The sequence below is a fragment of the Synechococcus sp. ROS8604 genome (assembly GCF_014279655.1).
Lineage (GTDB): Bacteria > Cyanobacteriota > Cyanobacteriia > PCC-6307 > Cyanobiaceae > Synechococcus_C.
Window position 1 is genome coordinate 1330399 of record NZ_CP047946.1, and the last position, 443475, is coordinate 1773873.

Sequence of the window (443475 nt, forward strand, 5' to 3'; positions counted from 1 at the left end):
TTTAGCGGATGGTCATCTCAGCCACTTTGAACTTGATTTACTCCAAACCTGGGCCTCAGCGCTTGGCCTCAATAGTGAACTGATTAACAGCTTGGTTCCATCCTCTTCACGGGAGCCCCAGCCTTGGAAACCCTTGGATCCCCTGAAGCAATGGCTCGATGATTTGGATCCTCGTGACGAGAGGATTTCGTCCTTCATCGTTCAGCTGATTCCTTCTCAGTGCCCTTTTGAGCGAGACATTATTTTGTTTGGCCGCAAGCTGGTTCATGTTCCAGCGATGTGCAAAATCAATCCCTTGTACGAGCAGCTGATAGTGCTGCGTTTTCGTTGTCTTGGCCACCTTTCCATGGATGAACAACTGCGGATCAGCTGTCGCGAATCGGCTCAGGTATGACCACGCAAACTTGCCGTAGCCCAGTGGTGGTCTGGGGTGGTGGCACGGGCGGTGTTGCCGCCGCACTTCAGGCTGCTCGATCCGGTGCCGAGACACTTCTGCTCACCCCAGGGCGTTGGCTCGGAGGGATGGTCAGTACAGCGGGAGTGTGTTGTCCTGATGGCAATGAACTCGCCCCTTGGCAGACCGGCTTGTGGGGTGCCTTCCTCAGGGCTCTCTATCAAACCGAGCCAGAAGGCCTCGATCAGAACTGGGTGAGTTGTTTTGGTTATCGGCCAACGACAGCTGAACGGATTCTTCAAAATTGGGTGCAGGAACTCCCGAATCTTCAGTGGTGGGCTAATTGTCAGCTGCTGGATGTGGAACGTTCAGGACCAGCGGTGCAAGCAGTACTGATCGAACGCGCTGGAGGTGTTCATCGCATTGGTTGCGATGTGGTGATCGATGGCAGTGATCGCGGAGAGTTACTGCCCTTGGTGCAGGCACCCTTTCGTTTGGGTTGGGAGGCTCAGGAGCTGTGGGGAGAACCGAGCGCGCCTCAAGCGCATCGTCTTAAAACGGAAGCCTTTTTTCGAGAGCAGCCAGTGCAGTCACCCACATGGGTGGTGATGGGTCAGTTGCACAGCGATCACCATTTCGCTGATCCTGCTTCAGGGCGGGGGCTCGATGCTCCCCCGGTGTTGTCGGAGCCGTTTGAACAGGCCTGCGCAGCCTTTGGTGTGAATCGCACCATCAGTTACGGGCGCTTGCCTGGGGGATTGGTGATGCTGAACTGGCCCTTGCATGGCAACGACTGGCATCGAGGATTAGATCGAGCCTTCGACCCCAATCCCAAGGTCCAGCAGGAGCTGATGGCTGAAATGCAAGCCCACAGCCTGCATTTTGCCGATGAACTTCAGCGGTGTAGTGCCGGTGGGTTAACGCGGGGCAAGGCGTTCCCCCACGAGTCTGGAAGTCCTGCTCCCTGGTTGGCGGCCATGCCCTATTGGCGTGAGGGGCGCCGGATGATTGGTCTCAAGACGGTGATCGAACGGGAGATCTTGCCTCAGACGACCGGGCAATCGATCGCTGCGCTTCCATTCAATGACGCTGGTGCGTTGGACTCGATTGCTGTTGGCAATTACGCCAACGACCATCACTATCCCGGTCCTGATTGGCCGCTTGCCCCCAAAAGCTGTCGCTGGGGTGGCCGTTGGTCCGGGACTCCCTTTTGCATTCCCTATCAAGCACTAGTCAGTGCTGACCTGGAGAACTTGTTGAGCGCTGACAAGGCCTTCAGTACCAGCCATATGGCCAACGGGGCTACAAGGCTTCAACCGCTTATTTTCAATGTGGGGCAGGCTGCTGGAGCAGCTGCGGCCTTGTCGATTCGGCTCCAGCGTCCACTCGCTGCTCTGCCCGTTCGCCTCCTTCAAGAGCTCCTGATCGAGGAGCCCACAGCTCCCTCTGGAATCGTTCCGCTTTGGGACACTCCTTGGCATCATCCAGATTGGCAACACAGACAGCGCGCATGTCTAGATCACCCAGAGCTCCTCGGCGGCGATGGGTCTTGGCTCGGTTCTGATGCGCAGTCTGGGATGGCACCTCCTCCCCAGCCTCAACAGGATGTTTGGTCAGGAACGCTGCTGCCTGATGGCCAAGGTGGATACGAATTGGAACTTGTGAGCGGCCTGCGTTGGCCCTTGATCACCCTCGAGCCTGACTTGAGCAGTTGGCTGGCGCATCAGGAACGCCCGAAGGCCGTTGAGTTGCTCGCGGTGGCCAACCCCTGGGGGCCCTGGTTACGGGGCATCAGCCTGCAGGGCTCCAGGGGAATTTAGTGAGCAGAAGCCACCAGCCTGAGTTGATCACGAGCTGAGTCAACATGCTGCACATTGACGAGCAGGCCCTCACCTGGTTCTGAATCTCTTGGGCATTCAGCCGCCACATCCATGGCTAGATCGTCAATGCGCACCAGTCCAAGCTGATCCTGAGGACGCAACCAGCGCAAGAACTGAGCAGCCCACTGCTCTTTGTGATGGAGTTCAAACCACACCTGTTGCCAGTGGCGTTGGTCTTCCCTCGAAATTCCAATGCCTTCACGCACCGCTGCATCAAAGTCGGTGATGAGCAGTTGCATGGCATCGCGATCCAGGGCTTCCTCGCCATTGAGTTGGGCTTGGAATTGCCGCTGCACAACAAGATCGCCATAGCGGCGAATGGGGGATGTGGCTTGGGCATAGGAGGCAAGTCCCAAGCTGAAGTGGGCTGCGGGTTGGGTCCCCATGATTCCGCGACTGAGACAGCGCTTGATGGCGGCGAATCGAACGGCTCCATCTGGCAGTGCCTCCAATTCGGAGCTGGGGGGGAGGTCAGCAGTCAGTTGGCTGCGGAATGGCAAAGCCAGGTCCTGCACTTCCGCAATTCGGGCTACCACTGCACCAGCCAAAATCATCGCTTCAGCAACCATCTGCCTGGATCTCCCAGGTTCACTGACCTCGAGAGACGGCTGACCATCTCGACAACGAATCCTGCCTTCTGGCAGATCCATGAGAAGGGCCCCATTGCGAACTCGGCAGTCCCGCCTGCGGCTGAGAAGCGCATCCAATTCTGCTAAGTCGGTGTCTTCTGGTGGCGCTAATTCGATCAACTCATCGGCGTCTTCGTAGCTGAGTCGATAGGTGGGTTGCACCCAGCTGCGTTGGATTCCGTGATCTCCGAGCTCACCGTCGCTGGTGAGTTCAGCCCAAATGCTCCAGGCAGCCGTTCGCGTCCGTGCTCGCAAACTGAAAGGCCCCGTCGACAAGCAATCTGGAAACATCGGCAGATTGCCTTTCGCTAAATAGAGGCTGCTACCGCGCCGCCTGGCTTCGAGGTCGAGAGCTGAGTCTTGATCGATCAGTCGCCCCGGGTCTGCGATGTGAATCCAGAGTCGTTGCGTGCCATCCTCGCGACGCTCCAGCGCGATCCCGTCATCAATATCTCGCGTGTCTTCATCGTCGATCGTGACGCAGCGCTGATCGCAAAGATCGATGCGCTCGGAGTCACCGGGGCGTTCGCTTGTATTGAGCTCCACCAAGCGCTCAGCTTCCTCGAGCAGAGCCGGGCTGAATCCTGATGACCAGGTTGTGCCAGCCATCGATGCCAGTTGATGGGGGTCCCAAAGGCCGAGGTCCACCAAGAGAAGGCGAAGATCTGCCCGGTCTTGATCAAGACGCAGACCCACCAGACTTTGCTGAACGACCCGGTCAAGTTGGGCGAATTCGAGGGACCCTGAAACCACCTCCTTGAGTTGTTCCAACCTGTCGCTAAGCGCTGGTGGAAGGCTTTGCAAATCAAGTTGTTGTCGAGCGCTGAGTAGCTTTTTCCAACGCTGCTCTATCTGTTGTTCAAGAGCTTTGAGCCGTTGTTGTCGTCGTAGCGGTTTGAGTTCGCCAGCTGAGCGAGCCTTGATCTGATCCTGTTTGTAACGGAACCAAAGCTGGGGCCCCATCAAGGCCAACCAACACAGTGCTAATTGGCTCGGGTTGGTACCTCCACAGACGAGATCACTAAAAAAGTCGATCTCGACTGTCTCGTCTGATTCCAGGAGCAAGAGCCAAGCTGCGCCCCAACTGCGACGATCGAGACAAGAGGGGTGGACGTTCTCGGCTTTGAGATGCCAAGGAGATGCCCCCAGCCCATCCGGGAGATCGGCTCCGGAAGGCAGGGGGCAGAGAAGATTGAGTTGTCGCTGGGGTAAGACAACGGATTTGCGATCAAATCCAAGCTTCAAGCGCGCTTTGCTGCCTTGAAGAGATTCGACGACAGCCAGTTGATTCCCCTTCGACTCTTGAACGCCGACAAGATCTCCTGGTTGGAGAGCGGACGAAGCCAGTGGATCAGCCTTCTGGGTTAACGAAGGGAAGCAACGCCACAATGCGAGCACGCTTTACAGCATTGGTCAGGTCGCGCTGCTGCTTGGCAGTCAACCCAGTCAAACGACGAGGAAGGATTTTTCCGCGTTCGGTGATGAATTTCTTGAGCAGATCCACATCTTTGTAATCAATGGGATCTCCAGGTTTGATCGGAGAAAGACGCTTCTTAAAGAAGGAACTAGACATAACTCAGGAAAGCTGTTGAACGATGGACACCTGCAAAATCACTTGATTTCCTTGTGGAGAGTCATTTTGTTGAGCTGGGGACAGAATTTCATGATCTCCAGCCGCTCAGTGGTGTTCCGTCTGTTCTTCTCCGTCGTGTATCTAGACACGCCGGGAGAACGCTTTTCGGAGGCGGAGGCGGACCGGCATTCAGTGCACTCGAGAGTGATCACGATCCGGACGCCCTTGTTTTTAGCCATAAAGGACGTTGCGCCGCAGAAGCGAAGCGTAGTAACAAACAACGACTCTACATCTTCAGCTGACAGCACAAACAGTTTTGATGATTGCGCGGAGCTTCGTAGGATCGATATCCGATTGAATCGTTGACGTGCGGGTCTCCCTTTCCTGGTTGCAGGATCTCGTCCAGGTAAATGAAGCCGCTGATCAACTCGGCGAACGCCTATCCATGGCTGGATTTGAGGTGGAGGAGATCGATGATTTGAGTCGATTCGCCCAAGGTGTTGTGGTGGGCCATGTGTTGGAGCGCGATAAACATCCCAATGCCGACAAACTCAGTGTTTGTGTTGTGGACATAGGGGCGGAGGAGACGGTTCAGATCGTTTGTGGTGCCAGCAATGTGCGGGCAGGCATTCATGTTCCTGTCGCCACCATTGGTGCTGTTCTTCCTGCGGTCAATCTCACGATTAAGGCTGGTGAGCTGCGTGGAGTGGCGAGCCAGGGAATGATTTGTTCGCTCGCAGAGCTCGGGCAACCCACGGATGTTGACGGCATTGCGGTCTTAGATGATCTGCTGGACAGTCTTCCGGCACCTGGTACGGCAGTGGCGTCTTGCCTTGGGTTGGATGACACTGTTTTGGAATTGGCGATCACCGCAAATCGGCCAGATGGTCTGTCGATGACCGGTATTGCAAGGGAAGTCGCGGCACTGACAGGTGCCGCTCTGCAGTTGCCCAAGCCGGTGGCGCCACAGGCGACAGCTGATTTGAACCCCTCAGCCGACCATGCTGCCGCCATGAAAGAGGGGGGTGTGTACGCCTTGACCGAAGTGAGTGGTCTCGATGGTGGGAAAGATGCTCCTGCCTGGCTCCAACAGAGACTTCTTCGGGCTGGTGTAAAACCCGTGAACGCGATTGTGGACATCACCAATTTGGTGATGTTGGAACAAGGTCAACCTCTCCATGCCTTTGACCTTGATGCCTTGGAACGGTTGTGTGGCCCCGATCTCAAGCCTGATGATTTTGGACTTAGGCAAGGACGGGCGAAGGAACCCTTTACGGGATTAGATGGCCGCACCATCACGGTTGACGAGCGTGTTCAGTTGGTCACCTGTCGTGATCGACCGGTTGCGATTGCGGGGGTGATCGGCAGTGCTGAGAGCGGAGTGACGGCCACGACCACCAAAATCTGGTTGGAATCAGCCCTGTTCACTCCCGCCTCGATTCGCAGCAGCAGTCGTGCAACAGGGTTGCGCACGGATGCCAGTTCTCGTTACGAAAAGGGGTTACCGCGTCAGATCACCTTGCCTGCAGCGGGTCGTGCACTCGAACTAATGGAACAGCTCCTAGACGGAGTGGCAGGCCGCAGTTGGCAGTGCTGTGCCGAGGAAGGCCCGGAACCCGTGGTGACCCTTCGCCGTCATGCTCTTCATCAACTGCTAGGTCCCTTGGCTTCTGACGACGATCAAGGAACCGATGTGAGTGATGAACAGGTGGAGGCGTGTCTGTCTGCGCTTGGTTGTGAGCTCAAGGCTTCAGAGGGCGGTTGGTCGGTGGTGGTGCCTCCTTCCCGTCGGATGGACCTGCTTCGGGAGGTGGACCTGATTGAGGAGGTGGCTCGTCTTGTGGGTTTCGACTGTTTTGGTGCTCACTTGCCTGATCCTTTGGTTCCCGGTGGTCTCACAGATATGCAGCAGGCGGAGCGCCGTTTGCGCCGTCGGCTTTGTAGTGCGGGCCTCCAAGAGATCACCTGCTTATCGCTCACCGGAGCAGATGCGGATGATCCCAATCGGATTCCGATTAGCAACCCATTGTTGGCCGAAACCAGCCATCTCAGAACCGCGCTCTGGCAGGAGCATCTCCAGGTCTGTCAACGCAACCTGCAGGCTTCCCAGCCCGGTTGTTGGCTGTTTGAAATCGGCCATGTGTTCCAGCCGAAGGGCCAGGAGATTGTGCAGACAGCCCGTCTTGGTGGGGTGATTTGCGGAGAACGGCGTCTTTCACGCTGGGCGACAAGCGGTAAGGCTCTCGTCCCCGATTACTACATGGCTCGTGGAGCACTCGCCTCCGTTTTGCACTCCTTGGGCTTGGAAACCAACGACCGCCCCTTATCGGACGATCCGCGTCTCCATCCCGGTCGGGCTGCAGCGGTGATGGTGGAAGGCCGAGCCCTTGGTTGCTTTGGCCAGCTTCACCCCATGTTGTGTGCTCAGTACGAGCTCCCTGATGCCACCTATTTGTTTGATCTGGATTTGCACCGTCTCCTGGAAGCGGCAACGCGTCGCAATCGCTGGGTGCCTTCCTTTAAGGCCTTCTCAACGCTCCCAGCGATGGAACGAGATCTCGCCATGCTTGTGCCAAAGACATTACCCGCTGCTGACTTGATGCAGGCCATTCGGAAAGCGGGGAAGCCCCTTCTCGAAAGTGTCGAGTTGATTGATCGGTTTGAAGGTGGTCAACTCCCAGATAATCAGTGCAGCCAAGCATTCCGGCTTCGGTATCGCGGCAAGGACAGCACGCTCACCGATGAGCAGCTTCAGCCCGTGCAAGAGAAGGTTCGACAGGCTTTGGTCAAACAATTCAAGGTTGAACTTCGCAGTTGATGCGCTTCAGGAGGACCAGGCATTCCAGATGGGTTGTCTGGGGGAAAAAGTCCACGGGTTGAATGCGATCAATGGCATAGGGACCGTCGTCTGAGACCAGGCGCTTGAGGTCCCTCGCCAGGGTTGCTGAGTCACAACTCAGGTAGGCCAGGCTCTTGGGTGGACAGTTCAAAATGGCTTCGAGCACATCTGCTGCTAATCCTTTTCGCGGTGGGTCCACCACAAGAGCATCGTGATCTGGCAGGGAATCACTCAGCAGAGAGGCCACGTCACCGGCTTCAAAGCGAGCATCCATAAGTCCATTTAAGGCCGCGTTTTGGCGCGCCTGTTGGACTGAAGCCGGATTGATCTCAAGCCCCACCACGCCTATGCCAGCTGCAGCGATGGGCAAGCTGATCGTCCCGATGCCGCAATAGGCATCAATGATGCGCTTGCATCCTTCACGCTGAAGAAGCCACTCCCGCAAAACAATCACGATCTGCTCGGCACGAGCGGTGTTTATTTGGAAAAAGGTGGTGGTTCCAAGCAGGAGTTGAAGATCGCAGAAGCATTCGCTGATGCAATCGCGACCAGCGAGCGTGTGGGTGATCGCTCCGAGCACGGTATTGCTCCGGCGCGGTTGCAGGTTCAGGGTCACACCTGCTACAGCAGGCCAACGGTTCATCCACTCCAAGGCCAGTTCTTTGATTCCTTTGAGTTCGGGTGTGGCACTGACCAAGGTGATCAGGATTTCGCCTGTTCGCATACCCACGCGCAAACCGAGGTGGCGAAGACCGGGTTCTCCACGCAAGTCAGCATCGGCTGGCCAACCACTGGCTTCTAGGTCTTGTTTCAGGGGTTTGATTAAGGCATCGATGCGTGGGTCTAAGACAGGACAACGATTGAGGTTCACGATCTGATGGCTTCCACGGCGGTAGTACCCCAACCGCAGCTGATCCTCTTGTCGAAGCAGGGGAATCAGAGCTCGATTGCGATAGCCCAAGTGCTCAAGATCGCTGTTGATCGGTTTCGGGGACTGGATGTCAATCCCACCGATCCGTTTCAGGGTTTGCTCAAGACGGTTGCGCTTCCATTCCCCCTGAATACTTTCTTCGAGGTGTTGGAGAGAACACCCTCCACAGTCTTTGGCAAGGATGCACGGAGCTTTTCTCGAGCCTGGGGCCGCCACCAACGTTTTGAGATGGCGCGCAAACCATTGCGACTTCTTGCGTTGCAGCAATTGCACCTGGGCCTTTTCCCCTGGAAGCAACTGGGGAACGACCACCACCCAGCCTTGCCAGCGAGCCAATCCCAGGCCCTGGTGATTGAGATCGGTGCCCAGAACGGAGATGATTTGACCAGCTAGTGGTGGGTCGCTCAAGGACTGGGCCATTGCAAAGGCGTAACACCAATCGCTGCAAATTCATGCGAAGCGATCGATAGCTCTAGACTCATTCAAGCTTGCCAGCTGACATGAGCGTTGTTCGGGATCTGATTCTCCAAGCAGATGACGATCTGCGTTACCCCAGCAGCGGTGAACTGCGATCCATGGTTGATTTCCTCAGCCAGGGTTCGATTCGTTTATCGGTTGTTCGAAGTCTCACTGAGAACGAGAAGAAAATTGTCGACGAATCAGCGAAACAGCTGTTCAGTCGAAAACCGGAATACGTTGCTCCTGGAGGCAACGCCTTCGGTCAGAAGCAGCGTGCCCAGTGCTTGCGGGACTACAGCTGGTACCTTCGCCTCGTAACCTACGGCGTTTTGGCAGGCAGTACGGAGCTTATCCAACAGATTGGTCTTGTGGGTGCCCGCGAGATGTACAACAGTCTTGGTGTTCCAATGCCTGGAATGGTGGAAGCCATGCGCTGCATGAGAGGGGCTTCCCTTGCACTTCTTTCAGAAGACCAGCAAGCACTTGCGGCTCCTTACTTTGATTACCTTATCCAAGGGATGCAGACCTCGACCTAAACCGTCTTGCCTTGATCCAATGGCCGCCGGAAGAGGCGGCTTTTTTATTGCCAACAACCACCAATCTTGCTTGCATACGTCTTAAGCGAGACGCAAGATGTGTCTTATTTCTGGTCTCATCTGCTATTTCTGCACCCCATGATGGGGCGCTGTTCATGGGGGCTGTTCATGGAAGCCTTGCTAGGCGTGAAGGCGATCCCTTGGTTGGCAAGAGTTGATGTTGTGGGTGCAAGGTGTTGCTGGATGGAGCCTCCCATAGCCAAGCGCACGGAAAGTTTCTTTTGGTCGCATAAAGAGTCTTGATTTGGACTTAAAATGGGACCAAGCATATGTCTTGTATGAGATTAATGAGACATAGGTTTGGCTGGGGCCAGGGCTTGGTCTCTGCTGTTGATTGTTCGCCCTTTTGCTTGGCTCAGTGAGCTGGCGCGGTAGGTCAATCGTCTTGCGTCACTGTGTCTATAGCAGGTACGCAAACTTTAAAACCCTTGCCCTGGCTTGTCTTGGCTTTGGCCAGGGTTGCCTTGGACACGGGATTGGAAGGCTTGGACAGCGTGTACATGCTGATCCGATCGCGATTCGAAGAACGATGGAGCTTTAGGTCTGGATGACGATGTGGTTTTTATTGGTTCAGGGGACAAGGGATTGATTGGGTGGCTCCCGCATTTAAAACGATGGAAAAGTGATGCGATAACAACAATTCAATCGCGCATCTTGCCTGAGACTCAATATGGGTCTTGATTTGGGACTAGGGCGCGACATATAAGTCTGGAGTTTCTCAGCTAGGTCTTGCAATGAGTCCTATGAATTGACTTGACTAAGACGGCTGCGACTCTTTGTCTTTGTAGAGCTCCCGCAGCATCTGATAAGCCTCATTCAGTCGTCTCATTCCATCCGTAGAGCCACCTGCATCTGGATGGGCTTCAATCGCCTTTTTCTTGTAGGCATCTCGGATGGAGCGCAGTGTGAGGGATGCTCCAGCTTGCGTGGGCAGATCGAGCAAGCGCAAGGCTCCATGCAGGGTCATGGTGGATTCCAAGGTTTCAAAAGAAGTCACACGCCGACTCCGTTTGAAGCGGTTCACAAACCGACGAATCAAGGTTGGGATCCGATCTGCCACGCTTCCGGCGGCAAACGGATCTTCGAGAACGGCAGCAGCGACAATCACATGTTCAAATTTTGGAGACTGAACGGACCATTCAGCGCAGACATCCTGCATCGATTGGTTTATTTGGCTCCAGGTGAAGGTGCGTCCCTCGCTTCCATCCAATTGGGGCCAAATATCTCGAGCCATCCAGAGCATCACCGCCTCCAGCACCGTTGCTCCGGGTTTCGATCCATAGAGATTGGTCCAATGTTCAATGGCCTTATCGCTGCAAGCGGTGAGGTGATCAAAGCTGACCACGGGGACAAAGGGACTGTCACGTCGTTCTTCTGGCGCTTTTGGATGTTGCAGGCTGGTTCGGATGGCCTGCGTGCGGCTGCGCACAAATCCGGGTAAGTCGATGCCTCGACTTTTCGTGCTGTTGTCCTTGGGTTGACTCGTGTCGGCGGATAGCACCGCAGCGATGTCTTGCGTCTCAGGCTCTTGACGACGGCGAACCAAGACGATGGCCCGGTCTTCGTCGTACGAGGGTTCCGTTGCTCGCGAGCTTTGCTCGGATGTCACTGCATCCGTGGAGGTCGAGACCGATGACAGCTCTGAATCTTCGATGCCGCCGGTGTCGAGAAAACCATCAACAGGTGTTTCAAGATCGGGCTCGTCCGTCCAGATCTCTTCCAGCAATCGCGTTAAGCAATCGCCTCTGGACCTGATGCACCACTCCTTTTTCAGCTCGTCGAGGCGATCAACGAGATGATCAGGTAGTTCAAGTGTGATCCGACGCCCCATTCAGCTTGCCGCGATGATCTGAGTAAAAGAGATGAGCGAAGCCTATCGACCTTGTAGTCGGCGCAACCAATCTTGTTGCGCCTTAATGGCATCGCGATACCGTTGCTCCAGCGAGTCATTGACGCGCTGAGGCATGATCATCGCTGGCGGATATTGCTTGGTACCACTGGATGGTGCGGCAACAGCCGGAGGTGCAATCCTTGGGGCTGGTTTCGGATAGGTCCGTGGTGTGGCTCGTGGCTGCGGTGTTGCTTGCGGCCTTGGTTTGTTCTCGTTCGCTTGAAGAGGTTTCGGCTTTGCATTGATCGCTGGTGGCGGCGTTGGTGGAACCACCTTGCGTTTTTTGGCCGCTTCCTCAGCTTTTCTTGCCGCTTCCAGCATCTCTTCCCGGCGCCGAATCAAGGCGAGCTGGGTCACGGGCACCACGCTGAGCAAGTGACCCGGTGTGGCATCCGCTGGATAAACAACACTCACCGTGACGGGATTCACAGCGTTGGCTTGAGTGTTGATTTGGCCGAGGGGCAGGCTCTGCCCTGATTTCATCCCAACATGAACTTCTCGATAGCCTTCGGCACTTTTAATTCCGATTGATCCCCGAAATGCTGTGAAAGGTTTTCGACCGGATGCCACTGGATGGCTTAAGACCAACTCATGAGCACCACCACCAGTGAGATTCATCTCAACATCAAATCGTACGCCATAGGTGCCAACATTGTTCAAGGCGGAGTCAATCATTCGTGTTGATAATTGATTCACCTGTATATCTCTCGTTCCAAAATGATGTTTGCGGGTGCTTGTTAGTGGAATATGCAATGCACCCTGTGAGAGATCATGATTAATCGAAGCCTTGTACTCATCGCCAATGGCAACGCCAGCAACTCTGGAAAAGACTTTGCCGGTACGGATTTCATTGAGACGATTTAAATAAATTCGCCCTGGAGCAAGTCTCTTGCTGTCTAGAACGGCAATCAGCTCCTGCTCTTGGTTGGTCTCCTCCGCTGCAACGACAGCCAGTTGGAAAGGTCCGTCGCTGCGGCCTCTCAACAGCCCGTTCATAATTCCTCTCGCAGGAAGAACTGAGCTCACAATCACTTTGCGACTTCGCGCTGGGATTGTTATTTCTCGAGGTAATTTGCGATCGAGTTCCCCTCTCAGCATTTGTACAGCTGTTGCGTCCCCTGGACCTGTGTTCCAAGGGCGTCGGCCAAGGGGCTTCACTCCCATCAAGCGATTGGGGTGATAAGGGGCCTCAAAGCTATTTTTAACGGAGCCTCTTTTGAACTTAAGAGTGACAGGATTGTTGCCTGGGTTGATGGCTATCGCTGCCACGGTTAGCAAGCCTCTGGCCCGGCGTCCTCCTAATTTGCTGCTGTCTTGGGGGTAATACTTATGATGCATATGGATGCCGAATTCACCATTAAATGTGAATTCGGCATTCCTCAAGGGCTGGTTGTTTTCGGCGGCGGTTGCAGTACCAGGCGTTGTGTTGACGAGGATTCCAGGCCCTTTGACAATTTCGGGTTGGTTGGAATGCAGGACGGGAACGTTATTAAAGGTGCCATTGAGAGAACGCGCCCTTTGCCCAGCCATTAAGGGCACATAGGCGTAGGCCTGCTCCATGACAGCGAAATCGTGTGTCGCAATTGCGACACTGATTAGGACCAGTTTTGATAATCGGTGCGACACGCGAGACTGGTTTTTGAGCAGTGAGGCTTGAGATTTCCGCAAGTTCCAAACCTAATCGTCTGGTTCAGGAGCGCCAAGTGTGTGATGGCAGTCCCGATTTCTGGAACAATTCGCCAGGATTATGGGAAAGCTTGTGTTTACTCATGCTGCCTCCCTTTTTCTGTCAGCCATCGTGTGAGTCCAGCCATTGGCGGAGTCATCACCAGCAACGAAAGTTGGAGATGCTCCGTTTCTGGCGTGATGGACTCGAGCGTCAACTGGCTGCCGTCACCGCAGCGATGACCACCCTTGAAGGTCAAATCCAGCGGGATCACAGCGAAGAGTCTTGATCGGCAAGCTCCTGTCGCAACTGGGCTAAGGCCCGTTTCAGCCTCCGTTGCATGGTCATGGCGCTGACACCCTGCTTTTTCCCGGCACCACGGAGGCTGGCACCTTCGATCACCACCTCAATCAGCGCCCTTTTCTCTGTAGGCGGCAACCCGTTGATGGCATCCCAGACACGTCGGGCCCTTTCCTGCATCAGCAGAGGCTGCCATTCAGGTTGGTTTGCTGCCACCCTGGTTTCGTCTAAGGGTTCCCAAGACTGACGGCGTCGATAAATCTGAACGTTGAGTTCGATCTCTGCGGTCATCCCCTGACTTTTGGCCGATTCTGAGGAATTGGTTTTGATGCTGCTCTGCGCTTGTTCTTGAAGGCGTCTGGGGAGTCTGATCAGCCCCACACTGTCTCTGAGGTAGTGAAGGATCGCTCCTTTGATGTGAGGCCTTGCATAGACCTCAAACGGCTTGTCTTGGCCTTGCTCATACCCTTCGGCGGCACGCAATAAGCCAAGCCTTCCCACTTGCTTGAGATCATCACGGTCCAGGCCCGACCGTTTGGCGTAGTGGCCAGCAATGGGATCGACCAGGTTCAGATGTCGCTCAATGCGTTCGTTTCGGATCGTTTGTCGTTTGTTCATGGCTGTTGTTGAAGGAGAGGGTCGGCAGCGGCCGGTGGTCCTTCTTCAGGCAGACATTTAGGAGGGGGACCCCACAACCGTGTTTCCACGGATTTCGAGCACCACCTCGCGCAATAAGGCCTCTGGACCCTGCATCCTTAGCCAATGCAGATCTGCGCCTGTTGTGGCCAAGAGATACCCGGCAAATCCAAGGGCATTCACGCTGAAACCTGCGGCTCCTTCTCGCCGACGCCTCACCATCGCCATCCATTGCGGGGTTAGTAACAGGTTGTAAAAGGACTTTGGGCGTTGATCTTGAGATGGATGACCAAGGCCTAATTGTTCAGAGAGTGATAAGTAGCTGGCGTAGAGGCCTTGAGCTTGTGCGGAGATGTCATTACTTTGGCTGATTCGCGAGACAACGGAGCAACCGTTCCATAACGGATCGCTAGCTGTTTCGGATTTTTCTTTTGATTCCAGGCGTTTTTGAAACCAGAGGTCTCTGGGACAACTTCTCTCGTCTTTGCTGCGGGGCAGAAGTTGAAGATGCCGATGGGGCTGACTTGCCCCTGCAATTGGTCCACTATTGAAAAACCACAGTCCGGAGGTGTCTTGGTCCACGTGAACCAACGCAGTCCAATCCGATAGATCTAGCCAACCATCCTGGGCGGCCCAGTCGGCCGTGATCAGCAGCATGTGTCCGCGTTGCACCGGATATTTGTTCAGGATCACGGCATGACCTGGATCCAAACGCGCCACCTCCAGGTCCCTATCCCAGGGTTTAAAAGGATTGGGTTTCGGCCCCTCTCTCTTTAAGTGTTTGGGTAAGCGGCTCTCGAGAGTTCTCAATTCAAAATTGGATTCTGCACTCTCTTCAAGACGTTCTAATGAAGTACTGAGAGGAACCAGCGCACCCGACTTAAGAGCCTTTTCGCTTTTCTCGAGCGCTCGATTCCAATAGGTCTCAGTTCTCATTTGTTTTCAACCTCGCTAAGGATGCGCCCACGTAATAACGACCGAGGATTTCATTGAACTTGAGCCCTTTCATGGCCAGATCTTGAGCGCCATGTTGACTCATACTTGCTCCTAAATGGCTGTGTGCTTCAGCAGCGATTTCACTGGTCGATGCATACAACGATTCCACAAGTCCTCCCTGGAAACTGAGAACGAGGCCCTGGGTGGCTTTGGCGGCGGCGGCAGTGGACGCGCTTTGACTTTTTAGGCCTCCATAGGCTTGCCAACGCGTGGTGTCGCCAAGATTGAAATCGGAATCGGCAGGACGAACAAGATGCACGAGGGCGTAGGACCGAGCCGCCACAGCTTGTGCTTTTAACGCTTCAGGATTCCAATGACTCGGCATCTCTGCCCCAACCACAGAAGCAACGTAACGCTCCAAAGACAGCTGATTAATCACAAGCCAACCGCGACCTCTGTTGAGGAAATAGACGGTCTCTGGATAGGAGCTTTCATTGACAACAATGGCCCCATTTTGGCCTGATTGACAGGTCACCAAATTCGAACGACGCTCGCTGAGAAGGCGTTCAAGGGCTCTTTTTTGCACGATCTCACCGGTGCTGAATCTGCACTCGGCCTGCCCTGATAGGTCCACGCGACGGGGTGGTGATTGACTTAACAAAGCAACGCGCACAATCGGATTGCCTGGGGCTCCGAGGGGCTTAGCACCAGGCGTTGGCTGCACGACCGATTGGGGTCTCGGAGTCTTGTTCTCCGGCTCATCACTTGATAGCTGACTAGAGGAATGACGCGCTGGCTGATCGGTTCCGGAGCTTTCCAGCAGCGTTTCGAGGGTGTGTTTTTGGCTTCGCTGTTGTTCCAGCTGACCAATGGCCTGGACACTCCAGGTGATCGCGCCGATCAGCCCCGCGGTGGCGGTCATCCCCAGCAACAGTGGTGTGAGCTGTCTCACTGTCCCTCGGACAACACTTTTGATCATGCCTGAAATCAACAGAGTTGCTTGGATTGGCCGTGCATTGATCGTGGGCCGTGGTGGTCTTGGTAAGGCATTGGCGCAGGAACTGCAACGTCGTCAGCCCGCTTTGGAGGTCCTGCTGTGCGGTCGCAGCGTGGTTTCAGAGCTCGACGATGGCGGAGAGTGGCTGGTGGACCTGGAGTCCCCTCAGAGCCTTGAGGCGTTGTCTCAGAGGCTCCTAGACGATCCACAGCCGCTGCGTTTGGTGTTGAACGCCACAGGGCGACTGCATGGAGGTTCGCTGACCCCTGAGAAGCGCCTGCAGCAGGTGAGTGCCGGTCAATTGATGGAATCCTTTGCGATCAATGCCGCGGGGCCCCTGCTCTTGGCGAAAGCGATTGAGCCTGCCCTGAAGCGTGACCAGCCGTTTCACTTTGCGAGCCTCAGCGCCAGGGTCGGGAGCATCGGTGACAACAGAAGTGGTGGTTGGTATGCCTACCGCGGAGCCAAAGCCGCCCAGAACATGTTTTTGCGCTCGTTGAGTGTGGAGTGGGCGCGGCGCTTTCCACTCGCCACGGTGACGATGCTGCATCCAGGCACCACCGATACAGCCCTGTCCAAGCCATTCCAAAATTTTGTCCCGCCGGATCGTCTGTTCAGCCCCCAGAAAGCGGGCGCCATGTTGCTCGATGTTTTGCTCCAGCAGACAGCAGAAGACAGCGGCCGCTTTCTGGCTTGGGATGGTCAGGACATTCCTTGGTGAGCGTGTGTTTTGAGGACGTCCAACGGGATTACCTTGAGCGCTGTGTGTTCCGTCGCTTCGAGGCGTACGGGTGGCGCCATCCCGTCGTCGTAGGCCTGTTTCCAGCGTGGGGCGCAGACACACCAGTGATCGCCTGGTTTGAGGCCAGGGAAGCCGAAGTCGGGCATGGGAGTGCTCAGGTCATTGCCCTGGGCCTTGCTGTAATTCAGAAATCGTTCTGACATCACACAGCAGACGCTGTGTTGCCCCATGTCGCTTGGATCGGTGCGGCAGTGTCCATCTCGAAACCAACCCGTCATCGGCTCACAACTACAGCCTTCAAGCGCACCGCCTAAAACGTTCAGATCACCCTGCCCAACTGGCTTTTGCTCTTGTTGTTGTGACGGCATTTGCTTGCATTGGCTGCCAGGAGTCTGCCGAACGACTGGCACATTCCGAGACGAGATGGTTGACGGATCACGGGGGTTAGGCGTTAAAGGTCGTTCAGTTATGCCTCCTCGATGGATTGGGAGTTCACTGAAGACGCGGCGTTTATCGCCCTCTGCGATGCGTTCCGCGAAAGTGGCGAATCATCGGCTATAGAGATCCTTGCCAATGGTGAGGGAGCCTTCCACTTTCAGGATCTTGCGCAGAACGCTGCGGGAGAGGGATTCGATTTGAGCGAATCCAGTGCCCTGGATGATTTTCAGCAGGAAGTCATCGACACGATGGAAAAGCTCTGCCAGGAGTGATCCTGCAGAGCTCATGACGATTGGGCTGTCAGCTGAAGTAAAAGCTGATTTCCTTGTCCTTCAACCCTTCCCAGCCAGCTTCGATTAATCGGGAGTTTAGGACGTCTTGGCTGAAATGCTTGGCCCCGGTGCGCACGATGCGGTTGCGCATTGATTTACGCACTCCACTGCGCTTGCGTTGAGCCTCTTGATCCATCACCTCGCGATAAAGGGTGAGCATCGCTTCCGGAAGAGGGCTTCCATCGATGTCCAATCCAGCCTTAATCGCATTGTCGATGGCGTCTGGGCCGCTGAAGTCCATGGGAGTGCATGCGTGACCTCAGAAGTCTGAGGCAACGCACTGCTGCATGGGGCTTAGGCGCTGAAGTAGCGAGCGTTGCTATGCAAAGCAACCAGGGCTGTTGTGCTCTGTTCAGGATGCAGTTGGTCGCTTTCATCCATGGTCAGACCGATGCGATCGGCCTGCAGCCATTCCAGTTGTTGGCGCGAATCCGCCACGTTGGGACACGCTGGATACCCAAAGGAATAGCGGCTACCCCTGTAGCGCTGGGCAAGAATGTCCCTGAGAGGCATCCCCTTGGGATCAGAGAAGCCGCATTCACGGCGAATGCGGGCATGGGTCCACTCCGCCAGCGCCTCTGCCATCTGAACGGCTAAGCCGTGAAAAAAGAGATAGTCGCTGTAGGCATCCTTGCGAAACAGCTCCTGGCTGAAGCGACTGGCTTCTTCGCCCATGGTGACGGCTTGCATCGGCAGCACATCGCAGGGTTGGCCCTCTTTGAGATCTCGGAAGAAATCGGCGATGCAATAGCGATTGCCACTGCGTTGACGGGGGATATCAAATCGTCCCAGCACTGCACCACCCTCCGGCTTGAACACCACTACGGAGTTGCCTTCCCGTCCGCAGGGGAAATAGCCATAGGCGACTGCTGGATGCAGCAAGTGGTCTTCTTTGGCGCGCGCCAGCCATTTCTGAAGGATTGGCTCCGCCTTATCAGCGAGGTCTTGTTCGTACTCGTCCCGGCTTTGGTTTTTGGCTTTTCGCATCTGCCATTGACCCGCGAAGAGGGCTTGTCGGTCGAGGAAGGCAATCACCTCGTCGAGTGGAATCTCTGCCTCACCTTGCAAGACCGACGCACCCAGGAAGGGGGTGATAACGGCTGTTTCTTCAGGAACGGCATCCGAGCGCTCGAAGCTGACGGGAAGCTTGAGATCCGCCGTCTCAGCTTGTTTTGACGGGCTCTCAGGCGATGCGTCGCTGGGATCAGGGGATTCCGCGTCACCTCCAATTGAAAGACCTTCAGGGGTGCCATCGAGAAAGCCAGCGCGATCATCCCAGCGATCTTTTGACTTCGCCGCCACAAGCGCATCCATGAATCGCAGGTCAGTAAAGGCATCCCGTCCATAAATGACCTTGCCGTCATACACATCGCTGCAGTCTTTGTTCACAAATCTGGGCGTTAATGCTGCCCCTCCAAGAACAACAGGAACGTTGATTCCAGCTTCATTGAAAGCTTGCAAATTGTCTTTCATGAAGGCTGTTGACTTCACAAGCAGACCACTCATGGCGATGCAATCAGCCTGATGTTCTTGCTGAGCCGTAATGATTGCATTGACGTCTTGCTTGATACCAAGGTTGATCACCTCATAGCCATTATTTGTTAAAATAATGTCCACCAAGTTTTTGCCAATATCGTGAACATCTCCTTTGACTGTTGCGATTAAGAACTTGGCTTTAGCGGATCGTTCCCCTTCTTCTTTCTCCATGAATGGTTCCAAAAAGGCCACGGCAGACTTCATGGTTTCCGCGGATTGAAGAACGAATGGGAGCTGCATTTGCCCAGAGCCAAACAGCTCTCCCACAACCTTCATTCCATCCAGTAGGAAAGTGTTAACGATATCCAGTGGCGGATAGTTTTCTAAACCCTCTTTAAGTGCATCTTCTAAACCAATTCTCTCGCCGTCAATAATGTGCTGTTTGAGCCGTTCTTCCACGGCTAGGTCGCTTAAGGATGGTCCTGATTCGCGAGCGGCCTTGGCGCTAACACCTTCGAATAAGGTTGTAAGCACTGTGAGCGGGTCATACGTGCAAACATCGCCTTCGAATCCACGACGATCATTGATTAAGTCGCGACAAACTTTCTGATGCTCTTCGCTGATTTTGATGAGCGGAAGAATTTTTGCTGGGGACACAATGGCTGCATCCATTCCAGCTTCGCAGCAATCATGCAAAAAGACTGAATTCAGCGTGATTCTGGCAGCAGGAGACAAGCCAAAGCTCACATTGGACACACCAAGAACCACGTGAACCTGGGGGAGATCCTCGCGAATTCTGCGAATGGCTTCAATGGTTTCCGCACCGTTGCGTCGATCTTCTTCAATGCCAGTGGAAATTGGCAGCGCCAGCGCGTCGTAAAAAATTTCTCGCGCTGGAATTCCATACTCGACAGCGTCTCGATAGGCTCTTTTTGCAATGGCAACTTTCTGGTCTGCAGTGCGGGCCATGCCGTCTTCATCGATCGTGCCAATCACAACCCCGGCGCCATAACGCTTGGCGATTTCTAAGACTTTGAAGAAGCGTTCATCTCCATCTTCGTAGTTGGTTGAATTGAGGATGCATTTGCCGCCGGCAACCTTCAGGCCTGCCTCCATTTTCTGCCACTCCGTTGAGTCGAGCATTAAGGGAAGGTTCACATTGGTGACCACTCGATTCACGAGCTCCCGCATATCTCTTTCGCCATCACGGCCGACATAGTCGACATTCACATCTAAGATGTGAGCATTCTCTTTCACCTGTCCTCGCGCAACAGCGACGAGCCCATCCCAGTCTTCTTCATTCAGCAACTCACGCACTTTCTTGGAGCCACTGGCATTGAGTCGCTCGCCAATGATTAAGAAGGAATTGTCTTGTAGATAGGGTGTTGCTCCATAAATGGATGATGCGGCGGCTTCATAGCTGAGAGCTTTTCTCTCATGGTGATATGAGCGCACCTTTCTGGGCGCGGCGCTCAGTTCTGATGAAATTTCAGAGAGCGCCGCAATATGGGCAGGCGTTGTCCCGCAACATCCACCAATGACTTGAACGCCAAGATCCTCCACGAAGTGCATGAGTTGCATCTTCAGTTCCACCGGTGTTAGGCGGTAGTGCGCCACACCTCCAACATTTTCTGGCAAGCCTGCGTTGGGGATGCAGCTCACCACGAAGGGAGCATTATCTGTTAAGTAGCGCATGTGCTCTTTCATTTGTTCAGGGCCTGTTGCGCAGTTCAGGCCGAGCACATCAATGGGGAAGGGTTCAATAATGGCAACAACAGCTGCAATGTCGGAACCCACCAGCATGGTGCCTGTGGTTTCCATCGTGACGGACACCATCAAGGGGCGGCGTTCACCGCTGGTTTCAAAGGCCTGTTCAATGCCTTGGAGCGCTGCTTTGATCTGCAGAACGTCCTGACAGGTTTCGATGATCAGTAGATCCACATCCCCGGCAATCAGTCCTTCCGCTTGCTCCTGATAGGAATCGCGAAGCAGATCAAAACTGATGTGTCCGAGCGTGGGTAATTTCGTGGTGGGCCCCATCGATCCCGCCACGAATCGTGGTTTTTCATCGGTGCTGTATTCCATGGCCACTTCTTTGGCCAGCTCTGCAGCCCGCTTGTTGAGCTCGAAGGTTTTGTCCTCTAGGCCGTACTCGGCCAGCACCACAGAAGCGGCGCCAAACGTATCGGTCTCGATGACATCACAACCGGCGTCAAGAAACTGTCGATGCACGCTTTGAACGGCATCGGGCCTTGTAACCACAAGGTTTTCGTTGCAACCTTCCAGGGCTTCTCCGCCGAAATCATCGGCGGATAGGTCCATTTGCTGCAGGGAGGTGCCCGTGGCTCCGTCAAACACCAACACGGGCCTGGACGGGTCATGCAGACGTTTTAAAAAGCGAGAGGCGTTGAGGGTGGGGGTCTCAGTAACGGCCTGCATCGCTTAATCGCTTCTCTCACCCCATTCTATGAACTGCTCTTGATCCCAAGAGCCATCCTTAGCCTTCGAGCTCGATCCTGGTCACCCAGTGGCTGAACTCCGGATCCTTTCCTTCCGTAATCGCAACCAGACGTTTTCTTAAGGCATCCATCACCGGTCGGTTGGTCGGCAAGACGGTGGATTCGAGTTGACGAATCGGCGTGATTTTCGCGGCCGTTCCCGTGAGGAACACTTCATCAGCGATGCAAAGTTCAGTTTTATCCACGGGGCGTTCGATCACCTGCAATCCCATGTGCTTGGCCAGCTCAATCACGCTGGAGCGGGTGATTCCCTCAAGAATGTCTTGATCAACGCCAGGGGTGATCAGGACGCCATCGCGCACTAAAAACAGATTCATCCCACTGGCTTCGCTCACCTTTCCCCGCGTGTTCATGAGCAGGGCTTCATCAAAGCCGCTGGTGACGGCTTCCGTTTTGGCAAGCGAACTCGTGATGTAAGCACCACTGATTTTTCCGCGTAGGGGAAGGGAGCGATCCTCCTGCCGGGTCCAACTACTGATTCGGCAACTCACGCCATCGGGAGAGAGGTAATCGCCAAGCTCTAAGCCGTAAATCAGAAAATCAGTCTCGATGTTGTGCAGCCGTGGTGCGATGCCTAAATCACTGGTGTAAACAAACGGTCTGAGGTAGATCGGCGTCGTGGGTTTGTTCGCCATGAGTACGGCGATCAGAGCCTCCATCACCGTTTCTTCCGTCAGATCAGCGAGCAAGAGCTTGGCGCTTTGTGAGAGGCGGCGCGCATGGCGATCGGGTCGAAACAACAGCATGCCGCCAGGTTTTTCCGGATCCGGTATGGCGCGCATGCCTCCGAACGCACCGGTGCCGTAGTGCAGGGCATGGGTTGCGATCGACACTTTGGCCTGGTCAAACGGGATGCAGCGGCCTTCAAACCAGGCGTAGGGAAGGAACTGATGCATCGCACATTGATCGATGCTCAAATTTTCTCACTCACCTCGCGCGGTTGGTGGGATGTGATCAGACCAGAATGGAGACATGCATCGACTGAGCAGTCTTCCGGGCGCCGAAAGCAACGAGGTTTTCACCGTTGTTGAGCAACCGCCCGCCCCGATTCTTTTCCTGACGAGCGCAGCGACCGATATCAGCACCCTTTCAGCCTGCCTTCGGCAGCCAGAGCTGCAGCATTGGAAGGAGCAGTTGCGAGCTTTACCCCTCGATTGTCTTCGGCATCCCGCTCAAATTGATCACTATCTGGCCACGACGGCGAGCTTGGCTCGGGTGCTGGTGGTGCGCCTGCTGGGTGGGCGAGGTCACTGGAGTTATGGGCTTGAACAGTGCCGGCGTTGGCAGGCGTCTGCGCAACATCGAACCTTGCTTGTTTTGGCGGGGACCGCCGATCAAGACGACGAACTCCATCCGATTGGATCGGTGTCTTCGACGCTGTCTCAACAATTAGCTCTGTTGTTGCGCGAAGGGGGGATGCCCAACATGACCAAGGTTTTGAAGGCGATTCATCCCTTCATCACCAGCAGCAACGAACCAGATCCCCTTCACGACGCCAAGGATCTTGAGCCGGAACGGATGGCGGACCCAGCCCCGTTTGACTGGCGTGAGGAACCAGGGGCAAGGGTTGGTGTTTTGCTGTATCGGGCCCATGCCCGCGCGGCTGACACGGATTGGTGTCATCAACTGTTGAAGGCGCTGAGAAGCCGTGGCCTCGCACCGCGTGCGCTCTGGGTGAGCAGCTTGAGAGATCCCGTGGTTCAGCAGGGGGTGCAGCGAGCGTTTCAAGCGCAGGATGTTCAGCTCGTGGTCAGCACCACAGCGTTTGCATCGGTCCAGTTCCAGGAGGCAGGGCTGGGCACTCCCCTTTGGGATGGTCTTGATCTGCCGGTCTTGCAGCTGCTGTCCTCGGGACGAGCCAAGCAAGCCTGGGACGCCACCACCCAGGGGCTCGATCCCATCGATCTCTCCCTTCAAGTCGTGCTTCCTGAGTTGGATGGACGCATCACCACAAGAATCGGAGCCTTCCGTGAAGTCCTGGATGCGGAATCCAGTTTGTCGACGGCGGTCAAAGGTTTGGTTCCCGACGCTGCTGGGCTGAATTGGCTGGCCGACCATGCCCGTTGTTGGGTGGATCTTCGTCAGACGGAGGCAGCAGAGAAGCGGGTGGCACTGGTGCTCGCGAATTACCCCGTTCGCAATGGCCGTTTGGCCAATGGGGTTGGTCTGGATACACCCGCCAGCACCATGAACCTCTTGAACTGGCTCGCTGAAGCCGGAGTTGCGCTTGGGAGTGAGTCGCTGCCTGATGAATCGCAAGCGCTGATGGCCCAATTGTTGTCGGGACGTAGCAACGATCCGGAGAGTTTTCACCTTCCGCCTCTTGGCTATCTCCCCCTCAACCACTATTTGCGCTGGTGGCGACGGCTCACACCCCAAGCCCGATCCCTGATTGAGGGTCGCTGGGGTTCGCCGGAACAGGCCGTGGATCTTGAGGAGAAGGGGTTTGCGGTGCATGGCGTGCTGTTTGGGCATGTGGCCGTGTTGATTCAGCCCAGCCGTGGCTATGAACCCGATCAAATCAGCGATCTCCACTCCCCTGATCTCCCTCCACCGCATCGATATTTGGCCCAATATCTGTGGCTTCAGGAGGTGCATGGCACCCAGCTGATGGTCCATGTGGGCAAACATGGCAGCGCGGAATGGCTACCGGGTAAGTCGGTTGGACTGAGTGAAGCCTGTGGGCCAGGCCTGGCGCTCGCTCCGATTCCGCATGTTTATCCGTTCATCGTGAATGATCCAGGCGAGGGATCCCAAGCCAAGCGTCGGGGCCATGCCGTGATTCTTGATCACCTCACCCCACCCTTGGGTCGGGCTGGGCTGCACGGATCTTTGCTGTCTCTCGAAGCCTTATTGGATGAGTACGTGGAGGCGCGTCAGGTTGCTGCTGAGCGTTGTGATGTGCTCGAGCAGCAAATCAAGCAGCTGCTACAAAGCCTGGATTGGCCTTCCTTCTCCAACCCAGCGAACGATCTACCCAGCGCAGCTGATCCAGACAACGACTCCTGGGCCCGCTGTCTTGATCAGGTGGAGACCTATCTCTGTGAGTTGAAGGAGGCGCAAATCAGAACGGGCCTGCATCGTTTTGGCAGCCAGCCTGAACCCTCGATTCAACGGGAGCTCCTGCTGGCGATTGCGCGATCGCCGTCTGGTGGCTGCCAAGGCATCACCCAGGCGATGGCCAAGGTGGTTGGACTGGAATGCGACCCCTGGTCGGATGAAGACGGTGCGCCTCTAAGCGACCACGACTGCAGAACCCTTGAGACGTTGGGCTGTGATCAGCCCAGACGGGTCTCGGCCGCTGTGAGTTGGCTCGATGCTCAAGCGCTCCGCTTGTTGGAGCAGATCACAGATGCGCCCTCAGAGCCATTGAGCCCTTTGCTGCAGCAGTGGCTTTACGACAACAAGGAGCCTGCATTGCTGCGCTTGCGCGACGAGCTGTTACCGCGTTTGTTGGCCTGTGCTTCCAGTGAAAAGAAGGCCTTCCTTGCTGCTTTAGACGGGCGAAGGATCGCGAGCGGCCCCTCCGGCGCCCCAACACGAGGACGTCCAGATGTGTTGCCAACGGGGCGTAATTTCTATTCCGTTGATCTGCGTGGTCTTCCTACCGAAGCGGCTTGGGATTTAGGGCGGCGAAGCGCTGAGCAATTGCTGGACCTCTACCGACTTGAGGAAGGAGAGGATCTACGGCACCTCGCGTTGTCTGTCTGGGGTACAGCCACGATGCGAAACGGCGGTGAAGACATCGCCCAAATGTTTGCCCTGCTTGGCGTTCGTCCTCTCTGGGATGGGCCAACACGGCGCATGGTGGACCTGGAAGTGATTCCTTTGAGCCTGTTGGCTCGACCCAGGGTGGATGTCACCTTGCGGATGTCTGGACTGTTTCGCGATGCCTTCCCTCAGCTTGTGGGCTGGGTGGATCGTGCTGTGCACCTGGTCTCAGCACTCGAGGAAGCAGACGCTGAAAATCCGCTTGCTGCGATCACCCGTCAGGAGGGTCCTCAAGCCAGGATTTTTGGATCGGCACCGGGTGCCTATGGCGCTGGATTGCAGGCCTTGATCGATTCAGGTCAATGGGAGAACCAGGACGACCTTGGCGAGGCTTTTTTAGCCTGGAGTTCCTGGAGTTATGACGGCGACGTTCAAGCCCAGGCCAATCGCTCTGGCTTGGAAGCTGCTCTTCAGCATGTGCAGGTGGTTCTGCATAACCAGGACAACAGGGAGCACGATTTACTCGACTCTGATGACTACTACCAGTTCCATGGGGGCATGACGGCAGCGGTGCGGCGCTCGGGAGGCACCTCTGTGCAGCCCTGGTTTGCGGACCATTCTCGCCAAGAGCGGCTTCGCATTCATTCGCTCAGCCGTGAAATCGACAAGGTGGTGAGAAGTCGGTTGTTAAACCCTCGCTGGATCCAGGGAATGCAACAGCATGGCTACAAGGGGGCGTTCGAAATGGGAGCCAGCCTTGATTACTTGTTTGCCTACGACGCCTCAACCGAAGCGGTTCCTGACTGGTGCTACGGGGCCATCTGTGATCAGTGGCTGCTGGAAAAGGACACACAAGACTTTTTGAGCCGATCCAATCCCTGGGTCCTCAGAGACATGGCCGAACGATTGATGGAAGCCGCCAACCGAGGGTTGTGGGCTCAACCGTCCCCCGATCAGCTCGAGCAGATCAGGGGATTGGTCCTCCAAGCGGAGGAGGCTGTTGAGAAAGGAGGCCTTAGTTGTTGAGGTCGCGGACCATGGCCTTGAAAGGATCGATGGATCCCGGCTTAGCCGAGGGGCTGCGGTTGGCCGATGGGTTGCTTGGCTGAATCTCGGGTTCGGATTTCAGTTCTTCCTTGCGGCCCACAGGAGCCGCATCAGGGGCCATTGGTGTGTTGACACCAGCTGTGCGCAAGGCATTCCCCTTGAGCTTTTGATCCAGCTGCTCCTGGGTCATCGTCTCGGCGAAGGTCTTTTTCACCGGCTTGGGAATTCCGTCCGAGAGCAAGGACGGAATTGAAGGTTCCTCGTTTGGTTTTTCTTCGCCCAGGCCTTGGGAGCGGGTTCCAACGGTGACGTCCATCGCATCAACTTTGGTCACCAACTCCTTGTTGCCAGGGTTGTCGGCGGTTCCGGGGAAGGTGCGACGAATCGTCTTGGCCTCGCGCATGTAGTCCACGTTTCCGTAGGACGAAGACGTGTCGGAGTCGAGATAGAAGGCTTCGGCTTTTGGCTTGGCACGATCCTTGGGAACGTCCTGTTGACCGTCATCCTTGGCGCTTGGATTCAGCAGCCGATCAAAGAGGCCCATTCCCGTGTTCCAGATCGTTGAGTGAATTTAGCGGCCTTTTAGGTCCAACCCGTGGGTATCGGTGCCGCAGGTACGCAAAAGGCCAAGGTTCTTTAACTGTTGGTCGATCGATTCACAGATCAACGGTGTGCAGGCCCAGTGCTGTTGCATGTCGTAGTCGTACCAGGCTTCACCCCCGTCGAAACCCAGTTCAGCCGCTGCATCAATCAACACCGAGAAGCTCAATCTGTAGCGCCCTGGATGGGCCAGGATTGCCAGCCCTCCAGCGTTGTGAATCGCCTTGCGAACCTCACCAGCCCTCAGAGGGGCGCCCACAGCGGCATCGCCGCTGGAATAGGGCACAAGTGCGGGATGTCCTGGCGTGAAGCCAAGGGCAAGGACATGGACCAAACAACCTTGCAGGATGCAACTGATTTCCATCCCACTCCAAAGCGTCGGCGTGTTTTCGCCGCGATTGCGAGCGCGATCAAGCCAGTCGTGCATCGGTTCATAGCCAGCGATCGAATGGTGATCCGTGACTGCGATGTGACTCAGCTTCCGCGCCGTGGCTTGTTCAATCAGAGCCACGGGTTCCAGGCTTCCGTCGCTGCAAACGGTGTGGCAATGAAAATTCAGTGAGCCAGGACAGCTCTCTGGTCCAATCGTTTCGAGGACAGCCCGCAACGGGTGCTGATCAGGCGTCACCAACGGACTCCTGCGCAAGCGCTGCTTCACGAAGACGACGCCAGCGGGCATAAAACTGAATCGTTGCGGCCATGAACACCACCAGACCAACGGTTAACCAGGTTGCTGCCCCTGTGGGGAACTGGGTTTTAAACACCACCAGCATCACCACCAAGACCAACAGCAGCGTGGGCAGTTCGTTGAGAGCTCGGAGTTGCCGACCGCTCCATTGGCAGACCCCAGCCTGAAGTTGGCCCATCAGTCGATAACAGAACACGTGATAGGCCAATAACAGCCCCACAAAACCGAGCTTTGCGTGCATCCAGCCTTGGTGCAGCCAGGACGGCTGCGCGATCAAGAGCCCTGCTGCCATGGTCACGGTGAGGATCAAACCAGGTGTGGTGATGATGTTGGCGAGGCGCCGTTCCATCACGGCGTACTGCGCCTTGAAGGCTTCGCGTACAGGCGACTCCTCCTCCTCTGCTTCAACGTGATAAATGAACAGCCTGACGAGATAGAACAGCCCGGCGAACCAGACCACCACTCCAACAATGTGAAGGGTCTTGAACCACAGGTAAGCCTCAGGTGGAAGCGTCAGTGTCATGACCCCATCAATCTCACCTGAACAATAGAAAGCCGCTAGCTGAGCGAGTCAAGAAATTGTTGTGCCTTGGTGTAATGCGTTTCCATGACCTCTGGCGCCATGCGATCAAGATTTCGAGCCATCATCGCTAGGCGGGGTTGAGATCGAAAAAATTCTCCATGGCGGTGAATGAAACTCCAAAACAAGCCGTCCCAAATGCCGCACCAATCTCCAGGTTTGTAGTCAGACATTTTGCGCACATAATTGGATCCAGATAAATAAGGCTTACTTGTAAAGATTCCTCCATCAGCAAATTGACTCATCCCATAGACATTGGGGACCATCACCCAATCGTAGGCATCCACGAACAGTTCCATGAACCAGGTGTAGATACGGGTGGGGTGAAAGCCGCATAGGAGCATCATATTTCCGAGCAACATTAAGCGCTCAATATGATGGCAATAGCCAGTGTCTATCGCGCGCTTAATGGCATCATCAATCGGAGGTATTCCTGTTGTTCCTTGATAAAAAGCATCGGGAATAGGGCGATCTTCAAAATTCCAAAAATTGCTATTGCGCATCGTGACTCCATGGCGCAAGTACATGGCAGCCATGAATTCACGCCAACCAATGATCTGTCTCAGAAAACCTTCAAGAGAATTCAGGGGGATCTCAACGCTGTCTGCGGCTTCCAGGGTTCTGTTCAAAACCTGTTGGGGCGTGAGCAGTCCGAGGTTGAGCATCGGCGTCAGCACGCTATGCCACATCACGCGGTGATGGGAGCTGATGGCATCCTCATAGGTGCCAAAACCAGCCAGTCTTTGTTCCAGAAAGGTATCTAACCATTGGTATGCTGATAAGTGATCAACGGGCAAATCAATCGATTGTTCCTCAGGAACCGTGATTCCCTTAGGAAGTTTTTTACGGTTGTCTGCGTCATAACTCCAACGTCCACCCACAGGAGCTCCCTGAGCATCGATCAAGACACCTAAGCGCTTGCGCTGCATTTGATAGAAGTTGGCCATCATTGGCTTGCGTCGACCATTGAAATGGTCATCCATCACTTCGGTTGGCGTAAGCAACATCGGAGTGGACAGAACCTCTAAGACACAACCTCTTCGTTGCAGCGTGTTTCTGACTCTTTTGGTTAAAAGATCATCGATTGGATCAGCGAGGTAAAACGTTTGGTAGCCAGAGTCGATCAGTTCGCTCAGAAGATCTGACGTCTGTTGCTGGGCATTGGGCGTCAGCGTGATGAGGCGATGGCCTTGGGATTCCAGACGCTTCTGGTAGGCCAGCATCGATTGCTGATGCAATTGGCGCTTGCGGGGATGGATCGTGAGGGGCCAATGAGGATCACCTCCAAGAATTAAGCCGTCAGCAATCAGGGCAATGCTTCTGTTGGCACGAATCCCCGGATGGTGTTCGAACAGCTGGTGGGGAAAGACAAGGGTGATTTCCATAGCGTCTTAACCGGCCTCGCCCGCGAGGCGACAGGCACGCCGTCCAAGAGCTGTGGCTGGGATGCGATCCACCAGTCCGCCTCGTGGGCTGAGCTGTTGGTTGCGGCAGTCCATCACCACGCGCTCGCGATGCCCTTGTTGATCTTCCAGTCGCATGCGCAATTGCCAATGATTTTTGGCGCTGCGGGTGATCTCATCGGCGCACACCACTCCTGTGCACAGGCCGGGTGCGGCGAAGGCCCGAGCGGGAGTTAGCAGCGTGAGGGCGACCCCGATCACAACGATGAAGATCAGGTTTGTGGCTTGAAAGCAGCGCTTCATGCCGTGTCCTCGCCTGCCATCACCACGTTGTCCTCTTCAGCTTCCTGAGGATGAAAATAGGCGCGAATCTGTTTGGCCAGCGAGAGCCCCACCCCGGGGGCTTGATGGAGCTGATCCACGCTGGCGATCTGAATGGCGTCAATCGATTGAAAGTGGGCGAGAAGATCTCGCACGCGTTTGGGGCCCAGGCCAGGGATGTCAGACAGGCGTGAGCGTTTCATTCGCTGCCCCCTCTGCTGCCGATGGAAGGTCACGGCAAAGCGATGCGCCTCGTCGCGTAAGCGTCGCAGCAAGGCCACTCCAAGTTGGTCGGGCTCGCTTTCAAGGGGCTGCTTGGCTTCCGGGAGGAAAATCTCTTCCCGTTGTTTGGCCAGGGAACACACCACAAGATCCTCATGCAAATCCAACTCGCGCAAGGCTTCCATCACGGCGGATAGCTGACCCTTGCCCCCGTCAATCATCACGACATCGGGCCAGTCATGGAGACCATCCATGTTCAGGCTGCTGCTGGATTGGCGCCTGATTTCAGCCAGGTCAGCCCCTTCAGCTTTCACGCGGGCCCATTTGCGAAAGCGCCTGCGCATGATTTCTGCCATGGCCATGAAGTCATCGCTGTGACCGGCCTGAATGCTGCTGCTTTGGATTTTGTAGCGGCGGTAATGCTGCTTGGCAGGAAGCCCGTCGATGAAGACCACCTGTGAGGCAACAGCATCACTGCCCTGAATATGACTGATGTCATAGCCCTCGATTCGTCGTGGAGGTGTGGTTAATTCAAGAAGTTGAGCCAGATCTTCCGTTGCTAAGGCCTGCTGTTCCTGGCTTTGGCGAGCCCGGCCTAATTCAAATTCAGCGTTTCGCATCACCAAATCAATTAGATCTGCCTTTTGGCGTCTTTGAGGATGCAACACCTGAACTTTGCGCTCTCTTTGTTCGCTTAACCAGTCGGCAATCAAGGACTGTTGCGGAAGCTGATGCTGCACTAAAACTTCCGGAGGTATTTCAACGGCGTCGACCTGGCTGTAGTGCTCTTCGATGACCCTCTGAAGGATTAATCCCGACCCTAGGTCTGTTGCATCTGCTGCAAAACCAAGACGGCCAACTAGTTTTCCGGCACGCATTTGAAACAATTGAATCGCTGCAAAATGATCATCTTGGGCAACGGCAAGCACATCTCTGCTCACGGATGCATCCGGTAAGCTCATTTTTTGATCAGCAGTTAACTGATCAATTCCTTGAAGTTGATCGCGTATTCTGGCAGCAGATTCAAAATCAAGCCTCTCGGCATAGCGCTCCATCTGCTGATTAAGGAGTTGCCGAAGTTCGTCGCTCCGACCTTGGAAGACCATCGCAACTTTGCGTAAAATTTGGTGATAATCTTCAGAACTTACCTTCTCTTGGCAAACTCCTGGGCAACGACCAATCGAATAATTAAGGCAGGTGCGATTTGGATAAAGAGGACGTGGTCGTTGGCGTAGGGGAAACACTCGTTTGACGAGAAAGAGGGTTCTTCTGAGCAAGCCCACATCCACATAGGGTCCATAAAATCGATCGAGTGGGCTGCGAAATCTCCGACGTCGGGTAATAAAAATGCGAGGGTATGGTTCGCTCCACGTAATGCACAGATAGGGATATTTTTTGTCGTCCTTCAGCAGTACATTGAAATGCGGTTGCTGGTTTTTGATCAGATTGGATTCCAGTGCGAGCGCTTCCGCCTCGCTGTCCGTGACGATGAACTCGATTTCGCAGATCTGCCGCACCATCAAGCGGATGCGCGGGCTCAGGTCATGGCTGCTGCGAAAGTAACTACGAACCCTGCTACGCAAGGTTTTTGATTTTCCGACATACAGCAAGCGGTCGTCGGCATCGCGCATGAGATAGCAGCCCGGCTCAGGGGGGATCTCTTTCAGGCGCTGTTCCAGGCGCTCCGGTTGCTCAAGCAATGGACGCTGCATTTGTCGAATCTAGAGACCCTGAGCTGCATAGGATCCGATCAGTCCTGCATGGCTGATGCGCGCTCTCTACCCGGGCAGTTTTGATCCTCTCACCCTTGGTCATCTCGATTTAATCGAGCGTGGCTGTTCTCTGTTCGGGGAGGTGGTGGTTGCTGTTCTCCAGAACCCAGGTAAATCCCCTGCTTTCAGCCTTGATCAACGGCTGGAGCAAATCACCCAGGCCACCTCCCATCTGCAAGGGGTCACGGTGACCAGCTTTAACGGCCTGACGGTGACCTGCGCGCGCGAACACGGTGCCCAGTTGATTTTGCGCGGCTTACGCGCGATGAGTGATTTCGAATATGAGCTTCAGATCGCTCATACGAACCGATCTTTGGATTCTGAATTTGAGACCATTTTCCTCAGTACTGCAGCCCACTACAGCTTTTTGAGTAGTTCGGTTGTGAAGGAAGTGGCCCGTTTTGGAGGTCGTGTTGAACACATGGTTCCAGCGGTGGTGGCGGAGGACCTCAAGAGGTTCTTTAATTCGGCTTTATAAGTCATTTTCGATGAGCGAGATCCAGTTCTCCGTGCTCGATCAGCTCGACCAGCTCGAGGAAATAGTTCTTGAAGGAAGCCGCATTCCTTTTAGTGGTGGAAGGCTGGTGAATGAGCAAGATGCCGTCGAGCTGATGGATGGCGTCAGGGCGTCGCTGCCCGGGCAGATTGCCCAGGCTGATCAGTTGCTGCAAAAGAAGGACGAATTTATTGCCTCGGCACGCAATGAGGCCGACGAATTCATTACCTCGGCACGCAATGAGGCCGACGAAATTGTTCAAAAAGCCCAGCTTGAGCGCGAACAGCTCGTCAGTGCAGCTGCGGTTAGGCAGGAAGCGGAACGCCAGGTGAATGAGATGCGGGATCAGGTTCGCCAGCAGTGCGAACAGTTACTCCAGACCTCTCGCCAGCAGGCCGCTCAAATGGAGCACGAGATGCAATCCAAGCAGGTCCAGTTGGAGCAGCAATTTGCCACCCGTCGGCAACAGTTGGAGCAGGAGGCTCTGCAACGCCGTCAACAACTCGATCAGGAAGCGCTCGAACTCAAGCGCCAATTGGCCGAGCACCACGAACGCAGCCGCCAGCAGTCCGCTCAGGAGCTAGAGCAGATTCGCAATGAAGGGGTCAAGCTCCAGAAGGAGGCCCAAACGGAAGCTGAGCGGATTCACAACGATGCTCTTCAGTTCCGCCAGCAGACCCAACAACAGTGTGAATCGTTGATTCAGCGCACACGGCATGACGCTGCATCTGTCCAGGACGGAGCCAACCGCTACGCGGAGCAAACGCTGGGAGAACTCGAGCAACGACTCAAGGAGATGGCCCAGGTGGTTTTGGCTGGTCGCCAAGAGCTCGTGAAAATTCAGATGATCCGTCCCGAAAGCTCTGCTCCTGAGACCGAAAGTTCCGACTCGCCAACCCGTCAAGGGAAAGCGGTCTCGATGAACAAAGCGCGTCGTGCCGCCTCCAGGCTCAGATCGATGAAGGGCACGGGCTGAGGCTGTAGACGGTTCTTAAAATCCGGCCGATCGTTGCGTTCGGTCGGCTGGCACCATTCGAAATCATGCTCACGTATCGCGGACCGTCCGCGGTTTGGAGAATGCCAGAAATAGAGCGCACACCGCTGATGGTGCCAGTTTTTCCCCAAAACTTGCCTTGAATGGGCGTGCCGATGAAGTAATTGCGCAGCGTCCCTCGCTGTCCAGCAATTGCCATGGAAGCTTGGTAGTAGGAAGCGTAGGGATGTTGATTCATCCGCATCAATAACGCAGCGATGGTCTGACTGGATACGCGGTTGTTGCGCGACAGTCCACTGCCATCGGCAACCCTGAGTCCCTGCACAGGGATTCCTTGTTGTTGCATCCAGCGGTGAGCGGCCGCTGAGGCCGCTCTCACGTCCCATTGGTCGGCTGCTTGTCGGAGCAGCACTTCAGCTGTGAAGTTATGACTTTCCGTGTTGGCAAGGCTGAGCAGAGCGTGCATCGGAGCAGAGGTTTCCTCATGCAGCACGATCTGATCGTCGCTTTGTTGTGGTTGATCGGTGTTGCGGATCGGTCGCGCTTGTTGGACCTGAACGTTTCCGCCGCGACGCTTGACCTCTTTCTTGAACAGGGTTTCTAGGCGTCGATAGGGATCGCTTACGGCCCCTCCCAGGGCGTTGCTGGTTAGGGCCAACCGCGTAATCGGCGCTCCATAGGCATAGGCGCGATCTGCAGGGTGCCAATCGTTCGGCCACCAGTTCTGACGGGGTTCTTCTCGCACCATCAAGTTCACGGGCCCGGTGGTGGTTCCCCGCGCTCCTCCCTGGCCCATGGCTGCCATGGCAAACCGCTGTAGACCTGCAATTCCAAGATCAGGATCCCCTTGACCTTTGAGTTCAAGGGTGCCGTCGGCACGTTGGACGAGTTGCGTACGCAGGCGGAAATCAGGACCCAACTGGTCGAGAGCGAAGGCTGTACTGATCAGCTTTTGATTGGAGGCTGGAATGCGCGCCATCGCGCCATTCACGTCACCCAGCAGATCTCCATTGCTGTTGACCACTGACACGCTCCATGCCCTGGCAACGGGGGCTAGCAAGCGATTCAAGGCATGCTGCATAGGAACACAGGAGCGCCCCCGTTGTTGAAGATCGGGAAGAGGCTGGTCAGAGGGTGGTGCTGGAAGAGTCAGCAGCGCAGGCTCGGCCCGAGCAGGCATCGACGCTGTTGTGGTCGCCGCCAGCGTGAGGAAAAGGAGAGCTGCTTTCATTGCACCTTGACACCGCTAACGGTCCCATTCAGGCGGTAAAGCGCACCTTCCAGTTCTACGGGTGTGCCGACTTTCAACTTGGTACCAGCAAGAACAACGCCAGATTTCGAGACGGTTGCATCGCCTTCCAACACAAAGCGAGCATTCAGCTTGTTAATGCTTGCCCGGTTGGGATCGGGGGCTGTCACGACGGACCCATCGGGTTGAACCGCCACCAGGACGCGGTTGATGTCCTCAACGCGAATGAGCTTGACGCTTCCGGCGGGTTGATTGCGAATGATGATGCTCGTCCGTCCAGCCGCAAGAGCTTCCTGCACCAACGCTTCGGGGTCAGCTGCGCTCACATGACGCACGTCGACCATCACTTGCACGGGTTTGACCGACCCGTTGGCTTTGGCAAACGTGTTGGAGAGCTTTGGACTCCAAAGCACACCGCCAACCGCCAAGAGTGCGATCAGTCCAGCGGTGACATCCAGAGCAGGCACCCCGCGCGATCGGTCTTTTAAAGCCATTCCAATTCCGATCACCTGGCCACAGTAAAAGCGATGTCTGGGAACATCAACTACGCAGATCTTCGATGAAGCGGTCGACCGCTCCTAATTGACGTCCAAGACTGTCATCCTCGCCGTTTAGCGCCATGGCAATCGCCTCGGCGTCTGGTTTTGAGGGCATGGTGGCGAGGAACCGATAGCCATCAGGATCCGCTTGAAACAGATGCCACATCTCCTGTTCGGTTTGCAGGAGTGCCCCTTCCGCGAGCGGCTCTAGGTGGAAGGCAGACCGCCAAATGGAGAGAAACCCTTTGCGTCTACCCCTGGCAACACTGCCAATGCCCACACCGGCGTCCTCAAGTTTTCCGTTGAGAAGAACGACCGCTCCCTCCCAGTCGTTGCAGATCTGTTCAACCAAGCTGTAATCACTTGGCTGCGGTCCAATGGCCAAGAGCAATCGGCCCTTGAGCTCGGGGTCGCTGGAGAGCATCAGATCCTTGAGGGCAAGGCAGTGCGACGCGAGCTCTGGGCTTTCCCGTTGCGCTAGGGCTGCTGATCCCGCATCTGGCCAGCCCAAGACCACGTCATGTCCTTCAGCCTGCAAGGCCTGCGCTAGCCGTAACGCTGGATTGAGGAGCCTGAGTCCTTCGAAGCGCCAGGTCACGGTCCAGCGACGTTGCTGACGATCGCAAAGAGCTTGCTTGAGGGAGGCGAGGGTCATCGCCTCGGCCTCGACAAGATCGGCAGGAAGGGTGACGGACAAACTCAACTCGATGGATGGTGTGGGCGGAGAGTACCTAGACGTCAGACGCGTTGGTGGTTCATACGCGCGATGGCGTTTTGAATGCGATCGTTGATTTCAGGCAATGTTGCCGGATCAATCCAATGACCAAGACTGAGCCGAAGCCCCGACCGTCGCCATCGGGGATCCACGCCCATCGCTGCCAAGACGGGACTGTCACTATCTCGGCCGGAGGAACAGGCACTCCCACTACTCGCTGCGATTCCTTCGCGATCTAGGGCTCGTACCAAGGCACGACCCGACATGGGCTGGCCGTGGCGATCGGAGACCAGCACGGAGAGATGGTGCGGCAGCCGATCCGTGGGATGACCACTGACACGGATGGCAGCGTTCTGGCGAAGCAAAGCAAGCAAGGCATCGCGCAATGAAGCGATCCCGGATCCCGAGGTTTTGACTTGATTGGCCTGACAAGGAGCGATCTCACGGAATGCTGCTGCCATGCCCTGAGCGAGGACGGGGCATTCGGTCCCAGCGCGTAGCCCATTCTCTTGTTGACCGCCAGCCAACAGGGGCTGGATCCGTTCTGCGATCTCCGGTCTTAAGAGCAACAAACCGATCCCCCTGGGACCTCCGCATTTGTGTGCTGAGGCCGTTAACAGATCAACTGGAAGCTCGTTCCAGTTCGGGCAACCCTGGCTCAGAACTTGGGTGGCATCGGTATGGAAGGGAATGTGTTTCGAACGACAGGCTTCACCCACGGCCTGGATCGGTTGAAGCGTTCCCACTTCACTCTGACCCCAGATCAAGGACACGATTTTGGTTGGAGGTTCGAGCAATCGCTGGAGATGTTGCATCTCGATCTGTCCATCGGCATCGACCGGCCATCGCTCCACCGTCCATCCGCTCTCGGCCAATTGCTGCGCTGCAGCTGCAACGGCCGGGTGTTCCACAGCAGAGATCACCAATCGTCCTGGTGATTCGGTTTTGGCCAGTCCAAGCAGGGCGAGATGGGCAGACTCGGTGGCCCCTGAGCTGAACAGGATCTCTGACCGGTCCGCCCCCAGGCTCTCTCCAATGGAAAGGCGCGCCCGTTCCAGCGACTCAGCCGCATCACAGCCGATGCGATGCAGGCTCGAGGGATTGCCCCAGCTTTCCTGTTGCACCTTGCCCATGCAAGCCATCACGCTCTCTCTCAGGGGAGCTGTGGCACACCCATCCAGGTAAAAGTAGGGGCCTTCAGGGCCTGTCATCGCGATTCAATCGGGACAGGGTTCGCTCTTCGAGGGAATCTCCAGCGAGGTTGATCATCGCGTCGAGCGAAGTGGACGACAAAAATTGTTGAACGCGCGCCTGCGCCTCCTCCCGGAGGCAGTGGTCCGGTTGCTGGCAGGAGTCTTTGCAATCATTTGCGCAGTCCAAGCTGTTCGACACGGGCGCTGATGCTGGGGAGGCATCCCTGGACGATGGTGTTGGTTGTCCAACGGCTTTCCCTGGGATTGGCTGTTGTTGAGATGACCGTTGTTGGGAACCCTGTCCTTGGCCTGGCTGTGGGAGCAATTCAGGATTCAGAACACCATCAAACACGGCGACGGCGGGGCCAGTCATAAACACGGAGCCTTGGGGATCAGGCCAGCTGATCTCAAGTGGCCCCCCTGGAAGTTTCACCGTGGCCTTTGAATTCGACAGGCCGAGCAGCGTGGCGGCAACGAGCGTGGCGCAGGCTCCGGTGCCACAAGCCAGGGTGGGACCTGCTCCGCGCTCCCACACACGGATCTCAAGGGTGTGCTGATCGATCACTTCCAGGAAGTGAACATTCGTTTTGGCTGGAAAAAAAGGATGGACCTCCAGCGCCGATCCCCATGCGTCGAAGGGGATGGTTTGCAGATCTTGCACGGGCACGACCACGTGGGGATTGCCCATTCCCACAGCGGCGAGTTGAAGGCTGCTGCCCTGGAGATCGATCTCTCCTTGCGGAAGTCCAGACGGTCCTGTTGTGAGGGTTGTTGGAATGGCGCCGGGATCTAGAAATGGCTGCCCCATATCGACCCGGATCTGTCCGTCCTCACAGAGTTCGGGGACGATGACGCCTGCCATCGTTTCGGTTCTCCACGTCCGTCCTGGCTGATCCCCATCGCTATCAGCAAGAAAACGGGCTAGACAGCGAATGCCGTTGCCGCACATCTCGGCCTCGCTTCCATCTGCATTGAAAATGCGCATCCGCAGTTCTTCGCCATGCTGTGGGGGCAGGGCCAAAATCAAGCCATCGCCTCCGATTCCAAATCGGCGATCACACAGCTGGCGCACCCAATGGGGATCTGGCTCCGTGATGTTGAGAGGAAGTTGCCCAGCACGGCCTTCCAACAGCACGAAGTCATTGCCTAAACCTTGATACTTGCTGAACTGCAGCATGAAATGTCCGATCCCTCTCTGATCCTATGGAGCCAAGTTCCTTCGATCCGAGCTTGCCCAGCATTCGCTTGCTGCAGACATGGATTCGTGAAGAAAAAATTCTCAGCCTTGAACTCAGCGACGGACGTCGGCTGATTGGAGTGCTGATCTGGCAAGACCAACATTGTTTGGCCCTGCAGCCGTCGGATTCTGATGATCCCGTTTTGATCAGTCGTGCCGCGATGCTCCTGGTCCGTCCGCTGCCCCGGGGCCTTTAAGGAACAGCATTTGTGTCACGATCTGTCCAAATGTTCCCCTGCCGTGACGGCTTCCTCGTCCCCATCCGCCAACGCAGCCTCTACGGCTACTGATCGGTATCAACCCCTTGCGCTCGAAGAGCGATGGCAAGCCCTTTGGAAGGAGAAGCGTCTCTATGAAACGCAGGACCCGAAGCCTGGCCAGAGAGCTTTTTATGCGTTGTCGATGTTTCCCTATCCCTCGGGAACGCTTCACATGGGACATGTCCGTAATTACGTGATTACGGATGTGATTGCCCGGGTGCAACGCATGCGAGGGGATGCGGTGCTTCATCCGATGGGGTGGGATGCTTTTGGCTTACCAGCTGAAAATGCAGCGATCGAACGCCAGATCGAACCCGGCGTTTGGACGGACAGCAACATCGCCCAGATGCGAGGCCAGTTAGGACGCCTGGGCTTGTCGATTGACTGGAAACGTGAGCTGGCAACCTGCCACAACGATTACTACCGCTGGACGCAGTGGCTGTTCCTGGAACTGCATGCGGGCGGACTTGCCTATCAAAGGGATGCCACTGTCAACTGGGATCCGGTGGATCAAACGGTGCTCGCGAATGAGCAAGTGGATGCGGATGGTCGCTCCTGGCGCTCAGGTGCGCTAGTGGAAAAGCGTGACTTGCGCCAATGGTTTTTACGCATCACTGATTACGCCGACGCCCTGCTTGATGATCTCGATCAACTGCAGGGTTGGCCTGAGCGCGTCCGCACCATGCAGGCCAATTGGATTGGCCGTTCGATTGGGGCCGAGATCGATTTTCAAGTGGAGGGCCATTCAGGGACTTCCATCACCGTTTTCACAACGCGACCAGACACGTTGTTTGGAGTGAGCTATCTCGTTTTGGCTCCTGAGCATGCTCTCGTTGATCAACTCACCACAAGCGATGAACGCATCTCGGTGACGGCATTTCGGGTTCTCATGGCCGAATTAAGTCAGGAGGAGCGGACCTCTGATGATCAACCAAAACGCGGTGTTCCCACCGGTGCGGTTGCCATTAATCCAGCCAATGGTGAATCAATTCCTATTTGGATTGCCGATTACGTGCTGGCTGATTACGGAACGGGCGCTGTGATGGGTGTCCCGGCCCATGACGTTCGCGATTTTTCATTCGCTCGCCAACATGAATTGCCCGTTCAACGGGTGATTGAAGTCTCAGGAACCAATGAGCATGTCAATGACGGTGAAGCTTGGACAGGTCCAGGCACCCTGATTCATAGCGCTGGGTTTAGTGGTTTAACGAATGATGAGGCTAAAACTGCGATCACCAATCATGGATCTGAGAACGGTTGGGCGCGAGCGAAACGTCAATACAGGCTTCGCGATTGGTTGATTTCCCGCCAAAGGTATTGGGGATGCCCCATTCCAATTATTCATTGTGATGATTGTGGTGCTGTTCCGGTCCCTCGTGATCAGCTTCCTGTGGAATTACCAACTGGAATTGATCTCAATGGCGCGGGAGGATCTCCCCTCGCTCGCGTAGACGATTGGGTCAATGTGAGCTGTCCTAAATGTGGAAAACCAGCTCGGCGTGAAACCGACACTATGGACACATTCATGTGTTCGTCCTGGTATTACTTGCGCTTTGCAGATCCGCATAATCAAGACCTCCCATTTGATGCAAGCGCGGTTAATCGCTGGTTGCCCGTTCAACAGTATGTGGGGGGAATTGAGCATGCCATTCTTCATTTGTTGTATGCGCGCTTTTTTACGAAGGCACTCAATGATCGCGATTTATTAAAAACAAAGGAACCCTTCGAACGCCTGCTAACCCAAGGCATGGTGCAGGGCACCACCTACCGCAATCCAAGAACAGGGCGCTATGTCTCCCCGGCGGCTGTGAAGGATGAATCCAATCCCCTTGATCCGGATGACGGTGGACCGTTAGAGGTTTTGTTTGAAAAAATGTCCAAATCGAAACACAACGGGGTGGACCCTGCTGCTGTGATCGATCGCTATGGCGCCGATACGGCTCGGATGTTCATTCTCTTCAAAGCGCCCCCTGAAAAGGATTTGGAATGGGATGACGCTGATGTTGAGGGTCAATTTCGCTTCTTACAGCGTCTTTGGCGCCTTGTGGATGCGGAGGTCAACCACGACGCAGCCTCCTCGGCAACAGGTGAATCAGACAGTGACATGCGTCGGGCTGTGCACCAGGCCATCAAGGCTGTTGGCGAGGATCTCAGCGGGGACTTTCAGTTCAATACAGCGATTTCGGAGCTGATGAAGTTGAGCAATGCCCTCTCTTCTGGCTTGGTTCAAGCCTCTACTGGAGTGCGGCAAGAAGCAATGTCAGCGCTCGTTCGTTTGTTGGCGCCATTTGCACCTCATCTGGCCGAGGAGTTTTGGCAACGACTCGGCGGTGAAGACAGCGTTCACCTTCAGCCTTGGCCCGAGCATGACCCGGAGGCCTTGATCATGGATTCCATTGAAGTGGTGATCCAGGTCAAAGGAAAGGTACGGGGCTCGATGTCCGTAGCTGTTGATTGCAGCAAGGATGAACTCGAGCGCCTGGCTCTTGCCAGCGATGTGGCCCAACGCTGGCTGGAAGGCAAGCCGCCAAGGCGCGTCATTGTGGTGCCAGGAAAGCTGGTTAATTTGGTGCCAAGCGCTTAACCGATCAGCGATCAGCCTTTGCTGAAGCGCAGGGAAGCAGGACTGTCCCAGCTTCCCTGTGCCACATATCCACGATCGTTTCCTGTGAGATGACGCAGGATCCAGAAAATGGCTTCTTCGCTGCCGGATCCAATCGCCTTTTGGATATCGACGGCAGATCTCGACACTCCATCAGAGAGAACTTCTTCCACTTGCTTTTGCAAATTGAGAATGGCGGCTGCGGCTTTTTTGCCCGCTTCGACTCCTGGCTGGTGATAAGCATTCACATTTACCAATTCTCCGTAAAAACCAACGGCCCGCTCAAACAAGGCGATCAACGCTCCGAGTCGGCGCGCGTCAAAGCGCCGCATGCTGATGCTCAAGCTTTGCCGCCCTCCTTCCGTGAGTGCTGAACGCGTTCCTTGCAAGAACCCATCGAGGAAATCTCCAGGACGCTCCCCCTCGATCGAAGGGATGTCATCCACATCACGCAGGACTTCGATGAAGGTCACGAAAAAATTATCGATGCCATCCCGTAGTTGCTGCACGTAAGCGTGCTGGTCGGTGGATCCCTTATTTCCATACACGGCAATGCCCTGATGCACTTCCTTGCCATCGCGATCAAGACGTTTGCCAAGCGATTCCATGACCAGCTGTTGCAGGTAACGGCTGAAAACCTCTAAGCGATCTCGGTAGGGGAGCACGACCATGTCCCGTTTGCCTTTGCCTTCGCCCGCGGCATACCAGGCCGCTGCCATCAAAGCTGCTGGATTGCGGCGGACGTCTGGACAGCGAGTGGCTTCATCCATCTGGGCGGCACCCGCCAAGAAACCACGGATGTCGCACCCGATCAAAGCGCCTGGAAGTAACCCGACAGCACTCGTGATGCTTGTGCGACCACCAATCCAGTCGAACATGTCAAAACGCTGGAGCCAGTTCTCTTTTTCCGCCTGCTGATCGAGCTTGCTGCCCGCCATGGTGACCACAACCGCTTGCCCTGGCCAAATGCCACCATGAGCTTCCAGACGGTGTCTGGCCTGCTCCATACCTAGGTGGGGTTCGGGTGTTCCCCCCGACTTGCTGACGGTGATCACCAGCGTTGTACGGAGACGTTCACCGAGCGCTGCAAGAACTCGGCTCATGCCATTGGGATCCACGTTGTCAAAAAAGTGGAACGGCAGGCCTACGCCATGGTCTTGAAGAGCACGAACCATAAGCAAAGGACCGAGGGCACTGCCGCCAATCCCGATCCAAAGAACATCCGTAAAAGGCTGGCCGTTGGGGGCCTGAATGGATCCCGCAATGATCGCCTTGCCGAATTGATCGATGGCATCGATTTCAGCGGAGATGCTCTCGCCAACCTGCTGTTCCGGCGCTAGCTGCGGCTGACGTAACCAATAGTGGCCCACCTGACGTTGTTCATCGACGTTGGCAATCGCACCTCCCTCCAACTCCTCCATCGCCTTGAAGGCTTGTTCCAGACGGGGGGTGAGCGTCTCGAGAGCAGAACTGTTGAGATGCATTCGACTGACATCGAGCCAGAGGCCGAGATCGTCGTGATACCAAAGCAAATCGCAAAAGCGTTGCCACTGGGTCTGGCTATCGATGGCGCTGAAATCCGGGAAGCTCATCTCTGGCGGAGAACCTTCATCCCTGAACCTATCCGTGATTGTCCGAGATGCCCACGAATTGGAATATCGCGGTTATTCTCTCGTCAGAATTGTTGACGGTGTTTGGTGAGTCTTTTGGGACGACAGGTTGCTGCCATAGCGGGAGTTCTGGGCTTCATCTGTTTGTCCATTGCTCACCTTCGCAGCACGGCGAGCCTGCCATTGGTTGATGCTGAGATCCAGGCGCCGTTCATGCAGGAAGATCCCAGTGTCTTCAGCCCAGAAGAGTTGTTGCTGTTGCAGGGTCGTTTTGGTGTGCATGGCCCCCAGACCCGACTTGCTCAGTTGTTCACGCGGGGCATGGACCAATTCCAGCCTCTGCGCACTCAAACGGTGAACCGGCTTCAAGCACTGAAGCCAGTCATTAAGAGGGAATCCCGCCACCATCGCGTGAATCCGATGCTGGTCACGGCGATCTTGTTTGATGAAATTCAGCATTCCAAGCCAGGAGAGGATTTGCCTTTCGTTGTGCATTCCGGTTTTGTGTCAACGCACGGCCCTGCTCAACTAGGAATCAGTGAGTTGATCCATCAAGGTCGGCTTCCCTTGCAACCATCCAAAGCCGAAATTGCTGAAGCTAGAAATTTATTAATGAATTCCGAAGCCAATGTGGAATTGCTTGCAGCAAAAATAGCTCGTCTGAAAAAAAAACTAGGCCTTTCTCCTGATCAAGTTTTAATCGCGAGTCGTTCGTATGTTGATGCCAAGGCGATTGCCACTTTGGCCTACCTCCATAACGGCAAACTTGATTATCCCAGGCGTGTGTTGCGCTACATGCAAGATCCTGAGTTGCACGGCCTGATCTTTTCGGAGCAGCGGCCGGCGACTCAGCCTTTGATTTAGGCATTGTTTTTAGAGTTATCTTTTATCGCATATTGCGTTTGGTTTATCGCGTATTGCGTTTGGCGATGAAGCTCCACCTTTCTGGATTTCTGCTGCGGTGCTAGGGGCAAAGAGCTTTTAATGCGGCTAGGCGAGTTTGCAGTTCCTGCCAATCAAAACTCCTTGGATCACCGCGTTCACCACCAAGATCAACATGGCGATGGGTCGTAATGGCTGCTGGAGTAAAGCCAAAACGATCGATCCAGTCTTTCAGGACAAGGGCTAGGGAGTCATATTGAGCTGAGGAGTATCCGCTATGGCTAGACCGGCTATTTCTGCCATCTTGAGGCGTTTCTAGGCTTAGGTGAAGCGCAAAGTTATTCACTGAGCCTCTGATTTTTGCATTGGTGACGGCCCATTCGCCCAGAAATGCTGAATATCCCGCTCCATAGGCGCGTTTGAGTGGATCAACGAGATCAACAATTTTTCCATCAAGACCAATCACTGTGTGATAACTCACTTGATCTGCATCTCTGGGATGGGGGGTAATAAAGGTATTCACAGCCGATTGCAGCGAGTACACCGTTTCATGGAGGACAACGACGCGGGGATCTGGATTGAGAGCGACTCCCCAGGGATTCACCCTGAAGCGTTCTCCGAAATTCGTGGGATCTGTTGCTACGGACACCCGCCGTTGTTTGAGTGTGTGCTGTTGTGCTTGCAGACGGTTTGTGACCTTGGAGTCAAAACCTGAACATTGTTTCGCTAAGGGTGAAGACCAGGAGATCGCCCTGGGGGGTTGAGGTTGTCTTGTTTGCTCAGATTTTGTACCCTCTCGTTTCGCCTCGCTGCCGACTTCGTCAAGAAGATCGAGAAGGGACGGACTGCTGGCTTTCAAGGCACCACTTTGATCATTGCTCAACCAAGCCAGAGCACCCATCCCAAGAACCAGGGTGCCGCTACAAAGAATCAGAGTCGCACCACGATGCTGGAGGTGAGACTGCAGACGCTTCCAGATTCCAGTCACACGATTGAAAACCATCGATCACGCAATTCTTTTTGTGATGACGAAGCACCAGAGTCCCAGCTGATCTCCCAGCGCTCCACGATTGGATCCTTTTTCTTCAGAATTGTGGAGCCAAGACGTCCGCGACGTGCGTACAGAACGGGGATCTGTTCTGGACCTTGAAGCAATGCTTGCCAATGCTCAAGCCCCCTTAAACGCCAATCATGCGCTCCGATCAGTTCGTCGCCTGGCACCAGCCCTGCTTGTTCGGCAGGACCATCAGGATTCACTTTGTTGATCAACAGTCGACCTTTTTGTTTGGAAAGTTGCATGCCGACGTCGGCATGTTTCGAGTGAATCGCAACGGCCTGAAGTCCCAGGGCGTTCAGGCAGTCGTGAATTGGAACGGCCATCGTCTTTTCAAGCCAGGTTGGTAAAACTTTGGCTAGTGATTTGTTATGTGCTTCTACAGCCTCCAGTAGGTCGGTTGGCTCATAGCCCTTGCCATGACGTCCGAAGCGCTGCCACAGATCTCGAAGAACGAAGGCGAGAGCCGATCCCGACTGCCTTAGCTGAACATCAAGGCAAAATGAGAGAACAGTTCCGAGGCGATAATAACTAATTTGGGAGAGAGAATTTGCAGGTGTTTGCTTATAAAGCCTCAGCCATGCTTCTCTTGAACTATCAGCCAAAGATTGAATCTTGCATCCCGGATTCAGGAGCACATGAGAAATATCTTTTCCTAAATCATCGAGGAACGTCTGTCGATCAGATTTAGCTGCTAAAAGTGATAGGGTGAGATCAAAATAACTGGTAATCCCTTCACCAAACCAAAGCCCATCGCTGATTTCAGCTTTGTCGTATCGATAGGGAACATAGGCGCCTGGGCGAAGTCTGCGAACATTCCATTGGTGAAAGTATTCATGGCCAATCAATTGCAGGAGCTGCCGGTAGCCATCCTTTTTGGTTAACGCTTCCCATGAAAATTGAAGCACTGAGGAATGATCATGCTCTAGTCCTCCGTAGCCTTGATCGAGTAGCTGAATGACGAATTGGTAGCGATCCCCAGCCGGTGGTGGGGTTCCCATCAACGTGCAAGCGGCTTCACAGACGGCCTCAATATCCGCTTCAAAAGTCGAAGGCCAACCCATCGGTGGCTCTCCAATCGTGAGCAATTCATGCGGATGCCCACAGACTGCGAATGGGCGTGAATGAAAGGGGCCGGCGTGCACGGGTGCATCGACGAGCTGGTCGAAATCGTTTGCGTCGTAGCCATCGTCAACCTTTGCCAGGGGGACATGGCCGAACCAACCGCTGGGCAACGACAGCTGGAGATGATGAGGATTCCAGCGTTCTCCATCAATCAGCATCACCACTGCAGGAAGGCACAGGGATGCAAAATCTGGATCGAGGTGATTGGTGCGAACCGTGAGCTGACGCGCTTCCAGCGTGTAGGTCAAGCAAACGGGGTGAAGGGTCTGGAGCTCTGCCGTCCAGCGAGAAGGGGCCACTCGCTTGGTGCAAACCGCACGGCCTGATTGTTGAAACTGAAGACTGTGGAGATGCTGTGCGTGGTCGCGAACGGTGTAAGACCCTGGAGTCCATATCGGCATCAGCCAGGTTTGATGTCGTCCCCGAGGTGTCCACTCGAGTTTCACCCTGAGTTGCTGACGGGCAGGCTCGCAGAGATCGATTGAAATCCTGACACCACCCATCAGCCCATGGCTCTCTCTGCTCCGATTGGGTCTGTCGTTTCGATGGAAGGAACGAAGCCGACTCCCTCTGCGGAGCGCAGGGCCGATCTAAGGGCGTAGGCCCGCAAGATGGTGTTGAGATGGGTTTTATGTCCTACGGAATCTTTGGTTTGACCAAGATCCAACATCAAAGCCAACGATCCATCGGCTTCCCACCTCCAGCCCATTTGCAGGCCGCTGCTGTCTGTGGCGACCAATTCAGCCGGATAGATGTCTTGTCCAAACGCTTTGATCAAGCCGGGACGCTGAACGAGGTAGTGCTCCGCTAACAGAGTTTCCTCAAGAAGCTCGAGGTCTTTGATGACGGTTGGCAGGATGGTCAGATGGGACATGAGCACATGATGCCCGCGCCTTTGAACCTTAGCCACTGTGTGGCTGATTCACTCGATTCAGGTCTTGCGTTGAACTCCCCTTCGATTCAGGAATGGCCAACGTTTCAGCCAGCTCTCCGACTCGGAGTGATGGCATCAGGTAACGGCAGCAATTTTGAGGCGATTCAAGCGTCGATCGCAGCCAACGCTCTGCATGCCGACATTCGCCTTTTAGTGGTCAACAATCAAGGCTGTGGCGCTGAACAGAGAGCCCAACGGCTCAACATTCCATGCCAGTTATTGGATCACCGACAGTTTGAGACAAGAGAGCGGCTTGATCACGCCCTTGTGAAGGCATTTCTTGAGGCAGACGTGGACTTGATTGTGATGGCTGGATGGATGAGGATTGTGACGCCAGTGCTGATTGAAGCCTTCCCCAACAGATTGCTCAATATCCACCCATCCCTTCTCCCCAGCTTTAAAGGCCTCGATGCGGTTGGGCAGGCGCTTGAAGCGTCGGTGCGGATTAGTGGTTGCACGGCCCATCTGGTTCAGGCTGATGTCGATACGGGCCCCGTGATCGCTCAGGCGGCTGTTCCAGTTCTTCCAGATGACAGTCCGGAGTCCTTGGCCATGCGAATTCAAGCCCAGGAGCATCGCATTTTGCCCTGGGCGATCGCTCTTGCAGGAGTGAAGTGGCGCCAGAGGTCAGGGATAAAAGGGAGTGAGTGGTAATCCTGTCGCTTCAGGCAGTCCTGCCATGAGGTTGAGACATTGAATCGCTTGCGCAGCTTGTCCTTTCATCAAGTTGTCAACAGCGCTCATCAGGACAAGTCGTCCCGTTCGGTTGTCTACCTGCACGGATAAAAAGGCACGGTTGGTGTGTTTTGCCCACTTTGTTGCTGGGTACGTTCCCACCGGTAACACTGTGACGCAGGCGTGATGGCGATAAAAACTGTCCAGAACTGTGGTGCAGTCTTCGGCCGTCAGTCCGGGATCGCGTAACCGGGCATAGACGGTTGAGAGCAGTCCTCGCACCATCGGCACGAGATGAGGTGTGAACTGCAGCTGGATCGCACATCCGGCAATCTCACTAGCCATCTGCTCAATTTCTGAGGTGTGGCGATGGCCGACGACGCCGTAAGGACAGATCGATTCAGAGCCTTCTGCCAGGAGCAGATGTTCCTTTGCCGCGCGTCCTCCACCCGATGTGCCCGTTTTCGCATCAATGATCACCCCGTCCTGTTCGATCAATCCTTGTTTGAGGAAGGGCAGGAGTGGAAGCAGGCTCGTGGTGGGAAAGCAGCCCGGTGCTGCGACCAATCGAGCTGAAGCAATGGCAGGGGCATTCCACTCAGGCAACCCATACACCGCCTCAGAACAGAGTTCGCTATCCGTCCGCTTACAAGAGCGAGCTTCCTGGGCGTAGACCTCCGACCACTGGTCGAGCGAGCGGTAGCGGTAATCGGCGGAGAGATCCACGACCCGAACGCCTCGTTCCAGAAGCTCAGGAACCAGGCCACTTGCCAGTCCATTGGGAAGGCTGAGCAAGGCCACATCAGCACGTTCGGCAATTCTTGCGGGCTCAGGCGTCTCCACCAGGGGATCATCCGGCAAGGGCAAAAACGGGCAAAGCTCGCTCCAACGCTTGCCAGCACTGCGTTCTCCGCCGAGAAAGCCGACGACAAAATCAGGATGGCCCTGCAACAGCCTCAGGCTTTGCAAGCCCCCATAACCGGATGCTCCGATGACCGCAACTCGATTGATCGCCATGAACGGAGCAGATTGATCGGCTGATCGTACTGGCGTCGATCATGATGAGAGCTTGTTGGATACCTAGAACGCTGAGCCATTCAGCCGAAGCTGCCGAGGGCATGGATCCGATCTTTGACTCCATCCCTGACGCCCTCAACGCCATCCGTAATGGCGAGTGCGTTGTTGTGGTCGATGACGAACGCCGCGAAAACGAAGGAGATTTGATTTGTGCGTCGCAGTTTGCGACGCCAGAGCAGATCAATTTCATGGCCAAAGAGGCCCGGGGCTTGATCTGTCTCGCGATCGAAGGAGATCGTCTCGATGCCCTCGACCTCCCCTTGATGGTCGATCGGAACACCGATGAAAATCAGACGGCGTTCACGGTGAGTATCGATGCCGGGCCAGAGCATGGCGTCTCGACCGGAATTTCTGCGGAGGACCGCTCTCGCACGATTCAAGTTGTGCTTCGGGCTGATGCGAAACCATCCGATCTCAGGCGTCCAGGTCATGTGTTTCCGCTGAGGGCCCGTTCTGGAGGGGTGCTTAAGCGGGCAGGACATACGGAAGCTGCTGTTGATCTTGCCCAGCTCGCTGGACTGATTCCATCGGGGGTGATTTGTGAAATTCAGAATTCCGATGGGTCGATGGCCCGTCTGCCAGAACTTCAGGACTACGCGAAACAATTTGGATTGCGGCTGATCAGCATTGCTGACCTCATCAGCTACAGGCTGCAGAACGAACGTTTCGTGCGTCGACATGCTCAGGCTGTGATGCCCAGTCAGTTCGGACAGTTCCAGGCGATCGGATTTCGCAATGAACTGGACAACAGTGAGCATGTTGCTCTGGTGAAAGGAGTCCCTGGGCAATTGCAAGAACCTGTTTTGGTTCGTATGCACTCGGAGTGCCTCACGGGTGATGCCTTTGGTTCTCTGCGTTGTGACTGCAGACCACAACTTGAGGCCGCGTTATCGCAAATCGAGCAGGAGGGTGAAGGCGTTGTTGTGTATTTAAGGCAAGAAGGCCGTGGGATTGGCCTGATCAATAAGTTGAAGGCCTATAGCCTCCAAGACGGAGGTCTCGACACCGTCGAAGCGAACGAGAAGCTTGGATTTGGAGCAGATCTGCGCAATTACGGAGTGGGTGCTCAAATTCTGGGTGATCTGGGGATTCATCGCCTGAGGCTCCTGACCAACAATCCACGAAAAATTGCAGGACTTGGTGGCTATGGGCTGGAAGTGGTCAGTCGAATTCCTCTAATCATTAATCCGGGCGATTATAATGCGAATTATTTAGCCACAAAGCGCGACAAATTGGGGCACCTGTTTAATGAAAAAAACGCAACAAATGTTGTAACTCTAGCCTGGGATTGTGGTGAAGATCTGATCGCTGAGTTGCCGGATCTTCTGTATAGAGCTGAGATGTTGGCTTCAAAATTAAGCTTTAGCCTCCTTCCAGAACAAACACCAAGGCTGCTTGCGCTCTGGGAACGACCTCAATTTGTTTGGGCTGTTTCAGGCGAAACAGCGGCGATTGAGCAGTTTCTGAATACCTTGGCGTCTTGGCCGGAAACAAAGAGACTCGGACTCTTAAAAACGGCCAAAGCCGAACAGCGCCTCCATCCGTCTTTGCAACTCAATCGCGAAGAAATGGACTTGGCTTCGTTGCGGAACAACAAAAAAAATGGCTGGTCAGACGTCTCTGACCAGCCGATTTTGATTCATTGGTCCTAACGGATCAGTCGGTCACCGTCACACTTTCAATGCGACTGCCGTTTTTCAAGGCAAGAACCACATCCATGTCTCCGGTTTGTCCAAACACGGTGTGAACGCCGTCGAGGTGGGGCTGTGCCTCATGGACGATGAAGAACTGACTTCCGCCCGTGTTCTTACCGGCGTGGGCCATGGAAAGAATGCCTGGAGCATGCTTCCGGCTGTTGATTTCGCAATTGATGGTGTAACCAGGACCACCCGTTCCAGGCATCCCTTTGGCGCCCTCACGGCTATTGGGGCATCCACCCTGGGCCATAAAACCATCAATGACGCGGTGGAAGGCAAGACCGTCGTAGAAACCTTCGCGCGCGAGCTTCACAAAATTGGCGACGGTGTTCGGCGCATCTTGATCGAACATTTCCAGCTTGATCTGGCCGGCATCCGTTTTCATCAGGACTGTCGTCAAGGCACCAAAGGCAAAAACGAATCCTAAGCAAGCGAGCAAGATGAGTGACAATGTGCGCCTTCCCTAAAGCATGTCCACACTCCATTCCTCTCTCCAAGACGCTCGAGTGGGTGTCATCGGTGGCAGTGGTTTGTATGCGATTGATGGGCTCGAATCGGTTGAAGAGGTCACGTTGGACACCCCATTCGGTGTTCCTTCTGATTGTTTGCGCGTCGGTCAACTGAATGGCGTTGAGGTGGTTTTTCTTGCCCGCCATGGGCGCTCGCATCACCTGCTTCCAAGCGAAGTTCCCTATCGAGCCAATATCTGGGCGATGCGCTCCTTAGGGGTGCGTTGGTTGATCTCGGTATCTGCCGTGGGATCTCTTCAGGAGCATCTGCGCCCTCGCGACATGGTTGTTCCCAATCAGTTCATCGACAGAACGAGGCAGAGGCCGCAATCGTTCTTTGGCGATGGCTGTGTGGCCCATGTCAGCCTGGCGCAACCGTTTTGTGAGCGCCTCAGTGATCTGCTTGCAGCAGCAGCAACGAACGAGATGCCGTCCGGACACAAGCTGCATCGCGGTGGAACCTACCTGTGCATGGAGGGTCCGGCTTTCTCGACCAAAGCGGAAAGTGAGCTCTATCGCAATTGGGGTTGTGATGTGATCGGCATGACGAACCACACCGAAGCCCGTTTGGCACGCGAAGCTGAAATTGCCTATGCCTCTCTCAGCATGGTGACCGATTTCGATTGCTGGCATACCGAGCACGACGCTGTGACCGTTGAAATGATCATTGACAACCTCAAGGCCAATGCCACTGCAACAGGGCCGATCCTCTTCGCTCTCATGGAGAAATTAGGGCGTGAACGTCCTTCTTCTCCTGCCCATCACGCCCTCAAAGATGCCTTGATGACACCTCCTGAAGCGGTTCCGGTGGAGACCAGGCAACGGCTTGATTTATTCACAAGTGCCTATTGGGGGCCTGTCAGCACGCAAGCTCAATGAGTTGTTGAATTCAGTGTGATTCCAATGGAACCAAGGGCTATGCGCAGGTTTCCGTTGTGATTAGCGAGCAGGGTTTGAGCATCTTCAAGACCCATGGACCCAGCCGCCATAACGAGAGCCCGCTTGACCGATCCTTTGGCTTCCTCCAACAGCGGAAGCCCTTGCTCGCGCGACAAGCCCACGAGATCAGTCAAAATTCTCAGAGAGCGGTCGACCAGCTTGCTGTTGCTCGCTGCGACATCGACCATGCGGTTTCCATACACCTTTCCCAACTTCACCATCACCCCGGTGGAAAGGATGTTGAGTGCCATTTTTGTGGCGGTTCCCGCCTTCAAACGCGTTGATCCAGTCAGCAGCTCTGGTCCGGTGATTAAGCGGATATCCAGGTGGCAAGGCATGGGTGCTTGTTCTGCAGGAACGCAGGCCATGGCAATGGCCAGGGCATCTAACTCCAAGGCGTATTGGAGTGCACCACGGACATAGGGCGTGGTGCCACCAGCGGCAATGCCGACCAGGCAGTCATCCGATCCGAATTGATGGCTTTTGAGGTCGTCAACCCCCGCTGTCTCAAGATCCTCAAGGCCCTCTGAACTACGAAGAAGGGCCGGAGCACCCCCCGCCAAGACCCCCTGTACCAGCTCGGGTGGACTGCAAAAGGTGGGAGGACATTCAGCGGCATCCAACACGCCAAGGCGGCCCGATGTTCCTGCTCCGAGGTAAAACAGCCGTCCGCCTTTGCTTAAGCGCATGGCCACAGCATCGACGGCAGCACTGAGAGCTTCAGACGCCCCTTCAACCGCCAATTGAGGTTTGCGATCTTCGTCGATGAACAGCTTGACTAGCTCATTGGTGGACAACACGTCCAAATCAGTGCTGCGGGGGTTCGACTGCTCTGTTGTGAGATAACCCCGATTTTCAGAAGGCTTCACAACAAACCCTCCAGACGCCGCCGGACATCATCCAGTCCATCATTCGCGCTGGATGACGGAACGCTATCGCTGGATGAATTGACAGATGGATCGACAGATGAATCGACAGATGGATCTTCAGATTGCCAATTACTGACGTCTCGATTGGAGCTCGGAGGAGCCAGCATCAAGCGCTCATCGTCCGATGTGGGGACGAAGCCAGTTTCAACCAGTCGCGCCTCATACCCAGCCTCTGTGCAGAAGAGTTCCACCTCGTGTTGATCGAGGGCTTCGACCGTGGGAGTTGGGAAGTCCTGGGCCTCTAGCAGGCCTGCATAGCGTTCGGCATCGTCGCAGTTTTCAAACATCAAAACCACGGTCTGACCAGACAACTCAAGGGAATGAATGCCCTCACTGTCCTGACCGGCGTCGTAAAGAAGGACGTGAACGAGCATGAGCTGTTTGAGGTCACCTTCAGTCTCTCATCGAAAGTCCTGGATCAGATCCGCCCTTGATCCAAGCTCAGTTCCTGAAGCCTCTGGTAGAGGGCTTGTTCGTCATCATTCAGATGGGCAGGAATCACGATGACCACCTCCACCAGCTGATCTCCTTGGCGGTCATTCCAGACGAGGCCACGTTCGCGAAGTCGCAGCAGGCGACCGCTCGATGAACCTGGAGGGACTTGAAGGGTTACGGATCCGGACAGCGTTGGAACATCCACCGCGCATCCAAGGGCTGCATCGGGTGGAAACAGTTCCAAGCGGTACAGCACGCGCAATCCATCAATGCGTAGGCCCTCCTCGGTGACCACTTGCAACTGCAAAAAATGATCCCGTCCACCCGGTGCCACGCCTTCTAGGCGGAGACGCCAGCCATCCCCCGCAAAAGGAGGTGTATCCACCTCGATCACCGTTCCGTCGGAGAGCTCCAGGTTCACAGCCGTGCCGTGAAGGGCCTGGTCAGGGGTCAGCACAACCGTTGTTTCGAGATTGTCCTGCGAGCGAACAGGTGGGGGAGGTTGGGGAGATGGGGTTGGTCTGTGCTCCGCTTGCTGTTGATCAGCGTTGTGTGTGGATTCGGCACGATCGGGCTCTGGAGGATCACCGATGCCCAAAACAACGGCGAGATACTCCTCGAAATCAGGAAATCCTGAAGCAAATGGGTCTTGGCTGGGACTTCGACCGTTGCGTTGACGCTCCCAGGCGACGCGCCTGTCGTGATCACTGAGGACGGCATAGGCCTCATTGACGAGTTTGAAGCGCTCTTCCGCCTGGCGATCGTTCCCGTTGAGATCCGGGTGCCAACGCCTTGCTTCGCGCCTGAAGGCTCTCTTCAGCGAGTCTCCGTCACTGCCTGGATCAAGACCAAGGAGGGCCCAATAATCGGGCTCAGCGATAGAAGTCATCATCCCAGGGGTCGATTCCGCGACGTCCACTTCTCATGCGTTCATCGGAACGGGTGTTGCCCGTGGACCAAGGGTCATCATCCCAATCATCGTCTGCGAAGAGTTCGTCTTTGAGCGTTCCGAGAGTGCTGCGAATGCCCTGCAAGGGCCCCGCCTCGCTGCTTCGTTCTGCAGAGAGACGGCGGTTTAACCCGAAGAGAGCTTCTTGCAGGCCACTCACGCCCATTTCCAACTGTTGAGGATCATCCTGCTCGAGCAGATCCTGAACATCACGCATCGCCATTTCTACGCTCCTCTGTTGCCGTTCGGCGCCATAGGGACCAAGCTCAAGGGCTGCATCACGCAAACGTCGCTCTGCTTGCGCCACCAACGTCAGGGCTGAATTGCGGCGCTCAATCGCAGCACGCTTGCGGCGATCTTCATCGGAGCGAGCTTCCGCCTCGGCGAGGAGTGCTTGCAATTCGTCTTCATTGAGATTCGAGCCACCATGAATCGTGACGGATTGCTTTCGACCCGTGGTGCGATCTGTTGCACTCACTTGAAGAATTCCGTTGGCATCGATGTCAAACGCAACTTGGATTTGAGGGACACCACGGGGGGCAGGTGGAATCCCTGATAAGCGGAAACGGCCTAAGGACTTGTTGTCTTGCGCCATTTGACGCTCACCTTGCCAAACATGAATTTCCACAGACGATTGATTGGCACCAGAGGTGCTGAACACGTCGGATTGACGCACTGGAATTGGCGTATTTCGAGGAATCAGGACCTTCATGAGTCCCCCCACGGTTTCCAGGCCAAGGGACAGAGGTGTGACGTCGTTGAGAAGCAGATCTCTCAGCTCACCGGTGATGATTCCGGCTTGAACGGCGGCACCCACAGCAACCACCTCATCAGGGTTGACGGATTGACAGGGGTCATGGGGGATCAGCGTTCTCACGAGCTGCATCACCATGGGCATCCGTGTGCTGCCACCCACAAGCACCACGTCATCAATGTCTTCTGCGAGCCAGCCTGAGTCGCGAAGCGCTGCCTGAACGGGGGTTAGCAGTCGATCAAGCAGATCAGGACAGAGTCCTTCAAACGTTTTGCGATCGAGAGTGGTCTCGATATGAAGGGGGCCTTCCTGACCGGTGGCAATAAAGGGCAGGGAGATCGGCGTGGTCGAAATGCCTGAGAGTTCTTGCTTGGCTTTTTCGGCCGCTTCAGTGAGACGTTGAAGCGCTTGCCGATCCCTGCGCAGATCAATTTGATGTTGTTGGAGGAAGGCATCAGCAAGCCAATCAACGATGAGTTGATCAAAGTCATTGCCACCCAATTGGGTGTCGCCGTTGGTGGCCTTTACATCGAAAACACCATTGGCGATCCGAAGGAGCGACACATCAAAGGTCCCTCCACCCAGGTCGAAGACAAGAACACGACGAACAGCACTGCGATCAAAGCCGTAGGCCAGGGCTGCAGCCGTGGGCTCATTGAGAATCCGTTCCACCGATAGGCCGGCGAGGCGTCCCGCATCCCGCGTCGCCTGACGCTGGGCATCATTGAAATAGGCCGGAACGGTGAGAACGGCGGCGTCAACCGTTTCGCCTAGGTAAGTGCTGGCATCGTCAACAAGCTTGCGCAAGATGCTCGAGACAAGCTCTTCCGGTGCATATTCCCGTTCGGTCTGAGGACAGGCCACACGAACGTTGCCCTGGTTGTTGGCACTCACGGTGTAAGGAACGGTGAGTGTGTTGTCGTCGAGTTCATCCCAGGCGCGTCCAACAAAACGCTTGAGATTGGAAAAAGTGTTGCGAGGATTGAGAACGAGTTGACGCCTAGCGGGCTGCCCTACCAGCAGCTCATCCTCTTTGGTGTATCCAACAACCGATGGAGTGGTCCTCGTGCCTTCCGCGTTGGCAATCACCACGGGTCGACCCGCCTCAAGCACGGCGACGACGGAATTCGTGGTTCCCAGGTCGATTCCGACGATCCGGCCCATAACCGCGCGTTTGGTGTCTCCAAGTTAACGGTCCAAACTCCAATCACCAAGCTCTTGTGAGGGGGAATTCTGTGGTGTTCTTTCGCTTACCTGCAAAACAGCCGGCGCGCGGGTACGGTTCCGCAATCTGTCTGCCAGCAGAGTGAAGCAATTCAAGGCTCAATATCTGCTTCGAAGCAGACCACCGGCTGAAAAGTTGGTGGATGGCAGTTTCAAGAAGCTCGTCGTCGTCATGGCCTCCATGGTTGCGCTGATCCTCATCTCCATCCTTGTGGTGGTGTTCTGGGGATCGTTGGAGTCGATGGGGCGCTACGGACTGTCGTTTTTGGTCACGTCCAACTGGAATCCTGTTGATGACGAATACGGTGCTTTCACGGCAATTTATGGAACGCTCGTTACTTCTCTTTTGGCACTAGTGATTGCTATCCCTTTAGGTGTAGGCACGGCAATATTCATTACTGAAAATATTATTCCGCTTAAAATCAGAAATATTATTGGCTTGATGGTTGAGCTCCTGGCGGCCATCCCTTCAGTGGTGTTGGGGTTATGGGCGATCTTTATTTTAGAGCCATTTATTCACCCATTTCTCATGTTTCTACATGAGGATTTTGGCTGGATTCCCTTCTTTAGTACGGAGCCATTAGGACCAGGGATTGCTCCGGCAATTTTGATTCTTGTTGTGATGATTTTACCGATTATTACTGCTATTGCCCGCGATTCATTAAATCAAGTGCCGATGAGATTGCGCCAAGCTGCCTATGGCGTTGGTGCGACGCGATGGGGAGCCATTTTGAACGTGATACTCCCTGCGGCTGTATCAGGAATCGTTGGTGGAGTGATGCTCGCTCTCGGCAGAGCCATGGGAGAAACCATGGCCGTCACAATGATCATTGGAAACTCCAATGTTTTTAGTTGGTCATTGTTGGCTCCCGGAAATACCATTTCAGCCATGCTTGCGAACCAGTTTGGGGAGGCAGATGTAGGACAGCTCTCTTCCCTTATGTACGCAGCTTTCGTCTTGATGGTTATGACTTTAATTGTCAACATCATGGCTCAATGGCTTGTGAAACGTCTGAGTCTTAAGTATTAAAATATGAGATATTCCTCCATCGAAAGGTCTGCAGAAGGCATTCCCGATCTGAGCTACAAAAGCTGGAGAAAGCGCAATATCAGCAGCAGACTGTTGTCGTTCTTGGCGGGAGTTTTTGCATGTTTGGCTGTCTTACCCCTGATCGCCGTTCTTATTTATATTCTGATCAAGGGAGTGGCAAGTTTAAACATTGATCTTTTTACCCAACTTCCTCCGCCTCCAGGGGGATCAGGTGGCGGTGTTGGCAATGCAATTCTTGGCAGTATTGTTGTGACAGCTATTGCCACAATGCTCGCCATTCCCATTGGCGTTGGAGGTGGTATTTACTTGGCTGAATACTCCACTGGCAAGGGATTTTCTCAATTTATTCGATTTGGCACCAATGTTCTTGCTGGCGTGCCATCAATAATTGCCGGTGTTTTCATTTATGGAGTGATTGTTTCTACGCGAATCCTTTTTGGCCATACTTTCAGCGCAATTGCAGGAGGAGCAGCCCTTTCTGTCCTGATGCTTCCCACAGTGGTCAAAACAACGGATGAAGGCTTGAAACTTGTCTCTAACGACCTTAGGCGTGCTGCTTTTGGCGTCGGGGCATCTCACTTCGTGACCGTGAGCCAAATCACTCTCCCCAAGGCTTTTACCCCCATTGCAACAGGAGTGGTGTTGTCGATTGCTAGAGCGGCTGGTGAAACAGCACCGTTGATTTTTACAGCGCTTTTTTCACCTTTTTGGCCGAATGGGATCTTCGAGCCAATTGCAACTCTATCTGTCTTAATTTATAATTTTTCAGCTCAGCCTTACGATGTTCAAAATCAACTCGCTTGGGCTGCTTCCTTTATCCTTGTGGTGTTCATACTTGCACTGAACCTGCTGGCTCGTTGGCTCGGGAGGATAGCCAATCAATGAAACGCCCGCTCAACGGCGTTTTAGCAACTCACTTGCAGACTCAACGTTCTTTCCATTCATGACCGCTTCATCTTCTCCAGAGTTACCCCATCCGAATTCTGACGTTTGCATATCAATTCAGAATGCAACCATTAGCTATGGTGATTTTGAAGCCTTAAAGAATGTATTTTGTGATATCCCGAGAGGACAGGTAACGGCCTTTATTGGACCTTCAGGTTGTGGTAAGTCTACATTATTACGTGCCCTTAATCGTATGAATGATTTGATTGAGGGATGTTCTCTTCATGGAAGAATACTTTTTGATGGAGCTGATCTGTACGCTCCCGATGTTGACCCTGTGGAAGTACGGCGGCGAATCGGAATGGTTTTTCAGCAACCTAATCCTTTTCCGAAAAGCATTTATGAAAACATAGCCTTTGGTGCACGTATTAACGGATATAACGGTGATATGGATGAATTAGTAGAAAAATCACTACGCCAAGCAGCCATATGGGATGAATGCAAGGACAAGCTCAAAGAGAGTGGAAATTCACTTTCAGGTGGTCAACAGCAGCGTCTTTGCATTGCACGCACCATCGCGATAGAGCCTGAGGTTATTTTGATGGATGAACCCTGTTCTGCACTTGATCCCATCTCAACCTTGAAGATTGAGGAAACCATCCATGAGCTCAAGAAGAGTTTCACGATTGTGATTGTGACTCATAACATGCAGCAAGCTGTTCGTGTGAGTGATATGACAGCTTTCTTTAATGCTGAGGCTCTTGAAGGGGGCACAGGGAAAGTAGGCTATCTCGTTGAATTCAATGACACAGACAAAATTTTTAATGCTCCAGCGCAGCAGGCCACCCAAGATTATGTTTCTGGACGCTTTGGTTGATGATGGTTTGGTGGCCCCTCGGAGAATCTCCAGATTTAACTTTTGAAAGACAGCGAAGGGCCCTTGATTAACGACTATTTACCAGTACACTCTTTTGCTGGTTGTAGGCACTTCCCAGAATCTTGTAGTCTTTGACATCGATGAATTCGATCCTTTGAATAGGGAGATGTTGCTTCTTTTTAGCAAAATTGGCTGAGTAAGGGCTCTTGTTCCTAATGCGCTATCACTTGATGCCTCTCGGTTATGCATTTCTAAGGAGGATTTAAAGACAATCGTTCTCATACCAGCTTCTGACTTGAAGGCCCTTTTGTGAGGAACAATCGAATCTCCAAAGACTTCTATATATTCTGCGGAATCGACAAAGCTGTCCACGAGTGACTCATAGCCGAAGTCATGCAGATGTTTTGTTTTTGTAGCAACTTCTTCTCTGCAGATGGGTGATCTCCCTAGGAGGTGCTTAAAAAGCAGTTCAATAGATCGCCATGGTGAGACTTGATAAAAATAAACTTGTTTGTAGACTTCTGTTTTGGCTAAGGCCTTCACCATCGTCCTTACAGTGATGCGACCATCCAATAGCTGCGCATCCAGTTCTGGCATCCTTTGTGATTGTGTAAGTCCTAAATTCCCGAATATTTGCTTATAAGTAGCTGCAATAGCTATTTCATGTGCTTCAGGATTAGATGGATGGAATTCCTGAAATGTCACTCCAAATGGACAATTTTCGTGGGATCTAGGACCGATGCTGACCTTCATGTTTAGGCAATGTTTTTTTCTATACTCTGCGTTCGTTAATGCTGTCCCATTCTTGGTGCCAGAATTGCTTGCAAAGGAAATTTGAGTTTTCCTATTTGATGCTTCGTTTACAAGTAGCCCAGAGGAGTGATTTGGCATGAGTGATTTAGGCGAGAAAAGAGTACTTACCCAGTGCACGTTGAACTAGAATTTAAAACTAGAACTTGACTTTTGCAAGTCTGTAGATGTGCGTGGGTGAGCGATCTTACGGTGTTTAATTGTTGTGCTTGATTTGCTTAGGAAAAATAAATACCTTGTGAGTTGATGCCTGTATTTCTATGTTTTTTGCATTTGTGTGTCTTGCGTAAAGTTGTGAGTACTTTTTATACATTTTTCAATAAATATTTTCTCGTTCTTGAAATGTTGGATTGCCGACTGTATGTTGCTGTTATTTTGCCTGAAAGTAATTCCTAGTCCTTGGATGTGTTGACGACAATGAATGCTTCGATTTTGTTGTTTTAGTTTTCTCGGTCTTAAGCCGGTTTTGGTGGCACGTCCTTCATGGTCATTCCTTGATGGAACGTCCTTCATGACCATTTCTTGGTGGAACGTCCCCCTTTGCAGAAGGGAGTTCCCATAAAAAAACCCTTGCGAAGCAAGGGAGTGAGGAGCTTGAACGGAGAGGGAGGGATTCGAACCCTCGATAGAGTTGCCCCTATACAGCATTTCCAGTGCTGCGCCTTCGACCACTCGGCCACCTCTCCAGTGGCTGAGATGAGAATGTAGCAGGGCGTTTCCTGAGGGCCTGATATGAGACCAAATCACACAGTCACAATTCACTGGCCCCAGGCTGGACGGACGATTACCCATCAGGTTCCTGAGGGGGAGTACATCCTCCAAAGCTTCGAGCAGCAGGGTGATCCGCTTCCTTTCTCGTGTCGGAATGGCTGCTGTACGTCCTGCGCGGTGAAGGTGCAAAAGGGATGTCTGGATCAAACAGAGGCCATGGGACTCTCAAAAGAGCTCAGGCAACAGGGATATGGCTTGCTTTGCGTGGCAAGAGCCATGGGTCCCCTTGAAGCGATCACGCAAGATGAGGATGAGGTCTATGAGCTTCAGTTTGGACGTCATTTCGGACGTGGTCAGGTTCGCCCTGGCCTTCCTTTGGAGGATGAGTGATGACTCCCATGCTTGATTGCCGACAGGTTGCCCTCGATGCAGAACTCGATGATTCCACGCAGCAAACGCTTGCTGAGGTAGCCCGCGCTGCATCCAACCTGGGAGCAGCGGTGCTGATGCAGCATTACGGACGCCTCAGCAGCATCGAAAGCAAGGGTCGTGTGGGTGATTTGGTCACCAACGCCGATGTGGCTGCTGAAAAAGTGGTTCTCGACTACTTAAGAGAACACACTCCAACCATTTCGATCCTTGCGGAAGAATCGGGATCCAGTGGCACGCCGGGATCGTTGTGTTGGTGCGTGGATCCTCTCGATGGAACGACAAACTTTGCCCACGGTTATCCATTCTTCGCCACGTCTGTGGGCTTGATCTGGAAGGGGAAGCCCCTGCTGGGTTCCGTGGCCGTTCCATTCCTCAACGAAACCTATTGGTGTTCTCCCAATCAAGGGAGCTTTGTCAACGATGCTCCGATTCAGGTCAGTGACTGCAGCTCTTTGCAAGACAGTCTTCTTGTCACGGGATTCGCTTACGACAGGCATGAGCGAATTGACAACAATTACGCCGAGTTTTGTTGGCTAACCCATCGTTGTCGCGGTGTTCGTCGGGGTGGTGCCGCTGCTGTTGACCTGGCTTTTGTGGCAACTGGACGCCTGGACGGCTATTGGGAGCGGGGTTTGGCTCCCTGGGATCTTGCGGCAGGTGCCGCATTGGTGGCCTGTGCTGGTGGTTGTGTTGGTGATTACAAAGATTCCGCCTTTGATGTGCAGGAAGGCAGGATTCTTGCGACATCACCAGGGCTGCATCTCCCCCTCAAGCAAGAACTCTCACGGGTGACCGCCTTGGAACCCAAGCTTTATGGAGCTTGAGGATCGGCAGTCATAGGATCACTGTTCGTGATTTGTTGACTAGCTGGATGGCCCTGCAACCCGCCACGGGCGCTCGAGATCTGAATCCGAAGCAGGTCCAACAGAATCAGCATTTGAGAGAACAGTTGACGATGGTCTATCGCCATTGGGGATACGACGAGGTGTCGCCCCCGCAGGTGGAACGGCTCGACACACTGATGGCCGGGGGTGCGATTGCCAGTCATGACGTCGTTCGACTTGTGGCCGATGACCCCCTGGGTCTTCGACCAGAGATGACAGCTTCCATTGCTAGAGCTGCCTGCACAAGACTCAAAGATCGACCGAGACCTCTACGGCTCTGTGCTTGCGGAACGATTTTCGAGAGTCGAACGGCTGAAGAGGGAGGACTGTGCATCGAGGAAAAACTGCACAGTGGTGTAGAGCTCTTTGGCGTTAAGGATCTGGCAGCAGAACTCGAACTTCTCACCTTGCTTCTAGAAGCGATGAATGCTCTCTCGCTGCTTGGCGAGCATCAACCCCAACTCTTGATTGGTCACACGTCCTTGATGGAATTGGTGTTGGCTCCTTTTGAACCTCCGATACGGGAAGAGATTCGCACTTGCTTAATTCAATACGACCGACTCGGACTCGAAGCCATGGGGCTGGAGGCGTCGGATCTCAAACGGTTGCTGAACTTACTGGACTGTCGAGGTACACCCCAGACCATTCTTGATCTTTTGGGAGAAAGTTTCGGGTCACAGCCAGTGCTCAATGACTTGAAACGATTGTTTCTGCATCTCAGTCCTCTCGCCGAACAACAATCGTTGACCCTTCAATTGGACCCAACCTTTCATCCGCATCATGAGCTGTATGACGGTTTGGTGTTTCAGTTGGTTTGCCAGGGGGTGTCTGCTCCCGTTGTGATTGCCCGCGGCGGGCGCTATGACGGCCTCGTGCAACGTTGTGGCGAAGGCGAGCTGAATGCTGGAGGAGTGGGCTTCAGTTTTTGCCTTGACGATATTCGTGATCTTCCTGGCTCTAGCCCCGAACATGTCAAGAGGCAATCCAGCATTTTAGTTTGCTGGAGCGATGATTCAACACTTGAAAAAGCTCTGTTGAAACAGACCAGCTGGCATGCCCAAGGACAAGTCGCCCAATGTGATCTCAGGCCTTGTCGAAATCGTGAAGAAGCCGATCAGCGTCTGCAACCCTCGGGGTGCAACACCATCGACTGGTTGTCTGATTAGATTGCCCAGGCAAGACAACCAACAGCTATGGCACACACGATCGTCACCGATATCTGCGAGGGCGTTGCTGACTGTGTTGATGCTTGTCCTGTTGCCTGCATCAATCCAGGAGCTGGGAAAAATAAAAAAGGGACAGATTTTTATTGGATTGATTTTGATACGTGTATTGATTGCGGCATTTGCCTGCAGGTTTGCCCTGTAGCCAATGCCATCCTTCCTGAGGAGCGAGCGGATCTACAAACACCTGGTTGATTTCATCTTCTCATTGGATCAACGCTGAGGAGTACATGCTCCATTCCTGATTGTCTTGTTGAGCGTGGGAGTGTTTTTGTAAAAAGCCTTTTGGAAGAGTGTTGCTGGTTTTTTTTATGCCATTGAGGATCATCCTGGATTATGAGGTTCGGAGAACCACCCTCTACTAGCTGTTGTGCCTTGACAGGGTGCATCTCTAAACTTCAGTTTTACAAGTTGTTGGTATGGCGGTGATGGACGAACAGGGTCAAATTCAGATCCACACCGAGAATATTTTCCCGATCATCAAAAAGGCGGTTTACTCCGGCCATGAGGTGTTTTTGCGCGAGCTTGTCAGCAACGGCGTTGATGCGATCAGCAAACGGCGAATGGCAGCAATGGCAGGGGATTGCAGCGAGGGGGATGATGGCGCGATAAAAATTCATATAGACCGTGAGGCCAAAACTTTGACCATTTCCGACAACGGAATTGGTATGACGGCAGATGAGGTGAAGCGCTATATCAACCAAGTTGCTTTTTCAAGCGCTGAAGATTTTCTAGAGAAATACAAGCAGGAAGATGATGCGATCATTGGTCATTTTGGCTTGGGTTTTTACTCGAGCTTTATGGTGGCAGAGCGGGTTGAACTGCTTACGAAGTCTGCAAAGCCTGACCAAGAAGCCGTGCGTTGGTCTTGCGACGGTTCTCCTAATTTTAATTTGACCGCAGCTGAACGATCCGACGCTGGAACAGATGTCATCCTCCATCTCATGGAGGAGGAAATGGAATATATAGAGCCAGCCAGAATAAAAACGCTGATTAATACGTACTGCGACTTTATGTCAGTACCAGTACAGCTTGAAGGAGAAACGATTAATAAAATGGTGGCACCTTGGCGTAAAAGTGCTCGGGAGCTTTCTGATCAAGATTATATTGACCTTTATAATTACCTTTATCCATTCCAGGGTGACCCCTTGCTGTGGGTTCATCTAAATACCGATTATCCATACAATCTGCAGGGCATTCTATTTTTCCCCAAGCAAACCGGTAGAGCTGACTGGGAGAAGGGAGAAATTAAGCTTTACTGCAATCAAGTGTTTGTTAGCGATTCCATCAAAGAGGTGGTTCCTCGTTACCTTCTTCCGCTAAGGGGTGCTATTGACTCTCCCGACATTCCTTTAAATGTGAGCAGAAGTGCTCTGCAGACCGATCGTCGCGTTCGTTCCATTGGTAATTTTGTTGCCAAGAAGGTTTCTGATCGACTGCGCAGCCTTAAAAAAGACGATCCGCAGGCCTATGCAGAAGCTTGGGAGTCATTAGCACCGTTTGTAAAAATTGGAGCGATGGAAGATGATAAGTTTGCTGATCAGGTAGAAGAACTGGTGATGTTCGCGACCAGTACCTCCGCTTCTTCAAGCGAACATTGCGACCCCATTAAAGGGAATGAACGCAACTTCACCACGCTTGAGGGTTATCGCGGAAGGCTGCCTGCCGATGAGAAAATCATTTTATATTGTACTGACGAAGTCTCACAATCAGCAGCATTGAACTTATGGACTTCGCAGGATCGTGAGGTTTTGTTCGCAGATACAATCATTGATAGTCAGTTTATTCCATGGCTTGAATCTCGGCATGAAGAATTAAAATTCCAGCGCGTTGACGCTGAGTTGGATTCATCCCTTAAAGAGGATACGCCAGAGTTGAGTGATGGAGATGGAGAAACGAAAAGTGAAAGCTTGAGGAAGTTGATCAAAGATGCCCTTGATAACGATAAAGTGACGATCCAGGTTCAAGCTCTTAAATCTGGGTCTGAAGGGCCTGCCGCTTTGATTTTGCTTCCTGAGCAGATGCGCCGCATGAACGACATTGGTGCGCTCATGGATCAGCGGTTACCGGGATTGCCCGACTATCACGTTCTGCTCGTCAATCAAAAACATCCCCTTGTTGAAGGCTTACTTAAACTTCAATCAGGCGGTTTCATTGTTGGCGATGCCGGCCAATCGCCTAGCGAAATGCTTGCCCGTGATCTGGCCCAACACTTGTACGAAACAGCCAAGCTGTCTGTAGGAGGACTGGATCCGAAAGAGCTTGCAAATTTCCAAACCAAAAATTTGCAGCTGATGTCCCGTCTGATGGAGAGAGGTTTCTAAGCAGACACTTTGCTAAAGTATCGATTCGGCCATTGGCCATCGCTTTCTCAAGGACGCCGTTATGTCACGGGTGTGTCAGCTCACAGGTACTCGCGCCAACAACGGCATGGCTGTGAGCCACTCGCATATACGCACCAAAAAGCTGCAACAGGCAAACCTGCAGCAGCGTCGTCTCTGGTGGGCAGAGGGCAAGCGTTGGATCAACCTGCGTATCACCACCAGAGCTCTTAAGACCATCCAGAAAAAAGGTTTGGGCGCCTACGCCCGCTCCCTGGGAATCAACCTCGCAAAACTCTGAATCTCTCTAGAATTCGGTCACTGACAACGGTTTCATGAATAGACGATCCCTCCTCCAGACTGCAGTTCTGGGGGCAGGGGTTTTTTTATTGGCTCCCGGCCGAGTCAGTGCATTGGGCGGTCAAGCTCCTGAGATCGGAATCAAAGCTCCCGATTTTGATCTTCCTGGTTTCAGCAGTGTTCATCCAGAGCAAACACGTTGGAGTTTGACCAACCTCCAAGGACGTTGGTTGGTGGTTTACTTCTATCCGAGGGATTTCACTTCTGGTTGCACCATCGAAGCTCATGGCTTTCAGGATGCGTTGCCTGCCTTTCAAAAGAAAGGGGCAGAGGTGGTTGCGATCAGTGCTGACTCCGTCAGCGATCACGAGTCGTTTTGTAGCTCTGAGGAGTTGAAATTTCCGTTGCTCTCCGATCCAGATGGCCTCGTGAGCAAAGCCTATGGGTCGTGGATGGCCCCATACTCGATGAGGCATACGTTTCTCATTGATCCTGAGTCTGTTCTTCGAGCTGTATGGACAGGAGTCCGTCCCGTCGGTCATGCCAAGGAGGTGCTAACGCGTCTCAATGAGTTACAGACTGGTTGAGTTATCTGTGCGTGTTAGAGATGGAGGGTTGACCATGGCTCTATAGAGCCAAAAACGAGAGGTGAAGCATGGCGGTCACAAAGGGACAAAGTCCTTTCATTCTTCTGTACCATCGCACGCCATTTGATGAAGGAAGAGATGAAAATGGCAAGAGAATTTGGTGCGATCAGAAAAGTCCCAATGGGATTATTCCTACATTAAGGAATTTATTCCGCACAAGAGAAAATGGCACTTGGATCGCCTGGAGGAAGGTTGACAATGTTGAAGATTCGAATGATGAAAGAATTTCGATGTCGGATCCCAGCCCCTTTACGTTGTGCAGAATTCCCCTAGAAGAGAATCAGATATCAAGCTTTTATCACGTCACATCGAAAGAATCCTTTTGGCCAATTCTGCATACATTCCCAACCCATTTTAATGTCAACAATGCAGATTGGGGTATTTTCGAAGAAGTCAATCTGAGATTTGCTAAAGCTGCCTGTCGGCAGGCAGCTGAATCAGCCACTGTATGGGTTCATGACTACAATTTATGGCTTGTTCCTGGCTACATCAGAGAATTAAGGCCTGATTTAAAGATTGCTTTCTTCCATCATACGCCGTTCCCCGGTAATGATGTTTTTGCCATTTTGCCATGGCGTGAGCAAATCCTTGAAAGCCTACTAAGTTGTGATGTGGTGGGATTCCATATTCCCCGTTATACCGAAAACTTTGCCCGTGCGGCCAACTGCTTACTCGGTGCCAAGAAGGGAGCGAAGCAACCTGTCAATCCTCGATTCGTTTCAACTGGCTCCGCTTTAACAGAACCCTCGGAGACCCCTTGCTTACATTACAAGGGCCGTAAGATTCAGCTCTTGTCTTCTCCTGTTGGAACATCTCCGGATGTTATTCAGGAGCTTGCAGGTCGTGATGATGTTCAAGAATTGGCTGATAAAATTGATGACGACACCAAAAAAGGTAGAAAGCTCATTCTTTCTGCTAGCCGAGTTGACTACACCAAAGGCAATGAAGAGCTGTTGCTTGCGTTCGAACGTTTACTGGAACGGCGACCTGATTGGCATGGGAAGGTTGTGCTCATGCTCGCTTGTGTTGCCGCTGCAAGCGGCATGAAAATCTACGAAGATACCCAACGTACGATCGAAGAAACGGCAGGTCGCATCAATGGTCGATTTAGTTTGATTGATTGGGTTCCTATCCGGTTCTCCACAAGGCGCATACCCTATGAGGAAATGGTTGCATGGTTTACGCGTTCAGATATCTGTTGGATTACCCCCCTGCGTGATGGTTTAAATCTCGTCGCAAAGGAATATGCGGCAGCACGTAAGGATCGGGGCGGTGTCTTAGTTCTGTCAGAATTTACGGGTGCTTCTGTCGTTCTTGATGGAGCAATCTTGACCAATCCCTATTCCCATCGACAGATGGACGAGACGATTGAACGCGCTCTAGAAATGCCCAAAGATGAACAGATTAAACGTATGAGCAGAATGAGCAGTGCTGTCGAGAGTTTTACAGTGAGTGACTGGGTTAGTGAGCAAATGAATGCTCTTGAAGGTCAGAAAGGTATTTGAAGATGAATTTGAATATGTTCCTGCGCAGGGTTCTCGTTTCTCTCTCTGTTGTATTGGTTTGTACTGCCTTTATTGGGCTCGTCCAAGCAAGATCGATTGAATCAGTTTCTTTTTTGATGGCTGCTCCCTTCGCCGATGCGACTCAGGATTTGGTCAAGCAATTCAATAAGGAGCATCGCGGGGAAATTCATCTAAACGTTATTAGGGGCCCGTTAGAAACAGAAGCTATTTCAGATTTAGCTATTAGTAGTCTGCTTTTAGGCAAAGCACCTTTTGATGGCTTGCTTATGGATGTGACCTGGCTACCTAAGTATGCAGCAGCTGGCTGGATGGAACCTCTTGAGGGGTTTTTCAATCAAAATGATTTGGATTCATTAGCGATCGGTGCTCGCGAGGGAAACTCCTATGACGGTCATCTTTATCGCTGGCCTATGACCTCAGATATGGGATTGCTTTATTACAGAACGGATCTGATGGACAAACCACCAGAAACACCTGATGAATTGGTCTTAATCAGTCAAACTCTTCAGAAAAATAATAAAATTGATTGGGGTTATGTCTGGCAAGGCCGACAATATGAGGGGCTTAGTTGTGTATATTTGGAAATGATTGATGGCTTTGGTGGTGATTGGTTGGATCCTACTGACAATCAAATTGGCTTAGATATGAAACCAGGTGTACAAGCTGCAGCTTGGTTGCAAGGGCTTATTGATCGTGGCGTCAGCCCAGAGGCCGTTACCAATTATGCGGAACCTGAGGCTCTACAGAGTTTCAAAGTTGGTGATGCAGCTTTTATGCGGAATTGGCCCTACGCCTGGGCTGAGCTGCAAAAATCCGACAGCGCTGTGAAGGGCAATGTTGGCATCACAACGATGGTGGCCATGCCTGGCCATGCGACTTCAACCCTTGGGAGCTGGGGACTGACAGTTTTGAAGGGTTCTAAACATGTGAATGCTTCGATTGAAGCGATCCGTTTTCTAACGACTGATGCTGCTCAAAAGCAGCTGTATATCCAGTATGGATATACACCAACACAACAAGCTGTTTTTGATGATCCACAATTGCTAACCGAATCTCCAATACTCGAAGATTTTCAGAAGGCCTTGAAAGTTGTTAAGCCAAGACCGGAAACTCCTCTGTATGCTCAAATTAGTGATGTTTTGCAACGCCAACTCAGCAGTATTCTCACGCATGAACAGACACCCAAGGCAGGGATGGATGTGGCAACAGAGAACACCCGGCAAATCCTAATCTCAGCAGGTGATCAGCCATGATCTCTTTTTTGTTAATTCCAGCACTTCTGCTGCTTGTTGTTGTCTTTGTTGGTCCCTTACTGCGTTATGCATGGCTTAGTTTTCATGCCGACTCTGTTATTACCGGGCTAATCGCGATCCCCAATGGTGGAGCGAATTGGCTGCGATTGCTACAAGATCAACGCTTTTGGCAGGATCTTGGGCAAACACTGCGTTTTTCCGGAGTGTCTGTAGGTCTTGAGCTCGTTCTTGCCCTCATGATTGCCCTCCTACTGGATCAGCGCTGGCGAGGACGAGATGTTGTGAGAACCCTTGCCCTGATTCCTTGGGCACTCCCAACCACTGTGATGGCACTTGGATGGCGCTGGATTTTTAATACTCCTTATGGACCGGTTGATCACTTAACTAGAATCATCGGATTGGGATCACTGAATATTCTCGGTGACCCAAGACTCACATGGATGGCAACCGTATGGGCTGATGTTTGGAAAACAACGCCCTTTGCTGCATTGATTTTGTTGGCTGGATTGCAGACGATTCCAGTGGACCTTTATGAAGCCGTGCGTCTCGAGGGCGGCAATGCGTCTATTTGCTTACGACGTATCACTCTTCCCTTGCTTCGTCCGTACATCCTTCTTGCCTTACTTTTTAGACTTGCACAAGCCTTTGGTGTGTTTGATCTGATCCAAGTTCTTACAGGAGGTGGACCTGCTAGTAGTACTGAAAGTGTTGCCTTATATGCTTATTTGAATGCCCTTAGGTTTTTAGACTTTGGCTATAGTGCAACGATTATAATGGCTAGTTTTATACTTATCAGTCTTCTTTGTATTCTCGCTTGGATTGTTTTGCAAATTCTTATTCCTACGCATTCAAAGTCACAGGAGGTCGTTGAGTCATGAACCGTCGTTTTCTTGTTGGACTGCTCTTGTTTTGGTCGTTAGGCCCCTTGCTCTGGCAGGTTTACACTTCCCTCTGTAGTGATCAAGCTCTTACGCAACCATTTGCTTCCATCGACCACCGCTGGACTCTTGTTCATTATCAGAATATTTTAACATCTAATCCACCGTTTTGGCGTTATCTCGTTAACAGTTTGATTGTGGGCGTATCTAGTACATTTCTTTGTTTACTGCTCGCTCTCCCTGCTGCCTATGCATTAAATCGGGTTCCAAGAAAGGTATCCATGTTGAGTCGATTGGCACTTGTTGGGGCTGCTCTGTTTCCTTACGTGCTGTTGTTCTTGGCCTTGCTTGAATTAGCGCGTGTTTTGAATCTGGGTAACCAGCTCCTAGCTTTAAGCCTCCCCTACGTTGCACTTTCTCAACCTCTTGCCATTCTTCTATTGAATAGTGCGTTCAGTGATCTGCCACCGGAATTAGAGGATGCGGCAAAGCTCGAAGGCCTTTCATTATTTCAAAGATTCCGTTGGATCTTGATCCCTTTGATTTCCCCTGCAACCGCGAGTACAGCCATTCTGGTGTTTCTTTTCTCTTGGAATGAGTATCCTATTGCTTTAACTTGGATTAGTGATTCTAATAAATTAACTTTGCCCGTTGCCATGGCTAGAATTGCAGGATCTTCCATTTATTCTGTTCCTTATGGTGCTTATGCAGCAGCAACTGTGCTCGGCTCCATCCCCTTGGTCCTACTTGTTCTGATCTTTCAAAAACCGATTGTTTCTGGTCTAACTAGCGGAGCTGTAAAAGGATGACTCTTCAAATTCAAAATTTAGGACGTCGTGTTGGTCAACAATGGATTGTACGTCATCTCAATCTTCATGTTGATAATGGTGAATGTGTTGCCTTAGTTGGTCCATCTGGATGTGGTAAAAGCACAACCCTGCGCCTCATTGCTGGCCTTGATCCTGTTTCTGAAGGCGAGATCATTCTTGATCAAGCTAACGTTACATATGCTTCAGCTGCTCAGAGAGCTGTGGGAATGGTTTTTCAAAGTTATGCCTTGCTTCCACATTTGACTGTGATGGCAAACTTGGAACTAGGTCTTCGCGTACGAGGGGTCCGTCCTGCTGAACGGCTGCAACGGATTCAAGACATGCTTGATCTTGTTCAACTGCAACAGCATGCAGATGTGTTGCCCGCTCAGTTGTCTGGAGGTCAAAGGCAACGGGTGGCGCTAGCGAGAGCTTTGTTACGCGATCCAGATGTGTATCTGCTCGATGAGCCTATGAGCAATTTGGATGCTCAACTTCGCGAAGAGTTACGTCCAGAACTTCGTCGTCTAGTGCTTAACCGACAAAAACCAGTGATCCATGTCACGCATGATCAGCATGAAGCGATGGCCATTGCTGATCGTATTGCTGTTCTCCACTCTGGGCGCATTCAACAGGTTGCTACTCCTGCAGATCTTTATCATCGTCCTGAAACTTTGTTCATTGCCAAATTTATTGGTCGTCCTCAAATCAATTGTCTTTCGCCCAAAAATGGTGTTGTCTGTGCTGTGAGACCGGAGGCTCTTTTCTTTTCCAAGGAGGGGCTTCCTTGCAAATTAATTTCCCGTGAATGGCTCGGAAGTTCTCAGCTTGTCTACCTTGAATCTCCTCAAGGTCAGTTGAGATTATCCTGCTCAACGTCTGTTGAAATTCCTGAGACACCCTTCGTTTCTTGGAACTCTTCAGATGAGCATCATTTTGATGAAGAGAGCGGGTCTCGTCTTTCTTAGCATTGATATCACTTCGTTAATATTGGCTTATCTTAATTACTCTTTGTGTTCTTTTTCTACTCGACTTAACGTTGACCTGAGTATCTTTTCGTGTTCGTAGGATTGTGTCCTGATGCTCTGTAGACGGCGCTTGGACGGAGGAGTTTCCATGCATGTTTGCCATTGTTCCAGCAGAATCTCTAGGCTTGGCAGGTGTGATAAATCAAACCAAGGCACATCAGCCGTACGTGCTGCTGCTTCTACTTTTGGGTCATAGCTGAGTCCTGCCGTTGGGCATTGATTGACAATTGCTAAAATTAGAGCATGCAATCGCATGGCAATGACGAGACTTGCCTCGCTAAATATTTGTTCTGCATGCTTGATGTTTTCTGCGACAACAGTTTCTGATTTTGCCGCCAAGCTATTGGGTATCAAGCCATTCTCTGTCAGGGTTTGCAGCAAGTTGACATCTTGATTGGCGTGAAAGGCCAACCATGTGACCGATCGATCGCTGCTTTTGCTCAAATAATCGACGCCTTGCAGCAGGACTGACCATCCAGCGTCTGTTAACAATTGGCTTGGTCGCCAACACAGCACAATATTCCCCCCCCCTTTGTGTTCATTCATGTGATGGGTCCAGACCGGATCGGGAGCCACTGACATCGTCGTTTTGATTCCCAGTCGCTTGGCCAGTTGTATGGATGCTGTGTCTCTCCAGGTAATCGAGGTAGCACCATTGAGAACAACGCCCACGAGAAAGCGGCTCCATGGATGCTTGAGCGGTCCGAGACCTTGCCCCCATAGCAAGACGGGCTTGCGTTTTGCTCGTGCCACCACAATCAAAACGATGTAATAAAGAAGGCTTCGAAAACTTGTGCTGTCTTGGAGCAGGCTTCCACCTCCCAGCACCACCACCTGGACGTGTTTAATGCTCTTCAAGACGTCTTTTAATGACCTCCTGTTCACGACAGTTGCATTCGGAACAAGCGTTTGAACCGCCGATGCATCGTGGGCTGTAATCAAGGGTTGCCAGCTCTCGGGCAACTGCTTGTTCAACACCTCAAGCAGGGCGTCATCTCCAAGGTTGTGTTCTCCGTAATAGCCACAGAGGAGAATGCGCCTAGGCGAAAAAGACGGAGCCAGCCCAGACATTCACAACACCATGCTTACCCTCATTATCAGCGCTTAGGGCGTCTACGTTGGTGAATCGCTCGGTTGTACTGCATGCATGCCCTTTCGCTTGGCACATGGTGGATTCATGTGGCTTCTGTCTTTGAGTGGCTGTTGGCGATGGTGTTGATCGCTCAGCGTGGATCTCGCGGCTCTCAGATGAGCATGATCTGGCTCTCTGCAGCCATGATTCCGGCTCTGATCAGCGCCATGGCTGCATGCACTTGGCACCTCTATGACAATGCTGAGAGTCTTCGTTGGCTCGTTACTTTGCAGGCCAGTACAACCCTCCTTGGAAACGTCACCCTTGCGATTGCTGCCTGGAATCTGCAACGCAACGCACCGGTGGATATGAAGGTGAAGGGATGACGTCGAACTTTGATCCAGGCCCCCTGTTTGCCCTGTCCCTGCTTCCTTATTTGGTGTTTCTTTTTCACCTTGGGCGCAGCCAGCAACTCCCTAAATTGACCGTTCTTGGTTTTCAGCTCACCCTGTTGTTCGTTGCTGTCACGATTGCGGCGGCGGTGTTTGCTCTTGTTCGTTACGACTCTGAATTGGTCGCTGTGGATTGGCTTCATGGTGGTGCGGAAGCCTTCCTCACGTTGAGTAATGCCTGCATTGTTGCCGGTTTGCTTCGCACAAAATCCAAAGAGCCAGTGAATAACTCTTACGAGGAGGAGATCTTGGGGCGTTGAAATCGGAAGATGAGGTGTCGCTTGTTGCGCTGCATGTTCACTCCTCTTCTGGCTATAGCTCCCGCCACTCTTTCCTGGTCACCCAAGGTTGCCCTTGTGATGGTGGTCTGCAATGTCATCGCCATCGGGATTGGCAAAGCCACAATTAAGCATCAAAACGTGGGTCTCAAACTGCCCGGCGCCAATTTCTTTGGGGGTATGAGTCACGGAAGCATGCTTGCTACCACAAGCCTTGGCCACATCATTGGCATTGGTGCGATCCAGGGACTTGCAGCCCGAGGTGTTCTTTAAATTTCCTTGATAATCCGCTGAGCAAAGGCAGTAGCGCTGCCTTCGCTCACCACACTTCAGCCAGCTGACGTCATCTCAGCTGGCTTTTTTTCTTCGAGCTTGAGCGAGCCCGTTGTTTGCATCTGGAAATGCTGCTTAATCCGGACGGCCATTTGATCCGGGGTTAAACCCAAGGCTTCAAAACTCTGCTGGGGAGTTGCATGATCCACCAATTGGTCAGGAATGCCAATGCGGAGCATGGGGATCGCTAACCCCTTCTCCTGGAGAGATTCGAGAACAGCTGAGCCAAAACCGCCTGGTAATGCAGCCTCTTCCATCGTGACGATCTTGCCAATCTTCATGGCCATGGGATGAATGAGTGCTTCATCCAGCGGGCGTAGATAACGCGCGTTGATTACCGCAACCTCAACACCTACAGCGGACAAGCATTTCGCGGTGGCTACTGCCTTCGGAACCATGGCTCCATAGGCCACCACCAACACATCATGGCCTTCACGTACCACCTCACCACAGCCAATCGGAAGAGCCTCCCAGCCTTCTTCCATGAGGGGTACCCCTTCACCAGGGCCACGAGGAATTCTCAGAGCAGTGGGCCCGTCATGATTGAGACACGTCACCAGCATCCTCTGAAGCTCAGCTTCATCCTTGGGTGCCATCACGGTGAAATTTGGAATCGCCCGCATGTAGCTGATGTCGTACTGCCCTTGGTGGGTCGGACCATCGGCCCCAACAATTCCTGCCCTATCTAAAACAAAGGTCACCGGCAGTTTTTGAATCCCCACATCGTGAATGAGCTGGTCGAAGGCTCTCTGTAAAAACGTGCTGTAGATCGCCACAACAGGCCTGAGTCCGTCGCAAGCCATGCCAGCCGAGAGTGTCACGGCATGCTGCTCAGCGATGCCGACGTCGATGTATTGCTCGGGTAGCGCTTTTTGAAGGATGTCTAAGCCTGTTCCCGTTGCCATGGCAGCTGTGATCCCAACCACCTTTGGGTTCTGTTCGCAGAGTTTGACAAGTGTTTGTCCAAACACCTTGCTGTAACTCGGTGGTTTGGGGGTTTTGCTCGGCCTTGCTTTGCCTGTACTGAGGTTGAAGGCTGACTGGGCGTGATACCCAACTTGATCGGCTTCTGCGTAGGGGTAGCCCTTGCCTTTTTTTGTAACAACATGAACCATCACCGGACCACCGACGCGATGTGCGGCCTGGAACGTTCGCGTCATTTCGCCAATGTCGTGACCATCGATCGGACCCATGTAGGTGAAACCAAGTTCCTCAAACACAGCGCCAACTTTGGGAACCGCCAGCCGGCGCATGCTCTCTTTGAGACGATTAAGTTCCGGTGGAATTTCTCCGCCCATGAAGGGGAGATGCCGCACGCTCTCTTCGACGCTTCCAGACAAGAATTGAAGAGGCGGGCTTAAGCGCATCCGGTTGAGATACGTCGATAGCGCACCAACAGGTGGAGAGATCGACATGTCGTTGTCATTCAGAACAACGAGCAGTGGAGTGGATGGCAGATGACCGGCATGGTTAATCGCCTCCAGGGCCATGCCACCGGTGAGGGCCCCATCGCCAATCACAGCAACGCATTTGTAATCAAGACCTTGCCGGTCACGAGCCATGGCCATTCCGAGGGCTGCCGAGATGGATGTGCTCGCGTGCCCAGCACCGAAATGATCAAAACGACTTTCCGTTCTCTTCAGATAACCGGCCACTCCTCCCTGTTGACGCAGGGAGTCGAAGTTTCCATATCGACCTGTAATCAATTTGTGCGGATAGGCCTGATGCCCCACATCCCACACCACCTTGTCTTCGTCAAGGTCAAGCGTTTGGTATAGCGCCAGGGTTAGTTCAACAACGCCTAATCCAGGCCCAAGATGCCCGCCGCTGTTGGACACCACCTCTAAATGGCGTTCACGAATCTGTTTGGCCACATCCTCAAGCTGCGCCTCAGACAGCCCGTGCAGCTGATTGGGATGGGTCAATTCGCTCAGTTGCATACCCATCCCCAGACCTATCCATTCAATCTACGGGCCGTACCGACTCTTCGCGTTGTTGAGCAGTTGTCAGACTGCAGGGATGGATCATTATTTGCCGAGGATCCTGCGCGCCCGTGTCTATGACGTGGCCCGGGAAACTCCCTTAGAACTCGCCACCAATCTGAGCCGAAGGCTGAGCAACAGCATTTGGTTGAAACGGGAAGACCTGCAACCCGTTTTTTCCTTCAAGTTGCGTGGTGCCTACAACCGCATGGCTCAGCTCTCTGAGGCTGAGCTGAAACTCGGAGTCATCGCCTCTAGTGCTGGAAATCACGCACAAGGGGTAGCCCTCAGCGCATCCCACCTCGGCTGCAGAGCCGTGATCGTGATGCCCGTGACAACTCCTGGCGTCAAGGTCGATGCTGTACGCCAACTGGGAGCCGAGGTGGTGCTCCATGGCGAGACCTACGACGAGGCCTATGCCGAAGCCAGGTCACGCAGCGAAGCGGAACACCTCTGTTTTATCCATCCGTTTGACGATCCGGAGGTGATTGCTGGCCAGGGAACGGTGGGCATGGAAATCCTGCGTCAGTGCCACCAACCACCCGATGCGATTTATGTGGCTGTGGGGGGTGGTGGTTTGATCGGCGGGATCGCCGTGTATGTGAAAAGTCTCTGGCCTGACGTTCAAATCATCGGCGTTGAACCCCATGATGCCGCCGCCATGACCCTGTCCTTAGAGGCTGGTGAACGCATCCGACTGCCCCAGGTGGGACTGTTTGCAGATGGTGTGGCTGTTCGCGAGGTGGGGGAGCACACCTTTGCTTTGGCCCAACAGTACGTGGATGACATCGTCACCGTGAGCACCGATGAAATCTGTGCGGCCATCAAAGATGTTTTTGAAGACACCCGCTCCATTCTTGAACCCGCAGGTGCCCTTGCTGTTGCCGGTCTCAAGGCTGATGTGAGCCGAAGGTCACTGCAAAACCAAAATCTTGTGGCTGTTGCCTGTGGAGCGAACATCAATTTCGCGCGTCTGCGCTTTGTGGCTGAACGGGCCGAACTGGGTGAAGAACGCGAAGCGATGCTCGCCGTAGAAATCCCAGAGCGGCCAGGGAGTCTTCGCTGTCTCTGTGAATTGCTTGCAGATCGCAGCCTCACTGAATTTTCTTATCGCATGGGAGCTGGTGAACAGGCCCACATTTTTATGGGCGTTCAGGTGAGCGGACCCGATGACCGATCGTCCTTGATCGGCCATCTCCAGACCCATGGCTATGCCTGCCTCGATCTCAGTGACGATGAACTGTCCAAGGTGCATCTCCGGCACATGGTCGGAGGCCGATTGCCGGCAACGTCGACGGCCAGCAATGTGCAGGAGCTGCTTTATCGCTTTGAGTTCCCAGAGCGGCCAGGGGCCTTAATGCGTTTCGTCACGGCCTTGCATCGCGACTGGAGCATCAGCATTTTTCATTACCGAAACCATGGAGCTGATGTGGGTCGGATCGTGGTGGGTGTTCTTGTCAATACAGATGATCGGGAGGCCTGGCAGGCCTTCCTGCGCGACCTTGGTTACATCAGTTGGGAAGAAACGAGTAACCCGGCTTATCAACTCTTTCTGGGTGGATGAGGAGGAATGCATGGCCAAACCATGCACCAGCGTTACTTTGAATGCCCGTGCCTAGGGGGAGGTCATGGCACAAGAATTAGAGCGAAGCAACATGCAGGAATTCAATCTCTCCCTTCCAGCTCGCTTGGAGGCGATTCTTTACCTGAAAGGCAAAGCCCTTTCCACTGCGGAGCTGGCCGAGTTGGCCGACGCCAGTGAACAAGAGACGGAACAGGGTCTGCTCGCGTTGGTTGCTGGTTATGCCCAGCGGGATACGGCCCTGGAAATCCATGAAAACAGCGGTCGGTACAGCCTTCAGCTGCGTGCTGGTCTTGGGGAACTGGTGCGCAATCTCTTACCGGTGAACCTCTCAACGGCAACGCTGAGAACGCTGGCAACGATTGCTTTGAAACGACGGATCCTTCAGTCGGAACTGGTTGAGTTAAGGGGATCAGGCGCCTACGACCACATCAAGGAGCTGCTCAGTCAGAACTTTATTGAACGCAAACGCCAAAGCGAAGGACGTTCCTATTGGCTCAGCCTTTCTGAAAAGTTTCACCGCACATTTTCTGTGCTTCCTGATAGAGGGATCTCAGAACCTGATCAGGCTGCATAAAGTTCATTCAGTATTCACGCTTGAAAGGCACCGATGGATTTGAGTTTTGTTTCCACCTTTCTGCAGATCATTGCCCAGACCCTGCAGATTTATTCCTTCGTCTTGATCGTTCGCGTCCTTCTCACCTGGTTTCCGAACGTGGATATGGGGAATCCAGTGCTCAGCACTGTGAGCTCGATCACTGATCCTTACCTCAATGCCTTTCGTGGCCTGATCCCCCCGCTGGGAGGTTTGGACCTCTCCGCGATTCTGGCGTTCGTGGCCCTGAGCTTGATGCAGCAGCTCTTGGTGTCAGCCAGCTATGCGTTCGCCGGTGGATTTGGCAACTACGGCTAAGGGTGACGGCCAGCGATCAGCTCAGCGGTGATCGCCACTGCCTTGCAATTGCCCCCGCGCAGAGCGATCACGAAGTTTGCTGAGGTTTTTGTTGGCCACATCCTCCAGGTCGTAGCCCATTTCGCTGGCCAGTTGAGCCACGTACCAGAGCACATCGCCGAGCTCCAAAGCGATCTCGGCTCGGACTTCATCATCAAAGTGCCCATGGCGATCGCGCAGCACTTTTTTGACTTTGTCCGCGACTTCCCCCGCCTCACCACTCAAGCCCAGGGTTGGGTAGATGGGATTGCTTCCAGCATCTGGATAGAGAGCTGTCTCCCGAGCAGCAGCCTGATAGGCGTTCAGGTCCATACGAATCATGTGGAAGAGAGTCATCATCCAACAAGTTTTCGAGTCCAAAAGGGCAGGACGGTAGATTCCGCAAGCTTCAAGACCTGTGGATGGCCCAGATCGATCTAACCCGTAGAACCAAGATCGTGGCCACCATCGGGCCCGCAACGGAGAGTCCTGAAGGCATTCGTCAATTAATTCAAGCTGGAGCGACCACGTTCCGACTGAACTTCTCCCATGGGGATCACAGCGAGCACGCTGAGAGGATTGCCACGATTCGTCAGGTGGCCCATGAATTGGGAGCCCACATCGGCATTCTTCAAGATCTTCAGGGTCCGAAAATTCGCTTAGGCCGCTTCGAAGACGGTCCGATCACGCTCGCGAAAGGTGATCAATTTGCCCTGACGGCGAAGCAAGTGCGTTGCAATCAGACGGTGGCCACCGTCACCTACGACAAGCTGGCCGAAGAAGTCACCGCTGGAAGTCGCATCCTTCTCGATGATGGTCGCGTCGAGATGAAAGTTGAGAGGGTGGATTCTGTCGACCAGACCCTCCACTGCTCGGTCACAGTTCCTGGTGTGCTCTCCAACAACAAGGGGGTGAACTTCCCGGATGTGCAGCTCTCGGTCCGTGCGCTCACCACAAAAGACCGTCAAGATCTCGCCTTTGGTCTTCAGCAGGGTGTGGATTGGGTCGCGCTCAGCTTCGTGCGCAACCCCTCTGACATGCAGGAGATCAGAGAACTGATTCGTAAGCATGGTTACACCACTCCAGTGGTCGCAAAAATCGAGAAGTTCGAGGCGATTGATCAGATTGACGCGATCTTGCCTCTATGCGATGGCGTGATGGTGGCCCGCGGTGACCTGGGGGTTGAGATGCCTGCAGAGGAAGTTCCGCTTCTTCAAAAGGATCTGATCCACAAGGCCAACAGCCTTGGGATTCCGATCATCACGGCGACCCAGATGCTCGATTCGATGGCCTCCAGCCCTAGGCCCACGCGCGCTGAGGTCAGTGACGTCGCCAACGCCATTTTGGATGGCACGGATGCGGTGATGCTCTCGAATGAGACTGCGGTAGGAGACTTTCCCGTGGAGGCTGTTGAGACGATGGCGACGATCGCCAGAAGGATCGAGCGCGATTACCCCCAACGGCCCATTGATACCCATCTGCCGAGCACGATCCCAAACGCGATTAGTGGGGCCGTGAGCAGCATTGCTCGCCAGCTCAACGCAGCAGCGATTTTGCCTCTCACCAAAAGCGGGGCCACCGCCCATAACGTGAGCAAATTCAGGCCTTCAACGCCGATCCTTGCGATCACCAGCGAAGTCAATGTGGCGCGCAAACTTCAACTGGTTTGGGGCGTGACGCCTCTGCTGATCGAAACCCAGAAGAGCACCACGGCGACCTTCACCTTGGCGATGGCTTACGCCCAAGAGCTCGGCGTGGTGAAAGACGGTGATCTTTGCGTGCAAACAGCAGGAACCCTTGCTGGAATTAGTGGCTCCACCGATCTGATCAAGGTGGGAATCGTGAGTGCTGTGCTTGGTCGTGGCACGGGCTTCGGCAGTGGATCTGTGAGTGGAAAAGTTCGGATTGCGATGTCTGCCAGTGATTGCGCCCGGCTCGAACCTGGTGACATCCTCGTGGCTCAAGACACCTCTGCCGACTACCTCGATGGCATCCGTGACGCTGCAGCAGTGATCACAGAAAAACCGGGCGAAGACTCCCACGCAGCGGTCATCGCCAAACGTTTAGGTGTTCCTGTGATTACGGGGGTGGCCAATGCCACGCGAGATCTCAGAGAAGGCGAAGTCGTGACCTTGCACGTGAAAGATGGAGTGGTCCATCGCGGTACCGGCAGCAACATGGCGATGAAATTAGACACCATGTTCTGAGTTTGGTCTTAAACGTTCATGGCCAGCAAGCTGCCTCTTGCCGACACCGTCGGCATGGCTCTCACCACCCTTAAGGCAAATCGGTTACGCAGTTTGCTCACGATGCTGGGCATCGTGATCGGTAATGCCTCAGTGATCACCCTGGTTGGTGTGGGTCGAGGTGCCCAGAACTTGGCGGAGGACCAGCTCAGCAGCCTTGGTGCCAACGTGTTGTTTGTGGTTCCTGGGAGCAATGACACACGACGGCAAGGGGTGGCCTTTCCCCGCACCTTGGTGCTGGACGACGCCACGGCCATTGCCGCACAAGTGCCAAGCGTGAAACGCGTTGCCCCACAAATCTCAGCCAATGAAGTGGTTCAGGCAGGAGCGAGGAGTACGAGTGCCTCAATCTCAGGAGTCACACCGGCCTTTTTACCGGTGCGAAGTTTTGAGGTTGCCCGGGGTCGATTCATCAGTGCTGAGGATGAGCAGAGCGCCAAGACCGTAGTGGTGATTGGTCCAGATTTGCGGGACAAACTTTTCCCCTCCGGTGCAGCGGTTGGACAAACCATCCGGATCAGAGATCAGAGTTTCAGTGTGATCGGCGTGATGGAGCCCAAGGGAGCGGTCTTCGGTTCAAACCAGGACGAAAACGCCTACATCCCTCTTACGACGATGGTGAGTCGCCTGACAGGACGTGATCCAACCTATGGAGTCAGCCTCAGCTTCATCAGTGTTGAAGCGAAGGACGAGCAAAGCACTGGGCCAGCAAAGTTTCAAATCACCAATTTGCTGAGGCAGCGGCATCGCATTTTGCGCAAAGACGACTTTGCGGTTCGATCTCAAAAAGATGCCCTCGCCATCGTTGGCACGATTACAGGCGGTCTCACGCTGATGCTCGGTGCGATCGGAGGCGTTTCGCTGCTCGTTGGAGGCATCGGAATCATGAACATCATGTTGGTATCGGTGAGTGAACGCACAGAAGAAATTGGCCTACGCAAAGCTTTGGGTGCGCGAAGTTCCGATGTTCTTCGACAGTTTTTGGTTGAGAGTCTTGTGTTGGCGAGCCTCGGCGGCGTGATTGGAACCGCAGTAGGACTTGGCACCGTGACCGCTGTTGCCTTGTTTTCTCCTCTGCCGGCAGCCATTGGTGCTTCGACCATTTTGGTCACCGTTGGACTGTCTGGATCGATTGGACTCTTTTTTGGCGTCGTGCCTGCCAAGCGTGCGGCGATGCTCGATCCGATCGTTGCGTTAAGAAGCCTTTAAATCACCTTGCTCTAAAACAGCGGTTTAGGTAATGAAACTCTTACAGTCGTGAGACTCACGATCAATCCATGAATCAACGCTGGCGTCAGATAGCCCTCTGGATTCTTCCCATAGGCGTCGCGTTGCTGCTTGTTTGGCAGCTGGTTGGCAGCGGAGCTCTGAATAACCTGCGCAGTAGTAGCCCCGCCACCAGCGAAGGCACCACTGTTGCTCCCCGCAATGCTGCTGTAGCTCGGATGAGTTACGGCCGTTTCTTGGATTACGTCGAAGCTGGTCGTGTCACGGCTGTTGATATTTACGACGGTGGTCGCAACGCGGTTGTGGAGGCGGTGGATCCCGATCTTGATAACCGGGTCCAAAGGCTCCGCGTTGACCTCCCTGGGCTGGCTCCCGAACTGATTAACACCCTCAAGGAAGAAGGCATCAGCTTCGATATTCATCCACCGAAGACGGCTCCTCCTGCCCTTGGCATCCTCGGCAATCTTCTCTTCCCCCTGTTGCTGATCGGATCTTTGATCTTTTTGGCTCGTCGTGGCAACTCCATGCCTGGTGGTCCAGGACAAGCCATGCAGTTCGGCAAAACAAAAGCTCGTTTTGCCATGGAGGCCGATACAGGCGTCAAATTTGACGATGTGGCTGGTGTGAGTGAGGCCAAGCAAGACCTGCAAGAAGTGGTCACTTTCTTGAAACAGCCTGAGCGCTTCACTTCCGTTGGTGCACAAATCCCTAAGGGTGTGTTGTTGGTAGGCCCCCCTGGCACAGGTAAAACCCTGCTTGCAAAGGCCATTGCTGGTGAAGCTGGTGTTCCTTTCTTCTCGCTTTCAGGTTCTGAATTCGTAGAAATGTTTGTGGGTGTTGGCGCAAGCCGTGTCCGCGATCTGTTCAAACGAGCGAAAGAAAACAGCCCGTGTCTGATCTTTATTGATGAAATTGACGCGGTTGGTCGTCAGCGTGGTGCTGGAATTGGTGGTGGCAACGATGAGCGAGAACAAACGCTGAATCAGTTGCTCACCGAGATGGATGGTTTTGAAGGAAATAGCGGAATCATCATTCTTGCAGCAACGAACAGGCCTGATGTTCTTGACTCTGCCTTGATGCGTCCAGGTCGTTTTGATCGACAAGTCACTGTGGATGCGCCTGATATCAAAGGACGTCTTTCCATCCTCGAAGTTCATTCCAGAAACAAAAAACTTGACGATCAGCTCACGCTGGACAGCATTGCCCGGAGAACTCCTGGATTTACAGGAGCAGACCTCGCCAACTTGTTGAATGAAGCGGCGATCCTGACAGCGAGACGTCGCAAAGACAGCATTGGAATTTCAGAAATTGATGATGCTGTCGATCGCATCATTGCTGGAATGGAAGGTCATCCCCTCACTGATGGCCGTAGCAAGCGCTTGATCGCTTATCACGAAGTTGGACATGCCTTGGTTGGCACTCTTGTGAAGGATCACGATCCTGTTCAGAAAGTCACCTTGATTCCACGGGGACAGGCTCAAGGCTTGACCTGGTTCTCACCCGATGAAGAGCAGATGCTCGTCTCGCGTGCCCAACTAAAAGCCCGCATCATGGGAGCGCTCGGCGGTCGCGCCGCGGAAGACGTGGTGTTTGGCCATTCCGAAGTCACCACCGGTGCCGGTGGCGATATCCAAATGGTGGCCTCGATGGCCCGTCAGATGGTGACGCAATTTGGAATGAGCCAGTTGGGTCCCATGGCCCTAGAGGGTGGTAGTCAGGAAGTGTTCCTCGGCCGTGATCTGATGACCCGGAGCGATGTATCCGATGCCATCTCCAAGCAGATTGATGAGCAGGTGCGTTTGATCGTGATGAAGTGCTACGAAGAAACCGTTGCCCTGGTTGGTCAGCATCGGCAAGCCATGGACAAATTGGTTGAGCAATTGATCGAGCAGGAAACCATGGATGGTGATGAATTCCGTGTCGTTGTCGCTGAATTCGCTGAGATTCCTGAAAAGGAACGTTTCTCCCCCTTGCTTGCCTAAAGAAAAAGACCAGGCTTTGGGAAGTCTGATCTTTAAATAATGGATTGAAATGTTTCAAGACCCTCATCATGAGGGTCTTTTTTTATAAGGAGCGGACAGGACTCTTATCAATCACGTTATCAATCAAGCCATATTCCATCGCCTGTTGTGGAGACATAAAGAAATCACGGTCCGTATCGGCTTGGATTTTGTCTAGGGGTTGGCCAGTGCGGTCCGAGAGTTCGTGATTCAGGCGATCTTTCAGAAACAAAATCTCATCAGCTTGGATTCGGATATCACTTGCCTGGCCACTCGCACCACCTAAGGGCTGGTGAATCATGATCCGTGAGTGCTGCAAGCTGCTGCGCTTTCCTTTTGCACCGGCGCACAGCAGGAAGGCGCCCATGCTTGCAGCAAGGCCAACACAGACGGTGTGCACATCTGGCTTGATGTGCTGCATCGTGTCAAAAATCCCCAGGCCGTCGTAAACCGAGCCACCTGGAGAATTGACATATAGGAAGATCTCTTTTTCTGGGTCTTCCGCTTCAAGAAATAGCAGCTGTGCAACGATTCGATTGGCGGAATCACTGGTGACAGGCTCACCTAAGAAAATGATTCGCTCCCTTAAGAGACGAGAATAAATATCAAAAGCTCTTTCTCCTCGTCCAGACTCCTCGATCACGATCGGGATCATGTTGCATAGCACCAGTTGGAACAATCCTAACGGCGGCATCAGCGGCGCTATGGTCTTAATTCAAAGTGGGGTGGAAGGACCTTGACGGATCAACGGACGATCGCTGACAGCAAGCGTGCCTTTCACACAGCCTTCCCTTACGTGATTCCGTCCCTGTACAGGAGAACGGCTGACGAGCTCTTGGTTGAGTTGCATCTTCTAAGTCACCAGCAGCATTTCAAGAGCGATGCCCTGTTTGCTGTTGGCTTGCGTCAGGTGTTTCAGGCGTTCACACAGGGCTACAAACCGGAAGCACACCTCGACGAGCTGTATGCGGCCATTTGCACCAGCAATGGTTTTGATCCGGAGGATTTGAAACAGCTGGCAGAGGGGTCAACCTCGGCTGTTTCTGGTCACTCCATCAGCGAAGTGCATGAATGGCTCTCCAATCGCGGAGCTGGGGCTCCAGAGCCTTTAGCGTCGGGTATCTCGAGTGTGGGCGGTGATTCATTTCACTACTCGCGTTTGATGGCTGTGGGCTTGTTGAGTTTGCTCTCATCCGCTCAAGGTGGTGAGCCCTCAAATCCTGACGAACTCAAAACCCTTGCCCATGAAATTGGTGAGCAACTAGGTCTCTCCAAGCCACGCTTGGACAAGGACCTCAGCTTGTACACGTCCAATCTTGAAAAGATGGCTCAAGCGGTGGAACTCATTGAAGAAACCTTGGCCGCAGAGCGTCGCAAACGAGACCGTCAGGCGGCTGATTCTCAAGCGATTGACTCAAAGACAGAGGAGGCTCAATCTGAGTCTTCCGATGGGTCAGCTGCGGACGAGAGCACTAACTGACCACTGATCTCCCACCATGCTTGCTGGCCTGATGTTTTCAGGTTGGCTGAGACAATCGCCGGTTTGATTTGAAGGTGGAGAGAATCGGCCTGCTTCAGAAGCACAGGCCAAGCTCCATTCATCAGTCCCAATGCCACGAGATTGCGTGGTCGGGCATGGAGCTTCAGGGCTGAATCCGTGGCAACTGGAAGTGTTTGATAGAACGGTTTTGAGTCTGGAAGACTTGCGAGTCCGGCACTCAGAAGGGGCAGCGTGCCGGGCTTTTGCAACCAACGCCAACCCCCCACGATTTTGTTTTGTCCTCCGCGCTGATCTTTCCAAATCACAGCATCCGTTTTTTTGTCTTTGTCTTGCTTTGAGGTTGGCGTTTGCGATGGAGATGGAGATGGAGATGGCTTTGGCGTGGAGCGTTGAAAGCCGCGTTCTTCTAAACGGCTACTCACGCGATCAAAGACTGATGTCCAGGCGTCAGCACCTCCAGGCAAGGGTGCCTGAAATTGGAGTCCCGCTCGATAGGCCCCTTTTGTTTGCTGCTGTAATCGCAGTGAAAACGGGGAAAGCGCAAGTCTCGATCGGATTGCTTGATTCACTCCATACTGAGATTCCAAGGGCTCTTGGATGATTTGGCGACTCAACAGTGTGCCCAGGATCAAATCAGCACGGGCTCCATGCACTTCAAGAAGGCTGGCATTATCAAAGTCAGGTGGCTTTTGACGATCAGACACTGAAAAATTCCAACCCTGTTTGGGTTGGGATGCTGCAAGTGTGATCGAGCGATTGCCAACGACGCCACCCCAATGAAGTGTGTTGCCATAAAGGCGAAGGGCAAGGCAGCCGTGACTTCCTTGCTGTAGCAAGGGAGCTGTTGTTCCGCTGATCGCAGCTAGAGCATCACTGGTCCAAAACACTGCTGGACCCTGTGCAAGCTGCCGCATACAGCGTTTTTGAAGCGATTTCGGCTGAGCAGGCAACTCGGATTGGCGTTCAAGTCTTTGGATGAGTTGTTGACGATGCAGCTCATCGGAGCCAAGCAACGTCAATCCCGACACTTGGTGTTTGCGCAGATTTTTCGTATCAGTGCCGAGCAGTTCATCCGGAAGAATTAAATAGGCATCGCCGTCTTCTGACCAACCCTGCCACCAAATCGACCGTCCTTGCCGTTTCCATAGGTTGCCAGCACGGAGGAGACCCAGTCTTTGGTTCCAAAGCTTGGGGACGGGTCGTTTTGAATCCCCATGAAACGACTGCATCAAACTGAACGCCCCTGAGATGCGGCTCAGTGATGCAGGGGGACCATCGTCTTGACGTGATGGCTGAGTCAGAATCACGCCAGTCAAACCTGCCAATAAAACAGTCCCTAAACCCGATGCAGTGACGGGTAGGGACTGAGCGATGGATCGGTATATGGAGATTTTCAGGAATGCATCAGTTGCGGTCACGAGAACGCCTGCGACGACGACGATCTTTCCACTCGATGGTGGAGAGGTAAGCGACTATGACGCTGACAAAGACCAACAGGACTGCAGCGGTCATCGCCAATCCCTGACTGACGATGGGAGCTTGCAGTGCTTCGTTCACTTCAGAAATTCAGAGTGCCATCACCGTTGCGGCCCCAGACCACCATCGCGATCGAGAAACTGAAGACAGCAGCGAGGGATGCCCAGGCAATCGTGAACAGCATTGAAATAACGCTTGAATGCAATCAGTTTAACTAGGTTCCCCCTCGGAACTGACTGATTGATTCATTACTTCTTATGACTATGGCAATCCCTGGAACCGCAAGCGTCCTTCAACCGGAACGCACAACCCTGCGCTATCCCAATGCCAGAGTCATCGTTCTCAACGATGACGTCAATACGTTTGAACACGTGGTTGAGTGTTTATGCAAAATCATCCCTGGGATGAACAGCGATAAGGCTTGGACGCTTGCCCATCAAATCAATGGTGAAGGGTCTGCTGAAGTGTGGGCAGGCCCCCTTGAACCCGCCGAGCTTTACCACCAACAACTCAGCAGCGAGGGGCTCACGATGGCTCCGTTGGAACGCAATTAGTGCCCATGGCCGCTTCCATTGAATTCAACGACTTTCAAGGTCTCCGTTGGCCAACCCTGTTTCGATTAAGTCTGTTTCAGGCTTGTCTTGGAACCCTTGCGGTGTTGTTCACTGGGACCTTCAATCGGATTCTGATCACAGAGTTGGCCTTTCCTGCCTTGCTGGCGGGTGGAGGGTTGGGATTTGAGCAACTGGTTGCTCCAGCACGGGTGCTGTTCGGACATCTCAGTGATTCCCATCCCTTAATGGGAAAACATCGGACGCCCTATGTCCTGCTTGGAACCATTGCCATCTGTTTGTTGGCGATTCTGAGTGTTCCAGTCAGTTTCATGGTGAGGGAAGCCCTCGATAGTGGATCCCCGTTGGTGGCCGCTGCAGGAATTGCAGCATTTTGTGGCTTATTTGCTCTCTACGGATTAGGGACGTCAATGGCAAGTACCTCCTATTTAGCCCTTGTGATTGACCGCACAACAGAAGAACAAAGGCCGCGATGCATCGGTGTGATTTGGGCGATGCTCACGGTGGGAATCATCGTGGGAGCGATTGCTATCAGTCTTGCTGTCCGCTCGATCGACGGCATTTCAGATCCCGTGATTCTTCAGAGCTGGCTGCAGAAGTTCATGATTGCGATTACGTCGATCGTGATGCTGCTGGCCATTGTTTCGACCTGGGGAGTGGAGAAACCAATCACGCCTGGCGCTGTGCGTCCAGTTCAGGATTTGATCACACTTCAGGATGCCTGGAAGGTGGTGACTTCAAGTCGACAAATCGTGATCTTCTTTGGATTCTTAGTTCTATTCACGATGGGGCTCTTTCTTCAGGATCCAATTCTGGAAAGTTTTGGTGCTGAAGTGTTTGGTATGCCTGTGTCTAAGACCACGTTGCTGAATGCTTGGTGGGGATCAGGAACCCTTGTTGGCTTACTGGTTGCTGGCTGGTTTATTACCCCAAAACTCGGAAAGTTGGCCACTGCCCGTCTGGGTTGCTGGATGGTGATGGGCTCCTTATTTCTGTTGTTAATCAGTGGCTGGCAGCAAGCATCCGGACTTCTTCCTGTGGTGATGGTGCTGTTTGGTTTAGCTGCAGGCGTTGGTACCAACAGCGCACTCACCTTGATGCTGGATCTCACCTTGCCCGCCATGGCAGGAACCTTCGTGGGCATTTGGGGTTTAGCGCAAGCCCTCTCTCGGGGCTTTGGCAAGGTTGTCGGCGGTGGGTTGCTCGATCTTGGTCGACAGATTCTTCCCAATGCTGGACCAATGGCTGGTTATGGCTTGGTGTTTTCGATTGAAATTCTGGTGATGGCGAGCGCTTTGATTGTGCTGAATCAGCTCAGCGTCGGTCAATTCAGAGAATCCACCACACAACGCCTCGACATGGTGTTGATGGCCGAAATCGACGGTTAAATCAAGCGGCAGGTTTGCGAGTGGAGAGGGTTAGGGATAACAGGGCTTTTGTGCGCAGACGTTGGGTTTGAGCGGCAAACACATACCGAATCACTTTTCCAGGGCAAAGAGCCAGGCCGCGCACTTCGTCTCCGTGGACCTCTGCTGTAAGAATCTTGGTTTGAGGGCCCATTCGAGATGTCAAAGGAGCTGAGATCTCAGTTCTGAGGGAATCGACAGATCGGAGCATGGCTTGCAAGGAACGCTTACCTGATCTCTAGCCAGAGTGGTTAACTTAAACAAGCTTTACTTTTGAACCTGGAGTGGGCCGTCTTGTTGTTACCCATAGCACCTACGTGAAGGGTCTAATCCCTTGGCTCAAGGTGTTGGCGAATGACCCACAGATCCAGACCATTACCCCAGGCGTGATTGCAAGGGTGAAGGGGCGTTGCCAAGACTTAACGCTGAGACCATCTGTTCCGATCCGAGGTGGTTTCAAGCTGATGGCACGCCGTGGCCGGACTGCTCAAGAGGTCTTTGTGATTACAAGCTTGGACAAATCAGACTTAATCGATCGATTGGCCAGCTCTAGGTCTTCGATTCTCTAATCGAATGGGGCAGCGATGCCTTGCTTGTTCCAGCTATCGAATCTGATCGTGGAATCTGATCTTCCTAAGCCAATAGGATGGTTCAGGATTGAGCTAACGCAAAGTTTTTAACAACTTTCCATCTGGATCTGATCTCTCGGTCCTCTTTGCTGTTTCCAGTTTCATAATCACCCTCGTACCCCAAAATCATTGTTTTAGCCTGATTCAGCTTGCATGCACGGTTAAACAGGGAGTAGTTCATTCCAAACCGTGTGGTTTCTTTTCTGGTTGCTTCTTGCCAGTTATTGCAACGCTCCTCTGCTTCAACACCTTCTGCCATGTTGTCAGGCGACATGAAGTCGTTGCACGCAACAAGGCCTAGGCCTAACGCGATAGAGACCAATGCAAGGACTTTCATCTATGAAGCTTCATTGACACTATTTTAACCTCTTGACTGTGGCAGGTTCAACGATTGCAACCGTTGCTCCTTTGTTCCAGAACCACGATTGGATCACCTCTAATCGAGGCCTTTAAAGACTGCTCTTCGTAAGAGATGCTGAATTATATTGCAAGCGGCTAGTTGGTTATTGTTCTGTTTCCAGGCTCTCTAAAAGAATGGCCGTTCCAAGGATGACAAGGGCAGCTGGAAGAATAGTTGCCAACCTGTTGACTTTAGATTTGCGCTTGAAAATGTACGTATCATCGTTCTTTTGTGTACATTTTTTAATCTAGAGGGATGAATGCTTTGTGGTGTGAGTTTTCGGTTGGCGTTGCCTTAGAGAGGCCTGAGATCCAGGCGGAAGACCATTTTAAGTGCAATATATGAGTGCAAAATAAATTCGGTGGTTGTTGATTCCTGAATTGAATAGAAGCCTCCTGTAAGATTTTTGTTGATTGTGTTTAAGCTAAACACAAAGATACTATTAGAAGAAAAGATATCTAAGTTCTTATTGCTTACCAGGAGAAGCGTCGGATTTGTTTTTGCTGCTTTCAAGTGATGTGTAGGCGACTCTCTTTGCTGGTTTGGTCGCTTTCAACCAGTCAAATAACGACTCAAAGGTCCTGATCGTGAGATGGGTCTAATTTTGGTGAACCGCTGTGCCGTGCGAGCCCCAGTGTTCGACCTGGAGTTACCAGAAGGGGCGAAAGATTTCGAGAGGATTCGTTTCCGGTTACAAGACCGGTTTACGGCACCAACACGACAGTCACCCCATGTCGAAAAAGAGTCAGATCAGAGCACTAGAGAAAGGCTGTCACCAACACAGCAGTTCATGACCAATTTAGAGGAAGAGGCCAGATTTCACGAATGCGTTGCAGCATTTGCTGTCCTCTCTCTGCTCGTTCATCAGCGGTACGGCCATTGAGCAAGGTGGTGACATGTCCCACTTTGCGTCCAGGGATTTCATTTTTTCCGTACCAATGCAGATGCAAGCCTTCGATCGAGCGTAGTTTTGAAAGGCGTTCCTCAAGCGGCTCAGCCTGGTCTGCGCCGAGTCCAAGCAGATTGACCATCAAGGAACCATCGGCAATAAATTCTGGATTGGGAACATCCAGCCCTGCTGCAATGCACAGTTGTTGATCAAATTGACTGCTGGAACAAGCCTCAATTGAAAAATGACCTGAATTATGCGTCCGAGGAGCTATTTCATTGACAAATAATCCTTCTGATCCATAGAAAAACTCCAAGGTCATCACACCCACGTAGCTGAGCTTTGTGAGCAGCGAGGCCGCAATGTTGTAGGCCGTAGCCTCAACGATTTGACTCACGGATGCGGGGGCAATCACCCAGTCGCAAACTTGATTTTTTTGATGCGTTTCGGCCAAAGGAAGACTGCGAATACGCCCCTTTGCATCTCGGCTGACGACGAGGGCAAGCTCCTGCTCATAGGAAACCCACGCTTCGATTAACCACTCATTGGCATCGACATTTCGAAGCAACTGAGCCAAGCCGTTGAGATCTTCCACAACCCGTGTGCCCTTGCCGTCGTAACCGCCGTAGGCAGCCTTGGCCATCACAGGAAAAGTCCATCCGTTCGGCAACGATGGCGAACCAGGATTGAGTTCAGCCAATGAAATCCAATCTGGACTTGGAATTAAAAGATCATCGAGAAGGCGTCGCTGGGACAACTTATTAACGAGCGGCACCAAACTCGCTAATGAGGGAGTGAATTGCACGCCCTGTCGCTCGAGAGGCATCAGAGCGTCCACAGCGATCCATTCGTTTTCGAACGTGATACCTAGGCAGTGCGTGGAGAGCTCCCTCGTTGCAAGGGCATCGGTGGATCCAGCGATCACTAAATCCTTCGCCATGGAGGCAGCAGGGTCTTCAGCTTTTGACGCCTGTACGGCCAGCGTCAAACCCCGTGTTTTGGCAGCTTCACCAAGCATGAGGGCCAGTTGCCCGCCACCGATTACCCCAATTGTGTTGTCAGCGCTGGGCATCCGTTGCAGCTCGGTCTGAGTGAAGCTTTGCATTCTCTCCTTTTAGCAACGATGGCAGACCTAAATAAGGCTTCGTTCTCCTCCGAACGCAAGTCGAATGGCTGTTAACAATAAAACCAGTAAGAACAGAGCAAGGCCAACCGTGCAGGCATAACTGATTTCTAGTTCTGCAAAGGCCTGGTCATAGACGTAATAAACCAGGGTCCTTGTGGAGTCTGCAGGACCTCCCTGGGTCATGAGAAACACCTCTTCAAACACCTTGGTTGCAGCAATGGCGGAGATCACGGCCACCAGGGTGACGTACGGCCTTAGCAATGGAAGGGTGATGTCGACGTGCTTGCGCCAGCCTTCACTTCCATCCAGCTCAGCGGCCTCGTACAGCTCCTTTGGGATGCCCTGAAGTCCCCCCAGGAAAATCACCATGTAGTAGCCCAGCCCCTTCCAGAGGGTGACGAGCATCACGGAAGGAAGGGCCAATAATGGATTGGTTAAAAAATCAATGGGGATGAATCCTTGACCAAACAAGGTGTCAAGCCAACCGTTGATGAGACCGTTTTCGGCATAGAGCCATCGAAAAGCAATGGCAGCCACCACGATCGACACCAACACCGGCGTATAAAAAGCAGCGCGGAGGATGTGCACACCTGGGAGGATTCGATTCACAAGAACCGCCAGCGTTAAGGAGCCGATCACAATGGGAGGAACGACTCCGAATAAATAAATCAACGTGGTGCCGAGCACCTGATAAAACATTGGATCGCCAAGAAGTCGCTGAAAATTGGTTAAGCCGATGAATTTCAGGGGCTCGGTGACATCTAAACCTGTTTGCGTGAAACTGATCACCAGCGCCATCAATGCCGGAATCAAAACGGACAGGCTTAGGAGAATCAGTGCAGGAGCTAAGAATCCCCAAGCAATAAGCGTGGAACGCTGTTTGGACGTTGAGGGCAGGGCCATCACCAGCGCAAGATGGTTTGAAGGAGAATAGGTCTGTCACAGCGGGCGGCATGACCCAATCCCAACCATCCAGAACCTCAGCGGCAGGTGTGAGACGTCTCAGCGTTGCGCTCGAACAGAATCCTTACGACGTCGTGATTCGCTCCGGCGGTGTGGATCAGCTCGGCGCTGAATTGCTTCGAATCGGGATTCGGCCCAACACCAAAATTCTGGTGGTTAGCAATCCAGATGTTGCTACGCCCTATGGAGCTCGTTGTCTTTCCAGTCTTGAACAGGCAGGATTTCAAGCCAGCTTGCTAACGATTCCCGCGGGTGAAGAGCAAAAAACCTTGGACACCTTGAGCACAATTCTTGATGCTGCCAAAGAGAAAGGATTAGAGCGTCAGTCGCTGATGCTCGCTTTGGGTGGTGGGGTTGTTGGTGACATGACTGGGTTTGCGGCCGCTTGCTGGCTGCGTGGAATCGGTGTGGTGCAAGTTCCTACAACGCTTTTGGCGATGGTGGATGCCGCAATTGGCGGAAAAACTGGTGTGAATCATCCAGGCGGAAAGAACCTGATTGGCGCCTTTCATCAGCCCCGACTGGTGATGATTGATCCAGACACGCTTCAAACGCTTCCCGTGCGGGAATTTAGAGCCGGTCTCGCGGAGGTGATCAAATACGGCGTGATCGGAGATTCAGACCTATTTGCCTTGCTTGAGGGCTCCTCCGGCTTTGACAGTCCTCAGTCGATTACGACCGAGCTGCTGGAAACGCTGCTCGAACGTTCTGCGCAAGCCAAAGCACTCGTTGTGGTTGCCGATGAAAAAGAAGGTGGTCAGAGAGCCATCCTTAATTACGGCCACACGTTTGGACATGTGGTTGAAACACTCACTGGGTATGGCACCTGGCTGCATGGCGAAGCTGTGGCGATTGGCATGGTGGCAGTGGCGTCCCTCGCCGTGCAGCGCGGGTTTTTCCCCCAATCCGATGCTGACCGGCAGAAACGTTTAATTGAACGTGCTGGATTGCCCATTGACTGGCCTGACCTTGATCCAGATTCGGTTTTAAACACGTTGCAGGGAGATAAGAAGGTCCGAAACGGTCGTCTTCGCTTTGTGTTGCCCTCCCGCATTGGCGCTGTGTCGATCGTGGATGACGTCAGCAGTGATGAAATCACAGCTTGCCTGGCTTCGATGCGTTGAGGCCTAAGGGCTCTTGAAGGAATTGGCTCCGCTCACCCATCCTTTCGTTGGGAAGCAATGGGTTGATACGCAGGAATGACAGCCAGCGAAAGTCTCCAAGGCAAGCAGGATCAACAAGACGCAGCAGCGCTTCTCGACGTTGCAGACCCTCAGCGAGTTGATGTCCAGGAAGCTGTTGAAGACTGCTGAAGCGCTCAGCCAGCCCTAAGGCGAGCAAGGCCTCACCCTGTCGGCATTGACCCTCCAGGGACCAACCATTGTTGGTGGCTTGATGGACGAGGGTCTCAAGACAGAGATGGGCCGTGATGTCGTTCTTTCCTGCATCCGCCAAGACGTTTTCACTGGCTCTTTGGTTTCGATAGGCGATGAGGGTCCCCTGGCTGCGCTGAGAGGAGTAGTAGCGATGCGCTTCTAAGGCATAGTCGACGACGAGGAGATGGCCAGTGATCAACGCCTCAGACGCCTCAGCAAACCAACGGGCGCATTGGTCATGCCATTCCGTTGTCCATCCATCTTCAGCATTGTCAAGAGGCAAAGCAATCTGCGCTGCTGCCAATGTTGCATTCAAGCGTTCTTGAAGGGGCTGAGGAATGGGCTCATGGCCCCAGTGCAAACCGAGATCACCATCGTCGTCTTGTTGCAGTTGAACGGTTTGCCGACGAAGCTGACCGTCAATCAGTTCCAGGCGCTCCACTGGAAGGGCATCGAGCAGCTCGTGAGCAATCAAGACCCCTATCACCGGCTTGGTCATGAGATCGGACAAGGACGCCCAGCGTTGTGAAAGCCGTTGCTGGGGTTCGCAAGAACGCTGGTGCTGCTCCAGGCGGTTGCGTTGACGCTGTTCCATTCCTGGATTGGCTTCCACCAAAACGAGCTCCAGTCGATGCCTCAGCTCTGGAAGCTGTTCGGCTAGGTGAGTGATCAGTTCACAGCTCATCTCCGCCTCGCCAGGGCCAACTTCAACGATCGAGAGAGTTTCTGTTGGGTGGTCTTGAGCGAGCGTCCGAATCCACTGGACCAGTTGGCCAGCCATCAAGGCTGCAAAATCAGGGCCCAGAGTGGCTGAAGTTACAAAATCCCCTGCTTGTCCAATCTTCAGTTGGCCACTGCCATAGGCGCCATGCTCAGGGTCATGCAAGGCCCAATCCATGAATTGGGAGAAAGGAACGGAACCTCCTACCTCTTCAAAACGCTGTTGAAGCCATAAAGGGCAGGGCGCAGCAGGGCCTGTCATTGGGGAGAATGCCTGTAATGCGACAGAGCTATGGGAACACATCCGCGCTTCAAACGATTTCTGTTCCCTTTGTTCAGCCTATGTCTGATGCTCCTGGTCGCAAGCCCGGCCCAGGCAATCGATAACCCAGAGCTATTACCCGACCATCCAACACCGGTGATTGACCTGGCTCGGGCCTTTAGTGACAACCAACTCAAAGAACTGGAAACATCGCTGGATGCTTTTGAAGAACGAAGTGGCTGGAAACTGCGTGTTCTCACCCAATATGAAAAAACACCTGGACTCGCTGTTAAAGAATTTTGGGGGCTTGATGAACGAAGTTTGTTGATTGTCGGAGATCCCCGTGGTGGAAATCTGCTCAATTTCAACGTGGGCGATGCTTTTTTTGCCTTGATGCCCCGCACCTGGTGGGTGGAACTCCAAACGCGCTACGGCAATCAGTATTACGTCCGAGACAATGGTGAGGACGGTTCGCTCTTGGCGACGATCGGAGCGGTAGAACTTTGCCTGGATCGAGGTGGTTGTCAGTTTGTTCCAGGCTTGCCCCAGGAACAATGGCTCCTAACCCTGGCTACATCCGTTCTCGGTGGATTAATCGCCGGTTTTGCTGCCTATCCAAGGAAGGAAGGTGAACGGATCGCCTGGGCTTGGGTGCTTCTGTTATCTCCTCTTTGGGTGATGTTATTTGGTGTGTTTGGAATAGCACCGGTTGTCACACGCACCAGCGATCTCCTTCCGCTTGTGCGAAACGGCATGGGATTCGTTGGTGGCATGGTGGGCGCTTATCTGATCGCCCAAGCAACGGTTGGTCGGAAATTAGCCGAAGAGTCTGAGGATTAATTCAGATCGATCGATCAAGACCCGGTTCAGGGCATGCCACAAAGAATCTTTGGACCGGTGCACTCGGGGGCTTGGAGTCCTTTGCTACCCGACTTTCCGCTAAGAGCTTGCTGACGCTGATCTCTGATCTGACGAAGTTGACTCAGATTGACCTTGTAAAACGATTGAAGATTGGCGAAACGCTTCACAGGCTGGCCGTAGTAGCTGCTGCCACGAAGGGTTGGGAACGAAGCCCACTCAGGGGCCAACTTGGCCGCCAGCAAGGGAGTCATCACACCAACATCAGTGAGGCGTAAGGCTTTTCGTCTTTGGACGAGAAACAGGGCGCCCTGGTCTTGGACTTCAGGTCCAAACCCTCTAACCCCCAAACTGCGCTTGACCAGGTCCCATGTGAAGGGCATGAACTGATAGGCACCGGCCGCAGCACTCGCGTAGCGAGAAGAATAAATGACGCGATCGGGATGGCGATCCATCGAGCCCATCAGACTGCCGCCAAACATGACGCGATAACCCACGTCGTGTCCGTTTTTCCAAGTTCCTTCAGCGAACCTGATCGTATTAAGAAGGGCGCGACGCTCTGGGGTGATGATATAGGGCAGAGCACTCGTTTGAGACTCTTCAGTGGAAGTAATCAGTCCCGAACGTGAGCTTTGAAGCGTGGGCAGTGCAGCAACAGCAGCTTGAGCTGACTGAGACGACACCAACAATGTGACCACACTTGCGAGAGCCGCTGGAAGGAGACGACAGACGTTTTTCGCAAGGAAAGTCATACGTGGAAGAAAAGTTTGACCGGAGGAGGAGATCAACAAACCGCAGAGGAGGCGGCGTTCGAGATATCAGACAAAAACGAAATTGAACACATCAGGCTCAAAGGATGGAACTTTGACGAACGGTTCCAGGCGACCCAAGAGCAGGTGTGCCAGATGGGTAAATGTCCTCAGGCCATGGCAAGATTCAGATGGGACCCAAATTGCGCCAAAGCCAGAAGGGGTGGAGCGTCTCGGTTGAGATAACAAAAAGTAATTGCAGTGATCAGCCGTCTTAAACAGTGCTCGTTGCCACCATCGCCAAAGCGTTGGCCGCCTCTTCAGCACCTTGTTTGGAAGCGACCGGACGGACTGCATCGACAAGTTTTTGATCAAGCTCCCATTCCCCTTTGTTCAAGGCATCACGACTGAGAACTCTGTGGTGTCCGTACAGGCGAAGGCCATCCATGAGTACGGACGCTTCGGCGAAGCCATCGCGCTCCACAACGTGCATTCCTAAGTTTTGGCTGAGAGCCTCACAAAACGTGCTGTAACCAGGCTTGCCTAAAAGTCGATCACAAAAAGGCATCACATCAAAAGGACGCACGTTGTCAGGCAAAAGAGTGAGGTTGGCCAACGCCTCAAAATCAGCAAAAAGGTGAGGAGCCACAGGGGCTGACATCAAAAAATGATGATTGGGCCAGAGACGAAACAAGGCAGGGTCGATGGCAACACCTAAGCCCCCAAAGCCAACAAGGATCAGAGGCTCTTGAATCTGTTCCAAATGAAGTCGCCATGGCTCAGGAAGATCACGCAGGGGGGACACGGTGACCCCTAGCTGCTGCTCACTTAAACCCCACTCCATTGGGAGTGAAAAAGGACAACGCAAAAGCAGATCACCCTGCTGATAGTTCGCTTTTGCAGCAGCTGCATACTCGCTAAACAGCCCACCGAGGGGTTTATAAATGTCATCCCAACCGAAATTACCCATCCAAACCAACGGCGCGTTGAGTCGCTTAGCGAGAACGGCTGCCGCCGGTGGGATGTCAGCAACAACCAGGACTGGAGTGTTCTGCTCGGCAAGCCAGGCCATCTCCTGATCAAGATGCTGAGGGAGCTGCGTCTCCAGAGCCTTGAGAGCCTCCAGGGTTCTCTCCTCATCAACTCCGAGTGCATCGGCCTGGATCATTCCCACATCCCAGCCGACAAAGCGGTGCTCAATGGGGATTGACCCACAGACAAGCTTGAGAAACTCTGCTGAGACCCGAGAGCTGACGACGAGCCTCCAGGACGGCTGAAGGCGATGCAAGGCACTTAAAACAGTTGCCTGTCGCGCAACATGACCAAACCCATGGCTGCTTAGGCACAAATAGATCAGCATGACGATGCGCTTTCACTGGGTTGCCGCAACAACGTTTGCTCGTAGGCAAGCGTTCCATTGGGATGGAACCAGCGATGACTCACAAGGCTGAGATGACGCCCCTCAAATTCAACCCAGGTGAAATGAATCAAGGTCTGTCCTGCTTCGTCTGATCCAGAACGTGGAACGCAAGCGGCATTGACATAGGCGGTGCCATAGCGATCGCGATGGAACGTCAAACGTTCACCCTTCCCACCACGAAGGCTGTGGTGCATGTGCCCGAACACAACAAGATCAGCACCACGACGACGGCGCATGGTTTCAACAGCGATCGCAAGATCGCGATCACCCCAATCAATGTGGGGATGCTTCCAATCCCGACCACAGATGCTGGACGCATCAGATCCAAGACCGGTTGGACCGCTATGGGCTAAGAGCACCAAGGGCCAAGTGTCGGGTGCGTCAGTCGCCGCTTGGACGATGCGATCGACCGACTCTTGCTCCGTAACAGGTCCGAAAACGCTCTGAACAGCTTCCGAAAGGTGAAAACCACCTCCTGAACTACATGGACGAGCGCCCACAATGGCGACGGCTGGAGACGACCAATTGCGCATCTTCCAGGAGCAATCGAGATCTCCCAACATGGAAATCTGCTGACGCAGCCGTTCTCCGCTGCGGTCTCTGCCGCGATCGTGATTGCCAAGAATCACGGCGCAGGGAAGCTTCAAGCGGGTGATCGCCTTCACTAAGCGCAAATCACCATCACTCAAATCGCCTACGAACAACAGGGCATCAGGACGCAGCTGATCGAGCAGCTGCTCGTCATGACAGGTCCAATCACCATGAAGGTCACCGGCTATGGCGAGGCGCAATCTGGTCAGGAGTGGTGCCTAGGCTTTGAACATCCTGCCCGATGTGGCCAGAATGTCCGAAATCAACACCGAGACAGGTCTAGGGGTCAGGATCATGAGCGACACACCCGATGACTTCGTCAGCGCCATCCACAAACTACGGAAGGATCGCAACGCCATCATTTTGGCGCACTATTACCAGGAACCTGAAATACAAGATATTGCTGATTTCATTGGTGATTCATTAGAGCTTTCACGCAAAGCGGCAAGCACGGATGCAGATGTGATTGTGTTCTGTGGAGTGCATTTCATGGCAGAGACTGCAAAAATATTGAGTCCAGAAAAAATTGTGATCTTGCCTGATATCGAAGCTGGATGCTCACTTGCCGATGATTGTCCTGCCGAGGAATTCAAAGCATTTAGAGCTGATCATCCTGAGCATTTTGTTGTCAGTTATATAAACTGTACTGCAGCCGTAAAAGCCCAAAGCGACTTAATTTGCACCAGCAGCAATGCTGTTGATCTTGTTAATCAACTTCCAACAGACATCCCAATTTTGTTTGCTCCTGATCAAAATCTTGGTCGATGGGTCCAGCGGCAGAGTGGACGCGAACTTACTTTATGGCAGGGTCGCTGCATTGTTCATGAGACATTTAGCGAAGAGGCTTTATTGAAACTGAAGCTTAAATATCCAGATGGTGAGGTGATCGCACACCCAGAGTGCATGGAAAATCTCCTGGATCTTGCCGATTTCATCGGCTCAACAAGCAAACTTCTGTCCCATGCACAGACGAGCAATGCATCAACCTTCATTGTGTTAACAGAGCCCGGAATCATGCATCAAATGCAGAAAATGGTACCAAATAAGCAATTCATTGATGTTCCTGGTCTCGATGGATGTAGCTGCAATACATGTCCCTACATGCGCTTGAACACGCTCGAAAAACTATGGAAGTGCTTGGATACACTCGAACCAAAAATTGAGATGGATGAAGACATAAGAATCAAGGCCTTAGCTCCCATTCAGCGCATGCTTGAAATGAGCAAGTGAATCCTTCGGACAAACAGAAGTTTCTCGTTAATGAGCAATTGAATGGTTATGGATCAGCGATTTGAACGGTGCCATGTAGCGCAAAAATTTCCGACGATCCATCAAGCCGGGTTGGATCGAAGGACGGATACCAAAGGCTTGTCTGCTCCTTTTCCAAAGATAGACGTAATGCAAGGAAGTGAAAAACTCACATCTTGAGCTTTGCTACGACAAAATGCACTGATGCCAGTGCTTCAACGTCACAAACAGGGCTTGTATTGCCCAGCAGCTGATGCATGGATTGATCCAAGCTGGCCAGTAGAAAGAGCATTGATTACCCATGCTCATGCAGATCATGCCCGAGCAGGGAGTCGAGAATATTGGGCGATTGGTCAATCAGCAGGTGTGCTGCGACAACGTCTCGGCCAAGACATCAAACTCCACTCCGTCACCTATGGAGAAGAATTCACACTTGGTCAAGCAACACTTTCCTTTCATAGTGCGGGTCATGTCTTAGGAAGTGCTCAGATTCGCGTTGAGGTGGAGGGAGAAGTTTGGCTTGTGACGGGTGACTACAAACGTTGTCATGATCCAAGTTGCGAACCCTTTGAAAGTGTTAAATGCGACGTGATGATCACTGAATCAACGTTCGGATTGCCGATCTATCGGTGGGAGTCAGGTCAAGACGTCGCAAAAAACATCCATGCCTGGTGGACTGCGGCTAACGAACGTCCATCGTTGTTGTTTTGCTATGCCTTTGGTAAGGCTCAAAGGGTGCTGGCAGAACTCAAAGCAATCGGTGTAGAGGATGAAGTGCTGCTGCATGGAGCCGTTCAAACAATTACGAAGCACTACCAAGAAGCGGGAGTCGACATGGTTCAAACGCGACCAGTGAGTGAGCTCGACCGTAAAGATCCTCTGAAGGGAAGACTGATCATCGCTCCACCCTCGGCCTATCGCTCGGCATGGATGCGACGATTTAAGGAGCCGCAAACGGCTTTCGCATCAGGATGGATGACCGTGAGGGGAGCTCGCCGAAGAAAGGGATATGAACGGGGATTTGTTTTAAGTGATCATGCTGATTGGAATGGATTATTGAAAACAATTAAAGAAAGTGAAGCCAAACAAGTGTATGTCACGCATGGACAAGATGATGTTGTCGCAAAATACTTGCGAGAGATAGAAGGAATCAAAGCCGATCCTCTTAAAAGTTTGAGCTAAGAGATCTGTCATGAAAGGAACTAGCTTAAGACAATTTGGCGACCTTATTACAAAATTAGATCAATGCAATGGAACCAATAAAAAAATTGAAATTATTGCAGGTTTCATTAAAGATATTGATCCAAAAGATGGTTGCTGGACGATTAGCTTATTAATAGGTAATCGGCAAAGAAGACTGATTACTGGCAGGAAACTCAGAGACATCCTACAAACAAGAACAAAGATGCCATCATGGTTATTTGATGATTGCTTTGCACATGTAGGTGATTCTGCAGAAACAATAAGCTTACTTTGGCCTCAAATAAAGGATGAAATTGCAAATACCTCTCCAAAATTCTGTAGCAATAGCGATTTTGTACCACTACAGATAGACCACAACAAACCACTTCATTGGTGGATGGAACAAGTCCTACCGAAGATAAAAGATTTACCTGATAGGCAGCAAAATGATGTGATGATTATACTGTGGCAAAAAACCCCAGAGAAAGGTCATTATTTGATCAATAAACTGATTACAGGTGGATTTAGGATTGGGGTATCAAAGGGAATTGTCGTCAAAAGCATTGCACAAGCTTATGAACTGAATGAAAGCATCATTATTGAACGACTCATGCAAACAATTGAAGTGACAAGAGAATGGTTCGAGCAACTCACAAAACCACAGGAATTAAAGCAAGGTGATCGTGGAGCCATCCCTTATCCATTTTATCTCGCAAGTCCAGTTCAACTCAATAAAATAAAAGAGACTGCGGTTGATGATTGGAGGTTAGAATATAAATGGGATGGAATACGTGGTCAATTGATCCGTAGAGAAACAGGATCATATCTATGGAGTAGAGGTGAAGAGTTAATCAACTCCGCTTTTCCTGAAATAATCAAAATGGCTGACAAGTTACCAATAGGCACGGTGTTGGATGGAGAAATCATTTGTTGGAGAGAGGGTGAAGGTAAACCAATGACTTTTGGCTCATTACAGAAACGTCTTGGCAGGAAGACGGTGAGCAAATCACTTCTTAGTGAATACCCCGCTAAATTTCTTGCTTATGATCTTCTAGAATTCAACATGATTGATTTAAGAAGTAATGAACTAAGCAACAGAGTAAGCATGCTATGTATGTTAACCAAACAACTCAAAAATGAAGCATTAATGATTAGCGAAAGCAAAGACATTCATAGCTGGAATCAATTGGATGAACTCAGACAGCAAGCTGGACAGGAAGGGGCAGAGGGGCTAATGATTAAGAAGCTTAATTCGCCCTATTTATCTGGCCGAAAGAAAGGTAGTTGGTGGAAATATAAACATGAGCCAATGACACTGGATGCTGTATTGATCTATGCCCAGGCTGGTACAGGAAAACGTGCAAACCTATTCACAGACTATACGTTTGCATTGTGGGATAAATCCGAAAAAAGGGGAGAAGCGCGGAAATTAGTTACCTTTGCTAAAGCATATTCTGGTCTTGATAATAACGAGATATTAGCACTAGATCGATGGATTCGAACTCATACAAAAGACCGGTTTGGACCTACACGAGTCGTGGAAGAAAAACAAGTCTTTGAAATTGCATTTGAAGGGGTATTGGAATCGAAGCGACATAAATGTGGACTAGCTGTACGATTTCCTCGAATCCATCGATGGCGAACTGATAAATCAATTAACGATGCTGACTGCATTGAGAGAGCTCATGCTTTTTGTAGAAAAGATTAGTTTAGTTGAATATTCATCGCGTTTAAAGATTCAGTCTTAGGCATTAAAGATTCACAATAATTTTTAATTTGCACGTATGTGAATCGCAACCACACCTGATGCTTGATTGAAACTAGAATTAATCGATCAAAGATACTTCTACAGACGAACCTAATCGTCATAGCCAGTAGACAGATGGTGTCCCTTAAACCAGTCGAAGCGTGGTTTGCACAGCAAGGTTGGAAACCGGCCTTGTTTCAAAGACAAACTTGGAACGCATCTCTTAAGGGAGCTAGTGGCCTGATACAAGTCCCTACTGGATCAGGAAAAACATACGCAGCAGTGCTCGGACCCGTAGCAAAGATGCTCGCAGAGAAGACCTCTAAGAGGGGGGTTCGGCTGTTGTACATCACTCCATTAAGGGCTTTAAGCCGCGATTTGGCAGTATCTATTCAATTACCAATTTCAGAAATGAATTGGCCTATACGTGTAGGAACTAGAAATGGAGATACCACAAGTGCAGAAAGAAGTAAGCAATTAAGAAACCCACCCGAAATTCTAATAACAACCCCTGAATCACTGAGTGTATTGATCGGAAATTCAAATGTTTTGGATCTATTCAAAAATCTTGAAACAGTGGTTCTGGACGAATGGCATGAACTCATGGGTAGTAAACGAGGAAGTCAAACTGAGTTGTGCCTAAGCTGGCTAAGAACACTGAATCCATCATTACAAACATGGGCTTTAAGCGCAACAGTTGGGAATCCTGATGAGGCAGCTAAACATGCATTAGGTTTACATGAAAGATGCATTCATATCAATAGTGCCAAGCCTCGTTCAACCACAATTCGAAGCATTATCCCGGACACAATTGATGGGTTTCCATGGGCAGGTCATCTTGGACTCCGTATGTATGAAGAATTAGTTGCCAAACTAGATCCAGGAAGAAGTACCCTATTATTTACCAATACACGCAATCAATCTGAACGCTGGCATCAATGCCTGCGCTTTGCTTGTCCTGAAATGGAGGGTTTATTGGCTCTTCATCACAGTGCAATCGATCGAGCAGAGAGAGAAGCCATTGAAGAGAATATGAAAGATGGACGATTAAAATGGGTTGTCTGTACAAGTTCGTTGGATTTAGGTATTGATTTTCAACCAGTAGAACAAATTGTTCAAATTGGAAGTCCTAAAAATATTGCTCGTTTACTACAACGTGCTGGTCGTTCTGCTCATACTCCTGGTGGTACCTCAGACGTACTATTCATGCCTACAAATGCCCTAGAACTCCTTGAACTAAGTGCATTAAGACGTGGACTACAAAACAATATTATTGAACACAGAAAATCTCCAGAGAAACCACTCGATGTCTTACTTCAACACCTTACAACCTTGGCTTGTGGTCCAGGTTTAAAGTCCACAGAGACCTTAGAAGCCATTCGTAAGACAGCAACATTTGCAAGCCTTACCGATGATGAATGGAAATGGTGCCTATTGTTTCTCGAAAAAGGAGGGGTCTGTTTAAATGCATATCCTCGCTATCGGAAAATAGAATGGGATGCTGAAAATCATCATTATATTATTAACAATCAATCCATTGCACGTCTACATAAACTAAATATCGGAACAATCACCTCTGCCCCATCAGTACGTGTAAAATTTAGTAGGGGTTCATATTTAGGACATGTTGAAGAATATTTCATCAGCCAATTAAAACCCAAGGATGTGTTCTTTTTTGCAGGACGTCAATTAGAACTCATAAGGTTCAAAGATATGACAGCCTATGTAAAAGCTACTAAACGCAAGAGCAACACCGTGCCTGCTTGGGTGGGAGGACAAATGTCTTTATCAGATTTATTGACGACCCAACTGAGAGAGGAGCTAGGGCAAGCTTCTAAATTTATTTTAGATACTCCAGAATTACAAGCTCTAAAACCACTGATTGAACGGCAAATGGAATTATCAGTTGTTCCGAATAAAAATGAACTATTAATAGAAACATGCCTTACGAGAGAGGGTCAACATTTATTCGTCTATCCATTTGAGGGACGCTTTGTACATGAAGGTCTCGGATTTTTATGGGCTTCAAGGCTCGCAACTAAACAGAGATCAACAATCACCGTGTCAATCAATGACTATGGATTTGAGTTGTTGGCACCACGCCATTATCCGTTGGAGTGTTTACTAGAGGAAAATCTTGAATATCTACTTGAAGATAGTGATTTAGAAAAAGATTTAGAAAATGCGTTGAACTTATCAGAATTATGTAAAAGACGGTTTCGTAGCATTGCTCAAATTTCTGGACTAATGGTACAAGGGTATCCAGGAAAAAACAAAACGAGTGGTCAGTTACAAATTAGTAGTTCTCTTCTGTGGGATGTATTTAATAGGCATGAACCAAATAACTTGTTGCTATTGCAAGCTAGACGTGAAGTCCTTCAAGATCAACTTGAAATGCCGAGGTTAGTAAAGGCGTTATCGCGAATGCGCACCGGGAACATTGTTCATAGCCGCATACCAAGACCGGGTCCTTTAGCATTTCCACTCCTGGTTGAACGCTTAAGATCTAGGTTAAGCAATGAAAGTATTGTCGATAGAGTTTCCAGGATGCAACAAGATGCATTAAAGCATGAATACTGATCTCTACCAGAATATTTAATCTCGTACAGTTGCAAGCTATAAGCAGTAGAAGAGTATTCATTATTGAAACAAGTGACAGGAGAAACTATCTCCACAATCACTGCTGTTGGATTAGTACCAAATAATTAGACTACCCAACCACATAAGCCATTAGAATAACGTCAGCTTAAAGGCATTAGAGATTTATGCATTCAAAAGAAATAGTCTCAAACTATCCAAGGCCCCCTAAGATTGAAATGATCAATGGTGCTGTTTCAGTCATTGTTGGAAATGAAACGATAGCCGAGGGTTCACGCTACATTCGAATCTGTGAAACGTTCCATCCACCTACCATTTATCTTCATCAGAGTGCATTTAAAAGCGGCACTCTTCATCAGACCTCGGGACCAGCATCCTATTGTGAATGGAAAGGGGTAGCAAGCTATTGGTCCCTAAGCAAAACAGATGGGAGTGATCGCAGAGTGCGAGCTGCCTGGAGTTATCCAAACCCAACGGAACGTTATGCAATGCTGGCGGATTCGATTAGTCTTTACCCTCAGAGAGTTGATGCATGCTTTCTAGAAGGTGAGGCGGTAAAACCACAACCAGGGACCTTTTATGGTGGGTGGATTACGAGCTGGACCATTGGTCCATTTAAAGGGGACCCTAATCATCCAGAATTAATCTAATGAATTGCCAAGAAGAGCTCGTTGAACGCCTTGAATTAAATCCTAAGGACCCAACCATACCCTTATTGATTAAGGATATTGAGGCATTAGCAAAAGTTGATCTATCAACCGACGTAGCCTTATTGAGAGGTGTATGGGAATTGAGATGGAGTAGTTCAACACAACCATGGCTTAAGCAGGCGCGGTGGCTAGAAAATCTACAGATCCTTGACCCAGTCCAACAGAAAGGTTTGAACGTGCTCCGTTTAACCGGTCCCCTTGGATTCTTGGCAGGTATTGCGGTTGAAGCCGAACTATCCGTTAATGGATTGAATCAGGTTGGTGTGAAATTCAAAAAAGGGGGATGGTTAGGCCCCACTTTTGGTAATGGATGGAGACCAACATTACTAACCGCCATAAACCAAACATTTCCTGCCTGGCTTGACATTACGGCACTTAACGACTCAATGCGAATATGTCGTGGAAATGCTGGAACATGCTTTGTTTTGCTGAGAAGAAAAGACATGTCTGTTGAAGATTGGATTCGTTAGTTTAACCAATAGTAGAAATTAGCTTCTTGTATAATGTTAGTGATATACTTTATTCTCTAATAGTTTGATCTTCTCTAGGATTAACCCAAGGCACCAGCGGTGGTTTTCTGTTGAGTGTCTATGTAGAATGAGGAATTCTGATTGAGGCCAATGAAATTGAGTTCTACCTTTCTTACCATTGTAATCAGTTTGACGATCTTACTTACATCTCCTTTTGCTACTAATGCTGATTCAAACTTAGACCTTGGATTAGACAAACTTCGGACTGGAGATTACACAGGTGCGATCAATGCATTTACTGATAAAATAAAGTCTAACCCTTATGATGCCACTGCCTATGATTATCGTGGGGTTTCAAAAGCAAAAAGAGGAGATTTTAGTGGGTCCATCATTGACTATACAAGTGCGCTAGAACTAGATCCCCAAAACAACTCTACTCTTTCTAATCGAGGGATTGCCAAAGCAAGAGTTGGCGATCTTGAGGGAGCGATCAATGACTTGGCAATGGTCATTTCTCTTGATCCAGAGAATGGACAAGCCTTTTTCAATCATGGAGTTGCAATGGAAATGTCTGGTGATTTAAATACAGCATGCGCAGATTGGGACAAAGCAGGTAAGCTTGGTGATGAATCCGCAATAATATTTGCAAGAAAAAACTGCGACTAATCACTAATAGTTTAATCTTTGTTTTGATTCAACATCAATAAAAGAGATGAATCAATAAAGCAGCGTTGGCGATTTTATCTAAATACAATTAAATCTATCTGTAATAATTCATCTTCCAGGATCATAACTTTGATGTCGTTGAAATTCATCATTATGATTGGATAGCGAGCTGTCGGAAGTATCTATCTAAGACAAAAGAAATAGTCATCAGTATCGATTAAAGCGTCAGTTGATGGCTGCAGAGAGACAGATTCAACCAAGAGTGACCAAAAGCAAACACCGTTATCGAGTAAATAACGAACTCTTGATCACAGAGGCGATGACCTTCTTGTAGAATCTTTACACTCCGTAATGTTCCTTGCGAGCTCTCTACATCACAACCGATCGGTCGTGGCAACGATGCTCCAATGACTTCATTTCCTACCTTCGCTCCTATTTGAGTCAGCAGCCATGACCATTGACAAACTCTGCAAAAAGCAGCAAGCGTTTGCTGACAAGCTTTTTATGGACTTTAAATACACCAAACCGGGATCTGATGAGCAGCATCGCGCTCTTGAGACATTTCATACCTTAATCAGTGCATGGTCCTTCTATTTCACTGCATACGAGTCATTAGATGTGTCATCTGATCCGGTAGTTTCTCCTGTTTATTGCTGAATTATTCCTATTATTATTTCTAGATTAAGCTCGCAAGAAATTTTGTTTTTAGTATATTTAGATTTAATATTAGTTTTTGACCATCAAACAGTTGGCTGCTTGATAGTTATTTTCTGAAGCTTGAAAGTTTAAGACCAAGAACAATGACTGCTGGTACTAAAGTGATCAGGTTGGCGATGAGTACAGGTCCATCGTTCACCAACCAACCATACAGTGACCAAAAAGCCACTCCTGCTGTAAACAGCAGGTACATCCGTAGTGAAATGGCGCGAGTATCCCTACTTTTAAGGGTCTTGAGTGCCTGAGGGAAGAAGCTAACTGTTGTAAGCGTTGCCGCTATATATCCAAAGACGTCAGCTGCCATTTTATGCATGAATGGTTTGCTTTAATCTTTACAGTATATTGCGCGAAATTTTTTCCTTGAATTATATCTTATAATTGATAGGACTCAATAGCTGTATATAGTTAAAGTATCTTTTCGAATTAGTCAGTTTCTGCCCTCATTGGAAGGAGGGGACGCCAGTAGCAGATCAGCTTTTAATTCACCCAATTGGACAATTAGCATCTTACGTGGATTTTTATTATAACCAGCCTGGGCAATATCTATCGCTTTGATAACATCATTTACGGTACAAAATTTCTCAGAATAGAAACGATTATTACACTTTTGCAGCTCACTAAAAAAAGTAAACACTTCAGTATCGCTTAGCTGCTGCATTTCAGCCTGTACTGCTTCGCCTCCTCGCGTAATGACAAGTTCCATGTAATTAAACAACAATTTCTTCGACAACATTAATGGAATATCTATATGATTTGTCAGTCCCCAAAGTGTGGTTTCATACAAATCACCATCTTTATTGATGGCGACACATGGAACATTCAAATTAAATGATGACTGATCACGAAGTTTGATCCAGTGCTGTTCAATATTTTTCCATGAACCTGACATGACAGAAGCTGCAGAAATGATTGAGAAAAATTGTCTAAAAATCGTTGGAAAACACTAAAGAGGTAAATCGACTCGTAGTCATGAATACTGACTTTGAGCCAAAATCTTCGACAGGGGGGAGATTTGACTGATTTAGAAACTTTTCTTACTCTGATATTTTATGACATATTGTCAAATTGTATTCAAATGTTAGATTATTCACACATCGGGTTTGTATGCTTGATTGCTTCTTGTTGGGATTAATATTTGTGATCAGAGCTTCGTCGGGCTATTATGGCTATACAGCTACATTCATCCTGTGATCTTTCCATACTTAATTGTATTTGTTATTGCCTCATCATTCTCCAAGCCTTTTTTTAATTTTTACCGTCTAATACTACATTGGACATTTTTACTTGTACTATCTCCTTGGATTGTTGGAAAAGCATTAAGTGCACGTTGGGCAGAGGATGATTATGGAAACGGTCCTAGACTCATTGCTCTTCCTATTGCCGTAGGTGGGTATTGGTTGCTATATGGTTCATACGTGCATCCTGAATATTCACTGTTTCCTCTATTTATCTATTACTTTGTAGCTTGGCCAGCTTTTCGGCATAGCGATGCATGGGAGAAATTAAATAGGAAATCATAATCCTTTGTTTTCAATTCTTTTATTCAATTGTATGATCAGTCTCCTGTTGAGTTAATGAATCTGGTAAACGAAAACCTGTGCTCGCCTTGAGCTGTTTTAACAGAGTGGCAATAGAAAGATTCGTTTGCCCCTGACGTTCACCAATGAGATTCACTTCTTCTACTTCTATTGATTGTACAGTATCACTCAACATTGTCAGAAGGGGTTCAAGCTTTTGGAGTAGAAATAATCTCTTGGCATCATCTCCAGAACGCTTGAGGGATTCAACAAGATCTCTTAATCCTTCTGCCTGTGAGCGCCCTTGCTCAATAATCGTTGCTGCTTCTCCCTTTGCTTCCGCCATCATTGTTTGACATTCTGACTCTGCAGGTGCAATCACATCTGCTTCAAGTTGTTGAATCACTTGTTTAATCCGTTGTTCTTGTACTGGGAGTTCTGCTTCCGCTCTAGCCAACTCTGCTCCAATTCGTGCTTCTTCCTCGGCAACTAATGCATCTCGTCTTGTTAGGGCATCTTGTACTCTTTTATTGGCATTTGCCGTTGCAACAGCGAGGTCTTTATCGAGACGGCGTAAAGCCGTGATCCGTTCATTCTCTGCACGCTTGACTGCTGATTGTGATTTGGCCTCGGCTTCAGCAATTCGTGAATCACGTTTTAATTCAACGAGCTGCTTCCTACCAATTGAATCTAAATATAAAACATCATCTGATATATTTTGTATCTGTAATGTATCGAGGACTAAGCCTAGTTTTTGAAGATCATCTTCGGCCTCTTCAAGAAGCGTGCGCGCAAACGTCACCTTATCTTCATTTAATTGTTCTGGTGTCAAACTAGCCATAACACCCCTTAAATTACCTTCAAGTGTTTCTTTTGCAATGTGACGGATCTCTTCCTGAGATTTTCCAATTAGACGTTCAATAGCATTATGAATTCCAGGTTCATCCCCTGAAATCTTTATGTTTGCAACGCCAGAAACATTTAAAGGAATACCTCCACGTGAATATGCATTCTCAACTTGTAAGTCGATAATCATATTGCTCAAATCCAATCGCATGACTTCTTCAAGCAATGGAATTCGTAAGGCACTTCCACCACGGACCGTTCGGTAACCTACTGTTTGCCCTGATCCAGTTGTCCGTTTCAGACCAGCAAAAATCAAAGCTTCACTCGGTTGACAGATGTAGTACAACTTTTTAAGGAGCAGTACGAAGGCCAATAAGCCCGCTCCTCCTGTTAGAAGAATAGAAACAAACATTACTGATTACCTCTGTTGGAAAGAGTGTCGATGAGATCAATGCCGAAGATTTCTTTGACTTGATCAAAGAACTGACGTACGACAACGTGATTGAGAGCTACAAGGCTTGCAAGACTGGATGCGTCATTGCCATCCAACGTTGTAATTCTCTTCAAATGAAGCCGTCCTGGTAGACGCGTGGCATGGTCCAGAACCATTTCAATTTGCTGGAGCAGAAAGACAAGTTCAGCAGTGCTGCCGGCTTCTTCCCATACCTCAGTCAGCAAGTCATTCACGAGGGCGCTTGCTTTTACATCTTCAGCTGTTGCAGCAGCCATTCCTCGAGCTCTCAGCTCTTTTGCTTTTTGGTTGGCTTCAGCTGGAAGTACTTTTTCAGCTTGTAACCGCAAGCGCTCGAGATCAGCTCGTACCTTTTGCAATTTCTGTTCGGCTATCGCCCTTGCTTCCAACTCTGCTGCTTCTGTGCGTTGCTCCTCAGATCGGGCCTTCTTTTCCATTAGAGCCACTTTGGTCCGCACTCCATTATCTTTTTCAAGCACAACCGTTTGTGCGTCGGTACTGACCACCTCGGCTTTTTCCTCCATTTCCGCTTCGATGCGTTCGGCTTGGCCGATCGCCTCAGCTTCAGCAATTTCTGCGTCACGAACGATCTGAGCCACCCTTCGTCGACTGATTGAGTTGAGATAATCAACCTCATCAGAAACACTTTGAATCTTTAACGTATCTAGTTGAAGTCCCAGACGCCTTAAATCATCTCCCACATCCTTGGCTATTTGCTCAGCGAATCGAAGACGGTCTTCATTGACTTCCTCCGGAGTGAGCTGGGCAAGAACACTTCTCAGATTTCCTTCTAGATTTTCTTGTGCTACTTGAATGATTTCACGAGGATCACGACCTAAAAAACGTTCAATTGCATTATTTCGCACATCTGGATCGGTGCTCACCTTTACATTCGCAATTGCTTGAATATTGAGCGGTGTCCCTCCATTTGAATACGCATTTTTTACCTCTACTAAGACGGGTAGCAGCGTGACATCCATACGCCTTGCTGTCTCAAGAACTGGTTTCACAAATGTCCAGCCGCCATTGGCCACGACGCGGTATCCCTTTAAACCCTGACTTCCCTGATTCGAGCGTGATCCTGTGACCACCAACATTTCATTGGGTCGACAGATACGAATCATCCATCGGCTGAGCAGCGTTAGCCCCACAAGACTGACGACAACGACGCCCACTCCCCCTGCGATTGTGTTGTTTTGATCTCTGGAAAGGAAACCAAGCGATGGTGCGGGCTGCTCGCGGAGCAGTCGTAATGACATGGACTTACTAGTCTTTTTCCCTGGCTTAGCTCCGTCAGAGCCAATTGGCCACGGAGCTCACATCCGATCCACTCGCAAGGTGTGTTGGTCGCTCGCTACGACTACTACAGCTGTACCTTCTGCAAGCATTCCTGCATTGCTCAGTGCAGGCTTTCGGATCAAACTTCCTCGAACCCGCAATTCCACAAACCCACGTTGATTTTGGGAAACAGGCAAGGTCACCAGGGCTTGTTGACCGATTAAATCGTCATTGCGGATGAGTGTGTCTGCCTCACGGCGGCTCATCAAGCGCAACACATGGGACGCCCCCCATCCCATTCCGAGGCCCATGGCCGATGCAACAAGCAGTGCAGGCAATCCACTGCCCTTCCGACTTAGCAAGGACATCAGCAAACCGCACAAGCCAAACCCACAGAGGCCAAACGACCAAAACGGAGTACTGAACAACAGGCTTAAATTTCCGCCTGTACCGTCGCCATCAAATCCACCCCCCTCGTTATCCAGCGAGAAGGAAATCAAAACAACTCCTGCAACCAGGCAAAAGGAGTAGGTCCAAACCATCATTCGTCATAGACTATATGCTCATCATGGACATCATGATCAATTCTGGAACGATGCCTCAATTGCCACCACTTTTTTTGGCCTCGATTGCTACGCCGAACTAGCATGGATGATCGTGATTCATCCTCACGTTTAAGCATGCACCTTGAATGGATAGTATGAAATGATGAGTGAAAGATCAGAAGCAATACACAATTGGAATGCATTTTGGGATTTCCACCTTGGAGCCTGGAGTGGACGATGGACGCGTTATCATCCAACAGGTGAATTATCGGAAACCTTCCTAAGCAAGAGAATATTTAGATCAAGTCATGATAGAAAGATTATCAACCAATTAAATCAATATTTTTACCAGGATGGTCAGCAGGATGAAAGAATTTGGCAATACACCATTGAAGATCACTGTCAAAGGGATGGATTTATGCATCCAGCAAGTGACTATATGAGGGGGTTGGCTTTTGCAAATGGAGCTGCTGCGTGGCTCGTTCCTCAGGCAAAGCCAGATCAATATTTTCCAATGGAACTGTTTCTTGCTAATCAAGATTCACGCCACAGCGTCGGAATGCTCTATGAGTTGAACGGAGAACTTCAAAGAACAGCTTGCATTCGAGAGCATCGCACTGATCTGGGTGCTTCTTGCTGGTCACAATCAGTGCGGTTAATTCCGTCCTGGGATATTGGCAGCGGTTGGCACGGCAGGACCGAGGTGATTGATACTGATTTACATCGATCTTCATTTCAAGATACTTTCAATATGACATTACAAGCCGACGAGAGTGAATTCTTCTTCCCTGACAACATCATCTTACGTTGTCCAAAAAAACTAAGTCTAGGAAGACCATTCACAGTGAGTTCAATATGGCTTGAGTCTCAAAACAAACTTAAAACCATTATGGCAACTTATGGGCATGATTCTAAATTGATTGATGTTCGCCTTCAGGATTTTTCTCGATAGAGCTATCTCAACATAACTTGGTATCCCTTCAGCATTGCCTATTCTTTCGTCATCAGCTGTTGATAGGCATCATTGATCTTACGAAATTCATCGGCTGATCCGCCTATGTCAGGATGATATTGTTTCACTAATCGGCGATAAGCTTTTTTAATTAACTCCTGAGATGCCCCGGGCTTAAGGCCCAAAATATTGAAGGCCTTTCGCATGAAGAACTCTGAGGATTGACCACTTCTTCCGTAAGACTCAGAGTTGCGATCTGAAGCACGCTGATCAGTTCTCGTCCTACGACCTTGACGTGCGCTGTGTTGCCTGTTCTGTAATTCGAACACAACCCGTTGTGGGTCTTCATCCAGCCACTCTCGAGTCCGAATGCCATAGAGAGCAAAAGCAGCAAGAACAGCACAGCGTTTTTTCGTCAGCGGCTTGAGCGTCGCAGCAAACAGATCAGCTCCCAGCCCAGGCATCAACCGATCCAATCGTTGTTGAAGAGTCAGGTGAGGGTGAAAGCTTGCGCGATTCAACCCATCGATCAGACACTCAAGTTCACGCAGGCGCAGGGAACTCCAGCCTTGTTGGTTTGAAAGAGCTTCCCCCCAACGGTCAACCTGATCTGCTGAAACAGTTGGGGGAGCCTCTTCACGCTCTTGCCTTGGCTCTTGTGATCGCTTTTGCTGTGTTGACCGTGATTGTGTCCACTCACGCTGACGGAGCAGATCAAGCTGCCGCTTCAGCTGAAGCACCTCCCGGCGAAGACTGTCATTTTCTGCTAGGAGTGCATCAACGTTGCTGGTAACGGTCTGACGACCATGCGGTTTGGTCGCTGACGACCAACGGCGAGGATCAAACCCCATTAGCTGGCAATACAACCGACGGCATGCAATGCCATATTCATGCCATCACCATAGGGTGAAAGGATCTAACTCAATGTAGTCGTGATCAATGTCCAAGCCTCAGGGCCCTCAGGCGTTCAGCAACAACTCAGTGCAGCAACCGGGGTAATAGGCCTTCAGCCTGATAAGGAAAAACAATCAATGGATCATGAAAAGTAAAGTCAATCAACAGTGGCGGGATACTTTTACTGAATGAATATTATTCTACTTCGAGATCAGGATTTTATCGACAATTCAGAGTTCGCTATCATCCAAGATAATCGCCTTATCCATATCCAGAAGGTGTTAGATCCAACCATTGGTCAAGCACTCAAAGTTGGGCTATTGAATGGGAATTGTGGACATGGAATTGTCATATCGATCAACGAACAAGCTGTGATTCTTCAGGTAGTTCTCAATCATTCACCGCAAAAAAGACATAGTTTTGATATCGCTCTTGCATTACCTCGCCCTAAGATGCTTCGGCGTATATTGCGTACCATTGCGGAATACGGGGTAGAGAATCTTTATTTGATCAATAGCGCAAGAGTGGAAAAAAGCTATTGGCAAAGCCCTCTTTTACATCCAGATAAAATCCAGAATGCGTTGATAGCAGGCATGGAGCGATCAAAAGACACTGTGATGACGACTGTGCATCTTCATCAACGGTTTCGCCCCTTTGTCGAAGACCTATTACCCGATCTTTGCGAAAGCCGACGCTGCTGGATTACAGATATGGGTGCAAGCCAATCGGCTGCTGAAATTGATATCGCATCAAAACCTGCCGTCGTTTTGATTGGTCCTGAAGGTGGGTTCGTACCTTTTGAAGTTCAATTAGCAACCTCAACGATTGCTCAACCCATTAATTTGGGAACAAGAGTGCTTAGCGTTGATACGGCGGTTACTACGGTGTTGGCTCAGTCATTAGCACGTTGATTCGATAAGGAACTGTTTATCATCTGAGGCAAAAGGGCATGATGCAACAATCAGACTTGTGCACGATTGGCATGAAAACGGTTACTGAGAAGCATCGCGAGCAGAAATCCAATGAATTGAACCATCACCACTGAAGGTCCTGAAGGCAGGTTGGTGAGTCCAGAAAAAAATAGTCCTAGCAATGCACATCCGCCACCAATAGCAGATGAGATCATCACATACACTGGAAAACTTCGGCTAAGAAGTCGGCCTGCACAGGCAGGAATCACAACAAAAGCTGATATCAGCAAAACACCCACTGCCTTAATGGATATTGCAACAACAACTGCCAAAAGGATGACGAATGCCAAACCATGCCAGCGCGTATGAACTCCCATAGCAGCCGCTAAGTCTTGATTCAGTGTGAGCAATACTTGCGCCCGCATACTGAGACCAAGATAGATCACACTTGCAACTAGAAAAGCCGCAATAACAACTACATCCAAACGACTGATTCCAAGGATATCTCCAAACAACAACTGTTGAATGCCCCCTCGGTAAGTCTCCACACAGCTAAGCGCCAGGATCGCTATGGCCAGTGAACTGGAATACACGATATTGAGAAGGGCATCAGTAGGCAGAGCACTACGCTCAACCAACTGATTCACTGACAGTGCAAACAGTACAGCAAATGGAATCAATACGAGCGTGGGATTCACTCCCAGCAGAATGCCTAAAGTGATACCTAAGAGAGATGAATGACCTAAGGCGTCGCTGAAGAACGACAACTGCCGAAGAACGGCAAAGCTACCGAGCACACCACCAAGAGCACCGGTCAATATGCCGCCAAGCAAGGCCCGTTGCATGAAGGGCTCAGACAGGAGACTTAAAAAGTCTGATTCAGCCATGGCGTTGAGTCACCATATCGAGTCCATAAAGCTCGCCCACCCTCTCCTCACTGAGAGTTGACTCAGGACTGCCACTGCAGCGAAGACTGCGGTTTAAGCAGAGCACCTGATCGCTGCTTCGGCGAACCATCTCAAGGTCATGAGACACCTGCAACACAGTCCATCCCTCCTGACGACGCAGGTCCGATAACTGTTGTTGAAACTGTTCGTTGGAATGAACATCGAGGCCTGCTTGCGCTTCATCAAGAACGAGTAAACGTCGGGGACGAACAAGGCAAAAGGCCAGCAAAACCCTTTTGAGCTGACCACCTGACAGTTCTGTCAGCAGACGTTTGCGAAGATCACATGTATCCGTTCTCTCCAATGCAGTGAATACGGCATCCGTTCTCTGTTTCCCTGATCTCCACGGAAGACTTGGACCTGGCAGATCAAACCCGAAGCCAACAAACTCCGCAACACTCAGTGGAATCAAACCTTGAATCACAAGATTCTGGGGTACGTAGGCGATCTGGGCCCGTACGGAACGGGGCAAACAACCGTTGGCAGCAAGGGGCTGACCCAACAACTCAACTCTCCCAGAGGCAGGAGGAAGCAGCCCTAACAAAGCAGCGACAAGAGTGCTCTTTCCGGCTCCGTTGGGACCAACAAGGGCCGTATCACTTTCAGCAGGGAGGGCAAAGGAAACACCCTCTACAGCCAAACGCCCACGGCGTTCGACACTGAGATCATGAACTTGCAGGACTGCTTCTTTCACGCTCATCACTTGCCGCCGAAGGACTTGATGAGGGACGCCACATTACTTCTCATCACCGAGAGATAAGTATCAGGCTTTTTCGAAGCTTCTTCCGACCCGGTTTCAAGGGGGTCAAAGGTCACTACGTTGACTCCAAGATCTTCAGCTAACGCGTTAAAGGAGCGGTTACCTTCCTGGGGTTCACTCAAAAGAGCCTTGAGTTGTGTCTGCTTAACTTTATTAGAGACCCGTTGCAGATCGGCTGGTGTGGGGTTCATCTCAGGAACGTCAACAACGAAATCGGCTTTGAGGCCATAACGCTCAGCGAAATAAGGAGCGAAATCGTGGAAAGCGATAAAAGTCTTGCCTCTGAAAGGGCGGAGCTGGGTGGCAAGCGTTGCATTCAACTCCTTCAACTGAGCGCTGTAAGAGGCAGCCCGTTCTGTGTAGCCTCTTGTGCAGTCTGGGTCTGCTTTCACCAGCCCGTCACGAATATTGTTGACCTGTTGAATCGCACGGAGAGGATCCAACCAAATATGGGGATTGACCACACCATGATTCTTATTACCATCGTTGGCGCCATCTGTATCATCATCGGTATCTTCATCTGACTTAATCACAGCAACACCACGACTCGTGTCTATGACTTGAAGCGATTCGTTGTTAGCTGACTTAGTAAGTTTATCGAGAAAATATTCCATCCCCAAACCATTCTTCACTAAGACTGCAGCATTACTAAGAGAGGCAATATCGGCAGGCTTGGCCTGAAAATCATGCGGTCCAAGGTTCGACGGTATAAGTGCTGTCACTACGGCACATTCACCGGCAACCGCCTCAGTAAACAAAGTAATTGGTAGAAAAGTGGTAACAATCTTCAGTTTTGATTGGTCCTTGTGTGGAGCAGGTTGTTTAGGGTTGGCACAGGAGATAAGAGCCGTGACTAGGAACAGAGACCCAGAAACTGAGAGAAAGGATTTGAAACAAAGAGGAAAAGACATTGGAGAGAGAAGTAGAGAGTTGAGTAAAAAAAATGATTAAAATCTAAAAGTCGTTTTCACTAAGCCACCAAGCTGACTCAAAGTATTATCGTTTCCATTTAAATCAGTACTCTGACCGTCAGGACGACTTAAATAGAACAATGCGGGTGTCACACTAATGTTGTCGGTAACCTGGAATTGATACCACCATTCCCATATATAATTGCCGTCAGCTGGAGTAGAATCACCCTTCAGGCTTGTTGCAAAAACAGGCTGTCCTACAGCCATACCTGCATTGTTGCCCTTCAGGAAAACGTCACTCCATTCCAGCCCAAGGTTCCATGACTGACTTACCGTGACATCTCCATCATTTTTAGCGTAAAGAGAGTTATAACCAAATCCTGCAGAGATCGATGGTATCCAACCACTGTCTTGTGGCTGCCAGGAGCCACCAATGCCCCAAGCATTCATAAAGGCATTGGAACCAGAAAAGTAGTTGTCTGCCGCAAATGCAGTACCGAATCCACCGACTAATTCAGATGGACTTTGGACGCCTGACCAAATTGCAGCGATGTTCCAGCTTTCAGATTCATAAGCAATTTGAACGGTTCCTGAAGCCTCAGAAAATGCGGTTCCCATACCACCAGCATTAGGGTCTGAACTCGAACCTTGTGCAGCAACATAGTTCGCAGAGACACTGAAACCATTCTCAGTAGACCAACTAACACCAGCTCCTACTCCCAGGTTTTTGTTGTAAGCAGCTGGTGCACCATTCAGTGTTGTTACATCCAAAATTGGATCGCTTGGATATGCACTAGGCCAAACGGCAAGCATATCTTCCTGACCAACACGGGCACCAAACGTGAAAGTTAGTGAATTGCCGACGGGGAACTGGTAAAAGAGTTTGTCAATACCTAAAGAATTTGTACCAGAATCCTCCTGAAATGCTGTTTCTAAGGTTGACAAGCCATTGGGATTACCACCAAATGCAAAATTGCTAGCAAAATTTCCTGACCTCAAGACTGTCAGCAGTAAATCCTTACCAGTGAAACTCGTTTCAAGGCTTAATTGAAGGTCATAGTTAAATGTAGTGGCACCAAAATCTCTGTTCGCTGGATCGGCTTTAGATTTGGTTCCATAAAAATCATTCGCACCAACAACAAATGTTGCCAATCCAGAAAGCTTTGTAGTGGTGGAGAACTGAGTGGCTTCCAGTTCGCCAACGCGGGCCTCAAGTCCGTCAACACGGCCCTTGAGGATGGCGAGTTCCTTTTCAAACTCTTTCATCAGGCGCTTGAGCTCGTCGGTCACTTCGGTGACGCGGTCGAGACAGGCGTTCAACAGAGCAGCCGCTTCAAAGCGGGTCATCGCCCTGTTACCGCGGTAGGTGCCGTTGGGATAACCAGCAACACAGCCGTAGCGCTCGATCAGGTTGCTGAGTGCCTGATAAGCCCAGTCGGTTGGGTAAACGTCAGAAAACTGAGTGATGCTGGTGACTTGCTCGCCAGTAGCGGCGTAGTCAGACACACCGTTGATGTTCAGCTCAGTGGCGTTAGCAGCCACAGGTGCCAAAAGGCCCAGGGCCGCTGGGGCCACCAGCAATTGATGCAATCGAATCATGATTTGGGTGGTAAAAAGTTTTAAGAAAATTCAAAATCTGTTCTTGAGCCATTGATGAACTCAACTTGCAAGCAAGCACGCTTAAAAATGCGCATCAAAAAACAAGCTGGATCTGAAATTGTCGTAAGTACATCCATTCCTTTTAAGGAATGCAGGATCGAGACCTGTGTTCAAATTGCTTCGTTCCCTCTATGGCTCCGCAAGAGCCGATTTCGTACAAAAGAGAACCAAAACATTTGGTCCTGTGCAAAAACGTTCGCACATCAAAAAAAGCATGTCGATCCTCGTCGGTTTGAGATCTGGCGGGCGTTCTGACTGACCTTTGCTTGGTGAAGCAAGGGCTTTACAGCTGCGGGACAGCGACGGAATCACACCGTTCTTTCCCCGTTTCCTTCTGAGGCTGACCCCTGAAAAACCAGAACTCAAATCGTAGCTCGTTTTCACCAAATGAGAATCGTTTTCAATTTTGAGTCTCTGGATTGGTGCTCGAGAGGCCACCATCCGTCGAGCAATGATGAGAACCGCGATCCAGCGCACCACTCAAAAAGTGAGCCGTCATGAGAACAGGCATGTTTTGAAAGCTGGGCGTTGGTGTAGGCCACAATCCAATCTGACTCCTCACTGCAACTACTTGTCTCGCCGATCAACTCTTCTGAGCATTCGAAAAAAAGCAAAGTCAGGAACACTCATGAGCGACCCAAAGCCCAATCATCAAGTTCAAGAAATCGAATGAACTATTGCCATTACGAATTGTCTGGATGTTTCAAGCTGAACGATTAGTTGTCATTGTCGTTTATGAACATCAAGCCGAGACTAGATTAAAGCGATAGAATCAATGAAAGGATCGGGAAAAGACGTGGATCTTGAGGACCTTAAGGACCTTAAACGCGATCTTTCCAGACGGATTGGAACGCGGGTTACAGCGATTACGACCAGGGAGGGAGAACCTGTTCATGACTTAACTGATCTCTATCAACCCTCTCCAGCCGGATTTGCTGGCCAAGTCGTTTTGGTGCGTGGCTCACGGCACTCTTGGGAGTTGTGGCAAGAGGCCGAAGCAATGTGGAACTTTCAATCAACACACATCAATTGGGCCACGATGTCTTATTTCGGTTGTATCTTTTCTAGTAGCAGTGAACTAATAAAGCCTGCCCAGGTTTTCAGAGATTATTCATTGCTCTCTTCTTCAGTCTTCCGTTTTATCCATTCTCTAGTCGTGCCGAGATGCCACTTCAATGCAGCGGTCTAGAGCTCGTATCCCTCAACAGAATTTCACCCAGGCCATTGTTTGAAATTCGCTACGCCAGCTCAAACAATTTTTTAGGACGTACCCTTTATCCCAAGGTTGATCCTCAGCTTCGTTGTCCATTGGCCCTGGAATTACATAAAGTCCAACAAGATCTCTCCAAGGAAGGGCTTGGATTGAAGGTTTGGGATGCTCATCGCCCTCTCGCTGTGCAGCAGTTGATGTGGGATGAGGTTCAAGATCCTCGCTATGTTTCGGACCCTTCAGTGAATGCAGGCCGACATTCCCGAGGCGCTTCAGTGGATGTGACTCTGGTTAATCAGCGAGGGAAGCCCTTACGCATGCCCACGGATTACGACGATTTCTCCAAGTCCGCTCATGTCAATGCTGATGGAGTTCTCTCATCGAGCCGTCAATGCTCAACGATTACGCGAGGCGATGGAACGGAGAGGATTTCGTTCGTTTGCTACTGAATGGTGGCATTTTGACTGGTATCACTGGAAATCAGTGCCGGTGATCCCTCCCTCCTGATTCTTGATCAAACTGATCTCTGACTCAGAGGGTCCTTTGGCCACCTTTCTTGTAACAGGAGCGAACAGGGGAATCGGTCTCGAGTTCTGTCGTCAGTTGCAGGCTCGTCATGACCAGGTGATTGCTGTCTGCCGCCAAGCCTCTCAGGAGCTTGAGGCGACGGGTGTGGAGATTCAGTCAGGCATCGAACTCACCAGTGAAGCCTCCATTGCTGGGTTGCTTGCCAATCTGAATGGTCGGCCGTTGGATGGAGTCATCCTCAATGCTGGGACCCTGCAATCGATGGGTCTCGAAGATCTCGATATCGAAGGTGTCAAACGTCAATTCGAAGTGAATGCTTTAGCTCCGTTGGTCTTGGCACAATCCTTGGTGGGACAGATGCCCTCAGGAGCAAAGCTGGCCCTGATTACCAGTCGGATGGGATCCATCGACGACAACAGCTCAGGTGGGTCCTATGGTTATCGGATGTCCAAAGTGGCACTAAACATGGCTGGGCGATCACTATCCATCGATTTGAGAGCAAGGGGCATCTCGGTGGCCATCCTCCATCCAGGGCTGGTCAGCACCCGCATGATCAATTACAACCCCAACGGAATCAGCCCAGAGATTGCAGTCCAAGGCTTATTGGCCCGGATTGATGCGCTTCAACTAGAGACCAGCGGCACGTTTTGGCACTCCAATGGGCAAGAACTTCCCTGGTGAATTGATAAGCCGCGGTGATGAGCGAGCATGTAATTACTGATCCCCCTTGCCGAAAGCCTTTATTCTTCATATTCTTTGATTAGGAAATGCGTTGAGCTCTTCACAGCTGTGAGGGGTTCTTTTTTTTGGTTAGAAGGCCCAGCCATAGCTGATGCGCGGCAGAATGACTGCTCGACAACGGTAGAAGGGAAGGAGGGGTTTAGTTCTGAGATTTCAGCTCGAGAAAAAAACGCTCATACAATGGCATGCATAAAAGTGATGGAACAAAGTATCGTCCCATCACTGATATAGTGATACTTACATTTTTAATTGGATAGCATAAAGAATTTCAATTGAGATAGAATTCTCATGCAAGACAAACGAAAGACTTTAGCGGTTGATTATTTGATAACCGACCACATAAAAGCGGCATTTAGACGGGTGTTGGCATAAGCATCGAAGGTGAACTGAGCAGAAATCCCTCTGATTTAATTTTTTCATTCGCAACTTTGGCATTCATTGCTCGTGCTCCAGGCGTATTTTCATTGGCCCAAATCACCGGAGGCAGTCCATCAATATCACAGATCTCATTTGACAGTTCACGTCGACTGAGCTGCATGTCATCGACTAAATTGTAGATACCGACAAGCTTCTTGCTAAAAGCGAGGCTCACACCATTTGTGATATCAAAAATTCCACTCCAAGCAGGAATATCACTTCCGTTCTTGGGAATCTGTTCTCCAGCTGCCTGCTTGATCATGGCAACCATGTCGCGACCTGGACCATAGATACCGCCCAGCCGGAGGACGCAAATCTTCGTGTCAGGCCGATCAATGGTGAGCAGAACATTTTCTGCTTCTACCAACATGGCATTCACAGGATTCAAACAGTCGACAGTTGAATCTTCTGTCACCGTCTGGCCCTGATGGTCTCCGTAAACACCCGCAGAGCTGATGTAAGTCACGTGCAGTGGCCGCGTGGACTGACGACAACGGATGGCTCGGGCAAGATTACGAATGCCGTTCGAAAACACGGATTGATATCCTTCGCCATTTTGCGTCGGTGCCACGCTAATCAGAACACCCTCCTGATCCTCAAGGAATGAAAAGTCGCAATCTTGTTGAGCAAGGTCAAGAGCGATTGGTTCATTCACCACGTTGCGTAGCTCAGCAAACCGTTGTGGCGTACGCGTTGTACCAACAACGTAGTGACCCTGATTTTTCATACTTGCCGCCAAGAAGCTACCGACGTAGCCACAGCCAATGACTGAGTAGGTGGACATCAGAACAACAACAAGTCAATACCTTTTTACAACTCTTTACCCATCAACCGTGAGTCGGTCGATACCGTATCGATGATTCATGCCGCCATGGCCGGCGTTCAAAGGGGCGTAGCGGTGCCCAAGACTCGCTGTTGGGCAGCATCAGAGCATGGTTCTTACAGGCCTTGAAAGCTGAGTTTCCATCTCTGTAAGGCTGAGAATTCGGGTCTATGTTTGATCATTTCTCGGTATATAGTTGACAAGACATATCTTTCTCAATACTCAATCATTTTCAGATGTAACACCAGAACGTCTGAATTAAATCAATGAGAAACCTGACATCATTATCGTTGCCGTGAAGTCACAACAAGACCACCACGAGGAGTGGGGCTGGGAATTTGTTGCAATGTCAAATCCTGATTCGGTTCAAGTTTTAACTCGATCTTCTTCAACAAACCCACAGCCATCAAGCGAATTTCAAGATCCGCGAGAGCTTTTCCCAGGCATACCCTTTCCCCACCCCCGAAGGGCATCAAGGTTTGATGGAACGATCGATCCAAATGCCGTTGGGGGCGAAAAGCAGATAGGTCAGAATCATCGCCAGTTGCGGATGCCGTCAAAACCACTTGAATCACTCGATTGTCCGGAACTTCAATGCCAGCGAGCATGACCGGACCCTTGGTTCGCCGAAAGAACCCTCCCACCGGAGGGGTTAGGCGCATCACCTCCAATACGGTGGCATCCAGGCGAGGGTAGGAAAGGTCCGCAGGGGCTTCAGAAGACGGATGATCCAACTCGGACAACAGCCAGTCGTGCACCGTTGGATTGGTTAACAATGCACGAAAAAGACAACTTAAGGACGATGCCGTTGTTTCATAACCTGCAAAAAGTAGAAGCAAGAGTTGCTCAGCGAGATCGTCATCGTTGAGTTGAATCCCGGCTTCATCCACCCCACCTCGGATCAGATCTAAGCCCCCTCGCAACGAGGTGTGATTGACGAGCACCAGTTTCAAGCGTGTAAGCAAGCGTGAGCGTGCCTGCATTGCTTTAGCGAAAGGGGAAGCCGGTATCGAGATCGAGATCGAAAACAAAGCCTTCGTCCAAATCTCGAAATCAGCAAATAATTCGTCTTTGTCTTGATTATCGAGACCCAAGACAACGTTTGCGATCACGCTGAAAGCAAAGCGCCGCATCCGCGGGGCGAGTGGTAGAGCAGATTGGCTGTCCAGCAATTCTGCAACGAGTTCCTGTACGAGAGCTTCAATCTCTGGTGCATAGCGCCGGAGCGCTGCACTAGAAAACAATTGACCAACCACGCGCCGACGAGCCTTGTGCCCAGCACCATTGCGATTGGCCAAGGAGCGGCTGCCCAGCAACAAACGAACACTTTTAGGCCACCACCCCTCAAGACAATCTCCTTGTGCCAACAAGTCAGCGATGGCCTCATCCCCTTGGATGAACACAATGCGCTGACCGAGAAGAGACGTCTCGAAGAGATCACCATGGGTCTCAAAGCGACGTTGAGCAAAACAGGGATCACGGAAAAATGCCAGTGCCTCTAAAACTCCGGTTACAGCCCCGGTGTTCGGCAGTTGTGCTTGCGAAATCAATGTTGATGGGGGCTGATGGACTCATGGATCGGCTATCGATCTAACCAAAGCTGACTCCAGAATTCTGGAGAAACAGCTCATCACCAAAAAATTGCAGACTGGCTCATCAAAACAAGGCATCCACTTAGAGGTTCCATTTGTACGACTGCTCGTTACCGCTCTAGCCGATGGTTTTCTTAGCGTGTTGAGACATCAAGGCTCATTGGATGATCTGGGGTGCTGCGCTCAACAACCGCGATCGTCAACCGGAAGTGATGGATCAACCTGGCCTTGACCCAGGGGAGCATGCAAAAGCATTGATGGGCTTGCGGCGAATTAATACGATCAGTCGCTGTTCCGCCGGTTTGTTTCGCCCCATTGAGGCCCTTGCAAAGACTCGGCTGACACAGCCACTTCGCGTTCTTGAACTTGCCTGTGGGGGGGGTGATACCGCCATCGACCTCGCGCTGATGGCCAAGCAAAAGGGGTTGGCACTGGATCTTCATGCCTGTGATCTCAACCCTGAAGCTGTTGAAATTGCTCGGATCAATGCAAGGACACGAAAAGCAGCGCTCACGGTTTTTACTGCTGATGCCTTGTCAAAACCAACAGACCAAAGCAGCTTTGATGTGGTGTATTGCACGCTGTTTGCACATCACTTAGATGAGCTTGATGTGGTCCTTCTATTAGAGGGGATGGCGCTGCGATCACGACAACTCGTCCTGGTGGATGACCTCATTCGTAGTCGGCTTGGTTTTGGATTGGCCTGGATTGGCACCAGGCTTTTAAGTCGCTCCTGGGTGGTTCATACCGATGGCCCTCTGTCTGTACGCGGCGCCCTAAAACCCGATGAAATGATGGCCATCGCGAAGCGGGCAGGTCTTGAGAACGCGCAGATCAAACGCTCGTGGCCGGAGCGTTACCTCTTGAGCTGGGAACGAGATTGAGATGCAAACACTGTGGGATGTTGTGATCATTGGTGGTGGGCCTGCTGGAGGTCTGGCTGCTTTGGATTGTGCACAACGAGGGTTGCGCGTGTTGCTCGTTGAACAACGCGCGTTCCCGCGTTGGAAAGTTTGTGGATGCTGTTTCAACAATCAGGCTCAAGCCATTTTGAGTTCGCGAGGTCAAAACAACTTGATTGTGGATTGTGGCGGGCAAGCACTGCAAAGCTTGAGACTTGGACTGCGTGGACGTGAAACATCATTGGCTCTACCAGATGGCTTTGCGCTTTCGCGGGAACGATTCGATCAAGCCCTCATCGATGCAGCCATGAGCGCTGGAGCATCAGCACGCTTCGAGATGACAGCCCAAGTTGAGTCAGCAAGCCCTGGGTACAGGAGCGTGCGCCTAAAAAACCATCACAGTGGAACGAGCCGTTCTGTCAAAGCACGGGTTGTGCTTGTGGCCGCTGGCCTGTCCCAGCGTTGCCTTCCCAAAAACGAAGCAGGACAAAGCAGGATTCGCAAGCAATCAAGACATGGTGCCGGCTGCGTCGTTGATGATGAAACCTCTCACTACCCCGCGGGAGCCATTCATATGGCGATTGGTGACCAGGGCTATGTGGGCTTAGTGCGCCGGGAAGATGGATTGCTCAATCTTGCAGGAGCCTTTGATCGCCACGTCCTCTCCAAGGGACAAGGAGCCGTTGATGCCGCTCAGAATGTTTTAAAACAGGCGGGATTTCCAGTGCCGGCGGCCCTGGAACAAGGTCAACGCTGGCAACTCACTCCAGCGCTCAGCCGCAGTTCAGACGAGGTAGCTGGAGAACGTTTTCTTGTGATGGGCGATGCCGCAGGTTATGTCGAGCCCTTCACCGGTGAAGGGATGGCTTGGGCCTTAACGGCAGGCGCAGCAGCAGTGCCATTCGTTCTGGAAGGACTGGAAGGTTGGAGCGACGATTTAGAAGCGCGCTGGAAAAAAGCTCTTCAATGGCACATCGGCAGGCGGCAATCGGTCTGCCGAGCCTTATCCACCGTCTTGAAACGCCCCGCCCTCACAACCGTGTTATTTGAACTGATCAGACGTTGGCCCTCACTGTCTGAACAGATCATCTCCAACCTGAACGAGGTCAAGCTGCCAACGCCTTTAGGTGAGCCATGCCACTGAGTGTTCTCGGGCTCGCGACCGCAGTCCCTACGCAATCCGTCAATCAAACAGAGTCAACAACACTGTCTGAATGGGTCAGCGCAGATCATCCCGAGCGAGCCTCGCTCGTACGCCGCATTCAAAGGCGATCACAAGTGGAAACCAGGGGAAGTGTTTTATTAACTGGCGATCCACAGCAAACAATCCATCAGCGCTTGCCGTTTTATGGGGTTGATAGCCCCAACACGGCCTTACGGATGGAGGCGTTTCGACTGCATGCCTCCTCATTGGCGCTCAAAGCATGCCAACGGGCACTGGATGAGTCACCAATCTCTGTTCAACAAATCACGCATCTGATCACGATCAGCTGTACGGGATTTCATGCCCCCGGCGTTGATTGTGATCTCATTGATCAACTTCAGCTTCCGCCCGATGTCCAACGGACCCATGTGGGGTTCATGGGGTGTCATGCAGCAATCAACGGTTTACGCGTCGCCCACGCCTTTGTCAAAGCTGATCCCGAAGCGGTGGTTCTGCTTTGCGCCGTGGAATTATGCAGTCTTCATTTGCAATATGGCTGGAATCCTGAACATGTTGTGGCCAACACATTATTTGCCGATGGTGCCGCCGCTTTGGTCGCGACGCATGCTGAATCCACCTCACCGGGATCGAGTTCAACAGGACTGTTGCTAGAGGCATCTGGATCCACGGTGATTCCGGAAACCCGCGATTTAATGCATTGGCAGATTGGAGATCATGGCTTTTCCATGGGCTTATCCCCAAAAGTACCAAAGGCGATTGCGACGACCTTGCAACCATGGCTTAGCCAATGGCTGGAGGCCCGTGGCATCGATCTCAATGCCATTCAACATTGGGCTATTCACCCTGGGGGTCCAAGAATTCTTCAAGCATGTGCTGAATCATTGACTCTCAGAGAGGATCAACTTGCTCATTCCAAACATATTCTTAGTCGCTATGGAAACATGTCTTCAGCCACTATTTTGTTTGTGCTTGACCATATGCGTCAAGATGATTGTCATGGACCAGGCGTCGCCCTTGCCTTCGGGCCAGGATTATGTGCTGAAGTCGCCTTGATGACGTTATAGAGGCCTTGCTATCAACGATTTAAGCTCTTTTCTTCCTTGGGATCCAGATCGTATCGAGGTGGTCGATCCTGATATTGGTGTTCAAACCACATTGACATTCAAAATATATTGATGTTCAAAATAAATTGATGTTCCATTTCGATGGACGTTCTGTTTATTCGGATATTAAGGATTAAGGACTGTAAAATAGCCTTCAAAACAACGAGCGAGGATCATAGAAGAGCCTTCACTTATTATCATTGGAACGTTGCTGAGCAGATAGAGATGGAACGGATTTGTTTAGGGTTTTTGATGGCTCTATTTTTCACCATCCTGCCAGTTCCTGCTGATGCTCAGCTGAGGGATGGCCTAGCAACACCATTGGCTGCGACGCCCCTCCCCGAGATCGCCATTTATCGATCTGAGAGCTGTGGTTGCTGCACAAAGTGGGCTGAACACGTTGAAGCAGCAGGCTTCCCAATCCAAGACAAGGTGATCAATGCGATGGACGCCTTCAAACAAGCCAATGGCATCACCGAGGAGCTGGCGTCTTGCCACACGGCCATCGTGGATGGCTATGTGGTGGAAGGGCATGTTCCCGCAGCATCCATCAAAAAAATGTTGCACGAACGACCTGACATCAGAGGACTCGCAGCTCCTGGAATGCCCATGGGATCTCCTGGCATGGAAACAGCCGGCGTATCACCAGAAGCCTTTGATGTTCTTGCGATTGCCCAAGACGGCACGACTACTGTTTTTGATCCAATCAGACCTCAGTGAAGCTCTAGGGGATCTCTTTCAAAAGGATCTTCATCACGATCCCTCAACGATTATTTATCATCAGGTGATCTGTTCATCATCATTTGTTCCCTTTACCCAATAAACCAAGCGCTCGCCCATGATGATCTAGGTGGCGATCAATCACGCTTGCGACGAAAAAATAGCTGTGGTCGTACCCCTCGTGAATCAATAACGCCAGTGGTTGGTGGTGGTTGGCGGCGGCACTCCTCAAATCCTCTGGACGTAACTGTTCTTGCAGGAAGGGATCAGCTGAGCCCAGGTCAACCAAAAGCTGATCCTTTCGGTGATAGCCATCCTCCAACAAGGCGACGGCATCCCAATGGCGCCATCGGGCTTGTGCTTCAGGGCTGGTGCCAAAAAAATAACCAAATGCTTTTTGCCCCCAGGGGCATTGGCTGGGATGGCAAATCGGAGCGACTGCTGATATGGATTGAAAGCTGTCTGGATGCCGCAAACCAAGAACCAAGGCGCCATGGCCTCCCATCGAATGGCCGGATAGGCCTAGACGCTGACGATCAAGGGGCAATTCAGCGCAAAGCCGTGAAGGAAGTTCCTCCAGGACATAGCTATGCATGCGGTAGTGCTCAGACCAGGGTTCTTGGTCTGCATCAACATAAAAACCGGCGCCATCACCAAAATCCCATTGGCCCGAGGGATCGGCGGGAACATCCTCTCCCCTTGGGCTGGTATCGGGAGTGATCAAGGCCAGGCCTAGTTCAGCAGCTCGCCTCTGGGCTCCGGCCTTCTGCACGAAATTCTCATCACTACAGGTGAGTCCAGACAGCCAAATCAATGCCGGCACAGATGCCGCATTCTCTTTGAGAGCACTCGGAGGCAAAAACACACCCACGGTGCTGTTGCCCTTCAGCTGCGCAGACTGCAAGCGATAGCGGCGTTGTTCACCGTTAAAACAACGTTGGCTGCTGATCAATTCCATTCCTTTTCAACGCTCCGCTAAAAGTGCACAACCGTGCGAATACTTTCGCCCGCGTGCATCAGCTCAAAAGCTCGGTTGATGTCCTTCAATTCCATGGTGTGGGTGATGAAGCTCTCGAGAGGAATCTCCCCCGCTTGATAGCGCTCCACAAAACCGGGCAATTGGCTGCGTCCACGAACCCCTCCAAAAGCAGAGCCGCGCCACACCCTGCCGGTGACCAGTTGAAACGGCCGGGTGCTGATCTCCTGGCCAGCTCCCGCCACACCAATGATGGTGGATTCACCCCAGCCCTTATGGCATGACTCCAGTGCGGCACGCATCACATCCACATTGCCAATGCACTCAAAGGAGTAGTCGACTCCACCATCGGTGCGTTCAATCAAAACCTCTTGGATTGGGGCCGCATGGTCGCGGGGGTTGATGCATTCGGTGGCTCCAAGCTGTTCGGCGATGGCGAACTTTGCGGGATTGAGATCGATTCCAATAATCCGCTCGGCTCCGGCCTGAACCGCACCAATGATCACCGCCAAGCCAATGCCACCAAGACCAAAAACGGCCACGCTGCTGCCAGGTTCCACCTTGGCCGTGTTATGAACCGCACCAATCCCCGTGGTCACACCACAGCCAAGCAAGCACACCTTGTCCAAAGGCGCATCAGGGTTGATCTTGGCAACGGCAATCTCCGGCAGAACGGTGTACTCAGAGAATGTCGACGTTCCCATGTAGTGATGAATCATCTGATCATCACGTGAAAAACGGCTGCTGCCATCGGGCATCACCCCCTTTCCCTGGGTTGAACGGATCGCCTGACACAGGTTCGTCTTCCCGGAAAGACAAAAACGACAACGCCCACATTCGGGCGTGTACAAGGCGACCACGTGGTCGCCTACCGCGACGGAGGTCACGCCTTCACCGATCTCCACAACAACGGCTCCACCTTCATGCCCCAGCACCGCAGGGAATAAACCTTCTGGATCTGAACCAGACAGCGTGAAGGCGTCTGTGTGACAAACCCCTGTCGCCACCACACGCAGAAGCACTTCGCCTGCGCGGGGTGGGGCCACATCGATCTCTGTGACATCCAAGGGCCCGCCTGGAGCCCATGCCACCGCAGCTCTGGAGCGAATCATGGGCGAAGCAGAGACGAGTCTTCAACCATCATCGCGCTGATGATCTGCACGTCAGCAGGCGCAGTGCAATTCAGAACAGACCCGACAGAGCGAAGACAAGGCACCTTTCCTGCCTCCGTGAGCAGAAGCCTAAAAACCAGCTAGGGGAGAGGAATTAAAACCGATGGCTAACCTGATACATGGGACGAACGCATTAAATTACGCTCCCTATTAAACATAAAGAGTCCGAATGAAAAGGCGAAGGAAATTCCAAAAGTAGCTACAAAGTAAAGATACCAATATTTCATCTTGAGCCTCAATGCCTCAGCAACCATGAATGCAAAGGCAGCTATCAGAACGAGAGTCAGGTCGGCCGCGATGAAACCGGCGGAAGCATTCGCCCAAACGCCTTGAGAAAACAGGTCAACAATTGCAAGGGGGTCGGTTAGGCCTAAAGCTTCCGTTTCTTGAATAAACTGGTAGATGCAATACCAGGGCCAAGCCACTCCAGCCAATGCGGTGGCGGCATAAATGAACAGGCGTAGCTTGGCCATACTCACAAAGAGACAACATCTAATCTCTCATAGGCCGAGAACTTAATCAGTACATACGCTACAAAATATCCTGGCATCAAACAAACAAAACGATTCAACGAGAGTCCCTGAATGACAACGGCTAGCGTGAAGATACAACGTTCAAGCGATAGGCATCTGTGGGAATTCGAATCGGAACAAGGGTGTAAGGAATCGCTGCAGTCTGCTCTGAAGCCCCCTCCCAATTCTGAATCGTTTGCATCCAGCGAACCAAAAACACCCTCACGCTCAGCTCAGCCAATGGCAAGCCTGGGCAACCATGTTTGCCGATCCCCCCAGGGAACCAACCCTCTTTGGGAAGGCGCAGGGCACTGCCTGCGAAAGGGCATCCACGGATGGGATTGAGGTTGTTGTTGCCATCTGGGTCACGCATCCAGCGTTCTGGAGTGAACGACTGAGGCTCCGGAAACAGTGCCGACATGCTGTTTCCGATCCGCGGGTCGGCCGTCACGACGGTGCCCGCAGGAATGCTGTAACCGGAAACCTCAATGTCCTCAGAGGTCAACCTGAAACCACCTCCGGCCGGAGGGATTAATCGAAGCGATTCGCGCAGCACTCCCTGAACGAAGGGAAGATCCCATGCAGAGAGGTGGCTAGAGCTGGCAGGGTTCTCCAAATTGTGCATCGAGGCTTCCTTGAGAATCCGATCCCTCACATCGGGACGCTGTCTTGTTTGAATCAAACAACTGGCCATTAGGGAGGCAACTTCGATGTAGGCCCCCCAAACCATCAACACCGTGGCGGTCGCTATGCGCTCGTCGCTCCATGGCTGGCCATATTCATCGAGATTGTCAGTAAAAATCCTGAAACAAGCCCCGTCCAGTTCACCGCGTCGATGTTTTTCCAGGCGCCCGTGCATGCTCTGTTGAAGCTCAGCTAGCGCCTTCTCTCCCCGACGAAAGGATGGAAGCTGCTTGCTCAGACTTAAAAGAGCATCGTTGTAAGAGATAAAGGCTTCGATCTCCTTTGTTGTTAACGATTCACCAGCAAAGAGTTCGGCATAGAGATTGAGACAAAGATGCTTTGCCTCCAGGGCTATAAAAGTGCTTTCGCGCTGAGCAATGTCGGCAGTGAACCGCACCATGCTGCGGTTGATCCCAGGGAGGTACGACTCCAGATTGCTTGGGCTGAAAAGGGCGGCGTAACCACGCCGCGTGGAACGATGTTTCTCACCAGCCTGATTTAAAGCACCATCGGCGGTATGCAGTGCTGTGAAGGCAGGAGGTAAGGCGCTTTCACTGATGCTGCTCTCGAGACGAATGAACTGCTCCACCGCTTCAGGACCACCCAACACAGCCGTCGGTCGAAAGAAGAGGGTTGTTCCAAATACAGGACCAAATTGTTGATGGCGTTCTGCGATAAACCCATCAGGATCCCTCAGGTAGGCGATGGATTCGCGCACCCCGATCAACGGACCCGTTCTGCAGGGAAGCGGACGCAAGCCATTGGTGGTGCTCATTCGCTTCGATCGCTTACCAAGGGATCATCAGTAGCAGATCGACTGCACTCGGACTCGATTCCTGGAGGGAATGAATCAATCCAACTTCAGGCTGATGGGAGCAGCAAGAGCATGAAAATTATGATCGGTGAGATTGGTATCTCCCAGCTCTAGGTTGTAAAACAAGGCCGTTGGGGCCTGAAAAAATGGCCCAGCGTGCCAAGTGCCCTGATGAAGCTGCACAGCTTCACCCGGGAGGACCTCCACCAATTGCACAGATGCAGCACAGAGCTCTTCAGGTTGGAGCGCTGGAGCGGCTACGGCCAACCACCAAGGCTGAGCATCGGCTGAACCTAAACACTGGGTGGCCCGCTGATGGCGGGTCATGCTCGCCAACACCGCCGGTCTTTGACGTACACGCATGACGTAGTAGCGCAGGTCAGACCCCTCAAATTTGAGCGTTGCGTCGGTGTCGCGATGGGGCGTCATGTCATCCACCGGGATGATCGCAGTGCCAAACCGCTCAAAACTGCAGTTCTGCAAGGGGAGTGAGGCCAGTGTCGCTGCAGTCATGACGCGTTGCTCTCTCCTCAGTAGCTCTAGCTCATTCTCGATCTTTTCTGATGGATTCAGCCAAAAACTGGTGAGGAGGGCGGCCATTCAGCCAAACCTAAAATGATTACGAATTTCTCTGATCTAAACATTCCAACAATCCAAATCAATCCTGATGCAGAGGAAGGATCTTCCCTGTCATGAAACACAAACTTTCATCAAAATCTTGACAGTGACGCTCCAAGTGTTGGTCCTACGAACCAGGCTTACGGCTTGAAGATCCAAGTCGTGATCGCATTGTCTCCGCCTTGGATGGATTTGTCAGACATTGCGAACAAAATATTTCTGAAACATCAAGGCAAAGCCTGGGTTGATGCATTATTAATAAATGATCTGACTGGTTTCAAGTGACCACAAAACAAGAGGCTCATTCCATTATCAAGGGCTGCCTAGAAACCAACAGTGCCTGGGTTGAAACCTTCAATGAACTCGGCTGTGTACTGGTATTTGATCTCGACCCAATGCTTGAAGGGACCGTTACGGTGGACTTGATCGTTAAAGACTTGTGGGACAAAGGGATTAGGGCCACTCAAGACGAAGTTGTAAAAAGTATTTGTAGCTATGCCATTGAAAATGATTATATCTGGTCGGTAGAAACCATTTTTGATAACTATGACTATACGGCGAAGACCCTTGAAAATCTCGGTGAAGACAGCAAAGCACTATTGACAGAGCTCGCCGATGAGTCGGGCAATGAGGCATTTAAAGCGATGGTTACATCGGGCTCGTAACACAACAATTTAAAAAGCTCTTAAAGGATACGGGTGTTTTTATTTATTTATTTATTTATTTATTTATTTATTATAGACTAAGATACTTCTGATCAATCAATCTTAAAGAAAAGAAGATATTCGACCCCTGTTATCGACTTCCTGCAGACAGGCGAGAAACCATTAAGGAATGGGTTCTAGATCTTAGTCTTAATGCTTAGAAATGAGGGCATGAAGAGCCACGCGGTTGATTTTTCCCACAGAATTCAGGGGAAGGGTAGGGAGAACCTGCAAGACTTCCGGAGCCTTGTATCCCACGCGATCACGGGTGAAGGAAATTAAATCTGGAATAGTGGGTACTGAACATCCCGTTTTGAAGGACACATAAGCATGCACATTTTGTCCATGCACGTCGTCTTCAATTCCGATCACACCTGCCTGGTCCACAGCTGGATGCTCCATCAAGGCTTCCTCCACATCTTGGGGACAAATATTGGATCCATCGTGAACGATGATTTGTTTTCGACGTCCGCAGAACCAGAGATAGCCATCATCATCGAGACGCATCGCGTCTCCAGTATTGAGCCAACCCTTCTGAATGGTTTCTGCGGTAGCGGCAGGATTATTCCAATATCCGACGGTCAACGTTGGTGACTTCACCCAGAGCACACCCTCCTCACCAAAACTCAGCTCTCGTCCATCGGATGAGCGGATGCAGCCTTCAAAACCAGGGCACATTTTGCCCACAGACCCAATCCGATTTTCACCATCAATCGGGGAGAGGCTTGCAAAGCCAATCTCACTCATGCCGTAACACTCATCAATCCGCTGTCCAGTGGCCTGTTCAAACTCCACATGCAACTGATGGTTGACCTTGTCTCCACCACTGATGCAAAGGCGAACCGATGAAAAGTCGCTGCGCTGTAAACGCTCATCGCGCACAAGACTGAACAACGTGACAGGTAAGGCCAACACAACCTGGGGATGGTGCTGGCGCAGCAAGGTTTCGAGGCAGCTACAACTGAGATTGTTAGGCACCAGAACAGAGGCACCACGGCACAACGCAGCTAAAGCAAACGTTGATGAAGCGATATGGGATAAGGAACTACCAGCGAGATATTGCTCACCAGGCTGTAAGCCAGTGACATCAAGAACAGAAGAAAACATCCAGCCCAAGCTTTGCCGTGTGTGGGTAACACCCTTCGGTTTTCCGGTGCTTCCTGAGGTAAAAAACAGGAAGCAAGGCTGATCGGGATCATGCTCTGTTTGTGGTAAGGAAAGGTCAGCAAAGTCTTGACTCAACTCTGATACGAATCCATAATCATTCGTCGTGATGCATCCAAGATCGCAGGCCGTTGGAACATTGCTGGCATCAACATCAGTCTGACGTTCGCAGTGATAGATCAGACATCGAGCACCACTCACATCAAGAGCGTGGTTGATTTCGGGAACGGTATAGCGATAGTTTAGTGGCGTTAAAACAAGTCCACAGCGCAAACCGGCTAAATAATGAATCAACAACTCCAAACTATTAGGCATCAGTGAAGCAATTCGGTCACCAGAGCAAAGTCCAATGCTCAAATAATGCTTGGCTAGAGCATGACAAGACTGCTCAAGTTCAGCCCAGCTCATGCTGCGGTTTAGATCATGCAGAGCCACTGCATCTGGATCCCGGCTCAAAGCTGGCCGGAGGGGATCGTTGAGTACGATTGGTTCAGCAAGGAATCGACCGGAGACTTTCAAAGCAACAACTCAATATGTGGCATTAATAGCATGCGTCATAGTTTCAACAAACAGAATCTGCGCTGATCGCGGCTGTAGACGACCAATTTCAGTCAAGACCTTATTTTAAATTTATCATTGCATCGATCCTCTCCCGATCATCGAGATTCAAGATTAAATCGACCTGAAACACTAAGAAATTTAATATGAACACTCTCTAGATTGCAAAGTGTGTCATTCTCCCCGGAGCCAAAACCAATCAAACAACACTGTATCATTGAAATCAATTACTTTTAGTCAAGCTAGATTTGTATCCCAGCAATCAGTACCCTACTTCTAACGCATGGCTTAAGACTATTCTCAACAATGAACATAAATACAAATAAAGCCTTAACGACACTTATCGAAATCCAAGACTTTCCTGAGTATTTGCAGAGTTTTTGATTAGAGCAGAGAGCTGTCTCGATGACTGCGTCAATGGTTGCAACCATGAAAACCGCAACTAAAATTCGAATGCAACAACAGCTGAAAGCATTGACGCCTATCAGCTGTCTGCATACTGATGCACTGGCAACGGAGTTCTGATCAAAACCTGCCTAATGCAATTTAAGATGACAGATTGAACTCCAATAGTCACATCTGCAACCTCTACATAGTACTAAATGAACCAATCAGTCATTGAAGGTCATTCTCAAAGCGAGGAGATAAATAAAATTCCGACACTCTCAATTGCTCCCCATTGGCAGATGCTGGAAGCAATTCTTAAGCCGATTGCCTACTACCGTCGTTGTTTTACGCACAATAGCGGTGTCATACGCGTGAAAATGTCTCCAACATTGCCTCCTCAGCAGGTTTTGATCAGCGATCCATCAGTCATTAAGGATCTCATCAACGAAGACGGCGGTCGCTGTATCAGTGCACCAGGCCAATTAAACGGCCTGCTGTCTCAAGTGGTCGGCCAACACTCGATTATTTTGCTCGCACCTGCGATACACCGCCAGCGAAGAAAATTGCTTACTCCTCCATTTCATGGAGAACGCCTTAAGGCCTACGGACAGCTGATTTCTGCCTTAGCAGAGCAAACCCTTAAGGATCTGAAAGACGGCGACGCCTTTGACGCACGTGAACGAATGCAAGGCATCACCATGAGAGTGATCCTGACCGCCGTTTTCGGCCTGTATGAAGGGGAGACGTTTCGACGAATTGAGCACTCACTGGCATCAAGCATCAGTATTCGCTCCGGACCATTTGGATCTTTGCTGTTGTTCTTCCCTTTTCTGCGCAAAAACCTTGGTCCATGGAGTCCTGGAGGAAGGATCAAGGCTGCAGATGCCACCATCCGACGGCTATTGCTTGCAGAGATCGCCTCACGGCGCAGAGCCGTTGCTCAATGTAATGAAGAAAATATGCCGGCTGACATTCTCAGCCTGCTGTTGTCTTGCAGGGATGAGCATGGCCAAGGGCTCAACGACGATGAATTACACGATGAATTGCTGACGCTTTTGTTTGCAGGACACGAAACCACCGCGACTGCTCTGACCTGGGCGCTCTACTGGATCCATCGAAATCCCTTGGTCCTGGAACGGTCGATGGATGAACTCAATGGTTTAGCCGACCGCTCCGATCCAGAAGCGATTGCGAAGCTTCCTTACCTCTCCGCAGTCGTCAATGAAGTGCTGCGTATTCATCCGGTAGCGATGCTGACGTTTCCTCGTCGAATCGAAGCCCCGATCACTCTGGGAGGGTATTCCTTCCACTCGGGTGATGTCGTGATGGCATGTATTCAAGCCGTCCATGAACGTTCTGATCTTTATCCCAACCCAAGAACATTCGATCCCGATCGTTTCATGAATCGAACCTATGGGCCCCATGAATTTCTAGCTTTTGGCGGAGGATCTCGACGCTGCATCGGTGCAGCTCTAGCGCTCTATGAAATGAAATTGATTTTATCAAAGTTGCTACTCAATAATCAATTCAAACTCACTCTAAGCAGTGATCGTACAAACAAACCACGACGGCGTGGCTTCACACTTGGGCCTTCAATTCCTGTGAGATTGAAAATAGTTTCACGTCGTCCTTGATTTCCGCCAATTCTCTTGCGAATCACTTTCTCTGCTCGACAACGCGGCATCTTTGACAACCTTTACCGCGCCTTGATCGGCTTTCTTTGGCTGGCTCCTCTCATCGGTGCAGCAGAAAACAAATCTGGATGGCCCCTATTGCTTCTGATCGTTCCCGTCGCCTGCCGGAGCCTTCCCAAAATTCACTCGGCGATCGAAGGGAGATGCCTGCAGCGGCCAATCGTCATGGCAGGCATTGCCGTATTGGCTGCACTCATTGGCATCCTGATCCATCTAGGACTCCACCCGGTTGGTGGAGTTTTAGGTCCAGGAGGCTGGTACCTGCCGCTTGCCATCGCCTGCATTCTGCTTTCGGTATGGAGATCAGCGCAAACACAAACGACCTTCGATACATGAGGCTTCCCATCAGAGCTCGAAATTGGCAGCCTCATCCCTCTGGATGATGCGATAAGTCCACTGGGCCACGGGAGGGACTGCTCCAGCATCTCCAGGGAAAGCACTAGGAGAGTGCACGGCGTAACGGACAGGCTCGGTGAGAAGTTTTGCTTGAACCGGCGCTAGATCAAACAATCCAGGTCTCTGGAGGGAATGGCAGCTAGCTGCTGAGACCTTCGCTGATGGTGGTTTCAGTCTGTAAGCGACGCAACAGGGCCTCGCAGTCCTTCTGATTCATCAGGCGAGGGACTGGATAGGCAAGTCGGGCTTCCTTTAAGGCACCGCGGGAAAGCGAAGAAACATCTTGGCTGCGCAGCTGGGAAATACTCGCCGGGATGCCCAGTTCGCGGTTCAAGCGTTCAATCCAGGCAATGAACTGAAGTGCAAGCTGCTGATTGCTCAGTCCAACAACATCGAGATCAATCGTTCGGGCCAAGTCAGCCAGTTGCCGTTCACAGGCCGGTCGCGACCAACGCAGCACTTCGGGCAGCACAATCGCATTGGCAAGGCCGTGGGTGATTCCGTATTCACATCCAAGGGCATGGGCAATGGCGTGGGCATAGCCCACATTGGTTCGGGTGAAGGCTTCGCCTGCTTCATGGGCAGCAAGCGCCATCTGCAGCCGTGCCTCGAGATCGTCTCCCTGCTGGTAGGCGATAGGCAGCCATCGGGCAATACGACTCAGGGCTGAGAGCGCCTTGCGCTCGCTGAAGGCAGATCCATTGCGGCCGATGTACGACTCCACCGCATGGGTGAGTGCATCCAGGCCACCAGCAGCGGTCACCGTTGGCGGCAGGCCACGCATCAGTTCGGGATCGAGCACCGTGACCTGGGGGAGAAGCTTGAGATCAGCGATAGCAATCTTGCGTCCACGTTCAGGATCTGTGAACACAGCAGCAATCGTTGCTTCCGAGCCGGAGCCAGCGGTGGTGGGCACACAGGCCAACGGCGGCGGCGGGAGGAGCACACGAAACAACCCCTCCATCCACCGCAGGGTGAGCCAGGGATTGCCAACTCTTGCGCCGATGCCCTTGGCGCAGTCGATCACGGAGCCACCACCACAGGCGATCAGGCTGTCGCAACCAGCATCGCGATAGCGCCTAAAACCCAACTCCACGCTTGCAAGAGTGGGGTTCTCAGGCACCTGATCGAACACAGTGATTGGAATGCGGCTGCGTTCCAAATCAGCAATCAAGTCCTGTGGCAAGCGCAGCTGCATTAGGTGCTGATCCGTCACCAGCAGAGGGCGGAGCCAACCTTTCGTCTGCAATACACCGGAAAGATCACGGCAACTGCCGGCAGCGATCAGCAACCGGGAGCGACGAAAAGGCAAGACCAGGGATAACCCATGGAGCAGGCGCTGGTAGCTGCGGATCAGGACGATGGACAGTGAAGACAATCTCGGTGACTGACCTCGATCGCGAGCGTGGATCTGTTCATCGGCTTTTTCCGTCATGGTTGCGACGCTCTGGGAAGAGCCAGGGCTGTTCCCTCCCTGCGAGGATCGGCAGCCCCATACCAGCGGCCATCAATGTTCTGCAACAGAGCAGTGCCGCTACCGAGGCGTTGAAAGCGGATCGGTTGATCCGCTGTTTTGAGTTGTTCAACGGGAACTGGCCATGGCAGAGGCGGGTCCTTTTCAACAACGAGCGTGGCGCCACGCTTGGAGAGAAGGGGCATAGCAACGGCTCGTTCCGGGGTCTCGTTCCAGATCAACGACGCGAGCAACACACGGCTGAGCACATGTGGAATCGTTCTCCCGCCTGGGCTACCGAGCGCCAGGATCGGCTCACCGTTTCGGAACACCATCATGGGTGCCATCGATGAGCTCGGCCGGCGACCCGGCAGGCGTCGGTTGGCGATTGGTTTTCCTTGGAGAGTGGGCTGAAAGGAGAAGTCGGTGAGCTGATTGTTCATCACCATGCCAGCCAGCAGATGCCGGCTTCCGAACACGGTTTCCACCGAAGCGGTGTAGCTCGCAAGATTTCCGGCCACATCCACAATCGAGACCTGGGTCGTGCCCTGTTCTTGGCCTTGTTGAGGAAGGGCATAGGGATAGTGAGCAATCCCTGGCGGCAAGCCAGGGAAAGGAGACGCTGAGGCTGAACCCTGAATGGTTGTGGCACGCTCCTGGATGTAAGCCGGAGCCAGCAGTGGCTCGGTTGGGATCGCTGCATCGATCGGATCGTGAACCCAATACAGACGATCCGCATCAGCCCAGGCCTGAGCGGTCGCCAATTGCTGCCAGGTGTTCAGCTCGGTTTCGGCCGTGAGACCTCTTAGTGCATCGAGGAGCGCAAGGGTCTGCAACACGGCCAGCCCACCGCTGCTGGGAGGGGGAACCGTGCAGAGCTGCAAACGCTGAAACGCATTGCAAAGCGGTGCGCGGTGCACCACGGCATAGCTGGCCAGATCCGCCTGGCTCCAGCCTCGAAATCCAGGCTCCTGAGATTGCAGCTCTATGAGCTCGCCCAGGATGCGTTGCGCTAGCGCTCCTCGATAGAAGGAGGAACCGCCATCGCGAGCCAGATCTTGCAGAGTGCGCGCCAGGGCTGGGTTGCGAAACAAGCGATCGGGCTGAGGAGGTTGGCCACCCGGCAGATAAAGGGCTTGAAATGCCGGACTATGGGCCACACCGATCCGCTGGGCCAGACGGACGGCACGAAGCAGGCGCGGGCTTGGCCGGAAGCCATCTCGGGCCAGACCGATGGCCGGTTCCAAGAGGGTGGCCCAAGGAAGGCGTCCATCGCGTTGATGGGCATCCCAGAGCAGGGCCACCGTTCCAGGGATTCCAATGGCATCGAGCCGACTGGTGGCCTCCCGCCAGGAGAGAGGCTCTCCGGATGGCTTGAGCAAATCATCAGGCCGGCTGCGTTGTGGTGCCGTTTCTCGGCCATCAAACACCTCTAGGACTTGTTGGCTGGCATCCCAGTGCAACAGGAAGCCACCTCCACCGAGTCCGGAGCTCTGCGGTTCCACCACAGCTAAGACAGCCTGGGCAGTGACCAAGGCATCCACGGCATGTCCACCAGCCTTGAGGACGGCGAGGGCCGCCTCGCTGGCGAGAGGATTAGCCGTCACCACAACGGCCGCACCCGCTGCCGTGGAGACGCGCTTGCTGCCGAGATCCGCCTGCTCCGGATCGTCGCGGCTCACGGGAGCCGCTGAAGCAGCAGCAGCTGCGGTGCTGATGCAAACACTGAAGATCAGCAGCAGAGCGCGGAGCATGAAGGGAAGGCGGTAAAGGCGCTATCGCCCACCAAGTCTGGCCAGGAAGACCCTTCATTGGATCAAGCGAGCAAAGGTGTGGGCGGTGATCGATGATTCACGCCATTGACCCTCAAAAACCGTGCCCTCGGCCCATCGGAATCTGCTGAAGCGACTGGCGGTCGATCTGGCCGCTCTGTGCAGCAATCCGAACGATCTCGATCATGCCTTCGACCTTCTGAATGCCACCTACAGCACGGATGTGGCTCAAGCCGCTCGAGACCGCTTGAAGGCTGATCCTTCCATCCAGGCGCTTGTGAAGGATCAGTACTGGGGGCATTGGCCTACCGCGAAGGAGCTTGTGGACCTGCCCGCGGGATCCCTCGGGCATGTGTACGGGTTGTTTTTGACCTCTCAGGGACTGAGCGAGCTCCCCGCACCGGAGCTATCGAAAGAGATGGCCAGTGATGACACCTACTTGCAGCTGCGCATCCGCTACACCCACGATCTCTGGCATGTGATCGCTGGTTTGCCGATCACAATGGCGGGGGAAGCTGCCGCCAACGGTCTTACCACCGAACAGCTGCGCTGGCCAGGTAGTGCTCTCCTGATTGCTGCGGATCTGGTCCATCGCGTCAGCGATGCAGACGAGGTTACAGCGGTTGACGTGGGTGTGGCGATTGCCTACGGCCTCAACCTGGGGGCGACAGCGCAACCGCTTCTGGCCCAGCGCTGGGAGGAGGGCTGGGAAACCCCCCTACAAACCTGGCGGGACGCGTTGGGGATCCGCGCGCTTCTACGCCAAAGCCCCTTTCCATTGCTCACAGGCGAGAACCCGCGCAGCTGACTCTGCCTAGCTCTTCAGCGAGTGCAAGACAACGCACACGCATGGAGCGTGGTGCAGGCTGCGATGTCGGCAGGACTGCTGATCGTGAGCGGGTGAGTCACTGCGCTGACGCGCCCAAACAGCAGCGGATCGCTCGGAAGCGGCAGCCGCCGGGCCAGCTCCTGCCTTAAGTGGAAGGGGTCTTGGCTGTAGAGCAGGGTCAGATGCGGATCCAGCCGGTAGCCGAGCTCAGCCCCTGAACGACGACGCAACTGGTTGAACCAGGGATGCAGTTGCGTCATCGCCTCGGCGTTGAAGCGCAGCACAAGACTCTGGGTGAACAACAGGCTCGCTTCGATGGCATTGGGCCTGAGCCGAACAGGTTGACGACAATCGGCAAGTTGCTGAAGTTGAGCGATGACCTGCTCCTGGCTGACGCCATGCTCTCCATCGAGATGCTCGCTGTAGAGCGTGATGTGCGGAGGCAATCTGCAAGCCACAAGCGCCTGGCTGGCCAGCGCCGAGAGTTGATCCAACACCGCCTGGGCCTCCGGGGCAGGGAGCAGCCAATAGGACACGGCTTGCGGAGACGTCATGCTGATGTCTGATCCCTCAGCGGTGTGATTCTCGTCCCAAACAGTCAGGCTGGAGGGCAGCATCGCCCGACGCTGCTGGATGGCGTGGCGATCGGAGTGTTGGCTCTCCAGGCAGGTAGCTCAATCCGCACGGCCACGTGCAGTTCCTGACCAAACTTCAGGTTAGGACGTTTCCAATTTCCAAAGGCCGTTTGCGGTAAGTCGTTGAGACCATCCCTTGGTCATGGGAAAGCCTCACCACAAGGGAGGGGCTTTCGGGGATGTGGCGATCGCTGTTGGGGCGGTGTGACGTCTTGCTCTTGTCCCTCACCGTGCCTTCACGATGGCCCGGCTGGCAGCTTGGATCTGTGTGCTGCATCTATGCAGCACATCTGCTCTAATTGATCGATCCGCTGCTTGGGCGATGTCTGTCTCGGCTCCCTTCAAGGCCAATGCCCGGCTTTCGGTGACACCCACCGCGCCGGCCCATGGCGTGTTGCTCTGGGCCTGGGCCGAAGTGACGGGCCGCTCCATGTCTGGCCTTGCAGCGATGCTGCTGGAAAACGGCATCACCCAGGCACTGCGAGACGGTGATGTTCCGAAGGAAGCGGTGCAGGCCATGGAGCGCTATCAGTCGGCTCAGGCCGTGCGGATGGAGGAGGAGTTTCAGGCCTTCATGGCCGTGGAGGGGCATCCTCCCGCAAAGAGTCGCAGAACTGCAGCAGAATTGCTGCAGATGCTCGAGCCGCGTTTGCAACCGAAGCGGCTGCGTCATCTCTTGCAGAACGCGACGCCTGAGCTGCGCCAGGCCCATAGCGACCTTGCTGACGACGACTTCAAGGCGATGGTGCTGATGGCACTGGATGAAGGTGTGGAGCTGTCGGCGGATTGATCCGGCACCCAGATGGCAGCAGTGGCATCACCAAGCCCGGTAGTGCGGCCTTCGAGGTGTTCGATGCCGATCCAGGCGCAGATCAGGGCATCAACCCTGCCTTAAATGAGGCCAGCGTTCTTCAAATCGCCGTTAAGCCACTTAATGATCATCAGTCGTTGTTTTTGTTTGAGCCCTCAGGTCTGCTTCTGAGCTTCTGATTCGAGCGTTCGAATGGCGCTTAATAAGCCGGGCAACGCGTCCTGGCAGATCAGCAACACCTGCTCCGCATCGAGATCGAAGTACTGGTGAGCGATCACATCGCGAAACCCCATGGCACCCTTCCAGTCGATCTCCGGGAAGTTGGTGGAGAGCAGGCCTGGTTTCAGTTTCTCCAGCCGCTTTAAGGCCTCACCGGCTGCCAGGAACTGCATGCAGATCACATCTAGGCGATCTTGGCCATCCTCTTGATCCAGCAGAGAGGGGTCCGCGAGAATGGTTCAGCCTTGCGTGCGATCCTCTCCAGTGCCTCCCGCAGAGGGGTGAGCAACAGAAGCCGATCAGCCATCATGCGCTGATGCCATCCTGCAGGATGGCGCGCTTCAGGGCGGGGTTCATGCCCTCACGCAAACGCACGAGATCCACCGGGCGCTTCAGTAGCTCTTCCAGTTCCTGCTTGAGATGCACGGTGGCGTAAGGGGTGAGGGGATCCAATTCGACCCACACATCCACATCGCTGCTCGACGTGGCCTGGTTGCGGGCGGTGGAGCCAAACAGGCCGATGCGTTTGAGTTGGTAGCGCTGCCGCCAGACGCCTTGGCGTTCACGCAGGAGTGGAAGCAACTGTTCGGGGTTGAGCGCGGGCAGGGGCGATGAGCTGTTCATGACGCCTGTCCTCTCCATTCAGTATCGGCTGGTTGAGCGGTTTTGTCGTTCACCTGGTTGACGCATTCGGTTTGTGATGGGCCTCACTCTGAATGAGTGGTTGGTCAGGGACTGCGGCACGCAGATTGCGGCGGTGTCATCCCCGAGACCAACGGTTCGGCCTTCGAGGTGTTCGATGCCGATCCAGGCGCAGATCAGGGCATCGAGCATGTCTTCCACGGGCTTGAGCGACGAGAGCGTGCTCACCTCATGGGGTTGGGGCAGGGTGAGAGGGATGGCGCTGAACTCAGCGAGCAGACGTTTGACCCGCTCAGCAATCGGAGGCCGCTCCGCCCTCCAGTACTGAGCCGAGCGGCTCACCTTGTAAGGCACGCGGTCGTTGCGGTTGAGCAAGGTCAGCAGGGCCACATGGGGATAACACTCGATCAGGGCCGGCCCTTGGAGATGGGGTGTTGTGGTGTGCAGGGGAACGCCGAGCTCGGCGAAGCGTTCGCGCAATTGATCGGCGATGGCACCGGCGCGCCGGCTGGTGATCGTTGTTGTTGCCAGGGGCATGTCGACCGACACGCAGTCCACGGGTTGCCCCGCCAGTTGATGGCAGGCCTCCAGCAGCGCTTCGGGATCGGGTTCACTGCCCTGGGCTTTCCGGCTTCCATCCCAGGGTTGGCCGGCGGCTAGGGCTAGAAATGCCTCATAACTGGGGGCCAGGGCAAGGCATTGCCAACCCTCAGCGGCCCGTTGCACCAGGGCCACACCACTGGGGTTGTTGGCCGTCCAGGCGGCGTCGATGCCGAGGACTCATCCAGGTGCCATCAGGTTCAAGCCTGATTGAGGAGCCGTGCCACGGTTATTCTCAGATCGGGAAGATCAGTGGAGATGGTGAGCCAGACACGGGATCACTGACATTCAGATATGCGGAGGTGAGCAGATTTCGGAAATCAATGATTTGCCTCCCTTCTGGGATCGCGGCAAAGAGTTGTGGATTTCGCTGTGCGATCACCTTCAGGGCTTCCCCGGTGATGATGAACTCACGCTCACGACTGGCTGTAGCCAGCTTCTTCAATCGTGCTGGTTGCAACCTGAATGGCAGCTGCCGCCTCCAGGGTGTCGCTCAGGTAGGCCCGGGGGTCACGCTGCATAGATCTGCTGCCGGCTGGTCTCGATGGTCTGCTTGAGGTAGGGGTTGCGGACGGCGTCGGCCATGACAAGGTCGACACGCGAAGCCAGGCCAACGCGCAGGTCGTTCAGCAGCGCGAAGTAGGCCTTGTAGAGAGTGGAGGGGTCAAGGGGCTGGACCTCCACCAACAGATCAATGTCGCTTTCTCCAGGCCGGTAATCGGACCTCAGCACGGAGCCGAACACATCCAGCCGCGCCACGTGATGGCGCCGAACTGGGGCAAGGGTCATAGAGCCAGACCGATCTGTTCAGTATCGGCCGAATCAGCAGTCTTCGCAGGCCTAGCTCGCCGCTTTCCGCCAGCAGGTTGGCGACGTCGTTGCTCTCGGCCCCACCAGCGAGATCGGCATAACGCGCCTGGCCGTCATCTCCAGTTCGATCCGCTTTCTGTTGGAAGACATGGGGGGCGAGGAAGCCGGTTGTGTATCAGCCGATGGCGGTTGGCTGTGCTGCTCATGGCATCGGGCTGAGACGGACTCGTTTCAGACCCGTCTTGCCTGGATCAAGCCAGGGCCGCCAGGTCATTGCGATTTGACGGGGCCATGCTCGAGCTCAAATCATCTTCTAATTTGAACCAAGTTTGAAGTTCGTGTGTCTTGCCGACCCGGCTACCCCGCAGGCCCCCGCCTCTCCAGGCGTTGCTGGATCGCTGCGGCGGGCTGCAGGAGACACTGTCGCTGCTCTCCCTCCTGGCCACCTCGGAGGAAGGAGATCGCTATCTGCACTGGGATGAGCTGCGCCATCGCCCAGCCCCGGAGGGGCTGACCCATGAGCAGTGGTGGTTGGCGGAAAAGCTGTCCCGCAGGCTGACGCCTCTGCCGCTTCTGGCGAGTGAAGGCCTGGCCTTCGGCTTTTCGCAGCCGCCTGTACTGCTCAAAGGGCTGCATCAGATCGATATGGAGGCCGGTGCCAGCGTGGTGGCGCCTGAGGCCGTCACCAGGCGCTCCACCCGGGATCGCTACCTGCTGAGTTCGCTGATGGAGGAGGCCATCACCTCCTCACAGATGGAAGGTGCTGCCACGACGCGGGATGTGGCCAAAGCGATGATCCGCAGCCGCCGGCCGCCCCGCGACCGTTCCGAGCGGATGATTCTGAACAACTTCCTGACGATGCAGCGAATCCGGGAGCTTCGCAAGCAGCCGTTGACCCCGCAGCTGGTGTTGGATCTGCACAGGCTGGTGACTGAGGGCACGCTGGATGACCCTGCCGATGCTGGCCGGCTGCGCCCACCCGGCAAGGAGGTGGTGGTGGATGACCTCTACGGAACGGTGTTCCATGTGCCGCCCCCGGCGGACGAGTTGCCGCAGCGGCTGGAAGAGCTCTGCCGCTTTGCCAACGGCGAGACGCCGAAGGTGTTCATCCACCCGGTGGTGCGCGCCATCGCTCTGCACTTCTGGCTGGCTTACGACCATCCCTTCAGCGACGGCAACGGTCGAACAGCTCGGGCGCTTTTCTACTGGGCGATGCTGCAGCAGGGTTACTGGCTTTTCGAGTTCATCTCGATCTCTTCGGTGATCAATCAGGCCAGGGGACAGTACGAGCGTTCATTCCTGCTCAGCGAGAGCGACGACAACGACCTCACCTATTTCCTGCTGGCCCAGGTGAAGGTGATCCTGCAAGCCATCGGCAGCCTGCATTCCTATCTCGAGCGCAAGGCCGGCGAGGTGGGGGCGCTGCAGCAGCGTCTGGAGGGCATGGAGGGGCTGAATCACCGCCAGCTGGAGCTGCTGCGTCATGCCCTTCGTCATCCCGGCTATCGCTACACGGTGCTATCCCACCAGAACAGCCATGGGGTCAGCCATCAGACGGCCCGTAGTGACCTGCAGTCCCTATCGGCCCGAGGACTGCTGATCGCGGGTAAGGATGGCCGGCGAGAGATCTTCCGCGTCCCGGAAGATCTGACGACGCGGCTGCCTGGCTGACTCCCTGGCTGGTTGGGGAACGAGTGTCAGGGCGCCAAGGATCAGCAGCTGTCTCATCTGGTCCGGTGCCTTCGCTCCTGTTGGTCAACTATTCGGGGAATGCGAATCGTGGCCAGGTAAGCCACTTTGATTGAAGGATCCCAATGGCTTCATAACCCCAACCCTTCTGTTCATCACCGGTGTGCTCGCCGGGCTGATCGCTGGCTTCATCCTCAGCCGGGTGTTCAGCAAGGGCCGCAGCAGTGCTGGCTCCGGTGAAGCGCGTTTGCTGGAGGAGCGACTGCTGAAGGCCGACCAGGGCCTGGCGCAATTCAGCCAGCAGTTGGAGCTGCAGAGCAGTGAACTCAAAGCAGCGCAACAACAGGCGCAACAGGCCAGTGAACAGGCAGCGGTGAGCCGCACTCAACTGGAGGGCGTAAGCCAGGAGCGGGATGCGCTCAAGGCCGGCCACGACACCGCCCTGGCAGCGATGGCGGAGGTGGCTGAGAAGCTGCGCAGCCAGGAAAGCCAGACCGAATTCCTGGAGCAGGCCCGCACGGATCTGCTCACCCAGTTCCGCTCCCTGCTCAAGAGCACCAAGGAAACGGTGAGTGAGCCATTCGCCAAGGAGTTGCTGGCGGAAACTACCCGCGATCTGCCCCAACGCAGTGAAGGGCCAGTGGGGGGAGGTGAACCTGCGCCGGATCCTGGAGTTTGTGGGCTTGATCGCCTACTGCGACTTCGACGAGCAGGTGCATGTGGGCCCCGATCGAGAGCTATCTCGATGCGTTGCAGGCCAATGATCAAGCCCAGCGGGATGCGGCACTTACGGATCACTTGAAGAAGGTTCGCAACCACATCGATCTGCTGAGCAAGAAGGATTACGCCGGCAAGCTCAGTGCCCTGGGCCAGGTGGTGGATGGGGTGGTGCTGTTCATCCCGGTGGAAGGTGCCCTGTCGATGGCATTGGAGCGGGATCCGCAGCTGCTGGAGTACGCCTTCAGCAAGACCATCATCCTCACCTTCCCCACCAGCCTGCTGGCGATCTTGAAGGGATTGGCGATGACAATCCAGCAGGCGGAGATTGCCAAAAATATCGATGAGATTCAGGCGCAAGCAGTGGAGCTGCACAAGCGCTTCTCCACCTTTATCGACAAGTTCAACGACATCGGCAACAACCTCACCCGCTTGAACAAGAGCTTCAACGCAGCGGTGGGATCAGCGCAGAGCCGGTTGCTGCCGCAGGGGAGGCGTTTTGCAGAGCTGGCGGGGCAAGGCGGTGAGATTGACCTGAGTGATCCAATCGATGAGGTGGTGCGGGAGATTCAGGCGGGGGAGTGAGGCCTGTGAATGACTGTGGCCTGCATCAAAACCTTGAAGCAAGACATGGCAGATAAATCTCCTTCGATCTCTTTGTTGCTGCCATCAAGTTCAAGCTGGCGCCTTGTTTTTTGATGCCTTGAATCAAAACAGATTCATCGACGCTGCATCAGATGTGTTGTTGAGGTGGGGAGCTGAGAGATCTTCAGCTTTCGCGCTCTCTCTGTCAGCCTGTGAACGTTGGTCAGGGAACTCTCAATCTGGAGGTTGGCTGCAGTCAATGAAGAGCTGGGTGATTCCATACAGACTTTGGATGACTGCTCTGACGGATGGAGCCTGCACGATCCAGTTCGTACGACCGCCTTGCCGCGTACATCAACCAGCGGATGCGGATGTCGCACATCTATCAGCCGCTGATGCTGATGGAGCTGCTCGGAAGAAGCAGCCCTGCACCTGCAGAAGACATCGCCCGGCGGATCCTTGGCGAGGACAGCTCCCAGATCGATTACTACACCGAACGTGTGAAACGGATGGTGGGACGGGTGCTGACCTCCAACGGCATCACGTCTCATGCCGGAGGCGTCTACAGCCTGATCGGCGCGGACGACCTCAGCGAGATCGAGCGGGATGCACTGCTTCAGCTCTGCCGGGAGAAGCTCGATGCCTTCCGCCTGAAGCGCGGTGACGAGGTTTTCGCCCATCGTTCACGCCATCGCACGGCCATCAGCGGATCGATCCGCTATCGGGTGTTCACCCGCGCCAAGGGCCGCTGTGAATGCTGCGGGGCCCATGAGCACCAAGCGGCGCTGGAGGTTGATCACATCATCCCGAAGAATCATGGTGGTTCTGATGACATCTCCAACTTCCAGGCACTCTGTTTCCGTTGCAACGCCGGCAAGCGGGACAGCGACAGCACCGACTTCCGCGGGGTGCTGCAGAGCTATGACCACAGGCAGGAGGGATGCCTTTTCTGTGAACTGCAGAATTCAGATCGGGGGCTGCTGAGGAACGAACTGGCGTTCTGCATCGCCGATGCCTATCCCGTCACCAAAGGCCACAGCCTGGTGATCCCCTGCCGGCATGTGGCGGATGGAATGGAGCTTCATCAGCCCGAGTGGAATGCCGTCACTGCACTCCTGAAGCAGAGAAGGCAGGATCTTGAGATGGCGGATGCCTCCATCAGCGGTTTCAATATCGGCCTGAACAGTGGTGACTCGGCCGGGCAGACGGTGATGCATGCCCACTGGCATCTGATCCCAAGGCGCAAGGGTGACGTGGCTGATCCGCGGGGTGGTGTGAGAGGTGTGATCGCGCACAGGATGAGGTATTGATCGCAGATCAGCTGACCAGTCATCCAGCCCACAATCCTGAAGCTCATCTGCACCCAGCTTCGAACTGCATTCCCAACAAGCAGACGCAGCCAGAATTCCTTCAGGTGGGTCCATTCAGCCCTTGCTTTCGTGATCATTTATCTCGCAACTCGAGAAGAGTTCCTGAAACACGTGCGCGAGCAGCGCATTGAGGAGGAGGTGCGAGAGCGCTTCATAGCGATTACAGGCCACAAAGTCGCCGCAAGCGAGTTTCGAGCTTGGAAGAATTCACTTCAGTGCGTTGGAAACGTATTGCAGTTCGAAGAGATCCCCTCAGAGCTAGGTGTGGCGATCGAATACCGCATTCACAACGCTGCGAAGCGCATCGACCTGCTGCTTTCAGGCTGTGATGCTGTTGGCGAACCAGCTGCGGTGATCGTTGAGCTGAAGCAGTGGGAATCAGTCCAGTCCACTGAGCTGGATGGGGTGGTACGAACCTTCATCGGGAAGGGGCCACGCGAGACCACTTATCCTTCGTACCAGGCCATGAGCTACGGGCAGCTCCTGCGTGGGTTCAATACAGCGGTGGTTGAGCACAAGATTGCTCTGCAACCCTGCGCCTACCTCCACAACTGCACAGATGGCAGCGGCATCACCGATGCCCGCTATCGCCCGTACCTCGATCAGGCACCAGTGTTTCTCCGCCACGACAACGCAGCCATGGCGGCCTTCTTGCAGCGCTGTCTGCAGGTTGGCGATCGGGGTCGCACGATCGAGAGGATCCGCGATGGCAAGGCCAAGCCCAGCCGTCAGCTTGCGGACTCTGTTGAGCGAATGTTGAAGGGCAATGCCGAGTTCGTGCTGATTGACGAACAGAAGGTGGTGTACGAAAAGGCGCTAGGCCTTGCACGACGGCTACGAGAAGGGAGGCACTGTGTGCTGCTGGTGCAGGGCGGGCCTGGAACGGGGAAATCGGTGGTGGCGGTGAACTTGCTGGCTCGGTTGCTGGGCATGGGCCTCAATGCCCGCTATGTGAGCAAGAACGCAGCGCCGCGGGCTGAATATCGCGCCAAGCTCACCGGTTCTCTCCAGAAAGGGGAATACGACAACCTCTTCTGTGGTTCGGCCTGTTTTGTTGGATGTCCGGAGGGCTTTTATGACGCCCTGATCGTGGATGAAAGCTACCGGCTGATGACCAAGACCATCTACGACAAGGAGGGAGAGAACCAAGTCAAGGAGATCATCCACGCCAGCAAGCTGGCGGTGTTTTTCCTTGATGAAGACCAGCGCGTCACCTTCGACGACATTGGGAGTACGGCCGAGATCGAAAAGTGGAGCCAATTCCACGAGGCCGAGTTACATCGTGACGTGCTGCCGTCGCAGTTCCGTTGCAGCGGCTCTGACGGCTACCTGGCCTGGCTGGATTCCACCCTCGGGATACGGGCCACGGCCAATGAGCAGTTGGACCCAGCCGCCAGCTACGACTTCAGGGTTTTTGATGATCCAGTTGAGCTGCATGAGGCGATTCGCAAGGCCAATCACGTCAACCAGGCACGGATGGTGGCGGGCTATTGCTGGAACTGGGATTCAAAAAAATATTCCAGCGCCTGGGACATCACGATCGAGCCCTGGGGCTACCGGGCCCGCTGGAACCTGAGCAAGGACGGCAGTGTGTGGATCATGAAGGCAGGCACTGTGGAGGAGGTTGGCTGCATCCATACCTGCCAGGGCCTGGAGCTGGAGACGATCGGTGTGATCATCGGGCCGGATCTTGCCTACAGGGATGGCCAGGTTGTGACGGTTCCTTCGGCCCGGGCGCGCACGGATCAGTCGTTGAAGGGATACAAGGTGGGCCTGAAACGGGACCCCCAGGCGATCCGCATAAAGGCAGACGCGATCATCCGCAACACATACCGAACGTTGATGAGCCGAGGGACAAAAGCCTGCTGGGTTTTTGCGTGTGACCCTGAACTAAGTGCCTGGCTCAAGCAGATCTCAGAGAAGACCACTGATCTCTGATGCCTGAGCAAAATTTCACACCCGGGCTCTACGACCACCCGCTCAGTGCCGCGATTGACCAGCTCCTGGCCGGTCAGGAGGAATCCTTACATCACCTCCAACCCCTGGATCCCGCCGAGGCGCCCCAGCGCCTGGCCCGCTACTTGCGCCAGCTAAGTGAGACAGCTCTGGCGTCATTGCCGGAGCCCAAGCGGCAACAGCAGCAATTGGCTCTGGTTAACCAGATCGTTGGGTTACTCCAGCAGTACAGCTCTGTCATTGACGCGGGAGATCTGCTGCATCCCAGCGCTCGTCTGCTTCAGGAGCTGCGGGATGCGCCGTTGCTACCGAACGAGACCCCCGTGGACCGGCCCCTCATCTCCCTGGCCGATGGCACCCTGCTGATCAATGCCCCCAGCGAGCCCAGTGTGGGGCTGGCCTTGCAGGCAGAAGTGCCCTCTGCAGATCGCATCGATTTGCTCTGCGCCTTCATCAAGTGGAGTGGCCTGCGGTTGCTGCAGCCGGTGCTCGCCCAGTACCTGGCGTCCGGGCGTTCCCTACGAGTGCTCACGACCACGTATCTCGGCGCCACCGATCGCAAAGCTCTCGACTGGCTTGTGGAGCATGGCGCCGATGTGCGGGTCAGTACCGACACGCGCCGCACCCGGCTCCATGCCAAGGCTTGGCACTTTCATCGCGCGAGTGGAACCAGCACGGCCTACATCGGCTCATCGAATCTCTCCTCTGCAGCCCTGCTCGACGGGCTGGAGTGGAACGTGCGCCTGGCAGCCCTGGAGACGCCGGCAATGGTGGCCAAGTTTCAGTCCACCTTTGACGCTTACTGGGAGGAGGGCGAGTTCGAGTGCTATGCCGCCACGCCTGATCAACAGGATCGAATCGATCACCAGCTCGCTGTAGCCCGGGGCGTGGATGACGCCAGGGACGATTCGGCGCTGGCGTGGTTCAACCTGCTGCCCTACGCCTACCAGCGCGAGATGCTCGAAGCCCTGGGGGCCGAGCGCATGGTCCATAACCGCTGGCATAACCTGGTGGTGGCTGCCACGGGTACGGGCAAGACGGTGCTGGCCGCGTTCGACGTGGCCCGCCTGCACAGCGATTTCCCTGAGCGGTTCCCCGCACCCGAGCCGCCGCCGCTGCTGTTGATCGCTCACCGCAAGGAAATCCTGCACCAGGCCCTGGCCACATTCCGCCAGGTGTTGCATGACCCAGCCTTCGGTGAGCTCTATGTGGATGGCGAACTGCCGCGCCAGTGGCGACATGTATTTGCCTCGGTCCAGTCACTCGCCCAGCTCGATCTTGCCGAGATCCCTCCTGATCGCTTCGCCGTGGTGATCGTGGATGAGTTCCACCACGCGGCAGCCTCGAGCTATCGCCGCTGGCTCGACCACTTGCGCCCTCAGCTTCTGCTTGGCCTCACCGCTACCCCCGAGCGCGCCGATGGGCTCGACGTCCTCTATTGGTTTGGCGGACGTATCGCTGCGGAGCTGCGACTCTGGACCGCCCTCGATCAGGGCTTGCTCGCGCCTTTTCACTACTTCGCTGTCGCTGACGCCACGGACCTCTCCTCCCTGGAGTGGCGCCGGGGTGGTTATGTGCCCGCTGAGCTCAGCAATGTTTACACAGGCGACCATCGTCGCGTCGCGCTGATCCTCAGCGAACTGGAGAAGGCGGTGGCTGAACCGCGACGAATGCGCGCCCTGGGCTTTTGCGTGAGCGTGGAGCACGCCCGCTTCATGGCCGAGCGATTCCGCGCCGTTGGCCTCAAGGCCAAAGCCCTCGACGCGACCACCCCCGGTGATGAGCGCCGGGATGCCCTGCGCCGCCTACAAGTTGGCGAGCTGCAGATCCTCTTTGCCGTGGACCTGTTCAACGAGGGTCTCGACATCCCCTCGATCGACACCGTGCTTTTGCTTCGCCCCACCGAGAGCGCCGTGGTCTTCCTGCAGCAACTTGGCCGTGGGCTGCGCCTTTCGCCCGACACCGGCAAGAGTTGCCTCACGGTGCTCGATTTCATTGGCCAGCAACACCGACGCTTTCGTTTCGACCAGCGCTATCGCGCTCTGCTCGGCTGCACCCGCCGCCAACTGAAGGAGCAGCTTGAGCAGGGCTTTCCGTTCGTGCCTCCGGGCTGTCGGTTGGTCCTTGATCGGGTGGCGAGTGAGCGAGTCCTCTCCAATCTGCGCAAGTGCCTGCCTAGCCGGCGCCCACAGCTGTTGGAGGAGCTCCATACCCTTTCAGCTGAAGGGGTTATCAATGCCGCTAGTGGACTCGCCGATTGGCTTGAGGCGCTCGCGATGGACCCCGTCGATTTCTACGGCATTCGCGGCGTCTCATTCACAGCCCTTCGTCGTGAGCTGGGATGGCTTTGCGATGAGTCCCATCCGGAGGAAGAGCGGCTAAGCCGCTCCATCGGTTCTGGATTGCTCCACGGCGACGATCCTGATCGTCTGCGTGCCCTCGCCGCCGCCATGTCGGAGCCTGCTCCGCCGGATCCGCTCACCATGGGGGTTCGCGAACGCCGACAGTGGTTGATGCTCACGGCCCAGCTATTCGGCACAGGCCGCCAGTGGCGTCCGCTTCTCGATGCCCTGGCTGTGCTTTGGCAGGCCGGCGCATTGCGCGACGAACTGCGCCAGCTGCTTCTCTTCCTTGCTGCCAGGGCCGATCACCGCCTGCACCCACTCCCTTGGGCGCTACCAGTGCCGCTTCGCGTGCACGGGCACTACAGCCGCGCCGAAATCGAAGCGGCGTTTGGCGTCCTCGGTGATGACGCACCGTGGATTCACCGTGAAGGCGTGCTCTGGCATGAACCCAGCCGGTGTGACCTGCTGTTCGTGACACTCAAAAAGAGCGAGGCCCTTTTCTCCCCGTCTACCCGTTATCGCGACCTGGCCCTCGGCCCACGCCTTTTCCACTGGGAAAGCCAAAGCACCACCACGGCTTCCTCTCCTACAGGCCAGCGTTACGTGAGTGGTGGTTCACGGGTGTTGCTCTTTGTGCGGGAACAGCGAAAACAGGGCTCTATTACCGAGCCTTTTGCGTGCCTGGGCTTTGCCGTCTACGAGAATCACGAGGGTGAGCGTCCGATGGCAATTCGCTGGCGGTTGGAGCGCGAGATCCCGGCGGCGTGGTTGCCGATTATGGGTGTGGCGATTTGAGCGGAGCAAGCTGCTCGCGAAATCCTTTATCGCCTGCACTGCCGCGCATCTCGGCGTTGCAGAGCGATGCCTGGTGGATGAACTCCACCCCTTGGGCCATCGCCTCACGGGTGGCGGCGTAGTCGGCTTCCGTTTGCTTGCCAGGCAAACGGGCGATGCGATGCCCTTCCTTCTCCAGTTTCTCGAGCAACACATGCTCATGGCGCAGGCCATCGGCAAACAGCTGCTGATCCAGCTCACTCACCGCTGGCTTGCTGCCTTCAAACAGCTTGCGAGCTTCCAGCTCCTCCCACCAGGCCCCGATCACTGGGCTGATGCTGAACAGCGACAGCTGGCTCGGGGTGATCAGACGCATTGATATGGCCAAGGCATATCAGGTTCATAGAGATCTAACTGTCCCCGACCCGAATGCCCCTTGCTTCAGCGGCGACGTGCTGCTCACGCAAGGACAGATGAGATTGGGGGCGGAGTGAGAAACCGCTCTTTTTTTATGCACAGGCAAAAGAAAACCCCGCCAAAGGCAGGGTCTCTCGGCTTCTCGTTGGGCGTGTTGCCTAGTTTCCACTCCGAGAAGAAGCCCTCCTCACCAAGGAATCATGCCTCAGAAATCTCGCTGAGCAAGCCTCTACGGATCAGTTTGTTGACTGTTCATTGGAATCTTCTAAGGATGTGAACGGCCAACTTCTCACAAGGTTTGGCTCCTCACACCCCCCGAAGAAGGCTTAGTCGCCTTCTTTTTTTATGCCTTGGCTTACCCCCTCTCGGGTGCCCAGCCAGCAGTGCTTTGCAAGTAGTTAATGAATACGATGAATCCATGATCCGCACCACATTCACCACCGCAGCGCTCGCCTTCGCTGCGGCCGTTACATCAGCACCAGCGCAAGCTGAAATCGTCAAGGCTGAGTGCAAGCTCTCCAAGTATGGAGATGCTCCCCTCACTGCAATCTTCCCGTGTGAATTTCGTCAGTCCGCTGGCAACGCGCAGATCTGGAGCAAGAACTGGAACTTTGAATTCCTGGCAGTTGATCAGGGCAAGACTTATGTGCGGATCAATTCCAATCCGCTGTCGTTCCATCGCCTCGGCAAATACAGCCTCTTCGTCTTTCAGAACGGGATGCCCGCTCAAGAGTTCGAGCGCTGATCCATCCTTCGAGACGAAATCGTTCACCCCATCTCTGGAGCCCAACCAGCAGTGCTTTGCCAGGTGCGTGCCCAGAGCTTGCAGATCTTGGTCAGATGTTGGCCCTGCTGCAGTTGCTGCTGCTGGATGTTGCATGCAACCAGCGTGTGGCAGTGCTGATCAACTCCATGCCTGAAGTGCTGACACGCCACGCAAACAAGCGGCAGAGCAGCGATCGCCTGATCTTCATTACCGCCGTCTTCCCACACCAGCGCGCTGACGCTGATCAGTTGGGAGATGTAAGAAACCTGTTTGCCTTTGCGGCGCTGCTCGCGGTGCAGTTCGCAGTGCAGTGCGTCGGTCCACTGCAGGGCCTCGCCGTAGCGGGCAGTGATCATCGATCATCAATCAAAGGTTTCAACGCTGCGAAAGACACTGGATCTCCAAACAGTTTTTTCAAAGGGTTGAGGCTGATGCTGTCTTAATCCGGCAGCTTTCCGGTTGGCACCACCCAAAACTCCCAGTGATCGAGATCTTCTGGGGTGTGCCCTCGCATGAGGCAAAACAAATACAGATCAGACCTTTTCTGCCGCAGTGAGAACACGATCGATAAAGGCTGCTCTTTTGGCCAGCTCTACTCTTAGGCCGCCGATTTGATATCGATGGTGGTGCCGTTGTATGTGGCATCAACGGGAGCCCATTCCGCCATGCACTCACTGCAGAGGTTGAGGGCGCGGTGCACAAGCCATTCAGCAAAGACTCCCCGCGTTCTGTTCTCCAACAGATGACCGCTGATCCAGCTGTGCTAATCCCCACTCCCTTCTTTCGATTGATCTGCATTACCTCCCGCGTTCCAGGGGCTTATTCATTGCGGGCTCTCCCTCAACTGAAGGATGTGCAATCCATTGGCTTGTTGCTGAATAAGAGAGCGCGCCGCCGATGCCGCCAAGGCCTGTCGCCAGGGGCGTGAGCGCTATCCGGATTGCATTCAAGGGGTGGTCTTCCGAGACGATCAGCACGTTCAACCAACCAATCGTGGCTACGACAACAACACAAAGGGTCGCTTGAGATGGAGTTGCGCCTTCAGTCGCGCACGGCGCAAAGAGCGATCGGCAAAATCGGCGACAGAGACCGCACCCAGCTCGCTGTGATGGCGATGGCCTAAGGATTGATCGATTCCATGGCCTGATCCAAAACCTGGAGTATTCATACCGTGCGCCAAGATCACCGAAAAAAAGGGGGGCGCATCCATGGGTCTGCAGCTTCAATCCGCTGAGTTCCTGCATGAGGACGGCATCACCTACTGCATTCGCCGCGACAACCTCAAGCAAGACTTCACCATCTACGAACGACGCGAGGGCGAATGGGTTGATTGCGGACTCGATCAAGCGGTGAAAGACCTGAACTTTGCTGAGTTCAAGCGCCTTGGCTTGCTGATCAAAACAATCATGGATGCCGATCAGTGGCTGGTGTAGCGCTCACGCTGAAGACGCCGAAGGTCTGGATCACGAAAGTTTCAGGCACACACTTGACCCAGGGACTGCGATTCGCCCCAGGAATACCAATGGCAAAACCAGGATCGGGATAGTCAGGATCATCCCCACGAAACAGGAAAGGGCGCCTTGATGAGCGATTCTTTATCTGCTTGATGGTGTTACGGCTGCCAGGGAGGGGAACCGCCCTTCCCCGCAAGAGAGACATCCATTACGATTTGTAACGAGGGGCTTCGGTGGAACGGAGAGCCTTTAAGGGAGGGGTTAGAGGCCCTCCTTTTTTGTGGCTGCAAATGGGCACAGCGTAAGGAAGCGGTACTGGATGCTCGCTGGAAAGGAACGTCAGGAGGACCGCTCTTTTTTATGCCTACTAAATAAAAATGGGTATGGATCTCTAGAGACATCAGCCCCTTCACTCGCTTGTAATGAGGAGGGTCGGGTGTTGGGGAACCCCTATCCGTAAGACGGTCGACGGAGAATACGACCGTCTTTTTTTTATGGAGGTCTGGCCTCAGACACATTTAGAAAGAGTTTGCTGAAGCTTCAGTCGTATCTGCATGGCTTGCTGGGCCGATCATCAAGAGGTCAAAACAAGACACCATGGGAGGAGTGAGAGACCTCCCATTTTTATGCGCTTCGACCAATGAGCGCTGCATTTTTTTCCACGACCGAAATATTCAATCGCCAATCACATTCAAATTCGAGGACTTAAAGCAGGCAATCTGAGAGTTTCAGGCTCATGACGATGCTTCCAGCAACACTGAGAACCCTGAATAAGCAGCAGAACCTCAAAGAACAAAAAAAGTAAGCCACTAAGCACAAAGTCCTAGGAACTATTTATTTCGCAATCATTAACTTGCCACCAAATAAAAACCGTTGTAATCATTTCTCAGCCGGATAAAAATGATGAGAGCATTTAAAAATGAACACGACTGTGAATCAATCACAGAACGCTGGGAAGCGGTAGACGCTTACCTTGAATGCGTCACAAGTTGTGGGCTTGACGATGGCGTCTGCGTCACGACCTGCATCACCAAACATCTTGAACCGGGAACGGAATTAGAAGACGAAGTGAAATTCGAACGCAAGTATTAATGCTTATCGCGATTTCCCAGTTGGCAGGCCTGATGGGTCTCCGCGTAAGAAATCCATGTGATCCCAGCGATCAAGACGATTAGAGCAAACGTTCCAAACCAATTAACTGGAAGCATAATTACTCACCTTCTCAACTAAGTCAATTAAAGCACAGGTAGAGCTTATTTTTAATTAATTCATGACAAAACAGTAATTTTTTAAATCATCGGGATCGAAGCCAAATCCCACCCTGTTTTCACAAAAAGAGGATCGCCAATATTCCCTCTCGACCACGGCTGGCGACTCCCGTTGGGTGATGGGTGATGGGGATTACAAGGCCAGGCTGTACGGCTGTCGCTGACAACAGCGCGATCGCCTGTTTCCGATTGGTTTGATTCAGAGCAGGCTTCGCTATAAAGGAGGACTCGGTTCCGGTGGTGATCAGCTGTTGGAGGAAACGGGGAAAGTCTGGTGAAAGTCCGGCACTGTCCCGCAACTGTGAAGCGACCAGTCCTGATTTTCAGCTTGGTCGTCAGTCAGAACGCCCGCCGTGTTTGTTCGACGAGGATCGATTTTTGAATTCATCAATCAAACAGCTCAGACCAGCTCATTCAGTGCTGCTAGGTGGTTTGACCCTGGCTTTGGCTGGATCTCCAGCCCTGGCCCATCATCCCTTTGCCATGCCTGAAGGCGGCCAGATAACTTGGCTGCAGGGCTTGCTGAGTGGAATCGGTCACCCGCTTCTGGGCCCAGACCATCTGCTCTTTCTTGTGGCGATCGCCCTTGTGAGTTGGGAACGACCCCGTCGTTGGCTGCTGCCGATGTTGGCTCTTGGGCTGATCGGTAGCGGAGTGGCGCAAGTTGTACCCCTCTCCGAGAGTCTTACGCCTTGGGCTGAGGCCGCTGTATCGCTGACCCTCGTGCTTGAAGGTCTTGTGATTTTGGGGAGGTTGCCTTTGATCACGCTGTTGCCAGCGATTGCTCTGCACGGCTACCTGCTGGGTGGAACCATCGTGGGAGCCGAACCCACGCCTCTGCTGGCCTATGGCCTTGGTTTGCTGGTGGCTCAAGGGGCACTGCTCTTGGCTGCCACCTCCTTGTCACGGGAGCTTCAAGGCTGGCTGGGAGAACGCAATCGCCAGCTCCTGGCAGCGGTCTGGATCGGAATTGGCTCGGCATTTGCCTGGTCGATCCTCATCCCCTGAACCTCACTCTCAAAAGCCAGCCTTGAAAGGCTGGTTGTTTGACCGTTGCTTTCAAGAGGCTGGAGACGAGATCTCCGGCCTCTTTTTATGTGTGAGCGTCTCTGGGACTGGCCAAACAAGCAGAAAAACTCAGAAACAATGTATTGAGAGCTCTTTAGAATTAACGGATATTAATTAGACGCAAAGAATTATTTAAAGGGATTCATTTTCAATCCATAGGTTAAACAACATGGTGATTCACCCCAGCCGCCACCGTTCGTCGCTGCGATTCGGATCCTGAATGGGGAGAACGAATCCTGCGGGGCATGACGCTGATGGCGATGTTCGACGTTCCCCCCAGCCCAGAAACTCTTGAGCTGTTGGAGCAGACAGCCACGACCTTCCAAGTGGATCCCAGGCCCGTGAACAGCTATCGCAACGTGATGGAGGGGCAGCTTCTGGCGCTGCGCTTCGACATCATGCGCCGGGGCTTCATACGGCTTTGACGGCAACACTCAAGGTGTTGAGTGGCCATGAGGACCGGGCCATGCGCAAACGGTATGAAGGTCTGAAGAGCTATCCAACAGGCAGCTTCGGCAAGGCCTACGCCGACTTCATCGAGATCAACCAATGCGATTTTCCGGGAACACCTCCCCCGGTGTTCAGGCACGACTGCTGCCATATCACCTGCGAGTTGATGAAGGACATCGATCCATGGACTCACTTCGCCGACCCGCTTGAAGACGAGCGGGAACGGTTTTCAATCCCTGCTCGCGGACGAGAACCTGAATATCCCTAGGGGAACAGGAGGAACGTGTTTTCTAGACCTAATTAACTGAACAGAGTTAATCAACAGAATTTGATCTGAACATGACACATCAAAACTTTCTGAAAGGATCCATTAATTGCAACCGGTGAAGTCCTGGTAAGCAAAGCGTTCGCTCTGTTTTTTGCGATCTAGGTTGAAAACATGGAAGGAAAGAGGTTTGTCGTGAACAAAAAAGTCGTTGTCCTCGATACCAATGTTCTTCTGCATGATCCAGAGGCGCCCAAGAGCTTTGGGGCCGATCGCATTGTGCTGCCGATTCAGGTGATCGAGGAAATTGATCGGTTCAAGCGTGATCCCTCTGAAAAGGGGCGTAATTCCCGTCATATAGCTCGCCTGCTCGATGGTCTGCGTGAGCGGGGCAACCTCGCTGATGGTGTTCCATTAACGCCCGACGGTGAAGGAACCCTGGAAGTGGCCTTTTGTCGGGCTGAAACCTTGGCCCAGTTGCCACCGGAATTGCGGGGTGGCGGGGGTGACAACAACATCCTGGCTGTGGCGTTGGAACAGATGCGGGCGAAGGGCTTGAGCGAGCCACCCGAGGTGGTGTTGATCACCAAAGACACCAATCTGCGCATCAAGGCGGATGCCGTGGGTCTGGCCGCCCAGGATTACTCCAACGACAAGGTGGCGATCTCCGATCTCTATCCAGGGTCCAGAGGCGTCAAGGTCTCCGCTGATGTGATCGATGAGCTGCACCAAAAGGGTCGCCTTTCGGTGAAAGCGCTGCCAGCGGATGTGATGGCGTCTTTGCAACCCAATGAGGGCCTCACCCTGATCGATCGCGACAGCGCAGACCACACCTTTTTGGCACGTCATCGCGGCAATTCAGGAGAAGTGGAACCACTGGTTTGGCTCAAACGAGCCCGTCTTGGTCGCCTAAAGCCGCGGAATCGCGAACAGAATTTCGCCCTCGACTTGCTTCTGGATCCCTCCGTTGAGCTGGTCACTCTTGTTGGTAAGGCCGGCACCGGTAAAACCCTGCTGGCGATCGCTGCTGGCTTGCATCAGGTTGCTGATCAACATCTTTATGCCCGACTGTTGGTGACCCGTCCGCCGATCTCCTTAGGCAAAGAGATTGGCTTTTTGCCAGGTTCCCTGGAAGAAAAACTTGCTCCTTGGATGCAACCCATCGTGGACAACCTTGATTTCCTTACGGGGGATACGATGAGCAATGAGCCGAAGGATGATCGTCGCCGCCATGGTGGTGGGCCCAAAAGCTCCTGGGCTGACCTTCGCGAGATGGGGCTTCTAGAAGTGGAAGCCATCAATTACATTCGCGGTCGCTCGATTCCCCATCAATTCATGGTGGTGGATGAAGCGCAAAATCTCACCCCGCATGAGGTGAAAACGATCGTGACGCGTGTTGGGGAAGGAACCAAGATCGTGTTCACCGGTGACCCGTATCAGATTGATAATCCCTACGTGGATGCCGAGAGCAACGGCCTTACTTGGCTCGCTGAACGCTTAAAAGGTCAGACCCTCGTGGGCCACATGACCCTGACGCGGGGAGAACGCAGTGCTCTTGCTGAATTGGCAGCAAATATGTTGTAACGCCCGTACCAAGCATGAAATCAGACGCGATTGATTCCACGTGGCCCAGTGATGATCCAACCCGGGTGGCTGACAACCTTCAGCAAATCATCCACTCGGACACCTATCGGCTCGCGCATCAGGATCTTGCTCTTCTCAACACATCCTCAATGCGTGGCGTGAGGATGTTGCTGGAAATCAGCAAGCCTGAGCTTCACTTTGAAGAAATTGGCATTTCCTCAACCATCATCGTCTTTGGGGGCGCACGCCTCAAGGAACGATCAGCAGCAGAAGCCCATCTTGAGAAGGCCATCAGGGAACTTGATACGGATCCCAACTCCAAACAATTGCAGCGAAAAGTGAGCCGTGCCAAAAAACTTTTGGAGCTGTCGCCCTTTTACGATGCAGCGAGGGAGTTCGCTTTTTTAGCCTCTCGTTTTGGTCAATCAGACACCAGCACAAGGCCTTGCTGTTCCTCCCATGTGATTGTGACCGGCGGCGGTCCTGGAATCATGGAAGCCGCAAATCGTGGAGCCTTTGATGCGGGTTGCCGGTCGATTGGACTCAACATCGAACTCCCACATGAACAAAATCCCAATCCCTTTATCACTCCTGAACTCTGCTTTAAATTTAATTATTTTGCACTGCGCAAATTTCACTTTGTGATGCGTGCCGTCGGCGCTGTGTTATTCCCAGGCGGGTACGGAACACTCGATGAACTTTTTGAGGTCTTAACGCTGCGACAGGTAGGAACTCAACATGCCATGCCAATCATTCTGTTTGGAAAGGATTATTGGACACGTCTGATCGACTTTGAATTCATGGCAGATTCAGGACTGATTGATGATCAGGATCTTGGCTTAATCCAGTTTGCAGACACCGCGACGGAAGCTTGGGATCTCCTGCGAGATCATCCTCTTCATCCGTGATCAACGGCCAAGCCAACACCGTTGTAATCACCTCAGGCCGCGACGATGGGCTTGAAGAGAGTGAAACAGCGTTTGAGGATCCTCGTATCGCTTGGGCAGGGCTTGATGGAGCGTGTAAAGGCGCCGCCAACACACGCTTTTGCGTGCTTCCTTCTCCTTTACCCCATCGGCCACCAGATAGTGCATGGCTCGCGTGTAAACCGCTTCCGTTTCACAGAGTTCGGCAATGGAAGGGTCATGGGTGAAGGTGATTGCGGCCATCTCCACAGTCTCAATTCGTGGAAATCATTAAGCCGCAGCTGGTGCATGGAGCACTACCCCCATTTGGGGTGAATCCCACTTGGAGCCAAATTTGTGGCTCTAAACAGCGCTCTGATTAGATCTGAACCATTCCACAACGCATGCCTTTGAGGACGGCTTGAACCCTGTTATTCACTTCCAGCGTGCGCAGCAATCGCTTGGTGTAGGTACGGGCTGTTTCTTCCGACACAATCAGGTCTTCAGCAATTTCGCGATCTGTCCTGCCGCGGGCGAGGCGATCCAAGACCTCATACTCCCGAGGGGTGAGCCGCGGACAACTGAGATAGGGCAGTTCGTCGGAGCGCAGGGATGGGCTGCGATAGGAGTGATGCCCCATCACCGCCAGCACCGCAGCTTCCAACGGTTTGCGGTCTTCAATGATGTCGGCTTCCGCCACAACGGCTTCCAGCCACGGCGCATTGTCGTATTCGATGGGAATGGCATCGCTCAGCGATAACACAACCACCTTCAAGCTTTCATCCAGCTCACGCGCCTTGCGAGCCAGTTCGAAACCATTGCCTTTCTCAAGCAAATCAGTGCAGAGCAGGAGCTCAAATGGCTCCTGCTTCAGATAATCCAAACAGGTTTGTTCATCGGTTACGGCACAACCGATTCGTCCTCTTTCGCTGAAACTATCGCAGAAACAACGAAGGAAGAATCGGCCTTTCATGGCAAGCGCAATCCGGCCGTTGACGGCAACGGAAAGCAGAGGTTCCTCATCAGCCGACGTCGGCTGGTTTTGAAGATATGGGGTGAGATCCACGCAAGGCCCTGCTCCTAGCTGCCATCTTTGCTAGACGACCCCTCCGATCCTTTTCGGTCGTTGTCAGTCGTCATAGATACGGCATTCCGGAGCCTCTGGATTCAGATCACAATGGAGCTCAAGAGAGGTGGGATCCTTGTGCTCACCTGGGTGGTGGCTGCGATACGACTCCAGCTCTTCGAGCTCGGTTGCGTAGTGACGAACCTTGGCCCGATCGCCGCTGGTTGCGGCCTTGGCCAGTTCCTCACGGTCCTTGGCAATGTGCGTTTCGATTGATTCCATGGAGACATGTGCGACGGCAAGGATTCAACGTTCCGACCGCATGCATCCACTACCCCAATCTGGGGACAGCGAGGTTGTCCCCAAAAGGGGGGAGATGCGATAGCCCTGCCGGGTGCAAAGTTCGGATCTATCGAGCTGCCAATCCATGGCTCCACCCAAGATCAGCATCGGTGAACTCGAAGCCAAGCATCCGATGTACTGCAAGGCCTTGAAGATCCTTGTCAGACAAGGCACAAGCAGCGCCCAACTTCAACGCACACTTTGCTGGGATCGTCTGCAGTTGTTGAACCGTTCCCTGCCCCGTCAATACAAATCACCGGAGCAATTGATGCGAATCATTCAGGCCGAAATCTCTACGAATCAACAACACTGAGGTCTTGCGATGTCTACCCATACCAATTCCGTGAAAGCACAAATCACCAGGAGCATGGTGCAACGGATCGCCAGTCTCGATCAATCGCAGCGCTATGAAGACAGCTATGCGATCACGCAAGAATTCAGAGAATGGCTGCTGGATCCCAAGCTGACCAGCCAGATGAGCACCCAGTCGAAATGCATCAAGCCCGCCAATGCCTTTGGATAGACCCTATCTGGGGGTATTGCAGCCATGGATCGGCAGCAGAGAGTGAACATCAGCCGATCCAATAGAGATGACCTCGTTAACACCTTCCCAATCCAACAACTGTCTTGGGAGGACCTGCTTGAAGTGGATGCCCGACGGATCCCTCTCCTCTGTGGATCACGATGCGCTCATGCGCCGGCTCTGTGAAGCTGATCCGATCCTGGCGGCCTCCGACATCTGTTCACTGGATTCCAGCCACAGCCAGCAAGCGGTTCGCTGAGGTCAGCTCTAAAAAAATCCATGAAGACGTCTCGATTCCAAGCTTGGTTTCCCTCCGTGGCTCGTCTGAGCTTGGTGGGAGCGTCCACGGTTCTTTCTTTGATGGGGGCCCTAGACACCCCATCCGTCATCGCTCGCTACTGATCCGATCTCAAAGGGGAGGGATCACCTGGGCGGCCTTAACAGCATCACCACACCCGAGCCTGTGAAGACGATGGTGAGCACGCCGAGCAACAGCGGCGCAGCAGCGATCGGCACGAACCAGCGGTGAATGCGACAAGCCTGGCGCTGCGTTTTCACGGGCGAGTTCACTGCTTGCGCAATTGTTTGTGGAGCTCTCGTTCATCCGCACAAGGCATCCAGCGGCCGTTGTTTTGATGACTGGTGCTGCAACCAATCTCCTGGGCTCGTTTCTGAGCCTCGGCTTTTGAGGCATACATGCCCTTGCCATGGGCAAACGCTGGGCTGATGCCTCATCAAACAGTCATCAGCGCAAGGAAGATCGTCTTCAACGTTCTGATCGCAAGCATTGACTTCAGAGGCCTTCGCAGTGTTCGACGGCTTTGAGCTAATTCAGTTGTCCTGGTGTGGTGAGACCGTTGGGGTTGACCGCCACACGCATCGCGATTTGATTGCACAAAACCCACGCGGGGTTGAAACTTCTATGGCTTCGGTCGCTAGAGATGCGTGCACTGGTTCTCACTTGCGCTTTGCTCGGCGGCGGGCTTCAAGGGCTTGTTTTGCCCGCAGCCCTAGCCCATTCGGGCCACGGAGATGCGTTCGTCCAGAACGATTCCGTGGATCAGGTGAAGGCCAGCCCCACCCAGGACCAGCTGCTGGGCATCAGCACCGATCAACCCCAGGTTTCCGCTGAAGGGCAAATACTGATTCCGACTGCGGCCATTCTTGATGTGGATGGACAGCCGCTTGTTTTCGTTCGCAGCGGCGACACCTACGACCCCGTGTTGATCAAGGTGGGCCCCGTTGTGGCTGATCGGACGGTGGTGCTTGAGGGGGTCACGGCCGATGAGCAGGTGGTGGTCTCTGGTGGCCTGTCGTTGTTTGCAGAGTCTCAGAAAAAAGATCGTCAACCGGTGGTTGTGGAGGAGCTCTCCACACCCGATCCCTCGGGGAACGCTCCCTCCTGGATGGTTCCCGGCGGCATCGCGGTAGCGGTCATTGTCGTGATAGCAGCAGGATTCGGCCTAAGGGGCCGCGGTTCTGGACGCAACGACAGCTGATCATTGCCTGATGCTCAACAAGCTGCTCAACGCGATCTTGCGCGGCGCGATCGCCCGCCGCTGGCTCGTTGTTGTTTGTTCATTGCTGATCAGTCTCTGGGGTCTGCTGAACGCCCTGGAGATGCCGATGGATGTGTTTCCAGCCTTTGCTCCGCCACAGGTGGAGATTCAGACCGCAGCCCCTGGGCTGTCTCCTGAACAGGTAGAGCGGCAGATCAGTGAACCGATTGAAGCGGCGGTGACTGGTCTCACCGGAGTGGATGTGGTTCGCTCCGCCTCCAAACCCGGCCTTTCGATGGTTCAGGTGGTGTTCATGGACGCGTCGCAGCTGAAGGAGGCCCGGCAGTTGGTGGCGGGACGCCTGCAGCAGGTGCGCGCCCAGCTGCCTGAGTCGGCAGAGGCGCCAGCGATTTCTCCACCGCTCTCGCCCCTCGGCACCATCCTTCAGTACGCCTTCACCCTTCCCGAGACCGCCAGCGCAGAGCAGGTGTTGGCGCTTCGCTCGCAGATTGAGAGCAGCTATGAGAACGCGTTGCTTGCGATTCCTGGGGTTGCCCAGGTGACGATCTACGGGGGGGATCTCGCTCAAACCCAGATCCAACTCAACCTCGAGGCGCTCCAGCAACACAACGTGGCTCTGAAGGAGGTGTTGGACGCGGCCTCAGATGTCCAGTTCAGTGGACGGGGCGGAATTCAGATCGCCGGCGGGCAAGAACGCTTGATCCTCACCGACAACAGCAGCGCAGACGCGAAGGATCTCAGCAGCGCAGCCGTGGTGGGAAGGGATGGGCAGGTTGTCTCGTTGGGAGAGTTGGCGGCTATCAAAAACGCTGCTGGCTTGCGCCGGGGCGAAGCCAGCTTCAACGGCAGGTCGGCGGTGGTCTTGATGATCAACAAGAAGCCGGATGTGGACACCCCTCAACTGACGCGGGCTGTGGAACAACGCGTTCAGCAACTACATGAATTGCTGCCAGCCGATGTGTCGGTGACACGCACGTTCCGGCAGGCCCATTTCATCGAGATCGCCATCCGCCATGTGAGCGAATCCCTGCTGTTGGGAGTGGTGATTGTGGCTGCTGTGCTGGGACTGTTTTTGATGAATTGGCGCACAGCCTGCATTGCTCTGAGTGCCATTCCTCTATCGCTGCTGGTGGGACTGCTGTTGATGCGTGGGGTGGGGCTGCAGCTCAACACGATGACCTTGGGGGGCCTGGTGGTAGCGATTGGTTCGGTGGTTGATGACGCCATCGTTGATATGGAGAACTGCTACCGCGGACTTCGCCGCAACAGGCAGGTGGCGCAACCTCTGGATCCTCTGGAGGTGGTCTTCCGCACCTCGGTGGAGGTCCGGCAGCCGGTGCTGTTCTCCACCTTGATCATCGTGGTGGTGTTTGCACCGATCTTCACGCTGACGGGCGTGGAAGGGCGCATTTTTATGCCGATGGGGGTCGCCTATGTGCTCTCGATCCTGGCCTCCACGCTCGTGGCACTCACACTCTCGCCAGCCCTGTGCGCCCTGCTGCTCAGTCGCGCACCGCTACCGCAGGAGGATTCTTGGGTGGAGCGCGGCGCCCAACGTTGTTACAAGCCGCTGCTCGATGCGGCCCTGCAATCGCCCAGACGGGTTCTGGCCCTGGCCCTGACGGGTGTGGTGGCGGCAGGGCTGGTGCTTCCCTCGCTCGGGCGTGTGTTTCTGCCCGAGTTTCGCGAGCAGTCGCTGGTGAATTCGTTGGTGCTTTACCCCGGCGTCTCCCTGGAGATGACCAGCCGTGCCGGCCAGGTGCTCTCCGAACGACTTCAATCCAGCAAGGACGTCAGCTGGGTGCAGGTGCGAGCCGGTCGCGCGCCGGGGGATGCCGATGGAGCTGGGGTGAACACGGCCCATGTGGATGTGGAGCTCAGCGCGGAGGCCATGGATGATCGCCCCGCTGCGATTGGTCGCATCCGCTCAGCGTTTCTGGCCCTGCCCGGCGTTGCCCCGAATGTGGGCGGCTACATCTCCCATCGAATGGATGAGGTGCTCTCCGGCGTTCGCAGCGCCATCGCGATCAAAATTTCGGGCCCAGATCTCAACGAACTGCGCCGCCTGGGCAAACGGGTGCAAGAGGTGGTAGCAACAACGCCAGGGGTGGTGGATCTGCAGCTGGAACCGCAACTGCCCGTGCCCCAATTTCAGGTGAACATCAACCGAAATGTGGCCTTGGAGGAGGGGGTGAGCGTGGCGACTGTCGCCAAGGCCGTGGAGGTGGCTTTGCACGGTGAGGAGGTCGCCGCAGCGCAACCGGCCTCAGGCCGGATGCCGGTGGTGGTGGCGTTGCCGCCGGATCAACGCGGTGACCTGGAAGCCCTGCGCCAGGTGCCCATCCGGGTGGCCTCCGGGGCGCTCAAACCGCTCGGTGCGTTCGTGACGATCGCGTCGGTGCGCGGACCGAACGAGATCAAGCGCGAAGACGTGAGCCGCAGGATCGTGGTCTCAGCGAATGTGGCCGGTCGGGCTTTGGGCCCTGTCGTCGATGAGATCCGCAGCCAGGTGGCCAAGTCGGTGACCCTTCCCTCGGGTTACAGCATCCGCTACGGAGGCCAATTCGAAGCGGAGCAGAGAGCTAGCCGCTCCTTGGTGACTTACAGCGTGCTGGCGGCTGTGGTGATCGCGCTGTTGATGGTGGTAGCCGTGCGCTCATGGCCAGCAACGATTGCGATTCTGCTCAACCTGCCCCTGGCCCTTGTGGGCGGTTTGATCGCCGTTCTGCTCAGCGGCGGGGTGCTGTCGGTGGCTTCCTTGATCGGCTTCATCACCCTGTTTGGTGTCGCCGTGCGCAACGGTCTGTTGCTGGTGGACAACTTCAACCGGCGGCATCAAAACGGAGAAGCGCAGATGGCGTTAATCCGCAACGGCAGCCTGGAGCGTCTCAACGCCATTCTGATGACAGCGCTCACCTCCTCATTGGGGATGCTGCCGCTGGCGCTGGCCTTTGGCGCTGGCAACGAAATTCTCCAGCCGCTGGCGATTGTGGTGCTGGGTGGTTTGATCACCTCCACCTTGCTCACGTTGCTGGTGATTCCTGCCTTATACGCCCGCTACGGGCGATGGCTGCTGCCGGTCCCGCCTGCTCAACCTTGCGGATCGATCAAGCCGTAGACAATCGCTTTCACCACCAGTTGGGTGCGCCCTTGGGCTCCGAGTTTTCCGGTGGCATTCATCACATGGGTTTTCACGGTTTCCAGGGAAATGTTCAATTGATTGGCCACGCCTTGGTTGCTGAGCCCGAGAGCCACGGCCGACACCACTTCAATTTCGCGCCTGGAAAGCTCCTCCACCAAGGGGGGAAGATCGGGCCTCGGCGCTTGCGCGCCCAGGCGACGAATCTCCTCGGGGTAATACACCTGCCCTTCGGCGAGGGTTTGAAGCGCCTGGATGAAATCCCCCTGCCCCGTCCCGAAGCTGGATTTGAACATCACGCCATCGGCATAGGCGTCCATGGCTTCTCGAACCACGGCCTGGGTTTCGCGCACCAACACAATCAAGCGTTGGCAGGAGGGGGAAACGGCATGCACACGCTTGATCAGGTTGATGCCGTAGCCCGTTTCAAGATCGGAGCTGCAGATCAATCAATCCGGGTTGAGGCGCTGCACCAGGGCAAAGCCTTCGTCTTCGGTGGTGGCTGCTCCCAGCATCACCGGCCTGATCGGTTCGGTGAGGCACAGGCAAATCAAGGCCATGCGATCACCCATGCAGGCCACAACCCGCCGCTGTTGAAGCAAAACCCTCGCTTGATCAATCGCTCCTTTGATTGCGCGCGACTCCAGGCGCAGCTCCATAACGAGCGTTCGATGGTGATCTTGTCTTAGCTGGATTCCGCTGATTGAGCTTCGCTGCGTTCATGGCGAACCACACCACGGATGCAGTTTGGATAAAGCTCACGCCCCAGGCGCCATGCCTTATCAGCGTTGGAGACCTGCACAGTTTTGATTTGCAGACGCCCCTTTTTCATCAGGATCAAGTCATAGGAGGGGGGCATCACGGCTCCACCGCACGCAACCCCATTGAGCCTGAAATCAAGACCACTTACATCCCTTAGTTGAGGGATGGACGAGCTCTCCATGCTCCCTGGGATGTGGGATGTGAGGAACAGACAAAGCAACGAGGGTTGGGCTGTTGCTCTTTTTTTATGCCTGCACTGCTGCCAACAGGCCATTTTCCTGTGGATCCCGTTGCTTTAGATCGAGAGGATTTAAACGACACCTACTGCAGGCTGAGACACAGCTACAAATCCGTGATGATTAGCCGCGGGGTGTATCGCAGCAAGGCAGACCAGAATCGTGTAGCGATGAAAGAACTGGTAGCCAAGATCCGAGCGATTGCCGAACGGGAAGCCAACGTGCGTTAGGAGGCCTACGAAATGCTCGAGATCGTGACCAATGTGGTGGGGGAACTGGAAGACGCTGGTGATGACCTAGTGAATGAATTTGGGGCCTATCGGCTAGGCAATCGCAGCTATCAAGGGGGCGGCTATCTCGGTGGTTTGATCAAAGCCATCGCTCGCTTCATCCGGCGTTGGACCTCCACGAAGGAGAAGCTCCATACCATCGTGGAGAAGCAGCAAGCGGTGCAACTCAGCCTGGAGGGAACCGATGGGCAAGATCGCTGAAGCGCTGCGCGCCAATCTGAGATCGGTTGCCGCATCGGATGCGAGGGCTCTGCGGGCGATCGACCAGGAGCTGTAGGCAGCAACCGATGGCCTTCAAGCGGCGCATGCTCCCCTCAGCGGTTGGGTGGATCGCAAGGCACTGCTTGGAAAGGGAACGTTCAAGCAGCAGACAGTGCGCTCGCTCAAGCGTTTGTGCAAAGAGAACGGCATCAGGGGTTATTCCAAACTCAAGAAGGCAGACCTATGCCTAGCCCTGAATGATCAGGGGGTTCAAGCACCACCACCGCCTCTGGACACTTTCAGCAAAAAGGAGCTGGTGGCGATGCTCAAAACACTCTTAGAGCTGCAATGACGATCACTCCCCGCTATGGACAAGCCCTGCTCTGGGCTGAGGAATTGCATCGTCAGCAACGGCGCAAAGCAAAAATGGTTCCCTACATCTCCCATCTGATCAGCGTCAGCGCCCTGGTGTGGGAAGACGGAGGCGATGAAGATCAGGCGATCGCGGCGCTGCTGCACGACGCGATCGAAGACGCTGGCCAAAGCCATGAATCGATCGCCGCACGCTTCGGGGAAGCGGTGGCCGACATCGTGCGCGACTGCACCGACACAAGCCCTGATGCTGCCGTTGGGGAACAGGAACCCTGGATGCTGCGCAAGACCCGCTATCTCAACTCCCTGGCGGCCAAACCACTGAGCTCGTTGCTGGTAACCGCCGCGGACAAGGCCCACAATGCCGGCGACATGGTGCTGGATGCCCGGCGCGATCCAAGCATGTGGAGCAAGTTCAATGCCGGGCTCGACGGCAGCGCCTGGTATCTGCGGCGGATGCATCAAGAGCTCGTCCAGACCCTACCCAACAGCCGATCCGTGGAACGCCTGGGGGAAGCCGTGGACGAAATCGTCAACAGCAGCGCCTATCAACAGCTCATCCCAACGGGATCAACCACCGAGACATGGGCGAACACCTACCCCGAACGCCATCACGGCTAACCTCGCGATCACCACGATGGCCTACGGCTACCAGACCGTTCCATGGCAGTGACGTAGGCCTGCAGATGCCCGGCCAGGGTGTGCACCAAACGGCGACGAGCCTGGCGAGAACTCCAGCCCATGTGGGGACTGATCAACAGATTTGGGGTTGTAAGCAACCGTTCCAATTCAGGCCCAGGCGGTTCCACGGGCAACACATCGAGGGCGGCGCCAGCCAGCTGACCATGGCGCAAGGCCGCGCAGAGATCCTCCAGATTCACCAGGCCGCCGCGGGCCATGTTGACGAGCAGAGCACTGGGTTTCATCCAGCTGAGCCGCAGGGCATTGATCAGGTTCTGCGTGTGCGGCGTCAGCGGCGCATGAAGGCTGAGCACATCGGCCTTGCGCAGGGCTGCTTCCAGCTCAGCACTGCTGCTGTTGCTGGTGAGGGCAATGCACTCCATCCCAAAGGCTGCACCAATCGCCAGAACTCCACGGCCGATATCACCGGCACCGAGCACCACCAGGGTCTGGCCCTCCAGTTCATCAAACTCAGGTTCGATCAGCGAAAACACCGGACTGCGCTGCCAGCTGCCAGCGATCAGATCCCGGCGGCGCTGATCCATCGCGCAGCAGAGCTCGAGGATCAAGGCCCAGGTGATCTGCACCACGGAGGCGCGGCTGTAGCGCCCGGCATTATGCACCCGGATGCCCCGCTCTGCACAAACGGCATGGTCGATCTGATCTGTACCGGTGGCAGCCACACAGATCAGGCGCAACTTTGGCAGCTGGCGAAGCAACAGGCCATCCAAGGGAATCTTGTTGGTGATGGCGATCTCGGCGTGTTGCAAGCGCGCCAAGCGCTCATCGAGGGAGGTGGAGGGCCAAGCCTGTAAATAACACCATTGCTGCATGGGCGCCAGATCAACGGGCCCGAGGCTGAGGGCATCGAGAAACACCGCAGGGGGAAGCGAAGTCCCCGCCGCTGTTTGGCTGCGATCCCCCGCCATGCGTTTGACCTTGAACAACCCTCAGTTTGCGAGGTTCCATCCAATCACTCCAAGTCGCTCACGGATCAACCACTTAAAAGAACAAAGCAGAGCGAAATGACAGCCCGGAATTGGATTGTCCCCAGATGGGGATTGGAGGCCCGCATTCAGGCGCAGTAAGACGGTTGCATTCGAGGCAAAGCCATGAAGATCGACCTTGCTCAAGCTCAACCCATGGGAAGCCTCATTGTTGAGGGAACCCACCGACCATTCCACGCCCTGGCCTGTGCCCTACGGCCAGCCAGCTTGCGGATCGCCCTCAAGGTCACAAACCGATGAGTTCCACACCACAACCATTCGTTGTTCGATACAAGAAAAACGACGGCAGCCGGCACACGCTGCAACTCCATGCGATCAATCGCAAGGAAGCACGGATCGTCGCTATGGAAACCAACGCCTACCTGCGTCGTTATCCCACCAGTGTGGATTCGATTCTCCATGCCGCCTGACGCCGCCTAAGGGTTGATGCTGGAGATCAAACCGTTCATGCCCGCCGATCTAGACGTCGTCACAAGGTTGGCTCGAGAGCAGGATTTCGCACCAGGAGTGGGCGACATCGAGATCTATGCCAACACCGATCGCCAAGGGATCTGGTTGGCATGGCTCGACAACGAGCCTGTGGGTTGCATCGCCGCGGTGACATACAACCCCGGCTATGCCTTCATCGGCCTGTTTGCGGTGAAGTCGGAGTATCAGGGACAGGGGGTGGGGCGTCGCTTGTGGGACCACGCGTTGGACACGCTGAGCAACGTGGCTTGTATCGGTTTGGAAGCGGCAGTCCAGATGGTGAGCTTCTACGAGAAAGCCGGTTTCGAGAAGGACTGCGTCACCACACGCCGGCAGAAGATGTGCCTCAGCGATCAATCAGAACACCCAAACACCAGCCTTCTGCGCCGCAGCGACATCAGCGTTGTGCCGTTGCGCGACGTCTCGCTGGAGGCGATTCAGCGTTACGACGAACGCCATGAGATCAGCCCGCGGCCCCATTTCCTTGAACTGTGGCTGCGCCATAAGGCCGGGGAGGTGTTTGTGGCCATGGATGGCAAGGGTGAATGCCATGGCTACGTGCGCATTCGGCCCTGTCTGCTCCCGATTGGCGAAGGCTGGCGAGTGGGTCCATTGCTGGCAGAGGAAGAGGCCATGGCCTCGCTGTTGCTAAACAACGCCATGGACCGCCACAAGGGAGTGGTGCTGATCGACACCCCCGGCTACAACCTTGCCGCCAAGACGATCACCAAGGCGAAAGGCTTCAAACCGATGGCCACAACGGTGCGCATGTACAAGGGCGTGATGCCACAACCGCAAGGCCACGATGGCAACGTCTATGGCCTGGCCTGCCTCGAGCTGGGCTGATCGCCTCGATCAGAGCTAACGGCAGCGATGCAGAAGATTCCAACCGAACAACAACGCAACCCTTTGAGGTTGGTGAAGCGAGAAGGAGGTGCGCATCGGCAAGGCGTTCACACGCAAAGCTCAATCCAGTTGCCTGCTTTCCACCTTCTGCCGAATCGATCCAGGTAGCTCACGGATCAACGACTGATCGGCAGACATATCACCGCTATGACGTTCTAGGGGCGCCTCAAAGAACAAGACACAGCGAAGTTCTGTGAGTGATTTGGCGTCTCCGCCGTTGGCTAAATCCGCACAAGGTTTAAATCCACCTTGAACGTCGTAGCCGTTGATTGTGTGAGCAAAGCGATTCCATGCATCCCAATCGCCATCTGGATTCGGGATGTCATCCACCTGCAAATCCTGATTACTGATCGGATGTATGGCTGACATACTTCGATGTGGTCTTGTCTGATGAGTTTGGATCCAATGACAAATAATTGAATCCTCCATTTGGGGACAAGATCACCTAAATGATCCCTCGGATGGGGGGAAGCAATATCGCAAGAAAACCATGATTATGGCTTCAGGGAAAATTCAACCATTGATGAAACATCGTCTTCTTGTATTTGGCAGATTGATCACCTCTATTACTGGTCTTATGGTTGTATTTGACACATTAGGCGTAAGTGATCTAAGAAGGTGCCACACAGCAGCTGAAAGCTATCGTCAATCAACAGCTGCTAATCCCTTTGTTATTTTAGGCGGAGTTGTTCTATCAGACCATCCAAAGCCCGTCACTAACACGGTGGATACAGAATTAAAAGCAATCTGTAGTTAGCTTCTATAAACGCATGCTCACATGCGGACTAGAGGCTCACACGCAGCTGTCAAGCTCTTTAATGCCGACCTCGTGACGCCTATCCCTCAGAAGGCTATAAAGCAATAATTAGAATCCACAGTCAGTTGGCATGACTGCGATATCTCGTATACAGATGTGCTGTGGCTGCTGCCAGCAGAAGAGAACAATTTTGGCGAGTTCTACCGGTTAAATGAAAGTCGGATTGCCGAGCACTTCGCAGTATTCCTCAAAGCTGATCCCCATCTTTTGATGAATCTCTGTTCGGATCAGCCCGGGCGCAAGGTTGATAACACGGACGTTGTGCTCAGCCTCGGACATATTCAGGCTCTCGCCCAATGAGCGCACGGCGTGTTTGCAAGCGTGATACACAGGTGCTCCTGGCGCAGGCTTGCGATCACCAATGGAGCTGATATTGATGATTGTTCCGCATTGACGTTCACGCATACCTTTCAAAACGTGGTGAATGCCATTTTTCACCCCTTTGATCATGGTGTCGAGTTCCTCATTGATCTGCTCGAGGCTGAGTCTGTCCAGTCCGCCGATGTGGATCATCCCTGCGTTATTAATCAGACAGCCAGTGGGCCCGTACTGACTCTCTGCTGATGCGATGGCATCTCCCAGCGCTGCGGCATTGGAGACATCGAGCTGCCGATAAAGCACTGGCTTATTGGCCAATGCGGGATCCACCTCCTGGTTTCTTGATATCAACAAACAGGGGTGACCAGCTGCAGTAAAAGCATGTGCCAAAGACTTTCCGATCCCCGCGCCCGCCCCCGTAATCACCACCAGTTGTTCTGTCATGGCCTCGATCAACTGCCGAATTGCTCACAGCTTGGCAAGAGACCCTTCACCTCGTAACGACTTAGACCTGGTGAGCCACATCCTGGAGAAGACTCCAGGGCAATAAAAAACCCCGCTCGTGGCAGGGCAATAGAAATCACCTCACTCTTGATCGCGATTAGACCATGGTCAATGGCTCAACATCACTGATTCCACAAAGGAGCATGAGCTGGTCACCTCAGTGAAAAGACGTGCTCAATGCTCTGATCTACGCCTGGGTCAGCAACGCCAGAAGACCTATGCCAAGTTTTAGGTGGAACTCGAAAATGAAAGACATCACAAGGGGATAGTCCCCTTTAACAAGGACCACTCACCCCTCAACCATTCGGATCAGCTGATAAGGAGGTTGACTGTTCTCAGATCTTTTGCCATCAGTGGTGTGTGGGACAAGCTCTTGGTGGGGCGCCCACGTCATGAGGACGGTGGCGGCTTTTGTCGCCCCCCTCTTCATGCCCTCTGCTTTTGCGCCAGACGCTCAGGAAACATTGCTCTGCTCGGCCTCTTCTGCTTCAGCGCGTAGGAAACGCTTGCGCTGAGCGGATTCGTATCCAGACAATTCGACTGGTTTCTTCTCGTTGGTTTGGGTCTTGGGCTTGTCTAACCCCATCAACAAAGGATGCATTCCTCTTCGGCTCATTTGACTTGTCCGTTTATTTGAATTCCGCGTCTTGGTCAGCTTGACCTGTACACGATTGTTTAATGATGACGTCTTTAAAGCAAACATGCGGTGTGATTGGACACAATTGACATGAAGTGTTGATGACAATTGCGTCATCGCTATCACCCTGCAGAGCTGGATTACGCTCAAATCCCAGTGGTGGGTTGTGGTCGCAGCCACACTGCATTCAGCCGCACCCTCTCCATGCTCTTGCCGCTACTGACCAGCTTGATCGCCATGGCAATACCAGCAAAATCAGGCCCCTGCCCTGCTGGGGTGGTGAATCAACTCGATGGGCTCTACCGCTGGCAGGTTCAGCGAATGGAGAAGCGCATTGACCCGGTGAAGGATCTCTCCAGCCAGCGTCAGCGCTTCACACCATCACTGTTTGAGTTGCTGATCGAGGCCAGAGCTCTCACACCCGTCCGTGATGGCCGCTATCTCGACTTCGACGTGTTCAGCAATACCCAGAGCGAAACGCTCGGAGCCCAGGTGAAAAGCTGCAGCGCAGGGAAGAACAACAGCCTCAAGGCTGAGGTGGAAGTGGAGGTGGGTCTACGCGGCAGATCCAGTGGGATTCCACGCCGTTTGCAGTACGAGATGAACCGAGACAGCAAGGGCAGCTGGCGCATCAACGACATCACCTATGGCGATGAACAGGGCTTTAAGCTCAGACCGTTTCTAAAGGAGCTATTGAATCCAAGCTCCTAATCCTCAGCGACATGGGTGCCCTCATCGAGGGCCATCAACACCATCGCTTTGAAGTCGTCATCACTGAGTTCGCCATAGGCAGCGCGCAGCTGTTGAAACAAGAACTGCACCACCTCGCCGCCCGTGATGCCGGCGGCGAGGTGGTGCATCATGCAGAAATGTTGGCTTGCGACCATGCCAGCGGGGTGATGAGACCTGAACAGTGGTTTGAAGCGTGGTCTGAGGCGTGATCTCAAATATGGGCTCATTGACAAGGCAGACACCGGTTGGTGTCAGCCCATGGGTTGCCCTTAAAAATCAATTTTACGAGGAAGAACATGTCCATACAAAATCAAATCAGTGAGCTCAATCCAACATCGCTTTTTAGATTGAGTTGATGGCTGAAATGCCAAAATGATTGCTTTCATAGCGATAGTTGCTTTGCCAGAGAACGATTCAACTTCGATGGCTACAGACAAACGCACGGCGTTATTCGAGCTTCTGCTAGCAATCGCCACTGAGCAAGTTGGAACATCAGCGATGAAAGCCTCAGAGGGATTTTCCACGCTTGAGCTAACGATCTTAGCGGCAACGGGTTATATCTTTTCACTGATCTTTTTTGGAAGGAGTATGCGTATCTTGCCGATGGGATTTGCCTATGCACTTTGGGTTGGCCTTGGCATGATCACCTCATCAATTGTCGGTATTCTGATCTTCAAAGAATTACTTAGCTTATCTGTCATCCTAGGCCTATTGATGATTGCATCCGGCATTGTTGTTCTGAACGCTGCACAAGGCGAGACAGTCTGATGGGGCTTGGATATCTAATTCTTCTCTTGGCCATTATTTGCGAAAACATTGGAACAACTGCTCTCAAGGGATCTCATGGCCTAACGCGTCCAGTGTTTGCAGCAGCTGCATTGGCAGGATACGGCCTGAATTTTTCTTGATGGGGCAGGCACTCAACCGCATCCCTCTCGCCATTGCCTATGGCATTTGGTCCGGCCTCGGCATGGCGATCGTGACGATCCTGGGGGTTGTCATTTACAAAGAGTCGTTCAATTGGAAAATGGCGATCGGGCTAGGTCTGGTTATTGCTGGCTTAATCAGCATGAACGTTGCTTAGACCGACAAATCCCTGGAGCCAATCAGCAATACACAAGGCTTCGTTGACAATCAACGAAGCCAACAAGCTTTTGAAGATCATATCTAGGCAATTGCAAAGCCAATAAACTTCCCCAAAAAACAAACAAACAAATAAATAAACAATCCATCTTTAGCGAAGACCACCTCCGCTATCGCGATCCAGGCATGGAGGGCCGGAGGGCCAGCCGGATGCCAGAGAGCGTGACTAAACCGTGAGCACTGGCTTAGAGATTCGTGCTTCGCCGATCCTTTTTGCAGTTAGGTGTGCTGGGCGCTCTCCTCGGGAGCACCAGCCTGGAGCTGTTCAGGAAAACCCGTGCCAAAGCACAGTCATCCTGGGAGCGGTTCATCAGCCAACCCACGTTTCAGAGGCCCCGCAATCCAGACACGGTGGTCCTGGAAATTGCAACAGCACCGATCACTGTTTTGGGGCAAACCTTGGATCGTGGCTGCATTCGCCAGCTGAATGGCCAGCGTGGATACACCACGACGCAAGCCAAAGGCATCAATCTCGAGCTGATCAACCAATTACCGGTGCCCACAACGGTGCATTGGCATGGCTTGATTCTTCCCAATGCCATGGATGGCGTGCCCTATGTCACGCAACCCCCGATTCCCCAAGGGCAATGCCAACGCATCCACTACCCGCTGGTGCAAAACGGCACCTTCTGGATGCATTCGCACTACGGCTTACAAACCCAAAGCTATGTAGCTGAGCCGTTTGTGATTCTCGATGAGGACAAGAGCGTTGGGCTGATCGCACGATCAGCGTGATGCTGCGGGACTTCAGCTTCACGCCCGCCAGCCAAATCCTCAACAACGTGGTGGCTGGAGAGCGCGGTGGTGGCACGGCCATGGCTAAAAGCTTGGCCGATTTCGCTTGGCATCAACCACGAACGCTGCTCACCCAGCAATGGGATCCAGCGACGCAACGCTTCGGAATGAAACAAGAAAAGGGGGTTTTGATGATGGGCTCCGATGTTGTGTACGACGCGCTGCTGGCAAATGAACGCAGCCTCGATGCTCCAGAAATCATTGATGTAGAGCCTGGCGAAACCGTGGCGATCCGCTGGGTTGCCGGCAGCGCCTTCATGAGCTTTTTCCTCGACCTTGGCGATCTCGAAGGAGAGCTGCTACGCATCGATGCCAATCCCGTGGAGCCGATCCGCGGCTCCCTGTTTCAACTCGCTCTGGCGCAACGCCTAACGCTGCGCATCAAGGTTCCAGAAGAACCTGGGGTGTTTCCATTGTTGGCCTTAGGGGAACGTAGCAACCTGCGTCGTGGCGTGGTGCTGCGCAACAACCCGAAGCTCAGCGCGCCCGATTTGGCGCCGCAAACGGATCAGTGGACCGGTCCCCTCGATTTCACCCAGGACAAGCAACTGCGGGCAACAAATCCCCTCGCTGGTCGTGCTGCTTACAACACAATCCCCGTGGCCCTCACCGGCCCTGCTCCCAAATACACCTGGGGACTGAACGATCGTTTTTATCCATACCGCGATCCCTACTGGGTGGAGCAGGGCCAACGGGTGGAGATGGTGTTTTCCAATCCCACGCCGATGGGGCATCCCATGCATCTGCATGGCCATGAATTCCAAATCCTCGAAATCGATGGCACGCCCTTGGACGGCCCAATGCGCGACACCGTCTACGTCCCCAAAGGAAGCACCTGCCGCATTGCTTTTGATGCCAACAACCCAGGCATTTGGGCCTTCCACTGCCATATCGCTTATCACCATGTGCGCGGCATGTTCAATGTGGTGGCTTACCGCTCAGCTGATCTGAGCTGGTGGGATCCAAGTGGCTTTGGCCATGAATACCTTCCGTTTTGAGAATGAGTCGATCACTTCTTTGCAAATTAAATTAAGTAATTCACCTATACATAGCCCCAATCATTCGGGTCACAGTGGCATCACATTGCTGACACAATACCTTCAATTCAAAACCATCAACGCGTGCTAAAGCGGGGTTAAAAATATCCATCCAAGAGATATCAAGGAACTTGAAATAAATGCCATGACTCAATACGACAGAAAGCCGACAAAGACGACTCTAGATAGGCACCGAAAAAGTGAATCAAAACCCAAACAATGGAGAGACTTGTCCATATTGAGTCGAAAACCGAAGCTACATCTACGCACTTTGCCATTACGCCATGGATCGGCCAAAAGAGGCATAGGATCCTTTTGGATCTGCCCCTTGGAATAATTCGCATCCAAGGATTTTCTGAAATAAAGATTTAGAGAAAAGCTTACTGGTTGGCGAATGATTGATGCTGGTTACGCATGTTAGCGTACTAAAAATATAATTGCTGATTCGATTTGCGCACTCTTCCCCGCAAAGCATATCAACCATCACAATTTCATATTCAATAGCTGTTCCTGGTATCTACGAACGCACAATTTGTTGTTTCTCATCGCTGATTACCTTAAAACTTGCATCAAACTTATCCCCGAGAATGCTTGTAAAGTAGTCAACCGGCCAACTTTGCTCTGGCATCTTAATCGCTAAGAGATTTCCAGTGACTATATTAATCTCATCTAAAACACCTACTGGCTTTAGCAGCAGTGCGGGTGCCGAACATACCGCCCCGACCATACCTTTTTTTATGTTGTAGACGTAGCCTGTCGCTTAAGAACGTTGATGCTGCACGGTTTATTGCACCTAAGATACCACCTGCCATGGCAATTAAATCCCATTGCTGATGAACAACATTCACGAGAGGTTCATCGACAACAAGGCGTCCTTCATTAAAGTCACTATATCTTCATTGCTTACACTGGCAATGACAACCTCAATATCAGCACATCGAAGCACATCAATCATTGCTATCACTTCGACATCCTCGTTGCTATTAGCGAGAGGAATCAATGCTCTGTATCTACCCCGCGCCGCTTAGTTTTTCATACTTTGCCCGTCTTTTAGGACTGATTGCGACTCTGGAGATCGAAACGGATGACCACCATCCATAGACAGCTGATCCTTTAAACATTCGCATATGGGGAGATCTTAGTCAGGTAACGCCGATTTAGAAGTCGTCGTCTGGTGAAAGGTTTCAATGACCTCATCCGCTAGGGACTGGCTCTCTTCAGTAGGAATGAGCACTTCGAGATAAGCAGCTCCTTGATGAGCACTGATTGCTGCCAATGCTTGCTCAAGCTCGGCAACAGTTCCAGCCCGTCCACACCACCAACCCTTGCAGCCAAGAGCAGCAGGAATGCTTGCGTAGCACCAAGGTGGCAAATCGTATAAGCATGCCCCGTTTCACTGATCAATGACTCGATCCCATGAAGGCATTGTTAAGAACGATCACCACAGTATTCAAGAGCCGCCATAAGCAGCAGAGTTCCTGAAACAGACAAGAGAGATTTAGGACGAAAACCTGAATGTAATAACAACATGGAAGAGCATTCAATAAAAAAGAATGCAGAAGGAGGTTTAAAAGTTGAAGGTTGTTTTCACCAATCCACCAAGCTGACTGAAGGTATCATCAGCAGGAGTGAGTTGACCCAGTGGACGACTTAAATAGAACAATGCGGGTGTCACACTAATGTTGTCGGTAACCTGGAATTGATACCACCATTCCCATATATAATTGCCGTCAGCTGGAGTAGAATCACCCTTCAGGCTTGTTGCAAAAACAGGCTGTCCTACAGCCATACCTGCATTGTTGCCCTTCAGGAAAACGTCACTCCATTCCAGCCCAAGGTTTCATGACTGACTTACCGTGACATCTCCATCATTTTTAGCGTAAAGAGAGTTATAACCAAATCCTGCAGAGATCGATGGTATCCAACCACTGTCTTGTGGCTGCCAGGAGCCACCAATGCCCCAAGCATTCATAAAGGCATTGGAACCAGAAAAGTAGTTGTCTGCCGCAAATGCAGTACCGAATCCACCGACTAATTCAGATGGACTTTGGACGCCTGACCAAATTGCAGCGATGTTCCAGCTTTCAGATTCATAAGCAATTTGAACGGTTCCTGAAGCCTCAGAAAATGCGGTTCCCATACCACCAGCATAGGGTCTGAACTCGAACCTTGTGCAGCAACATAGTTCGCAGAGACACTGAAACCATTCTCAGTAGACCAACTAACACCAGCTCCTACTCCCAGGTTTTTGTTGTAAGCAGCTGGTGCACCATTCAGTGTTGTTACATCCAAAATTGGATCGCTTGGATATGCACTAGGCCAAACGGCAAGCATATCTTCCTGACCAACACGGGCACCAAACGTGAAAGTTAGTGAATTGCCGACGGGGAACTGGTAAAAGAGTTTGTCAATACCTAAAGAATTTGCACCAGAATCCTCCTGAAATGCTGTTTCTAAGGTTGACAAGCCATTGGGATTACCACCAAATGCAAAATTGCTAGCAAAATTTCCTGACCTCAAGACTGTCAGCAGTAAATCCTTACCAGTGAAACTCGTTTCAAGGCTTAATTGAAGGTCATAGTTAAATGTAGTGGCACCAAAATCTCTGTTCGCTGGATCGGCTTTAGATTTGGTTCCATAAAAATCATTCGCACCAACAACAAATGTTGCCAATCCAGAAAGCTTTGTAGTGGTGGAGAACTGAGTGGCTTCCAGTTCGCCAACGCGGGCTTCCAGTCCGTCAACACGGCCCTTGAGGATGGCGAGTTCCTTTTCAAACTCTTTCATCAGGCGCTTGAGCTCGTCGGTCACTTCGGTGACGCGGTCGAGACAGGCGTTCAACAGAGCAGCCGCTTCAAAGCGGGTCATCGCCCTGTTACCGCGGTAGGTGCCGTTGGGGTAACCAGCCACACAGCCGTAGCGCTCGATCAGGTTGCTGAGTGCCTGATAAGCCCAGTCGGTTGGGTAAACGTCAGAAAACTGAGTGATGCTGGTGACTTGCTCGCGGCTGTTCGATGCAGAGCTGGCGGCGTAGTCAGACACACCGTTGATGTTCAGCTCAGTGGCGTTAGCAGCCACAGGTGCCAAAAGGCCCAGGGCCGCTGGGGCCACCAGCAGTTGATGGAACGTTTCAAAACGGCTCTACACGAAAAAGCGAGAAATAATGATTATCATTCTTACTCAAGAGATAGTACAGGGGGTATAGCGACGTACTGCCAACACCTGAATCCGTATGGATCGCATACTGTGACCTGATGCCTAGGCGGTCCCAATCTTTAAAGCCGTCCTATTTCTAGAGAGAACATCGCTTTTTCGACCGTAGATTCTGGACCGCATTCTGTTCTGAATAATGGCATTGCAGACTCAATTTTTTGAGGCTTGCCCAGACTTGAGTCTTCACTTCAGCCTTCAGTACTCAAGCCCATTCAAGCAAGAAAATATAGAGTTTGTGTTCAATATGTGTGGAGCCCAGCCGAGCTATCTAGCTTCCAGATGGCTATGGATGGCTCAAACCATGAAGGTCGAATCCACCAATTTGCCACTGCGCGGCATGAAACGTGGTGGAGGTTGCTCCATCATTACTGGTTGGGGACGGACAACGATCAGCCGAAAGAGCAAAAGGCTCTGGCAAACCTGAAGCACAAGAGCGCTTGTTTGTCTTGCGCGTGGGGTATCCGATCAGATCTGTGGAACGCCAGCTTTTAAACGGGTTCCTGTTCTGATCCGTGCACAAGTTCATGCTAACGATAATTGATTGTCCATTTAACGCTAATTGATCTAAAAATTGTCAGCTCACCCCTTCATATTTTTGATGACTCAGAACGTCATGAGCGATGAAAACTAGGTGATCGACGATAAACCGGAGTCTCAAGACCAACTAAGCGGGCTTTGAGCTGTAGCGCCAAATAAAGCGAGTAGTGACGGCACAAATGCAAGTTGCCTCCATGAATCCAAAGGTTCTCCACTTGAGTGGGCTTCCACATGTTGCGAAGCTCACCTTCCCAGGGACCGGGGTCCTTAGGGGTATCAGAGCCAAGCCCCCAAACCTTGCCGACCTTCGCTGCCACTTCGGGTGAAATGAGATCCTCCAAGAAACAATTCATGGAGCCATAACCCGTGGCATAAACCACCAGATCAGCCTCCAAAATGCTTCCGTCATTGAGCACCACTGTTTCAGGAGTGAAGCGTTCGATTTCGACCCCACTACGAAGCTTGATGCGACCATCCGCCACAAGCTCCGAAGCACCCACATCCATGTAATAACCGGAGCCTCTGCGCAGAAATTTCATGAACACGCCAGTATCGTCAGACCCGAAATCAAGTAAAAATCCGGCCCGTTCTAACCGGGTATAGAAGTCTGCATATTCAACTCGCATCGCGTCATAAATTGGCTTCTGCCACTTCGGTAGAAGCTTGTAGGGGATGGAAGCCATCGTCATATCCGACTGCTCAGGTGTGATGCCCTGCTGTATTGCTTCATCTGAATAAATAGACCAGGCACCAAATTTTTCTAGCGCCGGCACCGGCGCAATCATTGTCGAACTGCGTTGCAACATCGTCACCTCGTCCGCTCCGACCTTCCATAGAGCTGAGGCAATGTCATGGGCCGAGTTATTTGAGCCCACAACTACGCAGCGCTTGCCGCGATAAGCGTCAGGTCCGGGATGGGCGCTGGAGTGGTGCTGCTCTCCAATAAAGCTGTCAGCACCAGGTATCTCAGGCAGGTTCGCATAGCCCGAAACTCCCAAAGCCATCACCAGGTGGCGGGGTCGCAGCTCCACCGACTGGCCGTCACGCTCTGTGCGTACCAACCAACGATCCTGGTGCGGATCAAAGCTCGCGCTAAGGGCTGGAGATCCACACCAGACGTGCAGTCCCATCAAATTCACATAGGCCTCCATCCAGTCAGCGAGGCGATCCTTGGGAGCAAAGAGGGGCCATCCCTCAGGGAAGGGCAAATAAGGGAATTTGCAGTACTGAACAGGGTCATGCAAGCAAAGGGTTTTGTAGCGGCGGCGCCACTGATCGCCGGGTCTGGCCAACTTCTCCAGCACCAGGGTGGGCACCTCCATGTGCCGAAGACGAGCAGCAAGGGTTAGACCAGCCTGACCGCCGCCAACAATGACAACATCAGGCTGTTCCGTGACACCCAAAGACTCCTGCTCTGCTTCACGACGCTCCGACCATGACAAACGTTGGGGATCAACGCCAAAATCAGCACCACGCTGTCGATATTCGCCGACCTGTTGCTCGTGCCCATTCAGAGCATCCATTGCTGTAAAAAGCGTCCAAATCCTTCCCTGACGCAAGCGGACATGACCGCTACAGCAAGCAACACGGGTTTGAAAGCAAAACCACCCCTCTAAAACACCATCAGTGTCCAGAGGAACACCAACGATCTGGAAATCTTTTGGCGCAACATCATCCAAGCGTTCATGCAGCATTGCTTCGATGGCTGCGGGCCCTTCTTCTGTCGTTAAATTCCAAGTGAATGCAACCAAATCACGCCAGAAGCAATCCGGGGCAAATAACGGCATCACGGCTGTAGAGTCGCCTGTCTGAAGCGAAGAAGCGAATCTGACCAACCAGTCCTGCAATAAGTCAGACGGAGAAGACATCTGGACTAATCAAATTCACACTATGACCATTAGCCCCAAGAATGTCAGCCTTTCCGTTGCAAATTTTTGAAAAATTATCCCACACCAGATCTACGATGTTTGACCACGACATTGGCATTATGGCTCTTCACCATTTGCAGCAGAATCAAGCATTATAGTATCACTGATTTCTTCCTTAGACCAAGAGAAATGGCTAATATCACTTCAATTTATCGTCAAAAAAGCTTAACCTGCATGGGCGAATAATCGGATCTAAGATCCAGAGTGCCCAAACGACACATGTATCGGAGGAAGACACCCTTCCGGCACACAGAGTTAAAAAGAAAAGAGAGCCATAGAGAAAAACATAATCTCATTGAGAATCAATATTGTACCAAGATACTACAAATTAGATATTCAGGATTGTCATCATCTCAACGGCATCCTTCACTCGCAAGAAACTTCTGGAATTAATGGCGGTGCACCTATCCTAAAAGGGGCTTGAGAGTGGATCAAAGTCATCAAATAGGTGTCATAGATCTGAGCTCATAAGCGATCCCCTACCCCAGCAAACAATTAAATGAAACGCGCCACTGCGAGACCAACACTGGCACAGGTGGCCGCTAATGCCACCTTATAGCCAGTAATTGCAAAGCATTTAAGAGGTATGTCCTGGAGATATCTCCTGATTCTTGTGCAACTCGATGAGTTGACGTGCAATGAGCGGCAAAACAGACCTCTCGGTTCGTGATCTGCCTTGATCACGCGAAAAAATTGTGATCAAGTGATGGACAACTTCCCGATGAATGCACATCTCTATGGCTTCATGCTTTTCGCAAGATCAAACCAAGATCTCGCGGCTCACGGATTGCCATTCATGCTCTCGAGCCTTTAGCCGGGACCAATTAGCTACAAAGAAAGCTAGGAAAGGATGAACGTCAACATCGTCAAAAAAAAAAGCAGTCGTAGGTCTTCTCCAAGCAAGAAGTGACCGATCAATGCCGATGGTATGATGAGTTGGTAGGTGTTGCTGATTTGCCAAACTCTGCAACCAAAGCTGCCGAAAACTCATTGCGGGCAGCCTAACCGCACACCCACGAAACCAAAAATGAGGCATGAGCTGAAGTTGGTTACATCCAGCCTGGAAAAACAAACCTGCCTTAGGGCGTTCACCTGTAAGGAATCAGGTGTCAGCATTGGCATCCTCTAGATGCCGACTTCTGGTTCCAAGCCATAGCAACAGCGAGCTGCCCGGATACAGGCCAGGCCAGGCCAGTCAATAAGAATGCAAACGTAATGCACATAGCCGTGCCATCCATGTTGATTTGCCGAGAGAGCGACCTGCAGAAGAATGAAGAGCAAGACCCAAAGGGAAAGGCCGATAAGAAGCCATTCCCTGGCGTCGGCCAGCTGCTGATCACCACAGCGACAATGGATTTGCAGCCCACGACAAACCAACCACGCCTGCTTGAAATTTATGCCGACGGATGGTCATGAGGTTTCAAGAAGTTCTGACCATGCAGGAGATGGCTTAAAACTCGCGCATCTGCGCGCCTGTATCAATGTCTAGCAAGATCAAGCATGAATTCATGAGAACCTATGGTGACCAGAATATACCTAACTTCTCTAAGTTCAACAGCTCTTCATTCCAGCGTTAAAACTCTGATCAAACAATCAAAGCCAATTCTTCCGTCTGGTACCCCGATCGACGTCGAATGGCTCGGTGAGCAGTTAGGGCTTCGTGTTGAGGGGCTCGAGATTGAGCCTTTGGGAGTTCCCCAGGGTTTTACATCGAACACCATGCGCCTGAGGCCTCGAGGACCTTCTGATGATTTGCCGTAATCCTTGATTCTCAAGATTGACAGTGACGATCCGCAATCCCGCGAAGTTGCTTTAAAGCTAAATTGTTTTCGAAGAGAAGTGGGGTTCTACCGTACATTTGCTCTCCAATTCCCCTCGTTGGTACCCCTTAACTATGCAACGGGAAATGGTTCGAGTGATGAAGGGCGTTGGCTCCTACTGGAAGACCTTTCAGCTATGGCGGTTGGCAATCAGGTGCGAGGAGTAACGGCTAATGCCAGTTTCCTAGTCCTTGATGCCATGGCTCAGATTCAAGCCCGATTCTGGAACTCATCGGCTTTGCATGGCGATGACTGGTTGCCTGATCATCAATTCTGGTTTCAGGGCAGTACGGAGTTGCTGTCATCGTTTCACAGCAATTTCTTAGATGACTATGAGCTGCGTGTCGAGCCTGAAGCTCTTCAAACGATCGAATTTGTTATTGAGAATTCACAAGACATTGACGAAACAATGGCAAAGCGGCCATCAACTTTAGTTCATGGTGATCTTCGCGTTAAAATGTTTTGTTCGGACAAAACACAACTCAACGCAACGTTGTTGTTCTTGACTGGGGAACACCCACACGCTCGATGGCTGCGATGGATCTTGCTTATCTCATCGGGGGTAGTGTCCCGATGCCCGCTCGTCGAGGCAGACTGCGTGAACTTTGTGCAAATTGGCATCAAAGTCTCAAATCTCACGGCGTAGAGGATTACTCGCTGGAAGATGCCTGGGCAGATTTTCAGCTCGTGTCATTGCGCTGCCTGAGTTCGGTACTGATTTTGCACAATTGGCAATTGGATCCCAATATCAATTCGCGTGCAATTTTGCTGAACGATGAGTGGATTGAAAGATCTTGCTCACTCGTAGTGGAGATCGAGGCGCTTGAGGCTGTGAAGTCTATTATCTAAGATTCTTGCTTGAAAATATTAGCCATATATTAAACCTATCGCCTATCTCTAAGGTGATTGCTTAATAATTTCCATTGCGAAGCAGCGGCCCTATCCATAGTGATTAATTCATTACAATATACTTGTTTACCCGTCGTCCGGCCCACTCATCGTGATTATTAGCCTGACGGTTCAAGTAGTCACTAAAAACAACAGTGGAAAGAGAGCTTTTGCCTTCCAGGCATGCGTTTCCAAGGCTTTAGGTTCAATTACTATAGGGACATCATAAGCACGGCACAAATTACTGATGATATCGATATAAATCTACCACCAGGGATATCAATCAATTACGAAAAGAAAGCAATTAATTTAATTTAAGGACATTAATAAAACAAAGACTACAGAGTCCTCTTTTACAACCAAAAGGACAATTAAAGAAAGGATCTGAACACAACACTCTTTTGTTTTTACGGACACGGATTTGAAGAAATGTTAGAATTACCTCCTGTAACAATTGAGAAAATAAAAAGGGGGTTTGCCGACCTTCAAGGTGATGATTTGTTGATGACGCCACTAATTATCAGATGATCACCAGTAAAGGGCTTGATGTTGATCATCAAGATAATTAAGACAATTCAGCCTTTGATGGGAGCTATAAAATATTCATAGTCCGTACCGTGTGATCCGAAGAACAACGCTTTGCGCATCATTATTCTTGGTGTTGCAGACGGCGACAGAGGCCAAGGATTGAGTTGCCTGCATTGCGATGGCACGACCAATCGATCCAGATCCACCGTTGCCACCACAATCCCACCACCGAGATTATTTGAGATCATTTATCTGAAGGACTGACGCTTCTTGCTCAAAGCACGGATGCAATCACAATCTTTGAAATCATTTGCAATGTTTACTTGATTGACGGGCCACAGGTAGTTGTGATTGAAAGATTTGATGCAATGGATCCAAGCAATCGATGTTGATGGACTTTTGTTTGGTGATTGATGTTGCTGTTACAGAATCATGGAATCTGACGTTGATGGCTATGGCTAATGCTGCGGCTGCCACTCGGAAGTGTCTTTTTCTGTGGAGTTAAGGGGGGGGGGTGAAACCTGAAGTGGTCTCTAGTTTATGGTGCAACTGGGCAGGATGATGTGCAAACTCCTGACTTGGTAACGTCGACAAAAGTTTTTGAACGGCGTGATCATGCCGTCCGAGTAGTCATTCCTGAAGAACCAACTATCTCAAGCGTTTTTCGCTACCGCTTCTGGACCTTCACCTTCATGATCGCTCCAGGTGCTGGCACTTACGCACGACGGACTCCATAAAAGGCTTTGCCGGTGGGGATTCCGTTTTTGCCACCTCTACTAGGACTCAGCGTGATAGTTGTTGTGCCGTCTTAGTTCGGCTCTGAGGAAAATGTGATCTGGTCGTAGATCTTCAAATCGTTTGGGATCAGCAGTTTGTTATCGGTTCCGTAGTGGGTGACGGAGAAGTAGCCGCCTAGCTTGTAAAGACCAGAGGGCACAGTCAGGGTGTAAGTCGCATCACCTCGAAATGGTGCGCCAGTGTCGTCGACCAGGATCGTGGCATAACGGACCGTGTCCGCAGGCGTTCCAAGCTGACCAAGTTTGACTCCTGGTGCGAGATCCAGAAAGCTGACGTCGCTGCTGACCCGACCGAGGGCTTCATCGGGATTGATGTAGGAGATCACCGTATCGATCACAGCCTGGGCATTCTTTGTCGTCTCTGAACTGAATTGCTTGACCTCACGCTGTATGTATCCCTTGCCGCCCTGCATCTGGAATTGGCTACAGGACGCGACAACGGCGTCAAGATTGTCGACAACCACCATCCTGGTCAGCACAAGACCCTGATCCGTTTCCAGCTCGACCACCAGAAAGTCAACGGCGGGGACCGCCTGGCCTGGTCGCTTAAGAAGGATCGGCTTTGGTGGGTTGGTGATGAAAGCCGGCACGTTGTGCCTCATATCGAAAACAGACAGCGACATGAATTTGTCGTAAGTCGGCGTCGTCAGGATCGCGGGGCCATCTGAAAACCATTTGTAGCCGTAGTCCCTAGTGGCTTGTGACGTAACCACCGTCGTGTCGCTGGGATCCACCAAACCGGTGAACTGGAAGCTCCCCTTCTCGTTTCTCTCCAACCAAGTGGAACACGGGCAGTCGCTCAGCCATCGCGCCCATCAGGCCATTAAGCGTACTCAGTTCACCCACGCCGTAGGTGGTACAGACGATGCCAGCCCCACGGCGGCGGGCGTAGCCATCAGCTGCATAGGCCGAATTCAGCTCATTCGCTGATGGTACCCACGTCAGCCGCGCATGCACTTCCACCGCATCGTTGATGGAAAAGGCATAGTCACCCGACACACCAAACACATGGCCGATCCCAAGATCTGCGAGGCGATCCAGGGCATAGGTCACAGCGAGAGGAGTCATCAAGCCGGGATTGCAGATCATTTACTGATGCTGATCGCGATCATCCCCTGAAGCCATACGACACCCAGAGATCTGCAGCTAACGGTGCCTTGAGTTCCTCAATCAGTCGCTGTCAACGAAAACTGGTGGCGCAAGCAGAGGCGAGCAATCATCCCTTCTTCGTCGGCTGGAACCACAACAGTTTCAAACGCTCCCCACCAATTAAGTGATTCATGCAGCTCAATGTGAAGAGCTTCGTCGTGTTCACCGATGCCACCGGTGAGGGCGAGAACATCCACTCCTTGCAGGCTTGCAGCCATGGCTCCTAGCTGTTGCAGTAGCCGGTGACGAAACACGGCAAGGGCCAGTAGAGCACCGGGATGGGCTTCCAGGGCCAACTCACGGATTTCGCGCATCTCTCCGCTGAGGCCGGATAGTCCCTTGAGGCCTGACTCGTTCAGCAGCAAGTGGCTGAGTTCTGTTGCGTCATATCCCTGCCGGATCAATTCGAGGATCAGTCCAGGATCAATGGTCCCTGATCGCGTCTGCATGACGAGTCCCTCTAGTGGAGTGAAACCCATGGTGGTGTCGATGCAGTTGCCACCCTTCACTGCTGCAAGCGACGCTCCTCCACCAAGATGAGCACTGATCAAACGAAGCTGAGACGGGTCACGTCCCTTCGTTCGCCAGTAATCGGCAACGTATTCGGAGACGTACTGATGGTTAATGCCGTGAAAACCGTAGCGATGAAGTCCCCTGTCGCGAAGGCTCTGCGGGATCGCGTAGGTGCTAGCAGCCATAGGTAATGTGCGATGAAACGCTGTGTCAAAGCATGCCCATTGCGGGCAATCAGGCACCAAGCGCTGGGTCCAGGCCAGTCCAGCAAGAGCCGGTGGCTGATGCAAGGGGGCCAGAGGGATGAGCATCTGAAGTGCATGCTCTAACTGCGGTGTGATCAGCGTTGGAGAAGTGAGGTCCTCACCGCCGTGCACCATCCTGTGACCGATGAGCTGAATCTGATGGCGATGACGCTCAACAACTGGAGTCAGCCACTGATTCAAGACTGTGCTGACGGACTCCCCTGTGCTTCGCTTGCGATTGCAGTACCAAACTTTGGCTCCCGTGGAATCCACCAGGGAAACCTTGAAACTGGAACTACCGAGATTGATCACAAGGACGAGGCTTGTCATCAGCGGTCCACCCAGTTGATCTCAATATAGAGAGGAAAGATGTTCAAAATGTTGTCATCCTGCCCGAGGAAGATCGGAGCCCATTGGGCCTGGTATGTTGCGGTCGCTCAAGAAAGGGTTGTCCACCGCCAGTTGTTGATTTCCGGAGCATCCATGCCATGGGTATAGGCATAGACGCGATGCTTTTGAATCTCATCTTTCATTCGCTCTTTAACATGGGCAGCTCTATAGCCAAGGAAATCAACACGGTCAATCACATCGATCACGAGGTTGAATCGATCGATCTGGTTGCTGATGGCTAGCTCCAGCGGAGTGTTGATATTTCCCTGTTCTTTATAGCCGCGGACATGGAAGCGACTTTGCTGATCCCATCGATAGACCAGCCTGTGAATCAACCACGGATAGCCGTGGAAATTGAAAATGACGGGCTTACTCGGGGGGAACAAGCTGTTGAAATCCCGTTCAATTAAACCGTGGGGGTGTTCAGTCGCCGGAGCCAACGCAAACAGTTTCACTACATTGACATAACGCACCTTCACCTGAGGGATTTGATCTCTCAGGATTTCAATAGCAGCCAAACATTCTTTCGTTGGGATGTCACCAGCAGAAGCAAGAACAACATCTGGTTCATCGAGATCAGTTCCGCAATCGTCGTTACAAGCCCAATCCCAGATCCCCAAACCTTTAGCCACATGGCGCCGAGCCTGCTCCAGCGTTAGGTACTGAAGATGTTTTTGCTTATCCGAAACAATGATGTTGGAGACGTTGGTTTCTGTAAGGGCATGTTCGGCAACAGCGAGCAAGCTGTTGGCATCGGCAGGTAAGTAAACGCGGGTAATCGAGCCTTTTTTGTTGCCGGCAAGGTCCATGAAACCTGGATCCTGATGGGTGAAACCGTTGTGATCCTGGCGCCAAACAGTGGAAGAGATCAAGCAGTTCCAAGGACCGATCGGAGCCCTCCAGGGAATCTGCTCACAGTGTTCCAGCCATTTGCAGTGCTGGTTATACATCGAAGAGATCACGTGGGCGAATGCCTCATAGGTATGGAAAAAGCCATTACGACCCGTGAGGAGATAACCCTCCATCATTCCCACCAGCGTGTGCTCAGACAGCATCTCAATGACCGAGCCATCTTTGGAGAGTTCGCCGCCTTCAAGATCCTCAGGCAGATCATTCGCCATCCAAACTTTCTTTGTGGCTTGATAAACGGCTTGAAGCCGATTGGAGTGGGTTTCATCTGGGCCGAACAAGCGGTAACCACCTGGGTTATCTCGGATCAAGTCACGAATGAGCTCGCCTAATGGATAAGTGTTCTCCGCTTCTGTGGTTCCCGGGTTCTGAACCTCCACGGCATGCTGCTCAATTGCGGAGAACAACAGCTCCTTGCGAAGCACACCTCCGTTGGTATGGGGATTGCTACCCATACGACGATCACCGCTCGGTGATAACTGACGAATATGCTCCATGACAGCTCCGTTCTCATCGAACAATTCCCACGGCCGGTAGCTCTTCATCCAATCTTCAAGAAGCCGTAGGTGGCTCTCATTGGTTTTCACATCAGCAACCGGAACCTGATGCGATCTCCAGAAGTTCTCGACTTTTTTACCATCAACTTCGCTTGGGCCTGTCCAACCCTTCGGAGAGCGAAGAACGATCATGGGCCAGTGAGGCCGGAAAGCTTTGCCGCTACTGCGAGCCTGTTGTTGATGCTGCTGTATTTCAAGAACGGCCTGTTCCATGGCGATCGCCATGGAACGATGCATCGTCATCGGGTCGGAGACTTCAACGAAGATCGGTGTCCAGCCATAGCCCTTGAACAAGGATTCAAGCTCCTCATGATCGATCCGACTGAGGATGCTCGGATTAGCAATCTTGTAGCCGTTCAGATGCAGGACTGGTAGGACCGCACCATCGCGAATGGGGTTGAGGAACTTATTGATATGCCAACTTGTCGCCAAGGGGCCGGTTTCCGCTTCGCCATCGCCCACACAGGCGATGGTGATCAACCCTGGGTTGTCTAAAACCGAACCGCAGGCATGGGAGAGGACATAGCCGAGCTCACCGCCCTCGTGGATCGAACCAGGCATCTCGGCAGTGCAGTGACTGCCGACATGTCCTGGAAAAGAAAACATCTTGAAGAACTTTCTGAGCCCTTCTGCATCGATTGATTTATCTGGGTAGCGCTCGGTATAGCTTCCATCGAGATAGACCGGGCCACGGACTCCTGGGGCCCCATGCCCCGGTCCAGACATGTAAATCATGTCCAGGTTGTATTGATTAATCAGCCGGTTGGCGTGGGTCCAGATAAAGGCCTGACCTGGACTACTTCCCCAGTGACCGAGCAGACGGTTTTTGATGTGCTCGGGGCGAAGCTGCTCCTTGAGCAGGGGATTGTCCTGCAAATAAATCATGCCGACGGCGAGGTAATTCGCTGCTCGCCAGTAAGCGTCAAGTGCCAGAAGCACCTCGACATCAGGTGCAGAGATTTCGATGGTCGTCTGACGGAGTGAGCTCGACATGGATTGCAATTCAACGATGGTTTGTGGGATGAGCACACACCATCGCGTTGTTTTTAGCGCTCAGAATATGTGAATGCATGCACCATAGACATCATTTTCTGTTTGAGCCGAATCTGCAACACTCTCGCGAGAAGAGGATCAAGTTGAGAATGGAAGCGCCAGCAAGCGCTTAATCAAACAGGTTGTCACTTTCTGCGACAGACGCATCACAACTTTTAAACTTCTATCAAGCACTGTAAGTTAAGAAGACAACATCCAAGAACTTACGATTCATTCTATTGCCTGAAAACTTCTCGGACAATTCAACCAAGGTGAAACTTTTGACAATCGGAGGCGTGCAGAGCATATCCGCTGTTCGAGAGGAGTAAACCGTGGAGACCGACCAACCCGTAAGCAATCGCTTTCAACACAAGTTGGGTGCAGCCCTTGGCACCAATGACATTGGCAAGATGCATTTTCACTGTTTCCAGTGAAATCAACAATTGGTTGGCAACCGCTTAGTTGCTCAAGCCAAAAACCAGGGCTGACACCACTTTGATTTCTCGCTTCGATAGCTGCTCCACAAAAGGCGGAACATCCTGCCTGGGAAATTGGACTCTCAAACGATATGTCTCGCGCCCAAGCTGCCGAGGCAAAGCTACCCAAGACATCTACCCAAGACATCTATATAACAGCAGCAAAGACGATCACTGAGGCATAGAGGGATCAATCGTCAACCAGACCATGCAATTTGGCGAAAGGATCCCAGCTCGGATCGCGATGCCAGTCGTACTCCGCAAAATTGGCGGCTTGCTCTGCCGCTTGCTGGCTGACCAGCTTGGCAATGACAGCGAGCGACATATCAATTCCAGCGGACACGCCCGATGAGGTGAAGAACTTGCCATCTTCCACCCAGCGCGCTTGTTTCTGCCACTGCACCTTCTCGCTCTGGGACGTCACCCAATCGAAGGCCATCTTGTTGGTGGTGGCACGTACCCCATCCAGCACGCCGGATTTGGCCAGTAGGGCACTGCCAGTACAGACGGAGGTCACGAGAGTGGCTCGCTGCGACTGATCCTTCAACCAATCCAACAGCACCTGATTGCCAACCTCATGCCGTGTACCTGGCCCGCCCGGAACCAACAGCAGATCAAACGCTTGTGCATTGCAAAAAGAACAATCCACGATGCTCTCGGGCCCCTGGTGGCTGGCGATCACGCCGCCATGCTCACAGATCAGGCGGATGTCGAAATGGTCTGCTGCCATTCCATACATTTCCAGTGGACCAAAGACATCAAGAAGTTCAAACCCTTCAAAGAGAAGAACTCCGATGCTTCGTTTGTTGGACATTGGCTAGTCCTCACGCGTGGATGACGCCCATAGCTGGTGCAAGCGGCCGTTGCCAAGGCTGCTGGCTTCGAGATCAGAGCCGCGTACCGCTGCGAATAGCACTAGCGGGTTCGCTGATCGGCACTCCTGGCCTCCAGTGCTGCACAGAGATCGTTTGCTTTGGGGCCGGGATGCCGCTTGCTGGTGGCTTGATCAGACTGCGCCAACCGCTGGTCCACTTGATCATCACGCTGCCATTGTCCCGCAGCGACCAGGAGCCATCGGCCACTTGATCGATGTTGTTAAAAGCCATTCCCGAGGAGGTGAGCACCGCGAGATAGGGGGGTTTCTCGGGCTGGGTTGGCTGCAGTTTGTACGCTCCCACCCAAGCCGAGACCGGACGCGTGAGTTGCACCGCCTTGCCGTGATTGCTGGGGCCTCCATTCAGTGAGGCTCCTGGTTTCCATGACCACTGGACCAGACCAGCCGGGCCGAGTTGAATCGTGTCGGTCCAACCGTCACGGTAGGTCGAGCGGATGCCGTTCCCCCAGGGCTGCCAGCTGCCGGTCTCCAACAGCTGATTACGCGTCATGCGCTGCGGCACTCCAAGATCGGGATGACGTTTGCCGATCACTGTGAGCGAAGAACCATCGGCTCGCAGGATCAGATTGAATGGCACATTGTCATTATCGGTCAGCACCCAGGTACCCAGCATGCGTTTGGCAACGGGATGAGGAAAACCAGCCCCGAGAAGCGCGCCACACAGCAAAACTGCAGCAGGGGCTTTCAACCAGACAAGGCCCATGTCAGTTCGGTTCATTCCTTTGGTTTAGCAGCAGTGCACACAAGCCACCGCAGGCTGCAGGCTCAGGAAACACAAATAAGGCAAGTGAGTAATTCTACTCAAGTGCTTGAAATGGTGATCAACAGCACGATCAGACTGGAGCAGCAAAGAGCACATTGAGAGTACTGGGGCATCAAATGGTGATCATCACCATGGTGACGCCAGCATTGAAAACAGACACCGAAATGCTGCTGTTATGGACTCGCTGACCGCCTTTGCTGCCATTGGATTGACAGCTGTGGCTTGGGATGGCTCGCTCACTCCAGCGGGGGGACGGGCCTTTCGCCATGCGCTCGATTACCGCGAGCCCTACTGCAACATGCGTGAGCAATCCATGATTGATCTGATCGATTGCCTCCTGACACGCCGCCGGGAAATCGGTAACAACGCGCTCATGCTTGAAGCGGCTCAGGCGCTGAGCAGCAGCCAATCACTCACCGCTTACGCCATGGCATCAGAGTTGATGCGATCTGACGGTCCTTACGAGCCCGAAGAACGCCGGCATCTGGATCATCTGGCTCTGATTCTCTCGATTGCCAAACCGGAATCCGATCGTATCGATTCGGTGTTTGATGTCTTGCACAATCAACTGAAGCTCTGGTCTGAACTGCAAACTCAACCAGCCTAAAGATCCTGAATCTTCAGGACGATGACATCAACGACAGCGCCTCGATAAGGGTACAAAATTGATATGTGCGGAACTGAGGATCAAGCGTGGATGCAGATAGCGATCCTGCTGATCAGCGCTGGCCCTGGTGGTCGCTGCTGCCACTTAGTACTCCATTACGGCAATAGGTCTGAGGGGCTTGGGCTTATCCCTGAGTTGTCCCTGGAATTCGGTGCAATTAGGTGATTTTGAGGGCATTTCTCGAGAGAATTGTATTCACCAGTCTCTCTGCCTCTCCAGAGAAACCATGAAGGGGGTCTCAGTCGCGTTTTGTTGCTCTGAAGTGCTTTATCGAAGTCTGTTCGAAGCTTGTGCGGTCCCTTTCTGGTTTGGGCTGTACCTGCTTGTTTTGCCATGACGCTGCAGCGCCTCGCCGTGAGTGGTTACCGCTCCCTCCAGAATGTGGTGCTGCCCCTGGATCGTTTGACCTTGGTCACAGGAACCAACGGCAGCGGTAAATCCAACCTCTACCGGGCCCTGCGTTTAATCGTGACCGCGGCCCGAGGCCAGCTCGTGGGTGCCCTGGCCCGTGAAGGCGGGCTGCCGGCGGTGATGTGGGCCGGGCCGGAACGATTGAGCCGGGCGATGCGTCAGGGGCAACAACCGGTGCAGGGAGGCTCGCGTCAGCAGGCCGTGCGCCTGCGGCTGGGGTTTGCGGCCGATCCCTTCTCCTAACGGAAGTACAGGGCCAGACAACCCTGGAGCGCAGCGTCTGGCGCTGGCCGGGCTGATCAGCAACAGCGATCAACCTCTGCATGAGCCCGATCCCACCGCCGATGGCTGACGCAGCTCAACCTTCTCCCTAACTTTCCAGTGTTAGTTGGTTTCGTGTTGTGATGCTCTCTGTCGTCACGGTTGCTGGTTTCGCTGCTCTGCTGGTGAGTCCACTGGCGGCCCAGGCCAACAGTGATGCCATCACCTTCCCTCGTAAGGGTGAGGTCTGCGATCAGGTGGGCCAGGTCTGTTACGACAGCTATGGGCCTTCGATCGGCATCACCAGGATCTACTTCGGCCAGTTCGCCGCGGATCGCCTGTCGCAGAACCTCAGCCGCTCCAGCAGCCGCGACTTCCGGCTCAGCTCTGGTGAGGCCTGCAGCATTGCCCAGCGCACCTGTTGGAACGATGGGTGGAATGCGCAGAACAAAGACAAACGGCTCACCAGGCAGTTGTTCGGCTCCGCCCCGGCTCAGCCGCAGCCCCATGCACAAAAGCAGGTGGCCCGACAGTCCGGGTTCTGCAGCCTCAGCAAGGCGGGCCGAACAATGTTTGATGGACCCTGCGATCTCAAGCAGGTGGTGAAGGGCAACACCAGCCGTTTTCGCATTCATCTCAGCAACGACAACACCTACGTCTTTTCCAACAAAGGCGGCCACAGCTACACCATCAACGATTCCTTCGGGGGCAGCTGGCCGGTGACCTTTGTGGATCACGGCAACACAGGCGTGTTCCGCTTTGCCAATTACAAGCTGGTGGCCACGCAGAACAACGGCAACCCGCAACCCACGGCTGGGGAAGTGGCTGGAGCGGCCGTCGGCGCGATGCTTGAGAACCTGTTTCGTTAATCCGTTGGCTCGCCCTGTTCCCCTTCTTCACGGGCCAGGGCGTCGACGCCAAATCACGGCCAGAGCGAGGCCGAAGGCCAGCAGGGCCAGCATCAGGCTCGCCGCGGTCGCCACCAGCGTGGCCGCCCTGCATCTGTGACTTCGCCGTCGTTGCAGCGGGGTTGGCATCGGCGATCCGTCTCAGGGGCTGCTCACCGTGATCCTGTTGCCGTTGCCGCCAATTTCCTCGAGTTCAAAGGAGTGATGGCCGCTCATCGCCCAGCGCTGGCCTGAGCCATCCACCATCTCCCGGCGATCCGTGGTCGGCGGACCGACGGCCGTGAAGCTGAACATCGGACCTTCGGCGTGGGAGAAGTAGAGCGTGAAGCCGCCTTTTGCTGCAGTCTCGGTTCTGCAGGTTGAGGCGATGCCATTGATCGTGCAGGCGAGCGGCCACGTCGCTTTGTCTTGAATCGGGGGACGGCCATAGAAATCGTGGGGTTGGGCAGCTTGTTCATGGGGCAGTTCCGTGAGGTCGGGAAAGTTGCCGCGGGTGGATCCATTGGCGTCGTAGGTCACCACCTGGAGGGATCCGGATCCGTCCAACGGCTTGGCCAGCTGGACCATGGCAACGCCGCTGTCGCATGGCCGTGGTTGCAGGGTGAGCCGGACAACGCCGTACACCAGGTCCGTTGGTTCAGATGGAGGAATCAGCTGATCGGGAAAGCGGCCGTTGCGTCCCCAGGGGAGTTGTTCAACGCTGTAATCGCTGTCGCAGATCCCATTGGCGGCGTTACCCCACCGCACCCGGTTCGGTTCGACGCTGAGCACATCGATCACAGCGCGCCCGGCCGTGCTGTTGCCCTGCCAGCGTCCTAAGAAGAAATTGTCGCTGTCCCAACCCTTGGGCTTTTCAGGGTTCGCGACTGGTTGTTGAGTGTCCGGGGTTGGTGCCGAAGTGTTGGCTTGAGGGTGACTGCAGGCCCCGAGCAGAACGGTGGCTGTCAACAGAGCAGTGCATCCTTTGAAGATCCTGATCATCGTGTCAATGAGCTGTGGTGCAACCAACCGCTGAGAGCTTCTTCGTAGCCATCCTCTTCGCGTAGGCGGTAAATCGTCCGGCTTTTTATGCGCGCTATGGGTGACGGCTTCTCCCTGCCAATGCTCGTTGAACTCCGCTTGAAACAGAATCACGGTTGGACATTGCACGACACATTCGTTTTAACCCTGGCCTTGTGATCTCAAAGCAATCTGGCAATCATGCGAGAGCAGGCAATAGCCACCACTGACTTTTTTCGCTTGATCCGTCATCTTTGCAGTAGAAATAACGCTGGTAGCTTCAGCAATGCATTGAGACAGCTTCGCAATTAATATCCAGAATTGACCAATGAAGGGGGTCACGTCAAGGTAACTTCTAGAAACGATGGTGGAAGCTGCAATATGGTAATTCCCTCAATCCGATGAGCTTTGGACCGGCATGATTTGGGTTGATGCTCTTACAGCCTATGTGGGCAAGTCAGGGCCAAGAGCGATAAAGCTCACCAAGAATCACCACTACCCGCGCAAGGTCGCAGCTGCTGAGCTGTTTTCCTCGAACTGGGCCACCGTTAACGATCCCGCCGAGGAAGTATTGCGGCGCTTCTCGGGTTGTTATGGGCAGTTCAATCTCGTTCTGCCTGAAGAGAACAAGCGGCTGGTCAAGTACCAGAAAACTCAAAACTTTATTTCTCCTGCTGATTCTTATGCCAAAGCAGGCATTGAGCTCAAGCCACTTTCGCAGCAGATGCTAAAAGCCATGCAGGCATGTAAAGCTGAACTTGCCTCGAGTGTTCTCTCCGGAAACATCGATTAATGTCTTATTTAATGGTAACCCTCTATCAGCTACCTCTTAAAGTTCCACCCGGCGGATTGTGCCTGATGGGTGGATTGACAACAGCTTGATCCATTCCTCAGCAGAATTACTGCATTGACGGGGAATCTGGTGGCTGGAGCTGGTGTGAATCCTTCGGGCCAGCGCTGGGGTTTCTGTCCGCTGCTGCCACCAAGAAGTGTTTGATCTCGATGAGTTTAAGGGGCTGATCCCTGAGTTGTCCCTGGGATTTTGTGCAACTGGTCGTGTTTATGGGCTAGTGCTGATTCGCAGCCTGAATAGCTATCAGTGTGGCCCTTGTCACTACTGTTGAGACCTGACTCTGGGCTGGATTTAGAAATCGGCGCTCTTGCTACTTGCTGAACGCCTGCACCAGGTGATGCCAGCAAGATGAACGTGTCTGTAGCTGGCAACGGTGTCGATGAAGCCACTTAGCACGCTCGGCTTGGAGTTGGGTATGGCATTGCTCTGCGGGAACCAAGCCTTGTCGTAGTCCAACCAACAGCTTCTGCAGGACGGTTTGATAAGCCCACTGGTGTTTGAGCTGCTGGAACAACAGGGGGTCCAAGACGCCGAAGAAACTACTGATCAAGAGGCGGCTTGGAATCGTGCTGGCCATCAAGAAACCCCACCACAGGGGGGGTGATGAGGTTTTTTGGTTGTCCTTCACCGTTTGAAGAGGCAGGCAGAGCCAGCATCTTCAGAACTCAATCATTAGAGATTGAATCCATAGATGGTTGCAAATTCATCCTGGAACGGAGACGTTTTCAGGAGCTCGCTGATTCCCAGTTCATCCTGCCAATCGGTAATGGGCCTTTCCCAGCCCTCTTCCCAGCGAGGTGAGAACAGTTCAGGAACCTTCTGGCCAACTACAATGCCAAAACCGATTGCATCCCAGATCAGCCTGCGCCACTTGGTTCGTAAGCACCACGCAGCATCCACGATGAAAGAGTTCCTATATCAGTGGGGACTGATCCAGTGCTTGCATAAAACGCCGTCGCAGCAGCTTCGCCAGGCACTGTGATCGGTAGACCAAGAATCGTGTGGTGAATCTCATGCAACCTGAAAGCTCTGGTTGTCGCGAATTCTTCATCGGTTTGAGATTCTGGTATCTGCGATTGATCAACTAAAATAGAAATCTCAAGCTTCTCCAGACGGCGATGCACGCACCAACCAAGGCTCCCTTTTGGCATAGCAGCCATTTGCTCAAGATCTGGCCATCGTGCTGAAGGCCGGTTGGCCAGTAGCTCCTGAACTTTTGGGGTGGCTAGGTTCCTTTCTATACAGTCTTTCTGCAGCTTGGTACTACCTGGAATTCCTAAATATCGGCCGTGTTGAAAGATCCTTTCAGGCTGCTTTGCTGTCTGCAGAATCGAAATCCCTAGCTTTGTGACACCCTCTGAAAATGATGAGCGTACGTAGTTCTTTTGTTCTGTAACCATCAGTGAATGAAGCTCTGCAATCAATGTCGCTGGAACCCCAAAAGATTTCTTCCCCCGAATGGGTGATTTGTTTCTGAGACTTTGCTGAGTCACCAGGGATCTGCTTGACCAGTCGGGAAGCGTCAGCCGTGGCGCCAAAGACGAACAGAGCTGGCCCTGGTGCCGCTGCTGCCACTTAAGGGTGTTTGAGAGCAACTAGTTTGAGGCTATTGGCCTTGCGTTGTCCCTAGTTTTTTGTGCAACTGGGTAGGAGTGAGTGCAACACAAAAAATAGATGCTCGATTCAGCGACGGATGACTAGGTTTTATGCCTCTTCAAAAGCTTGTGATGAAATTGAATGACTGATGCCGCGGAGGGAGATCATTCCAATGCCATGCATCCCATCGCAATTGTGCACGGTCATGTTCGGGTTTATCCGAAACCAAGATTCGAACGTCCTGATCTCCCTGCAACGCTGAGAAACTTGATGTGATCACTGGCAGGGTTATACACCGTGTAGTTCGCTCCAGAACCGATTCCGATCACACTGCGTTTGGGTACAGCCTGATTGCTTTGTCCTTCCCCGGCGTGATCTTTCACTTTGGACTGGATCTGCCCCCCAGTGAGTTGCAATCGGAATTGCCGACCACTGCGAGCGGTGAACAGTCTGTTCACATCCAAGCGAGTCAGGCGATCCAGAAGGATCAACGGTGAGGTGGTTTCCTGCAACGAATCACCAACGTCGGCTGAGCTGCCGTGGATGAGTCCACAGTCCAGTTCGATGAAGCCGAATTGCAGTGATGCCAGCCAGTTGATGTGGTCCTGGCTTACAGCTTCACGCAGGTGCTGCATTGTGGATGCACCGTCAGGCTTGTTCCGAACGTCTGGCTTCTGGTTGCCGCGGTAGCCGTAGTCGACCAATAGCTGTTCTTCCCACCATCCATAGACGCAGTTGGGCTGCAGATCGCCGCGCTTGGGTTGTCGTAAACGCATCAATAGCGCATCGCAGTTGCGATCAGGACTGATCATGTCGCCCAAGACAAATAAATGTGCAGTACCGCGCTGTTTTTTTATCTCGGATTGGATCCGCTCGTAGAGATCAAGATCCCCACGCAGTCCACTCACCAGAGCCCATCGTTCCATCATCGCTCGCACACATGGCTGGCATCTTCAGCACGCTCGGCATATTCGAAGCCATGGCTCAGTCGCCAGGCAAACACTTCGGGCAAGCCCGCCTCAACAATCGCCTGGCAGGTTTTGGCCACGTCGTAATTCACCTCTCGGATGCTGACTTCGCCACTTACATCGTCATGGACGACGTAGGTGGCTTTGGTGCTGCCGTGCCTGGGTTCTCCAACGGAGCCAGCATTCACGATGCGACACATCGGCAGGGTCATCTCCTGTTCACGGGCTGGCTCACTGCCGCTTTGCTGCACGCTGACGCGGATTGAACCACCGCTCAGTTCGCGCACATAGGGCTGATGGGTATGACCACAGAACAACGTTTCAGCTCCTGCTGTTTCCACTCGCTCCAATGCGGCAAAAGCATTCATGTCTGGCAGTAGATACTCGTGCTGGCTGTTGGGACTTCCGTGAACGAACAGCAACTTGTCCCGTCGCAGGGTGGTCGGCAATTGGGCGAGGAATGCTTTGTTGTCGTCCGTTAAACAATTGGCTGTCCAGTGATGGGCTTGATGGCCCCGCCGCTCGGCCAACTGGGAGGGATAGCTGCATTCACAGGCGTTGAGGCCATCGATGATGTCTTCATCCCAGCAGCCTTGGCAGGTGGGAATGGCGCGCTCGCGCACGAGTTCCACCACTTCATTGGGCTGAGGGCCATAACCAACCAGGTCGCCCAAGCAGGTGATGGTTTTGATGCCTTGTTGGTCGATGTCGTCCAGCACGGCTTCAAAAGCCGCGAGGTTGGCATGTAGGCAGGAGATCACGGCGTGGGCCATCGTTAGCAGGGGTTTAAAAAGTGGGTTGAAGATTGGATTGTTGATCCCGCAGAGGGGCCTGCTGAAGCTCCAAAACGTCGTCACTGAGCAAGCAGTCGTTAATCGTGCTTTCGATGCCTGATGGAATCAGGTCCTTTCCCTGGATCACGAGGTGAGACCGTCGACGGGGCCTGCCGGTTGGCGGAACCACCGACTGCAAAGGAAGAAATTGAGATCCCGATGGGCTCACCATCCAGTTGCAGAAAAAAGATCGTCCATCCGGCATGTTCATCAGTGCCTTGGCGCGATAAACATCCCCATAGGCTCCGTTCACCAACTCGAACCAGAAGCTGCTGAGGCTGTTCGGATCCCAAACGCACCCCTGAAGATCGCGGTGCCAGGCCTCAAGTTTGGTGAAGTCCAGGGTGTCTTGTTTGGGAAGTTCCGGGTCCACCCCGAAATGCAACGTTCGATCCGGGGTGAGATGGAACCGGTCCAGTTGCTGCTTGATTTGCGGATCAGGTCGGTCAGCGCTTGGCTTTGGTGCAGAAAACTGCTGGGCCTCTATCAACACAAAACGGTCACTCGACGACAGCTGTGAATCGGAGGTTGGCTCGGACCAATCCTCCAGCTGGGGAATCTGGTCCATCAGCCAGCTGCGGTCGATGCCTGCGTTATGGCCAAGTTCCAGGCCGTCATGGGTCGTTCCGTCGAGACGGAGATAAGCGCAGCTGCCCCCATGGTTCAGCAGGGTTTCGCGTATCCAATTGGTTTTTCCGCAGCCAGGGGGGCCGGTGATCAACCAGATCTGCTGCATGGTGAATGGGCTAGGTCGTCGCCCCGCTCCAGAGCAAGCCTGGAATGGGAATCATTCTCATTATGGCCACACAAGCGATTCTGACTGCTAAATCAAGGGTTAGGTCAGCAATGCCGAGCAATGCGGTTAACTGGTCCCTCAAATCAAGGTTGCAGGCCGCTTCGTCAAGACCGGCGACCTTCATACAACTCTTGCCAGGAACGTTTGATTTTTTGGAGAGGCAGAATCTATTTGTATGTGGTTAAAAAGCTAGTTCTGAAGTCGACGAATATTCGTTAGGGCATGATCTTTGCTCGGATCATTGCTTGGTTCTGCTGAAAGTCGATCATCAGGGGCTCTGTCTTATTGCAACTCAGCAGCTACATGGCTGAACCATTAGGCAGAATCATGAGTACGGGCCAAGAAATGAGTGGCTGCAAGCAGCATTCAATCTGTAGATCAACGCTGGCCCTGGTGGCCGCTGATGCCTCTTTAGGCCACCTGTTTGCAATAATTTTAATGAGAGCAACCCTAGATTGTCCTTACAATTTTGTGCAACTGGGCGTGAGTTTGTACAACTGAGTGATGTATTGAGAGCAAAAACAAAACCTCGTACTTTGTATGTAACGGTTTTCAACCCGTTACTGAACAAACTTTGCTTCGCATCATGTGTCTCGCTCAAGTACCACTTGATGAAAGGTTTTCAAGGCTCTTGAACCCTGGTTATGGCTACGCGATCGAAGAACAAGGGCGAAAGTCCACGCTTCCAGGTTTTCTAACGGCTGGACTCTTACGACAGCATCTCGGGTTGGCGGGTAGTTATAGTAAGTACATATCAATCAGACCCAATACGACTACCAACAGATTGCACCTGATATAAATCAGGAGCGCTCCCCACATCGTTCGGATCGTTAAAAACGTGCTCTTGAGTCATTACGCGAGATGTAAAGTGGTGGGTTTGAGTTTTGCACTTGAGATTCGCTCCAGTTACTGCAGTGACATTCAGCCTTAGCTTCCACTCTCGGAGGCGATTCCAACCTTTCAGGTTGGCCTATCACTTAAGGGGAGCTCTGCTGACTTCAGGGATCAATCTGATCTTAGAACTTGTCTAAACGTTGGAATTGCTGATCACAAGCGCGTCTATTTGTATTCAATACGTGAGGAACGAAGCCGAACTATCTAATTTCAAGATGCCGTTGGATGGTCAAACCATGGATATCGACCCCAGCCAGTTGCCACTGGACGGTATCAAGCGTGGTGGCGGATGGTCCGTGATCACAGGATGGGGACGGGCTTTATTGAGCAGAAGGGGCAAAAGGCTCTGGCGAACGTTGAATCACAAAAGTGCTTGTTTGTCTTGTGCTTGGGGGACTGGAGGTCAGAACGGTGGCTTTCGCGATGAGCTAGGGGAGCCGCTCCAGCGTTGTATCAAAAGTGTTGAGGCGATCCAGTCCGAACTGCAGCCAGCTGTTCCTCGCCATGTTTTTGATCGCCTCAGCCTGGGTGAACTGCAGAACTTTGACTCAGCGTCCTGTGACCGACTTGGGCGCCTGGATCGCCCCTTGATTCATCGGGCGGGTCAGGATTTTTATGAACCGATTCAGTGGGACGAGGTTTACAAACGTCTGGCCGATGCTTTCCTGGCCTCCCCTCCCGAGCGAGTTGCCTCTTACAGCTCTGGACGATCCTCCAATGAAGCGGCTTATTTGCTCCAGTTGTTGATGCGGGCGCGAGGGTCGAATAACCTCGCGGACTGTTCCGATCTCTGCCATGCACCATCGAGTGTGGGACTCACTCGCGTTTTCGGCAGCGGCACCTCCAATGTGAGCTTGGAGAGTTTGCGTCAAGCCGATGGCGTCGTTTTGGTCGGCTCTAACGCCCCGGCGAATCACCCTCGCTTGATGAATGAGTTGATTCGCCTCCGCGATCGAGGGGGCACGGTGGTGGTGATCAATCCTGTGGTTGAAGGGGGTCTTCTCAAATTTGGCTCCCCTGCCTTCCCGATCCGTTCCCTATTGCTCGGGAGTGAGATCGCTTCTCTCTTCTTGCAACCGATTCCAGGATCGGATACGGCCGTTTTTCTTGGTTTTCAAAAGGCCTGGTTGGAAAGTGGCGCTATCGCATGGGAGTTTGTGAAGTCGCATAGCGACGGTTGGGAGGCCTTGCAAGAACAACTGATGTCAACCAGCTGGGAGTCGATCACCCAGTGCTGTGGCCTCAGTCGAGAAGAGTTGGAACACACCGCTGCCCGTTTGGCGAGTTGTCGTGCTGTGGTGTTCGCCTGGGCCATGGGGATCACGCATCACTCCAATGGAACGACCAATGTGCAGGCCATTGCTAACTCGGCTGTTTTAAGCGGAAATGTGGGCCGTCCTGGCACGGGAACAATGCCGATCCGTGGTCATTCCAACGTGCAGGGGTTTGGCTCGATGGGGGTGTCCATTCGCTTGCGCGAACCGATGCGACTGGCCCTCGAAGCATTACTGAAACGCCCCTTGAGCCGCACTCCCGGCTATCACGCCCGTGATCTGATCGAGGCTGCCGATCAGGGGCAGGTGGATGCATTGCTCTGTCTTGGCGGCAATCTGTATGGCGCCAATCCTGATAGCAATCAGGCTCGTCGCGCCCTTGGTCAGATTGACACGGTTGCCTATCTCGCTCGGCAAAGAGATCGGATTTCTGCAGGGAACTCTGGACGAGAAACTTGCTCCTTGGATGCAACCGATCGTGGACAACCTGGATTTCCTGACGGGTGATGCCATGAGCAATGAGCAATGAGCAATGAGCAATGAGCAAAAGGATGATCGCCGCCGCCATGGTGGTGGTCCAAAAAGCTCCTGGTCTGATCTCCGCGAGATGGGACTTCTAGAAGTAGAAGCCATCAATTACATCCGTGGACATTCGATTCCTCATCAATTCATGGTGGTCGACGAAGCGCAAAATCTCACCCCTGATGAGGTGAAAACAATCGTGACTCGTGTGGGTGAAGGAACGAAAATCGTGTTTACCGGTGACCCGTATCAGATTGATAACACCTACGTGGATGCGGAGAGCATCGGTCTCACTTGGCTCGCAGAGCGCTTAAAAGGTCAGATTCTCGTTGGTCATATGACCTTGACGCGGGGAGAACGAAGTGCATTGGCTGAACTAGCAGCCAACATGTTGGAAAAGAGCAGCCCATGGTTTCAAATTTCATGGATTCAGGCTTGCCAAGTGAAGATCCAGTCCGAGTGGCTCACAACCTTGAGCAGATCATTCACTCGGACACCTATCGACTCGCGCATCAGGATCTTGATCTTCTCAATCGTTCCTCAATGCGTGGCGTAAGGATGTTGCTGGAAATCAGCAAGCCTGAGCTTTTCCTGGAGGAGGCTGGCATCACCTCAACTATCATTGTATTTGGAGATGCAAGATTACAGGAAAAGTCAGCTGCAGAAACGAGTCTTAAGGAAGCGATCAAAGGGCTTGATGAACATCCAGATTCAGTACAATGGAAGCAAAAGGTGAGTCGAGCCAGAAAAATGGTGGAACTATCGTCGTTTTATGACGCAGCAAGGGAATTTGCCTTTCTAGCCTCTCATTTTGGTCAATCAGGACCAATCTCAGGGCCTAGTTGTTCAACCCATGTGATTGTGACAGGAGGTGGTCCTGGAATTATGGAAGCGGCTAATCGTGGTGCTTTTGATGCTGGTTGCCGTTCAATCGGACTGAATATTGAACTACCACATGAACAAAATCCTAATCCATACATTACGCCAAATCTCTGTTTTAAGTTTAAGTATTTTGCACTACGTAAATTTCACTTTGTGATGCGTGCCGTAGGTGCTGTTTTGTTTCCAGGTGGTTACGGCACCCTCGATGAGCTTTTGAGTTATTAACGCTACGGCAAGTGGGAACACAACATGCCATGCCTATTGTGCTCTTCGGCAAAGACTATTAGTCACGACTTATTGATTTTAAATTCATGGCTGATTCAGGACTAATTGATGATGAAGACCTGAAACTCATCCAGTTTGCCGACACTGCCACTGAGGCTTGGGATCTGATTCAGAGTCAGAGTCAGACTCCTAGGCATAGACAATATGGACCATATGCAAACATTTATCTTAATAACAACATCTCTTCTGTCTGAGGGTTCCGTAAATATATGCTACTCCAATAAGAAACAAATAGGCTGAACAGCGAGCACCATTCATATAAAAATTACCTGCACATCAAGGCAACCATTCTAGCCATCAACTGATCAGTCAAGGACCTAGCGCTTGTCCTCTCAATCTGGAAGCCGTCATCGCATCAATCGCTCTGATAGAAACAAACAATCAAAACCTCAAGACTCACATCAGCTTCCTTTCTTGAAAACCTGAAGATGGCATAACACCATTGCTAGAATTGAATCTACGACACATTGAAAGCCATGGGCGATATCTGGTTTGACGCCAATCATCTTGAAGCTTGGCTAAGTGGACAGCCCGTAATCCACGACCTTTGCTTAAAATTAAAAATTGGAGAGTCAACAACAATACTGGGGCCAAATGGGGCTGGCAAAAGCACCATCGTTAACATCATTAATCGCAGTCTTTACCCAATCGTTAAGCCGGATTCTCATTTTGCGATTTTTGGAACGAGCATCATCAATATTTGGGAACTGCGCTCCTCTATTGGGATCGTTAATAGCGACTTAGAAACAAGATTTCGTCCATCAATTCTTGCAAGAGAATTGATTCAAAGTGCCTTTTTTGGTTCAACACGGCTAGGTCGTGACCAAAATCCCAGCCTGGATCAAATCACCAAAAGCGACATACTTCTGAAACAACTGAATCTTGAGGCCTTCGCAGAGAAGCCCTATGGACAGCTATCAGACGGCCAGCGTCGCCGGTTGATGATTGCCAGAGCGCTCGTCCACAATCCAAAGGTGCTGGTTCTTGATGAACCATGTAGGGCACTCGATCTCAAGGCATGCCATCAACTCTTGATCACCATGCGAGAGCTGTGCCAAAAAGGCACCACCCTTCTGGTGATTACCCATCGGATTGACACCATTCTCCCGGAAATGCGCAGGATTTTATTCGTAAAGCAGGGAAGAATTTGCGCAGATGGTACTCCAAAACAATTACTAAAAGACCACAGACTAAGCAATCTGTTTAATACTCCATTACGCGTACTCGAGCACAAGGGATTCAGACAGGTCTTACCAGGTTGAGCGCAGGTGCCATCAGTTGCAACCAGCAAAGCCTCCTGGCTCAGGATCCGATCAACATGCATATTTCTGGCTCAATAGACCAAGAATTCCTACTCATGAATGAACAAATTGACTGTGCTGAACGCCTAATCTCTCAAGGAATACTATGATAAGAGTAAAATGGCACTCTAGCTTTATGGAATTTATAATTGCAAAAACAAGATAAAACTAATCAGCATGAGTTTTCTCTTCAAGCTCTAGTGAGAGAAAATAATTCAAGAAGGTGCGTACCACAGCGACAGCAGCTAATTGAATAAGGGCTGATGCTTCTCTACTGACAGTAGTCTGCACGACATTAGCCCCAAGCTGAAACTCAAGAGCCAAAGCTATCCAACTGCCAAAGGTTAAGCGTGCCGATGCGAGGGGGCCACGAGCCAAAAGTCTGGCGGGAATTTTTCTCAACCTCAAATTCCCATGTGGCGTGAGAATTGCAATCAACCCAATGCCAACCGAAATCACAGATAAGCATTCAAGAAAAAGTCGTAAGCCCTCAGCCGCAACTAGCAGTACATGTTCCAGCTACTCCATTTTGAATAAACCGATAATTTCTTTTATTATGAATCAGCGATGGCAAAATACGCAACGGCATGAAGCCGACGTACATTTCTTCCAGTTTATGAATCGTTTCTTGATTCATTTATTTCCCAGTCTTTGCAGTGCATCATTCTCAGAAAGCATCTCGAAACCGTTAGACAAGCAACTACAATGTTCAATTACTGAATAGAAGGAAGAGCATTATTGGCAATATCTAGTGGCTTAATTATTTACTATCCACCTTAAATCACATTGCTTGCTGCCATGCACTACATCAAGCAGACGCTTATGAATGCTATGGTCAAAACAATTTAAGTATTTGACTTACAGCGTAAAAGTGAGTAACGAAATTCACGGACGATCGAAACACGGCCAAGAAAATAAGAGTTGTTCAGCCAATCTCATCCCAGGATAAATATCAGTTGCATTAAATCAAAGCACCAATTCAGCTTTCAAGAAGAAAAGCGTATTGATTTTATTGAGCCATCTTCAACCAACAGACTGCTCGATTCCACAATCTCGCTCCAAAGAGGTCATGAAGGCCAGTCTTGAATGTTTCCCAAAGCCAATTACAACTGACCTTATTAATTTCATTGTACCAGATGTCTTTACACAAAAGCAACGGGAAGTTTATATGAACTTTTTTAGACCAATGGATTATCCGATTCTGAGTATTTACAAAAAATCGATATAAATATCTGCAATTACCTAGTCTGACCATAGAATTGATATTACTTGCTTATTACCTCGCCAATCTTCATCACATCAGAGCACATAATATAGTGCAACTTTATTACAGGTTATCACTTGCATCAGAGAATATATCCCTGCAGGCCAGACAGAGCAAACTTAAATCAGTCAGCATTCTGCAATTTATCATAAAGGAAGCAGTGATTTGCCAAGAAAGCGATCAAGGTTGAAACTATTCTCTAGGTTGGCTTCCCCTTCATGGCAAAATTGAACAGTCAATATTGGCAATAGACAGCCAATATTGAATTCAACTTTTGATTGCGTTGACCGTTCATGCCGATTCTCCCGTCTGGTGCTTCAATCGATCCGAATTGGCTCAGTGAACAGTTAAATCTGCGTGTTGATGAGCTGGAGATTGAGTCCTTGGGAGTACCACAGGGATTCACCTCGAACACGATGCGCCTTCGCCCGCGTGGGCCTTCCGATGCTCTTCCGTCATCGTTAATTCTCAAAATCGACAGTGATGATCCGCAAAGCCGGGAAATAGCCCTTCTTCTCAATTGTTTTCGCAGGGAGGTGGGTTTTTATCGATCCTTTGCGCCACAGCTGTCTTCATTGGTGCCTCAAACCTATGCAACTGGAAATGGCTCCAGCGATGAGGGTCGTTGGTTGTTGCTGGAAGACCTGTCGATGATGGCTGTTGGAAACCAAGTACGCGGCGTCACAGCAGATGCCTGTTCTCAGGTTCTGGATGCGATTGCCCAGGTTCACGCACGATTCTGGAATGCCTCGGATTTGCTTCACCATGACTGGTTACCTGATCACCAATTCTGGTTTCAAGGCAGCACCGAGACCCTGTCCTCGTTTCATCGCAACTTCCTTGATGATTACGAGCTGCGTGTAGAACCTGAAGTTCTCAAAGCGATCGACCTGGTGATCGAGCATTCACAGGCCATCGACGAAGCGATGGCGCAGCGACCGTCAACCCTTGTCCATGGCGATTTGCGCGTTGAGAATGTGCTGTTTGCAAAAAACAACACGCAGCGTGACGTTGTGGTGCTCGACTGGGGCACCCCCACACGCTCGATGGCTGCAATCGATCTCGCTTACCTCATCGGCGGGGGCGTGCCGATGCCCGCCCGACGCGGACGACTCCGTGAACTCTGCAAACTTTGGCATCAGAGTCTGAAAACTTACGGCGTGAAGGATTACACGCTCGCCGAGGCCTGGGCTGACGTGCAACTGGCAGCCTTGCGCTGCCTAAGTTCCGTGCTTCTTCTGCACAACTGGCAGCTAGATCCCAACATCAGCTCCCGGGCCATTTTGCTGAATGATGAATGGATTGAGAGATCCTGTGCTCTCATCCTGGAGCTCGAAGCGCTCGAGGCGCTTCCATCCCTTGTCTAAGTGGCGAGCCTTAAGATCTCGAACATGGCTTTGATCTCCGCAACACCTGCGAAGACTTAATGAATGGCGAAGGCGCGGTAGATGTCGGGGTGGGATTCGCCTACGCCCTCAACATCGAAGCCACAGCGCAACCCCCGCTAGCCGAGCGCAGAAAGATCAACTGATAAAACCACACCAAACCATAACCAAATGACTTTTGGTGCTTCCACGAGCATGCAAGAGGTTTCAGTTCCAGTGATCCCCCACTTAGGGGGTAATCAGGATTCGCATCAGCTCAACAAAAACCTTCACGATTGGAATTTGGCTGCTTCTTAGGCAAGTGGCCTACGGAATGTCATGAGCCGGCTTACACCGATTGAGGGGTCATCGTTTGGTGCATGGTTTCGATGACGTCCTCTGCCAGTGGTTGGCTTTCCTCAGCAGGAATCAGCACCTCGAGGTAGGCCGCTCCTTGATGAGCATTGATCGCAGCGAATGCCTGCTCCAGCTCCGCCACGGTGCCAGCCCGCCCGCACCACCAGCCGCTGCATCCAAGCGCAGCCGGCAGATCCGCAAAGCGCCATGGGGGCAGATCGTTGTAAGCATGACCCGTTTCACTGATCAACGCCTCGATCCCATGGAGACCGTTGTTTAAAACAATCACCACAGGATTAACCCCTGTGAAGCCCATCACCCCGATCTCCTGTGCCGTGAGCTGATGGGCGCCATCACCGGTCACGAGAACAACTCTCCGCTCCGGTTCCGCCAGGGCGCATCCCAGAGCCGCGGGAGTGCCCCATCCGATCGATCCCCAAAGGGTCTGACTTTCCATGCTCACACCGGCCGGCAGTCTGATCGCGTTGAGCTTCAGCAGGCATGTGCCGGTATCGGAGACCAACAGATCGGTGGGGCGCAGGAATTGCTGCAAGCGAGGGTAAAAAACAGCCGAATCAGTGCGCTGATCAGCGGCTCCGCTGAGGGGAAGGAATGGAGCGGGCTGGACAGGACGCTGCTCTCCCCAGGAGCTCAGACGCTTAGGGGAGTGCTGAAAACGCTGCGTCAGACCCGCCAGAACATCACTGATGCTCACACTCGTGAACACCCGGTCACCGGCTTGAACCCAGTCGGCGTGCAACGCAATAATCCGCTTGGGATCAAGGGAGCCACTCCAAAGGCCTGTGTTGAGATCCTCCAGCACTAGACCCCCTAGATCGATCAGCAGATCGGCGTCCTCAACCACGTTGCGCAAGGCCGCAGGCGTTGACCGGCCGCCGTTGTACATCCCAAGGAAAGCGGGGTGCTCCTCACTCAGAAGCGCCTTGTCCATCGGCGTGGTGGCATAAGACAGACCAGAGGCCTTGAGGAAGGCCTCAAAGGCACTCACCAGGCCGAAACGCTTCAAGGTGACGGTGGGAAGAACCATGGGTCTGGATGCGGCGGCAATCCGTGCCATCAGGAGATCAAGCACAGCCTCCAGTTCGCCAGCAACACTGTCGTGTTGATCGATCACACCAAGCGGTGATCCCTGGATCGGCGTACCGGTGATCGGCATCAGAGCCAGATCCATCGGAAAGGTGAGATAAGCAGGCCTGGATTCCTCCAGCGCCTTATCAATCACGCGCTCCAGTTCAATCACGGCATTTTCGGGCGTGAGCCGGGCGCTCACACAACTTGCGGAGGCGGAGATCGCCTCAAAGCGCTCATAGTTGCGATCTCCAAGGGTGTGATGACAAATCAGTCCTTGGCGCACGATCCGCAGACTGGGGGTACCAACCAAATGGAACACAGGCAGTCGCTCAGCCATCGCACCCATGAGGCCATTGAGTGCACTCAATTCACCCACGCCGTAGGTGGTGCAGACGATGCCAGCCCCACGGCGGCGGGCATAGCCATCGGCTGCATAGGCCGCATTGAGTTCATTCGCTGATGGTACCCACGTCAGCCGCGGATGCACTTCCACCGCATCGTTGATGGGAAAGGCATAGTCACCCGGCACACCAAACACATGGCCGATCCCAAGATCTGCGAGACGATCCAGGGTATAGGTCACAACAGAAGGAGCCATTGAACCGGTATTGATGATTCGTGGCTAAGTCTGATCGTGGTTGCCCTCTAAAGCCATACGACACCCGTGATCGGCAACGAAAACTAACTTGCGTGTTAGGGCAAGTTCAATCAAGCAGGAAAAGATTCAAAACACTTCCCCTAGTGTCCATAAAAGTCTCAAATAGCACCTGTAAGAACTGGGTTTACAGACATGTAATTAGCATCGTCGCGAGACGAGATGGGATCGAGACTAACCAGTAATTTTGTAGCTGATCCCGTGGGTTGTGCCGGGATGGTCATCAAAACATCACCGCCTTGATCCGGAAGGAAATGGACGCAACCTTTTAAGCCCTGAGGTGTGACAGCCCAAAGGCGATATAACTGCCCCTCAGGGGCTTGTGGTAACTGATTCAAGGTGAGGAGATTGCTTCCCTGCGTGGGACGAATCAGCACTTCACCATGCGCTTGTTGCATCGTGCCCGACTGGGTGGCGTGAAGCGCTACGGCACGGTCACCGGGCTGAAGGGTGATGAAAGACGTTTGAGAATTGAGGCTGGCAATCTTCAACTTCGAGCGATATAAATCTCCACCGGTTACTGCCAGAACCAGCAGCAAGCCGCCAATCAACCAGTTCTGAGAATTCGAAGGTCGTGGTCGACGGGCTGACCGTAGAAGTCGTTCCTTTACTGCATCACAGAGAGGAGGTGCCGATTGCTGCTCCATTCGATGGCTTGCTGATTCGAGAGCATCAAGCAGCCCTTGATCTTCAGCGATCCATGATGGATTGTCCGTGAGTGCACGGCGTTCATCAGCACTGAGATTGCCGAGCACCTGACCAGCAAGAAGTTCATCGCGCTCGCTAAAGCCATCGTTAGGAGGAGATTTGGAAGCCATGATCAACCCTCCTGCTGTGGGGAGAGAGCCTCGCGAAGTTTGAGCAATGCACGGCGGCTGATCGTTTTCACGGTTCCCAAGGGCAAGTCCAACGTGGAGGCAATCGTGCTCTGGCTGATATTTTCGCGGTAATTCATGGCAAGAATCTGTTGTTCACGGGTGGAGAGCTGAGCCAAGGCCCGCTCTAGATGGATGCGGGCCTCAATGGCATGAAGATCAACGGGATCGTGTTGTCCACATCCAGGCCTGAAGCACTGAAGGATGCGGCGGCGGTTGAGACGTTGATTCAGCCTGTTCAAGCCCATCGATCGAGTGAGCAGCAAGAGATAGGAACGAATTGAGCTGCGATCTGAATCAAAGCCTCCCCGCTGCAGAAGCAGGAAGACATCGTGGGTCAGGTCTTCAGCCTCCTGCTGTTGAGACAGAAGGCTGTACGCCAATCGATGAACCGCTGCTGAATGTTCGTCGTAGAGACGGGCAAGGTCCTCCGTTCGAATGGGTTCTTTCGCACTCACATCTGGGCTTGCTGCTGCAGATCCTGGAAACCAGTCCAGAGATAGATCATGCCAAACGTCAATAAAACGATTGCACTGATCCCTGAGATCTGCTCATCGCGTTCGAGCAACTGCCGGCGAAGACCACCGAGTTCAACACCTAAACCCGCCAACAAAATCACCATGGTGTAGCCAACGGCATACAAAACCATGGCTGCTGTTGCCAAGGGTGGGGAACCAGAGGCGGCAGCCGCACTAAGAACGGCAGCAAGCACAGGGCTGGCGCAGGGTGATGTCACAAGGGCGAAGGTGAAACCAATTAAAAATGCGCCGATAGGTAATCGCTTGATCCACCTCGGCGCCCCAATCGCTCCCAATGTGAGCCGATGCCAGGGAAATCGCAGGCCCCAACCTTTGAGTTGCAAAGCCATGGCAATGACGATCACACCTGCCGCCATCAACAAGCCACCACGATGATCAATGATCAGTGCTCCGGCAAGGGATGTGAACAACCCAAGGATGCTGTAAGCCGAAACCACGCCAAGACTGAACTGAATCACCTTGCCAGGGTTAGGACGTTGCTGCTTTTGAGCACCAAGATAGGAAAGTTGAACTGGGAGAAGACCAGGGCACAGGGCGAGACACTGGCAATCAGTCCACCACCGAAGGCCAAGACTGGCAGCCCCAAGACCGCCCAATCATGGTTCCCTGTCCAGCGCGTGAGCCAGTCGGCGTAGCTCTGGCTAATCGTTAGAACAGCCAACTCAATTCGGCCGGCAAAAACAGCTACCACTGCACCAGCCAGAGCAAGAAAAAGCAACGCTGTCCGACGGGACAGCCAAAACATCGAGCTGAACATCGACATCTTTACTTAGCGGCGGATCATGGAGCGCGTGGTATTGATGGCCCGGAGATAAGGATCAAGTTCAGGTTGGGCACGAAAGGTGCTGACGCTGACACCGTTTTCTGGATTGAATATGCTCACCAAACTTGTTTGACTGCGGTGTTTGTTGAAGAAATCAGCAAGACCGAGCTCTTGCGCGCGCGCAGCAGATCTCTTGGCAGAAGCAGTATTTGAAACATCGAAGCGCACCCAATGCACGTTGTTCCCTTCCTGTTTACGGAGGGTTTGCACAGCAGGCTTAATGGTCTGGCAAGCAGGACACCATGAGGCATAGATCTCAACAAACACAGGCTTGCCTTGAAGAGACGGCGCAAGTGGAGAGGCCGCAAGGGCTGGTTTTACGACGATGGACGCAAGAGGAACCACTGATCGTGGCAGCAAGGCTGCAGATAAAGGAACGAAGCCACCGACGAGCAGACTGATGTCCAGAACACGTTGTTTCAAAGCAGGATTGAATCACTACGATCCATACCCGTAGGGGTCCGGTTTGGATTCAAACTCCTGCGTGAACCCAGCAGGCAAGAGATCGAAAACCTCATGACCAATCCGATCAAAGGGCTCGTGGAGCAAGTCGGAATAATCTGCACTGAAGCTGCTCATCCATGCCGTTAAGAAGATTCACCTTGCATTATCTACAGATCGGATCGATGACTCCATCAGGGATTACAGCAAAAGGCTGGGGATCAAACCCTCCGTCGTCGTCGCCAATGAATATGCGCTTTGGCGAACTGATGCCGTGAATCTTTCCATTCGCCAAGATTCAAGTTGTAGATCAGGACACTTGAGACATCTTGGATGGGAGGACAGCCAAACAGTGGCCTTGGTGGCCGCTGCTCCCACCCAGTATTGAGTTGCTGGAATGGGTTTGAAAGGTGAGTCCCTGAGTTGTCCCTGATTTTTTGTGCAACTAGGCAAGAGTTTGTGCATCTCGGGAAAACACTGAAGGCAGTACTCAGGAATCGAAGTCGTTAAAAACCTGTTCGTGATAGTTAACCGATTGAGCCTGTTGCGGATGGATTGAAAAACCTCACAAGCAGCGAAACGCTAGTGAGGCCAAGTGGGGCTCAGAAGTAGATCCCAAGCAAGACAGCCGGAATCTCGAGAGTCTCAGGCTCATCGCATTGGCTGGCTTGTTCAGCCAGTTGTGCAAGAGCGATTGATTCCGGTGGAAGCGGAACGCTGCACTCGCACAAATTGCCTTCTTTCCCAGGGAAGCGATTACCCATGAAGAAGGGCGGTCGCTCCCAATCGCGAATCATCTGATCTCCGTTGTCGTCCAGTTGTCCGGTGCGGTGCTCCAACTTGCCGTCGATGGTTTGCCCCCACCGATCCCATGCTTGAGCCTCATCAGCAAAACGCTGATCAGGGCAGGGGATCTTGAGGATGTCGGCGGCGCGGCAGATATGCCGGAACCACCAACCTGACCAGTTCAGAACCAACACGTAGTCAACAATTTCATCCCGATTACAGACACCCGTGGCGATATGCCATGGGGCAGGTCTGGGATGAGCATGACGAACGTTCTTTTCGAGAAGTGTCAGTAGTCGTGGCAATGCTGTTTTGAGGAATGCACGCTTTCGTTTGGAACACGTGCCATCAAGAGCAACGTCTTCTGTGACAGACCAGATCGTCCAATCCAAGTGGCTTTCAGTTGTACCGATGCCATCGGGGACAAGTTGCGCGCTCATTACACACTAAATGGTTTGAGTGGACGCAAAGGCGAGAGACCCACACGCTGCCTTTCGCTATTCATCACCTGACGACTCTGTTCAAGGAGCTGTCGACGAGCCTGTCGTTGTTTTTCCCTGCAAGTCTTTCCAGCATCAAACGTCTGGGCGCTTTCCAGACAGGTTTGGCCAGAGTTGAGCAGCGCAAGGCGCTGGTCATAACTGCTCAGCAACCAATCACGACGAGCTTCGAAAAGTTGTTGTTTTTGGGTATCGGTGAGCTTCGACTCTTCTTGGAGGCGACGCTTCTCGATGCGCTCCTGAATGCGACGCTCAAAACGAGATTGCGCTTGGACCTCGCTTTGCTGCAGCGTGGCTGCTGTGAGTGCAATGGAAGGAATCAAAAGTGCTGTGCTCAAGCGAACAGACCAATGCGACCTATCCGACTGGCGATCGGTTGAACCAATGCCATCTGAAGCAAATTTTGAGTTCATCAAAGATCAATCCGCCTGTGAAGCGGAGCGTGGTGTTCGGATTTGTTCGAATGTCCTAAGACCCGCCAAAACGGGGATGTCTCTTAAGACTTCTCAAAACTAGCAACACTGTCAAACCCAACCGTGCTGGCAATCTTGTTTCTGAAGGGGGCTATACACAACAAACTCTCGAGCGCTTGGGTGCCAACTTTGAGATACGGATAAACTAAATTAAGAAATGAAAGGTTTTAATTTTTATAAAACTAAACTTTTGCCATGTATCGAAATCATTTTTTACTTTAAATTTTTAAACTAAACCATCGCTTTCAAACGGCTGTTTTGTTGGCTACAAGCCGAACAAATCAAGTGTCAGGCTGAAGTGAGGAATGATGATGGGAAATTTTCCATTCTCCATCTTCAAGCATGTAGATAAAACTATAGCGAGCTTCTGCCGTGGTTCCATCATGGAAGCTAAAGCTATAGAGCCCAGCATCCTGGATCATGTTGCAACCAATAATAATCTCACGCTGATCGATGGAACCCTTGGGGCTTTTCTCTAGAAAATGCTTAAAATAATCGACAATTGTGTCATGGTCGGTTCGTGGCAAGTCGGACAGTGTAGGGAGCAAGATTGCATCACGGCTATATAACATTGCAACTTGTTCAGGGTCTTTGGTTTGCAATGCTGCATTCCACCGATCAAAGAGTTGTTGTACCTCACTTTGAGAAATGAGAGCGCATCCACTCACGCCATCTTTGAGCAATTCGTCGTATTGAAGATCAAGCAATTCAAGATCAAGCCAAATCAAGCTATTTCTCGGTAAGAGCGAGCTGTTGGACAAGCAACTGGGACGGTCCCGCGGGCCCAGGCGCCATCGATACTTCTGTCCCACTGAACTTCCTAAAAGTTCCGATTCAATCCAATGAGGCAGCTGGCCTTGGCCAATCGCCATTGAAAAAATCTGACGCCCCGTGGACAGCCTCTCACTCAAATCGGTCGCCTTCATGGAAACCGTCAGTACGGTTTTGGAGCCAGCGGAAGCGGTGGAGTGCATCATCAGCAGTTCGAGTCGCTCTTAGCGCTGGCGTTGACCCAAGACTATATGAGAATGATTATCATTCGTGATCCGCTAGCGGCGATGGCCGGGCTGCAAGCGCGACAAGGGCGAATCCCTTCCTGATCGGAGCGGCACCAACGGGAAGGACGCCTGCCTGGCAAGATGAAATGAGAATCATTCTCATAATGACAAGCTCTCCTGCTTCTGAGGTGCCCGTCACAATCCTCAGTGGATTCCTGGGTGCTGGAAAGACCACGTTGCTGAACCACATTCTCAGCAATCAGGTAGGCGTGAAGACCGCAGTTCTGGTCAACGAGTTTGGAGAAATCGGCATCGATCATGACCTGATCGTTACGACCGAAGACAACATGGTCGAATTGAGCAATGGCTGCATCTGCTGCTCCATTAACGATGAGCTCAAAGATGCCGTCGAGAGGATTCTGGAAAGACCAGACAAAATGGATTACATCGTGGTCGAAACGACAGGGCTTGCCGATCCTCTCCCGGTTGCGATGACGTTCGGGGCCACGGAATTACGTGACGCAACACGTCTCGATTCCATCATTACTTTAATCGATGCTGAAAATTTCAACGACGAAGTGCTGCACACGAAGATAGGACGCGCTCAGGTGATTTACGGCGACATCTTATTACTCAATAAAACTGATCTCGTTTCCAAGGAACGCCTTGAAGAAGTGGAAAATAAGCTGCGTGATATAAAAACTGATGCACGAATCATGCACACCATCCAAGGGAAGGTACCCCTTCCACTTCTACTGAGCGTGGGCTTGTTTGAGTCTGACAAGATCGTGAATCAGGACGACCACAATCATCACGAACACGAACACGAACATCACGGTCATAGCCATCATGACCATGGACATCACCACAGAGATCATCAAGACCATGAAGCCATTGAGGGGTTCACCTCCCTGTCGTTTGAAAGCGACGGCCCTTTTTCATTACGCAAGTTTCAGAATTTTCTCGACAACCAACTACCGCAAGAAGTATTCCGGTCCAAGGGAATCCTTTGGTTTCAGGAAAGTGAACGCCGGCATGTGTTTCATTTGACAGGCAAACGCTTCTCAATTAATGACAGCGATTGGACTGGAAAACGAAAAAATCAGATCGTCATGATCGGACGCGACATCAATCACGATTCTTTGCGAAAACAACTAGAAGCCTGTGTAGCCAAAAATCCGGATTAAGTAACAGACTAGTTATAATTTCTCTCGTGATCAATTTCCTCTTAATTCACTACTCGAATTGAAATTCCTGAAATTAAAGATGAAGGACATGGGTTTTTAAGCACTTCAGAACATGCAAACAAAGGGATCTAAAACCTCACAGCGCGACCAGCACTGGCCTTGGTGGCCGCAGCTGCCAATTAGCCCCCAGTTGAAGAGATCAATCTCAAGGGCTTGTTCCTGAGTAGTCCCTGGAATTTTGTGCAACTGGACGTGATTGTGGGCTAGTGCTGAGGCGCAGCCTGAATAGCTATCAGTGTGGCCCTTGTCACCACTTTTGAAAGCTGACGCTGAACTCGATCTAGAAATCGGCGTTCTTGCTAATGGCCGAACGCCTGCACCAGGGGATGTCAGCAAGATGAACGTGTCTGTGGCTGGCAACGATGTCGATGGAGTTCATTAGCACGCTCGGCTTGTGGGTATGGCATTCCTCTGCGGGATCCAAGCCTTGTCAAAAACCAACCAACAGATTCTGCAGGACGGTTTGAGCAGCCCACTGGTGTTTGAGCTGCTGGAGCGACAGGGGGCCAAGACGCCTGAGCAGCGATACGCCGTCATCCAGGGAGCCTGCCGTTCATCCCAGCTGCCTGCGATCGACTGTGGAGCGTCGAGACGCCGAAGGAACTACTGATCAAGAGGCGTCTTGGAGTCGTGCTGGCCATCGAGAACCCCCCACCACACGGGGTGTGATGAGGTTGTCTTGGTTGTCCTTCACCTCTTGCAGGGGCAGGCAGAGCCAGCATCTTCAGAACTCAATCATTTGAGATTTAATCCATAGATGGTTGCAAATTCATCCTGGAACGGAGAGGTTTTAAGAAGTTCGCTGATTCCCAGTTCATCCTGCCAATCGGTGATCGACTTTTCCCAGCCCTCTTCCCAGCGAGGCGAGAACAGTTCAGGAATTTTCTGGCCAACTGCAATGCCAAAACCGATTGCATCCCAGATCAGCCTGCGCTCAATTGGTGCGTAGGCACCGCGCAGCATCCATGACGTAAGAGTTCCTATATCAGTGGGGACTGATCCAGTGCTTGCATAAAACGCCGTCGCAGCAGCTTCACCTGCCACTGTGATCGGAAGACCAAGAATCGTGTGGTGAATGTCATGCAACCGGAAAGCTCTGGTTCTCGCGAATTCTTCATCAGTTTGAGATTCTGGTATCTGCGATTGAACAACTAAAAAACAAATTCCAAGCTTCTCAAGGCGACGATGCACGCACCAACCAAGGCTCCCTTGAGGCATAGCAGCCATTTGCTCAAGATCTGGCCATAGTGGTGAAGGCCGGTTGACCAGTAGCTCCTGAACTTTTGGGGTGGCTAGGATCCTTTCAATACAATCTTTCTGCAACTTGGTACTGCCTGGAATTCCTAAATATCGGCCATGTTGAAAGATCCTTTCAGGCTGCTTTGCTGTCTGCAGAATCGAAATCCCTAGCTTTGTGACACCCTCTGAAAATGATGAGCGCACGTAGTTCTTTTGTTCTGTAACCATCAGTGGATGAAACTCTGCAATCAATGTTGCTGAAAACCCAGAAGATTTCTTCCCCCGAAAGGGTGATTAGTTTCTGAGACTTTGCTGAGTCAGCAGGGATCTGCTTGATAAGTCGAGAGACGGCAGCCGTGGCGCCAAGACGAAGGCCGCACCTGCGGTGAATCTAAAGCCAAACAGAGCTGGTCCTGCTGGCCGCTGCTACCACTCAGCAATGTTTGATTGCAGTGAGGCAACTGGGCAGGTTTATGTGCAACTCGGGAAAACACTAAAGGCAGTACTCAAAACCGAATGAGCCTGTTGTGAATGCGTTGAAAAACCTCACGAGCAGCGAACCACTCGTGAGGCCAAGTGGAGATCAGAAGTTTGGCCCGAGCAAATCAGCCTGAACCTCGAGATTCTCAGGCTCATCGCATTGGCTGGCTTTTTCAGCCAGTTGTGCAAAAGCGATTGATTCCGGCTGGAGCGGAACGCCGCACTTGCACACATATCTGCTACCGCAAGGAAACGATTAAGCATGTAAGTGGGTAGAGCTTTGATGGCTCACACAGCAACTCAGCCCTTGATCAATACTAAAGGTGCTTCGCTGTAACTGATGACAACTCTCCTTTTTACCCGGTTTAGCGATCAATTCAGCAATCCACAGCACTTTTGAGGTCATACTGCTCACTCATCAACACCTTTTAGCCTTGGATTGATCCCATGAATCAAAAGCAAATCAATCACTCTTGGCATATTTTTAATATTTCAAGAAAGGCTGAAGCGAGATGACATGATTGATTCCCATATAAAAAGTTACACAGGCAAGCCAAATCTGTAGGATGATAAAATAGCGTTTCCTCCCAATCTTTTAATTGTCAGTTACTGATTCACGTCCAATCCCTTTAAACAGACGTGCTGCACTCTTTGAGCTCTTGCTAGCGATCACTTCTGAGCAAGTAGGAACTGCAGCTATGAAGGCCTCAGAGGGATTTACATCACTTGGGCCAACGATCTTGGCGATTGTTGGTTATGTATTTTCGCTAATATTTTTTGGAAGATGCATGCGGATTCTGCCTATGGGTTTTGCCTATGCACTTTGGGTTGGCCTTGGAATGATCACTGCATCAGTGATAGGAGTTGTTCTATTTAAAGAGACACTTAGCGTATCTGTCGTCATCGGCCTTGCAGTCATCGCAGCGGGCATTCTTGTACTTAACTCTGCGCAAGGAGAATCGGTCTAATGTGGTTTGGGTATCTAATTCTTTTCTTGGCCATCATCTCCGAAAACATCGGAACAACCTCCCTTAAAGGTTCTAATGGTTTAACTCGTCCTTTACTTGCAGTTGGTGCATTTGCAGGATACAGTCTAAATTTTCTTTTAATGAGTCAGGCACTCAACAGAATCCCACTCGCCATTGCCTATGGAATATGGTCGGGATTGGGCATGGCTATCGTTTCACTGCTTGGTGTTTTGATTTATAAAGAGTCGTTTAACTGGAAGATGGCAATTGGGCTTGGTCTCGTCTTGCTCGGTGTGATTATTATGAGCTCTCCTGAATCCACCAGTCTGCCAAGGATGGTTCAATAATAAGATAGTTTTATTGAGTACGTAAGCCAGTTGAGTATAAAAGCCAACAGTAGTGAGTCCCCCTTAACTTTAACAAAGAGTGTGGTAGTTGGAGCTTGTGTAAATCCTGCCGACCAGCACTGGCCTTGGTGGCCGCTGCTGCCACTTAAGAGTGTTGGATTGCAGTGGATTTAAGGGGGTGATCCCTAAGTTGTCACCGGTTTGATGTGCAACTGGGGAGGTTTATGGGCAACTGCTCGACTCCCAAACAGTCATGACAAAGCTAGGGACTTTGAATCGGCGGGGCTGGGATCCGTCGTTGTGACCCTTGTTTCAGTCTTATGGGAATCAAGCGTGAACGGCTTGAAGAATGGTTCCTGAGGATCTTGAACCCTGGGTTCAGCTCAGTCGTCGATAGCAGCGGAAGAAAGAGGACTCGGTTTGGCTGGTGATCAGGCAAGAAGGGATATTCATTCAGATCAAGGCCGATGCAGCAACGCGACATGCTCAGTACATTCTCGTGAGCTACTACCCCTTGTCAGCACGACTTGGGAAACCCATCAGGCAGCAGCGGATTCTTAGCACCTAGGCATCGAAGTATGGATCAACCTGCAGACAATCGGTTGGCAACGCTGCACGCCTCCACAAGAAAAAGAATGCACGATCAGGACCAAATTTTTTTTGTAGCTCGAATATCGTTTAAATCAAATAAAACGACTCAATTCAGAGTTTTTTCATCTTTATGCGTGCTCTCCCAATCGCTTTGACCTTGGGCCTTGTTTTTGGCGGATTGGCTGAGCGGGGACCGATCGCCCATGCTCAATCCGTTGATGTCACAAACATCAAAGATGAACTTAGCCCCGGTGAGTTCAGGGCCTATGGAGAAAGTTCACCTAAGAAACTGAGGTCTCGCCTTGGTGAACTCACATTTACCAAGGGTGGTTTTGCAGGCGGTTACCCCAGTCTTGAGACCATCGATACTCTTAAGAATGAGCTCGATTTTCACAAGGCAACACAGGCGTACATCTGGGCCGTTCCGATTGTCAGTTATGCCCGATGGCTTGAGTCCCATGAAGAGCTTTTCGGGGCCAAGGATGGCCAGATCGTGCGGATGACCTCTCCTAAGGCGAAGCAGGGAATTCTCACGGCAAATGCCACGACTCCCTATGCGGTTGCCTTTGCCGATCTTTCCAGAACAGGGCCATTAGTTTTCGACATTCCTAAAGGAATGTCAGCAGGGGTTGTCAATGACATCTGGCAGCGTGGCATTCATGATTTCGGGATGTCTGGTCCGGATCAAGGCAATGGCGCGAAGCTACTCGTCCTTGCGCCTCAGATGGCCATCCCCGATGGGTTGGATACCAATGAGTACACCGTCATTCGCAATGGCTCGAACATTGCGTTTTTTGGGATAAGGGCTCTGATGCCTGATCCTGCTGAGGCGGATCAGCTGTTATCAAGTTTCCGCATCTTTCCCTATGCAGAGCGTGCCAATCCCACCCTTCATTCAATCATTGATGTGGATGAAAGCACGGAGTGGGGGCAATGGCAGCCCCATGGGATGGCCTACTGGCAGTCATTGAAAAAAATCATGGATCGCGAAGTTTTTGAAGATCGCGATCGCTTCTTTTTGAGCATGCTCGCCTCGCTTGGTTTGGAGAAGGGCCAACCCTTGCAGCCCACGGCGGCTCAGGCTGAGGTCTTGAAAGAAGCTGCAGTGATCGGTGAGGCCATGATCAAGTCGATCACCTTTGACAAGCCCTTCTCAAACGATGATCTTTACAAGGGCACGCATTGGGATCAGCTGATGGTGGTCACGGTGGATGACCGAGATGGTGATATGGATCAGCTCTATCGCAGGGCCGCTTTTACCTGGGAGGCTGTTTCAAGGGGCAAGGCTTATTACATCGAGCAGGCAGGCATCGGACAGCAATACCGGACGGCTTACAAGGACGGCAATGGCAACTTTTTGGAAGGCGACAAGCACTACAAGCTGACGATGCCGCCCAACGCGCCGGCTGAAGTGTTCTGGTCGATTGTGGTTTATGACGTCAATTCGCGCACGCTAATTCTCAACGATGAAGGCAGGGCTGCACTGAGCTCCAGAACGGGTCTGATTGAGAATGACGATGGTTCAGTGACGTTGCACTTCAGCCCTGAATTGCCGGCCGGCGTTGATAAAGCCAATTGGATTCAGACCAATCCCAAGGAGAGCTGGTTCTCCTACCTGCGCTTTTACGGACCGACTCAGGCCTATTTCGATCAGACCTATCCCTTGCAAGACATCATGCTTGTGAACTAACGATTGCATGAGAAAGCCCCACCAAGGGGCTGATACCAGATGTTTCTACTCGGGACTCGAGATCAGTCCTTCCTTTCACTTCAATGTCTTCGGGCAATCCAACTCAACAATAAGGAGATAAGAGAATGAAAACCAAGCACTTCATCCTCACCGCCGCATTTCTTGCAGGATCAATTGCCGTTTCACCCCTTCAAGCGCAGGAGAGTCCAACCTATAAAGCGAAGGTTCCCGAGGTATTGCTAACTCCCGACAAGATGGAGAGCAGCTATCTCGGTGAACTGAGATTTCAAGACGGTTTTCCAACGAAGGAAACTGCCTCCAAAGTGAGCAACTTCGTAGACATCTCCCGTGCGGTCGAACTGTTCATCAATGGAACGCCAGCCGCTTCGATGTATGGAATGCTGAACGGGCACGTCAAAATCGGGCTCGAGCCCAACCACTCAGTAGGGATCACTGAGGAGTTGATGAATGCCCGTTCCCTGTGGCTCACGCCACAGACGACCACGCCTTACGTGCATGCGGAAATCGATGTGAAAGATGGCCCCGTGGTGCTCGAGATCGGTACACCGGTGCTCGGTTTTGTGAATGATGCCTTCTTCCGTTATGTCACGGACCTGGGGGTGGTCGGTGCCGACAAGGGCAAAGGAGGCAAATACCTCTTGGTGGGCCCTGACTATGAAGGGGAGATCCCCGAAGGATATTTCGTCTCCAGGACATCGACCTACCGTCATTGGGCGTTGATGCGTATTGCCGCCAAGCCCGGTGAAACCAAGGAGGCCATTGAGGCCTTCAAAAAAACCTTCAAGATTTACCCACTTGCCGACGCCAACAATCCCGAGCCGACTGGGTTTATCAATCTGTCAAACAAGCAATACAACACCATTCATGCCAATGACGCGAGCTTCTACGACGAGCTCAATGAAGTGATTCAGTATGAGCCCGCGACCGCTTGGGATCCTGAGCTCGTAGGGCAAGCTGGGGCGATTGGCATCAAAAAAGGACAGACGTTCAAGCCGGACGATCGGATGAAAAAGATCCTCACCGAGGCTTCCACCATCGCCAATGCCTATGCCCGGACCGTCGTCTTCAGCCCTCGCAATCAAGAGGTGTACTTTTACCCGGGGAAGCGTCAGTGGTATTCACCTCTGGCTGGAGGGAGCCATGAGTTTCTCAAAAATGGCGAGCGAGTATTAGATGATCGCCTGATCTTTTACTACTACGCCACGGGCAGCACCCCGATGATGGTCAAGCCAATGGTTGGCAAGGGTTCGGTCTATGCGATGACAACCACTGATGGCAATGGCGTGCCTCTGAATGGAGCGATGACCTACAAGGTGACGTTGCCAGCGCCGATTCCGGCCAAAGACTTCTGGTCCTTCATGGTCTACGACAATCAGACTCGTTCGATCCTCGAGACCGATCAGGTTACCGGTGGTTTGGATAGCAACTCAAAAGGTGTGAAACTGAATGATGACGGGTCTGCGACCGTTTATTTCGGCCCCAAGGCACCGGAAGGACAAGAAGGTAATTGGGTGCAGACCATGCCCGGCAAGGGATACAACGCAATCCTTCGTCTCTACGGACCGCTTGAACCATGGTTCGAAAAAACCTGGATGCCAGGCGACTTCGAATCAGTTAAATAGCTGGACAATTTACATTTAAGAAACGCATTTGCTTTTGATTGAAGTTGAGAGGAACTGGCTATGTAAGCCAAATTGTCTCTGGTTTTTTGTGCAACTGGTCGTGATTGCGAGCAACCGCTGGATGCAGCACCTGCATCCAGTTTTCGAACGGCATGATTGTGCCGCTCGATTCGTCGTTCCTGAAGAAGCAGCTGTCTTAACCGTTTTTCATTACTGCTTCTGGACCTTCACTTTCATGATCGCTCCAGGGGCTGGCACGTACGCACGAAGGACTCCATAAAAGTCTTTGCCGGTGGGAATTCCGTTTTTTCCACCCCCACTAGGACTCAGCGTGATGGTTGTTGTGCCGTCTTGGTTCGGCTCTGAGGAAAATGTGGTCTGATCGTAGATCTTCAGATCGTTTGGGATCAGCAGTTTGTTATCGGTTCCGTAGAGGGTCACTGAGAAGTAGCCGCCTGAGTTGTAGAGACCAGAGGGCACCGTCAGGGTGTAGGTCGCCTCACCTCGAAGTGGTGCGCCAGTGTCGTCGACCATGATCGCGCCGTACCGAACCGTGTCCGCTGGCGTTCCTAGTTGACCCAGCTTGACTCCGGCTGCGAGGTCCAGGAAGCTGATGTCGCCGCTGACCCGACCGAAAGCTTCGTCCGGGTTGAGATAGGAGATCACCGTATCGATCACGGCCTGGGCGTTCTGTGTTGTCTCTGAACTGAATTGCTGGACCTCACGCTGCATGTCTCCCTTACCACCCTGCAACTGGAATTGGCTACGGGAGGCGACAACGGCGTCAAGGTTGTCGACAACCACCATCCTGGTCAGCACAAGACCCTGATCCGTTTCAAGCTCGACCACCTCAAAGTCACCTGCAGGAACCGCCTGGCCTGGTCGCTTGAGCAGGATCGGCTTTGCTGGGTTGGTGATCACAGCCGGCACGTTGTGCTTCATATCGAAGACCGACACCGACAGGAATTTGTCGTAAGTCGGCGTTGTGAGAATCGCCGGGCCGTCTGAGATCGAAAACCAGTTGTAGCCGTAGTCAACAGTGGCTTGAGGCGTAACCACCGTCGTGTCGCTGGGATCCACCAAACCGGTGAACTTGAAGCTCCCCTTCTCGTTTTGCTCCAGCCAAGTGTTCATCATCTTGACCTGTTCCTGATTCGGATACTCCCTCAAGTACGACTCGACAGTTTCCTGCGCTGCTGCGATTGGACACAGAGTCAGCAGAGGCAGGAGACAGAGAAAACGACGAAGGCGGTGAGACATCTCAGAAATTCTTGAGGAGAGCGCGGTTTGGCTCCCTGATTGGAATATTTTTGCAGCTATCCGACTGATTTCACCGTCTTTGTTATGGACAGCTCAATTCACATTTGGGTTTGATCATCTACGTCTCGAGGTGTTGGTGGTGGCCCTATGAATGCCATTGAAGGCAGCTCGGCAAAAGACTCAAGCTGGTCCCAAGTTGCCGCTACTGGCACCATCACGGACCTAAGACATCGATTAATCCACTGCTCCAAGAATTAACTTCCGCCGTTGGATTCGTCTGAACCCGATTAGATCAACGGCAGTTTTTGCTTTTCTTTTTGCAGCAATGCATCTGTATTAAAAGCTATTGATCTCACAACTAAGCGATCGCTCTTACCTGGAGGGTTTCAAAAGCATGGCAAGCCCTGACACTGTCACCAAGATGGTGAGCACCCCCAGCAGCATTGGATAAACAGGTTGGAGATTGATCCAGCCAAACTGCCCGGTATGGACTTTAAGGAGCCAAAAGGCATCAATTCCTTGCTCAAGAAGAAGGCTATAAAGCGAGCCTGTGCTCGCGGTAAGCAAAAGCGGTAGAGCAGCAAGCGGCACCAACCACCTGTGGATGCGTCGTGCTTTTCGCTGGGTCTGGACTCCCGGTTTCATTGCTTGCGTAGTTGTTGGTGCAGTTCTCGTTCATCCGCACAAGGCATCCATTTCTCATTGTTTTGATGGACGGTTGTACAGCCAATGTCATCGGCTCGCGCCTGAGCCTCGGCCTCAGTGGAGTAAAGGCCTTTGCCATGGGCAAGCGCTGGGCTGCTCCCTACAAAGACTGCCACCAGAGCGATCGCAACTGACATCCATGACTCGGTCTTAATCATCAAATTCAGAGGCCTTCGCAGTGTTCAACGGCCTTGAGGTAATTCATTGTGCCGGGAGTTGTTAGCCCCTTGGGGTTGATCGCCACACGCAAAGCAACCTGCGCATCGACGCAACGGTTGTAGCGATGGGTCTTAACGGCTTGTGGAATCAAAAGAATGGCGCTTGACAGCAAGCTGATGCTGCTGATGAATGCCAAAACCGTGTAGGCATGCGCCCGAACCATTTCCCGCGCGGTCAATCTTTGATCGGTGTGATCACTCATGAAACATGTCGACTGTCCTCAACATGACCAAGATCGTCGAATGCTCAGTCATGCCAGGTAATTTAAGTGGAATGAATGACAGTTGGATTTCTGTGTTTGCGTGACTCAATCCGGTTCCATAACGAAAACCGACCAACGCTGGCTCTGTTGGCCGCTGCTGCCACTTAAACGTATTTGATAGCAGTGGATTTAGGGGGTATGTTCCTGAGTTGTCCCTGAATTTTTGTGCAACTAGGCATGACTATGGGCAACTATTCGAGCCTCAAGTAGGTCTGATAAGGCTGGGTACTTGTGAGGTCATTGCACTTCTCTCAAAACTCCAAGCTTCGAATTGAAGGCTTGGAAATAAATCCCCCAAATTGTGGATGTGCTCTAGTTCGATTGGGAAGACAGTGAAAAGGCAGGTACTTATGAACTTTGGTCATGCATGGATCTATCACCGCTACCCCCAACCCTGCGCTTGGGCTCAATGACTGACAGCGACCCACAAAAGGAACTCGAACGGATCGAACGAGAGCTGAACTCCAAGGCAGCTCCGACTAAGAAAGAGAGCCGCTTAGTGCAAGTCAACCGTAATCAGCCTTACCTAGATGTAGTGCTGATGGGCGTAGTGGCAATGCTTGGCATCGCATTCCTGCTCCCGCTTGCCAAGAACCTGGAAGACAAAGACATTGACTCAATCAGTGCGGGGGCCCTCGGAGGTGCAATCGCGCAAGCTGTTGGCTACGGAATCGGGAGGTCGAAACGTTGACGCACCTGAACTGTGTTTTTTGCGGTACTGAGGTCAAATCGCCACCAGGACTCAATGAGTCAACCGCCAAGGCGATTTGCGAGTCCTGCGTCGCTCGCGGTGGTCGGCTCCCCTACATGGACGGACCCAAGCCATGGAATATCAGGGTGGACTCGGAGGGCAGGGCGTATCAATACAGCTACGGACTTCAATTCAATAAAGCCTGGATGCGTGGCTATTTCTTTCGGACGCCACTCGATGCTTCGCTCACGACGTTCTCGCTTTTGTTGTTTGGCGGTCTGCTACTGGCCTTCCTAATTAAGGCTCCACTACCCACCATCAGTTTCTTCGCCCTCATATGGGTGATCTATTGGGCCTGGTCAAAGATTCTCCCCAATTGGAAGTGAACCTATAAATAGAAACGCCGCTGAAAAGGGATGCATATCTCGATGGGGACGAGACGGGGTCGTGAGCAACAACCAGTGTCACCGTGTTTGTTGTGGGGTTAATAGTTCTTAGAGCCCATTACAAAAGTGGTGACACTTCCAGGGTGATCAGCACATAGCGATAGGACCGAGCCCCCTTCCAGCGAATAAGCATCCTGTCAACAGTGAACCCGCAATCTTGAGCAGTTCTTTGGCAAACGGGAATCCGCGGCGGGTCTGAGTTCAGCCTGGTGTTGGTCGCGTTTGTGCTGTTGATGAGGTGGCAGCAAACGGCTGAGCGGGTGGTGCTGTTTTGTGCCGCGGTTGGTGCTTTCCCCCTGGCCTGATCAATTCGTCTGCAGAATCACTGCATTGATGGGGAGCGTGGTATCTGAAGCTGGTGTGAATCCTGCTGATCAACGCTGGAGTTTCTGGCCGCTGCTGCCAATTAGCTCCCAGTTGTTAGAACAGATTTGAGGGGCTTCTCCTTACATCATCCCTGATATTTTGTGCAACTGGGCTGGATGGTGTGTAACTGAGGCATCGAAGCCCTGGCGGTTTATTGAAGCTGGCTTGGAATGCGTTTCCTGTTGATTGGCTCTGATGGGTTCAGTCTCAGGTTCTATGACCCCAGGATTGCCGTGCACTCAAGTCTTTCTTGGGAGGCATCGCGTCGCTGCAAACGCTGGCTGATGACCCTGGCGAGATAACGCGCATCATCGCTAACTCCACAGAAGCGCCCTGAGCCCCAGGTATGGAGCCATGGCAAACCAATGAAATACAAGCCGGCGCTTTTGGTGACCCCGCGATCATGGGCAGGGACACCACTCCCATCAAAAACGGGCGCATCAATCCAGCTGAAATCGCTGCGATATCCCGTACACCAGATCACAGCAGCAAGCGGCTGTGTCTTCAAATCAATCCCAGGGTCTGCCATGGGTAAGGGTTGCCAACAGGGCGAATACGCCGGCTCAACGGGTGCATCGATACCTTCTTGTTCGATCCAGCTATCAATGCTGGATCGAATGCGGCAATACACCGAATCGGCTTGATCGAGATTGGTGGCCAGGTCATCAGCGAAACCGATGTATTCGCTGAAAATGGTCGACAGCCGGCCATGCAAATGCATGCCTTCCATGGCCCGATGACGGAGATCAATCTCACGTCCGCCGTCTCGCCCAGTGAGGTAGTGATTGGTCTTGTCTCGTACGGATCGTGGATCAGCGTGATCGCTGATCGGCATGGCGTAATAGCCCATGCGGTCCAACCAATCCACAACATCTTTGCCGCGATAGCGGCGGGGAGATCGTGGCGCTCGACCCACACTTAGATGCACCGTACGTCCTGCAAGGTGCAGGTCTTCAGCGATCTGGCTGCCCGATTGGCCATTGCCGACGACCAGCACTGGACCATCTGGGAGTGCCTCAGGGTTTTGGTAAGACCGAGCATCCAATTGCTGCACAGCAGCTGGTAGACGTTCGGCGAATGGATGACGACGGGGAATGTGATAACCCCCAGTGGCAACGATGACGTGATCCGCCTCGATGACTCCTTCACTAGTGTCGAGCCGATAGCCGTTCACGATGGGTGTCAATCGGGTGACGGACACTCCCTCGCGGAGATCAGGATTGACATGCTGAGCGAAGCGTTGCAGATAATCCACAATCGACGCCTTGCCCATGAAGCCGTCGGGCTGATCTCCTTTGTAGGGGAAGTCGGGTAAACGACATTGCCAGTTCGGCGTTACAAGGCAGAAGGAATCCCAGCGTTGTTGATCCCAAGCATGTGCCACACGGTTTTTTTCAAGAACAAGCGGTCGTATCCCTTGTTGCTGCAGCTCATAGCTGGCCGACAAGCCAGCTTGGCCGGCACCGATAACCACTACGGAGCGGCGCTGCGGTGAGGACTTGGATTCCAAAATCACTTGCATAAAAATATGAAAATAATCTAGAAAAAATCATTTCAGAATAGGCTTAAACGTTGTAGCGAAAAGCACTAAATTGCCAATCAAGCTATTTACTCCTTTTGAAGATTTGGTTGCATTAGACACATCACGGATGATGGCCATGGAGTCACTATTAAATTGATTGTGAAAACTTTACATGCCTGCTGTAGATCGTCCAGCCAACCAGCCCGGCGACTTCCTTGTTGATTACGAGGAAAAAGTTTTTCCTGATGTCAAAGCCGAGCCTGGAGAGAAAGCTCTTGTCACATTCCATACCGTGGCCTTCGAGGGCTCCATTGGGCTAGTCAATTTGCTCCAAGCCAGTCGTCTGATCAATAAGGGCTTTGAAACCTCTGTTCTGCTCTACGGTCCTGGCGTCACCCTGGGGGTGATGCGCGGCTTCCCCAAGCTTGGTGATGCAGCTTTTGATGGTCATCTGAACTTCAATGCCCGCCTCCAAAAATTCATGGATCAGGGCGGAAAAGTCTATGCCTGTCGGTTTGCCTTGCAGGCCCTGTATGGCCATGGTGAAAAAGCATTGATGCCTGGAATCACACCCGTGAATCCACTTGATGTTCTCGACATTGTCTTGATGCACCGTAAAGAAAACGCCTTCATTCTTGATACCTGGACGCTCTGATTATTTCCGGAGATTCTCCACTGTGACCATAGTCAAAGTTGCTGCTGCGCAGATTCGTCCCGTGCTGTTCAGCCTGGATGGATCTCTCCAAAAGGTGCTGGATGCCATAGCCAAAGCCGCAGTTGAGGGTGTGGAGCTGATCGTTTTTCCTGAAACGTTTCTGCCCTATTACCCTTATTTTTCATTTGTCGAACCTCCGGTCTTGATGGGGCGATCCCATCTGGCTTTGTACGAGCAGGCCGTGGTGGTTCCAGGCCCTGTCACCGATGCCGTTGCTGCTGCTGCCCGTCAGTACGGCATGCAGGTTTTGTTGGGCGTCAACGAGCGTGATGGTGGAACGCTTTACAACACACAGCTGTTGTTCAACAGTTGCGGCGAGCTGGTTCTCAAGCGGCGAAAAATCACACCGACTTATCACGAGCGAATGGTCTGGGGCCAAGGGGACGGCTCAGGCCTGAAGGTGGTTCCGACGCCATTGGCTCGGATTGGAGCCCTGGCCTGTTGGGAGCATTACAACCCACTTGCTCGTTTCGCATTGATGGCTCAAGGGGAGGAGATCCACTGCGCGCAGTTCCCCGGTTCGCTGGTGGGACCGATCTTCAGCGAACAGACCGCCGTCACCATGCGTCATCACGCTCTGGAAGCCGGGTGTTTCGTGATCTGTTCCACCGGCTGGCTCGACCCCGATGACTATGCATCAATTACGCCTGAAACGAGTTTGCATAAGGCGTTTCAAGGGGGGTGTCACACCGCTGTGATCAGCCCTGAAGGCCGTTATCTGGCTGGTCCCCTGCCTGATGGTGAAGGGATGGCGATCGCCGATCTGGATCTTGCACTGATCACCAAGCGCAAACGGATGATGGACAGCGTCGGCCATTACAGCCGTCCCGAACTGCTGTCTCTACACATCAACAGCACGCCTGCGGTTCCCTTTCAAGACATGACCACATCATCAGTTCCGTTGATTCCAGCCTCGGCTCCTGATGGCCTGTCATCGATGGAGACGCTGAACCATGTCTGATCTTGGTCGCCTGGTCACTGAACTGCAGGTGCATGGGGTTCGGGTTGACTCCTTAAAGGGAAACCCTGGACGACGGGGAGGTGCAGGTCCCTCCGATCACCGTGCCTTGGATCTCAACGGCACCACCGTGATGGTGCCCGTCTACAACGATGCTTCCGCATCCTCTCCCTACAAGCTTGCATCCTCTGGTGATGTTCTTGCGATCGAGGGACCCGAGCAACCATGGTCTGCAGAGATCACAACCCCACGAGAGCCAGAGTTTTATGGCTTGAGCACAGCCGACGGAATCTCCTATCGATCGATTGCCTTGCTGCACAGCAAGGATGTGCTGGCGACCACGCTGCTGCAGACCTGCATCCGCTTCCGAGATCGATCCCAGTCGTGTCAGTTCTGCGCTATTGAACAGTCGATCGACGATGGTGCCTTGATTCGCAAAACTCCCGATCAGGTCGCGGAGGTGGCAGAAGCTGCCGTCCGATTGGACGGGATCAAGCAGTTGGTCATGACCACCGGAACGCCCAATAGTGATGATCGCGGTGCTCGTGTGATGGCTGAAACCGCTGAAGCGGTCAAACGTCGGGTCGATATCCCAATCCAGGGCCAATGTGAACCGCCGGAGGATCCGAGCTGGTACCAACGCATGAAGGAGTCTGGAATCAACAGTCTCGGTATCCACCTCGAGGTGGTTGAGCCTGATGTACGGCGTCGGATCCTTCCTGGGAAATCGGAGCTCAGTCTTGAGCGCTACTACGAAGCATTCGCCGATGCCGTTGCGGTCTTCGGTCGCGGTGAAGTATCGACCTATCTGTTGGCCGGACTGGGTGACAGCAAAGAGGCCTTGCTGGCCTGCAGTCGTCGCCTGATTGAACTCGGGGTCTACCCCTTTGTGGTGCCCTTTGTTCCGATCTCTGGAACACCACTTGAGAACCATCCATCACCAGACAGCTCTTTCATGGTTGAGGTTTATCAGGGTATTGCTGCGATGCTGAAAGCGGGGGATCTGCGCTCCGAGCAGATGTCCGCCGGTTGTGCCAAATGCGGCGCTTGCTCGGCGCTCTCTCTGTTCGAGAAGGCTTCGTAGTCATGGTTTCGTGTCTTGATCCCAGCAGCTGCGGCATTGGCCGCAGCATCAGCTCCGCACCACATCTGTTCACGCCGTCTGTGCGCAGTGGCATCGGCATCGATGCCGATGATTTCCGCCTATCCCCCACGGCATGTTCCGAGCGTTTCACCTTTCATCTTCTTCGCCCTGATTCGTCACTGATTCAGGGATATTGGTCGTTGCGGCGCGGCATCTTCTGCAGTGAGCAGCATGTATTTGAAGACTCAGATCGTGATGAGCTCGATGCGATCGCCTATCCAATTGCAGCCTTGCATCACAGCTCAGATCCAGAGCATGACGATGCTGCTGAAACCGATGTGATCGGCGTGGTTCGGATTGTGGAGACGGAACCGCGACTTTGGTACGGCGGTCGTCTCGGTGTGCATTCCGACTTCCGATGTCATAACCAAATTGGGAAGGGATTGATCTGGAAAGCTGTAACCAGTGCCAATGGTTGGGGATGTGATCGTTTCCTCGCCACGGTGCAGATTCAAAATGTCCGCTTTTTCCGCCGCTTGCATTGGACCTCGATTGATGAGCTTGAGATCCGGGGCATCCGCCACCACCTGATGCAAGCGGATCTCGACTATTACCTGCCCTCACATGAGCATCGGCCAGTCGCCTCGCATCATCCAACAGCTGTGGCGTGAATAACTTGGGCCTTGTGAACGCCTTGAGCAAGTCCAGTGGCCTATGGGCGAAGAGCGATATTCGCTCGGCCGCTGCCACCTTTTGCCATCAGCCTTTTCCGCAACTGGGATTGGCCGGGATGCTTGGTGATGACGCTGCTGTGCTGCCCGCTCAGGAAGGTCAACTGTTGCTTGCCTGTGAGGGGATTCATCCCGGACTTGTTGAAGAGGACCCATGGTTTGCCGGCTGGAGTGGGGTCTTGGTCAACCTCAGCGACATCGCCGCCATGGGTGGCCGTCCTCTGGCTCTGGTGAACAGTGTCTGGAGCACCGGCGCGGAAGGCATGAGTGCCTTGATGGAGGGAATGCAATTCGCATGCGATCGCTTTGGTGTGCCAATGGTGGGTGGTCACTCCAACCAGCAGAGCTCCTACCAGGCGCTCTCTGTTTCCGTTCTAGGAGTGGCGGATGGTCCCATTCTGTCCGCTCGCGCAGCACGTCCCGGCGATGAGCTTTGGATGCTGGTGAATCAAGCCGGAGGCTTTTATCGCCACTACCCCTTCTGGGATGCAGCAACCCATGCCCCTCCCGAGCGTCTTCGTAGCCAGCTCGCACTGCTGCCTGTTCTGGCCGCAGCACAACATATACACGCCGCCAAGGACATCAGCATGGGAGGAATCACTGGCACCGCGGTGATGTTTGCCGAAGCCTGCGGGCATCAACTGATCCTTGATCTGGATGCTGTGGAAGGTCCTGGTGACGTCCTCAACGAGACCTGGCTTACTTGCTTTCCGAGCTTTGGATACCTCCTGGCTGTTGATCCAACGCGCACTCCAGCCCTTGAGCAGATGATGGCGAGCGATCCGACACTGATTTGCTGCCGAATTGGAGATTTTGCGGAGGGTGATTGCAGTGTGCTGTTGCAGCACTCCGGGGCGATACATCGCTTCTGGGATGGCAGTCATGCGCTCACTGGTTTTGGCTGTGTTCGATGAGACAGCCATTGGCAAAGTTACCGTGCAAAATCAATCAATTCGGCTGTAATCGATGCCTGAAGTTCGTTTTCAACTGGAGTGGCCAGACGGACAAATCAGCACGTTGTACTCACCTTCCACAGTGATCCTTGATTATTTCCAACCCGGTGATTCCTTATTGGTTTCTGAGCTTGAGTCGCGTGGCGTTGAAGCCCTTCGCGAAGCATCCGAACGCGTTCGCACCCGTTATGGCTTTGCCTGCACTCGCACCAATGAGGAGGAATCTCAGCTGCGTGAATGGATCTCCCGCTACAGCTCCGATGACACCGTTCGTGTGACTGGACCACTGACCTAATTATCACTTTTTTATTGAGCTGCCTTCAATGTCTGGAAAACCCCCTTTCCCCCCGTTCACCCTTGAAACCGCTCGCCAGAAAGCGCGCATGGCGGAAAATGCTTGGAACAGCAAAGATGCCGTCAAGGTTTCACTCGCCTACACCGAAGACAGCCTTTGGCGGAACCGCAGTGAATTCATTCAAGGTCGAGCTGAAATCTTGGCGTTCCTACAGCGCAAATGGGCCAAGGAACTGGACTACAAATTGATCAAGGAGGTCTGGGCCTGCAGCGACAACCGAATCGCTGTTCGCTTCCAGTACGAGTGGCGCAACGCCGAAAGCCAGTGGTTCCGCGCCCATGGCAATGAAAACTGGGAATTCGCCGAGAACGGCTTGATGTCCCGGCGTGAAGCCAGCATCAACGATGTGCCGATCGGGGAGAGCGACCGTCTTTTCACCTGGAGTGATGGCCCCAGGCCCGATGATTTCCCAGGGTTGACGGAGCTGGGTCTCTGAGCGGATGGAGCTGAATCACCACCCGCTGCCGCAGGCGATCCTCACGATGGCGGATCTCCAGCTGTTCATGGAACACCACGTGTTTGCGGTGTGGGATTTCATGCTGCTGCTCAAGGCTTTGCAGCAGCAACTGGCTCCATGCGGTGTGCCCTGGGTACCGCCTTCCCACCCGCAGATTGCGGGCTTGATCAACACCCTTGTAGGAGAAGAGGAATGTGATGTGCTGCCCGACAGCCTCGGAGGACCGCTGCATCTGTCCCATTTCGCTATCTACCGCCGTGCAATGGGGGAAATCGGGGCTGACACCACAGTGATCGATGCAGTCCTCCAAAAAGCTGCAGGCGGCGATCTGGCCAGCGCACTTCTCCACGAAGGGATTCCTGCGCCCTCCGCGCGGTTCATGCGCAGAACGCAGGCGTTGATCGCAGACGGTGAAATCCATGCCCTGGCAACGGCATTTGCCTATGGCCGGGAGCTGTTGGTTCCGGATTTATTTCGAGGTCTTCTTGATCGCCTGAGCGTGTTGGCGCTGCCATGTCCAACGTTGCGCTGGTACCTCGAACGTCACATTGCCCTTGATGGCGAAAGCCATGGACCTCTAGCGGAATCGATGGTTCTCACTCTTGCTGGAACCGATCCTGCTGCTCATGCACAGGTTCAATCAGTTCGTCAAAAGGTGCACGCCGATCGGGCTGCGTTCTGGGATGCAATTAACACCAAGCTTCGGGAGAGGACGCAGATCAATCGATCCAGCAGCGAACCTTCACAAATACTCTGTTCTGGTCTGACCTAACTCCAAACACCGTGACGGCTAAGGCGGCCTGTTTGACGTATTGGCACTGGGTTCGTATTGGCTGCGATTTTTACCCGTCTGGTTTGCGGTGATCCTTGATGGTGCTGTTTTGCGCTGGAGTGATTATCCCTGGCCTGATCCATTCCTCTGCAGAATCAATGCATTAATGGGGAGCGGGGTGGCTGGAGCTTGTGTGAATCCTGCTGATCAGCGCTGGGGTTTCTGGCCGCTGCTGCCACTTGGCTTCCAGTTGTTGGAACAGGTCTGAAGGGCTGGTCCCCGAGTTGTCCCTGGAATTTTGTGCAACTGGGTGTGTTTATGAGCAACTCGCGATAATGCGGAGAGTCGATTCAATTCGCTGCATTGAGGAATCCATGAACGCTTCGCGTTTTGCGCATCTGTGTTCAGCTGCCGTGCGACAGAGCTTGGTTGGAGCCTTTGTAGTCGTCTCGCTGCTTTCAGCGAGTCAACCGCTTGAGGCGCATGGTGATGTGAAAGGGGATGCTGCGATGCCCGTCAACAGTGGGGCGACCGGGCCTCAGATGACGGTGTATCGATCGGCGAGTTGCGGTTGCTGTACGTCATGGGGATCCCACATCGTTTCAGCGGGATACCGCATTGAGGACCATGTCACCGAGGACATGGATGCCGTGAAGAAAGCGCGTGGCATCAGCCCACAACAAGCTTCTTGCCATACCGCGGTTGTGGAGGGGTATGTGATCGAAGGGCATGTGCCCGCTTCTGCGATTCAGCGTCTTTTGACAGAACGGCCCAATATCCGAGGTCTGGCAGTTCCAGGGATGCCAATGGGTTCTCCCGGGATGGAGGTGGCTGGCGTCGAGGCTGAACGTTTCGAGGTGCTTGCCATTGCCCATGACGGAACAACCTCCGTCTTCGCGCGTTATTAAGCGGTTTCAGGGAGACCGCTTCGGGGAACGGGGGTCATCGCGATGGTTTTAACAGCATCGCTGCACCCGAAACTGTGACGATGACGGTGAGCCCACCCAAGAGCATTGGGTAGACGGGCTGAAGATTCAGAACACCGAAATTCCCGGTGTGGATCTTCAGCAGCCAGAAGGCATCAATGTCTTGCTCCAAGAGCAAGCTGTAGAGAGATCCCGTGCCTGCGGTGATCAGCAACGGAACAGCGGCGATTGGAACCAGCCAACGGTGAACTTTGCGTGCTCGCCGTGAAAGCGGTCGTTGGTTCATTGCTTGCGAAGTTGGCGGTGGAGTTTACGCTCATCTGCGCAGGGCATCCACTTTCCGTTGTTCTGATGCAGCGTATTGCAACCAATCTCACTGGCACGTTGTTGCGCGTCAGCTTTGGATTGGTAGATGCCTTTGCTGTGAGCATGGCTGGCCATGGGATGGACAACGAAAGCAGCGACGAGGGCGAATGAGATGGAGATCCATCCCATCATCGTTGTGGTGAAGGCATTAAAAGTGATTGCTTTCACAGCGCGAAAAGGCCATCAAATTTGTAGTAGTCCGGCTTATTCAGTCCTCCGCTTTGCAGCATCTTGCGGAGTTCGATGATCTCTTTGCGCTGGGCGACGATGATCTCGCGCGCCAGGCGAAGGACGGTGGGGTTGGTGGAGTTTTGCCGAGCCTCATGGGCCATCTGAAGTGCGCCTCCATGGTGCTCAATCATTCCCTCTAAGAACCACTGCACCCTGTTGTCGCGCGTTGGCTTCGTTCCCGACATGCGCATCGCGGCAATCACATCAGGACTCATGCGCACCAGATCTGCCATGGAGTTGGGGTCCCCGTTAGGGCGCAATGCCACGGGATAAACCGGTGCATCCGGATACCAGGCTTTGCGCCATTGGCGCATCGCCTTGATCTCACGGGCCTGCTCGTTCCAGATGCTGTTTGCCAACGCCCCCACCCCAGGGGCGCCGATGTTGAAGACGTACTCACTCATCCGCAACGCCCCGGTGTGATGCTCGACCATGCCATCGATAAAGCGCAGGTCGTAGGTGCTGCCTGCTGGTCCCATGCCATGGGCATGGTGCTGATGGTTGCCGGAATGGGGGGGGTGCAGCCTCTTTCGTTTTTTCAGGTGCTGGGTGATGCATCCCATGGTCCATTTGGGCCAATGCGACTTGAGGGGGCAGTGCCGAGATGGCGGCCAGAGCAAAAGCGATTCGACGCATGGAAAGAACAATCACGTCGCTATTGTGGAGTCTCCAGTAAGTGGAGAGTCAACCCTTCGTGCCTAAAGCGCCTGGCGATCTACTCAAGATTGGAGTTGTCTCTGCAAGAAGCAACATTTCGGTGAAAACGATTCGTTTTTATTGTGATGAAGGTTTATTGCTGCCAGTATCACGTACCGATTCCAGATATCGATTGTTTGATGAGTCTGTTTTTGACGATCTTAGTCTAATCCTTCGTCTGCGGGCCATGGACTTGCCTCTTGATTTGGTGAAAAAAGTAATTCAGGCACAGCGATCTGGAATCTGTACTTGCAGTGATCTCAAGACCACGATGCGCGAAAAATTAAGCGAGATTCATGAGCGCCTGGATGAATTGAAGGTGCTGGAGACTGAGATCAAAACGATGTTGAACACCTGGGAGCGCTGCGGCGGCCGTTGATGCGTTGCGCGATCAGCGCAGTGCTCAGGCTTCGATCAAGATGTTGCCCATCATGCCGAGCTCCTCGTGATCGAGGATGTGGCAGTGATACACGCTCTTGCCAGCAAAGTCGCTGAAGCGGGTGCGCACGCGCACGGTTTCGCCAGGGCGCACCAGCACCACATCCCGCCAGGCCCGGTAGGGCTCAGGCCTGCCATTGCGGCTGATCACCTGCATCGGATTCACATGCAGATGGAAGGGGTGATCCATCACGCCTGTGTTCAGCAGCTCCCAGTCCTCTGTGTCTCCCAATTGCACGCGCGTGTCAATGCGCCCATGGTTGTAGCTCTGGCCGTTGATCAAAAAGGCCATGCCCATGCCTGGTGCCATGCCGTGATTCATCACAAATCGGCGCGTACGCAGCGGGCTGGGGAGCTCCTCCACCGCTAAGAGCTGCTGCGGCAGAGGCTGCGGCGCTACAACGCCATTGGTGCTCACCGTTGCGATGACATCAGCTTGTTCCTGGCCAGACACCGCTCTCCCCATACCCATGCCCATACCCATGCCCATACCCATGCCGCCCATCATTGGGCGCCCCAGGCGCCTGTAGGGGAGGTTGTTCAAGCGAAACCGACCACCTTCGGGAGCCACCTGCACCAACACATCGGCACGCTCGCCGGGCACCAGCAGCAACTCCTGCAACGGCAGTGGTTGCTCCAGTGCACCACCATCAGTGGCAATCAGATGCATGGTGTGACCCTCCAGCGCCAGTCGCCAGAAGCGGGCATTGGAGGCGTTGAGAAGGCGTAGGCGCAGCAAGCCGCCGGCTGCAACCTGCAGCTCGGGCTTCACCTGGCCGTTCACGCTCAGAATCGAGCCTTCTCGGCCAAGCATCACACCAGAACCGGAGCGCTGGTTGGCGGCTGGAAGATCCTTGAGCACAAGCACTTCTTCCTGGGCCGCCTGCACTTCAGGGATGCGATCGAGATCGCCTCTCACCAGCAGCGCACCACCCAGGCCACCAAACACCTGGTCAGCCACCGTTCCATGGTGATGGGGGTGGTAGTAGAAGAGGCCCGCCGGGTGATTGTCCGGCAAGGAGAAGCTGTAGCTCTGTCGCTGGCCAGGAGCAACCCTCAGGAACACATTGTCGGCTGCTCCGCTGGGTGGAATGTGCAGGCCGTGGTAGTGCAGATTCGTTGGCTGAGTCAGGCGGTTGTGCAGCTGGATCCGCACCGCATCACCAGGCTGCAGTTCAAGCTGGGGGCCAGGGAGTAAGCCGTTGTAGGTGAGTGCCCGTCCTGATGTGCCAGGGATGCTGATGGACGTTTCCTGCGCTACCAGATCCAGCTCCAGCAGGCCAGCTTGAGAGCGCACTGGCGACGTCGCCGCCGCGTTGATGCTCCTCCGTGGATCTGCGTCCCAGCCATGGCGCAGAGCCGCGACTGAGGCTGCTGCAGTGCCACCGGCTGCCAGGGCGAGAAAGGAGCGCCGGCTGATCACAACGCACCCCCAGAAGCAAGAGCCATCACTGGCTGAATCAACATCGCCAAACCCATCAGCCCCATGATCAGATTCTCAGCGAAGCTCACCACCCCCAGCGGTGTGCGGGAGTTGCCGCCCACGCAGGCACAGTTCAGTGCCAGGTGATCGACGAACACGGCTTTGCCGACGGAGACCATGCCCATCACACCGAGAAGCACTGCTGTCACGCCAATCACAGCTTCAAGGCCCATACTCTCGGCCGATTGCAGCATCCCAAGTCCCACCAATAGCTCAACAGCGGGATACAGTTTTCCCCAGGCCTGCCAACGCTGCGTGAGCAGGTCATATTTGCGGAAGCTTGCAGCGAATGCCGCAATATCCATCAGCTTGAGCATCGCCAACAGGCAGATCGCCAGGCCCATGTAGCCCCGGATTTCGCCCCCTAATGCCAGGTTGATCAACAGAGCGCTCAGGAACACAGCGATCACTGGTGCGTAGGACACCTCTGCTGTTTCCGCGGTGACACCAAGCCGTTTCGCCAGCTCGGTGTAGCCCCCAATGCGCTCCGCGCCGGCAAACACCTGCGGCGTGGTGGTCACACCGTGGGCATGCTTGAAGGCTTCCACCTCCGCCTGGCTGCGCAGAGGATGATCCTCAAACGGAATCCCCTGGGCGCGCAGGAGCTGAAGCGCGCGCTGCCCCCACGGACAGGCATGCTCGGGCGTCTCCATCCTGTAGAGACGCACAGCGCTGAGTTCCGGCTTAGCCATCACCCTCCACCGTCTGGAAGGCTTGGGTCCGGCCGGATTCGGTGAAGGTGAACACCGTGTAGCTCTCTGTCTTGAACGGTGATTCCATGCCGGGCGAACCGAGCGGCATACCGGGTACGGCAATTCCGGCCACCTGTGGGCGTTCCTTCAGCAGCCGCTGAATCGCCGACACTGGAATATGACCCTCAACCGTGTAACCCCCAATCCGGGCGGTGTGACAGGACTGCAGCTGAGGTGGAACGCCGTAGCGCTGCTTGATGCTCGCAAGGTTGCTCGTCACGTAGTCCTTCACTGTGAAGCCGGCTTGCCTGAGGTGGTCCAGCCAGCCTTTGCAGCAGCCACAGCTTGGGGAGCGATAGGCGGAAACCACCGCAGGCACAGGTATGGCGGCGACTGGAGGCATCAACAGAGGCACAGGAGGACGGCGACTGCTTCCACCGTAAACACTCCAGTCGGTGGAGAGTCAATGGGGTGGCTCAGCCGCCGGAATCTCCAGGGAGAAGCAGCTGCCGCATCCAGTCCTGGAGTGCACCTGGATTGCTGCGCGATGGCGGACGGCGATGGCTTGCGCGATGGCCAGCCCCAGCCCACTGCCACCCTGGAGGCGTGAGCGAGACGGATCCAGTCGCGTGAAGCGATCAAAGATTCGGCCCTGCATCTCCTCAGCGATGCCAGGTCCGTTGTCGGTGATTGAAAGCTGGAAATGGCGACCCTGGTGCTTCAGGGAGACGTCGATCGCGCCACCTGCTGGGCTGTGCTGCATCGCGTTGCTCAGCAGATTGATCACAAGCCGGCTGAGTTCTGTCTCCGCCCCAAGCACCTTGGCACTGGACATCCATGACGTGTGAATCAGGCTCACCTGAGCAGCCGCAGCTGTCTCTGAAAAATCCTCCATCACATCGGCCGTGATCTCGGCGAGATCACACACCGTTGCCGGCTCCCGCTCGCAGGGTCGTTCAAGGCTGGCGAGCAACAACAGGTCGCCGATCAGGTTCTGCAGGCGCCGGCCCTGGACAAGCACCCGATCCCAGCTCTGGATTGACGGCTGTTCAGCCACCATGGAACGTGTGGGGCGTTCTGCCTCCACCAACGCCAAGAGATTGGCAAGAGGCGTGCGTAATTCGTGCGCGACGTCAGCGCTGAACTGCTCCTGACGCTGATAGGCCTCTAGCAGTGGTGCGATCGCCAATCCAGCCAGCCACCAGCTGGCCGCGCCGATCGCCAAGAGCGCACTCAGAAAGACACCATGACCCAACCACAACACCTGTTGGGCTTCCCGATCGAGATCGTTCAGGCTGCGTGAAATCTGGAGGAAGCCCCACACCGGTTCTCCGCTGCCGTTGGAGTGGTGGAGATGGATGGAATAGGTGAGCCAGCGCTGGCCGAATGCTTCTTGCGTGAGCTGCCAACCTTGATCCGCAGCTGGAGATACAGCCTCCGGAGTCCCGGGAGAGCTGGCGATCAGAGCACCGCTTTGATCGAGAACACGCAGCTTGTAGCGGTCGGGATCAGTGGCACTGATTACATGGCGTTCAACCAGTGAATCTGGTGCCTTGCAAGGCTCTCCTGCGATACAGAGGCCCGGCAGAACCGCAACGAGTGCGGATGTGGGCCGGGCTCTCTGCGGCAGGACAGGATTAAGACTGTCGTGCAGGGTTCCGGCAAGAGCCTGCAGTTCACGTCGGATCGCACTCTCCTGGCTCTGCAGCAACAGCCTTCCCATCGCGAAACCCGCGCCGTATAGGAGTGCACCCATCACCAGCAAGGAGAGTCCCGCCAGCCTCAATCGAGCTTGAAACAACAGGCGATGCGCCGGCGTTCGGATGGTCATCACAGCAACACCGCAGCGTGCGGATTCAGCCGATACCCCTTACTCGGGACGGTTTCAATCGGGGAAGCAAGCCCATGAGCAGCAAGCTTGCGCCGCAGCAATCGCACTTGAGCTGCAACAACATTGCTGATGGGATCTTGCTGGAGATTCCACAGTTGGTTGCGCAAGCGAGAGCCTGAAATCACCTGACCTGGGTGATCCATGAGATAGCTCATCAGTTGCTGCTCTTTCGTGGACAGCTCAATACTCATCTCAGCTGTGGCTGTTGTCACGACCAGTTGCCCCGTGGCGAGATCCAGCCGGAAGCAGCCGGCTTCCAGGACTGGTGCGCGATAGCTGGGATGACGCCGCTGCAACGCCCGTACCCGTGCGAGAAGTTCCTCCATCGCAAATGGCTTGCTCAGATAGTCGTCCGCGCCGGCATCCAGCCCCTCGACCCGATCGGCTGTGTCGCCGCGTGCCGTCAGCAGCAAGAGCGGCAGCTCCAGGCCCCGCGATCGCGCTCGCCTACACAGATCGAGGCCGCTGAGGTCTGGGAGCATCCAATCGAAAATCCCCAGCTCATAGCGGGCCTGATCACTGCCAAGCAGCACCCAGGCGTCCTGGCCGCTGACGCAGTGATCCACCACATGCCCGTGGTCCTGCAGAACGGCCTGGATGGATCCCGCCAGATCCGTCTCGTCCTCCACTAACAGGATCCGCATGGGCATCAGCGTGGCGGATCAACGAGGCTCAGATCCTAGTGCGCGCAGCCGGTTTCATCTGTTTTTCATCCCGGTTGCGCCATCCTCCGCCCATCCACTGCTTCCTCAGGCCTTTGCTTCTACGAATCCTCCAGCTGGCGGGAAGCGCCAGCCTTGCTGCAACGGCTCTGCTGGCCTCCCCCATCGCAGCCCCCCTCGCTCTTGCCCATGTGGGCCATGGCGATGAGTTTCAGCAGCAGGGCGACGCACGCCAGGTGCGCCGCAACGCCGAAACCGATGCCCTGTTGGGGGTGGCCACGGCAACGCCGGAAGAAGGGCCGGATGGGCTCTCGGTTCCCTCCACTGCTCTAGTCGATGCGAATGGCAAGCCACTGCTGTTCGTGCAAACCCAGACCACCTACGACCCTGTTCTCGTGGTGACGGGTTCCAGACAGGGTGACCGGGTTGTGATCACCGAGGGCCTTGATCCCACCGACGAGGTGGTGATCTCTGGCGCCCTCTCGCTGTACGCCGAATCGAAGAAGACACCACAGGCTGAGCCGGCAGCAGATAACAAAGCCGCTGCGCCACAGGACAGCGCGACGGCGAGCCCGTCCGCTCTACCCATTCCCGCCCTGGCAGCTGGCGCGGTTGTCGTACTCACCGCTGGGGCTATCTGGCTGAACCGCCGCAGGAAGACGGATGCTTGAGCGGTTGCTCAACACAACGCTGCGGTTTTCGATCGCTCGCCGCTGGCTGATCGTTGCCGCAGCCATCGCCATCAGCCTCTGGGGCCTGCTGGCGGTGAGCCAGATGCCCCTGGATGTGTTTCCCCCCTTCGCGCCGCCGCAGGTGGATGTGCAAACCAGCGCCGCTGGGCTCTCACCGGAAGAAGTGGAAACCCGCATCACGCTGCCGATCGAATCGGCAGTGAATGGCATTGCCGGGGTGGAGACCGTGCGCTCCTCCTCCAAGCCGGGTTTGTCGATGGTGCAGGTGGTGTTCAACCAGAACGCCGACATCTACCGCGCCCGCCAATCCGTGGCGGAGCGGCTGCAACAGGTGAGCGCCCAGCTGCCCGCCAATGCAGATCCCCCCGAGCTCTCCCCGCTGGTGTCGCCACTGGGCACGATCCTGCAGGTTGCCTTCACGGTGACCGGCGATGGCGCCACATCGCTCATGGATCTGCAGCAGCTGATCCTGCGCTCTTACCGCCAGTCAATCCTGGCGGTGCCCGGCGTCGCCCAGGTCACGATCTACGGCGGCGATGAGCAGCAGTTTCAGGTGCTGCTTGATCCCCAGGAGCTGCAGGCTCAGGCTGTCTCGCTCCAGGCGGTGATGGAGGGTGTTGGCTCGGCGATGGCTACCAGCCCTGGGGGCTTCCTGATCGGGGGTGGCCAGGAGCGGTTGATTCGCCCCCTGGCTCAGGTTACGCAGGTGAGTGATCTCGCCGATGCGGCGGTGCAGAGCGAGCAGGGACGCCCGGTACTGCTCTCCACCTTGGGCCAGGTGAAGCGCGGTGTGGCGCTCAAACGCGGTGATGCCAGTTTCAACGGAAATCCCGCCGTTGTGCTGATGGTGATCAAGCAGCCCGATGTGGATACACCCACCGTGACTCGGGCGGTGGAGCAGCGGCTGACTGAGTTGAACCGCACGCTGCCTAACGATGTACAGGTCCAGACCACATTTCGTCAGAGCAATTTCATCGATAGTGCCATCCGCAATGTGAGCGAGTCGCTGCTCCAGGGGGTGGTGATCGTTTCGGTGGTGATCGTGCTGTTTCTCATGAACTGGCGCGCCGCCGTGATCAGCCTCATCGCCATTCCGCTGTCACTGCTGATTGGCCTGATGTTGATGAAGAGCCTGGGCCTGGGCATCAACACCATGACCCTGGGTGGGCTGGTGGTGGCGATCGGTTCGGTGGTCGACGACTCGATCGTCGACATGGAGAACTGCTATCGGGGGCTGCGCCGCAACCGGGCCAGCGACACGCCCAAATCGCCCCTGCAGGTGGTGTTCGACACCTCGGTAGAGGTGCGCCAGCCCGTGCTGTTCTCCACCGTGATCATCGTGGTGGTGTTTGCGCCGATCTTTTCGCTCACCGGCGTGGAAGGGCGCATCTTTGCGCCGATGGGCCTGGCTTATCTTCTCTCCATCGCGGCCTCCACATTGGTGGCGGTGACCCTGTCACCCGCGTTGTGCGCGATCCTGCTCGCGCCTGCGGAGCTGCCAGAGGAGAACACCTGGCTGGCTAACCAGGCCGAGCGGCTCTACCGCCCGATCCTGGATCTAGTCCTGCGCTCACCCCAGCGGGTGTTGGCGATCGCACTGGCCCTGATCGTGGCAACCACCCTGATCTTGCCGGCCTTGGGGCGGGTCTTTCTTCCGGAATTCCGCGAAAAGTCATTGGTGAATTCGATGTTGTTGTATCCAGGTGTGTCGTTGGAGATGACCAACCGAGCAGGGCTGGCTCTGACCCGTTCCCTGCAAGACAACCCTTTGTTTGAGTGGGTGCAGGTGCGCACGGGCCGCGCTCCAGGCGATGCCGATGGAGCTGGTGTGAACCTGGCTCATGTGGATGTGGAACTGAGTGACAAGGCCATGGCGAATCGGCCCGCTGCCATCGCCGAGCTGCGGCAAGCCTTTCTTAAGCTTCCCGGCGTAGCTCCCAACATCGGCGGCTTCATCTCCCATCGGATGGATGAAGTGCTCTCGGGGGTGCGCAGTGCCATTGCAATCAAGATCTACGGCACCGATTTAGGCGAACTGCGCCGCATCGGTGAGGCGGTGGAGAAGGCCATCAAACCCATTGATGGAGTGGTGGATCTGCAGTTGGAACCGCAGCTGCCGATTCCCCAGGTGCAGATCCACTACGACCGCCCGCTCGCGGCGGCGCTCGGGCTCACGGTGGAGGAGCTGTCGCAAGCAGTGGAGATCGCGCTCAACGGCAAGGTGGTGGGCCACGTGGTGGAAGGGGGTGTGCGCAGCGATGTGCTCGTGCAGCTTCAGGAGAATGCTCGCCAGAACCTGGAGGCCATCCGCTCGTTGCCGGTGGCCTTCAGCAATGGCATGACCGTTCCTCTCGGCAGTGTTGCCTGGGTTGAGGAAGGTCTGGGGGCCAACATCGTCAACCGAGAAGATGTTTCCCGCTTGATTGTGGTCTCGGCCAATGTCAACGGTCGGCCCCTTGGCAGTGTGGTGAAAGATATTCAGCGCACCATCACCCGGGATGTGCGTTTACCTCAGGGCTACACCATTCGCTATGGCGGTCAATTTGAATCAGAAGAGCGGGCAACCGCGTCTCTGGTCTTCTACAGCGCTGTTGCCGCAGTGGTGATCGGTGTGCTGATGGTGATTTCGGTGAAATCAGTGCCCGCCACAGTGGCGATCATGCTCAACCTGCCCCTGGCCCTGATCGGAGGTGTGGTGGCGGTGTTGCTCACGGGAGGAGTGCTATCGATCGCCTCGTTGATCGGCTTCATCACGCTGTTTGGCATCGCCGTGCGCAATGGGTTGTTGCTGGTGGACAACTACAACCGCCGCCACGGCGCAGGGCAACCCCTGGGCGAGGTGATCCGTGAGGGAAGCCTGGAGCGCCTCAACGCCATCCTGATGACAGCCCTCTCCTCGGCACTCGGAGCCTTGCCTCTTGCACTCGCTTTCGGGGCCGGGAATGAAATCCTGCAACCGTTGGCTGTGGTGGTGCTCGGTGGATTGATCACCTCCACGGCCCTGACCCTGCTGGTGCTCCCGGCGCTCTATGCACGCTTTGGCCATTGGCTGCTGCCCGCCCGCGACGGTTCGGCGTCGTCTCTTGCCTCTCTCCCGTCATGAACCTGAGCCTTAACCACCTCACGCATCACCTGCGCCAACCCGGCGTGCTTCTTCCTCTGGCGATCTCCGCATCTCTGCTGGTTGGAATCGGTGTGGGTCGCCAGAGCAGCCGGCCGGTCTCTGCGCCATCGGTTGCGGCGATGGACCGTGCGGATGCCAATGGCAGCGTGGCTCTCAGCGAAGACCAGCTTCGGCGATTGGGATTGACCACTGTTCGCCCCGAACTGAGCTCGGGCACGGAACGTCCGATCACTGGTTTTGTTGAAGCAGCAACATCGTCGCGCTCAAGCGTGGGGATGCCTGTGGCGGGACGTGTTTTACGTCTGATGGTGTCACCGGGCACCCGTGTTCGTGCTGGCGAACCGATCGCAGAAGTCCAAAGCGCTGATGCGGCTGCTGTACGCGCCGATGCCGATGCAGCGCAGGCCACGGCGCACTCGCTCGCATACCTGTACCGCCTTGCCGAACCCATGGCACGGCAAGGTGCACTCTCGACCCAGGAGCTGGAAAGCCGCCGCATCGCCAGCGTTACAGCCGCGACGACAGCCAGGGCAGCCGCTGCCAAGGCTTCAGCGCTAGGGAAGCCTGATGATTCAGGGCGTCTGTTGATTCGCAGTCCAATTGCCGGTCAGGTCACTGCTGTGAGCACCTCACCCGGTGCCGTCCTGTCTGTGGGGGAAGACGTGGCCCAGATCAGTGATGTCACAGGGGGTGAGCTTCGCTTCCTCGTGTCACCGGGACTCGCCACGAACATCAGGACCGGACAGCTGCTGCGCGTTCGAGCGGGAGCTCAGACGCTGCAGGCACGGGTGATCGCTGTGGCACCTGATGCGCAAACCGCCGGGCGCGTGATGCTGCTCCGCGCGCAACCTATTGATGCTCAACTCCCACCGATCGGAACAGCTATCACGGCCTTTGTGCAGATCCCATCCTCCGAGCAACGGTTCATTGTTCCGCAGGATTCCATTGCCCTGATCAATGGATCACCGGTGGTCTTTCGCTATCAACGGGGGGCTGTGGAACAGGTTGCTGTGGTGGTGGCCCAGCAAACGGCGGGGCAAGCGGAAATCCTTCAGGGTGTTCGTCAAGGTGATGTGCTCCTGAGAGGCAACACGCAGATGTTGCGCAACGCACTGGATGCTTCCAAGGACAGCAGCCAGAACTGAGTGAAGTTCAGCAACCCGATCAAACCGATGGCATCCTTGAGATGCGGTCAACTCTCTGGCTTCGCTGCGGCCGTGCTGTTCGGATGCAGCGCCCCACTGATCAGTACGTTCACGGCCAGCGGTTCGTCCCTGAGCATTGCCGGGTTGCTCTACGCAGGGACGACTCTGGCTCTGGCGATTGTTCGGCTGATGAAAGGCCGAACCCAGGATGAAAGCCCCCTCCAACGGCGTGATGCGCCTGCCTTGGCTGGGTTGATCCTTCTGGGCGGGATCGTCGGGCCCGTTGCCCTGGTTCACGGCCTGGCGCGGTTACCAGCCGCATCGAGTTCACTGTTGCTCAACCTTGAGACCGTCTTCACCCTGGCCATCGCTGTTCTGGTGGGGCGTGAACATCTCGGCAAACGCGGCGCTGCGGCAGCAGCGCTCACCATCGCTGGGGCCATCGTTCTTTCGGATGGATCACTCGGCGGTGTCAATGCCACCGGAGCTGCCCTGATCGCTCTGGCGACCCTGGCCTGGGGGATCGACAACAACCTCAGCCAACGCCTGAGTCTGCGCGATCCGATTCAGATTGCCACCGTCAAGGCACTGGGTGCATCGCTGCCCATGCTCGTTCTTGCCTGGGTCCTGGGGCATCCCTTTCCACCTGCCGCCGTCTGCGGGCCATGGATCTACCGCTGGCGACGGTTGGCACTGTGCTGGGTGCACGGCGATCCGGGAATTGCACCTGCAACGATCTCCAGGCCACGATCCGCGGCAAGCTCACCGAGATTCAGCAGCGCGTCCACGAACTACAGAGCCTGGAAGCCGAACTCAACACGATGTTGAACACCTGGGAGCGCTGCGGCGGCCGTTGATGCGTTGCGCGATCAGCGCAGTGCTCAGGCTTCGGTTGAATCTGGTCTTTTGCTGCGGGTGCTCGATCGGTGATCAAGACCTGTGATCATGGGGGTGGAGCTATCGAATCCAGGGTGCGCGAGAGGCTTGGCCATGAATAGTCGTGCCGACCAGTACTGGGGTTTCTGGCCGCTGCTGCCGCTGTATCCCTATGGTCAGCGCGCCACCCACGTTGAAGAGCTGATTCCTGGCCAGGTGTGGAGCTTTGAGCAGCTCCAGGGCGTCTATTACGTGGCCGTGCCGATCCGGCTCACCGTGGTGAAGGTGCCCGGTGGCTTGATGCTGGTGAATCCGCTGCCCCCCACTGCTGAATTGCTCGCTGGCCTTAGTGCCCTGGAAGCGGAGCATGGGCCCGTGCTCTCGATCGTGTTGCCCACCGCATCCGGTCTGGAGCACAAGCTTCCGCTCGGCCCGCTCGCACGCGCCTTCCCCAGGGCTGATGTCTGGGTCTGCCCAGGGCAGTGGAGTTTTCCAGTGCAACTTCCCCTGAGCTGGCTCGGGGTGCCGGCAGCACGCACCAAAGTTTTGCTCACGGATGGTGTGCCCCATCCCGAGATCTGCCAATGGATTTCGCTTGGCCCCCTCGATCTCGGTGTTGGCCGCTTTCAGGAGATCAGTTGCCTGCATCAACCCAGCGGCGCCCTGTTGATTACCGATGCCCTGGTGGGCATTCACGTCTCACCACCCGCGATCTTTGATCGCGATCCCACCCCCTTGCTGTTTCATGCGCGCGATCGGGGTGATCAACCCCTGAATGATTCCCCCGAGGCTCGCCGTCGTGGCTGGGCCCGGTTGGTGCTGTTTGCCTCCTATCTGCGGCCCCATTGCCTGCGCGTGCCACCGATCGCCGAGCTGTTGCGCCACGCCTTCCGGCCAGGGTTACGGTCGTGGAAAGCCCACTTCGGGGTGTATCCCTTCGATTGGCAAACCGGCTGGCGTGACGATGCTGCAGCCTTGATGGGGGAGGAAACCGCCAAGTTGCAGGTGGCTCCAGTGCTGGAACGGCTGGTGTTACCGCGAGCCCAACAGGCGATCAACGCCTGGCTTGAAAAACTGGAATCCCATGCGGATCTGCGCTGGTTGATCCCGGCGCATTACAGCGCGCCGCTTGCCTTTAGCGCGCAACATGCATCCGCTTTGCGATCGGAATTGCAACAGAAAAATTGGGCACCCAATGAAGGCAATTGGAGCTTCCTCAGTGGTATCGATCAGCGGCTTTTAGAGCTTGGAGTTGTACCAGAAGAACCATTAAAAAAAGACTGATTTTTACAAACCAGTCCATCAATTACGCAATTTTAAAGTCTTTGAAACAGACGGATTGGCCACTTTGAACTAAGAAAAAATGCTTAAAGATTGAGATCGTCGTCTGGATTCACGGCCATTTCATCGTCAGCGAAAAGCGTTTCCTCTAACTCCTTACGCTGCTCCATCTGGCGCAAGAAATAGCCCGTCATCATCGCGGATGCCAGCATGTTGGCCAAATTGTCTCGATTGGCCGTCACCTTGACCTCAAATTGCTCACCGGGAAGCATGCCCAGCAAACCCTGAACGTTGTGGCGAATAATGTCTTGAATATCGTTACTGGCAGAACGGGCTACACGCTGCAACACGTCCGGCGATTGGTCCTGGAGGTATTGGATCAAGCCGTTAACGGGCTGGCCATCCTGGCTATCCGTGGTTAGGAACTCTGGATTGAACATCCTGCCCACCTGTCGTCAGTCATTAGACCCTATCGCAGCTGCTATCTGGGGCACCTCCGAATCTTGGTGTGAGAACCGAATCGGACCGAACCGGTTTAAGGGCCAATAACGCCACACCGCGGTGCCAATCACCCGCTCATCAGGTAGCGCTCCCCATACATGGGAATCAAGGCTGGCATTACGGTTGTCACCCAGCACCCAGTACTGCCCCTGGGGAACAGTGAGAGGCCCCTGGTCGTACTCCATCTCCGCAGGCTTCCAGTCTTCTGGCACAGGGATGTTGTTGCGCAGCAACGCGCCGTCTCGCACTTCAATCGTGTCGCCCGGGCGGCCCACCACACGCTTGATCAAAGCAGCATTGGCGTCGTAGCCAGCCTCTACGAGCTGGGGGGGGACCGCAAACACCACGATTTGATCCAGGCCAATCGGTTTGTGCCGTTGACGGTTCAGTTTGGGCGTGATTTTTTCCACCAAGATCCGGTCTTGCAACTGCAAGGTGGGCAACATCGAACCGGAGGGAATCCAGCGGGGTTCGATCACCTGCCAACGCAGGAGCAGGGCCAACACCATCCACACCAGCAGGCCTATCCAACTGTTGCGCTTGGGTTCTGAGTTGGGAGTGGGTGCCATGGCAGGTTCTGCGTTAGCCGAGGATCGCATTAGCCATCACCACTCCCCTGACGCAGGCCCTCACCAATCTGCAGGCTGCTGTCCTGTTGCTGCAGACCCTTCAGCAACAGGGTCTGCGCCACGTGGTGCTTTGTCCTGGCAGTCGCTCAGGCCCCTTAGCTCTTGCGGCCGCTGGCTTGCAGCGTGCTGGATTGATCACGCTCAGCACGGCAATCGATGAGCGCTCTGCTGGGTTTCATGCTCTTGGTCGCTCCAACGCCTCGGGTGTTGCCACGGCCGTCATCACCACCTCCGGAACGGCGGTGGCCAATCTTCTCCCAGCAGCCGTAGAAGCGGATCGCTCCAGCCAGCCCCTGCTGCTGATCAGCGCCGATCGGCCCCTAAGGCTCAAAAACAAAGGGGCCAATCAAACTGTGAATCAGGAAGCCTTTTTGATTCCGGTCTGCCGCTGGTGCGGATCAGGACCGTTGGATGGCCTCAACGCAGGGATGGAGCAGGAGCTGCAAGCCCTGGCTGAGAACGCCTGGCGGCATCTGCATCAGCAGCCCGGACCTGTGCATCTCAACGTTCCCTTTGAAGAGCCCCTGCTCCCGGATCTGAATCAGCAGAACGCGTTTTGGAGCCAGTGGAAACGCACAGAGCCTGAGTCCATCACCCCCAACCCAGAGCTCTGGAAGCCCACCAGCCACTCCGCGGCACCTGCCCTCGATCCTGATCAACCAGGAGTGGTCGTTGCCGGACCCTGGCGAGGATTAAGTGCCACGCTTGCGCCCTACCAACAGGCCCTCACCGCCTTTCAGAAACGCAGTGGCTGGCCTGTACTCGCCGATCCCCTCGCAGCGATCCCAAACGGCTTAGGGGGCGTGATTCGCTCTTGGGATCTGCTGCTCCCCAATGGTTTAAGCCAGCTGCCCGCCAACGCCCAGGTGCTGCGCCTGGGCTCGATGCCGGCCAGTCGACGCCTCGAGGCCTGGCTAGCGAGCCAGCAAGGGCCACAACTTCTGATCACAGAAGGTGATCCACGGCCCCTCGATCCGCTCGACGTCGCCCAGCAATGGAGCAGCGGCCTAGCGCAGTGGTGGCAACAGCTCAGCCCCCAGCTCAATCGCTCTCCTGCTGAGGCCTCGGCTGGCGCACAGCAAACACGGTCGCTGCTCAACGGCTGGGAAAACGCAGACGCTGCTGTTGGCAAGCGCCTCTCGGCCCTGCTGCCGATCCAGGGAGCCGCCAATGAACCCGCCTTGATGCTGGCCTTAGCGCAGCTGTTGCCAGCTGCGCTGCCTGTGATGCTCGCTGCCAGCAGTCCAGTGCGTGATTGGCAAGCCTTTGCCGCAGGCGATACCGGGAGCCGGCGCTGTTTCAGCTTTCGGGGTGCCTCCGGCATCGATGGCACCCTCTCCCTGGCCCTGGGTCTAGCGGCCGAGCTCGGTCCAACGGTGTTGATCACAGGTGATTTAGCGCTGTTGCATGACAGCAACGGCTGGCTCCTGGCCAGCGCTAACCAGCTGCCCTTGTTCGTGCTGTTGATCGACAACGCCGGCGGCGGCATTTTCGAACAACTGCCCATCGAAACCACCCCCAGCGATGGCTTTGATCAGCTGTTTGCCATGCCCCAACGGGTGGACCCCCTCGCTCTGGCCGCAGCCCATTCCATCCCCGTGCGTCAGCTCGCCTGCCTCGACGATCTCCCCACCGCCCTGGAATGGGGGTTGGATAGATCTGGACCAGCACTCCTGAGGGTGTGCACCGATCGCCGCAGCGACGCCCAGCTTCGCCGCAATCTGCGTGAGGCGTTACAACAGGATTCCAGCCTTTCCTGATCGCCATGCCAGAGCCCGTCATCCGGCAGGTGCTCCCTGGATCCAGCGGAGTGAACTGGCAGCCCTGGGGAACCTACGAAGATGTGCTGCTGGATCGCTGTGATGAGGGCATTGCCCGGCTAGCGATCAATCGACCCACCAAGCGCAACGCCTTCCGGCCTCGAACGGTGTCGGAGCTCTGTGACGCCTTTGCCCGGATCCGCGATGACAGCCGCATCGGCGTGGTGCTGCTCACCGGTGTGGGCCCCGCCGCCGATGGGGGCTACGCCTTTTGTTCAGGTGGTGATCAAAGCGTGCGCGGCGATGGGGGCTATCTCGACGAAACAGGCCTGCCCCGCCTCAACGTGCTCGACCTTCAACGCATCATTCGCAGCCTGCCCAAGGTGGTGATCGCTCTGGTGGCGGGGTATGCAATCGGTGGCGGTCAGGTGCTGCATCTGCTCTGCGACCTCAGCCTGGCGGCAGAGAACGCTGTGTTTGGTCAAACCGGGCCACGGGTTGGCAGTTTTGATGGCGGCTTTGGTGCCGGCTATCTGGCTCGCGTGGTGGGCCAGCGCAAAGCCAAGGAGATCTGGTTTCTCTGCCGTCAATACGGCGCCGACGAGGCCCTAGGCATGAGCCTTGTGAATGCGGTGGTTCCCCTAGAAGCTCTCGAGGCCGAAGGGGTGCGTTGGGCCAGAGAGGTGCTGCAACACAGCCCAACGGCGATTCGCTGCCTCAAAGCAGCGTTCAATGCAGAAACCGATGGCTTAGCTGGCATCCAGGAATTGGCCGGACAGGCCACCCATCTGTTTTATCGAACCGAGGAGGGCCAGGAGGGCCGCAATGCCTTCCTGGAGAAGCGCAATCCAGATTTTTCCGACACGCCATGGCTGCCTTAGCCACAGAAGTCGCTAAAAAAAGAAAGCTGTTTTGCCCCATCGGATGCGGTTTCAAAAGCGTGCTCAGTTGATGCCTGCTGCGCTGCTCACCGCCTCGCTGCTCGTCGCAGCGGCAGGAATGGCCTCAGCACAAGAGGTTGGCGAAACCCTGCGAACAGAGGTGAAGGGCGAGATTTTGCTGGAGGCTCCAGAGGAGAGTCCAAAACGCAAATCCGATCCAATCCCGCCCCTCGCCATTCCAGTGAGCGATGCCGCCTCATTGGCCCGTGTACCCGCCGATGTAATGGAGCGCGATGGGCTCCAGCTCGTGCTCGACCGCAAGCACCATCAATTGTTGGTGTTGAGGGATGGCCGAATGACACGCCGCTATCCAGCGGCGGTAGGCACCACAGGCTGGGAGACCCCTGCCGGACGCTTCCGGGTGTTTGAAAAGGTGAAGGAACCTGTGTGGACCCATCCGGTGAGCGGTGACCTTGTGGAGGCTGAAAGCGAAAAAAACCCACTGGGATCACGCTGGATTGGCTTCTACCGCGATTGCAAGGGGCGCTCGGGCTGGGACGGGGAGCAATACCTGGATATCAATGGCTGCACCGTGGCCGGGTTCCACGGAACGCCCTATCGCTGGACCGTTGGCCGGGCTGTTTCCCACGGCTGCGTACGCCTGTATGAAGAGAACGTTCAGGAGGTATTCGATCTCGTGAGGGTGGGGACACAGGTGACCGTGCTCCCTTGAAAGCGATCACAAGGCGGTTATGCGTCTAAAGTCTCGCGGCTTCTCAGGTTTGATCGTCCATGCGCGTGCTGTTTGCCGCCGCCGAATGCGCCCCGATGGTGAAAGTCGGTGGGATGGGCGATGTGGTCGGATCCCTTCCCCCGGCATTGAAGGCTCTGGGGCACGATGTGCGCTTGATCATGCCGGGATACGGCAAGCTCTGGTCCCGACTCGACATCCCTACGGAACCAATCTGGCGAGGCCAGACCATGGGGACCGATTTCGCGGTTTTTGAAACCCGCCATCCCACCAATGGCCTCACCATCTACCTCGTCGGACATCCGGTTTTTGATCCGGAACGGATCTATGGCGGAGAAGATGAGGATTGGCGCTTCACCTTTTTTGCCAGTGCTGCGGCTGAATTTTCCTGGAACGTCTGGAAGCCGAATGTTCTCCATTGCCATGACTGGCACACCGGGATGATTCCGGTCTGGATGCACCAGGACCCTGAAATCAGCACCGTCTTCACCATCCACAACCTGAAATACCAGGGCCCCTGGCGCTGGAAGCTCGACCGGATGACCTGGTGCCCTTGGTACATGCAAGGCGACCACACCATGGCTGCTGCCCTGCTCTACGCCGATGGCGTGAATGCGGTGTCTCCCACCTACTCCAGAGAGATCCGCACCTCGGAATACGGCGAAAAGCTGGATGGGTTGCTCAATTACATCTCCGGCAAGCTGCGCGGCATCCTCAACGGCATTGATCTTGAGGCCTGGAATCCAGCCACCGATCGGGCCTTACCCGCCACCTTCAGTGCCGATGATTTGTCCGGTCGCGCCCGCAACAAACAGGTGCTCCAGGAGCGCATGGGGCTTGAAGTCAGGCCAGATGCCTATCTGCTGGGCATGGTGAGCCGTCTGGTTGATCAAAAAGGCGTCGATCTGCTGTTGCAAGTAGCCGATCGATTGCTCGCCTACACCGACACCCAAATCGTGGTGCTCGGCACCGGTGATCGCGGCTTGGAGTCCGGTCTTTGGCAGATGGCCTCCCGCCATCCAGGACGCGTGTCGGTGTTCCTCACCTACGACGACGACCTCTCGCGCTTGATTTACGCGGGCAGTGACGCCTTTCTGATGCCCAGTCGGTTTGAGCCCTGTGGCATCAGCCAATTGCTCGCCATGCGCTACGGATGCGTGCCGGTGGTGCGCAAAGTGGGTGGTTTGGTCGATACGGTTCCTCCTCACGATCCAGCACAACAAAGCGGCACGGGCTTCTGCTTCGATCGATTCGATCCCGTGGATTTCTTCACCGCCCTCGTGCGCTCCTGGGAAGCGTTCCGCCATCAAGACAGCTGGCGCGAGCTGCAGCGACGGGGCATGGAGCAGGACTACAGCTGGGCGCGTTCCGCCCTGGAATACGACCAGATGTACCGGGAGGTCTGTGGCCTCAAGGAGCCAGGTCCCGATGCCGCTGCCGTGGAACAGTTCTCCCAAGGCCAGGATGCCGATCCCTCCTTGGACCCAGGCCAACGCGAAGCCCCCACCAGCCCCCCTGAACAACCCAACGAAGATGTGGCTAAAGGACCCGGCTCACGCAACCCATTAGCCAGACTGTTTGGTGGTCAGCGACGCTGATGCTGCAGGCAAGCACGAATGCAGGATTCCTTCGAACCGCAGCCATCTGACAACGAAAGCGCCCTCCCGGCTCCTTACAACAGTCCCTGGAAGGCCCTCGGCCAAGATCTGCGGGCCGTTAGCGCCGATCTGCGCTTACGGAGCCAAGAGCTCTGGCGCCGAAACCGTGAGGGCGATCTTTCCGTTCCAGCCTTCTGGCCAGAGCCATTGGCGTCCCTGTTTTGGCCTGCGCTGCTGGGGTTCATCCTGACGTTGCTTGTCCTGGGCGGGATTCAGCTGCGTGAAATCCTTCACGACCCGTCGCCACCCTCACCTCCGGAGGTAGAGCGCGTCCGCACCACCCCTCTCCCTGAAGCGCGTCCCCTGCCCATCCCCACGAACCTGGAGACCGATCTCGACAACAACGACATGGTGGGCACCCCAACGGACACCAATCCCAGCAGCTCCAGCACCAGCTCCAACACCAGTGGCCCAGAAGCGCTCAGCACCACTGAACAAGATCCTGAGCTGAGGAACCAGGAACTCGAGCCGCCTTCGGCAGAGCCATCCTCAGATCTGTTGCGCTTTGATCCTCTGCTCGAGCTTCTGGCAGAAGAAAGCAGCTCCGATAGCAGCACAGCTGGCAGTTCAGCAGGAATCTCAGCTAGCAGAAAGGGATCAGCCCTGATTGTTTCGGCCCAACCCCAACCGGAGCGCAACGCCGTGACCCTGGTCATCGATGCGGAGGCTTGGAGGCAACGCTCTCCAGAGCAACGCCAACAATTAGCCGAAGCCTGGTGGACCCGACTGGAAGACCAGGGATACGCCGATCTTCGTCTTGTGAATGACCAACAAGATCTCTTGGCTCGACCGGCAAGGATCGGTGGAGGCATGATCGTGTTCGATCCAAAGAGGGTTTGAAGGTGCTGGATCTCGCTGATCTCATTTCGCTCTGGGGGCCTCCACAACGGGGTGATGGCGCAGCGCCCAACCTCCAACAACGCTTGGGACCAATCTGCACGGATAGCCGACTGCTCATTCCAGGCGCCTTTTTTGTGCCGTTACGCGGTGAACGCTTTGATGGCCATCGCTTCCTCGCGTCTGCCACGGAGCAAGGAATCCAGGCCGCTGTGGTCGCCCGAGATAGTGAGATCCCAGTGCCGCAAAACTTGCTCCACTGGAGCGTGGACGACACGCTGGAGGCCTACCAACAGATCGCTTGTCTCGTGCGGCGCAACCTGAACTGCGCTGTTGTGGCCGTCACAGGCTCCGCCGGAAAGACCACCACAAGAGAGATGATTCGCGCCGCACTGGCACCACTTGGAGACATTCAAGCCAGTATTGGCAACAACAACAACGACGTGGGTGTTCCACTCACATTGCTCGGGATAGAAGAGCACCACGCCGCTGTCGTGGTGGAGATGGGGATGCGCGGGCCCGGGGAAATTGAACGCTTATCGCGTTGTGCAGAACCAGAGATTGCCGTGATCACCAATATCGGCACTGCACATATTGGTCGCTTAGGCAGTCGCGAGGCGATTGCCTCGGCCAAATGCGAGATCACAGCAGCCCTTTCAACCAATGGCCTTGTCATCATTCCCGCTGGAGACCCGCTGTTGGATGCGGCCCTTGCTCGCTGTTGGAGTGGTCGCGTCCGGCGTGTGGCCCTGGTTGATGATGCCAACAACTCTGATCAAGGGGCTAATGATCTCGGTGATTACAACCCTTCCACTGGGCAGATCACTCTCCGGAATCACCTCTATCACTGCCCCCTAGAAGGAAGACATAATGCGCGCAACCTGATGCTGGCGCTCGCCGTCGCCGACAGTCTCGGCGTGTCTCCTGCAGATCTTGAACAGCTGGATGTAGACGTACCAGGAGGTCGCAATCGCCGGCGACAGATCGGTGCCTTAACGATTCTCGATGAGACGTACAACGCTTCACCGGAAGCCATGTTGGCGGCGTTGGATTTATTGGCATCTCAACCAGGTCGACGCTATGCCGTGCTCGGCACCATGTTGGAGCTCGGAGACGACAGTGTTCGCCTGCATCAGGCGATCATCGATCACGCTGCAAGCTTGAACCTGGATGGATTAGTAGCTGTCGCTAGCGGACGAGAAGCCCAGGCGATCACAGAGGCAAGTTCGTCGTTGTCACGGTTTCGCTTGGTCGAAACGCCCGAGCAGGCTGCTGAACCTCTCATGGAATGGCTGAAGCCTGGAGACACCGTGCTCTTGAAAGCCAGTCGAGGGATTGCATTGGAACGGTTGCTGCCGTTACTGCCAGAGCTCTAGCTCAGGCGGCTTTGGTCACATCCGCGTGCTCTTCGCAGCGGATCAAATCAATCGCATGGGGATGATCATGAATGTAGCGAATTTCCTCCATCGCTAAAACCCGCGCTTCAAAGGCATCGCCGGCATAAAAGGATTGTTCGTGGCGATCGCTACTGGCATCGCGATAACGAACAGTAAACAGCTTTTGATCAGACATGGAACTCATAACCTGTCGCCCCACGCTTACGCATCCATGAACGCTGGCCAAGGGAACGCTGTGAAAAAAGTCTGTTGATTCGGATCCGCCTTCAACAGACCAGTGATCAAGATCGAAAGTACGGCCCTAGGCGTTCCATCCTTCCTTTGTGAACTGCTTGGCACGACCGATCGCAAGCGAACCATCTGGAACAGCTTTGGTGATCGTGGATCCTGCCCCAATCGTAACATTTTTGCCGATCACAACAGGAGCAACCAGCACAGAATTAGCCCCCGTTTTACTGCCCTCCCCAATCACGGTGAGATGCTTCTTCTTGCCATCGAAGTTGGCGGCAATCGTGCCAGCTCCCACATTCACATTGGCACCTAATTGCGCATCACCGATGTAACTGAGGTGATTCACCTTGCTGCCAGACGTGATCACACTCTTTTTAATCTCAACAAAATTTCCAATCTTGCAGGAATCGCCAATCTCCGAGGCTGGTCGGATATGGGCGAAAGGCCCAATCGTCACATCGTTGCCGACCCGTGCATCGCGTACCACAGATTGCACAACCGTGACATCGCAACCGAGTTCGGCATTGTCAAGCAAGCTGCCTGGACCTAGGCGACAGTGATCGCCAATGCGGCAGGCTCCGCGCAGATGCGTTTGTGGTTCTATCACAACATCACTGCCAAAGCTGCAGTCCTCGCTAAGGGTGCAACTGGCAGGATCCACGAAGGTCACACCCTCGTCCATCCAATGATCACGAAGGCGCTGTTGCAGAACGCCCTCACACTGAGCCAATTGCCTGCGGTTGTTGATTCCATTCACTTCATCGGGATCACTCACCTCCATCTGCATCGCAACATCTAAGAGCTGCACTGTGTCGGTGAGGTAGAGCTCGCCCTGATCGTTATCGGTGCTCAATTTCGGCAAGACCTCGGCCAATTTTGCCCAGTTGAAGCAATAGATCCCGGCATTGGTGAGGTTGTTGGACCGTTGCTCAGCGCTGCAATCACGATGTTCAATGATTCCGCTGACCCGACCATTCGCATCAGCAAACACCCGGCCATAACCAGTGGGATCCTCAAGCCTTGCCGTTAACAAGGTCACATCCGCCTTGCTATTGCGGTGGGAGCGGACCAGCGCATCAATCGTCTCCGCACGCAAGAGAGGAACATCCCCGTTGAGCACCAACAACTCACCCTGAAAACCCTTGAGGGGAGCCATCAATTGCTGGACGGCATGGCCTGTTCCGTTCTGCGGCTGTTGGAGCACAAATTCAAGCCCGCCAATGGAGCTGAGCTGCGCTTCCACCCGTTCAGCTTGATGGCCAACGATCAAGAGTCGGCGCTCTGGCGCAAGGTTCCTGGCACTGGCGAGCACACGTTCCACCAAGGTGGCGCCCGCTAGAGGTTGCAGCACTTTCGGAAGCGCACTTCTCATGCGGGTGCCTTTCCCAGCAGCAAGAACGGCAACAGCAAGCATGAGACGGGGGCAAGACCGGCGAAATCTACCGGTGATAGCTCACGCTGGGAACACACCATCAGTCAGCTTCTGCAATCAGATCCCCAGACAACCCTTGAGGGTGAGAGGAAAAGCAATGCCGCCAAGCCATTTCAGCCAAACAAGCAACGCTCAAGACACGAACCTGACAGAGACAAAAAACTCAACACTGTTCCTTATCGAAAACCGCTAGGAATCAGCAGCATGCATAATCAAGACCCATCAGCAAATAGCCCTTCTGATCCGAAAGTTCAACATCCCAAACACACGCCATGGCGCGAGACAATGAGCAAATAAAACAATCTTGAAAAACAGATTTAGAAAAGAAAAACAACCATGTTAAACTAAAGAAAAGAGACAAAGAAAGTGCTCAACAATCCTCATCGCCACTCCCTTGTCGCTGGTCTTAAAGACCTGATCGATTGCGATGATCAAGGCACTCAAGAGCAAATCAGTGTGCTCAAAGCGATCGCCTTAGGGATTTTCAAAATACCGCCTGAAACCTATAACAACCTGCAATCCGTCAGTCAACATCAACTTGCAGAGACGGTGGAGGAGCCATTCCTACGCAGGCGCTACATCCAACTCGCCATCATGCTGGAACTCTGCAGGCACCCAAAATCCCAACAACAACTCAGCAAGCTTGAATCAGCAGCCGAATTACTTGGCCTCAGGGGAGATGCACTAACCGTTTGCAGAAACATGATTGACTCCTCGGCCCTTGAAGCAACCACGGATTACATCAGACGCTATGAACAATATTTTTTAGCCCTACAGGAACAGCATGGACCTGAAACGTTTAATCACGAAGGTAGCCGCCAATATGATGACTTGTTTTTTCAAACACTCGATACCTTTTCCAGCATGAGTCCAGGCAGCTTAGGCCGGGAATTTTTCAACTTTTACGAGCGCAATGGAATGCGCTTGCCGAGCAGAGCATCGATCAACCCTGGTTACTATGTTTGTCATGATATGAACCACGTCATCGCCGGCTATGAACCAACAGGGATTGGAGAAATTTGCCTAGGTGCTTTTAAATTGAGCATGAATGATTCTGATGCCAATTGGATGGCATCCATGACCAACTTTTTAATCCATGAAGCCGGTGTTTTTAAACCTGGACACAGCGCTCAATATGAACCAGTCGGCGCCGATGGAGATCCATTTGACGGCCTGAAGGGGCAGCGCGGTGTCATGACCCTAAAAGGAGCTCCTGAAATGTTGGCTGATGCCTTGGAAAGAGGATCACAATGCCCGATAGATTTCAGCACGATGGATCATATTGAAATGGCTACGATCCCCCTCAAAGAAATACGCGAAAAATATAATGTTGTTCCTCCAATCATCGGTCTTGCGGATTCAAGTATTCGTTGGTGACCCACACGAACCATCAGCTCAAAAGAGAGCGGAAGCTCTCAGTCCTTAACACCAAGCCAATTAACGTTCATCGATCGGGTCAGGCCAGATCTTCTTACATCCTGAATCTCGGGTTAAGGCGGTGGTCTTCACCTGCTCCAGATCCAGATGGCCGATTTGATGGCCTTCAATCAATAACAGCAAGCGTTTTAAGGCCTGCCGACCCTGATCAGGTTGAAGCCAACCGAGGCCGTAATACGTGCAAGTGGCATTCAGCCAACCTTGGGCCTCACCCCGCAACTTGATCTCCAAATCGTCGAGAGCAGGCATTGCGACCGACGGCATGGCAGAGAGCAGACACGTTGCAGCAACGACGATCAATGACTTGCGCATCGTGAAGCCTCCCAATCCCTCAGTATGAACGCCGAAATTCTCCACCCTGCCACTTTCGCTGCCATGCACTGGTGCTTGGACGATCAGCGAAAGCCTGTTCTTGTTGGCGACGATTCAAAATCAGCGCAGCCGAATCGGTGCCGGTGGGATCTCGGTAGGGCACACCGGCACAGGTCTGTAGATGCTCTTCTTCCATCGCGCTCAAACCACGCCAACCAGGTCCGATTACGGGACAAGGCTGATGATCATCGCTAGGGCGTAACGCCAAGGTTCCCGCACTCCAGGCTGAACCTTCCCTTGATTTCGGTAAGAGCGAGCGCAAGGCAAGACCGGCATGGCGCAGGCTATTTCTAACGGCTGCTGCTCTGCAATAGGTCAGCAACCGTCCACTAGGGGCAAGCAAATCTGCAAGGCTCTGCAGAAATTCCTCACTCCAGAGCTGGGGGCATTTGCTCGGTGAAAAAGCGTCTAAAAAAATCAAATCGAACCGACCATCCGCTGGCAATTGCCGAAGCTGCTGACGCGCATCGCCCCAGAGCATCTGAACAGACTGCTGACGATCCGAATCCTGCCAACAGCCCTCAGCAGAAAGTGCCCCTAAGCAAGCCACAACGTGGGGAGGCCAAAGAGCTTGGAAGGTCGGCTCAGCCAGGGCCAACCGCAAAGGAGCTCGATCCAGTTCTAACCCCCAACATTGCAAGCTTGGACCACCCCGATGGGGAAGCGCCGACATCAGGGCAGCCGTGTTGTATCCCAGCCCAAAACAAACGTCTAAAACGCGCAAATCCCTGCCATCAGGAAAGCGATCCAGCTGGGCTGGCAGAACAAACTTGCTGTTCGCTTCTTCAAGGGCACCGTCAGAACTATGGAAGCTTTCGGCAAAGCTGTCGCTATGCAAACTGAAGCTTCCATCTGCGGTGAAGCGAGCACTCAGCACAGAGGGGTCAGCAACGCAATCTCTCTAGATCGTCCCAAAAGTTGGGATAACTCACAGCCGCTGCTTCGCTGCGGCTCAACCTTGAATCCCCCTCGGCCATCAAACCAGCAACCGCCAGGCTCATCGCCACACGATGATCGGTCTCACTATCCAATTCAGCACCCTTCAGGGACTGACCGCCTCGAATCGTCAAACCATCCGGATCCTCATCGATATCGGCGCCCATCGCTTTGAGTTGCCTCGCCATCACAGCCAGTCGATCCGTTTCTTTCACACGCAACTCAGCAGCACCGCTGATACGACTTTCACCATCACAAAAACAAGCCGCCACACTCAAAATTGGAACTTCATCCACCAAACGGGGCATGATCTCTTCTCCAAACTGAAAAGCCTTCAGGGGTCCGTGGCTCACCTGAAGATCACCCACAGGTTCACCGGCAACATCGCGCCGATTCAAAACCTGAACAGAAGCACCCATCAAGTCCAAAACTTCGAGAATGCCGGTGCGCGTGGGATTTAAGCCCACATTTTCCACCGTGATATTCGCTCCAGGAACGAGGGCACCAGCCACGAGCCAGAAGGCAGCCGAACTGATATCGCCTGGCACCACAACATGTTGTCCCTTCAAGGTGGCGCCTGGTCGCACCACAATGTGACGCCCCATCTCACCACCAACTTCAAGGTCAGCACCAAAAGCTTTGAGCATGCGCTCGCTGTGATCTCGAGAGGGCGCTGGTTCGATCACGCTCGTTGCTCCCTCAGCGGTGAGGGCAGCGAGCAAAATGGCAGATTTCACCTGGGCGCTGGCCACAGGTGTTCCCACCACAGCACCTCTCAGCCTTTGACCTTGAACAGAAAGCGGAGCCAAATTCCCATGGTCACGCCCACGCACATCTGCCCCTAGTAAAGACAAGGGTTGTCCAACCCTGTTCATCGGACGACGACGGAGAGAAGCATCACCGGTCAACACAAAATGGCGACCCTGCCGGCCAGCGAGCAGACCAAGCATCAGCCGCATCGTGGTTCCGGAATTGCCGCAATCGAGAATCTCCGAAGGCTCTTGCAAACCATCAAGACCAACGCCCTCAATGGTCACCATTTCACCGCTCTGAATCGGCGAAATCATTGTGCCCATCGAGCGCAGGCAAGCAGCTGTACTAATCGGATCCTCTGCTGGTAGAAGACCTTCGATTGTGGTTGTGCCCTCAGCGATGGCACCAAAGAGCAGTGCCCGATGAGAAATAGATTTATCTCCTGGAACACGGACCCGGCCATGGAGGCTGCCACCAGCCTTCAGATCCCTAGGGGAGCCATTTGATCCCGACACCGTTGAACAGCCTGTGGTTGATGAAAACAATCCTATTAGCCCGATCTTCAAAGGCTCAGGCTTGTTGTTAAAGTTGTCACCAACTCCTGCTGTAAAAGCAAAAACCTTCGCTAACAACCCAGACAAAAAGCAATAACGATCACATCAACAAAGAAATAGCCCTGAAAATATAAACTCAATCATTCCAATATGCTCATAGAAAACAATTAACAGGAGAATAGAGATCACATCCAAGCGATGATTAGGTCGCCAAAACCTCCGAATAAAGCCGGCAAAATAACTGTGAGTTGATATATCATTTTATACAATCTGATGATTCATATGACGACCATGATGACGTGAAATTTGGGTAAGCTAGCCAGAACATTAGCCAGCATCAATTGCATTGCCTCAAAAGGGGTCAGAGTTTAGATATCACATTCTTGGATCTTGATGAAGCCAAAACTTGTAAATTTTTAGGCATAGAAGAAGGGGTCTTACGCGTCTGCCTCGTCTCAACAATCAATTCCGAACTGTTTCCAATTGGTTTTTTTGGTTCAGAGTGGTTGAGGCTTGAGAAAAACAGACTTAGAAATTTTGATCTGCGCCTAGAAGCATTAAATGAAGTAAAATTTAAAATAACATCCACCCATGATTGTGCAAACGAAGTGGATTCCATCTTTCACAATCACTGGCTACTAATATTGTGCATGATAAAATCATCCACTCAAGTTGAGATCAGAATCTGCCGTTTAATCGCGATTCTAGTATTTTCGTTTGGAAGAAGGAATAAAGAGAGTTATACACTGCCATTCGAATTAAGCCATTCACAAATCGCCCTCTTAGTTGGCTGCACCCGATCAACTGTGACGCGTCAAATTGGCTTCATGAAAGAGAAGGGATTAATCTGCTCAGACAAATACCAGTTTGGAATCTTAGTTAGCGAGAAACTAATCGCGCAGGAATCAACATTTGTAGAGTATTTACAATTCACTTGATTAACCACGACCGCACTTACAATGGCCACCTTTCCACTTCGAACACTTTGATTTCTTACAGCCTTTTTTCTTACTAAAAAAGCTCCAAATTGAAAGTTGTTTCGTCATTTTATCGATCCCAAGGCTTTCTTGTGAACCCTGAAGTCGTGCCATTCGAGTCATCTTGAGATTGACTCTCATTATACATGGTCGAAAGCGCACAAAATAAACAATGTTGCTTGACGAAACAGTGGAAAAAGTCAATAATTAATAAGTGATTTTTGATTCAGAGGAGTGTTCAATATGACGACTTCAGATTCGTCAACTCAGATTGGAACGAACGTTGCGCAGGGGCCTAACGGACGGGCACTGGCTGAATCCATGAATCCAGATTTGCTCAGTGCAATCCAGCAACACATTTCAATCGAGAGGCATGCCTCAATCACTTATTTGGCTATGTCCATCTGGTGTGCTGAACGTGAACTTGCCGGTTTCTATCAATTTTTCGATGGTGAAGCGAAGAGCGAACAGTCCCATGCCGTGCACTTCACCCAGTATTTGATAGCACGCAGTCAATCCAACGACCTGCAACTATTAGCTGCTCCAAGGCAAAGCTGGGACAATTTGGCTGCATTAATGGCAACAGCCTTTCAGATGGAAGCTGATACAACGTCTTCGATCCAAAGCGTGTATGCCATGGCTGAAAGAAACAGCGATACCAGAACTACCGTATTCCTAGATCCACTCATTGAAGCCCAAATTCAATCCGAAGATCAATTCGCTTACTTGCTCGGGCGGGTGAAGTTCGCGAATGGTGACCCCACAGCGTTGCTTGTCATCGATAACGAATTAAGAGCAGGTCAAACGCAGCGAGGTTGACCTGAGCATTGCTCGTTTGCTTTGTTCGTAGAGCAAACGAGCACTAATCGTGAGCTGCTCAAGCTTAAGGACGTCAAAAGTATCATAAATTTCCACGAGCCTGATGTGAATCGATTCCAAATCGTCTCTTAAACGCTTCTTCAGCAGTGGGCTGATCGATTTAATTGTTCTTTCAATGGCGATGCACTGGTAACTCGTTAAATGTTCAACCTCCTGACTCAAGGTCAGAACCAGGCTCTCACTAGCAATTCCTTCCACGTAATCACCTAAAATCCGAGCGGACTTGATTCAATCAATCTGGGAGAGAGTTTCATAGAAGCTTCACCAGAGTTGGTCACCAACATTTCACCATTGCGAAGTTTGGAGATCAAGCGCGTAGACGTCACTCTGGTGGAGCCAATCAATTCACCAATTCGGTCGTGTGTAAGTCGAAAGGGAAGATTGCACCACTCTCCATAGCGCTTGCCCAAGCGATTGACTAACAGACTCAGCAAGGCGTGAAGTCTCTGTTCTGCTTGTCCTAAGTGACGGATTCTCAGAAGTTGCAGCGTCCACTCATTCACTGAGTCATACCCATTTGGGGATGGCTCCATCGATTTCGTTTCGATTCTCAGTGGAGTCATCGCTTCAACGCAAATGCCATCACTGCACAAACAATCAGTTCTGAGCTGATCACCCGTCTGTAGGAAGGCAAGCGTCATCCCTTCTGTTTCTTCGCAAGGGCAATACACCCTGGCAATCCCTTCAAGCACATTTAATTTCATGCAATCACTGCGCCCGTGGGTGTCGACAAGCACGGTTTGCCCCGTCGGGATTTGGATCGAGGACGTGGGGTCGTCAGGCAGGAAGCGGAAGCTCACGGAGTGATTTTAACGCTAATGAGAATTGATAGCAACATAGCCCAAACAGAGTCTTTCTGCAATCGATTCTCAATAGCTATTGCTTGTTGAAGGGGATCGTGTGCGATCTCGACCTTTTTTGATCCAAAACGACTGACTTTGCGTCTGATCGCCAACAAAGTCATCCCTGCCACCAATGGAGTCACGTCGAACAAGAACGAACGCGACCGCTACAAGCGCTGCGAGAGCGAACAAAGAGGCTCTAAGTATGAATTTTGTAGTGTCCAAGTCTCGAGTTAATTTCGAGGCCATTGTCTAGCGACAAAAACAGAATTGAATTCGCTTGTATCAAATGACGTGCATCAATGTGCCTTATGTAAAAAAGAATTGTGCTGTACAAGGGGACTAAAGTGTCTTTTTTACGTCGCAACTTCGGCAAAGAGCAATTAAATTTGCGTCGACGCATTTTGCGTCATCTTGTGTGAGGATCAATTTGAAACTTTTCCATCAACTGCTGGTGGCCCCAGCGGCCCTGGGCCTTTTGGCACCTGTGGCTGCTAACGCCACTGAGCTGAACATCAACGGTGTGTCTGACTACGCCGCTACTGGCGAGCAAGTCACCAGCATCACTCAGTTTTCTGACGTTTACCCAACCGACTGGGCTTATCAGGCACTCAGCAACCTGATCGAGCGCTACGGCTGTGTTGCTGGTTATCCCAACGGCACCTACCGCGGTAACAGGGCGATGACCCGCTTTGAAGCGGCTGCTCTGTTGAACGCCTGTCTCGACCGCGTCACCGAAGTGACCGACGAGCTCAAGCGCCTGATGAAAGAGTTTGAAAAGGAACTCGCCATCCTCAAGGGCCGTGTTGACGGACTTGAGGCCCGCGTTGGCGAACTGGAAGCCACTCAGTTCTCCACCACCACCAAATTGAGTGGTAAAGCCGTGATGACCATTGGTGCCACCTCTTATGGCGGTGACGAGACGGATAATCTCAAGGATAAAGATGGCAATTATGTAGGCGACACGGGAACATCTTTCTCGTACCGCACCACCCTCAACCTCAACACAAGCTTCACCGGTAAGGATTTGCTCTACACCAGACTGAGAACTGGTAACTTCGGCAAGAATGCGTTCTCAGGTAGCGGCTACACCGGAAAGCAAACCCAAATCGAGCAATCGAAGAGCAGTGCTAACAGCCTGAAAGTTGACAAGCTTTGGTATCAGTTCCCACTCGGAAATGATTTCCAAGTGTTTGCAGGTCCCCTGATCGAAAACTACTACATGTTGGCCGCCACACCTGGCGTCTATAAGCATGTGTTGAAACAGTTCAAACTCGGTGGTTACTACGGTGCCTACGGCGCAAGTACCTCACCAGGTGCAGGTATCAACTGGATCGGCAACAGAAATGCTGATTACGGTGATGCCAAACTCAAAATCAGTGCCAACTATGTCGCTAAAAACGGTCCAAACAGTGACCCCAATAATGGTGGTATCGCTGGTGATCGTTCCAAAGGTAAGTTCCTAAGCCAAATCGCTTACGGATCACCTCAGTGGCAAGTATCAGCAGCCTATGCTTATTCACAGGCTGGTATGACAGTTGGTGGTGCAGGTACTCCCGCTGGTCTTAACAAAGGAGGATATTCAGACGCCAATCAGTTCAACCTAAATGCTTATTACCAGCCCCTAGATAGTGGTTGGATGCCTAGCGTTAGTGTTGGTTGGAGCATCACCAGCTTCAACGAAAAAGATGGTTTTACTGATGGTGATGTCACCCAATCACAAGGTTGGCTTGTTGGTCTGAACTGGCAAGATGCTTTCATGCGCGGTAATCGCTTAGGTTTCGCAATTGGACAACCTCAGTTTGCGACTGCTCTAAAGAATCAGGGTAAAGACGGCAATGGTTATGCAGACGATGGCAACTATGCTATGGAACTGTATTACGATTTCCAAGTCACCGATAACATCACGGTGACTCCTGCGCTGTTCTACTTGAGCCGTCCTTTCGGTCAAGAGACTGGATCTAGTTTCAAAACAGGTGGTGCAGGTGCAGACACCTTTAGTACCCTTGGTGGTCTTGTGCAGACTACATTCAAGTTCTAGAACCTAAATCCATTTAGGATCATGATTGAGGAGGGTTTAACCCTCCTTTTTTATTCTCAAGTCAAATTGCATTAAAAAAGGAGGGGCTAATAAGTCCCTCCTTAAAAGCCTGAAAAGAGTCGTTCTCTTACCAGCAATTCTCACCCTCACCAATGGGAATACAAATATCTTGCTCTGCGGCTTTTTTAGCTGCGGCCTTGGCATCAGCATCCTTTTTAGAGGCTGCATCAAGATCTTGGTCCGTGGACCATTCCTGAAGGCCTCCGCTGGGCGCTTGATCCGCCTGAACGGGTTCCACGCTTGCTAGCTGACCTGACAATGCAGCTGCACTAGCAAGAAAGATGGAAAGAGCCGTCGTCTTTTTCATGAGATTGGTGCATCCACTTCAGCTTACTGAACAGAATGCAACGGCCCGAATCTTTTTATACATGCCTAGCCACCTAATCTCCGTAACAGGTTGGTGTAGGCCAAGAAGATCAAATCAAGTTCGTCACTACGACCGTGCTTTGCCAAAACCGCTCGCGCACCACTTTCCAGCTGAAACAAACAAAGGCGATCATTTTCAGCCTGCACATAACTCTCAATCCAACCCACACAAACCGTGCGAATACCTCTCGTGACCGTACAAACGCGATGCAACGATGTACTGGGATAGATCACAATTTCACCCTGCTTAAGCCTGATCGGAAATGACTCAGAAATACTATCGATCTCCAGCTCACCGCCCTCATACCTCGTGTCATCCGTTAAGGAGAGCGTAAAAGATAAATCACTTCTTCCACTGCTCATATAGGCATTATCAACATGGGTGTCATACCCACCTTCCTTTTCTGTTTTTGTAATTAAGAAGCGGTGAAGTTTGCGAGGAAGGCAAAATCCTTTCACGACTGGATGGTTCCACATGGCATGTTCGACTCGCTCATGGATGTCTTTTCGCAATGGAGAATCATAGATAATTTGTAAATTTCTTTTTCCTCCCTTCGCGTGAGCACCAGCGGTGAGTGAACCATCCTGCCATTCTGCATCCTGAGCAAGTTTCTCAAGCAAGTTTTCACAGGTTTCTTGGTCAAGTAATGGCAAGCGCAAATGATTCATTGTTCAGTCCTTTCATCTCTGGCATGGTTGACGAGCATGGTCATGTGACAAATGATTCGGTTGCATCCCAACAGCCTCCTATAGTAAAAGATGCTGTTTTATTGAGATGAAACGTTTTTTGTTTCTCACATCTCTTTTGCCACTCGTTCTTCATACACCAGCACTTGCGGCAGGAGAAGTGAGAGTGTATTCAGGTCGTCATTACAATACTGACCGTCAGGTTTATAAAAAGTTTTCAGATCAAACCGGCATTAAAGTTCGCTTAGTGGAAGCCTCAGGGATTTCATTGGTTCAGAGATTAAAGAGCGAAGGTAAGAATACAAAAGCTGATGTCATTATCTTAGTTGATGCTGCACGCATCAATAATGCAGCCAATGCAGGACTCTTTGGCAGTATTCAATCCTCATCTTTGGATCAATCTGTACCATCTCGCTATCGCGATCCCAAGAAAAGATGGTTTGGTCTAACGCGACGCGTACGCTCGATTATTGTTAATCCAGCCATCGTTGCCCCATCCTCAGTGACATCATATGCAAAACTTGCAAGCCCATCTTTAAAAGGCAAAGTATGCCTAAGAAAGCGTAAGAATGTGTACAACCAATCACTGGTTGCTGATCAATTAGCACTTAAAGGGACTGGCAAGGTTAAATCTTGGCTAAAGGGTCTTACCCGCAATGTGAGCCAGCCCTATTTTGGCGGTGATATCGGATTGATCCGTGCTGTTGCCCAAGGCCAGTGTGGAGTTGGAATTGTGAATCACTACTACCTGGCACGCATGAGAGCAGGAGTTAACGGGAAAAAAGATCAGCAATTTGCCAACAAAGTTAAAATCGTAATGCCAAAACCTGCTCACGTTAATATCAGTGCTGCAGCGATTTCACGCTATTCGAAAAACAAAAAAAATGCAATTAAATTGATTGAGTTTTTAGCATCTCCTCAAGGAAGTTCTGGGCTAGCTGGACCCACCTATGAGTTCCCACTCAAAGGGGTTGGAGGATCAACGTACTTGAAGGGAATGACAAAATTCACTCCTGATCGAGTCACGATTTCGCAGCTAAGTAATTACAACAAACAAGCTATCCAGCTCATGACCGAGGCTGGATGGAAATAAGCTTGTCCAATACATAACCAAACACGGCAGGATCTGGTTCAGCATGATCCAGATCTGCCAAGCCAAGCTCCTCGAGCCGGCCCGATACTTGTTGCTCCAACTCCGCTGGTCGGCTTAAGGGTTCACCCCATTCATGATTCTTCTCAGGTCCGATCTTGGTGGTGGCATCAACGGCCATTCTTCCGCCAAGTCCGAGTTGTTCGCTAGCAAAATCGAGCGTATCAAAAGGAGTATTTTCTAAGACAAATAGGTCTCTCTGAGGATCCACTTGTGCAGCAATAGCCCAGACAACCTGACGGGGATCCCGCACATTGATGTGCTTATCAACCACGACAACAAACTTCGTGTAAGTAAATTGCGGGAGAGCACTCCAGAAAGCCATCGCAGCTCGTTTTGCCTGACCTGGATAGGCTTTATCAATAGAAATAATTGCCAATTTATAACTTAGTGCCTCCATAGGCAGGAAGAAATCTCTGATTTCAGGGATTTGTTGACGCAAAATTGGCGTATAGATTCTGTTTAAAGCAATGGCCAGCATCGCCTCTTCTTTCGGTGGCCGGCCACTGAATGTGGTGAGAAAAATCGGCGACCGCCGCTGGGTCATGCAATGGAAACGCACCAAAGGTGAATCCTCCACACCCCCGTAGAAACCCATGTGATCACCAAAGGGGCCATCTGGGCTGACCTCTCCTGGAGTAATCGTTCCCTCTAACACCACCTCACTGCAACTTGGCACCTGCAGATCAATTGTTTTGCAGGGGGTGAGCCGCACTCCCTCCCCTGCATAAATTCCTGCGAACAACCATTCACTGAGTTGCACAGGGATCGGTGTTGCTGCCGCCATCACAAGCAGAGGGTGAACACCAATAGCGATGGCCACCTCCAGCTTTTTGCCCATCGCCGCTGCCTTCCGCAGGTGACGGGCCCCACCACGAACGCTCAACCAATGCACCGTCATGGTGTTCACCGATTGACGCTGCAGGCGATAAACCCCCACGTTTGGGACACCGGTTTCCGGATCTTTCGTAATCACAAGGCCCAAGGTGATCACACCACCGGCATCCCCCGGCCACGGTCTGATCAGGGGGATTTGATCGAGATTGACCTCATCTCCCGAAAAGATCTGCTGCCGGCAGGGAGGGGCGAGATCGCGGTCTGGTCGTGCCTTCACCAGGTCCCAAAACACCCTGGCGAATTGCTTGGTCTCCTTGAGGTCTTTTGGAGGCCTCGGTTGCTGAAGGATGGCAAGCCTGGATCCAAGCTCCTCAAGCTGTTCAGCCCGCTCAAGGCCCATGCTCCAAACCACACGCTCCACAGTGCCGAGCGTATTGACGGCCACAGGCATGCTGGAGCCAATCACATTTTCAAACAGCAGGGCTGGACCACCGGCAGCAAGCACCCGATCAGCAATGGCTGCCAGCTCAAGGTCTGGATCCACGGGTGCCGTAATCCGCCGTAGCTGTCCACGCTCCTCCAGCAGCTTGAGAAAGTCCCGCAGATCTCTCGTTCCAGGGCCGGGTCCAATCAAAGCCATGGAGATGAAAGGGTGATCAGGAAGCAATCTCGTTACTGTGACGCACGCTGATCGAGATCGTGGCCATGAAGGTGTCCTATTTCCACGTTGCTGGTGAAGTGCCAGACACCATCAACGGTCCAGAGGGTCCTGACGCCGCTGTTGTGATCGATGTCCTGCGCGCCACCACCACCATTGCCTGGGCGTTGCACAACGGAGCAGAGGCGATTCAAACCTTTGCTGATCTCGATGAACTCCGCTCAGAAGCCAACGCCTGGCCCGAGCAAAAGCGCCTGTTGGTAGGCGAACGGGGAGGGGCGAAGCTCGATGGATTTGATCTTGGCAATTCCCCCGTTTCCGTGGTCCCCGAAACCGTGAAGGGCAAGCGCCTGTTCATGAGCACCACCAATGGCACCCGCTCCTTGCACCGGGTGCGAGAGGTGGCCTGTGTGCTCACGGTGGCCTTGCCGAACCGGGAAGCGGTGGCAAAACGACTGATCCAGGATCAGCCCGAGCAGGTCTGGATGGTGGGAAGCGGCTGGGAAGGCACCTACTCCTTGGAGGATTCCTTAGCCGCTGGTGCCCTCGCCGAATCCCTCCTGGCCGCAGGGGCCAGCGTGGCTAACGACGAAATGCAGGCGGCACTCGCTCTGTGGGCCCAATGGAAAGACAATCCCGAGGCCTGTTTACGGATCGCATCCCATGGACAGCGCTTGATTCGCCTGGGGGATCACGACGCTGATTTCCAACGCTGTGCTGATCTTGATCAGCTATCGGTGGTGCCGACCCAGGCTGAACCAGGCGTGCTTCGTGCTGTTTCTGGGTAGCCGCACGGCAATAAGCCAATACCATTTGCCAATCGGAAAGAACGCACGTGAGTGACTTTTTGGCTGCGGCCCTTCAACTCACCAGCACAACTGACCCTGAAAGCAATTTTGCAGCCGCTGAAGAGCAGATCGATTTGGCGGCGCGTCGTGGCGCAGAGCTGATCGCTTTGCCCGAAAACTTTGCCTTTATGGGTGACGACGCGCAGCGACTCGAACTGGCACCGGCATTGGCTGAACAGGCAGCGCGCTTTCTGGTCACCATGGCCCGTCGCTATCAGGTCGTGATCCTGGGTGGTGGCTTCCCCGTTCCCGTCGGTGATGGCCAACGCCACTTTCAAAGGTCACAGCTGGTAGGCCGTGACGGACAAGTGCTGGCTAGTTACGACAAAATCCACCTCTTTGATGTGGACCTCCCAGACGGGAGCTCCTACCGAGAATCAGCGAGCTTCAGCCCAGGCACATCCCCCCCTCCCGTCGTGGATGTGCCTGGTCTATGTCGGGTGGGGCTGTCCATTTGCTACGACGTGCGCTTCCCTGAGCTCTATCGCCACCTGGTTGGAGCCGGAGCTGAGTTGTTAATGATTCCCGCTGCCTTCACAGCCTTCACAGGGAAGGACCATTGGCAAGTTTTGCTCCAATCACGGGCGATCGAAAACACGGCCTACGTCCTGGCTCCAGCCCAGACAGGCGTGCACTACAAGCGACGACAGAGCCACGGGCATTCCCTGGTGGTGGATCCTTGGGGCACGATGTTGTCCGATGCCGGGGTGGCTCCAGGGGCCGCCATCGCTCCCATTGACCCCAGCCATCTCCAGCGCATTCGCGGGCAGATGCCGAGCCTGCAGCACCGCCAACCCTCGCTGTTCTGAAGGGCATGGCTCCGCTGACCTTCCGCTTCAGTGCGCTCGTTCTTGCGGCGGCTGTCCAAGCGTCATCCCTGCTTCTCAGCCTGCCGGCCCAAGCCGCCAGTGCCCTGGCAGCCTGGAAACTCAGTTCTTCAGGGGAGCTCCTGCTGCGCACCGCGGCGGGTGCGCGACTTCAAGCCTTCTTCGAAGCCGGGGATCGCAACCGCGGTCCAAGGGTGTGGATCGATTTTCCAGGTGAGCTCAGTCGATCGAGAAGCCTGCCCGGTTCCGGCCCCGTTCGCGAAATTCGGCTTGGCAAACCGAGCGCAGGTGAAACCCGATTGGTGATCGAGTTTCAGCCAGGGGTCGATCTCGATCCCAGTCAATTGAAATTGATCGGTACCGCTTCCAATCGCTGGAAGCTCAGCTTTCAAGGGCTTTCCACCACAGGGTTAAGGCCGATCGGGGAAGGAGATCTCAACCGTGCATCCTCTGGGTCCTGGGCGGGTGGCCTACGCATCCAACCCAGCAAAACTCCAGTGAATGCGGCGGGCTTACCCACCGTGACCCGAGGCAAATATCGCGTCGTTATCGACCCAGGCCATGGTGGTCCCGATCCCGGCGCTGTGGGAATCCGAGGGATCAGGGAAAGTGAAATCGTTCTCGATATCTCCCTGCAAGTCGCTCGATTACTGGAAGCCAAGGGGGTCCAGGTGATCATGACGCGAACAGCCGAAGTGGATGTCGATCTTCCGCCTCGGGTTTCAATTGCCAATCGGGCTGGTGCGGATGCTTTCGTCAGCATTCATGCCAATGCGATCAGCATGGCCAGGCCTGATGTGAACGGGATTGAGACGTTTTTCTACTCCGACCGTCGTTCAGCCCGCTTGGCCGCTCACCTTCAGCAGCAAATGCTAAATGTGTCGCCCGGCAGCCCGAATCGAGGTGTGAAGCGAGGTCGATTTTTTGTGATTAGGCGCACCACAATGCCAGCAGCGCTCGTGGAGATGGGATTCGTCACTGGCAACATTGATTCTCCGCGCCTGGCCACCTCGTCCCACCGTCAGAGGCTGGCTTTAGCCCTTGCCACCGGCATCCTCGACTATCTGAAAGGAGTGCGTTGACCATTCGTCTCGGACTGTTTGACAGTGGCATTGGCGGGCTCACCGTCTTGCGCAGAATCCTGGAGCGTCACGGTGCCGTGCCGGTGACCTACTTAGGCGACACCGCCCGTGTTCCCTACGGCAGTCGGTCTCCTTCAGAAATCCGTTCGATTGCCGCTGAAGTGGTGGCCTGGTTGCGAGTCCAAGAGGTCTCCACCGTTGTGATGGCCTGCAACACCACCAATGCTCTCGCCAGAGATGTCACCGAGGGGCAAGCCGGCGTTCCCGTTGTAGGGCTGATTGGCGCTGCCGCTGCCCTCGTGAAAGAGTCGAGAGTGGGCGTTCTCGCGACCCCAGCAACGGTGGCCTCAGGCGCCTATCGGGAGAGCATCGAGGCGCTCCATCCAGGAACCTTGGTGGTTCAACAGGCCTGTCCTGATTTTGTTCCGCTGATCGAGGCCGGAGATCTCGGTTCCGATGAACTGCGCGAAGCGGCGATTCGATACCTCCAGCCCTTGCTTGAAGCCTCGGTTGATTCGGTGGTGCTTGGTTGCACCCATTACCCCCTGCTGGTGCCACTGCTCGCGAACTTATTGCCCCCTCACATGCGTCTGATCGACCCAGCTGTCGCCGTCGCCACCCAACTCGATGCCTTTCTTGGCCATCCCTTACCAGGAAGTCATAATCAGCCGGTATCACTGGCCGCAACGCATCTTTGCGTCACAAAAGACGCCGCAGGGTTTGCCGAGAGAGCCACGGCTTGGCTGGGGCAAAGGCCTTGCGTTGATCTGGTGAATCTGCAGCCATAGGTCTGCATTTCCTAGGATCTTTGTACCGAGGGGATTCATGGCCACCGTCACCGAGTTGCTGCAGCCGGTCGAGGCGGATCTTGAGATCCTGCTAAGCGACCTCCGCAGCTTGATAGGAGCCGGTCATCCGATTCTCCAAGCAGCTGCTGAACATCTTTTCAGCGCTGGAGGGAAGCGCCTCAGACCTGGAATCGTGTTGCTGATTTCGAGGGCGCTTTCCGCAGACGGAGAGTTGAGCTCACGCCATCGACGTCTGGCAGAGATCACGGAGATGATCCACACCGCTTCGCTCGTTCACGACGATGTTGTGGATGAAGCCTCAACACGACGGGGCGTTGAGACCGTCCACAGCCGATTCAATTACAGAGTGGCCGTTCTCGCTGGTGACTTCCTGTTCGCTCAGGCGAGTTGGCACCTAGCGAATCTCGACAACCTGGATGTCGTTAAATTGCTGAGTCGTGTGATCATGGATCTCGCTGATGGGGAAGTGAAACAAGGCCTGTTTCGCTTCGACACGGGCCAATCCTTTGAAACCTATTTCGAAAAAAGTTACTGCAAAACAGCTTCATTGATTGCGAACAGCGCCAAAGCGGCTGGTATTTTAAGCGACTTGTCGGAGCCTCAGCTTGAGTCTTTGTATCACTACGGCCGGCAGCTGGGTCTGGCTTTCCAGGTTGTGGATGACATCCTCGATTTCACTGGCAGTGATCAACAGCTCGGAAAGCCGGCAGCCAGTGATTTATCCAGCGGTTATCTCACAGCTCCCGCTCTTTACGCCCTGGAAGAGCGTCCTGCTCTGTCCGGTTTGATTGAACGCGAATTCAGTGAAGAGGGTGATCTTGAAACCGCTTTGGCGTTGGTTCGCGAGTCAGAAGCCATTCCTCGCACCCGAGAACTGGCCAAAACGTTTGCGCGCGAAGCCCGCGAAGCCTTGGATTGGATGCCCGAATCCCCATCACGGTCTGCCTTGCTGGAGCTACCAGATTTCGTGCTTAGCCGTCTGTACTGAGGCTGTGCCGGAGTTGCTCCTCTCCCTGGCCCAAGCTGGTGATGAGCGTTAAACGAGGATGTTGCATCGCAGGGGGTTGGATTACAGCGTTTTCACTGAGCGTTTCGACCAACTGCCAGACCCAACAGCCTGCCGCTAAGGCCGACTGACAACCCGCGTGTGAATCCTCAAAGACCCAGCAATCACTGGGAGACAACCCCAGCCTTTGGGTTGCTAGCAGATAGGGATCAGGAGCTGGTTTTCCTGCACGCAGGTCCATGTCATCGCCCAACACACGGCTTTGAATTAAATCCAACCAAGGGTGGCCGGTGATTTTGTAGAGCAGCGATGCCTCCTTGCTGCTGGTGACCAGCACCATGGGCAAATGCTGGGAACTGCAAAACCGGATCAGTTGCTCAGCGCCCGGAACCGCTGGAGCCTCAGCGACTAAACGCTTGGCAATGGGCTCCCGCGCTTTTAGGAGTTGCTCCGCTATGACTGACTGCTTCAACCATGAGCAAACCAAGTTGGCATTGTCATCCCGGCGACGTCCCTTCAGCTGTTGAAGTTGCTGCGTCGAGAGGGATCCGTTGAAGCACGCTGCCGCTGCTTTCCAAGCCTCTGCCTGCAACGGTTCGGTATCCAGCAGGAGACCATCAAGATCAAACAGGCATGCTTTTGGTGCTGACAAGGATCCAGCCTTTGGCATCGTTGCCTGATCACTGTTCTGTGGATTCTGACAACGCGACTGGTGCGGATGCAGAAAGCGTCGATATTGTTGTGCTGTCAGTGCATTTGAGCAGCAGGCGATGAGTGAGGGTTCCACCATTGAGAGCGTGCTTCAAGAACAACGGGTCTTTGATCCACCAGCGGATCTCGCCAGGGATGCGCGAATTTCTGGGATGGAGTCCTATCTCGCTCTAGCTGAAGCGGCCAAATCTGATCCAGACACGTTCTGGGGAGACGCAGCACGGCGTGAACTGCACTGGTTTGAACCGTTTCACACCGTTCTCAACTGGGACAACCCTCCCTTTGCGCGCTGGTTTGAGGGGGGGACGACCAATCTTTCCTACAACTGTCTTGACCGGCATCTCAATGGACCCAAGGCCAACAAGACAGCCCTGATCTGGGAGGGCGAGCCCGGGGATGTGCGCACCTTCACCTACCAGGAGCTGCATGCTGAGGTGTGCCGTGCGGCCAACGCCCTCAAGGCCATGGGAATTGGCAAAGGCGACCTTGTCGCTCTGTACATGCCCATGGTGCCGGAGGCCGCCATCGCGATGCTGGCCTGTGCGCGCATTGGCGCTCCGCACTCCGTGGTGTTTGGTGGCTTCTCAGCGGAAGCCCTGCGTGATCGCCTCATCGATGGTGAAGTGAAAGCGGTGATCACCGCTGATGGCGGTTTCCGTAAGGACAAGCCCGTGTCGCTGAAGCCTGCGGTGAATGCAGCGCTTGCCGATGGTGCTTGCCCAACGGTGAAGTCAGTGCTCGTCGTGAAACGCACCGACCAAGCGGTGGAGATGGTGCCTGGGCGAGATCAGTGGTGGCACGAAATCGTCGCCAATCAATCCGAAGCCTGCATCGCTGAGCCGATGGCGAGCGAAGACAGGTTGTTTGTGCTTTACACCTCTGGCTCAACAGGAAAACCCAAAGGGGTGGTCCACACCACCGCGGGTTACAACCTCTGGGCCCATCTGACGTTTCAATGGATCTTCGACATCCGTGACGACGATGTGTTTTGGTGCACAGCCGATGTCGGCTGGATCACCGGACACAGCTACATCGTCTACGGGCCACTGTCGAACGGCGCCACCACCGTGATGTACGAGGGTGCTCCTCGACCCTCCAAGCCAGGCGCATTCTGGGAGCTGATCCAGAAACATCGCATCAGCATTTTCTACACCGCTCCAACGGCCATTCGTGCCTTTATGAGGAGTGGCCGTGCGGTACCAGATCAATACGACATGAGCAGCCTCCGCCTGCTTGGCACCGTCGGGGAGCCGATCAATCCTGAAGCCTGGATGTGGTATCGCGATGTGGTGGGCGGTGAGCGCTGCCCCATCGTCGACACCTGGTGGCAAACCGAAACCGGTGGCGTGATGATCAGCCCCCTTCCGGGAGCAACCCCCACCAAGCCTGGCTCTGCCACCTTGCCCTTGCCTGGGATTCAAGCCGACATCATCGATGCAGAGGGCAATAGCTGTGGACCCAACGAAGGCGGGTACCTGGCGGTGCGAGCGCCCTGGCCAGGAATGATGCGCACCGTTCATGGAAATCCCCAACGTTTCCGAGAGAGTTACTGGGAAGCGATTCGTCCTGCAGATGGATCGCACCTTTACTTCGCTGGTGATGGGGCACGCCGGGATGACGACGGCTATTTCTGGGTGATGGGGCGTGTGGATGACGTGATCAACGTCTCTGGCCACCGTCTGGGCACGATGGAAATCGAATCGGCCTTGGTAAGCCATCCCTCCGTCGCTGAAGCCGCCGTGGTCGGTCGGCCCGATGATCTCAAGGGTGAGGGCATCGTCGCCTTCGTCACGTTGGAACTTGGACGAGAGTCCAGCGACGCCCTCGTTGCAGAACTCCGAGCCCATGTTGGGAAGGAAATTGGTCCGATTGCAAGGCCAGACGAGATTCGCTGCAGCGATGCCTTGCCTAAAACGCGTAGTGGCAAGATCATGCGCCGGATTCTGCGCGCTCTCGCGGCCGGTGAGGAGGTCACTGGCGATACCAGCACGCTGGAAGATCGCTCCGTTCTTGATCGTTTACGCAGCTAAAGCCAACCAACCCATGCAGGAGCAGCCTTGGCTTTTGCTGCATGGGAGACCACTTAAATCATCGGGAAATCTGGTGGTAGAAGCGCTTGATCGGGCCATCCATCCTTTCCATAAATGGCGTCCAAAATCACGTTGAGAAGCGAACGCTTCTGTTGGAGCTCCTCTTTTGCAGCCCATTGAATTTCACTTAATTCTTCGTCCGAAACTTGAAGAGCTTCAATCAACTCGCGATAAGCCAAACGCTCTTTTGGATTGATATCCGATTCATCGCCTGGATTCCTTGACACGCCTGCCACCAAGCAAGCCACTCTCACCGCTGTGCACTGATCGGTGTGATTTGTCAGCAACGTGGCGAGCTCTGTCAAACTCTGTGGCCGATTGGGCCTGTCATCAGGGGTGGCTTCCTCGAGATAGAGGCGCCCAGGCAAGTCTTTGAGCAAACGATCTTCCTCATCAGAAATGCTGCCATCACTCAGAGCGATGCATCGCGCAATCTGAAGAAGAACGTTTTGTGTTTTGTTGTCGCTCACAACGATCTGAGAAGAGCTTTCTCAATCATCGCTGACGTTCAATACCGAGTCCCACGTTGCCAATGGATTGAATCAGTTCTCCGATCACCCTGGCTCTAGACGGATCATCGGCCCAGTCCCCCAGGAGCCCCTGTCGAAGGCCAGCACTGGCAGGGGTGAGGTGATCTCCCTTCATGGGTACAAACTGACTTTGATCACCGGAACGATTGCTTAACGCCTGCATCAAGTCCTGGCTCTGATCCAACTGATCAGCCCCAAAGCGGATCACCAGGTTGTGGGGCTGGAGGTAATAACGTTCGATCAAGCGCAGAGTTTCCTCAGGTCCAGGGCTGAATTCCGTCACCACGCCAAGGCTTGGCGCCAATGTGCCAAGCAGAGGAATCGAGCGTTCAGCGGTGAAGTTGTTGAAACTCAAAGCGGCCATCGCCAGACTGTTTCTCCCTCCGTCCGGGGCCAACAAATGCAGCTTGCAGCCCAAGCTGTGGCCCACACGGACCGGAACAAGATCTTTGCCTAAGCGCCGATGAAGCGCTGATCGACAGGCGCGTAAGGCCTGCCAACCCTCCCGCGCCTGCAGTTGATGATCAAACCCAGGGACGTAACTCCAGGCGTGAACCGCAAGCTGACGAGCCGCCAACCCTTCCAACAACCGTCGGTAACTGATCTGGGGATTGGTGGCTAGGTAGCTCCCCCCAATAAATTCAACCAACCCTTTTGCGGAAGCAGGCCAGAGGCACCAACAGCCCTGTTGTCGCTGCCAGCGGCTCATGCTTTGGACAGCTCCTTCACGATCCGCTCGGCTTCACGCACGTGCGCCGGACCATCAAGCATGTTGTTGAAAATATGGCGAATCGTTCCCTCGGCATCGATCACATAGGTCACCCGTCCTGGAAGCAATCCCAGAACTTTGGGAACCCCAAAACGCGTGCGTAGCTGCTGCCCCTGATCACTGAGGAGGGGGAACGGCAACTGATAACGCTGAGCGAATTTGCGATGGCTCACGGCATCGTCGCTGCTCACACCCCAAACCACAGCACCAAGGGCCTCGAGTGAGGAATGGATATCGCGAAAAGCACAAGCTTCTGCCGTACATCCAGGGGTGTCGTCTTTGGGATAGAAAAACAACACCAACACCTTGCCTTGCAACTCTTCGCGACGTCGCATCACGCCGTCTTGATCTTCGAGGGCAATCTCTGGTGCCCGGTCTCCGATCGTGAGAGCCATGGGGTAAATCAAGAATTTCAGGCACCCTAGGAAGCACCTAGGCCTAGACGGGAGAATGGTTTTAAGAATGAACGAGCTGCAGTGATGGAGTCGGGGGCTGTTCCTGGTCAGTTGAATCTTCTGGGTGAATTTGAGATGGAGGAGCCGCAACCTCTCCCCGTACCAGAAGGAGAAGCAGGCGATCCCTCCCCAGCGCACACCCTGTTGATCCTCGATACGGAAACCTCTGGCTTAGAGCCTGAAGAGCATCACTGCCTTGAGATCGGGGCGATTTTGTTTGATGTACCAAGCCGGCAGATCTTGGCCCAGATGTCCTGCCTCTTGCCCGTTGATTCCAATGCGGCGGAGGCTATCAACCGCATCCCAGCCGCCGTTACACGTCTGCCCCAACCCTGGAAACCAGGGCTGGACTACTTCCAGGAATTGCTGAACGCAGCCGACCTACTGGTGGCACACAACGCAGCCTTCGACCAGCAGTGGTTTGGCAGAGGGTCTCTTCCTGCCACCGATCGTCCTTGGCTCTGCAGCATGGAGGACATCCGTTGGCCTGCCGAAAAACAACTCAGGCCCCGCCCTTCCGTTCGAGACTTGGCCCTCGCCTACGAGATTCCAGTTTGGGCAGCCCATCGCGCACTGACCGATTGCATCTATTTAGCCGAAGTATTCCGCCGTTGCGATCAACTTGAAAAGCTGATTGAACGAGGACGGGAACCCCGTTCCCTGATGCGAGCGCAGGTGTCCTACGACGATCGCCAACTCGCTCGTGAAGCGGGATTCCGCTGGAATGACCCCGTGAAGGGGGCCTGGACAAGACGTCTGAGCGCACGAGAAGCAGCAGAACTGCCTTTTCCAGTGGTGGCTCAAGACGCGGTTTGAAGCCAAGCATCCAGTTTTGTTTCAGCAATCCGAAGCCACATAGGGGATTTTTCACGAAGAAGGTCCGCGGCATCAGGCTGTCAGTACGGTTGTTCTCTAACTACGGCTCAGCGTGCAGAGACCTCTCAGCCACTGCGAATTCCGGAGCATGGATCCCTTGCGGCGTCGCCTGCGGCGCTGGCAACAGGTGCGCACTTGGGCTCGTTTAATCCGAGAAGCGGAATCTCTTTGGCACGTGGATGTTCGTGAATTAAGGCGGCTTGGAGCGATTGAACTTTCACAGTTGCTAGAGGAAGTCCCTCCAATGCAGCGCATCCGAGTCAATCGTTGGCTCAATCGCTATTCCGTCGCAACGCGCTTGATTTGCCCTCAAAACTACAAAACCAATCAGCTTCAAGACACGCCCAACGCATGACCATCCGGATCCATTGTTGAGATCTCACTGCTTCAAAAAAGCAGAAACTGAGGGAACTGATAACCAGTCCTTAATGCATCCTTTAATTGGTAATGAAGATCAGCATTTAAAACAAGCGGGCAGTGATTGCACAGCATGCGTCGCCCTTTCCCGATTCGCTCATCCATCGCTCTTATGGGCGTGGCTGCAGGCCTCAGCCTTGCAGCGTGTACGAGCACAGAAAACAGCAAAAGCAACATTGAAGGGAGTCTATCGGCAGCAGGAGCTTCCTTTCCAGCAGCGATTTATCAGCGTTGGTTTTCGGACTTAGCGCCGCAGGGAATCCAAGTCAATTATCAATCCGTAGGTTCTGGGGCAGGTGTACGCCAATTCACTGCCGGCACAGTGGACTTCGGGGCTTCTGACAAGCCAATGAAACCCGAAGCCATTGCAAAAGTGAGTCGTGGTGTCGTGCAGATCCCAATGACAGCTGGTGCTATCGCCGTTGCATACAACAATGCAGGCTGTGAGCTAAAGCTGTCACAAGATCAATTAGCCGGCATCTTCTTAGGCTCGATCAAAAACTACAGTGAACTCGGATGCGATTCAAAAGCGATCAAAATTGTGCATCGCTCGGATGGATCCGGAACCAACTACAACTTCACCAAACACCTTTCAGCAATTAGTCCTGAATGGAAAGACAATGTAGGCGCTGACAAATCTGTCCAATGGCCTTCGGGAATTGGAGCCAAAGGAAATGAAGGTGTGTCTGCTCAACTTCAACAAATCGATGGTGGCATTGGCTACGTCGAGCTGGCCTATGTGAAAGGGGATCTCCAAGCAGCGGCTGTGCAAAATGGCTCAGGCGAAAAAGTTGTCCCCACGAACAAAACGGCCAGTGAAGCGCTGGGATCCATCGATCTCGGTCCAGATCTGATCGGTGGCAATCCAAACCCTATGGGTGGATATCCAATCGTGACGTTCACTTGGGTGCTGGCCTATGCCAACGAAAATGCTGAAAAGTTACCTCTTCTTCAGAAGACCTTTAACTACATGCTCTCGGACGAGGCCCAGTCCAAAGCTCCTGAACTTGGCTATGTTTCACTTCCTCCAGAAGTCATTAGTAAAGCCAAAGAAGCAGTTGCAACCATCAAGGAATAATCCTTAGTTGAGCGACTTGTCAGGATAAAATAAGAGGGGGGAGAGTCGTTCTCCCCCTTTTTTTATTCAATGTGAAGTAGGAAATAATGACGACCCACACAAAGTGCATCATGAGCAGCAACAATGCCACAAGACATCCAATGGCAAGCAAATCAAAAGCAGCCACAATAGAAACTAAAGTGGCTGCATGGATTGTCTAGACGGATAAGGCAATTTACAACTGCTCAAAAATGCCAATCCCACAAGAAGGCAAGACATCCACAAGCAAGCCTGCATACCTCCGACAAGAAAAATAGCTCCTGACAGCAAAGTACCCGTTAAACGTCCAGCGGCATTCGCCATGTAATAGAAGCCAACGTTGAGGCTTACGTTTTCGGAATCGGTATAAGACAGAACCATGTAGGAGTGAATGGAGGAGTTCATTGCAAAAACAACACCAAACGCAGTCAATCCAGCAGTGATAGCAACCGACACATCGACTTCACGCCAAAGAGCAATCGCGATGAGAGCCGGTATCGCCGTTAATAGGGCACTCCAAAACTGCACAGAGGAAACCCCAGGTGGAGTGGTCTTTCCCCAAAGACGACGCAATCCAGGAGCAGAACCCTGAACAATGCCGTAACCGATCACCCAAAGGCCTAAAAAGCCTCCAATTTCCCAGAAGCTCCAGCCCAAAGAGGCCTCTAGAAAAACGGGCAAAGCCACCACAAACCAGACATCTCTGGCACCAAACAAGAAAAAACGAGCCAATGACAAGACATTGATTCCTTGGGATTTGGAGAAGAGGGACGACAAAGAAGGCTCATCCTTCATCTGTCCAAAATCCCCTGGCAAAGCCAAGGTTGGCAGGAATGCCAATGCCAAACCTGCTGCCAACAAACCAACGGCAAAATTGAAACCAAAAGAGGTTAAAAGCAAACCACCAAGAAAAAAACCAACCCCCTTGAGAGCATTTTTGGATCCAGTAAGAATGGCAACCCATTTAAAAAGTTGTAGATCCCCGGTCTGAACATCATCATGAACGGGAACCACAACCTTAATAGCACTTTTAGCACTCATTTTGTTGAGATCCTTCGCGATACCGCTAACCGCCTGAGCGACCATCACATAGGTCACACTCAACAACTTTGGCCAGCTGGCAGCAACAGGGATCAACATCAACAACGCAAAGATCTGCAGCAACGTGCCAACCCACAACGTGAAACGCAGTCCAGACCGAGCACCAATCAAACCACCATAAAGATTCGTTAGGATCCCAAAAAACTCATAAAAGAGAAACAGAAAGGCAATTTCAAGTGTGGAATATCTAAGCTCGTGAAAATGAAACAGAACCAACATACGCAACGCTCCATCAGTGAGCGTAAACGCCCAATAATTAGCAGTCACGATGCTATATTGCTGCAGTGAAGAGAGCCTCATTCCTCGAGAGAAGCTATATGAATGGCCAGATCAGCCATGCGTGAACTGTACCCCCACTCATTGTCATACCAGGCATAAACCTTTACTTGCGTACGGTTAACAACCATCGTTGACAACGCATCAACAATAGTGCTTCGGTTGTCATTCACATAATCGACTGACACCAACGGGCGGGTTTCATAACCAAGAATGCCGCGAAGATCACCATTGGCAGCCGTTTCAAAGGCTCCATTAACATCCTCTATCGTCACATCCTTCTCCAATTCAAACACTGCATCAGTGAGGGAAGCATTTAAGAGAGGCACACGCACCGCATGACCATTCAGCTTGTCCTCTAATTCAGGAAAAATTAGGCCGATCGCCTTTGCTGAACCAGTCGTTGTGGGGATCAGACTTTGCATGCAGGAACGAGCACGTCGCAAGTCATGATGAAAAGCATCCACAACAACCTGGGTATTGGTGACGTCATGCAAGGTCGTAATTGAGCCATGCTTAATCCCAAAACTGTTATGAATGACCTGAACAATCGGTGCTAAACAGTTAGTAGTACAAGAGGCAGCCGTAACAACTCTGTTGAGATTTGGATCATAAAGTTGATGATTAATCCCATAAACAACATTGATTATCTCAACACCATCAACAGATCCTTTTACGGGACAAGCAACAAGCAATCTCTTTAATTTTAAAGAATCTAACAACCTTTGAAGTGATTCTGATTGCTTATAGTTTCCACTACATTCCAGTAGCATATCCACCCTAGATAGAATCCACGGCGCACTAGCTGGATCACTCTCTGTGCTAAACCGAACTGACTGATTGCCAATAAGAAACCCATTTGGATGCGGCAGAACCTCTGGATGCCAGCGCCCATGTACAGAGTCGAATTGAAGAAGGTGGGCAGCAGCAGCAGCGTCACCAGCGCAATCGTTTACATGAACAATCTCGATGCCTGAACGGCCCCATAATGCGCGAAAAACAAGCCGACCAATCCGGCCAAAACCATTGATGCCAATACGCATCGAAACTAAAAAAAGAATCCATCCACACTTACTCGTCCCAAGCTCGAAGTGTGTTTAGAAAGGGTTAAAGGATTCCCCAGAGCAGGTAAAGATCAATCCAGACAGGTGGCGAGAGATCAAGATCAGAGCATAAAAGCGACATTGATGACCATTCAAGGGCTCAGCGCTAGAGACGAAGACCCTTAAACAAACCATTACCAACTCTTTGCTCAGTGCTGAATGCAGCTCCATAGCCTTATCTCACACCACGAGCACACTGCGAAATGGTTTGCAGCCCTAGCAGCTCCAGCGGTTTTCTAGGAGATTTAGAGAACAGCTATCGACGTCGCTCCATTCATTTCGATGCAGGGGTCAACATCCCTATGCTCCCAGAGCATATTTGGATTGTTGTACGGGGCATCGTGAAATTAAGCTGCCTGAATGAGCAAGGTGATGATGTGTTAATTGCGATTGCAGGTCCAAATGAACCCTTTGGTGATCCGCTAACACAACTCGACCTCTACCAGGCCACCACGCTTGATCGTTGCGACTTGCTTGGTCTATCGATTCAAGATGTGAATTCAACGCCTCATCTGGGCATCAATCTGATGAAGGCGATGATCAGAAGAACCCATCAGTCAGAAGCTCTCATTGCTCTTTTAGGACTGCGTGGTGTAGAAAATCGTGTAAAAAGTTTTTTAGAGTTATTAGCAGAAGATTATGGCAATCCATGCAACCAAGGGCTAAAATTAGATTTACGCCTTACACATCAGGAAATAGCAAGTGCTGTCAGCACAACCCGAGTTACCGTCACAAAGGTATTAGGTCAACTCAAAGAGAGTGGTTGGCTTCAATATGATAGCCAACAAAAGATGATTATAAGTCTTCTCCCGAAACCAAACAACCACCAACAGCAAAACAATCGATCAATTCAAGCCAAATAAATACAAAAAAATTGCAAGCGAAAACACAAAACATTTTAAACGTCCAAACCAATTATCTAGCAGTTAAATCAACAACCTCAACAACATATAATCAGCAAAAGCGGTACCCAAAATCTCGAACCGTAAAGATCCTAGCTGGACTAGAAGGATTGACTTCAATTTTTTCACGCAGCCAACGAATATGAACATCAACCGTCTTTTTGTCACCGATATAGTCGACACCCCAAATCTGATCAAGCAATTCGTCACGACTCCACACTCTCTTTGGGTGCTGCATGAACAACTCTAAAAGTTTAAATTCTTTAGGTGAAAGTTTAATATCACAGCCATCTCGAGAAGCCCTACATTCATCCGGAAAAAGTTTGAGATCACAGCATTCAAACTTTGCAGAAATAGGTGCCGCTCCACTTGATGGATGGCGCCGCAAAAGGGCTCTGCAACGAGCCAAAAACTCACGATATCCAAATGGCTTGATCAAATAGTCGTCTGCACCAACTTCAAGACCCATAACACGATCAGCTTCCGTATTTAAACCACTAGTCATTAGAACAAGAGATTGATTATTTTGCATTCGAAGTTTTCTACAAAGGTCAAAGCCACTGACACCGGGGAGCTTACGATCAAGAATAATTAACTCAAACTCTTCCTGCTGTAAAAGATCCCATGCAATCAATCCATCAGCCAAAGCTTTAACCTCGAATCCCTCCTCTTTGAGAACGCCACAGATGAGTTCACGAGTTTCTTGATCTTGATCAACAACCAAGAGACGGGCGGCATTAGAAATGTCGAAAAAATCTGATGTCATCTAGACTTGATCACTTCAGAAACTCCATCAAACCGAATCAAATTCAGTTTAGCCAACCATCCATAGCTCTGCACGTCCAATCCACATCCAGTGAGAGTGCAGTTAGAACGAGGCTCAAAACAGCAAGTGAGCAACATCGAATCATAAAGCGATGATGCACCACACATTAAAAAAGTGCTAAAGCTTCAATCCAGTCATCAACAATGAGACACCTCACCAACATGGCATCACGAAAATAAAAACATCACTGACTAGATCGATGGAAAGAAAAGCCCTCTGCTTAAGCAAAGGGCTTTGAAATCAACAAACTAAATCAAGACCAATCTCAAACAACCTTTAGAATTTAAAGGTTGTTTGAATCAATCCACCAAAGATGTTGAACTGGCCGTCATAGCCGCTTCCGTTCGTTACTGTTTTTTGGGTAAGCTGCCCTTCAGGACGAGACAGATAGAACAATGCTGGGGTGATAGCAATGTTATCCGTCACCTGGAAGTTGTAATACAACTCGAAAGCATAGTTGCCATCATAAGGAGTATCACTACCTTTAAGTGCAGTAGCGAATGTAGGCTGACCAAAGGCGAAGCCAAGGGCATTGCCCTCCATAAATGCATCTTCCCACTTCAGACCTGTGAACCAACTCTGAGAAGTGGTGTAGCTGCCATCTACAATATTATCGCCATTAATTGTATTGATCGCCCAACCGACAGAGATCGAAGGAATAAATCCAGGATCCTCTGGCTGCCAATAGGCATTTAGCGCGAAGCTATTGGAAGAGCGGCTATCGCTACCACCTTGACACTTGAGGTTGAAGTCATTGGCCTTTACGAAAGAAGTAGAGCGGCGCATGCCTGACTTGCACTGACCATATCTATAAGCAGCAGCTGCACCATATTGACCATTACCCCAACCAATTTGTGCAAGAAGGTTGGCGCGAGAATTATCTGTCATAAAACCACCTTCAGATGGATTAGAGTTATTTCCCTCTCCATCATCTGCAACATAGTTGGCACTAATGCTGAAACCAGGATCGCCCTTCGCAACATCTTGCTGCCAGTAAGCAGCAATTAGCTGACCTGTTTCCTTGTTATAAACGCCTGGAACACCTGCTACAGCAAAGAAATCGAGAATCTTTGCTCCACCTTTATTGTACTTAGAAGGCCACATTGCCAATGATTCGGTATTCCTTGCCAGGGCACCAGCAATGAATGTGAAATCCTTACCGACCGGGAATTTATAATACAGACGATCAATAGTGACACTATTATCTGTCTTGGATGCGATATCCAGGGCAGTTAAATTACTGCCCGCACCACCAAATGCGGAATTCCCGAAGTTACCGGTACGAAGACGAGTACGTAACTTATCTTTGCCTGTGAAGCTGGTATCAAAGACTAAACGGTTGTCATAATTGAAGGTAAAAGCACCGTATTCGCTGTTGTAGGCGTCAGCACCTCCCCCCTCTTTGTAAGCCCTACCTTTCCGGCTGTCTCCGCCAGCATTAACAGCACCAATCACGAAAGTGCTTTTGCCTTTCAACTTGGTAGTGGTGGAGAACTGAGTGGCTTCCAGTTCGCCAACGCGGGCCTCAAGTCCGTCAACACGGCCCTTGAGGATGGCGAGTTCCTTTTCAAACTCTTTCATCAGGCGCTTGAGCTCGTCGGTCACTTCGGTGACGCGGTCGAGACAGGCGTTCAACAGAGCAGCCGCTTCAAAGCGGGTCATCGCCCTGTTACCGCGGTAGGTGCCGTTGGGATAACCAGCAACACAGCCGTAGCGCTCGATCAGGTTGCTGAGTGCCTGATAAGCCCAGTCGGTTGGGTAAACGTCAGAAAACTGAGTGATGCTGGTGACTTGCTCGCGGCTGTTCGATGCAGAGCTGGCGGCGTAATCAGACACACCGTTGATATTGAGCTCAGTGGCATTCGCAGCCACAGGTGCCAGAAGGCCCAGGGCAGCTGGGGCCACCAGCAGTTGATGGAAAAGTTTCATTTTCGGTCCTCACACCAAAAAATATTGAGGGAATGAACCCGCCAAAAGTTTATTCGGCAGACAAATAATAACCTGTATGCAAGACATCAACAGGCTGTATCCCTGATTACAAGCACTTCAAACCTCTCTTCTTTGCTGATCTTTTACTAACAATTAACTTGGTCTTAACCAAAATCGATTCAGGATCCTAATCGATTTAAACAAGGATTTTAAGCCAAGGAACCCATAACCATATAGAACACTTATTGAATCAGTCTTGAACAAGCTTCTTGCAACGCTTTCGCCCGCCAGCACGCTGTTCATAAGATTCGATCCTCAGCGGATTGGATCAGGCAAATCAGTGGCTCTGTTGTGAGCTTCCTGTCTGGAGTGAAGAACAAGGGAACGCGACAAGTCCTTAACGTTCCTCCTCTGCTCCATCGGGACATAAACGATTGATCGGAATTAAAAAGGTGCCTCGCCGAAAGCGCACAGCGGCAATTTCGAGGGGATGGAGAGCAACCACCGCTCCGGATTCATCACTGCCAACGAGATCGGAAGGCCGAAGCATTGGCATTGGATCTGCCGTTTTGAGATAGGGCATCGGGCTGATCAGTCGGACTTGGTCACCGATGGAAACGGTCATGACACCTGGGCAATCACCCTCTCCTACAGCAGGATGGGGGCAGCTGTTATGTAGCCGTGCGGGCTCTTGCCACTTGGAGCGGCGCGATCGCGGGAATACTTCTCATTCTTGTGGGCAGTTTGATTCCTGCTGCCGTTTTGCTGCCCGTTGCAGAGATTCCTCCCCGATTGCTGAGTTTGCCCAGCACCTGGCAAGTGCCAGCACTCCTGCTGTGCGCCCTTGTCTGCGGCCCACGATCGGGCGTGATGGCAGCGGTTGCCTACATCACGGTGGGGTTGGTTGATCTTCCGGTCTTCCATGACGGTGGAGGTTTGGACTACGTGCAAACCCCAGCCTTTGGCTATCTCGCTGGCTTTGTTCCAGCAGCCTGGCTCACGGGACGTCTTGCCCACCAAGCAGGGATGAACGACTCAGCGCGCCTCACGTTGGCGGGCATTGCCGGCGTCATCACAATTCAGCTATGCGGAATTCTTAACTTGCTTCTCGGAACGGTTTTGAGCCGTTGGAGTGAATCACTTCCTGATTTGTTGTTCAGTTACAGCCTCGGTCCCTTATTAGCCCAACTGACGCTTTGCGTGGCCATTGCCCTCATTGCGCTGCCCATTCGTCGTTTGCTCTGGATCGAATGATCAGCCGCAGCAACCGACTGATCCGGCGTCGCACAGTTGTGTTGATCAGCCTGTTGATCCTGCTGATGGATCAAGCGTCCAAATATTGGGCTCGATTCCACCTGCTTCCAAATTTGTCGCAGCCATTCCTCCCAGGATTGCTGCAGTTGCGGCTGGTACGCAACACCGGTGCCGCCTTCAGCATGTTGAGTGACTCCACAGCCCTTCTCAGCGTTCTCAGCCTGCTCGTTTCGGTTGGTTTGCTGGGCTGGATCTGGCGATCCAAGCGACTTGATCTTTGGTTAGGTCTTGCTCTGGCCTGTCTGCTGGGAGGAACGCTGGGCAATGGCATCGACCGCTGGCAACTGGGATATGTCACGGACTTCCTCGAGCTCGTGCCATTCCGTTTTCCCATCTTCAATGGCGCGGACATCGCCATCAACCTCGCCGTCCTCTGCTTCGCCATCGACGCTCTCTCCCAACGCAATGGACAAGCGAAATCCTGACGGCCCCTGCTCAGCCCAACTGATCATTCATCAGGACGATCAGGAGGTTCGTTCCATTGCCTTGCATGGCGACGGCTATCGCATTGGCCGCGATGGTCCTCTGGAAGTGAGCATCGATCATCCAGCCGTCAGCCGCCAACACGCTGTGCTGCAACGTCAGGGGCGGCACTGGATCCTTCAAGATTTGGATTCCACCAATGGCTTGTGGTGGAAAGGCCGGCGGGTCAAGCAGCTGGAACTACGCGATGGAGACGTGGTTCAGTTCGCGCCCTCCCTAGACGCCACGGCTCCCTTTCTGCAGTTTGTTGACGCCGCAGGGCGACGTCGCCATCGGATCGAACGCTGGTTGGGCTTTTTCGTATTGGGATGCCTGGGCGGCGGTGGTGCTCTGCTGCTGCTCTCCCACATCACCATGCCGATCCGTGGGCAACTGGCACGCGTGCGCGGTCCGGTGGCCATCTACGACGGCAACAACCAACCGCTCGCCTCCGTTGACTCCAGTCGTCATCGCGAGCTCAGGTCGGTAAAGGCGTTCTCCCCTTTGCTCGTTGATGCTCTTCTGAGTAGTGAGGACAACCGCTTCTGGTGGCATCCGGGCGTCGATCCCATTGGCACGTTGAGAGCCTTCAGCACCAATTTGATCGGCGGACAGGTGCTGGAGGGAGGCAGCAGTCTCACGCAACAATTAGCTCGCAGCCTGTATCCCAATTACGTAGGAGATGGAGACACCCTGGCGAGGAAATGGAAAGAGCTGCTTGTGTCCTTGCAGTTGGAAAGTCGCTTCAGCAAAAGCCAATTGCTGCTGAGCTATCTCAACCGCGTGTACTTGGGCGTTGGTTGGGGATTCGAAGATGCCTCACGCGTGTTTTTTGATCAATCCGCAGCAGATCTAAACGTGCAGCAGGCTGCACTTCTTGTGGGTTTATTGCCATCACCCAATGGCCACGATCCCTGTCAGTTTCCCCAGCGCGCTTTAAAAGCGCGTAATCGGGTGATCAACAAAATGGCCGATGGCGGTCGACTCTCCCTGGAGCAGGCGCGACTGGCGCGTCGTCAACCGATTCAGCTTGCAAAAGAGGCCTGCAGTCGGGAGCAGGTCAGTCGCTCAGCACCCTTCTACACCGATCAAGTGCGCCGAGACCTCAAAGCGCTAGTGGGTCCAGACGTGGCGGATGAAGGAAATTTCTTGATCGAAACGCACTTAGACCCTGTTCTGCAATCTGTGCTGGAACGCCAATTGAGCGGTTTGTTGGCCAACAGCGGAACGCTGGGTGTTCAAGAGGGGGCTGCTGTTGTGCTCGACAGCCGCACGGGCGGAGTTCTCGCCATCGCCGGAGGTCGTGACTACAACGCGAGCCAGTTCAACCGTGCCTCAATGGCGTTGCGGCAACCAGGAAGCACCTTCAAACTCATCACTTACTTGGCGGCCCTGGAACAAGGCCTGAAACCCAACGACACCTTGGATTGCAGCCCCCTTCGCTGGGGAGGACAGCGCTTCGACAGCACCTGTTCGGGCCAACTGACCTTGGCCAGTGCCTTCGCCTCAAGCCACAACACCGCAGCGCTGCGCTTGGCCCAACGCGTGGGCCTGGAGCAAGTGGTGAGCTTGGCAAAACGCCTGGGAATCACCACTCCCTTGGATCCTGTACCGGGGCTCGCTCTTGGACAGAGTGAAGTTCGCTTAATTGAGCTCACCAGTGCCTATGCCGCTGTGGCCAATGGCGGCATCTGGCAAGCGCCTACCACCATTCGTCGTTTGCTTGATGCTGAAACCTGCCGCTTGGATCGACCGAGTGGCTGCGGCAGCCTCAATGGACATAGCGGCATTGGTCATGACAGCACTGGGGAGCGCCAAGCGGCCCGTCGTGTGTTGAAGGGACAGACAGCGCAGCAAATGCAGGGATTGATGCGATCGGTGATTCGCAGCGGCACCGGCCGAGCCGCCTCGCTGGGTGGACAGGAAGGCGGAAAAACAGGAACCACCAACGATGGCCGTGACCTGCTGTTCATTGGCTATGAGCCGAGTCGCCATTGGGTGCTGGGAATCTGGCTGGGCAACGATGACAACAGTCCCTCAGCCAGTTCCAGCGCCGTAGCAGCCTCTCTTTGGGGCCGGATCATTCGTGCCGCAGGACAGGGCGGTGTGGCGGGCCGATGAAGGGATCCAATCGCCTGATTTTGTTGGCTGCCGCAGGGCTGATTCTCCTGCTGGTGCTTGGACTGGTGCTTCAGGCGATTCGCAATCTGCTCTGGGATCTCAGCTATATCCTTCCGCCCTGGCTGGTGGGTCCAGTGCTGCTCATCGGCACCCTCCTGGTGCTTGCTTTTGTCATACAGATTGGCTGGCCCTGGTGGAAGGGATGGAAAAGCCGTCGCGGAGCCAACAACGCCAGCAGCACAGCCCCTTCACCGCCTGGGTCGCGTCGACAAGCAGCTGAACAGAGCCTGGAAAGCATTGATCGCCTTTTAGAGCGTCTTCAAGACGACGTAGCCCGGCAAGCGCTGCATCTGGAACGGGAACGCGTTGCCCGTGAATTGGCCCGCGGCGATTTGGTGGTGGTGGTGTTTGGCACGGGCTCCAGTGGGAAAACATCCCTGATTCGTGCCCTTCTCCAAGACATTGTTGGGCGTGTTGGAGCAGCAATGGGCTCCACAACCGGCAGCCAGACCTATCGGCTTCGCCTCAACAAGCTGGAGCGCGGGCTGCAATTGGTGGATACCCCAGGAATCCTGGAAAGCGGCCTTGACGGAAGAGATCGGGAACAGGAAGCCCGGGAACGCGCCAGCCGTGCCGACTTGATGCTGGTGGTGGTGGATGGAGATCTTCGCTCTGCCGAATGGGATGTGGTGCGCAGCCTTGCGGGCTTGGGCAAGCGCTTGATGTTGGTCTTGAACAAATGCGATTTAAGAGGAGAGGAGGAGGAAAAGCGTCTACTGGCCTTGCTACGCGGACGTTGCAAAGGCCTGCTGGCTGCTGAGGATGTGATCCCAACCAGCGCCGCTCCCCAATCCTTGCCAAGACCTGGCCAAAAACCCTGGCAACCTCCTGCTGAGGTGGCGGTGCTGCTCCAACGCATGGCCGTGGTGCTGCACGCCGACGGCGAAGAGCTCTTAGCGGACAACATTCTTCTTCAATGCAGGACGCTGGGCGATAAGGGGCGATCGCTGCTCAACCGCCAGCGGCAGACCGAAGCGCGACGGATCGTGGATCGTTACAGCTGGATTAGTGCTGGCGTGGTGGCAGCGACACCACTCCCCGGCATCGACTTGCTGGGCACCGCGGCAGTGAATGCCCAGATGGTGATGGAGGTCGCGAAGGTCTACAACGTGCAGTTAACCCGGGACAAAGCTCAGGAGTTGGCCGTCTCGGTGGGGAGAACCCTGGCAGGCCTCGGTGTTGTGAAAGGCGGGGTGGCCTTGATCGGCACAGCACTCAGTGTGAATCTGCCCACCCTGCTCCTGGGAAAAGCCGTTCAGGGCGTGGCTGCTGCCTGGCTGACGCGGATTGCCGGAGCCAGTTTCATCACCTATTTCCAGCAAGATCAAGATTGGGGAGATGGTGGCGTGCAGGACGTTGTGCAGCGGCACTACGAGCTCAACCGTCGCGATAGCGCCCTCAAGCGATTTCTCGACACCGCTCTCAGGCAGGTGGTGGAACCATTGCGCCAGACGGCAAAGAAGCGCTTACCACCCCAACCAGGGCCTCGGGCGGGGGAGGACGCATCGGGCCCCGGGCATCGAGAACCGTGATCAGGGCCAAATAGGCCACGCCGATCAGCACAGAAACAATCCCTGTGACGATGGCCACCCAGCGGCCGCGTTGCTGCTTGGGAGCCGCCATTAGGGCCGAACCTCCACGGATTGATTCAGAGCGGATGCCAGTTGATCCAACAAACCGTCATGGGTGTGGGGGTTACCAAGGACAGCCTTGAGATGATGCCGTCCCTGATGGAGCGGCCTCGACACCATGATGCCTTGGCTGAGCAAGAGCCGGCGTGTCTCGATCGACCAGCTTTCGTGCTGCTGGGCCTGTCCTCGTTGCGGCCGACAGGCGAGCACATGCAAAGGGCCCGAGAGAATCATCAGCCTGTTGGGATCCAGTTGTTGCTGGAGGTACTCACGGCGAGCAATCGCAGCGGACAACACCTGCTCAATTCCCGATTCACCAAGTTGCCGCAAACCAAGCCAGAGTTTGAGCACTTCCGCGGGACGGCTTCCCTGCAACCCCAGTTCTCCGCCGTGATCGTGCTCGAGGGCTGGCTCCATATAGGGAAGGCCTGTGGAGAAAGCTTCAGCCAGAACGGAGGGATTGCGAACCAAGAGAAGCGATGAGGTCTTTGTAATGCCGAGAACTTTCTGAGGATTCACGGTGATCGAATCAGCGCGCGCAATCCCGTGAAGCAGATGGGTGGTGTGGGCGCTGAGAGCAAAAACCGCACCGATCGCCCCATCCACATGCAGCCATAGACCCAACCGACCGCAGAAATCAGCGATGGCAGACACGGGGTCGATGGCTCCGCGCACAGTGGTGCCTGCTGTTGCAACAACTGCGATACAAGGGCGTCCCTCGCTTGCAAGCGCTGCCAAGGCAGCCTCTAGTAGCTGCAGATCAATGAGCCCTTGCTCGTTCACTGGAATGGCACGAACACCATCCCGTTGAAGCCCCATGACGCGCGCTGCCTTGTGCCATGACACGTGCGCATCAGCACTCACCACCACCACGGCCTCTGGGTTGTGGTCCAAGCCAGCGTGATGGCGAGCGGCAACCAAGGCGATCAAATTGCTGAGCGTGCCGCCACTTGCCGCAACACCAGAAGCCCCTGCAGGAAAGCCAATGCGCTCAGCAAACCAGGCGCAAAGCTGCCGTTCGAGATGACTCAAACTGGGAGACAGCTCTTCGGCCAAAAGGTTGTTATTCAGCCCGGCGCAGATCAAATCTGCAGCGATCGACGCACTCAACGGCGGCGGATCGAGATGGGCAATCGCCCCGGGGTGGGAAGGCTGAAACGCCCCATCCATCACCTGCTGAAGGTCATCCAGAAGTTGCTCCATGGAGCGTCCATGGGTCTGCGGAGCAGCATCTGGCAGCACTCGAAGTGCTGGCAAAGGACCCCTCTCAGCCGCCGAACCGATCCAGTTGCATAAGCGCTCGGAAGCACCCTCCAAAAACTGAAGGAGTTGAGGGTCAAGCGCATCGGGTGAAGCAAACGCCGAAAGAGCGACCGGTTCAGGATTCCTTGAAGGTCCGACCAAGAAGACAAGATGGGGAATGATCATTGTCCCCTGTGGTGGCACATTGAAGGGCCGGCAGATCCCCCGACGCGCACAGCGAACAGCCTGATGGTGCAGTCTCCAATCGACCTATCTCCAACGCAGATGCAAGCCTGGATGGGACGTTTGATTGAACGCGCGCGTCGTTTCGGCGAACGGGGAGACGTTCCCGTTTGCGCCATTGTTTTGGATCAGCGAGGCCGCTGCATTGGCCATGGCATGAACCAGAGGGAGCTCAACAATGACCCGCTTGGGCACGCGGAGTTGATGGCCATTCGTCAGGCCTGCCTGTTGCAGGATGACTGGCGTCTGAATGACTGCACCCTGTTGGTGACCTTGGAGCCGTGTCCAATGTGTGCCGGCGCCTTGGTTCAAGCAAGAGTCGGACAGGTCATCTTTGCTGCCACGGACCCGAAGCGAGGAGCCTTGGGGAGCACGATCAACTTGGCGACTCACACCAGTGCACACCACCGAATGTCCGTGATCGGTGGTGTGCGGGGTGAAGAGGCGAAAGTGATGCTGTCGGGCTGGTTTAAGCAGCAACGGCGACGTTCTGTCGGAACTGGGGAAGCTCCGTTTCAAACAGATTCAACAACCTGCTGACGTTCTCGGGGTTGGAGTTGTAGCCCATCAGTCCGATTCGCCAGATTTTTCCAGCAAGGACACCAAGGCCGCCACCCACTTCAATGCCGTGGTTGTTGAGCAGATGTTGCGTGAAGGCCTTGCCATCCACATCATTTGGGATACGAACGGTGGTGAGTGTGGGCAGCCGAAGCTCCTCGGGCACATGCATTTCGAGACCGATCGCTTCCAAACCAGACCAAAGCGCCTCAGCGTTGCTGCGGTGACGGGCCCAAGCCATATCCAAGCCCTCTTCTGCCAACAGCCTGAGCGCTTCACGCATGCCGAAATTCATATTGACCGGTGCTGTGTGGTGATACACGCGGTCACTGCCCCAGTACTGATTGAGAAGGGAAACATCGAGATACCAATTAGGCACCTTGTCTTGCCGTGCGGCGAGCTTCGCTTCAGCGCGGGGTCCCATGGTGAATGGACCAAGACCTGGAGGGCAGCTCAGTCCCTTCTGACTACAGCTGTAGGCCAGGTCCACCTTCCATTCATCGAGATAGAGGGGGACCCCACCAAGAGAGGTCACGGTGTCGAGCAGGAGCAAGCAATCGTGCTTGCGGCAGAGATCTCCGATTCCTTCCATCGGTTGACACACGCCGGTGGAGGTTTCGGCATGCACCATCGCCAAGATGGTGGGCTTGTGCTCAATCAGAGCCGCTTCAAGCTCTTCCTTGGTGAAGGCTTCACCCCAAGGCTTTTCGATCACCTTCACATTGGCGCGGTAACGACCGGCCATGTCCACAAGGCGGTTCCCGAAGTAGCCCTTGACAGCGACCAGAACGGTGTCGCCGGGTTCAACCGTATTGGCAAGCGTTGCCTCCATGGCAGCGCTCCCCGTGCCGCTCATCGGCAAGGTCAAGCGGTTGTCGGTCTGCCAGGCATAGCGAAGAAGCTCCTGCACTTCGCCCATCAACTCCACATAAAGCGGATCGAGATGGCCAATCGGAGTCCGAGACAAAGCCTTGAGCACCGTTGGATCGGCGTTCGAAGGTCCTGGTCCGAGCAGCAAACGATCGGGAGTGCTGATCGGGGCAATGGCCCTTCGGTGGGACGAGTCAACCGACAGGGGGGAATGCGTCGTCGCCAAAGCCACGGTAACCAACTAATGGCGTGCAGCCTACGCATGGACAGGCCTGAAAAGGGAGCAAAACAGTTGCTTTGCAACGCCTCTTGTAACGAGATCAAGGATGGAGCGCTTAACGCTGGCTGATGTCGTTGGCGGAAAGACCTGAGGCCAGATGGTCGAAGGGCTTGCGAAGCATCAGGCAATCGCTCGGACTTGATCCCTCCGCCACCATGCGCTCGCAGAGAACATCGGCAAGCAGGATCATGCTGCGAACCGTGGGACCGGTGGGAACACCCAGGCTCTTGTAGGTGTCGTCCAAGCCGTTCAGCACCCGTTCATTCAGGATCGTGCTGTCGTCGGCAATCAGGGCGTAACTGGCGTAACGGAGGAAATAATCCATGTCGCGCAAGCAAGCTGAAAGCCTCCGTGTGGTGTAGGCGTTGCCACCAGGCAAGAGCAGTTCAGGGTCGCCTACAAACAGTCTTTGGCTGGCTTCTCTTACCAGCTCAGTCGCTTCGCGATTGATGAGCTCCACGGCCTTGAGTCGTAGCTCTGCTTGGCCGAAATAACCCTCGATCCGATCGATGGCCGATCGATCGAAATAGCGACCCAATTGGTCGTAACGGCCGATCAACCCGGTGATGGCATCACGCATGATGGGGGACGCTAGGGATCACTGGCTGGAAGGTAACACCACAAAGGCGGGCAGAACGCTTTCATCACCAGGGATCCAAGGAATTTGACAGAAACGGTTACCAAGCGCTGACCCGCGCCTCACCCAAAGACCTGACCAGGAGGGCGGCGGCGGCAAAAAGTGCGCGTTGATACAAAACCGTGTCAGATCGATGCCTACGGTTACGCGAGATACTCTCGGCTGCAGCCTCAACCATGGCTAAAACTGCTCAGGACGTCCTCCGTCAGATCAAGGACGAAGGGATCGAGCTGATCGACCTCAAATTTTCCGATCTGCACGGCAAGTGGCAACACCTCACCGTGTGCTCGGACATGGTCGATGAGGATGCCTTTCGGGAAGGCCTGGCCTTTGATGGATCCTCCATACGCGGCTGGAAAGCGATCAACGCTTCCGACATGTCCATGGTTCCAGACCCCGCCACGGCATGGGTGGATCCGTTTTATCGCCATAAGACCCTCAGCCTGATCTGCTCGATTCAGGACCCAAGAACGGGTGACCCTTATGAGCGTTGTCCCCGTGCATTGGCACAGAAAGCGTTGGCTTATCTCTCCAATACAGGGCTGGCAGACAAGGCATTTTTTGGTCCAGAGCCTGAATTTTTCCTCTTCGATGACGTTCGCTACAACTCAAGCGAAGGTGGGTGCTTCTACAGCGTCGACACCATTGAGGCTGGCTGGAACTCCGGACGGGTGGAAGAAGGCGGGAACCTCGCCTACAAAATCCAAACGAAGGAAGGTTATTTTCCTGTAGCACCAAACGACACAGCGCAAGATATCCGCTCTGAGATGTTGTTAATGATGGCCCAATTGGGGATCCCAATTGAGAAGCATCACCATGAAGTTGCTGGTGCCGGTCAGCACGAATTGGGAATGAAGTTCGACGAACTCATTCAAGCTGCCGACAACGTGATGACCTACAAGTACGTCGTCCGCAACGTGGCCAAGAAGTACGGCAAAACAGCAACCTTCATGCCGAAGCCTGTCTTTAATGACAACGGCACAGGCATGCACGTGCACCAGAGCCTGTGGAAGGGTGGTCAGCCCTTGTTCTTCGGGGAAGGCACCTACGCCAACTTGTCTCAAACAGCCCGTTGGTACATCGGCGGAATCTTGAAGCATGCTCCAAGCTTCCTGGCCTTCACCAATCCCACCACCAATAGCTACAAGCGACTCGTCCCAGGATTTGAAGCACCGGTCAATTTGGTGTATTCAGAGGGCAATCGATCTGCCGCCGTTCGAATCCCCCTCACCGGCCCGAGTCCAAAGGCCAAGCGCTTGGAATTCAGATCCGGGGATGCGTTAGCCAATCCCTATTTGGCCTTTGCCGCCATGATGATGGCTGGTATCGATGGCATTAAGAACCAGATTGATCCTGGTGATGGCTTCGATGGTGACCTGTTTGAACTTCCCGCAGAGCAGCTCAAGGACATCGCAACCGTTCCTGCCTCTCTGAACGGAGCTTTAGAAGCTTTGAACGCTGATCATCACTACTTGTTAGAGGGTGGTGTTTTCACCAAAGACTTCATCGACAACTGGATCAACATGAAGTACGAAGAAGTGCAGCAGCTGCGTCAGCGGCCCCATCCCCACGAATTCACCATGTACTACGACGCCTGATCGAAACGGTTCCGTAGCACTCAGGCCTCAAACAAGCCTCCTAATGATCCTCCTAATGGGGATCATTTTTTATGGGCACAGATCGGATTAAAGCTGTCAAGCCTACTGCGAAATTAATGAGAAAAAGGAATAGAAGTAACAGACCCTACAGTGATGAATGCCCTGCACACCTTGCTATTCATTTGAATCGCAATGTTGATTCAAGACATGATCCATGGCTCAACCCTCCAATGGATTCAGCCTGATCGTTCATACCTGCGTGGAGTCCTGAAGCAAAATCTGAAGCTTCTCCAGAATGTTGTCTCGCACTTCCGGATCTCCCACCAAACTCAATTCTCCAGTGAGAGGCCACCAGTTCAGCTTGAGATTGCTGACGCCGTCGTCAAAGAGAGCAAGCTCATAGGCACCTTTATGTTGCCAATGACATGGAACGCCCAATTGCGCGACCAACGCCTGCAACTCCTCCAAAGTCCCTTGAAAATCCATCGAAAACATAAACCAGAATTCTAATATCTTTACCGTGAATAGAAAATTTGTAGCCAAAGCGACAATTCTGTAGAGGTTATTAACAAATAATATTAGTGTCAACAGTCCAACGTCACTTGTGATGCTCGGAGTTGAGTCACTTCAGGTCCTATCCATGCCCACTCTGTTGTACTTGCGTGTCAATAATCCCTCTCGAAAACGAGCTTTCCTCTCTCTTCTCCCTCTTTGAAGTAAACGGCGATGGAGCTATCACTCCCACCGAGGTGAATCAAGTGCTCACCTCAATGGCGGGAATCATCGCTGAACAGGAAGCCAAGGCCCTTCGCCAGTTCATGGATAGCCCAAGTGACGTCAGCCGAGAAGACTTTCTGAGCTGGGCAAGCAAGCAGCCTGGGCTGGGCTGGGAACCCATCAGTTGTTGAGAGATCTGTTTCAGCTTGTCGATACAGATGGGAGCGGCTGGCTCAGTCACGACGAGCTTTCGTTGATAGTGTCTCTGCTGGGCACACCAGAAGCATCCATCGATTCCCAGGAGTTGCTGGAGAGGCTTGATCGCGATGGGAACGGACGGATCCGCGTTGATGAGTTTTTAACCCTGCTGGAAGACCACAACCGCCTCAATTGCTCCCTTGCAGACCTCAAACGCTTAAAGAAAAGCCTGGTGCAGATCAGCAGCACGGCTGGGCTGAGTGGAGTCAGTCTTGTGGAGGTGGACTGTGACCTGGGAGCGGGGAAACCCGGCGCAGGTTCAGGCATTGAAATGTTCAAAAGTGCTGTCAAACACCAGCAAGATCTCCAAAAAATGAGCGCAGGCTTGATCGCCGAGATTCGAGAGGGAAAAACACCATCGGCCCATGCCGCTACCACAGGAAAAAGCACCACACCCCACGCTCGTCACATCAAAACCATCGCTGGCGTGATGCAGGACGCAGCGAATTTGGTATGCAGCACGCTTCAGCAGCAGAGCTCCCCAATCGTCCTTGCGGGAGACCACTCCACCGCCGCCTCAACCATTGCAGGGATCCGTCGTGCCCATCCACAGTCGCGGCTTGGGGTGATCTGGATCGATGCCCACGCTGATATTCATTCCCCCTTCACGACCCCTTCGGGGAATATGCATGGGATGCCCTTGGCGATCGCCTGCGGGCACGACAATCTTTCAGAGGCGATCAATGATCCAGAGCCTGTCACCCGACAACTCTGGAAGGATCTGCAGCAACTGCACGGTTTCGAATCTGCAGCGATCGACTTCCGTGATCTGATTTATGTCGGCGTCAGAGACACCGAGGCCGCTGAGGATGTCACCTTGGCCAGCCACTCCATACCAGTGATCAGCACCGAGCAGGTCAGACGTAAGGGAGCCATTCAAGCTGCCAATCACTGCCTCTCCTGCCTCTCCCACCTCGCCGACGTGGACCTGATTGATGTGACCTTCGATGTGGATGCGATGGACTCAACCATCTGCAAAGGCACAGGCACCCCCGTTCCTGGGGGGCTCTGGGCGCACGAGGCCATTCTCCTGCTCCGCCCGCTTCTCTCCGATCCCAGGGTCTGCTGCTGGGAAATTTGTGAAATCAATCCCTACCTCGATGAACTGAACACCCTGGCGGAACTCTCTTTGGGAATCTTCCGGGCTGGGCTTGAGGTTCTTGGAGAGCGGTTCAGCTCACCCTCTTCATCCTCATCCCATGCAAGCTGACGCCCCTTCGGTGTACGAGCTTCTGCAAGCTCTCCTACCGCCGCCGCCCGCGCCTTTAGGACGAAAGGGGTTATTTGCTGAACAGCATTTCCGGGCGGGGCCCTGGGAAAGCGGTCTACGCAGCTTTTCCCAAGTGATTTTTATCAACCATCCCCTCAGTGGTGGCCTGCTGCTGCTGGCCTTTCTGATCCAGTCACCTTGGATGGCTCTCTTGGCTGTCTTGGGGATGGCTGCAGCAAACGCCGTTTCCAAGCTGCTGAATCTTGGCCAAAGCCTGCGCGATCAGGGAATCCACGGCTTCAACGGTGCCCTTGTGGGATGCGCCGCGGCAGTTGTAGCTGACTCCAGATCCGTGGTAGATACCGGGCTGATCGCAGTGTTCGTAGCGTTCGGAGGCGGACTCACAACGCTGATACTCGAACTGTGGCGACGCCTCTTTCATCTCCGCGGAGACCCGCCGGCGCTCACCCTGCCGTTCTGCCTGATCACCTGGGGACTGGTGGCCTTGGTGAGCCCTCAAATGCCAGACAGCATCGAGACGGTGAAAGCGGCGGCTTCGCCTGGCTCAGTTCAGGCATTGGCTTTCGGCCTTCCCCACAGCTTCGGACAGGTGTTTCTCTGTTCCGACCTGGTCAGCGGATGGCTCGTTCTCCTGGCAGTTGCGGTCGCAAGCCCCATCGCCGCCGCGCTCGGAGCGTGTGGCGCCCTGATGGGAATGATCACCGCCTTGGCAAGCGGAGCTGACAGCGCTGCTGTAGCCCAGGGGTTATGGGGTTACAACGGCGTTTTGGTGGCGATCGCCCTTGGCGGAATCTTCCACGTGCCCGGACGCAGAACCCTGGTCATGGCTCTCATCGGAGCCGGGTTTGCCAGCCTTGTACAGGGTCTACAGGGGAGGTTGATGGGCAGCCTGCCAGCGCTCACTCTGAGCTTCGTGCTCACAACCTGGATGCTGCAGCGTCTGGCTGGCCGAACCCTGCCGGCACTGATTCCTGTGGCCCTGCATGCCGTTGTTAGCCCTGAGGAACACCGCAAACGGTTTCTGGTGGCGAGTGAATTGTTAGGAAGCTTCCGCCGCAACTTGCGACAGAGGCTGGACGGCATGGCCCCCAACGCTGGGGGGGAACAGACTCAAAGCGAGCTGAACAGCGAGATACAAGCTCTTTTTGATGAGCTCGACCTGAACCGTGATGGCCAGCTCAGCCTTGAGGAGCTACGCCATGCGCTGTTGTCAGGCGGGACGAGCAAGCAAAGCCATCAGCGCCGAACCTCATCCCTCAACGATCAACTAACGGCAACGATGGCGTCGATGGATCTCAACGGTGATGGCCACATCGACTCCGCTGAATTCAGCCAGCTCATCCAACGCTTGCAACGACTCCGGCAGGGAGAAGAACGGCTGCTGCTGTACTTAATGCCCGTTGATGCCAATGGCAATGATCGTCTCGATCAAGAGGAATTAACGCGTCTCCTGCAAAGCATCGGCCAACCACCCCTAAGCGCCGGGGAACAAGCGTTGGTGTTCCCAAACCAGCAGAAAAGTCTTAGCTGGCACGATTTCGTGGATCGCTTGTTGTTGAGCTAAGCAATGGTGACAATAAAACAACTCCACAAAAATCCTGATAGCAGCCTAGTGATTAACTGAGCTTTCAATGAGAAGACTCACCAATCGTTCGCTTGCTGTTTAGATAATCTCAGACATCAACATGATTTGGGTTATTGTGATTGCAATAAAATAATGGCAAAGGCCATAGGGACATCCTCCATTCACCAGCCCATGAAACCCCTGGTCCCAATCTCCGCCACGTCACTGTTCTTGTTCACGGCACTCTGCTGGGCTCCTCCATCAGCACAAGCACAATGGCAAGGCGTCAATGAAAAAAAGTGGGCAGAATTGATCGAATCCGACATCCAAAAGGGAGCATCGGCAGAAACAATTTGCACAAATTCCACGAATTTTGCGACAACATCCACTGAAGATTCCTTTAAAAATTGGGCTTCGTCGATAGCACAAAAATATTGCACCGAGGGAGTCACAAAAACAGAAGCAACGGCTCCCATTGCCAACAATGAGGAAGAATGCCGTCTCGACAGTTCCGACATCTACAGAATCAGCCTTGGAGAAAAGGTTCACAAGAGCAACAAGGGATGTTGGTCTTCATTCAATTGAATGCATGAACCCACTCAACATCCAAGGCACAAAATAGATCCCATCGCATTCTCTTTTCTCGTTAACGTGAGTTCACTGGTAAATCCGATGACGATTCCATTTGGCGAGCACCAACCATCGGATGGGCAATCATCTCAGCTGTTCACTCCGCGCCTACGCAAATGGCTTGACGAGCGCTTGAGACATCTTGCAAGCCAACAAAGAATTCAAGATGCCAGAGCTTTGCGTAGCGAATTCTCCATTGAGGAGCTGTCCACAGGCTGACTTTTGAGTGGCTGCGCTTCCGCAGAGTCGAGCAGGCCAGTGATGGAGAAGCGAATAAACTCTGTTTGCAGTGGGGTTCCAATCACAAAAGGCATTCATCAATAAACCTCAATACGAGCCGATTCAAGAACCAACAAACCATATAGCTTTAAAAGCAACACCATCTATGAACCATTTCTCTTGGCGATCCATTCACCAAGTGGTACAGCGATCAAACCACCAACACCCAACCAGACAATCCAGAAACCAATAAAGACCAAACCCGTTGGCTCTTTCGGCAATGGTAAGTAGCGGTAATCATATGGAAACGAAAATGCCCACAGCCAATAAAAAACCTTGACTGAATTAGGCAGAGATTGGCTACTAAACATCTAAAACGCAACAAGTCTTTAAGCGGCGAAGTTTAACGCATTCAATGCTCAGAGATGTTGTCGCTAAATGCCCGCCCTCAAAGACCATAATTGTCTTACTATTGCAAATCTTGACTGATATCAATGCCAAGCGATTGCGGGAAGTTTGGGATCTTAACCAGTCCCTTTTGAGCGTCTCAATAAACATCCAAATAGACTGGTGATGTCTCAGCTGTGGCGAAGGTGAGCCATGGCGCTGTCGTGAAGATGCTTTTGATGCGCATGGCGATTCGCCCAAACGCGCTGTTGAGCCTGAGCGCTATTGGAATCAAGAAGATCTGGATGTCCCTCGAGCTGAGCCTGACTCGATTGGCTCAACCTTTGCTCATGGGCGTGATGATCGGCCCAGGCGAGAAACTCAACAGCGGCCTTCTGGTGACGCTCCAGCACATTGCCGCTGTAATCAACCGGGAGAGAACGAAGAACGGCTTTCATGATGCAAGGCCTCGTTTCGATGCAAACATTCTGTATCGGTTGATACGAAATTTTCATCCGCTTCACAATTCTTGCCGGAATGGCCTGATTTGCATCCTCGGTTGGATGGCCTCATCCATTGAAATAGGCGTATCGATCCAACTACAGCCCAATGGCGTCGAGCCTGACCGAAATCGCCTACCGCACCATCCAGCAGGGCCGGAGCCTGGCAGGACTGGCGCATAAGGAGCTGAGCACCAAAGCCATGGAGCTGTTGGCACCCGATGTCGTGCCCAGCACAGAACCGGTTCCCGACGCCTTGACCAATGAATTGCGACGCTCCTTGAACGCCCTTCAGGACATCGATTGGCAGGAGTCAGAACAGGGGCTTTATCCGTCGTCCCTGCTGTTTGATATCCCCTGGTTGGAGTGGGCCGAGCGCTATCCCCGCGTGTGGCTTGACCTACCCTCAAATTGGGCCAGGCGACGATCACGCAACGTCCAAGACATTCCCAATACGCACGACAAAGAGCTCTACCCGGATTACTACCTCCAAAATTTCCATCATCAAACCGATGGGTATCTCAGCGATCATTCCGCTGAGCTCTACGACTTGCAAGTCGACATCCTGTTCAACGGGTCCACAGACTCGATGCGCCGCAGGCTGATTGCCCCTTTGAAGCGTGGCTTGAAGCGGTTTAGTGATCGCCCAGACGCCAGTCTTCGCATCCTCGACGTAGCGACGGGAACCGGTCGGACGCTTCACCAGATTCGAGCGGCTCTACCAAAGGCCTCACTCTTTGGCCTGGACTTGTCTGAGTCCTATTTGCGTCAGGCCAATCGTTGGCTCAACAAGGGAAGCGACAGCCTTGTGCAGCTGCTTCAAGGCAATGCTGAATCCATGCCCTTTGGTGACGAAAGCATGCAGGCGGTGACCTGCGTTTTCCTCATGCATGAGCTTCCTGCTGAAGCGCGGCAGGCGGTTCTTAATGATGCCTATCGATTGCTTGAGCCCGGTGGAGTACTTGTTCTCGCCGACTCCATTCAGCTCAAAGATTCACCGCAGTACAGCGTGGCGATGGATAACTTCCGACGGATCTTTCACGAGCCTTTCTACCGAGATTTCATTTCAGATGACATCGAATCACGCCTGAGCAACGCTGGCTTCACAGGGATCTCAGCTGAATCCCATTTCATGATGAGAGTTTGGACTGCCAACAAGCCTTGAAGTGATTCCCTGACACACCCTTCTTCAGGGCGACCAACGCCCCATAAGGTGCAGGAACCCTTGCCGAGGGCTTTGATGATCAACCCTTTTTATGTTCGCTGGCTTCAAGGCTGGACATTTCAGTTGGTCCTAATGGAAGGCAAAGTGCAAGTGGAGGCGCATGGATTTGGAATCTGTATTCGTACATCCCTTTTGCACGGAGAAACACCTCAGGATGCTGCTGATCGTCTCGTTCTTGAAGAAGACACGCGGCGCCACGCACTGCATCAAGCTTGGTTGAAAGGCCAGGCTGTTCCTGCCGACCACAATGAACTTCCTTCTTCTGAAGGGCCTCTCACCGCGCCTGAATCGCTTGTGATTGTTCATCACAAAACGCTGGTTGGTTAAACCCAGGGATGCACTTTAGCTGCCCGACGACAGCTTGGCCAAGACAAATCCAATCAATACTCCAGGGCCTCCCCAGCGAAGCGAACGCCAAAACTTTGGGGCCGTTGTTGGTTTGAAAATCCATTCAAATTCATCTTGCTCTTCAACAACTTGTTGAAGCAGGTTGCGACGTTGCAATCGTCGCCTTGAACGGACATCGTTGGCTTCCCAACGCCTCGGCTGAATGTGAATCAGAGCGGCCAGGGCGTGTAACGGACGTAGCTGTTTGTGACGGGAACCTGATGCCATGAAAGCGCTCACTGTGCACGTCACAGCCATACACGTGAAGCATCAGGATAAATGAAACCGATCGTCAGAAGACCATGTCAAAGGCTGAATCGCGCTGGCCAGAATCCGCCCCTGAACTGGCGCAGGAGCTTCATCGTTGCTTGAGTCTTGGCGACCGTGACTGGCATCGATTAAAGACCGATGCCGACCGTCGCAGCGCTGAACTGATGGCTGCTGCTCTCTCTCAACTCATCCAGGGTGGAGAGCGCAACGATGTTGAGGAGCTCACCGAGCAAGCACTGCGCTGGATCAGACGGGAACTGAAAGACCCTGGCTGTCCGCATCGTTGAGGGAGGTCACGCGAGACACGGGACGGCGGCATGCCAACTGAACGCGATTCCCGCGTCGACTCCAGCGCACATCGTCAAAACACTGATAAATCAAAAACAAGCCACGGCCTTGATTGGCTTCGATGCACTCAGGAAGCTCACCGAGACGTGCATGGGTGGGGACTCCTTCCCCTTCATCCTGAATCTGCCAAATCATCCATTGAGGCGTGAGGATGCGGCGCACACGCAAACACTTGTTGGGATCGCCTGCGTTCCCATGACGCACAGCATTGACGAGAGCTTCCTGAAGACCGAGCTGCAAACGACCGGTTGTCTCATCACAGTCCACGGGATCGAGAAGCAACTCCAGCAAGGGAGAGAGTTGCAGCGTGGACGGAAGAATGAAATCAGCCCAGCGCGTTCGTTGAAACGAGGGGGTGAGATTAAAACTGAACGACCCTGAAGTCGATCCAAGCCGCGATGACATCAGGACCGAAGCATTCTGTTTTGACCATACCCCTTGATCTGGTCCATGCCACAGCGCATTCACTCATTGACGAGCAACCAGGGACGGATGGTTGAGAAGGGCATCGATCAGTCGAACACCACGAAGCTGGTTAACCAGAGGCATATGACCCTCAGGAGCCTTCAATGACCAATCGAACGCCTTCGGATAACGCGTCCAGACTCCTTCCTTCTTCCAGCCAATCCGAGGCCAAAGCTTGTCGTAACGACCATTGAGAGTGGCCAGCAAACGGGCCTGCACTGTGAACCCAAACCGGCCTTGGGAGTAGGCGATCCAAAGACGATCCATCGTGACAAGGTCCAGCCCACTCATGGTCAAGACTTCGCTGAAATAGACGTATCCCCGCCGTTCAGCCAGCTCTCCGGCCAGCTTGCGAAGAAAAACGCTGGTGAGGCGATCAGCCTCTTCAAACCGTTCTTCGAGAAGGGCCTGCTGAAGGGGGGAATAATCCAGATCGGATTCCGAACCTGTGGCAAACCATCCCCCAGAAGCACCGAAAAGAGGACCCAGGGCCGACGGTTGATGACGATGCAGGGTCTGCAAAATCCAACCAGCAGCCCACTCGTCTCCTTCATGATCAAAGGAAGCAAGAGCAGCCGCACCCATGGCAGCCAGCTGATCAGCCGCTTTCTCGACTGCTGGGATCAAGGAGCGTTTTTGTCGTGAAGAGCCACTGGAGAATTTCTCTAGAAGCTGGTCGACGCTGAGATCGGATGAAGAAGAAAGACCAGAAAGCATGACGTACTACCGGCTCTAACTGGCTCGGCGTTATCCCACTATGTCAGGGATGGGATCCACAAACGTGAGCGATATCGATCAGTTTCGAGAAGCGCGCGGAACGCTGGTTGATGTGCGCACCCCCTCGGAATTTGCACAGGGCCATTGGCCTGGAGCCATCAACATCCCTCTGTTTGACGATGAACAGAGGAGCATCGTCGGTCGCACCTACAAACAAAAGGGCCGGAAAAAGGCCATCGAGCTCGGCCTGAGCTTCACTGGCCCAGCCCTTGTTGATCTTTCCAAAGCTCTAACAAAGGCGGCTGGAGGCACAGACCAGCCGCTTCGGCTCTATTGCTGGCGGGGAGGGATGCGCTCGAACAGCATGGCTTGGCTCGCGGCTCTCCAGGACCATCCCACCCTTGTTCTCGAAGGTGGATACAAGGTGTATCGGCGCTGGGTGCTCGAACAATTTGAACGCCGCTGGCCCATCCGGCTGCTTGGTGGAAGAACGGGCACGGGAAAAACCGATCTGCTGATCGCCTTGCAAACTCACAACGTGGCTGTGGTGGATTTGGAGGGGATAGCTCATCACCGTGGAAGCAGCTTCGGTGGTCTTGGTCAACCCCATCAGCCCAGCACTCAGCATTACGAGAATGAACTGGCTGAAGCCCTAAATGGCTACGGGAAACAACACGCTCCTCAAATTTGGCTGGAAGCCGAGAGCTCCTCTGTGGGCTGCTGCCGCATCCCAAGGGCACTATTCGAGCAAATGCAGCAGGCACCGGTGCTCGAAATTCGACGCAGTCTCGATGAGCGAATTGATCAGCTCGTGGATGTTTACGCCTGCCAAGACGCCGATGATCTATGCAAAGCGACGGAACGCATCCAGCGCAGACTCGGACCTCAAAGGACGCAAGCGGCTTTAGAGGCGATCAAAGATCAGCGCTGGCGCGATGCCTGCAGCGAGATGCTCGACTACTACGACCGCTGCTACGACCACGAGCTCAAGCAAGCCCGCGACACAGCCAATCTTGATCTCAGTGGCCGCAATCCGCACGATGCGGCAATCGAACTGCTTAACACCGGACGCGTTGTACCGATCGAAGCCCCTTAAGATCCCGCGTAGGTATTGGAGCAGCATTGATGGCAGACGGAAGCAAGGCAGTGATCCAGTTCCTGCGCGGCGTGGATGAACCCGTTGTTCCTGACATCCGCGTGACACGCAGTCGTGATGGACGAACTGGTCAGGCCATCTTCGTGTTTGAACAACCCGAGGCCCTAGCTCCTGAAGTGATGGAAGCCATCACAGGCGTGTTCATGCTCGATGAAGAGGGCACGCTCGTCACGCGAGAGGTGAATGGCAAGTTTGTGAACGGCAAACCAAGCGCCTTGGAAGCCACCTACACCTGGAAGAGCGAGCAGGATTTTGAGCGTTTCATGCGCTTCGCTCAGCGATATGCCGATTCCTCAGGTCTTGGTTATTCCCAGGATTCGGGCGAAGCTGCGCAGGATTAGAGATAGATCACCGGTCTGCCGCTCCATTGCTAACCCTGAAACTTAAGAGTTAATCCTTTGATCCTGTCCATCGACGAACTCCGCCGCATGCAGGACAGCGTGGGTCGAGGTCTCACCCGAACTGATACTTGGCGACGAGACCAATTGCTGCGCCTCAGCGAGCTGGTTGAACAACACGAACAGGAGGTGATTGAAGCCCTGGCGGCAGATCTGGGCAAACCCCCAACCGAAGCCTTCTTCGAAATTGTTGCGCTGCGCCAGGAACTCAAGCTGGCCCAGCGCCAACTTCGCAGATGGATGAGCCCCCGGCGCGTCACGGTCCCCCTGGCACAGCGTCCTGGCCGAGCGGATGTCATCCCAGAACCGCTGGGCTGCGTCCTGATCATCGGTCCCTGGAACTATCCCTTCTCTCTGACGCTTCAGCCCCTGATCAGCGCCCTTGCCGCCGGAAACACCGCGGTTCTGAAGCCATCCGAACACGCACCGGCGATCGCAGACTTGATCAGCCGTCTGATTGCAAAGCACTTCGAACCTGAGGTTGTTCGTGTCGAACAGGGGAATGGAAGCGTCGCAGAGGCGCTGGTTGCCCTGCCATTCGATCACATCTTTTTCACCGGCGGTGGCGCCATCGGGCGCAAGGTGCTCGAAGGAGCCGCGGCACATCTCACCCCGGTGACTCTGGAACTTGGCGGGAAAAGTCCGGCCCTTGTGCTTGGAGGTGCGGATATGACGGTGAGCGCACGGCGACTGATCTGGGGCAAAGCACTCAATGCCGGCCAGACCTGCATTGCGCCGGATCATCTGCTCGTGCAGCCCGGGCTGAAGGCAGCGCTGCTGAAGGCCATGGCCTCAGCTCGCACCGACATGTACGGAAGCGACCCCCTGGCGTCGGAACAACTTGCCTGCATCGTCAACGACCGGCAATTTCTACGTCTGGAAGCCCTGCTGGAAGAAGCGCAGCAGGAGGGTCGCGTCCTGATCGGCGGAGAGATCAACCGTGATCAGCGGCGCATCGCTCCGACGGTGATTCGTGTTGACGACCGCCGCGATCCCCTAATGGCCGATGAATTGTTCGGTCCCTTGCTGCCGGTGCTGGAGCTGAAGGACCTAACCCAGACCTTGGCCGAGATCCGCCAGGGTCCCAAGCCCTTGGCGCTCTACCTCTTTGGAGGCAATGAGGCCCAGCAGCAGGAAGTGCTGGAAACCTCGAGCTCCGGTGGGGTCTGCTTCAACGATGTGGTGATGCAAGCAGGAGTGCCGGATCTGCCCTTCGGCGGCGTGGGCGGCAGCGGCATGGGCAATTACCACGGCCAGGCTGGCTTCGACACCTTCAGCCATGCCAAGTCTGTACTGCGACGGCCCTTCCGCTTGGATTTCAAGCTGCGGTATCCCCCCTACCGCATTGATCTCAACCTGTTGAGGCGGTTTGCGGGATGACGAGACAAAGATCCCGAACTTCCCTGCCGCTGCAGTCGCTCTAAGTGACTGGCGCTTTGAGACTGACACGGTCTTTTTCGAGCAACGGACTTCTTGACTCCGATGACATCGAAGCAAGCAGCCGACATTGGAGTCCACCGCCCACGGGTGAGTGCAGGCCTTGGACGCCAGAGGCTTCCGCAAGGCACACCTAAACGACATCTCGGCCCGCTAGCGCATCATCAGCAGGACAAGCGAGCAGGATTTTGAGCGTTTCATGCGCTTCGCTCAGCGATATGCCGATTCCTCAGGTCTTGGTTATTCCCAGGATTCAGGCGAAGCTGTAGAAAGTGATAACGCAAAAGGGTGAAGCTTCAACACTGGCTTGGACTTTGTGCCGTTCTGGCAACAGGTCTGCTGCTCTGGAGTCTGCGTGAAGTCCTAATCCACTTGTTCGCGGCCATTGTTTTGGCAATGGCGCTGTGCACCCTTGTTGGAGCCCTGCGTCAACGCTGGAATATTCCCAGGCCTCTGGCTCTTTTGGCCTGTGTTTTCGGTCTCGTGGTGATGGTTGCTGTTGGCTTAACCGTGATCGTGCCGCCCTTTACGAGCCAGTTTCAACAATTAATTCTTCAGCTGCCATCGGCGGCAAAAGCCCTGAAAGAACTGCTTTTGCAGGCTTTTTCATCGGTTAGCTCAATGGTTTACGGCAGTGGGAGTTCTAGTAATTGGAGCGAACTACTCTTTCCCAAAGGTTTGGCGGATAGTCCAGGCGGGCCTGCGATTGCCTCAAGCGTGACTGGAGGATTTCTCAGCCTTCTTGGCTTGGCAGGCAATGTTGGCAGTGGTCTGCTGCAGCTTCTTTTCGTCGTTGCCGTCACCTTGATGGTGGCGGTCCAACCCCATTCGTACAAGAACGTTGGCATCCAGATGTTGCCGTCCTTCTATCGAAGACGAGCTCGCGTCATCCTCAACATGTGCGGCGATGCCCTCAGCAGCTGGATGATCGGCGTGTTGATCAGTTCGGTTTGCGTCGCTGTTTTGGCGGGCATCGGGCTTTCACTCCTAGGAGTGAAGCTCGTGATGGCCAATGCATTGCTTGCGGGATTGCTCAACGTGATTCCCAATGTGGGTCCCACGCTGAGCACGGTCTTTCCGATGTCCGTTGCTCTCCTCGATGCTCCTTGGAAAGCATTGGCTGTCTTGGGGCTCTACATCGTGATTCAAAACCTTGAGAGCTACGTCATCACGCCTTCTGTGATGCAGCGCCAGGTCAATTTGCTTCCAGGGCTCACCCTTGCAGCTCAATTCATATTCACCGTTCTGTTCGGTCCGCTTGGCTTGTTGCTCGCTCTGCCTTTAGCGGTTGTCTTGCAGGTGCTCATTCGGGAAGTCGTCGTTCACGATCTTCTTGACCCCTGGAAGCGGCAGAAACTGGCCTCATGAACGCACGCACCCTGCTGATTGCCCTCACATCCATCCTGCTCACACTGCTTCTATGGCAGCTGCGCTGGGTGCTGCTGATTCTGTTCGGAGCCGTCGTGTTGGCCGTGACCCTCGACGTTCCGATTCAGAAGTTGATGCAACGCTTCAGGCTCAAACGGCCCGTTGCGCTGTTGCTGGTTCTGGTGAGCTTGTTCCTCGGTGGAACCTTGGTGGTTCAACTTCTCCTGCCTGAACTGCTGGGTCAATTCGAACAACTCACTGCGCTATTGCCCAATTTGATCGACAAAATCAAGTCGATCATCGCCACGCAACCAAGCCTGGCAGACCTCAATATCAGTCCCTCTGAATCGCTGAGCTGGACAGGAATTCAGCCCGTTGGGGCACAGCTACTTGGTTATGCCGGTGGTGCTGCCAACGGCTTGATTCAAGTGCTCCTAATGAGTCTGCTGGCGATTCTGCTCGCGCTCGATCCCAATTCTCATCGGCAGATGCTGATCGCCGTGAGTCCACGCCCTGCACGGGCTCAGGTCACGGAATTGCTGGATCGCTGCCGTGAAGCTCTGGGTGGATGGCTTGCCGGCATGACCATTTCAGCGACCGCGGTGTTTGTCCTCACCTGGACAGGGCTTGCCCTTCTTGGTGTCCCTTTGGCCCTGCTCAGCGGCTTGGTGTGTGGCTTGCTCACCTTTGTCCCCACGATTGGGCCTTCAGCCGCGACCCTTGTGCCGATGGGGATTGCCCTGCTGATCTCCCCAACCCTGATGGTGCAGGTGTTGGTCTTGCGACTTGCACTGCAAAACCTAGAAGCTTTTGTCGTAACGCCTGTGCTGCTGAGTCGGACGGTGAATCTCTTGCCAACGGTTGCACTGACCGCCCAGCTCAGCCTGGGAGCCCTGCTCGGGCTGCCAGGCGTACTGCTCGCGTTACCGCTGGTAGTGGTGCTACAAGTGATCATGCAGCAAGTTGTGATCAGGCAGATCATGGATCGCTGGGAGTTATCCCCCGTATTGCCATCCCGTGCCGCTGAGCTCGAGGGCAGCAGCGTCACGGTGGAGAACCGCTGATTTCACTTGGCCAAGAAACACGGTGTGATCACCATGGGCAAGTTCCCCCACGAGCTCACACTCCACGGCACCCAAAGCATCCTTCAGGATCGGTAAACCCAGCTCGCCCGTTGTAAAAGGTGCGGCATCAAACCGACCGCCAACCGCTTGCTGGGGCTTGAAAAACACAGCAGCTAAATCCTTCTGATCAGCTGCCAACACGTTGAGGGAGAAGCGGCGCGTGCGTTGAATCATGCCGTTACTGGTGCTGTCAGCACGTACAGCCATCACCACGAGGGGTGGATCGAACGATCCCTGCGTCACCCAACTCGCGGTGAACCCGTTGACTTGATCCCCTTCTGCAACACCGCAGATGAACAAGCCATGGGGGATTTTTCTAAGGAGGACTTTCTTGGCGTCGAGATCAAGCGACATTGTGTATTCGAGGCGGACTTCCAACTTAGGAGTCAGGGCTCAGACCGACGCACGGGTCGGTAGTGACGCCACATGGAGGGAAGAAGAACGATGACCACCACTGCAAGGAGATGGTGCCGAATCGCAAAAATCAGGCTGGTCAGCGTGAGGTGATCCACCAGAAGCTGAAGCTCCACCCGTAGATCCAACAGAGCAAGAACGCCCAACAGCAGGGGAACCCAGCGTTGGGATGGAGAGCTGGGTGTCATGGCCAAATCACGCACCCGCCGTGCGTTGCCTTGGCCAGATACTGAGAAGGGAAGGGGCCAGGGCGATGCTGGACCAGCTGCCCACAATCACGCCGATCGCAAGCGCCACTGCAAACCAAAACAAGGTGGAACCGCCAAACAAAATTAAACCCAAGAGCGGTAGCAAGGTGGTGCCACTGGTGTAAAGGGTGCGGGTGAGCGTGGCGGACACAGCACGATCCACCTGAGCATCCAGGGGTAGGTCACCATCTTCGCGTTGGCGTTCGCGGATGCGGTCAAACACCACCACGGTGTCATTCACGGAATAGCCAGCGATGGTGAGAAGCGAAACAGCAAACAAACTGTCGACTTCCAAACCACTGATCAGTCCAAGCCAGGCGAAGACACCACACACAATCAACACGTCATGGCCTAAGGCCACGAGTGCCAAAACGGCATAACGTCCGTCGTAGCGAATGCTGATGTAGAGGGCGATACCGGCAAACGCGACCAGCAAAGAGATCAAACTGCTGCGCAGCAACTGACCACCAAGGCTGGGGCCAATCGTGTCAACCGATTGACCACCCACTTCAAAGGGACCCGCAATGGGCTCAAGAACCTCGATCACGGCTTGTCCTTGGAAAGCGCTTAACGCTGGCATGCGCACCACCACCGATTCCCCTCGATCCAGCAACTGAACCCGAGCCGAAGAAAGATTGGGGAGGGTGCCGGAATCTTGATCGCTTCCTTCCGCAGGCAGGGTGAGGCCTTCAAGCTTCTGCTGGATATCGATGGCCTTGATGTCTTGGCAATTGTCTTTGCACAAGCGCTCGAGCTGGATTTTGGTTCCACCTGTGAAATCGAGTCCAGGCCTTAAGGGGGAACGAATCTGAGGATTCGTCCAGCTCAGCACCAAACCCAGCGCGCTGATCAACAACACCATCACAGAGATCAACCAAACCTTGCGCCGTTGTCGACTCAGAGGAAAACGCAAAGGGCGTTCTTGACCAGTTGGAGAGGACACAGCCATGGCTCAAACAGCGGAGGAAGGCAGCTGCCTTGCGGGCAGAAAATTGGTGGGGCGGCGCAGCGATTGATAGCCCATCAAGAAGCGCAAGAGCGTGCGCGTGCAAGTCAGTGCCGTGAACAGGCTGAGCAGAACACCGATTCCAAGCGTTGCCGCAAAGCCTTTCACCAGACCGGTTCCAAGAAAAAACAGCGCAGCGCAACTAATCAGCGTGGTGATGTGACCATCAACGATTGAGGAGAAAGCTTGAGAGAAGCCTGTTTCGATCGATCGGATCAAGGTATTTCCTCGACGTAATTCGTCTTTGATGCGCTCAAAGATCAACACGTTCGCATCCACGGCCATACCAATACTGAGGATGAATCCGGCCGTTCCTGGCAACGTGAGGGTCACTCCGATCAGCTCATAGGCCGCCAGGTTGAACAGGGCGTAAAGACTGAGTGCCAGAACTGCCACGACACCTGCCAGTCGATAAACGAGCAGCATGAAAATGGCGACCAACACCAAACCCGCAAGTGCGGCGATCAGGCTGCGACGCACATTTTCGGCGCCAAGAGTGGGTCCAATCGTGCGCACCTCAAGGATTTCTACCGGCAAAGGGAGGGAGCCTCCGCGAATTTTGACTTCTAGGTCGCGAGCATCTTCTGCGGTGAAGTTTCCAGTAATGACAGCGGAACCACCTGTAATGCCAGCGGCTTTGAACTGCTCACCCACTCCCGCTTCGCTAATTGAGGACCCATCAAGCACGATTCCGAGCAGACGCCCGGTGCCTGCGATTGAGCGGGTGAGCTCTGCAAATTTGTCACCACCCTCTCGATTGAAGTTGAGCGTCACTTCCCAGCTGCTGCCGTTTTGCTGCTGTTGACGCCCAGCAGTGACGAGATCCTTACCGGTGAGTCCCGCCGGCTCGAACCGATCCACAATTTCTTCGTTGGCACGAGCCAGCAGCTGTTCCAGCTGCTCTTGTTCAGAATCAGCAGTTCCTTCAAGACCCAACTCTTTTTGGGCCTTGGCTAACTGCTTAGGGGAGGGGTCATCGTTTTGATCGCCTGAATCAGAGTTGTCCTTGCTTTTGTTCAACTCCAGCACGCTTTCCAATTGAGCTCTTAGCTGCATCAATCCCCGCAATTCCTCATCAGTGCCAGGTTTCTGCGCTCTGAACTCAAGCAACGCTGTACTTCCAAGAACTTCAGCTGCTCTGGTGGGATCAGTTTCTCCGGGAAGTTGTAAAACCAATTGATTGTCTCCAACGGTTTGGAGAGTCGACTCGGCGACACCCAAGCCATTGACGCGGCGATCCAGCACGGCTTTCACGGCTTCCAGCTGCTCGGGTTTCACTTTGGTGATTTCACCGGAGGGCTGCACTTCCAAAGTGAGTTGACTCCCACCACGGAGATCTAACCCAAGCTCTAGAGGAAAACCGGGACTGATAAGAATCGATCCAGCAGCGATGGCCAGAGCGAGGATGAGGGCAAACCACCCCTGTTGACGGGCCATGAATCAGAGCCCCGTGCGCACGATGGCCTGGGCCGTTTCCACGATTTGGTGGGGCTGAATAATTGTCAGATTTTCAAGGTTGCCGTTGTAAGGCGTGGGAATGTCCTGGCTGGATAAGCGAATGGGCCTGGCATCGAGATCGTCGAAGCAATGCTCCGTGATCAGGGCAATCAGTTCAGCTCCGATGCCACCGGTCTTCATGCACTCCTCCACCACGATCACCCGATGGGTCTTACGGATGGAGCGAGCGATCGTTTCCATATCGAAGGGCTTGAGACTGATCAGATCGATCAACTCAGCATTGATGCCATCCGCTTCCAGCTGCTCCACAGCTTTCAAGCAATGGTGGCGCATACGTGAGTAAGTCAGGATCGTGACGTCACTGCCCTCTTTCACCAGATCCGCCTGATCCAAAGCACAGGTGTAATCACCTTCTGGCAATTCTTCTGTGAGGTTGTATAGCAACACATGCTCAAAAAAGAGCACGGGGTTGTTGTCGCGAATCGCAGCTTTCATCAGCCCCTTGGCATTGGTGGGCGTGCTGCAAGCCACGATCTTGATGCCAGGCACGGCATGGAAATAGGCCTCAAGGCGCTGGCTATGTTCAGCTCCCAGTTGGCGGCCCACCCCTCCTGGTCCACGCACCACGGTGGGAATGGTGAAATTTCCCCCACTGGTATAGCGGAGCATCCCCATGTTGTTGGAGATCTGATTGAAGGCCAGCAGCAGGAAGCCCATGTTCATGCCCTCCACGATGGGCCTCAGGCCTGTCATGGCTGCACCGACAGCCATGCCCGTAAAACTGTTTTCAGCAATCGGTGTGTCGAGCACACGCAATTCGCCGTATTTCTCGTAGAGATCCTTTGTGACCTTGTAGGAGCCGCCGTATTGACCGACGTCTTCCCCCATCACGCAAACGTGGGGATCTCGGGCCATCTCCTCGTCGATGGCCTCACGAAGTGCGTTGAAGAGAAGGGTCCCTGCCACGGCGTTGCTGCAATCCCGGCCAAGCCGGCGTGAGTGGCCAAGCTATCTCAGCAACGAAAAAATCAGCCTCCTGCGGCAAACGTTGTGAGCAGGAGCACCGAGAGGAGTAACCCCGGAGAAAGCAGCAGGATCAGCTGACCAAGATCATGGGGAGTCATCACCAATAACCGCCTATGGCAGTTCAGGACAGAGATCTGAGGCTAGACAGCATCGGCTTCTTTGCCTGTAAAAAGACTGCGAAGAAACACAAGAAACAGGCCAATCCCAACAAAGGAAAAGCTGAAAGTGGCGAGGAAAGACATTCCGATCAACAACGTTTTCAACGCTGAGGCAATGCTTACAGCGGTGGCAGAACTGAACGTGGGTGGACGGTTTGCGAAATAGGTCACCATCCCTTTGCTCAATCCGAGGCTGATCCAGCCCATCAGCAAACTTGTGAGTGAGCCTGATAAGAAACTAAGAGGACCCTTCTTGCGTTTTGGAGGAACCTCTGGCGTCTCGCTTTCACTGCTGCTCATCTCACTCCTGCTCATGGCATCAGCTTGGCGCCATGAACCAAAAATGAACAACTCCAGGCATCCAAACCGGCTTGCGCGAACCCATCACGGGCCGCATTCAACGCCTGATCAGCATCCAGTCGATTGGCAAACAGGGCGAAGCAACTCGGCCCTGAACCACTCATCGCCGTTCTCAGCTGCCCAGGAAGACCCTGAAGCAAACGAAGGGCCGTTTGCACAGAGGCTGTTTGAGGTGCCACTACATCCTGTAAGTCATTGCGCAGCGGAGGCGGCTCAGCCGTTCGAAGCGGATGCAACCACGGGGCTGCACGCAATTGCTGCCGCCGTTGTGCAAAAGCGTCTTCATCGCACAAATAGTGGTCGCCCTTGAGACGACGACACTCGCCATAGGCCCAGGGCGTCGAAACACTCACGCTGGGATCTTTCACCAGCACCACTCCGAAAGACTGCGCTGCTGCGGGGACGGATTCCAAACATTCGCCTCGGCCGAAGCAGAGCTGACTCCCACCGGCAAGACAAAACGGCATGTCGGAGCCAAGTTCCGCAGCCATCGCGAGTAACTGATCCTGGCTGTGTCCGAGACCCCAGAGCGTATTCAGCGCCAGCAGAGCGGCAGCACCATCACTGGAGCCTCCAGCAAGACCAGCACCAATGGGAATGCGTTTGCGCAGATGTAGATGAGCGCCAAGCTCATGAAAACCAGAGCGCTGCCGGAGCAGTTCGGCGGCACGCATCACCAGATTGTCGTTGCCGCAACTGAGTCCAGGCTGATCACAGCTGAGCTGAATCAAGCCATCAGCGCTGTTGGAACAGTCCAGCTGATCAGCGAGGTCGATGCTTTGCATCACCATCGCCAATTCGTGAAACCCATCGGATCGCTGACCGAGCACCTCAAGGTGGAGATTGATTTTGGCGGGAGCGGTGACGCGAATGGTGGCGGTCATCCGATCAAGCAGCAGGGTCGAACTGATTCAAACCCTTCGCTAAAGCAACCCAGGCTTCTGGTGCCACCTCCTGGGGTCGTTGCTGAAGGCTGATCCCCGCCTCTTCAGCCACCACTTGCAACTGATCCGGTGCACACAACGGGGCCAAGGTGTTGCGCAGCATTTTGCGTCGACTCAAGAAGGCCATCTTCAGCAGACGTTCCACTCCACGGGCCAGGGCAGGAATAGGACGCCGTTCGGAAGGGAAGGGATCGATACAGATCACCTCGGACTGCACTTTCGGTGGTGGTTGAAAGCAGCGCGGGGGCACAGGGCAGACGTGGCTGCACCGTCCCAATAACTGCATGCGCACACTCAAAGCACTGAAATTGCGGTGGCCAGGACGGGCGCGGATGCGTTGAGCAACCTCGTGTTGAACAAGCAAAACCAGCCGTTGATAGGACGGTTCAACGGGACGATCAAGACGACCGATCAAACGCTCCAGCAGGGGCCCAGTGATGTTGTACGGAATATTGGCCACAACTTTGTTGGCCGGTTCCCCATCAGACAGGTCCAAGGGAACCGAGAGAACATCTCCCTCTTGCAAGGAAAACTTTGGATGGCCTCCAAAAGTCTCCTGAAGCCCAACGACTAGGTCACGGTCAAGCTCCACCGCATGGATCGCAGCTGCCGCTGAGGCCAGGAGACGATCGGTCAGAGCCCCGCGACCGGGACCCACCTCAAGGACGCGATCCCCGTCTTCTAGTTCGGCGGCCTCAACGATTCGATCCAGCACTCGCTCATTGATCAGCCAGTGCTGGCCAAAACGCTTGCGGGCCGTGTGCCCTGAAAAAGTCATGACATTCACAGCGTTGCTTCACTGTGCCCTATGCAGGATTGATCGACTGGGGCGACGGCGTGATGGCAAAGGTTCCTGTGGTTTGCATCACTGGCCCGTCCGCGGTTGGGAAAACCAGCTTCAGCCTGAAACTGGCTCAAGCCCTGGGCGCGCTCAACATTGAAGTGCTCGTGATCTGCTGCGACAACTACTACAGGCACCATTGGCTCCCCCACCCACGGTTCGGATTTGACACCCCGGCGGCCATTGACAGCGACGCGTTACGAACGGAGCTGGATCAGGTCAGCCATCACGCCGCAAGCAGCTTGCGCACTTACGACATGTCGACGCGTGATGTTGCATGCAAACCCCTGAATCAGAGCTACCAGCTTGTTTTGCTCGAAGGGGCCTATGGGCCGCAAGACCTGCTGAAGGATGGCTCGATCACCGCGCTGTTCTATCTCGAAGCCCCCTTGCTGCTGCGCATGATTCGACGGCTTAAACGGGATAAAGAAGAGCGCGGTCGGAATCCCATTCAGATCATCCAACACATGCTGATGCACATGATTCCTGGTGAACGCGCCTTTATCCGCCCGCTGCGATCGGTTTCGGGGCTTGTTGTCAGCAACCCTCACCAGGGTCACCATGCTGCGATTGCGCTCATCCAGGCCCTGATGACTGAATCATCAGCAAGGTGATCACCGACTCATGTGATCGAGCCCGTCGATGCGGATCCAACGCACGCAATGTCTGTGCACTGGAAGTGCTACGAGAGCCAGCACAACTTCGAAATAGCAGTTCTCACTCCAGGGGTTGGCGGATTGCCAGCAGGACACACTGCGGGCCAAACGCCTCCGTTTGGCTTGATGAAAGGCAGCGATACCCGAGCCATCCAACCCTGAACGGCGACGCGCCTTCACCTCAACCACCAGCATTCGGGTGCTTGGCAGAGACTGTTTTGTTAGGAGCAGATCAATTTCTCCATACCGACAGGTCCAGTTTTGTTCCAACAAGCGCCATTGATGCGCCAGCAAAATCTGTTTGACATAGCGCTCTGCTTGAGCACCTTGCGCTTGAGAGTTGGGCATGAAGGCACGGCGTGACGACATGCTTTCAACCATTCCCCCAATCAACCTGGCTTCAATGCACAGCTTGAGGGCTATAAACCTTAAAGATTGAATCGTTGTATGCGCATCGCAATTAGCGGCACACATTCACAAGGAAAAAGCACATTCGTGCACGATTGGATTCAACGGCATCATCACTACATTCGCGAAGAAGAGCCGTTTCGAGCGCTGCACCAGGAGGGCTATGACATTCGCTTTCGCCAAGAAAGCACGAGACTGCATAACGGGATTCAGATGTACTACAACATCAGCAGGCTTATGAATTACCAGCAAGAAAATGACTGCGTTATTTTTGATCGCTGTCCCGTTGATTATATTGCTTATTCCCAGTACACAGCCAATCATAAAACCACTGACATCGACGACGAATTCGTTGAATCATTAGCAACAAGAGTGCGAAATTCTCTTCAACAACTTGATCTAATCATCTTCTTACCGATGACGGACCATTGGCCAATTGCGATGGAAGATGACGGAATTCGCCCGATTGACCTCCCCTATCGCGATGAAGTTGATTCCATCTTTAAAGAAATTTATAGGGATCATCGTTTCTCTGTGATGCCCATCAACAATCCGCCAGTCTTGATGGAGCTTTGGGGATCCAGGGAAGCTCGCCTAAACAGCTTGGAACAGGCAATTCAAGCCGAAAAAATAAACTGATCTAAAAGTCCTAGACTGAACAACAGATGTCTCTCTCCCGATGCGATTGCGCTTATTGGCTCCGCTGATGGTTCTTTGGGCCATGCTGGCCTTGCCGATGCAGCCGGCATTTGCCGCCATGGATTATGCCAAGCAGGTGTTGATCGGAGCCGATTTTTCAAACCGGGAAATGCAAGGTGTGACGTTCAACCTCACCAACCTTCGAGAAGCTGATCTTTCTGGAAGTGATCTGCAGGGGGCAAGCCTTTATGGGGCCAAACTTCAAGACGCCAATCTGAGCAACACCAATCTTCGCGACGCCACGCTGGATTCTGCGGTCTTTGACGGCACCAACCTCACCAATGCGGTGCTGGAGGATGCTTTTGCCTTCAACACGCGCTTTATCAACGTCACCGTTGAAGGCTCTGATTTCACCAACGTGCCTCTGAGAGCTGATGCGCTCAAGGTGCTCTGTGCCAACGCTGAAGGCGTGAATCCTGTCACCGGTCGAGACACTCGCGAGACCCTGGGCTGCTCATGAGCTTTGATCCCCGCAGCCTGGAGCGGCTCAAGGAGTTGGGCCGTTCGTTGCCTGAGCCGATCGCACCGCCTCAACAGAACAAGGATCGGCCCGTCAAGGCGACCGAAAAACGCCATCGCATTGAAACCGAAGACAACCCTGAACGCCTGTTTCAGGAACTGATGAAAGCGAGCAGTGATGGCACTGTTCCTGAGCATTTGATGGCAAGGCTCAAGGAGGCTGAGCGCCACGTTGCAACTCAGAACAAAGCCAAGGCAAAGGCGCAGGCTCAGGCGCTCCCGTCATCCCAGCCCTTATCTAGACAACCGCTTCGCGGTGGCCAGGGCAAAACAACCAGGCCCTCTCGACCCAAGGTGGCGGCTGGAAGCGAAGAAGAATCGCTGTATGTGGCCTTTGGCCAGCTTCTTTTGGAAGATGACGAAGACTGCGTTTGAGTCCTGCATGCGTTGGGATCCTCAGGGATGAATCCGTCTCGCTGCCGGATTATTGCCATCGGGAAAGTTCGCAAGAGCTGGGTTCAGGAAGGAATCGAGCTCTATCGCAAACGTCTTCCTGGACTCACGATCGTTGAGTTGCGTGATGGCACTCCCGAAAAAGAAGCCGAATCGATTCGCCAGGCCCTGCGAAGCGATGAGTGGCCTGTGATGTTGATGGAACAGGGTGAAACGCTGACGTCGATCAGCTTGTCTGAGCGACTCCGCAGCCTTGGATCGCAGCGACTTGCCTTCGTGATTGGCGGTGCTGATGGCTTAACAGCAGAACTCAAGGCCCTGGCCCACTGGAAACTCAGCCTTTCACCGATGACCTTCCCCCATGAGCTTGCAAGACTCCTCTTGATCGAGCAACTGTTCCGAGCCCAAGCGATCCAGCAAGGCAGTCCCTATCACCGTGCGTAACCAGGAAATATCATTGTTGGCCTCCTACTTGTCGTGATGCTGTCTTCAGATCAAGCATCGATCCCATCTTTGGAGGCAGAGAGCATGGAGCCAAAAAGTATTTTGTGTTTTGGAGACTCCAACACCTGGGGAATGGCGCCTGATGGGAGTGGTCGCTTGCCCTTTGAAACTCGCTGGCCCAATCGACTACAACAGATTCTGAATCAGCAAAACCCTCATCATCAAACCTGGACTGTCTTTGAACAAGGCTTGAATTCAAGAACTTGGGTCATGGATGATCCCCTAGGTGCGGTTAATTATGGTGGCGACTACAGCTGCAACGGCAGGCAAGACTTGCCCATGATTCTCCATAGCTGCAAGCCTCTTCATGTTGTCATTCTTGCGCTTGGATGCAACGACTGCAAAAATCATCTAAATCTTTCTGCCGAAGAGATCACTTCTGGAGCAAAAATCCTGATTCATGATGTGCGCATGTCCTATCAATGTGGACCACGTAATTCCAATCACCCCCCCGCGATTGTTTTAGTCAGTCCTGGAGTCATCCAAACCACGCCACAATCTCTTGCGTGGGGATTTAAAGGAGCAACTGCCAAGTCCCGTTTACTTCCCTCTCTGTATCGCAACCTTGCAGAACAAGAGTCGGTGTGTTGTTTCGATCTACAAACTGTCGCTGAAACGTCTCCTCTAGACGGTGTTCACTTCGGTGCCGATCAGCAGGATCCCATTGCTGCTGGATTGGCAGCACTCATCCCAACGATTGCATCGTGAGGGCGTTTGAGCTCCCTGTTCAGCCTCCGTTCTCTATGACGCCTCCAGGACGCTGAACGTAATCGGCTCAAATTTGGCGATGCTCACACTCCAACAACGTGAGCTGATCGCTAGCAGTCCCCGCTGAAAGGCTGCGCTATCCCCTGTGGTGAGCCAGGTTGCTTTGAGAAGCGGTAAATCCTCAGGCAAATGCTCCATGCCAAGTTCGGCCATCAGCAAACTTCCGGGCCCCGCTTCGCGTTGCAAGGGTCCTTGATCACTGCGTTGCCAAACGCGAAGAAGGAGTTCCAAAGCCAGCTCACAGGCGATCTGCACAGGCACCCCCGCCTCATCTTGCGTCACATCCTGCGGCAGGGAGCGTCCCCCGAGGGGCATCGCCCGTTTTCCATTCTGCTCAAACAAGGCGATGGCAAGGAGGTAGGGAGAGTCGGCCATCAGCAGCAGCTTCAGAGGTGATCATCTTGATCGATTCGAACTCCGAACCACGACTTTCGCCTGATGCCACAGCTTTGCGCCTAATGCCACAGCTTTGCGCCCACAGCAAACGCTCATAACTCCATACAGAAGAATCAGAACTGGGCTTACAAACGCTGGATCGGCCTGTTAGCGGCTCCAGACTCAAAGTACGGCTGATCCCAAGGCTCATGCCCATTGGACGTTACAACCGTCAGATTAAGTTAACAATTTTGTTAACTCTTACAAGCCAATAACGGAGAACAGCGCCAAGCTTCAGCCATACAAAATAAACTTTTATTTTGCTTTATGCACTTATAGCTATTTACGCTCAAAACTATAGAATCAGCCAATGTTCATCACTTGAAAAAGCCTGAAATTCCCATAAACGAGTCAGAAAGGCTGAAAGCGCTGAATGAGTATAGAATTCTTGGCACAAAGCCTGAAGAAAATTATGACGATATCACCAAAATAGCTTCTTTAACTTGTGGTACTCCAATTGCTCTTTTGAGCCTTGTTGATTCAAATCGTCAATGGTTTAAAGCCAAGGTTGGCATTGAGGCTGAAGAAACTGTTCGCGATTGGTCATTCTGCGCCCATGCGATTCACTCCTCCGAACCTTTAATCGTTGAAGACGCATTAAAAGACGAGCGATTCTTTGATAACCCTTTAGTGCGAGGTGAGCCTAAAATCAGACTGTATGCAGGCTTTCCTCTGCAAAATGACGAAAACCTCAGAATTGGCACGCTTTGCGTGATCGACAGAGAGCCCCATGGCCTGTCCGATACACAGTTCAACATCATGCAATCTCTGTCAAGACAAGCCGTTGCTTTTCTTGAATTGAGGAAGAGATCCATCAATTTAATTGAATCTTTCTGCTCACATACTGATGAAGGCAGCTTCATCTCAACATGTTCTTATTGCAGGAAAGCAAAAGATACTGAAGGGCATTGGCAGCATCTGGATCAGTATTTATCGACACGCACGAATTTAAACTTCAGCCATGGCATCTGTGATGCATGCATAGAAGAGCATTTCCCTGATGTCCTTGAGGTCTGGGAAACAGAAAAGAAGAGCAAGGACTTGCAAAATCCAACCCTATAAGGGAAACCCTGCTCCGCTGGCATGGCCCGAGCCACAGCACAAGCACTAGAACGCTTGTACCATTAAGCGATCGTCAGTGTGCGCTTCCGTGAATTCGGATCGGATATCGCTTCAGCCACCCCAGCCTTTGCGACTCCAACGGAAAGGACTCAGCCTTCCTCTGGCGAGTGATCAGGTTGCCGCAGGGTTTCCCTCCCCTGCTGATGACTACATCGATGTGGGGATCGATCTCAATGAACAACTCATTCGCCATCCAAGCAGCACCTTCTTTTTGCGCGTCAGCGGCGATTCCATGACGGGGGCGGGCATTCACCATGGCGATCTATTGGTGGTCGATCGCAGCCTCGACCCTCGTCCCGGCCGAGTGGTGGTGGCTGTCCTGGATGGCGCCTTCACTCTCAAACGTCTCGCTCGCTATCGCGGCCAACTACGCCTGGAAGCGGCGAATCCTGACTATCCCCATTTAGACCTCCATCGTTGCGGAGATGTGCAGATCTGGGGCGTCGCGATTCACGTGATCCATCCTCTTTAGCGCTCAGGTCGTCGCGATGAACCAGGTCACGGCTCTGATTGATGCCAACAATTTCTACGCCTCGTGCGAGCAAAGCCTGGATCCAGCCCTGATCGGCAGGCCAGTGGTGGTGCTCTCAAATAATGATGGCTGCATCGTGGCCCGTAGCGCGGAAGCACGCGCTCTTGGCATCGCCATGGGCACCCCCTATTTCAAAGCGAAGCGCCATCTGGAACAGCACAATGTTGTGATTCGCAGCTCGAATTACGCGCTCTACGCCGACATGAGTCAGCGGCTAATGAGTTTGCTGGAAAGCCAGGTTGAGGATTTGGAGATTTACTCCATTGATGAGGCGTTTGCCCGGCTGAACCGCCCCTCGGACGGAAATTTGCATCCATGGGCACAGCGGTTGCGAACCCTGGCTCGACGCAACCTCGGTTTACCCATTGCCATTGGTCTCGGGGCCAGCAAGGGACAGGCCAAGCTGGCCAACCGCCTGGCGAAAGTGGTGCCAGCCCACGCCGGACTCTTTGATCTTGGCTTGTGTCCTGATCCCGATCGCTGGCTGGAAACAATTTCCATTGAAGACGTCTGGGGCATCGGCCGCAAACTCGCCCTCTGGTGCCGAATGCGGGGAGTGGTCAACGCACGGGAGCTCCGTGATATGCCCAGTGGCTGCCTGCGCGCTAAGGCCGGCGTAGTGGGAGTTCGGCTGCAAAAAGAACTGCAAGGTCATGCCTGCCTACCGCTTGATCTCGACCCCTCTCCGAAGCAGGAAACCTGCGTAAGCCGCAGCTTCAGCCATCCGATTACCAGCCTGGAAGAGCTCCGCGAAGCGATCGCCACCTATGTGGTGCGAGCAGCGGAAAAACTGCGCAAGCAACATCAACGCACAGCGGCTCTCACGATCTACACGCGCACGAGCCCATTCATTCCATCATTTTATAGCCGAGCTGCCAGCACCAGCCTCGATCTACCCAGCAACGACACGCGGGTGTTGTTAGCAGCTGCCTTACCTCTGGTGGAACGCATTTTTCAACCGCACCGTCCGCTGGCGAAGGCAGGTGTTCTGATGCAACACCTGCAGGGAATCGATCAACTGCAACAGCATCTATGGGTGCCCTGTACGAAGGAAGAGCAGCAGAAACGGGAAAGCTTGATGGCAACGGTCGATCGTCTCAATCACCGCTATGGGCGAGGCACCGTGCAATGGGCCGCCTGCGGTCTGGATCCGAGCTGGGCCATGCGACGCGAACGGCTGGGTCGAGCCGCCACAACTCGCCTGAGCGACGTGCCTGTGGTGCAGGCATAAACAATGAATCTCTCAAAAAAATCCGAAAGAGCGCCGTTTTTCATCAACACCACAAACAAAGATCGAAGCCATTGGATTGATTCAATGACCAGTCACCATATCAGTCACAATCTGATTCCACTTCTTCTCTGGCATGTTCTTGAACATCCAATCACGAACCCAGCCTTTAAGATCACCATAAGTGGATACATCAAGGCCGCGTCGTGATTCCTTAATCACTGAATCTGCTGCATGCTTACGCACCACTTGGAACTCTTGAAATATGGCAGGAACTGAGCGACCAGAAGCCATCAAATCTGCAAGAAATGCAGCATCAGCAATCGCTGAGCAGGCTCCCATTCCGGCATAAGGACTGGTGGCATGGGCAGCATCACCAATCATCAAGACACGATCACGGTACCAAGGAGATAAGGCCAAAAGATCGCCAGCCTGCGTAGGCACCATTTGATCTTCATCAGTCCATTCCAGACAGGACTGGATCAGCTCAGGAAGAGGCTTCATACGCCTAAGAATCTGATCTTTTTTGGACTCAGTTGCACGAGGGATATAGTTTTTAAAAGCCACATACCAGCGGGTTTCACCATGCCCGAGATCAGCAACTCCTGCTTTCACCCCCGGCTGCCAAAACTCCATTTGAGTGTTCAATGGTAACAATGGAGGCCTTTGATTAATCACTGATATCCAACCACCAGAACCAAGCATTCTGAGCTGAACTCCTGGATGAATAAACGTTCTAACAACACTATTAGAGCCATCACAGGCGATTAGAACATCACCTTGGTCCGAGCGACCATCAGCAAAAGTTGCGCTCGCCTGATCCTCAACACTAGAGACGGAACACATTCACTGCCAAGAATTAAATCATCACCGACCATTCTAGACAGCAATTCAGAAAGGCGAAATCGATTAATTTCATAACTATCCGCTCCCTGCAATCGCGACATCGCACCGATTGGCATCTCACAGACAAATCTTCCCTTTCGACCATGGATCCGAAATGCTTCGAGGGGAGTGCCTACCCCATCAACAGGAACACCCAAGTCTTGCAAGATTTTGATCGCATAACTCCAAATCAGAAATCCTGTTTTCTGATTTGGAAAATGATTATATCTTTCATGAACAGTGACAGGAATACCGTGCTTCTTAAGAGCTAAGGCAAGCGTGAGTCCAGCGATCCCTCCGCCTATGATCAATACCTTCATCATCAATCCCAGGAACTGGGCCCAGCAGGCAAACCAGCCAATCTGAGCATTTAAGAGAAATTTAGAGCATAAAAACATCCAAGATCAACATTAGCAACAACAACTTAATACCTCCACCAGCAGCAGCTTCGACTACCCTGATGTTGTTCAAGCAAAGTGCCTATGGAAAGCCTCCTACGTCGCTGCCCAATCAGACGATCATAATGCCAAACACACCGAATCAATTGGCAAAAAAACGATGATCTAAATGGCAACTCTAATGATCTTTCTTACCATACATACCAACGAATATTCAACACTTACAACGCATCTTGCAATAGCTGCACTTCTAATTCACGTCGACTCAGCAATAAAACCATGCGATATCCATGGCTGTTAAGACCTGTCTGTTCTCGCACAAGATCTGTGTGAGCTAGCGCCAGGCCACAGGTTTCAACAAATAAAACGGGAAGACTACCGGCATGACCACTCATGCCTTGAAGATCAAGAGCCTGACGAACTGCTTGCTGTGCTTTCTCAGATCCCAATCGTTCCACAAAAGCAGGCCAGAGGTGGTTCACTGGCGTGTAGGTCGAGAAGTCAATCGTGGAATCAGCCATCAAACGGGCAATTGCTCAATCGCGACTGCAATCATCTGAGGCGTCACCGTAATCACTTCAAGGGCATCCTGATTGTCAAGATAGGAATCAAAGGATGCGAAACGCTCAATACAGGGTTTAGCACCCTCGACAGCACACGCCTCGATCCAATCATTATTTTCAGGCTTCACCACCACAAAGGACTGAAGGGCTTCATCGAGATCGCCACCATCGCCGATTCCTTCTCCATGCCAGATCGCTTCAAAAAATTCAGACATCGCTGAGGAGAGCTGTTCATCCATTATTAGCCATGCAAGATTTCGAGGACTGTTGCAAGCTCTACGCAAGCGCAAACGCCATGGCGTGTGGTAACAGGCCCTGAGATCAGAGCTGCCGCAGCTGTTAGCGCATCGAGCTGAGTCACCCCAACAAGCGAGTTTGTGCGGCTCCAGGCTTGAAGAGAACTGGTCGCTTGCCCATCGCAATGACAAGATCAAATTAGTCTTTCACTGATTCCACCAATCCACCAAAATAGTTTGCACTAGGTTTTAGATAGAAGCAAAAAAGATTGCCAAATAAAAAGCCCTGCTACCTGCAGGGCCAAAAAGACTGTCACTCGTTTATGCAGAACCAGTCTGTGCGGGCGTTTTATCGCTGGGTCTTCTGGTAAGCCTCCACAGCTCTAGCGATGCAGTCTTCGTCGGATTGAGTTGCTTCACTGTTTCCAGCTACAGCTGCGTTGCAGTTCTGAGTGATATGGCTCATGACTGAGTCAGGCACCCCAGGAGCAGCTGTAACAGCAATGGGTGCTGCAAGAGCAACAACGAGTGTGGCGAGCGCAGTTTTCATTGGGCTTAAAAAACACCCTCAATGTCTAGCTGCAAAAAAACACTGCGGCATCATCGAGAAGGCCAAACGGAGGGTTCTCCGTCTCTGGTTGCCATCTTGAACACGCCGTCGAATCAAATGGCACATGTTCGCAATGAACCACTCGCGTTCCTCAAGGGACGAGGAACCCTGATGTTGCGAAATCAAGACATAGAGGTGCTGGGCTAGCGCCAATCCATCAAGCCGCAGGAGGAATGGATTCAGGGGGATTAGCAACAGCAACCTCATAACCAGCACAACGTTGTTGATCAAGATGCTGAATATGCTTCCTCTCGGAGTAATACAGCTCTTGCAATCGAAGTGCATCAGCATTCAATTGTTCAAACATCTCCTGAATACGACCTTCCATATCCACTGCCTCTGCCGTCGCTGTCTGGTCTTGCTCATTAGCAATGAGTGAAGCAATGCACCGTTCCAAAGTCTCAAGCCGTTGACCACCCCAGGCTTCCAGCAGGTGACGGCAGCGTTTATGGCTTTTCTGTCGTTCCAAAATCGCCGCGGTGCCTCGCAAAACATCCATAGGACGCGCCAACGCCAAACGCTGTAGCTCAGCGGGTTCCAAAAGTGGCGTCAACCTGGCGACCAAGGCACTGTTTTCCAGCAACAGCTGATCGGTGAGCAAACGGGGTAGATCAAGGTCGGACAACTCATGACCAGGATCCGTCCCCCGACTGATTGCCTCCAACCGACCGGAGCCGATGTTGCCTTCCTCAAGATCGGTGATCGCAGACCACAACAGACGGTGGTGCTGAAGGGCAAAGTCTTCCAACTCCCGTTGGCGTAATTCGCAACGCACCTGGGAGCGATGCATCGGACAATGCAAGTAAATACGCAGGATCTCGGCTTCACAACGCTCTCGCTGGCTGACTTCACCAGCCTTTTCATGCCGGGCTGAACGTCCATGCCAGCGCTGACCTTGCACCTGTTGGCGCAAGTCCTGCTCCAACTGCAACGCCAAACGGCCTTGACCACCGCTTAACCGCTCCGCAACTTGCTGGAGGTAGTGCGTGCGGATTGCAGATTGAGGCAGCTTGCCTAACAGCTCCACCAACCCGCTAACGGCTTGTTGGAACTGATCAGCCTTGGTCAGATCACGGTCTTCCAGCACCTGTTCGATCTGCCAATCGAGCCAAAGCGGGGCCTGATCAAGCAGGGCGCGATAGTCCCCAGCGCCGTGATCCTTGAGGTACTCATCTGGATCCTTCCCAGAGGGTGTGTGGAGCACTCGCAACTCCAGCTGTCCTTGAAGCGCAAGCTGCTCCACCTCACCGATCGCCCTGTTGGCAGCGCGGATTCCGGCACGGTCAGCATCAAAATTGAGAACGATGCGTTTGCCATCACTACATCGGCACAGTTGGGTGATCTGTTGACTGCTGAGGGCGGTACCAAGCGAAGCCACAGAGTTGGTGATTCCCGCCGCATGCAAGGCAATGACATCGAAATAACCCTCCACCACCACCGCTCGATCGTCCTTGCGGATCGCATTAGCCGCCTGATCAAGCCCGAAGAGGTGCTTGCCTTTTTCAAAGACCTCTGTTTCCGGAGAATTCAGGTACTTGGGATCGCTGCCATCAAGGCTTCGACCGCCAAAACCGATGACCCGACCCTGCCGATCGCGAATCGGAACGATGACACGGCCACGGAAGCGGTCATAAAACCCGTTGCCGCCTTTCCGTGGAACAACCAGGCCCGCTGACTCAAGCAGCTCTGGCGATAACCCCTCTACGTGTTGGAGATGCTTGAGCAAACCATCCCACTGATCAGGGGCATAGCCGAGCTCAAAGGTCTCCATCGTGGCTTCGCTCAAGCCACGTTGATCGCGCAGGTAAGCCAGGGCATCGGCGCCCGATGCACTCTTGAGCTGACTGCGAAACCAACCTGAGGCGAGCGCCAGGGCACGATGTAAATGGTCACGCCGTGACAGTTGTTGACGGAGACGCTCCTGTTGAGGACCATCAACCGTTTCCACCGGCAGTTGATACCGGCGCGCCAAATCCAGAACAACGTCGCTGAAGCTCTGCCGTTGAAACTCCATCAAAAACTTGATGGAATTGCCACCGGCTCCGCAGGAGAAACAGTAATAAAACTGCTTCTGCGGCGATACCGTCATCGACGGCTTGCTGTCGTCATGAAACGGGCAAACACCAACGAATTCCCGTCCCTTTTTTTTGAGCACCACGTGCTCACCCACCACATCAACGATGTCGGCGCGCTCTTTAACGGCGTCAATGGTGCGGGGGTGTAGACGGGGCATCGCCATGTCTCCATTCTGCGAGCCCCAATGCCGTTTTGGCTGTTCATGCGTGATGCGCCATGGTTGGCAGGTGTCGTCGAAACCACCATGCAGGGGCTGTTAGGCGCGATACGAGGCAGTCAATCTTCGAAAGAGTGGCGAGCCTGCGGTGCCCTGATCGCCTGTGCGTTGGCGTTCAGTTTGATGACCGTTTGCGTGAAACACCTTGGGGGACGGCTGCCAGTGGCAGAAGTCGTGCTGGTGCGCTCCCTGATCAGCATTGCCATCACCATGGCGATGCTGCGTCGTCTCAAGGTCTCGCCCTGGGGCGAACAACGTGGGTTGTTGTTGATCCGTGGAGGATTAGGGACCGCCGCGTTGTTGTGTTTCTTTGAGGCCCTCGCTCGGCTTCCACTCGCGGCAGCAACCCTGCTGCAATACACCTACCCAACGCTGACGGCACTAGCTGCATGGTTGCTATTAGGCGAGCCGATCCGACGCCGAATCGGCATCGCTGTGTTGCTAGGCCTAGTAGGGGTCACATTGGTGGTGCAGCCGGAATGGGTCGGGGGCACGATGGGAAGCCTGCCCGCCATGGCGGCACTGATTGGCCTCGGTGGTGCGTTGCTGACGGCACTGGCTTACGTGAGTGTGCGCCAGCTATCGGTTCAAGAGCACCCTCTAGTGATCGTCTTTTACTTTCCCCTGGTGTCTGTACCTGCAACGCTGCCCTTGCTATGGGGCCAAGCCACGCTGTGGCCCAATCCAACGGAATGGCTCTGGCTGATCGGGGTTGGATTGTTCACTCAGATCGGACAGATCTGGTTAACAGAAGGCCTATCCGCCCTGCCTGCAGCCCGCGCCACCTCGATTAATTACGTCCAAGTGGTATTTGCATCCCTGTGGGGCGTGTTGTTTTTTGCTGAGCCGATTACGAGCGCTGTAGTGCTTGGAGCCTTGTGCGTCTTGGGGGCAACGTTGATCAGCCTGAGCGCCAGGACGGCTCGAAAAGCAGAAGCCTGAAGCCTTTCGAACCCGGAATCAGAGCTAATCAATCGGCAAAGGATGGGTCATCCAATCCTGAGAGGTCCCATCACTCGAACCAACCGGTTGGGCTAGACGCCAGCTTTGGCCCCGTTCACCTCGCTCTAAAAAGAGCTCAAAAGGACTATCTACACGCACGGAATCAGAGGGAAGTCTCCAATCGAATCGCCCAGTGAGATGGATTCCACGTTGCTCACCGAGCCGGATCGATTCCTGCTCTTCCACGCGCACACGACTCACTTCAGGCACACCAACGGGCTCTAACTCCAGGGAGCGAGCAATCGCTGTTTGGGTTAATTGAATTTGAAGCCCCAGCGCTTTCAGCAACACACCACGTGGAGGTTGATCGGATGGTCCACATCCGGTTAATCCAAGGTTCAGTAGCAACACCATGCAAACAACGAAAAAACCTTGCGTGCAGCGCTTGAGCGCTGTCATCCAAACATTCAGGCTTGGCAGGACAGGCAGCATGAGCAGTTGGGGGTGTTCCGTAACCACGGCATAACTTCGCAGTCCTGCCAATTAATACAGAGCACGATAGTTGCCAATTGGATCACTATTGATGGCCATAGAGCAGTGGCGGAGCATAAAAAATCCGCACGAGGCGGACGAATGCTGAATCATTGCTGAGACAAGACCCAATTACTTTTTCTTGGCAATCCGTACAGATTGAGGATTGAGAGGGCAGGCCAAGGCGTGAAACGGTTTGTGATGACCTTCAAAAATCAAACTCCCCATCGGTTGAGCATGAGCGGTATGGATTTCCATGAGCGAAAGTTTGGCTGCATTCGTTCTACAAACTCGTTGAGCAAGCTGCGATAGGTACAACCGCCCATCCATGCGGTTGCGGGACCACTCTGACAAGGCTGATCGGAGGCTGGAATCAGGAAAAGAGCAATGGTCAGAGGGCATCTAGGGGAACCAATCAAGACACCACCGCTACACAAGAGAGATGCATGTTTGACCGGTTTTCATGATCGCGATGGATTCAGTTTTGCCGTGTTGATGCCTTTCTTCAACAAAACATCGATCAACACTTGTCTGTAGCCATGCGCTGAATCGTCTAGCTGATGAGGCACGCCATTCCTAATTTCGGTGGTTTCTGCTGTGAAGGCAATGCGCCTTTACACCGATGGCAACGCTGCACGGCTACCGCAAACTATGGGCATCGAGATCGGAGGCGCTTTGACAGACGACACTCCACCTGAGTTATCAGCAGAAGCAAGCTGACTTCAGGTCCCTGCTCCAACAGTCTCAACAAGACGTGGGTTGTTCCTTTGGTAGGCAATGCCTTGCGCGCCACGCCAATCGATGCTCCAACTGCACCGTCCTAGGTGCCCCAAGGAGAAAACGACCCCACACCTAGAGCCCCGGCCCCAGGTGATCCTGCAGACAGTCGCTTCGCACCAATCTTTCAGTTCACTGTTTTCGATACGAGGTTCAGGCTTCCGCGATACAGATTCACTGATTAATGGTCTGCGATATGCATAAACGAGCGAGTTAGGCCGTCTTTCCTATCTGGGAGGGGCGGCCTCTCTTCATGGATGAGCCGTGGTGATCAACAGCTGGATCCAGGTCTCTGATGCGCAGCTTATCCCCCCCTTCGTTCTCCGAGCACGAAAGGGTTGTAGGCGATCGAAATGCCGAACTCTTCAGCAAATTCAACCACCCTGCACCAGGCGCGGGCGGTCTGAACAGGGCGATCATTCGAGGGCCTCATGATTCCAGTGAGAATCACAGGAGCCTTTCCGGTCTGCAATGACATCTCCAATAACTCCCAACCCACATCGGCCTGAATGGCATCGGCTCGGTACGTAGGAGCAACATCGAGGGACCCCACGAAAAATCGCTTCAGACTGGTATCCCAAGCGTAAGAAATGTCATAACGAGCCAAAAGATCAGCGGCTACAGCCCAGGACGAATCCAGTCGTAGCCAGTGGCGGTCCAATGCAGATACATCCTGGCGGCCATGCAGATTGCATCCCATCCGTTCAACTCTGACAAGCAGGGACGCTCCGCCAATGTCTCTGCGTTCTTTCTCAGTCTTCAGCAGGGTGTGTATCGCTACAAACAAAACCATGGACATGCAAGATCCTTTGCGCAGCGGCGTCGAGCTGCTGACAAAAGGGAGAGCACGAGCGGCCTGAGAAACCGCTCGTTTTTTTGGCCTGTTTTTTTAGGGTAAAGATGGCTGACTAACAGAAGCCGATGGGACAGGTTTCTAAGCATCAACGAAACGACTGACAGGCCTTTACATCACACCAAAAAGGAACGGTGAAATTAATGGTTCATGACCTTAAGTAATCGCTCTGCAGCAGTCGGATCAATGGGGAGACCCTGGGGGTTTAAGAGCCCGAGTTGCACCAGCAGTCCAGCCTGATCCCAATAAATGTGCTCGTAGGCCACCTTCTCGTCTTGAAGGCCAACAATGACAACAAAAGCGATCGTTACTTTCCTCCCAGTGGGTTCCACTGCGGGAAGAAGGTGTTCGATTTTTTGGGTGTGGGTAAATTTGATCACCACCTCATCCACGAGGCGCTCTCCATCAATGGTTCGTGACACCGGCACGAATTCTGCATCGGGTGGAAAGAACTGGCCGATTAACTGTTCTGCATAAAAGCGACGAACGCCTTCTTGACCCACTCCGCCTGAACCGGAACCAAGGTTAAGGAGATGCGGACTATCCACCATGGTTTCCATGGTGGCATCCAAATCTGCTGCAAGCTCTGCCTGCACGTGCGCATCAAACAGTTCAGAGGCAAGGAAGTGACCAGCTTCAACAGATGCGATTATTTTTGACATGGCATTCCACTATCTTTTTGTTTTAAAAAAGTAGCTCTAGCTTCGCCTCCCCGTCAGCCCCCTAGCGTTTCACCCCATCTCGGGTGCCCAGCCTGCTCTGCTCTGCCAGGTAGGTGCCCATAGCTTGCAAGTCTTGGTGAGGTGCTGGCCCTGCTGCAGCTGCTGCTGCCGGATGTTGCAAGCAACCAGCGTGTGGCAGTGCTGATCAACACCATGCCTGAAGTGCTGGCACGCCACGCACACATTGGAACACCGGCAGTTCTGCAGCTCCCGATCATCCACATAGCTCCACTCCTCCATAACCCCCTCGCTTTAGTACAGACGTACTAGCCTAAAGGGTGGAAGTCGTGGCGCTGGAGTCCGCAACAGCCACCCCCTCACGAGACACGCTGAACGCAGGCAAAGATTTGCCGGAGCGAACCCACCACACCGGCGCTGGTGAACGCCCAACCAGAGACAGCGGCCAGGGAACGAAGCAGCAGTCAAAACGAAGAGACAAAAGAAAACCCCGCCAAAGGCAGGGTTTCTCGACTTCTTAACAGGCGTGTTGCCTTGTTTCCACTCCGCGAAGAAGCACTCCTCACAAATCAATTGTGCTTTGCGATTGGCGCTGTGCCACTTTCTGCCAACACTTAGGTGACTGTTACAAGATTTCTGGATTTAATAGCACCGTCAACCATGACAAAGGATTGACTCCTCACACCCCCCAAAGAAGGCTTCGTCGCCTTCTTTTTTTATGCCTGCTACCTGGAGACCCACAAGCAAAACAGCCGGGCTTTACCTTTCGTTACAAATGGCCTAGGCTTTGTTTCATAAAGAAAAAAGCCCCATCCGATGACCGATTACTCAACTGCCATCTTTGGCCTGATCGCCTTCACCGGAATTGTTTCCGCTGCCGTGGTCTACATCCTTGCCCAGCCTTCCGATCTGCCAGTCGTGAAGAACGCAAAAGCATCTCAAAACTGAGCCCCCTACTGAACACTCCTTACCGGTTCAACCCATGGACACCCAAGATCTTCTCGTGCTTCTCGTGAGCTTCGGGACCGCCTGCTTCGCTCTTAATATCTACAAATTGAATCAAGCGCCTCAACAGTGAGCCTTACAAAGCTTCACCAGCCTATTGCTGTATGTAAATCGTTCCTTGGGCGGGATCTGCGAATGAACGTCGCTTGAGTGAGCGATCTTCCAATTAATAAAAAAAGATCTCTTTCCGAGGAGATCTTTTTTTATGCCGGAAATTTCCTTTAAGTCGCGTTAGCCGAGCCAACTTAAAAGCACCTGCTTTAGAGAAGGAATGTTCCATTTTTGCAGCTCTTCATCTGCCGCCCACTGAATAGCCCGAACCCGTTCTTCTGGGTAATGAAAGGCCTCAGTGATCTTTCGAAAAAGAGCGAGCTCTTGGGCATTGATGTCTGACAAATCATCTTGATCTCTGGAGACCATGGCCGTGAGATAGGCCAACTTGACGGCAAGATCTCGTTCTTCCTTAGACTTGAGTGCAATCAAGCGCTTGAAAAGATCATCATGCTCAATCCGCTGAGTACTTCCCCTTGCCACGCTGATGTTGCGTGACGGCAATGAATAACCTTCAACCAAACGGTTTTTCAAGGCATCACGATCTTCCTGAAGGCCATGGCTATCAATAAGAGACAGGATCAATTCCTCTTCTTCCTGAGACATTGAGCCATCGCAGTAGGCAACCTCCTGGACAAGCTGAAGCAGGGTTATGGAGCTACTATCGTTCATCTTCAAGGCATCTTCTTCCCGACCTTCTAGCATCATCTCTTCGTAAAATGGGGTCTCGTAATCGACATTGAGGATTGGGAGGGGGACACGACATTTGCCGAGAAGAGCGGCGATCCGCCACACCATGGATGCCGCACAGATCCAGCCCCCTTAAGGAAGCCAAAGACTTGGCATTGCAGTGATCACACTGATTCGTGAGTTGCTTCTTCCCATTAGCCAGCCGATGAAAGCTTTGGCCAAAAGAAAACCCCGCCAAAGGCAGGGTTTCTCGACTTCTTAACAGGCGTGTTGCCTTGTTTCCACTCCGCGAAGAAGTCCTCCTCACACCGACATGGTGAATGAAGAAGAGCAGCGTGCAAGACACGTCTTGTCACTTGTTGGATTGCCACAAAGCCTGAGCCTTGACCTATAAAGAACGTGTCAACTCCTGACAAAGGATTGACTCCTCACACCCCCCAAAGAAGGCATCAAACACCTTCTTTTTTTATGCGGTGAGCATCCATCTCTTGAGCCCTTGCCGCCGTAGGCCAGGCCCGCATGGCTTGAAAACTCCAAAAGAGTGCTCTTCGCGAGCAAAGCCCCACAGACATCGAAACAAACAAGTCTCTACGTGTCAGTTAGTTGACTGAGTGGGACCTTCTTCATAAAGATGGACACGGCCATCTCCTCACAAGATTTGGCTCCTCACACCCCCCAAAGAAGGCTTCATCGCCTTCTTTTTTTTTGCCAGTCATTGCAACGAGGCGCCCCCCTGTGTGCTCTTGCAATCCATCATTGGCGCGCCGCGATCAAGCACGGTCGCTTCCTCAAGCTCAAGACGGGTGGTTGACTTGTCAGATGACTGTCCCCAGGTCATGCCCACAGAAGCCTCGATGGGGCCATTGAAAGAACTCGCATGATCGGCTGGCTACAAGGAGAATGCATCGAACACTGGAGTCAGGGCGGACGTCAGGGATTGGTTATTGCCTGCGCAGGTGTGGGCTATGAGGTTCAACTGGCTTCGAGGTACCTACAACCTCTCTCCGCAGGGACAACTTGCACCGTCTGGATTCATCAGGTGCAAAGGGACGATGGCTCGAGCTTGTTTGGCTTCCCAGATCGCAGAGAAAGAGATCTGTTTCGCGTTCTGATCAGCGTGAATGGGGTCGGTCCTCAAGTGGGGCTGGCGTTGTTGGAGAGCTGCAGCGCTGCCGAGTTGATTGAAGCGATCATCGATGGAGACCTGCGACGCCTCACCCAAGCGCAGGGCGTAGGCAAACGCACAGCAGAACGCCTTGCGGTGGAACTTCGCGATCGGCTGGGTGCATGGAGTGCAAATCAAGACAATGATCGTTCCGACCTCTCCCTTGTGGACAGAAGTGATCTCAAATCGCTGCCGATTGATCCCGACCCCCTGCAGGACTTACAGCTCACCCTCAGCACACTCGGATATGAGGATTTAGAGATCCGCAGCGCGATGCGCGCTGTGACCAATGGAGAAGACGTCCCGGCATCGGATGACGGGGATGGGTGGTTACGCGCAAGCCTGCGTTGGTTGAACCGCCCTTCGTCGTAATCGTGACCATGAAGAGGTAAATTAGTTGTTTGCACAAATAGGGCCGGACGCTTCGCATGTCGCTCGATACAACGGAAAAGCAGCAACTCATCAACAGCCACCAAACCCACGCCACCGACACCGGATCGGCAGAAGTTCAGGTCGCCATGCTGAGCGAGCGCATCTCGAAGCTCAGCAGCCATCTTCAGCAAAACATCCACGATTATTCGTCCCGCCAGGGGCTGCTCAAGATGATTGGTCGTCGCAAGCGTCTGCTTGGCTACGTCCGAGGCAAGAGTGAGCAGCGCTATAGCGATCTCATTTCTAAGCTTGGAATCCGCGGCTAAGCAAGCTGCACAGGATTTCACGGACCTCATGGCTGATCGACGCAACTCTCTGCCCTTCGAGCCGCGCCGGTCAGCAGAAGGATCGAAAGCACAATCCAAATCCAAACGGTCTGCCTCTCAATCAGGAAGCAGTCAACCCATTCCCAAGTCTGTTGCCAACCGAATGGCACGACGCGTGGCGATCGCCACAGGCATCCCTTCAATCATGGGAATGGGTGTTTTCGTTGGAAGTTATTTCCTGGTCTCACGTCAGATCATGGAAGTTCCTCCTGGGATCACCTTGCTGGCCTCTGGTGGTTTCTTTTTGTTGGGACTAGGGGGTCTCAGCTATGGCGTTTTATCAGCCAGTTGGGAACCGAATGCAGGGACCTTGCTGGGACTCGAGCACATCAAGCCCAACATCCAGAGAATGCGCGAATCCATTCGTGCTCAAAAACAGACCTAAATCAACGCTTTAATTCAGAAGAGGTTCGCTGCATGTCACGTTGAAGGACTTCTCTTGAAGATGAAGAGCAGCTTCAGAGGCATCGCGAACACAAAATTGTGGTCCAAGACGCACATAGCGAACCGTATTTCCCTGGCGCACTGCGGCAACAACCGGGACTCTGACGCCTAACTGTTCCTGATCTGGGCGGTAGGCCTGAAGGCATTCGCGCAATTTGTGTTGAACAGCCACATCGCTGGCCTGTTCTGGATCAAGTTCCACCATCAGTAAACGCAGATCATCAATCGCTCGACAGTCATCCACGATCAATTGGACCCGCTCGTCGCGGCGATCCACGGCGGCCCAAACCAACAAACGAGCCTCAGCCATCAGGTGATCAGCCAAACGGGCATAGCATTTAGGGAAGACCACCGCTTCACAGGATCCAGTGAGGTCTTCCAAGGTCAACACCGCCATTCGATCCCCTTTGCGAGTGGTGACCTGACGCATCTCACTCACCATCGCAATCGCACTGACCTTGGCTTTGTCGGCTTGTTCTTCCAAACTGCCGAGGCCGATAGGAGCCAAAAGTTTCGCCGGAGCAGTGAGCTGTTTTAACGGGTGATCGGAGAGATAGAAACCAACAAGGTCCTTCTCAAGCCTGAGCTTTTCAGTGGGGTGGTAATCCTTCACCGGAGGAGCCTTGGGCGCCAAGCTGAGGTCAGTTCCTGCCTCATCAGCGCCCTCACTGGACGCTGCCATCAAATCAAACAAGTTGCCCTGTCCGCTGGCGCGATCTTTGGCCCTGGACGTAGCCCAATCAAGAAGAAGGTCTAAATCAGCCATCAGTTGAGCCCGATTCGCCTCGGGCTCAAGAGCATCCATCGCTCCGCAATGGATCAGCGACTCCATACTTCTGCGATTAAGCACCGCAGAGGGAAGACGATCACAGAGATCAGCAAGGGATTGGAATGGCCCCTCTGATTCCCTAGAGCCAATCACGGCGCGAATCGCGCCATCACCAAGATTGCGAACAGCTGACAACCCAAACAGGATGCGATCACCCTTAGGAGTGAAATCAATCCCAGATGCATTGATATCTGGAGGCATCACTTCGATGCCCATTGCGTTGCAATTGGAGATGTAGCGTTGAACTTTGTCGCTGGCTCCAGCATTCACTGTGAGCAAGGCGGCCATGTAAGCCACCGGATAATGCGCTTTTAGATACGCAGTTTGATAAGTAACAGCTCCGTAGGCCGTGGAGTGGCTTTTATTAAAACAGTATTCAGCAAAGAGAACCATTTGGTCAAAGAGTTCGTCAGCGATTTTCTTATCCACACCACGATCGGAAGCGCCTTGCACAAAGATTCCACGATGTTTCTGCATTTCCGACACCTTTTTCTTACCCATGGCGCGACGGAGTAAATCCGCTTCTCCCAATGAATACCCAGCCATATCCTGAGCAATTTTCATAATTTGCTCTTGATAAACCATGATCCCGTAGGTTTCTTGAAGGATCGGCTCAATCGAGTGATGCGCGAAATCAATCACCTCACGACCATGCTTGCGATTAATAAATTTTGGAATCAGTCCTGCATCTAAAGGACCAGGACGATAAAGAGCCAAAATCGAGGAAATATCCTCTAAAGATGAGGGCTTGAGATCGCGAACGATTTGACGCATCCCCGTTGATTCCAGCTGAAAAATGCCTTCTAAGTCGCCACGAGCAAGCAAGGCATACGTTTCAGGATCTTCAAGAGGAAGCTTATCCGGATCAACTCTTTCTCCAATCGTGGTAGCAACAAGCTCCAGAGTTTTGTCAATCATCGTGAGATTTTTCAGACCCAGGAAGTCCATCTTCAGAAGCCCCATCGACTCCACATCTTCCATGAAGTATTGAGTAATAACCTGTCCATCATTATTTCTCTGAAGGGGAACAAGTTCATCTAGAGGATCCGCTGCAATCACAACTCCAGCAGCATGCACTCCGTAGGTTTTATTCGTCCCTTCAATGCGCATCGCCATGTCGACCCAACGCTTAACGACAGGATCTTTCTTGTACTTTTCGCGAAATTCAGGATTGGGAGATTCCTCACCGATCATGGCTGCCAATTTTGCTGGTTTGCCGCGTACGACCGGAATCAACTTTGCAAGTCGGTCAGCATCGCCATAGGGAATATCAAGAACCCTTGCCACATCTTTTAGAACCGCCTTGGACGTCATGCGGTTAAAAGTAATGATCTGAGCCACCTTGTCTTCGCCATAACGGCGGGTGACATAGTCAATCACTTCTCCCCGACGTTCGATACAGAAGTCGGTGTCAATATCAGGCATCGACTTCCGTTCTGGATTCAGGAATCGCTCAAACAACAGGCCATTCTTCACGGGATCGATATTGGTAATTCCTAGCGCATAGGCCACCAATGACCCCGCCGCTGATCCACGCCCCGGTCCAACGGGAATTCCCTGCTCTCGTGCAAAGCGGATGTAATCCCACACCACAAGGAAATAGGTGGGGAATCCCATCTGTTCCATGATCTTTAATTCATGGGAAAGACGATCTCCATAGATCGGATCAATGGCTGTTTCGGAATCAATCTCCAATCGGTTGCGTAAACCCTGCTCCGTCACTTCATGGAGATAACTCACAGGAGTGTGTGGCTCTGGGATTGGGAAACGCGGCATCTGATACCGGCCAAGGATGTCGTAATCCTCAACTTTTTCTGCAACTTGTACAGTATTGCCAATTGCTTCCAACACCACATCTGGCTCAAGATGGTCAGCAAAGAGCCGTGACATCTCCTCTTCACTTTTAAGATATTCAGTGCCGGTGTAACGCAACCTTTTAACATCACTAATCAGCTTGCCGGTGAGAACACACAGCAAAGCGTCATGCGCTTCTACATCGTTGCGCGTGAGGTAATGAGCATCGTTGGTAGCGATCAAACGAATTCCAAGTTCCTTGGCAATCTGAACAATGCCTACATTGACGATGCGATCTTCAGGTGAGCCGTGGTCTTGAATTTCCAGGAAAAAATTATCGCCAAAGACGTCCTGATACCAACGGGCCACATCACGGGCTACATCCAGACGATCACGCATAATCGCCTGAGGAATTTCACCACCAAGGCAAGCGGTGGCAACGATTAAACCTTCGCCATATTGCTTCAGCAATTGTTTATCAACACAGGCACGGGAAAAGATTCCTCGCCCTCGCATTCCACGCAGGTGGCTGATGCTGGTGAGCTTCACCAAGTTGCGATAACCAGTGGCATTCTTCGCCAGCACCACGAGGTGATATCGGCGCTCCTTCTTAGGTTGAGGGTCATCAATGGAACCGTTGATGACGTACATCTCATTGCCGATAATTGGCTTGATGCCCGCTCCTTTGCACAACTTGAGCAGCTCTACGGCTCCGTACATCACTCCGTGATCCGTGAGTGCCAGTGCCGGCATCCCTAACTCTTTGGCACGTTCAACCATCTGAGGAAGCTGCGAGGCCCCGTCCAAAAGGCTGTAATCGCTGTGGTTGTGAAGGGGAACAAATGCCATACCCCTAGCGTAAACGCATGCGCAAGATATGGGGGCATCACCCCCTGCACGCACCACATGCAGGGGGTGATGCCCCTTTGCTATGGATCAAGCAGGGATCAAGCTGCCCTCGGGGCGTCGGGCCATCACATCTGCACTCTGCTCGTACTGGTGGGCCACTTGGAGAAGCAAAGGTTCCTCGAGCACATTGCCAATCAGTTGAACCCCGATCGGCAGCCCCTCGCTGTCGAATCCACAAGGCACGTTGATGGCCGGTAGACCCGCCAAATTGGCAGGAATCGTCAGTAGATCCGCTAGGTACATCGCCAAGGGATCATCTGCATGGGCACCAGCGGCAAAGGCTGTGGACGGAGCCGTGGGGGTTAACAACACATCCACGGAGGCAAAGGCCGTCTCGAAGTCCCGACGGATCAAGGTACGAACCTGCTGGGCCTTGCGGTAGTAAGCGTCCACATACCCAGCGGAAAGGGCATAGGTACCAATCAAGATGCGCCGTTGCACTTCACTACCAAAGCCTTCGGCTCGGCTTTGCGCCGTCATCGCAGCAAGGCTGGAGGCATCCTCAGCTCGGAAGCCGTATTTCACGCCGTCGTAGCGAGCCAAATTGGCCGAGGCTTCGGATGGGGCGATGACGTAATACGTGGCGATGCCGTCGTTAAAGCGAGGGCAGCTCACATCCACGAGCTCGGCTCCTAGAGACTGCAAGAGGTCGGAGGCGGCAAGCACCGACGCTTTGACCTGCGGGTCGAGTCCTTCCTGGTCAAAGCACTCGCGCACCACTCCGATACGAAGCCCACTCACGGAGCGTCCTAGACGATCGCGGTAATTGGGCACAGGAGCCTTGAGGCAGGTGGAGTCTCGAGGATCTTCCCCAGCGATCGCTTGCAGCAGTTCAGCTGCATCCGAGACGGATGTCGCAAAGGGACCCACTTGGTCAAGCGAGCTGGCAAAGGCCACCAGCCCATAACGACTCACACGACCATAGGTGGGTTTTAAACCCACCACGCCACAGAAGGATGCTGGCTGTCGGATGGATCCACCTGTATCGGACCCCAGGGAGGCCATGCATTCGCCTGCGGCAACGGCTGCTGCACTTCCCCCAGAACTCCCTCCAGGCACGTGGCCCGTATTCCAAGGATTGGCGGTTGGTCCAAAGGCGGATGTTTCGGTTGAGCCGCCCATGGCGAACTCATCCAGATTGGTCTTTCCGATCAGAACCGCTCCTGAACGCCAGAGGCGATCAGTCACGGTGGATTCATAGGGCGGGACAAAGAACTCCAGCATCCGGCTGGAGCAGGTTGTGCGAATTCCTTTTGTACAGAGGTTGTCCTTGATGGCGATTGGCACACCCGCTAAAGGAGGCAGGTCCTCTCCTGCCGCCCGCGCTTCATCCAAGCGATCCGCATCAGCGCGAGCTCGATCGGCTGTGACCTCCAAAAAGGCATGGACACTTGGATCAACTGCCTCGATTCGGGCCAGATGATGATCAGTTAGCTCCCTGGCGGAGACTTCACCGCGTTCAAGTTGCTGACGCCACTCGGCAATCGCCATCGACAGGATTTGGGTTCCAACAGCGACGCTATCAGCCGCAGGATCAGCCTTGAACGTTGATTGTTAGCGGTTCCGATCTACGGCAACGCAGAACCGAATGATCGATTGACGAAGGTGCTTCTGAAGAAAGGTCATCGAGAAAGGCTGGGAGCACTTGCTCGAGACCATTCTTGGTGACAAAGGGACCGAACCAATAGGTGACATCAGGCCCATGGGTCTGGACACGAGCCCACCATGCAAAGCCGAGGCCATTGGCGAGACTGCGCAGGGGCCTGATCAAGGGGCTCATGGAAGAGCTGTCGAGGTAAACGTATTTTGCCCCGGTTCAAGACATTTGCTCGAAATTAGAGATCAATACTCACTGCAAAAGCATCAGCTCCTGACATTTCGGACTCATGCCCTAAATCGAGATTGACCACGGAACCCTCTTTACCCTCCTCAGAAGACTGCTCTGAAGACTGCTCTGAAGACTGCTCAGACAGCTGATCTGAGATCTGGACAGAGGTTTGTTGAGATGCAGGTTGTTGAGAAGTTGGTTGTTGAGAAGCCGGTTGTTCTGGGGACGGATCCGAGATGGGGGCGTCGCCGGGCTCTGCGCTGGCAGGGGCCGTTGCAAGAGCGGATCCAGCCAATTGGGGCCGGGTGATTCGTGGAGATGGGTTCTGTCCCTTGAGACCCTTCATCCAGCCGCGCCGAGCCACCTCATACACACAAAGGGCTGTGGCAACAGATGCATTCAGGCTGGGGGTGACGCCTCGCAAGGGAATGCGGATCAACTGATCGCAATGACGACGCGTCAACATCGACAGCCCTTGCCCTTCAGAGCCGGTCACAATCACCAGCGGGCCATCCAGATCCACCTCCTCAAGGGTGAGGTCACCTTCCTCAGCCAAGCCGATCACCCGATAACCAGAGGATTTCAGGGTTTCAAGGGATCGATTGAGATTGACGACCCGAGCAACGGGTAAGTGCTCAAGGGCACCGGCAGCAACCTTGGCGACAGACCCTGTCAAGCCAGCACTTCTTCGCTGAGGGAGGACCACGCCATGCGCTCCGAGCGCTTCAGCTGAACGCACAATGGCGCCCAAATTATGGGGATCGGTCAGACCATCGAGGGCTAACAACAACGGGGCCTCGTCCAAGGCGCTGCATCCCTTCACCAAATCCCCGAGGTCGAAGGTTTCAGCTGCGGCCGTTTGCAAAACAATGCCCTGATGCACAGCGCCACCGGTGAGCTGGCCAAGCCTGGCCCAGGTGACCTCCTCCACCAACACTCCGGACGATTTGGCATCTCTGAGCAGCTGAAGGAATTTCGAAGCACTGCGCAGCTCAGAGGTGCACCAAATGCGATGAATGGGCCTGCCTGCCTCTAGCGCCGCCTGAGTGGCATGACGCCCCCAGAGCAAATCATCGGCCACTGCCTCTGGGGCATGAGGACTGGACTCCCCACGGGGCTTGTCATCCAAACGTGGGGAAAATCTTTTACCGCCACTCCCACCCTGACCACTCCCAGCCTGGCCACGACGCTCAGCAAAACGTGCTCGACGCTCGCCGTAAGAACGGTCAGAGGAGCGACGATCAAAAGACGGACGGCGATCCGTTGAGCCCGAATCCTTGAAGCGACGATTGGAAAAACGCTGATCGCTGAAAGAGCCTTCAAGCGGACGACTGTCAGAAAACTGGTCTGAGGAGGAGCGATCCGTCAACGACCGATCCCCGCTAGGACGATCAGAGGAACGATCGAAGGAAGTGCGGCGGTCACTGGCGCTTGAATCTTTAAAGCGACGCTCTGAAAAACGATTTCCTGAAGAGCGCCCCTCAGAGGAGCGACCCTCAGACGAGCGACGCTCGAAGGAAGGCCGGCGATCAGGGGATCCCGAATCCCCAAACCGACGCTCTGAAAAACGGCGATCGGAAGACTGTCTGTCAGAAGGCTTTCGGTCGGAAAACTGTCGGTCCGAGGGTCTTCGATCTGAGGAGCGGCGATCAAAAGCCGGTCGACGGTCCTTTCCATACGCGTCGCCAGAACGACGTTCGGAGAAGCGCCGATCCGAGGGGCGACGGTCACTGGAACGTCGCTCGCTGTTTCCGTTTTCAAGACGTCCCCCCCAGCTGTCATCGCGACGGATGGGTGGTGATCCATCACGAAACGGACGTCGACCGCGTGAACCTGAGCCGCTGCCAGAGCCAGAGGGGGGGCGGCGATCGGATCGTGAGCTCATAGCAGGGGTGGTTATGACAGGGCGGTGTCGGTCTCCTCAAGTCGATCCAAGAGCTGCGCAAGCCGCGCCGGATTCTGCAAAAAGAGCCAGCCAATCATTGTCTCAAATCCCGTTGCTCTGCCATACACGCCGGCATCAGCTCGCTTGGGTCCACGGCCAGCCCGATTGCGTCCACGCCTTACATAATCGCGTTCCTGATCTGTTAAAAACGGATCCAGCTTCTCTAATGCGGCCGCCTGAGCATCAGCCCTGACGAGAGAAACGACCGCTTGGTGAAGATCCTGAGATCGTCCTGGAGTTTTGCAAAACCTCAGTCTTTGATGCAATTCCCAAACAGCATCTCCAAGCCAAGCAAGCTGTAACGATCCAAGATCACGCTCAGGCTCTTGTGGCAACTGAGAACGAATCCAGTCACTCAAGTTGCCAATTGGCTAACAGCCTTATCGAGATCTTCCGATAGGTGGAGAAACTCCTCAAGTTTCACCAATTTGACGGTTTGAACAACGCGGGCATTGCCAACAATCGCAAAGCGTCGCTTGGAGTCTTTGCATTGTTTGGCAAATTGCACAAGAACACCCACGCCAGACGAGTCAAGAAAATCAATTTTGATGAGATCAATCACGGCCGGTGACTTATTCGGTTTCAAAACATCAGTCACGTAGGTCAGAAACTGACTCTCGGAATAGGCATCAAGCTGACCGGTGAAATGAAACACCACACAGCCACCCTTTTGCTCGAAGCCACCCCGAAGCGAAACGGTTAATCGCTGCAGTTCAGTAATGGGACTCATCCCCCGAAATTCTGTTGGACAAAATTCTAGGGAGATTGGCTGCTTCTCACCACGATCTGATCAAGATTCAACGGCAATCTGCCATCAAGCCCGTAAAGCGGGCGAAATGATGATCTGCATCATGGGGGCCTGGACTTGCTTCAGGGTGATATTGAACGCCAAACACCGGTTGATTCCGATGGGCAAATGCCGCCACTGTGCGGTCGTTCAAGTTGAAATGAGTCACCTCTACTTTGTCCTCGGGCAATGAACCAGCGTCAAGAGCAAAGCCATGGTTTTGGCTTGTAATTTCCACCTGACCCGTGCTGCCACAGGGATGATTAAGGCCTCGATGGCCATAGGCCAACTTGAACGTTGTGCCCCCGAGGGCCAACCCCAGAATTTGATGCCCCAAACAGATCCCAAACATCGGCAGCTGCCGATGTTCCAGCAAACGTTGGGCCAGCGTGATGCCTGATTGCACAGCCGCTGGATCACCAGGACCGTTGGAGAGGAAAACACCTTCCGGCTCTTGAGAGAGCACGGTATCGAGGTCTGTATTTGCGGGCAAAACAGTTAGGTCACAGCCGTGGCTAACCAATCGATCAAGAATGGCTCGCTTAATCCCGAAATCGATAGCGACAACCCGATAAGGACGCTCAGGGCGCGTTTGAAACCGTTGGTCAAAAGCAACGCTGCAGGACTTGGTCCAGCGGTACGCGGTTGGGGTGGTCACCTGATCAGCCAGGTTGAGCCCTTCCATCGAGGGGGCTTGCTTGAGATCCTCTAAAAGCTCAAGAGGCGGGCGACCGTCGCTGCTGATCACACCATTCATGGGGCCCAATTCGCGCAGATGCCTCACCAGAGCACGGGTATCCACACCATGAATTCCGATCACACCGTTTTGCTCTAGCCATTCAGGAAGAGACTGTTTGCTCCGCCAATTGCTCGCCTGAGGAGCCATCTGCCTCACGATCAATCCACGGGCATGAGGCTGATCCGCCTCTTGATCATCTGGATTAACACCGGTATTTCCGATTTCTGGGTACGTAAAAGTGATGAGCTGACCGGAATAACTCGGATCCGTTAGGACCTCTTGGTATCCCGTCATTCCGGTGTTGAACACCACCTCGCCGATCACGCTGCCGCGCCGACCGCAGGCAAAGCCCTCGAGAACCGTGCCGTCCTGCAGGACCAGACGCGCTGTGAATGGGTTAGGAGCGGTCATTAGCAGAAGCGAGTGTCAGCCATGGCCTCCTCATTCTTCCTTGCGACCTTCCAGGGCATCCCGCAGAGACACAAGTCGATGCCACGGCTGACCTTCCCCCAAGCTTGTCAAAGCCTGCTTCACTCCTTCAGACAAATCAGACTGAAGGCCTGCAGCCCAAAGGACCAGCGCGGTGTTCAAGGCAACGGCATCCCGGTGCGCAGCAGGAGCTTCACCCTTCAAGACCGCCTCAAGAATCTGCTGATTGGTCACCAAATCCCCACCCTTTAAGGCCTCCAGGGGCGCAGAGGTCAAGCCAACATCAGAGGCGCTGAGTTGATCGGAACGAATCGTTCCGTTCTCAAGAATGCGTACTTGATTGGCTCCCTCTAGCGAAGCCTCATCCAGCCCTCCCGCGCCATGCACCACCACGGCGCGCTTGAGCCCCAGTTGTTGCAAGGCCTCTGCCATCGGATCCAACAGGTCCGATTTGGCAACACCGAGAACTTGCGCCTCCGGGGTGAGTGGGTTCACCAGAGGGCCGAGCAGATTGAAGACCGTTCGCACCCCCAAACTGCGGCGAAGCGGAGCAAGGTTCACGAGTGCTGGATGCCATGCAGGAGCAAATAGGAACGTCACTCCCGAGGCAGATAAGGCTCCAACCACTGTTTCCAATGGAGCCTTGAGTTGCAATCCCAATCCCTCAAGGACATCGGCGGAGCCGACCTTGCCACTGGCGCTGCGGTTGCCATGTTTGGCGACATTGGCCCCACAGGCCGCCGCTGTGAAGGCAACAGCCGTTGAGATGTTAAAAGTGTTAGCCCCATCTCCACCTGTGCCACAGGTGTCGACCAGAGCAAGGTTTGGTGTCGCGTTTGGAAGCGCACACGCCTTGCGCAAAACATGGGCCATCGCAGCGAGTTCAGTGCCTTGAACGTCGCGTGCGCGCAAAGCTGCAAGAAATGCACCGGTCTGAACGGGCGTGAGCTCTTCCGCCAGCCAAGCCTCCATCAGAGCAGAAGCATCCTCCTTGGACAAAACGTTCCCTCCCAACAACTGCTCAAGGAGTTGGGGCCAGGACGCTGATGCAGTGACCATGAAAGAAACGCGATTGAAGTGTCTGCTCAAAAAAAAACCCGGTATGCAGATGCACGCCGGGCCGGATGATGGGGACATCTCCACTATCACCCACAAACCAGGAATTGACCACATAAAGAAGTAACTATCTATGACTCTCGAAGTCAGCGGTTGCGGACCAACTTTTAACCAAGACGAATGCCTAGGTTGATAGCTGTTCTGCACCAGGCATGGCCGCCTTCCGTCTCGATTTAATCGGTCGCTATCTGCGTCCGCACCGTCGCACGGTTGTGGTGGGAGCCCTAACGCTGGTGGTGGTGAATATTCTCAGCGTCACCATCCCTCTTGAGGTGAGACGGGTCATTGATGACCTGCAAGACGGGTTCGCAATTTCCGACGTGCTCCGTCAAGCCGGCTTCATCGTGTTGCTGGCCACAAGCATGGGGATTGCGCGGCTGATTTCGCGTCAGTTGGTGTTTGGGGTTGGGCGGCAAGTTGAAGTGGAATTGCGCCAAAAGTTATTTGATCAAATGCTGCTGCAGGAACCCGGCTGGGTGCAACAAACCGGCAGCGGCGAAATTATTAGCCGTGCCACAAGCGATGTTGAAAACGTTAGAAGGCTTCTTGGCTTTGCCGTCCTCAGCCTGACCAACACCGTCTTGGCTTACGCCTTCACGCTCCCAGCGATGTTGGCCATTGATCCAGGACTAACCGTGGCAGCGATCGCCTTGTATCCGGTCATGCTCGGATCTGTGCGTTTGTTTGGCGGCCGGATGATGCGCCAACAGCGACGCCAACAGGAAGATTTGTCGGGTCTCAGTGAACTCATTCAAGAAGATCTTTCCGGCATTGCAGCGATCAAGATTTACGGACAAGAGTCTCAGGAACTGGATGCCTTTGGCACACGAAATCAAAATTACCGGGATTCGGCCATTCGATTGGCTCGAACCCGCAGCACGCTTTTTCCACTTTTAGAGGGGATTTCTTCCATCTCCTTGCTGCTCTTGATTGCCCTTGGCAGTGGGCAGTTGGAGCGAGGAGCACTCACCATCGGCAGCTTGGTTGCTCTCATCCTTTACGTCGAACGACTGGTCTTTCCAACGGCCTTATTGGGCTTCACACTCAACACCTTTCAGACGGGTCAGGTCAGCCTTGAACGAGTCGAGGAGCTCCTTTCGCGCCGTCCCCGTGCTGCAGATCCATTGGAGCCTGTCGCTGTTAACGAACAGATGCTGGGCGAATTAGAAGCAAGGAATTTGCATATTCGTTATGACGGAAGCGATCAAGACACCTTGAGAGGGCTCTCATTCCGGATTGCCCCAGGCGAATTGGTGGCGGTTGTGGGTCCTGTTGGTTGCGGAAAAACCACCCTTGCCCGAGCCCTGGGTCGCATGGTGGAAGTCCCGGAAGGACAGCTGTTTTTGGATGGCTGCGATCTCACCCAATTCCGGCTTCAGGACCTCAGAGAGCAAATTGCACTCGTGCCCCAGGAGGGCTACCTGTTTACAAGCAGCCTGGCCGACAACCTTCGCTATGGAGATCCAGAAGCAGGCATGGATCGGGTGGAAGCAGCAGCTGATCAAGCCCGACTTCTGGATGATGTAAAGGGTTTCCCCGATGGTTTTGACACCTTGGTAGGGGAAAGAGGCATCACGCTCAGTGGAGGCCAACGGCAACGGACGGCTCTTGGTAGAGCGTTGTTAATGACCTCACCGTTGCTCGTGCTGGATGACGCTTTAGCCAGCGTTGACAACAACACCGCCGCTGAAATTCTCGCGTCTGTCCGTCGTCAAACGCAACGCACCATTGTGATGATCAGCCACCAGCTGTCGGCAGCGGCGGCTTGCGATCGGATTCTTGTTCTGGAGCAGGGACGCCTCGTCCAGCAAGGTCATCACAACGAACTCATCACGGTGAAGGGCCCCTACCGCAGCCTTTGGGAGCGGGAGCAGGCTGCCGAACGCTTGGATGCTGTGGCTTGAAACATGAAACGCTTATCCATAAAGCCACGACAAATGTGGCGTTCGGGGCTTAGCTAGTTCAAAAGGTTTTAGCGATGTCTTCCAGCTCTCCCTTCGCGGTGCGCTGCACCCTCACCTTCGGCGACATCTACGGCCAGATTTTGGCCTGGATGGCAGTGATTTTTGTGAGTTTGGCCTCTGGCCTGGCTCTGATGGGGTCATCCAAGCCGTTGTTCGCGCTTGTGGGTGTAGGGCTGATTCTTGTGTTGAGCTTGCCCTTTCTTCTATTCGCCTTTGTCACGACGTTGCTGAACCACATTCAACTGGAACCCAAATCAGGTGCCTAGGGTTTCGGCACTTACTTCATCGCGATGCTGCCCTCCTGGCTTACCGGACAGACAACACCGTCACAGCCGTCCAGCAATCAAGGGCGGCATGTCGTGCTTGGCACTGCCCTGAATGCGCCTTTGATGGACGATCAGGATGAGGCCCTGTTTGGTTGCGGCTGCTTCTGGGGGGCTGAGAAAGGCTTTTGGAGACTGCCTGGTGTGGTGTCAACAGCGGTTGGTTATGCAGGCGGAAAAGTCGAGAATCCAAGCTACGAACTGGTTTGCAGTGGACGCACAGGCCATTCGGAAGTGGTGCGAGTGGTCTGGAGCACGTCGGCGATTGATTTCAGTGATCTCCTCAAGCTGTTTTGGGAATGCCACAACCCAACCCAAGGCGATCAACAGGGGAACGACCGAGGCAGCCAGTATCGATCAGCGATCTACACCAGCACGGAACAGCAAGCAGAGCTGGCAATCGCAAGCCGTGATTGGTACCAGGCAGCCTTAAACAATCAAGGTGATGCTGCCATCACAACGGAAATCGCTTCCGATCAAGTGTTTTTTAGAGCCGAGGAGTACCACCAGCAATATTTGGCCAGGCCGGGCAGCAGGCCGTATTGCTCTGCCATGCCAAGCGGTGTCTTGCTTGGTGACTTCCCTGGTGCCAATTACAAACTCCCAAGCACTGTTTGGAGCCACTACGACTGGTCCATCAGTCACTGTGTTTTGCGCGGTGACAACAGCCCCATTTCTCTGAAGGCCTAAACCCATGAACAACGCCTTGCCAGACAGGGTCGTCATGGCAGCCATTGCTTTCACCCTCGTTGTGGTGTTCGCTTTGATCTTCAGTCTGAGACCGAATGACAACAACGCGGAGCCGTTGCTGTGGAAGGAGCAATCCTCACCCAGCGAAAGCTCCTTAGCGATTTGATCACAAACAGAGTTTTGAATGTGAAACTTAGATTATTGAGATCCACCAAGGCACCTAGAAGAGGTTTGTGAAGCCTTCACCTGACTCACGCCAGCGCCGTCGGCTGCACCCATTGCCTAAGGGATTGGTAGAGCTTTATGGCTTGATTGCCGTTTTAATTGTGCTCATTCCTGAATGGCTGGCCGATGGAACGCTTGCCTTGAATGAGCGCCCGAGCCGCTCAGCAATGCCGATGACCAGCAGAGCCTGGCGCACACTGCCCGAGCTCCAGTTGGCTTCGATGACGCTCTGTGAGTTGCGTCTCCTTGCCAAGAATTTGCGCCTTTGGGGATACAGCAGCGACAGCCGAAGCGAATTGACAGACCGCCTGCTGAGACGGTCTGCACGCTTCAACAAAGGGGGGAATGCGCTGTGATAGCTTCCTTCTAACGGGGCGTAGCGCAGCTTGGTAGCGCACCACTTTGGGGTAGTGGGGGTCGTGGGTTCAAATCCCGCCGCTCCGATTTCAAACAAAAACTCAAATCCCATTCATCAAGCCGGTCCTCTAGGGCCGGCTTTTTTGTGATCTAGATTGACCTTGCAGCAGCAGCATCGATTCGCCAAGCAGGTTTACCCCATACTCATCCGCTTGATCCGGAAGCAAATGTTCCTTTTTGAAAAGCAATGAAAACCGAGAAGGCCGCAAAGACAACCGATCTGTCCAGCCACCAGCAGTTTTTTTAAGGCTCAACAGACAACAACCACAATTCATGAAAATATAAACAACTAAACAAATTCATTGCGACAGAACCGATCGACTCCATACCCCACCTACTTATTCTCAAGCCGATGAATCCACCAAGAAAGCAAAACGTACAGAACAAGAGCGGCCACAAGAGCAACCCTCATCAAGCCATAATGAGAAAAGCCTAAGAAACGAAGCACTCTTTCTATAACAACACCCAAAAAAAATATCCCCAAAGGTAATATGACTTTAACCAGGCTATAGAGCTTCACGCCAACAAAATAGTGGATAAGCAAAAATCACATCTTTGAGTATAGTATAAAATCAAACACGGGATGCCAGAAGTCGATGAAAATACTATTATTCATCCTCGCAATCATGGGCGTATCCGGATTTAGCCTAGATCAAGTAAAAGACCTCTTTTCATCAAAGACACGCGCATTTGAAAGATGTGAAGAGTGGAAAGACGAAGGCAGAGTCCTAATTTACAAAACAAACATAAACATCGCAGAAGAAGCCTCAAAGTTCGAAATCGAACACCCCGAGCCTCATTCTCAATTTCACGGAACCGAGAAAGAAAAACTGAAGGCGGTTAAAGAAAGATATGAATGGAACAAAGCCAGGATGGATTTTACAGCCAGCAATCCAAGCAAAAAAATAAAAGTCCATTCACGCCTTTGCAAATACGTACCAAAGCAACGATTATTTGAAGGCTATGAGAACAAACTCATACAGGATGGATCCTGGAAGGATGAAGAGGGCATGAGAGGCAAGATGCAAAAAGCAAAACAATTTTATTACTGATCAACCTCGAAAAGCATGATCTGTACCTACAGCGGCGCATCCAATGTCATCTATTCAGACAAACATCATCACCCAAGTTGTTCTGAGGTGATTCTGCAGAACAGCATTTTTAGATCCCGCCAACATGCCTCAAGCACTCATCGGCACACGTATTAAAGCCCCTCAAGGATTGCTTACAATCATGCCTTCGCAGCGTCTGCGCAAATGCTCCTTACTGGAGCGAGCAGATCCAAACGGATGCTTCATCGTGCAGGATCATTTCGGTGTGCTTGATCCCATCCTTTGGAACCCCGCCTTAGCAGAAACGGCGGGACGGCAAAAGGATCACAGCAAAACCTAAGCGCGCTGACAAAAAAGACTTTTGCCGCACACCTTGCTATGGGCTCACTCCCAGGTCGCTGTACAGCGATAAGAGGTTTCGCCTCCCATGCCGATCTCAATCGATGTGCATGAGGTGCCGGTTACTTTTTTGCCCTCTGGCACTTTGGATAAGGCCCTATTGGTAGCAACCTCTTCGTCCATCGCCTCTTGAGTCGCTGATCCGGCCCAGGCACCCCCGCAGGGACCTATCACCATGGTGGCAACTGCAAATAGAAGAATCGCTTTCATAACGAAGAGCTGATAACCATAAATACTCTTTAGCAACACATTCGAAAAATGCCTGAAAGCGAAGAACCCATCTCTCTCTCTGAACGAATGCCCTTAAGCAAAGGGATATATCTACCGCAAACAGACCAATCACTCCCAATCAAAAAATAAAGTCGCAATGTTAATAAAAAATAACCACCAATCACCAATCACCAATCACCAATCATGAAGAATCGACTACATAAAACAAATATCAGCCATCCCCAGCAACAAGAGAGATCATGATGAGTTATTTAGTTACAAATAACTCGCCTGCCATGGTTTTGTAGCACTTGAGCGATGCACCTGGACGACGCTTCCGGGTAGGCAAACCCTGGCCTGGCAACAACATTTTTGGTGCAAAATTAACCTGAGGAGCTACATCAAGCAATTTTTGCGATTCCGCTAGCTCTTGGGCAATTGATTCTGCTGTTGTCAGTGCTTGGGCGGGAACAGCTTCAGTCGGGTCGACATCAACGTCCCCCACAAGAGTTTCCGTCTGAGAAGACGTTGAAGTGGTTGAGGTGGAAGGAGATGCCGGCGTACGAGAGAGCGGACGGAGAAGCACAAACCCCAGCATCAATGACAGAAGAGAGGCAATCGTGCTGGGGAGACCAAGTGAACGCCCCAAGAAATTCCAAATGATTCCTGACCCCGCGAGACCAAAAACGCCTATGGCCGCAAAGAGCGGACCAATGAGCTTGAAGAGTAAATTTTTCATGTCGACATTTTGACGTGTTGCGACCCTTTGCCGTGAGTCATTTCACGTAGGAAAGCAGGAAAAGCGACACCACGACGCGATCACCAATGCATGAACGAGAGTGATGACAATTCTAAACAAAAATTCCTGGATGCTTATACCAACACGAGCACCAAGAAAAGCATCATTCACCACATTCACTAAGCAGTAGTCAACTTACAATTTTGAGGAATGGTTAATCATATAGCTGTGACTACCGCAGAACAAAAAAACAACAAAGCATTCAGAACTCACGCAAAAGCGCAGATGCTATCCACTCTCCTAACCATGATGCATGGCAAATTCACCTCACAACATGAGCTCTTTCAAAACCTTGCCACAAACTCTTTTCTTTAATCTCGAACCCACCAAACTTCTCAGCCAAATTAATAAGTGAGAGGAAGATTGGGTATAGTAAGAAAAATGAATTTGAGGATGACCCGCCCTCCAAAAACTGGACTAATGCTTCTTCTCGCAATGGCTTAACCAGTGATAGCGGGTGAGACCAGTGAGTGGGAAAAGCGGGGGGAAAAGCTTTGCCGTGAAGACACAGAGTTCTGTGAATTCTTCGCTTTGAGCTCAACCCTCTCAGGCATTTGTCAAATCTATATGCAAGGCATCATCACCAAGGATCAGCACCTTAAAGCTATCGATCTATACAGCAACCTACAGACATCAACAAAGAGTTCCAAAGCAGCCTTCAATACCCACAAAAGGATTGGCTTCCATTACGACAACTAGAAATAACAAGATTAGCAATACTACAATAACTTAAACCTTCAAAACAACTTATACGCTCCAGAATCAAATAGATCTAGACAGCGAACAGAATTTCACTCTGGAAATGCATGTTTACAAAGGATGAAAACCAAAAGAGAAAAATTCGAAATTTCAAACAACAAATCTTGACAGTGACGACATCCACACCCAAAAGGCAAGCCTATAACTTCGTTTAGGCAATCGCCCACATTAAGGTTACAACTATTTTCATCAAAAGAAACAATCTGCACAGATATCTAACAATAGTTGCAACCAGCAGAACAAGATGCAGCCACCTTGAATCTATTTTCTCATTCACAAAAAACTCCATCAAAAATTATCCATCGAGTCGCTTGCGAAAGATCTTTGGCCGAAGGAGTTAGGCGCTTGTTTTAAGGCAGATGGAAGATTTTGGACGCTCAGCGTTTGCCAAGTCCTTGTTGCCAGCGCTGAGTGCTGAATCCATGGGTACAGAACCCTAGTGTTTACAACGAGTCTGGGTGATGAGCAGAAACAGTTGCCGTAACGGGAGTCGGCAACGGATGCGGCAACTATTTAGCCCCATCCTTGCGTGCTTCTTCTGCCTATTGCGGAAGAGGTGCTCGCTTAAGCCACTGTTTCAGTAAGCGGCTGCGGTGATAGCGATAGCGAGGAGACTTAACCGTGCCGACATTCCTGATTGCTTCGCCGTGAATGACGCCAGAACTAATCAGTCGTGTGAGTTGGCGGTCGCTTACAGACATCAGAGCCAGTGCGTCCTTGGTTGTTATCCACTCGTTCATCTCTCGTTCAGCAGACGCTTGGATGAGCGTGTCTAACTTTTTCTCAATCGCATCAAGCCGATGCGAGAGGTATTGGGTGTCTGGGTTCATAGGCAGAGGTGAGGGCTGACGAACGCTAAGGGCGCTAGTAGATTTGTATTAGTTGCATCGTAAGCGTGGGTAGCGGATGGCTGATAGACCCAGACGGCTACTGGGTTAGGCGGTTCCATCGGGACGAGAAGTCTTGGGGCAGTCACCCCCGCGTTTTTGTTGATATCGGCAGAGGGATGCCTGACGGTGAGCCAGCACTGCTTAAAAGCAGACGCCACTTACGCAGAGAGCAAGCGGAACAACTGTGGAAGCATCTACACAAAGAAGGATGGAAACAGACGACACCTGTATGGGGCGATGGCGTTTAGTGCTTTACATCCCGTTACATCCGTATTAACTTCCTCGGGCGACCTTTAGAACGGGATCCGCAAAAGGAAAAGGTCCTCGTGCAAGGGGGCCTTTTTTGATGTCTTCCCTCTAGTGCTGGCAGTAGTTGTCGATCACGGGATGGATTGCCTCTAGCTGCTTGAAAACTGCTGACTCATTTGTCTCTGCTTGTTCAGGCGTTCGTGCTTATAACTTTCAGCAGTTTTGAAGCGTTACTAAGTAGGGCAGTTACTCACTGTTTCAACATCAGTTCAACCCTGCGCATTTACTAATTACATTCTCAAGAGTCAAGGCTTATTGAGAACGTAAGTTAATACCCTCAACGGGAGTTGCCGTTTGTTCAAACACTTGTCGGCCACAAGAGTTGTCGCTTGTTTTAAGTGTGCGATTAACAACTTAATTGATAACTATTCTCAATAAGGTTTCAACTAAGCCACGCTAAACTGCATAAGCATGTGTATTAATACCTAGCGTTGACTACATTGCAGTCGCTTGGCTCTTATATATCTTCTAAATATTGATAATAATATTTTGAAAGTCTATATTCTTTTTAGCATGCTGCTAGTCATACGTTTCTGTGGGCTATAAAATCCACTAAATCCAGAAGTCTTTCTTAGGTAACTGACGGTTAGGCAATGACTGGTGTCGCTGTCTTCTGTTGAGTAATGGGTTTACCCGACGCTCTTCATTACGTTGAGCAATTGCTTCATCCATGAGCTTGTTTTCTAACTCTTTCTCAAGTGCATCGATGTCCGCTGTCTCAGTGACTTCAGTTGTAAGTCCATACTTTTCATAGTGCTTCTCCTTAATATCGCGGATACTCTTGACCTTCCGTGCATTCTTACGCTTCGGCTTGAGGTGCTCGTGTTCCTTGAGCCACTCAGCACGTGTCATCTGCCCTTGAACTGCCGGAGCATTGAGGAACTCTTCGTCGCTTTGAGTTGTGCCGTAAGAACTCTGCTCCTTTTCGTAGCGTTCTGCCTGCAGTAATTCCCATAGGACTTCAGCTTGACGCTTCAGTTCTTTGATGTCTTTATCTCTTATGTTTTTAAGTTCACTTTCATCCATCATTCTCGCAACTGTGTCTTCTGCCTCTAGATGACTAGTGGTTTGTTTTAAGTCACGAGTGTGCTGCATCTGCTCTCGCGCTTTAGTAATGATTGATGCAGCGCTCTGAGGTTCAGACTTAGGCCTACCTACAGGTCTTGCTTTCTTTTTATATGCCATGTTATTCCTTCTTCTTATACAATAATACTAATACTAGTTATAAAGCTGATGTTAAACAAATTATTTGCAGGGTCTAGGCCAACACTTAAGCAATCGCTCTTCATCGGTGGTGGTATCGGCGCAGCATCAGCAGCAGCAATCGCTGCACATAGTGCTTTGAACGATGACGCTATTGCCTTGGAGCAAGATGCAAATACTCTTGGAATTACACCTGAACAACTGCTTGGTCTTGCCGGACTAGCTGGTGTAACTGGAATGCTCGCCGGTAATGAGAATGACATCATCAGAGCAACTACTGCTCCAGGGATGGGTGGTCAATCCATGGGTGGTGTTGCTTATACGGACCCAATGAGTAATGGACAAAGGCTCGACGCTATTGCCAGAAACCTGCAACGTATTGACGCTGACGTGCCAGCGAACGTCCTAATGAGGAGGCGAGCTCGCTGACAAACTGGTACTCAGTTACTACACTAGATCTGGACGTGCACGGATGAGGCTGACGCTATGTGTCGGTCTCTTTTTTTTTGCGCTCAGGCAAATGGGTCATCACCTTCTTCGGGAAATGTTGCTGCTTCTAGGCGCTTCAGTCTGAGCAAGATGTCCCGAACAACGACACGACTGCGCTCGTCTGCAAGTTTGAGGTCCTTAAGTAAGCCCTGGTCCTTACTGGGGGATTGAGAATTAAGCCCTTGGAGCTTCTCTGCTGCGGCTGCTCTAAGGAAGTTGCTCCTGTCTTGGCCGAGGACTGACGCTGCTGCATCGATCTCAGCGAGCATGTCAGTGCTGATGCGGATGTTGATGGTCTTCATCGTTGCCATATGCGTTCTGTGCACTTGTTGTGGATACGAAAACTCTAGTGCAGTACTAGACGTATGCACAGTGTGCGCCACTTTCGTGGACCGTCACATTGACAGTGTGTATGCACACCACCTATACCATGTACATAGGCAACCGGTTAACGGTTCTCCTCCTCACATACATCACCTATACAAAGGTGCTAAACGACATGACCAATTCACTCGTTACCCAAGTTGATCAGTGCAATCGTGCTGCTGCTCAGGCTGTATCAGATAACGCTACTGATAACGGAACTGTTCTGTCATATGACGAAGCCGTTAAATTCACGGCCTTTCAAAGAGGAGCAAATGTGAATCACTATGTCTGCGAAATCCTCAAGCAAAGCAAAGTCATCAGCGCCGCTTCTAATTTGAGCATGCCTTATTGCATGTCTAGCCAGTCCGATAATCCAGAAGTATGGAACTTCTCTTGGGGTGTTGATTTTTCAGATGGGGTCAGCACAAGAAGCTGTTTCTTCATCATCTATCCTGATGGAATGGCAGAATGTCGCGAGTTCCCCAAGGAAACTTTGCAGCTCAATGATATGAAGACTGTGTTTTCAGTTGCTATGGCAGTTGTGAGCGATGTTCTTCAAAGCCATGATTGGGATAAAGATGAAACCATGAATGTTATCTTCAACAACCTCAGAGAGCAGGTTGGTCTTCCTCCTATTGATGTGGCTTAACCGACTAAGGGTGTATTAAGACTAGCCAGTTCAATGATTATCAATTCATACACAAACAACACCAATAACAATGACAACCTCACACATCCCCAACAACGTTTCAACTGAACAACTTCAAGAAGCAATGGACCAGACTCGTATGACTACACCTTTAACTGGTGAGGCACTTCTTGCCAGAGTTAAAGAGCTCTGTGACCTCACCAAGACAGAGCTAATAGAAGCCTGTGGTTATGTCTCGATTGAAGAAGATGGGTCTCATAGGCTGTTGTTCACCGACTTCTACGAAGCGCTATACAATCCAGCAATACTGAGCGAGGAGGAATGGAGTGAGTTTTACGAACTAGTTTGGGAGGCAGGTGATAACGAGAATTGGTTCGCAGATGCTGTTCATCATTATGTACTAAATCAAGGCTTTACAGGCAAGAGTATTAGTAAGTTCGAGGAAATATATAAATCCACACCTAAAGAAGAGCTTGGACTAACTGAAATGCCATCTCACTCAGACTTTATTAGTTACTGCAAGCAAGCCCTGCTTGAATCAATTTCAAAAGAAGGCTATCTGCTAGATAACAAAGATTTTAATTTCCTTCAAATATATTTCATGCTGCTTAGAGAAGAAGGTGACGCATTTAATGCTTGCAAAAAGTTGGTGACATTTGTAGAGAGTTATCCAGAACAGCATAATCTTCGAAGGAAGTTTGCAGCATTTATGCTGGATACCACAGATTACGGAATGCAGCACGATAGCTATCTAAGTTTTAAAGAACCAATTTGGAGCGCCATCAAAAATTATATTATTGACAACGAAGAGATTAAAACATTCTTCTGTCAATCCTACCGACCATTTCATGGCACTATTAAGTGCGCGGATTGGGCTGACAAAGTAGCAACACTTTTGGAAAATCCAGAAGTAATTGAAATCGCTGGCAAAATTGGTGTGACAATCATTCCTCGCAGCGATGGTCAAACCATAGATCCTTTAATGGAAGAGGCACAGAACAACAGCGTCTCGATTGAGTTCACTGGCAAACGTGTCTGCGTCACTGGCAAGCTCAGTCAAACCAGAGGGGAGATTGAAGCCCTTCTAAAAGCAGATGGTGCAATCATCGCCGGCAGTATCAGCAAAACTACTGATTACCTTGTTGCCGGAGCTGAGGCAGGGAGCAAGTTATCTAAGGCCGCTGACTTAGGCATCACTGTTCTGACTGAAGAACAGATGATGACAGCTCTTAACTAGCCATCAAAAAGCAGCATAGTGACAGGTTCAATTCCACCTTGCTGCTTTAAGTAATTGGAGCGGCTCATGCCTCTCCCATTTTAGCTAGGAGCGCCTCGTATTTTTTACGAAGCTCCAGGTTCTTTCCTACCTGTTCAATTACTGCATCCTCTACTGAGATGGCAAAGTTGTTAAGCAGTGCTGGTGCTTCTAAACCGAAGTGTTCCAAGATATCCTGTGATTCTTCTGACAGCTCTGACACCACGATCACTTCAGGAAGATTTCTCTTGATGACCTGACCGTTCTCTTTAGCTACTTCCCTAAGTGCAGCATCGATTGTTGATTGGTCTTTGTCTTTTACAAAGTCATTCATCACCTCAAACTGATTGCATAGCCCAACAAAACAGTTCCTCTGGCAGAAGTCATCGAGGACTGCAACAACTTCTCCTTCAGCAGGTTCATAGTCAGGAGCATTTTCAGTTGATTGAACCGTGGCTCCCTCCCATTGCCATGCAGTAACCAGGCCTTCATGGTGCTGGGCGCTCCACACGTAGTGCTTAAAGGTTTTCAATGCCGCCATGTAGGCACTCATATCTTCAGCTTCATGCAGTTCCTCAAGGCACATAATGTGTGTCATTGCGCCTTCCTTGCGATAAGGATCAGTATTTGGAGTGAACTCTGAGTCCTCTGCACAGCTAACTGTAGGTGCCACGGTTAACAAATAAAGGATTTTCTCCTCACCGAATTCTTGGGCCATCGTCCTGCCTATCTCTAAACAGGCTTGGTGCCTTTGCTCTCGGTCTGTCTCTGTGACTGCACCAGTAACGACGGTGTCATCACCGATAGCTATCAGTGTGAGGTCAATCAACTGGTTATCAGCAAGGACACCTAACAAATACTCCTGGTAATATTTACCTAGTGCCTTGGCATCACGGTCCTTAACGAACTCATATATGTAGTGTTCTTTTGTGAGCGGTTCACTCACGGCTTGGAAGTTAGGCATCTTCTATTTCCTCCTCACTAACGATGGTCACAACGATGTCAGTGAGGCAATTCAGCAGTGCAGCACTGATTAAATTCATTGCTTCATTGATTGCTTCATCAGAAGCATTGGTATGTGTGCGGCAAATTTGCCCAAGACAATCCACTGCATCAATCGTGTCAGGTAGCGCGAATGCTGGCAATCTTTTGTTTGCAGACTTCAGATGTTTAATGAGTTCAGTGACTGATGCCGATGCAGCTGTCTGTTTGAATTCGTTCTCTAATGTTTGTTGGTTCATTTTGTTTCCTCTTGTTTTAGTAATCTGTTAATTCATTAGCTTGTAACTGATTGGCAGGGCGCTTGAATGCACGTACTGATTTGTTCCTTCCGTTCTCTTGCTTCTGGCTTGTGCTGAATTTCAACCAGCCCCGCGCACGCATGAGCTCAGATACTCGACGGCTATGGCTCAGCTCCTGCATATGCGGTGGAACTTGAAGCACACCTCTGATGATGTCCTGAATAGAGACCTTGTTCCTTGTGGATAGGAACTCATCAAGCAGCTGCTCAATGGGGTCTTCCACTCGGAACTGCATCGTCTTCTCGTGGACCTTCTCGTATTCATTGCGGGTCCAGGTACAGCTGGTGCCTGCATCAATCTCGGCAAGTGCTTTGGCCCAGAGACCATCACGGTTCGCAGCCACCCACTCGAAGTCGATGGTCTCCCCCTCAGGGATCTGAATCATGAATGTCCTGCGGCTCTCAACGTCAGTGATGAACTCACTTCTATTGGTATTGCCGTAGAAAGCAAATGCCCGTGGCACACGCTCAGGGTGAGGCGCATACGGAAGGCGGGTGATGTCTTCCCTAATGGAGACGAGGTTCTTCATCTTCTCCCTGTCTGACTTACGTCCACAGGTCATCGAATCAACCTCAGCTAGCTCGTTGATCCAGCTCATCTGCATACGGGATGGCTCTTTCACAAGCATGTCCACGTCAGCACTCAGCTCTCCATACCAATCAGCGGTAGGGATAAGGGATCTACCGAATGCACTCTTCCCAATCCCCTGTGCCCCCACCAGGATCATCAACCAATCCATCACGCAGCCAGGCTGGAGCGGACGTTTTGCAGTACCGACCATCCACTTCTTGAAGATGTCAGCAGCTAACTGTTCGTCTGTCTTGAAGATGCGTTGGGTGATTTCTCCCCAGCTCATATCCAAGGCACGTCCACGGCAGGTATTCAGGTACTCAACAACTGGATCCTTCTGGTTAGTGGCAAGGATGTACTCGACAGCAGAGCGTGCGTGCTCCTGCCTCATTGACTCACCAAGGATTTCACCAATCAAGTGGTGGATGTTCTTGATGGAGCTGGCACTTAAGACCTTCTGCTTTAGAGAGCTGCGGTCTCTGTAGGTGCTGGACTGGCGGCGGATATCAAAGCTCAGCTCTGGCAGGGCACGCTGGATCATCTTGCGGTGAGTTAACTGCTCGGCTGCAATATCTGTTGCTGCTTTTGTGCTGCCCTGTGGACGGCCTCGTTTCGCCTGGCTCCCTTGACTCTGATTTGTTTTACCTGCAATCTCCATATGTACATCTGGAGATTGACTAGTAGTAACAATGTCCTGAATGTCATTGATATGGAACATATTCAAATACCCTCGCTTAAACTTGTGGCAAAGCACTCTTTAAGTGTAGGCAAGCGAGACAGATCACCACATGATTGTTCAAAGTCAAGCTTCTCTTCTAGATCGATTAATGCAAGGTCGGTGAGGTCTTCAATATCACCATTGGAGATGACTGCTCTTCTTGCTTTTGACTTAGCCTTGGCTTCGAAATAGGAAGGTAGCAATGCAGCAAACAGCTGGCTCAGGTCTACTTCTTCTATGTTTGAAAGGATTGACTTAAGCACCTTAGCTTGAACATTGTTTAAGGGATAGCTAGTGGTGAACATGCTGTTCTCAGATGTAGCCCTTGCTAAGCGCTCCTGATTCAATGGAGCTGTGTTCTTCTTTACAGGGAGTTCTCTACTTTCATAATGACGGAACAAGTCCTTGAGGGTCACGCACTCTTCAATAGTGGCGAAGGTGTCGAACTTATCAACTGCATATTCAATATAAACCTCAGTAGGGTTACTGCTAAGAACTCTTAAGTAGCAATGAGTGCCATGCTGATGCCAGCAATCAAGCTTAGGCCGTAGGCAGTGCACAACATAATCTAGTGCTAGCCCGAATGCCCAATCCGACATAGAGCTATTAAGCAGTGCAGGCTTTGAAGTAAGTAGTCCGAATGCTTTGGTGAGCATTGTGCTCAAGTCTTTAAAGATATAAGGGCCAATACCGTACCCACCATCTTCTGTTATGTACGGTTCTGCATAAGGCCACAGTTGATTGCTTTGCTTAGTCACATCATCTGTAAGCTTTTTGCTGATTGGAAATGCTGAACAGTAATCAACTACTGATTGGCTGCAATTCTGAATAACGGTCTCTTGTGTTTCTGTCTTAGTCATCGGTTTAATTTCTATTTGTTTTACAAATGTAAGTTATGTTTATAAAGTGTGAGCCAAGCAGGGACTACTTAAGTCCCAATGCGGCAAGCGCTTCAATGGCAACTGCAGGATGTGATTGCATAACAAAATCATCATCTCTCGTATCGTCCATGTTCCACGAATACTTGAATGGTGGATACTCACCTGTAAGCTTGTAGTACTGATTAAACCAGTCACATTTATCTGCTTCTAGTGCACGGAATAAGGTGCCTAGGTTTGCATAGTCCAAACCTCTAGAACGCAGCACACCTTGCGGGTTGTTGCCGATTCGATCCATCCGATAAGGGCTTCGCTCCATCCATTCAATGAAGGCGTTATCAAGGCGGGGGCTTACCTGCTGAACGAAAGCATGCACCCACGAATACACTGAGCCATACGAGTTAAAGCCACTTGGATTAAGGATCTTACTAATAACAATGTCAAATACCTTTAGAGATGCCTCATCTAATTCAAGCCTATCTATGCGTTCAACAGAATTGTCATACGTTCTTATCGATTGTGAGCCGATACCTACCCAGCTGTCGATGATAGATGCAGGTACATGGCCAGCATCATCATTCATGTAGCAGGGGGTTCTACCGCTTTTGAGACCAGCCCACCATCGGACTGGATCTTTAATTGCCTTGGAATCAATACCACCTAATAAGCCTATATCCTCCAGCATTGCTTCATCCATAGCCGGGAAATCTTGACGTAGTAATTCGTGCAAATAAACACCAAAGGCTTTGGCCTGATTAAAATCTAGAGGGTACTCAAATGTCAGGATGATTCTCCCCATGATGTATCCAGCATCAGGAGGGCACGTCTGACTTTTGTAAATCAAACGAATGAATGGTCCGATACGGCTGTTGAGAAGCTGCTCAGTTGTTGGCAATCTTCTCTCACATTCATCCCAAAGGATTTGTTTCCCATCAATGGTTGTGATCTTGTCTAGGTCTATGCCAATGCCCCAGCTACGAATGAAGCTCTTGCCGTTGCGGTAGCCACCACTAAATTCCCCGAATGAGAAACCAGGACCATTGAGGTCGGATGTCCCACTGATGGCTTCTGCAAACTCAGAGATTGAGCTGAAGTCTTGCTTTATAAAACCAACTGCATAGTGCTTAGTGAAACCATCCTTTAACTTCTTCTGACAACTATCTTTTGCTGTCATCAGGTTTGTATTAATACTGGCGGTAACTGGGACAGGCATACCCTTTCTCCTTAAAGAGGTTTAGTAATCTTCGGTGCTTCCGTAGTTAGCTGACTGGGAGTAGGAACCCGTTCTCACTTCAGCAACCTCGCTGTCAGCATCCCCTACTTCTTCGCTCTTTCCTACTTTGATAGGAATGATGGTATCTGCAATTAGAGCCAAGCCATCACGAGTTCCATCATTTTGAATGCGTCCCTCGATAGCAACAACTGTCCAATCAGGCAGCTTGCTCACTGTGTCAGTCACCAGTTTGTCGTTCGTGAATATCAACATTGACTGCCAGACAGTTTTCTTGGTAATGACACTGAACTGCTCAACAGTCATTTTCGATATATGCTTACCTGCTTGAGAAACAAACTTCTTAAGGACTGAGTTATCGCTTGTAATGATGGTGCGCTTACCCCAAGCATCAAGCGGGATAACGTCAACTTCACCATTAAGGAAGATCGCATCGTATACAGCTTCTGAGCCAGGCACTGTGAAGTGCTCGCGCATGATGCGGTGTTTTACCTCAGTAGCGGTTGGATCAGGGTCATCGCTCTTAGGGCCTGTATAGGTTTGATATTCATAAGCATTGATCATCTCTACAAGGCAGTTAATCTTCAGCCCCAGTCCAGGGTTCTCTGGATTCTTACGATCAGTTAGGAAGCGCTCAACCGCTCTGCTCTGCCTTGAGTTAGGTAGGCAAAGATAAAGACCACGGACAGGTGCCAGTTTGTCGTTATCCTTTTCAGCCTTAGTCTGCTCTAGTTGTACAGGCAGTCCAAGATATGAGCTGCTTCCAAGTTTAATCTCAGTGAGCTTAGGATCCTGTTCGATTGGTGTAGCAATAGATGAAATACGCATTTGATTTACTTTGTTTCTGTAATTAATGTATGAACTGTGAAGGCGAATAAATAATAGATGGACTGTTTTAGTCCTGATTGGTTCTATCAAACATGTGGCGCATCTTCGTAAAGATACGGAACTGTTCTACAGCTCTTGTCTTATGGAAGAGAAGCTTCTTTGTACTAAGCTTCCAGACATGCTTGGAGACAGGTGGCTCTTTAGGATCTTCGTGGATACGGAAGATCAGCCAGTCACGCATAAGCCGATTGAGATAACGAACGTTGTCTGCCGTATCTGACTCTGAATTCCTTCTGGCAGCAGACATCAGACCCGTCTCGGTAAGGATGTTGACGAAGGTTCTCTTGTCAATCCATTCCAGTTCTGAGTTAGTAGATTCCAGCTGAGCCTTTAGCGCAAGATGACTTTCGGTTAGTTGCTTATGTTTTGACTTAAAGCTTTCAAGTTCAAAAGCCTGAATCTTCATTCTCTCTTGCATGAGATCCATTGTCTGAATCATTTCTTGGAGAATTAGATCACTTGTAAGTTGCATTGTTTTATATCGCCTTCTTCTTAAATATAACCTATTGGGACTATCTTTGTGGGGTTAGATTGTTTTTAGTCCCATATTTAATTAGATGATGTCATTAAAAAGGAGGCTCAGTGCCTCCCCTAATATCTGACTTGCTGCATGCGTTGCTTAAATAACTGCCAGTCTGTTCCGCTTTCTTTGATATGCAGGTGGCTGAAGCGCCGCTCTAAGGCATAGGTTCAGCTCTAGCTGTAGGTCCTTCACCTTCTCTGGATAGCGAAGGACTTTCATCTTGTAGTTAGCGATGGTCTCCATGAACCGGTCATGGCACAGATCAAACTTGTGTGACCTGTAACACCATTCGCCATCAATGATTCGGCTTTCAAAGAACTGATCGTCACGGTTGTAGTTCTGAAGCCAGTAGGTGATTTTCTTTTTGTATGAAATGTCATTCCGGTTGTCTGCCCTCAAGGCATCAATGATTTGTGACATATTGCGCCAGCCATTACAGCTGTCATTCATTTCGATGATGTCTAGGACACCACGCAAGTCCTTCTCAGTTACAGGTTTCATTCTTCTCTCACAGCGGTGGGTTAAGTTCCACATAGACTTCTACTTGTTAAAGTCAGTCTAGTGTAGAAATGATCTCATTCGGTACTACCATTTTAAAGGATTAGCTTCTACTTGGCGTATACCAATCGGGACTTTAATAGTTCAAACAATTGTTTCTAATATATACGAAGGTTACATTCTTGATATCTATATCTTTATGCCATGTTTTCTATTGATGATATAAAGGGGATTATCGCCAATGCGTCAGATCCCGCAGCGCCTAAGGAATTAAACACAGCTACTTCGTCTAATGATCTAGCTATCGATAATCCTATTATTAACCTGTCAGGCATACGTAATTCTAATGATGTTATTTCTTTAGGTACTGCGGAGTTCACGCCTAGGGAGCTGCAGGGCTATAGCGACTTAGTCGTTCACAAGCGCCCCAACCTGTTACGCAATAACCAGCCATACATATACAAAGATGATGGGAAAGAATTGTCAGGAGTATCTCGGTACTGTCTGCCAGGAGAGTCACCCACCAATTCGTGTGGCTGGTTCTTTATTACTCCCGATGAAAACTATATTCCAATTACTGCTGATCTGGAACTAGAGGAGGCATACGCTCCAGAGTTCTATGGCGGTAGCATTCCTGACACGCCTTATGGTGTTGGCTATCAAGATACCTGCTTGCTGGAGACTAACGCTACCCTGATTCGGCTCTTAAGCGCACAATATTTATACGAGCTTTGTGCCACACTTTCAGATAACTGGAGTATTAATAAGGTACATACGCTTACGTTCACTCGTGCTGGTAAGGCAGACCAGATGCGGTTCATCTCATTGCGTGATGATGGCAGCATTGCTTCTGTTTCAGTAGACCGTTGTGATGAACAGAACGTTAAGCCTAAAGATATTTACCCAATTGTCACGAGCTGGTGCTTGACCAACAAGGTGTTGTTCGATGTCTATACCAGTAGCCTGATGATTAATGGCAAACAGGTCACCGAAAAGGCATTGCCTGGATTGATTTCAAAGGTTAGTCATGAGCTCGGTATCAATATTAAAACCTCAGACTTCAAACCAACACTTACTTCCTATGCGATTAACAACCAATATCACAGTCTGATGGAACGATACTTCAAGCTGGAGCAATTAGAAGAGCTTGAACTATTAGAACCACATGATCATCGAACGTTTGCAAGCGAGTTCTTTGAAATTAAAGATGATGAGCACCGGAGGTATGCCGATGCCTGCATGCAGCACATGCTGGAGAAGCTTGTCATACGGGCACTGTATCCAGGGTTCCCTCTAAGGAGTTGTGTCATCCTCCACGGGCCTCAAGGTGTAGGTAAGAGCGGAGTTCTCAAAGCACTTTGTGGCGAGGAGCACTACGACGAAATCCAGGCGCTTTCTAAAGGTGATGCTCACCACGGTGGAGCAGGGCATCCAGACACACAGAAGAAACTTTCTCAGAACAACTTGGTCGTTATCAATGAAATTGGTAGGGCTCTTGAAGACCTAGGGCCAGACTCGATGAAAGACTTTATTACCAGCGAGAGTTGCTCTTACGTTGATAAGTTTCAAACAGATATTACTAGGCGCGGAAGAACGGCTGTTGTTGCTGGAACAACTAACCGAGCAAACATTCTTACCGACCCAACAGGTAACACTCGCTTTCAGATAATTCTGTGTGGCAATACTGAGAAGATTGACTTTGATCGGCTTGAGAAGTTGCAACCAGGCATCCTGCTGTCTGCACTAAAAGCTGTCAGGGAGATTGCAGCTGAAGGAGTGTCAGCCTTGAAAGCTCATGCACTGCCTGACTGGGTAATGGAGTACAGCGAGAAGCAGAACCTTGAGTTCCTTTCAGGTAGTGAGTTTGTTGGTACCCTTGCGCCTCTTGTTTCTCCTACATCTCCATCAGGTATGAAGGCTTCACGGCATACCGTTGGGATGAAAGAGATATGTGATGCACTTAACCTCAAGCCAAACGAAGTGCGGGGAGCTATGGATGAAATCGTTCGGTCTATGAAGCTTCTCGGATACGAGAAGTGGGGCAAGCGCGTTCGTTTTAACGGGCATAACAACCAGACTGTCTTCATCAAGACAGGTGCAGATAAACCCCTAACCAGGGAAACAGTGCACGATGTTATGCCTTCAGGGGATTACTGAATACTCTGCATAGTATTTATCTGCCTCCCGTTACTTTGGGGGGCTTTTTAATGCGCCAAAAAATCTACGGAGAATTTCCACTTTTTGAAAATGTTACACGTACGTGTAATACGTGTAACATCCTTCATTTCTTCAAACCTGTTGCGGCAGAAAGGAAGACAGAGAATGTTACATGTTACATGTCTTCTCATCTTTTTTTTCTATTAGTAGTTTATCTATGCCACATAAAGTGCTAGAAAAAGGTTTACCAACCACGTGTAACGTGTATAATTCTTGTAATCAATTGCGGCGCAATGGATGTCATGTTACACGTAGGTTTGCATACGTGTAACATTTTCGCCCTCTCCTCTTTGTTTATTACCTCTGCCTTGATTGGACTTAGTTAGTCCCTAGCCATAGATGTGCTTAGTCGGTTTAGTTATATTTAATTTAATCGCATTGGCATTGAACTAAACATCGGCTGTCACTTTCATTAACCGGTGCTTCTAGTTCATGTAAGGCCAATACAACTAAACACGTGGAATGCAAAACCACAATATCTACTAACTAGAAATGACTACACTTACAATTCTTCCTCCTGGCCTCACGTCTGAATTCACTTCAGCATCTACAGAAAAGAAAGCGTTTGATTCACTGGAGTTCTTGCCTAATAAAATTGAGAGCGGCTCCTCAGAAGAGATCCGTCTATTAGGAACATTCTCCACTGGTCACATGCTTGCACCATGGAGGTGTGGGGTCGAAGAAAAACAGCCTGATGGAACCCTGCGTTTTGCAGGCTTTGATTACTCGAATGATTACGAGGGTTTTCCTAACGCAGCACGTATGACTGATTGGGCCAAGCCTGACCGTCCAAAGATCGATGGTGAATTCGTAAAGCCCAAGCGTGCCTTATGTGCCTTGGTTTATTCGTATGCACGTCAGCGCGTTGAGCTTGCTGTGATTGAGCAGCGTTCTCTGCGCGATGGCCTGGTCGAGATTCTCAATGATGAGGACTTCGCTTTTGATAGTGCTGATATTGCCAACTTCGTTCTCAAGATCGGTAAGCAAGGCTCTGGTCTTGAGACCAGCTACAGCATTCTTCCCAAGCCACGCAAGGTCGAGGCAGCTGTTGCCAAAGCCTTTGAAGAAGTCCGTGAGACAGCAATGGTTGCTGACCTCCTTGAAGGACGGCATCCGCTGAACAAGCCCAAGGCTGAGTTCAAGTCTGATGCTTCTGCAGATGGTGAGTTCTGATGTTCTTTGTCCGCTCAGTTTTCTACTGGGCATCTAAGGGATGTCCAGATGCTGTACCTAAGGGGGTGATTGCCATTGACCTTGGTGACACTGTTGATCAAACCAGCAGCATCAAAGAGTTAGGTCTTGAGTTGTGTAGTGCAGCTTTCTTTGACGACACCCCCTGGCAGGTGGGGTGTGAGATGGACGACGTTGACCTAGTCGTTAAGTCAATCCCCCATGAGCAATATGGTGAGATTGGTCAAACGCTCTCGTCGGATCAACTCATTCCTGACTGGCAGTTTCAGTTGCTCAAGCAGCAACCGGGCCTAGTTGTATCGGAGCATTCTTTGGCAGACCTTGAGTGTGAGTGCTGCTGATGATGCGTTCCTGATTACTCCCCCGCCACGATCGGGGTTTTTTATTGCCTGCTGAAGAGCAGCAAAGCTGAAACTGCCTACTGCAGCTCGCAACAGCAGTAAAAGCAAGCCATTCTGCGCTCAATAGATCCTTATCAATGCAGCGTTCACTGCGCCTGTCGTTATCGCTAAGCGGTGTTGCTGCACTGGCACTCTCTAATGGCGCTCTGCTTCCTGCGGCTGCTCAAGAGGCAGGTAGCGCAGAAGACCTCGGGGTGATGGAGATCAACCTTAAGGATGCAGTCAAGTTCAACTGGGGTTTTCAAGGCGCACTACAAGGAGCAGGCACGCCTAACCAAGCAGGTATTGGCGGGTTCTTGCCCCTCGCTGTTGGTGACAACAGCGTCTTCTTTGCTGATGTGCTGCTCAATGCCAACTTTGCTGATTACGGCGGCAATAGCAGCATCATCAATACCGACGTAGCTGGCACCACGATCAGTACCTCAACGCGATTGGGTTATCGCTGGCTGAATAGCGACCGCAGCTGGATGTATGGCGTTAACGGTGGCTATGACAGCCGCCCGATGAATACAGGTGGAACTGATACAGGCGTGAATGTCAGCGGCACAGAGAAGAGTGCTTTCTTCCAGCAGGTGGCAGTTAATGCAGAAGCAGTCTCTGATAGCTGGAACTTCAATGCCTATGCCTTAGTTCCTGTTGGTGATACAGAGCAACAGCTGAATAGCGTTTATCAAGGCGGCTCGCTTGATACCTACGGGCTTGATATTGGTTATTTCATCACTCCAGCCGTTAATGCTTCTGTTGGTTATTACTACCAAAGCGGTGACCTAGGAGAAGCAGATGGTTCCGGCGTACTCGGACGCTTAGCCTATGAAATGACCAGTGGCGTCACAGCAGGAGTCAATATCTCCTACGACGAAGCATTCGATACAAGAGTTTCAGCTGATCTTAAAGTGCGCTTTGGTGGCCCAAGTACAACAGCAGCGACGAAGAAAAAGTGGGAGAATCCAACAATTAATGCGTTAACAGCATCACCCAAGAGCAGGGATGTGAGGGTGCACGATATCTTAGTCTACAGGAGAGAACTTCAGTGTGGTATTGACGGCAACTGCATTTTTGTTCCTACTGACAGATTTATTAAGGCAAATCCAACTGAAATTTAAATTTGACTGAAATTTAAACTGTGAGGGACGATTGATTGACCCTAACCCCCAAAGCCCCTGCAATTGCTGGGGCTTTTTATTTCTTTATTAGCTCTAATAACCGTCCATATCGCCCTTCAATACCTGGCACGATCAGAGTCCTAAAGGAGCTTGCATCGTGAGTTCAGTATTCAATAATTCATATAAAAAAATCAGGCAATATAAGCTCACTGTCTTTATTTGTTGCCTCTAAGGATATGTTCATATTTTCTTTAAATCACCACAGCTTGAGGATTTGATCACCATCACGGATGCCATTTGCTCTTCTGAATCTCACCGCAACTTGATGCCAGCCTTCTGGAATCTGATTGAGTCTGATGTCAAAAGCAAAGGGTAATTTCTGTTGTCCTGGTGAGACCCGGTTCTTCCTGCTTTGACTGCTTCTGCCTTTTTCAACTAATCGTTTCAGCATTCTTGAGCCCCAATGGCACCTAGAGCCGCCTTTGCTTTTGTGCCGGTAGTGCTGGCAGAACCGTGCATATCGCCTGGAACAACCCTTCAGGCTTGATGCCAGTTGCAGAAAGCTTGGGTGCCACTCACTGATGCCATCACACGCCAATCTTCCGTAATGCCCGTAATTGGAATAGGGGTCATAAAACCCTTTTCTTATTCCTGCTGCCTTTGGATTGGCGTGGATATAACGCAATGTATTCAGCACTCGCCTGTGGTCTGTTGGAGCAATTGCAGTGGCGTAATACCTCGCCTCCCAAAAATGCCCGCAACGACCAGAAAGGCGGTTTAGTGCCATGGCTGAATACCAGCCAAACCAATGCATCAGCTTTGGCAATTCATTTGCATCATCATGACGCAGAAGCAGATGCAGGTGATTAGCCATCAGGCACACCGCATACAAGCGATGAGGCACCTTCTGCTTTGCTTTTGCGAGCACTGCTAACAGCACATCCCGTCTCAACCCCTTGGCAATCAAAAACTGACGGCTATTGCATCTGAGCGTGATGTGAAATGAATGTCCTGGAGGAAGCCGACGAGATGATCGACCCATTGAATCAACAACCAGATGGTGAATTATCGCTATCGATCTCCCGACTGAATATTCACTAGCCTCACCACGAGCGGGGTTTTTTATTCGTACGGGGAATGCTTCAAGCAGTTGCCCTCAACCAATGCCCCTCGACACACAGATGACGCTGGCTCTGCTGCAGGAGCTGCTGATGGCACTCAGGGCTAATGACGCTGATGGGTACAAGTCTTGGCTAGCCCTTGGCATTGAAGAGCTTGGAAGGGATGTAGCTGCTGAGGTCGAATCGGATTGGATGGTGCCGTTGTTGGTGCTGTATCTCAGCTGGACAAGCTGTGTGGTTTATCTGCTTCGCGTAGATAAGGCTGATGGCTTGGACGCTTGGCGTGAGCTTTTAATCCGTTTGTGAGCGCAGGGCAGCAAAGCTGAAACTGCCTACTGCAGCTCGCAACAGCAGTAAAAGCAAGCCATTCTGCGCTCAATAGATCCTTATCAATGCAGCGTTCACTGCGCCTGTCGTTATCGCTAAGCGGTGTTGCTGCACTGGCACTCTCTAATGGCGCTCTGCTTCCTGCGGCTGCTCAAGAGGCAGGTAGCGCAGAAGACCTCGGGGTGATGGAGATCAACCTTAAGGATGCAGTCAAGTTCAACTGGGGTTTTCAAGGCGCACTACAAGGAGCAGGCACGCCTAACCAAGCAGGTATTGGCGGGTTCTTGCCCCTCGCTGTTGGTGACAACAGCGTCTTCTTTGCTGATGTGCTGCTCAATGCCAACTTTGCTGATTACGGCGGCAATAGCAGCATCATCAATACCGACGTAGCTGGCACCACGATCAGTACCTCAACGCGATTGGGTTATCGCTGGCTGAATAGCGACCGCAGCTGGATGTATGGCGTTAACGGTGGCTATGACAGCCGCCCGATGAATACAGGTGGAACTGATACAGGCGTGAATGTCAGCGGCACAGAGAAGAGTGCTTTCTTCCAGCAGGTGGCAGTTAATGCAGAAGCAGTCTCTGATAGCTGGAACTTCAATGCCTATGCCTTAGTTCCTGTTGGTGATACAGAGCAACAGCTGAATAGCGTTTATCAAGGCGGCTCGCTTGATACCTACGGGCTTGATATTGGTTATTTCATCACTCCAGCCGTTAATGCTTCTGTTGGTTATTACTACCAAAGCGGTGACCTAGGAGAAGCAGATGGTTCCGGCGTACTCGGACGCTTAGCCTATGAAATGACCAGTGGCGTCACAGCAGGAGTCAATATCTCCTACGACGAAGCATTCGATACAAGAGTTTCAGCTGATCTTAAAGTGCGCTTTGGTGGCCCAAGTACAACAGCAGCGACGAAGAAAAAGTGGGAGAATCCAACAATTAATGCGTTAACAGCATCACCCAAGAACAGGGATGTTCGGGTGCACGACACGAAGTGTTATCCGGGTGCAGTGGATGTGTGTATTTGAATAATGAATTGGATAATGGAGATTCAGTCCGGGAGCGAGTGACACGTGTACTAACTGCACCTCACCGTAAGTTAATGTATTTTAACTGTATTTGTAACATTTTGTTAACATTTGTACTATAGGAGCCGCGAAGGAATATCCAAAGAAGGTGGTCAAGAACTGTGCAAGGCAAAGCCGCAATGAAAAATTGAAGAAAGAAATTAGAGGCTAACTCCCAAAGCTCTTGCAATTGCAAGGGCTTTTTATTTCTTTAATCACTGCCTAATCACGCCTAAATGACATCCGATACCTAGCGCTGATTAATACTTAGACCCATGACGAGCGGGTTTTTATTGCAGCGGGGAATGCTTTATCCAGTTGCCCACAACCAATGACCCTCGACACTCAGATGACTCTTACCCTGCTGCAAGAGCTGATGGCACTCAGGGCTAATGACGCTGATGGGTACAAGTCCTGGCTTGCCCTTGGCATTGAAGAGCTTGGAAGGGATGTAGCTGGTGAGGTCGAGTCCGACTGGATGGTGCCTTTGTTGGTGGAAGAGGAGAGGGACAGGCTGATTGGTTGGCAGCTGGGCGTGAGCCTCTAGTCCTTTTCAGAGCAAATCAGCAAAGCTGAAACTGCCTACTGCAGCGTGCGGCAGCAGCACAAGCAAGGCATCGTTGCCTTATCTATCAGCTCCCCATGCTGCGTCGTATCTCCCTAGGGCTTTTGGCTTCTGCCATTTCCATTGCTTCTCTGCCTGCCATTGCTCAAGAAGATGGCAGTGCTGATGACCTTGGGGTGATGAGCATCAGCCTTAAGGATGTCGTCAAGCCAACTCTTGGGTTTCAAGGTGCATTGCAAGGAGCAGGAACACCGAATCAGGCAGGCATTGGTGGGTTCTTGCCCCTCTCTGTTGGAGACAACAGCGTTTGGTTTCTTGATGTCCTCGCCAACGCTAATTTCGCTGATTACGAGAACAACAGCAGCATTATCAACACCGATGTTGCTGGCACCACGATCAGCACCTCATCAAGGCTTGGTTATCGCTGGCTAAACGGAGACCGCAGCTGGATGTACGGGCTGAATGCTGGTTATGACAGCCGCCCGATGAATACAGGTGGAACTGATACCGGCATCAATGTCAGCGGCACAGAGGAGAGTGCGTTCTTCCAGCAGGTGGCAGTCAATGCAGAAGCAGTTTCCAATGATTGGAACTTCAACGCTTATGCCTTAATTCCTATAGGTGATACGGAGCAAGATCTCAACTTCTTTTACCAAGGCGGTGCACTTAACACCTACGGGCTTGATGTTGGTTATTTCATCACTCCAGAGCTGAATGCTTCTGTTGGTTACTACTACCAAAGCGGTGATCTAGGCACAGCTGATGGGTCTGGTGTGCTCGGAAGAGTTGCCTGCGAAATCAGCAGTGGCTTAACAGCAGGAGTGAACGTCTCATACGACGAAGCATTTGAGACCAGAGTTTCAGCTGATCTAAAAGTTCGTTTTGGTGGTGCAGCTACAACAGCACAACGCAAAGAAGTTCAGAATCAACCTGTCATATCTGCATTAACATCATCGCCAGGCAATAGGGACGTGAGGGTGCATGACGTGATAGACGCCAATGGTTGTCAAGGCCCGGATGCCGTAAATGCGGCGCGAGTTCTTGTTGCGATTGCTTGTGACGGCATTTCTATAAATGTTATGGACAAAGCGACCGGCAAGGTTGAAACTTTTGAGCCACGGATCGACAAAGACGGCAAAAAATTACTTCTTACCATAGACGCGGAAGGAAGGAGTAAGTGCGAACGGTTGCGAAGGACGGGGTTTTGCAATATTGATGCGAAGTCTGATGATGGACGTCCTTTTATGATTCCGCAGGGAGGAGATTTGATTAAATAACGATATCCACCAAGCTCCTGACATAACAGGAGCTTTTTGTTTCTTTATTCGCTCTAATAACCGCCCATATCTTTCTTCGATGCTTGGCACTAAATAATGCTTTATCCCGCCACAGTCTGGGTTTTCATGGCAGCGGGGAATGCTTTAAGCAGTTACCCCAAACAAATGACCCTCGACACTCAGATGACGCTGGCTCTGCTGCAAGAGCTACTGATGGCACTCAGGGCTAATGACGCTGATGGCTACAAGTCTTGGCTGGCACTCGGCATTGAACAGCTTGGAAGGGATGTAGCTGCTGAAGTCGAGTCGGACTGGATGGTGCCCCTGTTGGTGGAAGAGGAAAGAGACAGGCTTATGGCTTGGCAGCTGGGTGTGAGCCTCTAGTCCCTTTGTGAGAGCAGAACAGCAAAGCTGAAACTGCCTACTGCAGCTGGCAGCAGCAGCACAAGCAAAGCATCGTTACTGCATCTATTGAACGCCCCATGCTGCGTCGTCTCTCCCTAGGGCTGCTGGCTTCTGCCATCTCTGTTGCTGCCCTACCTGCCATTGCGCAAGAGAAGGGCAGTGCTGATGACCTCGGGGTGATGAGCATCAGCCTCAAGGATGTGGTCAAGCCCACCATTGGTTTTCAAGGGGCACTTCAAGGCGCTGGAACACCGAACCAAGCAGGTATTGGCGGGTTCTTGCCTCTCTCTGTTGGCGACAACAGCGTCTGGTTTCTTGATGTCCTCGCTAACGCCAACTTCGCCGATTACGAAAACAACAGCAGCATCATCAATACCGATGTGGCTGGTACCACGATCAGCACCTCTTCACGGCTTGGGTACCGCTGGCTGAATGGAGATCGCAGCTGGATGTATGGGCTGAATGCTGGTTATGACAGTCGCCCGATGGCTACAGGCGATGCCGATACAGGGGTATCCGTCACAGATAAGAGCAGTGTGTTTTTCCAGCAGCTTGCTGTGAATGCAGAAGCAATCTCAGATAGCTGGAATTTCAATGCCTATGCCTTAGTGCCTGTCGGTGAGAAAGAAGCTCAACTCAACAGCGTTTATCAAGGCGGTTCACTCAACACCTACGGGCTTGATGTGGGTTACTTCATCACTCCAGTGGTGAATGCGTCTGTTGGTTACTACTACCAAAATGGTGACCTAGGAACAGCTGATGGTTCTGGTGTGCTCGGAAGAGTTGCCTATGAAGTCAGCAGTGGCTTAACAGCAGGGGTCAATCTCTCCTACGACGAAGCATTTGATACAAGAGTTTCAGCTGATCTAAAAGTTCGTTTTGGTGGTCCGAGTACAACATTGCAGCGCAAAGATGTTCAAGAACATCCTGTCATCAATGCCTTAACATCAACACCAAGCAACCGGGATGTGAGGGTGCACGACGACTGGACTAGGATTGGGACCGAAGATCCTTGTGAGGCTTCACAGTTGCTTGGCTTGTCTGTTGAGCGTCGGGATAAACTCATAGCTTATTGTGAGAGTTTCACCTAGTGAGGGCTTTATTTGAGGGCATTAAATCAGCAGACCCTAACCCCCAAAGCTCCTGCCATTACAGGGGCTTTTTATTTCTTCAACCAACACCATAAACCCTGAAATCAGTCTTTGATACCTGGCAATAATTAATACTTAGCCAAGCAACAAGCGGAGTTTTTAATGCAGGGGAATGCTTTAAGCAGTTACCTCTAACCAATGTCCCTCGACACTCAAATGACGCTGGCTCTGCTTCAGGAGCTACTGATGGCACTAAGGGCTAATGACGCTGATGGCTATAAGTCTTGGCTTGCCCTTGGCATTGAAGAGCTTGGAAGGGATGTAGCTGGTGAGGTCGAGTCCGACTGGATGGTGCCTCTATTGGTTGAAGAGGAGAGGGACAGGCTGATTGGTTGGCAGCTGGGCGTGAGCCTCTAGTCCTTTTCAGAGCAAATCAGCAAAGCTGAAACTGCCTACTGCAGCTGCCAGCAGCAGTAAAGGCAAGGCATCGTTACGGCATCTACTAACGCCCCATGCTGCGTCGTCTCTCCTTGGGGCTTTTGGCTTCTGCCATTTCCATTGCTTCTCTGCCTGCCATTGCGCAAGAAGACGGCAGTGCTGATGATCTTGGTGTGATGAGCATCAGCCTTAAGGATGTGGTCAAACCCACCATTGGGTTTCAAGGCGCACTGCAGGGTGCTGGAACACCGAATCAAGCAGGCATTGGCGGGTTCTTGCCACTGTCTGTTGGCGATAACAGTGTGTTCTTTGCTGATGTGCTGCTCAATGCCAACTTTGCTGATTACGGCAATGACAGCAGCATCATCAACACCACTGTTGCTGGCACCACGATCAGCACCTCATCACGGCTTGGCTACCGCTGGTTGAATAGCGATCGCAGCTGGATGTACGGGCTCAATGCTGGTTATGACAGCCGCCCGATGGCTACAGGCGATGCCGATACAGGGGTATTCGTCACAGACAAGAGCAGCGTCTTTTTCCAGCAAGTTGCTTTCAATGCAGAAGCAGTTTCCAACAGCTGGACATTGAACGGCTATGGACTGATCCCTGTGGGTGATGTCGAGCAGAAGCTCAATAGCGTTTATCCAGGTGGCGCGATGAACACCTACGGATTGGATGCTGGATATTTCATTACTCCAGTCTTGAAAGCATCAGCTGGTTATTACTACCAACACCGTAATCAAGAAGAAGTTGATGGTTCTGGTGTGCGTGGACGCTTGGCTTATGAAATGACCAGTGGAGTCACAGCAGGAGTCAATATCTCCTACGACGAAGCATTTGATACAAGAGTTTCAGCAGACCTTAAAGTTCGCTTTGGTGGTGCGAAAACAACTGAAAAACGAAAAGAAGTACAACAACAACCTGTCATCAATGCCTTAACATCAACACCAAGCAACCGAGATGTGAGGGTGCACGATTGTCTGTAGCCAACGCTCAGAGAAGGTTTGATAGAAAGGTCAGAAGAGGGAGATGGGAGAGTGTAGTGCTTTCTTTGAGAGGAGGTTGATTGAGATGTAGTGGCAGCTTGTCACTCAACGCCCCTGCGACCACAGGGGCTTTTTATTTCTTCAACCAACACCATAAACCCTTAAATCAGCCTTTAATAACTGGCATTGATTAATGCTTGGTCCACCACGAGAGATGTTCGCAAGCAATAATTATGATTGCAGTAGCATTAAGAAGAACAAAAGTTCTTAGCGATACAAGTTATCGCCTACAGCAATGCAATCCAATCCCTTCGCAATCACCATTGATGGTGAGCAGTATCCTTCTGTAAGTAAAATTTTTGCAGTCTGACCCTAAACGTAAGACGTATTACAAATCAGTTGGAGCAAGACGTAAACAGGCATTCAAAGACGGTGATGCTGCAGCTACCGGGAGACACCGAGGCGATTCTTTACATGCTGCATTCGCTCAATACATAACAACAGGTGAGTGTGATGTATCTCCTGTCTATATGGAGTTCTGGAATCATCTCTACCAATTCATTATTCCCTTCAATATCAAACCTGTATGGGCTGAGGCTCCATTGCTTCCTGAGCATCAGCACTTCACTAACGGTGATACCAGCTGCATTTGGAGCAAGAAAGGAAAGTGGCTAGGTAAGCCAGACCTGATTGCAAACTTTGAGGGTGTGAATGCTGTGATCGAAATTAAAACCAGCAACCATCCATACACTAAGTCCTTTGACCGGAGACAGTTCCTTAAGTACGGCGGGTTCTATTCATACGCCTACGCATCTATGCAGACAGCTGCTTACTCACAGTGCTGGAAGGAATGCACTGGAGAAACTATTGACGCTGGAATTGTCATCAACGTGATGCGTGACGGTCTTCAGATGTTTGTTGTTGAACATCCTGAGATGCAGTTGCGGCTAAAGAACTTCAGGAAGCTTGCCAAGGACTATCACGCTGCTCATTAGTCAGTATTTATTTTTTCCCAAAATATGCGCGGTGCATCGCCATCCCTTCATTCGTTGCCTTAAGTGCATCGCCTGCCATACGTAGGCGGTCGTACTGATTGTTCAGCTCTGATGCCGACATCTGGTCGTAATCCATAACGTCAACAGCTGGTGTTGCTGGTGGTGCAGTAGGCAATGCACCTGATGGGCTGCCACTACTATTGCTGTTGATCAGAGAGCGACCGTCAGTTACGTCACTGTCGCTGCGAATTGGATTGTCTTCGGAGCCGTGCATGAGGAGGATTTCATATGGATTCCCATCATCACCAGTAATGGAATATTGACTAGTGATTCCACCACCCCCGTCGTTGAAGGTAGTCAGCAAGTTGCCACCATCAATTGTCACAGCGGTCCCGGCTGGAGTGCCGTAATCGATGCCGTCATGCATGCGTTGACCTCCGTTAATTGGGTCTTCTCGCATTCCATAAGGACTGGCTACTCCATACCTATCAGTAAGCAACTCGCCACCAACTCTCATCCTATTTGTGAAACGGTTTGGATTTACGAACCCACCGGCGTTGACATCCCAGACCCTGAAGTCAAGATGATCTCCCGTTGTGCGAGATCCTGTATTTCCGGTATAAAAAGTTGCCATGACAGTATTGTTAACAAATCTCTTCCTTAATTATATCTAGGCCCACATTATTTGAATCTTTTAGTTAATATAGTAATAAGCCATTCGTATAATCATATGCCTAATGAAAACAAACCACAACTAACAATTGATGCCGTCAAACACTGCGTTAATGCAAACATGACGCAGGCTGATATCCTACAAAAATATGGCGTAAGAATACACGCACTACGCAAATTACTAGAAGCCAACAATACTTCAATGCGGAAGCTTAAGCCGCCACTTATGCAGACCCTGCTTGATAACTTTGACCAATGGAAATCAGACGGAAAAAATCACGCTGAGGTGGCTGATCTCATTGGAGTATCTCGGCAAACCCTTTATGCGATGTTGTTCAAGAAAGGTTTGAGCTTCTCTAACAGGACGAACACTAAGTATGCAGAAGACCCGGAAATGCAAGCACGAGCTGATGATGTTGGTCATCATATTCTTACTAAAGGTGGTTCTGTATCAGGCGCAGCAAAGTTACTGGGGTACCCCGAGCACGAGCAAGCCATTCGAGTAATTCTTAAAGCGCGAGATATTGATTTGGAACTTCACTACTTCGCACATCGAAGGTTCTCTAACTGGCTGACATTGCCTGTTGCAAGACAGCAGCATCCGAGCGGGAATCATTCGATGGACAAAATTCGGTGCAAGTGCTTGCGGTGTGGGGCTGAAGCGTGGGTCCGTTATTCCAATTTGCTTGGAGAGAAAAGTAAGTGCTGTAAATCCTGCGCTAAGTCCCCAAGCATCAAAGTTCGTTGCGAGGAAACACAAGAAGAGTTCCGCTCAATGATGAGTGCTATCAAGCATTTCAATATCAGAGCAGCATATTCAAACGTAAATTATCATCTAAAGAAAAACGGTCGCTATAGCGTTAGCGAGGGTGTGACTTTGGTGCGTGTTGTTAAGGAGGTGAAGTGATGACTGGCCGTAACTATTACGTTTATATCTACTATTCAGAAGAATGGATTCCTTACTATGTGGGTAAGGGTGCTGGCAGACGATGTTTCGAGCGTCGCGAAATTCCTATCCCTGACAAAGAACATATTTCTCGCTTTTACTTTTTTACTGAGCAGGAGGCGTTTGACACAGAGGTTCAGCTGATCGCACACTTCAGACGCATTTGTGATGGGGGGACGCTTTTGAATAAAACTATCGGCGGGGCAGGTCCCTCAGGCTGTGCGCGTTCAAAGGAAACACGAGCCAAGATTCGAGCTGCGCGTATAGGAAGAAAAGTCACAGAAGAGACACGAGCCAAGATGCGTGGACGAAAACACACAGAAGAAACACGAGCCAAACTTCGTGGACGAAAATTCACAGAAGAAACACGAGCCAAGATGCGTGAATCCCATACCAGAACTATTCCAGTCTGGTTTATATCTCCGCAGCAGGATATTCATGAAGTTCGGAGTGTCACTCAATTTGCACGAGATAATGATCTTCTTCCTCAATGCTTAAATAGAGTTTCTTCGGGTCATAGGTCCCATCACAAGGGCTGGACGCTGCACCCATCTTCGCCACATCTAAAATGTAAACAGCAGGAGCAATAATTATGCAACGTAACGACCCCTCATCCTTATCGTTTGGCGCTCGCTTAAAATCCGTTGAAGAAGCAGCGATCAATAGCAAACGCAAATTAGAGGCACTTGAGAAAACAGCTCTCGACCCTGAGCAAAAGAAAGACGCCAATGAGCGCCGACGTTTGAAGCGTAAGGAGACAGCACGCGCTTCAGGATTGCTCACTTCTGCAGAGGCATCTCTTGCTGACCTTGAGAGCATTAACCAGGATCTTTTACCGCTTGCTCAACGCGACCTAGTGCAGCAAGACATTGTTGCAAGGAAGTTTGCAGATGCAGCACCTTCGCCTATCAAGTTCACACCTGAGGCCCAGTTGCGTATCCGAAACTTCCAACAGTCAGCGGGCGGCAAAAATCACGCGGAGATATTTTCTAGGAATAACCAGGCACCAACACAGCAACAGAAAAAGAACTCTGCAGCGTATGACTACTACGAACGCAAGCGTATTACTGAGCAGCAACGCTCACGCAGATTTGGCAACTAGCTCTCGCGTAGCCCATCTGAATTCAAGTTATCTAAAGCATCGATAACTTCTAGAGTGTCTTTGGATGGTGCAGCCGCAGAAGGAAGCACCGTCCGCTTGAACAAGGCACCATCGTGGAGTACGTGTTTGCCATCAGCGGTGACGATCTGTTTTTTATTCATCAGCTTCGTCCTCGTGGGTAGCGCATCATTGGCTCACGTCCTTCGAGGAACTCCCCATAGACATTGCCATTAATGAGTGGCCCCATGCCGCGCATTCCTTGCTGGGCTTCAAGCTGTTGGCCGTATTGTTCGCCGTGAATCACAGGCCCATAAGCCGTATTACTGGTAGGCATCTCAGTGACTGCTGCCGGGTTTCTTGAGGAGTTGCTCTGCGCTTCAGCTGGAGTTCCAACGGGATTAGGGTTCGTATATAGCGCGTTGAAATCTGTTTCTGAGATTCGATTTGCGGAATAATCACGCACTGCTTTGTCGGAGACTTCTTTGAATCCGTCATCTGTATTGCCGTAGTAACGACCTCCTGCCCTGACCACTCCCAAGGCCCTATCTCTCTCCCTCAATCCGAGCAAACTGTTCTCAGAATCAAGGAATGCATAACGGCCACGTGTGCCAGCAGACATGGTGCTTTCGCCACGCATACTCTCTACATCTCGGAGTGCGTCACGTAGACGATCGCTGCTTATTCCAGAAGCCGCATCTGTATTGCTATTAACCGCTGAAAGATTGGTTGCGTAAGTTGCTCCGTCAGCGATTGGACCTACTCCTCTAGTCCCGTTAGTCGCCTCAAGCATCTGTCCATAAGCTCCTCCCTCAACAACAGGACCAATGCCAGATGTTTGCTGCTGCTGCTGTGGCTTAGGTCGTGAGTATCCAGGTTTGTAGTCAGAGTACGAACCAAGACCTAAGCGTTCGTAAAGGTCATCAACGTCTTGCATTCCCATAATTGGGGCACTGCCACCACCAGGACTTGTTGAGGTCCCTCTACTGCCATCTGGTTTAGGGACATCTCTTGTCGGTGAACTAAGAGGAGATGGATTATCTGCCCTGTCACCAGTACTTGGATTAATTGAATACCCATTCGGTGCAGGTTTGCCGGTCTGAGGATTCAGTGCTCTACCTGATGCTCTGTCGTAAGTCACCCCAGATACGGTGTATGTGTTCTCAGCAGGTGATAGCGGCAGCGTGTTTGTGTTAGTCGGTTCAGCCGTACTATTTGAGCCTTCAACTAGGACAGGCACACCATCCAGCCCAATTGTGTATTGCGGAGCAGTGCGTCTTGCCTGATTTCTCCGCACAGTCTGAGGGCGATAGGTGCTATCTGTTCCGTAATAATACGGGCTATTCCTGTCAGTATTACCGTTCGACATGATTGATCACAGCTTGCTTCTTATATGTTTTTATTGTAGCTAAATATCACTTGCTATCTCTAGCTTGTTATACAAAAACTCTCAGGGGCGGCGTTTTTTGCGTTGGAAATTTTTGCCATAGTCGCTGTAAAAGTTCAAAAAATATTTCGTGGCTATATGCGGCATCGACTTTCTGCTGAGCCGCTGTGGAGAAAAATCGCCATAGGGCCTATAAATTGAAACAAAATTTCTGACACGTCTAATATACTCACTACCCCTAAGCTCCCCCAAACAAAAAAATAAGGGGATATACACAACAGCCACTAAGTATCAACGCAAGATATAACTTCAGTTATATATTCAGTAATCAATTGATAACTGAAGCTTATCATTCGCTCTGACTTTAATGTTTAACTTCTGTTCTGCATTTGCTTTGCTTAAGTTAAATACTTTTGCTAATCGCAAGTTAAGCAGAAGTCTAAACAAGCAGAACAGCCAACTGCGCTTCGCTTCGCTCGCTCTGTAACAGCCATTGAACGAACAAGCAGCGAGCAGGAACAAGCAGGACTGTTTTCTATGCAGCATTCAATCTATTGATTGCAGATGTTACTGAAGTATTGCTCAGTCATTTCTTGTAGGACTTATCAGCTAACTCTCAGTAAGAAGATGCTTGACACAAGTCAGTTGCTGTGGTGATGATGGTTGCAACGTCAATGACGCAGAGCTGCAGCGCAGTAGCTTTGTTGAGACAATCAAACTTCCGTGGATTGCGTTCAACCCCACGAGAGCCGCTGTAATTGGTGGCCAGTAAGTAGAGAGTAAGGACCACACACCAATCAGCAAGAGCTGAGGTGCGAGTGGCATATTCACTTACAGCTTTAACTAATGACACGCGCAACCCATTCTGCCTACCGCACTTTTGTAGCTGGGGATAGCCGTCGTATGACCATCGGCAGCATGACTCTGCAAGCACAGACTGCTGATGTTGCTCACTATGTTCGCCGTCGCAGGACCAGTGGTGGACTGGGCTTGGCAGCCTAAACATTCATAGGTGTGTAGCCCCTATCAATACTTTATGCGCCACTAATCGCGGTAGTATTTAGTAACAATTAAGGGCAGAATAGTCACAACTAGAACACACCTAGTCCCTTATTCTGCGCTATGATTAATACATAGAGAGAGTTATACAACCTTTTGGTTATAACTAACTCTAAACAACAACAGAACAGCCAGCCGGGTTACCCCGGCAATTTGCAAATCGCCCAACAAAAGGCAAACAACTACCGAGTAAAATCTAATGACAACAACAGCTATTGCACCAGCTACATTCAATACTGCTGACTTGACAGAAGCACAGCTTCAGCAGTTACAGGGCTTCATTGAAACTAAGCAGTTCTGGAACTGTGTTTCTGACTTCGTTCAGCAAGGGCTTCACGATTTCGCACAGACTTTGAGCAGCGATGAAGATGCCGTGTTTGATATCCAAGATCAGTTGGAAGAGCTTGTCAGCTTTGACGGTGTTCGCATTGAAGGACTGAAGAACTAACAGCCATAACTTGGCCGGGTAACCCCGGCTATTTGACGCAGTGGTCTATGGGTTTAAGAGAGCGAGGATTGCCAGGGCTCACACTTATAGACCAGCCAATACTTTCACATTTACTTTTAGGAGAACACTAATGCCTTTACAGAAGAATAAGAACGGACGCTTTGAGTTCGTGCCAGCTACCAGTGGACAACCAGGACTAGAAGGTATTGCTTTTTCCGGTTGGCTTGCTCCAGACTTAAACCTTGATGGGGACAGTATGTTCCTTGATGGTGCAGCTGAGCTAAGTATTTCCGGCACAGTATTTGCTGGTGTCTATGCAGGACTGATGAAGTTCCTAGAGCTGGAACCATTAGTCAAGGTCGGCGCACTGAAGAGACGGCAACAGCTGTCTGAGGTAAAAACCGCCGCCTTTGAATACACCAGAGACAAAGCGATATGGATTATCTGTATCGCTTGTATCGTCGCCTTCCTTCCAGGACTAGCCCCAGTATTTGGAGTGCTCGGTTTCCTTGGAGCCAGCACGATGAGCATTCGTTTGGTCCGCCAGTTCTTTGCCTCTATGAACGAGGAAGAGTTGCAGAAGCTGCGTGATGCCGCCGCTGCTGCTGGTGTTGAGCTGAATGTTCCAGCACCCGTCACTACTACTGCTACGACTGGCGATGTAGATGACGAACCTCTTCCTACGTTCGCTTAATTACTCTTGCAAACTATTAACTAAATCTAAAGATAGCCTCTCTATTCAATAGCGGGGCTTAACTAATCCTTAACCTTTGTTATTACTATGACTAAACCACTCATTCAATCGTTGCTATGGACAGCTGCAATCGTGCACGTTCTTGGCCAACGCTATGTTCTTCCGTATCTTACTGCTGTATTTCAGCAGCTCTACGTAGATATCACAGGTGAAGAGCATACTCAGCTTGTAGTAGCTCCAGTTGTTGTGACTGCTAAACCTACTCCTGTTAAAGCCACACCAGCAAGGGCTACAAAATCTAGGACCAGAAAACGCGCCGCCGCTGTTACTCCTGTGGCTGTTGCCTGATTATGCATAGTCTTCAGATTATTCCACCCCAGCTCAAGTCATATACTCCCGAACGTTATTACAGAGACATTGAATACAGAACGCTGATAGACCTTGAGCACATTGGTGAAAGGCACGAACGTCTTATGTATCTATTTGGAAGGCGCTCTGAACTATAATAGACACAGACATGTTATACAAAAATACGGAGATAACTAATGCCGATATTTGGATTCTTACCAGGTGCCTCTGAGCAGGACATGATTGATCGAGAGGTTGCTGATCTCAACCCCACACGCACAGGTTCTGCTGATAGGACAGGTTCGTGGAATTGGCAAGATGACTTTGGCGCTTGGCTCGCTGGCACCAACCGTGACCGGGTAATCCAAGGAGCAGCTGATAAGGAGAACAAGAGACTTCAACAGCTCTACTCAGGCCAGGCTCAGACCAACAGTGAAACCTTGGGGCCTCTGGCTCCTCGGTATACAGGTAATACCGAAGGACTGACTGTTCAAGAGATCGACGCTCGCATTGCTCAAGACAGGCTTCGTGGTGAAACGTTCGTAGCTGCTTCAGCTAATCCAAATTTTCGCGGCTCTACTCTTGATCCCAACTCAGGTGTTGGCGCTATTACCGCTGCCGTATCTGCAGGTAATCAAGACAAGGAAGACAAGGACAAAGCTGAGAGGAACGCAGAAACTCGTCGCCAAGAAGGACGTCAGGAAGGAGCAGAGCGCAGGCAATCTCAGCGTGAACTTGGTATCGAATCCCGTGCCAGAGATCAACGCAATCACGAGTTGTCTTTAAGCAGGCTCGACTCTCGTGAAGCACGGCTCCGTGCAGCAGAGTCAGACCAGTTAACACTCCAACTGGAATACGCCCGGCTTGGACAGCGTGATCGTGAACGTCGGGCTGACCGTAAGGACAAGGCAATGATGATGCTTCTCCAGGGGCTCGGTAACCTCGGCGCTGGCTTCACTATCTAAAGCAGATACTTCTATAGACAAGAGCCTCAGTTAACACTGGGGCTTTTTTTATGCGGCTACGCCGGGCGGCCAGAAATTCTACGTAGATTTTTGCCGCGCTATTAGAGCTTCATGTATTGCCGGTAGTCACCGCTGTTATACACAGACCAGGGCGTTAGGCCACCGGCTTCGTTGTACACATCGATAGCAATGTCAGCGTTCTTGCCTGGGTCGCGCAGGTCATCAACGGTGTAACCCCTACGCCTTAGTTTGTCGCCATGACTTTGAGAATTTATTTGAAACAGGCCTACGCTGAATTCGTTTGATCTATTCGGGTCAAGTCCTGATTGAACAGTATCGATTGTTGGGTTACCACCTGATTCGCCCATACCTACTGCAGCCAGTTGTCGTGCGGTCCCAGGATCCATGCCTCTATCAACGAGCAGTTGCTGCATCTGATCGACGGAGTAACGACTGCCTCCTCCATTGCTGATGCCCTGACCTGCAGCAAGTGACTGTGCACTGGAGATAGGTGTCGTGCCAGGAGACTCGGGTGAAAGTGGAATAGTGGAATCACTGGTTGGGATTGAGCTCGGTGTGGAGTTCTCCAGGTCTGTTCTCATCTCATCTATCTCTGTACGTAGGTCCGTAATGCTTTGGTTCCTACCCAAGAGCTGTTGCTGGAGCATCTCTTGATAGAGGTCTGGCTCATCTTTTTTCAAACGTTCTTTATTTGCGAGCCCCAGTATCAGCGCTCCTCCAGCCAGGAGTCCAGCCTTACGTGCACTACGTTTCGAGGCAGCGATTGATTTATCTCTGTCCTTGGCAATCTCTGCGCCTTTAATTTGAGTGGAAGCATCCATTGATGCGTTGTTGGCTTTGGCATTTGCCATGATGACTCCAATCCGTTCGTCACGCTCAGCCTTAATTGCTTCCTCACCAAGTGCTCCATAGTCAGGCTTATTATCTGCTAAGGCTTGACGTGCTTTAAGGTTTTTTCTGACAGCTGTATTTCCTGCAGCAATATAGTTTCTAACGTTGGCCATATTATTGTTAGAACCTTTTAATATATTCATTCTACTCCACATTCCTGGGCGCAAGGGTTGTGTAATCAATCCTTAAGTAAATATTAAGCTGCATAATCTCGGCGCTTTAACAACAGCAACCCAGCCGGTTAACACCGGCCATATGTATTCGTGTTCTTCTACTGAACACAATGACTACAACTGCACGTCCATTAAAGCTGCTCAACCTTGGGAGTTTTGTTCTGACACGTGGTGTCGCTGACTTCATTGATACCGGTGTGATGCCTTATGAAGATGAGCCAAGGGCAAACACTCTTGGTCTTGATTGGCGGCGGCACTGGATCACTGTCTGCGTAAGTTCACATGCTGAGGGTTGCTGGGGTGACACCTGCCCAGAAGATGCTGCCCTCAATGATGAGGTCTTCAGCAATGCATGTGGCGGCAGGTTAATGAGCACCTGGCACCACTCAGGTTTTCCAAAGCTTTGGATCATCACCGAAGCCTATGGCACACCTGATTGTTATACCTGCGCTCTTTGGCCGGAAGAATATTGAGCATCTAGTCCCGCTTTACAGCGGGTTTTTTCTTTGGTGTTCATTCTCCATCAACAATCAATGACAAGTACCACCTCTGCACAGTCGCAGTTCTCTTTGCCTGTGTTCAATATTAATGGCACTTCTCCTGCCTCGATTCAAGATGAGTACAACAATGCAATGACTACAATCCGTAAGGCAGAACAGCTGCTGTTGAACTGTACTTGTCATGCTCGTGACTTCCAGTTCCAAACCTACGACCGATATCTAAAGGCTAGAGAAGAGCGCGAGCAAATGCTTGAGCAGCTTCGTTCAGTCCACGACTATTGCGAAGTCTGGTATTGGCATGCTGTCGAACCAAACTGAGCCCCTAAAACACTCCTCCTTAACAGGAGGTTTTTTCATTAGTGTTCTCTACCTAGGGGACATCCATTGCTAGATATCAATGACACTATCTATTGTTCCATCTGATGAGCGTGGCATTAACAACCTCGCTCAAGGGATGACAGGTTTCCTGGATGCTGATGAGGAAGCTCTTCAGCAATCAATGATGACAACCCTCTTCATTGGTGGTGCATCTGCTGAGAGCGGCGGTCGTGCTGCTTACTTGTTGATGGACGACGGTTCAAAACTGCATGTGCCTAACTCACTACGCTGTTGGATTGTTGACCTCAAGATAGTTGAGCAGAGATATCAACAATTCGATGCTGTGGACAAGTTACTTATCCGAGTAACTGCTGCTGACGGGTCTTCGTATATCTACCGCACATCTCTCAATAGCTGGACAGCATCTAGCTTCTTGCAGAACTTCAAGTACATGACCAGGCAACAACTGTCTGATCAGGTGATGATCACGCTTGTCCCGAAAGGGAGGGCGACATTCGTCAACGTGCAGTACTGCGAAGGTGGCTCCTTCCACCGTGTCGAGATACCCAAGTCTGAGTTCGGCTCAGGCAAGATGGGCTATGACGACATGCTTGATGCCATCAGTCATACCAATGGCACTGCCCAGGACAACGACGACTCGCCTGTGATTGAAGCTCAGCTTTCAAAAGAGGAAGAGCCTTTCGAGGTTCGACCTGAGGATCTCGATGAGCTAATCGAGGAGGTGAAAGCAATCAAGCTTCCATCTAAACGCAGGCGTTCTTCAGTTACTGAAGCACTGGAGACTGTTGTCTGAACACCTGCCTCCGGCTAACGCCGGGGGTTTTTTATTCTTCTGTTTGGCCAAGCTTCTCAGGTGTGAGCATTACTTTCTTTTGCTTGGGCTCTACTGGTGCCAGTAGCTCTGCTTCTTCTTTAGTCAGAGGAATGAAGGCTCCATCTTGATCCTGAAAATGGACACCAATCTTTCTTCCTTTCTGAACAGCTGTGTAATAGGATTGATTGATAATAATATTTTCAATGACGCGCTTCAACACAACGCCTTCGTCTGAGATGTAGTTAGCTAAGCCCAAGCCGTACTGAGTATTCTCATTCTGTCCTTGTAACTCTGTGCGAGCTGCTGAATCTGTCTCATTACCCAAGAGAGTAGCCAAGGTCATCAGCATGCCAAGGATTACATTCTTATCTACCTCGTTACTGTCTGGTTTATAGATGATCTCATTCTTATCGAGAAAGTTTAAGAAGACATTGCTGTGGTACTGACACTCAGTCAACACGTCACCCCTGAAAGATGCATGAGCTAATGCAAAGATTTCTTTTTCATCTAGCGTTTTAATCTTTGCATTTAGCTCTTCATCGGTCTTGCATTCTTCTGCCAGCTCTGCGTACCTCTGTTCTGCTTCTTGGATATTCATGGCTCAGTAAATCACAATGTTTCCGTTAGCATCTGCCGTCACATTTCGCGGCGCTTCGTAAGAAGCATTCGGGTTGTAAACAGCCTGAGGCGTGTAGTTCATATTCGCCACACTGTGATTGCCGTAGTAGCCAGCGTTATCTGATTGTCCGTATAGACCGGGGACGTTATTCATTGCTACCTGTTGTGCAAAACTATCTTGAAGTTTTTGTTCTGCACTCACGTATGCACCAGGCACATTCCCCTGTGCTTGGCGGATGACGACACCATCTGATTGTGAGATGGCTGCATTAGCTGCAGCTGCCTCTTTCATTTTCATGAAGGCTTCTAATTCACGTGGGTTGATTTGTTCCATAGCTTTGAACCTTTAGTTGTTTGATTTGTGTTTTATTAATAGACCTGGCCAGCACGCATCTCCATGTTCACTTGCTCTGTTGCAAGCCGCATTGCTGTATCAAATGGCATGGGAGCAACCGATCCATCTGCCCGTTGGATTGGCACCTGCATCAGTGTTGATGCACGGCTATCAATCATTTTCTGGACAGCCATATTTTCTTGGACTTCCATTGGTGTTAGAGCAGCCTGGTTAATGCCGCGCATCTCATTGAGTTGATCCATCGCCACAGCTTCGAGAACTTCTTCACTACCCACAAGTTGAGCTGCGGTAGCAACGTTGTTCCTTGCTGCTGCCAGCGGATCGCCGCCTACGGATGAGCCACCAAGAGGGTTCAAGTTACTGACCATCCGCCCTGCTACTGCAAGTGGATTGGTCGGTGCGTATTCATTCGCCTGTTGGTTGTAAGCCTGAGCAATAGAACCAAGAGCACCAGCACCAAGCAGAGAACCGGCAGCAATCTGAGCACGCCTGTCTGTCGGTAAGTACTGAGCAGTCACGGCAACATCCATTGCTTCACGTGCACCGGGTTGCTTGCGTAAGAACTCAGGCAACGCATCTAGGTACTGCTCTGACTTATCAACCATTTCGTTTGCACGAATATCGTTGCGGCGCTGCTGTGAATTGTCTTTGATTTCTCTACCGAACAAACCTTTCTTAAGTTCAGCGATGTCTCTACGTTGTCTAGCCATAATCTTTCTCCTGATTAAAGTTTAAATAATTGGTCTCTAGTTTGTGGGTTAAGCAATTGATTGTTCAAGTTCGTTGAACTGACGCATAGCCTGCTCACGTTTAGCGTCTGCATTTAATGCACGCTGCCTCGATTCTTGATTAATGATTTGATCAATGGCTGTCTGCTGCACTAGAGCTTCATCAAGTAGAGCTGCCTGCTGATTCCTCTTAGAGAAGCCGGTCTTGCTATCAGCTATCTCAGCCCTCGCATTCGGATTGGCTTGAGCCATCTCATATTTACGGTCAAGAATTTGCCGCGCATTTTCCCTATAGGTGTCGTAGTCAGTGCCAGGCAGACGCTCTTCAAAGTTCTTGCGGCGTCGGTTGTCTTCTAGTGCTGCACCTGCTGCCTGGCCCCCAACTAAACCAGTCAATCCACCAGCTGCTAGTGCTCCGATAACCGCAGGCTTATTACCTCTGATACCTGTACGTCTTCCGGCTAGGGCACCGAGTGCTGAACCAAGAAGTGTGGTTGCTACTGGTACGCCAGTGTCGTTTAGACCCACGGACTTTCCGAGGAACTGAAGCTCTGGTCCTCTGATTCCGTCGTCGGTTCCTTTGAGAATGCCAGCAAGATTGAACTTGCCGTCATCGAATGGATTCAGGTCAGTGCCCCTGTCCTGTAGATAGCCCCTGTAGTTGGCGTATTCAGCAGCGGAAACATCAGGACGCTCAAGCAAGAAGTCATCGGCATCCATCAGACGCCCTTCCCTTCCAAGGAAATACCTCATGCCAACTTCAGCTAAGGCATTGCTTGTCTTCCGTGGGTCGATTTCATCTGGTACTGCTGCTGTGTAGCCAGCCTGCCTTCCAGTGATCGTGCCGTTGTCTTCCCCGCCAAGCAGGCCGATGCCGATATTCACAGCCGTTGCTGCCGGAAGCATTGATGCCAGGTTCACCAGCGTTGGTGAGTAGGCACGGCGCCTGACTTCAAATCTGTTGTTGCCCTTATCGAAACGAACCCTGACGCCAGGTGCTGCTCGCTTGTAGTTCTTTGCGTTGTTCCTTGAATACATCTCATCGCGGACTGCCCTCTCCGTAGCTGCCCGATCTGCTGCTTCACCTTCTCTTGTGTAGCCACCAAAGTCAGCTGCTTCTCCAGTCAGGTTCGGCAGTGGCTCACTGATTACTCCCCTGTTGGTGACTGCTCTCTTGATTGCTTCTTCGTCGTAATCAGGTGAGTACCTGACCAAGCCTTTATCGATAGCGTCTTGCAATTCCACAGCCTCTTCCCGATAGAGGTCAGGGTTGAGGTGAGCAACGGTTGCTTCTGATGCCAGGTCAACTGGAGCTTGGATTGCATTGATGAGCCACCAAGCATTTCTGCTGGCGTTATTAGTGAAGTCATTTGCCAATCCGCCAGCTCCATAGCCAAGCTTCTGCATCAAGGGAGTGTCACGAACACGCTGCTTGTCTCGTGCAATCCGCTTTGATTCTTCTGCTGTTGGTTGGCGCAGCTTGCCTGTCTGCTCATTGACCTGCAGATCGGGTAGACGCTGTGCCTCTGCTGGTGCACCACCAACATTCAATCCGTTGTTGGCACGGAAGCTGTACATCCCATCGTTGAATGGACCAAGACCTAATCGTTGCAGTACATTTGCCGCAGTTCTGTTGTCTGTAGTGGAGGCGTATTGGCGGACGCTATCGATCAATGGGTGCTGACTAAGTGTCTGTTGATAGCGGGGAGGGATAGCTGCCTTGCCTTCTGCTTCTCGCCTTGAGTACAGAGCATCGCGCCTATCTTCTGAATCAAGATTGAATGCTTGACCAAAGCCTTGACCGAAGTTGCTATTACTAATGCCGCCAAGGATATTGTTGATACGAGATTTCTTCTGCTCGTCTTTATCATTATTCATTAGCTTGCATACTCCGCATAGCTTTCATCAAGCAGCTTTCGAAATACCTCAGCCGTGGAGTTGCAGTTCATCAGAGACTTAAGTTCTTCTGCCTTGAACCTATCCTTTGTTGATGCACGAAAGGCAATCAGATTGTCACGTCGCTCAAGATGATTTGTCGTTTTGAAGTAGCTCATATTTTTGTATAACACTGGGCCCAATACTGCTATTCTAACAAGCGATTACTGTTATCTTTTGCTTAAGGTAACCAGCTAATGTCAATGCGCTGTAGATACTCGTTCAACTTGTCAGGCATCTGACCTAAGCCAACGCCATAGCTTCGCTCACCTACACCTACAGCAGCGTGACCAGTGAAAGCATTACGTACATCTAATGGGATGTCTACCTCTCTCCACATGTCCTTGGCATTGTTACGAAACGAGTGAGTAACTTTTTTCTTTTTCTCCCAGATATCCAACCGCTTAAGTAATTCCGTAAAGTGTGTCGAGAACGTGTTGGTGTTCTGGCTTATGTCTTTAAACAACCTGCCCTCACCTCTTCTATCTATATCTAACAATCCTGTATCGATCAGCTTTTGATGTATTGGCATCTTACGATTGTTGCTGTCTTTAGTTTTCAGCAGCATCGGATAAGTGCCTATAGCTTCATGTTCCCAATTAATAAACCACGTCCCCTTCTCTGTCTGTTGTATGTCTTTCGTACGCAGCTGTACTGCTTCAGCTAGTCGACAACCAGTCAGCAGCAAGATGTAAGGAAGCAATCGATTGTGCTCACGACTTTCTTGCTTGACAGCAGTGAAGATGGTGACCAGCTCTGGCTTAGTGAATGGTCTGTATCCCTTGAGATCTGCTGCCCCTGCTGGCACCACAATCTTGAAGCCATCAAAGGGATTACTTGCTATCTCTCTGTTATTAACTGCGATCTGCACCAAGTTCTTTAGACATATCAGTTTGCCTGCCTGTGTTCGTGGTGCATTGCCACTATCTGTCTGTAACCATTTCACATACCGCTGTACATCTGCGATCGTGATGTCTTCAGGTGGAGCATCACTGATATGAGCAACAAAATCCTTGATTGCTAGTCGATATAAGACAACACGCCTTTCTGAAACGCCATATCCATCTACCTCAAGTGTGCCTCCTACTGATCGCCGCCATCCTTCTATCAACTGCTCCCATGTCAGTCGCCTCTTGGGAATCGGTGGAGCTTTCGCTGCAAGTGTTGGCGAACTCCAGTCTCCGTCCTGCAATTTCTCCACATCTGCCCGTGCATCCGCTGCATATGCCAGCAATCGCTGGGTGATCGCAGTGATATCCGTTTCATTCGGGGATATCCCCAACTGATCCAGCAATGGCTGCGATATCTGCGCCAATGCTTTCTGTATCTGGCTGACATCACCAGTCATCTGCGCCCATGCCACCTGAGCTAGGAATGTCGGCACGATTTGCTGCAGTTCTGCCTGGATCGAGCTGGATATGCGCCCATCTGCCAGGGCATTACGCATTTCAAGCAGTGGATTAGCTGCAATTCCTGCGACATCACGTGGTGACAGGGCAAATGTCTGCGGTTGTGCCTGGATTGCTGTGGATTTCTGCTGGTGTTGCGCTTCAGCTGCGTTGATTACCTCCTGCACCTGGCCATGCACCCGTGCATACGCCGTTAGTACATCAGTATCACTGCAATCTGTACCGTCAACACCCAATGACCTACGAATACTGGCCCGATTTCCTAGGAATTCACGCAATCGCGCAGGGATTTTCCGCTCATACGTAAGCCTGCCCAGCCGATCAAGCTTCAGGTACTTAAGTAGCGCGTTCTTCTTGGGCAACGGCTGCTGATAGGGCAACTAATGCGGCAATTTTAGGGGCAATCCCTAGTGATAGCAACAGATCCCAGTGACTTAACGCTTGCCCATCGCTTGTTGCCATCGATCAGCCAGTGATTCGATGGCCGCTTGTGGTCCACAGAGGCTGAGTAGGGGATCAGACAGGTGACGAGAAGCCGCCAAGCGCAGTGCAGTGCCATCGAGCGTCTCCATAGCCTCCATACAGCGATGGTCATGGTTATCGGGCAAACCAAGGCCTCTGAGCTGGGCTCGCCGTTCGGCTCTCTGACCTGTTGTTTGCGAGGCATGGGCCAACTGACCACGAAATTTGGCACGCGCCAGATTGAGGTCCGCGCTGACAAGCGTGTGTTCCATCAGTTCCTTCCAACTCATCATCAGCAAATCCAAGCTGGTTAAGGCCTTATCAACAGCAGTGGATGCATGCAGAACAAATGGTGAGGCCTTGGCCCTTGCTGGATGGTGAACTCCTACGTCGTAGGCCACGCCATGGTCTTCGCGAAGCCGGCGAAACAACAGACTCGACATGCCAGTACCCAGATGGGTTTGCAACAAGCGCAGGGCAAGGTCATCTGGATGTCCGTGAGGAAGCGTTGGCTGACCCAGCATCAGCACAACCTGTTCGGTTGACTGATGGTGGAGGTGAACGGTTTGTTTCGCACGCAGGGGTGCTTGATCAAGGGAATCTTGAGCGGCCAGATCCGATTCCATTGATTTGGATTGAGGGCAAATTCCATCCGCTTGAAGTTGATCCAACAATCCAGCTGGAATCGAACCCGACAAGGCCAAAATCGCTCCCTCGGCGCTGAGCGATGTAGCAATCGGCCTTAGCGACTCAGCATTCAGTTGCTCCAACTCCTCCGCAACGCCCAGGGGGTCATGTCCATAGGGGCCCTCGCCATAGGCCAGATGCCGCCAGCCATCAAAGGCCACATGGAAAGGGTCTTCTCTCTGACGCTGCAACGCCTGAAGGCTCAACTCCCGCTCCAGATTCACCTGATCGGCTTGCAGATGGGGTTCATGAACCATCGAGTCCAAGAGGGGAAGCAATTGGGAGCTATCGAGATCCCGGCATTTCATGCTGATCAGCAAGCCATCTTCGTTGGTGTCGCAGCGCAGACCTGCGCCACAACCCTCCACGAGATCGGCCATTTGCATGGCATCGAGGGAGCCACAGCCGCGAGTCAGGACGGATGCCAACAGCTGATGCGCCCCCCTCTGGCCGATTGGATCAGCAGCGCTTCCGCGTCCGATCCACAATTTGGCAGCCAACACACCTGGTGTCTGAACCGGATCCAAAACCAAATCGGTTGTGCTCACTCCGAGTCCTCCGGTAAGGCCAACAGAGTGAAGGCTTGATCAGGTTGCAAAAGCGGTAGCAAGGACTGTTGCAAGCGTTCAACCGTCCAGGTCTGCATGTAGCTGAGCGGAGACAACAACGTTTGGGTTCGCCCCCAAAGGGATTGGGATCCAGCAATGGCAGCAACGGATCCAGGCGCTTCCAAGCTGAAGCGCAGGCCATTTCCCACCAATTGCTGTGCCCGATGCAGCTCCTCACTAGCGATGGCTTCCAGCGAAGCCCGTTTCAATTCCTCCTCGATCACGGCTTCAACCCGATCGATCTGGTCCTCGGGGCAACAGGCTTCCAACATCACCACACTTCCCTGTTCCATCACCGTGACGTCCATATCAATGGATTCCACGATTTGGAGATCTTCCCTTAACCGTTGCACCAATCGACTCCGCCTTCCCTCGGTTAGAAGAGTCGTGGCAAGGTCTGCGCCCATTACGCTGTCTTGATCGTTGGCTGCCGCCATCGGCCATGCCATCAGCAACCGTGCTGCTTCCAGGCGAGGGAATCGGGTGCTTTGTCGTCCGCTTTGAAACGCAAGCGAACGAGAGGCGGATGCACGTTCGTCCCCCTGGTCAAGATCGTCTTGAAGCTCAGAGAGGCGACTCGAGTGGATCTGCTCCAACAAACTCGCTGTCACAGCGCCACTGATGGCCAAACAACAGTTGGGGCCGCGATACCTCCTGCTGTGAAATTGGCGCATTCCCTCTGGAGTGCTATCGATCAAACTCTTCTCCCAACCAAGAATGGGACGGCCGTAGGGATGCTGTCCAAAGCCTTGAGACAACAAGGTTTGGAACACCTGCTCGTCGGGTTGATCTCGGTACTGAGCAATCTCTTCAAGCACCACATCCCTCTCCATGCCGTAAGCGTCCTCTCTCAGGGCAGGATTCAGCACAAGGTCAAGCAACAGGTCGAGGGCGTTCTGAGCGCAGCTGGAAGGCACCAAAACGTGGAAGTGCACATCATCAAAACCCGTAGCCGCATTGCTGCTGCCACCAAGGGCCTCAATCCGACGATCAAATTCGCCGGCCTGCAACGTTGCACTGCCCTTAAACACCATGTGTTCTAAAAAGTGGGCAAGGCCCTCTTCCCCTTGGTCTTCCCAGGTACTTCCGGCTCGACACCAAAAGTCGAGACAGGTGAGGTCTGCGTCTGGCATCAGGGCAGTCACGGTTCGACAACCGTTGTTCAAGAGCTGATGCTGCAGCCCAGGGCCGGAGGCGATCTCGTTCAGGGTCCCGTGTCAAAGTCCCATTCTGTTCTGTCCCTCGCTGGACTGATGTCCGAATCCACCAACGGTCTTGAATTGCATCCGCTGGTGACCTCCCTAGCGGAGCAAATTCGCACGTGCCGGACAGCTCTCCCAGACCTCTCCCCTCTTGCTGTAGACCCAGCATTTGAGGAGATCAGCGGCATGCTGGATGGTGAAACGCTCTTCATTCGCAACGAGCTGCATCAATGCCTTGGTCTCCGCAAACTGCACCTTGAGATTGCTCGCCTAGGCATGGGATTGCAGATCCTCCACTGCGTCTTTTTTCCAGATCCGAGGTTCGACCTACCCGTATTTGGTGCCGATATTGTTGCCAGCAAAGCGGGTATTTCGGCGGCGATCGTTGATCTCTCCCCTGTCTGCAATGCCTTACCAGAGGCGGTGAGTCAACCGCTCAGTGCTCTTCAATTGCCGCCGTTTCAGCAGGTAAGAGACTTGCCCGCGTGGGGAACCATTTTTTCCCCCTATGTGAAATTCATTCGACCCGTTGATCAGCAAGAAGAGACCTGGTTCGTTGACCTTGTCGCTGACTATCTCAACATCCTGCGCCAGGCGATTCTGGCAACCGCTCCCGATGCTCTTGATTCACTCCCTACGATCGATCGTCATCAAGGCCAACTCTCCTATTGCCGGCAACAGAAACGCAACGACAAGACCCGACGCGTCTTAGAGAAAGCCTTCGGAAGCGCTTGGGCCGATCGCTACATCGAGGACATGCTCTTCGACGATCCTCCACCTCTTCTATGAAGCAATTACCTCTATGGGTGATGGTTGGGGTGCTCGGAGCTGCCGTTGTCGGAGCCGGTGTCTGGATCACGCGCCGGCCGGCAACGAAAGTCCAACCCGCTGCCGCGGTTCAAAAAGTACGTGCTCCGGAAGCGGTTGCTGCCCTCGGCCAACTCAAGCCTGCAGGAGAAGTCCGTCGCTTGGCGGCACCGATGAGTGGCGCTGGTGGTACGCCGCGCATTGCCGCCTTGCTGGTGAAGGAAGGGGACCCGATTCGCAAGGGTCAACCCTTGGCAATCTTTGATAACCGACCCCAAATCGCGGCCGAAATCGCTGAGGTGGACGCCCAAATCCAATCGGCTGCGCTCGAAGTGAAACTGCAACAGCGAGAGGTGTCCCGCTATGCAGCAGCGGCCAAGGTGGGAGCAGCTGCCATGGTGCTCTATGAGGAAAAACAAGATGAGCTCAAACGCTTTCAACAGGAAGGCTTCGAGCTGAGCGCAAAGCGACGAAGCCTCGAGGCCGACCTTGCTGAAAGCGAACTGCTCTCTCCCATTGATGGCGTCGTGCTCAAAATTCATAGCCGCGTCGGCGAGCGTCCGGGCAGCGACGGTGTGATGGAGGTCGGAGCCAGCCAAACCATGGAGGCCCTGGTGGAGGTGTATGAGTCGGATATCAATCGCATTTCAATTGGCCAATCCGTCAGCTTGATTAGCGAAAACGGCGGATTCAAAGGATCACTCGAAGGACGCGTCGAACGCATCACCCCCCAGGTGCGACAGCGAAAAGTGCTTTCAACCGATCCCACCGGTGATGCCGATGCCAGGGTCATCGAAGTGGATGTGGTTCTTTCTCCAGAGTCGGAAAAAAGAGTGACGCAACTCTCGGGTCTAAAAGTCATTGCCCGCTTCAAGACCCCATGATTCGAGCCTTATGGCGGCAGCGCAGAATTCCCTTGGCATTCTTGATGCTGATTCGTCAGCCCGTTCGTCTAGCGGTCGCTCTGGCAGGCATCAGCTTCGCCGGAATTCTGATGTTCATGCAGCTGGGCTTTCGCGACGGATTGTTTGACGCAAGTATCGTGATTCATCGCCTGTTTGATGCAGACATCGTCTTAATCAGCCCACGCTCCACCAGTTCCGTGAGCATGGCCGGCTTCCCCCGCAGGCGACTGATTCAGGCCATGGCCGCTCCTGAAGTGGAGGGAATTACGCCCGTCCACTGGAATCTGCTGCTTTGGAGAAATCCCGAAACCCTGGGGACACGATCCATTCTTGCGCTGGGGTTTGAACCCAACCATCCCCTCTTCACCGATCCAACATTGGCAGCAAAAGCCAAGCTGCTTACCCAGAAAGGCCGGGTCTTATTTGACGAAAAATCGCGAGCAGAATTTGGTCCCGTAGCCGAATGGTTTCGGGAGGGACGCACCGTTGAAAGCGAAATTGCTGGCAAAAGAGTTCGCGTGGCGGGCCTGATTGGCCTTGGGGCGTCCTTTGGCGCTGATGGCAACTTATTAATGAGCAGCGAAACATTTTTGGATTTAATTCCAAACACTCCCTCGGGAAGCATCGAAGTGGGCTTGGTTCGCCTTAAGCCTGGAAGTGATGCAGAGCAGGTGGCTCAACGCCTTCAATCCCAACTTCCCGACGATGTCACAGTGCTGACAAAGCAAGGATTCATCAATTTCGAGCAAAATTACTGGCGTACAAGCACATCCATTGGCTTCATTTTTACCCTCGGTGCCGCCATGGGTTTCGTGGTGGGCTGCGTGATTGTGTATCAGGTTCTGTATTCAGATGTCAGCGATCATTTGCCCGAATACGCCACCCTGATGGCGATGGGGTACAAGCTCAATAGTTTGCTGGGAGTTGTGGTCAGAGAAGGCCTGTTGCTTGCTCTTTTTGGTTACTTACCGGCTTACGCCGCCGGACAGGGCCTGTACCTCTTGGTGCGAAACGCCACCCAGTTGCCAGTGGCGATGAACACGGTGCGGGCCGTGAGCGTGTTCAGCATGATCTTGATCATGTGCATGCTCTCAGCAGGTCTTGCCATGCGCCGACTCGTGGATGCCGATCCGGCGGAGATTTTTTAAGGCGATGGCAACGAGCTCACTCACCGTTGATATTCATGCGCTAAGCCATTGGTACGGCAAAGGCTCCACCCGCAGGCAGGTGCTGCAAGGGGTGGACTTGCAAATTGCTGCCGGTGAAGTGGTGCTGCTCACTGGTCCTTCCGGCTGCGGCAAAACAACCTTGCTCACCTTGATCGGAGCCTTGCGAAAGGTGCAGGAGGGTGACGTTGAGGTGTTTGGACAGCAGTTACGCGGAGCAGCTCGCGGCCAGCGTCAGCGATTGCGCCGTCGCATTGGCATGATTTTCCAGGGCCACAATCTCTTGCGCTGCCTCACCGCTGAACAAAATGTGCAGATGGGCGCTGATCTGTTGCCCAATCTTGTGTACAGGGCTCGCCGCGATCAGGCACGGGAATGGTTGCGCTCTGTGGGACTTGAAGACGAGTTAGGGAAGCTCCCCCATGACCTTTCCGGGGGCCAAAAGCAACGCGTAGCGATCGCCAGAGCCCTGGCAGCCAAACCCCAGCTCCTCCTTGCCGATGAACCAACAGCGGCCCTTGATAGCGGCACTGGCCGCGAAGTGGTGGAGCTACTCAAGCGCTTGGCGCGCGAACAGTCTTGTTCTGTGCTGATGGTGACGCATGATCCGCGCATTCTTGATGTGGCAGATCGTCTTGTTCGAATGGAAGATGGGCGTCTGTACCAGACGATTCGTTAAGTTGGTGCGAGTAAAAGAGTTGGAATCTTCCAAAACGCATGGCTAAGCGCAGAAACCTCAAGAAGGAAAAGCAGGAGCGCAATCGCGCTTACGCCCGCAAATTCAAGAAGCGCAAGCTCCGCAATGACGGCCGTGGTGAAGGTGCTGGCAACGGCGTAACCGGAACTGCAAACAACGGTGGTGCTGCGGATTGATCGCTTTGGCGTGACCCTGCACCGTTTGCATCAAAACCATTTGCATCAAGAAAGAGGGGGAGACCCCTCTTTTTTGATGGCTTTAGGCTGAACCCCTCTTGCCCCTATTTCGCGCGGATGTTCATCAGCGTCGTCATCCCCACCTACAACCGGCGCTCGATTCTTGAGAAGTGCCTGCTGGCACTGGAACGTCAAGATCCCAGCGGGGAAATCGAAAACTACGAAGTGGTTGTCGTCGATGACGGTTCCAGCGACGGCACTCCCGACTGGTTGCGACAGGACGCCGCTCGCTTCCCCCATGTTCGCCTTGTGGAACAGCAGCATGGCGGACCTGCAGAAGGTCGTAATCGCGGCGTTGATCATGCCAAAGGAGATGTGATCGTCTTTATCGATAGTGATTTAGTGGTCACATCAAGCTTTCTCGCATCCCATGCGCGCGCCTTAAGTCGTCGTTGGAATCAGCAGGGAAATCGTCTCTGTTTCACCTATGGCGCTGTGATCAATACAGCCAATTTTGATCAACCAACAGCAGAACGACACAAACTACGAGATCTCTCCTGGGCGTACTTCGCAACAGGAAACGTGGCGATCGACCGTGAGGTTTTGGAACGATCCGGGTTATTTGATCTTGGGTTCCGCCTCTATGGATGGGAAGACCTGGAGCTTGGAGAACGGCTGAGGCAAATGGGCGTTGAGCTGGTGAAATGTCCAGAAGCGGTTGGATATCACTGGCATCCAGCATTTCGCCTAGACCAAATCCCAGACCTGATTCGCGTCGAGCGGGAACGGGCACGCATGGGCTTGGTGTTTTATCGCAAGCATCCCAGTCGTCGGGTCCGGTTCATCATTCAATTCACCTGGTTGCATCGCCTGCTTTGGTCCTTGCTCACCGTCGGAGGCCTCCTCAATGAACGCAGCCTTCGCCCGCTGATGGCCTGGCTGATTCAACGGGGCCAACCATCCCTGGCTCTGGAGTTGTTGCGCCTACCCCTCAACCGGATTGGTGTGGAAGCGCTGTATCGCGAAGCCCGGCAAGCAGGATTGCACTGAATCGAATGGTGGCGGAGCTGCGTCGGCTACTGATCGAACCCTCCCGCATGGCCGACCGTGATGGCGATGGATGCCTTGTGCTTCGCGATGACGAATGTCATTATCTTCGTCGGGTGTTACGGCTGCGTCCTGGAGCGCCTGTGGAGGTTGTCGATGGCCGCGGCCACCTTTGGGAGGGATTGCTTCAGGAGAAGGGGCAACTCCTGCTTCCCGGCATTTGTCACACCACAACCCCTGCCAGCACCCCTCGGTTGGGCCTCGCAATTGCTCTGGTTCGACGGGGCATGGATGAGGTCATGCGCATGGCCTGTGAATTGGGCGTGGATTGCATCCAACCCTTGAAAGCAACGCGATCCACACCCCAAGCGGACTACAAACCAGAGCGCTGGCAGCTGATCCTCAAAGAAGCGGTCGAGCAATGCGAGCGGCTCTGGATGCCCCAGCTCCTCCCGCTGACATCCACGGGTAGCTGGTGGACGCGGCCGGACACCAGCGACACGCTGGCCATTGCCACCACACGCTTAGAAGGGCTTCCTGCTTTAGAGCCTTGGTTGCAGCGCCAAACCCCTGGGAACAACTGCATCTGGCTTTCGATTGGCCCGGAGGGAGGCTGGGACCCTCAGGAGCAAGCGAAAGCCCTGAGGGAAGGATGGTCAGCGGTGAGTCTCAGTGAGGACATTTTGCGCTCTTCCACAGCAGCGATTGCCGGGGTGGCAACGCTGAGCAGTTGGCGGCGTACGACGCCAACTGGAGATCAGACCTGAAGCGGCGTCAGCTACTGAATAGCTCTGATGCCATGTCCTTGAACCCCTTCAAATTTCTTCCCGGACGGCGACGCTCAGGACGCAGCGCACGACCGGGCTGGACCATCTCCGGAGCGAACGTGCTGAGCCTGACGACAGGACGCTCGGATTCCGCCTTTGCCAGTTCCGCTGCAATCGCTTCAGCTGTGGTGAGGGAACCTGCTGCGGCCGCTGGTGTTGATGGCTTCAGTGCCGATGGCGCTGGTGCCGATGGCGCTGGCACTGAAGCCGTCGCTGCGGAAGCGACAGGGGCAGAAGCTGCAGGAGCCGAAGCCGCGGCTGGGGTGGTAAGCGCTGCAGCTGGTTTGGAAATAGCGGGAATGGGGGCAAGAGCCTCCTCTTGACCGTCCTCCTCAGGAAGGTCTCGAACAGGCGCGATCTGAATCGCCTGGTCGCTCGAAGCGCCTTCCTCGAGGTTGAGGAAAAAGCCTTTGCTCTTCAGCGCCATGCCAGGTTCCGGTGGACAACGTGGGCTGATTATCCAACCCAAACCGTCTGAATGGGCTGATGCTTAGGGCAGTGCAACACAGCTCGATGGTTTTGCCCCCCGTAAACATCAAATCTTGGGGACTGTTGTGAGCGCCGAGGTGCCAAACCTTGAGGTGGTGTTGGCAACCTGGAATGGTGCTAGCCACCTGCATGAACTGCTGCTCTCGATCCGAGCTCAGAGCTTGAAGCCCACACGCCTCTTGGTACGCGATGACGGCTCGACTGACCACACCAGAGAGATCATCAAAGAATCAGCGAACCGTTGGCCGGGTTGGCTGATTGAACTGCCAGCGAAGTCTCGACTCGGCAGCAACGGAAATTTTGAAGCCTTGCTTAGCGAGAGCCGCGCTCCATTTGTCGCCCTTGCCGATCAAGACGATCGCTGGGATCCAAACAAACTCAAAATTTTGATGGATACGATGCTGGCTGCAACTGCGCTTCACCCTGCGCACACCCCTCTTCTCGTCTACAGCGATCTGCGCCTGATCGATGCAGAGGGGCTGCCTTTAGGGCCATCGTTTCTGCACTACCAAAGGCTCAACCCAAGGCGCAACTCCCCCAATGCGCTTTCCCTACAAAACGTAGTGACAGGTTGTGCCAGCCTCATCAATCGGTCGCTGATCGAAATGGCATTGCCCCTCCCTGAGCAGGTTGTGCAACACGACCACTGGCTGGCCCTGATCGCAGCCTGCAAGGGCCAGGTTCTGTTCATCGACCAACCTCTCCTGTCGTATCGCCTCCATGAGGCCAATGCGGTGGGTGCGATCGGGACTGGAAGGGCTTATTTTCTAGAGCGGTTGCAGTCCTGGGGGAGAGAGCACGGGCCACGACAGCGACTAAGGAACTGTTTGCATCAAGCGCAAGCTCTCAATAAAAGATTTGGAGAGCAAGATTTAGCGATCACCCAGTTTCAAGCAGGCACTCCCCTCGAGCGCCTATTCGTGATCGCGACAGGGAAACTGCACAAATCAGGCTTCACCCGACAGCTTGCACTGCTGATCCTCTTGCTGCGGTCCCTGATAAGCGGCCTGTGAAAAAAGCTTTATCTAAGAAGCACGCATCTCACTGAAAACGCCCACGCTGGGGTTAATGCTTAGGGCAGTGCAACACAGCTCGATGGTTTTGCCAGACCAAAACATCACGATGTGGGGGATAGCCCTGCTTCTCAATGGCGCGCTGATTGCCCTTGCGCAGCGCCTCCCCCTACTCACGCGCAAGGGTTGGGTGCATGCCGGAATTCTGGGAACGATCCTCTGGGGCTGCCTTGGCTGGAGAGGCTGGGTTGCCGTTGTGATCTACCTCGTGTTGGGATCACTCGTCACGCGCCTCGGCTTTGCGCAAAAACAAAAGCAGGGGCTTGCGGAGGCGCGTGGAGGAAGGCGAGGACCCGCCAACGTGTGGGGGTCTGCCTTCACTGGAACCGTGATCGCTCTCTTGATTGGCGCAGGCATTGGCTCGGCAACGCTCTTGCTGATCGGATTCGCCGCCAGCTTCGCTGCCAAACTTGGCGACACCTTTGGCAGCGAAATCGGCAAACGTTGGGGACGAACCACCGTTTTGATCACCACCCTGCACAGAGTGCCAGCTGGAACGGAAGGGGCCGTGAGCTTGGAAGGCACCCTGGCCAGTGCCGCCGGCAGCCTTGTGATGATGCTGGTGATGGCGGGGTTGTCGTTCGTGACCACGCCCACGGCGATGGCCGTGGTTGCGATTGTGGGTCTCATCGCAACCCTGCTGGAAAGCCTGCTGGGAGCTCTGGCTCAGGAGCGGGTGCACTGGTTAACCAATGAAATCGTCAACGGATTGCAGACGGCCTGGGCTGCCGTTTTAGCCATGCTGGTCGCGATTCCTCTGGGTCTTGCTGGCTGAACGGAGTCCGTGCTGCCTGTCGCAGCAAGCTCAGCGCCTCTCGAATGGCTTTGCGTAACAACCCTGGTGCAACCTTCTCTTTCAGAGCAAGATCTCTGATGGGAATGTTGTCGACGTAGCGAGCCAGAAGCCAGCAGCGCTGGCGTGGCTCGAGAGCCTTCAGTGCCCCCTGCAACCAGCGAAGCCTGGGTTCCTCCTCATCCGCTTCAAAGGTCGATGCAGACATGACTGGGAGAGCCTCGATCTGATCGAGCAGGGAGCTTCTCAACTCTCCGTCCACCGCCTGAATGGCAGGGGCAACATCAAGCGAATCCACATGGCCCAAGGCGTGAGCCATCAGGGCCTCCCGCCAGCGCTCAACAGTCACGTCGAGTGATGCAGCAAGGCCTGTCTCGTCCAGCGGTTCCAGCCTCTCTTGCAACCGTTGAGCCCGAAGACGCATCCCCCGGCTGTGCAAGTCCTTCAAGCGCCAAGGAATCCTGAGCACGTGTTGGCGATCGCGACGGAAATGCAGGATTTGACCGTGAACCCTTGCCAGCACATAGGTGCTGATGCGACATCCACGTTGAGGGTCGAAATTGGCCAAGCCATGGATCAACCCCAAGCAACCCTCTTGCACTAACTCGTCCTGCTCCCCTGGATAGCGGGCCGCCTGACGGATGGCGGCATGGTGCGCTAGGCCAAGGTGTTCGAGCACAGCGTCGTTGCGCTCAAGAATTGGCTTGGGCAACGATCGGCGCTGCTCGCGGCGTCGAAGGCTTTGAGAAGAAAGCATGAAGCGTGGGTGTTGACGACCCTTTCAACGTCGCTTTCATCGCGCATTCTCCCCTCCTTCTTTCCGATGAAATGGTCCACTCGAAAGGATGAAAGCCGGTTCATCTTTTCGAGGGGAGACGTCAAGACATCAGCAAAGGCGTGCATTGAGCGTGGGGCTCCAGACCAGCCCAATTGAGAAGGGGCTTCCAGTGCTGAAGACGCTGATAAATCCAGTGATGGCCAGTGCTGTTGAGATGAATCCCATCAGGTTCCAACCAGGTGAGCCAATCAGGCTCTGCTGCCATCGCTTGGTGCAGGCTTAAAAACGGAACATCTAACTCAAGGCATGTTTCTTCCAATTGCGCTTCATGGATGGCCACGGCCTCATTGCTGTACCAAAGGCAGTCAGCGAAGGGCATGACCGCTTCATCCACCACGCTGAGCCCCATCACCATGACGTTGGTGGCAGGGGTCATCACCGATAGCAATTGCTCCAGCCCGAAGCGAAACGCTTCAGCCGTTAGTTGCTGCCGTCCATCGCACCTGCCAACACGAGCGCTGTCATTGAGGCCCACAGAGAGGAGCAAGCCATCGGGCTGCTGACGACGGAGCTCTCCGCGGCAACTCCATTCTTGTTGCCAACGCTGAGCAATGCGCTCCAGTCCATCTCCACGAACACCAAGCCCGTACACCACGGGGGCAGAGGGCAATGTCATACATTGACGCCTCAAGCGTTCACACCATCCCCCACCCTCTGGATCCCCCCATCCGTACACACCGCTATCACCGATCACGACAAGCTTGCGGGGCGCTGTTGTTATCACTGGCGGTCACGCAATCCAGATGTCAGCTTTGCAGCCAGAGTGCGCGGCAGCGGTCACTGAGTGATTCCCCACTGATCGTGAGGACGCAGTAACAACAAAGCACCAAGACCACAGCAGCCCAATGAAAAGAGCTGAGTGATTCCAGCAGCTGCCAGCCCAAACCACTTCCACCAATCACCCCCACCACCACGGTTTCTCGGAGAATCACATCGCTGCGATAAGCCCCATAAGCCAAATAACTGGGACTTTGAGGACTGAGCAGGCCATACAACCAACTCATCCGCTCTGAACTCCCCATCGCCCTGAGCGCTTCTTGACGCTGACCGCTTTGTTGCTGCAGTCCTTCAAGCAGCAAACGCCCCATCACTCCACTGTTGTGCAGACCGATCGCCAAGGCTCCAATCGCCAGGCTTGGCCGATTGCTGAGCAGCAGAAGGAGCACCATCAACGGCGGTGGGATCCAACGCATGCAAGCCCAGAAGATCGAGCAACACTGATGCCACCTTGGCGACGGCCATAGGAGCAAGGCCAGGGGGGGCAGTCCGATGGCAATCCCCGCAGCCAACCCGGTGAGAGCCAGCGTTTCCAAGATCATGCGCAACCAGGGCAGTTCCATGGCGGCGGCATTCAGCTGGGTCCAAGAAGGAACCTCCAACCCAAGCCAACTGAGGCCAAAAAACAAATCAGGAACGAGGTGTCTGAGCCAAACCGTGCCGATCACTCCCAAAACGATCGCCAAGCTGATGAACAACAGCATTCGACGCTGACCATGAACGCCGACATCGGAACGTTCTCGCCAAACCCTCAACAGCTGCTCAAGCATCAGCATCACGGCCGCTAACACCCATAAACCTGTCCAGAGCTCGCGGAACTGCAACGACTGCAAGGTGAGCTGCAGTTCGGTGCCAAGCCCCCCCAAACCAAAAACCCCGAGCAAGGTGGCGCTGCGCAAGGCACATTCGAGTCGGTACCCCCCATAGCTCAGGAACACAGGGCCCATCCCTGGGTTTAGAGCCGTCATCAAAGCGGACAGCGGATGCACCCCAGCGCTGATCAAGGCATCGAGAGGACGGTGGTCAGCGCTATCGAGATGGTCGCGCCAAATCCTGGCGACGAGAGCGCTGTAAGGAATCGCGATAGCAGCGACAGCAACGTAGGGATGGAGCCCAAACACTTGCAGCAGCAACAGGCCCCAAACCAACTCATGCACCGCTCTCGGGATGGCGAGGGCGCCTCGAAGTCCTTTGGCTGGCCAGGAGGGAAGTGTCCAGCTTCTCCACACCACATCCGCGCAAGCGCTTCCTAGCAACACGCCCAACAGCAAGCTGAGACTCCAGCTCAATAGAGCTGTGGCCATGGTGACGCCCAGACCATGCCAAACCGCATGCAAAACATCGGGATCCATGGATGGATGCAGGGCGCCCCAAAGGCATTGCTGCCAAATCGACAGACCACCGCCATGCAGCCCTGTCCAAGTGACGATCAAAACGGGCACCAGCGCCATGGAAGGCAACAGGGTGAGAAGCGGTGCCGCTGGTTTCAGGCGGTTCATCCGGCCTCGTACAACCGCGAAAGATCAGCAGCAGTGAGTTGGTCTGAAGGTTGATCCATCACCAGTTCCCCATCCTGCAAACCGATCACACGATCAAAGCGATGCACCAGTTCGGGTTGATGCAAGCTGATCACAATCGCCTTGGCGCCACAATTCAGCGGCCCCTCTGGCGAACGATTCAGCAAGTGATCCAATAAGTCAGAGGCGATTGCAGGATCCAAATTGGCGATCGGCTCATCGGCCAGGATCAGTTGCGGTTGCTGACGCAGCAAACGGGCAAGCGCAACGCGTTGTCTCTGTCCTCCTGATAGCTGACGAATCGGAGCGTCGATCAATCCACGCTCGATCAGATCAGCATCCAGCCCAGCTTGCTGAAGGCAATGCTTGCAGGCGGATTGATCCACGTTGAATAACAGATTGGCCAATCCCCAGATCAGGTTGTGACGGCCCAAAGCACCGCTGTTGACGTTTTGTCCAACGCTGAGCTCCTCGACAAGCAACAAGTCTTGCCAAAGCATTCCGATCTCCCTTCTTTTGCGGCGAGGCATGCTGCGAATCGACGCACCACACCAACGCACCTCTCCCTGTTCAGAACGAAGACTGCCATTTGCAATGGCCAGCAAGGTGCTCTTGCCGGCCCCACTTTGTCCCAACAGGGCGATCCTCTCCCCCTCAAACACCGAGAGGGAAATCGAACGCAGTCGATCTCCCCTCGGGCCACTCAGGCTGACATTGACCAACTCCAGGAGAGCGGTCAACGAACCTTGCCAAGTTGACGGGCTACATCTTCAATCGGTTTGTATTCAGACTCTTGAGCCGGAATGAAAACCTTGGCAGAAAAAAGCTTAAGGATGGATGCCTGACGAGAATTGGTAGGTCTCAACCCAAGGATGACCTTCTGTACTTTCGATGTGAATCCTTTCCCGAAACGTTGGTCGAGATTGGGGCGTGCCAGCCAGTGGTAATCCACATAAGGGGGTGTTTTCCAAATCATTTTCACCTTGCTTGGATCCACTTTCCCGTTCTTAACGGCCACATCCCAGACCAACTCATTAAGAGCTCCAGCCTGGTAAGAGCCGCTTTGCACCAAAGCGATCGTGGCATCGTGGCTTCCACTGAAGCCTGCTTGTCCGCCGGCAAATTGCTTTGGAGTCACGCCCGCTTTAGCCAGAAAATGCTGAGGCATTAGTCGTCCCGATGTGGAACTTTCTGATCCAAAGGTGAAGCGCTTTCCTTTTAATCCTTTCAGACCATCGATATTGCTAAAGGGTTTTAAGCCCGCTGAAGTGTTGGCAATAAAAACACTTTGAAACTTTTCATCAATAGCTCGTTGTGCCAAAACCTGGGCCCCTGGCGTTTGAAGACGAGCCTGAACACCTGTGAGCCCTCCAAACCAAACAAGGTCCAGACTTCCGGTCCTAAAAGCACTCACGGCTGCTGGGTAATTGCTAACTGGCACATACCGCACTGGAACCTTGAGTGTGTCGCTTAATTCCTCGGCAAGTTGGCCGTAACGACGATTTAAACGTTCTGGGTTTTGATCGGGGATGGCTCCGATCCGGAGTGTTGCTTGCGCGTTAGAAGGAAGGACCGTTGCGCCCTGACTGCAAAGAAGAGCCAAAAGAACAACGGCCCCTTTTTTTCGGACACGTGTCAAAGGATTGGTCATGTTTAAGAAGAATTGATTTAGGGACGAGTCAACAATCTCTGAAACCGACTCAGTCCTTCTGAAATCGTCTCACGCGAGACGGCACAAGACAGCCTGACGCAACGATCATCGCCAAAGGCACCACCAGGAACAATCGCCAATCCTTCCTCTTCGAGGGCACGTTCGCAAAAGGCCAACGAATCGGTAATCGCATCAGGCAGGCGAGGAAACGCATAAAAGGCGCCCCTTGGGGGCACAAGCGTGATGCCTTCCATCTGTTGAAGCCCATGACAGAGATCAGCACGCCGCGTGTTGTAGCTAGCGGCCATCTCACGGACGCAGTCCCGTGATCCCTGAAGCGCCGCCAATGCTCCACGTTGAGCGAAGCTGCACACATTGCTGGTGCTTTGGCTCTGTAGGGCAGCTGCGGCCTTAATCACCGTGCTGTCACCACTGAGATACCCAAGTCGCCAACCGGTCATGGCCCAGCCTTTGGCAAATCCGTTCACCACAAAACAACGCTGTCTGAGATCTGGTGCTACTGCAGCAAAACTGTGGTGAGATTCTCCGTCTTCCAACAGATATTCATAGATCTCGTCGCTCATCACCATCAGGTTTGGATGCCTTCGCACCAGCTCTGCCAAGGCCTGGAGTTCACGGAGATCCAACACCCGACCGGTGGGATTCCCCGGTGAATTGAGCACCAAAAGCTTGGTGGCCGGTGTGATGGATTGCTCGATCAAATTCAGATCCAGTCCAAACCCATCGCTTGCTGACGACGGCACCGTGACCGGCTTCCCCCCGGCCAAGCGAACAATTTCTGGATAACTCAACCAATACGGGGCAGGGATGATGACTTCATCGCCTGGGTTCAACAGAACTTGGAACAGGTTGTAAATCGCCTGTTTGCCGCCATTGGTCACCAAGACCTGATCGGTTTGGGTGGGGATGTTGTTTTCAAGACTCAATTTCTGAGCAATGGCCGCGCGCAGCTCTGGATCGCCTGCAGCAGGGCCATACCGGGTGATGCCATCCCTGAGGGCCTGGATCGTTGCCTCAACAATGAACTCTGGCGTCCCGAAATCTGGCTCCCCTGCACTGAGACTACAAACATCAACACCCTGTTGCTGCAGGGCTTTTGCTCGGGCGCTGATGGCAAGTGTGAGCGATGGCTGCAATGCCAAAGCTCGGTGCGAGAGAGATGGGGGGCCTGGCATCAGCACGGCACCCCCTCGATGGATGCTCGGATATGTGAAACAACATCCTGCCTGATGTGGCGTCAGTGACAACACCGATGTGCTGATGACAGCCTGGATCGAAATGTTGACCATGCCGAACATGTCAGCTGGAACGGCCTCGTTGAGTTGGGTGTTGGCAGCCAAGAATCCCCAAGCGCTCGCCGAGTTTTATGCGCAAGCTCTTGGATGTACCTGCCGATCAGGACTGTCTGACCAGCACTGGATGGTGGCTCTCCCAACAGGAGGAACACTTCAGATTTATCGCCCTTCGCGTCTACGGCCTTGGCCCATTCGCGGTGCGGCCCTCGCCCCTTGTTTTCAAAGGGTCGGATCCGACCATCCAGAGACTGAGCTCGGCCATTGGATCGAGCAACTGGAAGCGTTGGGGGCGCGGAGGCGCGAAGCAGCGCGTCTCGAATCGTTTGGAGCGGAATGCTGGATGGAGGATCCAGAGGAGCAGCCTTTTCTCACCTTGGTGCTGCCGCAAAGGTCGCTTGGCTCATAGGGTTTTGAGCTGAGCAATCCATGCGCGTGTCGTTAGAAGACTTCGAGGAATCCTGTCTCCAGTGCCAGCGCTGTGACCTAGCAAAAGAACGCCAGCATGTGGTGGTCAGTCGCGGGCATCCTTCAGCGAGGCTGATGGTGATTGGCGAAGCGCCAGGGGCTGATGAGGATGCTCGGGGGCGTCCATTTGTGGGGCGTTCCGGCAGGCTCCTGGACGAATGCCTGGCGGACGTCGGCCTGGATCAAGAAGAGGACGCGTATATCTGCAACTTGATCAAATGTCGGCCGCCTGGCAATCGACGCCCATCCCCGGCTGAGCTCAAAGCCTGCAGACCCTGGCTGGATCGTCAAATTCGTGAGGTCAATCCGGAGATCCTGTTCATTCTTGGAGCGACTGCCACCGCAACCCTTCTCGAATGCCGCACACCGATTAGTCGCTTAAGAGGTGCTTGGACCGAATGGAACGGGCGTTATGTGATGCCGAGTTTTCATCCCTCCTACCTGTTGCGCAATCCATCGCGGGAGCCAGGCAAGCCACGCGCGTTGTTCATGGCCGATCTGACCAGTGTCAAGCACGCTTTGAACGGGGTTGTGTCAGGGTTAGCTTCAGATTCGAGCGATCCTTGATGACCGCCTCGCAGCGCTACGACACAAAGATTCATCGCCGGGTCACCCGCACGGTGATGGTTGGTGATGTGCCGATTGGAAGTGAGCATCCGATTGCGGTGCAATCGATGATCAATGAGGACACGCTGGATATCAACGGATCGGTCGCAGGAATCCGTCGCTTGGCCGATGCCGGATGCGAAATCGTGCGGGTCACGACTCCTTCGATTGGCCATGCCATCGCGATGGGGAAAATTCGTGCAGCCTTGCGCGCTCAGGGATGCAACATCCCACTCGTGGCTGATGTCCATCACAACGGCACGCGCATCGCCTTAGAAGTTGCCAAGCACGTCGACAAAGTGCGCATCAACCCTGGGTTGTTCGTTTTCGACAAACCGGATCCCGAACGCCAGGAGTTCAGCCAAGACGAGTTTGATGCGATTGGAGATCGAATCAAGGAAACGTTTGCTCCTCTCGTGCTTGTGCTGAAAGAGCAGAACAAAGCTTTGCGGATTGGAGTGAATCACGGCTCCTTGGCTGAACGCATGCTGTTCACCTATGGAGATACCCCCCAAGGCATGGTCGAATCGGCCATGGAATTCGTGCGGATCTGCGATTCACTCGATTTTCACAACATCGTGATTTCGATGAAGGCATCGCGTGCGCCCGTGATGCTGGCGGCCTACCGACTCATGGCCGACACCATGGATCGGGAAGGGTTCAACTACCCCCTGCACTTGGGCGTCACCGAAGCAGGTGATGGTGACTACGGACGAATCAAGAGCACGGCCGGAATCGCAACACTGCTGGCGGAAGGACTCGGAGACACCATCCGCGTCTCCTTAACAGAAGCACCAGAGAAGGAAATCCCTGTGTGCTTTTCGATCCTGCAGGCGCTTGGAATCCGAAAGACGATGGTCGAATACGTGGCCTGTCCGAGCTGCGGTCGCACTTTGTTTAATCTTGAGGAGGTCCTTCATCAGGTCCGAAACGCCACCTCTCATCTCACCGGTCTAGACATTGCTGTGATGGGTTGCATTGTCAATGGTCCTGGCGAGATGGCCGATGCTGACTACGGTTATGTGGGCAAAGGGCCTGGGGTAATCGCTCTCTATCGCAACCGCGATGAGATCCGAAAAGTCCCCGAGTCGGAGGGTGTAGCCGCCTTGGTTCAGTTGATCAAAGACGACGGTCGCTGGGTTGAACCCGACTGATGTCGTTAAGGTGCTGAAAAGGTCCTAGTGGACGGCATGCGCGCTAAAAAATTCGGCATCAACGTCACGCAACGTCGCGGCTGGTTTGTGGCTCTGGGCGCAGGGGCTGTCACAGCTGCCGTGGTTATGGCCAATCCTGGGTTGGGTTTGCCGAGCACGACTTCGTCGTCGATCACCAACAGCCCGAAAGAGGTGATTGATCAGGTCTGGCAAATCGTCTATCGAGATTTCCTGGATTCATCGGGAGGTTATGACCTCGATCAGTGGTTCATTCTTCGAAAGGATTTGCTCTCCAAGTCTTATGCCGGAACCGCGGAATCGTATGAAGCGATTCGCGGCATGTTGGCGAGTCTTGACGACCCCTACACCCGATTCCTAGACCCGAAAGAGTTCAAGGAAATGCAAATCGACACGTCAGGTGAATTAACCGGTGTCGGCATTCAAATTTCACTGGACAAAGACACCAAAGAGATCGTGGTGGTGTCGCCTATCGAAGGCACACCGGCCTCAAAAGCCGGGGTCCAACCCAAAGATGTGATTGTTTCGATTGATGGTCAACTCACCAAGGGGATGACCACGGAAGATGCGGTGAAGCTCATTCGCGGAACGGAAGGAAGCAACGTCGTCCTGGGCTTGCGCAGGAATGGGTCCATCATCGACGTGCCCCTCGTGCGGGCGCGGATCGAAATTCAGGCCGTTGACAGTCAGCTCAACACCAGTGCCAATGGCACCAAGGTGGGTTACATCCGCCTGAAGCAGTTCAATGCCAATGCATCGAAAGAGATGCGTGCCGCGATTCGCGAGCTAGAGAAGCAAGGATCACAGGGTTACGTCCTTGATTTGCGTAGCAATCCCGGAGGGTTGCTTGAAGCCAGCGTCGACATTGCGCGTCAGTGGCTGGATGAAGGCACGATTGTCAGCACAAAAACCCGTGAGGGCATTCAGGACGTGCGCCGCGCCACAGGGAATGCCTTAACCGACCGTCCCGTCGTGGTGTTGGTGAACGAAGGCTCAGCGAGTGCCAGTGAAATCCTTTCAGGTGCTCTCCAAGACAACGAGCGCGGGCTTCTGGTGGGCCAGAAAACGTTTGGGAAAGGACTCGTGCAATCCGTGCGCGGGCTCTCTGACGGATCTGGAATGACCGTCACGATTGCCAAATACCTCACACCCAAGGGCACCGACATCCACAAAAACGGCATTCGCCCGGATGTTGCGGTGGAGATGAGTGAGAAAGAAATTAAAACCCTCACTGTTGAACAGTTAGGGACCAACAAAGATGGGCAGTACCGCGTCGCGGAAACCACCCTGCTCAAAGCCTTGCAAGCTCCGAAAACAGGAAAAACTTATCAACCAGGAGCGGCCAACCTTCAGTCGGCACTTCAGCGATAAGGGGCTAATCCAAACCCTTCACGTTCGCTTCGATTGCCTTGCGATTGGTTGCCTCCATAACGCGAGTCTCCATAGCGAGTGCCTCGGTGGGTTGCTGGAATCGTGGCTGTCCGACCTGGGGCCGCCTGGCGTGCCCTCTGCACAAGCGCGTTGCACCCCCCCGCCGATTCGATCGCCTCATCCACGCTGCTCACCGGAATGCGTTGGCCCCAAGTACGAGGCCAACCCCAGGTTTGTCCTTGACGTTCCAACAGCGCGACCGCCTCTCCACGGCCGATCGAACCTGATCGCATCAAACAGGTGGTCGTTGCCAAGGTGGCAACCTGAAGGTTGGGCGCTTGAGACGAACGCGTGGGATAGACAGGGCGGCTCTGACGACCCACGGGAAAGGGCATCGATGGAATGTTGAGCGGCCTTTGCGCGAGTCCGCCACCTCCAGACATTTGCCCGAGGGCTGCCATCGCTAATTGGAGAAGAAGATTATTCATCAGTCGGTTGGTCTTGGTAAGTGAGGAAGATGGTCTTAGACGCGAACGATTGAGCCGCAGTAGCGATCGAAGAGCTTCAGGACATCAGTGGCGGGAAGCTTGGCCGTATAGCGAGCCTCAAGTTCTGCCAGATGCTGACTACGGGGATACGCCCTAATCGATTTCCATTCCTGCGGTGTTTCTCGTCTTAAAACGCGAGACATCATCCGATGTTGGCTGGGGAGGGTGATCGATCCACCGGCGCAGCTCTGCATTCTGTGAGTCGCTTCGTGAGCCAGGGTGTTCCAAACTTGTGCTGCATTTCGGTGGGTGCGACACACAATCAAGATGTCATTTTTGGGGTGGTAAGCCCCCTGCAACCCCCGGGTCGAGCAATCGCGTTGAATCACCCTGACGCCATGAGAGGTGAGCTTGCTGCGCAAGGCATCAACCGCTTCCCACGATTGAGCGCGCACAGGTGCTGTTCCCAGCAGCGCAGGTGTGAAGCAAGCAATCAAGGTCCATCGTCGAACCTGGCGTTGAAACTGGTTCAGCGGCTTTGGCATGGTCCGCTCTCGGGGCACCTCACCAGAGTCAGGCATCAACGCATAAAAAAAATCACCCAAATGGGTGATTCCTGTGACTAGATGTGAGCGAGGGGTCGCTCAGGCGACAGGCTGCATCAAGCCACCGCCTGGAGACGAGTCGTCGTCATCGTTTTCCGTATCGTTCTGCCACAGAGCAAAAATTCCGAGGGCGGCTGCACCAACTAAACTACCTAGAAGACCGAGGGAACTTCCCGTTGCAATCGGATCGATGAATTCGGCCACGGGGTATCACGTTGTATGCCTACATGGTAACGAAGGATTGCGAAATGTGTTGGGCTTTCTCATTTTTCCAGCGCAAGCGCGAGCTCAAACCCTCAAAACAGCCTCGTTCCTTTCTTTTTGCTGTTGGTCGCGCTGCTCAGGCGTCAATCCATCCGTATCCGGAATCTGTGATGCCATCTGCTCTAGCCAACCTTTGAGCTCATCCAGTTGCCGATCCATGGGCAGGACGCCGAGGCCTCGTGCCAGGACCTTGGCAACGCTTCCACTTCCTGCCTGGTAGACGAGTCGGCCATGGAGATGTTGGGGTAACCCCTGACGAAGCAATCGGAAAGCTGGCTCCTCCATTGGCGTCTCAAGGGCAATATTTGGTTTTTCAGGACGAATGCGAGCAAACCCACAGCGTTTTGCGAGCAGCTTCAGTTCCATCAACTGCAACAGGGATTGAACCGGTCCAGGCAAGGCCCCATAGCGATCGGCCCAACCTGCAGCCAATTCCACCAGGGCTTCTGAACTCAGACACTCAGAAGCAGCTCGATAGGCAGACATCTTCTCGTCGGCATCGACAATCCAGTCCGCCGGAATAAAGGCCGTGACCTGCAGATCCACCTGGGTGTCGTCCACCGCAGGGATGTCTTGTCCCTGAATTTCAGCCAACGATTCTTGCAACATCTCCATGTAGAGATCGAAACCAATCGCTTCCATCTGGCCGCTTTGCTCCACACCGAGCAAGTTGCCCACTCCGCGGATCTCCATATCGCGCATCGCCAATTGGTACCCACTGCCGAGCTGAGCGAATTCCTGGATGGCGCGTAAGCGCTGACGCGCCGCTTCACTGAGCGAGGCATCTCCGGGGTAAAACAACCAGGCATGGGCTTGGACGCCGCTGCGGCCGACGCGGCCCCTGAGCTGGTAAAGCTGAGCAAGTCCAAACCGGTGGGCATCCTCAATCAGGATCGTGTTGACACGCGGAATGTCGAGACCACTCTCCACGATCGTGGTGCAGAGCATGACGTCGGCTTCCCCACCGTTGAACGCCACCATCGCGCTCTCGAGCTCGCCTTCAGCCATTTGTCCATGGGCGACGAGGAGCTTGAGACCGGGAAGCATCTCACGAAGCTTGCCTGCGACGTCCTCGATCCCTTCCACACGGGGCACCACATAAAACACTTGACCACCACGATCCAGTTCTTGGCGAATGGCGCTTCGCACGGCCTCGTCATCCAGAGCCGCTAGGTGGGTTTTGATCGGACGGCGCAAGGGTGGTGCAGTGGTGATCAAACTCATCTCACGCACGCCAGACAAGCTCATGTAGAGGGTTCGAGGGATGGGTGTCGCCGAGAGCGTCAAAACATCCACGTCCTTGCGCAAGGCCTTGATTTTTTCCTTTTGGTTCACACCAAACCGTTGTTCCTCATCCACCACCAACAAACCAAGCTTGTCGAAGGCAGTGTTCTTGCTGAGCAGCTGGTGCGTGCCCACCACGGCATCGATGGTGCCCGTTTTCAACTCCTCAAGAATCGTCTTGCGCTCACCTGCTGTACGGAAACGATTGAGAAGGGCCACCTTGATTGGATAGGGGGCAAAGCGTTCCGAAAGCGTGCGCCAATGCTGTTGCGCTAACACCGTTGTGGGAGCCAACATCGCCACTTGTTTCCCAGCGGTGATCGCTTTAAAAATCGCTCGGATGGCCACCTCCGTTTTCCCGAAGCCCACATCACCACAGACCAACCGATCCATCGGCTCTGGTTTCTCCATGTCGCGCTTGACATCCACCGTGGCCTTGAGCTGGTCAGAGGTTGGCTCGTAGGGGAAGGAATCCTCAAGTTCAACCTGCCAAGGCCCGTCGATCGGGAAGGCAAACCCTGCCGCTTGGTGGCGTTCGGCGTACAGCTTCACCAAATCAAGCGCAACTTTGCGAACCGCCTTGGAGGCCCTCTCCTTCGCCTTCACCCAGGCGGAGCCACCCATCTTGCTGAGCTGCGGCGGTGTATCGCTATTGGCGCGAAACCGTCCCAGGCTTCCGAGCTGATCGGCAGCCACTCGCAAGATGCCATCGGAATACTGAACAACGAGGTAATCGCGAACCTCACCACTAATCGCTAATTTTTCGAGCTTTTTAAATCGACCAATTCCATGGTTGCGATGCACCACGAAATCCCCCTGCTGCATTTTGTTGGGATCAACAGTGCGACTGGCCGCTTTGCGGCGCCGACGCACATAACCGCTGCTAGTGAGCGACTGCTGTCCGAAAAATTCGCGGTCGGTGAGCAGAACCACCCTCCAGGCGGGAAGCTGCAGCCCTTCGAGCTCGGCGGTTCCTCGCGTTTTCAAGGCCACAGGTGTGCCCTGCTCCATCAAGCGATCGATCGCTTGTGTGTCCGCTGCATTGGGTACGAAGCGGGTGATGCAGTCGTGTTCCTCCAGCAAAGCCACAGCACGGCTGGGCTGCGCTGACAACAACCAAACAGCCTGACGCTCCCGTTGGTGCTGTTTGATCATTTGGCCGAGTTTTCCAAATTGATTGGGGTAAGACGGAACCGGTCGACTGGCGAGATCAAACGCATTGGGGTGGCTGTCCTGTTCCTGAAGTTCTGCCAGGTCGAAGCCAGCAAACGCCTCGGCAAGCTCCATCGCCTCCTTGATCGGGCGATGCAAAACAGGAATGGGCACGGGAAGCTCAGCGTGCTGCTCTTCGGCGTGATCAAGCCGCTGCTGACCATGGGCGCTGCCATGCCGACGCTCATCGATGGCGATGCAGCACTTGGCAGGCAAATAATCGAGGAGAGAAGCAGGGGTCTGCCATGCCAATCCCATCAATCGACGCATCCCCTCGGGGGTTCCGCCCTCCAGCAACTCCGTGATCTGCGCCTCACTCAGCAACTGGTCAAGATCGTCAGGAACCTGCTCGCGCAGACGTTCAGCGATGAGGGGACTGAAGCCGGTGGGGGTGAGCTTGAGCGTGTCGACGGTGTCGAGGGAGCGCTGGCTAACTGGGTCAAATTCACGAAGTTTGTCGAGTTCATTGCCGAAGAACTCCAAGCGCACAGGGAGCTCACTACTCACGGGATAGACGTCCACGATGTCGCCACGACGGCTCCATGTGCCTTCCTGATCAATGGTCGAAACGCGCTCGTAGCCAAGCTGGCTTAGGTAGGTCGATAGCTCTTCGAGATCCACAACATCGCCTTTCTTCAAAGCCCGGCAATGCTCTGCCAAGGCCTGCGGAGGCGGCAAGTGGGGCTGCAAGCAACGTTCTGTGGCCACGATCGCGACGTCGCTTTTGCGGCTGTCTGTTTGAAGTTCGCTTAAAACCTGGAGCTGGCCCCAAGTGATTTCGGTGGTGGCATCGAAGGGTTCGTAAGGCGACCCTTCACTGGTGGGATAAAGCTGGGCGCTAGACCAGCCCATCAGCTCCAACAAAGATGCCCAACGTCCGGCCTCTTCCAAGGTGGGAACAACCACCAACAGGGGCTGATCCATGCGACGAGCCAGCGCACTAGCCACCAAGGCCCGAGCAGCTCTGCCAGCTCCGCGCATCAACAATCGCTGGTCCCGTTTGGCTCGTTCGAACAACTCACCGCTCAGCGCTGAGGTCTGCAGCAGACGCACCAAAGAGCTGAGGGGCATGGCAGAACAACTTTCGGCAACGCATGATTCTGTCAAGAACGAGGCCCCAGATGCAGGATTTCCTCCCTTTACCTTTGCCTTTGCCTCCTAAATGAATCGATGCATTCATACAAAAGAGTATTTAGTGATTTTTACGAACAAATAAAATGTTCAACATCAACTTAACTCTCTATTCGACATCAACCAAATAAAGCACCTGCATCAACTCGAAGACCTGACACGACTTGCAAGCAGAGCCCTTAAAAAGCGTGACACAAAAGAGCACCAAGATGCGGAAACAAGATGATGTGCAACAGAAGAATCAAGGTCTAAGCTCTATGAATTTTCGCCTGGCCTTTCAGCAGAAACAAGAGCCAAGAACACGAGAAAGTCAGCACCATTCAAGGACGGCGTCCTCAATCAACCGCTTGCTATCTATCGGGATCTACTCAGACTCCGGCCACAAATTACTTTCGTAACGTTGCTCCAGGGCTCGCAACTATTTTGCACTCATTCATGCCAGCAAGCATAAAAAAATGCCTTGGCTATCTATAAGAATCAACGCGAGTCCTGAACAAGATGCAATCAAGCGATCCAGAGCGTAAAATTAGGATATGAACGACCAACAGCCATCAACAAACGCTTGGATGCAAAAGACTTTGACCACCCAACGTTGCACCCAACGTTGATCGTCACGATTAAGTTTTCCATGATACGGAATCATCTTTAAAACACAGCCATGCCCCGTTTTCGCTGCCCCGAGTGCTGTTGTGGACCAGCAGTTGTCCTACATCCACCCCCTGGAGCAATCCCAATCTGTATTCGCTGCGGAACGCTTTTAGAGAAGCAGCCCCTGGTCAAACCCTTGCCACTCCTCGTGTTGCTGGCCGTTGGTAGCGCATTAATCACGTTGTCCATACCGGCACTTTTTACGCCGCGCCCCTTACCGCCTCAAACCAATCCTCCAGCCACGACTGTTTAATTGCACCACGCATAAGTACATGATGGAACTTGAGATCAAAAAAACTCGCAGGGCAAGATTTGAATCGCGTTTTGAACAGTTACTTTGGAGATTCCGATTAGTAACCATCCTGCCTGTTGTCATGAGCCTTCTGGGCAGTGTTAGCTGTTTCATCCTTGGAACCCAGGACGAAATCCAAGCACTCAACAAACTTATCAACGGTCACCTGAATTCAGAAAACAGTATTTTATTACTCGGCAAAGTTGTAGGCGGCATTGATTACTACGTGATTGGCATTGCCCTTCTTATCTTCGGCTATGGCGTGTATGAGCTGATTATTTCTGATATCGACCCAAGGCTTCAAGACCTATCCCAAGAAAGGCGAAACATCCTTAGCATTACATCACTAGAAGGCCTCAAACAAAAACTAACCAACGTCATTATCGTTGCTCTAATCGTAACAGCATTTAAGCTCATGATTAGCTTTCAAGTGCAATCAATTTCAGAATTACTTCAATTCTGCGGCTGTGTTCTAATGCTTGCATTTAGTGCCTTGCTTGTTGGTAAAAATCATAAGGAAGCGTAAACCCCTTCACACAACCCTTAGAGCCAAAATCCATTCCTAGATAGCCTCAACTCAAAAGCTTTGGCCCCTCATGATTTCATCTTATTTTTAGCACCCTAAACTTATTCAAGACATCAACGGAAAGCGATGAAGCTGTATCCAAAAGGCACGGGAGCTGGAATTTCACTGTTCATCTTGATAGCCCTCGGCATTTACGCCGTCTCTCAAATCGAGGCCATGAAGCGCGCAGCCTTCCGCGAAGGCTTTAGCTGTGCCATCGATGCAGCTACTGAAAGCATTCACTCGTCTTACCAGTGCAGGGATTATAGAAAAACCATCAAAGAAAAATCTAACCGTTGAATGAGATAATTGGACAATCATACGGGCATATATGCCTCAAAAAACCCAAGCAATCGCCACATAAATACCGCTTTAATCAACAAGGAGTCATCTGCAATCTCCTCGCAAACAAAAGATCACCTTTCATCACTAGCCACCGAATCAACTGAAACCAACTTCGATCTTTGCATTCTTATCAGATCATTCTGGGCAAGGCTCCTCTTTGTTTTTTTTCCAAAAGGAAACCTCTGCCCTTAGGCAGAGGTTGAGAAGAATCCACAATAAAAATCTGTAGCAACAACAATGCGCTCATTTGCTGCTAACCAGGAAACTATGGGCGCTTGCTATTACGAATTCCCTGAATAGCCGCAGCATAGTCAGGCTGATTGAACACCCCAGAGCCACTCACGATTGCGTTAGCACCAGCTTCAATCACTTTCCATGCATTGCCACCCTTCACGCCACCATCCACTTCAATCCAGGGGTCCAGGCCTTTTTCATCACACATACGACGTAGATCACTGATTTTCTTGACTTGATTATCAATAAAACTTTGTCCGCCAAAACCGGGGTTCACACTCATGATCAAAACAAGATCACACAGCTCTAAGCAGTACTCGAGCGTATCAAGTGGGGTGCTGGGATTGAGGACAGCCCCAGCCATTTTGCCAAGGTCTTTAATTTGAGCCAAGTTGCGATGTAAATGAGGACAAGCCTCCACTTGTACAGAAATAATATCTGCCCCAGCTTTCGCAAAATCTTCGACGTAATTCTCAGGCTGCACAATCATCAGATGCACGTCCAAGGGTTTTTTCGTCACCGGACGCAAGGCCTCAACAATCAGAGGGCCAATCGTGATGTTGGGAACAAATCGACCATCCATGACGTCGACATGAATCCAATCAGCACCTGCCTCATCAACAGCTTTGACGTCCTCACCTAGGCGAGAAAAGTCAGCAGACAGGATCGATGGAGAGATCACCAGGGGTTTGGTGCTCATGGCGGAGTCGGCTAAGGGATCGGACGATTGTAAAGAGCGCTGATACCACTGATACAGTGAGCCGCGCATATGAGACAGAAATCCCTGCTGTTGCAGGCTTTCTCCTCAAAGCCTCTCTTTAACCCCCGCAGCACTTACGTGGATCGCACTCTCATCCAGGAAATTCTCGAGATCGTCGAGCAGGCCGCCATCGCTTCCGCCACGCTCTCCGGCAAAGGTCTGAAGGATGAAGCGGACGCTTTGGCTGTTGATGCCATGCGCAAGCGCATGAATCAAATCCAAATGCAAGGCCGCATTGTGATCGGGGAGGGCGAACGCGACGAAGCTCCCATGCTTTACATCGGTGAAGAAGTCGGAACCGGCACTGGTCCTGGCGTGGATTTCGCTGTTGACCCTTGCGAAGGCACAAACCTTTGTGCCTACAGCCAGCGCGGCTCCATGGCCGTTCTCGCAGCCTCCGACCGTGGTGGCTTGTTCAACGCTCCCGACTTCTACATGAAGAAATTGGCTGCTCCACCAGCAGCAAAGGGCAAGGTTGACATTCGCAAATCTGCGACTGAAAACATCAAAATCCTCAGTGAGTGCTTGGGTCTTGCTCCTGATGAGCTCACCATTGTTGTGATGGATCGTGCGCGTCACAAAGATCTGATCACCGAAATCCGCGCCACGGGTGCTCGCATTCAGCCCATCTCCGATGGTGACGTACAAGCAGCGATTGCTTGTGGTTTTGCTGGAACCGGAACCCATTGCTTGATGGGCATTGGTGCCGCTCCTGAGGGTGTGATCTCCGCTGCCGCCATGCGCGCACTTGGCGGCCACTTCCAGGGACAACTGGTGTATGACCCTGCCATTGCTCAGACGTCTGAGTGGGCAGACATGACGAAGGAAGGCAATCTCGCCCGTCTGGCAGAAATGGGCATTACCGACCCAGATAAGGTGTATGAGGCCAGTGAGCTCGCCTGCGGAGAGCACGTTGTGTTCGCCGGTAGCGGCATCACAGATGGTCTTCTTTTCAACGGAGTGAAGTTCGAAGCTGATTGCACCCGCACGAGCAGCTTGATCATCAGCAACCTGAACAACACCTGCAGTTTTACGAACACCATCCACATGAAGGATGGAGCTCAAAGCATCGCTTTGAACTGATTCACGACTCGCAGCAACAGAGGGATTTCTCCATGCATATCGCCGTCGTCGGCCTCAGTCATCGAACGGCTCCGGTCGAAGTGCGCGAAAAGCTCAGTATTCCTGAGCAAACCATGGAGGAATCCCTAGGAAACCTGCGAAATCATGAGCAGGTGCTCGAGGCCTCCATCCTCAGCACCTGCAACCGACTTGAGATTTACACCCTGGTGCGCAACCCGGATTTAGGGATTGCTGCCGTCCGCGATTTTTTGAGTGGCCACTCCGGTTTGGAAAGCCGTGATCTTTCTCCGCACCTTTTCACTTATCACCACGACGAAGCCATTGCGCATCTGATGCGCGTAACGGCAGGGCTCGACAGCCTCGTTCTTGGTGAAGGGCAAATTTTGTCCCAGGTCAAGAAGATGATGCGCCTGGGCCAAGAGCACAAATCGATCGGACCCATCCTGAACCGTTTGCTGACACAAGCTGTCAGCACAGGAAAGCGTGTCCGCTCGGAAACCAACCTCAGCACCGGAGCTGTGTCCGTGAGCTCCGCAGCCGTGGAATTAGCTCAACTCAAGCTTGGGCAATCGCGCGGCCAGGATGCCCTGGTCACTCTTGAAACCGAGCAGATCGCCGTTGTTGGTGCTGGACGGATGAGCCGTTTGTTACTCCAACACCTCCAAGCGAAGGGAGCCTCTGGAGTGGTGTTGCTGAATCGCACCATCGAGCGGGCCTCAGCCCTTGCAACTGATTTTCCAAACCTGCCCATTCAGTGCCGGGGACTCGACGCCCTTGATCAGTGCTTGAGCACCTGTTCGTTGGTGTTTACGAGCACGGCAGCCGATGACCCGATCATTGATGCCAGCCGATTGAACGGTCTCAATCGCCGCAGTTCATTGCGACTGATTGATATCGGTGTGCCCCGCAACATCGCCTCCGATGTGCGCGATGTGTCTGGGGTGGAATCCCACGATGTTGACGATCTTCAAGAGGTGGTAGAGCGCAACCAAGAGGCTCGGCAGCAGGTTGCACGGGAGGCTGAAGGATTGCTCTTAGAGGAGGGACGCCTCTTCCTCGAGTGGTGGGATAGCCTGGAGGCCGTGCCCACCATCAACCGGTTAAGAGCCTCGCTCGAGGAGATTCGGGTCGAGGAACTCACCAAAGCGCTGAGCCGTATGGGGCCTGATTTCTCAGCGCGAGAACGCAAGGTGGTGGAAGCCTTAACCAAGGGAATGATCAACAAGATCCTCCACACCCCTGTGACCCAGCTCCGCTGTCCCCAGCAACGCAGCGAACGTCAACAGGCTCTTCAGGTGGTGGAAAAAATCTTTGATTTGGACTCTGGAGCAGCCGGTCAAGATTGATTCCCTTTCAATCTCCACGATCTGGCCCAAGGGTTGGTTTTGAGAGCGAAAAGTCCAGTAAGTTTGCAACGCATAGCCGAAAGGCGGGAGCGGCATGAAGCGAGTACTGGCAATCATTCTCGGGGGAGGGGCTGGAACCCGCCTCCAACCACTCACAAAGATGAGAGCCAAGCCAGCTGTGCCCTTGGCGGGCAAGTATCGCCTTATTGATATTCCAATCAGTAATTGCATCAACTCCAGCATCAACAAGATGTATGTGTTGACGCAATTCAATAGCGCTTCACTCAATCGCCATCTCAGCCAGACGTACAACCTCAATGCCGGATTTGGGCAAGGATTTGTAGAAGTCTTAGCGGCCCAACAAACCCTCGATAGCCCCTCCTGGTTTGAAGGAACGGCTGATGCAGTGCGGCAGTACCAAACCCTGTTTAGCGAATGGGATGTGGATGAATATCTGATCCTCTCCGGTGATCAGCTCTACCGCATGGACTACAGCCGTTTTGTGGAGCATCACCGCAGTACTGGCGCCGACCTCACCGTTGCAGCACTGCCCGTAGACGCTGCCCAGGCCGAAGCGTTCGGTTTAATGCGCACCGATAACGATGGGAATATCAAGGAATTCCGCGAGAAGCCCAAAGGCGATTCCTTAAAGGAAATGGCCGTTGACACGTCCCGTTTTGGCCTCAGCGCTGAGTCTTCTAAGGAGCGCCCCTACCTCGCCTCCATGGGCATTTACGTCTTCAGTCGTAAAACGCTTTTCGATCTGCTCGACGCCAATCCCGGCCATAAGGATTTCGGCAAAGAGGTGATCCCAGAAGCGCTATCACGGGGTGACGTCCTCAAGAGCTATGTCTTTGATGATTACTGGGAAGACATCGGTACCATCGGTGCCTTCTATGAAGCCAATCTGGCCCTAACGCAGCAGCCAACCCCTCCATTCAGCTTCTACGACGAAGCATTCCCGATCTACACCCGCCCGCGGTATCTGCCCCCTAGCAAGTTTGTGGACAGTCAGATCACAGATTCGATCATTAGTGAGGGATCGATTATCAAGGCCTGCAGCATTCACCACTCCGTCCTTGGTGTTCGTAGTCGCGTGGAAAACAATGTGGTCCTCCAGGATTCTTTGTTGATGGGAGCTGACTTCTTTGAATCGCAAAGCGAACGCGAAACCCTGAGAGCGCGAGGCGGTATTCCTGTCGGCGTTGGCGAGGGCACCACTGTGAAGCGCGCCATTCTTGATAAGAATGCCCGTATTGGTAAAAACGTCACCATCGTGAATAAGGATCACGTGGAAGAAGCTGATCGTCCTGAACACGGCTTCTACATACGTAATGGCATCGTCGTAGTCGTTAAAAATGCATCGATTGCCGACGACACAGTGATTTGAGGACAACGTGAACGAAGGATTGGCGCTTCCATCTCTTATTCCTGACAGAGATGGGCCAATTTGCAGCCGATTTTTGATCCTGTGGTCACACTGACTTCAGTGAACGAAGTTTTGGATGTCCAAGTCTCACTTTGGTCTTATCGGTCTAGGCGTGATGGGCGAAAACCTTGTTCTCAACGCTGAGAGCAACGGTTTTTCGAGTGTTGTTTACAACCGCACTTATTCAAAGACTGAAGACTTTCTGAAAGGTCGTGGCGCTGGTAAAAACATTCAAGGTGCCACCGACCTTCAAGATTTTGTCAACAAATTAGAAAGACCTCGCCGCATCTTGATGATGGTGAAAGCGGGGGGTCCTGTTGATGCCGTCATCGAACAGATTTCTCCCTTTTTAGATGAAGGAGATCTCTTGATTGATGGGGGCAACTCGGAATATCGCGACACAGAGCGTCGTGTGGCCGAGTTGGAAAGCAAAAGCTTCGGCTTCATCGGCATGGGCGTGTCTGGCGGTGCCAAAGGCGCTTTAGAAGGTCCGAGCATGATGCCCGGCGGCACCAAGGCCTCTTACGACGCCATCGAAAGCCTGGTCACCAAAATGGCGGCCCAAGTCGAAGACGGTCCTTGTGTGACCTACATCGGCCCAGGCGGATCAGGACACTTCGTCAAAACAGTCCACAACGGCATCGAGTACGGCATCGAGCAAATCCTTGCCGAGGGCTATGACCTCATGAAGAGAGTTGGGGGCATGAATGGCACCCAGATGGCCGACGTCTTTGCCCATTGGAACAGCACGGAGGAACTCGCCTCTTACCTCGTTGAGATCACAGAGGTCTGCTTGCGCACCAAGGATCCCGATGATGGGAGCGATCTGATCGAAAAGATTCAGGACAAAGCTGGGCAAAAAGGCACGGGTTTATGGACTGTGGTGAGTGCCTTGCAGATGGGTGCTTCCGTACCAACCATCTATGCAGCCCTCAATGGCCGCGTGATGAGTTCGATGAAAGATCAGCGCGTCAAAGCGGAAACCATCCTCAAAGGTCCCGCGGTCAAACCCTTTGATCTCGGCACCCCTGCCGATGGAATGGCACCCCTGATGGATGCGATGGTGCTCGCTTGCATGGCCAGCTACGCCCAAGGCATGGAGCTTCTACGGATCGCTTCCGCAGAGCATGATTACAACTTGAACATGCCTGCGATCGCTCAGATCTGGAAGGGTGGCTGCATCATTCGCGCCCGACTTCTGAAGCGTATTCAGGATGCCTTCACAACCGATCCGCAGCTGACCAATCTGCTCATTGATCCTTGGTTTGCCAATCAGGTCAACACCCGACTTCCTGGTTTAGCCAAAGTTGTTGCAGGTGCAGCTGAAGCAGGCATTCCTGTGCCCTGCCTCAGCAACACCCTCGACTACATCAACAGCTACCGCACCGCTCGTCTGCCTCAAAATGCGGTTCAAGCCATGCGTGACTGCTTTGGCTCCCACACCTATGAACGGGTGGATAAGGAAGGTAGTTTCCATACCGAGTGGTTGGATTGAACGAACCGATGGCTTCCTATCGCATTGAACGGGCCCGAGATCCCCAGGATCTAGCCCTGAGGGCCTCTGAATACATCGCCACAGCCATCCAGCTAGCGCTCGATCAACGGGATCGCGCTCAGATTGCTCTATCTGGAGGAACCACTCCCTCCCCGGCGTATCAGCGGTTGGGCCAGCAACACTTGCCCTGGAATCGTGTGGATGTGTTTTTAGGGGACGAGCGCTGGGTGTCTGCTGATGACGCGTCCAGCAACGCCCGCATGCTCCGCTCCACCTTGCTCCAACCCGGTGAGCCCGGTGCAGCGGCCTGTTTTCATCCTGTTCCAACGGTGGAGCTTCCCTCAGCAGAAGCCAGCGCCGAGGCTTTCGCAGAGCTGATTGCCAAACATTGCAGTGGCGAACCACCGATCTTCGACATGATGGTCTTGGGTCTTGGGGATGACGGTCATACCGCCTCACTCTTCCCAGGCACTGAGGCTCCTGACGTCCGTGATCGTTGGACCACGATCGGACGGGGCAAGGGATTGGAGCGCATCACCCTGACCGCTCCGGTGCTCAGCGCTTCTCGAACCGTGATGTTCCTCGTGAGTGGTGCCAACAAACAGGAAGCCCTGCGTCGCTTGCTCGATCCAGCTGAGTCCGCACAACGAACGCCTGCGAAGTTGGTCCAACCCGAGGCAGAAATCATTGTTCTTACCGACGAAGCTGCCAGCTTAGGTCTTTAAATAAGCATTCCTTGTGCAGGGTTGAGATGACCATCCCCCGTGTCTCATTCGATTCGTGGGCCACGCTCAACGACACGATCATGGGGGGGAGAAGCCAAGCCGGCTGCCGCCTCACGCCTGAAGGCCTATTGCTCGAAGGTGAGGTGATCGCTGATGGAGGGGGGTTTGTGAGTTGTCGCTCCCCGCTATTGCGCCCACCTCTCGATCTTTCGGCGTTCAGTGGGTTGCGCTTAACGATTGCAGGGGAGGGGCGAACCCTGAAATTTGCAGTGGCCTGCGCTGATGGATTGATGGGACTCACAGAGATGATTCCAGGGGGACTGCGCTGGGTGATGCCCGTGCCAACGGAAGCGGAAGGAACCACTGTGGCGGAGATTGCATTCAAAGATCTTCAGCCCGTGGTCCGTGCCAAACCGGTTGGACTGCCTTTGCGCTTTGATTCATCTGCGATCACTCGCTTACAAGTGCTCCATTCCCGGTTTGATGAAGCGGGATCGGCCAATCCAGGCTTCCGTGCGGGTGCAATCCGGATTCTGATTCATTCCATCGAAGCCTACAAATGATTGATTTAGCTGTTGTGATTGCCCACACGGCTGATCTCTGCCGCAAGCCTTATCAACATGCTGTTGTTCCGATTCACGCGGACGAAGGAGCGTCAGCATCCAGCATTGACGATCTGTTCGTTCGCATCGAAACCCGTGATGCATCCGGCTCTCGCATGGAGGCCATGGATCTAGAACTCGAGATCTATCGGAGCGGCAATGATGTGAATCTCATGCTCAGTTGGTGTGATCAAGCTGAGCGCCCCATGCTTTGGCAGGGACAACATCCCGTTTGGATGCATGGAGACAACGGCATGCGCTGCACGGCACCAGCCGATGGCCAACCATTGGAAGCGATGGCACGCAGGCTGAGGGCACAACTCGTCACTCAAACCCATGGGGATTGATGATGAATCCACCGTTCTAAAGGTGCCTTAATCAGGCTGATCGGTGACCGCACCTAGGCTCGAACTTGAAACAAGTCGAGCGTATTTGCCAAGAATTCCGGTCTTGTATTTAGGGGTGTGACCGGACCACATGCGACGGCGTTGGTCGAGTTCAGCGTCATCCACATTGAGTTGAAGAAGATTCTGATTGGCATCCACGGTGATGCTGTCCCCCTCCATCACAAGACCGATGGCTCCGCCAACGGCCGCTTCTGGTGCCACGTGGCCAACAACCAAGCCATAGGTTCCACCGCTGAATCGGCCATCGGTGATCAAGGCCACTTTGTCCCCTAATCCCTGCCCAACGATGGCAGCGGTTGGTGCCAACATTTCGCGCATTCCAGGTCCTCCCACTGGACCTTCCTGGCGAATCACAATCACATCACCTGGATGAATTTGTTTCCCAATAATCGAGGCCAAACAATCCTCTTCGCTTTCGAAAACGCGTGCAGGACCCGTTAAGACGGGAGTTTTAATCCCGCTAATTTTGGCGACGGCTCCTTCACTTGCCAAATTTCCCTTCAGGATCGCCAGGTGACCTTTTGCATAAAGAGGATTGCTCAAGGGCCTAATCACTTCTTGCCCTTCAGGAGGTGTTGAGGGGATATCTGCTAACAATTCCTCCAATGTTTTGCCTTCAATCGTGCGGCATTTCCCATGGAGAAGTCCCGCATCCAAGAGCAATTTCATCACCTGTGGAATACCGCCAGCCTGATGAAGATCCACGGTGACAAAACGACCGCTCGGTTTGAGGTCGCAAATCACAGGCACACGCTCTCTGATCATTTCAAAATCATCAATGCTGAGATTCACGCCAGCGGTGCGTGCGATGGCGAGCAAATGCAACACAGAATTTGTGGAGCCGCCTACCGCCATGATCACACTGATCGCATTCTCAAAGGCTTCACGCGTGAGTAGATCAAGGGGGCGAATCTTGGCTTTGATCGCTTCAACCAGAACCTCTCCAGAGCGGGCCGCACTCTCTGCCTTTTCCTCATCTTCTGCAGCCATTGTTGAACTATGGGGAAGACTCAGCCCCATCGTTTCAATCGCGGCACTCATCGTATTGGCGGTGAACATGCCTCCACAGCTGCCAGCACCAGGGCAAGCATTTTTTTCAATCGCTGTCAGCTGCTCTTCATCAATTTTCCCGCTTGTAATCTGACCGACAGCCTCAAAAGCACTCACAACAGTGAGGTCACAGCCTCCAAGTTTCCCAGGCTTAATCGTTCCCCCATACACAAAGATCGAGGGAATATTCATGCGTGCCATCGCCAACATGGCGCCAGGCATATTTTTATCGCAGCCACCAACGGCAAGAACGCCATCCATACTCTGGCCATTGCAGGCCGTTTCGATCGCATCGGCGATGACCTCACGACTCACCAAGGAATATTTCATTCCTTCGGTGCCCATAGAAATGCCATCACTCACAGTGATCGTGCCGAACATCTGAGGCATGCCCCCAGCCTTTCGAGCAGCGTCTTCAGCGCGGCGGGACAGCCCATCCAATCCCACGTTGCACGGTGTGATGGTGCTGTAGCCGTTGGCGATTCCGATGATTGGCTTGCCGAAATCGTCGTCACCAAAGCCCACCGCTCTCAGCATGGCTCGATTGGGTGAGCGCTGAATGCCTTGAGTGACGGCGTCTGAGCGAAGCATGGCAACGACTGGATCGCAGATTGGGAGAGGTCCCAACTTACCGGCCGTGGGGATTACGACTTTGAACCGAGGTCTTCAAGCTGACGACGAACATCAGAGATGGCGGAATTGAGCTGCTCAACACGATGTTCCAGCTGATCATCGCGATTGACGTATTGATTGGCCTCAAACGCCTCACTGCCGTCTTGCATCCTTGGCGCGTAGAGCATGGAACGCTGACGCTTGAGCCGCTGACGACGTTCTGCTTCGGTGAGCAGCCACCACCCCACACCTGCTGCCCCGATGAGGGCTCCGCTCAGGAGCGTGAAAAGTGTTCCTGAGGTGGATTCCTGCTGCCTGCTCATCGCCGCCGATGGATTTTTTTCAGCCTAGGTCGAGGGAGCTGTTCTGATTTGCAGCCGTTGAGATGTGTTGCCAATCCCAGGAGAAATTTGACCATTTGCATTGAGTACTTCATCAATGCAGGCGGTATGAATGGTGAGTTCGGGAAACGTTTCCCCCAGTCGTTTGAGCCCCGGGCTGGCTGTTAGGGCTGCAATCACACGAAGCCTTCGGCTCTCAACACCTTTTGCCACAAGCTCTTCCATCAAGCCGAGAAGATCCTCTGCATCGCTGATTTGATCCAGCAGCAGCACGAGACCGGCGTTGGCCTCAATGGTTTCAGGTAGGCCACCCAGACAGAGCTCGGCGTGAGGCAACACTTGCCTAGCCCCTTCCCAAAGCATCAGTCCACCAGGGAGGAGAGGCACGGCAAGCAAGGGAACACCCGTTTCGATCACGGTGCCTTCCGTGAGCTCAAGGGCGGTTTGCACCTG

Annotated in this window: 481 protein-coding genes, 2 tRNA genes, 1 other RNA gene, 7 pseudogenes and 2 riboswitches (2 of these 493 cut by a window edge); of the genes and pseudogenes, 252 read left to right on the forward strand and 239 right to left on the reverse strand. The window is 53.0% G+C overall.

What is annotated here, in order from left to right:
- Both SynROS8604_RS07010 and SynROS8604_RS07015 read left to right on the forward strand, forming a co-directional pair.
- Positions 1-394, forward strand: the 3' portion of a protein-coding gene (locus SynROS8604_RS07010) for a Mo-dependent nitrogenase C-terminal domain-containing protein (protein WP_186545642.1). 257 nt of this gene lie to the left of the window's left edge; only the last 394 of its 651 coding nucleotides appear in the window; the start codon falls outside the window, past its left edge; it ends in the stop codon at positions 392-394.
- The gene (locus SynROS8604_RS07015; RefSeq protein WP_186545643.1) at positions 391-2214 is read left to right on the forward strand and encodes an FAD-dependent oxidoreductase; all 1824 of its coding nucleotides are present in this window, start codon (positions 391-393) and stop codon (positions 2212-2214) included. Before SynROS8604_RS07010 ends, SynROS8604_RS07015 begins: the two co-directional genes overlap by 4 nt.
- Here the strand turns inward: SynROS8604_RS07015 and SynROS8604_RS07020 are convergent.
- From SynROS8604_RS07020 to rpmG, 3 genes are all read right to left on the reverse strand, one after another.
- Positions 2211-4148: a ribonuclease catalytic domain-containing protein gene (locus SynROS8604_RS07020; protein ID WP_186545872.1), complete on the reverse strand. Its 1938-nt coding sequence runs from the start codon at positions 4146-4148 to the stop codon at positions 2211-2213. The genes SynROS8604_RS07015 and SynROS8604_RS07020 overlap by 4 nt on opposite strands.
- 106 nt (positions 4149-4254) lie before the next feature.
- Positions 4255-4476: a 30S ribosomal protein S18 gene (gene rpsR / locus SynROS8604_RS07025; protein ID WP_006041316.1), complete on the reverse strand. Its 222-nt coding sequence runs from the start codon at positions 4474-4476 to the stop codon at positions 4255-4257.
- A gap of 38 nt (positions 4477-4514) precedes the next feature.
- On the reverse strand, positions 4515-4715 hold the full coding sequence (gene rpmG, locus SynROS8604_RS07030) for a 50S ribosomal protein L33 (protein ID WP_011619264.1): 201 nt from the start codon (positions 4713-4715) through the stop codon (positions 4515-4517).
- Between the two features lie 128 nt (positions 4716-4843).
- Here rpmG and pheT point away from each other — a divergent pair, with 128 nt between their 5' ends.
- Positions 4844-7294: a phenylalanine--tRNA ligase subunit beta gene (gene pheT, locus SynROS8604_RS07035; protein ID WP_186545644.1), complete on the forward strand. Its 2451-nt coding sequence runs from the start codon at positions 4844-4846 to the stop codon at positions 7292-7294.
- Here pheT and rlmD read toward each other — a convergent pair.
- The gene (gene rlmD, locus SynROS8604_RS07040) at positions 7272-8666 is read right to left on the reverse strand and encodes a 23S rRNA (uracil(1939)-C(5))-methyltransferase RlmD (protein WP_186545645.1); all 1395 of its coding nucleotides are present in this window, start codon (positions 8664-8666) and stop codon (positions 7272-7274) included. The two genes, pheT and rlmD, sit on opposite strands and share 23 nt — an antisense overlap.
- A gap of 80 nt (positions 8667-8746) precedes the next feature.
- Between rlmD and SynROS8604_RS07045 the strand changes: the two genes are divergently transcribed.
- Positions 8747-9241 carry an allophycocyanin subunit alpha-B gene (locus SynROS8604_RS07045; protein ID WP_186545646.1) on the forward strand — a complete coding sequence of 165 codons (495 nt, stop codon included), beginning with the start codon at positions 8747-8749 and terminating at the stop codon, positions 9239-9241.
- Positions 9242-10058: 817 nt separating this feature from the next.
- On the opposite strand, the gene SynROS8604_RS07050 is transcribed toward SynROS8604_RS07045, so the two are convergent.
- The 5 genes from SynROS8604_RS07050 to SynROS8604_RS07070 all read right to left on the reverse strand — a co-directional run bounded on the left by SynROS8604_RS07050 (position 10059) and on the right by SynROS8604_RS07070 (position 15652).
- The gene (locus SynROS8604_RS07050) at positions 10059-11132 is read right to left on the reverse strand and encodes a molecular chaperone DnaJ (protein WP_186545647.1); all 1074 of its coding nucleotides are present in this window, start codon (positions 11130-11132) and stop codon (positions 10059-10061) included.
- A 42-nt stretch (positions 11133-11174) separates the two neighbouring features.
- Positions 11175-12752 carry a DUF3370 family protein gene (locus tag SynROS8604_RS07055; protein ID WP_186545648.1) on the reverse strand — a complete coding sequence of 526 codons (1578 nt, stop codon included), beginning with the start codon at positions 12750-12752 and terminating at the stop codon, positions 11175-11177.
- Positions 12753-13128: 376 nt separating this feature from the next.
- A complete protein-coding gene (locus SynROS8604_RS07060) occupies positions 13129-13776 on the reverse strand; it encodes a sigma-70 family RNA polymerase sigma factor (protein WP_186545649.1) in 648 nt (215 codons plus the stop codon).
- Between the two features lie 57 nt (positions 13777-13833).
- A complete protein-coding gene (locus tag SynROS8604_RS07065) occupies positions 13834-14730 on the reverse strand; it encodes an ATP adenylyltransferase (RefSeq protein ID WP_186545650.1) in 897 nt (298 codons plus the stop codon).
- Positions 14720-15652 carry a SpoIID/LytB domain-containing protein gene (locus SynROS8604_RS07070; protein WP_186545651.1) on the reverse strand — a complete coding sequence of 311 codons (933 nt, stop codon included), beginning with the start codon at positions 15650-15652 and terminating at the stop codon, positions 14720-14722. Before SynROS8604_RS07070 ends, SynROS8604_RS07065 begins: the two co-directional genes overlap by 11 nt.
- Positions 15653-15707: 55 nt before the next feature.
- Here SynROS8604_RS07070 and SynROS8604_RS07075 point away from each other — a divergent pair, with 55 nt between their 5' ends.
- A complete protein-coding gene (locus SynROS8604_RS07075; protein WP_186545873.1) occupies positions 15708-16448 on the forward strand; it encodes an SDR family NAD(P)-dependent oxidoreductase in 741 nt (246 codons plus the stop codon).
- On the opposite strand, the gene SynROS8604_RS07080 is transcribed toward SynROS8604_RS07075, so the two are convergent.
- Positions 16430-16837: a DUF2237 family protein gene (locus SynROS8604_RS07080; RefSeq protein WP_186545652.1), complete on the reverse strand. Its 408-nt coding sequence runs from the start codon at positions 16835-16837 to the stop codon at positions 16430-16432. The two genes, SynROS8604_RS07075 and SynROS8604_RS07080, sit on opposite strands and share 19 nt — an antisense overlap.
- A gap of 111 nt (positions 16838-16948) precedes the next feature.
- Here SynROS8604_RS07080 and SynROS8604_RS07085 point away from each other — a divergent pair, with 111 nt between their 5' ends.
- The gene (locus tag SynROS8604_RS07085; protein ID WP_186545653.1) at positions 16949-17179 is read left to right on the forward strand and encodes a hypothetical protein; all 231 of its coding nucleotides are present in this window, start codon (positions 16949-16951) and stop codon (positions 17177-17179) included.
- A gap of 28 nt (positions 17180-17207) precedes the next feature.
- On the opposite strand, the gene SynROS8604_RS07090 is transcribed toward SynROS8604_RS07085, so the two are convergent.
- Genes SynROS8604_RS07090 through SynROS8604_RS07100 form a run of 3 tightly spaced genes read right to left on the reverse strand, consistent with a single transcriptional unit; the run spans position 17208 to position 22130 of the window.
- Positions 17208-17480 carry a DUF4090 family protein gene (locus SynROS8604_RS07090; protein WP_186545654.1) on the reverse strand — a complete coding sequence of 91 codons (273 nt, stop codon included), beginning with the start codon at positions 17478-17480 and terminating at the stop codon, positions 17208-17210.
- A gap of 53 nt (positions 17481-17533) precedes the next feature.
- The gene (gene metH / locus SynROS8604_RS07095) at positions 17534-21154 is read right to left on the reverse strand and encodes a methionine synthase (protein ID WP_186545655.1); all 3621 of its coding nucleotides are present in this window, start codon (positions 21152-21154) and stop codon (positions 17534-17536) included.
- Positions 21155-21212: 58 nt separating this feature from the next.
- Positions 21213-22130, reverse strand: coding sequence for a branched-chain amino acid transaminase (locus tag SynROS8604_RS07100; RefSeq protein WP_186545656.1), 918 nt, complete (start codon positions 22128-22130; stop codon positions 21213-21215).
- 76 nt (positions 22131-22206) lie between these two features.
- Between SynROS8604_RS07100 and cobN the strand changes: the two genes are divergently transcribed.
- Complete coding sequence (cobN, locus tag SynROS8604_RS07105) at positions 22207-25971, forward strand: cobaltochelatase subunit CobN (protein WP_186545657.1); 3765 nt, start codon at positions 22207-22209, stop codon at positions 25969-25971.
- On the opposite strand, the gene SynROS8604_RS07110 is transcribed toward cobN, so the two are convergent.
- The 6 genes from SynROS8604_RS07110 to uvrC are packed head-to-tail and all read right to left on the reverse strand — an operon-like array spanning position 25961 to position 31518.
- Entirely contained in the window at positions 25961-26536 is a 576-nt protein-coding gene (locus tag SynROS8604_RS07110) for a hypothetical protein (RefSeq protein WP_186545658.1), read from the reverse strand. The genes cobN and SynROS8604_RS07110 overlap by 11 nt on opposite strands.
- 27 nt (positions 26537-26563) lie before the next feature.
- Positions 26564-27271, reverse strand: coding sequence for a PHP domain-containing protein (locus tag SynROS8604_RS07115; protein WP_255445261.1), 708 nt, complete (start codon positions 27269-27271; stop codon positions 26564-26566).
- Positions 27210-27803, reverse strand: coding sequence for a protoporphyrinogen oxidase HemJ (hemJ, locus tag SynROS8604_RS07120; RefSeq protein ID WP_186545659.1), 594 nt, complete (start codon positions 27801-27803; stop codon positions 27210-27212). Before hemJ ends, SynROS8604_RS07115 begins: the two co-directional genes overlap by 62 nt.
- A gap of 35 nt (positions 27804-27838) precedes the next feature.
- Complete coding sequence (locus SynROS8604_RS07125) at positions 27839-29245, reverse strand: cryptochrome/photolyase family protein (protein ID WP_186545660.1); 1407 nt, start codon at positions 29243-29245, stop codon at positions 27839-27841.
- Positions 29246-29251: 6 nt separating this feature from the next.
- Positions 29252-29566 carry a hypothetical protein gene (locus SynROS8604_RS07130; RefSeq protein WP_186545661.1) on the reverse strand — a complete coding sequence of 105 codons (315 nt, stop codon included), beginning with the start codon at positions 29564-29566 and terminating at the stop codon, positions 29252-29254.
- Complete coding sequence (uvrC, locus tag SynROS8604_RS07135; RefSeq protein ID WP_186545662.1) at positions 29563-31518, reverse strand: excinuclease ABC subunit UvrC; 1956 nt, start codon at positions 31516-31518, stop codon at positions 29563-29565. Before uvrC ends, SynROS8604_RS07130 begins: the two co-directional genes overlap by 4 nt.
- A 55-nt stretch (positions 31519-31573) precedes the next feature.
- Here uvrC and coaD point away from each other — a divergent pair, with 55 nt between their 5' ends.
- Both coaD and SynROS8604_RS07145 read left to right on the forward strand, forming a co-directional pair.
- Positions 31574-32056 (forward strand): pantetheine-phosphate adenylyltransferase, encoded by a 483-nt coding sequence (coaD, locus tag SynROS8604_RS07140; protein ID WP_006852580.1) that lies wholly within the window; start codon positions 31574-31576, stop codon positions 32054-32056.
- A 10-nt stretch (positions 32057-32066) separates the two neighbouring features.
- The gene (locus SynROS8604_RS07145) at positions 32067-33050 is read left to right on the forward strand and encodes a hypothetical protein (protein ID WP_186545663.1); all 984 of its coding nucleotides are present in this window, start codon (positions 32067-32069) and stop codon (positions 33048-33050) included.
- Here the strand turns inward: SynROS8604_RS07145 and dacB are convergent.
- From dacB to dapF, 5 genes are read right to left on the reverse strand one after another with little or no spacing between them, the layout of a single operon-like run.
- Complete coding sequence (gene dacB / locus SynROS8604_RS07150; protein ID WP_186545664.1) at positions 33025-34299, reverse strand: D-alanyl-D-alanine carboxypeptidase/D-alanyl-D-alanine-endopeptidase; 1275 nt, start codon at positions 34297-34299, stop codon at positions 33025-33027. The two genes, SynROS8604_RS07145 and dacB, sit on opposite strands and share 26 nt — an antisense overlap.
- Complete coding sequence (locus tag SynROS8604_RS07155; RefSeq protein ID WP_186545665.1) at positions 34296-34811, reverse strand: DUF4330 domain-containing protein; 516 nt, start codon at positions 34809-34811, stop codon at positions 34296-34298. The genes dacB and SynROS8604_RS07155 overlap by 4 nt, the downstream gene beginning before the upstream one ends.
- A 46-nt stretch (positions 34812-34857) precedes the next feature.
- The gene (locus SynROS8604_RS07160) at positions 34858-35559 is read right to left on the reverse strand and encodes a DUF1995 family protein (RefSeq protein ID WP_186545666.1); all 702 of its coding nucleotides are present in this window, start codon (positions 35557-35559) and stop codon (positions 34858-34860) included.
- Between the two features lie 35 nt (positions 35560-35594).
- On the reverse strand, positions 35595-36782 hold the full coding sequence (locus SynROS8604_RS07165) for a cysteine desulfurase family protein (RefSeq protein WP_186545667.1): 1188 nt from the start codon (positions 36780-36782) through the stop codon (positions 35595-35597).
- Entirely contained in the window at positions 36769-37941 is a 1173-nt protein-coding gene (dapF, locus tag SynROS8604_RS07170) for a diaminopimelate epimerase (protein WP_186545668.1), read from the reverse strand. The genes SynROS8604_RS07165 and dapF overlap by 14 nt, the downstream gene beginning before the upstream one ends.
- Positions 37942-37967: 26 nt before the next feature.
- Between dapF and SynROS8604_RS07175 the strand changes: the two genes are divergently transcribed.
- Both SynROS8604_RS07175 and leuS read left to right on the forward strand, forming a co-directional pair.
- Positions 37968-38198 carry a hypothetical protein gene (locus tag SynROS8604_RS07175; RefSeq protein WP_186545669.1) on the forward strand — a complete coding sequence of 77 codons (231 nt, stop codon included), beginning with the start codon at positions 37968-37970 and terminating at the stop codon, positions 38196-38198.
- Between the two features lie 43 nt (positions 38199-38241).
- Positions 38242-40845, forward strand: a complete 2604-nt coding sequence (leuS, locus tag SynROS8604_RS07180) for a leucine--tRNA ligase (RefSeq protein ID WP_186545670.1) — start codon at positions 38242-38244, stop codon at positions 40843-40845.
- Between the two features lie 11 nt (positions 40846-40856).
- On the opposite strand, the gene SynROS8604_RS07185 is transcribed toward leuS, so the two are convergent.
- Complete coding sequence (locus SynROS8604_RS07185) at positions 40857-42455, reverse strand: glucose-6-phosphate isomerase (protein ID WP_186545671.1); 1599 nt, start codon at positions 42453-42455, stop codon at positions 40857-40859.
- Between the two features lie 162 nt (positions 42456-42617).
- Between SynROS8604_RS07185 and SynROS8604_RS07190 the strand changes: the two genes are divergently transcribed.
- Positions 42618-43337: a helicase DnaB gene (locus tag SynROS8604_RS07190; RefSeq protein WP_370586574.1), complete on the forward strand. Its 720-nt coding sequence runs from the start codon at positions 42618-42620 to the stop codon at positions 43335-43337.
- A gap of 100 nt (positions 43338-43437) precedes the next feature.
- Here SynROS8604_RS07190 and SynROS8604_RS07195 read toward each other — a convergent pair whose 3' ends face one another.
- From SynROS8604_RS07195 to SynROS8604_RS07205, 3 genes are read right to left on the reverse strand one after another with little or no spacing between them, the layout of a single operon-like run.
- Positions 43438-44358, reverse strand: a complete 921-nt coding sequence (locus tag SynROS8604_RS07195; protein ID WP_186545673.1) for an N-acetylmuramoyl-L-alanine amidase — start codon at positions 44356-44358, stop codon at positions 43438-43440.
- The gene (locus SynROS8604_RS07200) at positions 44340-46037 is read right to left on the reverse strand and encodes a M61 family metallopeptidase (RefSeq protein ID WP_186545674.1); all 1698 of its coding nucleotides are present in this window, start codon (positions 46035-46037) and stop codon (positions 44340-44342) included. Before SynROS8604_RS07200 ends, SynROS8604_RS07195 begins: the two co-directional genes overlap by 19 nt.
- Complete coding sequence (locus SynROS8604_RS07205; RefSeq protein ID WP_006852593.1) at positions 46037-46408, reverse strand: DUF1257 domain-containing protein; 372 nt, start codon at positions 46406-46408, stop codon at positions 46037-46039. The genes SynROS8604_RS07200 and SynROS8604_RS07205 overlap by 1 nt, the downstream gene beginning before the upstream one ends.
- Positions 46409-46417: 9 nt before the next feature.
- On the opposite strand from SynROS8604_RS07205, the gene purN reads away from it, so the two are divergent.
- Positions 46418-47122, forward strand: a complete 705-nt coding sequence (gene purN / locus SynROS8604_RS07210) for a phosphoribosylglycinamide formyltransferase (protein WP_186545875.1) — start codon at positions 46418-46420, stop codon at positions 47120-47122.
- On the opposite strand, the gene argC is transcribed toward purN, so the two are convergent.
- Complete coding sequence (argC, locus tag SynROS8604_RS07215) at positions 47096-48160, reverse strand: N-acetyl-gamma-glutamyl-phosphate reductase (protein ID WP_186545675.1); 1065 nt, start codon at positions 48158-48160, stop codon at positions 47096-47098. The two genes, purN and argC, sit on opposite strands and share 27 nt — an antisense overlap.
- A 101-nt stretch (positions 48161-48261) precedes the next feature.
- Between argC and ribBA the strand changes: the two genes are divergently transcribed.
- Positions 48262-49872, forward strand: coding sequence for a bifunctional 3,4-dihydroxy-2-butanone-4-phosphate synthase/GTP cyclohydrolase II (gene ribBA, locus SynROS8604_RS07220; protein ID WP_255445262.1), 1611 nt, complete (start codon positions 48262-48264; stop codon positions 49870-49872).
- Positions 49873-49876: 4 nt separating this feature from the next.
- On the opposite strand, the gene SynROS8604_RS07225 is transcribed toward ribBA, so the two are convergent.
- Positions 49877-50302, reverse strand: a complete 426-nt coding sequence (locus SynROS8604_RS07225) for a peptidylprolyl isomerase (RefSeq protein ID WP_006852597.1) — start codon at positions 50300-50302, stop codon at positions 49877-49879.
- An 85-nt stretch (positions 50303-50387) separates the two neighbouring features.
- Between SynROS8604_RS07225 and mtnP the strand changes: the two genes are divergently transcribed.
- Positions 50388-51305 carry an S-methyl-5'-thioadenosine phosphorylase gene (mtnP, locus tag SynROS8604_RS07230; protein WP_186545676.1) on the forward strand — a complete coding sequence of 306 codons (918 nt, stop codon included), beginning with the start codon at positions 50388-50390 and terminating at the stop codon, positions 51303-51305.
- Here mtnP and murQ read toward each other — a convergent pair.
- From murQ to dnaK, 4 genes are read right to left on the reverse strand one after another with little or no spacing between them, the layout of a single operon-like run.
- Complete coding sequence (gene murQ / locus SynROS8604_RS07235) at positions 51299-52234, reverse strand: N-acetylmuramic acid 6-phosphate etherase (RefSeq protein WP_186545677.1); 936 nt, start codon at positions 52232-52234, stop codon at positions 51299-51301. The two genes, mtnP and murQ, sit on opposite strands and share 7 nt — an antisense overlap.
- Positions 52231-52668 (reverse strand): DUF3110 domain-containing protein, encoded by a 438-nt coding sequence (locus SynROS8604_RS07240; protein ID WP_186545678.1) that lies wholly within the window; start codon positions 52666-52668, stop codon positions 52231-52233. Before SynROS8604_RS07240 ends, murQ begins: the two co-directional genes overlap by 4 nt.
- Before the next feature lie 44 nt (positions 52669-52712).
- Complete coding sequence (locus SynROS8604_RS07245; RefSeq protein WP_186545679.1) at positions 52713-53618, reverse strand: DnaJ C-terminal domain-containing protein; 906 nt, start codon at positions 53616-53618, stop codon at positions 52713-52715.
- Positions 53602-55596 carry a molecular chaperone DnaK gene (dnaK, locus tag SynROS8604_RS07250; RefSeq protein WP_186545680.1) on the reverse strand — a complete coding sequence of 665 codons (1995 nt, stop codon included), beginning with the start codon at positions 55594-55596 and terminating at the stop codon, positions 53602-53604. The genes SynROS8604_RS07245 and dnaK overlap by 17 nt, the downstream gene beginning before the upstream one ends.
- A gap of 142 nt (positions 55597-55738) precedes the next feature.
- On the opposite strand from dnaK, the gene pstC reads away from it, so the two are divergent.
- The 3 genes from pstC to pstB are packed head-to-tail and all read left to right on the forward strand — an operon-like array spanning position 55739 to position 58469.
- Positions 55739-56686, forward strand: a complete 948-nt coding sequence (gene pstC / locus SynROS8604_RS07255; RefSeq protein ID WP_186545681.1) for a phosphate ABC transporter permease subunit PstC — start codon at positions 55739-55741, stop codon at positions 56684-56686.
- Between the two features lie 3 nt (positions 56687-56689).
- Complete coding sequence (gene pstA / locus SynROS8604_RS07260; protein ID WP_186545682.1) at positions 56690-57592, forward strand: phosphate ABC transporter permease PstA; 903 nt, start codon at positions 56690-56692, stop codon at positions 57590-57592.
- A 58-nt stretch (positions 57593-57650) separates the two neighbouring features.
- Positions 57651-58469, forward strand: coding sequence for a phosphate ABC transporter ATP-binding protein PstB (gene pstB, locus SynROS8604_RS07265; RefSeq protein ID WP_186545683.1), 819 nt, complete (start codon positions 57651-57653; stop codon positions 58467-58469).
- A 78-nt stretch (positions 58470-58547) separates the two neighbouring features.
- Here pstB and SynROS8604_RS07270 read toward each other — a convergent pair whose 3' ends face one another.
- A complete protein-coding gene (locus SynROS8604_RS07270) occupies positions 58548-59360 on the reverse strand; it encodes a phycobilisome rod-core linker polypeptide (RefSeq protein WP_222930137.1) in 813 nt (270 codons plus the stop codon).
- 518 nt (positions 59361-59878) lie between these two features.
- Positions 59879-59965: transfer RNA gene (locus tag SynROS8604_RS07275), tRNA-Ser, on the reverse strand.
- A 46-nt stretch (positions 59966-60011) separates the two neighbouring features.
- Here SynROS8604_RS07275 and SynROS8604_RS07280 point away from each other — a divergent pair.
- The 12 genes from SynROS8604_RS07280 to SynROS8604_RS07335 all read left to right on the forward strand — a co-directional run bounded on the left by SynROS8604_RS07280 (position 60012) and on the right by SynROS8604_RS07335 (position 71231).
- Positions 60012-60380, forward strand: coding sequence for a 2Fe-2S iron-sulfur cluster-binding protein (locus SynROS8604_RS07280; RefSeq protein WP_186545685.1), 369 nt, complete (start codon positions 60012-60014; stop codon positions 60378-60380).
- Positions 60380-61246, forward strand: coding sequence for an inositol monophosphatase family protein (locus SynROS8604_RS07285; protein WP_186545686.1), 867 nt, complete (start codon positions 60380-60382; stop codon positions 61244-61246). The genes SynROS8604_RS07280 and SynROS8604_RS07285 overlap by 1 nt, the downstream gene beginning before the upstream one ends.
- 47 nt (positions 61247-61293) lie before the next feature.
- Positions 61294-62472, forward strand: coding sequence for an ATP phosphoribosyltransferase regulatory subunit (locus SynROS8604_RS07290; RefSeq protein ID WP_186545877.1), 1179 nt, complete (start codon positions 61294-61296; stop codon positions 62470-62472).
- 27 nt (positions 62473-62499) lie between these two features.
- Positions 62500-62724, forward strand: a complete 225-nt coding sequence (locus SynROS8604_RS07295; protein WP_006852611.1) for a ferredoxin family protein — start codon at positions 62500-62502, stop codon at positions 62722-62724.
- A gap of 224 nt (positions 62725-62948) precedes the next feature.
- The gene (gene htpG, locus SynROS8604_RS07300) at positions 62949-64853 is read left to right on the forward strand and encodes a molecular chaperone HtpG (protein WP_186545687.1); all 1905 of its coding nucleotides are present in this window, start codon (positions 62949-62951) and stop codon (positions 64851-64853) included.
- A 61-nt stretch (positions 64854-64914) separates the two neighbouring features.
- On the forward strand, positions 64915-65151 hold the full coding sequence (gene rpmB, locus SynROS8604_RS07305) for a 50S ribosomal protein L28 (RefSeq protein ID WP_006852613.1): 237 nt from the start codon (positions 64915-64917) through the stop codon (positions 65149-65151).
- A 34-nt stretch (positions 65152-65185) separates the two neighbouring features.
- Positions 65186-65737 (forward strand): peroxiredoxin, encoded by a 552-nt coding sequence (locus SynROS8604_RS07310; RefSeq protein ID WP_006852614.1) that lies wholly within the window; start codon positions 65186-65188, stop codon positions 65735-65737.
- 68 nt (positions 65738-65805) lie between these two features.
- Positions 65806-67302 carry a glucosylglycerol-phosphate synthase gene (gene ggpS, locus SynROS8604_RS07315; RefSeq protein ID WP_186545688.1) on the forward strand — a complete coding sequence of 499 codons (1497 nt, stop codon included), beginning with the start codon at positions 65806-65808 and terminating at the stop codon, positions 67300-67302.
- A gap of 2 nt (positions 67303-67304) precedes the next feature.
- Positions 67305-68576 (forward strand): ABC transporter substrate-binding protein, encoded by a 1272-nt coding sequence (locus SynROS8604_RS07320; RefSeq protein ID WP_186545689.1) that lies wholly within the window; start codon positions 67305-67307, stop codon positions 68574-68576.
- Positions 68573-69454: a carbohydrate ABC transporter permease gene (locus SynROS8604_RS07325; RefSeq protein WP_186545690.1), complete on the forward strand. Its 882-nt coding sequence runs from the start codon at positions 68573-68575 to the stop codon at positions 69452-69454. The genes SynROS8604_RS07320 and SynROS8604_RS07325 overlap by 4 nt, the downstream gene beginning before the upstream one ends.
- Positions 69451-70263 carry a carbohydrate ABC transporter permease gene (locus tag SynROS8604_RS07330; protein ID WP_186545691.1) on the forward strand — a complete coding sequence of 271 codons (813 nt, stop codon included), beginning with the start codon at positions 69451-69453 and terminating at the stop codon, positions 70261-70263. Before SynROS8604_RS07325 ends, SynROS8604_RS07330 begins: the two co-directional genes overlap by 4 nt.
- Positions 70260-71231, forward strand: a complete 972-nt coding sequence (locus SynROS8604_RS07335; protein ID WP_186545692.1) for an ABC transporter ATP-binding protein — start codon at positions 70260-70262, stop codon at positions 71229-71231. Before SynROS8604_RS07330 ends, SynROS8604_RS07335 begins: the two co-directional genes overlap by 4 nt.
- A gap of 36 nt (positions 71232-71267) precedes the next feature.
- On the opposite strand, the gene csaB is transcribed toward SynROS8604_RS07335, so the two are convergent.
- Positions 71268-72362, reverse strand: coding sequence for a polysaccharide pyruvyl transferase CsaB (gene csaB / locus SynROS8604_RS07340; RefSeq protein ID WP_186545693.1), 1095 nt, complete (start codon positions 72360-72362; stop codon positions 71268-71270).
- A gap of 72 nt (positions 72363-72434) precedes the next feature.
- On the opposite strand from csaB, the gene SynROS8604_RS07345 reads away from it, so the two are divergent.
- From SynROS8604_RS07345 to psaK, 3 genes are read left to right on the forward strand one after another with little or no spacing between them, the layout of a single operon-like run.
- The gene (locus SynROS8604_RS07345; protein ID WP_186545694.1) at positions 72435-72749 is read left to right on the forward strand and encodes a DUF2499 domain-containing protein; all 315 of its coding nucleotides are present in this window, start codon (positions 72435-72437) and stop codon (positions 72747-72749) included.
- Positions 72746-73075: a DUF3593 domain-containing protein gene (locus tag SynROS8604_RS07350; protein ID WP_186545695.1), complete on the forward strand. Its 330-nt coding sequence runs from the start codon at positions 72746-72748 to the stop codon at positions 73073-73075. The genes SynROS8604_RS07345 and SynROS8604_RS07350 overlap by 4 nt, the downstream gene beginning before the upstream one ends.
- Positions 73076-73108: 33 nt before the next feature.
- On the forward strand, positions 73109-73366 hold the full coding sequence (psaK, locus tag SynROS8604_RS07355) for a photosystem I reaction center subunit PsaK (protein ID WP_186545696.1): 258 nt from the start codon (positions 73109-73111) through the stop codon (positions 73364-73366).
- A 56-nt stretch (positions 73367-73422) separates the two neighbouring features.
- Here psaK and dxs read toward each other — a convergent pair whose 3' ends face one another.
- Positions 73423-75366 carry a 1-deoxy-D-xylulose-5-phosphate synthase gene (gene dxs, locus SynROS8604_RS07360; protein WP_186545878.1) on the reverse strand — a complete coding sequence of 648 codons (1944 nt, stop codon included), beginning with the start codon at positions 75364-75366 and terminating at the stop codon, positions 73423-73425.
- Positions 75367-75445: 79 nt separating this feature from the next.
- Here dxs and ilvA point away from each other — a divergent pair, with 79 nt between their 5' ends.
- From ilvA to SynROS8604_RS07375, 3 genes are all read left to right on the forward strand, one after another.
- Positions 75446-76972: a threonine ammonia-lyase, biosynthetic gene (gene ilvA, locus SynROS8604_RS07365; RefSeq protein ID WP_186545697.1), complete on the forward strand. Its 1527-nt coding sequence runs from the start codon at positions 75446-75448 to the stop codon at positions 76970-76972.
- Positions 76973-77036: 64 nt separating this feature from the next.
- Positions 77037-77567, forward strand: coding sequence for an SMC-Scp complex subunit ScpB (gene scpB / locus SynROS8604_RS07370; RefSeq protein ID WP_115071936.1), 531 nt, complete (start codon positions 77037-77039; stop codon positions 77565-77567).
- 33 nt (positions 77568-77600) lie between these two features.
- On the forward strand, positions 77601-77903 hold the full coding sequence (locus tag SynROS8604_RS07375; protein WP_006852627.1) for a YggT family protein: 303 nt from the start codon (positions 77601-77603) through the stop codon (positions 77901-77903).
- A 21-nt stretch (positions 77904-77924) separates the two neighbouring features.
- On the opposite strand, the gene SynROS8604_RS07380 is transcribed toward SynROS8604_RS07375, so the two are convergent.
- Complete coding sequence (locus SynROS8604_RS07380) at positions 77925-78254, reverse strand: nucleoside triphosphate pyrophosphohydrolase family protein (RefSeq protein WP_038013161.1); 330 nt, start codon at positions 78252-78254, stop codon at positions 77925-77927.
- An 89-nt stretch (positions 78255-78343) separates the two neighbouring features.
- Between SynROS8604_RS07380 and pyk the strand changes: the two genes are divergently transcribed.
- From pyk to ftsH, 3 genes are all read left to right on the forward strand, one after another.
- Complete coding sequence (gene pyk, locus SynROS8604_RS07385) at positions 78344-80128, forward strand: pyruvate kinase (RefSeq protein WP_186545698.1); 1785 nt, start codon at positions 78344-78346, stop codon at positions 80126-80128.
- A gap of 18 nt (positions 80129-80146) precedes the next feature.
- The gene (locus SynROS8604_RS07390; RefSeq protein ID WP_186545699.1) at positions 80147-81376 is read left to right on the forward strand and encodes an ABC transporter permease; all 1230 of its coding nucleotides are present in this window, start codon (positions 80147-80149) and stop codon (positions 81374-81376) included.
- Positions 81377-81444: 68 nt separating this feature from the next.
- Positions 81445-83376, forward strand: a complete 1932-nt coding sequence (ftsH, locus tag SynROS8604_RS07395) for an ATP-dependent zinc metalloprotease FtsH (RefSeq protein WP_006852631.1) — start codon at positions 81445-81447, stop codon at positions 83374-83376.
- Between the two features lie 82 nt (positions 83377-83458).
- On the opposite strand, the gene clpP is transcribed toward ftsH, so the two are convergent.
- Positions 83459-84049, reverse strand: coding sequence for an ATP-dependent Clp endopeptidase proteolytic subunit ClpP (clpP, locus tag SynROS8604_RS07400; protein WP_186545879.1), 591 nt, complete (start codon positions 84047-84049; stop codon positions 83459-83461).
- Between the two features lie 81 nt (positions 84050-84130).
- On the opposite strand from clpP, the gene psb29 reads away from it, so the two are divergent.
- A complete protein-coding gene (gene psb29, locus SynROS8604_RS07405; protein WP_186545700.1) occupies positions 84131-84874 on the forward strand; it encodes a photosystem II biogenesis protein Psp29 in 744 nt (247 codons plus the stop codon).
- On the opposite strand, the gene SynROS8604_RS07410 is transcribed toward psb29, so the two are convergent.
- The 3 genes from SynROS8604_RS07410 to petN are packed head-to-tail and all read right to left on the reverse strand — an operon-like array spanning position 84826 to position 86555.
- Positions 84826-86313, reverse strand: coding sequence for a hypothetical protein (locus SynROS8604_RS07410; RefSeq protein ID WP_186545701.1), 1488 nt, complete (start codon positions 86311-86313; stop codon positions 84826-84828). The two genes, psb29 and SynROS8604_RS07410, sit on opposite strands and share 49 nt — an antisense overlap.
- Positions 86300-86452, reverse strand: a complete 153-nt coding sequence (locus SynROS8604_RS07415; RefSeq protein ID WP_186546127.1) for a hypothetical protein — start codon at positions 86450-86452, stop codon at positions 86300-86302. Before SynROS8604_RS07415 ends, SynROS8604_RS07410 begins: the two co-directional genes overlap by 14 nt.
- A gap of 1 nt (position 86453) precedes the next feature.
- On the reverse strand, positions 86454-86555 hold the full coding sequence (gene petN / locus SynROS8604_RS07420; protein WP_011619345.1) for a cytochrome b6-f complex subunit PetN: 102 nt from the start codon (positions 86553-86555) through the stop codon (positions 86454-86456).
- Between the two features lie 73 nt (positions 86556-86628).
- On the opposite strand from petN, the gene clpS reads away from it, so the two are divergent.
- Both clpS and SynROS8604_RS07430 read left to right on the forward strand, forming a co-directional pair.
- Positions 86629-86925 (forward strand): ATP-dependent Clp protease adapter ClpS, encoded by a 297-nt coding sequence (gene clpS / locus SynROS8604_RS07425; RefSeq protein WP_186545702.1) that lies wholly within the window; start codon positions 86629-86631, stop codon positions 86923-86925.
- A gap of 5 nt (positions 86926-86930) precedes the next feature.
- Positions 86931-88331: a BCD family MFS transporter gene (locus SynROS8604_RS07430; protein WP_186545703.1), complete on the forward strand. Its 1401-nt coding sequence runs from the start codon at positions 86931-86933 to the stop codon at positions 88329-88331.
- A 1-nt stretch (position 88332) separates the two neighbouring features.
- Here SynROS8604_RS07430 and SynROS8604_RS07435 read toward each other — a convergent pair whose 3' ends face one another.
- Positions 88333-88560 carry a hypothetical protein gene (locus SynROS8604_RS07435; protein ID WP_186545704.1) on the reverse strand — a complete coding sequence of 76 codons (228 nt, stop codon included), beginning with the start codon at positions 88558-88560 and terminating at the stop codon, positions 88333-88335.
- Between the two features lie 73 nt (positions 88561-88633).
- On the opposite strand from SynROS8604_RS07435, the gene SynROS8604_RS07440 reads away from it, so the two are divergent.
- Positions 88634-88918, forward strand: coding sequence for a DUF2103 domain-containing protein (locus tag SynROS8604_RS07440; protein ID WP_006852638.1), 285 nt, complete (start codon positions 88634-88636; stop codon positions 88916-88918).
- Between the two features lie 82 nt (positions 88919-89000).
- Here SynROS8604_RS07440 and SynROS8604_RS07445 read toward each other — a convergent pair whose 3' ends face one another.
- The 4 genes from SynROS8604_RS07445 to SynROS8604_RS07460 form a co-directional block, all read right to left on the reverse strand.
- Positions 89001-89252, reverse strand: coding sequence for a hypothetical protein (locus tag SynROS8604_RS07445; RefSeq protein ID WP_255445263.1), 252 nt, complete (start codon positions 89250-89252; stop codon positions 89001-89003).
- Between the two features lie 731 nt (positions 89253-89983).
- A non-coding RNA gene (gene ssrS, locus SynROS8604_RS07450) (6S RNA) lies at positions 89984-90171 on the reverse strand.
- Positions 90167-91339 carry a 5-(carboxyamino)imidazole ribonucleotide synthase gene (locus SynROS8604_RS07455; protein ID WP_186545706.1) on the reverse strand — a complete coding sequence of 391 codons (1173 nt, stop codon included), beginning with the start codon at positions 91337-91339 and terminating at the stop codon, positions 90167-90169. The genes ssrS and SynROS8604_RS07455 overlap by 5 nt, the downstream gene beginning before the upstream one ends.
- Positions 91340-91399: 60 nt before the next feature.
- The gene (locus SynROS8604_RS07460; RefSeq protein WP_186545707.1) at positions 91400-92296 is read right to left on the reverse strand and encodes a carbohydrate ABC transporter permease; all 897 of its coding nucleotides are present in this window, start codon (positions 92294-92296) and stop codon (positions 91400-91402) included.
- Positions 92297-92346: 50 nt separating this feature from the next.
- On the opposite strand from SynROS8604_RS07460, the gene aroB reads away from it, so the two are divergent.
- Positions 92347-93480, forward strand: a complete 1134-nt coding sequence (gene aroB, locus SynROS8604_RS07465; protein WP_186545708.1) for a 3-dehydroquinate synthase — start codon at positions 92347-92349, stop codon at positions 93478-93480.
- On the opposite strand, the gene SynROS8604_RS07470 is transcribed toward aroB, so the two are convergent.
- Positions 93452-94714 carry a class I SAM-dependent methyltransferase gene (locus SynROS8604_RS07470; protein ID WP_186545709.1) on the reverse strand — a complete coding sequence of 421 codons (1263 nt, stop codon included), beginning with the start codon at positions 94712-94714 and terminating at the stop codon, positions 93452-93454. The two genes, aroB and SynROS8604_RS07470, sit on opposite strands and share 29 nt — an antisense overlap.
- An 87-nt stretch (positions 94715-94801) precedes the next feature.
- Here SynROS8604_RS07470 and SynROS8604_RS07475 point away from each other — a divergent pair, with 87 nt between their 5' ends.
- The gene (locus SynROS8604_RS07475; protein WP_006852646.1) at positions 94802-95554 is read left to right on the forward strand and encodes a TPM domain-containing protein; all 753 of its coding nucleotides are present in this window, start codon (positions 94802-94804) and stop codon (positions 95552-95554) included.
- Positions 95555-95580: 26 nt separating this feature from the next.
- On the opposite strand, the gene SynROS8604_RS07480 is transcribed toward SynROS8604_RS07475, so the two are convergent.
- The 3 genes from SynROS8604_RS07480 to SynROS8604_RS07490 all read right to left on the reverse strand — a co-directional run bounded on the left by SynROS8604_RS07480 (position 95581) and on the right by SynROS8604_RS07490 (position 98532).
- Positions 95581-96324 carry a glycoside hydrolase family 104 protein gene (locus tag SynROS8604_RS07480; protein WP_186545710.1) on the reverse strand — a complete coding sequence of 248 codons (744 nt, stop codon included), beginning with the start codon at positions 96322-96324 and terminating at the stop codon, positions 95581-95583.
- Between the two features lie 271 nt (positions 96325-96595).
- Positions 96596-97681 carry a hypothetical protein gene (locus SynROS8604_RS07485; protein WP_186545711.1) on the reverse strand — a complete coding sequence of 362 codons (1086 nt, stop codon included), beginning with the start codon at positions 97679-97681 and terminating at the stop codon, positions 96596-96598.
- The gene (locus tag SynROS8604_RS07490) at positions 97675-98532 is read right to left on the reverse strand and encodes a TIGR04168 family protein (protein WP_186545712.1); all 858 of its coding nucleotides are present in this window, start codon (positions 98530-98532) and stop codon (positions 97675-97677) included. The genes SynROS8604_RS07485 and SynROS8604_RS07490 overlap by 7 nt, the downstream gene beginning before the upstream one ends.
- 94 nt (positions 98533-98626) lie before the next feature.
- Between SynROS8604_RS07490 and nadA the strand changes: the two genes are divergently transcribed.
- The 8 genes from nadA (at position 98627) to SynROS8604_RS07530 (ending at position 107610) form a co-directional block, all read left to right on the forward strand.
- Entirely contained in the window at positions 98627-99562 is a 936-nt protein-coding gene (gene nadA / locus SynROS8604_RS07495; protein ID WP_186545880.1) for a quinolinate synthase NadA, read from the forward strand.
- Between the two features lie 222 nt (positions 99563-99784).
- Positions 99785-100762, forward strand: coding sequence for a ligase-associated DNA damage response exonuclease (locus tag SynROS8604_RS07500; protein WP_186545713.1), 978 nt, complete (start codon positions 99785-99787; stop codon positions 100760-100762).
- A 10-nt stretch (positions 100763-100772) separates the two neighbouring features.
- The gene (locus tag SynROS8604_RS07505; protein ID WP_186545714.1) at positions 100773-102470 is read left to right on the forward strand and encodes an ATP-dependent DNA ligase; all 1698 of its coding nucleotides are present in this window, start codon (positions 100773-100775) and stop codon (positions 102468-102470) included.
- A gap of 174 nt (positions 102471-102644) precedes the next feature.
- Positions 102645-105089, forward strand: coding sequence for a ligase-associated DNA damage response DEXH box helicase (locus SynROS8604_RS07510; protein WP_186545715.1), 2445 nt, complete (start codon positions 102645-102647; stop codon positions 105087-105089).
- Between the two features lie 236 nt (positions 105090-105325).
- The gene (locus SynROS8604_RS07515) at positions 105326-105757 is read left to right on the forward strand and encodes a DUF427 domain-containing protein (protein WP_370586586.1); all 432 of its coding nucleotides are present in this window, start codon (positions 105326-105328) and stop codon (positions 105755-105757) included.
- Positions 105757-106287, forward strand: a complete 531-nt coding sequence (locus SynROS8604_RS07520) for a PAP/fibrillin family protein (protein ID WP_186545717.1) — start codon at positions 105757-105759, stop codon at positions 106285-106287. The genes SynROS8604_RS07515 and SynROS8604_RS07520 overlap by 1 nt, the downstream gene beginning before the upstream one ends.
- Positions 106288-106437: 150 nt before the next feature.
- Complete coding sequence (locus SynROS8604_RS07525) at positions 106438-106953, forward strand: tetratricopeptide repeat protein (protein ID WP_186545718.1); 516 nt, start codon at positions 106438-106440, stop codon at positions 106951-106953.
- 450 nt (positions 106954-107403) lie between these two features.
- Positions 107404-107610 (forward strand): hypothetical protein, encoded by a 207-nt coding sequence (locus tag SynROS8604_RS07530; protein ID WP_186545719.1) that lies wholly within the window; start codon positions 107404-107406, stop codon positions 107608-107610.
- Between the two features lie 106 nt (positions 107611-107716).
- Here SynROS8604_RS07530 and SynROS8604_RS07535 read toward each other — a convergent pair whose 3' ends face one another.
- The 5 genes from SynROS8604_RS07535 to SynROS8604_RS07555 form a co-directional block, all read right to left on the reverse strand.
- Entirely contained in the window at positions 107717-107974 is a 258-nt protein-coding gene (locus SynROS8604_RS07535) for a SemiSWEET family sugar transporter (RefSeq protein WP_186545720.1), read from the reverse strand.
- A 123-nt stretch (positions 107975-108097) separates the two neighbouring features.
- On the reverse strand, positions 108098-108559 hold the full coding sequence (locus SynROS8604_RS07540; protein WP_186543500.1) for a hypothetical protein: 462 nt from the start codon (positions 108557-108559) through the stop codon (positions 108098-108100).
- Positions 108560-109209: 650 nt separating this feature from the next.
- Positions 109210-110445 (reverse strand): flotillin family protein, encoded by a 1236-nt coding sequence (locus SynROS8604_RS07545; protein ID WP_186543501.1) that lies wholly within the window; start codon positions 110443-110445, stop codon positions 109210-109212.
- On the reverse strand, positions 110445-111764 hold the full coding sequence (locus SynROS8604_RS07550) for a flotillin family protein (RefSeq protein ID WP_186543502.1): 1320 nt from the start codon (positions 111762-111764) through the stop codon (positions 110445-110447). Before SynROS8604_RS07550 ends, SynROS8604_RS07545 begins: the two co-directional genes overlap by 1 nt.
- A gap of 57 nt (positions 111765-111821) precedes the next feature.
- Positions 111822-112283: an NfeD family protein gene (locus SynROS8604_RS07555; RefSeq protein WP_255444925.1), complete on the reverse strand. Its 462-nt coding sequence runs from the start codon at positions 112281-112283 to the stop codon at positions 111822-111824.
- Positions 112284-112491: 208 nt separating this feature from the next.
- Here SynROS8604_RS07555 and SynROS8604_RS07560 point away from each other — a divergent pair, with 208 nt between their 5' ends.
- Entirely contained in the window at positions 112492-113280 is a 789-nt protein-coding gene (locus tag SynROS8604_RS07560) for a DUF3598 family protein (protein WP_255444926.1), read from the forward strand.
- 38 nt (positions 113281-113318) lie between these two features.
- Here the strand turns inward: SynROS8604_RS07560 and SynROS8604_RS07565 are convergent, their stop codons facing one another.
- The gene (locus tag SynROS8604_RS07565) at positions 113319-114131 is read right to left on the reverse strand and encodes a J domain-containing protein (RefSeq protein ID WP_186543505.1); all 813 of its coding nucleotides are present in this window, start codon (positions 114129-114131) and stop codon (positions 113319-113321) included.
- A gap of 231 nt (positions 114132-114362) precedes the next feature.
- Here SynROS8604_RS07565 and SynROS8604_RS07570 point away from each other — a divergent pair, with 231 nt between their 5' ends.
- Positions 114363-115085 carry a 16S rRNA (uracil(1498)-N(3))-methyltransferase gene (locus SynROS8604_RS07570; protein ID WP_186543506.1) on the forward strand — a complete coding sequence of 241 codons (723 nt, stop codon included), beginning with the start codon at positions 114363-114365 and terminating at the stop codon, positions 115083-115085.
- 50 nt (positions 115086-115135) lie between these two features.
- On the opposite strand, the gene SynROS8604_RS07575 is transcribed toward SynROS8604_RS07570, so the two are convergent.
- From SynROS8604_RS07575 to SynROS8604_RS07590, 4 genes are read right to left on the reverse strand one after another with little or no spacing between them, the layout of a single operon-like run.
- On the reverse strand, positions 115136-115972 hold the full coding sequence (locus tag SynROS8604_RS07575; protein WP_186543507.1) for a metal ABC transporter permease: 837 nt from the start codon (positions 115970-115972) through the stop codon (positions 115136-115138).
- Positions 115965-116732 (reverse strand): metal ABC transporter ATP-binding protein, encoded by a 768-nt coding sequence (locus SynROS8604_RS07580; protein WP_186543508.1) that lies wholly within the window; start codon positions 116730-116732, stop codon positions 115965-115967. Before SynROS8604_RS07580 ends, SynROS8604_RS07575 begins: the two co-directional genes overlap by 8 nt.
- Positions 116732-117703 (reverse strand): metal ABC transporter solute-binding protein, Zn/Mn family, encoded by a 972-nt coding sequence (locus SynROS8604_RS07585; RefSeq protein WP_186543509.1) that lies wholly within the window; start codon positions 117701-117703, stop codon positions 116732-116734. The genes SynROS8604_RS07580 and SynROS8604_RS07585 overlap by 1 nt, the downstream gene beginning before the upstream one ends.
- Before the next feature lie 36 nt (positions 117704-117739).
- Positions 117740-119302 carry an iron uptake porin gene (locus SynROS8604_RS07590; protein WP_186543510.1) on the reverse strand — a complete coding sequence of 521 codons (1563 nt, stop codon included), beginning with the start codon at positions 119300-119302 and terminating at the stop codon, positions 117740-117742.
- Positions 119303-119585: 283 nt separating this feature from the next.
- A riboswitch (cobalamin riboswitch) is annotated at positions 119586-119737 on the reverse strand.
- Positions 119738-120526: 789 nt separating this feature from the next.
- Between SynROS8604_RS07590 and SynROS8604_RS07595 the strand changes: the two genes are divergently transcribed.
- Both SynROS8604_RS07595 and SynROS8604_RS07600 read left to right on the forward strand, forming a co-directional pair.
- The gene (locus SynROS8604_RS07595; RefSeq protein ID WP_255444927.1) at positions 120527-121021 is read left to right on the forward strand and encodes a M15 family metallopeptidase; all 495 of its coding nucleotides are present in this window, start codon (positions 120527-120529) and stop codon (positions 121019-121021) included.
- Positions 121022-121115: 94 nt separating this feature from the next.
- Positions 121116-121781 carry an SDR family oxidoreductase gene (locus SynROS8604_RS07600; RefSeq protein WP_186545881.1) on the forward strand — a complete coding sequence of 222 codons (666 nt, stop codon included), beginning with the start codon at positions 121116-121118 and terminating at the stop codon, positions 121779-121781.
- A gap of 412 nt (positions 121782-122193) precedes the next feature.
- Here the strand turns inward: SynROS8604_RS07600 and SynROS8604_RS07605 are convergent, their stop codons facing one another.
- Both SynROS8604_RS07605 and SynROS8604_RS07610 read right to left on the reverse strand, forming a co-directional pair.
- The gene (locus tag SynROS8604_RS07605) at positions 122194-123042 is read right to left on the reverse strand and encodes an NAD-dependent epimerase/dehydratase family protein (protein WP_186543511.1); all 849 of its coding nucleotides are present in this window, start codon (positions 123040-123042) and stop codon (positions 122194-122196) included.
- Positions 123043-123365: 323 nt separating this feature from the next.
- Positions 123366-124628 carry a cytochrome P450 gene (locus SynROS8604_RS07610; protein ID WP_370586587.1) on the reverse strand — a complete coding sequence of 421 codons (1263 nt, stop codon included), beginning with the start codon at positions 124626-124628 and terminating at the stop codon, positions 123366-123368.
- Between the two features lie 209 nt (positions 124629-124837).
- Between SynROS8604_RS07610 and SynROS8604_RS07615 the strand changes: the two genes are divergently transcribed.
- From SynROS8604_RS07615 to SynROS8604_RS07630, 4 genes are all read left to right on the forward strand, one after another.
- Positions 124838-125557, forward strand: coding sequence for a class I SAM-dependent methyltransferase (locus tag SynROS8604_RS07615; protein ID WP_186543513.1), 720 nt, complete (start codon positions 124838-124840; stop codon positions 125555-125557).
- Position 125558: 1 nt separating this feature from the next.
- Entirely contained in the window at positions 125559-126719 is a 1161-nt protein-coding gene (locus SynROS8604_RS07620) for an NAD(P)/FAD-dependent oxidoreductase (protein ID WP_186543514.1), read from the forward strand.
- Positions 126710-127804, forward strand: a complete 1095-nt coding sequence (locus tag SynROS8604_RS07625) for a type III polyketide synthase (RefSeq protein ID WP_186543515.1) — start codon at positions 126710-126712, stop codon at positions 127802-127804. The genes SynROS8604_RS07620 and SynROS8604_RS07625 overlap by 10 nt, the downstream gene beginning before the upstream one ends.
- 291 nt (positions 127805-128095) lie before the next feature.
- Positions 128096-128563, forward strand: coding sequence for a DUF411 domain-containing protein (locus SynROS8604_RS07630; protein ID WP_255444929.1), 468 nt, complete (start codon positions 128096-128098; stop codon positions 128561-128563).
- Between the two features lie 79 nt (positions 128564-128642).
- Here SynROS8604_RS07630 and fghA read toward each other — a convergent pair whose 3' ends face one another.
- From fghA to SynROS8604_RS07655, 5 genes are all read right to left on the reverse strand, one after another.
- Positions 128643-129521 carry an S-formylglutathione hydrolase gene (gene fghA / locus SynROS8604_RS07635; protein WP_186543517.1) on the reverse strand — a complete coding sequence of 293 codons (879 nt, stop codon included), beginning with the start codon at positions 129519-129521 and terminating at the stop codon, positions 128643-128645.
- A 17-nt stretch (positions 129522-129538) separates the two neighbouring features.
- The gene (locus tag SynROS8604_RS07640; RefSeq protein WP_186543518.1) at positions 129539-130651 is read right to left on the reverse strand and encodes an S-(hydroxymethyl)glutathione dehydrogenase/class III alcohol dehydrogenase; all 1113 of its coding nucleotides are present in this window, start codon (positions 130649-130651) and stop codon (positions 129539-129541) included.
- 167 nt (positions 130652-130818) lie between these two features.
- Positions 130819-131184: a DUF2834 domain-containing protein gene (locus SynROS8604_RS07645; RefSeq protein WP_186543519.1), complete on the reverse strand. Its 366-nt coding sequence runs from the start codon at positions 131182-131184 to the stop codon at positions 130819-130821.
- Between the two features lie 121 nt (positions 131185-131305).
- The gene (locus SynROS8604_RS07650) at positions 131306-132682 is read right to left on the reverse strand and encodes a cytochrome P450 (protein WP_186543520.1); all 1377 of its coding nucleotides are present in this window, start codon (positions 132680-132682) and stop codon (positions 131306-131308) included.
- Between the two features lie 75 nt (positions 132683-132757).
- Positions 132758-133321 carry an ureidoglycolate lyase gene (locus SynROS8604_RS07655; RefSeq protein WP_370586490.1) on the reverse strand — a complete coding sequence of 188 codons (564 nt, stop codon included), beginning with the start codon at positions 133319-133321 and terminating at the stop codon, positions 132758-132760.
- A 299-nt stretch (positions 133322-133620) separates the two neighbouring features.
- Between SynROS8604_RS07655 and SynROS8604_RS07660 the strand changes: the two genes are divergently transcribed.
- Positions 133621-134004, forward strand: coding sequence for a hypothetical protein (locus SynROS8604_RS07660; protein ID WP_186543521.1), 384 nt, complete (start codon positions 133621-133623; stop codon positions 134002-134004).
- Positions 134005-134193: 189 nt separating this feature from the next.
- Here the strand turns inward: SynROS8604_RS07660 and SynROS8604_RS07665 are convergent, their stop codons facing one another.
- Positions 134194-135663 carry a class I adenylate-forming enzyme family protein gene (locus SynROS8604_RS07665; RefSeq protein ID WP_255444930.1) on the reverse strand — a complete coding sequence of 490 codons (1470 nt, stop codon included), beginning with the start codon at positions 135661-135663 and terminating at the stop codon, positions 134194-134196.
- 788 nt (positions 135664-136451) lie between these two features.
- Here SynROS8604_RS07665 and SynROS8604_RS07670 point away from each other — a divergent pair.
- Together SynROS8604_RS07670 and SynROS8604_RS07675 are read left to right on the forward strand one after the other, a co-directional pair.
- Complete coding sequence (locus SynROS8604_RS07670; protein ID WP_186543523.1) at positions 136452-137786, forward strand: cytochrome P450; 1335 nt, start codon at positions 136452-136454, stop codon at positions 137784-137786.
- 15 nt (positions 137787-137801) lie between these two features.
- Positions 137802-138182, forward strand: a complete 381-nt coding sequence (locus SynROS8604_RS07675) for a hypothetical protein (protein ID WP_186543524.1) — start codon at positions 137802-137804, stop codon at positions 138180-138182.
- A gap of 9 nt (positions 138183-138191) precedes the next feature.
- Here SynROS8604_RS07675 and SynROS8604_RS07680 read toward each other — a convergent pair whose 3' ends face one another.
- Genes SynROS8604_RS07680 through SynROS8604_RS07690 form a run of 3 tightly spaced genes read right to left on the reverse strand, consistent with a single transcriptional unit; the run spans position 138192 to position 141449 of the window.
- On the reverse strand, positions 138192-138356 hold the full coding sequence (locus SynROS8604_RS07680; protein ID WP_186543525.1) for a hypothetical protein: 165 nt from the start codon (positions 138354-138356) through the stop codon (positions 138192-138194).
- Positions 138357-138381: 25 nt separating this feature from the next.
- Positions 138382-139677: an iron-containing alcohol dehydrogenase gene (locus tag SynROS8604_RS07685; RefSeq protein WP_255444931.1), complete on the reverse strand. Its 1296-nt coding sequence runs from the start codon at positions 139675-139677 to the stop codon at positions 138382-138384.
- A complete protein-coding gene (locus SynROS8604_RS07690; protein WP_186543526.1) occupies positions 139674-141449 on the reverse strand; it encodes a gamma-glutamyltransferase family protein in 1776 nt (591 codons plus the stop codon). Before SynROS8604_RS07690 ends, SynROS8604_RS07685 begins: the two co-directional genes overlap by 4 nt.
- 121 nt (positions 141450-141570) lie before the next feature.
- On the opposite strand from SynROS8604_RS07690, the gene SynROS8604_RS07695 reads away from it, so the two are divergent.
- Positions 141571-142275, forward strand: coding sequence for a Coq4 family protein (locus SynROS8604_RS07695; RefSeq protein WP_186543527.1), 705 nt, complete (start codon positions 141571-141573; stop codon positions 142273-142275).
- 14 nt (positions 142276-142289) lie between these two features.
- Here the strand turns inward: SynROS8604_RS07695 and SynROS8604_RS07700 are convergent, their stop codons facing one another.
- Together SynROS8604_RS07700 and SynROS8604_RS07705 are read right to left on the reverse strand one after the other, a co-directional pair.
- A complete protein-coding gene (locus tag SynROS8604_RS07700) occupies positions 142290-142913 on the reverse strand; it encodes a 2'-5' RNA ligase family protein (protein ID WP_255444932.1) in 624 nt (207 codons plus the stop codon).
- Between the two features lie 94 nt (positions 142914-143007).
- The gene (locus tag SynROS8604_RS07705; protein WP_186543528.1) at positions 143008-143208 is read right to left on the reverse strand and encodes a hypothetical protein; all 201 of its coding nucleotides are present in this window, start codon (positions 143206-143208) and stop codon (positions 143008-143010) included.
- A gap of 45 nt (positions 143209-143253) precedes the next feature.
- Here SynROS8604_RS07705 and SynROS8604_RS07710 point away from each other — a divergent pair, with 45 nt between their 5' ends.
- Positions 143254-143721, forward strand: a complete 468-nt coding sequence (locus SynROS8604_RS07710) for a hypothetical protein (protein WP_186543529.1) — start codon at positions 143254-143256, stop codon at positions 143719-143721.
- A complete protein-coding gene (locus SynROS8604_RS07715) occupies positions 143718-143921 on the forward strand; it encodes a hypothetical protein (protein ID WP_186543530.1) in 204 nt (67 codons plus the stop codon). The genes SynROS8604_RS07710 and SynROS8604_RS07715 overlap by 4 nt, the downstream gene beginning before the upstream one ends.
- Here the strand turns inward: SynROS8604_RS07715 and SynROS8604_RS07720 are convergent.
- The 6 genes from SynROS8604_RS07720 to SynROS8604_RS07740 form a co-directional block, all read right to left on the reverse strand.
- On the reverse strand, positions 143898-144134 hold the full coding sequence (locus SynROS8604_RS07720) for a DUF86 domain-containing protein (protein WP_186543531.1): 237 nt from the start codon (positions 144132-144134) through the stop codon (positions 143898-143900). The genes SynROS8604_RS07715 and SynROS8604_RS07720 overlap by 24 nt on opposite strands.
- An 11-nt stretch (positions 144135-144145) precedes the next feature.
- Positions 144146-144268 (reverse strand): hypothetical protein, encoded by a 123-nt coding sequence (locus tag SynROS8604_RS15780; RefSeq protein ID WP_255444933.1) that lies wholly within the window; start codon positions 144266-144268, stop codon positions 144146-144148.
- On the reverse strand, positions 144268-144585 hold the full coding sequence (locus SynROS8604_RS07725) for a nucleotidyltransferase family protein (RefSeq protein ID WP_186543532.1): 318 nt from the start codon (positions 144583-144585) through the stop codon (positions 144268-144270). Before SynROS8604_RS07725 ends, SynROS8604_RS15780 begins: the two co-directional genes overlap by 1 nt.
- An 18-nt stretch (positions 144586-144603) precedes the next feature.
- Positions 144604-145329 (reverse strand): DUF429 domain-containing protein, encoded by a 726-nt coding sequence (locus tag SynROS8604_RS07730; RefSeq protein ID WP_255444934.1) that lies wholly within the window; start codon positions 145327-145329, stop codon positions 144604-144606.
- Between the two features lie 109 nt (positions 145330-145438).
- Positions 145439-145648, reverse strand: coding sequence for a hypothetical protein (locus SynROS8604_RS07735; RefSeq protein WP_186543533.1), 210 nt, complete (start codon positions 145646-145648; stop codon positions 145439-145441).
- A gap of 65 nt (positions 145649-145713) precedes the next feature.
- Positions 145714-145992, reverse strand: a complete 279-nt coding sequence (locus SynROS8604_RS07740; RefSeq protein ID WP_186543534.1) for a nucleotidyltransferase family protein — start codon at positions 145990-145992, stop codon at positions 145714-145716.
- Positions 145993-146400: 408 nt separating this feature from the next.
- Between SynROS8604_RS07740 and SynROS8604_RS07745 the strand changes: the two genes are divergently transcribed.
- Complete coding sequence (locus SynROS8604_RS07745; RefSeq protein ID WP_186543535.1) at positions 146401-147684, forward strand: Fic family protein; 1284 nt, start codon at positions 146401-146403, stop codon at positions 147682-147684.
- An 88-nt stretch (positions 147685-147772) separates the two neighbouring features.
- Here SynROS8604_RS07745 and SynROS8604_RS15785 read toward each other — a convergent pair whose 3' ends face one another.
- Entirely contained in the window at positions 147773-148327 is a 555-nt protein-coding gene (locus SynROS8604_RS15785) for a hypothetical protein (RefSeq protein WP_255444935.1), read from the reverse strand.
- A gap of 25 nt (positions 148328-148352) precedes the next feature.
- On the opposite strand from SynROS8604_RS15785, the gene SynROS8604_RS15790 reads away from it, so the two are divergent.
- The 5 genes from SynROS8604_RS15790 to SynROS8604_RS07765 all read left to right on the forward strand — a co-directional run bounded on the left by SynROS8604_RS15790 (position 148353) and on the right by SynROS8604_RS07765 (position 155470).
- Entirely contained in the window at positions 148353-148466 is a 114-nt protein-coding gene (locus SynROS8604_RS15790; protein WP_255445292.1) for a hypothetical protein, read from the forward strand.
- Positions 148420-149004, forward strand: a complete 585-nt coding sequence (locus SynROS8604_RS15795; protein WP_255444936.1) for a DNA recombination protein RmuC — start codon at positions 148420-148422, stop codon at positions 149002-149004. Before SynROS8604_RS15790 ends, SynROS8604_RS15795 begins: the two co-directional genes overlap by 47 nt.
- A gap of 308 nt (positions 149005-149312) precedes the next feature.
- Positions 149313-150314 carry an HIT domain-containing protein gene (locus SynROS8604_RS07755; RefSeq protein WP_255444937.1) on the forward strand — a complete coding sequence of 334 codons (1002 nt, stop codon included), beginning with the start codon at positions 149313-149315 and terminating at the stop codon, positions 150312-150314.
- A 129-nt stretch (positions 150315-150443) separates the two neighbouring features.
- Complete coding sequence (locus SynROS8604_RS07760; RefSeq protein WP_186543536.1) at positions 150444-152312, forward strand: DUF2075 domain-containing protein; 1869 nt, start codon at positions 150444-150446, stop codon at positions 152310-152312.
- Positions 152312-155470, forward strand: coding sequence for a DEAD/DEAH box helicase (locus tag SynROS8604_RS07765; protein ID WP_186543537.1), 3159 nt, complete (start codon positions 152312-152314; stop codon positions 155468-155470). The genes SynROS8604_RS07760 and SynROS8604_RS07765 overlap by 1 nt, the downstream gene beginning before the upstream one ends.
- Here SynROS8604_RS07765 and SynROS8604_RS07770 read toward each other — a convergent pair.
- Positions 155451-155837: a hypothetical protein gene (locus tag SynROS8604_RS07770; RefSeq protein WP_186543538.1), complete on the reverse strand. Its 387-nt coding sequence runs from the start codon at positions 155835-155837 to the stop codon at positions 155451-155453. The genes SynROS8604_RS07765 and SynROS8604_RS07770 overlap by 20 nt on opposite strands.
- A gap of 447 nt (positions 155838-156284) precedes the next feature.
- Here SynROS8604_RS07770 and SynROS8604_RS07775 point away from each other — a divergent pair, with 447 nt between their 5' ends.
- Positions 156285-156611 carry a hypothetical protein gene (locus tag SynROS8604_RS07775; RefSeq protein WP_186543539.1) on the forward strand — a complete coding sequence of 109 codons (327 nt, stop codon included), beginning with the start codon at positions 156285-156287 and terminating at the stop codon, positions 156609-156611.
- 203 nt (positions 156612-156814) lie between these two features.
- Here the strand turns inward: SynROS8604_RS07775 and SynROS8604_RS15800 are convergent.
- Together SynROS8604_RS15800 and SynROS8604_RS07785 are read right to left on the reverse strand one after the other, a co-directional pair.
- Positions 156815-156988, reverse strand: a pseudogene (locus tag SynROS8604_RS15800) (phosphohydrolase); the annotation flags it as partial.
- Between the two features lie 242 nt (positions 156989-157230).
- A complete protein-coding gene (locus SynROS8604_RS07785; RefSeq protein ID WP_186543540.1) occupies positions 157231-157371 on the reverse strand; it encodes a hypothetical protein in 141 nt (46 codons plus the stop codon).
- 3 nt (positions 157372-157374) lie between these two features.
- Here SynROS8604_RS07785 and SynROS8604_RS07790 point away from each other — a divergent pair, with 3 nt between their 5' ends.
- Positions 157375-157560, forward strand: a complete 186-nt coding sequence (locus SynROS8604_RS07790; protein ID WP_186543541.1) for a hypothetical protein — start codon at positions 157375-157377, stop codon at positions 157558-157560.
- A 69-nt stretch (positions 157561-157629) separates the two neighbouring features.
- On the opposite strand, the gene SynROS8604_RS07795 is transcribed toward SynROS8604_RS07790, so the two are convergent.
- Positions 157630-157842: a hypothetical protein gene (locus tag SynROS8604_RS07795; protein ID WP_186543542.1), complete on the reverse strand. Its 213-nt coding sequence runs from the start codon at positions 157840-157842 to the stop codon at positions 157630-157632.
- Here SynROS8604_RS07795 and SynROS8604_RS07800 point away from each other — a divergent pair.
- The 6 genes from SynROS8604_RS07800 to SynROS8604_RS07825 all read left to right on the forward strand — a co-directional run bounded on the left by SynROS8604_RS07800 (position 157841) and on the right by SynROS8604_RS07825 (position 163629).
- On the forward strand, positions 157841-158065 hold the full coding sequence (locus SynROS8604_RS07800) for a hypothetical protein (RefSeq protein WP_186543543.1): 225 nt from the start codon (positions 157841-157843) through the stop codon (positions 158063-158065). The genes SynROS8604_RS07795 and SynROS8604_RS07800 overlap by 2 nt on opposite strands.
- A gap of 1501 nt (positions 158066-159566) precedes the next feature.
- Positions 159567-159725, forward strand: a riboswitch (cobalamin riboswitch).
- Between the two features lie 7 nt (positions 159726-159732).
- Positions 159733-160362, forward strand: coding sequence for a HupE/UreJ family protein (locus SynROS8604_RS07805; protein ID WP_255444938.1), 630 nt, complete (start codon positions 159733-159735; stop codon positions 160360-160362).
- A 314-nt stretch (positions 160363-160676) separates the two neighbouring features.
- Complete coding sequence (locus SynROS8604_RS07810) at positions 160677-160847, forward strand: hypothetical protein (protein WP_186543545.1); 171 nt, start codon at positions 160677-160679, stop codon at positions 160845-160847.
- Positions 160844-161140 (forward strand): hypothetical protein, encoded by a 297-nt coding sequence (locus tag SynROS8604_RS07815; RefSeq protein WP_186543546.1) that lies wholly within the window; start codon positions 160844-160846, stop codon positions 161138-161140. Before SynROS8604_RS07810 ends, SynROS8604_RS07815 begins: the two co-directional genes overlap by 4 nt.
- Before the next feature lie 171 nt (positions 161141-161311).
- The gene (locus SynROS8604_RS07820; RefSeq protein WP_186543548.1) at positions 161312-162721 is read left to right on the forward strand and encodes a PhoH family protein; all 1410 of its coding nucleotides are present in this window, start codon (positions 161312-161314) and stop codon (positions 162719-162721) included.
- A 14-nt stretch (positions 162722-162735) separates the two neighbouring features.
- A complete protein-coding gene (locus SynROS8604_RS07825; protein WP_186543549.1) occupies positions 162736-163629 on the forward strand; it encodes an LOG family protein in 894 nt (297 codons plus the stop codon).
- Between the two features lie 27 nt (positions 163630-163656).
- Here the strand turns inward: SynROS8604_RS07825 and SynROS8604_RS07830 are convergent, their stop codons facing one another.
- The 3 genes from SynROS8604_RS07830 to SynROS8604_RS07840 form a co-directional block, all read right to left on the reverse strand.
- A complete protein-coding gene (locus SynROS8604_RS07830) occupies positions 163657-163890 on the reverse strand; it encodes a DUF3136 domain-containing protein (RefSeq protein WP_186543550.1) in 234 nt (77 codons plus the stop codon).
- 115 nt (positions 163891-164005) lie between these two features.
- Positions 164006-164692 carry a response regulator transcription factor gene (locus SynROS8604_RS07835; RefSeq protein WP_186543551.1) on the reverse strand — a complete coding sequence of 229 codons (687 nt, stop codon included), beginning with the start codon at positions 164690-164692 and terminating at the stop codon, positions 164006-164008.
- 63 nt (positions 164693-164755) lie between these two features.
- Positions 164756-164974 carry a CP12 domain-containing protein gene (locus tag SynROS8604_RS07840; RefSeq protein WP_186543552.1) on the reverse strand — a complete coding sequence of 73 codons (219 nt, stop codon included), beginning with the start codon at positions 164972-164974 and terminating at the stop codon, positions 164756-164758.
- A gap of 145 nt (positions 164975-165119) precedes the next feature.
- On the opposite strand from SynROS8604_RS07840, the gene SynROS8604_RS07845 reads away from it, so the two are divergent.
- From SynROS8604_RS07845 to SynROS8604_RS15810, 4 genes are all read left to right on the forward strand, one after another.
- Entirely contained in the window at positions 165120-165347 is a 228-nt protein-coding gene (locus tag SynROS8604_RS07845; RefSeq protein ID WP_186543553.1) for a DUF3136 domain-containing protein, read from the forward strand.
- A 9-nt stretch (positions 165348-165356) separates the two neighbouring features.
- Positions 165357-165557 carry a hypothetical protein gene (locus tag SynROS8604_RS07850; protein ID WP_186546080.1) on the forward strand — a complete coding sequence of 67 codons (201 nt, stop codon included), beginning with the start codon at positions 165357-165359 and terminating at the stop codon, positions 165555-165557.
- A 127-nt stretch (positions 165558-165684) separates the two neighbouring features.
- Positions 165685-165816 (forward strand): hypothetical protein, encoded by a 132-nt coding sequence (locus SynROS8604_RS15805; protein WP_255444939.1) that lies wholly within the window; start codon positions 165685-165687, stop codon positions 165814-165816.
- Positions 165817-165836: 20 nt separating this feature from the next.
- Positions 165837-165959, forward strand: coding sequence for a hypothetical protein (locus tag SynROS8604_RS15810; protein ID WP_255444940.1), 123 nt, complete (start codon positions 165837-165839; stop codon positions 165957-165959).
- 21 nt (positions 165960-165980) lie between these two features.
- Here SynROS8604_RS15810 and SynROS8604_RS15815 read toward each other — a convergent pair whose 3' ends face one another.
- A complete protein-coding gene (locus SynROS8604_RS15815; RefSeq protein WP_255444941.1) occupies positions 165981-166115 on the reverse strand; it encodes a hypothetical protein in 135 nt (44 codons plus the stop codon).
- An 8-nt stretch (positions 166116-166123) separates the two neighbouring features.
- Positions 166124-166255 carry a DUF3721 domain-containing protein gene (locus tag SynROS8604_RS07855; protein ID WP_186543555.1) on the reverse strand — a complete coding sequence of 44 codons (132 nt, stop codon included), beginning with the start codon at positions 166253-166255 and terminating at the stop codon, positions 166124-166126.
- A gap of 243 nt (positions 166256-166498) precedes the next feature.
- On the opposite strand from SynROS8604_RS07855, the gene SynROS8604_RS07860 reads away from it, so the two are divergent.
- Both SynROS8604_RS07860 and SynROS8604_RS07865 read left to right on the forward strand, forming a co-directional pair.
- A complete protein-coding gene (locus SynROS8604_RS07860) occupies positions 166499-167056 on the forward strand; it encodes an efflux RND transporter periplasmic adaptor subunit (RefSeq protein WP_186543556.1) in 558 nt (185 codons plus the stop codon).
- A 10-nt stretch (positions 167057-167066) separates the two neighbouring features.
- Positions 167067-170195, forward strand: coding sequence for an efflux RND transporter permease subunit (locus SynROS8604_RS07865; protein WP_186543557.1), 3129 nt, complete (start codon positions 167067-167069; stop codon positions 170193-170195).
- Here SynROS8604_RS07865 and SynROS8604_RS07870 read toward each other — a convergent pair.
- The 3 genes from SynROS8604_RS07870 to SynROS8604_RS07875 are packed head-to-tail and all read right to left on the reverse strand — an operon-like array spanning position 170168 to position 171159.
- On the reverse strand, positions 170168-170665 hold the full coding sequence (locus SynROS8604_RS07870; protein ID WP_255444942.1) for a response regulator transcription factor: 498 nt from the start codon (positions 170663-170665) through the stop codon (positions 170168-170170). The two genes, SynROS8604_RS07865 and SynROS8604_RS07870, sit on opposite strands and share 28 nt — an antisense overlap.
- On the reverse strand, positions 170666-170875 hold the full coding sequence (locus tag SynROS8604_RS15820) for a hypothetical protein (RefSeq protein ID WP_255444943.1): 210 nt from the start codon (positions 170873-170875) through the stop codon (positions 170666-170668).
- 26 nt (positions 170876-170901) lie between these two features.
- Complete coding sequence (locus SynROS8604_RS07875) at positions 170902-171159, reverse strand: hypothetical protein (protein ID WP_186546082.1); 258 nt, start codon at positions 171157-171159, stop codon at positions 170902-170904.
- Between the two features lie 66 nt (positions 171160-171225).
- On the opposite strand from SynROS8604_RS07875, the gene SynROS8604_RS15825 reads away from it, so the two are divergent.
- The 4 genes from SynROS8604_RS15825 (at position 171226) to SynROS8604_RS07890 (ending at position 172698) form a co-directional block, all read left to right on the forward strand.
- Entirely contained in the window at positions 171226-171444 is a 219-nt protein-coding gene (locus SynROS8604_RS15825; protein ID WP_255444944.1) for a hypothetical protein, read from the forward strand.
- A 12-nt stretch (positions 171445-171456) separates the two neighbouring features.
- Positions 171457-171705: a hypothetical protein gene (locus tag SynROS8604_RS15830; RefSeq protein ID WP_255444945.1), complete on the forward strand. Its 249-nt coding sequence runs from the start codon at positions 171457-171459 to the stop codon at positions 171703-171705.
- A gap of 124 nt (positions 171706-171829) precedes the next feature.
- The gene (locus SynROS8604_RS15835) at positions 171830-172057 is read left to right on the forward strand and encodes a transcription termination factor Rho (protein ID WP_255444946.1); all 228 of its coding nucleotides are present in this window, start codon (positions 171830-171832) and stop codon (positions 172055-172057) included.
- Positions 172054-172698, forward strand: coding sequence for an HD domain-containing protein (locus tag SynROS8604_RS07890; RefSeq protein WP_186543558.1), 645 nt, complete (start codon positions 172054-172056; stop codon positions 172696-172698). Before SynROS8604_RS15835 ends, SynROS8604_RS07890 begins: the two co-directional genes overlap by 4 nt.
- Positions 172699-172706: 8 nt before the next feature.
- Here the strand turns inward: SynROS8604_RS07890 and SynROS8604_RS07895 are convergent, their stop codons facing one another.
- Positions 172707-173687, reverse strand: coding sequence for an NAD(P)-dependent oxidoreductase (locus SynROS8604_RS07895; RefSeq protein ID WP_186545889.1), 981 nt, complete (start codon positions 173685-173687; stop codon positions 172707-172709).
- A 183-nt stretch (positions 173688-173870) separates the two neighbouring features.
- Between SynROS8604_RS07895 and SynROS8604_RS15840 the strand changes: the two genes are divergently transcribed.
- From SynROS8604_RS15840 to SynROS8604_RS07905, 3 genes are read left to right on the forward strand one after another with little or no spacing between them, the layout of a single operon-like run.
- Complete coding sequence (locus SynROS8604_RS15840; protein WP_255444947.1) at positions 173871-174005, forward strand: hypothetical protein; 135 nt, start codon at positions 173871-173873, stop codon at positions 174003-174005.
- Positions 174002-174175 (forward strand): hypothetical protein, encoded by a 174-nt coding sequence (locus SynROS8604_RS07900; RefSeq protein ID WP_186543559.1) that lies wholly within the window; start codon positions 174002-174004, stop codon positions 174173-174175. Before SynROS8604_RS15840 ends, SynROS8604_RS07900 begins: the two co-directional genes overlap by 4 nt.
- A gap of 16 nt (positions 174176-174191) precedes the next feature.
- Positions 174192-175079, forward strand: coding sequence for a GNAT family N-acetyltransferase (locus tag SynROS8604_RS07905; RefSeq protein ID WP_186543560.1), 888 nt, complete (start codon positions 174192-174194; stop codon positions 175077-175079).
- A gap of 120 nt (positions 175080-175199) precedes the next feature.
- Here the strand turns inward: SynROS8604_RS07905 and SynROS8604_RS07910 are convergent, their stop codons facing one another.
- The 3 genes from SynROS8604_RS07910 to SynROS8604_RS07920 all read right to left on the reverse strand — a co-directional run bounded on the left by SynROS8604_RS07910 (position 175200) and on the right by SynROS8604_RS07920 (position 177379).
- Positions 175200-175508 carry a hypothetical protein gene (locus SynROS8604_RS07910; protein ID WP_186543561.1) on the reverse strand — a complete coding sequence of 103 codons (309 nt, stop codon included), beginning with the start codon at positions 175506-175508 and terminating at the stop codon, positions 175200-175202.
- A gap of 595 nt (positions 175509-176103) precedes the next feature.
- A complete protein-coding gene (locus SynROS8604_RS07915) occupies positions 176104-176718 on the reverse strand; it encodes an SDR family oxidoreductase (RefSeq protein ID WP_255444948.1) in 615 nt (204 codons plus the stop codon).
- Between the two features lie 514 nt (positions 176719-177232).
- Positions 177233-177379: a hypothetical protein gene (locus SynROS8604_RS07920; protein WP_186546083.1), complete on the reverse strand. Its 147-nt coding sequence runs from the start codon at positions 177377-177379 to the stop codon at positions 177233-177235.
- A 144-nt stretch (positions 177380-177523) separates the two neighbouring features.
- Between SynROS8604_RS07920 and SynROS8604_RS07925 the strand changes: the two genes are divergently transcribed.
- The gene (locus SynROS8604_RS07925) at positions 177524-178126 is read left to right on the forward strand and encodes a DUF3828 domain-containing protein (RefSeq protein WP_255444949.1); all 603 of its coding nucleotides are present in this window, start codon (positions 177524-177526) and stop codon (positions 178124-178126) included.
- Here SynROS8604_RS07925 and SynROS8604_RS07930 read toward each other — a convergent pair.
- Positions 178123-178302 (reverse strand): hypothetical protein, encoded by a 180-nt coding sequence (locus SynROS8604_RS07930; RefSeq protein ID WP_186543562.1) that lies wholly within the window; start codon positions 178300-178302, stop codon positions 178123-178125. The two genes, SynROS8604_RS07925 and SynROS8604_RS07930, sit on opposite strands and share 4 nt — an antisense overlap.
- Positions 178303-178570: 268 nt before the next feature.
- Here SynROS8604_RS07930 and SynROS8604_RS07935 point away from each other — a divergent pair, with 268 nt between their 5' ends.
- The 4 genes and pseudogenes from SynROS8604_RS07935 to SynROS8604_RS07945 all read left to right on the forward strand — a co-directional run bounded on the left by SynROS8604_RS07935 (position 178571) and on the right by SynROS8604_RS07945 (position 181083).
- A complete protein-coding gene (locus SynROS8604_RS07935; RefSeq protein ID WP_186545891.1) occupies positions 178571-178915 on the forward strand; it encodes a multidrug efflux SMR transporter in 345 nt (114 codons plus the stop codon).
- Positions 178915-179231: pseudogene (locus SynROS8604_RS07940) on the forward strand (multidrug efflux SMR transporter). Before SynROS8604_RS07935 ends, SynROS8604_RS07940 begins: the two are co-directional and overlap by 1 nt.
- A gap of 254 nt (positions 179232-179485) precedes the next feature.
- Positions 179486-180025, forward strand: coding sequence for a multicopper oxidase domain-containing protein (locus tag SynROS8604_RS15845; protein ID WP_255444950.1), 540 nt, complete (start codon positions 179486-179488; stop codon positions 180023-180025).
- On the forward strand, positions 180025-181083 hold the full coding sequence (locus SynROS8604_RS07945) for a multicopper oxidase domain-containing protein (protein WP_255444951.1): 1059 nt from the start codon (positions 180025-180027) through the stop codon (positions 181081-181083). The genes SynROS8604_RS15845 and SynROS8604_RS07945 overlap by 1 nt, the downstream gene beginning before the upstream one ends.
- Positions 181084-181966: 883 nt before the next feature.
- Here SynROS8604_RS07945 and SynROS8604_RS16225 read toward each other — a convergent pair.
- From SynROS8604_RS16225 to SynROS8604_RS07960, 4 genes and pseudogenes are all read right to left on the reverse strand, one after another.
- Positions 181967-182122, reverse strand: coding sequence for a hypothetical protein (locus SynROS8604_RS16225; RefSeq protein WP_370586491.1), 156 nt, complete (start codon positions 182120-182122; stop codon positions 181967-181969).
- Positions 182123-182260: 138 nt separating this feature from the next.
- Positions 182261-182494 (reverse strand): hypothetical protein, encoded by a 234-nt coding sequence (locus SynROS8604_RS07950; RefSeq protein WP_255444952.1) that lies wholly within the window; start codon positions 182492-182494, stop codon positions 182261-182263.
- A gap of 195 nt (positions 182495-182689) precedes the next feature.
- Positions 182690-184236 (reverse strand): annotated as a pseudogene (locus tag SynROS8604_RS07955) (iron uptake porin).
- 710 nt (positions 184237-184946) lie between these two features.
- Complete coding sequence (locus SynROS8604_RS07960; protein WP_186543563.1) at positions 184947-186740, reverse strand: NAD(P)/FAD-dependent oxidoreductase; 1794 nt, start codon at positions 186738-186740, stop codon at positions 184947-184949.
- Positions 186741-188036: 1296 nt separating this feature from the next.
- On the opposite strand from SynROS8604_RS07960, the gene SynROS8604_RS07965 reads away from it, so the two are divergent.
- Together SynROS8604_RS07965 and SynROS8604_RS15850 are read left to right on the forward strand one after the other, a co-directional pair.
- Complete coding sequence (locus SynROS8604_RS07965; protein WP_186543564.1) at positions 188037-188216, forward strand: hypothetical protein; 180 nt, start codon at positions 188037-188039, stop codon at positions 188214-188216.
- A gap of 348 nt (positions 188217-188564) precedes the next feature.
- Positions 188565-189266: a hypothetical protein gene (locus tag SynROS8604_RS15850; RefSeq protein ID WP_255444953.1), complete on the forward strand. Its 702-nt coding sequence runs from the start codon at positions 188565-188567 to the stop codon at positions 189264-189266.
- Between the two features lie 1578 nt (positions 189267-190844).
- On the opposite strand, the gene SynROS8604_RS07975 is transcribed toward SynROS8604_RS15850, so the two are convergent.
- From SynROS8604_RS07975 to SynROS8604_RS08000, 6 genes are all read right to left on the reverse strand, one after another.
- On the reverse strand, positions 190845-191546 hold the full coding sequence (locus SynROS8604_RS07975; RefSeq protein WP_222930082.1) for a DUF1214 domain-containing protein: 702 nt from the start codon (positions 191544-191546) through the stop codon (positions 190845-190847).
- Positions 191524-191901: a thiamine pyrophosphate-binding protein gene (locus SynROS8604_RS07980; RefSeq protein ID WP_255444954.1), complete on the reverse strand. Its 378-nt coding sequence runs from the start codon at positions 191899-191901 to the stop codon at positions 191524-191526. The genes SynROS8604_RS07975 and SynROS8604_RS07980 overlap by 23 nt, the downstream gene beginning before the upstream one ends.
- 98 nt (positions 191902-191999) lie before the next feature.
- On the reverse strand, positions 192000-193070 hold the full coding sequence (locus SynROS8604_RS07985; RefSeq protein WP_186543567.1) for an acetate/propionate family kinase: 1071 nt from the start codon (positions 193068-193070) through the stop codon (positions 192000-192002).
- Between the two features lie 107 nt (positions 193071-193177).
- Positions 193178-195589, reverse strand: coding sequence for a phosphoketolase (locus SynROS8604_RS07990; protein ID WP_186543569.1), 2412 nt, complete (start codon positions 195587-195589; stop codon positions 193178-193180).
- 705 nt (positions 195590-196294) lie between these two features.
- Complete coding sequence (locus SynROS8604_RS07995; protein ID WP_186543570.1) at positions 196295-196918, reverse strand: DJ-1/PfpI family protein; 624 nt, start codon at positions 196916-196918, stop codon at positions 196295-196297.
- A 73-nt stretch (positions 196919-196991) separates the two neighbouring features.
- Positions 196992-197717: a hypothetical protein gene (locus tag SynROS8604_RS08000; RefSeq protein WP_255444955.1), complete on the reverse strand. Its 726-nt coding sequence runs from the start codon at positions 197715-197717 to the stop codon at positions 196992-196994.
- Between the two features lie 220 nt (positions 197718-197937).
- On the opposite strand from SynROS8604_RS08000, the gene SynROS8604_RS08005 reads away from it, so the two are divergent.
- From SynROS8604_RS08005 to SynROS8604_RS08015, 4 genes are all read left to right on the forward strand, one after another.
- The gene (locus tag SynROS8604_RS08005) at positions 197938-198369 is read left to right on the forward strand and encodes a tellurite resistance TerB family protein (protein ID WP_006852746.1); all 432 of its coding nucleotides are present in this window, start codon (positions 197938-197940) and stop codon (positions 198367-198369) included.
- 393 nt (positions 198370-198762) lie between these two features.
- On the forward strand, positions 198763-199083 hold the full coding sequence (locus tag SynROS8604_RS08010; RefSeq protein ID WP_186543572.1) for an AAA family ATPase: 321 nt from the start codon (positions 198763-198765) through the stop codon (positions 199081-199083).
- Positions 199061-199192 carry a hypothetical protein gene (locus tag SynROS8604_RS15855; protein WP_255444956.1) on the forward strand — a complete coding sequence of 44 codons (132 nt, stop codon included), beginning with the start codon at positions 199061-199063 and terminating at the stop codon, positions 199190-199192. Before SynROS8604_RS08010 ends, SynROS8604_RS15855 begins: the two co-directional genes overlap by 23 nt.
- A 52-nt stretch (positions 199193-199244) precedes the next feature.
- Positions 199245-199970: a YcgJ family protein gene (locus tag SynROS8604_RS08015; protein WP_186543573.1), complete on the forward strand. Its 726-nt coding sequence runs from the start codon at positions 199245-199247 to the stop codon at positions 199968-199970.
- A gap of 27 nt (positions 199971-199997) precedes the next feature.
- On the opposite strand, the gene SynROS8604_RS08020 is transcribed toward SynROS8604_RS08015, so the two are convergent.
- On the reverse strand, positions 199998-200138 hold the full coding sequence (locus tag SynROS8604_RS08020; protein WP_186543574.1) for a hypothetical protein: 141 nt from the start codon (positions 200136-200138) through the stop codon (positions 199998-200000).
- Positions 200139-200150: 12 nt separating this feature from the next.
- Positions 200151-200957 (reverse strand): hypothetical protein, encoded by an 807-nt coding sequence (locus SynROS8604_RS08025; protein WP_186543576.1) that lies wholly within the window; start codon positions 200955-200957, stop codon positions 200151-200153.
- A 469-nt stretch (positions 200958-201426) separates the two neighbouring features.
- Between SynROS8604_RS08025 and SynROS8604_RS08030 the strand changes: the two genes are divergently transcribed.
- Positions 201427-201801 (forward strand): hypothetical protein, encoded by a 375-nt coding sequence (locus SynROS8604_RS08030; protein WP_186543578.1) that lies wholly within the window; start codon positions 201427-201429, stop codon positions 201799-201801.
- 370 nt (positions 201802-202171) lie between these two features.
- Here SynROS8604_RS08030 and SynROS8604_RS08035 read toward each other — a convergent pair whose 3' ends face one another.
- The 5 genes from SynROS8604_RS08035 to SynROS8604_RS08055 all read right to left on the reverse strand — a co-directional run bounded on the left by SynROS8604_RS08035 (position 202172) and on the right by SynROS8604_RS08055 (position 205994).
- The gene (locus SynROS8604_RS08035) at positions 202172-202438 is read right to left on the reverse strand and encodes a hypothetical protein (RefSeq protein ID WP_186543579.1); all 267 of its coding nucleotides are present in this window, start codon (positions 202436-202438) and stop codon (positions 202172-202174) included.
- Between the two features lie 280 nt (positions 202439-202718).
- Positions 202719-203354, reverse strand: a complete 636-nt coding sequence (locus SynROS8604_RS08040; protein WP_255444957.1) for a Coq4 family protein — start codon at positions 203352-203354, stop codon at positions 202719-202721.
- A gap of 318 nt (positions 203355-203672) precedes the next feature.
- Positions 203673-204383: a phosphoesterase gene (locus SynROS8604_RS08045; protein ID WP_186545893.1), complete on the reverse strand. Its 711-nt coding sequence runs from the start codon at positions 204381-204383 to the stop codon at positions 203673-203675.
- Complete coding sequence (locus SynROS8604_RS08050) at positions 204383-205198, reverse strand: metallophosphoesterase (RefSeq protein WP_186543581.1); 816 nt, start codon at positions 205196-205198, stop codon at positions 204383-204385. The genes SynROS8604_RS08045 and SynROS8604_RS08050 overlap by 1 nt, the downstream gene beginning before the upstream one ends.
- 13 nt (positions 205199-205211) lie before the next feature.
- The gene (locus SynROS8604_RS08055; protein WP_186543583.1) at positions 205212-205994 is read right to left on the reverse strand and encodes an ATPase; all 783 of its coding nucleotides are present in this window, start codon (positions 205992-205994) and stop codon (positions 205212-205214) included.
- Positions 205995-207184: 1190 nt separating this feature from the next.
- Between SynROS8604_RS08055 and SynROS8604_RS08060 the strand changes: the two genes are divergently transcribed.
- The 4 genes and pseudogenes from SynROS8604_RS08060 (at position 207185) to SynROS8604_RS08075 (ending at position 211173) form a co-directional block, all read left to right on the forward strand.
- The gene (locus SynROS8604_RS08060; protein ID WP_370586492.1) at positions 207185-208729 is read left to right on the forward strand and encodes a molybdopterin-dependent oxidoreductase; all 1545 of its coding nucleotides are present in this window, start codon (positions 207185-207187) and stop codon (positions 208727-208729) included.
- Positions 208617-209138, forward strand: a pseudogene (locus SynROS8604_RS08065) (PhoH family protein); the annotation flags it as partial. The gene SynROS8604_RS08060 and the pseudogene SynROS8604_RS08065, both read left to right, overlap by 113 nt.
- 29 nt (positions 209139-209167) lie before the next feature.
- Positions 209168-210105: pseudogene (locus SynROS8604_RS08070) on the forward strand (LOG family protein).
- A gap of 282 nt (positions 210106-210387) precedes the next feature.
- Positions 210388-211173 carry an ABC transporter ATP-binding protein gene (locus SynROS8604_RS08075; RefSeq protein ID WP_186543585.1) on the forward strand — a complete coding sequence of 262 codons (786 nt, stop codon included), beginning with the start codon at positions 210388-210390 and terminating at the stop codon, positions 211171-211173.
- Positions 211174-211380: 207 nt separating this feature from the next.
- On the opposite strand, the gene SynROS8604_RS08080 is transcribed toward SynROS8604_RS08075, so the two are convergent.
- Entirely contained in the window at positions 211381-211650 is a 270-nt protein-coding gene (locus SynROS8604_RS08080) for a DUF1622 domain-containing protein (RefSeq protein WP_370586493.1), read from the reverse strand.
- Positions 211651-212769: 1119 nt separating this feature from the next.
- Here SynROS8604_RS08080 and SynROS8604_RS08085 point away from each other — a divergent pair.
- The gene (locus tag SynROS8604_RS08085) at positions 212770-213843 is read left to right on the forward strand and encodes a phosphotransferase (protein ID WP_186543586.1); all 1074 of its coding nucleotides are present in this window, start codon (positions 212770-212772) and stop codon (positions 213841-213843) included.
- A 346-nt stretch (positions 213844-214189) separates the two neighbouring features.
- On the opposite strand, the gene SynROS8604_RS08090 is transcribed toward SynROS8604_RS08085, so the two are convergent.
- The 10 genes from SynROS8604_RS08090 to SynROS8604_RS08125 all read right to left on the reverse strand — a co-directional run bounded on the left by SynROS8604_RS08090 (position 214190) and on the right by SynROS8604_RS08125 (position 221358).
- Positions 214190-215887 carry an alpha-keto acid decarboxylase family protein gene (locus SynROS8604_RS08090; protein ID WP_186543588.1) on the reverse strand — a complete coding sequence of 566 codons (1698 nt, stop codon included), beginning with the start codon at positions 215885-215887 and terminating at the stop codon, positions 214190-214192.
- Positions 215888-216045: 158 nt separating this feature from the next.
- Complete coding sequence (locus tag SynROS8604_RS08095) at positions 216046-216762, reverse strand: anti-sigma factor (RefSeq protein ID WP_186543589.1); 717 nt, start codon at positions 216760-216762, stop codon at positions 216046-216048.
- Between the two features lie 2 nt (positions 216763-216764).
- Complete coding sequence (locus SynROS8604_RS08100; RefSeq protein WP_186543591.1) at positions 216765-217277, reverse strand: sigma-70 family RNA polymerase sigma factor; 513 nt, start codon at positions 217275-217277, stop codon at positions 216765-216767.
- The gene (locus tag SynROS8604_RS08105) at positions 217274-217891 is read right to left on the reverse strand and encodes a cytochrome c biogenesis protein CcdA (RefSeq protein ID WP_255445294.1); all 618 of its coding nucleotides are present in this window, start codon (positions 217889-217891) and stop codon (positions 217274-217276) included. The genes SynROS8604_RS08100 and SynROS8604_RS08105 overlap by 4 nt, the downstream gene beginning before the upstream one ends.
- A complete protein-coding gene (locus SynROS8604_RS15860; RefSeq protein WP_255445315.1) occupies positions 217813-218121 on the reverse strand; it encodes a hypothetical protein in 309 nt (102 codons plus the stop codon). Before SynROS8604_RS15860 ends, SynROS8604_RS08105 begins: the two co-directional genes overlap by 79 nt.
- Positions 218122-218127: 6 nt before the next feature.
- Entirely contained in the window at positions 218128-218541 is a 414-nt protein-coding gene (locus SynROS8604_RS08110) for a thioredoxin domain-containing protein (protein ID WP_222930083.1), read from the reverse strand.
- A gap of 78 nt (positions 218542-218619) precedes the next feature.
- A complete protein-coding gene (locus tag SynROS8604_RS15470) occupies positions 218620-218760 on the reverse strand; it encodes a hypothetical protein (RefSeq protein ID WP_222930084.1) in 141 nt (46 codons plus the stop codon).
- 464 nt (positions 218761-219224) lie between these two features.
- Positions 219225-219848 carry a hypothetical protein gene (locus tag SynROS8604_RS08115; RefSeq protein WP_186543594.1) on the reverse strand — a complete coding sequence of 208 codons (624 nt, stop codon included), beginning with the start codon at positions 219846-219848 and terminating at the stop codon, positions 219225-219227.
- Positions 219848-220246 (reverse strand): hypothetical protein, encoded by a 399-nt coding sequence (locus tag SynROS8604_RS08120; protein WP_186545895.1) that lies wholly within the window; start codon positions 220244-220246, stop codon positions 219848-219850. Before SynROS8604_RS08120 ends, SynROS8604_RS08115 begins: the two co-directional genes overlap by 1 nt.
- A gap of 416 nt (positions 220247-220662) precedes the next feature.
- Positions 220663-221358 (reverse strand): SgcJ/EcaC family oxidoreductase, encoded by a 696-nt coding sequence (locus SynROS8604_RS08125; RefSeq protein WP_255444958.1) that lies wholly within the window; start codon positions 221356-221358, stop codon positions 220663-220665.
- Positions 221359-221543: 185 nt separating this feature from the next.
- On the opposite strand from SynROS8604_RS08125, the gene SynROS8604_RS08130 reads away from it, so the two are divergent.
- The 3 genes from SynROS8604_RS08130 (at position 221544) to SynROS8604_RS08135 (ending at position 223236) form a co-directional block, all read left to right on the forward strand.
- Positions 221544-222566 (forward strand): GTP-binding protein, encoded by a 1023-nt coding sequence (locus tag SynROS8604_RS08130; RefSeq protein WP_186543595.1) that lies wholly within the window; start codon positions 221544-221546, stop codon positions 222564-222566.
- A gap of 304 nt (positions 222567-222870) precedes the next feature.
- Positions 222871-223008 (forward strand): hypothetical protein, encoded by a 138-nt coding sequence (locus SynROS8604_RS15475; RefSeq protein ID WP_222930085.1) that lies wholly within the window; start codon positions 222871-222873, stop codon positions 223006-223008.
- Between the two features lie 45 nt (positions 223009-223053).
- Positions 223054-223236, forward strand: coding sequence for a hypothetical protein (locus SynROS8604_RS08135; RefSeq protein WP_255444959.1), 183 nt, complete (start codon positions 223054-223056; stop codon positions 223234-223236).
- A gap of 125 nt (positions 223237-223361) precedes the next feature.
- Here the strand turns inward: SynROS8604_RS08135 and SynROS8604_RS08140 are convergent, their stop codons facing one another.
- The gene (locus SynROS8604_RS08140; RefSeq protein WP_186543597.1) at positions 223362-224093 is read right to left on the reverse strand and encodes a Coq4 family protein; all 732 of its coding nucleotides are present in this window, start codon (positions 224091-224093) and stop codon (positions 223362-223364) included.
- Between the two features lie 911 nt (positions 224094-225004).
- Between SynROS8604_RS08140 and SynROS8604_RS08145 the strand changes: the two genes are divergently transcribed.
- The 4 genes from SynROS8604_RS08145 to SynROS8604_RS08160 all read left to right on the forward strand — a co-directional run bounded on the left by SynROS8604_RS08145 (position 225005) and on the right by SynROS8604_RS08160 (position 229584).
- Positions 225005-225313, forward strand: a complete 309-nt coding sequence (locus SynROS8604_RS08145; protein ID WP_255444960.1) for a multidrug efflux SMR transporter — start codon at positions 225005-225007, stop codon at positions 225311-225313.
- Positions 225313-225660 carry a multidrug efflux SMR transporter gene (locus tag SynROS8604_RS08150; protein ID WP_186543599.1) on the forward strand — a complete coding sequence of 116 codons (348 nt, stop codon included), beginning with the start codon at positions 225313-225315 and terminating at the stop codon, positions 225658-225660. The genes SynROS8604_RS08145 and SynROS8604_RS08150 overlap by 1 nt, the downstream gene beginning before the upstream one ends.
- Before the next feature lie 721 nt (positions 225661-226381).
- Positions 226382-227941: a DUF1214 domain-containing protein gene (locus tag SynROS8604_RS08155; RefSeq protein ID WP_186543600.1), complete on the forward strand. Its 1560-nt coding sequence runs from the start codon at positions 226382-226384 to the stop codon at positions 227939-227941.
- 125 nt (positions 227942-228066) lie between these two features.
- Positions 228067-229584 (forward strand): DUF1254 domain-containing protein, encoded by a 1518-nt coding sequence (locus SynROS8604_RS08160; protein WP_186543601.1) that lies wholly within the window; start codon positions 228067-228069, stop codon positions 229582-229584.
- Positions 229585-229794: 210 nt separating this feature from the next.
- Here SynROS8604_RS08160 and SynROS8604_RS08165 read toward each other — a convergent pair whose 3' ends face one another.
- From SynROS8604_RS08165 to SynROS8604_RS08180, 4 genes are all read right to left on the reverse strand, one after another.
- Entirely contained in the window at positions 229795-230844 is a 1050-nt protein-coding gene (locus tag SynROS8604_RS08165) for a DUF1214 domain-containing protein (protein ID WP_255444961.1), read from the reverse strand.
- A 372-nt stretch (positions 230845-231216) separates the two neighbouring features.
- Positions 231217-231489 carry a hypothetical protein gene (locus SynROS8604_RS08170; protein WP_186543602.1) on the reverse strand — a complete coding sequence of 91 codons (273 nt, stop codon included), beginning with the start codon at positions 231487-231489 and terminating at the stop codon, positions 231217-231219.
- A complete protein-coding gene (locus SynROS8604_RS08175; RefSeq protein WP_255444962.1) occupies positions 231486-231686 on the reverse strand; it encodes a DUF3721 domain-containing protein in 201 nt (66 codons plus the stop codon). The genes SynROS8604_RS08170 and SynROS8604_RS08175 overlap by 4 nt, the downstream gene beginning before the upstream one ends.
- Positions 231687-231712: 26 nt before the next feature.
- Entirely contained in the window at positions 231713-231970 is a 258-nt protein-coding gene (locus SynROS8604_RS08180) for a hypothetical protein (RefSeq protein WP_186543604.1), read from the reverse strand.
- A 427-nt stretch (positions 231971-232397) separates the two neighbouring features.
- On the opposite strand from SynROS8604_RS08180, the gene SynROS8604_RS08185 reads away from it, so the two are divergent.
- Together SynROS8604_RS08185 and SynROS8604_RS08190 are read left to right on the forward strand one after the other, a co-directional pair.
- Positions 232398-232721: a hypothetical protein gene (locus SynROS8604_RS08185; protein ID WP_222930086.1), complete on the forward strand. Its 324-nt coding sequence runs from the start codon at positions 232398-232400 to the stop codon at positions 232719-232721.
- Positions 232718-233107 carry a hypothetical protein gene (locus tag SynROS8604_RS08190; protein ID WP_186543606.1) on the forward strand — a complete coding sequence of 130 codons (390 nt, stop codon included), beginning with the start codon at positions 232718-232720 and terminating at the stop codon, positions 233105-233107. Before SynROS8604_RS08185 ends, SynROS8604_RS08190 begins: the two co-directional genes overlap by 4 nt.
- A 640-nt stretch (positions 233108-233747) precedes the next feature.
- Here the strand turns inward: SynROS8604_RS08190 and SynROS8604_RS08200 are convergent.
- Entirely contained in the window at positions 233748-235055 is a 1308-nt protein-coding gene (locus tag SynROS8604_RS08200; RefSeq protein ID WP_186543607.1) for an MSMEG_0569 family flavin-dependent oxidoreductase, read from the reverse strand.
- Between the two features lie 172 nt (positions 235056-235227).
- On the opposite strand from SynROS8604_RS08200, the gene SynROS8604_RS08205 reads away from it, so the two are divergent.
- The 10 genes from SynROS8604_RS08205 to SynROS8604_RS08250 all read left to right on the forward strand — a co-directional run bounded on the left by SynROS8604_RS08205 (position 235228) and on the right by SynROS8604_RS08250 (position 241988).
- Positions 235228-235710: an MSMEG_0572/Sll0783 family nitrogen starvation response protein gene (locus SynROS8604_RS08205; RefSeq protein ID WP_186543608.1), complete on the forward strand. Its 483-nt coding sequence runs from the start codon at positions 235228-235230 to the stop codon at positions 235708-235710.
- Between the two features lie 22 nt (positions 235711-235732).
- Positions 235733-236731 (forward strand): Nit6803 family nitrilase, encoded by a 999-nt coding sequence (locus tag SynROS8604_RS08210; protein ID WP_186543609.1) that lies wholly within the window; start codon positions 235733-235735, stop codon positions 236729-236731.
- Positions 236724-237812: an MSMEG_0568 family radical SAM protein gene (locus SynROS8604_RS08215; RefSeq protein ID WP_186543610.1), complete on the forward strand. Its 1089-nt coding sequence runs from the start codon at positions 236724-236726 to the stop codon at positions 237810-237812. The genes SynROS8604_RS08210 and SynROS8604_RS08215 overlap by 8 nt, the downstream gene beginning before the upstream one ends.
- 2 nt (positions 237813-237814) lie before the next feature.
- Positions 237815-238483 (forward strand): MSMEG_0567/Sll0786 family nitrogen starvation N-acetyltransferase, encoded by a 669-nt coding sequence (locus SynROS8604_RS08220; protein ID WP_186543611.1) that lies wholly within the window; start codon positions 237815-237817, stop codon positions 238481-238483.
- Complete coding sequence (locus SynROS8604_RS08225) at positions 238480-239457, forward strand: sll0787 family AIR synthase-like protein (protein WP_186543612.1); 978 nt, start codon at positions 238480-238482, stop codon at positions 239455-239457. Before SynROS8604_RS08220 ends, SynROS8604_RS08225 begins: the two co-directional genes overlap by 4 nt.
- Positions 239458-239509: 52 nt before the next feature.
- Positions 239510-239791: an MSMEG_0570 family nitrogen starvation response protein gene (locus tag SynROS8604_RS08230; RefSeq protein WP_186543613.1), complete on the forward strand. Its 282-nt coding sequence runs from the start codon at positions 239510-239512 to the stop codon at positions 239789-239791.
- A 28-nt stretch (positions 239792-239819) separates the two neighbouring features.
- Positions 239820-240287: a nuclear transport factor 2 family protein gene (locus tag SynROS8604_RS08235; RefSeq protein ID WP_186543614.1), complete on the forward strand. Its 468-nt coding sequence runs from the start codon at positions 239820-239822 to the stop codon at positions 240285-240287.
- Between the two features lie 4 nt (positions 240288-240291).
- On the forward strand, positions 240292-241080 hold the full coding sequence (locus SynROS8604_RS08240) for a DUF3050 domain-containing protein (protein ID WP_186543615.1): 789 nt from the start codon (positions 240292-240294) through the stop codon (positions 241078-241080).
- A 40-nt stretch (positions 241081-241120) separates the two neighbouring features.
- Positions 241121-241348, forward strand: coding sequence for a hypothetical protein (locus SynROS8604_RS08245; protein ID WP_186546085.1), 228 nt, complete (start codon positions 241121-241123; stop codon positions 241346-241348).
- A gap of 106 nt (positions 241349-241454) precedes the next feature.
- Entirely contained in the window at positions 241455-241988 is a 534-nt protein-coding gene (locus tag SynROS8604_RS08250) for a DUF411 domain-containing protein (protein ID WP_185189735.1), read from the forward strand.
- 34 nt (positions 241989-242022) lie between these two features.
- Here the strand turns inward: SynROS8604_RS08250 and SynROS8604_RS08255 are convergent, their stop codons facing one another.
- Both SynROS8604_RS08255 and SynROS8604_RS15865 read right to left on the reverse strand, forming a co-directional pair.
- Positions 242023-242292: a hypothetical protein gene (locus SynROS8604_RS08255; RefSeq protein WP_131455619.1), complete on the reverse strand. Its 270-nt coding sequence runs from the start codon at positions 242290-242292 to the stop codon at positions 242023-242025.
- Positions 242289-242378: a DUF3721 domain-containing protein gene (locus SynROS8604_RS15865; RefSeq protein WP_255445295.1), complete on the reverse strand. Its 90-nt coding sequence runs from the start codon at positions 242376-242378 to the stop codon at positions 242289-242291. The genes SynROS8604_RS08255 and SynROS8604_RS15865 overlap by 4 nt, the downstream gene beginning before the upstream one ends.
- Here SynROS8604_RS15865 and SynROS8604_RS15870 point away from each other — a divergent pair.
- Positions 242358-242483: a hypothetical protein gene (locus SynROS8604_RS15870; protein ID WP_255445316.1), complete on the forward strand. Its 126-nt coding sequence runs from the start codon at positions 242358-242360 to the stop codon at positions 242481-242483. The genes SynROS8604_RS15865 and SynROS8604_RS15870 overlap by 21 nt on opposite strands.
- A 53-nt stretch (positions 242484-242536) precedes the next feature.
- On the opposite strand, the gene SynROS8604_RS08265 is transcribed toward SynROS8604_RS15870, so the two are convergent.
- The gene (locus SynROS8604_RS08265) at positions 242537-243166 is read right to left on the reverse strand and encodes a DUF305 domain-containing protein (protein ID WP_370586494.1); all 630 of its coding nucleotides are present in this window, start codon (positions 243164-243166) and stop codon (positions 242537-242539) included.
- A 113-nt stretch (positions 243167-243279) separates the two neighbouring features.
- Between SynROS8604_RS08265 and SynROS8604_RS08270 the strand changes: the two genes are divergently transcribed.
- Positions 243280-243678, forward strand: coding sequence for a MerR family transcriptional regulator (locus SynROS8604_RS08270; protein ID WP_186543616.1), 399 nt, complete (start codon positions 243280-243282; stop codon positions 243676-243678).
- 24 nt (positions 243679-243702) lie between these two features.
- On the opposite strand, the gene SynROS8604_RS08275 is transcribed toward SynROS8604_RS08270, so the two are convergent.
- The 5 genes from SynROS8604_RS08275 to rppA are packed head-to-tail and all read right to left on the reverse strand — an operon-like array spanning position 243703 to position 248447.
- Positions 243703-245160 (reverse strand): multicopper oxidase family protein, encoded by a 1458-nt coding sequence (locus tag SynROS8604_RS08275; protein WP_330848514.1) that lies wholly within the window; start codon positions 245158-245160, stop codon positions 243703-243705.
- Entirely contained in the window at positions 245157-245912 is a 756-nt protein-coding gene (locus tag SynROS8604_RS08280) for a MauE/DoxX family redox-associated membrane protein (protein ID WP_115070382.1), read from the reverse strand. The genes SynROS8604_RS08275 and SynROS8604_RS08280 overlap by 4 nt, the downstream gene beginning before the upstream one ends.
- Complete coding sequence (locus SynROS8604_RS08285; protein WP_115070381.1) at positions 245905-246315, reverse strand: DUF411 domain-containing protein; 411 nt, start codon at positions 246313-246315, stop codon at positions 245905-245907. The genes SynROS8604_RS08280 and SynROS8604_RS08285 overlap by 8 nt, the downstream gene beginning before the upstream one ends.
- Positions 246316-246375: 60 nt before the next feature.
- Positions 246376-247743: a two-component system sensor histidine kinase RppB gene (gene rppB, locus SynROS8604_RS08290; protein WP_186543617.1), complete on the reverse strand. Its 1368-nt coding sequence runs from the start codon at positions 247741-247743 to the stop codon at positions 246376-246378.
- A complete protein-coding gene (rppA, locus tag SynROS8604_RS08295) occupies positions 247743-248447 on the reverse strand; it encodes a two-component system response regulator RppA (RefSeq protein WP_115070524.1) in 705 nt (234 codons plus the stop codon). The genes rppB and rppA overlap by 1 nt, the downstream gene beginning before the upstream one ends.
- A gap of 74 nt (positions 248448-248521) precedes the next feature.
- Here rppA and SynROS8604_RS08300 point away from each other — a divergent pair, with 74 nt between their 5' ends.
- The 6 genes and pseudogenes from SynROS8604_RS08300 (at position 248522) to SynROS8604_RS08320 (ending at position 255586) form a co-directional block, all read left to right on the forward strand.
- Positions 248522-249136, forward strand: a complete 615-nt coding sequence (locus SynROS8604_RS08300) for a hypothetical protein (RefSeq protein WP_244278983.1) — start codon at positions 248522-248524, stop codon at positions 249134-249136.
- Positions 249129-252260 (forward strand): efflux RND transporter permease subunit, encoded by a 3132-nt coding sequence (locus tag SynROS8604_RS08305; protein ID WP_186543618.1) that lies wholly within the window; start codon positions 249129-249131, stop codon positions 252258-252260. Before SynROS8604_RS08300 ends, SynROS8604_RS08305 begins: the two co-directional genes overlap by 8 nt.
- Positions 252257-253426: an efflux RND transporter periplasmic adaptor subunit gene (locus SynROS8604_RS08310; protein ID WP_115070378.1), complete on the forward strand. Its 1170-nt coding sequence runs from the start codon at positions 252257-252259 to the stop codon at positions 253424-253426. Before SynROS8604_RS08305 ends, SynROS8604_RS08310 begins: the two co-directional genes overlap by 4 nt.
- Before the next feature lie 27 nt (positions 253427-253453).
- Positions 253454-253867: pseudogene (locus tag SynROS8604_RS15875) on the forward strand (EamA family transporter); the annotation flags it as partial.
- Between the two features lie 224 nt (positions 253868-254091).
- Positions 254092-254283 (forward strand): MerR family DNA-binding protein, encoded by a 192-nt coding sequence (locus SynROS8604_RS15880; RefSeq protein ID WP_255442426.1) that lies wholly within the window; start codon positions 254092-254094, stop codon positions 254281-254283.
- A 133-nt stretch (positions 254284-254416) separates the two neighbouring features.
- On the forward strand, positions 254417-255586 hold the full coding sequence (locus tag SynROS8604_RS08320) for a DUF4336 domain-containing protein (protein ID WP_186543619.1): 1170 nt from the start codon (positions 254417-254419) through the stop codon (positions 255584-255586).
- Between the two features lie 83 nt (positions 255587-255669).
- Here SynROS8604_RS08320 and SynROS8604_RS08325 read toward each other — a convergent pair whose 3' ends face one another.
- The gene (locus SynROS8604_RS08325) at positions 255670-256023 is read right to left on the reverse strand and encodes a DUF760 domain-containing protein (RefSeq protein WP_186545898.1); all 354 of its coding nucleotides are present in this window, start codon (positions 256021-256023) and stop codon (positions 255670-255672) included.
- A gap of 15 nt (positions 256024-256038) precedes the next feature.
- Positions 256039-256653: a signal peptidase I gene (gene lepB / locus SynROS8604_RS08330; RefSeq protein ID WP_186543620.1), complete on the reverse strand. Its 615-nt coding sequence runs from the start codon at positions 256651-256653 to the stop codon at positions 256039-256041.
- Positions 256654-256739: 86 nt separating this feature from the next.
- On the opposite strand from lepB, the gene menD reads away from it, so the two are divergent.
- The 6 genes from menD to murF are packed head-to-tail and all read left to right on the forward strand — an operon-like array spanning position 256740 to position 263976.
- Positions 256740-258473 carry a 2-succinyl-5-enolpyruvyl-6-hydroxy-3-cyclohexene-1-carboxylic-acid synthase gene (menD, locus tag SynROS8604_RS08335; RefSeq protein ID WP_186543621.1) on the forward strand — a complete coding sequence of 578 codons (1734 nt, stop codon included), beginning with the start codon at positions 256740-256742 and terminating at the stop codon, positions 258471-258473.
- Between the two features lie 5 nt (positions 258474-258478).
- Positions 258479-259354, forward strand: coding sequence for a 1,4-dihydroxy-2-naphthoyl-CoA synthase (gene menB / locus SynROS8604_RS08340; RefSeq protein WP_186543622.1), 876 nt, complete (start codon positions 258479-258481; stop codon positions 259352-259354).
- A 43-nt stretch (positions 259355-259397) separates the two neighbouring features.
- A complete protein-coding gene (locus tag SynROS8604_RS08345) occupies positions 259398-260087 on the forward strand; it encodes a L,D-transpeptidase (RefSeq protein ID WP_255444963.1) in 690 nt (229 codons plus the stop codon).
- Positions 260088-260146: 59 nt separating this feature from the next.
- Positions 260147-261703: a glycogen synthase GlgA gene (gene glgA / locus SynROS8604_RS08350; protein WP_186543623.1), complete on the forward strand. Its 1557-nt coding sequence runs from the start codon at positions 260147-260149 to the stop codon at positions 261701-261703.
- Positions 261704-261721: 18 nt separating this feature from the next.
- Positions 261722-262603: a hypothetical protein gene (locus SynROS8604_RS08355; RefSeq protein ID WP_186543624.1), complete on the forward strand. Its 882-nt coding sequence runs from the start codon at positions 261722-261724 to the stop codon at positions 262601-262603.
- Positions 262604-262605: 2 nt separating this feature from the next.
- Positions 262606-263976 (forward strand): UDP-N-acetylmuramoyl-tripeptide--D-alanyl-D-alanine ligase, encoded by a 1371-nt coding sequence (murF, locus tag SynROS8604_RS08360; protein ID WP_186543625.1) that lies wholly within the window; start codon positions 262606-262608, stop codon positions 263974-263976.
- 1 nt (position 263977) lies between these two features.
- Here murF and SynROS8604_RS08365 read toward each other — a convergent pair whose 3' ends face one another.
- Both SynROS8604_RS08365 and glmU read right to left on the reverse strand, forming a co-directional pair.
- Positions 263978-264172: a hypothetical protein gene (locus tag SynROS8604_RS08365; protein WP_038013221.1), complete on the reverse strand. Its 195-nt coding sequence runs from the start codon at positions 264170-264172 to the stop codon at positions 263978-263980.
- A gap of 126 nt (positions 264173-264298) precedes the next feature.
- Complete coding sequence (gene glmU, locus SynROS8604_RS08370; RefSeq protein ID WP_186543626.1) at positions 264299-265642, reverse strand: bifunctional UDP-N-acetylglucosamine diphosphorylase/glucosamine-1-phosphate N-acetyltransferase GlmU; 1344 nt, start codon at positions 265640-265642, stop codon at positions 264299-264301.
- A gap of 384 nt (positions 265643-266026) precedes the next feature.
- On the opposite strand from glmU, the gene SynROS8604_RS08375 reads away from it, so the two are divergent.
- Positions 266027-267037 (forward strand): hypothetical protein, encoded by a 1011-nt coding sequence (locus tag SynROS8604_RS08375; RefSeq protein ID WP_186543627.1) that lies wholly within the window; start codon positions 266027-266029, stop codon positions 267035-267037.
- Positions 267038-267097: 60 nt separating this feature from the next.
- On the opposite strand, the gene SynROS8604_RS08380 is transcribed toward SynROS8604_RS08375, so the two are convergent.
- The 3 genes from SynROS8604_RS08380 to aroA are packed head-to-tail and all read right to left on the reverse strand — an operon-like array spanning position 267098 to position 269673.
- Positions 267098-267409 carry a hypothetical protein gene (locus SynROS8604_RS08380; RefSeq protein ID WP_255444964.1) on the reverse strand — a complete coding sequence of 104 codons (312 nt, stop codon included), beginning with the start codon at positions 267407-267409 and terminating at the stop codon, positions 267098-267100.
- Between the two features lie 19 nt (positions 267410-267428).
- Complete coding sequence (locus SynROS8604_RS08385) at positions 267429-268346, reverse strand: tRNA (5-methylaminomethyl-2-thiouridine)(34)-methyltransferase MnmD (protein ID WP_186543628.1); 918 nt, start codon at positions 268344-268346, stop codon at positions 267429-267431.
- A gap of 7 nt (positions 268347-268353) precedes the next feature.
- Positions 268354-269673 (reverse strand): 3-phosphoshikimate 1-carboxyvinyltransferase, encoded by a 1320-nt coding sequence (gene aroA, locus SynROS8604_RS08390; RefSeq protein WP_186543629.1) that lies wholly within the window; start codon positions 269671-269673, stop codon positions 268354-268356.
- 422 nt (positions 269674-270095) lie between these two features.
- Between aroA and SynROS8604_RS08395 the strand changes: the two genes are divergently transcribed.
- Positions 270096-270650, forward strand: coding sequence for a helix-turn-helix domain-containing protein (locus SynROS8604_RS08395; protein ID WP_186543630.1), 555 nt, complete (start codon positions 270096-270098; stop codon positions 270648-270650).
- A gap of 360 nt (positions 270651-271010) precedes the next feature.
- Complete coding sequence (locus SynROS8604_RS08400) at positions 271011-271508, forward strand: ferritin (protein ID WP_255444965.1); 498 nt, start codon at positions 271011-271013, stop codon at positions 271506-271508.
- A gap of 266 nt (positions 271509-271774) precedes the next feature.
- Here SynROS8604_RS08400 and SynROS8604_RS08405 read toward each other — a convergent pair whose 3' ends face one another.
- On the reverse strand, positions 271775-272368 hold the full coding sequence (locus SynROS8604_RS08405; protein ID WP_186522840.1) for a Crp/Fnr family transcriptional regulator: 594 nt from the start codon (positions 272366-272368) through the stop codon (positions 271775-271777).
- Positions 272369-272840: 472 nt separating this feature from the next.
- Between SynROS8604_RS08405 and SynROS8604_RS08410 the strand changes: the two genes are divergently transcribed.
- Entirely contained in the window at positions 272841-274451 is a 1611-nt protein-coding gene (locus SynROS8604_RS08410) for an iron uptake porin (RefSeq protein WP_186543632.1), read from the forward strand.
- 127 nt (positions 274452-274578) lie between these two features.
- On the opposite strand, the gene SynROS8604_RS08415 is transcribed toward SynROS8604_RS08410, so the two are convergent.
- Complete coding sequence (locus SynROS8604_RS08415; protein ID WP_186543633.1) at positions 274579-274818, reverse strand: hypothetical protein; 240 nt, start codon at positions 274816-274818, stop codon at positions 274579-274581.
- Positions 274819-274883: 65 nt separating this feature from the next.
- The gene (locus SynROS8604_RS08420) at positions 274884-275546 is read right to left on the reverse strand and encodes a Fe2+-dependent dioxygenase (RefSeq protein WP_186543634.1); all 663 of its coding nucleotides are present in this window, start codon (positions 275544-275546) and stop codon (positions 274884-274886) included.
- A 106-nt stretch (positions 275547-275652) separates the two neighbouring features.
- On the opposite strand from SynROS8604_RS08420, the gene SynROS8604_RS08425 reads away from it, so the two are divergent.
- Positions 275653-276657 (forward strand): extracellular solute-binding protein, encoded by a 1005-nt coding sequence (locus tag SynROS8604_RS08425; RefSeq protein WP_186543635.1) that lies wholly within the window; start codon positions 275653-275655, stop codon positions 276655-276657.
- On the opposite strand, the gene SynROS8604_RS08430 is transcribed toward SynROS8604_RS08425, so the two are convergent.
- Positions 276632-278191: a UbiD family decarboxylase gene (locus SynROS8604_RS08430; protein WP_186543636.1), complete on the reverse strand. Its 1560-nt coding sequence runs from the start codon at positions 278189-278191 to the stop codon at positions 276632-276634. The genes SynROS8604_RS08425 and SynROS8604_RS08430 overlap by 26 nt on opposite strands.
- A 65-nt stretch (positions 278192-278256) precedes the next feature.
- On the opposite strand from SynROS8604_RS08430, the gene SynROS8604_RS08435 reads away from it, so the two are divergent.
- From SynROS8604_RS08435 to sds, 5 genes are read left to right on the forward strand one after another with little or no spacing between them, the layout of a single operon-like run.
- A complete protein-coding gene (locus SynROS8604_RS08435; RefSeq protein ID WP_186543637.1) occupies positions 278257-278997 on the forward strand; it encodes a 2-phosphosulfolactate phosphatase family protein in 741 nt (246 codons plus the stop codon).
- A 47-nt stretch (positions 278998-279044) separates the two neighbouring features.
- Positions 279045-279866, forward strand: coding sequence for a carbon-nitrogen hydrolase family protein (locus tag SynROS8604_RS08440; RefSeq protein WP_186543638.1), 822 nt, complete (start codon positions 279045-279047; stop codon positions 279864-279866).
- Positions 279867-279871: 5 nt separating this feature from the next.
- Positions 279872-280966 (forward strand): N-acetylmuramoyl-L-alanine amidase, encoded by a 1095-nt coding sequence (locus tag SynROS8604_RS08445; protein ID WP_186543639.1) that lies wholly within the window; start codon positions 279872-279874, stop codon positions 280964-280966.
- The gene (gene murI / locus SynROS8604_RS08450) at positions 280963-281754 is read left to right on the forward strand and encodes a glutamate racemase (RefSeq protein WP_186543640.1); all 792 of its coding nucleotides are present in this window, start codon (positions 280963-280965) and stop codon (positions 281752-281754) included. Before SynROS8604_RS08445 ends, murI begins: the two co-directional genes overlap by 4 nt.
- Before the next feature lie 37 nt (positions 281755-281791).
- Complete coding sequence (gene sds / locus SynROS8604_RS08455) at positions 281792-282763, forward strand: solanesyl diphosphate synthase (protein ID WP_186543641.1); 972 nt, start codon at positions 281792-281794, stop codon at positions 282761-282763.
- On the opposite strand, the gene SynROS8604_RS08460 is transcribed toward sds, so the two are convergent.
- A complete protein-coding gene (locus SynROS8604_RS08460) occupies positions 282747-283451 on the reverse strand; it encodes an HAD family phosphatase (protein ID WP_186543642.1) in 705 nt (234 codons plus the stop codon). The genes sds and SynROS8604_RS08460 overlap by 17 nt on opposite strands.
- 100 nt (positions 283452-283551) lie before the next feature.
- On the opposite strand from SynROS8604_RS08460, the gene acs reads away from it, so the two are divergent.
- On the forward strand, positions 283552-285522 hold the full coding sequence (acs, locus tag SynROS8604_RS08465) for an acetate--CoA ligase (RefSeq protein ID WP_186543643.1): 1971 nt from the start codon (positions 283552-283554) through the stop codon (positions 285520-285522).
- A gap of 53 nt (positions 285523-285575) precedes the next feature.
- Here the strand turns inward: acs and SynROS8604_RS08470 are convergent, their stop codons facing one another.
- Genes SynROS8604_RS08470 through SynROS8604_RS08480 form a run of 3 tightly spaced genes read right to left on the reverse strand, consistent with a single transcriptional unit; the run spans position 285576 to position 287276 of the window.
- A complete protein-coding gene (locus SynROS8604_RS08470) occupies positions 285576-286052 on the reverse strand; it encodes a TerB family tellurite resistance protein (protein ID WP_186543644.1) in 477 nt (158 codons plus the stop codon).
- 25 nt (positions 286053-286077) lie between these two features.
- Positions 286078-286821 (reverse strand): DUF1350 family protein, encoded by a 744-nt coding sequence (locus tag SynROS8604_RS08475; RefSeq protein ID WP_186543645.1) that lies wholly within the window; start codon positions 286819-286821, stop codon positions 286078-286080.
- Positions 286818-287276, reverse strand: a complete 459-nt coding sequence (locus SynROS8604_RS08480; RefSeq protein WP_186543646.1) for a peroxiredoxin — start codon at positions 287274-287276, stop codon at positions 286818-286820. The genes SynROS8604_RS08475 and SynROS8604_RS08480 overlap by 4 nt, the downstream gene beginning before the upstream one ends.
- Before the next feature lie 84 nt (positions 287277-287360).
- Here SynROS8604_RS08480 and SynROS8604_RS08485 point away from each other — a divergent pair, with 84 nt between their 5' ends.
- The 3 genes from SynROS8604_RS08485 (at position 287361) to pstS (ending at position 289707) form a co-directional block, all read left to right on the forward strand.
- The gene (locus SynROS8604_RS08485; protein WP_186543647.1) at positions 287361-288152 is read left to right on the forward strand and encodes a 3'-5' exonuclease; all 792 of its coding nucleotides are present in this window, start codon (positions 287361-287363) and stop codon (positions 288150-288152) included.
- A 148-nt stretch (positions 288153-288300) separates the two neighbouring features.
- Positions 288301-288567 (forward strand): hypothetical protein, encoded by a 267-nt coding sequence (locus tag SynROS8604_RS08490; protein ID WP_186545901.1) that lies wholly within the window; start codon positions 288301-288303, stop codon positions 288565-288567.
- A gap of 135 nt (positions 288568-288702) precedes the next feature.
- Positions 288703-289707: a phosphate ABC transporter substrate-binding protein PstS gene (gene pstS, locus SynROS8604_RS08495; protein ID WP_186543648.1), complete on the forward strand. Its 1005-nt coding sequence runs from the start codon at positions 288703-288705 to the stop codon at positions 289705-289707.
- A gap of 174 nt (positions 289708-289881) precedes the next feature.
- On the opposite strand, the gene arsJ is transcribed toward pstS, so the two are convergent.
- On the reverse strand, positions 289882-291126 hold the full coding sequence (gene arsJ, locus SynROS8604_RS08500; RefSeq protein WP_186543649.1) for an organoarsenical effux MFS transporter ArsJ: 1245 nt from the start codon (positions 291124-291126) through the stop codon (positions 289882-289884).
- Positions 291123-292145, reverse strand: a complete 1023-nt coding sequence (locus SynROS8604_RS08505; RefSeq protein WP_186543650.1) for an ArsJ-associated glyceraldehyde-3-phosphate dehydrogenase — start codon at positions 292143-292145, stop codon at positions 291123-291125. Before SynROS8604_RS08505 ends, arsJ begins: the two co-directional genes overlap by 4 nt.
- 362 nt (positions 292146-292507) lie before the next feature.
- On the opposite strand from SynROS8604_RS08505, the gene SynROS8604_RS08510 reads away from it, so the two are divergent.
- The gene (locus SynROS8604_RS08510) at positions 292508-293068 is read left to right on the forward strand and encodes a Crp/Fnr family transcriptional regulator (RefSeq protein WP_370586495.1); all 561 of its coding nucleotides are present in this window, start codon (positions 292508-292510) and stop codon (positions 293066-293068) included.
- A gap of 91 nt (positions 293069-293159) precedes the next feature.
- Here SynROS8604_RS08510 and SynROS8604_RS08515 read toward each other — a convergent pair whose 3' ends face one another.
- The 3 genes from SynROS8604_RS08515 to SynROS8604_RS08525 form a co-directional block, all read right to left on the reverse strand.
- Positions 293160-293873: a response regulator transcription factor gene (locus SynROS8604_RS08515; protein ID WP_186543652.1), complete on the reverse strand. Its 714-nt coding sequence runs from the start codon at positions 293871-293873 to the stop codon at positions 293160-293162.
- Between the two features lie 336 nt (positions 293874-294209).
- Complete coding sequence (locus SynROS8604_RS08520; RefSeq protein ID WP_186543653.1) at positions 294210-295862, reverse strand: iron uptake porin; 1653 nt, start codon at positions 295860-295862, stop codon at positions 294210-294212.
- Between the two features lie 397 nt (positions 295863-296259).
- The gene (locus SynROS8604_RS08525; RefSeq protein ID WP_186543654.1) at positions 296260-296487 is read right to left on the reverse strand and encodes an NAD(P)H dehydrogenase assembly family protein; all 228 of its coding nucleotides are present in this window, start codon (positions 296485-296487) and stop codon (positions 296260-296262) included.
- A 56-nt stretch (positions 296488-296543) separates the two neighbouring features.
- Between SynROS8604_RS08525 and SynROS8604_RS08530 the strand changes: the two genes are divergently transcribed.
- Genes SynROS8604_RS08530 through SynROS8604_RS08545 form a run of 4 tightly spaced genes read left to right on the forward strand, consistent with a single transcriptional unit; the run spans position 296544 to position 301351 of the window.
- The gene (locus SynROS8604_RS08530; RefSeq protein ID WP_186543655.1) at positions 296544-297116 is read left to right on the forward strand and encodes a biotin transporter BioY; all 573 of its coding nucleotides are present in this window, start codon (positions 296544-296546) and stop codon (positions 297114-297116) included.
- Positions 297113-297601: a signal peptidase II gene (lspA, locus tag SynROS8604_RS08535; protein ID WP_115071312.1), complete on the forward strand. Its 489-nt coding sequence runs from the start codon at positions 297113-297115 to the stop codon at positions 297599-297601. The genes SynROS8604_RS08530 and lspA overlap by 4 nt, the downstream gene beginning before the upstream one ends.
- A complete protein-coding gene (locus SynROS8604_RS08540) occupies positions 297582-299759 on the forward strand; it encodes a transglycosylase domain-containing protein (RefSeq protein WP_186543656.1) in 2178 nt (725 codons plus the stop codon). The genes lspA and SynROS8604_RS08540 overlap by 20 nt, the downstream gene beginning before the upstream one ends.
- Positions 299756-301351 (forward strand): YcjF family protein, encoded by a 1596-nt coding sequence (locus tag SynROS8604_RS08545; RefSeq protein ID WP_186543657.1) that lies wholly within the window; start codon positions 299756-299758, stop codon positions 301349-301351. The genes SynROS8604_RS08540 and SynROS8604_RS08545 overlap by 4 nt, the downstream gene beginning before the upstream one ends.
- A 90-nt stretch (positions 301352-301441) precedes the next feature.
- Here the strand turns inward: SynROS8604_RS08545 and SynROS8604_RS08550 are convergent, their stop codons facing one another.
- Positions 301442-302878 carry an aminotransferase class V-fold PLP-dependent enzyme gene (locus tag SynROS8604_RS08550; protein ID WP_186543658.1) on the reverse strand — a complete coding sequence of 479 codons (1437 nt, stop codon included), beginning with the start codon at positions 302876-302878 and terminating at the stop codon, positions 301442-301444.
- Positions 302879-302941: 63 nt separating this feature from the next.
- On the opposite strand from SynROS8604_RS08550, the gene SynROS8604_RS08555 reads away from it, so the two are divergent.
- Entirely contained in the window at positions 302942-303475 is a 534-nt protein-coding gene (locus SynROS8604_RS08555) for a nucleoside deaminase (protein WP_186543659.1), read from the forward strand.
- Here SynROS8604_RS08555 and SynROS8604_RS08560 read toward each other — a convergent pair.
- Together SynROS8604_RS08560 and SynROS8604_RS08565 are read right to left on the reverse strand one after the other, a co-directional pair.
- Positions 303405-304589, reverse strand: a complete 1185-nt coding sequence (locus SynROS8604_RS08560; protein ID WP_186545902.1) for an alanine--glyoxylate aminotransferase family protein — start codon at positions 304587-304589, stop codon at positions 303405-303407. The two genes, SynROS8604_RS08555 and SynROS8604_RS08560, sit on opposite strands and share 71 nt — an antisense overlap.
- Before the next feature lie 109 nt (positions 304590-304698).
- On the reverse strand, positions 304699-305223 hold the full coding sequence (locus SynROS8604_RS08565) for an allophycocyanin subunit beta-18 (protein WP_006852826.1): 525 nt from the start codon (positions 305221-305223) through the stop codon (positions 304699-304701).
- Positions 305224-305456: 233 nt separating this feature from the next.
- Between SynROS8604_RS08565 and glnA the strand changes: the two genes are divergently transcribed.
- Complete coding sequence (gene glnA, locus SynROS8604_RS08570) at positions 305457-306878, forward strand: type I glutamate--ammonia ligase (RefSeq protein WP_186543660.1); 1422 nt, start codon at positions 305457-305459, stop codon at positions 306876-306878.
- 249 nt (positions 306879-307127) lie between these two features.
- Here glnA and SynROS8604_RS08575 read toward each other — a convergent pair whose 3' ends face one another.
- A complete protein-coding gene (locus SynROS8604_RS08575) occupies positions 307128-307364 on the reverse strand; it encodes a hypothetical protein (RefSeq protein ID WP_186543661.1) in 237 nt (78 codons plus the stop codon).
- A 176-nt stretch (positions 307365-307540) separates the two neighbouring features.
- On the opposite strand from SynROS8604_RS08575, the gene SynROS8604_RS15885 reads away from it, so the two are divergent.
- Genes SynROS8604_RS15885 through SynROS8604_RS08585 form a run of 3 tightly spaced genes read left to right on the forward strand, consistent with a single transcriptional unit; the run spans position 307541 to position 310648 of the window.
- A complete protein-coding gene (locus tag SynROS8604_RS15885) occupies positions 307541-307786 on the forward strand; it encodes a hypothetical protein (protein WP_255444966.1) in 246 nt (81 codons plus the stop codon).
- The gene (locus SynROS8604_RS08580) at positions 307783-309063 is read left to right on the forward strand and encodes an arginase family protein (RefSeq protein ID WP_255444967.1); all 1281 of its coding nucleotides are present in this window, start codon (positions 307783-307785) and stop codon (positions 309061-309063) included. The genes SynROS8604_RS15885 and SynROS8604_RS08580 overlap by 4 nt, the downstream gene beginning before the upstream one ends.
- A complete protein-coding gene (locus SynROS8604_RS08585; protein WP_186543662.1) occupies positions 309053-310648 on the forward strand; it encodes an urea transporter in 1596 nt (531 codons plus the stop codon). Before SynROS8604_RS08580 ends, SynROS8604_RS08585 begins: the two co-directional genes overlap by 11 nt.
- 182 nt (positions 310649-310830) lie before the next feature.
- Here SynROS8604_RS08585 and SynROS8604_RS08590 read toward each other — a convergent pair whose 3' ends face one another.
- Both SynROS8604_RS08590 and SynROS8604_RS08600 read right to left on the reverse strand, forming a co-directional pair.
- Positions 310831-311166: a hypothetical protein gene (locus tag SynROS8604_RS08590; RefSeq protein WP_186543663.1), complete on the reverse strand. Its 336-nt coding sequence runs from the start codon at positions 311164-311166 to the stop codon at positions 310831-310833.
- 909 nt (positions 311167-312075) lie between these two features.
- Entirely contained in the window at positions 312076-312342 is a 267-nt protein-coding gene (locus SynROS8604_RS08600; protein ID WP_186543665.1) for a hypothetical protein, read from the reverse strand.
- 151 nt (positions 312343-312493) lie between these two features.
- On the opposite strand from SynROS8604_RS08600, the gene SynROS8604_RS08605 reads away from it, so the two are divergent.
- Both SynROS8604_RS08605 and SynROS8604_RS08610 read left to right on the forward strand, forming a co-directional pair.
- Positions 312494-313549 (forward strand): class I SAM-dependent methyltransferase, encoded by a 1056-nt coding sequence (locus tag SynROS8604_RS08605; RefSeq protein ID WP_186543666.1) that lies wholly within the window; start codon positions 312494-312496, stop codon positions 313547-313549.
- Between the two features lie 75 nt (positions 313550-313624).
- Complete coding sequence (locus tag SynROS8604_RS08610; RefSeq protein WP_186543667.1) at positions 313625-313936, forward strand: copper-binding protein; 312 nt, start codon at positions 313625-313627, stop codon at positions 313934-313936.
- A 15-nt stretch (positions 313937-313951) separates the two neighbouring features.
- Here the strand turns inward: SynROS8604_RS08610 and SynROS8604_RS08615 are convergent, their stop codons facing one another.
- Positions 313952-314224: a hypothetical protein gene (locus SynROS8604_RS08615; protein ID WP_255444968.1), complete on the reverse strand. Its 273-nt coding sequence runs from the start codon at positions 314222-314224 to the stop codon at positions 313952-313954.
- Positions 314225-314298: 74 nt separating this feature from the next.
- Between SynROS8604_RS08615 and SynROS8604_RS08620 the strand changes: the two genes are divergently transcribed.
- Positions 314299-314553, forward strand: coding sequence for a DUF6439 family protein (locus tag SynROS8604_RS08620; RefSeq protein WP_186543669.1), 255 nt, complete (start codon positions 314299-314301; stop codon positions 314551-314553).
- On the opposite strand, the gene SynROS8604_RS08625 is transcribed toward SynROS8604_RS08620, so the two are convergent.
- The gene (locus tag SynROS8604_RS08625) at positions 314513-315019 is read right to left on the reverse strand and encodes an ATP-binding protein (RefSeq protein WP_186543670.1); all 507 of its coding nucleotides are present in this window, start codon (positions 315017-315019) and stop codon (positions 314513-314515) included. The two genes, SynROS8604_RS08620 and SynROS8604_RS08625, sit on opposite strands and share 41 nt — an antisense overlap.
- A gap of 63 nt (positions 315020-315082) precedes the next feature.
- On the reverse strand, positions 315083-315796 hold the full coding sequence (locus tag SynROS8604_RS08630) for a GUN4 domain-containing protein (RefSeq protein ID WP_186543671.1): 714 nt from the start codon (positions 315794-315796) through the stop codon (positions 315083-315085).
- 40 nt (positions 315797-315836) lie between these two features.
- Between SynROS8604_RS08630 and mnmH the strand changes: the two genes are divergently transcribed.
- From mnmH to SynROS8604_RS08665, 7 genes and pseudogenes are all read left to right on the forward strand, one after another.
- Positions 315837-316892 (forward strand): tRNA 2-selenouridine(34) synthase MnmH, encoded by a 1056-nt coding sequence (gene mnmH, locus SynROS8604_RS08635; protein ID WP_186543672.1) that lies wholly within the window; start codon positions 315837-315839, stop codon positions 316890-316892.
- 29 nt (positions 316893-316921) lie between these two features.
- Positions 316922-317293, forward strand: coding sequence for a photosystem II reaction center protein Psb28 (gene psb28 / locus SynROS8604_RS08640; protein WP_186543673.1), 372 nt, complete (start codon positions 316922-316924; stop codon positions 317291-317293).
- Positions 317294-317380: 87 nt separating this feature from the next.
- Positions 317381-318730, forward strand: coding sequence for an aldehyde dehydrogenase family protein (locus SynROS8604_RS08645; protein ID WP_370586588.1), 1350 nt, complete (start codon positions 317381-317383; stop codon positions 318728-318730).
- Positions 318731-318832: 102 nt separating this feature from the next.
- Positions 318833-318979, forward strand: a complete 147-nt coding sequence (locus SynROS8604_RS08650) for a hypothetical protein (protein WP_186543675.1) — start codon at positions 318833-318835, stop codon at positions 318977-318979.
- A pseudogene (psb28, locus tag SynROS8604_RS08655) lies at positions 318963-319079 on the forward strand (photosystem II reaction center protein Psb28); the annotation flags it as partial. The gene SynROS8604_RS08650 and the pseudogene psb28 (SynROS8604_RS08655), both read left to right, overlap by 17 nt.
- Positions 319076-320155, forward strand: a complete 1080-nt coding sequence (locus tag SynROS8604_RS08660) for an AI-2E family transporter (protein WP_186543676.1) — start codon at positions 319076-319078, stop codon at positions 320153-320155. The pseudogene psb28 (SynROS8604_RS08655) and the gene SynROS8604_RS08660, both read left to right, overlap by 4 nt.
- Positions 320152-321219: an AI-2E family transporter gene (locus SynROS8604_RS08665; RefSeq protein ID WP_186543677.1), complete on the forward strand. Its 1068-nt coding sequence runs from the start codon at positions 320152-320154 to the stop codon at positions 321217-321219. Before SynROS8604_RS08660 ends, SynROS8604_RS08665 begins: the two co-directional genes overlap by 4 nt.
- Here the strand turns inward: SynROS8604_RS08665 and SynROS8604_RS08670 are convergent.
- The 8 genes from SynROS8604_RS08670 to rsmA form a co-directional block, all read right to left on the reverse strand.
- On the reverse strand, positions 321151-321633 hold the full coding sequence (locus SynROS8604_RS08670) for a flavin reductase family protein (RefSeq protein ID WP_186545903.1): 483 nt from the start codon (positions 321631-321633) through the stop codon (positions 321151-321153). The two genes, SynROS8604_RS08665 and SynROS8604_RS08670, sit on opposite strands and share 69 nt — an antisense overlap.
- 32 nt (positions 321634-321665) lie before the next feature.
- Positions 321666-321881 (reverse strand): hypothetical protein, encoded by a 216-nt coding sequence (locus SynROS8604_RS08675; RefSeq protein ID WP_186543678.1) that lies wholly within the window; start codon positions 321879-321881, stop codon positions 321666-321668.
- A 7-nt stretch (positions 321882-321888) separates the two neighbouring features.
- Complete coding sequence (secF, locus tag SynROS8604_RS08680) at positions 321889-322890, reverse strand: protein translocase subunit SecF (protein ID WP_186543679.1); 1002 nt, start codon at positions 322888-322890, stop codon at positions 321889-321891.
- Positions 322891-322893: 3 nt separating this feature from the next.
- The gene (gene secD, locus SynROS8604_RS08685; RefSeq protein WP_186543680.1) at positions 322894-324384 is read right to left on the reverse strand and encodes a protein translocase subunit SecD; all 1491 of its coding nucleotides are present in this window, start codon (positions 324382-324384) and stop codon (positions 322894-322896) included.
- Positions 324385-324387: 3 nt separating this feature from the next.
- The gene (locus SynROS8604_RS08690) at positions 324388-325371 is read right to left on the reverse strand and encodes a pyruvate dehydrogenase complex E1 component subunit beta (RefSeq protein WP_006852849.1); all 984 of its coding nucleotides are present in this window, start codon (positions 325369-325371) and stop codon (positions 324388-324390) included.
- Between the two features lie 200 nt (positions 325372-325571).
- Positions 325572-325904: a DUF3082 domain-containing protein gene (locus SynROS8604_RS08695; RefSeq protein ID WP_255444969.1), complete on the reverse strand. Its 333-nt coding sequence runs from the start codon at positions 325902-325904 to the stop codon at positions 325572-325574.
- Positions 325901-326833, reverse strand: coding sequence for a 4-(cytidine 5'-diphospho)-2-C-methyl-D-erythritol kinase (ispE, locus tag SynROS8604_RS08700; RefSeq protein WP_186543681.1), 933 nt, complete (start codon positions 326831-326833; stop codon positions 325901-325903). The genes SynROS8604_RS08695 and ispE overlap by 4 nt, the downstream gene beginning before the upstream one ends.
- A gap of 4 nt (positions 326834-326837) precedes the next feature.
- The gene (gene rsmA / locus SynROS8604_RS08705; RefSeq protein ID WP_186543682.1) at positions 326838-327671 is read right to left on the reverse strand and encodes a 16S rRNA (adenine(1518)-N(6)/adenine(1519)-N(6))-dimethyltransferase RsmA; all 834 of its coding nucleotides are present in this window, start codon (positions 327669-327671) and stop codon (positions 326838-326840) included.
- Positions 327672-327694: 23 nt separating this feature from the next.
- Between rsmA and SynROS8604_RS08710 the strand changes: the two genes are divergently transcribed.
- Positions 327695-328348, forward strand: coding sequence for a uridine kinase (locus tag SynROS8604_RS08710; protein WP_255444970.1), 654 nt, complete (start codon positions 327695-327697; stop codon positions 328346-328348).
- On the opposite strand, the gene SynROS8604_RS08715 is transcribed toward SynROS8604_RS08710, so the two are convergent.
- The gene (locus tag SynROS8604_RS08715; protein ID WP_255444971.1) at positions 328349-328759 is read right to left on the reverse strand and encodes a YraN family protein; all 411 of its coding nucleotides are present in this window, start codon (positions 328757-328759) and stop codon (positions 328349-328351) included. It lies immediately after the preceding gene.
- Positions 328760-328837: 78 nt separating this feature from the next.
- Here SynROS8604_RS08715 and SynROS8604_RS08720 point away from each other — a divergent pair, with 78 nt between their 5' ends.
- The 5 genes from SynROS8604_RS08720 to SynROS8604_RS08740 are packed head-to-tail and all read left to right on the forward strand — an operon-like array spanning position 328838 to position 331621.
- Positions 328838-329437 carry an ATP-binding protein gene (locus tag SynROS8604_RS08720; protein ID WP_186543683.1) on the forward strand — a complete coding sequence of 200 codons (600 nt, stop codon included), beginning with the start codon at positions 328838-328840 and terminating at the stop codon, positions 329435-329437.
- Positions 329438-329477: 40 nt separating this feature from the next.
- Positions 329478-329957, forward strand: a complete 480-nt coding sequence (locus SynROS8604_RS08725) for a pentapeptide repeat-containing protein (protein WP_186543684.1) — start codon at positions 329478-329480, stop codon at positions 329955-329957.
- Complete coding sequence (locus SynROS8604_RS08730; RefSeq protein ID WP_186543685.1) at positions 329954-330391, forward strand: hypothetical protein; 438 nt, start codon at positions 329954-329956, stop codon at positions 330389-330391. The genes SynROS8604_RS08725 and SynROS8604_RS08730 overlap by 4 nt, the downstream gene beginning before the upstream one ends.
- A 27-nt stretch (positions 330392-330418) precedes the next feature.
- Positions 330419-330853: a 23S rRNA (pseudouridine(1915)-N(3))-methyltransferase RlmH gene (locus SynROS8604_RS08735; RefSeq protein ID WP_186543686.1), complete on the forward strand. Its 435-nt coding sequence runs from the start codon at positions 330419-330421 to the stop codon at positions 330851-330853.
- A gap of 36 nt (positions 330854-330889) precedes the next feature.
- Entirely contained in the window at positions 330890-331621 is a 732-nt protein-coding gene (locus tag SynROS8604_RS08740; RefSeq protein ID WP_186543687.1) for an SGNH/GDSL hydrolase family protein, read from the forward strand.
- Between the two features lie 33 nt (positions 331622-331654).
- Here the strand turns inward: SynROS8604_RS08740 and SynROS8604_RS08745 are convergent, their stop codons facing one another.
- On the reverse strand, positions 331655-332056 hold the full coding sequence (locus SynROS8604_RS08745; RefSeq protein WP_186543688.1) for a hypothetical protein: 402 nt from the start codon (positions 332054-332056) through the stop codon (positions 331655-331657).
- Positions 332057-332437: 381 nt separating this feature from the next.
- On the opposite strand from SynROS8604_RS08745, the gene SynROS8604_RS08755 reads away from it, so the two are divergent.
- The 3 genes from SynROS8604_RS08755 (at position 332438) to SynROS8604_RS08765 (ending at position 335001) form a co-directional block, all read left to right on the forward strand.
- Complete coding sequence (locus SynROS8604_RS08755) at positions 332438-333178, forward strand: GAF domain-containing protein (protein WP_186543690.1); 741 nt, start codon at positions 332438-332440, stop codon at positions 333176-333178.
- 88 nt (positions 333179-333266) lie between these two features.
- A complete protein-coding gene (locus tag SynROS8604_RS08760) occupies positions 333267-333710 on the forward strand; it encodes a LexA family transcriptional regulator (RefSeq protein WP_006852864.1) in 444 nt (147 codons plus the stop codon).
- Between the two features lie 16 nt (positions 333711-333726).
- Positions 333727-335001 carry a Y-family DNA polymerase gene (locus SynROS8604_RS08765; protein WP_186543691.1) on the forward strand — a complete coding sequence of 425 codons (1275 nt, stop codon included), beginning with the start codon at positions 333727-333729 and terminating at the stop codon, positions 334999-335001.
- Positions 335002-335082: 81 nt separating this feature from the next.
- Here the strand turns inward: SynROS8604_RS08765 and SynROS8604_RS08770 are convergent, their stop codons facing one another.
- The 6 genes from SynROS8604_RS08770 to dnaG all read right to left on the reverse strand — a co-directional run bounded on the left by SynROS8604_RS08770 (position 335083) and on the right by dnaG (position 339929).
- Positions 335083-335844 carry an FAD-dependent monooxygenase gene (locus tag SynROS8604_RS08770; RefSeq protein WP_255444972.1) on the reverse strand — a complete coding sequence of 254 codons (762 nt, stop codon included), beginning with the start codon at positions 335842-335844 and terminating at the stop codon, positions 335083-335085.
- The gene (locus tag SynROS8604_RS15890; RefSeq protein WP_255444973.1) at positions 335766-336206 is read right to left on the reverse strand and encodes an NAD(P)/FAD-dependent oxidoreductase; all 441 of its coding nucleotides are present in this window, start codon (positions 336204-336206) and stop codon (positions 335766-335768) included. The genes SynROS8604_RS08770 and SynROS8604_RS15890 overlap by 79 nt, the downstream gene beginning before the upstream one ends.
- Before the next feature lie 296 nt (positions 336207-336502).
- A complete protein-coding gene (locus tag SynROS8604_RS08775; protein WP_186543692.1) occupies positions 336503-336802 on the reverse strand; it encodes a hypothetical protein in 300 nt (99 codons plus the stop codon).
- Positions 336802-337059: a hypothetical protein gene (locus SynROS8604_RS08780; protein ID WP_186543693.1), complete on the reverse strand. Its 258-nt coding sequence runs from the start codon at positions 337057-337059 to the stop codon at positions 336802-336804. Before SynROS8604_RS08780 ends, SynROS8604_RS08775 begins: the two co-directional genes overlap by 1 nt.
- Positions 337060-337429: 370 nt before the next feature.
- A complete protein-coding gene (locus tag SynROS8604_RS08785) occupies positions 337430-337630 on the reverse strand; it encodes a hypothetical protein (RefSeq protein WP_186543694.1) in 201 nt (66 codons plus the stop codon).
- Positions 337631-337847: 217 nt separating this feature from the next.
- Entirely contained in the window at positions 337848-339929 is a 2082-nt protein-coding gene (dnaG, locus tag SynROS8604_RS08790) for a DNA primase (protein WP_186543695.1), read from the reverse strand.
- A gap of 81 nt (positions 339930-340010) precedes the next feature.
- On the opposite strand from dnaG, the gene SynROS8604_RS08795 reads away from it, so the two are divergent.
- On the forward strand, positions 340011-340925 hold the full coding sequence (locus tag SynROS8604_RS08795; protein ID WP_186545907.1) for a DMT family transporter: 915 nt from the start codon (positions 340011-340013) through the stop codon (positions 340923-340925).
- Positions 340926-340949: 24 nt separating this feature from the next.
- On the opposite strand, the gene SynROS8604_RS08800 is transcribed toward SynROS8604_RS08795, so the two are convergent.
- Positions 340950-341417: a hypothetical protein gene (locus SynROS8604_RS08800; protein WP_186545908.1), complete on the reverse strand. Its 468-nt coding sequence runs from the start codon at positions 341415-341417 to the stop codon at positions 340950-340952.
- Positions 341418-342041: 624 nt separating this feature from the next.
- Between SynROS8604_RS08800 and SynROS8604_RS15895 the strand changes: the two genes are divergently transcribed.
- On the forward strand, positions 342042-342176 hold the full coding sequence (locus tag SynROS8604_RS15895; RefSeq protein ID WP_255444974.1) for a hypothetical protein: 135 nt from the start codon (positions 342042-342044) through the stop codon (positions 342174-342176).
- A gap of 361 nt (positions 342177-342537) precedes the next feature.
- On the opposite strand, the gene SynROS8604_RS08805 is transcribed toward SynROS8604_RS15895, so the two are convergent.
- Together SynROS8604_RS08805 and SynROS8604_RS08810 are read right to left on the reverse strand one after the other, a co-directional pair.
- A complete protein-coding gene (locus tag SynROS8604_RS08805; protein WP_186543696.1) occupies positions 342538-343032 on the reverse strand; it encodes a hypothetical protein in 495 nt (164 codons plus the stop codon).
- 194 nt (positions 343033-343226) lie between these two features.
- Positions 343227-343748, reverse strand: coding sequence for a nuclear transport factor 2 family protein (locus tag SynROS8604_RS08810; protein ID WP_186543697.1), 522 nt, complete (start codon positions 343746-343748; stop codon positions 343227-343229).
- 141 nt (positions 343749-343889) lie between these two features.
- On the opposite strand from SynROS8604_RS08810, the gene SynROS8604_RS16230 reads away from it, so the two are divergent.
- Positions 343890-344078, forward strand: coding sequence for a hypothetical protein (locus SynROS8604_RS16230; RefSeq protein ID WP_186543698.1), 189 nt, complete (start codon positions 343890-343892; stop codon positions 344076-344078).
- A gap of 1 nt (position 344079) precedes the next feature.
- Here SynROS8604_RS16230 and SynROS8604_RS08820 read toward each other — a convergent pair whose 3' ends face one another.
- Positions 344080-344247, reverse strand: a complete 168-nt coding sequence (locus SynROS8604_RS08820) for a hypothetical protein (protein ID WP_186543699.1) — start codon at positions 344245-344247, stop codon at positions 344080-344082.
- 335 nt (positions 344248-344582) lie between these two features.
- Between SynROS8604_RS08820 and SynROS8604_RS15905 the strand changes: the two genes are divergently transcribed.
- Complete coding sequence (locus SynROS8604_RS15905; protein WP_255444976.1) at positions 344583-344714, forward strand: hypothetical protein; 132 nt, start codon at positions 344583-344585, stop codon at positions 344712-344714.
- A 288-nt stretch (positions 344715-345002) separates the two neighbouring features.
- Here the strand turns inward: SynROS8604_RS15905 and SynROS8604_RS08825 are convergent, their stop codons facing one another.
- Entirely contained in the window at positions 345003-345620 is a 618-nt protein-coding gene (locus SynROS8604_RS08825; RefSeq protein WP_255444977.1) for a hypothetical protein, read from the reverse strand.
- Between the two features lie 769 nt (positions 345621-346389).
- Here SynROS8604_RS08825 and ruvA point away from each other — a divergent pair.
- Genes ruvA through SynROS8604_RS08840 form a run of 3 tightly spaced genes read left to right on the forward strand, consistent with a single transcriptional unit; the run spans position 346390 to position 347820 of the window.
- On the forward strand, positions 346390-347049 hold the full coding sequence (gene ruvA, locus SynROS8604_RS08830; RefSeq protein ID WP_186543700.1) for a Holliday junction branch migration protein RuvA: 660 nt from the start codon (positions 346390-346392) through the stop codon (positions 347047-347049).
- 56 nt (positions 347050-347105) lie between these two features.
- Positions 347106-347375, forward strand: a complete 270-nt coding sequence (gene rpsO, locus SynROS8604_RS08835; RefSeq protein WP_006852884.1) for a 30S ribosomal protein S15 — start codon at positions 347106-347108, stop codon at positions 347373-347375.
- 28 nt (positions 347376-347403) lie between these two features.
- A complete protein-coding gene (locus SynROS8604_RS08840; protein WP_186543701.1) occupies positions 347404-347820 on the forward strand; it encodes a PAM68 family protein in 417 nt (138 codons plus the stop codon).
- Positions 347821-347829: 9 nt separating this feature from the next.
- Here the strand turns inward: SynROS8604_RS08840 and SynROS8604_RS08845 are convergent, their stop codons facing one another.
- The 8 genes from SynROS8604_RS08845 to trpD form a co-directional block, all read right to left on the reverse strand.
- Complete coding sequence (locus SynROS8604_RS08845; protein ID WP_186543702.1) at positions 347830-351351, reverse strand: DNA polymerase III subunit alpha; 3522 nt, start codon at positions 351349-351351, stop codon at positions 347830-347832.
- A gap of 87 nt (positions 351352-351438) precedes the next feature.
- On the reverse strand, positions 351439-352902 hold the full coding sequence (gene gatA, locus SynROS8604_RS08850; RefSeq protein ID WP_186543703.1) for an Asp-tRNA(Asn)/Glu-tRNA(Gln) amidotransferase subunit GatA: 1464 nt from the start codon (positions 352900-352902) through the stop codon (positions 351439-351441).
- A 43-nt stretch (positions 352903-352945) separates the two neighbouring features.
- Positions 352946-353191 (reverse strand): DUF1816 domain-containing protein, encoded by a 246-nt coding sequence (locus SynROS8604_RS08855; RefSeq protein ID WP_186543704.1) that lies wholly within the window; start codon positions 353189-353191, stop codon positions 352946-352948.
- A 55-nt stretch (positions 353192-353246) separates the two neighbouring features.
- A complete protein-coding gene (rlmB, locus tag SynROS8604_RS08860) occupies positions 353247-355124 on the reverse strand; it encodes a 23S rRNA (guanosine(2251)-2'-O)-methyltransferase RlmB (protein WP_186543705.1) in 1878 nt (625 codons plus the stop codon).
- An 11-nt stretch (positions 355125-355135) separates the two neighbouring features.
- On the reverse strand, positions 355136-355543 hold the full coding sequence (locus SynROS8604_RS08865; protein WP_186543706.1) for a Mini-ribonuclease 3: 408 nt from the start codon (positions 355541-355543) through the stop codon (positions 355136-355138).
- On the reverse strand, positions 355540-355914 hold the full coding sequence (locus SynROS8604_RS08870) for an STAS domain-containing protein (RefSeq protein WP_186543707.1): 375 nt from the start codon (positions 355912-355914) through the stop codon (positions 355540-355542). Before SynROS8604_RS08870 ends, SynROS8604_RS08865 begins: the two co-directional genes overlap by 4 nt.
- Positions 355915-355981: 67 nt before the next feature.
- The gene (gene carA / locus SynROS8604_RS08875) at positions 355982-357121 is read right to left on the reverse strand and encodes a glutamine-hydrolyzing carbamoyl-phosphate synthase small subunit (RefSeq protein ID WP_186543708.1); all 1140 of its coding nucleotides are present in this window, start codon (positions 357119-357121) and stop codon (positions 355982-355984) included.
- A gap of 30 nt (positions 357122-357151) precedes the next feature.
- A complete protein-coding gene (gene trpD / locus SynROS8604_RS08880; protein ID WP_186543709.1) occupies positions 357152-358198 on the reverse strand; it encodes an anthranilate phosphoribosyltransferase in 1047 nt (348 codons plus the stop codon).
- Between the two features lie 209 nt (positions 358199-358407).
- On the opposite strand from trpD, the gene SynROS8604_RS08885 reads away from it, so the two are divergent.
- The 8 genes from SynROS8604_RS08885 to SynROS8604_RS08920 all read left to right on the forward strand — a co-directional run bounded on the left by SynROS8604_RS08885 (position 358408) and on the right by SynROS8604_RS08920 (position 363266).
- Complete coding sequence (locus tag SynROS8604_RS08885) at positions 358408-360159, forward strand: ABC transporter ATP-binding protein (protein WP_186543710.1); 1752 nt, start codon at positions 358408-358410, stop codon at positions 360157-360159.
- Between the two features lie 74 nt (positions 360160-360233).
- Positions 360234-360485, forward strand: coding sequence for a hypothetical protein (locus SynROS8604_RS08890; RefSeq protein ID WP_186543711.1), 252 nt, complete (start codon positions 360234-360236; stop codon positions 360483-360485).
- A gap of 24 nt (positions 360486-360509) precedes the next feature.
- Entirely contained in the window at positions 360510-361232 is a 723-nt protein-coding gene (gene msrA / locus SynROS8604_RS08895; protein WP_186543712.1) for a peptide-methionine (S)-S-oxide reductase MsrA, read from the forward strand.
- Positions 361233-361236: 4 nt separating this feature from the next.
- Positions 361237-361398, forward strand: coding sequence for a hypothetical protein (locus SynROS8604_RS08900; RefSeq protein ID WP_186543713.1), 162 nt, complete (start codon positions 361237-361239; stop codon positions 361396-361398).
- A 67-nt stretch (positions 361399-361465) separates the two neighbouring features.
- Positions 361466-361813 (forward strand): hypothetical protein, encoded by a 348-nt coding sequence (locus SynROS8604_RS08905; protein WP_186543714.1) that lies wholly within the window; start codon positions 361466-361468, stop codon positions 361811-361813.
- Positions 361814-361827: 14 nt separating this feature from the next.
- Positions 361828-361901: transfer RNA gene (locus SynROS8604_RS08910), tRNA-Pro, on the forward strand.
- Positions 361902-362500: 599 nt separating this feature from the next.
- A complete protein-coding gene (locus SynROS8604_RS08915; RefSeq protein WP_222930087.1) occupies positions 362501-362926 on the forward strand; it encodes a hypothetical protein in 426 nt (141 codons plus the stop codon).
- 181 nt (positions 362927-363107) lie between these two features.
- On the forward strand, positions 363108-363266 hold the full coding sequence (locus SynROS8604_RS08920; RefSeq protein ID WP_186543716.1) for a hypothetical protein: 159 nt from the start codon (positions 363108-363110) through the stop codon (positions 363264-363266).
- A gap of 44 nt (positions 363267-363310) precedes the next feature.
- Here the strand turns inward: SynROS8604_RS08920 and SynROS8604_RS08925 are convergent, their stop codons facing one another.
- The 3 genes from SynROS8604_RS08925 to SynROS8604_RS08935 form a co-directional block, all read right to left on the reverse strand.
- On the reverse strand, positions 363311-363502 hold the full coding sequence (locus SynROS8604_RS08925) for a hypothetical protein (protein WP_255444978.1): 192 nt from the start codon (positions 363500-363502) through the stop codon (positions 363311-363313).
- A gap of 301 nt (positions 363503-363803) precedes the next feature.
- On the reverse strand, positions 363804-364274 hold the full coding sequence (locus SynROS8604_RS08930; RefSeq protein WP_186543718.1) for a hypothetical protein: 471 nt from the start codon (positions 364272-364274) through the stop codon (positions 363804-363806).
- A 1361-nt stretch (positions 364275-365635) separates the two neighbouring features.
- Positions 365636-365923 (reverse strand): hypothetical protein, encoded by a 288-nt coding sequence (locus SynROS8604_RS08935; protein ID WP_186543719.1) that lies wholly within the window; start codon positions 365921-365923, stop codon positions 365636-365638.
- Between the two features lie 65 nt (positions 365924-365988).
- On the opposite strand from SynROS8604_RS08935, the gene SynROS8604_RS08940 reads away from it, so the two are divergent.
- The gene (locus tag SynROS8604_RS08940) at positions 365989-366231 is read left to right on the forward strand and encodes a DUF1651 domain-containing protein (protein WP_186543720.1); all 243 of its coding nucleotides are present in this window, start codon (positions 365989-365991) and stop codon (positions 366229-366231) included.
- A gap of 613 nt (positions 366232-366844) precedes the next feature.
- Here SynROS8604_RS08940 and SynROS8604_RS08945 read toward each other — a convergent pair.
- A complete protein-coding gene (locus tag SynROS8604_RS08945; RefSeq protein WP_186543721.1) occupies positions 366845-367387 on the reverse strand; it encodes a hypothetical protein in 543 nt (180 codons plus the stop codon).
- A gap of 138 nt (positions 367388-367525) precedes the next feature.
- On the opposite strand from SynROS8604_RS08945, the gene SynROS8604_RS08950 reads away from it, so the two are divergent.
- Positions 367526-367924 (forward strand): hypothetical protein, encoded by a 399-nt coding sequence (locus tag SynROS8604_RS08950; protein ID WP_186543722.1) that lies wholly within the window; start codon positions 367526-367528, stop codon positions 367922-367924.
- Between the two features lie 83 nt (positions 367925-368007).
- Here SynROS8604_RS08950 and SynROS8604_RS08955 read toward each other — a convergent pair whose 3' ends face one another.
- Positions 368008-368286 (reverse strand): ribbon-helix-helix protein, CopG family, encoded by a 279-nt coding sequence (locus SynROS8604_RS08955; RefSeq protein WP_186543723.1) that lies wholly within the window; start codon positions 368284-368286, stop codon positions 368008-368010.
- A 197-nt stretch (positions 368287-368483) separates the two neighbouring features.
- Between SynROS8604_RS08955 and SynROS8604_RS08960 the strand changes: the two genes are divergently transcribed.
- Positions 368484-368999: a hypothetical protein gene (locus SynROS8604_RS08960; RefSeq protein ID WP_186543724.1), complete on the forward strand. Its 516-nt coding sequence runs from the start codon at positions 368484-368486 to the stop codon at positions 368997-368999.
- Between the two features lie 124 nt (positions 369000-369123).
- Positions 369124-370236 (forward strand): BRCT domain-containing protein, encoded by a 1113-nt coding sequence (locus tag SynROS8604_RS16235; RefSeq protein WP_222930088.1) that lies wholly within the window; start codon positions 369124-369126, stop codon positions 370234-370236.
- Positions 370237-370300: 64 nt separating this feature from the next.
- Here the strand turns inward: SynROS8604_RS16235 and SynROS8604_RS08970 are convergent, their stop codons facing one another.
- The 8 genes from SynROS8604_RS08970 to SynROS8604_RS09005 form a co-directional block, all read right to left on the reverse strand.
- Positions 370301-371200, reverse strand: coding sequence for a hypothetical protein (locus SynROS8604_RS08970; protein WP_186543726.1), 900 nt, complete (start codon positions 371198-371200; stop codon positions 370301-370303).
- A gap of 10 nt (positions 371201-371210) precedes the next feature.
- Positions 371211-371495 (reverse strand): hypothetical protein, encoded by a 285-nt coding sequence (locus SynROS8604_RS08975; protein WP_186543727.1) that lies wholly within the window; start codon positions 371493-371495, stop codon positions 371211-371213.
- A 16-nt stretch (positions 371496-371511) separates the two neighbouring features.
- Complete coding sequence (locus tag SynROS8604_RS08980) at positions 371512-372843, reverse strand: virulence-associated E family protein (RefSeq protein ID WP_255445297.1); 1332 nt, start codon at positions 372841-372843, stop codon at positions 371512-371514.
- 2 nt (positions 372844-372845) lie between these two features.
- A complete protein-coding gene (locus tag SynROS8604_RS08985; RefSeq protein WP_186543729.1) occupies positions 372846-373703 on the reverse strand; it encodes a hypothetical protein in 858 nt (285 codons plus the stop codon).
- Between the two features lie 64 nt (positions 373704-373767).
- Entirely contained in the window at positions 373768-374934 is a 1167-nt protein-coding gene (locus SynROS8604_RS08990) for a hypothetical protein (protein WP_186543730.1), read from the reverse strand.
- A 21-nt stretch (positions 374935-374955) separates the two neighbouring features.
- Entirely contained in the window at positions 374956-375780 is an 825-nt protein-coding gene (locus SynROS8604_RS08995) for a hypothetical protein (RefSeq protein WP_186543731.1), read from the reverse strand.
- Between the two features lie 67 nt (positions 375781-375847).
- Entirely contained in the window at positions 375848-376279 is a 432-nt protein-coding gene (locus tag SynROS8604_RS09000) for a hypothetical protein (RefSeq protein WP_222930089.1), read from the reverse strand.
- Between the two features lie 180 nt (positions 376280-376459).
- The gene (locus SynROS8604_RS09005) at positions 376460-376864 is read right to left on the reverse strand and encodes a hypothetical protein (RefSeq protein WP_186543733.1); all 405 of its coding nucleotides are present in this window, start codon (positions 376862-376864) and stop codon (positions 376460-376462) included.
- A gap of 201 nt (positions 376865-377065) precedes the next feature.
- On the opposite strand from SynROS8604_RS09005, the gene SynROS8604_RS09010 reads away from it, so the two are divergent.
- The 4 genes from SynROS8604_RS09010 (at position 377066) to SynROS8604_RS09025 (ending at position 381773) form a co-directional block, all read left to right on the forward strand.
- Entirely contained in the window at positions 377066-379018 is a 1953-nt protein-coding gene (locus tag SynROS8604_RS09010; protein WP_186543734.1) for a VapE domain-containing protein, read from the forward strand.
- A 642-nt stretch (positions 379019-379660) separates the two neighbouring features.
- The gene (locus tag SynROS8604_RS09015) at positions 379661-380251 is read left to right on the forward strand and encodes a hypothetical protein (protein WP_186543735.1); all 591 of its coding nucleotides are present in this window, start codon (positions 379661-379663) and stop codon (positions 380249-380251) included.
- The gene (locus SynROS8604_RS09020; RefSeq protein WP_186543736.1) at positions 380251-380610 is read left to right on the forward strand and encodes a hypothetical protein; all 360 of its coding nucleotides are present in this window, start codon (positions 380251-380253) and stop codon (positions 380608-380610) included. The genes SynROS8604_RS09015 and SynROS8604_RS09020 overlap by 1 nt, the downstream gene beginning before the upstream one ends.
- Before the next feature lie 137 nt (positions 380611-380747).
- Positions 380748-381773, forward strand: coding sequence for a carbamoyl-phosphate synthase (locus tag SynROS8604_RS09025; protein WP_255444981.1), 1026 nt, complete (start codon positions 380748-380750; stop codon positions 381771-381773).
- Between the two features lie 256 nt (positions 381774-382029).
- On the opposite strand, the gene SynROS8604_RS09030 is transcribed toward SynROS8604_RS09025, so the two are convergent.
- Positions 382030-382815, reverse strand: coding sequence for a transposase (locus SynROS8604_RS09030; RefSeq protein WP_186543737.1), 786 nt, complete (start codon positions 382813-382815; stop codon positions 382030-382032).
- A gap of 121 nt (positions 382816-382936) precedes the next feature.
- On the opposite strand from SynROS8604_RS09030, the gene SynROS8604_RS09035 reads away from it, so the two are divergent.
- The 9 genes from SynROS8604_RS09035 (at position 382937) to SynROS8604_RS09075 (ending at position 390051) form a co-directional block, all read left to right on the forward strand.
- Positions 382937-383200, forward strand: a complete 264-nt coding sequence (locus SynROS8604_RS09035; RefSeq protein WP_186546087.1) for a hypothetical protein — start codon at positions 382937-382939, stop codon at positions 383198-383200.
- A gap of 86 nt (positions 383201-383286) precedes the next feature.
- Complete coding sequence (locus SynROS8604_RS09040) at positions 383287-384252, forward strand: carbamoyl-phosphate synthase (RefSeq protein WP_186543738.1); 966 nt, start codon at positions 383287-383289, stop codon at positions 384250-384252.
- Positions 384253-384622: 370 nt separating this feature from the next.
- Entirely contained in the window at positions 384623-384838 is a 216-nt protein-coding gene (locus SynROS8604_RS09045) for a hypothetical protein (RefSeq protein ID WP_186543739.1), read from the forward strand.
- A 95-nt stretch (positions 384839-384933) separates the two neighbouring features.
- Positions 384934-386133: an inverse autotransporter beta domain-containing protein gene (locus SynROS8604_RS09050; RefSeq protein WP_255444982.1), complete on the forward strand. Its 1200-nt coding sequence runs from the start codon at positions 384934-384936 to the stop codon at positions 386131-386133.
- A 165-nt stretch (positions 386134-386298) separates the two neighbouring features.
- On the forward strand, positions 386299-386517 hold the full coding sequence (locus SynROS8604_RS09055) for a hypothetical protein (RefSeq protein WP_186543740.1): 219 nt from the start codon (positions 386299-386301) through the stop codon (positions 386515-386517).
- A gap of 98 nt (positions 386518-386615) precedes the next feature.
- Positions 386616-387629: an inverse autotransporter beta domain-containing protein gene (locus tag SynROS8604_RS09060; protein WP_255444983.1), complete on the forward strand. Its 1014-nt coding sequence runs from the start codon at positions 386616-386618 to the stop codon at positions 387627-387629.
- Positions 387630-387827: 198 nt separating this feature from the next.
- On the forward strand, positions 387828-388046 hold the full coding sequence (locus SynROS8604_RS09065) for a hypothetical protein (RefSeq protein ID WP_186543741.1): 219 nt from the start codon (positions 387828-387830) through the stop codon (positions 388044-388046).
- A gap of 95 nt (positions 388047-388141) precedes the next feature.
- On the forward strand, positions 388142-389056 hold the full coding sequence (locus tag SynROS8604_RS09070; protein ID WP_186543742.1) for a carbamoyl-phosphate synthase: 915 nt from the start codon (positions 388142-388144) through the stop codon (positions 389054-389056).
- Between the two features lie 359 nt (positions 389057-389415).
- Positions 389416-390051 (forward strand): hypothetical protein, encoded by a 636-nt coding sequence (locus SynROS8604_RS09075; RefSeq protein WP_186543743.1) that lies wholly within the window; start codon positions 389416-389418, stop codon positions 390049-390051.
- A 7-nt stretch (positions 390052-390058) separates the two neighbouring features.
- Here SynROS8604_RS09075 and SynROS8604_RS09080 read toward each other — a convergent pair whose 3' ends face one another.
- Complete coding sequence (locus SynROS8604_RS09080) at positions 390059-390478, reverse strand: hypothetical protein (protein WP_186543744.1); 420 nt, start codon at positions 390476-390478, stop codon at positions 390059-390061.
- Between the two features lie 303 nt (positions 390479-390781).
- On the opposite strand from SynROS8604_RS09080, the gene SynROS8604_RS09085 reads away from it, so the two are divergent.
- Genes SynROS8604_RS09085 through SynROS8604_RS09095 form a run of 3 tightly spaced genes read left to right on the forward strand, consistent with a single transcriptional unit; the run spans position 390782 to position 392771 of the window.
- Positions 390782-391630, forward strand: coding sequence for a hypothetical protein (locus tag SynROS8604_RS09085; protein ID WP_222930090.1), 849 nt, complete (start codon positions 390782-390784; stop codon positions 391628-391630).
- Positions 391630-392259: an NUMOD3 domain-containing DNA-binding protein gene (locus SynROS8604_RS09090; protein ID WP_186543746.1), complete on the forward strand. Its 630-nt coding sequence runs from the start codon at positions 391630-391632 to the stop codon at positions 392257-392259. The genes SynROS8604_RS09085 and SynROS8604_RS09090 overlap by 1 nt, the downstream gene beginning before the upstream one ends.
- A 2-nt stretch (positions 392260-392261) precedes the next feature.
- Positions 392262-392771 carry a hypothetical protein gene (locus tag SynROS8604_RS09095; RefSeq protein ID WP_186543747.1) on the forward strand — a complete coding sequence of 170 codons (510 nt, stop codon included), beginning with the start codon at positions 392262-392264 and terminating at the stop codon, positions 392769-392771.
- On the opposite strand, the gene SynROS8604_RS15480 is transcribed toward SynROS8604_RS09095, so the two are convergent.
- Positions 392768-392932, reverse strand: coding sequence for a hypothetical protein (locus tag SynROS8604_RS15480; RefSeq protein ID WP_222930091.1), 165 nt, complete (start codon positions 392930-392932; stop codon positions 392768-392770). The genes SynROS8604_RS09095 and SynROS8604_RS15480 overlap by 4 nt on opposite strands.
- Positions 392932-393711 carry a hypothetical protein gene (locus SynROS8604_RS09100; RefSeq protein ID WP_186543748.1) on the reverse strand — a complete coding sequence of 260 codons (780 nt, stop codon included), beginning with the start codon at positions 393709-393711 and terminating at the stop codon, positions 392932-392934. Before SynROS8604_RS09100 ends, SynROS8604_RS15480 begins: the two co-directional genes overlap by 1 nt.
- A 1290-nt stretch (positions 393712-395001) precedes the next feature.
- Between SynROS8604_RS09100 and SynROS8604_RS09105 the strand changes: the two genes are divergently transcribed.
- The 4 genes from SynROS8604_RS09105 to SynROS8604_RS09120 all read left to right on the forward strand — a co-directional run bounded on the left by SynROS8604_RS09105 (position 395002) and on the right by SynROS8604_RS09120 (position 397669).
- Positions 395002-395157: a hypothetical protein gene (locus tag SynROS8604_RS09105; RefSeq protein WP_186543749.1), complete on the forward strand. Its 156-nt coding sequence runs from the start codon at positions 395002-395004 to the stop codon at positions 395155-395157.
- Positions 395158-395413: 256 nt separating this feature from the next.
- A complete protein-coding gene (locus SynROS8604_RS09110; protein WP_186543750.1) occupies positions 395414-395662 on the forward strand; it encodes a hypothetical protein in 249 nt (82 codons plus the stop codon).
- A 130-nt stretch (positions 395663-395792) separates the two neighbouring features.
- On the forward strand, positions 395793-396356 hold the full coding sequence (locus SynROS8604_RS09115) for a hypothetical protein (protein WP_186543751.1): 564 nt from the start codon (positions 395793-395795) through the stop codon (positions 396354-396356).
- A 587-nt stretch (positions 396357-396943) separates the two neighbouring features.
- A complete protein-coding gene (locus tag SynROS8604_RS09120) occupies positions 396944-397669 on the forward strand; it encodes a hypothetical protein (RefSeq protein WP_186543752.1) in 726 nt (241 codons plus the stop codon).
- A 101-nt stretch (positions 397670-397770) separates the two neighbouring features.
- Here the strand turns inward: SynROS8604_RS09120 and SynROS8604_RS09125 are convergent, their stop codons facing one another.
- Positions 397771-398748 carry a transglycosylase SLT domain-containing protein gene (locus tag SynROS8604_RS09125; RefSeq protein WP_222930092.1) on the reverse strand — a complete coding sequence of 326 codons (978 nt, stop codon included), beginning with the start codon at positions 398746-398748 and terminating at the stop codon, positions 397771-397773.
- A gap of 116 nt (positions 398749-398864) precedes the next feature.
- Between SynROS8604_RS09125 and SynROS8604_RS09130 the strand changes: the two genes are divergently transcribed.
- The 3 genes from SynROS8604_RS09130 (at position 398865) to SynROS8604_RS09140 (ending at position 400386) form a co-directional block, all read left to right on the forward strand.
- A complete protein-coding gene (locus tag SynROS8604_RS09130; protein WP_186543754.1) occupies positions 398865-399227 on the forward strand; it encodes a hypothetical protein in 363 nt (120 codons plus the stop codon).
- Between the two features lie 60 nt (positions 399228-399287).
- Positions 399288-399572: a hypothetical protein gene (locus tag SynROS8604_RS09135; protein ID WP_186543755.1), complete on the forward strand. Its 285-nt coding sequence runs from the start codon at positions 399288-399290 to the stop codon at positions 399570-399572.
- Between the two features lie 247 nt (positions 399573-399819).
- Positions 399820-400386 carry a hypothetical protein gene (locus tag SynROS8604_RS09140; protein WP_186543756.1) on the forward strand — a complete coding sequence of 189 codons (567 nt, stop codon included), beginning with the start codon at positions 399820-399822 and terminating at the stop codon, positions 400384-400386.
- A 31-nt stretch (positions 400387-400417) separates the two neighbouring features.
- Here SynROS8604_RS09140 and SynROS8604_RS09145 read toward each other — a convergent pair whose 3' ends face one another.
- From SynROS8604_RS09145 to SynROS8604_RS09175, 7 genes are all read right to left on the reverse strand, one after another.
- Entirely contained in the window at positions 400418-401005 is a 588-nt protein-coding gene (locus SynROS8604_RS09145; protein WP_186543757.1) for a hypothetical protein, read from the reverse strand.
- A gap of 3 nt (positions 401006-401008) precedes the next feature.
- Entirely contained in the window at positions 401009-401359 is a 351-nt protein-coding gene (locus SynROS8604_RS09150) for a hypothetical protein (protein ID WP_186543758.1), read from the reverse strand.
- 35 nt (positions 401360-401394) lie between these two features.
- Positions 401395-401985, reverse strand: a complete 591-nt coding sequence (locus SynROS8604_RS09155; protein ID WP_222930093.1) for a hypothetical protein — start codon at positions 401983-401985, stop codon at positions 401395-401397.
- Positions 401986-402138: 153 nt separating this feature from the next.
- On the reverse strand, positions 402139-403986 hold the full coding sequence (locus SynROS8604_RS09160) for a hypothetical protein (RefSeq protein ID WP_186543760.1): 1848 nt from the start codon (positions 403984-403986) through the stop codon (positions 402139-402141).
- A 238-nt stretch (positions 403987-404224) separates the two neighbouring features.
- Complete coding sequence (locus SynROS8604_RS09165) at positions 404225-405814, reverse strand: tyrosine-type recombinase/integrase (RefSeq protein ID WP_222930094.1); 1590 nt, start codon at positions 405812-405814, stop codon at positions 404225-404227.
- Between the two features lie 72 nt (positions 405815-405886).
- Positions 405887-407149 carry a pitrilysin family protein gene (locus tag SynROS8604_RS09170; protein WP_186543762.1) on the reverse strand — a complete coding sequence of 421 codons (1263 nt, stop codon included), beginning with the start codon at positions 407147-407149 and terminating at the stop codon, positions 405887-405889.
- Positions 407146-408342 carry a pitrilysin family protein gene (locus SynROS8604_RS09175; protein WP_186545911.1) on the reverse strand — a complete coding sequence of 399 codons (1197 nt, stop codon included), beginning with the start codon at positions 408340-408342 and terminating at the stop codon, positions 407146-407148. The genes SynROS8604_RS09170 and SynROS8604_RS09175 overlap by 4 nt, the downstream gene beginning before the upstream one ends.
- 120 nt (positions 408343-408462) lie before the next feature.
- Between SynROS8604_RS09175 and SynROS8604_RS09180 the strand changes: the two genes are divergently transcribed.
- The 7 genes from SynROS8604_RS09180 to SynROS8604_RS09210 all read left to right on the forward strand — a co-directional run bounded on the left by SynROS8604_RS09180 (position 408463) and on the right by SynROS8604_RS09210 (position 413976).
- Positions 408463-409200 (forward strand): phycocyanobilin:ferredoxin oxidoreductase, encoded by a 738-nt coding sequence (locus SynROS8604_RS09180; RefSeq protein WP_186545910.1) that lies wholly within the window; start codon positions 408463-408465, stop codon positions 409198-409200.
- The gene (locus tag SynROS8604_RS09185) at positions 409197-410102 is read left to right on the forward strand and encodes an HlyD family efflux transporter periplasmic adaptor subunit (RefSeq protein WP_186543763.1); all 906 of its coding nucleotides are present in this window, start codon (positions 409197-409199) and stop codon (positions 410100-410102) included. The genes SynROS8604_RS09180 and SynROS8604_RS09185 overlap by 4 nt, the downstream gene beginning before the upstream one ends.
- Positions 410099-411271 carry an ABC transporter permease DevC gene (gene devC, locus SynROS8604_RS09190; RefSeq protein ID WP_186543764.1) on the forward strand — a complete coding sequence of 391 codons (1173 nt, stop codon included), beginning with the start codon at positions 410099-410101 and terminating at the stop codon, positions 411269-411271. The genes SynROS8604_RS09185 and devC overlap by 4 nt, the downstream gene beginning before the upstream one ends.
- A gap of 4 nt (positions 411272-411275) precedes the next feature.
- Complete coding sequence (locus SynROS8604_RS09195; protein WP_186543765.1) at positions 411276-411968, forward strand: DevA family ABC transporter ATP-binding protein; 693 nt, start codon at positions 411276-411278, stop codon at positions 411966-411968.
- A gap of 38 nt (positions 411969-412006) precedes the next feature.
- Entirely contained in the window at positions 412007-412162 is a 156-nt protein-coding gene (locus SynROS8604_RS09200) for a hypothetical protein (RefSeq protein ID WP_006171625.1), read from the forward strand.
- A gap of 117 nt (positions 412163-412279) precedes the next feature.
- Entirely contained in the window at positions 412280-413212 is a 933-nt protein-coding gene (locus tag SynROS8604_RS09205) for a glycosyltransferase family 2 protein (protein WP_186543766.1), read from the forward strand.
- A gap of 5 nt (positions 413213-413217) precedes the next feature.
- Positions 413218-413976, forward strand: a complete 759-nt coding sequence (locus SynROS8604_RS09210; RefSeq protein ID WP_186543767.1) for a 16S rRNA (uracil(1498)-N(3))-methyltransferase — start codon at positions 413218-413220, stop codon at positions 413974-413976.
- Between the two features lie 7 nt (positions 413977-413983).
- Here SynROS8604_RS09210 and SynROS8604_RS09215 read toward each other — a convergent pair whose 3' ends face one another.
- The gene (locus SynROS8604_RS09215; protein ID WP_186543768.1) at positions 413984-414463 is read right to left on the reverse strand and encodes a translation initiation factor 2; all 480 of its coding nucleotides are present in this window, start codon (positions 414461-414463) and stop codon (positions 413984-413986) included.
- Between the two features lie 127 nt (positions 414464-414590).
- On the opposite strand from SynROS8604_RS09215, the gene SynROS8604_RS09220 reads away from it, so the two are divergent.
- Together SynROS8604_RS09220 and SynROS8604_RS09225 are read left to right on the forward strand one after the other, a co-directional pair.
- Positions 414591-415538, forward strand: a complete 948-nt coding sequence (locus SynROS8604_RS09220; RefSeq protein ID WP_186543769.1) for a glycosyltransferase family 2 protein — start codon at positions 414591-414593, stop codon at positions 415536-415538.
- 82 nt (positions 415539-415620) lie between these two features.
- Positions 415621-416373 carry a DUF92 domain-containing protein gene (locus SynROS8604_RS09225; protein WP_255444984.1) on the forward strand — a complete coding sequence of 251 codons (753 nt, stop codon included), beginning with the start codon at positions 415621-415623 and terminating at the stop codon, positions 416371-416373.
- Here SynROS8604_RS09225 and SynROS8604_RS09230 read toward each other — a convergent pair.
- From SynROS8604_RS09230 to SynROS8604_RS09255, 6 genes are all read right to left on the reverse strand, one after another.
- Positions 416300-417148: a sigma-70 family RNA polymerase sigma factor gene (locus SynROS8604_RS09230; RefSeq protein WP_186543770.1), complete on the reverse strand. Its 849-nt coding sequence runs from the start codon at positions 417146-417148 to the stop codon at positions 416300-416302. The genes SynROS8604_RS09225 and SynROS8604_RS09230 overlap by 74 nt on opposite strands.
- Positions 417149-417269: 121 nt before the next feature.
- The gene (locus SynROS8604_RS09235; protein ID WP_186543771.1) at positions 417270-417953 is read right to left on the reverse strand and encodes a GDSL-type esterase/lipase family protein; all 684 of its coding nucleotides are present in this window, start codon (positions 417951-417953) and stop codon (positions 417270-417272) included.
- A gap of 22 nt (positions 417954-417975) precedes the next feature.
- Positions 417976-419505 carry a phosphonate ABC transporter gene (locus SynROS8604_RS09240; protein WP_186543772.1) on the reverse strand — a complete coding sequence of 510 codons (1530 nt, stop codon included), beginning with the start codon at positions 419503-419505 and terminating at the stop codon, positions 417976-417978.
- Positions 419502-420263: a phosphonate ABC transporter ATP-binding protein gene (locus SynROS8604_RS09245; RefSeq protein ID WP_186543773.1), complete on the reverse strand. Its 762-nt coding sequence runs from the start codon at positions 420261-420263 to the stop codon at positions 419502-419504. The genes SynROS8604_RS09240 and SynROS8604_RS09245 overlap by 4 nt, the downstream gene beginning before the upstream one ends.
- Positions 420260-421174 (reverse strand): putative selenate ABC transporter substrate-binding protein, encoded by a 915-nt coding sequence (locus SynROS8604_RS09250; protein WP_186543774.1) that lies wholly within the window; start codon positions 421172-421174, stop codon positions 420260-420262. The genes SynROS8604_RS09245 and SynROS8604_RS09250 overlap by 4 nt, the downstream gene beginning before the upstream one ends.
- Before the next feature lie 17 nt (positions 421175-421191).
- Positions 421192-422370, reverse strand: coding sequence for a pyridoxal phosphate-dependent aminotransferase (locus tag SynROS8604_RS09255; RefSeq protein WP_186543775.1), 1179 nt, complete (start codon positions 422368-422370; stop codon positions 421192-421194).
- Between the two features lie 85 nt (positions 422371-422455).
- Between SynROS8604_RS09255 and SynROS8604_RS09260 the strand changes: the two genes are divergently transcribed.
- The 4 genes from SynROS8604_RS09260 to SynROS8604_RS09275 are packed head-to-tail and all read left to right on the forward strand — an operon-like array spanning position 422456 to position 426104.
- Positions 422456-422896 (forward strand): VOC family protein, encoded by a 441-nt coding sequence (locus tag SynROS8604_RS09260; protein ID WP_186543776.1) that lies wholly within the window; start codon positions 422456-422458, stop codon positions 422894-422896.
- Positions 422897-422916: 20 nt separating this feature from the next.
- Positions 422917-423522 (forward strand): uracil-DNA glycosylase, encoded by a 606-nt coding sequence (locus SynROS8604_RS09265; protein WP_186543777.1) that lies wholly within the window; start codon positions 422917-422919, stop codon positions 423520-423522.
- Positions 423522-424715 (forward strand): (E)-4-hydroxy-3-methylbut-2-enyl-diphosphate synthase, encoded by a 1194-nt coding sequence (gene ispG / locus SynROS8604_RS09270; protein WP_186543778.1) that lies wholly within the window; start codon positions 423522-423524, stop codon positions 424713-424715. Before SynROS8604_RS09265 ends, ispG begins: the two co-directional genes overlap by 1 nt.
- A gap of 36 nt (positions 424716-424751) precedes the next feature.
- Positions 424752-426104 carry a S41 family peptidase gene (locus tag SynROS8604_RS09275; RefSeq protein ID WP_186545913.1) on the forward strand — a complete coding sequence of 451 codons (1353 nt, stop codon included), beginning with the start codon at positions 424752-424754 and terminating at the stop codon, positions 426102-426104.
- On the opposite strand, the gene SynROS8604_RS09280 is transcribed toward SynROS8604_RS09275, so the two are convergent.
- The 4 genes from SynROS8604_RS09280 to mfd form a co-directional block, all read right to left on the reverse strand.
- On the reverse strand, positions 426095-426592 hold the full coding sequence (locus tag SynROS8604_RS09280) for a hypothetical protein (RefSeq protein ID WP_186543779.1): 498 nt from the start codon (positions 426590-426592) through the stop codon (positions 426095-426097). The two genes, SynROS8604_RS09275 and SynROS8604_RS09280, sit on opposite strands and share 10 nt — an antisense overlap.
- 35 nt (positions 426593-426627) lie before the next feature.
- The gene (locus tag SynROS8604_RS09285) at positions 426628-427173 is read right to left on the reverse strand and encodes a hypothetical protein (protein WP_186543780.1); all 546 of its coding nucleotides are present in this window, start codon (positions 427171-427173) and stop codon (positions 426628-426630) included.
- A 63-nt stretch (positions 427174-427236) separates the two neighbouring features.
- Positions 427237-427401, reverse strand: coding sequence for a hypothetical protein (locus tag SynROS8604_RS09290; protein WP_006853031.1), 165 nt, complete (start codon positions 427399-427401; stop codon positions 427237-427239).
- 84 nt (positions 427402-427485) lie between these two features.
- Positions 427486-431028: a transcription-repair coupling factor gene (gene mfd, locus SynROS8604_RS09295; protein WP_186543781.1), complete on the reverse strand. Its 3543-nt coding sequence runs from the start codon at positions 431026-431028 to the stop codon at positions 427486-427488.
- 718 nt (positions 431029-431746) lie between these two features.
- Here mfd and SynROS8604_RS09300 point away from each other — a divergent pair.
- From SynROS8604_RS09300 to SynROS8604_RS09310, 3 genes are all read left to right on the forward strand, one after another.
- The gene (locus SynROS8604_RS09300) at positions 431747-431989 is read left to right on the forward strand and encodes a hypothetical protein (protein WP_186543782.1); all 243 of its coding nucleotides are present in this window, start codon (positions 431747-431749) and stop codon (positions 431987-431989) included.
- A gap of 22 nt (positions 431990-432011) precedes the next feature.
- The gene (locus SynROS8604_RS09305) at positions 432012-432554 is read left to right on the forward strand and encodes a YqhA family protein (protein ID WP_186545914.1); all 543 of its coding nucleotides are present in this window, start codon (positions 432012-432014) and stop codon (positions 432552-432554) included.
- A 126-nt stretch (positions 432555-432680) separates the two neighbouring features.
- Complete coding sequence (locus tag SynROS8604_RS09310) at positions 432681-432893, forward strand: hypothetical protein (protein ID WP_186543783.1); 213 nt, start codon at positions 432681-432683, stop codon at positions 432891-432893.
- Positions 432894-433203: 310 nt separating this feature from the next.
- Here SynROS8604_RS09310 and rpe read toward each other — a convergent pair whose 3' ends face one another.
- The gene (rpe, locus tag SynROS8604_RS09315) at positions 433204-433872 is read right to left on the reverse strand and encodes a ribulose-phosphate 3-epimerase (RefSeq protein WP_038013773.1); all 669 of its coding nucleotides are present in this window, start codon (positions 433870-433872) and stop codon (positions 433204-433206) included.
- A 138-nt stretch (positions 433873-434010) separates the two neighbouring features.
- Between rpe and glpX the strand changes: the two genes are divergently transcribed.
- From glpX to SynROS8604_RS09350, 7 genes are all read left to right on the forward strand, one after another.
- A complete protein-coding gene (gene glpX, locus SynROS8604_RS09320; RefSeq protein WP_038013776.1) occupies positions 434011-435015 on the forward strand; it encodes a class II fructose-bisphosphatase in 1005 nt (334 codons plus the stop codon).
- A gap of 32 nt (positions 435016-435047) precedes the next feature.
- Positions 435048-436361: a glutamyl-tRNA reductase gene (locus SynROS8604_RS09325; RefSeq protein ID WP_006853038.1), complete on the forward strand. Its 1314-nt coding sequence runs from the start codon at positions 435048-435050 to the stop codon at positions 436359-436361.
- Between the two features lie 94 nt (positions 436362-436455).
- Positions 436456-437751 (forward strand): glucose-1-phosphate adenylyltransferase, encoded by a 1296-nt coding sequence (locus tag SynROS8604_RS09330; RefSeq protein ID WP_006853039.1) that lies wholly within the window; start codon positions 436456-436458, stop codon positions 437749-437751.
- A 115-nt stretch (positions 437752-437866) separates the two neighbouring features.
- Positions 437867-439285: an NADP-dependent phosphogluconate dehydrogenase gene (gndA, locus tag SynROS8604_RS09335; protein WP_186543784.1), complete on the forward strand. Its 1419-nt coding sequence runs from the start codon at positions 437867-437869 to the stop codon at positions 439283-439285.
- An 8-nt stretch (positions 439286-439293) separates the two neighbouring features.
- Positions 439294-440010 carry a 6-phosphogluconolactonase gene (gene pgl / locus SynROS8604_RS09340; protein ID WP_186543785.1) on the forward strand — a complete coding sequence of 239 codons (717 nt, stop codon included), beginning with the start codon at positions 439294-439296 and terminating at the stop codon, positions 440008-440010.
- A gap of 26 nt (positions 440011-440036) precedes the next feature.
- On the forward strand, positions 440037-440573 hold the full coding sequence (locus SynROS8604_RS09345) for a CIA30 family protein (RefSeq protein WP_006853042.1): 537 nt from the start codon (positions 440037-440039) through the stop codon (positions 440571-440573).
- Positions 440570-440959: a hypothetical protein gene (locus SynROS8604_RS09350; RefSeq protein ID WP_186543786.1), complete on the forward strand. Its 390-nt coding sequence runs from the start codon at positions 440570-440572 to the stop codon at positions 440957-440959. The genes SynROS8604_RS09345 and SynROS8604_RS09350 overlap by 4 nt, the downstream gene beginning before the upstream one ends.
- Positions 440960-440986: 27 nt before the next feature.
- Here the strand turns inward: SynROS8604_RS09350 and ilvD are convergent, their stop codons facing one another.
- The 3 genes in view from ilvD to SynROS8604_RS09365 are tightly spaced (at most 53 nt apart) and all read right to left on the reverse strand, a layout consistent with a single transcriptional unit that may run on beyond the window.
- Positions 440987-442660, reverse strand: coding sequence for a dihydroxy-acid dehydratase (gene ilvD / locus SynROS8604_RS09355; RefSeq protein ID WP_186543787.1), 1674 nt, complete (start codon positions 442658-442660; stop codon positions 440987-440989).
- Positions 442661-442713: 53 nt separating this feature from the next.
- Entirely contained in the window at positions 442714-443004 is a 291-nt protein-coding gene (locus SynROS8604_RS09360; protein WP_186543788.1) for a hypothetical protein, read from the reverse strand.
- A 24-nt stretch (positions 443005-443028) separates the two neighbouring features.
- Positions 443029-443475 carry the 3' portion of a uracil phosphoribosyltransferase gene (locus SynROS8604_RS09365; protein WP_186543789.1) on the reverse strand. The gene runs 171 nt beyond the window's last position, so the window shows 447 of its 618 coding nt (coding positions 172-618); its start codon lies beyond the right edge, outside the window — the gene reads right to left on this strand; it ends in the stop codon at positions 443029-443031.

Coding starts and splice junctions, on each gene's coding strand:
- SynROS8604_RS07015 (WP_186545643.1), top strand. CDS start 391: ATGACCACGCAAACTTGCCGTAGCCCAGTGGTGGTCTGGGGTGGTGGC.
- rpsR (WP_006041316.1), bottom strand. CDS start 4,476: ATGTCTAGTTCCTTCTTTAAGAAGCGTCTTTCTCCGATCAAACCTGGA.
- rpmG (WP_011619264.1), bottom strand. CDS start 4,715: ATGGCTAAAAACAAGGGCGTCCGGATCGTGATCACTCTCGAGTGCACT.
- rlmD (WP_186545645.1), bottom strand. CDS start 8,666: ATGGCCCAGTCCTTGAGCGACCCACCACTAGCTGGTCAAATCATCTCC.
- SynROS8604_RS07045 (WP_186545646.1), top strand. CDS start 8,747: ATGAGCGTTGTTCGGGATCTGATTCTCCAAGCAGATGACGATCTGCGT.
- SynROS8604_RS07050 (WP_186545647.1), bottom strand. CDS start 11,132: ATGGGGCGTCGGATCACACTTGAACTACCTGATCATCTCGTTGATCGC.
- SynROS8604_RS07055 (WP_186545648.1), bottom strand. CDS start 12,752: ATGGAGCAGGCCTACGCCTATGTGCCCTTAATGGCTGGGCAAAGGGCG.
- SynROS8604_RS07060 (WP_186545649.1), bottom strand. CDS start 13,776: ATGAACAAACGACAAACGATCCGAAACGAACGCATTGAGCGACATCTG.
- SynROS8604_RS07065 (WP_186545650.1), bottom strand. CDS start 14,730: ATGAGAACTGAGACCTATTGGAATCGAGCGCTCGAGAAAAGCGAAAAG.
- SynROS8604_RS07070 (WP_186545651.1), bottom strand. CDS start 15,652: ATGACCGCCACCGCGGGGCTGATCGGCGCGATCACCTGGAGTGTCCAG.
- SynROS8604_RS07075 (WP_186545873.1), top strand. CDS start 15,708: ATGCCTGAAATCAACAGAGTTGCTTGGATTGGCCGTGCATTGATCGTG.
- SynROS8604_RS07080 (WP_186545652.1), bottom strand. CDS start 16,837: ATGCCGTCACAACAACAAGAGCAAAAGCCAGTTGGGCAGGGTGATCTG.
- SynROS8604_RS07085 (WP_186545653.1), top strand. CDS start 16,949: ATGGATTGGGAGTTCACTGAAGACGCGGCGTTTATCGCCCTCTGCGAT.
- SynROS8604_RS07090 (WP_186545654.1), bottom strand. CDS start 17,480: ATGGACTTCAGCGGCCCAGACGCCATCGACAATGCGATTAAGGCTGGA.
- metH (WP_186545655.1), bottom strand. CDS start 21,154: ATGCAGGCCGTTACTGAGACCCCCACCCTCAACGCCTCTCGCTTTTTA.
- SynROS8604_RS07100 (WP_186545656.1), bottom strand. CDS start 22,130: ATGCATCAGTTCCTTCCCTACGCCTGGTTTGAAGGCCGCTGCATCCCG.
- cobN (WP_186545657.1), top strand. CDS start 22,207: ATGCATCGACTGAGCAGTCTTCCGGGCGCCGAAAGCAACGAGGTTTTC.
- SynROS8604_RS07110 (WP_186545658.1), bottom strand. CDS start 26,536: ATGGGCCTCTTTGATCGGCTGCTGAATCCAAGCGCCAAGGATGACGGT.
- SynROS8604_RS07115 (WP_255445261.1), bottom strand. CDS start 27,271: ATGCCCGCTGGCGTCGTCTTCGTGAAGCAGCGCTTGCGCAGGAGTCCG.
- hemJ (WP_186545659.1), bottom strand. CDS start 27,803: ATGACACTGACGCTTCCACCTGAGGCTTACCTGTGGTTCAAGACCCTT.
- SynROS8604_RS07125 (WP_186545660.1), bottom strand. CDS start 29,245: ATGGAAATCACCCTTGTCTTTCCCCACCAGCTGTTCGAACACCATCCG.
- SynROS8604_RS07130 (WP_186545661.1), bottom strand. CDS start 29,566: ATGAAGCGCTGCTTTCAAGCCACAAACCTGATCTTCATCGTTGTGATC.
- uvrC (WP_186545662.1), bottom strand. CDS start 31,518: ATGCAGCGTCCATTGCTTGAGCAACCGGAGCGCCTGGAACAGCGCCTG.
- coaD (WP_006852580.1), top strand. CDS start 31,574: ATGCGCGCTCTCTACCCGGGCAGTTTTGATCCTCTCACCCTTGGTCAT.
- SynROS8604_RS07145 (WP_186545663.1), top strand. CDS start 32,067: ATGAGCGAGATCCAGTTCTCCGTGCTCGATCAGCTCGACCAGCTCGAG.
- dacB (WP_186545664.1), bottom strand. CDS start 34,299: ATGAAAGCAGCTCTCCTTTTCCTCACGCTGGCGGCGACCACAACAGCG.
- SynROS8604_RS07155 (WP_186545665.1), bottom strand. CDS start 34,811: ATGGCTTTAAAAGACCGATCGCGCGGGGTGCCTGCTCTGGATGTCACC.
- SynROS8604_RS07165 (WP_186545667.1), bottom strand. CDS start 36,782: ATGACAGGCCCTGAAGGCCCCTACTTTTACCTGGATGGGTGTGCCACA.
- dapF (WP_186545668.1), bottom strand. CDS start 37,941: ATGCTGCAGTTCAGCAAGTATCAAGGTTTAGGCAATGACTTCGTGCTG.
- SynROS8604_RS07175 (WP_186545669.1), top strand. CDS start 37,968: ATGGAGCCAAGTTCCTTCGATCCGAGCTTGCCCAGCATTCGCTTGCTG.
- SynROS8604_RS07185 (WP_186545671.1), bottom strand. CDS start 42,455: ATGAGCTTCCCGGATTTCAGCGCCATCGATAGCCAGACCCAGTGGCAA.
- SynROS8604_RS07195 (WP_186545673.1), bottom strand. CDS start 44,358: ATGGTTTTCAATCGTGTGACTGGAATCTGGAAGCGTCTGCAGTCTCAC.
- SynROS8604_RS07200 (WP_186545674.1), bottom strand. CDS start 46,037: ATGGGTGGTGTCAGGATTTCAATCGATCTCTGCGAGCCTGCCCGTCAG.
- SynROS8604_RS07205 (WP_006852593.1), bottom strand. CDS start 46,408: ATGTCCCATCTGACCATCCTGCCAACCGTCATCAAAGACCTCGAGCTT.
- purN (WP_186545875.1), top strand. CDS start 46,418: ATGCCCGCGCCTTTGAACCTTAGCCACTGTGTGGCTGATTCACTCGAT.
- argC (WP_186545675.1), bottom strand. CDS start 48,160: ATGGCGATCAATCGAGTTGCGGTCATCGGAGCATCCGGTTATGGGGGC.
- ribBA (WP_255445262.1), top strand. CDS start 48,262: ATGGATCCGATCTTTGACTCCATCCCTGACGCCCTCAACGCCATCCGT.
- SynROS8604_RS07225 (WP_006852597.1), bottom strand. CDS start 50,302: ATGAAAACGGATGCCGGCCAGATCAAGCTGGAAATGTTCGATCAAGAT.
- mtnP (WP_186545676.1), top strand. CDS start 50,388: ATGTCCACACTCCATTCCTCTCTCCAAGACGCTCGAGTGGGTGTCATC.
- SynROS8604_RS07240 (WP_186545678.1), bottom strand. CDS start 52,668: ATGCTCGTTCACGTCCTTCTTTACGACGCCGGTCAGGACAGTGAGGGC.
- SynROS8604_RS07245 (WP_186545679.1), bottom strand. CDS start 53,618: ATGACTTCTATCGCTGAGCCCGATTATTGGGCCCTCCTTGGTCTTGAT.
- dnaK (WP_186545680.1), bottom strand. CDS start 55,596: ATGGGCCGGATCGTCGGAATCGACCTGGGAACCACGAATTCCGTCGTC.
- pstA (WP_186545682.1), top strand. CDS start 56,690: ATGAGATATTCCTCCATCGAAAGGTCTGCAGAAGGCATTCCCGATCTG.
- pstB (WP_186545683.1), top strand. CDS start 57,651: ATGACCGCTTCATCTTCTCCAGAGTTACCCCATCCGAATTCTGACGTT.
- SynROS8604_RS07270 (WP_222930137.1), bottom strand. CDS start 59,360: ATGCCAAATCACTCCTCTGGGCTACTTGTAAACGAAGCATCAAATAGG.
- SynROS8604_RS07280 (WP_186545685.1), top strand. CDS start 60,012: ATGAGACCAAATCACACAGTCACAATTCACTGGCCCCAGGCTGGACGG.
- SynROS8604_RS07285 (WP_186545686.1), top strand. CDS start 60,380: ATGACTCCCATGCTTGATTGCCGACAGGTTGCCCTCGATGCAGAACTC.
- SynROS8604_RS07290 (WP_186545877.1), top strand. CDS start 61,294: ATGGCCCTGCAACCCGCCACGGGCGCTCGAGATCTGAATCCGAAGCAG.
- SynROS8604_RS07295 (WP_006852611.1), top strand. CDS start 62,500: ATGGCACACACGATCGTCACCGATATCTGCGAGGGCGTTGCTGACTGT.
- htpG (WP_186545687.1), top strand. CDS start 62,949: ATGGCGGTGATGGACGAACAGGGTCAAATTCAGATCCACACCGAGAAT.
- rpmB (WP_006852613.1), top strand. CDS start 64,915: ATGTCACGGGTGTGTCAGCTCACAGGTACTCGCGCCAACAACGGCATG.
- SynROS8604_RS07310 (WP_006852614.1), top strand. CDS start 65,186: ATGAATAGACGATCCCTCCTCCAGACTGCAGTTCTGGGGGCAGGGGTT.
- ggpS (WP_186545688.1), top strand. CDS start 65,806: ATGGCGGTCACAAAGGGACAAAGTCCTTTCATTCTTCTGTACCATCGC.
- SynROS8604_RS07320 (WP_186545689.1), top strand. CDS start 67,305: ATGAATTTGAATATGTTCCTGCGCAGGGTTCTCGTTTCTCTCTCTGTT.
- SynROS8604_RS07325 (WP_186545690.1), top strand. CDS start 68,573: ATGATCTCTTTTTTGTTAATTCCAGCACTTCTGCTGCTTGTTGTTGTC.
- SynROS8604_RS07330 (WP_186545691.1), top strand. CDS start 69,451: ATGAACCGTCGTTTTCTTGTTGGACTGCTCTTGTTTTGGTCGTTAGGC.
- SynROS8604_RS07335 (WP_186545692.1), top strand. CDS start 70,260: ATGACTCTTCAAATTCAAAATTTAGGACGTCGTGTTGGTCAACAATGG.
- csaB (WP_186545693.1), bottom strand. CDS start 72,362: ATGTCTGGGCTGGCTCCGTCTTTTTCGCCTAGGCGCATTCTCCTCTGT.
- SynROS8604_RS07345 (WP_186545694.1), top strand. CDS start 72,435: ATGCATGCCCTTTCGCTTGGCACATGGTGGATTCATGTGGCTTCTGTC.
- SynROS8604_RS07350 (WP_186545695.1), top strand. CDS start 72,746: ATGACGTCGAACTTTGATCCAGGCCCCCTGTTTGCCCTGTCCCTGCTT.
- psaK (WP_186545696.1), top strand. CDS start 73,109: ATGTTCACTCCTCTTCTGGCTATAGCTCCCGCCACTCTTTCCTGGTCA.
- dxs (WP_186545878.1), bottom strand. CDS start 75,366: ATGCAACTGAGCGAATTGACCCATCCCAATCAGCTGCACGGGCTGTCT.
- ilvA (WP_186545697.1), top strand. CDS start 75,446: ATGGATCATTATTTGCCGAGGATCCTGCGCGCCCGTGTCTATGACGTG.
- scpB (WP_115071936.1), top strand. CDS start 77,037: ATGGCACAAGAATTAGAGCGAAGCAACATGCAGGAATTCAATCTCTCC.
- SynROS8604_RS07375 (WP_006852627.1), top strand. CDS start 77,601: ATGGATTTGAGTTTTGTTTCCACCTTTCTGCAGATCATTGCCCAGACC.
- SynROS8604_RS07380 (WP_038013161.1), bottom strand. CDS start 78,254: ATGGACCTGAACGCCTATCAGGCTGCTGCTCGGGAGACAGCTCTCTAT.
- pyk (WP_186545698.1), top strand. CDS start 78,344: ATGGCCCAGATCGATCTAACCCGTAGAACCAAGATCGTGGCCACCATC.
- SynROS8604_RS07390 (WP_186545699.1), top strand. CDS start 80,147: ATGGCCAGCAAGCTGCCTCTTGCCGACACCGTCGGCATGGCTCTCACC.
- ftsH (WP_006852631.1), top strand. CDS start 81,445: ATGAATCAACGCTGGCGTCAGATAGCCCTCTGGATTCTTCCCATAGGC.
- clpP (WP_186545879.1), bottom strand. CDS start 84,049: ATGATCCCGATCGTGATCGAGGAGTCTGGACGAGGAGAAAGAGCTTTT.
- petN (WP_011619345.1), bottom strand. CDS start 86,555: ATGCTGTTCACGATTGCCTGGGCATCCCTCGCTGCTGTCTTCAGTTTC.
- clpS (WP_186545702.1), top strand. CDS start 86,629: ATGACTATGGCAATCCCTGGAACCGCAAGCGTCCTTCAACCGGAACGC.
- SynROS8604_RS07430 (WP_186545703.1), top strand. CDS start 86,931: ATGGCCGCTTCCATTGAATTCAACGACTTTCAAGGTCTCCGTTGGCCA.
- SynROS8604_RS07435 (WP_186545704.1), bottom strand. CDS start 88,560: ATGCTCCGATCTGTCGATTCCCTCAGAACTGAGATCTCAGCTCCTTTG.
- SynROS8604_RS07445 (WP_255445263.1), bottom strand. CDS start 89,252: ATGTCGCCTGACAACATGGCAGAAGGTGTTGAAGCAGAGGAGCGTTGC.
- SynROS8604_RS07455 (WP_186545706.1), bottom strand. CDS start 91,339: ATGCCCAGCGCTGACAACACAATTGGGGTAATCGGTGGCGGGCAACTG.
- SynROS8604_RS07460 (WP_186545707.1), bottom strand. CDS start 92,296: ATGGCCCTGCCCTCAACGTCCAAACAGCGTTCCACGCTTATTGCTTGG.
- aroB (WP_186545708.1), top strand. CDS start 92,347: ATGACCCAATCCCAACCATCCAGAACCTCAGCGGCAGGTGTGAGACGT.
- SynROS8604_RS07470 (WP_186545709.1), bottom strand. CDS start 94,714: ATGACAGGCCCTGCTGCGCCCTGCCCTTTATGGCTTCAACAGCGTTTT.
- SynROS8604_RS07475 (WP_006852646.1), top strand. CDS start 94,802: ATGCTCCTGGTCGCAAGCCCGGCCCAGGCAATCGATAACCCAGAGCTA.
- SynROS8604_RS07480 (WP_186545710.1), bottom strand. CDS start 96,324: ATGACTTTCCTTGCGAAAAACGTCTGTCGTCTCCTTCCAGCGGCTCTC.
- SynROS8604_RS07485 (WP_186545711.1), bottom strand. CDS start 97,681: ATGCTGATCTATTTGTGCCTAAGCAGCCATGGGTTTGGTCATGTTGCG.
- nadA (WP_186545880.1), top strand. CDS start 98,627: ATGAGCGACACACCCGATGACTTCGTCAGCGCCATCCACAAACTACGG.
- SynROS8604_RS07500 (WP_186545713.1), top strand. CDS start 99,785: ATGCCAGTGCTTCAACGTCACAAACAGGGCTTGTATTGCCCAGCAGCT.
- SynROS8604_RS07505 (WP_186545714.1), top strand. CDS start 100,773: ATGAAAGGAACTAGCTTAAGACAATTTGGCGACCTTATTACAAAATTA.
- SynROS8604_RS07510 (WP_186545715.1), top strand. CDS start 102,645: ATGGTGTCCCTTAAACCAGTCGAAGCGTGGTTTGCACAGCAAGGTTGG.
- SynROS8604_RS07515 (WP_370586586.1), top strand. CDS start 105,326: ATGATCAATGGTGCTGTTTCAGTCATTGTTGGAAATGAAACGATAGCC.
- SynROS8604_RS07520 (WP_186545717.1), top strand. CDS start 105,757: ATGAATTGCCAAGAAGAGCTCGTTGAACGCCTTGAATTAAATCCTAAG.
- SynROS8604_RS07525 (WP_186545718.1), top strand. CDS start 106,438: ATGAAATTGAGTTCTACCTTTCTTACCATTGTAATCAGTTTGACGATC.
- SynROS8604_RS07530 (WP_186545719.1), top strand. CDS start 107,404: ATGACCATTGACAAACTCTGCAAAAAGCAGCAAGCGTTTGCTGACAAG.
- SynROS8604_RS07535 (WP_186545720.1), bottom strand. CDS start 107,974: ATGGCAGCTGACGTCTTTGGATATATAGCGGCAACGCTTACAACAGTT.
- SynROS8604_RS07540 (WP_186543500.1), bottom strand. CDS start 108,559: ATGTCAGGTTCATGGAAAAATATTGAACAGCACTGGATCAAACTTCGT.
- SynROS8604_RS07545 (WP_186543501.1), bottom strand. CDS start 110,445: ATGTTTGTTTCTATTCTTCTAACAGGAGGAGCGGGCTTATTGGCCTTC.
- SynROS8604_RS07550 (WP_186543502.1), bottom strand. CDS start 111,764: ATGTCATTACGACTGCTCCGCGAGCAGCCCGCACCATCGCTTGGTTTC.
- SynROS8604_RS07560 (WP_255444926.1), top strand. CDS start 112,492: ATGAGTGAAAGATCAGAAGCAATACACAATTGGAATGCATTTTGGGAT.
- SynROS8604_RS07565 (WP_186543505.1), bottom strand. CDS start 114,131: ATGGGGTTTGATCCTCGCCGTTGGTCGTCAGCGACCAAACCGCATGGT.
- SynROS8604_RS07570 (WP_186543506.1), top strand. CDS start 114,363: ATGAATATTATTCTACTTCGAGATCAGGATTTTATCGACAATTCAGAG.
- SynROS8604_RS07575 (WP_186543507.1), bottom strand. CDS start 115,972: ATGGCTGAATCAGACTTTTTAAGTCTCCTGTCTGAGCCCTTCATGCAA.
- SynROS8604_RS07580 (WP_186543508.1), bottom strand. CDS start 116,732: ATGAGCGTGAAAGAAGCAGTCCTGCAAGTTCATGATCTCAGTGTCGAA.
- SynROS8604_RS07585 (WP_186543509.1), bottom strand. CDS start 117,703: ATGTCTTTTCCTCTTTGTTTCAAATCCTTTCTCTCAGTTTCTGGGTCT.
- SynROS8604_RS07590 (WP_186543510.1), bottom strand. CDS start 119,302: ATGATTCGATTGCATCAATTGCTGGTGGCCCCAGCGGCCCTGGGCCTT.
- SynROS8604_RS07595 (WP_255444927.1), top strand. CDS start 120,527: ATGCCACTTCAATGCAGCGGTCTAGAGCTCGTATCCCTCAACAGAATT.
- SynROS8604_RS07605 (WP_186543511.1), bottom strand. CDS start 123,042: ATGTCCACCTACTCAGTCATTGGCTGTGGCTACGTCGGTAGCTTCTTG.
- SynROS8604_RS07615 (WP_186543513.1), top strand. CDS start 124,838: ATGATCTGGGGTGCTGCGCTCAACAACCGCGATCGTCAACCGGAAGTG.
- SynROS8604_RS07620 (WP_186543514.1), top strand. CDS start 125,559: ATGCAAACACTGTGGGATGTTGTGATCATTGGTGGTGGGCCTGCTGGA.
- SynROS8604_RS07625 (WP_186543515.1), top strand. CDS start 126,710: ATGCCACTGAGTGTTCTCGGGCTCGCGACCGCAGTCCCTACGCAATCC.
- SynROS8604_RS07630 (WP_255444929.1), top strand. CDS start 128,096: ATGGCTCTATTTTTCACCATCCTGCCAGTTCCTGCTGATGCTCAGCTG.
- fghA (WP_186543517.1), bottom strand. CDS start 129,521: ATGGAATTGATCAGCAGCCAACGTTGTTTTAACGGTGAACAACGCCGC.
- SynROS8604_RS07640 (WP_186543518.1), bottom strand. CDS start 130,651: ATGATTCGCTCCAGAGCTGCGGTGGCATGGGCTCCAGGCGGGCCCTTG.
- SynROS8604_RS07645 (WP_186543519.1), bottom strand. CDS start 131,184: ATGGCCAAGCTACGCCTGTTCATTTATGCCGCCACCGCATTGGCTGGA.
- SynROS8604_RS07650 (WP_186543520.1), bottom strand. CDS start 132,682: ATGAGCACCACCAATGGCTTGCGTCCGCTTCCCTGCAGAACGGGTCCG.
- SynROS8604_RS07655 (WP_370586490.1), bottom strand. CDS start 133,321: ATGGCCGCCCTCCTCACCAGTTTTTGGCTGAATCCATCAGAAAAGATC.
- SynROS8604_RS07670 (WP_186543523.1), top strand. CDS start 136,452: ATGCTGGAAGCAATTCTTAAGCCGATTGCCTACTACCGTCGTTGTTTT.
- SynROS8604_RS07685 (WP_255444931.1), bottom strand. CDS start 139,677: ATGACGGAAAAAGCCGATGAACAGATCCACGCTCGCGATCGAGGTCAG.
- SynROS8604_RS07690 (WP_186543526.1), bottom strand. CDS start 141,449: ATGCTCCGCGCTCTGCTGCTGATCTTCAGTGTTTGCATCAGCACCGCA.
- SynROS8604_RS07700 (WP_255444932.1), bottom strand. CDS start 142,913: ATGCTGCCCTCCAGCCTGACTGTTTGGGACGAGAATCACACCGCTGAG.
- SynROS8604_RS07705 (WP_186543528.1), bottom strand. CDS start 143,208: ATGCAGCACACAGATCCAAGCTGCCAGCCGGGCCATCGTGAAGGCACG.
- SynROS8604_RS07710 (WP_186543529.1), top strand. CDS start 143,254: ATGTCTGTCTCGGCTCCCTTCAAGGCCAATGCCCGGCTTTCGGTGACA.
- SynROS8604_RS07720 (WP_186543531.1), bottom strand. CDS start 144,134: ATGCAGTTCCTGGCAGCCGGTGAGGCCTTAAAGCGGCTGGAGAAACTG.
- SynROS8604_RS15780 (WP_255444933.1), bottom strand. CDS start 144,268: ATGGCTGATCGGCTTCTGTTGCTCACCCCTCTGCGGGAGGCACTGGAG.
- SynROS8604_RS07725 (WP_186543532.1), bottom strand. CDS start 144,585: ATGAACAGCTCATCGCCCCTGCCCGCGCTCAACCCCGAACAGTTGCTT.
- SynROS8604_RS07740 (WP_186543534.1), bottom strand. CDS start 145,992: ATGACCCTTGCCCCAGTTCGGCGCCATCACGTGGCGCGGCTGGATGTG.
- SynROS8604_RS15795 (WP_255444936.1), top strand. CDS start 148,420: ATGTGGGCCCCGATCGAGAGCTATCTCGATGCGTTGCAGGCCAATGAT.
- SynROS8604_RS07755 (WP_255444937.1), top strand. CDS start 149,313: ATGGAGCCTGCACGATCCAGTTCGTACGACCGCCTTGCCGCGTACATC.
- SynROS8604_RS07765 (WP_186543537.1), top strand. CDS start 152,312: ATGCCTGAGCAAAATTTCACACCCGGGCTCTACGACCACCCGCTCAGT.
- SynROS8604_RS07775 (WP_186543539.1), top strand. CDS start 156,285: ATGATCCGCACCACATTCACCACCGCAGCGCTCGCCTTCGCTGCGGCC.
- SynROS8604_RS07790 (WP_186543541.1), top strand. CDS start 157,375: ATGACCGCTGATCCAGCTGTGCTAATCCCCACTCCCTTCTTTCGATTG.
- SynROS8604_RS07800 (WP_186543543.1), top strand. CDS start 157,841: ATGGGTCTGCAGCTTCAATCCGCTGAGTTCCTGCATGAGGACGGCATC.
- SynROS8604_RS07795 (WP_186543542.1), bottom strand. CDS start 157,842: ATGGATGCGCCCCCCTTTTTTTCGGTGATCTTGGCGCACGGTATGAAT.
- SynROS8604_RS07810 (WP_186543545.1), top strand. CDS start 160,677: ATGGCGATGTTCGACGTTCCCCCCAGCCCAGAAACTCTTGAGCTGTTG.
- SynROS8604_RS07820 (WP_186543548.1), top strand. CDS start 161,312: ATGGAAGGAAAGAGGTTTGTCGTGAACAAAAAAGTCGTTGTCCTCGAT.
- SynROS8604_RS07825 (WP_186543549.1), top strand. CDS start 162,736: ATGAAATCAGACGCGATTGATTCCACGTGGCCCAGTGATGATCCAACC.
- SynROS8604_RS07830 (WP_186543550.1), bottom strand. CDS start 163,890: ATGGCCGCAATCACCTTCACCCATGACCCTTCCATTGCCGAACTCTGT.
- SynROS8604_RS07840 (WP_186543552.1), bottom strand. CDS start 164,974: ATGGAATCAATCGAAACGCACATTGCCAAGGACCGTGAGGAACTGGCC.
- SynROS8604_RS07845 (WP_186543553.1), top strand. CDS start 165,120: ATGGCTCCACCCAAGATCAGCATCGGTGAACTCGAAGCCAAGCATCCG.
- SynROS8604_RS07850 (WP_186546080.1), top strand. CDS start 165,357: ATGTCTACCCATACCAATTCCGTGAAAGCACAAATCACCAGGAGCATG.
- SynROS8604_RS15805 (WP_255444939.1), top strand. CDS start 165,685: ATGCCCGACGGATCCCTCTCCTCTGTGGATCACGATGCGCTCATGCGC.
- SynROS8604_RS15810 (WP_255444940.1), top strand. CDS start 165,837: ATGAAGACGTCTCGATTCCAAGCTTGGTTTCCCTCCGTGGCTCGTCTG.
- SynROS8604_RS07855 (WP_186543555.1), bottom strand. CDS start 166,255: ATGTATGCCTCAAAAGCCGAGGCTCAGAAACGAGCCCAGGAGATTGGT.
- SynROS8604_RS07860 (WP_186543556.1), top strand. CDS start 166,499: ATGCGTGCACTGGTTCTCACTTGCGCTTTGCTCGGCGGCGGGCTTCAA.
- SynROS8604_RS07865 (WP_186543557.1), top strand. CDS start 167,067: ATGCTCAACAAGCTGCTCAACGCGATCTTGCGCGGCGCGATCGCCCGC.
- SynROS8604_RS15820 (WP_255444943.1), bottom strand. CDS start 170,875: ATGGAGCTGCGCCTGGAGTCGCGCGCAATCAAAGGAGCGATTGATCAA.
- SynROS8604_RS07875 (WP_186546082.1), bottom strand. CDS start 171,159: ATGGAGAGCTCGTCCATCCCTCAACTAAGGGATGTAAGTGGTCTTGAT.
- SynROS8604_RS15825 (WP_255444944.1), top strand. CDS start 171,226: ATGCCTGCACTGCTGCCAACAGGCCATTTTCCTGTGGATCCCGTTGCT.
- SynROS8604_RS15830 (WP_255444945.1), top strand. CDS start 171,457: ATGCTCGAGATCGTGACCAATGTGGTGGGGGAACTGGAAGACGCTGGT.
- SynROS8604_RS07890 (WP_186543558.1), top strand. CDS start 172,054: ATGACGATCACTCCCCGCTATGGACAAGCCCTGCTCTGGGCTGAGGAA.
- SynROS8604_RS07895 (WP_186545889.1), bottom strand. CDS start 173,687: ATGGCGGGGGATCGCAGCCAAACAGCGGCGGGGACTTCGCTTCCCCCT.
- SynROS8604_RS15840 (WP_255444947.1), top strand. CDS start 173,871: ATGAAGATCGACCTTGCTCAAGCTCAACCCATGGGAAGCCTCATTGTT.
- SynROS8604_RS07900 (WP_186543559.1), top strand. CDS start 174,002: ATGAGTTCCACACCACAACCATTCGTTGTTCGATACAAGAAAAACGAC.
- SynROS8604_RS07905 (WP_186543560.1), top strand. CDS start 174,192: ATGCTGGAGATCAAACCGTTCATGCCCGCCGATCTAGACGTCGTCACA.
- SynROS8604_RS07910 (WP_186543561.1), bottom strand. CDS start 175,508: ATGTCAGCCATACATCCGATCAGTAATCAGGATTTGCAGGTGGATGAC.
- SynROS8604_RS07915 (WP_255444948.1), bottom strand. CDS start 176,718: ATGACAGAACAACTGGTGGTGATTACGGGGGCGGGCGCGGGGATCGGA.
- SynROS8604_RS07920 (WP_186546083.1), bottom strand. CDS start 177,379: ATGCATCCTTTGTTGATGGGGTTAGACAAGCCCAAGACCCAAACCAAC.
- SynROS8604_RS07930 (WP_186543562.1), bottom strand. CDS start 178,302: ATGGTCGCAAGCCAACATTTCTGCATGATGCACCACCTCGCCGCCGGC.
- SynROS8604_RS07935 (WP_186545891.1), top strand. CDS start 178,571: ATGGCTACAGACAAACGCACGGCGTTATTCGAGCTTCTGCTAGCAATC.
- SynROS8604_RS07945 (WP_255444951.1), top strand. CDS start 180,025: ATGCTGCGGGACTTCAGCTTCACGCCCGCCAGCCAAATCCTCAACAAC.
- SynROS8604_RS07960 (WP_186543563.1), bottom strand. CDS start 186,740: ATGTCTTCTCCGTCTGACTTATTGCAGGACTGGTTGGTCAGATTCGCT.
- SynROS8604_RS07965 (WP_186543564.1), top strand. CDS start 188,037: ATGTTGATTTGCCGAGAGAGCGACCTGCAGAAGAATGAAGAGCAAGAC.
- SynROS8604_RS07980 (WP_255444954.1), bottom strand. CDS start 191,901: ATGACTCCTCTCGCTGTGACCTATGCCCTGGATCGCCTCGCAGATCTT.
- SynROS8604_RS07985 (WP_186543567.1), bottom strand. CDS start 193,070: ATGACAAGCCTCGTCCTTGTGATCAATCTCGGTAGTTCCAGTTTCAAG.
- SynROS8604_RS07990 (WP_186543569.1), bottom strand. CDS start 195,589: ATGTCGAGCTCACTCCGTCAGACGACCATCGAAATCTCTGCACCTGAT.
- SynROS8604_RS07995 (WP_186543570.1), bottom strand. CDS start 196,918: ATGTCCAACAAACGAAGCATCGGAGTTCTTCTCTTTGAAGGGTTTGAA.
- SynROS8604_RS08000 (WP_255444955.1), bottom strand. CDS start 197,717: ATGAACCGAACTGACATGGGCCTTGTCTGGTTGAAAGCCCCTGCTGCA.
- SynROS8604_RS08005 (WP_006852746.1), top strand. CDS start 197,938: ATGGACTCGCTGACCGCCTTTGCTGCCATTGGATTGACAGCTGTGGCT.
- SynROS8604_RS08010 (WP_186543572.1), top strand. CDS start 198,763: ATGACGCTGCAGCGCCTCGCCGTGAGTGGTTACCGCTCCCTCCAGAAT.
- SynROS8604_RS08015 (WP_186543573.1), top strand. CDS start 199,245: ATGCTCTCTGTCGTCACGGTTGCTGGTTTCGCTGCTCTGCTGGTGAGT.
- SynROS8604_RS08020 (WP_186543574.1), bottom strand. CDS start 200,138: ATGCCAACCCCGCTGCAACGACGGCGAAGTCACAGATGCAGGGCGGCC.
- SynROS8604_RS08030 (WP_186543578.1), top strand. CDS start 201,427: ATGATTTGGGTTGATGCTCTTACAGCCTATGTGGGCAAGTCAGGGCCA.
- SynROS8604_RS08035 (WP_186543579.1), bottom strand. CDS start 202,438: ATGGCCAGCACGATTCCAAGCCGCCTCTTGATCAGTAGTTTCTTCGGC.
- SynROS8604_RS08045 (WP_186545893.1), bottom strand. CDS start 204,383: ATGGAACGATGGGCTCTGGTGAGTGGACTGCGTGGGGATCTTGATCTC.
- SynROS8604_RS08050 (WP_186543581.1), bottom strand. CDS start 205,198: ATGGCCCACGCCGTGATCTCCTGCCTACATGCCAACCTCGCGGCTTTT.
- SynROS8604_RS08055 (WP_186543583.1), bottom strand. CDS start 205,994: ATGCAGCAGATCTGGTTGATCACCGGCCCCCCTGGCTGCGGAAAAACC.
- SynROS8604_RS08060 (WP_370586492.1), top strand. CDS start 207,185: ATGGATATCGACCCCAGCCAGTTGCCACTGGACGGTATCAAGCGTGGT.
- SynROS8604_RS08075 (WP_186543585.1), top strand. CDS start 210,388: ATGGGCGATATCTGGTTTGACGCCAATCATCTTGAAGCTTGGCTAAGT.
- SynROS8604_RS08085 (WP_186543586.1), top strand. CDS start 212,770: ATGCCGATTCTCCCGTCTGGTGCTTCAATCGATCCGAATTGGCTCAGT.
- SynROS8604_RS08090 (WP_186543588.1), bottom strand. CDS start 215,887: ATGGCTCCTTCTGTTGTGACCTATACCCTGGATCGTCTCGCAGATCTT.
- SynROS8604_RS08095 (WP_186543589.1), bottom strand. CDS start 216,762: ATGGCTTCCAAATCTCCTCCTAACGATGGCTTTAGCGAGCGCGATGAA.
- SynROS8604_RS15860 (WP_255445315.1), bottom strand. CDS start 218,121: ATGTCGATGTTCAGCTCGATGTTTTGGCTGTCCCGTCGGACAGCGTTG.
- SynROS8604_RS15470 (WP_222930084.1), bottom strand. CDS start 218,760: ATGAGCAGCTTCAGTGCAGATTATTCCGACTTGCTCCACGAGCCCTTT.
- SynROS8604_RS08115 (WP_186543594.1), bottom strand. CDS start 219,848: ATGAGCGCGCAACTTGTCCCCGATGGCATCGGTACAACTGAAAGCCAC.
- SynROS8604_RS08125 (WP_255444958.1), bottom strand. CDS start 221,358: ATGATGCACTCCACCGCTTCCGCTGGCTCCAAAACCGTACTGACGGTT.
- SynROS8604_RS08130 (WP_186543595.1), top strand. CDS start 221,544: ATGACAAGCTCTCCTGCTTCTGAGGTGCCCGTCACAATCCTCAGTGGA.
- SynROS8604_RS08140 (WP_186543597.1), bottom strand. CDS start 224,093: ATGGTTACAGAACAAAAGAACTACGTGCGCTCATCATTTTCAGAGGGT.
- SynROS8604_RS08150 (WP_186543599.1), top strand. CDS start 225,313: ATGTGGTTTGGGTATCTAATTCTTTTCTTGGCCATCATCTCCGAAAAC.
- SynROS8604_RS08155 (WP_186543600.1), top strand. CDS start 226,382: ATGCGTGCTCTCCCAATCGCTTTGACCTTGGGCCTTGTTTTTGGCGGA.
- SynROS8604_RS08160 (WP_186543601.1), top strand. CDS start 228,067: ATGAAAACCAAGCACTTCATCCTCACCGCCGCATTTCTTGCAGGATCA.
- SynROS8604_RS08165 (WP_255444961.1), bottom strand. CDS start 230,844: ATGTCTCACCGCCTTCGTCGTTTTCTCTGTCTCCTGCCTCTGCTGACT.
- SynROS8604_RS08170 (WP_186543602.1), bottom strand. CDS start 231,489: ATGAAACCGGGAGTCCAGACCCAGCGAAAAGCACGACGCATCCACAGG.
- SynROS8604_RS08175 (WP_255444962.1), bottom strand. CDS start 231,686: ATGTCAGTTGCGATCGCTCTGGTGGCAGTCTTTGTAGGGAGCAGCCCA.
- SynROS8604_RS08180 (WP_186543604.1), bottom strand. CDS start 231,970: ATGAGTGATCACACCGATCAAAGATTGACCGCGCGGGAAATGGTTCGG.
- SynROS8604_RS08185 (WP_222930086.1), top strand. CDS start 232,398: ATGGATCTATCACCGCTACCCCCAACCCTGCGCTTGGGCTCAATGACT.
- SynROS8604_RS08200 (WP_186543607.1), bottom strand. CDS start 235,055: ATGCAAGTGATTTTGGAATCCAAGTCCTCACCGCAGCGCCGCTCCGTA.
- SynROS8604_RS08205 (WP_186543608.1), top strand. CDS start 235,228: ATGCCTGCTGTAGATCGTCCAGCCAACCAGCCCGGCGACTTCCTTGTT.
- SynROS8604_RS08215 (WP_186543610.1), top strand. CDS start 236,724: ATGTCTGATCTTGGTCGCCTGGTCACTGAACTGCAGGTGCATGGGGTT.
- SynROS8604_RS08220 (WP_186543611.1), top strand. CDS start 237,815: ATGGTTTCGTGTCTTGATCCCAGCAGCTGCGGCATTGGCCGCAGCATC.
- SynROS8604_RS08230 (WP_186543613.1), top strand. CDS start 239,510: ATGCCTGAAGTTCGTTTTCAACTGGAGTGGCCAGACGGACAAATCAGC.
- SynROS8604_RS08235 (WP_186543614.1), top strand. CDS start 239,820: ATGTCTGGAAAACCCCCTTTCCCCCCGTTCACCCTTGAAACCGCTCGC.
- SynROS8604_RS08240 (WP_186543615.1), top strand. CDS start 240,292: ATGGAGCTGAATCACCACCCGCTGCCGCAGGCGATCCTCACGATGGCG.
- SynROS8604_RS08250 (WP_185189735.1), top strand. CDS start 241,455: ATGAACGCTTCGCGTTTTGCGCATCTGTGTTCAGCTGCCGTGCGACAG.
- SynROS8604_RS08255 (WP_131455619.1), bottom strand. CDS start 242,292: ATGAACCAACGACCGCTTTCACGGCGAGCACGCAAAGTTCACCGTTGG.
- SynROS8604_RS15870 (WP_255445316.1), top strand. CDS start 242,358: ATGCAGCGTATTGCAACCAATCTCACTGGCACGTTGTTGCGCGTCAGC.
- SynROS8604_RS08265 (WP_370586494.1), bottom strand. CDS start 243,166: ATGGGATGCATCACCCAGCACCTGAAAAAACGAAAGAGGCTGCACCCC.
- SynROS8604_RS08280 (WP_115070382.1), bottom strand. CDS start 245,912: ATGGCTAAGCCGGAACTCAGCGCTGTGCGTCTCTACAGGATGGAGACG.
- SynROS8604_RS08285 (WP_115070381.1), bottom strand. CDS start 246,315: ATGCCTCCAGTCGCCGCCATACCTGTGCCTGCGGTGGTTTCCGCCTAT.
- rppB (WP_186543617.1), bottom strand. CDS start 247,743: ATGACCATCCGAACGCCGGCGCATCGCCTGTTGTTTCAAGCTCGATTG.
- rppA (WP_115070524.1), bottom strand. CDS start 248,447: ATGCGGATCCTGTTAGTGGAGGACGAGACGGATCTGGCGGGATCCATC.
- SynROS8604_RS08305 (WP_186543618.1), top strand. CDS start 249,129: ATGCTTGAGCGGTTGCTCAACACAACGCTGCGGTTTTCGATCGCTCGC.
- SynROS8604_RS08310 (WP_115070378.1), top strand. CDS start 252,257: ATGAACCTGAGCCTTAACCACCTCACGCATCACCTGCGCCAACCCGGC.
- SynROS8604_RS15880 (WP_255442426.1), top strand. CDS start 254,092: ATGGATCTACCGCTGGCGACGGTTGGCACTGTGCTGGGTGCACGGCGA.
- SynROS8604_RS08320 (WP_186543619.1), top strand. CDS start 254,417: ATGAATAGTCGTGCCGACCAGTACTGGGGTTTCTGGCCGCTGCTGCCG.
- SynROS8604_RS08325 (WP_186545898.1), bottom strand. CDS start 256,023: ATGTTCAATCCAGAGTTCCTAACCACGGATAGCCAGGATGGCCAGCCC.
- lepB (WP_186543620.1), bottom strand. CDS start 256,653: ATGGCACCCACTCCCAACTCAGAACCCAAGCGCAACAGTTGGATAGGC.
- menB (WP_186543622.1), top strand. CDS start 258,479: ATGCCAGAGCCCGTCATCCGGCAGGTGCTCCCTGGATCCAGCGGAGTG.
- SynROS8604_RS08345 (WP_255444963.1), top strand. CDS start 259,398: ATGCGGTTTCAAAAGCGTGCTCAGTTGATGCCTGCTGCGCTGCTCACC.
- glgA (WP_186543623.1), top strand. CDS start 260,147: ATGCGCGTGCTGTTTGCCGCCGCCGAATGCGCCCCGATGGTGAAAGTC.
- SynROS8604_RS08355 (WP_186543624.1), top strand. CDS start 261,722: ATGCAGGATTCCTTCGAACCGCAGCCATCTGACAACGAAAGCGCCCTC.
- SynROS8604_RS08365 (WP_038013221.1), bottom strand. CDS start 264,172: ATGTCTGATCAAAAGCTGTTTACTGTTCGTTATCGCGATGCCAGTAGC.
- glmU (WP_186543626.1), bottom strand. CDS start 265,642: ATGCTTGCTGTTGCCGTTCTTGCTGCTGGGAAAGGCACCCGCATGAGA.
- SynROS8604_RS08380 (WP_255444964.1), bottom strand. CDS start 267,409: ATGCGCAAGTCATTGATCGTCGTTGCTGCAACGTGTCTGCTCTCTGCC.
- SynROS8604_RS08400 (WP_255444965.1), top strand. CDS start 271,011: ATGAATCCAGATTTGCTCAGTGCAATCCAGCAACACATTTCAATCGAG.
- SynROS8604_RS08415 (WP_186543633.1), bottom strand. CDS start 274,818: ATGAAAAAGACGACGGCTCTTTCCATCTTTCTTGCTAGTGCAGCTGCA.
- SynROS8604_RS08420 (WP_186543634.1), bottom strand. CDS start 275,546: ATGAATCATTTGCGCTTGCCATTACTTGACCAAGAAACCTGTGAAAAC.
- SynROS8604_RS08425 (WP_186543635.1), top strand. CDS start 275,653: ATGAAACGTTTTTTGTTTCTCACATCTCTTTTGCCACTCGTTCTTCAT.
- SynROS8604_RS08430 (WP_186543636.1), bottom strand. CDS start 278,191: ATGGCTTTGATTGGACCCGGCCCTGGAACGAGAGATCTGCGGGACTTT.
- SynROS8604_RS08435 (WP_186543637.1), top strand. CDS start 278,257: ATGAAGGTGTCCTATTTCCACGTTGCTGGTGAAGTGCCAGACACCATC.
- SynROS8604_RS08445 (WP_186543639.1), top strand. CDS start 279,872: ATGGCTCCGCTGACCTTCCGCTTCAGTGCGCTCGTTCTTGCGGCGGCT.
- sds (WP_186543641.1), top strand. CDS start 281,792: ATGGCCACCGTCACCGAGTTGCTGCAGCCGGTCGAGGCGGATCTTGAG.
- SynROS8604_RS08460 (WP_186543642.1), bottom strand. CDS start 283,451: ATGCCAAAGGCTGGATCCTTGTCAGCACCAAAAGCATGCCTGTTTGAT.
- acs (WP_186543643.1), top strand. CDS start 283,552: ATGAGTGAGGGTTCCACCATTGAGAGCGTGCTTCAAGAACAACGGGTC.
- SynROS8604_RS08475 (WP_186543645.1), bottom strand. CDS start 286,821: ATGAGCCGCTGGCAGCGACAACAGGGCTGTTGGTGCCTCTGGCCTGCT.
- SynROS8604_RS08480 (WP_186543646.1), bottom strand. CDS start 287,276: ATGGCTCTCACGATCGGAGACCGGGCACCAGAGATTGCCCTCGAAGAT.
- SynROS8604_RS08485 (WP_186543647.1), top strand. CDS start 287,361: ATGGAGTCGGGGGCTGTTCCTGGTCAGTTGAATCTTCTGGGTGAATTT.
- SynROS8604_RS08490 (WP_186545901.1), top strand. CDS start 288,301: ATGGATCCCTTGCGGCGTCGCCTGCGGCGCTGGCAACAGGTGCGCACT.
- pstS (WP_186543648.1), top strand. CDS start 288,703: ATGCGTCGCCCTTTCCCGATTCGCTCATCCATCGCTCTTATGGGCGTG.
- arsJ (WP_186543649.1), bottom strand. CDS start 291,126: ATGAGGCTCTCTTCACTGCAGCAATATAGCATCGTGACTGCTAATTAT.
- SynROS8604_RS08505 (WP_186543650.1), bottom strand. CDS start 292,145: ATGCGTATTGGCATCAATGGTTTTGGCCGGATTGGTCGGCTTGTTTTT.
- SynROS8604_RS08510 (WP_370586495.1), top strand. CDS start 292,508: ATGCTCCCAGAGCATATTTGGATTGTTGTACGGGGCATCGTGAAATTA.
- SynROS8604_RS08515 (WP_186543652.1), bottom strand. CDS start 293,873: ATGACATCAGATTTTTTCGACATTTCTAATGCCGCCCGTCTCTTGGTT.
- SynROS8604_RS08520 (WP_186543653.1), bottom strand. CDS start 295,862: ATGAAACTTTTCCATCAACTGCTGGTGGCCCCAGCTGCCCTGGGCCTT.
- SynROS8604_RS08525 (WP_186543654.1), bottom strand. CDS start 296,487: ATGACCGTTTCCATCGGTGACCAAGTCCGACTGATCAGCCCGATGCCC.
- lspA (WP_115071312.1), top strand. CDS start 297,113: ATGATCAGCCGCAGCAACCGACTGATCCGGCGTCGCACAGTTGTGTTG.
- SynROS8604_RS08540 (WP_186543656.1), top strand. CDS start 297,582: ATGGACAAGCGAAATCCTGACGGCCCCTGCTCAGCCCAACTGATCATT.
- SynROS8604_RS08545 (WP_186543657.1), top strand. CDS start 299,756: ATGAAGGGATCCAATCGCCTGATTTTGTTGGCTGCCGCAGGGCTGATT.
- SynROS8604_RS08550 (WP_186543658.1), bottom strand. CDS start 302,878: ATGATCATTCCCCATCTTGTCTTCTTGGTCGGACCTTCAAGGAATCCT.
- SynROS8604_RS08555 (WP_186543659.1), top strand. CDS start 302,942: ATGGTGCAGTCTCCAATCGACCTATCTCCAACGCAGATGCAAGCCTGG.
- SynROS8604_RS08565 (WP_006852826.1), bottom strand. CDS start 305,223: ATGCGTGATGCCATCACCGGGTTGATCGGCCGTTACGACCAATTGGGT.
- glnA (WP_186543660.1), top strand. CDS start 305,457: ATGGCTAAAACTGCTCAGGACGTCCTCCGTCAGATCAAGGACGAAGGG.
- SynROS8604_RS08575 (WP_186543661.1), bottom strand. CDS start 307,364: ATGGATTTTCAAGGGACTTTGGAGGAGTTGCAGGCGTTGGTCGCGCAA.
- SynROS8604_RS08585 (WP_186543662.1), top strand. CDS start 309,053: ATGCAAGCTGACGCCCCTTCGGTGTACGAGCTTCTGCAAGCTCTCCTA.
- SynROS8604_RS08590 (WP_186543663.1), bottom strand. CDS start 311,166: ATGTCGGAACTGTCGAGACGGCATTCTTCCTCATTGTTGGCAATGGGA.
- SynROS8604_RS08600 (WP_186543665.1), bottom strand. CDS start 312,342: ATGAAAGCCGTTCTTCGTTCTCTCCCGGTTGATTACAGCGGCAATGTG.
- SynROS8604_RS08605 (WP_186543666.1), top strand. CDS start 312,494: ATGGCGTCGAGCCTGACCGAAATCGCCTACCGCACCATCCAGCAGGGC.
- SynROS8604_RS08610 (WP_186543667.1), top strand. CDS start 313,625: ATGATCAACCCTTTTTATGTTCGCTGGCTTCAAGGCTGGACATTTCAG.
- SynROS8604_RS08615 (WP_255444968.1), bottom strand. CDS start 314,224: ATGGCATCAGGTTCCCGTCACAAACAGCTACGTCCGTTACACGCCCTG.
- SynROS8604_RS08620 (WP_186543669.1), top strand. CDS start 314,299: ATGTCAAAGGCTGAATCGCGCTGGCCAGAATCCGCCCCTGAACTGGCG.
- SynROS8604_RS08625 (WP_186543670.1), bottom strand. CDS start 315,019: ATGTCATCGCGGCTTGGATCGACTTCAGGGTCGTTCAGTTTTAATCTC.
- SynROS8604_RS08630 (WP_186543671.1), bottom strand. CDS start 315,796: ATGCTTTCTGGTCTTTCTTCTTCATCCGATCTCAGCGTCGACCAGCTT.
- mnmH (WP_186543672.1), top strand. CDS start 315,837: ATGTCAGGGATGGGATCCACAAACGTGAGCGATATCGATCAGTTTCGA.
- psb28 (WP_186543673.1), top strand. CDS start 316,922: ATGGCAGACGGAAGCAAGGCAGTGATCCAGTTCCTGCGCGGCGTGGAT.
- SynROS8604_RS08645 (WP_370586588.1), top strand. CDS start 317,381: ATGCAGGACAGCGTGGGTCGAGGTCTCACCCGAACTGATACTTGGCGA.
- SynROS8604_RS08650 (WP_186543675.1), top strand. CDS start 318,833: ATGACATCGAAGCAAGCAGCCGACATTGGAGTCCACCGCCCACGGGTG.
- SynROS8604_RS08665 (WP_186543677.1), top strand. CDS start 320,152: ATGAACGCACGCACCCTGCTGATTGCCCTCACATCCATCCTGCTCACA.
- SynROS8604_RS08670 (WP_186545903.1), bottom strand. CDS start 321,633: ATGTCGCTTGATCTCGACGCCAAGAAAGTCCTCCTTAGAAAAATCCCC.
- SynROS8604_RS08675 (WP_186543678.1), bottom strand. CDS start 321,881: ATGACACCCAGCTCTCCATCCCAACGCTGGGTTCCCCTGCTGTTGGGC.
- secF (WP_186543679.1), bottom strand. CDS start 322,890: ATGGCTGTGTCCTCTCCAACTGGTCAAGAACGCCCTTTGCGTTTTCCT.
- secD (WP_186543680.1), bottom strand. CDS start 324,384: ATGGCCCGTCAACAGGGGTGGTTTGCCCTCATCCTCGCTCTGGCCATC.
- SynROS8604_RS08695 (WP_255444969.1), bottom strand. CDS start 325,904: ATGAGCAGGAGTGAGATGAGCAGCAGTGAAAGCGAGACGCCAGAGGTT.
- ispE (WP_186543681.1), bottom strand. CDS start 326,833: ATGACCGCCACCATTCGCGTCACCGCTCCCGCCAAAATCAATCTCCAC.
- rsmA (WP_186543682.1), bottom strand. CDS start 327,671: ATGACTTTTTCAGGGCACACGGCCCGCAAGCGTTTTGGCCAGCACTGG.
- SynROS8604_RS08715 (WP_255444971.1), bottom strand. CDS start 328,759: ATGTCGTCACGCCGTGCCTTCATGCCCAACTCTCAAGCGCAAGGTGCT.
- SynROS8604_RS08720 (WP_186543683.1), top strand. CDS start 328,838: ATGCGCATCGCAATTAGCGGCACACATTCACAAGGAAAAAGCACATTC.
- SynROS8604_RS08725 (WP_186543684.1), top strand. CDS start 329,478: ATGCGATTGCGCTTATTGGCTCCGCTGATGGTTCTTTGGGCCATGCTG.
- SynROS8604_RS08730 (WP_186543685.1), top strand. CDS start 329,954: ATGAGCTTTGATCCCCGCAGCCTGGAGCGGCTCAAGGAGTTGGGCCGT.
- SynROS8604_RS08735 (WP_186543686.1), top strand. CDS start 330,419: ATGAATCCGTCTCGCTGCCGGATTATTGCCATCGGGAAAGTTCGCAAG.
- SynROS8604_RS08740 (WP_186543687.1), top strand. CDS start 330,890: ATGCTGTCTTCAGATCAAGCATCGATCCCATCTTTGGAGGCAGAGAGC.
- SynROS8604_RS08745 (WP_186543688.1), bottom strand. CDS start 332,056: ATGGCCGACTCTCCCTACCTCCTTGCCATCGCCTTGTTTGAGCAGAAT.
- SynROS8604_RS08765 (WP_186543691.1), top strand. CDS start 333,727: ATGAACCAGGTCACGGCTCTGATTGATGCCAACAATTTCTACGCCTCG.
- SynROS8604_RS08770 (WP_255444972.1), bottom strand. CDS start 335,844: ATGTGTTCCGTCTCTAGTGTTGAGGATCAGGCGAGCGCAACTTTTGCT.
- SynROS8604_RS15890 (WP_255444973.1), bottom strand. CDS start 336,206: ATGATGAAGGTATTGATCATAGGCGGAGGGATCGCTGGACTCACGCTT.
- SynROS8604_RS08775 (WP_186543692.1), bottom strand. CDS start 336,802: ATGGCTGATTCCACGATTGACTTCTCGACCTACACGCCAGTGAACCAC.
- SynROS8604_RS08780 (WP_186543693.1), bottom strand. CDS start 337,059: ATGTCTGAATTTTTTGAAGCGATCTGGCATGGAGAAGGAATCGGCGAT.
- SynROS8604_RS08785 (WP_186543694.1), bottom strand. CDS start 337,630: ATGAAAACTGCGCTCGCCACACTCGTTGTTGCTCTTGCAGCACCCATT.
- dnaG (WP_186543695.1), bottom strand. CDS start 339,929: ATGGCGATGCCCCGTCTACACCCCCGCACCATTGACGCCGTTAAAGAG.
- SynROS8604_RS08795 (WP_186545907.1), top strand. CDS start 340,011: ATGCAGGGGCTGTTAGGCGCGATACGAGGCAGTCAATCTTCGAAAGAG.
- SynROS8604_RS08800 (WP_186545908.1), bottom strand. CDS start 341,417: ATGCTGCCTGTCCTGCCAAGCCTGAATGTTTGGATGACAGCGCTCAAG.
- SynROS8604_RS08805 (WP_186543696.1), bottom strand. CDS start 343,032: ATGTCCATGGTTTTGTTTGTAGCGATACACACCCTGCTGAAGACTGAG.
- SynROS8604_RS08810 (WP_186543697.1), bottom strand. CDS start 343,748: ATGTCAAAAATAATCGCATCTGTTGAAGCTGGTCACTTCCTTGCCTCT.
- SynROS8604_RS15905 (WP_255444976.1), top strand. CDS start 344,583: ATGACCGATTACTCAACTGCCATCTTTGGCCTGATCGCCTTCACCGGA.
- SynROS8604_RS08825 (WP_255444977.1), bottom strand. CDS start 345,620: ATGGTGTGGCGGATCGCCGCTCTTCTCGGCAAATGTCGTGTCCCCCTC.
- ruvA (WP_186543700.1), top strand. CDS start 346,390: ATGATCGGCTGGCTACAAGGAGAATGCATCGAACACTGGAGTCAGGGC.
- rpsO (WP_006852884.1), top strand. CDS start 347,106: ATGTCGCTCGATACAACGGAAAAGCAGCAACTCATCAACAGCCACCAA.
- SynROS8604_RS08840 (WP_186543701.1), top strand. CDS start 347,404: ATGGCTGATCGACGCAACTCTCTGCCCTTCGAGCCGCGCCGGTCAGCA.
- SynROS8604_RS08845 (WP_186543702.1), bottom strand. CDS start 351,351: ATGGCATTTGTTCCCCTTCACAACCACAGCGATTACAGCCTTTTGGAC.
- gatA (WP_186543703.1), bottom strand. CDS start 352,902: ATGGCGATTGCCGAGTGGCGTCAGCAACTTGAACGCGGTGAAGTCTCC.
- SynROS8604_RS08855 (WP_186543704.1), bottom strand. CDS start 353,191: ATGAGCCCCTTGATCAGGCCCCTGCGCAGTCTCGCCAATGGCCTCGGC.
- rlmB (WP_186543705.1), bottom strand. CDS start 355,124: ATGAGCTCACGATCCGATCGCCGCCCCCCCTCTGGCTCTGGCAGCGGC.
- SynROS8604_RS08870 (WP_186543707.1), bottom strand. CDS start 355,914: ATGAGTCCCATTACTGAACTGCAGCGATTAACCGTTTCGCTTCGGGGT.
- carA (WP_186543708.1), bottom strand. CDS start 357,121: ATGACCGCTCCTAACCCATTCACAGCGCGTCTGGTCCTGCAGGACGGC.
- trpD (WP_186543709.1), bottom strand. CDS start 358,198: ATGGTCACTGCATCAGCGTCCTGGCCCCAACTCCTTGAGCAGTTGTTG.
- SynROS8604_RS08885 (WP_186543710.1), top strand. CDS start 358,408: ATGGCCGCCTTCCGTCTCGATTTAATCGGTCGCTATCTGCGTCCGCAC.
- SynROS8604_RS08890 (WP_186543711.1), top strand. CDS start 360,234: ATGTCTTCCAGCTCTCCCTTCGCGGTGCGCTGCACCCTCACCTTCGGC.
- msrA (WP_186543712.1), top strand. CDS start 360,510: ATGCTGCCCTCCTGGCTTACCGGACAGACAACACCGTCACAGCCGTCC.
- SynROS8604_RS08900 (WP_186543713.1), top strand. CDS start 361,237: ATGAACAACGCCTTGCCAGACAGGGTCGTCATGGCAGCCATTGCTTTC.
- SynROS8604_RS08915 (WP_222930087.1), top strand. CDS start 362,501: ATGGGCGTATCCGGATTTAGCCTAGATCAAGTAAAAGACCTCTTTTCA.
- SynROS8604_RS08920 (WP_186543716.1), top strand. CDS start 363,108: ATGCCTTCGCAGCGTCTGCGCAAATGCTCCTTACTGGAGCGAGCAGAT.
- SynROS8604_RS08925 (WP_255444978.1), bottom strand. CDS start 363,502: ATGGTGATAGGTCCCTGCGGGGGTGCCTGGGCCGGATCAGCGACTCAA.
- SynROS8604_RS08930 (WP_186543718.1), bottom strand. CDS start 364,274: ATGAAAAATTTACTCTTCAAGCTCATTGGTCCGCTCTTTGCGGCCATA.
- SynROS8604_RS08935 (WP_186543719.1), bottom strand. CDS start 365,923: ATGAACCCAGACACCCAATACCTCTCGCATCGGCTTGATGCGATTGAG.
- SynROS8604_RS08945 (WP_186543721.1), bottom strand. CDS start 367,387: ATGCAGCACACTCGTGACTTAAAACAAACCACTAGTCATCTAGAGGCA.
- SynROS8604_RS08950 (WP_186543722.1), top strand. CDS start 367,526: ATGTTAAACAAATTATTTGCAGGGTCTAGGCCAACACTTAAGCAATCG.
- SynROS8604_RS08955 (WP_186543723.1), bottom strand. CDS start 368,286: ATGAAGACCATCAACATCCGCATCAGCACTGACATGCTCGCTGAGATC.
- SynROS8604_RS08960 (WP_186543724.1), top strand. CDS start 368,484: ATGACCAATTCACTCGTTACCCAAGTTGATCAGTGCAATCGTGCTGCT.
- SynROS8604_RS16235 (WP_222930088.1), top strand. CDS start 369,124: ATGGACCAGACTCGTATGACTACACCTTTAACTGGTGAGGCACTTCTT.
- SynROS8604_RS08975 (WP_186543727.1), bottom strand. CDS start 371,495: ATGAACCAACAAACATTAGAGAACGAATTCAAACAGACAGCTGCATCG.
- SynROS8604_RS08980 (WP_255445297.1), bottom strand. CDS start 372,843: ATGTTCCATATCAATGACATTCAGGACATTGTTACTACTAGTCAATCT.
- SynROS8604_RS08985 (WP_186543729.1), bottom strand. CDS start 373,703: ATGACTAAGACAGAAACACAAGAGACCGTTATTCAGAATTGCAGCCAA.
- SynROS8604_RS08990 (WP_186543730.1), bottom strand. CDS start 374,934: ATGCCTGTCCCAGTTACCGCCAGTATTAATACAAACCTGATGACAGCA.
- SynROS8604_RS08995 (WP_186543731.1), bottom strand. CDS start 375,780: ATGCGTATTTCATCTATTGCTACACCAATCGAACAGGATCCTAAGCTC.
- SynROS8604_RS09000 (WP_222930089.1), bottom strand. CDS start 376,279: ATGATTCAGACAATGGATCTCATGCAAGAGAGAATGAAGATTCAGGCT.
- SynROS8604_RS09005 (WP_186543733.1), bottom strand. CDS start 376,864: ATGAAACCTGTAACTGAGAAGGACTTGCGTGGTGTCCTAGACATCATC.
- SynROS8604_RS09010 (WP_186543734.1), top strand. CDS start 377,066: ATGTTTTCTATTGATGATATAAAGGGGATTATCGCCAATGCGTCAGAT.
- SynROS8604_RS09020 (WP_186543736.1), top strand. CDS start 380,251: ATGTTCTTTGTCCGCTCAGTTTTCTACTGGGCATCTAAGGGATGTCCA.
- SynROS8604_RS09025 (WP_255444981.1), top strand. CDS start 380,748: ATGCAGCGTTCACTGCGCCTGTCGTTATCGCTAAGCGGTGTTGCTGCA.
- SynROS8604_RS09030 (WP_186543737.1), bottom strand. CDS start 382,815: ATGGGTCGATCATCTCGTCGGCTTCCTCCAGGACATTCATTTCACATC.
- SynROS8604_RS09035 (WP_186546087.1), top strand. CDS start 382,937: ATGCCCCTCGACACACAGATGACGCTGGCTCTGCTGCAGGAGCTGCTG.
- SynROS8604_RS09040 (WP_186543738.1), top strand. CDS start 383,287: ATGCAGCGTTCACTGCGCCTGTCGTTATCGCTAAGCGGTGTTGCTGCA.
- SynROS8604_RS09045 (WP_186543739.1), top strand. CDS start 384,623: ATGACCCTCGACACTCAGATGACTCTTACCCTGCTGCAAGAGCTGATG.
- SynROS8604_RS09050 (WP_255444982.1), top strand. CDS start 384,934: ATGCTGCGTCGTATCTCCCTAGGGCTTTTGGCTTCTGCCATTTCCATT.
- SynROS8604_RS09055 (WP_186543740.1), top strand. CDS start 386,299: ATGACCCTCGACACTCAGATGACGCTGGCTCTGCTGCAAGAGCTACTG.
- SynROS8604_RS09060 (WP_255444983.1), top strand. CDS start 386,616: ATGCTGCGTCGTCTCTCCCTAGGGCTGCTGGCTTCTGCCATCTCTGTT.
- SynROS8604_RS09065 (WP_186543741.1), top strand. CDS start 387,828: ATGTCCCTCGACACTCAAATGACGCTGGCTCTGCTTCAGGAGCTACTG.
- SynROS8604_RS09070 (WP_186543742.1), top strand. CDS start 388,142: ATGCTGCGTCGTCTCTCCTTGGGGCTTTTGGCTTCTGCCATTTCCATT.
- SynROS8604_RS09080 (WP_186543744.1), bottom strand. CDS start 390,478: ATGCATGACGGCATCGATTACGGCACTCCAGCCGGGACCGCTGTGACA.
- SynROS8604_RS09085 (WP_222930090.1), top strand. CDS start 390,782: ATGCCTAATGAAAACAAACCACAACTAACAATTGATGCCGTCAAACAC.
- SynROS8604_RS09090 (WP_186543746.1), top strand. CDS start 391,630: ATGACTGGCCGTAACTATTACGTTTATATCTACTATTCAGAAGAATGG.
- SynROS8604_RS09095 (WP_186543747.1), top strand. CDS start 392,262: ATGCAACGTAACGACCCCTCATCCTTATCGTTTGGCGCTCGCTTAAAA.
- SynROS8604_RS15480 (WP_222930091.1), bottom strand. CDS start 392,932: ATGAATAAAAAACAGATCGTCACCGCTGATGGCAAACACGTACTCCAC.
- SynROS8604_RS09100 (WP_186543748.1), bottom strand. CDS start 393,711: ATGGGAATGCAAGACGTTGATGACCTTTACGAACGCTTAGGTCTTGGT.
- SynROS8604_RS09105 (WP_186543749.1), top strand. CDS start 395,002: ATGACACGCGCAACCCATTCTGCCTACCGCACTTTTGTAGCTGGGGAT.
- SynROS8604_RS09110 (WP_186543750.1), top strand. CDS start 395,414: ATGACAACAACAGCTATTGCACCAGCTACATTCAATACTGCTGACTTG.
- SynROS8604_RS09115 (WP_186543751.1), top strand. CDS start 395,793: ATGCCTTTACAGAAGAATAAGAACGGACGCTTTGAGTTCGTGCCAGCT.
- SynROS8604_RS09120 (WP_186543752.1), top strand. CDS start 396,944: ATGATTGATCGAGAGGTTGCTGATCTCAACCCCACACGCACAGGTTCT.
- SynROS8604_RS09130 (WP_186543754.1), top strand. CDS start 398,865: ATGACTACAACTGCACGTCCATTAAAGCTGCTCAACCTTGGGAGTTTT.
- SynROS8604_RS09135 (WP_186543755.1), top strand. CDS start 399,288: ATGACAAGTACCACCTCTGCACAGTCGCAGTTCTCTTTGCCTGTGTTC.
- SynROS8604_RS09140 (WP_186543756.1), top strand. CDS start 399,820: ATGGACGACGGTTCAAAACTGCATGTGCCTAACTCACTACGCTGTTGG.
- SynROS8604_RS09145 (WP_186543757.1), bottom strand. CDS start 401,005: ATGAATATCCAAGAAGCAGAACAGAGGTACGCAGAGCTGGCAGAAGAA.
- SynROS8604_RS09150 (WP_186543758.1), bottom strand. CDS start 401,359: ATGGAACAAATCAACCCACGTGAATTAGAAGCCTTCATGAAAATGAAA.
- SynROS8604_RS09155 (WP_222930093.1), bottom strand. CDS start 401,985: ATGGTTGATAAGTCAGAGCAGTACCTAGATGCGTTGCCTGAGTTCTTA.
- SynROS8604_RS09160 (WP_186543760.1), bottom strand. CDS start 403,986: ATGAATAATGATAAAGACGAGCAGAAGAAATCTCGTATCAACAATATC.
- SynROS8604_RS09175 (WP_186545911.1), bottom strand. CDS start 408,342: ATGCCAGACGCAGACCTCACCTGTCTCGACTTTTGGTGTCGAGCCGGA.
- SynROS8604_RS09180 (WP_186545910.1), top strand. CDS start 408,463: ATGTCCGAATCCACCAACGGTCTTGAATTGCATCCGCTGGTGACCTCC.
- SynROS8604_RS09185 (WP_186543763.1), top strand. CDS start 409,197: ATGAAGCAATTACCTCTATGGGTGATGGTTGGGGTGCTCGGAGCTGCC.
- devC (WP_186543764.1), top strand. CDS start 410,099: ATGATTCGAGCCTTATGGCGGCAGCGCAGAATTCCCTTGGCATTCTTG.
- SynROS8604_RS09195 (WP_186543765.1), top strand. CDS start 411,276: ATGGCAACGAGCTCACTCACCGTTGATATTCATGCGCTAAGCCATTGG.
- SynROS8604_RS09200 (WP_006171625.1), top strand. CDS start 412,007: ATGGCTAAGCGCAGAAACCTCAAGAAGGAAAAGCAGGAGCGCAATCGC.
- SynROS8604_RS09205 (WP_186543766.1), top strand. CDS start 412,280: ATGTTCATCAGCGTCGTCATCCCCACCTACAACCGGCGCTCGATTCTT.
- SynROS8604_RS09210 (WP_186543767.1), top strand. CDS start 413,218: ATGGTGGCGGAGCTGCGTCGGCTACTGATCGAACCCTCCCGCATGGCC.
- SynROS8604_RS09215 (WP_186543768.1), bottom strand. CDS start 414,463: ATGGCGCTGAAGAGCAAAGGCTTTTTCCTCAACCTCGAGGAAGGCGCT.
- SynROS8604_RS09225 (WP_255444984.1), top strand. CDS start 415,621: ATGGTTTTGCCAGACCAAAACATCACGATGTGGGGGATAGCCCTGCTT.
- SynROS8604_RS09230 (WP_186543770.1), bottom strand. CDS start 417,148: ATGCTTTCTTCTCAAAGCCTTCGACGCCGCGAGCAGCGCCGATCGTTG.
- SynROS8604_RS09240 (WP_186543772.1), bottom strand. CDS start 419,505: ATGAACCGCCTGAAACCAGCGGCACCGCTTCTCACCCTGTTGCCTTCC.
- SynROS8604_RS09250 (WP_186543774.1), bottom strand. CDS start 421,174: ATGACCAATCCTTTGACACGTGTCCGAAAAAAAGGGGCCGTTGTTCTT.
- SynROS8604_RS09255 (WP_186543775.1), bottom strand. CDS start 422,370: ATGCCAGGCCCCCCATCTCTCTCGCACCGAGCTTTGGCATTGCAGCCA.
- SynROS8604_RS09260 (WP_186543776.1), top strand. CDS start 422,456: ATGACAGCCTGGATCGAAATGTTGACCATGCCGAACATGTCAGCTGGA.
- SynROS8604_RS09265 (WP_186543777.1), top strand. CDS start 422,917: ATGCGCGTGTCGTTAGAAGACTTCGAGGAATCCTGTCTCCAGTGCCAG.
- ispG (WP_186543778.1), top strand. CDS start 423,522: ATGACCGCCTCGCAGCGCTACGACACAAAGATTCATCGCCGGGTCACC.
- SynROS8604_RS09275 (WP_186545913.1), top strand. CDS start 424,752: ATGCGCGCTAAAAAATTCGGCATCAACGTCACGCAACGTCGCGGCTGG.
- SynROS8604_RS09280 (WP_186543779.1), bottom strand. CDS start 426,592: ATGAATAATCTTCTTCTCCAATTAGCGATGGCAGCCCTCGGGCAAATG.
- SynROS8604_RS09285 (WP_186543780.1), bottom strand. CDS start 427,173: ATGCCTGACTCTGGTGAGGTGCCCCGAGAGCGGACCATGCCAAAGCCG.
- mfd (WP_186543781.1), bottom strand. CDS start 431,028: ATGCCCCTCAGCTCTTTGGTGCGTCTGCTGCAGACCTCAGCGCTGAGC.
- SynROS8604_RS09300 (WP_186543782.1), top strand. CDS start 431,747: ATGCCCCGTTTTCGCTGCCCCGAGTGCTGTTGTGGACCAGCAGTTGTC.
- SynROS8604_RS09305 (WP_186545914.1), top strand. CDS start 432,012: ATGGAACTTGAGATCAAAAAAACTCGCAGGGCAAGATTTGAATCGCGT.
- SynROS8604_RS09310 (WP_186543783.1), top strand. CDS start 432,681: ATGAAGCTGTATCCAAAAGGCACGGGAGCTGGAATTTCACTGTTCATC.
- rpe (WP_038013773.1), bottom strand. CDS start 433,872: ATGAGCACCAAACCCCTGGTGATCTCTCCATCGATCCTGTCTGCTGAC.
- SynROS8604_RS09325 (WP_006853038.1), top strand. CDS start 435,048: ATGCATATCGCCGTCGTCGGCCTCAGTCATCGAACGGCTCCGGTCGAA.
- SynROS8604_RS09330 (WP_006853039.1), top strand. CDS start 436,456: ATGAAGCGAGTACTGGCAATCATTCTCGGGGGAGGGGCTGGAACCCGC.
- gndA (WP_186543784.1), top strand. CDS start 437,867: ATGTCCAAGTCTCACTTTGGTCTTATCGGTCTAGGCGTGATGGGCGAA.
- pgl (WP_186543785.1), top strand. CDS start 439,294: ATGGCTTCCTATCGCATTGAACGGGCCCGAGATCCCCAGGATCTAGCC.
- SynROS8604_RS09345 (WP_006853042.1), top strand. CDS start 440,037: ATGACCATCCCCCGTGTCTCATTCGATTCGTGGGCCACGCTCAACGAC.
- SynROS8604_RS09350 (WP_186543786.1), top strand. CDS start 440,570: ATGATTGATTTAGCTGTTGTGATTGCCCACACGGCTGATCTCTGCCGC.
- ilvD (WP_186543787.1), bottom strand. CDS start 442,660: ATGCTTCGCTCAGACGCCGTCACTCAAGGCATTCAGCGCTCACCCAAT.
- SynROS8604_RS09360 (WP_186543788.1), bottom strand. CDS start 443,004: ATGAGCAGGCAGCAGGAATCCACCTCAGGAACACTTTTCACGCTCCTG.